At 39.8% G+C, this 461,373-nt stretch carries 459 protein-coding genes, 1 tRNA gene, 3 other RNA genes, 10 pseudogenes, 6 riboswitches and 1 other annotated feature (2 of these 480 running past the window's edge); of the genes and pseudogenes, 366 read left to right on the top strand and 107 right to left on the bottom strand.

The window, feature by feature from the left end:
• From panC to MUG87_RS04755, 10 genes are all read left to right on the top strand, one after another.
• Positions 1-509, top strand: partial view of a pantoate--beta-alanine ligase gene (gene panC, locus MUG87_RS04800; protein ID WP_247086064.1) — the 3' portion only. The gene continues 355 nt to the left of window position 1, outside the view; only the last 509 of its 864 coding nucleotides appear in the window; its start codon lies beyond the left edge, outside the window; the stop codon is at positions 507-509.
• Positions 494-877, top strand: coding sequence for an aspartate 1-decarboxylase (gene panD, locus MUG87_RS04795; protein ID WP_247086061.1), 384 nt, complete (start codon positions 494-496; stop codon positions 875-877). The genes panC and panD overlap by 16 nt, the downstream gene beginning before the upstream one ends.
• Before the next feature lie 185 nt (positions 878-1,062).
• Positions 1,063-3,771 carry an ATP-dependent DNA helicase DinG gene (gene dinG / locus MUG87_RS04790; RefSeq protein ID WP_247087509.1) on the top strand — a complete coding sequence of 903 codons (2,709 nt, stop codon included), beginning with the start codon at positions 1,063-1,065 and terminating at the stop codon, positions 3,769-3,771.
• Between the two features lie 225 nt (positions 3,772-3,996).
• Positions 3,997-4,167, top strand: a complete 171-nt coding sequence (locus tag MUG87_RS04785; protein ID WP_124563907.1) for a YpmA family protein — start codon at positions 3,997-3,999, stop codon at positions 4,165-4,167.
• 7 nt (positions 4,168-4,174) lie between these two features.
• Entirely contained in the window at positions 4,175-4,654 is a 480-nt protein-coding gene (locus MUG87_RS04780; protein ID WP_247086058.1) for a cell wall elongation regulator TseB-like domain-containing protein, read from the top strand.
• A gap of 23 nt (positions 4,655-4,677) precedes the next feature.
• Positions 4,678-5,862 carry a pyridoxal phosphate-dependent aminotransferase gene (locus MUG87_RS04775; protein ID WP_247086055.1) on the top strand — a complete coding sequence of 395 codons (1,185 nt, stop codon included), beginning with the start codon at positions 4,678-4,680 and terminating at the stop codon, positions 5,860-5,862.
• Positions 5,863-5,988: 126 nt separating this feature from the next.
• A complete protein-coding gene (gene asnS, locus MUG87_RS04770) occupies positions 5,989-7,281 on the top strand; it encodes an asparagine--tRNA ligase (RefSeq protein WP_247086053.1) in 1,293 nt (430 codons plus the stop codon).
• Positions 7,282-7,621: 340 nt separating this feature from the next.
• Positions 7,622-8,314: a DnaD domain-containing protein gene (locus tag MUG87_RS04765; protein WP_247086051.1), complete on the top strand. Its 693-nt coding sequence runs from the start codon at positions 7,622-7,624 to the stop codon at positions 8,312-8,314.
• 12 nt (positions 8,315-8,326) lie between these two features.
• Entirely contained in the window at positions 8,327-8,980 is a 654-nt protein-coding gene (nth, locus tag MUG87_RS04760) for an endonuclease III (protein WP_247086048.1), read from the top strand.
• Positions 8,977-9,489 carry a YpoC family protein gene (locus tag MUG87_RS04755; protein WP_247086046.1) on the top strand — a complete coding sequence of 171 codons (513 nt, stop codon included), beginning with the start codon at positions 8,977-8,979 and terminating at the stop codon, positions 9,487-9,489. Before nth ends, MUG87_RS04755 begins: the two co-directional genes overlap by 4 nt.
• Before the next feature lie 11 nt (positions 9,490-9,500).
• On the opposite strand, the gene MUG87_RS04750 is transcribed toward MUG87_RS04755, so the two are convergent.
• Both MUG87_RS04750 and recU read right to left on the bottom strand, forming a co-directional pair.
• A complete protein-coding gene (locus MUG87_RS04750) occupies positions 9,501-11,996 on the bottom strand; it encodes a penicillin-binding protein 1A (RefSeq protein WP_247086043.1) in 2,496 nt (831 codons plus the stop codon).
• A 64-nt stretch (positions 11,997-12,060) separates the two neighbouring features.
• A complete protein-coding gene (gene recU / locus MUG87_RS04745) occupies positions 12,061-12,657 on the bottom strand; it encodes a Holliday junction resolvase RecU (RefSeq protein WP_247086040.1) in 597 nt (198 codons plus the stop codon).
• Positions 12,658-12,784: 127 nt separating this feature from the next.
• On the opposite strand from recU, the gene MUG87_RS04740 reads away from it, so the two are divergent.
• From MUG87_RS04740 to MUG87_RS04730, 3 genes are all read left to right on the top strand, one after another.
• Positions 12,785-13,792, top strand: a complete 1,008-nt coding sequence (locus MUG87_RS04740; protein ID WP_247086038.1) for a DUF2515 domain-containing protein — start codon at positions 12,785-12,787, stop codon at positions 13,790-13,792.
• Positions 13,793-14,218: 426 nt separating this feature from the next.
• Positions 14,219-14,461 carry a hypothetical protein gene (locus MUG87_RS04735; RefSeq protein ID WP_247086035.1) on the top strand — a complete coding sequence of 81 codons (243 nt, stop codon included), beginning with the start codon at positions 14,219-14,221 and terminating at the stop codon, positions 14,459-14,461.
• 13 nt (positions 14,462-14,474) lie between these two features.
• Positions 14,475-14,819: a DUF1798 family protein gene (locus tag MUG87_RS04730; protein ID WP_247086032.1), complete on the top strand. Its 345-nt coding sequence runs from the start codon at positions 14,475-14,477 to the stop codon at positions 14,817-14,819.
• A gap of 34 nt (positions 14,820-14,853) precedes the next feature.
• Here the strand turns inward: MUG87_RS04730 and MUG87_RS04725 are convergent, their stop codons facing one another.
• Complete coding sequence (locus MUG87_RS04725) at positions 14,854-15,063, bottom strand: YppF family protein (RefSeq protein WP_247086030.1); 210 nt, start codon at positions 15,061-15,063, stop codon at positions 14,854-14,856.
• 339 nt (positions 15,064-15,402) lie between these two features.
• Between MUG87_RS04725 and MUG87_RS04720 the strand changes: the two genes are divergently transcribed.
• From MUG87_RS04720 to MUG87_RS04665, 12 genes are all read left to right on the top strand, one after another.
• Complete coding sequence (locus MUG87_RS04720; RefSeq protein WP_247086027.1) at positions 15,403-15,756, top strand: YppG family protein; 354 nt, start codon at positions 15,403-15,405, stop codon at positions 15,754-15,756.
• Between the two features lie 457 nt (positions 15,757-16,213).
• Positions 16,214-16,693 carry a spore coat protein gene (locus MUG87_RS04715; protein WP_247086024.1) on the top strand — a complete coding sequence of 160 codons (480 nt, stop codon included), beginning with the start codon at positions 16,214-16,216 and terminating at the stop codon, positions 16,691-16,693.
• A gap of 166 nt (positions 16,694-16,859) precedes the next feature.
• Entirely contained in the window at positions 16,860-17,411 is a 552-nt protein-coding gene (locus MUG87_RS04710) for an SLOG family protein (RefSeq protein ID WP_247086022.1), read from the top strand.
• Positions 17,412-17,506: 95 nt separating this feature from the next.
• Entirely contained in the window at positions 17,507-17,821 is a 315-nt protein-coding gene (gpsB, locus tag MUG87_RS04705; protein ID WP_247086020.1) for a cell division regulator GpsB, read from the top strand.
• A gap of 59 nt (positions 17,822-17,880) precedes the next feature.
• An RNA gene (gene rnpB / locus MUG87_RS04700) (RNase P RNA component class B) lies at positions 17,881-18,257 on the top strand.
• 120 nt (positions 18,258-18,377) lie between these two features.
• Positions 18,378-19,514, top strand: a complete 1,137-nt coding sequence (locus MUG87_RS04695; RefSeq protein ID WP_247086017.1) for a THUMP domain-containing class I SAM-dependent RNA methyltransferase — start codon at positions 18,378-18,380, stop codon at positions 19,512-19,514.
• Positions 19,515-19,577: 63 nt separating this feature from the next.
• On the top strand, positions 19,578-19,751 hold the full coding sequence (locus MUG87_RS04690) for a DUF3921 family protein (protein WP_247086014.1): 174 nt from the start codon (positions 19,578-19,580) through the stop codon (positions 19,749-19,751).
• A gap of 53 nt (positions 19,752-19,804) precedes the next feature.
• Complete coding sequence (locus tag MUG87_RS04685; RefSeq protein WP_247086012.1) at positions 19,805-21,733, top strand: ATP-dependent DNA helicase; 1,929 nt, start codon at positions 19,805-19,807, stop codon at positions 21,731-21,733.
• A gap of 65 nt (positions 21,734-21,798) precedes the next feature.
• A complete protein-coding gene (locus tag MUG87_RS04680; RefSeq protein WP_247087507.1) occupies positions 21,799-23,307 on the top strand; it encodes a carboxypeptidase M32 in 1,509 nt (502 codons plus the stop codon).
• A 150-nt stretch (positions 23,308-23,457) separates the two neighbouring features.
• Positions 23,458-23,559: riboswitch (purine riboswitch) on the top strand.
• Between the two features lie 118 nt (positions 23,560-23,677).
• On the top strand, positions 23,678-24,265 hold the full coding sequence (locus tag MUG87_RS04675; RefSeq protein ID WP_247086009.1) for a xanthine phosphoribosyltransferase: 588 nt from the start codon (positions 23,678-23,680) through the stop codon (positions 24,263-24,265).
• Positions 24,262-25,560 carry a xanthine permease PbuX gene (pbuX, locus tag MUG87_RS04670; protein WP_247086007.1) on the top strand — a complete coding sequence of 433 codons (1,299 nt, stop codon included), beginning with the start codon at positions 24,262-24,264 and terminating at the stop codon, positions 25,558-25,560. Before MUG87_RS04675 ends, pbuX begins: the two co-directional genes overlap by 4 nt.
• A gap of 347 nt (positions 25,561-25,907) precedes the next feature.
• Complete coding sequence (locus tag MUG87_RS04665; RefSeq protein ID WP_247086005.1) at positions 25,908-26,660, top strand: CPBP family glutamic-type intramembrane protease; 753 nt, start codon at positions 25,908-25,910, stop codon at positions 26,658-26,660.
• 101 nt (positions 26,661-26,761) lie between these two features.
• On the opposite strand, the gene MUG87_RS04660 is transcribed toward MUG87_RS04665, so the two are convergent.
• Positions 26,762-27,892 (bottom strand): DUF418 domain-containing protein, encoded by a 1,131-nt coding sequence (locus MUG87_RS04660; protein ID WP_247086003.1) that lies wholly within the window; start codon positions 27,890-27,892, stop codon positions 26,762-26,764.
• 227 nt (positions 27,893-28,119) lie between these two features.
• Here MUG87_RS04660 and MUG87_RS04655 point away from each other — a divergent pair, with 227 nt between their 5' ends.
• The 3 genes from MUG87_RS04655 to MUG87_RS04645 all read left to right on the top strand — a co-directional run bounded on the left by MUG87_RS04655 (position 28,120) and on the right by MUG87_RS04645 (position 33,643).
• Positions 28,120-29,208: a type III polyketide synthase gene (locus MUG87_RS04655; protein WP_247086001.1), complete on the top strand. Its 1,089-nt coding sequence runs from the start codon at positions 28,120-28,122 to the stop codon at positions 29,206-29,208.
• Positions 29,205-29,750, top strand: a complete 546-nt coding sequence (locus MUG87_RS04650) for an isoprenylcysteine carboxyl methyltransferase family protein (RefSeq protein WP_247085999.1) — start codon at positions 29,205-29,207, stop codon at positions 29,748-29,750. Before MUG87_RS04655 ends, MUG87_RS04650 begins: the two co-directional genes overlap by 4 nt.
• 281 nt (positions 29,751-30,031) lie before the next feature.
• Positions 30,032-33,643 (top strand): dynamin family protein, encoded by a 3,612-nt coding sequence (locus tag MUG87_RS04645; RefSeq protein WP_247085997.1) that lies wholly within the window; start codon positions 30,032-30,034, stop codon positions 33,641-33,643.
• Positions 33,644-33,664: 21 nt separating this feature from the next.
• Here the strand turns inward: MUG87_RS04645 and MUG87_RS04640 are convergent, their stop codons facing one another.
• Positions 33,665-33,928: a DUF3931 domain-containing protein gene (locus tag MUG87_RS04640; RefSeq protein WP_124563936.1), complete on the bottom strand. Its 264-nt coding sequence runs from the start codon at positions 33,926-33,928 to the stop codon at positions 33,665-33,667.
• A 66-nt stretch (positions 33,929-33,994) separates the two neighbouring features.
• Here MUG87_RS04640 and MUG87_RS04635 point away from each other — a divergent pair, with 66 nt between their 5' ends.
• The 8 genes from MUG87_RS04635 to MUG87_RS04600 all read left to right on the top strand — a co-directional run bounded on the left by MUG87_RS04635 (position 33,995) and on the right by MUG87_RS04600 (position 39,239).
• Positions 33,995-34,447, top strand: a complete 453-nt coding sequence (locus MUG87_RS04635) for a GNAT family N-acetyltransferase (RefSeq protein ID WP_247085995.1) — start codon at positions 33,995-33,997, stop codon at positions 34,445-34,447.
• A 12-nt stretch (positions 34,448-34,459) separates the two neighbouring features.
• Positions 34,460-34,726: a YpbS family protein gene (locus MUG87_RS04630; protein ID WP_247085993.1), complete on the top strand. Its 267-nt coding sequence runs from the start codon at positions 34,460-34,462 to the stop codon at positions 34,724-34,726.
• A 5-nt stretch (positions 34,727-34,731) separates the two neighbouring features.
• The gene (locus MUG87_RS04625) at positions 34,732-35,568 is read left to right on the top strand and encodes a sulfurtransferase (protein ID WP_247085991.1); all 837 of its coding nucleotides are present in this window, start codon (positions 34,732-34,734) and stop codon (positions 35,566-35,568) included.
• A gap of 41 nt (positions 35,569-35,609) precedes the next feature.
• A non-coding RNA gene (ssrS, locus tag MUG87_RS04620) (6S RNA) lies at positions 35,610-35,814 on the top strand.
• Between the two features lie 49 nt (positions 35,815-35,863).
• The gene (locus tag MUG87_RS04615) at positions 35,864-36,730 is read left to right on the top strand and encodes a 5'-3' exonuclease (protein WP_247085989.1); all 867 of its coding nucleotides are present in this window, start codon (positions 35,864-35,866) and stop codon (positions 36,728-36,730) included.
• 375 nt (positions 36,731-37,105) lie between these two features.
• Complete coding sequence (locus MUG87_RS04610) at positions 37,106-38,329, top strand: DUF2157 domain-containing protein (protein WP_247085986.1); 1,224 nt, start codon at positions 37,106-37,108, stop codon at positions 38,327-38,329.
• On the top strand, positions 38,326-38,805 hold the full coding sequence (locus MUG87_RS04605) for a GDYXXLXY domain-containing protein (RefSeq protein ID WP_247085984.1): 480 nt from the start codon (positions 38,326-38,328) through the stop codon (positions 38,803-38,805). The genes MUG87_RS04610 and MUG87_RS04605 overlap by 4 nt, the downstream gene beginning before the upstream one ends.
• 134 nt (positions 38,806-38,939) lie before the next feature.
• Positions 38,940-39,239, top strand: coding sequence for a DUF6123 family protein (locus tag MUG87_RS04600; protein ID WP_247085982.1), 300 nt, complete (start codon positions 38,940-38,942; stop codon positions 39,237-39,239).
• Here the strand turns inward: MUG87_RS04600 and MUG87_RS04595 are convergent.
• Both MUG87_RS04595 and MUG87_RS04590 read right to left on the bottom strand, forming a co-directional pair.
• Positions 39,236-40,129 carry a DMT family transporter gene (locus tag MUG87_RS04595; protein ID WP_247085980.1) on the bottom strand — a complete coding sequence of 298 codons (894 nt, stop codon included), beginning with the start codon at positions 40,127-40,129 and terminating at the stop codon, positions 39,236-39,238. The two genes, MUG87_RS04600 and MUG87_RS04595, sit on opposite strands and share 4 nt — an antisense overlap.
• Positions 40,126-40,518: a reverse transcriptase-like protein gene (locus MUG87_RS04590; protein WP_247085978.1), complete on the bottom strand. Its 393-nt coding sequence runs from the start codon at positions 40,516-40,518 to the stop codon at positions 40,126-40,128. Before MUG87_RS04590 ends, MUG87_RS04595 begins: the two co-directional genes overlap by 4 nt.
• Before the next feature lie 512 nt (positions 40,519-41,030).
• Here MUG87_RS04590 and MUG87_RS04585 point away from each other — a divergent pair.
• Together MUG87_RS04585 and MUG87_RS04580 are read left to right on the top strand one after the other, a co-directional pair.
• The gene (locus tag MUG87_RS04585; protein WP_247085976.1) at positions 41,031-41,693 is read left to right on the top strand and encodes a ribonuclease H family protein; all 663 of its coding nucleotides are present in this window, start codon (positions 41,031-41,033) and stop codon (positions 41,691-41,693) included.
• 6 nt (positions 41,694-41,699) lie between these two features.
• Positions 41,700-41,876: a zinc-finger domain-containing protein gene (locus tag MUG87_RS04580; RefSeq protein ID WP_247087505.1), complete on the top strand. Its 177-nt coding sequence runs from the start codon at positions 41,700-41,702 to the stop codon at positions 41,874-41,876.
• Positions 41,877-41,905: 29 nt separating this feature from the next.
• Here the strand turns inward: MUG87_RS04580 and MUG87_RS04575 are convergent, their stop codons facing one another.
• Entirely contained in the window at positions 41,906-42,154 is a 249-nt protein-coding gene (locus tag MUG87_RS04575) for a DUF2564 family protein (protein WP_247085974.1), read from the bottom strand.
• 125 nt (positions 42,155-42,279) lie between these two features.
• Between MUG87_RS04575 and MUG87_RS04570 the strand changes: the two genes are divergently transcribed.
• The 11 genes and pseudogenes from MUG87_RS04570 (at position 42,280) to MUG87_RS04520 (ending at position 54,316) form a co-directional block, all read left to right on the top strand.
• A complete protein-coding gene (locus tag MUG87_RS04570; RefSeq protein ID WP_247087503.1) occupies positions 42,280-43,005 on the top strand; it encodes a YqcI/YcgG family protein in 726 nt (241 codons plus the stop codon).
• A gap of 259 nt (positions 43,006-43,264) precedes the next feature.
• A pseudogene (locus tag MUG87_RS04565) lies at positions 43,265-43,885 on the top strand (LysE family transporter); the annotation flags it as partial.
• Positions 43,886-43,897: 12 nt separating this feature from the next.
• Positions 43,898-44,194, top strand: coding sequence for a cytoplasmic protein (locus tag MUG87_RS04560; RefSeq protein ID WP_247085969.1), 297 nt, complete (start codon positions 43,898-43,900; stop codon positions 44,192-44,194).
• Between the two features lie 398 nt (positions 44,195-44,592).
• On the top strand, positions 44,593-44,925 hold the full coding sequence (locus tag MUG87_RS04555) for a DUF485 domain-containing protein (protein ID WP_247085967.1): 333 nt from the start codon (positions 44,593-44,595) through the stop codon (positions 44,923-44,925).
• Between the two features lie 2 nt (positions 44,926-44,927).
• Positions 44,928-46,478: a solute symporter family protein gene (locus MUG87_RS04550; protein WP_247085965.1), complete on the top strand. Its 1,551-nt coding sequence runs from the start codon at positions 44,928-44,930 to the stop codon at positions 46,476-46,478.
• A gap of 316 nt (positions 46,479-46,794) precedes the next feature.
• On the top strand, positions 46,795-47,160 hold the full coding sequence (locus tag MUG87_RS04545; RefSeq protein ID WP_247085963.1) for a response regulator: 366 nt from the start codon (positions 46,795-46,797) through the stop codon (positions 47,158-47,160).
• Between the two features lie 114 nt (positions 47,161-47,274).
• Entirely contained in the window at positions 47,275-49,179 is a 1,905-nt protein-coding gene (locus MUG87_RS04540) for a chemotaxis protein CheA (protein ID WP_247087501.1), read from the top strand.
• Between the two features lie 82 nt (positions 49,180-49,261).
• The gene (gene fliY / locus MUG87_RS04535; protein ID WP_247085961.1) at positions 49,262-50,854 is read left to right on the top strand and encodes a flagellar motor switch phosphatase FliY; all 1,593 of its coding nucleotides are present in this window, start codon (positions 49,262-49,264) and stop codon (positions 50,852-50,854) included.
• Complete coding sequence (locus tag MUG87_RS04530; protein WP_247085959.1) at positions 50,851-51,894, top strand: hypothetical protein; 1,044 nt, start codon at positions 50,851-50,853, stop codon at positions 51,892-51,894. Before fliY ends, MUG87_RS04530 begins: the two co-directional genes overlap by 4 nt.
• A 6-nt stretch (positions 51,895-51,900) precedes the next feature.
• Positions 51,901-52,605: a hypothetical protein gene (locus MUG87_RS04525; protein ID WP_247085956.1), complete on the top strand. Its 705-nt coding sequence runs from the start codon at positions 51,901-51,903 to the stop codon at positions 52,603-52,605.
• A gap of 10 nt (positions 52,606-52,615) precedes the next feature.
• A complete protein-coding gene (locus tag MUG87_RS04520; protein ID WP_247085953.1) occupies positions 52,616-54,316 on the top strand; it encodes a methyl-accepting chemotaxis protein in 1,701 nt (566 codons plus the stop codon).
• Positions 54,317-54,371: 55 nt separating this feature from the next.
• On the opposite strand, the gene MUG87_RS04515 is transcribed toward MUG87_RS04520, so the two are convergent.
• Both MUG87_RS04515 and MUG87_RS04510 read right to left on the bottom strand, forming a co-directional pair.
• Positions 54,372-55,142 (bottom strand): CheR family methyltransferase, encoded by a 771-nt coding sequence (locus MUG87_RS04515; protein ID WP_281503695.1) that lies wholly within the window; start codon positions 55,140-55,142, stop codon positions 54,372-54,374.
• Between the two features lie 41 nt (positions 55,143-55,183).
• Positions 55,184-55,681, bottom strand: coding sequence for a flagellar motor switch protein FliG (locus MUG87_RS04510; RefSeq protein ID WP_247085951.1), 498 nt, complete (start codon positions 55,679-55,681; stop codon positions 55,184-55,186).
• 299 nt (positions 55,682-55,980) lie between these two features.
• On the opposite strand from MUG87_RS04510, the gene MUG87_RS04505 reads away from it, so the two are divergent.
• The 22 genes from MUG87_RS04505 (at position 55,981) to MUG87_RS04400 (ending at position 73,270) form a co-directional block, all read left to right on the top strand.
• A complete protein-coding gene (locus tag MUG87_RS04505; protein WP_368042561.1) occupies positions 55,981-56,442 on the top strand; it encodes a YaaR family protein in 462 nt (153 codons plus the stop codon).
• A gap of 17 nt (positions 56,443-56,459) precedes the next feature.
• Complete coding sequence (locus MUG87_RS04500; RefSeq protein ID WP_247085948.1) at positions 56,460-56,879, top strand: flagellar protein FlgN; 420 nt, start codon at positions 56,460-56,462, stop codon at positions 56,877-56,879.
• Between the two features lie 17 nt (positions 56,880-56,896).
• Positions 56,897-58,162: a flagellar hook-associated protein FlgK gene (gene flgK, locus MUG87_RS04495; protein WP_247085946.1), complete on the top strand. Its 1,266-nt coding sequence runs from the start codon at positions 56,897-56,899 to the stop codon at positions 58,160-58,162.
• Positions 58,163-58,177: 15 nt separating this feature from the next.
• The gene (locus tag MUG87_RS04490) at positions 58,178-59,041 is read left to right on the top strand and encodes a flagellar hook-associated protein 3 (RefSeq protein WP_247085943.1); all 864 of its coding nucleotides are present in this window, start codon (positions 58,178-58,180) and stop codon (positions 59,039-59,041) included.
• 12 nt (positions 59,042-59,053) lie between these two features.
• On the top strand, positions 59,054-60,397 hold the full coding sequence (locus tag MUG87_RS04485; RefSeq protein ID WP_247085941.1) for a flagellar hook-associated protein 2: 1,344 nt from the start codon (positions 59,054-59,056) through the stop codon (positions 60,395-60,397).
• A gap of 14 nt (positions 60,398-60,411) precedes the next feature.
• Positions 60,412-60,783 (top strand): flagellar export chaperone FliS, encoded by a 372-nt coding sequence (locus MUG87_RS04480; protein ID WP_247085939.1) that lies wholly within the window; start codon positions 60,412-60,414, stop codon positions 60,781-60,783.
• Positions 60,770-61,048: a hypothetical protein gene (locus MUG87_RS04475; protein ID WP_247085937.1), complete on the top strand. Its 279-nt coding sequence runs from the start codon at positions 60,770-60,772 to the stop codon at positions 61,046-61,048. The genes MUG87_RS04480 and MUG87_RS04475 overlap by 14 nt, the downstream gene beginning before the upstream one ends.
• A gap of 21 nt (positions 61,049-61,069) precedes the next feature.
• Entirely contained in the window at positions 61,070-61,459 is a 390-nt protein-coding gene (flgB, locus tag MUG87_RS04470) for a flagellar basal body rod protein FlgB (RefSeq protein ID WP_247085935.1), read from the top strand.
• Positions 61,460-61,468: 9 nt separating this feature from the next.
• Positions 61,469-61,879 carry a flagellar basal body rod protein FlgC gene (gene flgC, locus MUG87_RS04465; protein ID WP_247085933.1) on the top strand — a complete coding sequence of 137 codons (411 nt, stop codon included), beginning with the start codon at positions 61,469-61,471 and terminating at the stop codon, positions 61,877-61,879.
• A gap of 14 nt (positions 61,880-61,893) precedes the next feature.
• Positions 61,894-62,175 carry a flagellar hook-basal body complex protein FliE gene (gene fliE / locus MUG87_RS04460; RefSeq protein ID WP_247085930.1) on the top strand — a complete coding sequence of 94 codons (282 nt, stop codon included), beginning with the start codon at positions 61,894-61,896 and terminating at the stop codon, positions 62,173-62,175.
• Positions 62,176-62,191: 16 nt separating this feature from the next.
• The gene (gene fliF / locus MUG87_RS04455; protein ID WP_247085927.1) at positions 62,192-63,739 is read left to right on the top strand and encodes a flagellar basal-body MS-ring/collar protein FliF; all 1,548 of its coding nucleotides are present in this window, start codon (positions 62,192-62,194) and stop codon (positions 63,737-63,739) included.
• An 18-nt stretch (positions 63,740-63,757) separates the two neighbouring features.
• Positions 63,758-64,768, top strand: a complete 1,011-nt coding sequence (fliG, locus tag MUG87_RS04450) for a flagellar motor switch protein FliG (RefSeq protein ID WP_247085924.1) — start codon at positions 63,758-63,760, stop codon at positions 64,766-64,768.
• Positions 64,755-65,435, top strand: a complete 681-nt coding sequence (locus MUG87_RS04445; protein WP_247085921.1) for a FliH/SctL family protein — start codon at positions 64,755-64,757, stop codon at positions 65,433-65,435. Before fliG ends, MUG87_RS04445 begins: the two co-directional genes overlap by 14 nt.
• Positions 65,426-66,727: a flagellar protein export ATPase FliI gene (locus tag MUG87_RS04440; RefSeq protein WP_247085919.1), complete on the top strand. Its 1,302-nt coding sequence runs from the start codon at positions 65,426-65,428 to the stop codon at positions 66,725-66,727. Before MUG87_RS04445 ends, MUG87_RS04440 begins: the two co-directional genes overlap by 10 nt.
• Before the next feature lie 128 nt (positions 66,728-66,855).
• Complete coding sequence (locus tag MUG87_RS04435) at positions 66,856-67,272, top strand: cytoplasmic protein (RefSeq protein ID WP_247085917.1); 417 nt, start codon at positions 66,856-66,858, stop codon at positions 67,270-67,272.
• A 15-nt stretch (positions 67,273-67,287) separates the two neighbouring features.
• Positions 67,288-68,451, top strand: a complete 1,164-nt coding sequence (locus tag MUG87_RS04430) for a flagellar hook-length control protein FliK (protein ID WP_247085915.1) — start codon at positions 67,288-67,290, stop codon at positions 68,449-68,451.
• Positions 68,441-68,869 carry a flagellar hook capping FlgD N-terminal domain-containing protein gene (locus MUG87_RS04425; protein WP_247085913.1) on the top strand — a complete coding sequence of 143 codons (429 nt, stop codon included), beginning with the start codon at positions 68,441-68,443 and terminating at the stop codon, positions 68,867-68,869. The genes MUG87_RS04430 and MUG87_RS04425 overlap by 11 nt, the downstream gene beginning before the upstream one ends.
• A 12-nt stretch (positions 68,870-68,881) precedes the next feature.
• Complete coding sequence (gene flgE / locus MUG87_RS04420; RefSeq protein ID WP_247085911.1) at positions 68,882-70,129, top strand: flagellar hook protein FlgE; 1,248 nt, start codon at positions 68,882-68,884, stop codon at positions 70,127-70,129.
• Between the two features lie 18 nt (positions 70,130-70,147).
• Complete coding sequence (locus MUG87_RS04415; protein WP_247085909.1) at positions 70,148-70,477, top strand: DUF3964 family protein; 330 nt, start codon at positions 70,148-70,150, stop codon at positions 70,475-70,477.
• A gap of 11 nt (positions 70,478-70,488) precedes the next feature.
• Positions 70,489-70,962, top strand: coding sequence for a LysR family transcriptional regulator (locus tag MUG87_RS04410; protein ID WP_247085907.1), 474 nt, complete (start codon positions 70,489-70,491; stop codon positions 70,960-70,962).
• A gap of 124 nt (positions 70,963-71,086) precedes the next feature.
• Complete coding sequence (locus MUG87_RS04405; protein WP_247085905.1) at positions 71,087-71,998, top strand: chemotaxis protein; 912 nt, start codon at positions 71,087-71,089, stop codon at positions 71,996-71,998.
• 357 nt (positions 71,999-72,355) lie between these two features.
• The gene (locus MUG87_RS04400; RefSeq protein WP_247087495.1) at positions 72,356-73,270 is read left to right on the top strand and encodes a DNA-binding domain-containing protein; all 915 of its coding nucleotides are present in this window, start codon (positions 72,356-72,358) and stop codon (positions 73,268-73,270) included.
• A 30-nt stretch (positions 73,271-73,300) separates the two neighbouring features.
• Here the strand turns inward: MUG87_RS04400 and MUG87_RS04395 are convergent, their stop codons facing one another.
• Positions 73,301-73,912 (bottom strand): hypothetical protein, encoded by a 612-nt coding sequence (locus MUG87_RS04395; protein WP_247085903.1) that lies wholly within the window; start codon positions 73,910-73,912, stop codon positions 73,301-73,303.
• A 69-nt stretch (positions 73,913-73,981) separates the two neighbouring features.
• Positions 73,982-74,812, bottom strand: coding sequence for a flagellin N-terminal helical domain-containing protein (locus MUG87_RS04390; RefSeq protein ID WP_247085901.1), 831 nt, complete (start codon positions 74,810-74,812; stop codon positions 73,982-73,984).
• Positions 74,813-75,064: 252 nt separating this feature from the next.
• Between MUG87_RS04390 and MUG87_RS04385 the strand changes: the two genes are divergently transcribed.
• The 13 genes from MUG87_RS04385 (at position 75,065) to MUG87_RS04325 (ending at position 86,079) form a co-directional block, all read left to right on the top strand.
• A complete protein-coding gene (locus tag MUG87_RS04385) occupies positions 75,065-75,730 on the top strand; it encodes a lytic transglycosylase domain-containing protein (RefSeq protein ID WP_247085899.1) in 666 nt (221 codons plus the stop codon).
• Between the two features lie 15 nt (positions 75,731-75,745).
• Complete coding sequence (locus tag MUG87_RS04380; protein WP_247085897.1) at positions 75,746-75,973, top strand: flagellar motor switch protein FliN; 228 nt, start codon at positions 75,746-75,748, stop codon at positions 75,971-75,973.
• Positions 75,974-75,997: 24 nt separating this feature from the next.
• On the top strand, positions 75,998-76,999 hold the full coding sequence (fliM, locus tag MUG87_RS04375) for a flagellar motor switch protein FliM (protein WP_247085895.1): 1,002 nt from the start codon (positions 75,998-76,000) through the stop codon (positions 76,997-76,999).
• Between the two features lie 36 nt (positions 77,000-77,035).
• A complete protein-coding gene (locus MUG87_RS04370; protein WP_281503675.1) occupies positions 77,036-77,341 on the top strand; it encodes a FliM/FliN family flagellar motor switch protein in 306 nt (101 codons plus the stop codon).
• A gap of 41 nt (positions 77,342-77,382) precedes the next feature.
• Positions 77,383-77,685 carry a flagellar motor switch protein FliN gene (locus tag MUG87_RS04365; protein ID WP_247085892.1) on the top strand — a complete coding sequence of 101 codons (303 nt, stop codon included), beginning with the start codon at positions 77,383-77,385 and terminating at the stop codon, positions 77,683-77,685.
• Complete coding sequence (locus tag MUG87_RS04360) at positions 77,682-78,416, top strand: EscR/YscR/HrcR family type III secretion system export apparatus protein (RefSeq protein ID WP_247085890.1); 735 nt, start codon at positions 77,682-77,684, stop codon at positions 78,414-78,416. Before MUG87_RS04365 ends, MUG87_RS04360 begins: the two co-directional genes overlap by 4 nt.
• 10 nt (positions 78,417-78,426) lie before the next feature.
• Positions 78,427-78,696, top strand: a complete 270-nt coding sequence (locus MUG87_RS04355; protein ID WP_247085888.1) for a flagellar biosynthetic protein FliQ — start codon at positions 78,427-78,429, stop codon at positions 78,694-78,696.
• Positions 78,697-78,706: 10 nt separating this feature from the next.
• Complete coding sequence (locus tag MUG87_RS04350) at positions 78,707-79,468, top strand: flagellar biosynthetic protein FliR (RefSeq protein ID WP_247085886.1); 762 nt, start codon at positions 78,707-78,709, stop codon at positions 79,466-79,468.
• A 9-nt stretch (positions 79,469-79,477) separates the two neighbouring features.
• Positions 79,478-80,524, top strand: a complete 1,047-nt coding sequence (locus MUG87_RS04345) for an EscU/YscU/HrcU family type III secretion system export apparatus switch protein (protein WP_247085884.1) — start codon at positions 79,478-79,480, stop codon at positions 80,522-80,524.
• Positions 80,525-80,536: 12 nt separating this feature from the next.
• The gene (locus MUG87_RS04340) at positions 80,537-82,600 is read left to right on the top strand and encodes a flagellar biosynthesis protein FlhA (protein ID WP_247085882.1); all 2,064 of its coding nucleotides are present in this window, start codon (positions 80,537-80,539) and stop codon (positions 82,598-82,600) included.
• Between the two features lie 8 nt (positions 82,601-82,608).
• On the top strand, positions 82,609-83,916 hold the full coding sequence (locus MUG87_RS04335) for an AAA family ATPase (protein ID WP_247085880.1): 1,308 nt from the start codon (positions 82,609-82,611) through the stop codon (positions 83,914-83,916).
• A gap of 14 nt (positions 83,917-83,930) precedes the next feature.
• Entirely contained in the window at positions 83,931-84,701 is a 771-nt protein-coding gene (locus tag MUG87_RS04330) for a flagellar hook-basal body complex protein (protein ID WP_247085878.1), read from the top strand.
• 613 nt (positions 84,702-85,314) lie between these two features.
• Positions 85,315-86,079: a MerR family transcriptional regulator gene (locus MUG87_RS04325; RefSeq protein ID WP_247085876.1), complete on the top strand. Its 765-nt coding sequence runs from the start codon at positions 85,315-85,317 to the stop codon at positions 86,077-86,079.
• A gap of 105 nt (positions 86,080-86,184) precedes the next feature.
• On the opposite strand, the gene MUG87_RS04320 is transcribed toward MUG87_RS04325, so the two are convergent.
• Entirely contained in the window at positions 86,185-87,168 is a 984-nt protein-coding gene (locus tag MUG87_RS04320) for a DUF2325 domain-containing protein (protein ID WP_247085874.1), read from the bottom strand.
• 176 nt (positions 87,169-87,344) lie between these two features.
• Here MUG87_RS04320 and MUG87_RS04315 point away from each other — a divergent pair, with 176 nt between their 5' ends.
• The gene (locus MUG87_RS04315) at positions 87,345-88,547 is read left to right on the top strand and encodes a Zn-dependent hydrolase (protein ID WP_247085872.1); all 1,203 of its coding nucleotides are present in this window, start codon (positions 87,345-87,347) and stop codon (positions 88,545-88,547) included.
• A gap of 52 nt (positions 88,548-88,599) precedes the next feature.
• Here MUG87_RS04315 and MUG87_RS04310 read toward each other — a convergent pair whose 3' ends face one another.
• Entirely contained in the window at positions 88,600-89,814 is a 1,215-nt protein-coding gene (locus tag MUG87_RS04310; RefSeq protein ID WP_247085870.1) for an APC family permease, read from the bottom strand.
• A gap of 131 nt (positions 89,815-89,945) precedes the next feature.
• Here MUG87_RS04310 and MUG87_RS04305 point away from each other — a divergent pair, with 131 nt between their 5' ends.
• Both MUG87_RS04305 and MUG87_RS04300 read left to right on the top strand, forming a co-directional pair.
• A complete protein-coding gene (locus tag MUG87_RS04305) occupies positions 89,946-90,845 on the top strand; it encodes a LysR family transcriptional regulator (protein ID WP_247085867.1) in 900 nt (299 codons plus the stop codon).
• Between the two features lie 117 nt (positions 90,846-90,962).
• A complete protein-coding gene (locus MUG87_RS04300; RefSeq protein WP_247085865.1) occupies positions 90,963-93,482 on the top strand; it encodes an EAL domain-containing protein in 2,520 nt (839 codons plus the stop codon).
• Positions 93,483-93,557: 75 nt separating this feature from the next.
• On the opposite strand, the gene cls is transcribed toward MUG87_RS04300, so the two are convergent.
• Both cls and MUG87_RS04290 read right to left on the bottom strand, forming a co-directional pair.
• Complete coding sequence (gene cls / locus MUG87_RS04295) at positions 93,558-94,988, bottom strand: cardiolipin synthase (RefSeq protein ID WP_247085862.1); 1,431 nt, start codon at positions 94,986-94,988, stop codon at positions 93,558-93,560.
• Positions 94,989-95,040: 52 nt separating this feature from the next.
• Positions 95,041-95,628, bottom strand: coding sequence for a DedA family protein (locus MUG87_RS04290; protein ID WP_247085859.1), 588 nt, complete (start codon positions 95,626-95,628; stop codon positions 95,041-95,043).
• Between the two features lie 271 nt (positions 95,629-95,899).
• Between MUG87_RS04290 and MUG87_RS04285 the strand changes: the two genes are divergently transcribed.
• The 3 genes from MUG87_RS04285 (at position 95,900) to MUG87_RS04275 (ending at position 98,340) form a co-directional block, all read left to right on the top strand.
• A complete protein-coding gene (locus MUG87_RS04285; RefSeq protein WP_247085857.1) occupies positions 95,900-96,256 on the top strand; it encodes a nucleotide excision repair endonuclease in 357 nt (118 codons plus the stop codon).
• A 48-nt stretch (positions 96,257-96,304) separates the two neighbouring features.
• Positions 96,305-97,237 carry a TRM11 family SAM-dependent methyltransferase gene (locus tag MUG87_RS04280; RefSeq protein WP_247085855.1) on the top strand — a complete coding sequence of 311 codons (933 nt, stop codon included), beginning with the start codon at positions 96,305-96,307 and terminating at the stop codon, positions 97,235-97,237.
• A 338-nt stretch (positions 97,238-97,575) separates the two neighbouring features.
• On the top strand, positions 97,576-98,340 hold the full coding sequence (locus MUG87_RS04275) for an arylamine N-acetyltransferase (protein WP_247085852.1): 765 nt from the start codon (positions 97,576-97,578) through the stop codon (positions 98,338-98,340).
• Between the two features lie 19 nt (positions 98,341-98,359).
• Here the strand turns inward: MUG87_RS04275 and MUG87_RS04270 are convergent, their stop codons facing one another.
• Together MUG87_RS04270 and MUG87_RS19585 are read right to left on the bottom strand one after the other, a co-directional pair.
• Positions 98,360-98,551, bottom strand: coding sequence for a hypothetical protein (locus MUG87_RS04270; protein ID WP_247085850.1), 192 nt, complete (start codon positions 98,549-98,551; stop codon positions 98,360-98,362).
• A gap of 109 nt (positions 98,552-98,660) precedes the next feature.
• Positions 98,661-98,792: a hypothetical protein gene (locus tag MUG87_RS19585; RefSeq protein ID WP_278018510.1), complete on the bottom strand. Its 132-nt coding sequence runs from the start codon at positions 98,790-98,792 to the stop codon at positions 98,661-98,663.
• 942 nt (positions 98,793-99,734) lie between these two features.
• Between MUG87_RS19585 and MUG87_RS04265 the strand changes: the two genes are divergently transcribed.
• From MUG87_RS04265 to MUG87_RS04250, 4 genes are all read left to right on the top strand, one after another.
• A complete protein-coding gene (locus MUG87_RS04265; RefSeq protein WP_247085848.1) occupies positions 99,735-101,717 on the top strand; it encodes an extracellular catalytic domain type 1 short-chain-length polyhydroxyalkanoate depolymerase in 1,983 nt (660 codons plus the stop codon).
• A 65-nt stretch (positions 101,718-101,782) separates the two neighbouring features.
• Complete coding sequence (locus MUG87_RS04260; protein ID WP_247085847.1) at positions 101,783-102,115, top strand: DUF3221 domain-containing protein; 333 nt, start codon at positions 101,783-101,785, stop codon at positions 102,113-102,115.
• A 270-nt stretch (positions 102,116-102,385) separates the two neighbouring features.
• Positions 102,386-103,330 (top strand): heme o synthase, encoded by a 945-nt coding sequence (gene cyoE / locus MUG87_RS04255; protein ID WP_247085845.1) that lies wholly within the window; start codon positions 102,386-102,388, stop codon positions 103,328-103,330.
• A 73-nt stretch (positions 103,331-103,403) separates the two neighbouring features.
• Positions 103,404-104,003, top strand: coding sequence for a LysE family translocator (locus MUG87_RS04250; protein WP_247085843.1), 600 nt, complete (start codon positions 103,404-103,406; stop codon positions 104,001-104,003).
• A 34-nt stretch (positions 104,004-104,037) separates the two neighbouring features.
• Here MUG87_RS04250 and MUG87_RS04245 read toward each other — a convergent pair whose 3' ends face one another.
• The 4 genes from MUG87_RS04245 to MUG87_RS04230 form a co-directional block, all read right to left on the bottom strand.
• A complete protein-coding gene (locus MUG87_RS04245; RefSeq protein ID WP_247085840.1) occupies positions 104,038-105,051 on the bottom strand; it encodes a FecCD family ABC transporter permease in 1,014 nt (337 codons plus the stop codon).
• Positions 105,048-106,052: a FecCD family ABC transporter permease gene (locus MUG87_RS04240; RefSeq protein ID WP_247085837.1), complete on the bottom strand. Its 1,005-nt coding sequence runs from the start codon at positions 106,050-106,052 to the stop codon at positions 105,048-105,050. The genes MUG87_RS04245 and MUG87_RS04240 overlap by 4 nt, the downstream gene beginning before the upstream one ends.
• Positions 106,053-106,121: 69 nt before the next feature.
• Positions 106,122-107,039: an iron-hydroxamate ABC transporter substrate-binding protein gene (locus tag MUG87_RS04235; protein ID WP_247085835.1), complete on the bottom strand. Its 918-nt coding sequence runs from the start codon at positions 107,037-107,039 to the stop codon at positions 106,122-106,124.
• The gene (locus tag MUG87_RS04230) at positions 107,036-107,833 is read right to left on the bottom strand and encodes an ABC transporter ATP-binding protein (RefSeq protein WP_247085833.1); all 798 of its coding nucleotides are present in this window, start codon (positions 107,831-107,833) and stop codon (positions 107,036-107,038) included. The genes MUG87_RS04235 and MUG87_RS04230 overlap by 4 nt, the downstream gene beginning before the upstream one ends.
• Positions 107,834-108,019: 186 nt before the next feature.
• Here MUG87_RS04230 and MUG87_RS04225 point away from each other — a divergent pair, with 186 nt between their 5' ends.
• Entirely contained in the window at positions 108,020-109,066 is a 1,047-nt protein-coding gene (locus MUG87_RS04225) for an NAD(P)/FAD-dependent oxidoreductase (RefSeq protein WP_247085831.1), read from the top strand.
• Between the two features lie 155 nt (positions 109,067-109,221).
• Here MUG87_RS04225 and MUG87_RS04220 read toward each other — a convergent pair whose 3' ends face one another.
• Positions 109,222-109,980 carry an SDR family NAD(P)-dependent oxidoreductase gene (locus MUG87_RS04220; protein WP_247085829.1) on the bottom strand — a complete coding sequence of 253 codons (759 nt, stop codon included), beginning with the start codon at positions 109,978-109,980 and terminating at the stop codon, positions 109,222-109,224.
• Positions 109,981-110,096: 116 nt separating this feature from the next.
• Here MUG87_RS04220 and MUG87_RS04215 point away from each other — a divergent pair, with 116 nt between their 5' ends.
• From MUG87_RS04215 to MUG87_RS04180, 8 genes are all read left to right on the top strand, one after another.
• The gene (locus tag MUG87_RS04215; RefSeq protein WP_247085827.1) at positions 110,097-110,471 is read left to right on the top strand and encodes a MerR family transcriptional regulator; all 375 of its coding nucleotides are present in this window, start codon (positions 110,097-110,099) and stop codon (positions 110,469-110,471) included.
• A complete protein-coding gene (locus MUG87_RS04210; RefSeq protein ID WP_247085824.1) occupies positions 110,468-111,064 on the top strand; it encodes a thermonuclease family protein in 597 nt (198 codons plus the stop codon). Before MUG87_RS04215 ends, MUG87_RS04210 begins: the two co-directional genes overlap by 4 nt.
• Positions 111,065-111,444: 380 nt before the next feature.
• Complete coding sequence (gene pyrH / locus MUG87_RS04205) at positions 111,445-112,185, top strand: UMP kinase (RefSeq protein WP_247085822.1); 741 nt, start codon at positions 111,445-111,447, stop codon at positions 112,183-112,185.
• Positions 112,186-112,288: 103 nt separating this feature from the next.
• Entirely contained in the window at positions 112,289-113,239 is a 951-nt protein-coding gene (locus tag MUG87_RS04200) for an MBL fold metallo-hydrolase (protein ID WP_247085820.1), read from the top strand.
• A 59-nt stretch (positions 113,240-113,298) separates the two neighbouring features.
• Positions 113,299-113,754, top strand: coding sequence for a hypothetical protein (locus MUG87_RS04195; RefSeq protein WP_247085819.1), 456 nt, complete (start codon positions 113,299-113,301; stop codon positions 113,752-113,754).
• A gap of 132 nt (positions 113,755-113,886) precedes the next feature.
• Positions 113,887-114,282 carry an aminoglycoside phosphotransferase family protein gene (locus tag MUG87_RS04190; RefSeq protein WP_247085817.1) on the top strand — a complete coding sequence of 132 codons (396 nt, stop codon included), beginning with the start codon at positions 113,887-113,889 and terminating at the stop codon, positions 114,280-114,282.
• 241 nt (positions 114,283-114,523) lie between these two features.
• A complete protein-coding gene (locus tag MUG87_RS04185; RefSeq protein ID WP_247085815.1) occupies positions 114,524-115,318 on the top strand; it encodes a DUF4397 domain-containing protein in 795 nt (264 codons plus the stop codon).
• A gap of 73 nt (positions 115,319-115,391) precedes the next feature.
• Positions 115,392-115,880 carry a class F sortase gene (locus MUG87_RS04180; protein ID WP_247085812.1) on the top strand — a complete coding sequence of 163 codons (489 nt, stop codon included), beginning with the start codon at positions 115,392-115,394 and terminating at the stop codon, positions 115,878-115,880.
• A gap of 26 nt (positions 115,881-115,906) precedes the next feature.
• Here the strand turns inward: MUG87_RS04180 and MUG87_RS04175 are convergent, their stop codons facing one another.
• Entirely contained in the window at positions 115,907-116,503 is a 597-nt protein-coding gene (locus MUG87_RS04175; protein ID WP_247085810.1) for a LysE family translocator, read from the bottom strand.
• Between the two features lie 277 nt (positions 116,504-116,780).
• On the opposite strand from MUG87_RS04175, the gene MUG87_RS04170 reads away from it, so the two are divergent.
• The 4 genes from MUG87_RS04170 to MUG87_RS04155 all read left to right on the top strand — a co-directional run bounded on the left by MUG87_RS04170 (position 116,781) and on the right by MUG87_RS04155 (position 119,185).
• Positions 116,781-117,200, top strand: coding sequence for an Rrf2 family transcriptional regulator (locus tag MUG87_RS04170; RefSeq protein ID WP_247085807.1), 420 nt, complete (start codon positions 116,781-116,783; stop codon positions 117,198-117,200).
• A gap of 96 nt (positions 117,201-117,296) precedes the next feature.
• Positions 117,297-117,683 carry an IDEAL domain-containing protein gene (locus MUG87_RS04165; RefSeq protein WP_247085805.1) on the top strand — a complete coding sequence of 129 codons (387 nt, stop codon included), beginning with the start codon at positions 117,297-117,299 and terminating at the stop codon, positions 117,681-117,683.
• Positions 117,684-117,702: 19 nt separating this feature from the next.
• Positions 117,703-118,020 carry a thioredoxin gene (gene trxA, locus MUG87_RS04160; protein WP_247085802.1) on the top strand — a complete coding sequence of 106 codons (318 nt, stop codon included), beginning with the start codon at positions 117,703-117,705 and terminating at the stop codon, positions 118,018-118,020.
• A gap of 43 nt (positions 118,021-118,063) precedes the next feature.
• Complete coding sequence (locus MUG87_RS04155; RefSeq protein WP_247085799.1) at positions 118,064-119,185, top strand: NADH-dependent flavin oxidoreductase; 1,122 nt, start codon at positions 118,064-118,066, stop codon at positions 119,183-119,185.
• Between the two features lie 33 nt (positions 119,186-119,218).
• Here the strand turns inward: MUG87_RS04155 and MUG87_RS04150 are convergent, their stop codons facing one another.
• From MUG87_RS04150 to MUG87_RS04140, 3 genes are all read right to left on the bottom strand, one after another.
• Entirely contained in the window at positions 119,219-120,340 is a 1,122-nt protein-coding gene (locus MUG87_RS04150) for a nucleotidyltransferase family protein (RefSeq protein WP_247085796.1), read from the bottom strand.
• A gap of 30 nt (positions 120,341-120,370) precedes the next feature.
• Entirely contained in the window at positions 120,371-122,167 is a 1,797-nt protein-coding gene (locus tag MUG87_RS04145) for an ABC transporter ATP-binding protein (RefSeq protein WP_247085793.1), read from the bottom strand.
• Positions 122,168-122,251: 84 nt separating this feature from the next.
• Positions 122,252-122,461: a hypothetical protein gene (locus MUG87_RS04140; protein WP_247085789.1), complete on the bottom strand. Its 210-nt coding sequence runs from the start codon at positions 122,459-122,461 to the stop codon at positions 122,252-122,254.
• A 328-nt stretch (positions 122,462-122,789) separates the two neighbouring features.
• On the opposite strand from MUG87_RS04140, the gene MUG87_RS04135 reads away from it, so the two are divergent.
• Positions 122,790-123,572: a hypothetical protein gene (locus MUG87_RS04135; protein ID WP_247085786.1), complete on the top strand. Its 783-nt coding sequence runs from the start codon at positions 122,790-122,792 to the stop codon at positions 123,570-123,572.
• Positions 123,569-123,844: a PqqD family protein gene (locus MUG87_RS04130; protein WP_247085783.1), complete on the top strand. Its 276-nt coding sequence runs from the start codon at positions 123,569-123,571 to the stop codon at positions 123,842-123,844. Before MUG87_RS04135 ends, MUG87_RS04130 begins: the two co-directional genes overlap by 4 nt.
• A gap of 470 nt (positions 123,845-124,314) precedes the next feature.
• Here the strand turns inward: MUG87_RS04130 and MUG87_RS04125 are convergent, their stop codons facing one another.
• A complete protein-coding gene (locus MUG87_RS04125) occupies positions 124,315-124,779 on the bottom strand; it encodes a DinB family protein (protein ID WP_247085781.1) in 465 nt (154 codons plus the stop codon).
• 158 nt (positions 124,780-124,937) lie between these two features.
• Here MUG87_RS04125 and MUG87_RS04120 point away from each other — a divergent pair, with 158 nt between their 5' ends.
• Together MUG87_RS04120 and MUG87_RS04115 are read left to right on the top strand one after the other, a co-directional pair.
• Positions 124,938-125,807, top strand: coding sequence for a serine/threonine-protein kinase (locus tag MUG87_RS04120; RefSeq protein WP_247085779.1), 870 nt, complete (start codon positions 124,938-124,940; stop codon positions 125,805-125,807).
• A gap of 144 nt (positions 125,808-125,951) precedes the next feature.
• Positions 125,952-126,380: a hypothetical protein gene (locus tag MUG87_RS04115; protein WP_247085777.1), complete on the top strand. Its 429-nt coding sequence runs from the start codon at positions 125,952-125,954 to the stop codon at positions 126,378-126,380.
• Positions 126,381-126,662: 282 nt separating this feature from the next.
• On the opposite strand, the gene MUG87_RS04110 is transcribed toward MUG87_RS04115, so the two are convergent.
• Positions 126,663-127,322: a TasA family protein gene (locus tag MUG87_RS04110; protein WP_247085775.1), complete on the bottom strand. Its 660-nt coding sequence runs from the start codon at positions 127,320-127,322 to the stop codon at positions 126,663-126,665.
• 68 nt (positions 127,323-127,390) lie between these two features.
• Entirely contained in the window at positions 127,391-127,924 is a 534-nt protein-coding gene (sipW, locus tag MUG87_RS04105) for a signal peptidase I SipW (protein ID WP_247087491.1), read from the bottom strand.
• A 368-nt stretch (positions 127,925-128,292) separates the two neighbouring features.
• On the opposite strand from sipW, the gene MUG87_RS04100 reads away from it, so the two are divergent.
• Positions 128,293-130,008, top strand: a complete 1,716-nt coding sequence (locus MUG87_RS04100; protein WP_247087490.1) for a M4 family metallopeptidase — start codon at positions 128,293-128,295, stop codon at positions 130,006-130,008.
• Between the two features lie 73 nt (positions 130,009-130,081).
• Here the strand turns inward: MUG87_RS04100 and MUG87_RS04095 are convergent, their stop codons facing one another.
• The 7 genes from MUG87_RS04095 to MUG87_RS04065 form a co-directional block, all read right to left on the bottom strand.
• Complete coding sequence (locus MUG87_RS04095; protein ID WP_247085773.1) at positions 130,082-131,413, bottom strand: SLC5/6 family protein; 1,332 nt, start codon at positions 131,411-131,413, stop codon at positions 130,082-130,084.
• On the bottom strand, positions 131,410-132,102 hold the full coding sequence (locus MUG87_RS04090; protein ID WP_247085771.1) for a response regulator transcription factor: 693 nt from the start codon (positions 132,100-132,102) through the stop codon (positions 131,410-131,412). Before MUG87_RS04090 ends, MUG87_RS04095 begins: the two co-directional genes overlap by 4 nt.
• Positions 132,099-132,866 carry a sensor histidine kinase gene (locus MUG87_RS04085; protein WP_247085769.1) on the bottom strand — a complete coding sequence of 256 codons (768 nt, stop codon included), beginning with the start codon at positions 132,864-132,866 and terminating at the stop codon, positions 132,099-132,101. The genes MUG87_RS04090 and MUG87_RS04085 overlap by 4 nt, the downstream gene beginning before the upstream one ends.
• A 101-nt stretch (positions 132,867-132,967) precedes the next feature.
• Entirely contained in the window at positions 132,968-133,960 is a 993-nt protein-coding gene (locus MUG87_RS04080; RefSeq protein ID WP_247085767.1) for an ABC transporter ATP-binding protein, read from the bottom strand.
• A 2-nt stretch (positions 133,961-133,962) separates the two neighbouring features.
• Positions 133,963-134,967, bottom strand: coding sequence for an ABC transporter ATP-binding protein (locus MUG87_RS04075; RefSeq protein WP_247085765.1), 1,005 nt, complete (start codon positions 134,965-134,967; stop codon positions 133,963-133,965).
• A 9-nt stretch (positions 134,968-134,976) separates the two neighbouring features.
• Positions 134,977-135,897, bottom strand: coding sequence for a nickel ABC transporter permease (gene nikB, locus MUG87_RS04070; RefSeq protein ID WP_247085763.1), 921 nt, complete (start codon positions 135,895-135,897; stop codon positions 134,977-134,979).
• Positions 135,898-135,927: 30 nt separating this feature from the next.
• Positions 135,928-136,830, bottom strand: a complete 903-nt coding sequence (locus tag MUG87_RS04065; protein ID WP_247085761.1) for an ABC transporter permease — start codon at positions 136,828-136,830, stop codon at positions 135,928-135,930.
• Positions 136,831-137,072: 242 nt separating this feature from the next.
• On the opposite strand from MUG87_RS04065, the gene MUG87_RS04060 reads away from it, so the two are divergent.
• The 4 genes from MUG87_RS04060 to MUG87_RS04045 are packed head-to-tail and all read left to right on the top strand — an operon-like array spanning position 137,073 to position 142,804.
• Positions 137,073-138,650, top strand: a complete 1,578-nt coding sequence (locus tag MUG87_RS04060) for a glutathione ABC transporter substrate-binding protein (protein ID WP_247085759.1) — start codon at positions 137,073-137,075, stop codon at positions 138,648-138,650.
• A 57-nt stretch (positions 138,651-138,707) separates the two neighbouring features.
• Positions 138,708-140,279, top strand: a complete 1,572-nt coding sequence (locus MUG87_RS04055) for a glutathione ABC transporter substrate-binding protein (protein ID WP_247085757.1) — start codon at positions 138,708-138,710, stop codon at positions 140,277-140,279.
• A 47-nt stretch (positions 140,280-140,326) separates the two neighbouring features.
• Positions 140,327-141,565 (top strand): amidohydrolase family protein, encoded by a 1,239-nt coding sequence (locus MUG87_RS04050; RefSeq protein ID WP_247085755.1) that lies wholly within the window; start codon positions 140,327-140,329, stop codon positions 141,563-141,565.
• A gap of 18 nt (positions 141,566-141,583) precedes the next feature.
• Positions 141,584-142,804: an amidohydrolase gene (locus MUG87_RS04045; protein WP_247085753.1), complete on the top strand. Its 1,221-nt coding sequence runs from the start codon at positions 141,584-141,586 to the stop codon at positions 142,802-142,804.
• 101 nt (positions 142,805-142,905) lie between these two features.
• On the opposite strand, the gene MUG87_RS04040 is transcribed toward MUG87_RS04045, so the two are convergent.
• Positions 142,906-145,575, bottom strand: coding sequence for an alkaline phosphatase family protein (locus tag MUG87_RS04040; protein WP_247085751.1), 2,670 nt, complete (start codon positions 145,573-145,575; stop codon positions 142,906-142,908).
• 328 nt (positions 145,576-145,903) lie between these two features.
• Between MUG87_RS04040 and MUG87_RS04035 the strand changes: the two genes are divergently transcribed.
• From MUG87_RS04035 to MUG87_RS04005, 7 genes and pseudogenes are all read left to right on the top strand, one after another.
• Positions 145,904-147,253 (top strand): uracil/xanthine transporter, encoded by a 1,350-nt coding sequence (locus tag MUG87_RS04035; protein ID WP_247085749.1) that lies wholly within the window; start codon positions 145,904-145,906, stop codon positions 147,251-147,253.
• A gap of 172 nt (positions 147,254-147,425) precedes the next feature.
• A complete protein-coding gene (locus MUG87_RS04030) occupies positions 147,426-148,571 on the top strand; it encodes a lytic polysaccharide monooxygenase (protein WP_247085747.1) in 1,146 nt (381 codons plus the stop codon).
• 191 nt (positions 148,572-148,762) lie between these two features.
• The gene (locus MUG87_RS04025) at positions 148,763-149,287 is read left to right on the top strand and encodes a DoxX family protein (RefSeq protein WP_247085745.1); all 525 of its coding nucleotides are present in this window, start codon (positions 148,763-148,765) and stop codon (positions 149,285-149,287) included.
• 708 nt (positions 149,288-149,995) lie between these two features.
• Complete coding sequence (locus MUG87_RS04020) at positions 149,996-150,133, top strand: hypothetical protein (RefSeq protein WP_164464160.1); 138 nt, start codon at positions 149,996-149,998, stop codon at positions 150,131-150,133.
• Positions 150,134-150,263: 130 nt separating this feature from the next.
• Positions 150,264-150,788, top strand: coding sequence for a tetratricopeptide repeat protein (locus MUG87_RS04015; RefSeq protein ID WP_124562967.1), 525 nt, complete (start codon positions 150,264-150,266; stop codon positions 150,786-150,788).
• Positions 150,789-150,824: 36 nt separating this feature from the next.
• Positions 150,825-151,455, top strand: a pseudogene (locus MUG87_RS04010) (DNA translocase FtsK); the annotation flags it as partial.
• Between the two features lie 121 nt (positions 151,456-151,576).
• Positions 151,577-152,323 carry a YHYH domain-containing protein gene (locus tag MUG87_RS04005; protein ID WP_247085743.1) on the top strand — a complete coding sequence of 249 codons (747 nt, stop codon included), beginning with the start codon at positions 151,577-151,579 and terminating at the stop codon, positions 152,321-152,323.
• Between the two features lie 522 nt (positions 152,324-152,845).
• Here the strand turns inward: MUG87_RS04005 and MUG87_RS04000 are convergent.
• Both MUG87_RS04000 and MUG87_RS03995 read right to left on the bottom strand, forming a co-directional pair.
• Positions 152,846-153,151: a hypothetical protein gene (locus tag MUG87_RS04000; RefSeq protein ID WP_247085741.1), complete on the bottom strand. Its 306-nt coding sequence runs from the start codon at positions 153,149-153,151 to the stop codon at positions 152,846-152,848.
• Positions 153,152-153,165: 14 nt separating this feature from the next.
• Complete coding sequence (locus MUG87_RS03995; RefSeq protein ID WP_247085739.1) at positions 153,166-153,510, bottom strand: hypothetical protein; 345 nt, start codon at positions 153,508-153,510, stop codon at positions 153,166-153,168.
• A gap of 526 nt (positions 153,511-154,036) precedes the next feature.
• Between MUG87_RS03995 and MUG87_RS03990 the strand changes: the two genes are divergently transcribed.
• From MUG87_RS03990 to MUG87_RS03955, 8 genes and pseudogenes are all read left to right on the top strand, one after another.
• Positions 154,037-154,213 (top strand): helix-turn-helix transcriptional regulator, encoded by a 177-nt coding sequence (locus MUG87_RS03990; protein ID WP_247085737.1) that lies wholly within the window; start codon positions 154,037-154,039, stop codon positions 154,211-154,213.
• Positions 154,214-154,268: 55 nt separating this feature from the next.
• Positions 154,269-155,399 carry a site-specific integrase gene (locus MUG87_RS03985; protein WP_247085735.1) on the top strand — a complete coding sequence of 377 codons (1,131 nt, stop codon included), beginning with the start codon at positions 154,269-154,271 and terminating at the stop codon, positions 155,397-155,399.
• Positions 155,400-155,724: 325 nt separating this feature from the next.
• Positions 155,725-159,531 carry an RHS repeat domain-containing protein gene (locus MUG87_RS03980; RefSeq protein ID WP_247085733.1) on the top strand — a complete coding sequence of 1,269 codons (3,807 nt, stop codon included), beginning with the start codon at positions 155,725-155,727 and terminating at the stop codon, positions 159,529-159,531.
• Positions 159,532-159,554: 23 nt separating this feature from the next.
• A complete protein-coding gene (locus tag MUG87_RS03975; RefSeq protein ID WP_247085731.1) occupies positions 159,555-159,980 on the top strand; it encodes an Imm44 family immunity protein in 426 nt (141 codons plus the stop codon).
• A gap of 93 nt (positions 159,981-160,073) precedes the next feature.
• Positions 160,074-160,370 carry a hypothetical protein gene (locus MUG87_RS03970; protein ID WP_247085729.1) on the top strand — a complete coding sequence of 99 codons (297 nt, stop codon included), beginning with the start codon at positions 160,074-160,076 and terminating at the stop codon, positions 160,368-160,370.
• A complete protein-coding gene (locus tag MUG87_RS03965; protein ID WP_247085727.1) occupies positions 160,370-160,603 on the top strand; it encodes a hypothetical protein in 234 nt (77 codons plus the stop codon). The genes MUG87_RS03970 and MUG87_RS03965 overlap by 1 nt, the downstream gene beginning before the upstream one ends.
• Positions 160,604-160,752: 149 nt before the next feature.
• Positions 160,753-161,310, top strand: a pseudogene (locus tag MUG87_RS03960) (RHS repeat-associated core domain-containing protein); the annotation flags it as partial.
• A gap of 484 nt (positions 161,311-161,794) precedes the next feature.
• On the top strand, positions 161,795-162,469 hold the full coding sequence (locus tag MUG87_RS03955) for a hypothetical protein (RefSeq protein WP_247085725.1): 675 nt from the start codon (positions 161,795-161,797) through the stop codon (positions 162,467-162,469).
• 520 nt (positions 162,470-162,989) lie between these two features.
• Here the strand turns inward: MUG87_RS03955 and MUG87_RS03950 are convergent.
• Positions 162,990-164,134, bottom strand: a protein-coding gene (locus MUG87_RS03950) for an IS3 family transposase (RefSeq protein WP_247085723.1) whose coding sequence is annotated in 2 segments (ribosomal slippage) — positions 162,990-163,888 and positions 163,888-164,134 — 1,146 coding nt in all. Because the reading frame shifts where the segments join, the coding sequence is not laid out codon by codon here.
• Positions 164,135-164,216: 82 nt separating this feature from the next.
• Between MUG87_RS03950 and MUG87_RS03945 the strand changes: the two are divergent.
• A pseudogene (locus MUG87_RS03945) lies at positions 164,217-165,338 on the top strand (IS3 family transposase).
• Positions 165,339-165,373: 35 nt separating this feature from the next.
• On the opposite strand, the gene MUG87_RS03940 reads toward MUG87_RS03945, so the two are convergent.
• Positions 165,374-166,738 (bottom strand): hypothetical protein, encoded by a 1,365-nt coding sequence (locus MUG87_RS03940; RefSeq protein WP_247085721.1) that lies wholly within the window; start codon positions 166,736-166,738, stop codon positions 165,374-165,376.
• Between the two features lie 382 nt (positions 166,739-167,120).
• On the opposite strand from MUG87_RS03940, the gene MUG87_RS03935 reads away from it, so the two are divergent.
• Positions 167,121-168,257, top strand: a complete 1,137-nt coding sequence (locus tag MUG87_RS03935; RefSeq protein WP_247085719.1) for a tyrosine-type recombinase/integrase — start codon at positions 167,121-167,123, stop codon at positions 168,255-168,257.
• 126 nt (positions 168,258-168,383) lie between these two features.
• On the opposite strand, the gene MUG87_RS03930 is transcribed toward MUG87_RS03935, so the two are convergent.
• Positions 168,384-168,456: transfer RNA gene (locus tag MUG87_RS03930), tRNA-Ala, on the bottom strand.
• Positions 168,457-168,690: 234 nt separating this feature from the next.
• On the opposite strand from MUG87_RS03930, the gene MUG87_RS03925 reads away from it, so the two are divergent.
• The 5 genes from MUG87_RS03925 (at position 168,691) to MUG87_RS03905 (ending at position 171,298) form a co-directional block, all read left to right on the top strand.
• On the top strand, positions 168,691-169,188 hold the full coding sequence (locus tag MUG87_RS03925; RefSeq protein WP_247085717.1) for a hypothetical protein: 498 nt from the start codon (positions 168,691-168,693) through the stop codon (positions 169,186-169,188).
• Between the two features lie 98 nt (positions 169,189-169,286).
• Positions 169,287-169,841: a GNAT family N-acetyltransferase gene (locus MUG87_RS03920; RefSeq protein WP_124562978.1), complete on the top strand. Its 555-nt coding sequence runs from the start codon at positions 169,287-169,289 to the stop codon at positions 169,839-169,841.
• 45 nt (positions 169,842-169,886) lie between these two features.
• Entirely contained in the window at positions 169,887-170,066 is a 180-nt protein-coding gene (locus MUG87_RS03915) for a hypothetical protein (RefSeq protein ID WP_247085715.1), read from the top strand.
• Between the two features lie 357 nt (positions 170,067-170,423).
• Entirely contained in the window at positions 170,424-170,723 is a 300-nt protein-coding gene (locus tag MUG87_RS03910) for a hypothetical protein (protein WP_247085713.1), read from the top strand.
• A gap of 77 nt (positions 170,724-170,800) precedes the next feature.
• Positions 170,801-171,298, top strand: coding sequence for a DUF1648 domain-containing protein (locus MUG87_RS03905; protein ID WP_247085711.1), 498 nt, complete (start codon positions 170,801-170,803; stop codon positions 171,296-171,298).
• A 13-nt stretch (positions 171,299-171,311) separates the two neighbouring features.
• On the opposite strand, the gene MUG87_RS03900 is transcribed toward MUG87_RS03905, so the two are convergent.
• Together MUG87_RS03900 and MUG87_RS03895 are read right to left on the bottom strand one after the other, a co-directional pair.
• Complete coding sequence (locus MUG87_RS03900) at positions 171,312-172,670, bottom strand: MATE family efflux transporter (RefSeq protein WP_247085709.1); 1,359 nt, start codon at positions 172,668-172,670, stop codon at positions 171,312-171,314.
• 145 nt (positions 172,671-172,815) lie between these two features.
• Positions 172,816-173,205, bottom strand: a complete 390-nt coding sequence (locus MUG87_RS03895; protein ID WP_247085707.1) for a sporulation protein — start codon at positions 173,203-173,205, stop codon at positions 172,816-172,818.
• Between the two features lie 229 nt (positions 173,206-173,434).
• On the opposite strand from MUG87_RS03895, the gene bacA reads away from it, so the two are divergent.
• Complete coding sequence (gene bacA / locus MUG87_RS03890) at positions 173,435-174,229, top strand: undecaprenyl-diphosphate phosphatase (RefSeq protein ID WP_247085705.1); 795 nt, start codon at positions 173,435-173,437, stop codon at positions 174,227-174,229.
• Between the two features lie 134 nt (positions 174,230-174,363).
• Here bacA and MUG87_RS03885 read toward each other — a convergent pair whose 3' ends face one another.
• Positions 174,364-174,813, bottom strand: coding sequence for a PCYCGC domain-containing protein (locus tag MUG87_RS03885; protein WP_247085703.1), 450 nt, complete (start codon positions 174,811-174,813; stop codon positions 174,364-174,366).
• An 81-nt stretch (positions 174,814-174,894) separates the two neighbouring features.
• Positions 174,895-175,425 carry a thioredoxin family protein gene (locus MUG87_RS03880; RefSeq protein ID WP_247085701.1) on the bottom strand — a complete coding sequence of 177 codons (531 nt, stop codon included), beginning with the start codon at positions 175,423-175,425 and terminating at the stop codon, positions 174,895-174,897.
• 444 nt (positions 175,426-175,869) lie between these two features.
• Between MUG87_RS03880 and MUG87_RS03875 the strand changes: the two genes are divergently transcribed.
• From MUG87_RS03875 to MUG87_RS03855, 5 genes are all read left to right on the top strand, one after another.
• Positions 175,870-176,247, top strand: a complete 378-nt coding sequence (locus MUG87_RS03875) for a MarR family winged helix-turn-helix transcriptional regulator (protein WP_247087488.1) — start codon at positions 175,870-175,872, stop codon at positions 176,245-176,247.
• Positions 176,248-176,251: 4 nt separating this feature from the next.
• Positions 176,252-177,835, top strand: a complete 1,584-nt coding sequence (locus MUG87_RS03870; RefSeq protein ID WP_247085699.1) for an MDR family MFS transporter — start codon at positions 176,252-176,254, stop codon at positions 177,833-177,835.
• Between the two features lie 72 nt (positions 177,836-177,907).
• Entirely contained in the window at positions 177,908-178,069 is a 162-nt protein-coding gene (locus tag MUG87_RS03865) for an imidazoleglycerol-phosphate dehydratase (RefSeq protein ID WP_247085697.1), read from the top strand.
• A gap of 279 nt (positions 178,070-178,348) precedes the next feature.
• On the top strand, positions 178,349-179,089 hold the full coding sequence (gene fabL / locus MUG87_RS03860) for an enoyl-[acyl-carrier-protein] reductase FabL (RefSeq protein ID WP_247085695.1): 741 nt from the start codon (positions 178,349-178,351) through the stop codon (positions 179,087-179,089).
• A 77-nt stretch (positions 179,090-179,166) separates the two neighbouring features.
• Positions 179,167-180,510, top strand: a complete 1,344-nt coding sequence (locus MUG87_RS03855; RefSeq protein ID WP_247085693.1) for a TrkH family potassium uptake protein — start codon at positions 179,167-179,169, stop codon at positions 180,508-180,510.
• Positions 180,511-180,571: 61 nt separating this feature from the next.
• Here MUG87_RS03855 and MUG87_RS03850 read toward each other — a convergent pair whose 3' ends face one another.
• Entirely contained in the window at positions 180,572-180,898 is a 327-nt protein-coding gene (locus tag MUG87_RS03850) for an imidazole glycerol phosphate synthase (RefSeq protein WP_247085691.1), read from the bottom strand.
• A 163-nt stretch (positions 180,899-181,061) separates the two neighbouring features.
• On the opposite strand from MUG87_RS03850, the gene ytfJ reads away from it, so the two are divergent.
• Positions 181,062-181,481 carry a GerW family sporulation protein gene (gene ytfJ / locus MUG87_RS03845; protein WP_247085689.1) on the top strand — a complete coding sequence of 140 codons (420 nt, stop codon included), beginning with the start codon at positions 181,062-181,064 and terminating at the stop codon, positions 181,479-181,481.
• 39 nt (positions 181,482-181,520) lie between these two features.
• Here ytfJ and MUG87_RS03840 read toward each other — a convergent pair whose 3' ends face one another.
• Positions 181,521-182,252, bottom strand: a complete 732-nt coding sequence (locus MUG87_RS03840) for a C39 family peptidase (protein WP_247085687.1) — start codon at positions 182,250-182,252, stop codon at positions 181,521-181,523.
• Between the two features lie 193 nt (positions 182,253-182,445).
• On the opposite strand from MUG87_RS03840, the gene MUG87_RS03835 reads away from it, so the two are divergent.
• Entirely contained in the window at positions 182,446-182,559 is a 114-nt protein-coding gene (locus MUG87_RS03835) for a phosphoribosyl-ATP pyrophosphatase (protein WP_247085685.1), read from the top strand.
• A 63-nt stretch (positions 182,560-182,622) separates the two neighbouring features.
• On the opposite strand, the gene MUG87_RS03830 is transcribed toward MUG87_RS03835, so the two are convergent.
• The 3 genes from MUG87_RS03830 to MUG87_RS03825 all read right to left on the bottom strand — a co-directional run bounded on the left by MUG87_RS03830 (position 182,623) and on the right by MUG87_RS03825 (position 184,147).
• Positions 182,623-183,033 carry a YetF domain-containing protein gene (locus MUG87_RS03830; RefSeq protein WP_368042560.1) on the bottom strand — a complete coding sequence of 137 codons (411 nt, stop codon included), beginning with the start codon at positions 183,031-183,033 and terminating at the stop codon, positions 182,623-182,625.
• Positions 183,034-183,035: 2 nt separating this feature from the next.
• Positions 183,036-183,152 carry a hypothetical protein gene (locus MUG87_RS19680; RefSeq protein ID WP_368042559.1) on the bottom strand — a complete coding sequence of 39 codons (117 nt, stop codon included), beginning with the start codon at positions 183,150-183,152 and terminating at the stop codon, positions 183,036-183,038.
• A 779-nt stretch (positions 183,153-183,931) separates the two neighbouring features.
• The gene (locus MUG87_RS03825; protein WP_247085681.1) at positions 183,932-184,147 is read right to left on the bottom strand and encodes a DUF3911 family protein; all 216 of its coding nucleotides are present in this window, start codon (positions 184,145-184,147) and stop codon (positions 183,932-183,934) included.
• 428 nt (positions 184,148-184,575) lie between these two features.
• Here MUG87_RS03825 and ilvE point away from each other — a divergent pair, with 428 nt between their 5' ends.
• From ilvE to MUG87_RS03720, 21 genes are all read left to right on the top strand, one after another.
• The gene (ilvE, locus tag MUG87_RS03820; RefSeq protein ID WP_247085679.1) at positions 184,576-185,469 is read left to right on the top strand and encodes a branched-chain-amino-acid transaminase; all 894 of its coding nucleotides are present in this window, start codon (positions 184,576-184,578) and stop codon (positions 185,467-185,469) included.
• A 5-nt stretch (positions 185,470-185,474) separates the two neighbouring features.
• Positions 185,475-187,142, top strand: coding sequence for a dihydroxy-acid dehydratase (ilvD, locus tag MUG87_RS03815; protein WP_247087486.1), 1,668 nt, complete (start codon positions 185,475-185,477; stop codon positions 187,140-187,142).
• Positions 187,138-187,358 (top strand) — a binding site (T-box leader). It overlaps the preceding gene by 5 nt.
• Before the next feature lie 61 nt (positions 187,359-187,419).
• Complete coding sequence (gene ilvB, locus MUG87_RS03810; RefSeq protein ID WP_247085677.1) at positions 187,420-189,114, top strand: acetolactate synthase large subunit; 1,695 nt, start codon at positions 187,420-187,422, stop codon at positions 189,112-189,114.
• Positions 189,114-189,626 carry an acetolactate synthase small subunit gene (gene ilvN / locus MUG87_RS03805; RefSeq protein ID WP_124562999.1) on the top strand — a complete coding sequence of 171 codons (513 nt, stop codon included), beginning with the start codon at positions 189,114-189,116 and terminating at the stop codon, positions 189,624-189,626. The genes ilvB and ilvN overlap by 1 nt, the downstream gene beginning before the upstream one ends.
• Positions 189,627-189,643: 17 nt before the next feature.
• Positions 189,644-190,651, top strand: coding sequence for a ketol-acid reductoisomerase (gene ilvC / locus MUG87_RS03800; protein ID WP_247085675.1), 1,008 nt, complete (start codon positions 189,644-189,646; stop codon positions 190,649-190,651).
• 1 nt (position 190,652) lies between these two features.
• Positions 190,653-192,194, top strand: a complete 1,542-nt coding sequence (locus MUG87_RS03795) for a 2-isopropylmalate synthase (protein WP_247085673.1) — start codon at positions 190,653-190,655, stop codon at positions 192,192-192,194.
• Positions 192,163-193,233 (top strand): 3-isopropylmalate dehydrogenase, encoded by a 1,071-nt coding sequence (gene leuB / locus MUG87_RS03790; protein ID WP_247085671.1) that lies wholly within the window; start codon positions 192,163-192,165, stop codon positions 193,231-193,233. The genes MUG87_RS03795 and leuB overlap by 32 nt, the downstream gene beginning before the upstream one ends.
• Positions 193,230-194,597 carry a 3-isopropylmalate dehydratase large subunit gene (leuC, locus tag MUG87_RS03785; protein WP_247085669.1) on the top strand — a complete coding sequence of 456 codons (1,368 nt, stop codon included), beginning with the start codon at positions 193,230-193,232 and terminating at the stop codon, positions 194,595-194,597. Before leuB ends, leuC begins: the two co-directional genes overlap by 4 nt.
• Positions 194,575-195,138 carry a 3-isopropylmalate dehydratase small subunit gene (leuD, locus tag MUG87_RS03780; RefSeq protein WP_247085667.1) on the top strand — a complete coding sequence of 188 codons (564 nt, stop codon included), beginning with the start codon at positions 194,575-194,577 and terminating at the stop codon, positions 195,136-195,138. The genes leuC and leuD overlap by 23 nt, the downstream gene beginning before the upstream one ends.
• Positions 195,139-195,286: 148 nt before the next feature.
• Positions 195,287-196,549, top strand: coding sequence for an ATP phosphoribosyltransferase regulatory subunit (locus MUG87_RS03775; protein WP_247085665.1), 1,263 nt, complete (start codon positions 195,287-195,289; stop codon positions 196,547-196,549).
• Positions 196,525-197,163, top strand: a complete 639-nt coding sequence (gene hisG, locus MUG87_RS03770) for an ATP phosphoribosyltransferase (RefSeq protein ID WP_247085663.1) — start codon at positions 196,525-196,527, stop codon at positions 197,161-197,163. Before MUG87_RS03775 ends, hisG begins: the two co-directional genes overlap by 25 nt.
• Positions 197,160-198,449 (top strand): histidinol dehydrogenase, encoded by a 1,290-nt coding sequence (gene hisD / locus MUG87_RS03765; protein ID WP_247085661.1) that lies wholly within the window; start codon positions 197,160-197,162, stop codon positions 198,447-198,449. Before hisG ends, hisD begins: the two co-directional genes overlap by 4 nt.
• Complete coding sequence (gene hisB / locus MUG87_RS03760) at positions 198,449-199,036, top strand: imidazoleglycerol-phosphate dehydratase HisB (protein ID WP_247085659.1); 588 nt, start codon at positions 198,449-198,451, stop codon at positions 199,034-199,036. Before hisD ends, hisB begins: the two co-directional genes overlap by 1 nt.
• Entirely contained in the window at positions 199,037-199,642 is a 606-nt protein-coding gene (gene hisH / locus MUG87_RS03755; RefSeq protein ID WP_247085657.1) for an imidazole glycerol phosphate synthase subunit HisH, read from the top strand.
• Complete coding sequence (hisA, locus tag MUG87_RS03750) at positions 199,636-200,355, top strand: 1-(5-phosphoribosyl)-5-[(5-phosphoribosylamino)methylideneamino]imidazole-4-carboxamide isomerase (protein ID WP_247085655.1); 720 nt, start codon at positions 199,636-199,638, stop codon at positions 200,353-200,355. The genes hisH and hisA overlap by 7 nt, the downstream gene beginning before the upstream one ends.
• The gene (hisF, locus tag MUG87_RS03745) at positions 200,349-201,107 is read left to right on the top strand and encodes an imidazole glycerol phosphate synthase subunit HisF (protein WP_247085653.1); all 759 of its coding nucleotides are present in this window, start codon (positions 200,349-200,351) and stop codon (positions 201,105-201,107) included. The genes hisA and hisF overlap by 7 nt, the downstream gene beginning before the upstream one ends.
• Positions 201,104-201,409 (top strand): phosphoribosyl-AMP cyclohydrolase, encoded by a 306-nt coding sequence (hisI, locus tag MUG87_RS03740; RefSeq protein WP_247085651.1) that lies wholly within the window; start codon positions 201,104-201,106, stop codon positions 201,407-201,409. Before hisF ends, hisI begins: the two co-directional genes overlap by 4 nt.
• 13 nt (positions 201,410-201,422) lie before the next feature.
• Entirely contained in the window at positions 201,423-201,743 is a 321-nt protein-coding gene (gene hisE, locus MUG87_RS03735) for a phosphoribosyl-ATP diphosphatase (protein WP_247085649.1), read from the top strand.
• A 12-nt stretch (positions 201,744-201,755) separates the two neighbouring features.
• Positions 201,756-202,757: a histidinol phosphate phosphatase domain-containing protein gene (locus MUG87_RS03730; protein WP_247085647.1), complete on the top strand. Its 1,002-nt coding sequence runs from the start codon at positions 201,756-201,758 to the stop codon at positions 202,755-202,757.
• A gap of 69 nt (positions 202,758-202,826) precedes the next feature.
• Positions 202,827-202,976 (top strand): DUF4025 domain-containing protein, encoded by a 150-nt coding sequence (locus tag MUG87_RS03725; protein WP_247085645.1) that lies wholly within the window; start codon positions 202,827-202,829, stop codon positions 202,974-202,976.
• A 157-nt stretch (positions 202,977-203,133) separates the two neighbouring features.
• Positions 203,134-204,096: an NAD(P)-dependent oxidoreductase gene (locus tag MUG87_RS03720; RefSeq protein WP_247085643.1), complete on the top strand. Its 963-nt coding sequence runs from the start codon at positions 203,134-203,136 to the stop codon at positions 204,094-204,096.
• A gap of 25 nt (positions 204,097-204,121) precedes the next feature.
• Here MUG87_RS03720 and pssA read toward each other — a convergent pair whose 3' ends face one another.
• Positions 204,122-204,829, bottom strand: coding sequence for a CDP-diacylglycerol--serine O-phosphatidyltransferase (pssA, locus tag MUG87_RS03715; RefSeq protein ID WP_247085641.1), 708 nt, complete (start codon positions 204,827-204,829; stop codon positions 204,122-204,124).
• 245 nt (positions 204,830-205,074) lie between these two features.
• Positions 205,075-206,955 carry an LTA synthase family protein gene (locus tag MUG87_RS03710; protein WP_247085639.1) on the bottom strand — a complete coding sequence of 627 codons (1,881 nt, stop codon included), beginning with the start codon at positions 206,953-206,955 and terminating at the stop codon, positions 205,075-205,077.
• A 229-nt stretch (positions 206,956-207,184) separates the two neighbouring features.
• Between MUG87_RS03710 and MUG87_RS03705 the strand changes: the two genes are divergently transcribed.
• Both MUG87_RS03705 and lysA read left to right on the top strand, forming a co-directional pair.
• Positions 207,185-207,538 carry a DUF3888 domain-containing protein gene (locus tag MUG87_RS03705; protein WP_368042566.1) on the top strand — a complete coding sequence of 118 codons (354 nt, stop codon included), beginning with the start codon at positions 207,185-207,187 and terminating at the stop codon, positions 207,536-207,538.
• A gap of 74 nt (positions 207,539-207,612) precedes the next feature.
• A riboswitch (Lysine riboswitch) is annotated at positions 207,613-207,790 on the top strand.
• A 376-nt stretch (positions 207,791-208,166) separates the two neighbouring features.
• Positions 208,167-209,483: a diaminopimelate decarboxylase gene (gene lysA, locus MUG87_RS03700; RefSeq protein WP_247085637.1), complete on the top strand. Its 1,317-nt coding sequence runs from the start codon at positions 208,167-208,169 to the stop codon at positions 209,481-209,483.
• A 219-nt stretch (positions 209,484-209,702) separates the two neighbouring features.
• On the opposite strand, the gene MUG87_RS03695 is transcribed toward lysA, so the two are convergent.
• The 3 genes from MUG87_RS03695 to MUG87_RS03685 form a co-directional block, all read right to left on the bottom strand.
• A complete protein-coding gene (locus tag MUG87_RS03695; protein WP_247085635.1) occupies positions 209,703-210,200 on the bottom strand; it encodes a lactoylglutathione lyase family protein in 498 nt (165 codons plus the stop codon).
• 104 nt (positions 210,201-210,304) lie between these two features.
• Positions 210,305-211,084, bottom strand: coding sequence for a glucose-1-dehydrogenase (locus tag MUG87_RS03690; RefSeq protein WP_247085633.1), 780 nt, complete (start codon positions 211,082-211,084; stop codon positions 210,305-210,307).
• Positions 211,085-211,095: 11 nt separating this feature from the next.
• Positions 211,096-211,941, bottom strand: a complete 846-nt coding sequence (locus tag MUG87_RS03685; RefSeq protein WP_247085630.1) for a GRP family sugar transporter — start codon at positions 211,939-211,941, stop codon at positions 211,096-211,098.
• A gap of 187 nt (positions 211,942-212,128) precedes the next feature.
• A riboswitch (SAM riboswitch) is annotated at positions 212,129-212,233 on the top strand.
• A 103-nt stretch (positions 212,234-212,336) separates the two neighbouring features.
• On the opposite strand from MUG87_RS03685, the gene MUG87_RS03680 reads away from it, so the two are divergent.
• The 14 genes from MUG87_RS03680 to tlp all read left to right on the top strand — a co-directional run bounded on the left by MUG87_RS03680 (position 212,337) and on the right by tlp (position 221,316).
• Positions 212,337-212,450, top strand: a complete 114-nt coding sequence (locus tag MUG87_RS03680) for a YezD family protein (protein WP_245999815.1) — start codon at positions 212,337-212,339, stop codon at positions 212,448-212,450.
• 80 nt (positions 212,451-212,530) lie between these two features.
• On the top strand, positions 212,531-213,214 hold the full coding sequence (locus tag MUG87_RS03675) for a phosphoadenylyl-sulfate reductase (RefSeq protein WP_247085628.1): 684 nt from the start codon (positions 212,531-212,533) through the stop codon (positions 213,212-213,214).
• Positions 213,215-213,418: 204 nt separating this feature from the next.
• Positions 213,419-214,579 (top strand): sulfate adenylyltransferase, encoded by a 1,161-nt coding sequence (gene sat / locus MUG87_RS03670; RefSeq protein WP_247085626.1) that lies wholly within the window; start codon positions 213,419-213,421, stop codon positions 214,577-214,579.
• Complete coding sequence (gene cysC, locus MUG87_RS03665) at positions 214,576-215,169, top strand: adenylyl-sulfate kinase (protein WP_247085624.1); 594 nt, start codon at positions 214,576-214,578, stop codon at positions 215,167-215,169. Before sat ends, cysC begins: the two co-directional genes overlap by 4 nt.
• A 12-nt stretch (positions 215,170-215,181) precedes the next feature.
• Positions 215,182-216,801 (top strand): nitrite/sulfite reductase, encoded by a 1,620-nt coding sequence (locus MUG87_RS03660; protein ID WP_247085622.1) that lies wholly within the window; start codon positions 215,182-215,184, stop codon positions 216,799-216,801.
• A 2-nt stretch (positions 216,802-216,803) separates the two neighbouring features.
• Positions 216,804-217,022 carry a DUF3906 family protein gene (locus MUG87_RS03655; RefSeq protein ID WP_247085620.1) on the top strand — a complete coding sequence of 73 codons (219 nt, stop codon included), beginning with the start codon at positions 216,804-216,806 and terminating at the stop codon, positions 217,020-217,022.
• A gap of 75 nt (positions 217,023-217,097) precedes the next feature.
• Positions 217,098-217,862: a uroporphyrinogen-III C-methyltransferase gene (cobA, locus tag MUG87_RS03650; protein WP_247085618.1), complete on the top strand. Its 765-nt coding sequence runs from the start codon at positions 217,098-217,100 to the stop codon at positions 217,860-217,862.
• On the top strand, positions 217,863-218,615 hold the full coding sequence (locus MUG87_RS03645) for a sirohydrochlorin chelatase (RefSeq protein ID WP_247085616.1): 753 nt from the start codon (positions 217,863-217,865) through the stop codon (positions 218,613-218,615).
• The gene (locus tag MUG87_RS03640; protein ID WP_247085614.1) at positions 218,584-219,204 is read left to right on the top strand and encodes an NAD(P)-binding protein; all 621 of its coding nucleotides are present in this window, start codon (positions 218,584-218,586) and stop codon (positions 219,202-219,204) included. The genes MUG87_RS03645 and MUG87_RS03640 overlap by 32 nt, the downstream gene beginning before the upstream one ends.
• 98 nt (positions 219,205-219,302) lie before the next feature.
• Positions 219,303-219,767, top strand: coding sequence for an NUDIX domain-containing protein (locus tag MUG87_RS03635; protein WP_247085612.1), 465 nt, complete (start codon positions 219,303-219,305; stop codon positions 219,765-219,767).
• 73 nt (positions 219,768-219,840) lie between these two features.
• Complete coding sequence (locus tag MUG87_RS03630) at positions 219,841-220,398, top strand: peroxiredoxin family protein (protein ID WP_247085610.1); 558 nt, start codon at positions 219,841-219,843, stop codon at positions 220,396-220,398.
• Positions 220,399-220,664: 266 nt separating this feature from the next.
• A complete protein-coding gene (locus tag MUG87_RS03625) occupies positions 220,665-220,805 on the top strand; it encodes an FbpB family small basic protein (RefSeq protein ID WP_247085608.1) in 141 nt (46 codons plus the stop codon).
• 45 nt (positions 220,806-220,850) lie between these two features.
• Complete coding sequence (locus tag MUG87_RS03620; protein ID WP_124563031.1) at positions 220,851-220,985, top strand: acid-soluble spore protein N; 135 nt, start codon at positions 220,851-220,853, stop codon at positions 220,983-220,985.
• Positions 220,986-221,085: 100 nt separating this feature from the next.
• Positions 221,086-221,316 (top strand): small acid-soluble spore protein Tlp, encoded by a 231-nt coding sequence (gene tlp / locus MUG87_RS03615; protein WP_247085606.1) that lies wholly within the window; start codon positions 221,086-221,088, stop codon positions 221,314-221,316.
• A 32-nt stretch (positions 221,317-221,348) separates the two neighbouring features.
• Here tlp and MUG87_RS03610 read toward each other — a convergent pair whose 3' ends face one another.
• On the bottom strand, positions 221,349-222,635 hold the full coding sequence (locus MUG87_RS03610) for a glycosyl hydrolase family 18 protein (protein WP_247085604.1): 1,287 nt from the start codon (positions 222,633-222,635) through the stop codon (positions 221,349-221,351).
• A gap of 105 nt (positions 222,636-222,740) precedes the next feature.
• Between MUG87_RS03610 and MUG87_RS03605 the strand changes: the two genes are divergently transcribed.
• A complete protein-coding gene (locus MUG87_RS03605; protein WP_247085602.1) occupies positions 222,741-223,172 on the top strand; it encodes an acyl-CoA thioesterase in 432 nt (143 codons plus the stop codon).
• A gap of 78 nt (positions 223,173-223,250) precedes the next feature.
• Complete coding sequence (locus tag MUG87_RS03600) at positions 223,251-223,643, top strand: hypothetical protein (RefSeq protein ID WP_247085600.1); 393 nt, start codon at positions 223,251-223,253, stop codon at positions 223,641-223,643.
• A 66-nt stretch (positions 223,644-223,709) separates the two neighbouring features.
• Here MUG87_RS03600 and MUG87_RS03595 read toward each other — a convergent pair whose 3' ends face one another.
• The gene (locus MUG87_RS03595) at positions 223,710-224,000 is read right to left on the bottom strand and encodes a HesB/YadR/YfhF family protein (RefSeq protein WP_247085598.1); all 291 of its coding nucleotides are present in this window, start codon (positions 223,998-224,000) and stop codon (positions 223,710-223,712) included.
• A 66-nt stretch (positions 224,001-224,066) separates the two neighbouring features.
• Positions 224,067-224,669: a glycerol-3-phosphate 1-O-acyltransferase PlsY gene (plsY, locus tag MUG87_RS03590; RefSeq protein ID WP_247087482.1), complete on the bottom strand. Its 603-nt coding sequence runs from the start codon at positions 224,667-224,669 to the stop codon at positions 224,067-224,069.
• A gap of 313 nt (positions 224,670-224,982) precedes the next feature.
• Here plsY and MUG87_RS03585 point away from each other — a divergent pair, with 313 nt between their 5' ends.
• The 10 genes from MUG87_RS03585 to MUG87_RS03540 all read left to right on the top strand — a co-directional run bounded on the left by MUG87_RS03585 (position 224,983) and on the right by MUG87_RS03540 (position 238,110).
• Positions 224,983-225,657, top strand: a complete 675-nt coding sequence (locus MUG87_RS03585; protein ID WP_247085596.1) for a response regulator transcription factor — start codon at positions 224,983-224,985, stop codon at positions 225,655-225,657.
• A gap of 115 nt (positions 225,658-225,772) precedes the next feature.
• Positions 225,773-226,945, top strand: coding sequence for a S1C family serine protease (locus MUG87_RS03580; RefSeq protein ID WP_247085594.1), 1,173 nt, complete (start codon positions 225,773-225,775; stop codon positions 226,943-226,945).
• Between the two features lie 20 nt (positions 226,946-226,965).
• Positions 226,966-227,376, top strand: a complete 411-nt coding sequence (locus tag MUG87_RS03575; RefSeq protein ID WP_247085592.1) for a CoA-binding protein — start codon at positions 226,966-226,968, stop codon at positions 227,374-227,376.
• A gap of 530 nt (positions 227,377-227,906) precedes the next feature.
• Positions 227,907-229,862, top strand: a complete 1,956-nt coding sequence (parE, locus tag MUG87_RS03570) for a DNA topoisomerase IV subunit B (protein WP_281503674.1) — start codon at positions 227,907-227,909, stop codon at positions 229,860-229,862.
• 1 nt (position 229,863) lies between these two features.
• Complete coding sequence (gene parC, locus MUG87_RS03565; RefSeq protein WP_247085590.1) at positions 229,864-232,275, top strand: DNA topoisomerase IV subunit A; 2,412 nt, start codon at positions 229,864-229,866, stop codon at positions 232,273-232,275.
• 460 nt (positions 232,276-232,735) lie between these two features.
• Positions 232,736-233,941, top strand: a complete 1,206-nt coding sequence (locus MUG87_RS03560; protein ID WP_247085588.1) for a branched-chain amino acid ABC transporter substrate-binding protein — start codon at positions 232,736-232,738, stop codon at positions 233,939-233,941.
• A gap of 405 nt (positions 233,942-234,346) precedes the next feature.
• On the top strand, positions 234,347-235,333 hold the full coding sequence (locus tag MUG87_RS03555; protein WP_247085586.1) for a branched-chain amino acid ABC transporter permease: 987 nt from the start codon (positions 234,347-234,349) through the stop codon (positions 235,331-235,333).
• Between the two features lie 10 nt (positions 235,334-235,343).
• Positions 235,344-236,603, top strand: a complete 1,260-nt coding sequence (locus tag MUG87_RS03550; RefSeq protein ID WP_247085584.1) for a branched-chain amino acid ABC transporter permease — start codon at positions 235,344-235,346, stop codon at positions 236,601-236,603.
• A 12-nt stretch (positions 236,604-236,615) separates the two neighbouring features.
• On the top strand, positions 236,616-237,416 hold the full coding sequence (locus tag MUG87_RS03545) for an ABC transporter ATP-binding protein (protein ID WP_247085582.1): 801 nt from the start codon (positions 236,616-236,618) through the stop codon (positions 237,414-237,416).
• Positions 237,406-238,110 (top strand): ABC transporter ATP-binding protein, encoded by a 705-nt coding sequence (locus MUG87_RS03540; protein ID WP_247085580.1) that lies wholly within the window; start codon positions 237,406-237,408, stop codon positions 238,108-238,110. The genes MUG87_RS03545 and MUG87_RS03540 overlap by 11 nt, the downstream gene beginning before the upstream one ends.
• Positions 238,111-238,480: 370 nt before the next feature.
• Here MUG87_RS03540 and msrA read toward each other — a convergent pair whose 3' ends face one another.
• On the bottom strand, positions 238,481-239,023 hold the full coding sequence (msrA, locus tag MUG87_RS03535) for a peptide-methionine (S)-S-oxide reductase MsrA (protein ID WP_247085578.1): 543 nt from the start codon (positions 239,021-239,023) through the stop codon (positions 238,481-238,483).
• A 67-nt stretch (positions 239,024-239,090) separates the two neighbouring features.
• A riboswitch (SAM riboswitch) is annotated at positions 239,091-239,187 on the bottom strand.
• A 141-nt stretch (positions 239,188-239,328) separates the two neighbouring features.
• On the opposite strand from msrA, the gene MUG87_RS03530 reads away from it, so the two are divergent.
• From MUG87_RS03530 to MUG87_RS03500, 7 genes are all read left to right on the top strand, one after another.
• Positions 239,329-239,490, top strand: coding sequence for a hypothetical protein (locus MUG87_RS03530; protein WP_247085576.1), 162 nt, complete (start codon positions 239,329-239,331; stop codon positions 239,488-239,490).
• A 66-nt stretch (positions 239,491-239,556) separates the two neighbouring features.
• Positions 239,557-240,252 carry a phosphopantothenoylcysteine decarboxylase domain-containing protein gene (locus MUG87_RS03525; RefSeq protein WP_247085574.1) on the top strand — a complete coding sequence of 232 codons (696 nt, stop codon included), beginning with the start codon at positions 239,557-239,559 and terminating at the stop codon, positions 240,250-240,252.
• A 188-nt stretch (positions 240,253-240,440) separates the two neighbouring features.
• Entirely contained in the window at positions 240,441-240,668 is a 228-nt protein-coding gene (locus MUG87_RS03520; RefSeq protein ID WP_164464169.1) for a helix-turn-helix domain-containing protein, read from the top strand.
• A 160-nt stretch (positions 240,669-240,828) separates the two neighbouring features.
• A complete protein-coding gene (locus tag MUG87_RS03515; protein WP_247085572.1) occupies positions 240,829-242,448 on the top strand; it encodes an ABC-F family ATP-binding cassette domain-containing protein in 1,620 nt (539 codons plus the stop codon).
• Positions 242,449-242,641: 193 nt separating this feature from the next.
• Positions 242,642-243,847: a branched-chain amino acid ABC transporter substrate-binding protein gene (locus MUG87_RS03510; RefSeq protein WP_247085570.1), complete on the top strand. Its 1,206-nt coding sequence runs from the start codon at positions 242,642-242,644 to the stop codon at positions 243,845-243,847.
• An 818-nt stretch (positions 243,848-244,665) separates the two neighbouring features.
• Positions 244,666-246,363, top strand: coding sequence for a peptide ABC transporter substrate-binding protein (locus MUG87_RS03505; protein ID WP_247085568.1), 1,698 nt, complete (start codon positions 244,666-244,668; stop codon positions 246,361-246,363).
• A 149-nt stretch (positions 246,364-246,512) separates the two neighbouring features.
• Entirely contained in the window at positions 246,513-247,220 is a 708-nt protein-coding gene (locus tag MUG87_RS03500; RefSeq protein WP_247085566.1) for a class I SAM-dependent methyltransferase, read from the top strand.
• A 57-nt stretch (positions 247,221-247,277) separates the two neighbouring features.
• On the opposite strand, the gene MUG87_RS03495 is transcribed toward MUG87_RS03500, so the two are convergent.
• Positions 247,278-247,610, bottom strand: coding sequence for a hypothetical protein (locus MUG87_RS03495; RefSeq protein WP_247085565.1), 333 nt, complete (start codon positions 247,608-247,610; stop codon positions 247,278-247,280).
• Positions 247,611-247,765: 155 nt separating this feature from the next.
• Between MUG87_RS03495 and MUG87_RS03490 the strand changes: the two genes are divergently transcribed.
• The 14 genes from MUG87_RS03490 to shc all read left to right on the top strand — a co-directional run bounded on the left by MUG87_RS03490 (position 247,766) and on the right by shc (position 265,223).
• Complete coding sequence (locus MUG87_RS03490) at positions 247,766-248,992, top strand: ATP-binding protein (protein WP_247085563.1); 1,227 nt, start codon at positions 247,766-247,768, stop codon at positions 248,990-248,992.
• A 169-nt stretch (positions 248,993-249,161) separates the two neighbouring features.
• A complete protein-coding gene (locus MUG87_RS03485; protein ID WP_247085561.1) occupies positions 249,162-249,821 on the top strand; it encodes a hypothetical protein in 660 nt (219 codons plus the stop codon).
• Positions 249,822-249,899: 78 nt separating this feature from the next.
• Positions 249,900-250,002, top strand: a riboswitch (SAM riboswitch).
• Between the two features lie 72 nt (positions 250,003-250,074).
• Positions 250,075-251,124 carry an LLM class flavin-dependent oxidoreductase gene (locus MUG87_RS03480; RefSeq protein ID WP_247085559.1) on the top strand — a complete coding sequence of 350 codons (1,050 nt, stop codon included), beginning with the start codon at positions 250,075-250,077 and terminating at the stop codon, positions 251,122-251,124.
• A 16-nt stretch (positions 251,125-251,140) separates the two neighbouring features.
• Positions 251,141-252,103 (top strand): ATP-grasp domain-containing protein, encoded by a 963-nt coding sequence (locus MUG87_RS03475; protein WP_247087478.1) that lies wholly within the window; start codon positions 251,141-251,143, stop codon positions 252,101-252,103.
• A 111-nt stretch (positions 252,104-252,214) separates the two neighbouring features.
• Positions 252,215-252,940 (top strand): ZIP family metal transporter, encoded by a 726-nt coding sequence (locus tag MUG87_RS03470; protein WP_247087476.1) that lies wholly within the window; start codon positions 252,215-252,217, stop codon positions 252,938-252,940.
• A 98-nt stretch (positions 252,941-253,038) separates the two neighbouring features.
• Entirely contained in the window at positions 253,039-254,283 is a 1,245-nt protein-coding gene (locus MUG87_RS03465; RefSeq protein ID WP_247085557.1) for an ATP-binding protein, read from the top strand.
• Positions 254,284-254,446: 163 nt separating this feature from the next.
• A complete protein-coding gene (locus MUG87_RS03460) occupies positions 254,447-256,507 on the top strand; it encodes a vWA domain-containing protein (RefSeq protein ID WP_247085555.1) in 2,061 nt (686 codons plus the stop codon).
• 15 nt (positions 256,508-256,522) lie between these two features.
• Positions 256,523-259,870, top strand: coding sequence for a tubulin-like doman-containing protein (locus tag MUG87_RS03455; protein WP_247085553.1), 3,348 nt, complete (start codon positions 256,523-256,525; stop codon positions 259,868-259,870).
• Between the two features lie 56 nt (positions 259,871-259,926).
• Complete coding sequence (locus MUG87_RS03450) at positions 259,927-260,229, top strand: hypothetical protein (protein ID WP_247085551.1); 303 nt, start codon at positions 259,927-259,929, stop codon at positions 260,227-260,229.
• 56 nt (positions 260,230-260,285) lie between these two features.
• Positions 260,286-260,537: a DUF1294 domain-containing protein gene (locus MUG87_RS03445; protein WP_247085549.1), complete on the top strand. Its 252-nt coding sequence runs from the start codon at positions 260,286-260,288 to the stop codon at positions 260,535-260,537.
• A gap of 47 nt (positions 260,538-260,584) precedes the next feature.
• Positions 260,585-261,493, top strand: coding sequence for an EamA family transporter RarD (gene rarD, locus MUG87_RS03440; protein WP_247085547.1), 909 nt, complete (start codon positions 260,585-260,587; stop codon positions 261,491-261,493).
• A 222-nt stretch (positions 261,494-261,715) separates the two neighbouring features.
• Positions 261,716-262,825, top strand: a complete 1,110-nt coding sequence (locus tag MUG87_RS03435; protein ID WP_247085545.1) for a hypothetical protein — start codon at positions 261,716-261,718, stop codon at positions 262,823-262,825.
• A 62-nt stretch (positions 262,826-262,887) separates the two neighbouring features.
• Positions 262,888-263,310: a divergent PAP2 family protein gene (locus tag MUG87_RS03430; protein ID WP_247085543.1), complete on the top strand. Its 423-nt coding sequence runs from the start codon at positions 262,888-262,890 to the stop codon at positions 263,308-263,310.
• A gap of 95 nt (positions 263,311-263,405) precedes the next feature.
• The gene (gene shc, locus MUG87_RS03425) at positions 263,406-265,223 is read left to right on the top strand and encodes a squalene--hopene cyclase (protein WP_247085541.1); all 1,818 of its coding nucleotides are present in this window, start codon (positions 263,406-263,408) and stop codon (positions 265,221-265,223) included.
• 41 nt (positions 265,224-265,264) lie between these two features.
• On the opposite strand, the gene MUG87_RS03420 is transcribed toward shc, so the two are convergent.
• Entirely contained in the window at positions 265,265-266,749 is a 1,485-nt protein-coding gene (locus tag MUG87_RS03420; protein WP_247085539.1) for an aldehyde dehydrogenase family protein, read from the bottom strand.
• Between the two features lie 171 nt (positions 266,750-266,920).
• On the opposite strand from MUG87_RS03420, the gene MUG87_RS03415 reads away from it, so the two are divergent.
• The 5 genes from MUG87_RS03415 to argH all read left to right on the top strand — a co-directional run bounded on the left by MUG87_RS03415 (position 266,921) and on the right by argH (position 271,601).
• Positions 266,921-267,049, top strand: coding sequence for a YuzL family protein (locus MUG87_RS03415; RefSeq protein ID WP_247085537.1), 129 nt, complete (start codon positions 266,921-266,923; stop codon positions 267,047-267,049).
• A 93-nt stretch (positions 267,050-267,142) separates the two neighbouring features.
• Entirely contained in the window at positions 267,143-267,412 is a 270-nt protein-coding gene (locus tag MUG87_RS03410) for a YhdT family protein (protein ID WP_247085535.1), read from the top strand.
• Positions 267,409-268,830: a sodium/pantothenate symporter gene (gene panF / locus MUG87_RS03405; RefSeq protein WP_247085533.1), complete on the top strand. Its 1,422-nt coding sequence runs from the start codon at positions 267,409-267,411 to the stop codon at positions 268,828-268,830. Before MUG87_RS03410 ends, panF begins: the two co-directional genes overlap by 4 nt.
• Positions 268,831-268,957: 127 nt before the next feature.
• Positions 268,958-269,908, top strand: coding sequence for a nucleoside hydrolase (locus tag MUG87_RS03400; RefSeq protein ID WP_247085531.1), 951 nt, complete (start codon positions 268,958-268,960; stop codon positions 269,906-269,908).
• Positions 269,909-270,107: 199 nt separating this feature from the next.
• Complete coding sequence (gene argH / locus MUG87_RS03395) at positions 270,108-271,601, top strand: argininosuccinate lyase (RefSeq protein WP_247085529.1); 1,494 nt, start codon at positions 270,108-270,110, stop codon at positions 271,599-271,601.
• Position 271,602: 1 nt separating this feature from the next.
• Here the strand turns inward: argH and MUG87_RS03390 are convergent, their stop codons facing one another.
• Positions 271,603-272,052 (bottom strand): hypothetical protein, encoded by a 450-nt coding sequence (locus tag MUG87_RS03390; protein ID WP_247085527.1) that lies wholly within the window; start codon positions 272,050-272,052, stop codon positions 271,603-271,605.
• 455 nt (positions 272,053-272,507) lie between these two features.
• Between MUG87_RS03390 and MUG87_RS03385 the strand changes: the two genes are divergently transcribed.
• The 5 genes from MUG87_RS03385 (at position 272,508) to thrS (ending at position 280,644) form a co-directional block, all read left to right on the top strand.
• Positions 272,508-273,689, top strand: a complete 1,182-nt coding sequence (locus tag MUG87_RS03385; protein ID WP_247085525.1) for an ROK family transcriptional regulator — start codon at positions 272,508-272,510, stop codon at positions 273,687-273,689.
• Between the two features lie 4 nt (positions 273,690-273,693).
• Positions 273,694-274,257: a maltose acetyltransferase domain-containing protein gene (locus MUG87_RS03380; protein ID WP_247085523.1), complete on the top strand. Its 564-nt coding sequence runs from the start codon at positions 273,694-273,696 to the stop codon at positions 274,255-274,257.
• Positions 274,258-274,259: 2 nt separating this feature from the next.
• The gene (locus MUG87_RS03375; protein ID WP_247087474.1) at positions 274,260-275,948 is read left to right on the top strand and encodes a glycoside hydrolase family 13 protein; all 1,689 of its coding nucleotides are present in this window, start codon (positions 274,260-274,262) and stop codon (positions 275,946-275,948) included.
• 116 nt (positions 275,949-276,064) lie between these two features.
• Positions 276,065-277,726 carry a glycoside hydrolase family 13 protein gene (locus tag MUG87_RS03370; protein WP_247085520.1) on the top strand — a complete coding sequence of 554 codons (1,662 nt, stop codon included), beginning with the start codon at positions 276,065-276,067 and terminating at the stop codon, positions 277,724-277,726.
• Between the two features lie 983 nt (positions 277,727-278,709).
• Positions 278,710-280,644 (top strand): threonine--tRNA ligase, encoded by a 1,935-nt coding sequence (thrS, locus tag MUG87_RS03365; protein ID WP_247085518.1) that lies wholly within the window; start codon positions 278,710-278,712, stop codon positions 280,642-280,644.
• Between the two features lie 28 nt (positions 280,645-280,672).
• On the opposite strand, the gene MUG87_RS03360 is transcribed toward thrS, so the two are convergent.
• From MUG87_RS03360 to MUG87_RS03345, 4 genes are all read right to left on the bottom strand, one after another.
• A complete protein-coding gene (locus MUG87_RS03360) occupies positions 280,673-281,428 on the bottom strand; it encodes a (S)-benzoin forming benzil reductase (protein WP_247085516.1) in 756 nt (251 codons plus the stop codon).
• 329 nt (positions 281,429-281,757) lie between these two features.
• Positions 281,758-282,312 (bottom strand): GNAT family N-acetyltransferase, encoded by a 555-nt coding sequence (locus tag MUG87_RS03355; protein ID WP_247085514.1) that lies wholly within the window; start codon positions 282,310-282,312, stop codon positions 281,758-281,760.
• A 64-nt stretch (positions 282,313-282,376) separates the two neighbouring features.
• Entirely contained in the window at positions 282,377-283,015 is a 639-nt protein-coding gene (locus tag MUG87_RS03350) for a VC0807 family protein (protein WP_247085512.1), read from the bottom strand.
• A 249-nt stretch (positions 283,016-283,264) separates the two neighbouring features.
• Complete coding sequence (locus MUG87_RS03345; protein ID WP_247085510.1) at positions 283,265-284,569, bottom strand: globin-coupled sensor protein; 1,305 nt, start codon at positions 284,567-284,569, stop codon at positions 283,265-283,267.
• Positions 284,570-284,753: 184 nt separating this feature from the next.
• Here MUG87_RS03345 and MUG87_RS03340 point away from each other — a divergent pair, with 184 nt between their 5' ends.
• The 10 genes and pseudogenes from MUG87_RS03340 (at position 284,754) to MUG87_RS03295 (ending at position 297,464) form a co-directional block, all read left to right on the top strand.
• The gene (locus tag MUG87_RS03340; protein WP_247085508.1) at positions 284,754-285,404 is read left to right on the top strand and encodes a serine/threonine protein kinase; all 651 of its coding nucleotides are present in this window, start codon (positions 284,754-284,756) and stop codon (positions 285,402-285,404) included.
• Positions 285,405-285,873: 469 nt separating this feature from the next.
• Entirely contained in the window at positions 285,874-287,238 is a 1,365-nt protein-coding gene (locus MUG87_RS03335; RefSeq protein WP_247085506.1) for an NAD(P)-dependent oxidoreductase, read from the top strand.
• Between the two features lies 1 nt (position 287,239).
• A complete protein-coding gene (gene preA / locus MUG87_RS03330) occupies positions 287,240-288,514 on the top strand; it encodes an NAD-dependent dihydropyrimidine dehydrogenase subunit PreA (RefSeq protein ID WP_247085503.1) in 1,275 nt (424 codons plus the stop codon).
• Positions 288,515-288,525: 11 nt separating this feature from the next.
• Positions 288,526-289,938 carry a dihydropyrimidinase gene (hydA, locus tag MUG87_RS03325; protein ID WP_247085501.1) on the top strand — a complete coding sequence of 471 codons (1,413 nt, stop codon included), beginning with the start codon at positions 288,526-288,528 and terminating at the stop codon, positions 289,936-289,938.
• 82 nt (positions 289,939-290,020) lie between these two features.
• A pseudogene (locus tag MUG87_RS03320) lies at positions 290,021-290,650 on the top strand (cytosine permease); the annotation flags it as partial.
• A gap of 12 nt (positions 290,651-290,662) precedes the next feature.
• On the top strand, positions 290,663-290,854 hold the full coding sequence (locus tag MUG87_RS03315; RefSeq protein ID WP_247085499.1) for a hypothetical protein: 192 nt from the start codon (positions 290,663-290,665) through the stop codon (positions 290,852-290,854).
• A 103-nt stretch (positions 290,855-290,957) separates the two neighbouring features.
• Complete coding sequence (locus MUG87_RS03310; protein ID WP_247085497.1) at positions 290,958-292,499, top strand: PucR family transcriptional regulator; 1,542 nt, start codon at positions 290,958-290,960, stop codon at positions 292,497-292,499.
• A 149-nt stretch (positions 292,500-292,648) separates the two neighbouring features.
• Positions 292,649-294,109 carry a CoA-acylating methylmalonate-semialdehyde dehydrogenase gene (locus tag MUG87_RS03305; RefSeq protein WP_247085496.1) on the top strand — a complete coding sequence of 487 codons (1,461 nt, stop codon included), beginning with the start codon at positions 292,649-292,651 and terminating at the stop codon, positions 294,107-294,109.
• Positions 294,110-294,119: 10 nt separating this feature from the next.
• The gene (locus MUG87_RS03300) at positions 294,120-295,472 is read left to right on the top strand and encodes an aspartate aminotransferase family protein (protein WP_281503694.1); all 1,353 of its coding nucleotides are present in this window, start codon (positions 294,120-294,122) and stop codon (positions 295,470-295,472) included.
• A 318-nt stretch (positions 295,473-295,790) separates the two neighbouring features.
• Positions 295,791-297,464 carry a methyl-accepting chemotaxis protein gene (locus MUG87_RS03295; RefSeq protein ID WP_247085492.1) on the top strand — a complete coding sequence of 558 codons (1,674 nt, stop codon included), beginning with the start codon at positions 295,791-295,793 and terminating at the stop codon, positions 297,462-297,464.
• Positions 297,465-297,503: 39 nt separating this feature from the next.
• Here the strand turns inward: MUG87_RS03295 and MUG87_RS03290 are convergent, their stop codons facing one another.
• Entirely contained in the window at positions 297,504-298,892 is a 1,389-nt protein-coding gene (locus MUG87_RS03290; RefSeq protein ID WP_247085490.1) for a branched-chain amino acid transporter BcaP, read from the bottom strand.
• A 375-nt stretch (positions 298,893-299,267) separates the two neighbouring features.
• Here MUG87_RS03290 and MUG87_RS03285 point away from each other — a divergent pair, with 375 nt between their 5' ends.
• Positions 299,268-299,411, top strand: a complete 144-nt coding sequence (locus tag MUG87_RS03285; protein WP_247085488.1) for a hypothetical protein — start codon at positions 299,268-299,270, stop codon at positions 299,409-299,411.
• A gap of 150 nt (positions 299,412-299,561) precedes the next feature.
• Here the strand turns inward: MUG87_RS03285 and ssrS (MUG87_RS03280) are convergent.
• Together ssrS (MUG87_RS03280) and MUG87_RS03275 are read right to left on the bottom strand one after the other, a co-directional pair.
• Positions 299,562-299,739: non-coding RNA, 6S RNA (gene ssrS, locus MUG87_RS03280), on the bottom strand.
• Positions 299,740-299,985: 246 nt separating this feature from the next.
• Complete coding sequence (locus tag MUG87_RS03275) at positions 299,986-300,186, bottom strand: cold-shock protein (RefSeq protein WP_124563093.1); 201 nt, start codon at positions 300,184-300,186, stop codon at positions 299,986-299,988.
• 556 nt (positions 300,187-300,742) lie between these two features.
• On the opposite strand from MUG87_RS03275, the gene MUG87_RS03270 reads away from it, so the two are divergent.
• From MUG87_RS03270 to MUG87_RS03255, 4 genes are all read left to right on the top strand, one after another.
• The gene (locus tag MUG87_RS03270; protein WP_247085486.1) at positions 300,743-302,338 is read left to right on the top strand and encodes a peptide chain release factor 3; all 1,596 of its coding nucleotides are present in this window, start codon (positions 300,743-300,745) and stop codon (positions 302,336-302,338) included.
• 91 nt (positions 302,339-302,429) lie between these two features.
• Positions 302,430-302,933, top strand: a complete 504-nt coding sequence (locus MUG87_RS03265; RefSeq protein WP_247085484.1) for a GNAT family N-acetyltransferase — start codon at positions 302,430-302,432, stop codon at positions 302,931-302,933.
• Between the two features lie 21 nt (positions 302,934-302,954).
• A complete protein-coding gene (locus tag MUG87_RS03260) occupies positions 302,955-303,746 on the top strand; it encodes an HAD family hydrolase (RefSeq protein ID WP_247085483.1) in 792 nt (263 codons plus the stop codon).
• A 103-nt stretch (positions 303,747-303,849) separates the two neighbouring features.
• Positions 303,850-304,194: a DUF6176 family protein gene (locus tag MUG87_RS03255; protein WP_247085481.1), complete on the top strand. Its 345-nt coding sequence runs from the start codon at positions 303,850-303,852 to the stop codon at positions 304,192-304,194.
• A gap of 28 nt (positions 304,195-304,222) precedes the next feature.
• Here the strand turns inward: MUG87_RS03255 and MUG87_RS03250 are convergent, their stop codons facing one another.
• The gene (locus MUG87_RS03250) at positions 304,223-305,233 is read right to left on the bottom strand and encodes an IS1595 family transposase (protein ID WP_247085479.1); all 1,011 of its coding nucleotides are present in this window, start codon (positions 305,231-305,233) and stop codon (positions 304,223-304,225) included.
• A gap of 87 nt (positions 305,234-305,320) precedes the next feature.
• Positions 305,321-305,707 (bottom strand): YidH family protein, encoded by a 387-nt coding sequence (locus MUG87_RS03245; protein ID WP_247085477.1) that lies wholly within the window; start codon positions 305,705-305,707, stop codon positions 305,321-305,323.
• A gap of 181 nt (positions 305,708-305,888) precedes the next feature.
• Between MUG87_RS03245 and MUG87_RS03240 the strand changes: the two genes are divergently transcribed.
• Entirely contained in the window at positions 305,889-307,103 is a 1,215-nt protein-coding gene (locus MUG87_RS03240; RefSeq protein ID WP_247085475.1) for an NAD(P)/FAD-dependent oxidoreductase, read from the top strand.
• 183 nt (positions 307,104-307,286) lie between these two features.
• Positions 307,287-308,120: an alpha/beta fold hydrolase gene (locus MUG87_RS03235; RefSeq protein WP_247085473.1), complete on the top strand. Its 834-nt coding sequence runs from the start codon at positions 307,287-307,289 to the stop codon at positions 308,118-308,120.
• A 240-nt stretch (positions 308,121-308,360) separates the two neighbouring features.
• Here MUG87_RS03235 and MUG87_RS03230 read toward each other — a convergent pair whose 3' ends face one another.
• From MUG87_RS03230 to MUG87_RS03215, 4 genes and pseudogenes are all read right to left on the bottom strand, one after another.
• The gene (locus MUG87_RS03230) at positions 308,361-308,654 is read right to left on the bottom strand and encodes a spore coat protein (RefSeq protein WP_247085471.1); all 294 of its coding nucleotides are present in this window, start codon (positions 308,652-308,654) and stop codon (positions 308,361-308,363) included.
• 19 nt (positions 308,655-308,673) lie between these two features.
• Positions 308,674-308,877: a hypothetical protein gene (locus tag MUG87_RS03225; RefSeq protein WP_247085469.1), complete on the bottom strand. Its 204-nt coding sequence runs from the start codon at positions 308,875-308,877 to the stop codon at positions 308,674-308,676.
• 125 nt (positions 308,878-309,002) lie between these two features.
• Positions 309,003-309,548 (bottom strand): annotated as a pseudogene (locus MUG87_RS03220) (DUF3898 domain-containing protein); the annotation flags it as partial.
• A gap of 59 nt (positions 309,549-309,607) precedes the next feature.
• Complete coding sequence (locus tag MUG87_RS03215; protein ID WP_247085467.1) at positions 309,608-310,738, bottom strand: site-specific integrase; 1,131 nt, start codon at positions 310,736-310,738, stop codon at positions 309,608-309,610.
• A 450-nt stretch (positions 310,739-311,188) separates the two neighbouring features.
• Here MUG87_RS03215 and MUG87_RS03210 point away from each other — a divergent pair, with 450 nt between their 5' ends.
• From MUG87_RS03210 to MUG87_RS19665, 5 genes are all read left to right on the top strand, one after another.
• Entirely contained in the window at positions 311,189-311,908 is a 720-nt protein-coding gene (locus MUG87_RS03210; protein ID WP_247085466.1) for a hypothetical protein, read from the top strand.
• Positions 311,909-312,026: 118 nt separating this feature from the next.
• Positions 312,027-313,136, top strand: coding sequence for a P63C domain-containing protein (locus MUG87_RS03205; RefSeq protein ID WP_247085464.1), 1,110 nt, complete (start codon positions 312,027-312,029; stop codon positions 313,134-313,136).
• A 204-nt stretch (positions 313,137-313,340) separates the two neighbouring features.
• Positions 313,341-313,601 carry a type I restriction enzyme subunit R domain-containing protein gene (locus MUG87_RS19675; protein ID WP_368042556.1) on the top strand — a complete coding sequence of 87 codons (261 nt, stop codon included), beginning with the start codon at positions 313,341-313,343 and terminating at the stop codon, positions 313,599-313,601.
• Between the two features lie 230 nt (positions 313,602-313,831).
• Positions 313,832-314,227, top strand: coding sequence for a type I restriction enzyme endonuclease domain-containing protein (locus tag MUG87_RS19670; protein WP_368042555.1), 396 nt, complete (start codon positions 313,832-313,834; stop codon positions 314,225-314,227).
• A gap of 29 nt (positions 314,228-314,256) precedes the next feature.
• The gene (locus MUG87_RS19665; RefSeq protein WP_368042565.1) at positions 314,257-314,562 is read left to right on the top strand and encodes a type I restriction enzyme endonuclease domain-containing protein; all 306 of its coding nucleotides are present in this window, start codon (positions 314,257-314,259) and stop codon (positions 314,560-314,562) included.
• Between the two features lie 39 nt (positions 314,563-314,601).
• On the opposite strand, the gene MUG87_RS03195 is transcribed toward MUG87_RS19665, so the two are convergent.
• A complete protein-coding gene (locus MUG87_RS03195) occupies positions 314,602-314,781 on the bottom strand; it encodes a M48 metallopeptidase family protein (RefSeq protein WP_281503673.1) in 180 nt (59 codons plus the stop codon).
• 731 nt (positions 314,782-315,512) lie between these two features.
• Complete coding sequence (locus tag MUG87_RS03190; RefSeq protein ID WP_247085460.1) at positions 315,513-315,650, bottom strand: BRO family protein; 138 nt, start codon at positions 315,648-315,650, stop codon at positions 315,513-315,515.
• A 555-nt stretch (positions 315,651-316,205) separates the two neighbouring features.
• Here MUG87_RS03190 and MUG87_RS03185 point away from each other — a divergent pair.
• The 8 genes and pseudogenes from MUG87_RS03185 (at position 316,206) to MUG87_RS03150 (ending at position 324,074) form a co-directional block, all read left to right on the top strand.
• On the top strand, positions 316,206-316,763 hold the full coding sequence (locus MUG87_RS03185) for a recombinase family protein (protein ID WP_247085458.1): 558 nt from the start codon (positions 316,206-316,208) through the stop codon (positions 316,761-316,763).
• A 417-nt stretch (positions 316,764-317,180) separates the two neighbouring features.
• Positions 317,181-318,488, top strand: a complete 1,308-nt coding sequence (locus tag MUG87_RS03180) for an HNH endonuclease (protein ID WP_247085456.1) — start codon at positions 317,181-317,183, stop codon at positions 318,486-318,488.
• Positions 318,489-318,566: 78 nt separating this feature from the next.
• Positions 318,567-319,295: an HNH endonuclease gene (locus MUG87_RS03175; RefSeq protein WP_247085455.1), complete on the top strand. Its 729-nt coding sequence runs from the start codon at positions 318,567-318,569 to the stop codon at positions 319,293-319,295.
• Positions 319,296-319,306: 11 nt separating this feature from the next.
• Positions 319,307-319,726: a GIY-YIG nuclease family protein gene (locus MUG87_RS03170; protein WP_247085454.1), complete on the top strand. Its 420-nt coding sequence runs from the start codon at positions 319,307-319,309 to the stop codon at positions 319,724-319,726.
• A gap of 75 nt (positions 319,727-319,801) precedes the next feature.
• Positions 319,802-321,919, top strand: coding sequence for an ORC-CDC6 family AAA ATPase (locus MUG87_RS03165; protein WP_247085452.1), 2,118 nt, complete (start codon positions 319,802-319,804; stop codon positions 321,917-321,919).
• A gap of 333 nt (positions 321,920-322,252) precedes the next feature.
• A pseudogene (locus MUG87_RS03160) lies at positions 322,253-322,333 on the top strand (hypothetical protein); the annotation flags it as partial.
• A 372-nt stretch (positions 322,334-322,705) separates the two neighbouring features.
• A pseudogene (locus MUG87_RS03155) lies at positions 322,706-323,512 on the top strand (tyrosine-type recombinase/integrase); the annotation flags it as partial.
• Positions 323,513-323,876: 364 nt separating this feature from the next.
• Positions 323,877-324,074, top strand: coding sequence for a hypothetical protein (locus tag MUG87_RS03150; RefSeq protein WP_247085450.1), 198 nt, complete (start codon positions 323,877-323,879; stop codon positions 324,072-324,074).
• A 348-nt stretch (positions 324,075-324,422) separates the two neighbouring features.
• Here the strand turns inward: MUG87_RS03150 and MUG87_RS03145 are convergent, their stop codons facing one another.
• Complete coding sequence (locus tag MUG87_RS03145) at positions 324,423-325,487, bottom strand: DUF3900 domain-containing protein (RefSeq protein WP_247085448.1); 1,065 nt, start codon at positions 325,485-325,487, stop codon at positions 324,423-324,425.
• A gap of 206 nt (positions 325,488-325,693) precedes the next feature.
• On the opposite strand from MUG87_RS03145, the gene MUG87_RS03140 reads away from it, so the two are divergent.
• Positions 325,694-327,016, top strand: a complete 1,323-nt coding sequence (locus MUG87_RS03140; RefSeq protein WP_247085446.1) for an alkaline phosphatase — start codon at positions 325,694-325,696, stop codon at positions 327,014-327,016.
• A gap of 114 nt (positions 327,017-327,130) precedes the next feature.
• Here MUG87_RS03140 and MUG87_RS03135 read toward each other — a convergent pair whose 3' ends face one another.
• The gene (locus MUG87_RS03135) at positions 327,131-328,054 is read right to left on the bottom strand and encodes a patatin-like phospholipase family protein (protein ID WP_247085444.1); all 924 of its coding nucleotides are present in this window, start codon (positions 328,052-328,054) and stop codon (positions 327,131-327,133) included.
• A gap of 329 nt (positions 328,055-328,383) precedes the next feature.
• Here MUG87_RS03135 and MUG87_RS03130 point away from each other — a divergent pair, with 329 nt between their 5' ends.
• Positions 328,384-329,502 carry an SH3 domain-containing protein gene (locus MUG87_RS03130; protein ID WP_247085442.1) on the top strand — a complete coding sequence of 373 codons (1,119 nt, stop codon included), beginning with the start codon at positions 328,384-328,386 and terminating at the stop codon, positions 329,500-329,502.
• 531 nt (positions 329,503-330,033) lie between these two features.
• Entirely contained in the window at positions 330,034-332,055 is a 2,022-nt protein-coding gene (locus tag MUG87_RS03125) for a YhgE/Pip domain-containing protein (protein ID WP_247085440.1), read from the top strand.
• Between the two features lie 26 nt (positions 332,056-332,081).
• On the opposite strand, the gene MUG87_RS03120 is transcribed toward MUG87_RS03125, so the two are convergent.
• Together MUG87_RS03120 and MUG87_RS03115 are read right to left on the bottom strand one after the other, a co-directional pair.
• Positions 332,082-332,630, bottom strand: a complete 549-nt coding sequence (locus tag MUG87_RS03120) for a methylated-DNA--[protein]-cysteine S-methyltransferase (RefSeq protein ID WP_247085438.1) — start codon at positions 332,628-332,630, stop codon at positions 332,082-332,084.
• Positions 332,620-333,192, bottom strand: a complete 573-nt coding sequence (locus MUG87_RS03115; protein WP_247085436.1) for a bifunctional transcriptional activator/DNA repair enzyme AdaA — start codon at positions 333,190-333,192, stop codon at positions 332,620-332,622. Before MUG87_RS03115 ends, MUG87_RS03120 begins: the two co-directional genes overlap by 11 nt.
• A 143-nt stretch (positions 333,193-333,335) precedes the next feature.
• Between MUG87_RS03115 and nfsA the strand changes: the two genes are divergently transcribed.
• The 12 genes from nfsA to MUG87_RS03055 all read left to right on the top strand — a co-directional run bounded on the left by nfsA (position 333,336) and on the right by MUG87_RS03055 (position 341,180).
• Positions 333,336-334,085: an oxygen-insensitive NADPH nitroreductase gene (gene nfsA, locus MUG87_RS03110; RefSeq protein ID WP_247085434.1), complete on the top strand. Its 750-nt coding sequence runs from the start codon at positions 333,336-333,338 to the stop codon at positions 334,083-334,085.
• 108 nt (positions 334,086-334,193) lie between these two features.
• Entirely contained in the window at positions 334,194-335,081 is an 888-nt protein-coding gene (locus MUG87_RS03105) for a GNAT family N-acetyltransferase (protein WP_247085432.1), read from the top strand.
• A gap of 281 nt (positions 335,082-335,362) precedes the next feature.
• Positions 335,363-335,623, top strand: a complete 261-nt coding sequence (locus tag MUG87_RS03100; RefSeq protein ID WP_247085430.1) for a metal-sensitive transcriptional regulator — start codon at positions 335,363-335,365, stop codon at positions 335,621-335,623.
• A gap of 66 nt (positions 335,624-335,689) precedes the next feature.
• A complete protein-coding gene (locus MUG87_RS03095) occupies positions 335,690-335,902 on the top strand; it encodes a sulfurtransferase TusA family protein (RefSeq protein WP_247085428.1) in 213 nt (70 codons plus the stop codon).
• Positions 335,903-335,966: 64 nt separating this feature from the next.
• Positions 335,967-336,446, top strand: a complete 480-nt coding sequence (locus tag MUG87_RS03090; protein ID WP_247085426.1) for a DsrE/DsrF/DrsH-like family protein — start codon at positions 335,967-335,969, stop codon at positions 336,444-336,446.
• Positions 336,447-336,466: 20 nt separating this feature from the next.
• Positions 336,467-336,826, top strand: a complete 360-nt coding sequence (locus MUG87_RS03085; RefSeq protein ID WP_247085424.1) for a rhodanese-like domain-containing protein — start codon at positions 336,467-336,469, stop codon at positions 336,824-336,826.
• Between the two features lie 16 nt (positions 336,827-336,842).
• Positions 336,843-337,139 (top strand): rhodanese-like domain-containing protein, encoded by a 297-nt coding sequence (locus tag MUG87_RS03080; protein ID WP_247085422.1) that lies wholly within the window; start codon positions 336,843-336,845, stop codon positions 337,137-337,139.
• 13 nt (positions 337,140-337,152) lie between these two features.
• Positions 337,153-337,728 carry a sulfurtransferase TusA family protein gene (locus MUG87_RS03075; protein WP_247085420.1) on the top strand — a complete coding sequence of 192 codons (576 nt, stop codon included), beginning with the start codon at positions 337,153-337,155 and terminating at the stop codon, positions 337,726-337,728.
• Positions 337,729-337,785: 57 nt separating this feature from the next.
• Positions 337,786-338,913: an MBL fold metallo-hydrolase gene (locus MUG87_RS03070; protein ID WP_247085418.1), complete on the top strand. Its 1,128-nt coding sequence runs from the start codon at positions 337,786-337,788 to the stop codon at positions 338,911-338,913.
• 19 nt (positions 338,914-338,932) lie between these two features.
• On the top strand, positions 338,933-339,160 hold the full coding sequence (locus MUG87_RS03065; protein ID WP_247085416.1) for a sulfurtransferase TusA family protein: 228 nt from the start codon (positions 338,933-338,935) through the stop codon (positions 339,158-339,160).
• A gap of 52 nt (positions 339,161-339,212) precedes the next feature.
• A complete protein-coding gene (locus tag MUG87_RS03060) occupies positions 339,213-339,989 on the top strand; it encodes a sulfite exporter TauE/SafE family protein (RefSeq protein WP_247085414.1) in 777 nt (258 codons plus the stop codon).
• 288 nt (positions 339,990-340,277) lie between these two features.
• Positions 340,278-341,180, top strand: a complete 903-nt coding sequence (locus MUG87_RS03055; protein ID WP_124563113.1) for a DMT family transporter — start codon at positions 340,278-340,280, stop codon at positions 341,178-341,180.
• Here MUG87_RS03055 and MUG87_RS03050 read toward each other — a convergent pair.
• A complete protein-coding gene (locus MUG87_RS03050) occupies positions 341,177-342,169 on the bottom strand; it encodes a DUF3231 family protein (RefSeq protein ID WP_247085412.1) in 993 nt (330 codons plus the stop codon). The genes MUG87_RS03055 and MUG87_RS03050 overlap by 4 nt on opposite strands.
• A 79-nt stretch (positions 342,170-342,248) precedes the next feature.
• Between MUG87_RS03050 and MUG87_RS19580 the strand changes: the two genes are divergently transcribed.
• Positions 342,249-342,380, top strand: coding sequence for a hypothetical protein (locus tag MUG87_RS19580; RefSeq protein ID WP_281503672.1), 132 nt, complete (start codon positions 342,249-342,251; stop codon positions 342,378-342,380).
• 214 nt (positions 342,381-342,594) lie between these two features.
• On the opposite strand, the pseudogene MUG87_RS03045 reads toward MUG87_RS19580, so the two are convergent.
• Positions 342,595-342,960, bottom strand: a pseudogene (locus tag MUG87_RS03045) (IS3 family transposase); the annotation flags it as partial.
• Between the two features lie 618 nt (positions 342,961-343,578).
• On the opposite strand from MUG87_RS03045, the pseudogene MUG87_RS03040 reads away from it, so the two are divergent.
• A pseudogene (locus tag MUG87_RS03040) lies at positions 343,579-343,713 on the top strand (IS3 family transposase); the annotation flags it as partial.
• A 157-nt stretch (positions 343,714-343,870) separates the two neighbouring features.
• Here MUG87_RS03040 and MUG87_RS03035 read toward each other — a convergent pair.
• Complete coding sequence (locus tag MUG87_RS03035; protein ID WP_247085410.1) at positions 343,871-344,134, bottom strand: hypothetical protein; 264 nt, start codon at positions 344,132-344,134, stop codon at positions 343,871-343,873.
• A gap of 478 nt (positions 344,135-344,612) precedes the next feature.
• Between MUG87_RS03035 and MUG87_RS03030 the strand changes: the two genes are divergently transcribed.
• The 9 genes from MUG87_RS03030 to MUG87_RS02990 all read left to right on the top strand — a co-directional run bounded on the left by MUG87_RS03030 (position 344,613) and on the right by MUG87_RS02990 (position 356,628).
• Positions 344,613-348,728 (top strand): S8 family serine peptidase, encoded by a 4,116-nt coding sequence (locus MUG87_RS03030; RefSeq protein ID WP_247085408.1) that lies wholly within the window; start codon positions 344,613-344,615, stop codon positions 348,726-348,728.
• Between the two features lie 349 nt (positions 348,729-349,077).
• Positions 349,078-350,034, top strand: coding sequence for a peptidyl-prolyl cis-trans isomerase (locus tag MUG87_RS03025; protein ID WP_247085406.1), 957 nt, complete (start codon positions 349,078-349,080; stop codon positions 350,032-350,034).
• 66 nt (positions 350,035-350,100) lie between these two features.
• Positions 350,101-350,853 (top strand): N-acetylmuramoyl-L-alanine amidase family protein, encoded by a 753-nt coding sequence (locus tag MUG87_RS03020; protein WP_247085404.1) that lies wholly within the window; start codon positions 350,101-350,103, stop codon positions 350,851-350,853.
• Between the two features lie 47 nt (positions 350,854-350,900).
• On the top strand, positions 350,901-352,226 hold the full coding sequence (locus tag MUG87_RS03015) for a TolB family protein (RefSeq protein ID WP_247085402.1): 1,326 nt from the start codon (positions 350,901-350,903) through the stop codon (positions 352,224-352,226).
• 14 nt (positions 352,227-352,240) lie between these two features.
• Positions 352,241-353,170, top strand: a complete 930-nt coding sequence (locus MUG87_RS03010) for a M23 family metallopeptidase (protein WP_247085400.1) — start codon at positions 352,241-352,243, stop codon at positions 353,168-353,170.
• 27 nt (positions 353,171-353,197) lie between these two features.
• Positions 353,198-354,394 (top strand): hypothetical protein, encoded by a 1,197-nt coding sequence (locus MUG87_RS03005; protein ID WP_247085398.1) that lies wholly within the window; start codon positions 353,198-353,200, stop codon positions 354,392-354,394.
• Positions 354,395-354,690: 296 nt separating this feature from the next.
• Entirely contained in the window at positions 354,691-354,972 is a 282-nt protein-coding gene (locus MUG87_RS03000) for a hypothetical protein (RefSeq protein ID WP_247085396.1), read from the top strand.
• 136 nt (positions 354,973-355,108) lie between these two features.
• Positions 355,109-356,368, top strand: coding sequence for a threonine ammonia-lyase IlvA (ilvA, locus tag MUG87_RS02995; RefSeq protein WP_247085394.1), 1,260 nt, complete (start codon positions 355,109-355,111; stop codon positions 356,366-356,368).
• Between the two features lie 50 nt (positions 356,369-356,418).
• Positions 356,419-356,628 carry a hypothetical protein gene (locus MUG87_RS02990; RefSeq protein WP_247085392.1) on the top strand — a complete coding sequence of 70 codons (210 nt, stop codon included), beginning with the start codon at positions 356,419-356,421 and terminating at the stop codon, positions 356,626-356,628.
• A 31-nt stretch (positions 356,629-356,659) separates the two neighbouring features.
• On the opposite strand, the gene MUG87_RS02985 is transcribed toward MUG87_RS02990, so the two are convergent.
• Positions 356,660-357,985, bottom strand: coding sequence for an ArsB/NhaD family transporter (locus MUG87_RS02985; protein WP_247085390.1), 1,326 nt, complete (start codon positions 357,983-357,985; stop codon positions 356,660-356,662).
• Between the two features lie 240 nt (positions 357,986-358,225).
• Here MUG87_RS02985 and MUG87_RS02980 point away from each other — a divergent pair, with 240 nt between their 5' ends.
• The 3 genes from MUG87_RS02980 to MUG87_RS02970 all read left to right on the top strand — a co-directional run bounded on the left by MUG87_RS02980 (position 358,226) and on the right by MUG87_RS02970 (position 360,342).
• A complete protein-coding gene (locus MUG87_RS02980) occupies positions 358,226-358,573 on the top strand; it encodes a YojF family protein (RefSeq protein WP_247085388.1) in 348 nt (115 codons plus the stop codon).
• Between the two features lie 12 nt (positions 358,574-358,585).
• Complete coding sequence (gene bshB2, locus MUG87_RS02975) at positions 358,586-359,248, top strand: bacillithiol biosynthesis deacetylase BshB2 (protein WP_247085386.1); 663 nt, start codon at positions 358,586-358,588, stop codon at positions 359,246-359,248.
• Positions 359,249-359,418: 170 nt separating this feature from the next.
• Entirely contained in the window at positions 359,419-360,342 is a 924-nt protein-coding gene (locus MUG87_RS02970; protein ID WP_247085384.1) for an SH3 domain-containing protein, read from the top strand.
• Between the two features lie 29 nt (positions 360,343-360,371).
• On the opposite strand, the gene MUG87_RS02965 is transcribed toward MUG87_RS02970, so the two are convergent.
• A complete protein-coding gene (locus MUG87_RS02965; RefSeq protein WP_247085382.1) occupies positions 360,372-361,874 on the bottom strand; it encodes a phytoene desaturase family protein in 1,503 nt (500 codons plus the stop codon).
• Between the two features lie 111 nt (positions 361,875-361,985).
• On the opposite strand from MUG87_RS02965, the gene MUG87_RS02960 reads away from it, so the two are divergent.
• From MUG87_RS02960 to MUG87_RS02930, 7 genes are all read left to right on the top strand, one after another.
• Positions 361,986-363,056: a glycosyltransferase family 2 protein gene (locus MUG87_RS02960; RefSeq protein ID WP_247085380.1), complete on the top strand. Its 1,071-nt coding sequence runs from the start codon at positions 361,986-361,988 to the stop codon at positions 363,054-363,056.
• Positions 363,057-363,061: 5 nt separating this feature from the next.
• Positions 363,062-363,520 carry a glycosyl-4,4'-diaponeurosporenoate acyltransferase CrtO family protein gene (locus tag MUG87_RS02955; RefSeq protein WP_247085379.1) on the top strand — a complete coding sequence of 153 codons (459 nt, stop codon included), beginning with the start codon at positions 363,062-363,064 and terminating at the stop codon, positions 363,518-363,520.
• Between the two features lie 67 nt (positions 363,521-363,587).
• Positions 363,588-363,827 carry a YuzF family protein gene (locus MUG87_RS02950; protein ID WP_247087470.1) on the top strand — a complete coding sequence of 80 codons (240 nt, stop codon included), beginning with the start codon at positions 363,588-363,590 and terminating at the stop codon, positions 363,825-363,827.
• 67 nt (positions 363,828-363,894) lie between these two features.
• The gene (locus MUG87_RS02945; protein ID WP_247085377.1) at positions 363,895-364,791 is read left to right on the top strand and encodes a manganese catalase family protein; all 897 of its coding nucleotides are present in this window, start codon (positions 363,895-363,897) and stop codon (positions 364,789-364,791) included.
• A 163-nt stretch (positions 364,792-364,954) separates the two neighbouring features.
• Positions 364,955-365,680: an ABC transporter ATP-binding protein gene (locus MUG87_RS02940; RefSeq protein ID WP_247085375.1), complete on the top strand. Its 726-nt coding sequence runs from the start codon at positions 364,955-364,957 to the stop codon at positions 365,678-365,680.
• Positions 365,677-366,729 (top strand): ABC transporter permease, encoded by a 1,053-nt coding sequence (locus MUG87_RS02935; protein ID WP_247085373.1) that lies wholly within the window; start codon positions 365,677-365,679, stop codon positions 366,727-366,729. Before MUG87_RS02940 ends, MUG87_RS02935 begins: the two co-directional genes overlap by 4 nt.
• Positions 366,730-366,756: 27 nt before the next feature.
• Positions 366,757-367,407: a TetR/AcrR family transcriptional regulator gene (locus tag MUG87_RS02930; RefSeq protein ID WP_247085371.1), complete on the top strand. Its 651-nt coding sequence runs from the start codon at positions 366,757-366,759 to the stop codon at positions 367,405-367,407.
• Positions 367,408-367,466: 59 nt separating this feature from the next.
• Here the strand turns inward: MUG87_RS02930 and MUG87_RS02925 are convergent, their stop codons facing one another.
• Both MUG87_RS02925 and MUG87_RS02920 read right to left on the bottom strand, forming a co-directional pair.
• The gene (locus MUG87_RS02925; RefSeq protein WP_247085369.1) at positions 367,467-368,144 is read right to left on the bottom strand and encodes a lysoplasmalogenase; all 678 of its coding nucleotides are present in this window, start codon (positions 368,142-368,144) and stop codon (positions 367,467-367,469) included.
• 39 nt (positions 368,145-368,183) lie between these two features.
• Positions 368,184-368,747: a DJ-1/PfpI family protein gene (locus MUG87_RS02920; protein ID WP_247085367.1), complete on the bottom strand. Its 564-nt coding sequence runs from the start codon at positions 368,745-368,747 to the stop codon at positions 368,184-368,186.
• Between the two features lie 170 nt (positions 368,748-368,917).
• Between MUG87_RS02920 and MUG87_RS02915 the strand changes: the two genes are divergently transcribed.
• The gene (locus tag MUG87_RS02915; RefSeq protein WP_247085365.1) at positions 368,918-369,151 is read left to right on the top strand and encodes a DUF2651 family protein; all 234 of its coding nucleotides are present in this window, start codon (positions 368,918-368,920) and stop codon (positions 369,149-369,151) included.
• Positions 369,152-369,216: 65 nt separating this feature from the next.
• On the opposite strand, the gene MUG87_RS02910 is transcribed toward MUG87_RS02915, so the two are convergent.
• Positions 369,217-370,137 carry a GNAT family N-acetyltransferase gene (locus tag MUG87_RS02910; RefSeq protein WP_247085363.1) on the bottom strand — a complete coding sequence of 307 codons (921 nt, stop codon included), beginning with the start codon at positions 370,135-370,137 and terminating at the stop codon, positions 369,217-369,219.
• A gap of 334 nt (positions 370,138-370,471) precedes the next feature.
• Positions 370,472-370,633 (bottom strand): hypothetical protein, encoded by a 162-nt coding sequence (locus tag MUG87_RS02905; protein ID WP_247085361.1) that lies wholly within the window; start codon positions 370,631-370,633, stop codon positions 370,472-370,474.
• Between the two features lie 96 nt (positions 370,634-370,729).
• Here MUG87_RS02905 and MUG87_RS02900 point away from each other — a divergent pair, with 96 nt between their 5' ends.
• Positions 370,730-370,906, top strand: a complete 177-nt coding sequence (locus MUG87_RS02900) for a hypothetical protein (RefSeq protein WP_247085359.1) — start codon at positions 370,730-370,732, stop codon at positions 370,904-370,906.
• A 219-nt stretch (positions 370,907-371,125) separates the two neighbouring features.
• Positions 371,126-372,673 carry an alpha-amylase gene (amyS, locus tag MUG87_RS02895; RefSeq protein WP_247085357.1) on the top strand — a complete coding sequence of 516 codons (1,548 nt, stop codon included), beginning with the start codon at positions 371,126-371,128 and terminating at the stop codon, positions 372,671-372,673.
• Between the two features lie 171 nt (positions 372,674-372,844).
• On the opposite strand, the gene MUG87_RS02890 is transcribed toward amyS, so the two are convergent.
• Positions 372,845-373,417 (bottom strand): histidine phosphatase family protein, encoded by a 573-nt coding sequence (locus MUG87_RS02890; protein WP_247087468.1) that lies wholly within the window; start codon positions 373,415-373,417, stop codon positions 372,845-372,847.
• Between the two features lie 309 nt (positions 373,418-373,726).
• On the opposite strand from MUG87_RS02890, the gene MUG87_RS02885 reads away from it, so the two are divergent.
• The 14 genes from MUG87_RS02885 to MUG87_RS02820 all read left to right on the top strand — a co-directional run bounded on the left by MUG87_RS02885 (position 373,727) and on the right by MUG87_RS02820 (position 391,629).
• Positions 373,727-376,084 (top strand): glycoside hydrolase family 10-like protein, encoded by a 2,358-nt coding sequence (locus MUG87_RS02885; protein WP_247085355.1) that lies wholly within the window; start codon positions 373,727-373,729, stop codon positions 376,082-376,084.
• A gap of 475 nt (positions 376,085-376,559) precedes the next feature.
• Positions 376,560-377,885 (top strand): ABC transporter substrate-binding protein, encoded by a 1,326-nt coding sequence (locus MUG87_RS02880; protein WP_247085353.1) that lies wholly within the window; start codon positions 376,560-376,562, stop codon positions 377,883-377,885.
• A 67-nt stretch (positions 377,886-377,952) separates the two neighbouring features.
• Entirely contained in the window at positions 377,953-378,891 is a 939-nt protein-coding gene (locus MUG87_RS02875; RefSeq protein ID WP_247085351.1) for a carbohydrate ABC transporter permease, read from the top strand.
• Positions 378,892-378,903: 12 nt separating this feature from the next.
• Entirely contained in the window at positions 378,904-379,728 is an 825-nt protein-coding gene (locus tag MUG87_RS02870; protein ID WP_247085350.1) for a carbohydrate ABC transporter permease, read from the top strand.
• Positions 379,729-379,767: 39 nt separating this feature from the next.
• Positions 379,768-381,117 carry an FAD-dependent oxidoreductase gene (locus tag MUG87_RS02865; protein ID WP_247085348.1) on the top strand — a complete coding sequence of 450 codons (1,350 nt, stop codon included), beginning with the start codon at positions 379,768-379,770 and terminating at the stop codon, positions 381,115-381,117.
• Entirely contained in the window at positions 381,117-383,660 is a 2,544-nt protein-coding gene (locus MUG87_RS02860) for a glycoside hydrolase family 38 N-terminal domain-containing protein (protein ID WP_247085346.1), read from the top strand. Before MUG87_RS02865 ends, MUG87_RS02860 begins: the two co-directional genes overlap by 1 nt.
• Before the next feature lie 38 nt (positions 383,661-383,698).
• Positions 383,699-385,372, top strand: coding sequence for an ROK family protein (locus MUG87_RS02855; protein WP_247085344.1), 1,674 nt, complete (start codon positions 383,699-383,701; stop codon positions 385,370-385,372).
• Between the two features lie 14 nt (positions 385,373-385,386).
• Positions 385,387-386,277, top strand: a complete 891-nt coding sequence (locus tag MUG87_RS02850; protein ID WP_281503671.1) for an ROK family protein — start codon at positions 385,387-385,389, stop codon at positions 386,275-386,277.
• Positions 386,274-387,200 (top strand): acetylxylan esterase, encoded by a 927-nt coding sequence (locus MUG87_RS02845; protein WP_247085342.1) that lies wholly within the window; start codon positions 386,274-386,276, stop codon positions 387,198-387,200. Before MUG87_RS02850 ends, MUG87_RS02845 begins: the two co-directional genes overlap by 4 nt.
• Before the next feature lie 27 nt (positions 387,201-387,227).
• Complete coding sequence (locus MUG87_RS02840) at positions 387,228-388,760, top strand: DUF4127 family protein (protein WP_247085340.1); 1,533 nt, start codon at positions 387,228-387,230, stop codon at positions 388,758-388,760.
• On the top strand, positions 388,754-389,446 hold the full coding sequence (locus MUG87_RS02835; protein ID WP_247085338.1) for an N-acetylmannosamine-6-phosphate 2-epimerase: 693 nt from the start codon (positions 388,754-388,756) through the stop codon (positions 389,444-389,446). The genes MUG87_RS02840 and MUG87_RS02835 overlap by 7 nt, the downstream gene beginning before the upstream one ends.
• Positions 389,447-389,451: 5 nt before the next feature.
• A complete protein-coding gene (gene manA, locus MUG87_RS02830) occupies positions 389,452-390,405 on the top strand; it encodes a mannose-6-phosphate isomerase, class I (protein WP_247085336.1) in 954 nt (317 codons plus the stop codon).
• A 223-nt stretch (positions 390,406-390,628) separates the two neighbouring features.
• Positions 390,629-391,438: a carbonic anhydrase gene (locus tag MUG87_RS02825; protein WP_247085334.1), complete on the top strand. Its 810-nt coding sequence runs from the start codon at positions 390,629-390,631 to the stop codon at positions 391,436-391,438.
• A gap of 41 nt (positions 391,439-391,479) precedes the next feature.
• Positions 391,480-391,629, top strand: coding sequence for a zinc-binding dehydrogenase (locus tag MUG87_RS02820; protein WP_247085333.1), 150 nt, complete (start codon positions 391,480-391,482; stop codon positions 391,627-391,629).
• Here the strand turns inward: MUG87_RS02820 and MUG87_RS02815 are convergent.
• On the bottom strand, positions 391,618-392,097 hold the full coding sequence (locus tag MUG87_RS02815; protein WP_247085330.1) for a GNAT family N-acetyltransferase: 480 nt from the start codon (positions 392,095-392,097) through the stop codon (positions 391,618-391,620). The two genes, MUG87_RS02820 and MUG87_RS02815, sit on opposite strands and share 12 nt — an antisense overlap.
• Before the next feature lie 26 nt (positions 392,098-392,123).
• Positions 392,124-392,834 carry a hypothetical protein gene (locus MUG87_RS02810; protein ID WP_247085328.1) on the bottom strand — a complete coding sequence of 237 codons (711 nt, stop codon included), beginning with the start codon at positions 392,832-392,834 and terminating at the stop codon, positions 392,124-392,126.
• 102 nt (positions 392,835-392,936) lie between these two features.
• Here MUG87_RS02810 and MUG87_RS02805 point away from each other — a divergent pair, with 102 nt between their 5' ends.
• The 18 genes from MUG87_RS02805 to MUG87_RS02720 all read left to right on the top strand — a co-directional run bounded on the left by MUG87_RS02805 (position 392,937) and on the right by MUG87_RS02720 (position 410,034).
• A complete protein-coding gene (locus tag MUG87_RS02805) occupies positions 392,937-393,812 on the top strand; it encodes an ABC transporter permease subunit (protein ID WP_247085326.1) in 876 nt (291 codons plus the stop codon).
• Positions 393,809-394,840, top strand: coding sequence for an ABC transporter permease subunit (locus MUG87_RS02800; protein ID WP_247085324.1), 1,032 nt, complete (start codon positions 393,809-393,811; stop codon positions 394,838-394,840). The genes MUG87_RS02805 and MUG87_RS02800 overlap by 4 nt, the downstream gene beginning before the upstream one ends.
• A 74-nt stretch (positions 394,841-394,914) precedes the next feature.
• A complete protein-coding gene (locus tag MUG87_RS02795; RefSeq protein ID WP_124563139.1) occupies positions 394,915-395,277 on the top strand; it encodes a hypothetical protein in 363 nt (120 codons plus the stop codon).
• A 353-nt stretch (positions 395,278-395,630) separates the two neighbouring features.
• Entirely contained in the window at positions 395,631-396,947 is a 1,317-nt protein-coding gene (locus MUG87_RS02790) for an aspartate aminotransferase family protein (RefSeq protein ID WP_247085322.1), read from the top strand.
• The gene (locus MUG87_RS02785; protein ID WP_247085320.1) at positions 396,944-397,642 is read left to right on the top strand and encodes a CoA transferase subunit A; all 699 of its coding nucleotides are present in this window, start codon (positions 396,944-396,946) and stop codon (positions 397,640-397,642) included. The genes MUG87_RS02790 and MUG87_RS02785 overlap by 4 nt, the downstream gene beginning before the upstream one ends.
• On the top strand, positions 397,627-398,289 hold the full coding sequence (locus MUG87_RS02780) for a 3-oxoacid CoA-transferase subunit B (RefSeq protein WP_247085318.1): 663 nt from the start codon (positions 397,627-397,629) through the stop codon (positions 398,287-398,289). Before MUG87_RS02785 ends, MUG87_RS02780 begins: the two co-directional genes overlap by 16 nt.
• 12 nt (positions 398,290-398,301) lie before the next feature.
• A complete protein-coding gene (locus tag MUG87_RS02775; protein ID WP_247085316.1) occupies positions 398,302-399,594 on the top strand; it encodes a peptidase in 1,293 nt (430 codons plus the stop codon).
• Positions 399,572-400,426 (top strand): putative beta-lysine N-acetyltransferase, encoded by an 855-nt coding sequence (gene ablB, locus MUG87_RS02770; protein WP_247085314.1) that lies wholly within the window; start codon positions 399,572-399,574, stop codon positions 400,424-400,426. The genes MUG87_RS02775 and ablB overlap by 23 nt, the downstream gene beginning before the upstream one ends.
• Positions 400,427-400,538: 112 nt before the next feature.
• Positions 400,539-401,891 (top strand): sigma-54 interaction domain-containing protein, encoded by a 1,353-nt coding sequence (locus tag MUG87_RS02765; protein ID WP_247087465.1) that lies wholly within the window; start codon positions 400,539-400,541, stop codon positions 401,889-401,891.
• A 204-nt stretch (positions 401,892-402,095) separates the two neighbouring features.
• Positions 402,096-403,505 (top strand): lysine 2,3-aminomutase, encoded by a 1,410-nt coding sequence (ablA, locus tag MUG87_RS02760; RefSeq protein WP_247085312.1) that lies wholly within the window; start codon positions 402,096-402,098, stop codon positions 403,503-403,505.
• Complete coding sequence (locus tag MUG87_RS02755) at positions 403,502-403,777, top strand: YokU family protein (protein ID WP_247085310.1); 276 nt, start codon at positions 403,502-403,504, stop codon at positions 403,775-403,777. Before ablA ends, MUG87_RS02755 begins: the two co-directional genes overlap by 4 nt.
• Before the next feature lie 234 nt (positions 403,778-404,011).
• Positions 404,012-404,128 (top strand): BBE domain-containing protein, encoded by a 117-nt coding sequence (locus MUG87_RS02750; protein ID WP_247085308.1) that lies wholly within the window; start codon positions 404,012-404,014, stop codon positions 404,126-404,128.
• A gap of 141 nt (positions 404,129-404,269) precedes the next feature.
• Entirely contained in the window at positions 404,270-405,691 is a 1,422-nt protein-coding gene (locus MUG87_RS02745; protein WP_247085306.1) for an aldehyde dehydrogenase family protein, read from the top strand.
• A gap of 114 nt (positions 405,692-405,805) precedes the next feature.
• Complete coding sequence (locus MUG87_RS02740; protein ID WP_247085304.1) at positions 405,806-405,973, top strand: hypothetical protein; 168 nt, start codon at positions 405,806-405,808, stop codon at positions 405,971-405,973.
• 150 nt (positions 405,974-406,123) lie between these two features.
• Entirely contained in the window at positions 406,124-406,438 is a 315-nt protein-coding gene (locus MUG87_RS02735; RefSeq protein WP_247085302.1) for a DUF3889 domain-containing protein, read from the top strand.
• Positions 406,439-406,704: 266 nt separating this feature from the next.
• On the top strand, positions 406,705-407,508 hold the full coding sequence (locus MUG87_RS02730) for an SGNH/GDSL hydrolase family protein (RefSeq protein WP_247085300.1): 804 nt from the start codon (positions 406,705-406,707) through the stop codon (positions 407,506-407,508).
• A 152-nt stretch (positions 407,509-407,660) separates the two neighbouring features.
• Positions 407,661-408,386 carry an ABC transporter ATP-binding protein gene (locus MUG87_RS02725; protein ID WP_247085298.1) on the top strand — a complete coding sequence of 242 codons (726 nt, stop codon included), beginning with the start codon at positions 407,661-407,663 and terminating at the stop codon, positions 408,384-408,386.
• A complete protein-coding gene (locus MUG87_RS02720; protein WP_247085296.1) occupies positions 408,379-410,034 on the top strand; it encodes a putative ABC transporter permease subunit in 1,656 nt (551 codons plus the stop codon). The genes MUG87_RS02725 and MUG87_RS02720 overlap by 8 nt, the downstream gene beginning before the upstream one ends.
• 29 nt (positions 410,035-410,063) lie before the next feature.
• On the opposite strand, the gene ybaK is transcribed toward MUG87_RS02720, so the two are convergent.
• The gene (gene ybaK, locus MUG87_RS02715; protein ID WP_247085294.1) at positions 410,064-410,534 is read right to left on the bottom strand and encodes a Cys-tRNA(Pro) deacylase; all 471 of its coding nucleotides are present in this window, start codon (positions 410,532-410,534) and stop codon (positions 410,064-410,066) included.
• 151 nt (positions 410,535-410,685) lie between these two features.
• A riboswitch (cobalamin riboswitch) is annotated at positions 410,686-410,875 on the top strand.
• A gap of 102 nt (positions 410,876-410,977) precedes the next feature.
• Here ybaK and MUG87_RS02710 point away from each other — a divergent pair.
• The 8 genes from MUG87_RS02710 (at position 410,978) to MUG87_RS02675 (ending at position 419,064) form a co-directional block, all read left to right on the top strand.
• Positions 410,978-412,564, top strand: coding sequence for a DUF4430 domain-containing protein (locus MUG87_RS02710; protein ID WP_247085292.1), 1,587 nt, complete (start codon positions 410,978-410,980; stop codon positions 412,562-412,564).
• 50 nt (positions 412,565-412,614) lie between these two features.
• The gene (locus tag MUG87_RS02705; protein ID WP_247085290.1) at positions 412,615-413,310 is read left to right on the top strand and encodes a DUF4430 domain-containing protein; all 696 of its coding nucleotides are present in this window, start codon (positions 412,615-412,617) and stop codon (positions 413,308-413,310) included.
• Positions 413,307-414,164, top strand: a complete 858-nt coding sequence (locus MUG87_RS02700; RefSeq protein ID WP_247085288.1) for an energy-coupling factor transporter transmembrane component T — start codon at positions 413,307-413,309, stop codon at positions 414,162-414,164. Before MUG87_RS02705 ends, MUG87_RS02700 begins: the two co-directional genes overlap by 4 nt.
• Entirely contained in the window at positions 414,137-415,774 is a 1,638-nt protein-coding gene (locus MUG87_RS02695; RefSeq protein ID WP_247085286.1) for an ABC transporter ATP-binding protein, read from the top strand. Before MUG87_RS02700 ends, MUG87_RS02695 begins: the two co-directional genes overlap by 28 nt.
• Positions 415,747-416,430, top strand: a complete 684-nt coding sequence (locus MUG87_RS02690; RefSeq protein ID WP_247085284.1) for an ECF transporter S component — start codon at positions 415,747-415,749, stop codon at positions 416,428-416,430. The genes MUG87_RS02695 and MUG87_RS02690 overlap by 28 nt, the downstream gene beginning before the upstream one ends.
• An 11-nt stretch (positions 416,431-416,441) precedes the next feature.
• Positions 416,442-416,678, top strand: coding sequence for a DUF2164 domain-containing protein (locus MUG87_RS02685; protein WP_124563157.1), 237 nt, complete (start codon positions 416,442-416,444; stop codon positions 416,676-416,678).
• 145 nt (positions 416,679-416,823) lie between these two features.
• Entirely contained in the window at positions 416,824-418,302 is a 1,479-nt protein-coding gene (locus MUG87_RS02680; protein WP_247085282.1) for a phytoene desaturase family protein, read from the top strand.
• 15 nt (positions 418,303-418,317) lie between these two features.
• Positions 418,318-419,064 carry an SDR family NAD(P)-dependent oxidoreductase gene (locus MUG87_RS02675; protein WP_247085280.1) on the top strand — a complete coding sequence of 249 codons (747 nt, stop codon included), beginning with the start codon at positions 418,318-418,320 and terminating at the stop codon, positions 419,062-419,064.
• A gap of 185 nt (positions 419,065-419,249) precedes the next feature.
• On the opposite strand, the gene MUG87_RS02670 is transcribed toward MUG87_RS02675, so the two are convergent.
• Entirely contained in the window at positions 419,250-419,441 is a 192-nt protein-coding gene (locus MUG87_RS02670) for a hypothetical protein (RefSeq protein ID WP_247085278.1), read from the bottom strand.
• Between the two features lie 144 nt (positions 419,442-419,585).
• Here MUG87_RS02670 and MUG87_RS02665 point away from each other — a divergent pair, with 144 nt between their 5' ends.
• Both MUG87_RS02665 and MUG87_RS02660 read left to right on the top strand, forming a co-directional pair.
• Entirely contained in the window at positions 419,586-420,476 is an 891-nt protein-coding gene (locus MUG87_RS02665) for an intracellular short-chain-length polyhydroxyalkanoate depolymerase (RefSeq protein WP_247085276.1), read from the top strand.
• A gap of 108 nt (positions 420,477-420,584) precedes the next feature.
• Positions 420,585-421,766 carry an MFS transporter gene (locus MUG87_RS02660; protein WP_368042554.1) on the top strand — a complete coding sequence of 394 codons (1,182 nt, stop codon included), beginning with the start codon at positions 420,585-420,587 and terminating at the stop codon, positions 421,764-421,766.
• 24 nt (positions 421,767-421,790) lie between these two features.
• Here MUG87_RS02660 and MUG87_RS02655 read toward each other — a convergent pair whose 3' ends face one another.
• Complete coding sequence (locus tag MUG87_RS02655; protein ID WP_247085274.1) at positions 421,791-422,360, bottom strand: DUF2087 domain-containing protein; 570 nt, start codon at positions 422,358-422,360, stop codon at positions 421,791-421,793.
• A gap of 146 nt (positions 422,361-422,506) precedes the next feature.
• Here MUG87_RS02655 and MUG87_RS02650 point away from each other — a divergent pair, with 146 nt between their 5' ends.
• From MUG87_RS02650 to MUG87_RS02635, 4 genes are all read left to right on the top strand, one after another.
• The gene (locus MUG87_RS02650) at positions 422,507-422,716 is read left to right on the top strand and encodes an NETI motif-containing protein (RefSeq protein WP_247085272.1); all 210 of its coding nucleotides are present in this window, start codon (positions 422,507-422,509) and stop codon (positions 422,714-422,716) included.
• An 87-nt stretch (positions 422,717-422,803) separates the two neighbouring features.
• Positions 422,804-422,992, top strand: coding sequence for a DUF378 domain-containing protein (locus MUG87_RS02645; protein ID WP_124563165.1), 189 nt, complete (start codon positions 422,804-422,806; stop codon positions 422,990-422,992).
• 263 nt (positions 422,993-423,255) lie between these two features.
• Positions 423,256-424,329: a 3-phosphoserine/phosphohydroxythreonine transaminase gene (gene serC / locus MUG87_RS02640; protein WP_247085270.1), complete on the top strand. Its 1,074-nt coding sequence runs from the start codon at positions 423,256-423,258 to the stop codon at positions 424,327-424,329.
• A gap of 11 nt (positions 424,330-424,340) precedes the next feature.
• Positions 424,341-425,513, top strand: a complete 1,173-nt coding sequence (locus MUG87_RS02635) for a phosphoglycerate dehydrogenase (protein ID WP_247085268.1) — start codon at positions 424,341-424,343, stop codon at positions 425,511-425,513.
• Between the two features lie 52 nt (positions 425,514-425,565).
• Here the strand turns inward: MUG87_RS02635 and MUG87_RS02630 are convergent, their stop codons facing one another.
• A complete protein-coding gene (locus tag MUG87_RS02630; protein ID WP_247085265.1) occupies positions 425,566-426,747 on the bottom strand; it encodes an MFS transporter in 1,182 nt (393 codons plus the stop codon).
• 269 nt (positions 426,748-427,016) lie between these two features.
• On the opposite strand from MUG87_RS02630, the gene MUG87_RS02625 reads away from it, so the two are divergent.
• Both MUG87_RS02625 and MUG87_RS02620 read left to right on the top strand, forming a co-directional pair.
• Entirely contained in the window at positions 427,017-428,183 is a 1,167-nt protein-coding gene (locus MUG87_RS02625) for a DHH family phosphoesterase (RefSeq protein WP_247085263.1), read from the top strand.
• 4 nt (positions 428,184-428,187) lie between these two features.
• Positions 428,188-428,454 (top strand): hypothetical protein, encoded by a 267-nt coding sequence (locus MUG87_RS02620; protein ID WP_247085261.1) that lies wholly within the window; start codon positions 428,188-428,190, stop codon positions 428,452-428,454.
• A gap of 64 nt (positions 428,455-428,518) precedes the next feature.
• Here the strand turns inward: MUG87_RS02620 and MUG87_RS02615 are convergent, their stop codons facing one another.
• Positions 428,519-428,842 carry an iron-sulfur cluster biosynthesis family protein gene (locus MUG87_RS02615; RefSeq protein ID WP_247085259.1) on the bottom strand — a complete coding sequence of 108 codons (324 nt, stop codon included), beginning with the start codon at positions 428,840-428,842 and terminating at the stop codon, positions 428,519-428,521.
• A gap of 160 nt (positions 428,843-429,002) precedes the next feature.
• Here MUG87_RS02615 and MUG87_RS02610 point away from each other — a divergent pair, with 160 nt between their 5' ends.
• From MUG87_RS02610 to MUG87_RS02595, 4 genes are all read left to right on the top strand, one after another.
• Positions 429,003-430,529 (top strand): hypothetical protein, encoded by a 1,527-nt coding sequence (locus MUG87_RS02610; protein WP_247085257.1) that lies wholly within the window; start codon positions 429,003-429,005, stop codon positions 430,527-430,529.
• A 73-nt stretch (positions 430,530-430,602) separates the two neighbouring features.
• On the top strand, positions 430,603-430,995 hold the full coding sequence (locus tag MUG87_RS02605) for a cytosolic protein (RefSeq protein ID WP_247085255.1): 393 nt from the start codon (positions 430,603-430,605) through the stop codon (positions 430,993-430,995).
• Positions 430,996-431,331: 336 nt separating this feature from the next.
• Positions 431,332-432,303 (top strand): BMP family lipoprotein, encoded by a 972-nt coding sequence (locus tag MUG87_RS02600; RefSeq protein WP_247087463.1) that lies wholly within the window; start codon positions 431,332-431,334, stop codon positions 432,301-432,303.
• Positions 432,304-432,315: 12 nt separating this feature from the next.
• Positions 432,316-433,965: a methyl-accepting chemotaxis protein gene (locus MUG87_RS02595; RefSeq protein WP_247085253.1), complete on the top strand. Its 1,650-nt coding sequence runs from the start codon at positions 432,316-432,318 to the stop codon at positions 433,963-433,965.
• A 26-nt stretch (positions 433,966-433,991) separates the two neighbouring features.
• Here MUG87_RS02595 and MUG87_RS02590 read toward each other — a convergent pair whose 3' ends face one another.
• The gene (locus tag MUG87_RS02590; protein WP_247085251.1) at positions 433,992-434,234 is read right to left on the bottom strand and encodes a DNA alkylation repair protein; all 243 of its coding nucleotides are present in this window, start codon (positions 434,232-434,234) and stop codon (positions 433,992-433,994) included.
• A gap of 390 nt (positions 434,235-434,624) precedes the next feature.
• On the opposite strand from MUG87_RS02590, the gene MUG87_RS02585 reads away from it, so the two are divergent.
• The gene (locus MUG87_RS02585) at positions 434,625-436,547 is read left to right on the top strand and encodes an endonuclease MutS2 (RefSeq protein WP_247085249.1); all 1,923 of its coding nucleotides are present in this window, start codon (positions 434,625-434,627) and stop codon (positions 436,545-436,547) included.
• A 48-nt stretch (positions 436,548-436,595) separates the two neighbouring features.
• Here MUG87_RS02585 and MUG87_RS02580 read toward each other — a convergent pair whose 3' ends face one another.
• Positions 436,596-437,798 (bottom strand): MFS transporter, encoded by a 1,203-nt coding sequence (locus tag MUG87_RS02580; protein ID WP_247085247.1) that lies wholly within the window; start codon positions 437,796-437,798, stop codon positions 436,596-436,598.
• Between the two features lie 199 nt (positions 437,799-437,997).
• Between MUG87_RS02580 and MUG87_RS02575 the strand changes: the two genes are divergently transcribed.
• From MUG87_RS02575 to MUG87_RS02565, 3 genes are read left to right on the top strand one after another with little or no spacing between them, the layout of a single operon-like run.
• Positions 437,998-440,502: a U32 family peptidase gene (locus MUG87_RS02575; RefSeq protein ID WP_247087461.1), complete on the top strand. Its 2,505-nt coding sequence runs from the start codon at positions 437,998-438,000 to the stop codon at positions 440,500-440,502.
• Positions 440,503-440,542: 40 nt separating this feature from the next.
• A complete protein-coding gene (locus tag MUG87_RS02570; RefSeq protein ID WP_124564700.1) occupies positions 440,543-440,728 on the top strand; it encodes a hypothetical protein in 186 nt (61 codons plus the stop codon).
• A gap of 1 nt (position 440,729) precedes the next feature.
• Positions 440,730-441,290, top strand: a complete 561-nt coding sequence (locus MUG87_RS02565) for a mismatch-specific DNA-glycosylase (protein WP_247085245.1) — start codon at positions 440,730-440,732, stop codon at positions 441,288-441,290.
• A gap of 8 nt (positions 441,291-441,298) precedes the next feature.
• On the opposite strand, the gene MUG87_RS02560 is transcribed toward MUG87_RS02565, so the two are convergent.
• Positions 441,299-441,619 (bottom strand): hypothetical protein, encoded by a 321-nt coding sequence (locus tag MUG87_RS02560; protein WP_247085243.1) that lies wholly within the window; start codon positions 441,617-441,619, stop codon positions 441,299-441,301.
• Positions 441,620-441,958: 339 nt separating this feature from the next.
• Entirely contained in the window at positions 441,959-442,786 is an 828-nt protein-coding gene (locus MUG87_RS02555) for an oxidoreductase (protein WP_247085241.1), read from the bottom strand.
• A 331-nt stretch (positions 442,787-443,117) separates the two neighbouring features.
• Between MUG87_RS02555 and MUG87_RS02550 the strand changes: the two genes are divergently transcribed.
• Complete coding sequence (locus MUG87_RS02550; RefSeq protein ID WP_247085239.1) at positions 443,118-443,909, top strand: alpha/beta fold hydrolase; 792 nt, start codon at positions 443,118-443,120, stop codon at positions 443,907-443,909.
• Between the two features lie 178 nt (positions 443,910-444,087).
• A complete protein-coding gene (locus tag MUG87_RS02545) occupies positions 444,088-444,933 on the top strand; it encodes a chemotaxis protein (RefSeq protein ID WP_247085237.1) in 846 nt (281 codons plus the stop codon).
• 25 nt (positions 444,934-444,958) lie between these two features.
• Here the strand turns inward: MUG87_RS02545 and MUG87_RS02540 are convergent, their stop codons facing one another.
• Complete coding sequence (locus tag MUG87_RS02540) at positions 444,959-445,720, bottom strand: DUF1836 domain-containing protein (RefSeq protein WP_247085235.1); 762 nt, start codon at positions 445,718-445,720, stop codon at positions 444,959-444,961.
• A gap of 301 nt (positions 445,721-446,021) precedes the next feature.
• On the opposite strand from MUG87_RS02540, the gene MUG87_RS02535 reads away from it, so the two are divergent.
• From MUG87_RS02535 to MUG87_RS02490, 10 genes are all read left to right on the top strand, one after another.
• Complete coding sequence (locus MUG87_RS02535; protein ID WP_247085234.1) at positions 446,022-446,456, top strand: hypothetical protein; 435 nt, start codon at positions 446,022-446,024, stop codon at positions 446,454-446,456.
• Positions 446,444-446,734 (top strand): YxcD family protein, encoded by a 291-nt coding sequence (locus tag MUG87_RS02530; protein WP_247085232.1) that lies wholly within the window; start codon positions 446,444-446,446, stop codon positions 446,732-446,734. Before MUG87_RS02535 ends, MUG87_RS02530 begins: the two co-directional genes overlap by 13 nt.
• Positions 446,735-446,873: 139 nt before the next feature.
• Complete coding sequence (locus MUG87_RS02525) at positions 446,874-447,551, top strand: response regulator transcription factor (RefSeq protein ID WP_247085230.1); 678 nt, start codon at positions 446,874-446,876, stop codon at positions 447,549-447,551.
• Positions 447,548-448,927 carry a sensor histidine kinase gene (locus MUG87_RS02520; protein WP_247085228.1) on the top strand — a complete coding sequence of 460 codons (1,380 nt, stop codon included), beginning with the start codon at positions 447,548-447,550 and terminating at the stop codon, positions 448,925-448,927. The genes MUG87_RS02525 and MUG87_RS02520 overlap by 4 nt, the downstream gene beginning before the upstream one ends.
• Positions 448,928-449,075: 148 nt before the next feature.
• On the top strand, positions 449,076-450,176 hold the full coding sequence (locus MUG87_RS02515; RefSeq protein WP_247085226.1) for an ABC transporter permease: 1,101 nt from the start codon (positions 449,076-449,078) through the stop codon (positions 450,174-450,176).
• Positions 450,173-450,847, top strand: a complete 675-nt coding sequence (locus tag MUG87_RS02510) for an ABC transporter ATP-binding protein (protein WP_247085224.1) — start codon at positions 450,173-450,175, stop codon at positions 450,845-450,847. The genes MUG87_RS02515 and MUG87_RS02510 overlap by 4 nt, the downstream gene beginning before the upstream one ends.
• A gap of 91 nt (positions 450,848-450,938) precedes the next feature.
• A complete protein-coding gene (locus tag MUG87_RS02505; protein ID WP_281503670.1) occupies positions 450,939-452,066 on the top strand; it encodes an NAD(P)/FAD-dependent oxidoreductase in 1,128 nt (375 codons plus the stop codon).
• A 99-nt stretch (positions 452,067-452,165) separates the two neighbouring features.
• Complete coding sequence (htpG, locus tag MUG87_RS02500) at positions 452,166-454,037, top strand: molecular chaperone HtpG (RefSeq protein WP_247085222.1); 1,872 nt, start codon at positions 452,166-452,168, stop codon at positions 454,035-454,037.
• Between the two features lie 190 nt (positions 454,038-454,227).
• Positions 454,228-454,890 (top strand): DUF2642 domain-containing protein, encoded by a 663-nt coding sequence (locus MUG87_RS02495; RefSeq protein ID WP_247085220.1) that lies wholly within the window; start codon positions 454,228-454,230, stop codon positions 454,888-454,890.
• 205 nt (positions 454,891-455,095) lie between these two features.
• A complete protein-coding gene (locus tag MUG87_RS02490) occupies positions 455,096-456,451 on the top strand; it encodes an arsenic transporter (protein ID WP_247085218.1) in 1,356 nt (451 codons plus the stop codon).
• A 113-nt stretch (positions 456,452-456,564) separates the two neighbouring features.
• Here MUG87_RS02490 and MUG87_RS02485 read toward each other — a convergent pair whose 3' ends face one another.
• Positions 456,565-457,032, bottom strand: coding sequence for a nucleoside deaminase (locus MUG87_RS02485; RefSeq protein WP_247085216.1), 468 nt, complete (start codon positions 457,030-457,032; stop codon positions 456,565-456,567).
• A gap of 411 nt (positions 457,033-457,443) precedes the next feature.
• Between MUG87_RS02485 and MUG87_RS02480 the strand changes: the two genes are divergently transcribed.
• Together MUG87_RS02480 and recQ are read left to right on the top strand one after the other, a co-directional pair.
• Entirely contained in the window at positions 457,444-457,767 is a 324-nt protein-coding gene (locus MUG87_RS02480; RefSeq protein WP_247085214.1) for a hypothetical protein, read from the top strand.
• A 96-nt stretch (positions 457,768-457,863) separates the two neighbouring features.
• On the top strand, positions 457,864-459,972 hold the full coding sequence (gene recQ, locus MUG87_RS02475) for a DNA helicase RecQ (protein WP_247085212.1): 2,109 nt from the start codon (positions 457,864-457,866) through the stop codon (positions 459,970-459,972).
• Positions 459,973-460,034: 62 nt separating this feature from the next.
• Here the strand turns inward: recQ and MUG87_RS02470 are convergent, their stop codons facing one another.
• Complete coding sequence (locus MUG87_RS02470) at positions 460,035-460,433, bottom strand: VOC family protein (protein WP_247085210.1); 399 nt, start codon at positions 460,431-460,433, stop codon at positions 460,035-460,037.
• Positions 460,434-461,131: 698 nt separating this feature from the next.
• On the opposite strand from MUG87_RS02470, the gene MUG87_RS02465 reads away from it, so the two are divergent.
• Positions 461,132-461,373, top strand: partial view of a site-specific integrase gene (locus tag MUG87_RS02465; RefSeq protein WP_247087457.1) — the 5' end (the start) only. Its footprint extends 301 nt past the window's final position; only the first 242 of its 543 coding nucleotides appear in the window; its start codon is at positions 461,132-461,134; the stop codon falls past the right edge of the window.

Genomic DNA, 461,373 nt, shown 5'->3' with positions numbered 1-461,373 from the left:
AAAGACCAGGTCACTTTGATGGAGTCGCAACAGTTTTATTAAAGCTGTTTAATATCACGATGCCGCACCGAGCTTATTTTGGAATGAAGGATGCCCAACAAGTGGCAGTGGTGCAAGGACTAATTACCGATTATAATATTCCGGTAACACTTGTTCCGGTACCTACAGTTCGTGAAGAGGATGGTTTGGCGAAAAGCTCTCGCAACGTCTATTTATCGGAGCAAGAGCGTCAAGAAGCGCCGCGTTTATACGAAAGTCTGGAACTGGCAAAACGGATGATCGCAGGGGGAGAGAGAAGCCTTAGTAACATTCAAAATGCCATAATGCAACATATTCATTCCCATACAAGCGGTGAAGTGGATTATGTAGAGATTCTGTCTTATCCGGAACTGCATATTCCAGCTGATGTAACAAACGAAATTATCATTGCAATTGCAGTTAAATTTTCCAAAGCAAGGCTAATAGATAACATCACGATAAGGGGAGAAGCACTATGTTTCGTACGATGATGAGAGCGAAGTTGCATCGCGCTACAGTAACGGAAGCTAACTTAAATTATGTAGGCAGCATTACGATTGATGAAGATTTAATGGATGCAGTAGGTGTGGTTGAGAACGAAAAAGTACAGATTGTAAACAACAACAATGGTGCACGTTTTGAAACATATATTATTAAAGGAAAACGTGGAAGCAAGGTCGTATGCTTAAACGGCGCAGCTGCACGTCTTGTACAGCCAGGAGACAAAGTTATCATCATTGCTTACGGCCTTGTTCCGGAAGAGCGTGTTCACGAGCATCAGCCTAAAATTGCTGTACTTGACGAACAAAACAATATTGAACAAATGCTTGGCTATGAGCCTGCATCGACAATTTTATAAAGAGCTGCTTATAAAAGGTGTCCTCTTTAAAGGACACCTTTTATAGTGGCAGACGATCATCCACAGATCAAAACAGTAGCATTCTTATTACAGAAGAAATCGGTTTTTGCCTTTTCGTATCTAAGTTTATTACTTTCGTGGTATAGTATAAGCAAGAAGTATTGTTTTGGCAGGCTAGTGAGGTGATTGGTATGAAATATGTGGTCGTGGATTTAGAGACAACTGGGAATGGAGCTAAGGGTGGCATCGATAAAATTACTGAGTTTGCAGCTGTTGTAATTGAAAACGGTGAGATACAGGAAGTTTTATCAACTTTCGTAAACCCAGGCAAGTCAATTCCTCCCTTTATTTCCGAATTGACTGGTATTTACGACGAAATGGTGAGTCGGGCCCCATCTTTTGCGGATATTGCACCTATGATAGCCGATCTATTAGAAGATGCTTATTTTGTTGCGCATAATGTACATTTTGACTGGGGATTTTTGCGCGAGGAATTTATACAAGCAGGACAGCCGGTGCCGCATTGTCCTGTTATTGACACAGTTGAACTGGCACGGATTCTGTTTCCAACAGCGGAAAGCTACAAATTGAGCGATTTAGCTAAGCAATTTCAATTACAACATGATAATCCTCATCGTGCCGACAGCGATGCAATGGTAACAGGAGAATTGTTTCTGATTCTTTGTGAGAAGTTAAAGTCGCTTCCGTATGTTACACTATGCTCTTTGCATGAATTAAGCAGAGGGTTTCAGACCGACTTAGAACAGTTCATTTCGTTTTATATTTTACATAAAGAACAAACGCCATATGAACAGCACTATGATATTCAACATGGAATAGCACTTAAAAAGTATATTTCCACAAAAAGCTTCTATAAAGAGTCCATTTCGTTTTCAGCGTATTTAGCGGAAGTAAACACAAATTTACAGCTGAAAATGAAAGCATTTGAGCCACGTACCGGTCAAATGCTGATGATGCAAAAGGTACATGAGGCTTTTATAGAAGATCGTGTTTGTCTCATAGAAGCAGGAACGGGAACGGGTAAGACGCTAGGGTATTTAATACCTGCTTTGTTTCATGCTGTGCAAGAAGAAGAGCCTGTACTTGTCAGTACACAAACTGTACAGCTCCAGCAGCAAATACTAGATAAAGAAATCCCATTGCTGGAAAAAATCCTGCCTTTTTCTTTTAAAGTAGCTGTAATGAAGGGACGTAAACATTACTTATGTTTACATAAATTTGAGCAGGCTTTGCTTGAAGAAGATAAAAACTATGATAGTCTACTGACAAAAGCGAAAATTCTTGTGTGGTTACTTCAGACTGAAACGGGAGATGTGGATGAGCTGAATTTGCCTTCAGGAGGGCGCTTTTTATGGGACAGAATTTGCAATACGGGCGCACCTTCCATGAGGTGGGAAAATCGCTGCTTTTATAAACGAGCTCAGCATCAAGTATATTTTGCTGATCTTGTCATCACCAATCATGCTTTTTTATTTCACGACACGTATAAGGAAGATGCGCTATTTAAAAGTTATTCTCGTGTCATTTTGGATGAGGCACATCATATTGAAGAAACAGCAAGTCAGGCACTTGGTGAGAAGTTTTCATGCTTACAATTTCAGGCCACACTGTCTCGTATTGGAACCTTAGAAACAGAAGGAGCCTTAACAAGAGTAAGTAAACGTTTAGAAACAACTTCTTCTTTATTTAAAGAAATCAATTATTGGTTGAAAGAAATTAAATTTGAGTCGGATGAGCTATTTCGTATGCTTCGCGCTTTCTTATTTGAAAAGCAGGGAAACATAGACACTGTTCGTCTCGTACAAGCCTACGATGCACAAATGGAAAAGGGAAAGCTTTGGCGCGCCATTAGAGAAGCGGTAAATAGGTTATCACATTCAATAGATAAAATAATGAAAATTTACACAGTAGAGGAGCCACTGTCTGTTGTATACGAGGATTTGCAAAACGCTTTAATGACTCTAGAAAAGCAATGTGAGATACTGAAGCGACTGCTAACTCAAAAATTAGATGGTGTAACGTGGATGGAAGCTGATGTAAAAGGAACATTGCATTCCACAATATTATATCATCAACCTACTGATGTGAGGGATGTATTAGCAGAACGTTTCTTTACTAGCCGCAAAAGCGTTATTCTTACTTCTGCCACAATGACTGTAAAGGGAAATTTTGATTATATGATGCATACTTTAGGCCTGTCTTCTTTTCTTCCAACGACGTTGTATGTACCTCCGCCGTTTTCTTATAAAAATCAAGTCAGTCTCATGATTCCGACCGATTTGCCGCATGTTAACGAGGTGTCATTTGAAGAGTATACAGCTGCAATGGTTACACATATCATAGAGATTGCAGCAACGGTACAAGGGCGCATACTTGTGCTTTGTACATCATACGACATGCAAAAACGTCTGTATACGGAAGTGAAAGATAGTGACACTTTGCCGCAGTTTGCAGTGTTAAACGCAAACGCCGGTAGTCGTAATCGCGTTGTGAAAAACTTTCAGCAGTTTGAAAAGGCCATCTTATTTGGAACTAGTAGCCTATGGGAAGGTGTGGATATACCCCTTGATTGTCTTATAATGGTGCGCCTGCCATTTGCACCACCAAATGATCCTGTAATGCGCCGTAAGAGTCAAGCTCTGCGAGAAGCAGGAGAGAATCCTTTTTCTGCTTTATCTTTACCACAAGCAATCATTCGTTTTAAGCAGGGCTTTGGTCGACTTATACGTAAGGAAAGTGATCGGGGGCTGTTTTTTGTACTAGATCGTCGTATAGCAACAAAATCATATGGAAAAGATTTTCTTGCTTCTTTGCCGGAGTTGTCGGTTTATGAAAAATCGTTGCAAGAATTATTGTGTTCTATCAAGGAATGAGGATTTACGATAAAAAGCCTGTAGTTGCTACAGGCTAAGAATGTGGGTAGAAGAAAAATTTTTTAATAACGCAATGGAAATGACTGCATTGAGTTAGTCCGCATACTTTTACAGGACAGTATGACCTGTTATAATAAGGTGCGAGACGTGTGCTGAATGTAACTATATTATAGACTGGATTTGCTGTTCTCATGAATAGCAATATTGTGTAATGGAGGGGTTTGCATGGAAAAGAAAATTGAAGTGTTGGCCACAACACGTGTTCAATATACAAATGACTTGTATAAAGTTGTTGACAGCTTAAACAGAACCTTAAAGAAACAGGATTTAATGTTTGGGCTTGCATTGGACGAAAAAGAAAAAGACAAAGCCATATTTACGATATATAGAACGTAGTGATACAATGAAAAAGTGGATTTTTATAATTTTCTGTATATTTTTAGGTGTAATGGTAACAGTTGTATATGTATACAACACGTCTGTACATTCAAAAGATAAGGGAATCGTACAGGCAGAAGAACTAGCACGTAAAAAAGCGAATTTAGTCACCATTGCGAGTACCGATTATTACCATGGCATGACGGCTTATCACGTCATTGAGGGAAAAGATGAGAATGGGACGAGTTGGTTTGTATGGGTGCCCAATAATAAAAAGCAAAAAGTATTAGCAAAACGAAAAAGTGAAGGTATTACAGAGCAAGAAGCGATTCGAATTTTACTAAACGATAGAAAACGAAATGTAAAGCGTATTGAAAAAGTAAAATTAGGTGCCGAAAAGGGTGTACCGCTTTGGGAAATTACATATATTGACGAAGAGAGTCGCTACTCCTACTATTATCTAAACTTTATTGATGGCAAATATGAGGGGTATTACAGCATTTAAAATATATGCAGGGGGAACACAGGATGAAGTTAGCAAAGCGCGTATCAGCATTAACACCTTCTTCAACATTAGAAATCACAGCCAAAGCACAAGAGCTAAAAGCACAAGGGTTTGATGTTATCGGTCTAGGAGCCGGTGAACCGGATTTCAATACACCGGATTACATCATTGAAGCAGCGTATAAATCTATGCTAGAAGGTCATACAAAATATACACCAACAGGCGGACTTGCGACTCTTAAGAACGCCATTATTGCTAAATTTAAAACAGATCAGCAAATTACGTATGCACCATCGGAAATCATTGTTTGCAACGGAGCAAAGCATGCACTATATACATTATTTCAGGCGCTTTTAGATGAAGGCGATGAGGTTATTATCCCTACACCTTATTGGGTAAGTTATCCTGAACAGGTAAAACTTGCTGGCGGCGAGCCTGTGTATGTTTGTGGTTTTGAAGAAAATAATTTTAAAATTACACCAAAGCAGTTGCAAAATGCAATTACAGCAAAAACAAAAGCAGTAATTATCAATTCTCCTAGCAACCCAACAGGAATGGTGTATACAGAAGATGAATTACGTGCTATCGGTGAAGTGTGCTTACAACACAACGTTCTCATTGTGTCCGATGAAATTTATGAGCATCTGGTATATGATGCAACACACGTTTCAATTGCACAGCTCTCGCCTGAACTAAAAGAACAAACAATTATCATTAATGGTGTTTCTAAATCTCATGCTATGACAGGTTGGCGCATTGGGTATGCAGCTGGAAATAAACAACTAATTGGAGCGATGACGAACTTAGCGAGCCACAGTACATCTAATCCAACATCGGTCGCACAATACGCTACAATTGCTGCTTATGAGCATTCACAAGATGCAGTGGAGCAAATGCGAGTGGAATTTGAAAAACGTTTGCATATTGTCTACGATAAACTAATCAACATTCCAGGGTTTTCTTGTATTAAGCCGCAAGGAGCGTTTTATTTATTCCCAAATGTAAAGGAAGCCGCAAAATTGACAGGTTTTTCTTCGGTAGATGAATGGGCAAAAGCGCTTTTAGAAGAAGAAAAAGTAGCAGTTGTTCCGGGCTCTGGCTTTGGTGCACCCGACTGCATTAGATTGTCTTATGCAACTTCTCTTACATCATTAGAGAAGGCAATTGAGCGCATGCAGAACTTTATGCAAAAGAAAATGGCAAACTAGAGGCTGACATCAATCAGCCTCCTTTACATATGCAAGCTTTGCTATGTATAATGGACAATATAATTCGCTCTGTTTGAAGGAGCTTGCTCCGCAATCGAATTGAAGCTTTTTGGAGGGACCAGGTAAGTGAAAACAACTATTGGACAAGTAAAACACTATGTAGATCAAGAAGTAACAATTGGCGCATGGCTTGCAAATAAACGATCCAGCGGTAAAATTGCATTTTTGCAATTGCGCGATGGGTCAGGGTTTATTCAAGGTGTCGTTGTAAAAGAAGAAGTGGGAGAAGAAGTTTTTCAAAAGGCGAAAGGCCTTACACAAGAAACCTCTTTGTATGTAACGGGTATCGTGCGCGAGGATGCACGTTCTCCATTCGGATACGAATTAACGGTAACGAATGTAGAAGTTATTCATGCGGCAACAGATTATCCAATTACACCAAAAGAGCATGGTACAGAGTTTTTAATGGACAACCGCCATTTGTGGATTCGTTCTAAGCGTCAGCATGCTGTATTGCGTATTCGTCATGAGATTATCCGTGCTACATACCAATTCTTTCACGAAAACGGATTTGTGAAAGTAGATCCACCAATTTTGACGGGGAGTGCACCGGAAGGAACGACAGAATTATTCCATACGAAATATTTTGACGAGGATGCATACTTGTCTCAAAGTGGACAGCTTTATATGGAAGCTGCCGCAATGGCGCTTGGAAAAGTATTTTCATTTGGTCCGACGTTCCGTGCTGAAAAATCTAAGACGCGACGCCATTTAATCGAATTCTGGATGATTGAACCAGAAATGTCCTTTACAGATCATGAAGAGAACTTGCGTGTACAAGAGCAATATGTCTCTTATTTAGTACAATCCGTACTTCAAAACTGTGCGCTTGAACTCAAAACATTAGGCCGTGATACGGCGAAGCTTGAAAGCATTCAAGCACCGTTTCCTCGTATCACGTACGATGATGCGATTACATTCCTCCATGAAAAAGGTTTTGATGATATTCAATGGGGAGATGATTTTGGAGCGCCACATGAAACGGCAATTGCCGAGCATTACGATAAACCGGTATTTATCACACACTATCCGGCGTCTATTAAGTCATTCTACATGAAGCCCGATCCAAATCGTCCAGAAGTTGTATTGTGCGCAGATTTGATTGCACCGGAAGGCTACGGTGAAATTATTGGTGGATCACAGCGTATTGATGACTATGAACTGTTAAAGCAACGTTTAGACGAGCATCAATTAAGTGAAGATGCGTATAAATGGTATTTAGAATTGCGTCAATATGGTTCTGTTCCTCACTCAGGCTTTGGACTTGGCTTAGAAAGAACGGTAGCTTGGTTATCTGGCGTAGAACACGTTCGTGAAACAATTCCATTTCCTCGCTTATTAAACCGTCTGTATCCATAATAGGCTCGACCTCCCGCTTATGGGGGGTTTTTTTAACGAAAAGGCGGTGTCAAATGTTAGTGCTGATCATGGCCACTTGTTAACTAGTGTGGAAGTGGCGAAGTTTCTGCGGGAAAAAGAGACCCTACAGGGGCATAGCGGTGAGGAGGCTCCCTGACCATCCGTGGAAAGCGTGCAAAGGTCTTCGACAGAGCCGACCAAAAAGAAGAAAGCTAGCCCTGCTAGCGATTTGACTCTAAAGCTCCGGCTAAAGTTTTTGGCCGGTATTAAAACAAGCTGTTTGCGCTTTTCCGTGGCTTTGGAATGGACAACTTGTGTATACTAGAAACGAGGTGTTGGCATGAAAAAGAGAGTAATGTTGCAGTGGCTTGAGCAAGGAAGCATAGCAATTCCAAAGTTATTGATGACAAATTATCAAAAGCTCGGTTTAAATGAAGCAGAGTTTATGGTTGTGTTACACGTACACACATTTTTAGAATCTGGGAATTTATTCCCTACGCCCAATGAGATTGCAGCGCGTATGACAATTAATCCTATGCAATGTGCGGACATTTTACGCGTATTGCTACAAAGAGGCCTCTTAACTATTGAGGGGCGTCGGGACGGCGATTTAATTTGTGAAATGTATTCACTGCAGCCTCTATGGGAAAAAATGTTGCAACTTTTAATGAATGAAACATTGGGAGAAGAAGTGGAGGAAGAGAGAGCACAGCAATCTAGTTTATATAGTATTTTTGAGCAGGAATTTGGGCGTCCGTTGTCTCCATTTGAATGTGAGACTCTTGCGATGTGGCAGGACCAAGACGGTCACGATGGGACTGTAATTCAGGCAGCTCTTCGCGAAGCTGTGATTAGCGGTAAGTTGAATTTCCGCTATATTGATCGAATTTTATTTGAATGGAAGAAAAATGGTGTCAAGACGGTTGAACAAGCACATAACTATGGAAAGAAATTTAGACAACATCAAAAACAACCACGCTCAGATACTACGTATACAGGAAAAGTGCCTTTTTATAATTGGCTGGAGCAGTAAAGGGGGGAGACCGTGCTCACCATTAAACAGATTCGCCATTGTTTGGATACAATGGCAGAGATGTATCCGAGTGCACACTGTGAATTAAATCATTCCAATCCGTTTGAGCTAGTGATTGCTGTCGCTTTATCTGCTCAGTGTACGGATGCATTAGTAAACAAAGTAACAAGAGAATTGTTTCAAAAATATAAAACACCCGAAGATTATTTAGCTGTACCTTTGGATGAGCTACAGCAGGATATTCGTTCCATTGGTTTGTATCGAAATAAAGCCAAAAACATTCAACGTCTATGCCGAATGCTGTTGGAACGATACGATGGAAACGTGCCGAAAGACCGTGATGAATTAATAAACTTACCAGGAGTGGGGCGTAAAACAGCGAATGTAGTAGTCTCAGTAGCCTTTGGTATTCCGGCAATTGCTGTGGATACACATGTTGAACGCGTTAGTAAACGCTTGGCTTTTTGTAGGTGGAAAGATTCTGTATTAGAAGTGGAAAAAACGCTGATGAAGAAAGTGCCTATGGAAGAATGGAGTGTTACCCATCATCGCATGATTTTCTTTGGCCGCTATCATTGTAAAGCGCAACGTCCCCAATGTGAAGTATGTCCGCTGCTCGATTTGTGTAGAGAAGGAAAGAAGCGAATGAAAGGTAAGACACAATGAGAATAAAGGTACCTGCAGCGTTTCAAATCTCACCATTTGTTAATGAAGAGCTTATTTATGATGAGACATCTATTGAATACACTATTCAAAACGGCTACTTTACCTATGACATATTAAAGGGGCAAGACATACCTGCCTATGAGCCTTGGCTTGATGTAGATTATGCTATACCTCTTGTATTAGAAAGCTGGAAATCTAATAAGCCTTCTATTTCTCGCTTGTTTAAGGAACGAAAAAGAGATGAAGCGCAGCCGCTGATGGTTCATTATACAGCGCATTATTTATCAAGTTTGTATTGGTTAAACGGACTATATGTACGTACTCCGCAACTAGCAATATCAAACCTAAATATGCTATCAAGCAAGCCGGTCAATATAGAAGAACGCTTTGTTTTTATCATTAATCGCCCCGGGCATTATCATGCATTTATACAGCTTATCCAGTTATACGAAGAACTAGAAAAATTATTTGCTGCGATGATGATAAAAAAGAAAAGACCATCAAAGTGATGGTCTTTTCTTTATGGAATACCAAGTGGCGATTGCGCCGGTGGCTTCGGTGGTTTTGCTTCACCTGGATTACTGGACCCTGGTGGTGTCTCAGTTTCAGTACCTGTACCTGGGGGAGTTTCTGTAGGTGGTGTACCTTGATTTGTACCATCACCGTTATCTGGTGGGGATGGCTTTTCTTCCGGCTTTGCCACGTTTGTCACAGCGACCGTAATTTTTGCTTCATCGCTGACCTTACCGTTTGCTGCGGCAGTAATAAAGAATGTATAGCGACCACCTGCTTTTACATTACCAAGAGTAATGCTTGTACTTTTGGTGTTTGTTAATGTTGTTTTCGGGCCGCCATCTAGTGAGTATGCTACGTCAAATGAGACATCTTTCATCTCTTCTGAAGCTGTATATGCCCATTTTAAAGTAATAGTATTAGAAGCGGCATCATACTTTGCGGCCACCCCGGTTGGAGCATCAGGTTTTTCTTTTGGTAGTACTACTTTTTCGCCACCTGTTACCCCAAGCTCATTGCCAAAGCGGTATACAGTGGATGGTTGCTCAAATGGAGAAGTATCTGTTCCAAACTTGCTCATCATATTTCTAAAGATATATTGCGCGATGCGTGATGTTTCTTTATTCAAATACATACCTTGCCCGTTCTTTGCATATCCAGTCCAAACGGACATCGTATATTGTGGTGTGTATCCTACAAACCAACTGTCGTTCGTTGCATCGGCAGGATAGCCATATTTGCGCATCGTATCTTTATCAAAGTTTGTGGTACCGGTCTTACCAGCCACATCAAGTCTAGATACATTTGCGTTTGTTCCTGTCCCCGTTTTTACAACTGAGCGTAACATATCTGTAATGATATATGATGTGTAGTCCGCCATTGCTCGTTTTTCTTTTGGTTTAAAGCTTACTTCTTTTCCGTCCGGAAATACAACTTTCGTAACAAAATGTGGTTTAATATATACCCCGTTATTACCGAATGCACTGTAGGCACCGGACATTTCAATCGGACTGACTTGATTCGCCCCAATTACATATGATTCAAATACTGTATTGTTAGCAAAAGTGATACCTAAATTTTCAGCAAATACTTTTGCTTTAGGTTTACCTACTTCTCTCATGGTTAATAAAGCTGGAATGTTATATGATTGTTCCAACGCCTTACGAATAGTGATTAAGCCATGATATTTATTATCCCAGTTGGATATTTCAGCTCCTGTATCATACTTTGTTTCTTTATCTTCAATTGTGTGAGAAGTTGCCCATTTTAAATGCTCTACAGCAGGACCGTAAGCGAGAATTGGTTTAAATGTAGAGCCCGGCTGTCTATCTAAATCAATAGCATAGTTACTTCCTCTAAAAGAACCTTTGTTTTCCTTACGACCGCTTGCAATGGCGCGTACTTCTCCAGTTTTTGTGTCTTGAAATACAAATGCGGTTTGGAACTGATCGTTTGGATATCTAAATCCGTCTCCAGACTCTGCTAATTGTTCCGCATACGCTTGTGCTTTTGGATCAAGTGTCGTATAGATTGCTAGGCCATCTGTTCCAATGTTTACATCCTTTAGCTGTCCTTCCACCTCTTTAGCCACTGCATCAAGAAATGCTTGATAAGGCATTGGATTTTGAGCTGGTTCACGAACGCCTTCACGAACAGGTACCTGCATTGCTTCTTTCATTTCTTTTTCCGTAATAGCACCTTGTCGATGCATTAATGTTAACACAAGATTTCTACGCTTGGTGGCTTCTTTTTCATTCTCCGGTTTAGAAGGGTTATAAGCATTTGGTAGCTGTGGCAAACCTGCCAGCATAGCAGCTTGTGGCAATGTTAGATTTTTCAAATCTTTTACTTCAATGCCATAATAGTTCTTGGCAGCTGCAGCGATTCCCCAAGAATAGTTCCCTAAGTTAATTTTGTTAAGGTACATTTCCAAAATTTCATGCTTAGAGTATTTTTGCTCCAGCTTATAGGCGAGGTACCATTCTTGCACTTTTCGTTTTAAATTTTTGTCAGGTGATAAAAATGAGTTTTTAATTACCTGCTGTGTAATTGTACTACCACCTTGTGATCCAAATCCGTTTGTCAAGTTTTCAAAAATCGCTTTCGCCGTACGTTTAATATCAATGCCATGATGCTCATAAAATCTAGCATCCTCTGTAGAGAGAAATGCGTCTTCAAGCACTTTTGGGATTTGCTCATACGTAATCGGAGTACGTCGCTCTACACCATACTCATGTATAAAACCGCCATCTTTATCATAAAATTTGGTTGAAACAGGATCTGCTAACTTAGCTTCATCAATTTTCGGTGCATCCTTAATCATTGCATAAAAAGTCGAAACACCTGCTCCTAATACAATGATTCCAAGGAGTAGGCAAGTAATAAGAAACTTCTTAAAAAACGATCCTTTTTTACGAGGTTTTTCGCTTTTTTGTTTTTTTTGTTCTTGCTTCGCTTTTTCAGCTTGCTTACGTTCTTCGCGAGAACGATAATTATCCGACATTATCCTTTCTCCTACCTTTCACTATCTCAAAAAAGTCAAGACATGAACTTTATTGATGAATGTATCACGAAAAATACAGCATGTCTAGTATAGGAATATAATCAATGCGGGGGTGGAACCCTGATTTAATTCGATGTCCGCATAGCTCAATTTCCTGTTTGGTAATGGATTTGCGCCCACCCTCTTCATGTCTTGTCCAAAATCGAACGATATCTTGGCCCTTTAAAAAATAGGTTTCATCATGGTGTGCAAACTTAATGATAAAAAATGCTATGCCATTATGAGCAAGCACTTGCTTAATATGTTGAATTTGGTGGGGATGAATATTTTGTAATGGGAAGCTGGTCTTATTCTGTGTTTCTTTTGCTTCAAAGTCAATATATCGACCTTTATACACCCCGTTATAATCGGTTGTAGAAGGTTGTTTGAAATATGCCTCTTTAATAACGGCCGCGCTTCTTTGCGGATAATCCACTTTTACAATTTGAATAGGAACGGGCTTTTTATGTATACAGGCAATGCTATGCTCTGTGTAATAAGCATTGGTTTCGTTTAACTCTTCTTCCAGCGACATTCCTCTGTTACTATAAGTATGGTTTTTTACGGGTGTATTATGAGTGACATTGTTATATATTTTACCGTTGGGATAGCGAATGGTCATTACACTTTCACTCCAAACTAAAATAAGGTACTACAGGTGATTATATCAAAAAAATAGCATCAGTAGTTTATAAAATTTTACTAGCACAATAATGGTGGATTTAAATAATGAGCGGGGAGGGAAGCATGTGCATGGAGGTGAGTACGAAGCAATTCAAAAGCGTAGAAATAACACATTGTGGACTGAGCAAGATAAAGCAATAATTAATGAAATAGAAGCTTTAACATGGAAAGGAAATGTTGATAATATTGCACGTACACACGCGTATCAAGAGTATTACTTACAATATCCGCATGTACAGTGGGCGTTTTTGGCCAGCATGGTGTCTCGCAATGCGGGATGGAATATGGCTGACTTAGAAGGTAAGTACTATCCAAAAATGCTTTCAAAGGATGTAAGAAAGCGTTTGTTTTTAACATATGAACGCGCTAATTGGTTTATTTTTTCAGATGCTTATCCGCAACTGTTAGTGTATGCGTATTCAGTACGTGCTAATAAGGCCTTATTTTATCTGCTTCAAGCGTTTTCCGTTTCTGTTTTTATGGAACGAGAGTGGGAGTTGTTTTGGAAAGAAGGAAATGAAAATAGAATGATGACAGCACTTATTATAAATGAGCAACATATGATTCAAAAGCCTGTAATCGAACATCCTTATTTTAAAAAACATGTATTTAATTCAGTACTATTTAAGTTTCAAGAGTTGCTGCACTTTAGTGCAGTATTATTTCCGACTGTAAGCGGAAAGCTGTATGGGTTTTCAGTGCATGAATTTGTCGATGTACACAAAAGGATAGAGCTTGGTAAACGTTTAGCATGGCTACTGTTTCATCCGCAATATAACCAGCAATTTGAGGTGTTTGCCACGGAAACGGTTCATACAGGTTCCAGAATGGATTATGAACAATATTTTCCATTCGTAAAAGAGCCGGATACACCGATTCTGCGAGATGTGTATCCCATTATCCCACATCAGCGTCATAAAATGGAGGATTGGTTTAGCACCAATGAAGTACTTGCATTATTTGAACCTGTAGAAGAACAAAAGCAGTTTGATCTAACAGACTGGTTTTTAATTAAACAAAAGCAACTGCATGTATTTTCTGCTTTTGAACAATTTCTCTATCGGGATGAGTGAACTCCCCACCAATTAGCCAGCTCTTGAAGGGAAGACTTCTTTCGTAATATGTAAAAAGCAAGAGCAGGTGCTCTTGCTTTTTTGCAAGGTTTGTTTGAAGTGACTAGCTCCATCGGTTTGAGAACCTCGGATATGTGTCTAAGTTGTCACCTTCGCTTGTCTAGGTTGCTGGGAAGTTAGGTCCATCTAGCTTTTTGTCGCCTGTGTGTGGTGCTTGTTGTTTGCTTTTATCTTGCTTTTTTTTGTTTTCAGACTTGTTTTTTGCCATGTTAAACACCTCCTGTATGTATTTTTGCCGATTGGTTGTAAAACATGCGGAGAAAAAACACTTTCTTTGCCGAATGGAAACTAGTTTTGTCATACATGAAGGGAGTGCATTTGTGTAGACAGAATATGAATAATAACAAGTTAAGGGAGGTATCGATTATGAAGGTAGTTCCTAAAGAAAGTGCACTGCAACAAATGGAGGAGCTAATTAGCAGCTTTGATCTATTAGAAACAAACATAGCATTGCGTGTTAATCATGCGTTACAATATAAAGAAAATCAGGTTTTGGAGTATGCTGAAATTATTGCAGTACGGGTCAACCACATGGAAGAGAAGCTAACACGTCATTCCGAGGAAGGTTGGTGGCTCAAAACATATATGCATGCCCTGCCTGTTGTATAGAAAAGGTGAGAATGTGAGTCAATTATTATTTTATACGAATGAAGTTTTTCAAAAGAATGAGGAAATACTAAAGATATTTTATAAAAGAATGGAACAAACAGCAGATTTTTATACAGATATTAAGCCTTTTGTAGAGCAAACTGATGAATTGGTAAAAAAATGGAAAAAAGAAGCTGTGGAATGGGTGCGTGCAGAAAAACCTCGTTTTATTCATATTATACAGATTGAGCAGGCCTATGAAAATTTGCAGCGAAACGCATTAGAATGCTTTATGCCCCATACGAAGGTAAGGCGGTTTTTAGAAACACATAGAGCTATTGCATATGTTCTAAACAACATCATTGACGAAGTGAATTAACAGTAAAAAACTTTGCGCGTACGCGCAAAGTTTTTTATATGTGTGAGTGAATGATACCTTCTAATTCATAGTCTGGCTTTTTTGCACCTAATGCTTCCAATTCACGAATCATATCACGATATTGAAGTAAAGCTATCTCTCCCTTTAAATAGCGTTGTCGTGCAAAATCGAGCAATTCGTTTGAATCTACAGGCTCATATTGCTTTAATCCAATAAATAATGTACGAAGCTCTCCCAATGTCATTCTTTTAACCCCCTTAAAGAATTGACTTTCATATGTATCGTAACATGAAAACGCTATTATTAAATAAATTTTAAAAATTTAGAATTCCGACAAGGATAGACATATATAGCAACTCATATGTAATATATGCATCAAGATGAATTTTAGATTATAAATTGTATGACGACAAAATCTATTGTAAAGTTACAGGCTAAAATAACTTGTTCTTGAGTTTCCTACATGTACGTAAAAACAATAGTTCTAGTTATAGGATTTCCTTTGAAAAATTCCTTACATACAGTTACCTATCCGCCCTTTTTTCATATTCTAATTATAAATATGACAATGGGAGGGAAGAGTATGTTTCCGCATCAACAAGGTCCTTATATGTACAATATGCACCCATTCGAACCGTATCAAGCCCCACAAGTTAACTATTATCAGCCCTTTCAAATATCGCAGATGAATTCACCTATGTTTTATCCGCCGCAGCCTCAAGCCGCTTGGAATCCCTATACACCGTATCCAACCATGAACAAACAAAATTATAAAAAACAACAACAAGGGCAATTTTCCAGTGTAGTATCTCAATTCAAAACGGCTGATGGTAATTATGACATTAATAAAATGATGAATACAGCAGGGCAAATGATGAATGCAATGAATCAAGTTACTGGGCTTGTCAAGCAGGTAGGGGGATTTTTTATTAAGTAAAAGGGCAATACCTGCCCTTTATTTTTATAAAGTAACTATGCATGTAAAGAATTAACAAATAACATAGAGTTATAACAAATTTTGTTCTTAAAAAAGAACTTAAATTATATAATTAATATTATAGAATATAAAAACGATGGGGGTTTTATATTTATTTTTTGAAAATTCTAAATAAATAAATTTATTTTTTCGTTCTATAAAAAGGTTGTCTGTCATCTTATTACGTTTTAAAATTATATCTTGTGTAGACTATTTATAAATGGAGAGGGAAAACGTGAAGAAAGCAATCTTATACATGTTCTTTGCGATGATAACGCTGACGTTTTTGGTATTTACGAACTTTAAACATGTTTTGTACACTATTTTCTCTTAAGAAATAGGTGTTTGTATCAGGCAAGCATCAGAACTCTGTCATATTGTAAAGTGTAAGTACATTTGATGGAGAGGAGAAAAAAATATGTATTGTAATCCTTGTTTTGGAGGGCCTTCCTTCGTTTCTCCGGCTGTAACAGGGCCGGTAAACACATTGCCACCTGTCGTCCATCCGACAAAGCATTGTGTCACAAACACATTTTCTACAACAGTTGTACCACACATTCATCCAACACACACGACAATTGTTAATAATCAAACTATTCAAAACCAACATTACTTCCCGCAAACACAATCAGCTGTGACGCAAGTGCAACAGACAAACGTTCCTGGTTTTGGTCCAGCACCGTTTGTACCAGGTCAAGTAGCAGGTGCTATGGCGCCTGGCTTCGGTCCTGGCTTCGGTCCTGGTGGTCAAGTAGCAGGTGCTATGGCGCCTGGCTTCGGTCCTGGCTTCGGTCCTGGTTTCGGTCCTGGTTTTGGTCCTGGTGGTCAAGTAGCAGGTGCCGCAACAGGAAATATGGGCCCAAATGCAAACATGGTTGGCGGTATGTTTAAAAAGTAAAACAGAAAGAGCCAGCATCGCTGGTTCTTTTCCTTTTTAAAACGGTTATGTTAAGGTTTAGTATTAATAATGGGAACTTGTTGTTTGAAGTGAATAGGCGAACCCTTATAGTAGAAATTAGCAGAGAACTTTAGAGCCCTTACTATATTAAAGAAGGGGAGTATGTATGAGAATACTTGCAGTAACAGGGTATAAACCATTTGAAATAGGTATTTTTTCTCAAAAGCATCCCGCAATAGCATATATAAAAACAGCAATTCGTCATGCTTTGCTTTCTTTTCTTGAAGAGGGCTTAGAGTGGGTGATAATTAGCGGACAGTTAGGTGTAGAGCTTTGGGCTGCAGAAGTGGTATTTGAGTTGCAAATGGATTTTCCTGAATTAAAGGTGGGTGTGTTTACTCCTTTTTTAGAGCAGGAGGAAAAATGGAATGAAGCAAATAAAGAATACTACGAATTCGTGATGTCGCAAGTAGATCATATAGATAGTATTACGAAGAAGAAATATGAGCATCCCCAACAATTTCAAATGAAAACCCGCTTTTTTATTGAAAAGAGTGAAGCGCTTGTAGCGGTGTACGATGAAGAAAAGGAAGGCAGTCCTAAGTTTATGGTACAAGAAGCCCGTAAGCAACAGAATTATCCGTGCTACTTAATTGACTTTGCAGAGCTGCAAAGTATTATGGAAGAGGAACAATGGAAACAGCAAGAATGGGAGTAACATAATAAGAAGAGATTGTACAAACAACTGCCAGAATGGTAAAATATGCTTGAGTACGTTACATATTTAAGTTTTGATGATTTGAGGTGAGAGAAATGCTTTCCGATAAATTAAAATTAACAGCGAAAGAAATTTTAGAAAAAGAATTTAAAACAGGAATTCGCGGCTATCAACAAGAAGAAGTTGATAAATTCTTGGATATGGTTATTAAAGATTATGAAACATTTCATCAGGAATTGGAGAGTTTGCAACAGGAAAATGCCAGATTGAAGCGATTGCTTGAAGAACAGAAATTAAAGCCATCACCAGTCGCATCTACCCCTCCTGTGTACAATAATACTAATACTGATATTCTGCGTAGACTATCGAATTTGGAGAAGGCTGTATTTGGTAGTAAGCTATACGATTAACAGGTATAAAAATGAGGTTGCAATTTATTTGTTCTTGCGCTATAATAACTGTTGTCATGACGTTTGGGTGATCGCTGCAGCGCAAGCTGTAGAGGAAAGTCCATGCTCGCACGGTCTGAGATGATCGTAGTGTTCGTGCCTAGCGAAGTCATAAGCTAGGGTAGCCTTTAAGGCTAACGGCGGGAAAATAACCTAAGTCTTTGGATATGGTTAGACTACCCTTAAAGTGCCACAGTGACGTAGTCCCAGAAGAAATGAAGGGAGTGGAACGAGGTAAACCCCACGAGCGAGAAACCCAAATTATGGTAGGGGCATCTTCTTCAAGGAAATGAACGAGGAAGAAGAACAGATACTTCATCTGTAGATAGATGATCACCACTGGCGTACGAGGCGGGAGCCGCTTGCAGTACTAAGGTACAGAACATGGCTTACAAAACGTTATGAAACCAACATCACGAAATACAGCTCTCCTAAAGGAGAGCTTTTTGTGCGCTGTATGAATACGTACATATTGAGTTACAATGGTAAAGAAGTTTTGGTTGTTAGGAGACTGTACATGAATAAAATTACATTAATTGCAACAGCTGCTATGGGCTTAGAAGCACTTGTTGCTCGTGAAGTTCGTGATCTTGGTTATGAGTGTCAAGTAGATAATGGCAAAGTTACGTTTGAAGCTAATATAGATGCTATTTGCCGTGCCAATTTGTGGTTGCGTACGGCAGATCGTATTAAAATTAAAGTAGGAGAGTTTAAAGCTACTACCTTTGATGAGTTGTTTGAAAAAACAAAAGCTTTGAACTGGGACGATTATATCCCGGAAAACGCTGAGTTTCCTGTTATCGGAAAGTCTGTTAAATCAAAATTATTTAGTGTCCCGGATTGTCAAGGTATTGTGAAAAAGGCAGTAGTAGAAAAGTTACGCCATACGTATAAGCGCTCTACATGGTTTGAAGAGACAGGGCCTTTATATCGCATTGAAGTAGCTCTTTTAAAAGATGTGGCTACACTGACAATCGATGCGAGTGGCATTGGGTTACATAAGCGTGGCTATCGAGTTGGACAAGGCGAAGCACCACTGAAAGAAACGCTTGCATCGGCTTTAATTATGCTCACCAACTGGCAAGCAGATAGGCCGTTTGTCGATCCGTTTTGTGGATCTGGTACAATCCCTATCGAGGCGGCCATGATTGGACAAAATATTGCACCGGGTTCCAATAGAACATTTGCATCTGAAAATTGGGATTGGATTGGTAAGGAGCGATGGAACCTTGCTCGCCAAGAGGCAGAAGATTTGGCCAAATATGATCAACCTCTTGAAATTATCGGCTCTGATATTGATCATCGCATGGTCCGCGTGTCGCAAGATAATGCAGATGAAATTGGGCTCGGTGACTCTATCAGTTTTAAACAAATGCAGGTTAAGGATTTTACAACAAAAGAGGAATACGGCTATGTTGTGACGAATCCCCCATATGGAGAACGTTTAAGTGAAAAGCCCCTTGTGGAAAAACTATATACCGATTTTGGTCGTGTCTTTACAGCACTTGATACATGGTCTGTATATGTATTGACCAGTCATGAACAGTTCGAAGCGTTTTATGGAAAAGCCGCTTCCAAGAAGCGCAAATTATTTAACGGGTTTATACGTACCGATTACTATCAATACTTTGGAAAACGACCACCAAAGCAATAGCATAAGACTCCCGAAAAGTACGTATACTGTTTATTATGCTTACTTGTAAGGGAGGATTGTTTGATGCGAGATCGTTTTATTGAATTTGATATGATTCAGAGGGCCATTCATCATACGCAGCGTGTTATTACAGAAAATGCTTGTCATGAGCTAGAGATTGCTAAGGAGCAATACTTAATGGCGCTATCACATGAAACACTTGTGGAGGCCCAATATTTAAAATATATCATAGAGTAAAAAGTTTTCCTGTTGCGGAAAACTTTTTACATTTTATGTAGCTGGAGGAGACTATGGTGATACGAGAAAAGCTTCCATTTGAAGTTGGAAAACAAGACAACTTTTATGAAAAATTGAATGAGTGGATTGGCGATGTATTTTATGATATTTTACCTGAAACGGGATTTGAACTTCGTGATGAACAAATTTTCATGGCGTTCCAGTTAGATCGTGCATTTCGAGAGAAAAAAGTCATGTTTGCGGAAGCGGGTGTAGGCACTGGAAAAACGATTGTTTACTTGCTGTATGCTATTTGTTATGCGCGTTATACAGGAAAGCCTGCTATTATTGCTTGTGCAGATGAAACGCTGATAGAGCAATTGGTGAAGGAAGAGGGAGATATCGCAAAATTATCGCGTGCTCTTAACTTAAATATAGATGTTCGTTTAGCAAAATCGATGGAAAATTATCTTTGCTTAAAGAAAATTGAAGGTGTCATGGAAGGGATGCCTTCTGAAGCCATTGAGGATGCATACGATACTTTACCAGAATTTGTATTTGATCATGGCACATTACAGACTTTTGAGCCGTATGGTGATCGTAAAGAATATCCACTTTTAAACGATGAAGAGTGGTCACAGGTTTCTTTTGATTATTTCCAGGATTGCTCCACTTGTGATAAAAGACATCGCTGCGGTCAAACGTTATCTCGTGATTACTATCGTAAGGCGACAGATCTTATCATATGCTCACAAGACTTTTTTATGGAGCATGTGTGGACGTTTGAAGCAAGAAAGCGAGAAGGACAAATCCCGTTGCTGCCGGAAGGAAGTTGTGTAATTTTTGATGAGGGTCATCTAGTTGAATATGCAGCGCAAAAAGCATTAACATATCGTTTAAAAGAAACTATGATGGAAGATTTATTGACGCGCTTGCTGCAAAATGATATTCGCCAAGAGTTTGCGGAGCTTATTGAAGACTCGATTGCACAAGCAAGTGATTTCTTTTACACTCTAAAACAACATACAAATGCAACTGATTCGCACCGTTTAGAGATTGCTAGAACAGACAATTTAATTCGAGAAGCAAAACGTCTTTATAAAAAGGTAGAAGAGATTGGCGACGCGCTGGTATTTGAAAGTGAGTTGTATACAGTTGATCAATATGATTTAAATATTGTGGACGAGCATTTAGATATGTTGGAGCACTCCCTAAAGCTTTTTATACATGAAGATAAAGTCATTTCATGGGCAGAAGAAAGTGAAGGTGCACTCACTTTAATTATTATGCCGCGTGCCGTGGAGGAAGTACTTCGTGAAAAAGTATTTGCTAAAAATATTCCGTACATTTTCTCATCGGCCACTCTTTCTGAAAATGCATCATTTGATTTTATGGCAAAAACAATGGGCGTGACAGATTACTTATCTTTCTCGGTTGCCTCTCCGTTTGACTATGAGGAGCAAATGAAGGTATATTTACCAAACAATGAAACCTTTGCAGCGAAAGTATCTTATGCAGTCAGAGAGATTGAAAAAATAAAGGGACGAACATTAATCCTATTCCGCACAAAAGAGGAATTGCAGCGGTTTAAACAGGAAATAGATCAACATAACGTTACCGTACCATTTTTGTATGAAGGTGACCAAGAGATCAGTCAGCTTGTTTCTCGCTTCCAAAACGAAGAAGAAACAGTGCTGTGCGCAGTTCACTTATGGGAAGGACTTGATATACCGGGTTCTTCATTATCACATGTTATTATTTGGTCATTACCGTATCCACCGAATGATCCAGTATTTGAAGCGAAGCGAAGCAGTGTCACCAACTCGTTCTTAGAAGTGGATTTACCGTATATGATTTTACGCTTGCGTCAAGGTATTGGTCGTCTTATCAGAACAAGTGAAGATGAGGGGAAAATTTCCATTTTCTTGGGTGCAGATGAATTGCCTGCAGTAACCGAAGCGGTAAAGAAAGCATTGCCTGTTGCTGGAGAAATGCTACAATAAGCTTGGTAGACTTGCCAAGCTCTTTTTATAATTGTTTTCATGCTTAAACATAGATGAAAGGGGAGATTGAGATGAATATATACGAAATAGAGCAACAATTCTTAGCTTATGTAAAAAAAATGATGAATTATGAAGAAGCGTTAAACCTAATGTTTTGGGATCTGCGCACAGGGGCTCCGAAAAATGGTGTAGAACAACGCTCTGAAGTGATCAGTATGCTTTCAACAGAGATATTTGCTATGTCAACCTCTGAAGAGATGAAAGGCTATCTTAACGCTCTAGAAGGACAGGAATTGTCTGTTAACACACAAAAAATGCTAGAAGAGTGTAAAAAAGATTATGATCGGAACAAGAAAATTCCAGAGTCTGAATATACAGCATATGTTAAATTGCAGGCTAAGACGGAGAGTGTATGGGAAACAGCAAAGGAACAATCGGACTTTGCTATGTTTCAACCTTATTTAGAAGAAATTGTTGCTTATAAGAAGAAGTTTATTGAATATTGGGGCTATAACACCTATAAATATGATACGCTTCTTGATATGTATGAGCCAGGCATGACAACAGAGGTGCTAGACCGTGTGTTTGGTCAATTGCGTGAGCGGATTGTACCGCTTGTGAAACAAATTGCAACGTCTAACAAGATGTTAAAAACAAAGCCTTTGCAAGAATACTTTCCAAAAGAGAAACAGCGCGAACTTAGCTTAGAACTGCTTCGACAATTGGACTACAACTTTGATGCAGGTAGACTGGATGAAACGGTACATCCATTTGCTATTACATTAAACCCGGGAGATGTGCGTATTACAACGAAGTACGACGAGTCTGATTTTCGTACCGCTGTATTTGGAACTATTCATGAATGTGGACATGCGGTATACGAACAGAATATCTCATCTGAACTTGTTGGAACACCGCTTTGTGATGGTACCTCAATGGGGATTCATGAGTCGCAGTCATTATTTTTTGAAAACTTTATCGGGCGTAATAAACAGTTTTGGCATAAGAATTACAGCCTGTTAAAATCGTATAGCTCAGGTCAGTTTGATGATATGTCAATAGATGATTTTTACGATGCAATTAATGAATCGAAGCCGTCTTTAATCCGAATTGAAGCAGATGAACTGACGTATGCGCTACATATTATGGTACGTTATGAAATTGAAAAAGGTCTGTTTGACGGAGATTTAGAAGTGAAAGATTTGCCGCGTGTTTGGAATGAGAAAATGGAACAATATTTGGGCATTCGCCCGCAAACTGATGCGCAAGGTGTATTGCAAGACGTGCACTGGGCCGGCGGTGATTTTGGTTATTTTCCTTCCTATGCCCTTGGTTATATGTATGCGGCGCAGTTTAAACATAAAATGCTGCAGGATTTACCCCATTTTGATGAATTACTTGCTGCAGGGGACATTAAGCCCATTCGTGAGTGGTTAACAAACCGCATTCATCAATATGGGAAATTAAAGAAGCCGCTTGATATCTTGCATGATGTAACAGGAGAAGGGTTGAATGCTACGTATTTAGCGGATTATTTAGAAGAAAAATATAAAGCAATTTATCAGCTTACATAAAAACATTGTGAAAAGAGAGAATTGTACTGAGGAAAGAGTAGCAATAGGAAAAGTTTAATAAAGTCGAACATTCAAGACGTTTTATTTTTGTTTGTACGGAAAAAAGCTGAAAACTCTTTTCAAGTTGTGAAAATTGGGGTATAATATACGTGTGAATTAAATACGAGCACTCATATAATAGCAGGAATATGGCCTGCAAGTTTCTACCCGGACACCGTGAATGACCGGACTATGAGTGGGGATGACGTGTTGTATAACTGAATGTTATGATTCAGTAGCTTTAGGCATTTCCTCACTCTTTGAGGAAGTGCCTTTTTTATTACGCTTCTCTCCACCATACATTTGTGCTCCCGAAGAAAGGGGATTTTGTATGTTACTGCTGCAAGAAAAAATCAAGAACGAAGGAAAGGTACTATCAGATTATGTATTAAAGGTAGATTCCTTCTTAAATCATCAAATTGACCCAGAGTTGATGCAAAAAATTGGCAAAGAGTTTGCACGCCGCTTTGCAACTGAAGAAATTACAAAGATTGTAACTATTGAGTCATCAGGTATTGCTCCGGCAGTCATGGCTGCACTTGAGATGGGGGTTAAGGTTGTATTTGCCAGAAAAAGAAAGTCGTTGACATTGCATGATGCATATACCGCAAAAGTGTATTCCTTCACTAAACAAGAAACAAACGAGATAGTAGTAGCGAAAGAGCATTTGCAGAGCAGTGACCGAGTTTTAATTATTGATGACTTTCTTGCAAATGGACAGGCTGCGTTAGGGTTGGTTGAGCTTGTACAGCAAGCAGGTGCTTCAATTGCCGGAATTGGTATTGTAATTGAGAAATCATTTCAAGAGGGAAGAAGCTTGCTTGAAAAAGCTGGTTTTCGTGTAGAATCTTTGGCTGAAGTGGTTTCACTTACAAACGGGACAGTTGCTTTTAAACAGGAAGAAGGTGCACTCGTATGAGGCAGCATCCACTGCAAATATTTTCACTTGGCATACAGCACATGCTTGCAATGTATGCAGGCGCAATTATTGTTCCATTAATCGTAGGCGGTGCACTTGGTTTAAATGGAAAAGAACTTACGTATCTGGTTTCTGTTGATTTATTAATGTGTGGTATTGCTACGTTGCTTCAAGCATTCAGCAATCGTTTTTTTGGGATTGGTCTGCCCGTTGTACTAGGGTGTACGTTTACTGCAGTAGGGCCCATGATTGCAATCGGAAAACAATACGGTGTTTCCTCTATTTACGGTGCAATTATTGTGGCAGGTTTGTTTGTTGTAGTGTTTGCCGGCTTTTTCGGTAAACTTGTCAAGCTGTTTCCACCTGTGGTGACAGGTTCTGTAGTGACTATAATTGGGGTTACGCTTGTGCCTGTTGCTATTAATGATATGGCAGGGGGGATAGGAAGTAAGGATTTTGGAAGTCTCAGCAATTTAGCTTTGGCGTTTGGTGTTCTATTATTTATTATTTTGGTTTATCGTTTATTTGATGGCTTTATTCGATCTATTTCCATTTTACTGGGTCTTATCTTTGGTACTGCCATTGCTGCTTTTATGGGGAAAGTAAGCTTTCAGGCTGTAACTGAGGCTTCGTGGTTTCACGGTGTACAGCCGTTTTATTTTGGGACACCGACATTTGAATGGACACCCATTATTACAATGATTCTTGTTTCATGTGTAGGTATCGTAGAAGCAACGGGGGTGTATTTTGCTTTAGCTGATATTTGCGGTAAAAAAATAGAAAGTCGTGATTTAACAAAAGGATATCGTGCGGAAGGTTTAGCGATTATCTTTGGCGGTATATTCAATGCATTTCCATATACAACGTACTCTCAAAATGTGGGTCTTGTACAATTGTCCGGTGTAAAAAAACGCGTTGTTATTTATGTGTGCGGTGCATTATTAATTGTGCTGGGATTTATTCCTAAAATTGCTGCACTTACGACTATTATTCCTAAGTCAGTACTTGGCGGTGCTATGCTGGCTATGTTTGGTATGGTAATGGCTTACGGTATTAAAATGCTGAGCACGGTAGACTTCACAAAGCAAGAAAATTTGTTGATTGTTGCGTGCTCCGTTGGTATTGGTTTAGGTGTAACCGTTGTTCCGACCCTATTTGCAAAGTTTCCAGAAAGTATTCGTATTCTAACAGACAACGGTATTGTTGTAGGTAGTTTAACTGCCATTGTGTTGAACATAGTATTTCATTTATCTGCAAAGAAAAGCACCAATAAAAAAGTAGAAATAGCAGCTTGAGTATAAGTTGCATCTCAGTCAGGGCAAATTCCTGACTGAGATGCAACTTTTTTATGTGATATCAGATAGTATTACTCATCTTGTTATATATAATTATAAAACAATTGACACATTAACGTACGTTAGTTAATATGTAAGTGTAAAAACACATGATATAGCAGATCATTTAGAGCCTATGAACAGCTCATGTCCCGTAAGACCATCAGCAAAAGCAAAATTATTCTTTCAAATTTACTAGATACGACTGTGCTGTTATAAAAGGTGACTGATGATTCGAAAGTATAGGGAAGGTAAAGTAAAGAAAACGACTGAAGAACACATCTTTACAGTGAAAAGGGGGATGTTTGATGAAAGGAGAGTCCAGAATCCATCATGGGATGCGAAATCGGATTCATACAAAGGTTATTATATCATTATTTATGCGTACCATTTTATTCGCTCTTTTTGGCTGCATATTCGTCCTATACTTTTTTTTTGAGGGACATACGAGTCCTTTGCAAGCAGCGGAAAGGTGGTGGCCGTTTCAAGCTATTTTTGCCAACGTCGTTACATTTTTTGTGTTGCGATTATTTATGAAAAACGAAGGACTAACATATCAAAGTTTATTTTGTACGCAACCAAGATCAATAAAAAAGAATGTGTTTGAAGTACTGTGGCTCGTGCTTGTCGGCTTTATAATAGGTGGTGCTTCATTATATATTTTTTCTTATTTACTATTAGGATCACTAATTCCCCCGCCTATTATGTTTCAAGAACTTCCTGTTTGGGTAGTTGGTGTAGCGGTAATTTTGTTTCCTTTATCAAATGCCCTTGCTGAAACTCCTTTATATATTGGTTATGCTTTACCGAGAATATATGCAGCAACTCGCAACATCTGGCTCGCTGTATGGCTGGCTGGCTTAGGATTGGCATTGCAACATATTACATTGCCCCTCGTATTTGATGTGCCTTATATGATATGGCGCTTCCTAGCGTTTGTTCCCTTGGCAATTGTACTTGGTGTGATATTTACAAAAACGAAACGTCTTCTCCCTATTGTTATTGCACACGGAATTATGGATTTACAGCTCGTTTTGCAATTGATATTACTTTTACAATAGCCTGTGTTACAGCTAAATCATGGGCACTTATTGATTAGCGTAGAGGGAGAAGGTCCATTGACCTCCTGCGGCAAACAGACCTCTATATTAAAAATCACCGGTTAATCCGGTGATTTTTGCTTTTGAAAACCATATGTTCCTAGGCGCCATATGTATTCCATAGGCCCTTGTGAAAAGCGGTTGAGCCAAAGCTTGCTCGCCCATGCCTGCAGCATATAAAACCCAATACAAAATGGGATGCCTGTGTAAAGTGGCAGGTTGTTGCTGTTCGTTAGGAATAAGCTAAACAGTGTAAGTGTTGTAATATTTTGTAACAAGTAGTTCGTTAGCGCCATTCGGCCCACATATTGAAGAGGTGTAAGCAGGTGTTGCCAAGTTTGATGTGAACGCAGAAGTGTTACTACATAAAAAATGAACAATGTTTTCCCGCTTGCTACTATATAAGGGAATACGGCACCCGAATTGTAAATTTCATTTACTGTAAAGTAAGAAATAATTTTATACCAACTTGGAATCGTCAATAAGAATGAAATAATTTGCAACTGTTTTAGTTTGCTATCAAGTTCTTGGGCGCGACCAAAAACATTCTTTTTACCTGCATATAATCCCAGTAGAAAGAGGCCTAATGTTTCTGGAATGTAAACAATGTTAACTACAATTTGTTCGCTCACAAAGGCAATAGAACGTTCATTTACTTGCTTAATCCACTCTGTTAATGGTGTAGCATAAGAAGATGTGCTCGCTAGGCTGCCATTATGCGGTGTTAAGCTATAAGCAAAAAATACAAACAGCATGAATAAAGAAAGTAAACTAACAGACCAGACTAAAATTGTGTTTGGTTTGCGATTGTAAAAGAATAAAAGAAAGCAACCTGCAATTGCGTAGGAATGGAGAATATCGCCGCTCCACAGAAAAATAAAGTGTAGTGTACCAATAACAAATAAGAAAAATAAGCGTCGTAAAAATAGTAGCTTTGGTTTATGTGTTTTTTCTTCAGCTCGTTTCATAAAAATATAAAAACCAAGACCGAACAAAAAAGAAAACATGGTGTAGAATTTCGTTTGAATTACTAAGTCGTACAAGCAGCGAACCCATGCGTCAATGCCCATATAAGCTCGCTCTTGACCAGGAACTTCTATTCCTACTAAAGACGGCCAATTGACAAAAAAGATACCGAAAACAGCAAATCCCCGTATAATGTCTATTGCCTGAATGCGCGTATGTAAAGTCATTCTATCTCTCCCTTCATCATTATTATAGGATATGAGAAAGTAATTTCCAGATTTTTTTACTTTTAACGTGCTTCTCCTGCGATATAATAAAAGGGCACAGCAATACTCTTCAAAACAGGCAATAAATCCCGAGAAAGCTCCCGATGCGGAGCTTTTATTTGTTTCGTGCATACTTTGCTTATAATAAGGTAAATTAAGGGAAATGGAGAGAATTGGAAGTGAAATAAATGCCTAAAATTGTATCTGTCGGTATCGCCCCGCCGCCGCATGTTGTTTCACAAGATACTGTCGTGCGATTTGCCAAAGAGTTGTTTGGTGACACCTTCAAGGATATCAACCGTCTGTTACGCGTGTTTGAGAATGGTCAGGTAGAAAAGCGACACTTTGTTAAAGATCTTTCTTGGTTTGAGCGCGATCATACATTTGAAGAACGCAACAATGCCTACATCGAAAATTCGGTATCATTAGGTGTAACTGCAATCCAGGAATGCTTACAAAATCAAACATTTTTAAAAACTGCTGGTGCGCCTGAGGAAATTGAAGCCATTTTTTTTATTTCTTCAACAGGTATAGCTACACCAACTATTGATGCTAAAATTATGAATGTGCTTCCCTTTCACCCGCATACCAAACGAATTCCAATTTGGGGGCTTGGCTGTGCAGGTGGTGCTGTGGGCCTTTCACGTGCATTTGAATATTGCAAAGCGTTCCCAAAAGCAAAAGTACTGGTATTGGCCATTGAACTTTGCAGCCTGACCTTTCAGCGCAACGATATATCTAAAAGCAACCTTATCGGCACATCTTTATTCGCAGATGGCGCGGCTTGTGTACTCATTACAGGAAACAATGCAGCATATGACTCTTCTTTACCAGTGCTCCCAGTTTATCGCGATTCACAATCGACACTTATGAAGGATGCTGAGGATGTTATGGGGTGGGATATACGAAATAATGGTTTATACGTTATCTTTTCAAAAGACATTCCAACTATTATCAAAAATTGGCTACGTCCAAATGTGGAAGGTTTTCTTGCGAGATATAATATGACTGTACAAGATATTGCACATTTTGTTGCCCATCCGGGTGGGAAAAAGGTATTGCAGGCATATGAGGAAGCACTTGATATGCATGAGGAAAAAACACAAATATCACTTGATATCCTGCGACAATATGGAAATATGTCTTCAGCCACGGTTTTATACGTTCTTTCTAAGTATATGCAAATGGTACAAACACCTGGTGAAACCGGGCTCATCGCAGCTCTTGGACCGGGCTTTAGCTCGGAACTTATTTTGGTGGAGTGGGAGGAAGTATGAGCTTTGTTGTCTTTTTCATATTTATTGTGTTACAGCGCGTAGGGGAACTTGTGATTGCAAAGAAGAATGAACGCCATATGAAAGAACGCGGTGCGCTTGAATTTGGACAAGCGCACTATACGTATATGGTGCTTATGCATGTATCATTTTTATTATGTACAGTGACAGAGGTAATATGGCTTCATAAATCCCCTTCTCGATTATGGCCTATGCTTTTATGTATATTCATCATCACACAAATCTTACGTATATGGGCCATCTCGTCTCTTGGGGTCTATTGGAATACGAAAATTATCGTGCTACCGGGAGCTACAGTAGTAAAGAAGGGTCCTTACCGCTTCATTCGGCATCCGAATTACTTAGTTGTCATCGTTGAAATTTTAGTTATCCCATTGTTGTTTCAAGCGTATATCACCACCTTTTTATTTACAGCTTTAAATATCGCGATGTTGCGAGTGCGTATTAAGGAAGAAGAAAAAGCTCTAGTAGAAAGTACAACGTATCAAAATGAATTTAACGAAATTTCGCGTTTTACGCCTTAATGCTGTTGATAATGATTCTCTATTATGATACAATTGGTTTAATATTGATAATCGTTATCAGAAGGGACGGCGAAAACTATGCTGACAGGCTTTATTGGAGGCACCATCGTTATCTATACCATTATTACCAAATACGTATTACAACATGTCGCCGGAGCGGCAAAATAAATTTTTATAAAACTCCCTTTTTCCAAGTGAAAGGGAGTTTTTTGTTTTGTTAATACAATGAAAATTTAGTAAAATGAACAAAGAACATCTTGAGATAAAGGGGACCATAGGGGATGGTTAAAATTATACAATCTAAAATGCAATCCTATCTGTATCTATACAGTATGTGGAAGCAAAAAGAAGATGCAGAGAGCAGTGAGCGACTAGCTGATGTAATCCGCAAATATGAAAAAGGAGAATTTATGATCGCATTTTGCGGACATTTTTCTGCTGGGAAATCAACCATGATGAACGCACTGTACGGGGAAGACTTATTACCGACAAGTCCTATTCCTACAAGTGCAAATGTAGTCAAGGTGCGCCGTGGTAAAAATCAAGTAGTCGCAACTTTATTGTCAGGAGAGCGCCATTCTTATGACGGCATTTATACAGACGAGCAGCTGAAGGCACTTTGCAAAAATGGAGATGAAGTTATTGGAATTGAAATTGTAAGAGAAGATGCGCCGCTTCCAGAAGGTGTAATGTTAGTTGATACACCTGGTATTGACTCTACAGATGATGCGCATAGATTAGCTACTGAGTCAACGCTTCATTTGGCGGACATTATTTTTTATATGATGGATTATAATCATGTACAATCGGAAGTTAACCTGCAATTTGTTAAAGAGCTAAAAGAGCGCAACAAATGTGTATATCTTGTTATAAATCAAATTGATAAGCATAAAGAGGATGAATTAAGCTTTTCATCGTACCAGGAAAGTGTGGCAGCGTCCTTCTCGAACTGGAATATTCATGTGGATGGTATATTCTATACATCACTTCGAAGTACCAATTATAAGTATAACGAATTTCAAGCGTTAAAGTCGTTAATTGCCAGTCTTATGGAACAACGAGCTACGTATATCGAAACGAGTACCGAGAGAGAAGTTGCATATCTGCTGGAGAAACATAGAGCCTTCTTGCTACACAAACATGAGGAAACATCTGTAGGTGCTGATAATGTGGATATACAAGAGGTTGAACAGATTTTAACGGACTTGTATCGTAAAGAAGAGCAATTATTGCTTCAAAAGCAAACGATAAAAAGTAATTTTTTAAAGGGTTTGGACCAATTGCTGGAAAATGCATACTTGTTGCCGTTTGAAGTGCGAAGTTTAGCCGAAAGCTATCTAGAGACCGAGCTTTCCAATTTTAAAGTAGGATGGTTTTTTTCTAAGACTAAAACACAAAAGGAAAAAGAAAAGCGTTTGCAGTTGTTTTATGAAAAATTTCGTGAGACAGCACAAACGCAGCTTGACTTTCATGTAAGGCAATATCTCTTGACTTTTTTACAAGAGCAAAAGATATACACAGAAGAGATCGGAAAGCAAATCTATGGCATTTCAGCAACATTCAGCACCTCACTTTTAATTGATAATGTAAAGCGTGGTGCGGGGTTAACAGGTGATTACGTATTAAATTACACAAATGATGTCGCAACAGCTGTGAAAAGACAGATTAAACAAATGGCTTTGCAACTAATGGAGGAACAGTTTCTTTTACTTGCTCAAAATATCGAGAAGAATCTGGCAGCAATCCAAAATGAAATTATTCAGACTGAAAATAAAAAAACTTCGGAAATGCTGATAAAAGAGCAAGAGCAAAGGGTGCATAAGCATATACGAGAGTTGTACGAAGTTTTTGCAGGAGAAAAGCAGCCGGAAATCACAGTAGAATCGCTACCAAGCGAATCTTATATTACATCCGAGCAAATGTTGATTAAGGTAAAGAATACAGAAGAGGTAGAAGTCATAGAAACAGTTTCGAATGCTCCTTCAGGCGATATCGCAACGGTTATTCAATATATTAAGCAAGCAGAAGAATGGATGAAGAGCATTCCTGCATTAAAACATTTATATGAGGAAGCTGTAGAAAAAAGACAGAGAGCAGAGACCAAGCAATTTACAGTTGCATTATTCGGCGCATTCAGTGCAGGTAAATCTTCCTTTGCTAATGCTTTGCTTGGAAATAAGGTGTTACCTGTATCACCCAACCCAACGACAGCGGCAATTAATAAAATTATGCCGGTTACACAGGAGCATCCACACGGCACTGTAGTCGTACAATTCAAGACGGCCGATGCACTTTTGGGGGATTTACAGCAGATTTATAAGTTATTTGAACAAAAAGTAACGACTTTAGAAGAAGCTATTGCCGGAATTCCGGCGTTATTGGCGCAATCGTCACCGAATCCAAGGCAAAAAACAACACTAAGCTTTCTTCGGGCGGTGCAATCTGGCTACATGGTATTTAAGCAGCAACTTGGCTGTAAATGTAAGAGTGAACTTTCACAATTCGCTTCCTATGTGGCTGAAGAGGAAAAATCCTGTTTTGTAGAATATATGGAGCTCTATTATGATTGTGCATTTACTCAAAACGGCATTACATTAGTTGATACACCAGGAGCAGATTCTGTCAATGCACGTCATACCGATGTAGCATTTCAATATATTAAAAATGCTGATGCGATTTTATTTGTAACTTACTACAATCATGTCTTTTCAAAAGCAGATCGAGAATTTTTAATTCAACTTGGTCGTGTGAAAGATTCATTTGCTATGGACAAAATGTTCTTTCTTATTAACGCTGCGGATCTTGCGGCGGATGAACAAGAGCTACAAACAGTCCAAAGCTATATTAAAGAACAGCTTCTTCAATATGGTATTCGCAATCCGCGCATGTTCCCAATTTCCAGTCTGTTTGCACTTGATGAAAAACTAGGTAAGAAAGGAAACTACGGTATTCTAATGAATTCCGGCATGAATGCTTTTGAAGAAGCTTTCCATACGTTTGTAACACGTGATTTGATGATGGTGTCTTTAACAGCTCTTACAGGCGTTGTACGATCTGCAGAAAACCTATTGCATACGATTGTGACAGATGCGAAGGAGAGCATGGATAAAAAAGAAGAAAAGCGTCGTCGTTATAAAAAAGAACAAGAGACCATTCAGCATGTTATTCATGCGTACAGTGTGTTAACTGAGGAGCAAGCCTTGGCACAAGAAATTCAAGATTTACTGTATTATGTGAAACAACGTGTTTTTTTCCGGTATAATGATGTCTTTTCTGAGATTTTTAACCCTGCTGTTTTACGGAATGATAGCGATTCGAAACAACGCTTACGCGAGTGCATTATCGAAATGCTAGACTTCTTAAGGCATGATTTTATGCAGGAAATTCGTGCAACTTCACTTCGTATTGAAAATTGGATGGATAAACGTTTAATGTTTTCCAAGCGAGCTATTGTGGAAGAGTGCTTAGCAATTCATCCAGGTATAGGATTTTCCGAGCACAGTCGATCATATAAACCTTCCGAGCAAGGCGAGCCTTTTCTAGAGATGGAACCAATACGTTTTAAGAAGGCCATGACATACTTTAAAAATGCAAAAAGCTTTTTTGAGAAAAATGAGAAAGCACTGTTCCAAGAAGAAATGAAGAATGTGTTAGAACCTGAGGCGTCCCGCTATATAGAAGAAGAAGCAGAGCAGCTAAGGCAGCATTATACGAAGGAATGGAAAAATGCTTGGCAGCAACTCAAGGAGGAGTTAGAAACGGATATAGCAGCCTACTTTGAGGGTTTGCTTCATGCGTTGTCAGACAATGTGGACGTAATTTCATACGAACATACAAAAGAGCAAATTGAAAAGATTCGAAAAGGGTTAGAGAAAGAGCTAAACATGATATAATAGCTCTGACCAAGGTCAGAGCTAGGAAAAAAATAAGCGTTCAATGCGTTTTTGCAATACCATATCCAGTGTTTTAACAAGTCCGGCGTATTCATCTGTGGATACCATATGCGAAAGCACAAGTCGCTTTCCTTCAGGGGTTTCGCCGGATAAGATAAAGGAAGTTAATTCATACGTTTTTCCTTCCATAATTAAAGTTGCATATTTTTCTGTATGCTTTTCTTTTCCTTTTCCACCGTCAATCGCGATAATATTGCATTTATTCTTGTTGTCATGTTCGGTCATTGCTTATCCCCCCTTTGTATTACATATTGGCTGATTGAAAAGTTTAGAACAGGAAAGGATGGGGAGATGAAAGAGATTATCATAAAAAAATCAGCACAAGTACCCATGGACTTGCTGTTGTTGGCTGATCCGAGCGAAGCACAAATTAGGACATATTTAGAACGCGGAACATTATTTATTGCTGTGTCAGTTGAGCAGGTGGTCGGTGCATATATACTCTTAGAAACACGTCCGCGTACCATGGAGATTATGAATATTGCAGTTGTCGATGAACACCAAGGACAAGGTATTGGCAAGCAACTACTAATGCATGCGATCCAAATGGCTCGTAGACAAGGTATGTACAAACTTGAAATTGGAACAGGAAATTCAAGCATCAGTCAATTGGCCTTGTATCAAAAAAGCGGTTTTCGTATGATAGGAATCGAGCATAATTATTTTACTAGGCACTATGATGAAGAAATTGTGGAAAATGGGATACATTGCCGCGATATGATTCGTCTTGCTATAGACTTATAAGAGGTGAAGGAAATGGAAGTACATAAGGCGATTACAGCACATTCAAAAAAACAGCAGGCAGCAGTTAGCGAGTTTCTGCAGCTCGAAGCGCGCCGAGAAGCAGCGATTGAAACAGCAGTGATGTTGTGTAGAAATAATCAACCATTTTCGGTAGATGCAATCAATGCTGTGACAAAAGAAATTAATATGTTTGCTAAAGATGGAGTAGTACCTGAGCGTAAATATGTAACGCTTGAAATGGTAAAGGAATATGTAGAACGTCTGAATCGTCAGGAGTGAATGGCATGCAGTATACAGTAGAAGCAACCTGGCTAAAGAAGCATCTGCAGGATGAATCTGTTCGCATTATAGATTGTCGTTTTAATCTTGCAAATGCTGGGGACGGGGAAGAGGCATATCAAGAAGAACACATTGTAAATGCTTTGTATATGCATCTAGAGCGCGATTTGTCGGGACCGGTTGGCACTTACGGTGGACGTCATCCCCTGCCGGACTTAGAATTGTTTATTGATAAGCTTTCTGATGCCGGTATCGATGAGGATACGACTGTTGTCGCATATGATAGTCAACATGGGACGATGGCTTCTAGGCTGTGGTGGTTGCTTACTTATCTGGGACATAAAAAGGTATATGTCCTAAACGGAGGATTTCTGCAATGGAAGCAATTAAATCTTCCTACAACACATCAAGTGCCCGTGTTTACAAGAAAGAACTTTATTGCTTATCCGCAGCATGATATGCTTGTACAGATGCAGGATATAAAAAACAGAATTGACGATGGAAGTGCGTTTGTATTAATTGACTCGCGCGAACCTAACCGATATAAAGGAATAGAAGAACCTATTGACAAAAAAGCCGGACATATTCCAATGGCTCGCAATTATTTCTGGAAAGAAGGAGTTACAGCTGAGGGAATGTTCCATGCTGTCTCTCAACAAGAGGCTCGGTTTGCCGATATTCATAAAGATGAGGAAGTGATTGTATACTGTGGCTCTGGTGTTACAGCTTGCCCTAATATCTTGGCTTTAAAAGAAGCGGGATTTCAAAATATAAAGCTGTATGCGGGCAGCTGGAGCGATTGGATTTCTTATGAAGATAATCCGATTGCGCAGAAGCAGTAAGTATTACATCTCAGCCTATTTTGTGGTAAAATGATAACTAAAACGTCCTGCTGTGTGCGTTGCTTGTTTATGTCTTAAACCAACATTGTTTAAATGGAATTCCAATATTTAAATGCCACCATCATGCCTTCTGCTTATGTAGGCCTGCGAGCTGCATGGTTTGAGGAAGATGAGAGCATTTGTGTGGATATCCACCTGCGAGAGCAGGTTTATGGACATCGGGAAGTGACGGCACAGTGGGCATAAAAACTTCACACCATCTGTGAGGTTTTTTTCATTTTTGGGGGGGGACAAGGTGACAAAAGTATTATTGATTGATGGTATGGCACTTTTGTTTCGTGCTTTTTATGCGACAAGTGTATACGGACAGTTTATGAAGATGAAAAATGGAATACCGACAAATGGTGTTCATGGCTATGTGAAGCATATTCTGGCTGCGATTCATACGGTACAGCCTACACACGTTATTGCCTGTTGGGATATGGGAAGTACAACATTTCGTACAGAATCATTTGAACAATACAAAGCAAATCGTGTTGCACCGCCTGATGAGCTAAAACCGCAGTTTGATCTTGTCAAAGAAGCCTCTGCACAACTTGGTATACCGAATATAGGTTTAACTAGATATGAAGCGGACGATTGTATTGGAACATTAGCCAAAGTATATGGAATGGAACATGAGGTATTTATTTTAACAGGGGATACAGATTTGCTTCAGCTGGCAGACCAACGGGTAACGATTATGCTTATGCGTAAAGGCATTGGCAATTATGATTTATATACACCGGATCGCATTTTAGAAGAAAAAGGTGTAATGCCAAAACAAATTGTTCACGTAAAAGCGTTTATGGGAGACACGAGCGATAATTACCCTGGTGTGAAAGGCATTGGAGAGAAGACCGCTTATAAATTGATTCAACAGTTCGGTAGTGTACATGGCGTATTAGATAACTTATCTCTCTTAACAAAGGCACAGCGAACAAAGATCGAAGAAAACTTAGAACAATTGCTACTTTCTTTAGAGCTTGCGAAGATTCATTGCGAAGTTCCAATTGCATGTGAATTGAGTGAAGCTGTTTTGTGTATAGAAGAATCACATATTCGTGAATTATGTTTATCACTAGAATGGAGTCGACCAGAGCCGCTTTTGAGTATGTTATAAAAACGAGAGTGGAGTAAAGCTTGCGTATGTAAACGCAAGCTTTTATTTTTAGTCTATTTTCAGAATAAATAACTATATACAATTCAGTTATCGGTGTGTAAAATTACACTATGAAGGTGCTTGCTTTAATACTTGCATAAATATATAAATACAAATGGTTTTCTAACATAATAGCAACAGAAGAACAAAAGCGGAAGAAGTCTTTCCTGCATGCTTATGATTTTACCAAACATCTCTAGGTACTAGCTATAGCGATGCATCGCTTGTTCTGCTAAAAAAGAGCAATTTTTTATTTGTATTTATATACTTGTTCTTTTGTATTCATAGACTGGTAATAATCGTTTGTTATGACTGTAGAAAAGGAGGAGAGGTTTTGTGAAACATAAAGAGTTATTATCGTGGCTCAATAAGTGGGAGGGTGATGGCATTATTTCTGCGGAGCAGAAGGAAAGGATGCTATCTACTTTTCAAACAGAAGATCGTGGGATGTTATTGCGATTGTTGCCGTTATTTGTATCTATACTGCTGGGACTTAGTTTATTGACCTTTTTAGCGTCAAACTGGGATGGCATGAGCAATGAAGTGAAATTAGTGATTATTTTTATATGTGTACCAACTTTTTATATAGCTGGAGCTTTGTTTTATCATAAAGGTAAGGACTCAATCGGTATAGGAGGCTTATTTCTTGGTGTTGTGAGCTTCGGTGTAGCAATGCTGCTTATTTCAGATATGTTTCAATATATGGCATATAGCGCTTCGTTATTTTTCTTTTGGTCGTTGTTTGCGTTTTTATTCGCTTGTTTATATAGGCATATGTTATTGATTGGAACGGCGGTTCTGTTAAGTGGCATAGGGCAAATTTACAGTATATCAGCATTTCAAACTGTGCATGTAGGAATACTACTAGCTTCTACTTTAGGGATTTTATATCTTATGTATAAAGAGAAGCAATGGGGATACGATTTAGTAGGCGCACTGCTTCTAATTTTGCAATGGTGTATTTTACTGCCAGTCAGTCTGCATGAAGAAACCAACATAGCTGGGCAGCTTGTGCAATGTACAATACCATTTTTTGTTTTAATACTGCTCATACTGTTTAGTTATGTTAGAAAGATAGATGTATGTGAAAAAATTGTTCTTATAAGTCTATATTTCTATCATGTGTTTAATGTGTTGTTGCCAGAAGTCGTGACGGTGGAAGTGAAGTCGTTTGTCATTATGACTCATATCATAGCAGTCGGTGCTTTACTTATATATGTACATCGTAAATGGCGTACGTTTAAGATATATGAATGGCTCTTGTTTTTACCTGTTTTATTTATAACCAATGAGACCGTGGCGGAGTGGATGATACTGCTAATTGTTGTTTTGTATCCAGTTAGTATGTTGCTTGATGGCTACGCACATGCACAGCAACACAAAGTAGCAGTCGGGTCGCGTTTATTTATCGTTAGCATGTTTGCAGCGTATTTTCAGTTCGGCTTCTCTTACATGTCCAAATCAGCCTTCTTTTTGATTGGTGCCATATTGCTGACAGGCTTGTATCTGTTTCTTTCACGGAAGGAAAAACAAATTCTTAAAGAGGAGAAGAAACGATGAAAAAGAGTGTTATTCTTATCGTCCTTGTTGCTATGCAACTCATGGTGCTACTTGTAATGGCAGGGCTACGTTATTATACAAAAGAAAATGGAACCAATCTTATTTTATTGACAGAGCCTGTAGATTTAAAGCAAATGGTATATGAAGATACCGTATATCTTACGTATGATGCTCAGCGTATCCCATGGAGTAAATGGGAAGGGAAAGCAAGGTTAAAAGATGGTGAAGCTATATATGTGTTGTTTGAAAAAAACGGCAACATCTATGAGCCTGCCCGTGTTTCACGCGAGAAAATGAAAGGCGTTGTATTGCGAGCGAAGTATCAATACGATGACACCGGATTTATGCATGTCACCTATGGTATGGAACGTTATCGTTTCTCTCCGAATACAAAAATTGAATCGGGAGAGCGAAAATGGCACGTTTATATTAAAACCTCTCCCTATCATCAATTTGTAACACAAATTTTGCCGTAAGAGCGCATTCGCGCTCTTTTTATTATGTTAGTGAAGAAATCTTTTTCCAGCGAGCGTAAGTTAACATTCGGAAATCTCCTATTTCACCATCTGGCGTCTGTACTTTTTTATGTTCACCTTTCATAAAAAACGGTATGATATATGTGAGAGAACGTAAGGGTGGGGAGACAGTGACAACACAAGAATATATTGCTTTTTTACAAACAAAGGGTTTTAAACTCCCAAAAGAAGCACTAGGGTTTATCGCGTTTGGACAGGGGTATACAGCAGCATCAGATGAGCTGGTTAATATTGCAATTGAAACAACGCTTAAACAGCAGTTTTGTTTTGATGGCAGTTATTTTATAGAAGTATTAGAGAGACTACAAAAAGAACAGCTTATAAATAAAAAAAGCGCACGCAACTATGTACGTGCTTTTGCAACCTTTTATTAAGCCGCTTTGGCTTTTTTTTGTGGTTTGCTTGGTAATTCGGCAAAAACCATACCGAGCAAGATGAGTGCACAACCTGCAATGGCAGCTGTGGTTAACGTTTCTCCCGCAATAAATACACCGGTCAGAGCGGCAAACACAGGCTCCATTGCCAAGATAATGGCTACTCTAGTAGGAGAAACATAAGTTTGAGCAGCCGTCTGAATGAAGAAGGCAAGCGCAGTTGCAAAAAGAGCCGTTAATAATAGAGCGAATAAAAACGACATATTAAGCCATAAATCTATCGATAGTATTCGTTGCCAGTCTTCAAACAAAAAAGCGCATATGCCGGAGAATATACCTACAGACAAAATTTGCACTGTACTTAGGAAAAGTGGTGTATACCGTTTAGAATAGTAGCCGTTTAGCAAAATATGTACTGCAAAGGAAATCGCACAACAAAGCACAAGTACATCGCCTTGATTTAAAGTAAATGCTTGATCAGCCGTGAGTAAAAATAAACCAACGGTAGCTATCATAACACCAATTACGGCAAGCAATCCTGTTTTTTGCCGTAAAAATACAAAGGAGATTACAGGAATCATTACAATGCTAAGACCGGTTAAAAAGCCGGCTTTCGAGGAGGTGGTATATAGTAAACCGAATGTTTGAAACAGATAGCCAGCAAATAAAAAAAGACCTACTACTATTCCACCACCAACTGGTTGCTGTCGTTCTTGTTGTTGTCTACAGAAAAGAACAACTACAAGAATTGTACCGGCCAGTAAAAAACGAATGCTATTGAAAGTAAACGGTTCAACTATTGAAATTGCGTTTTGTACGATAATGAAGGTGGTTCCCCAAATAAGAGCAACAAATAATAATCCAACATGTGCTATTACTGATCTATTCATTTTTCTTCTCCTTGAAGCGCTTTTCGAGCTAGTTCATCAGCAACTTTATTTTGTGAGCTTGGAATCCACTTCATAAAAAACAAATCAAATTGTGCAATTAACTGCAATGCTTCATCAAGCAAAGGGGCATACGCTTTGTTTTTAGCAAACTGCTTTTCAATAGCGCGATCAACAAGCTGCGAATCCGTACGAAAAGATACCACTTTATAGTTATGAGACAGACAATACTTTAATGCAGCTAGTAAAGCTTGATATTCCGCTTCATGATTGCTCATGACACCAAGTGGAATAGAAAGCAAAACCGGATTTGCAATGCCTTTTATAAAAATACCTGCACCGGAGGGACCCGGATTTCCTTTTGTAGCACCGTCAATATATACTTCAATCAATGGTTGATTCCTCATTTCTATAATGTATAAGTACAAACAATTTTCCTAACATGCTAGTATAACGAAAGCGCAAGGATACACGCTTACGTTCTGACTAACACGGCTCCTTTTAGGCACTAAACGTAGCAGAAAATCGCTTAACTTCTGTTTAAAAAAGAGTGTCGTTTTTAAATTATGCTTATAATATATAATTGTATAACTGCGTTTTGTATGGAATAGTCTCATTATAGCAATTCTATAAATAAATACATATAGGAAAGTTCAGATGATGTAAACTATGAAGAGCAAGCAGTTTTATTATATAGGCTCTGTTAAAGTTCGTTGTTGATTTCTGTTACGAGGGTTCGCTTTCCAGGGTGTCTCCCTTTGACTCGCCTTTCTAGCAGGAGTCCGCCCCCCTTGGCTCCAATCAACAAGTGCTAGTTAGAAACATCAGGCTTTAACACAGTCATTATGTAAGAAAGGCAAGTTTCCTGTATATAAGATACTTGTAGAGATAAGGAGTGACTCATATGAAGTTTCGTTTAGAATGGATCTATAAAACCAAAAGCGGTTCACAACTTGTGCTGCAGAGTGATTATATGCGTTTAGAAGAAGCACTTCGTTTTGCCGATGATTTTGAAAAAACGGGTCGAACAAAAGAGATTATATTTTATGATGAAATGGGAACATATTGGAATAAAAAAGAGGCGGCAAAATTGACGAAAAAAGTACAAGAAGAGCCACATGATATTATTTTATATTTTGATGGCGGTTACGAACCCCATACACAGCGAGCGGGATTAGGGGTTAGTTTGTACTATACGCAAAATGGTCAAAGTTATCGAATGAGACGTAATAAAGAAATTACAGAAATTGAAAATAATAATGAAGCAGAGTACGCAGCTTTGCAATTTGGCATATACATACTAGAGGAGCTGGGCGTGAAATATCAAACGGTTACACTTCGGGGTGACTCACAAGTTGTATTAAATCAGTTAGCAGGTGAGTGGCCGTGTTACGAAAAAGAACTGAGTAAGTATTTGGATAGAATTGAAAACGTAGCGAAATCCTTAAAGTTAAAGTATACATGTGAGCCATTGTCACGAAAAAATAATAAAGAAGCACATCAATTGGCAAAGCAAGCGCTCGAAGGAACAGCAATTGACAGTCATTCTATTGTAAGCGAGGAGTGAAAAAAGCTGGGTAAGAAAGTCTTAATTTCACAAGTGCATAATCTTATTGAAACATATTGTACTGGTTGTTTTATAAATCGCCATTTTCGCAAAGAGTATGGAAAATTGTATGCGCATTCTTATTGTATCCAGCAGTGTACAGTAGGAGAACAGTTGAAAGAATTAGGAAAACAGCTGTCATAATACCATTAAAAGCATCCCAGGGGATGCTTTTAATGGTTGGCCTCGCGCAGTTGATGTTCCACACTGGCCAATTTTGTTTCTTGTTCTTGTAAGAAAGATGTGTCAAGCTCTGTAGCCTGTTGTTTCATACTTTCGAGCTGTGCACGAGCTTCAGATACAGCAGTAGCTGCATGCTCTAAAAACTCAGGGTCCAAGGAAACTGTAGCGGATCCTACCATTTGCTGCGCAGCTTCTACTTTCATTGAAACTTGTTCGAATCCGTTAAATGGTCTGCTCATGTAAAAGCCCTCCTTTTTATATCAGTTGTAGTGTTTGTTACTATCTATACAAATATACAAAATGGTTATAAGGTCTCCTCTTTATCAATATGCTTAAATTGTACCCATACATAAGGAGGAAGATGATGCAACCTACATCTTATTTGCTTGACAATAACAGTATTATGAAAGGGCAGAATCTGCCTTCCTGGCTGAGTGATGAATTCATGACGTTTGTGAACGTAGTTTCGGATCCGACTTTCCCTTGTTACTTTGGTATGACTGGATTAAAAAAGAATGAATTGCGTTATTCTTTTATCACACATGATGATTGGAGTACATTGCCGGTGACCATGCTTGCTTTTTTGGAATTGATGAAGGAAAGACCTCTTGTACGGAGAGGATTATTCGTATTTGTAGAGCCAGAAAAAGAGGAAAAGACGCTAGAGTATTATCGGAATTACTTTTGGAACATTCTTCAATATCTTCATGAAGCTGATGAACATCCGTGGCCTGCTCATATTCCTAAAAATCCAGAACACTATTTATGGGAGTTTTCGTTTGGCGGGGAACCTATTTTTGCGTTTGGCAATACATCTGCTTATAAGCAAAGGAAAACGAGAGATTTGGGAAATTGTCTTGTAATTGGCTTTCAACCGCGCATGATTTTTGAGGGATTAGAAGGAAATATGCCCAAAGGCGCCTATTCTAGACAAATGGTAAGAGAGCGCGTAGAGAAGTGGGATGGTCTGCCTAAGCACCCAAATATTAGCCATTATGGTGATCCCGAACATCGGGAATGGAAACAATATTTTATAGGTGATGATATAAAACCTATTATGGGGCAATGTCCATTTCATCATAAAAAGTGATCCTGCAGCGCAGGGTCACTTTTTATGTATATGGATACTGCCTCTTTAAAGGATATCCAGGGTGTGTTCCATAATGAGATAAGGTGCAATGGAAATTGTATATGAATACTTACATAAATTTCTTTGAATAGGACAAGGTATAAGTGGAGAGAGCGTTGTTGCTATGCGCAGAGAGGGCATATATCAACGTTCTAAAAGTAGGACAACTTTCATTTATTATAGTAAAACGAAGAAGAAAGGAAGACATATGTTTTTGGTAATTGTGCAGCAAATCGTTTTGGGGGTTTCTTTGGCAGCACCTGTTGGCCCAATTAATATTGAAATGTTGAAAAGGGGCATCGAGAAAGGCTTTTGGCATGCTTGGGCTGTTGGTCTTGGGGGCATGACGGCAGATCTTCTATTTATGATTTTAATTTATTGCGGTCTATCATCTTTCTTTACATATACACCAGTACAATTATTCATGTATGGTGTAGGATTTTTTTTGTTGTTTCATCTCGGTTTTATGAGCATCAAACAAGGAATTTCAAAGGGAGAGATGGAATATGTAAAAGAAGAGATTGGAGGAGTTAAGGAGTCCTATTTGACAGGGTTCTTTATCGCCCTTTCCAATCCCATTAACTTAATTTTTTGGTTTGGTGTTTATGGTAGCACGCTTAGTTCTCTACTAACAAGAGTCAGCCAACAGGAGGCGATATTGTACAGTTTTTGTATTATTTTAGGGATCGTTTTGTGGAACTTAAATATAGCATTTTCCATTCATTTTGGTCGTATGTTACTAAAGCCGCGCATGCTGGGATGGGTTACGGCTGCGGCTGGGGTTGTACTAGTAGGCTATTCTATCCATTTTGCTTATAAAGCTATCGAACTTATGATTTAAGGGGAGAGATACATGTATCGTACATACGTAAACGAACAAGAAATTATCATTAAGCTATCAACCAAATTGCAACGTGACGTACATGATCGTGTACCGGTGTATGAAGCTGTGAAATCTGTGGCTCCGCGTGTACTGATTCACCCTCAGCAAATCAGCTTTGCGGTAAATGATGCAAATTTAGGTCTAATTATCGGGGAAGTGCAACGAGGTGCTATTACAGTATTTGCAGTGGAGCACATTATTGAAAAAAGCCATATTTTTGGAGAAAAACACGTAACAGAAGAAATAGAACGCGAAGCAAATTCATAAAACGACAGCCATATGTAGCTGTTGTTTTTTTATGAGTACGCTAAAGTGTTAGCGGTAAGAATAGGTTGCTCATTTTTCGAAAAATATGACTATATCCGCATAAGACATATTTTCTTTATTCTCAGAAAAATGTACATATTTGTCGGAATTTAAGCGTGTACTTTTATTACTTTAAAATGTATAAATAATAACTGCTACATAAGAATAGAAAAACGACAATGCAAAATTACATACACATAGATAGGTAAAAGCTTTTGTTTTATCAGTAAGTTATATTACTAAAATCAATCAAACTAGCAAAATTTGTCTAAAGAAACAGCTTCCATTAATGGGACAAATTACATAAAATGAACTTAAGTTTCAGAATATTTTAACTAATTTGATAGGGGGTTATAGAAATGAACCAACATGCCAAACAAATAAAGAAAGAAGTGAATTATACTGCTGTGGCGAACTCTGCTGATTTCCAACGGCTTTTACAGGCTAAGAAAAGATTTATTATTCCAATGTCATTATTTTTCTTTTGTTTTTACATCGCCTTACCGCTTATGACGTCGTATTCAAAAATTTTAAATACATCGGCTTTAGGAGATATTACGTGGGCCTGGGTATTTGCTTTTGCTCAATTTATCATGACCTGGGCACTATGTATGATTTACAGCAAAAAGGCTACATCTTTTGATAAAATGTCAGATCGTATTTTAGCAAGCTTAGAAAAAGGGAGGGAGTAAGGTTGAACGGAACTGCATTTGCACTCTTTTTGGTTATTGTATTGGGAACACTTGTTATTACATATTATGCATCTAAAAAAACGAAAAATGCCAACGACTTTTATACAGCAGGCGGGGGCTTAACAGGTTGGCAAAATGGTTTGGCTATCGCCGGGGACTATATGTCAGCTGCCTCCTTTCTAGGTATTGCGGGTGCAATAGCATTGACGGGATTTGATGGTTTTTTTTACAGTATTGGCTTTCTTGTAGCATATCTAGTTGTCTTATATTTAGTTGCAGAACCGCTTCGAAACTTAGGGAAATTTACACTTGCGGACATGATTGCAGCTCGATTTGAACAGCGTAAGGTACGAGGTGTAGCGGCTCTGAACACAATGACAATCTCTATTTTTTATATGATTGCGCAGTTAGTTGGAGCTGGCGCCTTAATCAAGCTGTTATTGGGAATCGAGTATACCACATCTGTTTTAATCGTGGGAACATTAATGACGGTGTACGTTATTTTTGGCGGCATGACAGCTACGAGCTGGGTTCAAATTGTAAAGGCTGTGCTGTTGATGGGCGGTACGTTAATCATATCTATTATTGTATTTGCAAAGTTCGGCTTTAGTGTGACAGAGATGTTTGCTCAAATGAAAACAGCTACACCGCTGAAAGAGACATTTTTAAATCCTGGCGTGAAATATAAAAATGGTTTGGATACGTTATCGCTTAATTTAGCATTGGTATTGGGAACAGCTGGACTTCCTCATATTTTAGTTCGTTTTTTCACAGTACGTGATGCAAAGACGGCTCGTCAATCTGTGGTTTATGCAACTTGGATGATTGGTGCTTTTTATATTATGACAATTTTCTTAGGGTTTGGAGCAGCTGCATTTGTTGGAAATGCTGAGATCATTAAAGCGAATCCGGCTGGAAATATGGCAGCACCTTTATTGGCACAGGAGCTGGGTGGAAATTTATTATTTGCCTTTGTATCGGCAGTTGCGTTTGCTACCATTTTGGCGGTTGTTGCTGGACTTGTTTTAACTGCCGCTTCCGCATTTGCGCATGATTTTTATAATGAAATTTTACGAAAAGGAAAGGCAACGGAAAAGGAACAGGTATCTATGGCACGCTATGCTGCAATCGGAGTAGCAATCTTATCTGTTATCCTTGCACTGTTTGCACAAACCTTAAATGTTGCGTTTCTTGTGGCGTTGGCTTTTGCCGTCGCGGCTAGTGCAAATTTACCGGTTATTTTATTCACTATTTATTGGAAACGTTTTAATACAACTGGCGCTATCGCAGGTATGTTGACGGGGCTAATTTCCGCTATTGTTCTTGTAGCAATTAGTCCTAATGTATGGAATCCTGAAGTAGGAAAAGCAATTTTTGTGGGAGAACCTCTCATCACCTTAACGAACCCAGGTATCATTTCAATTCCACTTGGGTTTTTAGCAGCTTTTCTTGGTACAGTTCTCTCCTCCAAAAAAGAAAATGAAGCGAAGTTTGATGAAATTCTTGTTAAATCAAACACAGGACATGGTATACAGGGAGTGTCTTCTCATTAAACAAAGCCCAATTTCGGGCTTTGTTTTTTTTAGACTGCAAATAAACAATTCGTTAAATTTGATACAAATCTATGGTTGTAAAATGTAATGATTTATATCAACTATAAGAAATAGATATGCAAGCTTGAAGCAAACATGGATAGAGTTTCAAAACAAAAGAAAAAATTTATTTTTTGATATAAAAACAAAAAACAAAAAAAACAAACAATACATCTTGCTTATATAATATAAAAATATATATAATTAGTATGGAATTATTAAAATCTAAATAATTATTCGACAGGTAATAATATAGAATTTAAAGGAGCGTATACATATGGCACATAAGATTTTGGTAGTAGACGATGCGATGTTTATGAGAACAATGATTAAAAATCTATTAAAAGGGCAAGAAAGCTTTGAAGTAATTGGTGAAGCACAAAATGGTCTAGAAGCAATTCAAAAATATAAAGAGTTGCAACCTGATATTGTTACGCTCGATATTACAATGCCTGAAATGGATGGCCTTGAAGCATTAAAGGAGATCATGAAGATAGATCCAAATGCGAAAGTAGTGATTTGTTCTGCAATGGGGCAGCAGGCAATGGTATTAGATGCGATTAAAAATGGTGCGAAAGATTTCATCGTAAAGCCGTTTCAAGCTGATCGTGTAATCGAAGCACTGACAAAAGTAGCCAATTAAAAGGAAACACAAATTAATTATATAAAGTACCTGAACCATCTCAAAAACAGTCCGGATATTGTATGAATGTGTTCAGGTGCTTTTTTGGATAACAAAGAAAAAGGTGATCTTGGGATGGATAATGATTTATTAAATATTTTCTTTGAAGAGTCACAGGAGCATTTACAGGCGTTAAATGAAAATGTTTTAGTGCTTGAAAATAATCCTGCAAATCTAGCTGTTGTTAGTGAAATATTCCGCTCTGCTCATACTTTTAAAGGTATGTCAGCAACAATGGGGTACACTGAAATGGCTGATTTAACACATAAGATGGAAAATGTATTAGATGAAGTAAGAAGCGGTAATTTACCGGTAACGCCTGCAATTATAGATATTATATTTGAATGTATAGATAATTTAGAGGAAATGGTTGCAGATGTACAGGCTGGTGGATGGGGAAATATAGATGCCAGGCAAACAACGAATAAAATTGAAGCCATCCTCTCCGGAACAACCTTAGAAGAATTGGTTATATCAGAAGATACAGCTACACAGAAAGAAGGAGACGCTTTGCAAATTCACATATGGATTCGTGAAGATGCGATGCTGAAAGCAGTTCGCGCGGTTATGTGCATGGAAGCGTTGAGAGGACATGGAAATATTGTTAAAACAGTTCCGGATTTGGAGTGCATTGAAGCGGATGAGTTCGGAAATTATCTTATGCTGGAGTATGCGACAGAAAAAACAGTTGATGATATTAAAGAGATTTTGTTAGACATTTCTGACGTTGAAAAGATTGATATTATTGTGCCAGAAAAAAAGGAAGAAAAAGTTGTTGATGTGCAAGAAAAAGCGACACAAACCATTAGTACTAAAGTCGAGAGCCGTTCTATCCGTGTTCCGCTTGAGAGAATTGAAAAACTGATGAATATGTTTGAAGAAAGTGTAATTGAAAGAGGACGTATAGATGAATTAGCACATGCCATCCAAAATAAAGAATTATTAGAGCACCTAAATCGACTTGGAGATATTTCAAAAGACATCCAAAACCTACTTTTGAATATGCGCATGGTTCCAATTGAAACGGTATTCAAACGTTTTCCTCGCATGGTTCGTTCCCTAGCAAAGGACTTAGGTAAAAAGATAGATTTAGAGATTATCGGAGAAGAAACGGAAGTAGATAAGATTGTAATTGACGAGATTGGTGATTCTCTTGTACATCTTGTTCGCAATGCAGTTGATCATGGTATTGAAACTGTTGAAGAACGACAAAAAGTCGGAAAGCCAGAGACTGGTAAGCTTACGTTAGAAGCTTTTCACAGTGGCAATCACGTTATGATTCAAATCTCGGAGGATGGCCGCGGTATTCACAAAGCGAAAGTGCTGCAACGTGCAATCAGCAAAGGTATCATTTCAGAAACAGAAGGTGCAAAACTATCTGAACGCGAAATTTACGAATTGATTTTACGCCCTGGATTTAGCACAGCTGAAGTAGTTTCTGATTTGTCAGGACGAGGGGTTGGGCTAGATGTCGTAAAGCATACGATTCACTCATTAGGGGGGCAACTTCTAATTGATTCTGAAGAGGGGAAAGGAAGTACATTCAGAATTGAATTACCTCTTACTCTATCTATTATTCAATCCATGCTTATCCAAACAGAGCAAACACGCTATGCAATACCTCTAGGCAATATCGTAGAAGCCGTACGTATTCAAAAGGAAGATATTCAAATATTACAAGGACGAGATGTTTTAAATTACCGAGATCAAATTATTGAGATTATAGATCTGGGTGCTGTTTTTGGAGAAGGTGAAAAAGGTTTTTTACTACAAAATAAGGAAGAGAAAATGGTTCCAGTGTTAATTGTAAAAAATGCCAGAAGAGTGTACGGACTCATTGTGAAAAATATTATCGGACAGCGTGAAATTGTATTAAAGTCACTAGGAGATTTCTTCGCAGATAGCTCTGCATATTTTTCCGGCGCAACGATTTTAGGAGACGGTAAAGTTGTCTTAATCTTAAATCCGGACAGTTTTTAAGAAGATGTCCCTTAGCGTGAGCGAGGGACATTTTAAATCAGTAATATAATTTTACAGGTACTATGACAGGAGAGACGTCATTATGGTCTATGATCAGAAGCAAGATATATTGGCAGATGAAGTAGATAACACATACGCCCATATATTAAGCCAAGAAGAGAAGGATATTTTAGGGGAAATTGCCAATATATCGTTCGGTTCAGCTTCCACTATTTTGTCTACACTTTTAAATAAAACGGTTACCATTACAGCCCCGCAAGTAGATGTAGTTAGCTTGATAGATAATCGAGATGTTGAAATTCCTCATGTTGTCCTTAATATTCATTTCACGAAAGGGTTGGATATGGACAACCTGTTGGTTATGAATCAAAACGTAGCGCTAGCCATTGCTGATTTAATGATGATGGGGGATGGTGATATCAAAGGAAAAGAATTGACTGAATTGGAGCTTAGCGCAGTACAAGAGGCTATGAATCAAATGATGGGCTTTGCGGCTACTTCCATGTCAGAGTTTTTCCAAGAAACGGTTGATATGTCACCTCCTACAATTCAAGTGGTGAAATTGATTGAAGAACTAGAAAAAAATCCAGGCATAGAGGGCAGCAATGTTTTCATTCGTGTAGCATTTAATTTAACAATTGATAATCTTGTCAAGTCAAAGCTTGTGCAAATTGTATCACTAGAGAACGCCAAAAAAATGATTCATAAACTTTATGCACTATCCGGTGAAACTAATAAAACGAGCGAAACGCCATCAATTCCAGCACTCAGTCAATATGAAAGAGATGCGCTTGGTGAGATTGCAAACATTTCTATTGGTTCAGCTTCCACGGTGTTATCTACGCTTTTAAATCAAAAAGTGCATATTAGTGTACCAGCGGTAGATGTTATTTCTGCACATGCGTATGACGAACAACTTATTCCTTTTGTTGTGCTGAATGTAGATTTCATTCATGCTGTTAACCATCAAAATGTATTTGTGTTATCTAAAGAAGTAGCATTAGTGATGGTTGATTTAATGATGATGGGAACAGGGGATATTGAGGAAGGTAAAGAGCTTACAGAATTTGAATTGAGCGCTACACAAGAAGTCATGAATCAAATGATGGGACATGCTGCTACATCCATGTCGGAGTTGTTTGGTGACGTTGTGGATATTACACCACCTGTTTTAAAAGTGGTAACATTGGCAGAAGAATTGAATCAGTTTCCTAAAGAGGCAGCTAAAGATGGTTTAGTGCAGATTACTTTTGAATTAGAGATTGGGGAATTAATTCGTTCTACCATGTATCAATTTTTACCGTTACATGAAGCACGAGTAATGATTGGCAAACTATCCTCTTATACGGAAGACTTTGAAGCGCCTGACGCAACTACTGCGGTCGAAGTCATAGAAACCGTTCAATTAGAAAATTTTGTATCACAAGAACGCATTGTTACAGGCCTTATGTCAGATGAAACATTAAGCAATGTTGAAGTACGGCTTGAGTTTATATTTGGTAGTACAACAAAAACCATTGATGAAATTCTAAAGCTGACGGATAAAGAAGTTGTATCTTTAGAAGAAGAGGTAGAAGATCCGATTCAAATCATGGCAAACGGTATTCTTATTGGATTTGGTGAGTTAGTTAATGTGAATGGATATTTTGGTGTAAGGGTGACGAAAACGCTATGAAGTTTTTTCTTGCCTTTACTTTGTTTACAGCCCTGTTACAGCCGTCGGAGATAGTACAAGTCTCTCATCTTTGCCAATACGACATAATGAAATCAGCAGAAGAAGATGTGCAAATTCAAGTTTCCGATCAAGACGTACACACTGGAGATTCAGTAAACATAACAGTAATATTTTCCGAGGACATCTCATCTCGCGCAGTATCGGCGGCGCTACATCCCAGCGAATTGACAAGCGATGTAAAGCAACAGAGATTGTTGGAACTTGTACAGCAAAAGAACGGCAGCTGGAGTGCTATATATGAGATAGGACCTTATGATAGCGAGGGGCAATGGAATCTAGAATTGTACTACTATACACAGGAATGGAAAAGAAAAACCATCAATGCATTTGTAAAATCCGATGAACCGGAATTAATAGACGAAATACCTCCGATTATTACAGCACCAAATACGCTAGAAGCTACAGTTGGCAATGCACTCCGTTTAGAAACGGTAGCGGACAACGAATCTGGTTTACAGGAAGTCTCTGCTGTGGTGACAGGTGGAGAAGAGCAGACCATTTTGTGTTTAAAAGAAGAGCAAGGTTCTTGGGTTACAACTTATACATTTACGAAAGAAGATATAGGTGAATACCACCTTGTTTTACGCGCTGTTGATGTAGCGGGTAATGTATATGAAGAGGAAGGGAAGCTGATTGTTCATGACCATGCAGAGGAGGTACCATCTCAAGAAGTGCCCCCGGAGGAAAACAAACCGGTAAAAGGACCTCAGATAGAATTGCAACCGGAAACCCCAGAATTGTTAGAGGTTGTGAAGAGTGAAGATCCTTTTGTTTCAGAGGTGAAAAAATCGTTTGTACCAGCTACCAATAAAGATCAGCAAATAGCAACGGTGAGGGAGAGAAAGAATCAAATACAGAATGAAAACAGATCGTCCTCTGCCACTACAGCGGAGTTGCCTAAGTCCATTTTATATATCGTCGGTGGTTTTGTCTTGTTTTTTGTAATCCGCGGTAGTATAGAGTGGGGAAGGATGGAGTGAAGGAACGTGAAAATTTCTTTCGATGTACCAACCTCACGTCCGCATTCTTCAACAAGTGGAAATGTACAGAACGCTAAACCACCTCAAATTATGAAAGAAACCGTGCACATGGTGTTTGGACCAACAACAGGATCTCCAGTTGTTACGATTACGAGCCTTTCAGAGGGTCTTGCAGCTGTACAAGAAGCAAGACTCGTTTATATAAATATGTTACAAGCACTACAGCAACATAGGAAAGAAACAGAAATTCAGGGAAGTATAGATGAAACAAATGTACTCTTAGGACAGTTGATTTACAACGCACGTGTTCAAAACATACCCCTATTGGATGAAGATGGGTATAAGATTACGATGCAAGTCCTTGTGAATGAAAATGAAATGATAACAGTGCAGATTCCGACTTTACCCGAGTTGTGTATAACAGAAGAGAAGGATGTCTCCTCGCTGAAGTTTCAGCAGTTACTGGAAACCTTACAAGAGCACATAACGGAATTAACTGAATTATTGCAACAGATGTACAAGCGTACGGGTATAGAGGCCGAAGAACAGAATCATGTTAATTTTATTTGGATGCGAGCGGTAATGGAATCAGTAATGAGTATGTTTGTAAAAGAATATACAAGCAAGTCTGTACAATCATTCATATTTGTCGGAGGGATCATAGTAATCTTTTTTCTTATTTTTATCATATATGTATTTATTACAAAATAGGGAGCTTACTATGAAACTGGTTAAAAAAATTACAATCTTAAATTCTTTTTTCATCGTATTATTGCTTGTTTTATTTCTTTTTGCGTCGTATATAGTTGGTACATATGAAGCAAAGCGGGAAAATATAATTACGCAAGCTGGTCAAACCATTAGGTTATATGATGAAGTGCGTTTTGAGCTAGTTTCTATTACATCAGCAGTGCGCGGTAGCTTTTGGTATGATCCAAATGCCAGTGAAGAAGCTGCACCGAAGCTAATAGATAAATTGCAAGAAGCAACTAAAGGTTATAGTGCTGTAAAACGTAGCATGAGCGACATACAAAAAAGTAAGTTTAAAACAAATTTTTTGCAGCAATTACAAATTAAAATTCAGCAGGGGGAAGAGCAGGTACTCCTGTTGACAAAAGAGCAAGATCGACTTCAAGGCTTTATTAAAGCCAATCAAGCGATGGAGGTCATCAGTACTAGCGTTGATTTAGCAAACGCCCAAAAAATATCAGTCGAAAAAAAGCTAAATGATGAGATTCGGACAATTAATCGTGCAAAGTTACAGGTTGAAGCTGTAACAGGCGCACTTTTAATCATTACTAGTATTGTGTTAATTGCAGTTAATTACATAACAATTCGACGATCATTACGTCCGTTGCATACAGTTGCTGAGCGGTTACAGGAATTCGCCAGAAACTCCGGAGATTTATCTTTTCAGCTTCAGTACAGTAAAAAAGATGAAATCGGTGATGTTGTACAAGGTTTTAACGCTTGTATAGAGGGGCTGCGGCAGATGATGCTTCATATTCGAAATGTATCAGAACGAGTATCAGTTGAATCGGCAAACGTAATGATGAGCTCAAATGAAGTGGCTGCAACAGTTGTAGAACAAGAATCGTCTCTAACGGTCATTTCCACCAATTTAATCAAACAAGCAGAGCGTATGAATCGCAGTCTCGTTGCGCTACAAGATATAACGGAAAGTGTACATCGTGTTTCCGCCGCTGCGACAAACGTAGCCAGTACAACAGCGAATGTAACCAATCAGGCGCACTCGAGCATGAAGAACATTGAAGATTCTGTGAAACAAGTACAAGTTATTGATGATGTAGTAGAACAAACTTCTGCTGCCATTCAAAATTTGTCTCAAAATTCTAAGCAAATTGAAAAAGTAGTAAAAACGATTCATAGCATTGCTGAACAAACGAATCTACTGGCATTAAATGCATCGATTGAAGCTGCACGTGCAGGAGAGCATGGTAGAGGTTTTGCGGTGGTAGCACAAGAAGTGAGAAAACTTGCGGAGCAATCAAAAAGCGAAACAACTGAGATTCAAGTGTTGATTTCACGTATTTATGAAGATATTCAACAAGCGGGAAAATGGGTTGAAACAGGTGTTGCAGAAACAAGCAAAGGACGAGATATGATAACAAGAGCTGGGGCTGAAATAGGAGAAATTGTCCGCAATATTACTATTATTTCCGAAGAGATGGCTGAAGTTTCGGCTTCTACAGAGGAAATGTCGGCGGGGGCTGAAGCTGTGACAGATACGCTGGTTGAAGTTGTGGCACTATCTACACAATACGCAGAGGAAACAAATTATATCGCAAAACAAGCAACTGACCAGAAGCAGACTGTGATGCATATGGAGAAGGAGGCTGCTTCTTCACAAAAAATATCTCGTGATCTTGCGGGAATGCTTGAAAATTATAAACTGCATTAAATCATGTGGTTTAAAATGAAAAGGTGTCTCACATATATGTATGAGAGACACCTTTTTATATTTTTTGATAAAAAAACGGCTGAATAATTTTGAATTGATACTTTTCTGGAGATAAAATTTGTTCAGTGCTGCCGACAAACAGCACACCGCCGGGCCTTAGAGCATTGCTAAATTTTTGATATACCATATTGCGTGCTTCTTCGGTAAAGTAAATCATCACGTTTCGGCATACAATTAAATCGTATTTCTGCGAAAAGGTGTCAGTAAGTAAGTCATGCTGTTCAAAGGAAATCTGTTTTTGCAATGTTTTGTTTATCATATACGAATCGTCTTGTTTGGTGAAATATGTATCTCTGAACAAAGCGGGAACTTCACTTATAGAACGCTCATGGTACACACCTGTTTTGGCTGCCTTTATAATGTGGGGATCAATATCGGTCGCGTGTATATGATACGACAACCGCATATGCTCTAAAATCATTGCTAATGTATAAGGCTCTTCACCTGAAGAACAAGCTGCACTCCAAACTTTAAGAGGAGTGTAGCCTGTTGATAGCAATGGTAGTATATCTTGCTGTAGAATTGTCCATCTTACGTAATTTCGAAAAAAACTAGACACATGTATCGTTAGATAATCAACAAATGTATTGAACAGTTCAGAGTTAAGCACTTGTAAAAAAGCTTCATATGTTTGAAAGCCTTGCCGGAGTAAAAATGAATCCACGCGACGCTTCATGCGATCTTGTTTGTAGAGAGAAAGATCAATTCCTCGCATTGTTTTCAGACGATGGCAAAATGTAAGATATGCGCGTTCTTCAGATGTTATGTTGTGCACAGCGGTATGTCCTTTCTGCAATTAGATACAATCTACAGTAAGCGAAGCATACGTTCAAGCTGCCGGTTGGCACGCTCGGTATGTTCTCCTGGTAAATCGCAAATAAAAGTATCTATTCCGTTTTCTTTTGCAATATCTGCAGCGATAACAGACTTATGTGTATCTCCATTATAAAAACATATAACCAAATCGACTTGTTTAACAAGGTTTCGGGTATACTGCACATAGTCAGAGCGGTACAAAGGAATCCGTGCATGATTAAAGGATGTATAATGTGCTCCTAATGACAGAAAGTGTGAAACCATATCCTGAAACCAGGCAGTCGTATTAGCGAAAGGTTGAAAAGTATATATATGCAAATGAGGTGCATATGTCTCATTTTCAAGAAAGAAACGTAACACTTCATTTTCAATAGATTTATAGCATAAAACATGAATGGAATGTTTTGGTGCGTATTGTCTTAAGAAAGTTTGAATCACTTTCTTATCCGCACTTGTCAATTGGTTAGATCCACAAACAAAAAGATTCATTATCAAGCCACCTCAATCAAAATTTTAACATATTTGCAACAAAATAAAACGATAAATTTAAGTATTTAAAATTACAATGGAAATAAAAAGTGAAAAATAGTAAAATTTATATGTAAAAACATTTTTATATTATATAAAATTGATAGAAAAATATATTGTTTTAAAAAATAAACTGTTATACTTAAATAGAACTAGTGATAGTTGGGACCTACCCATCCAAATGTCGTTATACCTATATACATCGTTTTTTCCGAAAATAAATATAAATAAGAATATAATGCTGTAAAGGGGATATACGTATGATGCGTTCCGTTTCGCTGAATCCAGCGTTTATTAATCCCGTTTCTACTTTGACACCGTCAAAAGAAGGTAATGCACTGTCGCCCAACTTTTATAAAGTCCTTCATGAGGGCGCCCAAAATGAAGATGCCGCCCATAAAATGGAAGAGCTTTTACAAGGGATTGAACATATAAAAGAAAAAATCCAGGTAGAGTTAACAATTGATAACGTAATGGAGTACAAAGATGCCGTAAAATCATTTTTAAACTTTTATGTGGATCATCTGATGCAGTATCAAGATGTTATGTCGAGGCATCCAAAATACGGATATGCACAAAAAATGACAGTTGTAAAACGAGTAGAAGCTGAAATGAATGAATTAGAAGATGTTATGAATTTAATTAACACAAAAACCGGGCACTTAGAAACCCTTAATAAAATTGGGGAAATTCACGGATTGATTGTGAACGTAGTCTTATAAAGAAAAGAGGGATACATATGTATGAGCGTTTTATTAGTTGTATGAAAAGCATTGGTAGCACATATAAAGAGATCACAAGTGTAGGAAACCAAGTACATATGCTATTGATTGAAAAGAAAGTTAAGGATATGCAGCCGCTTCAAATGCAAGTGATGAAGTTGCTAGAGGAACTACAACAAAAAGAAGCAGAGATTGCAAGTTTATTACCCAGTGGCAGTGTTGAGGAGGTCATGCTCACATCCTCAGAACGTGAGTATGTGGAAGCGTTAGTGGCAGAAATTCGACGCGAAGAACAGAATGCAAGACAAGTTTTAAAGCGAAACCAATATGCATTACAATTGCAAATTTCTATTACAGAGAACATTGTTGATTGTATTTCTGACATGCATATGGAACAACATCATAATTCGCAACTATTCGTAAATGAATTATTGTAAGAGGAGGTTTAGAGGATATGAGGCTTAGTGAATATAATACATCGCTATCTGGCTTGTTGGCGGCACAGCTAGGTATTTCTACAACAAAGCAAAATATCACCAATCTGCAAAGTGACCACTATGTGAGGCAAAAAGTTAATATGAACGCTTTTGGTGCTGTACCAGGAAGTCCGGGTCATGGTGTAAAGGTACTTGGTATTGAGAGAGTTGTAGATGACATTAAAACCGGACAATACAATAAGCAGCTGTCTGCGGTTTCGTATTACGAATATATGAAAACCGGTCTGATGAATGTTGAAAGCATGTTTCATGCTTCAGGTGATAATGGGCTGTCAACACGTATTGATCGTTTTTTGCAAGCTTGGCACGAAGTATCTAAAAATCCTACACAGCCTACGTATTATCAAACTGTTGTTTCTGAAGGTGTAAAGTTTGCGTCTGAATTGAATCGTGTTGCAGCTGATTTACGCACTGCAAAAGCACAGGCACAAGAGGATTTAAAAGCTTCTGTACAAGCTTTTAATAGAATTGCAGGGCAACTAACAAATATAAATAAAAGAATTGCAGACGCTTCATCTGTTTCAAATCAACTGCTAAATGAACGAGATCAATTAATTAGTGAGTTATCAACGTACGCGCAGGTGGAAATTGGTTATGAATCTTTAAATCCTAATATTTCTACAATCAGAGTGGGTGGTATGGTTGTTGTTTCGGGTACAGATGCTGTTTCATTAACACTAGAAAACGGAACATTACAATTAAACGGTATGCCTGCTCCGCTACAAGGCGGTCGTATAAAAGCGGCGGAAGAATTGGATAAACGTACTTCTGTGTATTTAGAAGAGTTGGAAACTTTCTCAACTAATCTTACGCAAAAAGTGAACGACATCGCAGGACAAGTATTTTTCGAAAATAAGGGGAATTTATTACAAGTGAATTCGGCTTTTGTAAGCAATGCGTTTTCCCTCGTGATGAGTGCTGAAAAAGCGGAGCAAATTGCACAATTGAAAAATACAACCAGCCCATTAGGTATCACATACCAAAAAGCAATGGATCAGTTGAGTGTAAAAATTGCAACGGACACGAACACAGCAATATCGCATCATACTATACATGAGGAAGTATTACAAGGAATTGATAAAGATAAACGCAGCGTAGAAGGCGTGAATCTCGACGAAGAAATGGTCAATTTAATGATGTATCAAAACTATTTTACAGCCAATTCGAAAGCCATTCGCGTGATTGACGAGCTATATGACACGTTATTTGGCATACTTTCATAAAGGTAGGAATAGACAATGAGAATTTCAACATTTCAACATGCCAACTGGACAAAACATGAGATTATGCGCGTGCAAACAAGTGTAGCTGAAAACCAACAAAGGGTATCATCGGGTAAGAAATACTTACGACCGAGTGATGACCCGCTAGCGGCGGGAAAAACTTTGGCGATTGGGCATGCACTTAGACATATTGAACAAATGGAAAAAGATATTACGGATGTGAAGAATGTGTTATCTAACACAGAAGGTGCACTCAGTAATTTACAACAAGCTTTAGATCGCACTAATACACTCGTACTTCAGGCACTCAATGGAACGCAATCTCCCGAAGATAAAAAAGCAATTGCGCATGAAGTGGCCAGCTTAATTAAACAGGTCAAGTATTTAGGCAATACGCAATACGATGGACGCTATATTTTTGGAGGGAGTAAAACAGAGACGGCTCCCTATGATGATAATGGTGCGTACCAAGGTGATGATCAAAGTGTGACTTGGAAACTAAATGAAGGATATGATGTCACAGTATTTCAAAGTGGTAATAAAGTGATTACCCCGGCACTTCGAACCTTGGAAACTATCTATGAAAAACTAAATACAAATGATATGGCTGGTTTACAGACGGCACTCACAGAAAACAGACGAAATACAGACAATGTGATTAATGCAATTACTGAAGTCGGAGCAATAGGCAGTACGATTCAAAGCTTCTCCGATATTTTAGGTACACAAAAAATCGCATTGGAGGAAAGCCGCTCTGCGGTAGAAAATATTGATATGGCAGAAGCGATTTCAGATTTATCGTATATGAATGCAACGTATCAAGCGACGCTCCAGGCTGTTAGCATGATGAACAAAGTAAGTATATTGAATTATATGTAGGAGGAATGAATAGTGGCCGGTACAGTTACAGCATATGGTTCAAACGGAACCCAAATATGGGGTCTTGGTAATAACCTTATTAACACAGCTGATCTTGTAGAAATGGAGCTGCAAGCGTTAGAAGCAAGAAAAAGCCCCATGCTTCGCCAGAAAAATACAGCGACAACAAACAAGCAAACGTACAGCAACTTTCAAAATGACTTTTCATCACTTATACAGGCAGTGCGGAAAGTTGCATCTTTTACTGGTAGTGAAAAAGCGGTCACGCTGTCTACTGCTGGATATGTGGACGTAAAAGCAGGAGCGAGTGCAATTAGCGGCTCTTATAAGATTGAAGTTGCAAAATTAGCAACGCGTCATCAAGTTGGTGGAGGAACAGCAATTAATTTGGCAGCGACAGTGACCTCAGCAACGGGTGTTAAATTAAATGGAAAAGATATAGTTATTGATGCAGGTATGACATATAAGCAGCTTATTGACAAAATTAATGGCGGGGACTATGGTGTATCTGTATATACGATTAAAGATGCCACCGGAGATCGTCTTTATATGACTGCCAAAAATTCAGGTGTAGCGTCAGCTATTACAATAGAATCAGGTACAGGGTCACTATGGCAAGATATTGGCATTGTAGACGGTAGCAATGCATTTAAAAATATTATAGAAGCGCAGGATGCAGAGTACTCTATTAACGGTGTATCTCTAACAAATGCTTCTAATACAGTGGAAAACATATTACCTGGTGTTAGCATCACATTAACTACTCCGACGCCGGCTAATACACCGGTAACAGTGAACGTAGGTGACTCTTCTGTAAATGATTCTGTTTCTATTATTCAGGCAATGAGTAATGAGTATAATAATGCCATTAGTAAGCTTGGTACATACGGCGGTGAAGGTGGCGTATTGCAAGGATCTAATGCAGTGTTAACAACAAGCAAGGCGCTAGGGACAATCGGTACATTTCAGGTAAATGGTAAATATGCATCTTCTTATGGTATTCAAATGGATAAAACAGGACGTATTACTATAGATACTACAAAGCTGCAAGATGCTTTTAAGAAAGACCCTGACGGTGCGAAAGCTTTTTTCTTTAGTGTAAATGGACTTGGTAAACACCTTGAAAAACAACTGGATAAAGTGTTTGGGGAAACAGGTAGTATTGGTAGTAAAATTAAGAGTTATGATGAAGAACTGCAAAAAATTAATAAGCAAATTACTAAAATAGATGAATTAAACCGCTCTAGACAAGATGCAATTATTGCAAAGTACGCCAAGCTAGAGCAACAGATGGCAGCTTTGAATACACAGCTGAATTACATTAAGGCTGCGACGAAGACAGACAAGGATGACTAAGAGGAGGAAGCGACATGCAAGCATGGCAACGATATATGCAAAATAGCATTATGACTAGTAACCCTATTAAAAACACAATCCTTATATATGAAAAAAGTGTTGCTGAGTTTCGTAATGTAGGAGAGCTTTTAAATAATTTTCGTTTTCAAGAAGCGGATGCAGTAATTGAAAAGCTAGAGAATATTTTTGAAGAGCTCACATTGCAGCTAAATCCTGATGCAGATGAGGAGTTATACAAAAATCTGACTTCGCTTTATGAGTGGATCTTAGCAGGACTTAGCAAAATAAAAATGACAAGAACTGCAGAAGGAATTAACGATATGATTTATGTTCTTCAACAATTAATAGAGGGATACCAAGGGGCGTTGCATCATGCAGAGCAATGAACCCTATCTTGATTTCTTGAGTTGTTTTAATGACTCAAGAAATATTATTGTATCCTACGAGAAACTACAAGAAAAAATGAACCACTTTAATCAGTGGTTTTTATCTCTTGAACAAGAAAAACGGGAAGTTTTGTCACAGCAACTTATTTTGTTGCTAGAAGAAGCAAAATGTAAAGTGCAAGAAGAACAAAATTTATTAGAACAAATCCTTTTATCAGAGAATGCAAAAGGGCGAGCTAATTCTACGTACGGAAAGTTTATATAAAAGAGCAAGGAGATATGAGCTGTGGATTTTGTGGGTGGAATCAACAATTACATGAGTTATTTGACAGCAAGACGCGATGTAATCTCGGGTAATATTTCAAACGCAAATACGCCCGGTTATAAAGCGAAAGATGTAACATTTATTGATAGGCTCAACGAGGCGGACAATGTACAACAAACAAAGCGCAGCAATGCACTTTTAACTACGCACGAACGACATATTCCCATCATGTCGCAAATGAATCGTCCGTACCAAATTCAGGCCAGCAATATTAAAGTTAATCAAGATGGGAACAGTGTAGATACAACGAATGAAATGATTGAATTAATGAAAACAAATCATCTGTATTCTTTAGCTGTTGGGGCACTCAACAATCAAAAAGCTATTAATCAAGCTGCGCGCGGAAAGTAGGAAATGTATATGTTTAATGCTTTAAATATAAGCGGTTCTGGGTTGACCGCTGCAAAGAAATGGATGGAAGTAACGTCTAATAATATTGTGAACATGAATACAACAAATGGGCCGAATGAAGCTCCATATTTTAGACAGCGCGTCGTTTTGCAAGACTCACAACAATTTTCCGGTATGCTTGAAAACGGAGGAAGAGGTGTGCATATCAAAAGTATATCGGTTGATCGAACGGAACGGCTTGTATATGAACCTACACATCCTCATGCCAATCCAGAAGGGTATGTAAGGTATCCGACCGTTGACTTAACGGCTGAAATGACAAATGCGATGATTGCGCAAAAGATGTATGAAGCCAACACATCTGTTTTGAATGCGAATAAAAAAATGCTCGATAAAGATTTGGAGATTGGAAGAGCATAGAAAGAGAGAATATCATGCGTATAGATCAAATTACAAACTTTAAACCCATTACTTTGTCAGCACCGTCTGTTTCGGTAGAAAACGAAGGTAAGCAATTTCTTTCTCTTTTAAATGAAATGACACAAACACAAAATGCAAATCAAGTCGCAACATATAACTTAATTACCAAGGGTGAGGGAGAAGCGAGCCAAGTTTTGATTTCACAGATGAAGGCAGAAAGTCAAATGAAAACAGCTGCGTTGGTACGCGATAATATAATTGAAAACTACAAGCAGCTAATGAATACGCAACTGTAAAAGGATGGGCTAATTGATGGAGAAACTGAAGGAAATAGCCGGGAGTCTTAAATCTTGGCACAAAATGGTGATTGGCGCAGTTCTCCTTGCGATTGTGACCAGTGTTTCATTGTATTTCACATTACCGGATAACTACGCAGTTTTATATAAAAATTTAAATGAAGCAGATCAGCAAGAAATTTTAGCCGAACTTTCTAAATTAGGTGTTGACTATCAGCTACAAGAAGACGGCTCTATTAAGGTACCTGATAAAGATGCAGTATGGGTACGGGCTAGTATGCGTGAGTTAGGTCTACCTAACAATGGTGCCGGCGGAGATGATATTTTATTAGAAAGCTCCCTCGGACTTAGTGAGCAAGACAAAAAAATGAGGCAAACTGTTGGTATTCGCAAACAGCTAGAAAGTGACATTGTAAAAAACATTAACTCTATTGAAACCGCAAATGTACAAATTACCTTACCTGATAAAGAGAGTATCTTTGATGAAAAAACACCGAGAGGAACAGCTGCCGTTACAATCGGTGTTCGTGGTAATCAGGGTCTCACACAGGAACAAATTCTTGGTATTCAATATATGGTCAGCGCTGCAGTACCTGGCGTGAAAGCAGAAGATGTTAGCATTATTGATAGTAAAAAAGGCGTTATCTCCAAGTCGGCAGACGTGGCACAAAATGCCTCTTCCTCTTTTGAAAAAGAATTGGTGATGCAAAAACAAATTGAGGAGCGCCTGAGACAAAATATTTCTGAAACGCTTGTTAACTTATTCCAATTGAATAACTTTCATGTAAATACAAGTGTGAAAGTGAATTATGATGAAGTTACAAGACAAACGGAAACATACGGCGATAAAAGCATGCTTCGCAGCAAGCAAGACCAAAAAGAACGGTCCACTGCAACGGAGAACGGCGGTGCTACAACGGAAGCCGGCATTGCCGCAAACGGTGAAGTTCCCAATTATAATAACAACGGTGCAGAAGGAAACGTATTATACAATCAAGACAACAGCAACACAACAGAAAACTATGAGATTGATAAAACAGTCGAAACAATTACTAAACATCCAGAATTAACGAACACAAATGTCGTTGTATGGGTAGATGAAGAAACTCTGTTTAAACGCAATATGGATGTGAATGCATTTAGACAAGCAATTGCAACGGCAGCAGGCCTACAAGCAGATGCCAATGGTAACTTTACAAATGGACAAGTGACAGTTGTACCTGTAGACTATGCAAAACAAGAACAGGCCAAACCAGCGCAGGTAGAAGAAAAGGGTAACAATTGGCTTATAATTTCAGGTATAGTAGCGGTGGTAACTGCATTGCTGTTAGGAGCAGGTGGGGTTTATGCAATGCGCAGACGCAAGCGTAAAGAAGAGCAGACTGTTGAAGAAGATAGAGAAGATTTGTTTGTTATAGAAGATATACCAGCTCATAAAGAAGTTGCAGCAACAATAAATGACGAAGGTTCTCAGGAGCCGTCTTTAGATCAGCAAGTGCAAGAACTTGCCAAGGAAAATATTGATGAGGCTGCAAGAGTCCTAAAAAAATGGTTAAATCAGTAGAATAGTGAGGGAAGAACATTGAGCAAAAATGAACAAATAACCTCACGAGAAAAAGCAGCTATCTTAATTCAAGTTTTGGATGAAGATACGGCTGCTGAAGTGGTAACTCGTTTAAATGAGGATGAAAAAGAAACTCTGTTGCGCGAGATTTCACGATTTAAGAAATATCCAACAGATACTTTACAAGATGTCCTTGGACAATTTATGCAAGAAATGAGTATTCGCGAATTAAGCATGATGGCACCAAATCGTAACTATATTCGCAGACTCTTTAAAAACATGTCAGATGAAGAATGGGAAGCGTTAATTCAAGATATGTCACTAAATCCTGATAATCCGTTCGATTTTTTAAACTCTGTAACTGACTTAGAGTCACTCTTAACAATTTTAAATGATGAATCACCACAAACGATTGCTATTATCGCATCACATATTAAGCCGCAGTTAGCATCACGACTAATTGAAAAATTACCTGAGCAAAAAATGGTCGAAACAGTTATGCGCATCGCTAAGCTAGAGCAGGTTGATGGTGATCTCGTGAACCAAATTGGCGAACTTTTGAAATCAAAGCTTAAGCATATGTCGTTCGGACCAACGAATAAAACAGACGGTTTGAAAACCATTGTAAATATCTTAAACAATGTATCACGCGGTGTTGAAAAGATAGTATTTGAGAAACTGGATGTAGAAGATTATGCGTTGTCGGAAAAAATCAGAGAAAATATGTTTGTTTTTGAAGATATTTTACGACTCGATGATTTGGCATTGCGTCGCGTTCTTGAAGAAATTAAAGATAATAATTTACTCGCAAAAGCGCTTAAAAGTGCAAAAGAAGAGCTTAAAGAGAAATTATTTACATGTATTTCAGCCAGTCGTAAGCAAATGATTGTAGATGAAATGGACGGATTAGGGCCACTTAAGGTTGCCGATGTAGAGAAAGCGCAACAAGTAGTGACAAGCACCGTTAAACGTTTAGAGAAGGACGGTAAAATTGTCGTGCAGCGAGGTGAAGAGGATGTCATTATTTAAGAACAGAATTCCCAGGAATTCTGTTTCTTTTTCGGATGAGCAATTTAAGCTTCGTTATAGTACAGAAGAGAAAGACGAGTATGTAATTCCTCAGGTAGATATCGTGAACTTTACAACTGAAAAGGAACAGCTACAAAAAGAGCGTGAAGAACTTGCAGAAGTCAAGAAACAGTTGGAGCTTCGTGAACAAGCTTTGCAGCAAGCACAATTGCAATTTCATGCAGATAAACAACGCTTAGAAGATGAAGTGGCACAAAAAGAAGCAGCGCTATCACAAGAAAGGCAACAGCTACATTATGAAGTACGGGAGTTTCTTTGGGATAATTCGCTGAAATTAGCTGAAAAAATTGTGAATCAAGCGATTGATACCAAGCAACTTTCTATGCTGGAAATTTTAACGGGTATTGTAGAAACATTGCCAATTGCTTTTGAGAAGCTGCAGATTACCGTACATCCTGATACGTATGAATACATTCAACAAGAAGAAGCGCGGGCACAATGGCTTTTAGGTATGGTAGAATGGAAATTTGACTTTTCCCTTGGTTTGGGAGAGTTCGTTTTAGAAGAAGAGAAAGAGTACTTTGAATATCGTATCGCAGCTATTTTTGAGCAATTGCGTGAAAGAGCTAAAGAGGCGCGGCAAGAGGAGGACGTGCTGTGCATCTAAAGCATGAACAAAAGCAATGGGACGAGCTCCTTTCTGTCCCCCTATATGTAACTAAAGGGAAAATTCACAGTGTACAAGAGCAACTCTTTATAGCAAAAGGTCCCAAAGTAAAAATTGGTGATATTTGTGCAGTCGGAGAAAATCGTGTGTTGTGTGAAGTGATTGCAATTGAAAAAGAAAATAATATGCTATTACCGCTTAACCAAAATGAAAAGGTCAGCTATGGGGACTGGGTGATAAAGCTTGCAGAAGAAGTCAGTATTCCCCGTGGGAAACACTTATTAGGAAAAGTACTAAACGCGAATGGAGAAATCCTTAATAGTGCTGAACAGCCTCCTGTTGATAAAGTGAAGCTTGATAGTCCGCCCATTCATGCATTTGAGCGGCAGGCCATCACAGATGTCTTTGAAACCGGCATTAAGGCAATTGATTCCATGCTAACAATTGGAATTGGGCAAAAAATTGGCATTTTTGCGGGATCAGGTGTTGGGAAATCCACATTGCTGGGGATGATTGCGAAAAATGCTAAAGCAGACATAAACGTTATTGGTTTAGTTGGAGAGCGCGGACGTGAAGTGCAAGATTTTATTCGTAAAGAACTAGGCGAAGAAGGAATGCAGAAAAGTGTCGTGGTTGTCGCCACGTCTGATGAGAGTCATCTTATGCAAATGCGTGCTGCAAAGCTTGCTACATCCATAGCAGAATATTTCCGTGATCAGGGTAATAATGTATTGCTGATGATGGATTCTATTACTCGTTTTGCTGATGCAAGAAGAAGCGTTGATATTGCAGTAAAAGATTTACCCATTGGCGGAAAAACATTGCTAATGGAAAGTTATATGAAAAAGTTGTTAGAGCGGTCAGGAAAAACACAGTTAGGATCAATCACAGGAATTTATACAGTGCTAGTAGACGGCGATGATATGAATGGTCCAGTTCCAGATCTAGCGCGTGGTATTCTCGACGGCCATATCGTGTTGAAGCGTGAATTGGCAGTTCTTGGCCATTATCCTGCTATATCGGTGCTGGATTCAGTGAGTCGTATTATGGAAGAGATTGTAGAGGAAGGGCACTGGCAATATGCAAATGAACTGCGCAAATATTTATCTCTTTACAAAGAGAATGAGCTGTACTTTAAACTCGGAACCATTCAAGAAAACGCGGAAACAGCGCATATTTTTGCAGCGAAAGATAAGATGCCTTTAATTAATGAATTTCTAAAGCAAGGCCGTTCACAATCATATCACTTCCATGAAACAATCGAAAAAATAAGTCAGCTTTCTTTCTCTTAAAATCTTCCATCAACATGATGGAAGATTTTTTATTAAAAAATATAAAAATATTATAAAAATCTAAAAGAAATTTTCACAAAAAAGATATATAATAATAGATAGATGTATGTATAAAGGAGGACAGACTTGTGAATCAAGAGCAGTACCGCATTATTAACATGCAAATGAAACATGAAGAGCATCAAGTTATGAAGGAAATTGGTTTATTGCTCCAGGAACTGCAAAATGTAACCACACAGAAAGAACGAGAGTTATATCGTTTAACTTCTCGCTCAAGAATGTTACAAACGGGAGCAGACGTTGCAGGAGGAATTCTTTCTTTACATACATTCGCACCTGATAGATTAAAAGAGTATGATAAGCGAATTTTAAAAATTCGGGAATTTATACAAAAAAATGAAACGATCTTGCAGCAAATTCGAGAAAAACAAAAAGTAGTACAAGGGCTGTTTGTGGAACAGGTGCGGGAGCACGAACGAGAAATGACAAAAAAAGAAGAACGTCATCTATTAGATTTCAAGATGTGTTTAGCAGTTGCTAAGTAGTAAAGGAGATTATAAATGAATATACAAATGCAAGTTGCAGAAATGCTATCGCTATATCCAGTGCCAAAACCTCAAACGCCTTTATACGATGTACAAAATTTACATAATGTAAATGGTTTTTTCGATATGAATATGCTTCCAAAAGTAAACGAAGTAAGTTCAAAAATTGATGCAGCGGAATTAAGTAGTGTACATTCAAAAAGCAAAGACGTTCTACTTTTGACTAGACCGGTCTCTGTTTCTGATATAGATCATACAGTTTTCTCTTTTTCGGACTTGAATCTTTTGTCCGCTGTATCTAAGCAACAACTTGAATTGGAGAAAGTAAAACAGGACGAGGCAAGTTTGGTTCCACTGATACTAGCTCTGCAACAAGCACAAGAACAATATGGCAATATCAAAATTGACCAGCTACCAAACAATATACAAACTGATATATTGAATGCCCTACAGGTAAGACAAGATATACAATATTCTTATTTATGTTCCGAAGACACTACAGGGAGCTTATTGCAAAAATTAGAGGCACAACAAGTAATTTCTACGGAAGTATACAATATTTTTATTTCTAAAAGAAATATAGGTGACCAATCAGATTTAGATAGGATTCTCGATACTAAAGATTTCCAAAGCGAATTATTATTAGGGAATGAAGGTAGATCTAATGATACATTTGTGGGTATGGTGGATTCTGTTGCTAACAACGAACAAGTATCCATAGTTCATCTAATGGAAAAAGACAGTGTTGGTATACAAAGTGAGAAACTAAATATATCTTCTTTGCAACATCAACTTCACTCCAAAATACATGATATTCAAAAATATACTGTAAAAAGTGACCGTGTACTTTTACAGCTAACACCGGAAGCATTGGGATCTTTAGATGTTTATATTAAGAAAAATGGTTCTTTGATTCAAATTCACATAGACATTGAAAAGAATGATGTGAAGTCTTCAGTAGAAGCGGTGTTACATGAAATAAAAGAGAGATTGCAAGAACGATCTGTACAAGTTGAAGTAAGTTTCTCTGAAAAGAATCAGGAAGAGAAAAGAGAGGGAAATGAACAGAGCAGGCAGCAGGAGCGACAATCACAAGAACAAAAGCAAGAAAAAAAACCAAATGAAGATACCAATATGATATTTCATGGATTACTAGGGGGGACAGAAAATGAAGATTGATGGCAATAGCATCTATACGCCAGTTACACAAAAAACGCAACAAAGTGTAACACAAGGTATGATGCGGAAAGATGACTTTCTCAAACTTTTTTTAACAAGCTTACAATATCAAGATCCTTCTAATGCAATGGATATGAATCAGATGATGAATCAAATGTCACAATTGTCATTGATGGAGCAAGTGCAAAATATGACAGAATCAATTGAAACGTTCTCAAATGCTGTTCAGTCCAATGCAATTGAGGGTGGGATGAAGTTTTTAGGTAAGGAAGTCGAGGCTGCAAGTGAAAGTGGGGAAGTAATTGTAGGAACAGTGGATCAAATTCGCCTAAGTGGTGGTAGCATTCAGTTAGTTATTGGTGACCAAATCATTTCTATGCAACAAGTTATTTCAGTAAAAAACAAAATTGAGAAGTAAGGAGAAATTAAGATGATTCAGTCATTGTATACGAGTATTTCAGGTATGAAAACGTACCAAGAAGCATTGAGCGTTACATCTAATAATATTGCCAATTCACAAACTGTTGGATACAAAAGACAAAAAGCAATATTTGATGATTTGTTATATCGAACTACATCAGGATCAAAAGGAGATGATAAGTACGCTGGAACAAATGCGAAGAGTATAGGTAGTGGTGTAAAGCTAAGTGGTGTTAACACGGACTATACGAGTGGTGTTCTAACCTTAACAGGTGGGAAGACAGATGTAGCTTTTGAGGGAGCAGGTTTTTTCCTACTTGGAGATACAAATGGAGCAAATAATACGTATACACGCAAAGGAACATTCTCTATATCTGCGGATAATCGCCTTGTGAATGCAGAAGGCAAATATGTATTGGGTTATGGAACTGTAGTAGGTACAAATAACATTGACTTTTCCAAAAGTCCACAACCAATTTCAATCCCTTTGGGAACAGCAGTAGCAGGCCAAGAAACTGATTTTGGTAAAATTTCAGGAAATTTGGCTAAGGATGAACCGACAACTAAAATTCAGTTTCCGGTGTATGATGTAGCTGGAAACAAGCAAATGTTGGATGTAACGTTTACAGAGAATCCAGACGGATCGGTTTCATTTAGTGCTACTATTGATGGAAGTTCTACTCAAATTATCACAGGAACACCAGATGGGTTAGGTGGATATATCGAATCTGCGCAACCAACAGGTACTATAACATTTGATGCACAAGGAAACTCCAGTAATGATACAGATCGAAGATATATTGAGATTGGGGGTAAAAGGATTGAGTTAAACTTAACTGACATTACTCGTTATCCGACAGATAAAACCTTAAAGGTTACTGATGTGACTGGTAGAGCAGCTAGTATTCCTACAGATTTTGCTATTACTGATGGTGGTTATGTTATGGTTAAATATTCAGACGGTAGTGTAAAAACGGCAGGACAGTTAGCAGTTGCAACATTCCCGAATGAAAAAGGTCTAGAAAAAATAGGAAATGGTAATTATGTTGAGGGACCTTCGGCAGGAAACGTTAGTATTGGTGTATCCGGACAAAACGGTGCAGGTATTGTACGCGGTGGTGCGACAGAGGGCTCTAACGTAGACTTGTCAACAGAGTTTGTAGACCTAATGGTATATCAGCGCGGTTTCCAAGGAAACTCCAAAGTAATTAAAGTGTCCGACGAAGTGTTAAACGATATTGTAAATCTAATTCGTTAATAAAAAGGGGATTTGACTATGACAACACGTGAGGAGCGTATCCTGAGTTTACCATTTTTTCAGGATAAGCAATTGCTGGCAAAGCAGGTGATACAGTTTGAAAAAGAAACGGGAGTCTACTTACCGAATCAGTTTGAAGTCAAGCAAATTCCTCCGTATGAATTTGGCGAACGCAAAGCGGTAATAGGAAGGGTGCATACCTTTTATTTTATCGGTATTTACAAGCAAGAGGTTTGGCAATACCAAGCTTTTGCAAATGAAATGAAGTGCAAGGAGTTTTTTATCGCGCTGCCTGGCGAGGACAAAGAGCTTGCTTTTTGGCTAAACAATATTGAATTGTTGGCATAGGGGGGATTGCGATGAATAAGTACCGTGTTACATTTTTAACAGCAGAAGGGTTAGAGCAGCGAAGTATTATGGAGGGACATAACCTACCAGATCTTATTCAGAAAGTAGAGAGGGTTATTTCAGACCCGATCGGCTATTTTACCAATGATAAAAATAACTGCTATTTTCAAGTGATTCGAGAGAATATATCTTACATTCAATATGAACTGTTGTTTTCGAATACACCGATTCATTTTGAACGGGTGAAAGAGTTGCCAGCTGCTGTGTTTCAGCAGTTGTTTGTGAAAGTGCCGAATCCAGAAGTATACGCTTTGGCATGCAAAGGTCTGGACCTGGCTACAAAAGAGCGGATGCTTGCAGAAATGCCTGCTGCTTTGCGTACGTCGGTTGAAGCAGTTTTCCAACAAGTCTTGGATGCAACAGCAGCAGAGGTATATGAAGCGCAAGCACTACTACTCCATGAATTAACGGATATTACAAGATAAATAGTATTTTAAGTTAGCAAGGAGAGAGGGAGACGTATCAAAATGGCTAAGAGTTACATAGCGAATTTGGTGCCCCTCTCATACATAAAACATACGCATGATACAGGCGTGAAAGGGGTTTACAATGTCACAAAGTATTTTATTAGAAAGCGGCACAAATGAACTGGAGATTGTTACATATACAATTGGGGAAAGCTTGTTTAGTATCAACGTAATGAAAGTTCGCGAAATTATTAATCCAATGCCTGTAACAGCTGTTCCGCAGGCGCATACTGCCGTAGAAGGCGTTGTACAGGTGCGCGGTGAAATCTTACCGGTTATCAACTTGGCGCAGTGCTTAAAAATTGAAAGCGTAAAACCATTGGAAGAAACGAAGTTTATCATTTCCGAATTGAATCAAATGAAGGTAATCTTCCGCGTGGATGAAGTACATCGCATTCAGCGCATTTCATGGGAACAAATCGAAGAGCCAGGTTCTCTGTCCATGGGTCTTGAGGAAACAACGTCCGGTATTGTGAAGCTAGAAGGTAAAATCATCCTTCTATTGGATTACGAAAAAATTGTCGTGGAAATCAGCGACTCTTCCGGCTATGAAACGAAAAAGCTACCAAGCAACGAAGACGGTTTAAACCGTGGCGATAAGGTTATCTATATTGCCGAAGACTCTCATATGCTAAGACAAATTTTAGAGCAAACCTTAACAACCGCTGGCTATAAAAAGCTGCAATTCTTCAGCAATGGAGCAGAAGCGCTTGAGCAAATTGAAAAGCTTGCGAAAGAGCAAGGAGAGGGTATGCACAATCATCTAAATCTATTAATTACCGATATTGAGATGCCAAAAATGGACGGCCATCATCTTACAAAAACGGTAAAAGAGCACCCGATTGCACGTGCATTGCCAGTTATCATTTTCTCTTCATTAATTACAAACGAACTGCATCATAAAGGCGAAGCCGTAGGTGCCGATGCACAGGTAAGTAAGCCTGATATTGAGAAGTTAGTAGGCTTGGTGGATCAGTTTATTTTTAATGTGTGAGTATAAGAGAAGGTAGTGAACGCTACCTTCTCTTATATGTAAGTACCACAAGTTTATGACAGCGATAGAAAAATGAAAGCGCAAGAGCTTCGTGCTTTATATCGTATGGTCTTATCCAACACGAGTTTCTTTTAGTCCTCGCCTGAGGCTACACATCGCCCACTCTTCTCTCCAAACAAAAAAAGATTGACGATTTTTCTAGTGGCACTTGTATAATAATATTTTTATGTTCTTTTTAAAGAATGAAATTACTAAAATGTATTGACGGATAATTCAAAAATAGAGTACACTATAGTTAATCAACGAAATTGAATATAAAAATGTTCTTTATAAAAAACAAAGGGGCGGAATTTGAAAATGAATCGTAACGATATGATCCATATACTAACAACATTGCAAGACGCTCTATCTGCTAACACATCTGTAAATGAGTTTGAAGCAACTGCAGCGAAATTTGCAGAGCAATATGGTATACAAGGGGAAGAAGTCATAGATTTATATAAAAAAATGGTCGCGTTTCACGGTGCTGTAGCAGTACTCGGCGGAGAAGAAGCGTATGAAAAATCCGAAACAGTTTGGCTAAAAGAAGAATTGGAACTTTTACTTACTGTATATAAGTTCTTTCAAAAGAACGGGATTAGCGTGGTTATCATCTCTGAGCAAATTAGCAATGAGATGTTATCAGTGTTTCCTAAAACGAAAAGCCAATTGCAAAATACCTACTATAAACTCAGAAATGATAAAATGTCACTTGAAAATACAACAAAACAAAAACCAGGAAGAAAGCCAGGGCAAGAATACAAGAAAAGATCAAAACGGAACCTGGAAGCTTCACATGTGTTGCTACACAGAGACGCTGAAGTATTACATGATGAGCCGCGCAAAAATCTGGTTCATCTATTGTCCGGCATGATCCATAACTTTCAAGCAATTTCCCAGCACAACGAAGTACGTGAGCGCCAAATGTATCAATTAATAGAAGGTATATATGAGCTTTCTAATCTAGCTGTAGATCAAACAAGAGCAAATTCTGGTACAGAAGAGGAGTTAGAACAATTGCGAGCTGAAACAGCACGTCTGAAACAAGAAAAAGAAGAGCTGTTAAGCGGCATTCAACATATGACAGCCAACATCAATTCCTTTGTAACAAGCAGTGATATTGAACAAATCAAGGGTTTATCTCAGTTTGTATATACATGTAAAAGTGATTTGCATAAGCTTGGTATGTTACAAGAAGATTCGGAATTACATGGAGTAACACAAGAAGTGTAAGACAAAAAGCGTTGCAGTTGGCAACGCTTTTTATTGTGTATTGTTGCCGCTAAGCAAATCAGCTATAACAGCACGTATATGAAGTGATTGAGAGCGCCAGTGTACAGTTTTTTTATTTAGGAGAAGTTCTTTTGTTAAATGGCTAATTTCTTTGGCAGCTTGTCCACTACGAACGTCAATAATCATGTCGTCAATTTGAGTAACGGCACTTGTTAATAACAAAATATTTTCCTCTAATTGCGCCGCTGCTCCCTGCAATTGTGAACGTGTCACTGCGATTGTATGTAGAAGATTATGCGTTTTTTCATATTGTTTAGAAGTGTGAGAAGCCTGCGGTTGTAACACTTTTATTTTCTCTTTATCATTCTCTCGTGTAGGGTAAGCAGATGAACTTGTTATCGTCTTATACTGTGATGAACGCAGTGTCTGAGAGATAGATAACAGCGAAGCATCTGTGCGTCGTGCATCCTCCAATTCACTTTTATAATCTTCTATATAAGAATGTAAAATATCTCGCTCAGACTGTAGTTGCATTGATAAAGCTTGCATATTTTCATGCTGTATTTCACCCTGTTTTTTAGAAGTAGCAGAATCTTGCTGATAAGAGGAGAAGCTTGATACAGCAGTATGGCTCATGATCATATGTATAATCTCCTAATATATAATTTAAAAAATACCTTTTCCGTAGGGAAAAGGTATTTTTATAAAGCATTAACCTTGAAGCAATTTGCTTACAGCTTGCGCGCTTTGGTTTGCTTGAGAAAGCATGCTTACACCGGCTTCAGAAAGAATTTTGTATTTTGTCATTTCAGACATTTCTTTTGCCATGTCAGCGTCTTGGATTTGAGAAGCAGAGGCTGCCATGTTCGTTGCTTGGCTGTTCAAGTTTTCTACGTTAAAATCTAAACGATTCAATGTAGCACCTAAATTTGCACGAGACTCAGCAACATCATCGATTGCTGAATCGATAGCGGCGATTGCAGCTTGAGATTTAGTAGCATCTGTAATATCAATTGTAGCTGCATCTACGCCTAAATCCGCAGCTTTAGCAGATGCGAATGTAACATCAATTTGATCTGCAGCAACAGAGCTGTCAAGAGTCTGTACTTTTACAGTTTTACCAGCTGTAGTGTCTAAAAGAGCTTGGTTATTAAACTTAGTATTTGCTGCAATATAATCAATTTGCTTTTGTAATTCTTTAAATTCACTGTCTAAAGAAGCTTGGTCTTTTGTATCATTTGTTCCATTCGCAGATTGTACTGCCAAGTCGCGCATACGCACTAAGATATTAGAAACAGAGTTTAACGCTGCTTCGCCTGTACGAATCATAGAAATACCGTCTTGTGTGTTACGAGAAGCTACTGCTAATCCACTTTCTTTCGCGCGCATACGAGTTGCGATTGCAAGACCTGCTGCATCGTCAGCTGCGCTGTTGATACGCTTACCGCTAGAAAGACGGTTCATTGCTTGGTTCATTTTTGCTTCGTTTTGACGCATGTATTCTTGCGTTTTCATGCTGTTAATGTTCGTATTGATTTTCATGAGTATGTACCCCCATACAATTTTTATAATTAATTTTTCTGTTTATGTAAAAATAGTTAGAAAAATTAATCACACCTTTATTGTAGTTTTCGGATATCTCTTTGTCAACGAAAAATTCTAATGAATAAATATAATAAAATATGATTTTAACAATATTTTATATTTTCTTCACAATCTATTTACTATTCGTATTGCAAAGTGTAATAAAAAAATCTAATATTATAGTATCATCATGAATGTATAGGTGAATCTATGATTGAAAATATTGTGACAACATTTATAACAAATAAAAAAATGCAGTTTGAGCAGAAAATGAGCAATCCTCTTCAATTTGTAAGTAACGCGAAAAAGCAGGCGTTTCAAGCTGAGCTGGAGACGGCGATACAAGCGGAACAGGTCGCACAACCGGCTGTGAAGCAAACGATGCACGCGAACGAAACAGAGTCAGTGAAAGAGTACGAGCGCCGTTTTTCCATTGCGCCCGATACTTGGAAAGTAGGAAATAAGTATAATATCCAATCCATAAATCCTAAATATGAAAATATGTATATAGATATTATTAAGGAAATGGGTCAAAAGTACGGTGTTCCGGTAAAGCTGATTCAGAAAATGATTGAAACAGAGTCGCATTTTAGGCCAAATACTGTTTCGCATGCGGGCGCGCGAGGGCTGATGCAGTTAATGCCTGTTAACATAAGGGAGCATGGCGTGACGGACCCGTATGATCCAAGGCAAAATATTGAGGCGGGCGTGAAGGAGATTAGCGGTTATTTAAAGCAGTATAAGGGTGATTTGATTTTATCTTTGGCTGCGTACAATGCCGGACCTGGCAATGTGAGAAAGTATGGCGGTGTTCCTCCGTTTCGTGAAACAGAAAACTACATTAAAAAAATATTGAATGTGGATGTTAGAGCATAAAGGAGGGACGCAGGGATGGAGATTAATGAAAAGATTCCTTTAAACGTATATTTTGAAATCGGTAAAACGAAAAAACGCATTGATGATTTGCTTTCGATTACAAAAGGAACGTTGTATCGTCTTGAGGACTCTGAACGAAATGTTGTTCGTATTATGCTTGAAAACGAAGAAATCGGTAAAGGCAGGATTTTAACAAAAAACGGCCGGATGTATGTGGAAGTGATGTCTTTAAAAGACGAGTAATTGGTATGTGGCGGGAGGATTGTTATGAGCGCGGGTGAAAAGTTAAGTCAGGAACAAATTGATGCGCTTCTGAGAGCGGTACAAGAAGGTGACGACTTACCGGGATTTGTGGAGGAGCAAGAAGCGCAAGAGAAGTATCAGGAATATGATTTTAACAGACCTGAGAAGTTCGGTGTTGAACATTTGCGGAGTTTGCAGACGGTAGCGACAAGCTTTGGCAAGGCGACGATGCAAAGTGTATCGGCGCGCATTCGATTGCCGATTGAAATGGAACCGGTTGAAACAGAGCAAGTGCCGTTTTTGTCGGAGTATGTAGAGAAAATGCCGAAGGACTATTATTTGTTTTGCGTGATGGATTTGGGGCATGAGGAGCTTGGAGATATTGTCATTGAAATGGATTTAGCATTTATTTTATATCTTCATGAATGCTTCCTTGGCGGTGATCCGAAAGCGGATTTAAAAGGGCGCCGAGCCTTAACATCATTTGAACTCATCACATTGGAAAATTTGTTTTCTATTATTTGTGAAAATTTAAGGCAGGCCTTTGAGAGTATTGTATCCATTCAGCCGCGTTTAAAGGCCATGTATACGGTGCCGGACGGCTTAAAAATTACCACGGCAAGCGATATCATGGCGCTGCTGCATATCAATATGAAAACAGAGTTTTGGGACACAACGCTTCGCGTTGGGATCCCGTTTTTATCGGTCGAGACGATTATGGATCAATTAACATCTGAAAACGTGATTGACCGCATTTTCGGCAATGTGGAAACATACACAGAGCAGGTTGAACAAGAGCTGAAGAAGATGCCAAGGCCGGTACATATTTCAATCGGGACACAAACCACAACGATTGGTGAGCTAAAGCAGGTGGAAGTAGGCGATATTATTCCTCTGGGCACAAAAGTGACCGCGCCGTTACAGGGGTATGTAAGTGGTAAGGCGAAGTTTCATTGCTTTATTGGTCGTGAAGGAAATCGTAAGGCGTTTTTGTTTCATGAACATCTGAAAAACGACGAGAAATAGAGAGGGGGGAAGGGTTGCGTTTGGCAAGCCCGACACGTGAAGCAGCAAATAGCGAAAATAGAGCTTATGGATTTACAGCAACAGGACATGGTACATGCCGATCCGCAGCCGATTCGCAATGTCGCAGATATTGCGGTAGAGCTTTCGGTCCGCCTCGGTAAAGCAAATGTAACAATTGGTGACGTAAGGCAGCTTAAGGTGGGTGATTTGCTGCCGGTAACGAAGGAATCTGGTCACAAGGTGGATGTATATTTAGGTGAAAAAAAGGTTGGCATCGGTGAAGCCGTACTTTTAGATGATAAGTTTGGCATCATTATTTCGGAGATGAAACGAAGCAAATAAAGGAAAGGATTGCGGCATTTCTGTGTCGCCTTATTTATGATATGACATATGTTATGACCTTGCTGCAAATTGCATTATTTCTCGGTCTATTGGGATTCGGTGCATTTTATATGACAAAAAAAGCAAAAAAACAGCAGCTCCATAAACAAGGGCAAAACGGTTTGATTCAAGTAAAGGACGGTGTTCATTTGAATCATCAAATAAGCGCCTACTTATTTGAAGTTGAAGGAAAGCAAGTATTTACAATTTTAAGCAATAGCGGTGCGCATTCTATTGAGCTAAAAACAAATAGTTTTAATCAAGCGCTTCAAGAGTCTCTTGCAAAGACGGAGGCACCATCATGAAGCATTTAAAATTCCCGGTCGTATTTTTTAGTGCCTACTTTATGTTTATAAACTCGGCCGCCGCAGCAAATACAAATGAAATACTGAATTTTTCAAAAGGATTAACACCAAATTCAAGTGTACAGCTATTTTTACTTGTGACGTTATTATCGCTTTCGTCGTCACTTGTTCTGATGTTTACGCACTTTACGTATTTTATTATTGTACTGGGCCTCACGAGACAAGGCCTTGGTGTGATGAACTTACCACCCAACCAGGTATTGGTCGGCTTGGCACTGTTTTTAACATTGTTTACGATGCAGCCGGTGATTACAGAGCTAAAAACAGAAGTATGGGACCCGATGCAAAGAGAGGAACTTACCTCCGCACAGGTTATTGAAAAAAGTACACCTATTCTAAAGTCTTATTTGACAAAGCATACGTATGAACACGATTTGAAAATGATGCTGAAGGTTCGAAACGAAGTCGTTCCAGAAAAACCGGAACAATTATCCTTATTAACGCTGGTGCCATCGTTTGCTTTGACACAAATTCAAAAAGGTTTGCTGACAGGGATGTTTATTTATTTGGCTTTTGTATTTATTGATTTAATTATTAGTACATTGCTGATGTATTTAGGGATGATGATGGTACCGCCGATGATTTTAAGCCTGCCGTTTAAAATTTTAGTGTTTATTTATGTAGGCGGTTATACAAAGGTTGTCGATATTATGTTTAAGACGGTTTCGTAAGGAGGCAAACATGAATACAACACCTATTATTGATGTGTTTCAGCACTTTTTTTATGATGCATTTCAAATTTTGCTTCCGGTTGCGATTGTGAGCACTGTTGTTGTTGTCATTATTTCAGTTATTATGGCAATGATGCAAATTCAGGAACAGACGCTTACATTTTTGCCGAAAATGGCAAGCATTATAATTGTTTTATTTATTTTAGGACCCTGGATGTTTGCGGAGTTAACAGAGAGCATTACCGATTTATTTAATCAAATTCCACTTTTAGTGAAGTAGGGACAAATATATGACAGTTGATCTTTGGCTTGCGGCCTTTTTGGCATTTTGCCGCATCGGTTCCTTTTTATTTTTTTTGCCGATTTTTTCAGGACGAGCCATCCCTGTTATTGCCAAAACGACATTTGGTATGGCACTCGCCTTCTCGGTGGCTGATCAAATTGATGTAGCAAAGCTAACAACGTTGCCAACTATTCTTGCATATGTAGTTACACAATTGATCATTGGAATTGCTTTGGCCAAGATTGTTGAGTTTTTGTTTGTTATTCCCAAAATGGCCGGGCATATTTTAGATATGGATTTAGGGATTTCACAAGCGACACTATTTGATATTAACACCAGCCCGCAATCTACAATCTTATCTACTATTTTTGATATTTTCTTTGTGCTTATCTTCATTGCGATGGGCGGTGTGGATTATTTGGTGGCAACTATTTTAAAATCATTTGAATACACGGAAACAGCCGTAGCACTGCTGCAAGAAAGCTTTATTAAAAGTGTATTGGCTACGCTGTTGTTTGCCATTACGTCGGCTGTGCAAATTGCACTTCCAATTATGGGCAGTTTGTTTCTCGTTAATTTTGTACTTATTTTAATAGGAAAACAAACGCCACAGCTCAACATTTTTATGAACGCGTTTGTTGTAAAAATTACGTTTGGTATATTTTTGGTCGGGGCAAGTGTCCCCATGCTTTCTTACGTATTTAAAAATCTAACAAACACATTGCTCGACGAATATACAAATCTATTTAATTTCTTTTTAACAAAGTAGGGAGCGCTTATGGCAAAGGATAACAAAACAGAAAAGGCCACCCCACAAAAGCGAAAGAAGGCACGTGAAGAAGGAAATATAGCCAAAAGCAAGGATATTAGTACGTTGTTTACTTTGCTTGTGCTTGCGGTCATCATATATTTTTTCAGTGATGCGGTTGCGATGGAAATTGGTCAATCGGTCAATCAGTTGCTAGATTCCATTGATGCAAATTTTAGTGCCGGACCATTTTTGCTGTTAATGGGAAGTCTTTTACTCAAGATTATGGTGCCTGTCATTGTTCTCTTATATGGGTTTCAATTTGCAAATTATGTGATGCAGGTTGGATTTTTATTTTCAACAAAAGTAATTAAGCCAAAGCCATCTCGTATTAATCCAAAAAACTATTTCACACGTTTGTTTAGTCGAAAGAGTTTAATGGATACCCTGAAGTCCCTTTTATATGTAGGTTTGTTTGGGTATGTAGCATATATCGTGTTAAAGCGAAATGTTGGGGACATGGTAGGGATGATTGGAATGAGCTGGGGCTTTTCCGCACATCACGTCTTCGATGAGGTAAAAACTGTTTTTCTTATGCTGCTCATTTTAACACTGGTGTTATCTGTAACGGATTTCATTTATCAACGTTGGGAGCACGAGCAGGATTTGAAAATGAAAAAAGAAGAGGTGAAGCAGGAGCACAAGGATGCGGAAGGAAGTCCGGAGGTAAAGCATAGACAAAAGAGTGTGATGTATGCCATTTTACAAAGCGCTGCGACAAAAAAGATGGAAGATGCCACGTTTGTAATCAACAATCCAACCCACATTTCTGTAGCGCTGCGCTACGATAAGGCTATGGATTCAGCGCCGACGGTTGTCGCGAAGGGAGAAGAAGAGCTGGCGCTTTATATACGAACGCTCGCCAAAGAAAAGAAGCTCCCAATGGTAGAAAATAAACCGCTGGCCCGTTCTTTGTATTTTATGGTAGAAGAAGGGGAAGCGATTCCAGAAGATTTATATGTTGCCGTAATAGAAGTGATGCGGTATTTAATTCAAACAAAACAACTTGAAGTGTAAGGAGGGGGCACCTTGTTTGGAAATGCCGCTAAAACCTATTTTTCTATTTTTATTGCCATTTCATTCGTGATTGCTTTGCTGGTGCCACTACCGCCGTTTGTGCTAGATTTGGTACTTGTGTTTACATTGGCAATGACTGTACTTGTGTATATGCGAGCAACTACGATTAAAGAATGGGATGAATTAAAGTCTTTTCCAACTATGTTGCTTTTAATCGGGATTTTCAAAGTATCATTAAATGTTTCCACGACAAGAGCTATTTTAACGAATGGAAACGCGGGGCATGTTATTGAACAATTTGGTCAGTTCGTAATTGGTGGAAACTTATTAATCGGTATTGTCATCTTTCTTGTTTTAATTGTGTTTCAGTTTATCGTTGCAAATGGTGCTTCAAGGACTTCAGAGGTAGCGGCGCGTTTTACGCTTGATTCTTTACCAGGGAAGCAGATGTCTATTGATGCTGACTTAAATCAACGCATTATTACAGATACGGAAGCGAAGGAAAAACGAAAAAAGTTAAATATGGAAACAGAATTTTACGGTGCTATGGATGGTGCGGGAAAATTCATTAAAGGTGATGTTATCTTCGGTATCGTTATTTTAATTATTAACGTTACATTTGGACTCATTGTTGGCATGCTACAGCAAGGGATGACGTTTCAAGAAGCAGCCTATCACTATACAAAACTAACCATTGGTGATGGTATTGTACACCAAATCGGCTCTTTATTGCTTGCGGTATCAACGGGGATTATTGTAACGCGTGTATTTGATGGTTCTGAAGATACGCTTGGTGACGGTATTTACAAGGAATTAATGACACATGATGTTGTGGTGTATGCACTTGGTGGTTTGTTTATGATAATGGGTGTGTTTACTCCACTTCCATTTCTGCCGTTTGCACTTGTTGGTGCTGGTGTTATTTTCCTTGGCATGCAATTTAAAAAGCGTATGAAAAAAGAAACGGAACGAAAGCTCCATGAAGAAATGGAAATGATTAAAAGTGAGGGTGAGGGCGGAAAGTCTCTGGAAGACTCATTTGGTGTATTCACGGATAAATATCCAATTATCGTAGAGCTTGGACTCGATTTAGCAGCGCTTGTTAAACAGAAAATTAATGGAGAAACGGCACGTGATAAAGTCATTCTGATGCGTAAATCCATTATTAATGATCTTGGTGTGAATGTACCCGGGATTAATTTTAAAGATAACACTAGTTTTCGCCCACGCGGCAAATATGTCATTAAAATAAAGGGTGCTAAAGTTGCAGAAGGTGTCTTAAAATCTGGTCATTTATTAGCACTGAAAACACCGCATGTAATGGCCGATTTAGATGCGGAGCCGACTAAAGACCCAGTATTCGGTGAAGATGGCTACTGGATTATGGAGCATATGGTACAAGATGCACAGCTGAAAAACTATCAAGTATTGGAGCCGCTTAGCATCTTGATTACCCACCTTGATGTAATTATTAGAAAAAACCTGCATGAATTGATTCAGCGTCAGCATGTGAAAGATTTATTGAATTCACTGGAAAACGATCATGAAGTACTGCTAGAAGAAGTGAAAAAGAAAGAAATTGATTTATCGCTTATTCAAAACGTTGTTAAGCAGCTTTTAAAAGAGGGTATTTCTATTCGAGAGCTCCCTACTATTATGGAGGGGATTATTGACGGTAAAGACATGTATCAAGGGCATGCTGATAGTGTTACGTCTTTTGTACGAGAAAATATTTCAAAAGTCATTTGTGAGTATGCGAAAAATTACGATGGCAAGATATATGCAGCACTTCTAGTAGATACGATTGAACTTGAAACTGAAATCGTGAATAATCCACAGCAAGGTTATCTCTTAAACTGGGATTTAGAGCAAGAGATGAAAGTAATGGAGCAGGTACAGCATATTCTGAAAAAAGCGCGCCTGACCGGAAAAGATCCTGTGCTGTTAACAAGAAGAAAAGATTTCCGGTTCGGATTTGTTCGTTTGCTGGAGAGATATCAAGTGGATATGAAGGTACTTTGTGTAAGTGAATTGGCTCCGGATGTAACAGTAGAACAAATCGCATTGATTGAATAGGAGGATGCATGATGGAACAAAGCCTTGAACGCATTCAAATCATTCGTGCTTCCAATAAGGTTGAACTGTATGAGAAGCTGTTTGAGCAAAGTGGGGAAGATTATTATTATGTGATTGAAGAGAATATAAAACGGCATCGTATTCTTCCTTGGCGCAAAGAGTATGAAATGATTGTAAAATTTGTAGCGCCGGAGCCGAAATTAGAGCCAGCAATATTGGTGCCGCGGGTTAAAAGTGAAGCAGAGCGAAAAAAAGAGAAATTGGCTTTCATTATGAAGGCGTTGGAACGACGTGATGAAAGTTTACCGCACACCAACATACCACAGGAAACGCTGCCTTCTCAGAAAAAGAAACAGTTTCTGGAGATGTTAGAGGAGGGTCATACGGCAATACAAGCAGAAACAGTTTCGAGTCAGAGTAGTCCCAAAGAACATGCAGAAATAGTGGCATTAAAACAAACGATTGAAGAATTAAATAAAAAGCTGAGTATCGTAAACGAGAAGGGGAATTCATTTTTAATAGATAAGCTGGAATATACGCTAAAAGAAAATGACGTAGAAGAGCGTGTAGTGAATAGTTTAATTTCGGAAATCAAGCAACTAGAAAAAAGTGATAGAACGGAAGCAGATCTACACGGACATGTCATTGAAAAGTTGGCTGCGTACTTTCAAACAGCGGAGCTTGCTGATATATCCGCTTACGGAACAATTGCGCTGGTGGGGCCGACGGGAGTTGGCAAAACAACAACGCTCGCAAAGCTAGCTTGGCAGCTGCGGAAAAAACAGCGAACAGTTGCTTTTGTCACAACTGATCTGTTTCGCTCCGGAGCCGTATCGCAGCTTCAGGATTATGCGGATGCGATGGGGTTTGAAATGAAAACGGCAGACAGTCCTGAGGCACTTCGTAAAGTATGCGCGTACTTTAAAGAGAAGAATGTGCAGCATATTTTAATTGATACAGTGGGGCGCAGCTATATGGAACGCGGCGCGATGGGGACGGTCTTAGATTATATACAAGCGATTGAGCCTGACTTTACCTGTTTAACTGTCTCTGCTTCTATGAAAAGCAGAGATGTAATGGATTTGCTTGCGAAATTTAAACATACAAATGTGAATGGTCTAATCGTAACGAAGTTTGATGAAACGGCATCGATTGGTGAGTGGATGACGGTATCGTCTCGCTCGGCAATTCCCATCGCTTTCGTTACGGATGGGCAGGATGTAACAAAACACATTTGTGCACCGACAAAGCAACAATTAGCGGAGCGCGTGTTGTCTCGAAATGTAGAGTTTCAAGGACAGCTCTTTCTGACATAATTAGGAGGCTTATAATGAACGGACTATACATCGGGTCAATGGGAATGATCAACTATCAACAGCATTTAAACGTACATGCCAATAATATCGCAAATGCACAAACAACGGGATTTAAAGTAGATCAAATGACGTCAAAGGTATATGCAAGTGAGAAAACGTACAGAAGCGATAGCAATGGCCGAACACTTATCGGTACAATTGAGCATTCTGTTGTTCCAAACGCAGTTCACGTGAATCTTGTACCCGGAAGCATGAAGGTTACAAATAGTAATACAGACTTTTATTTAGAGGATGCACCGGGTCAAACTACGTTTTTTGTGGTTGGCAAAAATGATACGCAGTACCTAACAAGAAATGGGAGCTTTTCCGTAAATGAAGAAGGGTATTTACAAACTTCAGGTAACGCATATGTACTTGATGTAAACGGAGATCGTATTCGGATGGAAACAGGTGGTGATGTTACAGTCGATACACAAGGTAAGCTTAGGAACGCGCAAACAGGTGTTGAGATTGCTACCCTGCAAACCAGAGCTGTGGACAGAGAAACAGCGAACCAATTAGAAAAGCATGCTTTTGAAATGTTTACTGTACAAGACACAAATATAAACGAGCTTCCGCTAGGTACTGCGAAAATCTATAATTATATGTTGGAAAACTCCAACACGGATATGACAAAGGAAATGTCGAGTCTTATGGTAAATCAAAGGATGGTACAAGCCTCACAACGCGTGATGCACTCTTTTGATAAAGTATATGAAAAGGAAGCGAATGAACTATTAAAATGAGGAGCAATTGCTCCTCATTTTATATTTGTACCAGTAGCTTTACTCGCTTTCTCGTTTATATTACCTAAAAAACCATATGCATTTGCATTTATACAGTTGGTTCTTATAAAAGGTATATTCTATGTACAGTCATAGACATGCACACTTTACTATTTGATGCTACTAGAATAATTACTTATATATTCAAAATATACAAAAATGCATATAATGAAAAGTATCTTTTATAGAAGAGGGGAATACTTATGTTCTTTTTGCAAGTAGATGAAGAAATCCAAATTAAGTTGCTAATGCCAAAAGATGCTACTGTTTTAAGTTCTTGCCCTAAGTGGATAAAGAGCTTTTTCTTTTTGGAAAGGCTGTGTTAAAGCCTAATATTGATCATTTGCACTTGTTGATGGGAGTGAAGGGGGTGAGACTCCTGCGGGAAAAGCGAGTCAAAGGGAGACCTCGCAGGCGCATAGCGCTGAGGAGGCCCCTGACCGCCCGCGGAAAGCGAGCCCCGGGAACGGAAATTAACAACGAAATTCAACAGAGCCTTTGGAAAAAATATAAAAACAGTATTGACCTTCACGTTACGTCAAGGTGTACATTGAAATTGTCAGGAGGTGCTGATATGGAATATACAGTGCAAAAGCTAGGGCAACTGGCAGGGGTGAGTACGCGTACGCTTCGGTATTATGATGAAATTGGCATTCTGAAGCCGGCCAGAATCAATTCGTCGGGATATCGGATTTACGGGCAACAAGAAGTAGACCGTTTACAACAGATTTTATTCTACAAAGAGCTTGGCGTGGGGCTCGAACAAATTAAAGATATTCTTTGCGATCCTGCTTTTGACGCTTCAGCGGCACTACAAACACATTACAACGAACTTCTTGACAGGAAAAAGCAGCTAGAAACACTTATTGCAAACGTGGAAAAAACGATAGCTGCGCAAAAAGGAGAGGTTATCATGTCAGATCAAGAAAAGTTTGAAGGCTTTAAAAAGCAGATGATAGAAGAAAATGAGAAGAAATACGGAAAAGAAATACGTGAGAAGTATGGAGATGCCACAGTTGAGAAATCAAATAACATCGTAAAGAATATGACAAAGGAACAACATGAGGCGATTACACGCCTTAGTGAAGAGGTGAATGAAACGTTGCGCCTTGCGATGCAAGTAGGTGACCCAGCGGGAGAATTGGCGCAAAAGGCAGCTGATTTGCATAAGCAATGGATTAGCTTTTACTGGGGACATTACAGCAAGGAAGCACATATGGGACTGGCGCAAATGTATGTAGATGATGAACGTTTTACAGCCTATTACGACAAAGTACAGCCGGGTGCGGCGTTGTTTTTACGAGATGCCATTGCGGTATATACAGGTATGAAAGCATAAAGTGAGCCCCTGTTTATAGAACAGGGGCTTTTTGTATGTGTAACTGCTTGTATGCACATGAATTAGAGTATATAACCATTACAATTACTAAAAACAGAGTAATTTTCATTTAGATCCTACTAATTCTTCGGCTGTTCGAACAAACATGCTTCTACCAAAAGAATGAACCCCTTTAAATGGGATGCGTGCTTGCTTACAGCACTCCGTTGCCCAGTAGGTGGCATCGTGTGAGATGTGTTGCAACATAAAAACCGCAGCATCCGCCTTACAAAGAGAAGCTTGCATAGAAGCTTTAGGTTCATCGCCGCTTAAAAACAAAAATTGACCACCGCGGCTGACGACTTCTCGTTCAAAGGCAGCGCGTTCTGGCTCAAAACCAAGCATCAGAATGGTTTTTCCTGCCAATGTTTTTTCTACTTCCTTCTTTTCTTTTTTCTCTTGCTTCTCAATTTTAACGGTATGTTTTATACAGGGAATTTCTGAAATATCGTATTTCCAGACAATCCGCTTCATGTTGGGGTTGCTTTTGAGGTAGGCTACATCAATTACGTCACCAGATTTAATATCCAGGTCTTTAATGTCTTTTTCAGGAAGCATAATTGTTTGAGGCGCTTCGTCAATTTTAATAAGTTTGCCATCCGCTTGTCTATTGGTTACGAAAGATCGTAAACTGGGGTCATATTCAACGATGCAGTAGTTGAGCTCTATCCGCTCTTTGTTTTCTTGCCCCATCGCTTGGGCGAGTGTATATAAATAACGTGGAGATTCACTGCCGTCATCAATTCGTTTTGCATGAATGAGGTCGCCATGAGAGAGGTTGAACTGCCTGACGATGTATTCTGGGACGAATGCGGAGAGTTCTGGAAGTAGGCCGCCGCGTAGCTGTCGCTCGAAACGATATACGGGCGATACCTTCTGAGGTTGGGGATTAGTTTCCACAGTAAGAGGCTGAGGTAAAGCAAGTAGAGCATGCAAAAAATGAAAATAGGCGTGTATTTCCTTTTCAACACAGCTTATATTGTCCGGATTTAGATGCTGCAATCGCTCTTGCATAGCTTGTGCTGTTTTTTCAAACAGTTCCTGTTGCATGATTGTTCCCCTCTTTCCCTATTTTTTATATATATTATACGATATAGGCGGCAACACGTGGGATTATGCATGAAATTTTACATAATAAGCAGAAAGGGAATATTCGCTTTTTTGTGGAATGTGTTTGATAGCATCGAAGAAACTCCTCATGAGATGATATGAAGGGGGGAATAGGTATGCAAAGACAGCGGTTAAAAGTGAATGGAAGCAGATTGCGCAGTGAATTGGAGCGTTTCGCTGCGTTTGGAAAAACGGAGAACGGGGGCGTAACTAGATTAGCATTATCGGAGGAAGATCGGGCGGCTCGTGATTATTTCCGGACATGCTGTGAGGAGCTGGGCATGGAAGTTAAGATTGATGATATGGGCTGTATGTATGCGGTACTGCAGGGAAGTGAAGAACGCCCCCCTGTTGTGACCGGCTCACATCTTGATACGGTGAAAAAAGGCGGACGTTTTGACGGTGTTCTTGGTGTTGTTGCAGGTCTTGAGGTCGTACGAACGTTGGTGGAAAACAAGATGAAATCAAAGGTACCGATTGTAATAGCCAACATTACCAATGAAGAAGGGGCAAGGTTTGAACCGTCCATGATGGCTTCTGGTGTGTTATCTGGTAAATTTAATAAAGCAGAGATGCTGCAAAAACGAGATATAAGTGGTATTACGTTCGGCGAGGCACTTTGTGAGAGCGGATACGAGGGAGACATTAGACATCGTTTAACAGAAGCGGAAGCGTTTTTGGAGCTTCACATTGAGCAAGGTCCTGTACTTGAACAGGAAGGTATTTCCATTGGTGTGGTCGAATGTGTAGTCGGTATGGTCTGTTATGAATTGACGGTTTGGGGCGATTCTAATCATGCAGGAACAACGCCGATGCGTATGCGAAAAGATGCACTGTTTGTAGCGAATGATCTTATGCAGGAGATTCGGACGAAGCTTGGGCGTATTGACCAAGACCTTGTATTTACTATGGGACGAATGAATGTGTATCCAAATATACATACGGTTATTCCCAATAAAGTTATATTTACGCTGGAGGCGCGTCACAAGGATCCGGCTATCATTAAACAGGTGGAAGACGTTATCGCCGGTCTTCATGTAGAAGCTCGTAAGCTATGGGGGCGTGATACTGTTTGGTTTGATAAAGATGTGTGCAACGTGGTTCAGCAAGCGACAGAAAGCTATGGCTATTCTTACAAACGAATGGTAAGCGGTGCAGGGCATGACGCACAGTTTTTAGCAAGCTATGTGCCAACTGCGATGATTTTTGTGCCGAGCATTGATGGGAAAAGTCACTGTGAAGAAGAATACACACCATGGGAAGCTTGTGAGAAGGGTGTCAATGTACTTCTTGAAACAATTTGGCAATTATCACAATAAGCAAAAATGCTTGGTCTTAGACCAAGCATTTTTTATATCTTTCTACTAAGAGTTATTGCTGCATAGGCATTTTCTTTTTCATCGTCATGCGTTGCAGACGGATAAAGTAGAAGCATACAAGCGCGATGACACCAAGAATGATGGGTGAGGAGAATAATAGAATACTAAAAAAGCAGATAACCAATATCGCTGCACCAGTTTTAAGAAATGAAGAGGAGAAGATTCGCATACAAGCGAGTACCCCCAGTAAAGCGTTGCACAAAAAGAAAGCATTGGAAATGGCGACAAGGTGACTGATGGATATTATGTTTGCTGCATACAGTACAAACATACAAACATGGATAATAAACATGAATGTGAGAGCCCGTGCAGGTACCTGCTTCTTGTTTTTGTGGCTGAGCCATTTTGGCAACACACCTTGTTTAGCTTGATCAGCAATTAAACGTGATACAGCGCCAATGACCAAAAGCACGGTACTGATGCAAAGTATAATGGTAATCGTTGAGATGAGGGGTGTTGCCAATGAACCAAACAAGCCGGTAAGTAAGCCGCTCATTGTATGATTTCCCCATTGAAATGCCATGGCAACAATAAGGCTCACCGAAGCAATTACAGTAAAACTGATAAGAATGGCCCTAGGAAGGGTGCGTTCTGGATCCCTAACCTCAAGTGAATAATTTCCAACAACTTCCCAGCCGATTAATGCCCAAAACAAAAGCAAAAGGCTTTGCCCAAACTCTATTACTGTAATAGAACCAAGAGAGAGAGTTCCGTCTGTATAGAGAAGGGTATAGGCGCTGCCGGCAAATAAAGTGATAACGATAAAGCTTGACATAGCAAAAGCAAGCTTGCCAACCGCCGTAACGTTTTGGGTGAGCAGCAGATAGACAAATAGCAGGCAAATCCCAGTGAGCCATAACTCATTAAAGTTTGTTAAAAGTTCGAAATAATGCCCAGCCGTCGCCATTACGGCAACTGGTCCGAAACATACGGCGAGGGCGAAAAAGATTGCTGCCAAATTCTTTATATGTGTACCAAAAGCGCGCTCTACAGCGAGTGCGACACCGGAATCACCGGGGATCATCACGCTAAGTTTTCCGAATAAATGTGCGAACAGCATGCTTAAAGCAAGCATGATTACCCAGGCAAAAATCGCATAGTCTCCCGCAATTGCGTACACAGCCGGCGGCAAAATGATAATCCCAGACCCTAAAATCGGTCCTATCATCAAACCGCTCAGTAATAAAGCGCCCATCTTTTTGTTCATTATCATCACCTCATATTTTAGATTGAAAAAACGAAACATTTCGTATAGTTTAAGTATATGTAAGGAGTTATCATCAGTAAAATGAATAAATATGATGATAACAATCGGTAAATGCGATGGGAGGGAATGGTGTGGAGATTCGCCATTTGATTACATTTAAAACCATTGCCGAGCTTGGCGGCTTTACAAGAGCGGCTACACATCTTGGCTATGCACAATCAACAATGACAGCTCATATCCATGCGCTTGAACAAGAACTCAAAGCCCCTTTGTTTGACCGGATGGGCAAAAAAGTGTACCTGACAGCGATGGGGGAACGTTTTTTACGGCACGCACGGGAAATGATTCGCCTGTATGAGCAGGCGAAGGATATGTCAGAGCAAGAGGAAGAAGGAACGCTTTGCATCGGGGCACCTGAGTCGTTAACGATCTATCGGTTGCCACGTATTATTCAAACGTACCGAGAGCGTTATCCTAGAGTAAATATCTTATTGAAGTCGGGTTCTTGTTGGGATTTGCAGGCACAGCTACGCAGGGGCGAGCTTGATGTAGCATTCTTTTTACAAGCCCCGTTTACGGACCACGAGTTATATACAGAAACATTGGTTGATGAGAAGCTTATGTTTATTTTACCGCCGGGTACAAAGCTAGCCGAACATGAAAATGTATTGTTTACTGAGAAAGGTAGCTATCGTGATTATTTTGAAGCATTTCTACGAAGGCAAGGGATTGCAACGGAAAATGGTATGGAGTTTTGGAGTATTGAAGCAATCAAGCAATGTGTAGCATGTGGTCTTGGTATGTCTCTTTTGCCGTTTGTGACAGTACATGCTGAGTTGATTGAAGGTAAGCTTGCAGGTCAAGCGTGGGATCCATCATTCGGAACAGTTTCCACTATTATGTCTCATCATAAAGAAAAATGGGTGTCACAAGCAGCAGCTGCATTTATGGAGATTGTGCGCACGCATGCAGAAGCATGGAGAAGTGACGAAAAACAATATTCATTAAAACATGACAGAGACCTTGATTAAAAGGTCTTTTTCTATTTCCTGGTGCTTGTATATAAGAAAATGTGTATAATGATAAAATGAATAAGGAATAAAATATACGAAAATGTACGGTTTATGTAAATAAAAGGAGATTGATGGATGTCAATTCGAAAGAAAATTTCATGGCTGTTTATCGGCATTGTGACATTTATTTTGATATGCAACAATACAGTTCAGTTGTACTGGACCAAAAATATTATTTTAGAAAAAGAACGCGGCGAAATGAAGCTCATTGCTAGTATTGTTGCTAGTCAGATTCAACAAGTAAACGCAGGTTCTTTGTATGTAGAAGATTTAATTGCACAAAATTTGCGAACAACTGCAATTGCAGCACAGCTTGCATTGCCACCGCGCGCAGTTGATGTATCCAATCAACAATTAAGAGATTTGTCTCAATGGTTGCAGGTAAGTGAAATTACATTGTTGCAAAAAACGCCGGATGGTCGGGAAATGATTGGTGTAAAATCTACAGATGAAAAGGAAATTGGAATGAAAACGGGAGAGTGGGGGTACTGGAATACAGCATTTTTACAAATGTTGAATGGTCAGCCGGTTAAGGTAGATAAAGGAATGGTTCTCCCTAATTATTGGAGCGGTCCGCTTGAGGTGGCTGCAAGTGATCCTTCTCATGTGGACAAGTACGGTTACTATTATGATGGGAAAACAGACTATCTCATTAATCCTTTTATGAGAGATACGTACGTGATGTACTATAATGAAAGGTTTGGTCCAGAACAAATATTAAAGCAAATACAGGCGAGTGCAAATGGTGTTCTAGGAATTACCGTGTTCAATCCCAACACGTTTGGTGAAAATGGTGTGTCTGTAGAAACGAATGGAAATCAGTACACAAGATTGCATGATGCTCCTGTTGTAGCAGGTACGTATATATATCCTAATAAACGTAAGGATACAACATATATCAAAGAGGCAGCTGCCACCGGAGAACCAATGGAGTACTATACGACATCTGAGGGAAAGCATGTATTAAAAATGTTTTACCCTATTCGTGTGTATGACGTTTCCTATGTAGTCGGTATCGTGTTTGATTACGACGTTGTGCAAGAAGTTTTGCTAGATCGCTTGCGATACTATATGCTACTCATTGTACTGATTGCTGCTGGCATTATTTTAGCATCGCACTTCTTTACGAAAACGTTGACGACACCACTTGAGAAAATAGCTTTGAAAGTCAATGAGATTGCATCGGGCAAGTTTGGTGAACAAATTGATGTGCAACAAAAGGACGAGATTGGTGAACTAGCTCGCAATGTGAATCAGATGAGTGTGAACTTGCGAGATTTTACCAATACATTACAAAGACAGCAAAAGGAGATTGAATACCAAGCGAATCACGATGCGCTGACGGGATTGCCAAACCGCCGCTATATGAAGACCTATATTCAAACACTTCTACAAGAAACAAAACAAACTGGGGAAAAAATTACATTGTTTTTTATGGATCTTGATCATTTCAAGTCAGTGAATGACGTACAAGGCCATCATGTGGGTGATGAATTAATTCGTTTGGTAGGAGAACGACTACGCAGCAGCTTGCCACAGGAAGTATTTATTGCTCGTCAAGGTGGAGATGAATTTATTCTTGTCTCTCATCGTTTAAATTCTTGCGGAGCAGTTCATGAATTTGCGAGTTGTATTCTTTGTTGTTTTAAGGAACCTATTTTACTAAAAGGACAAGAGCTGTTTGTTAATGTAAGCATCGGTGGGAGTGTTCTAACGCAGGAAGAGGATGATATTGATGCATTGATTCGCTACGCTGATATCGCTATGTACGATGCAAAAAAAGCAGGAGGCAATCAATTCGTCATGTACGGTGCCACAAAAAGCGCGATTGAAGAAGAGCTTCGATTGCAGCATAAGTTAGCGCGTGTAATCGAAGAGAAGCGACTTGATGTGTATTATCAGCCTAAAGTAGACTTAAAAACAGAACAACTTTCCGGAGCCGAGGTGCTGGTTCGTTGGTATGATGAAGAAGATGGATTTATACCGCCTATGAAGTTTATTTCCATTGCCGAAAAAGTAGGACTGATCACACCACTTTGGAAAATAGTTATGGAGAAAGTATGTATACAAATGAATATGTGGAATAAAATGGGCTATACTATTCCGTTCTCTGTTAATTTTTCGGCAGGACAATTTCAGCATACAGATCAATTGGTTGCTGATATTCAGTATTTACTTCGAACATATGGTGTGTCACCTCATGTATTTGAAATGGAAATTACAGAGAGTGCGCTTATGGAAGCGGGTGCAGTAGAAGCGTTACAGCGGATAAAGGAATTGGGAATACGAGTATCTGTGGACGATTTTGGGACAGGCTACTCTTCTCTTAGCTACTTAGAATCGTTTCCGTTAGACACAATCAAAATTGATCGCTCTTTTATTGGCGGAATGGAAGACAGCGACAGAAAGTGTCAAATTGTTGAGCTCATTATCGCATTCGCTAAGAAGCTTGGCCTTAAAGTCATTGCAGAAGGTGTAGAAACCGAAGCGCAACAACAATTACTAAGTGACTGGAAATGTGATGAAATGCAGGGCTATCTGTTTAGTAAGCCGTTGCCAGCGCAGGAGTTTGAAGAGAGATTTTTGACGAGATAAAAGCGTTCGGGGGCGTTCCTGAACGCTTTTTTATAAAAAGTAAGAATCTATTCAATTGAAGAATGTGTACTCGTCTTATAAAAGCGGCGAAAGTAGTCGAGCGATAGATTCTCGTATACGCTTGCTGATACTTCGTTGTAAAAATGTATCTCTATCAATTTCATGAGATACAGAAAAATCTTCCTGAAATTGTGTATATAGCTGATATACAGCTTCATTATTATATAGAAATACATTTACTTCGTAGTTGAGTGCAAAACTTCGGATATCCATGTTGCTTGTACCGATGGAAGCAATATTTTCATCAATTAATACGGCTTTTGCATGAACAAAGTTTTCTTTAAAGCGGTAAATGCTCACGCCTGCCTGCAGAAGCGGTGCAAAATAGGATTGTGATGCATAATCACTAAAGGAGCTATCACTTTTTCCAGGATATAAGAGCCGAACATCACGACCAGCCAAGGCTTGTAGTCGTAATGCAGTGAAGAGTTCCTGATCTGGAACAAAATAAGGTGTTACAATCCAAATGGATGATTTAGCATTCGCTATAAGGGCCAGCAGGATATTCCGTATCGTCATATCCTTTGTATCTGGACCGCTATCGGCAATCTGCACAATGCCTGCTGTTGGTACAGGTTCAGGAAATGTTCTGGTTTCTAACGCTGTACCAGTTGCGTAAGACCAATCGCGTAAAAAGACATGTTGCAACTGATGCACTGCCGTTCCTTCCAACCGCAAGTGCGTATCGCGCCAAAACCCCATACGCGGTGAACGTCCCAAATATTCATCACCTACATTTAATCCTCCAGTAAAACCAATGTATCCATCTACAATGACAATTTTTCGGTGATTGCGATAGTTGGCTGCTTGAAGCCAAGAAGATAAAATGGGATCAAAGGCCCGTACAATTATGTTAGCTTCCTGCATAGGAGCAAGAAAAGCTTTTTTCAAGCCGTGACTGCCAAGACCATCGTATAAAAACCGTACTTCTACGCCTTGTTGTGCTTTTTGAATCAATATATTGCGAAGTTCTGTACCAATTTTGTCCCCTCTATAAATATAATACTCCACATAAATGTAGTGTTCTGCTCGTAGAATAGCTTCCTTTATGGATGTAAAGGTTGCATCTCCGTTTTGTAATACATCTACCTTTGTGCCTGTCACACCAGGATAAGCACCAAATTTCTCAAAAGGATATGGATAAGAAGCAACAGGTGCATCGTATGTGTAATTCGTAATTCTGTTTCGCCTGTACTTACTGCGGCCAAACAGTATATATAAAATGAGTGCAAGTTTTGGAAAGATAGAAAAAATGGCTAACCATGAAATGGTACTATGTGGCGAGCGGTTTTCTATAAAGATAACAGTTACTGCAGTCGCAATACCTATTGTGATGAGAAGTTCCAGCAATGTATAAAAAGACCCGAATGTTTGATTTAATAAGGAGGTAATAATTAGTGTATATCCAATCCCAACTAGAAATTTAATCAGTTTCTGCTGGCTCATACAGACCTCCTTTAAATAAGTTTATTCTTATGATGTACAGTTTTAGGAGGATTTAACGAGAAGCCGACCATTTTTTGCGAACTAAGATGAAAATACCTATACCTGCTATACCTGTAAGTGTATATATTCCGTATTGATATACGTAAGCTCCAATCGTTTCAATATGTTTGCCAAAATAAAAGCCGATGATAAAATAAGAGAATGTCCATACAAATCCGGTTGTGTAAGAGAATAGTGCATAGCGCCAAAACTTCATGCGGTTAATGCCGACAATATATGGTACAACATGGCGGACAACAGGCAAGAAGTAACTGAAAATTAACGCATAACTGCCATGGCGCTCAATCAATGCGTGTGATCTGGCAAGATAAGGTCCAATATTTTTCTTTTTAGCTAATTTGTCTAACATAGGCGCACCGACACGAAAACCAAGGACATACCCGAGAGAAAGACCTGAGACAACACCCAAATATGTTAATATAAAAGCTGGTATACCGTGTAAAATATTTAAGGAAGAGACAAAGCCCCCGGTCATGACAATCACTTCATCAGGAATTGGCATACCTACAATACCAAGCCAAAGTGTAAAAAACATAGCAGGATAACCATACTGTGATACCAATTCGAGTACAAAATCCATATAAATCCTCCTCAGCTGTAGATACCTTCAGATTACAGACAAAGTCTTAATAATCTTTATAGGAAAATCTTAAGAATTCTTAAAAACAGTTTTTTTAAATTGAGGGCTGTGTTAAAGCCTAATGTTGATCATTTTCACTTGTTGATGGGAGTGAAGGGGTTGAGACTAGCGAATTTAACCAGGAACTTTTACAGAGTCCTTTATTATTGTAATAGCTTTTCACATACCGCTGTGATATGATTAGTTTTTACAGTGAAAAGGACGTGAATGCATGATTAATATTACAGTTCCAAAGCCAGATGTCACAATTACAAAACAAATTAATCCCGAGATGAGTAACATTTATGGCTTTACGGATTTTCATTTGATTTCTCGTGAAAAAGGCGGTATCTTCATGTTTTATAATAAGCAGGAAGAGTTGCTGTTTGCTGGGAAAGCGCGTAAGCTTCGTCAACGAATAAAAAAACATTTTGAAGACAATGTATCACCAATGAAGCCGTATCGTGAAGAAGTATACAAAATTCGCGTATGTATTATAGAAGACCCGACAGAGCGTGATATATATGAAACGTATATTGTAAATAAATACCGTGCGAAATATAACGTGGACAAGGTATTTTATAAGTAAGAAAAAAAGCAACAAGCGGCGGCTTGTTGCTTTCTTAAGGAGGACTTTATGTTTGTTTACACATACGCCTGTAGACCAGAAGAAGAATCATTGTGTCAGCTAGAGCTTCGTGCTCTATTTGGTAAACAGATAACTGGTACATTTCTCAGTGAAAGAAAGATAGACCCAAGCCGCAGTCCGTTTATCAAGGAACGTATTGATGTTTTATATGAAAGTAATGACTGGCAAGAGCTTAAGCAATTGGCGAGCGAAATTGTGATGGGAGAAACAACATTTAAAGTCATTTGTATACGAAATCCTGGCGAGGAGAAACTACCGCATGATGACAGGCGTGCGGCGGAACGTGAAATTGGCGCTTGTATAAATGGAGAGGCCAATGTCAAAGCTCCAATGCATATATTCGGTTTAGTACGCCTCCACGGAAAGTGGTATTTTGGAGATTATTATAAAAGTATGCCCGTATGGCTTGGACATGTAAAAAAGCCGCGTGAATATTCTACAGCACTGGATACACGCCTTGCTAGAGCGGTTGCTAATATTGCAGCTCCGGTAATTGAAGATGTAAGCATGATTGATCCGTGCTGCGGCATTGGTACGGTTCTAGTGGAAGCACTATCTATGGGCATGCATATTACAGGACGCGACATTAACTATCACGCAGCGAGCGGCGCACGTGAAAATATTGCGCACTTTGGCTTTAATGGTGAAGTCAAGCGCGGTCCGATTTCTGAAGTAAACGAGCAATATGACGTGGCCATTTTGGATATGCCGTATAATTTATGCACGCATGCCACACCCGATGATCAGCTGGATATTTTACGTCATGCTCGGCGCTTTTGTAAGAGAGCAGTCGTTGTGACTATGGATCGAATTGATGAGATGATAATAGAAGCTGGATTTGGGATTATCGATCGTGCTATTGTGAAAAAAGGTTCATTTACCAGGGAAGTTCTGGTTTGCCAATCAGACAATTCAGCGTAATCAGCTAAATTGACCGAAAAAAGACATTCAAAATAGGTTGAGTGTCTTTTTTATTGCGCAGATGATCCAATACAAAATGATTTCAGTGAAGGCTTTAAACAAATCTTTGGTATCAGTAAAGCATTATCTGTAGCCATTACAACGCAATGCCGGAAATGGGGCAGGGTGGTACGCAAAATTATGAGATGGTCATGTGGACAGGAGGTGCTCTATTTGCCGCTACGACAGCTTTCTTTATTCGTCGCCGCGTGGCACGTGAGAAGTAATAGATAAAAAGAGAGGCAAATTCATCTCCTTTCTGCTGTGTCTTGCGATATAATACAGGCGGGAGGGAAATTATGGACAACTTAGCAAAGGATTTTTTGTTGTATTTAGGGGTGAAAAAACAAGAGCCGTCACTTACGTTTTTAAATGAGCTTGTTAGAGAGCATCAGTTGAAAGTCAGATGGGAAACAGTTACGAAAATGATAGATTGGGAAGCTGGCAAGAAAGATGGAGAGTTTTTGCCACCAGTTGAAGTATATATGAAGCGTATGATCCAAGATGGGTGTGGTGGTACGTGCTGGACGGTTGCAACTGGATTTCATTGGTTGCTGCGGGAGCTCGGCTTTACTGTTCATTATTTATATATGGACCCGGGGCATTTATGTTTGCGCGTTGATTTAGATCAGCCTTACTTTATTGACTTAGGTTACTGTGCGCCGTTATTCCGTGCATATCCGCTCTTGCAATCTTTTACAGTAAGTGATGCAAGAGAAACATTCTCTTATCAAGTAGCTGACAGAAATATTGTCATCACAAGAACATCAGGACCTACAAAGGTATTAAATCCAGAGCCTATCAATTTACAAGACTTAAAAGAAGTTATTCAAAAGGCAAATGAATGGGAAACAGCCTTTGCACTGCAGGCAGTGCGCGTATTTGGTTATGTTGACGGGGTATTAACCGGCATCAGTAACAATACGCTAAAGCGTTACGGTAGAGAAAAAGAAGAACGTGAATTAACGGAGAAAGAGCTCATGTATTGGGTAACAGAGAAGTTTCAGATGAATCCGGAGGTATACACAGAAGCTGTTCGCATATATAGTCAACATAAAAAGTAACATTCTTCTTTGAAGAATGTTACTTTTTCGTTTTTCGCTTATAAAACTCATATAGATGCCGGGCATCTTGCTCAGTCATCGCAATCCAATGGATAGGTTTAATTTCAATGTCAAATTCGTGATAGATGCGCTCCATATAATGGGCAATCCGCTCTTTTTCCAGTTCATACAACTGTGTGTTTTCAGAGGTTTGATTATATAATAGTTTCATGCGTTTCTCCTCAAATCCTTATATTTCTGTCAATTCTAATAATTGCAGTAGTATCAGGATTACCGGATTTCGCAAATGTATACGTTATGTATGAAAGCTGAGGTTAACCTCAAGCTTCCTTCTCTTTCATAATTTCATCCTCGAGCACGAAGAACTCTTCCGCAATCTCCAAATGGATATCGGACATATCTTCATACCCCTTTTGCAAGTCCATCGGGTTCCAGGTTGTTTTTTTCTTCATACCACACACTCCCTTATCTGACGCATAGACAGATGAAAAATGAATTCTCTCCTATTATGAACAAAATTTGGACAGATGTCTAGAGACAGCCACTAGATAGAATCTTACAATATTAGGGAATGTAATGTTTGTAAAAAAATAAGCGACTCTGTCTATTCTCATTAGAATGACAAAGTCGCTCACGTTATATACATGCTCATAGATCTAGCTGTACTCCCTTCTTTTTGAAATCGCTTACAAATTAAGCTTTAGATTTGGAGTTTTTAAAGTATTGATCTAGCATAATTGGCAGCAAGAAAAACGGCGAAAACAAAACCATCCCAATAATAAAACCTGTCATTATTCATCAACGTCCTTTCCATTGTCAATGTTATAGTGTATGCAAATGTGACAAAAATGTGAACTATTTATGTCATAATTGTGACACAAAGTATAATAAAAAGCAATATTATTTTTTAGATTAGTCAGAAAATTTTACACTGCATATATACTGCTTTATTTGTGAATTATTATTATCCAAAAATTTCCTTTAGTGTAGAGGTGACTTTCCGTATATACGGAAAATTCCGGTGATTCGGAAGGTAAAATAGCCTTTTTTCCGTTAAAGAGGAATAACGGAACCGTCTTTTGTACGTTATATGAACAGGATATATAGGAAATGGATGTATAAAAGCATCTACCATATTGGCATACAACTTGCTTGTAATAAGTAGTAAGACAAGGATTTAAGATGAAGAGAGGAAAGGAGAGAGAAGTATTGTAATAAATCAGTGCTAGTTTTGTACTTTTACCGTCTAAGAGATTATATCCCTCTAAATATCTTTTCGTTTCATGTTTGTGAGTCATCAGGCTATATGCCATGACACCAAATAGTAGATAGGAGAGTTTGGTTGCATCAAAAATGAAAACGTATTCACTTTTAAACTGGGAGGAATAAGAGAGATGTTAAAAAAGCTCAAATTGATGGTGCTAATCGTGTTTATATTTACAATTGTGATACCGAGCGTCAGTGCTGCTGGAAGCTTTACAGCTAAAACCTATAATAGTAGAACATATAAAATATATGTGCCAAGTGGCTATCAGCCTGGTACCAAGGTACCGCTTGTTGTAATGTTGCATGGATGTACACAAAATCCGGACGATTTCGCTGCTGGCACACAGATGAATGCAGTAGCAGAAGCAAACAATTTCCTTGTAATATATCCTCAGCAAGATTCTACCTATAATGCAAACAAATGCTGGAATTGGTTTGATCCAAATCATCAATCGCGAGGCAGCGGCGAGCCTGCACTTATTGCCGGTATGGTGAATCAAGTCAAAAGTCAGTATACAGTTGATGACAATCGTGTATATGTAACGGGACTATCAGCAGGAGGTGCGATGTCTGTTATTATGGGAGCAACGTATCCGGACATCTTTGCTGCAATTGGCGTTGGTTCAGGTTTAGAATATAAGGCGGCAACCACACAAACAGCGGCGTTCACCGCAATGAGTAGCGGCGGTCCGAACCCAACGCAGCAGGGTCAAGCTGCCTATACTGGAATGGGAGGCTATAAGAGAGTGGTGCCAACAATTGTATTCCATGGTAGCTCCGACACGACGGTAGCGCCGGTGAATGGCAACCAAATCCTAACACAATGGGCACAAACCAACGATTTAGCCGATGACGGTACAGATAATAACAGTATTTCCGATACGGCGGCGCAAACAATAAATGGACAAGTACCTAATGGGCGTAGCTATACACAGTATATTTATCATGATAAAAACGGTATGAATGTGATGGAAAAGTATATTGTTACCTCTATGGGACATGCATGGTCAGGTGGCAGTAGCGCAGGGTCTTATACAGATACGCAAGGTCCAAACGCCAGCACCCTCATGTGGTCGTTCTTTAACAATCACCCAAAGAATATTTCCGTACAAACAACAGCCAGTCCAGCAGGTGGAACGTATGCAGGTGCTGTCAACGTAACACTCAGCACCAATGTAGCGGCAAACACGTATTACACAACGGACGGTTCAACACCAACTACTTCTTCCTCGATATATACAGGGCCAATCTCTATCAATGCAAGCACAACGTTAAAATATTTCAGTATAGACACAAACGGTAATACAGAGGCCGTTCAAACGCAAAGCTATACAATTGGAACAGATACGACACCACCAGTAACAACGGTTAATTCAGCAGGTGGAACATACACAAATGCGGTTACAATTCAATTGTCAACGAACGAAGCAGCCAGCACGTACTATACGACAGATGGCTCGACACCAACCGTTAACTCGACAAGATATACAGGACCATTTACCCTCAGCGGGACAACAACGTTAAAGTACTTTAGCATAGATGTAAGCGGAAATGCGGAAGCTGTCCAAACGCAAACTTATACAATTAACGTATCGCAAGCGACACTGCTTTCAATTGGTACGGAGGACGGATTCGTTGGACAGTTAAGCGCGGATTCTTTTAGTGCGACAACTTCTAAAGTTGGCGATAAAGGGATGTATAACACAGACACATACCGTACTGTTCTGTCCTTTGATACAACACAAATTCCAGCAGGTGCAGCAATTAAAGAAGTCAAGTTGCGTGTCTATCGTAAATCCTTATCAGGAACCGTAAATAGTGTTACGGTAGACATGGTGAGCGGAGCTTTTGGCGGAACAAGTACACTCCAGCAAAGTGATTACAATGCCGCGGCTTCTGTAACTAATATTGGCACATTAGGTGTACCTACAGCAAACGATACGTATACTGAAATCACATTGCCCACATCCGCTCTCTCCTATATCAATACATCAGGCAGAACGCAGTTTCGCTTAAAAGCAAATACCACAGCGAGCTTTGCTGCCAATACGTTAACCTTTTATGGAGGAGAAGATGGCACATACAGCCCATCTCTTATTGTGACATATTGAAGCAGGAGAATTGCATAAAACGCCGTACATATTATAGTAGTAATACAAATGCGGGAGGTAACTGAATGTATAAACTGTTATGCACGCTGTTATTACTGCTAGGCTGCACAGCCTGTACGGCAAACGAACCAAAACAAGAGCCGATTATCTTTCAAGGTATTGTCGAAGAGGTAGATGAAACAGCGCGCACGTTGCTCGTACAAAGTGAAACGCATGGAACAGTACGTGTTGCCATCCCTGCAAAAGATGAAGTGAAAAAATACAGTCTTAAGCAGGAAGTTTCCGTTTGGATAGTGGGTGGCTTGCAAGAAAGCAATCCAGCCCAAGGCAAAGCATCACGCATCGAAGTTTTAGAAGGGCTTATGCTACCCGAGGAATCACCTAGTACAAAGTTATAAAAATGCCGCGTCTTATCGCGGCATTTTTTGGTGCTTACAGAAAAAAGAGGAAGGAAAATTCGACAATTCTGTGACTAATATAGCGTGCGAACGTTTCCGCATAGTTTCTGGTTATTCTTTTCCCTTGACGTATACCCCTTGTTCGCTATTGAATAGAGAGAGAAGTGTTTTTAAACGGAGTAAACAATATTTTCATGTGGATAAAATGAAAAAATAGGACATTTTATGTTACAATGGAAGACGACTTTGAAAATAGAAAAGAGGATAATCATGCGAAGTGATGTGAAGGTAGAACAAAGTATGCAAGAAGCCTCTTTGGAGCTGGAGAAACAGAATTTGTCCAAAGTACTGGCAGAAACCGTAAAAACGGGTATTATTAAATCCAATTTATTGGCGATGTTCGCCGGATTGGCATTAGCTTTATATAAGGACAGTATTAGTCCATTCGATAAACTCCCTGAGATTTTCTTTTCCATGATCGGTTCTATATTAGTTATCGGTGCGGCAGGTGCATTTAACAACCTATATGACCGGGACATCGATTCCATTATGGAGCGTACAAAAACGCGCCCAACGGTAACCGGGACTATCCAAGCGAAATCTGTGTTATTGTTAGGAACTGTGATGACAATTGTCGGTCTTGGCACATTAGCCCTGGCCACACCACTTGCGGCGTTGTTTGGTTTACTTGGTTTGTTTTTCTATGTGGTACCATATACAATGTGGTCAAAGCGCCGCACTATATACAACACAGAAATTGGTAGTATTTCAGGTGCGATGCCGCCGCTGATTGGATGGGCTGCAATTAGTTCAGACTTGATGCATCCAGGTATTATTGGATTGTTCCTATTCATGGTGTTATGGCAGATGCCGCATTTTTATGCAATTGCGATTCGTAGACACGATGAATACAAAGCTGCAAACGTACCGATGCTACCCGTTGTCAAAGGATTCAAACGCACGTATATCCAAACAAATGTGTACTTAGTTATCTTAATTGCAGCAAGCTTTTTATTCGCTTCTGTAAGCACAGGTATTTTACTTGTATCTCTCATCTTAAGTATTGGTTGGTTTGCGCTTAGTATTGTTGGCCGTAAAAAGATGGAGATTGAAAAATGGGCAAAGACAATGTTTTTGTATTCGCTTGCGCACATTACCATTTTATTTGCGACCATCATTGTTTACTCATTTATGGGTACGTTTTTTAAATTATAAAGTAATGAAAATCCCTTGGTTCTTAATCAAGGGATTTTTGCAGTATTAACGTTTGGAAGAAAGGGAGAAAAGAATGGATTTATATATCTGGAAAGGGCTAGTCATTGGTTTGTCACTTGCGGCACCAGTGGGACCAATTGGCTTACTTTGCATTCGTAGAACATTAACACAGGGCAGGATAAATGGCTTTGTATCAGGTCTTGGCGCAGCTAGTGCTGATGCAGTATATGGTATGATTGCAGCGTTCGGTTTAACATTCATTACTGAATTTTTATTAGGCCAGAAGACTTGGTTACAGCTTGTGGGTGGTGCTTTTTTATGCTATTTAGGAATAAAAACTATTCTTTCAAAAGTTGCACATACACCTGCTAATGCACAAGGAAAACAATTACTGAGTGCGTATTCTTCAGTATTTTTTCTAACTTTAACTAATCCGATGACGATTTTATCATTTATTGGTATTTTTGCTGGTCTTGGTGTAGCAGCTGGAGATACTACTTCCTCGCTTACTCTTGTAATTGGTATATTTCTAGGTTCCGCGCTATGGTGGCTTTTTCTTGCCACTATAGCAGGTGTATTTAAAGAACGTATGAATACGCAGGCTTTAACGTGGGTAAATAGGGTATCGGGAGTCATTCTTATTATAGTTGGAAGTATAGCTTTATTTGTATGATAAAGTAAAAAGAATCAAGCATGCTTGATTCTTTTTACGTTTCATTTTTCAATAATAAGTACACAAAATACGGCGCTCCGATAAAGGCGACTATAATTCCTGCGGCGATGCCGTCCGGTTCAGCTAGATTACGACCGATGGTATCGGCAAGCAAAAGTAGCCATCCTCCAAGTAAAACAGCAACCGGAATAAATAACTGATGGCGAGAGCCGACAAGTGCTTTTGCAATATGCGGCCCCATTAGGCCGATAAAAGCAATACCACCTGTAACGGAAACGGCGGAAGCAGCTAATGCAACCGCGGCAACTAACAGCATAATGCGTTCTTTTTGAATAGAAATACCAACACCTATAGCGATTGGTTCACTTAAATTAAGAATGTTTAAACGGTTGGCTTTATATAACGTAAACGGAATAAACAGCAGTAACCAAGGTAAGATAGCTAGAATGAACGGCCAATCTGCACCCCACACATTTCCGGCGAGCCACTTTGCAATAAAATCGACTTTGGCACGTTCAGCGGAAGAGATAAGGACAATCATAATACCTGACAAGGCCATTGAAAAACCAACACCGATAAGCACAAGGTGAACAGGCTGCATACCGGTTTGTTTGTTATAAGCAAACAGATAAATGAGTGTCGCAGTCAATAAAGCACCAATGAATGCCACCACTGGCAACATGTAAATGAAAGAGCTGGAGTCAATCGGGAAGTACAAAAAGAACACCGCAATTGCCGCACCCGCTCCAGCATTTATACCGATAATACCCGGATCGGCTAAGTCATTGCGCGTAATACTTTGTAGGATGGCTCCTGATAACGCCAGCGCCATTCCGGCCAACAGGGTAATGACAATGCGCGGTAAACGAAGTGAAAACAGTACAAATTCTTCTTTAAAAGTGCCTTGTCCAAGTAAAGTAGGAAGTAGGCGGTCATATGACAAAGATGCTTGTCCTAATCCTATGCCGATGATAATTGTAAATAGGATAAATGTGGTTGTAATGCCGAGAATGATGCGTTGTTTTCGTAAGATGGACGGATGAATCATGATAACGCTTTACCTCCTTTGCGCACGATAAACAAAAAGAAGGGCAAACCAAGTATGGCGATGATGGCCGCAACTGGTGTTTCATAAGGCGCATTAATGGTTCTCGCCAACGTATCGGCAAGTAGCATGAATGTTGCGCCGGTCACGATGGACATTGGTAAAATATATTGATAGTTTGTTCCAACAAATATTCGCACAATATGAGGCACCATGAGCCCGATAAACGCCATGTTGCCGACAAGTGCAACAGAAGCCCCGGCAAGCAGCACAGTTACTACAAATAAAACAACCTTTACTTGTATCGTCTTTTGACCAAGTCCTATAGCAACTTCTTCACTTAGGCTTAAAATTGTAAGCTGTTTGGATAGGAAAAGAGCGATCATCATACCTAGCGCAAGAAATGGCAGTATAGTTTGGAGCTGAGCCCATGTAATGCCGACTGTACCACCTGCCGTCCACATTGACACATCTTTTGAAATTTTAAAATAAATACTGATGCCGTCTGTACAGGCATATAAAAAGGCGGAAATCGCAGAGCCGGCTAACACGATGCGAATGGGCGAGAAGCCGCCCTTTTTTGCCGATCCGATGCCGAATACAAGCAACGCACCTGCAGTAGCGCCAATAAAGCAAGCAAGCGTCGTGCCAAAATACGACACAGATGGAATGAGAGCCAGTGTCACAGCCAAAGCTGCGTTCGCACCTGCCGTAAGACCAAGCAAGCCTGGGTCAGCTAATGGGTTTCGCGTTATCCCTTGCATAATAGCCCCGGCTACAGCTAGAGACGCGCCCACAAACATAGCGGCGACTTCACGGGGCAGGCGAATTTCACGAATAACAGTCAATTTGTCCCCGGATACCTTGGAAGTAAGAGCGAGCCATACGTCTTTGGCAGTAACATCAGCTGCGCCAAAGACCATGGCTGCTGCAAAGGATGCGATGCATACACATATACCTACGAGTAAGGTCGCAGGGAAGAGAATCCGTTTTCTTTCGGTCATAAGCAATCAACTCGTCTTTCTTAGGATACAGGAAGAGGAATTCTTTCATAAGAATTCCTCTGTGATATATTAGTTGCCAAGAAATAGCTTTTTAAATGTATCAAGCTGGAAGTCCAATGTAATTGGATCGTTAAAGTAAAATTCTTTTGCGTTTACTTCAAACAATTGATTATTTTTCACAGCTGGAATGTTTTTGTATGTTTCTGTTGTTTGGAAGGAGTTATCAGCATCTTTGTTTTTACTGAAAATCACATAATCTCCTGCAAACTCAGGAAGAACTTCAGGCGATAGTGCGTAATAGCCGTCTTTTAATGCCATTTCTTTTACCTTTTCAGGCATTTTTAGTTTCATTTCTTGGTAGAGAATTTCAGTGCCCCGTCCCCAGTTAGCGCCGAACACGTAAAGTTGTTTATCAAATCCTTCGATAACGGAAACTGTTTTATCTTCACCGATTTTTGCTTTAATATCTGTACCCGCTTTTGCAGCACGTTTTTTGAAGTCATTAATCCATGCTTTTGCTTCTTTTTCTTTATTTAATAGCTTTCCAATTTCCAAGTGCTGCGTTAAGTAGTCTACTTTTCCGTATGTATACGTTACAGTAGGTGCAATTTGTTTTAATTTATCCACGTTTTTAATGTTGGACAAGCCAATGATTAAATCAGGATTCAGTTCAATGATTTTTTCAATGTTTTCATCTGATACTTCAGCCACGTTTTTTAATTTGCTGTCAAAGCGCGGGTTCATTTTAGACCAAGAGTCTACCCCAACAAGGTTTACATTGAGGGCCATTACGTTACCTGCAAAGGATGAAAGAACAACAACGCGTTTTGGATCGGTAGGTACTTCAATTGGACCGTTTTCAGATTGATAGGTAATTGTTCCTTTTTCTTTCTTTTCGTCTGTGCTTTCTTTTTTGTCTGCCGCATTCCCGCAGGCGCTAACGATAAGTACAAATAAAAGTACAAATGGTACAAGTAATTTCTTCATAATGATTCTCCCTTTATTAAATTATATGTGATACATATCGGCTTTTGAGTGCGAGGGTCGCGCCCAATTTCAGCATCAATGTGAAATACCTGTTTTAACACATCGGCATGAATGACTTCTTCACAGCTACCGACCTTGACGATTTTGCCATCCTTTAAGGCGATGATATAGTCAGCAAAGCGCGCAGCTTGATTGAGGTCATGCAAAACCATCACAATCGTTCGTTTTTGCTCCTGATTCAATCGCTGCAGTAGCTCAAGCACTTCGAGCTGATGCGCCATGTCCAAATAGGTTGTTGGCTCGTCCAAAAAGATAATATCCGTTTGTTGCGCCAGTGCCATCGCAATCCATACGCGCTGGCGCTGGCCCCCGGATAAGGCGTCGACAGCACGAAACTTGAAATCTATTGTCCCGGTGACCTCCATGGCCCAATCAATCACTTCGTAATCTCTCTTTGTCAGGCGGCCAAAGCCTTTTTGATAAGGAAATCGGCCGTAAGAGACCAGTTCACCGACCGTTAAACCGGCGGCGCCTTCCGGGGTTTGTGGCAGAATCGCCATCTTTTTCGCGAGCGCTTTTGTGTTTTCTTTTGCAATATCTGCTCCGTCCAGCACAACGGTTCCGGATTGATACGCAATAATGCGCGTCATCGCTTTTAATAGTGTAGATTTTCCGCAGCCGTTCGAGCCAATGATGGTGGTAATCTTTTTATCCGGTATTTGGATGCTGAGGTTTTGTACGATTAGCCGATCATCATAGCTAATGTTTAAATTATCTGTATATAATCTAACCATAAAAAACCCCCATTTGTTAAAATAGATAACTGAAAATGATAATGATTATCAAAATCGGTAACAATCTCAATATAAAAGTATTTGTGAATAATGTCAATGATAATTTTTCTCATTGCAAACACTTTGGGAAACAGGTATATTTAAATGAGAATGAGAATCACTTTTTGATTGTGAGGAGTAGACGAAATGCAAACAAATGTGTTCGATGTAACCATTATCGGCGGTGGACCAGCAGGTTTATACGCTGCTTTTTATAGTGGGTTGCGAGAAATGAAAACAAAAATTATTGAATTTCAGCCGCAGTTGGGCGGAAAAGTACATGTGTATCCAGAAAAAATGATTTGGGACATCGGTGGTCATCCCCCGATTTCAGGAGCGAAATTGATTCAACAACTCGTCGAGCAAGGTATGACGTTCAACCCAGAAGTGGTATTAAATGAAAAAGTAGAGTCTATTACAAAGGATGAAAAAGGCCTATTTTTTCTGCATACAGCCTCAGGTAAAACTCATATTTCGAAAACAGTCATTGTAGCAGTTGGAAGCGGCATATTGAAGCCGCATAAGCTAAATATAGAAGGTGCTGAAAGATTTGAGGTTTCTAATCTTAACTATACGGTAAAGTCATTGAAGCATTTTAGAGGTAAGACAGTTATTATTTCAGGTGGAGGCAATTCAGCCATCGATTGGGCCAACGAACTGGAGCCAGTTGCAAAGAAGGTATACGTAACGTATCGTAAAGCTGCTTTAGCAGGTCATGAGGCACAGGTTACACAGCTACTTAGTAGCTCTGCGACGTGCTTATTTCATACTTCCATTACGAAGTTAATTGCGGGATTGGATGACCAAGTAATTGAACAGGTAGAATTGACAAATCATGAGACGGATGAGGTGTCTTACTTGACAATTGATGAAGTGATTATCAGCCATGGTTATGAACAGGATACAACCTTGCTGGGGGATAGTGAATTACAGATTGAGATGTTAGATAACTATTATATTGCTGGAAACGCGAACAGTGAATCTTCAGTTCCAGGTTTATATGCGGCAGGAGATATCTTAAAGCATGACGGCAAATTACACTTAATTGCCGGTGCATTTCAAGATGCGGCAAATGCTGTAAATCAAGCAAAACGATACATTCAGCCCGATGCAGAAAGAGCAGCGATGGTATCTTCCCACAATGAAGTGTTTAAGGAGCGGAATCGTGAGCTGGCTAAGCAAATGATTAGATAGAAAACTTAATAATTTGATGTTTTTAATATATGGATTATCATTTATAAAAATGAATTTTGGATGATTTTTCTAGAAACCATATATGTAATTTGTAAAAAATGTATTGATTTTTACAAAAAGGCAGGTATCAAAACCTGCCTTACTTGTTTTGCTTATTAGCGTGATCTATTCACATAATGAAAGATAGGGTCACGTAATTCAAATTCATACGTAATGCCGTCCACAATTCCTACTACTTTGTCGCTATCGTATAATGCTAACAGGAAGTGTGCCATTTCTTTGGCTGTATGGAATTTTGGCACAACACCTTTGTATACAAAGGAATCTAGATCGGAAGCACGCTTTGCAAATTCCGTTTCGGTTGCGGCTGGAGCGAGTACCTTTGCTTGCATAGCAGCGTTCTGCTCCTTTAGCTCATGAGCTATCCCTTCAGTAAATGCACTTACATAGAACTTGGTTGCGCAATAAGTAACTGCATTTCCAACAATCGTATAACCACCGCCGGAAGAGATGTTAATCAATTGTGTACCTGGAACATGAGCATAATCACGCACAAATAACGAAGATAAGATAGTTAGAGCCTCGATATTCAAATGTAGCATTGTTTCGATTTTGTCTAAATTTTGCTCGCCTACAGAAGCGAAGTTACCGAAGCCAGCATTATTGATGAATGTCTCAATTTCATAGTTTTTTAAGCTACTGTAAAAGGCATGAACATTTGCAGAAACGGACAAGTCCGTCGTACGGATAATAACATTGACATTAGGGTTTACACTGTATACAGCTTTTTTTAATTCTTCCAATTGCTCTGTTCTTCTTGCGGCAATTATCAAATTCTTACCGCGTGCCGCAAAAGCAAGTGCCGCTTCGTAACCAATACCAGAGCTTGCGCCTGTGATAACTGTATATTTCATAAGAAAAATCCTCCTCGTTGCTTCATATTATGACCAATTTCATTTTGATTATAGTCCTTAGAGTTTACTCTAAGTCAAATCTTTTTTATAATTATAGCTGTGAAAAGGAGGTCGCTATGTATACAATTGGTGAGGTTGCACACATGCTTGGGCTAACGGCACATACGTTGCGCTATTACGAAAAAGAAAAGATTATTGTTCCAGAGCGAAGCGAAAACGGTGAAAGAGTATATCAAGATACGCATGTAGCGTGGTTACGATTTGTAATGAAGTTAAAGCAAACGCAAATGCCGCTTGCGCGTATTAGAGAATATGCACAGTTATTTAGTGAAGGGGAACGTACTGCGGAATTGAGACTACAGCTACTTGAAGACCATTATAACAGCATAAAGCAACAAATGGAGACGCTCCAAGAGACAGAGCGCATACTTGCTCACAAGATTGCTTCGTATAAAATGATGCTAGAATCAGAAAAGAGGGAAGCAACATGAAAACATTACTGCAAGCATTATTTTGCGCTATTATGTTCTGTCTATCAGCATGCGGTATTTTTTCTGCTGCACCGACGGACGAGCTAGAATTTATGGCACAAATAAAAGATTTAAAGAAATTAGAAGCAGAGGTTGTGCGCTGTGCAGATGGTGATACGCTTACTGTCATTCCAAAACAGGGCAAGCACGCTGGTAAAGAGATAAAGGTACGGACGCTTTTGTTTGATTCAACTGAGTCAGTTAAGCCTGGTACAAAGCCAATGGCATGGAGCAAGGAGGCATCTGCAAGACATAAAGAGTTGGTTATGGGCAAAGTGGTTACGCTTGTTTTTGATAAAGGAAATCAGCAGGATCGCTATGGCCGTTATCTCGCATATGTGTATGTGGATGGAAAGAGCGTAGGTGCACAGATGCTTCGCGAGGGTCTTGGGATTGTTCGCTACGTGGAACCGGGCACAGATACATTATATAAGCAGTTTAAAGAAGCTGAGCAAATAGCACGGGAGGAAAAGAAAGGTGTATGGAGTATACCGGGTTATGTGAAGCAAAGAAAAGGAAAAGAAGCCTACTATGATTTGAGAATGGCTTATTAGATAAGATGAAAGTTTAAGTAACATACAGATTTATATTGAAAATACAGAGGGTTTATTATATAATTTTGAAGATTTAAAATTATGAGTCATTAAAAAAGGGAGGGGTTTACATGAAAATATATATCAAACGTTTGTTTTGTCGTCCCCTTTTCTATTTTAGGGCCAAAGCATTTTGCTTTGGTCCTTTTATTTTGGCTATGTTAAAGCCTGATGTTGCTAATTGGAACTTTTTGATGGGAGTGAAGGTGATGAGACTAAGCGAGTGCCCCGTAGGTGCATAGCGCTGAGGCAGCTCTATGACTGCCTACAGATAGCGAATCCTCGTAATGTAAATGAACACGAACTTTAACAGAGCCTTTATTTCAAAGGAGGGAATTTTAATGAACAAATACAAACGAGTTTTAATTAAACTGAGCGGCGGCGCACTGGCGGATGAATTCGGCAACAGCTTTGGCACGGCAAATTTAGAGCATATCACTGATGAAATTTTATCTCTTATAGAAGAAGGCATAGAAATATCGGTTGTGATTGGCGGCGGCAATATTTTTCGCGGTAATTTAGCCCAAGAATGGGGTATCAATCGGGTAGAAGCCGATAATATTGGAACGCTCGGGACGATTATTAATAGTTTGATGCTAAGAGGGGTATTAACTGCTAAAACAGATAAAGAGGTAAGGGTCATGACATCTGTTCCAACGCCGACTGTTGCTGAGCCGTATATTCGCTTGCGTGCTGTCCATCATTTGGAGAAAGGCTATATTGTCATCTTTGGCGGTGGGAACGGACAGCCATTTGTAACGACGGATTATCCTAGTGTACAGCGTGCAATTGAAACCGAGAGCGATGCCATTTTAGTGGCAAAGCAAGGTGTGGATGGCGTCTTCACTGCGGATCCAAAGCAAGATAGCAGTGCGAAAATGTATGAGCGATTGAATTATAATGATGTTGTACAAAACAATTTAAAAGCGATGGATCAATCCGCACTTTTGTTAGCAAGAGACTTTAATTTGCCTGTACATGTGTTTAACTTTCTTGAAAAGGGTGCAATGAAGCGCATTTGTACCGGTGAAGCTATTGGTACACTCATTCATGGCGGGCGAACAAAGGTTAAAACTATGTAAATTGTACAACAATCTGTAACAATTTCTTTCCAGGTGACAAGGAAATCTTTTTGGACGTAACGAATATCACAAAGAGATATCCAAACGTTGGGAGGAATGCGGTATGACGTATCATTACTTTACATGCGAAGAAGTGAGACCCGGTGTATATGCAGCGATTGTAAAAGACGGGAAAGGTGCGCTCGGTAACGCTGGTTTTGTAAACCTCGGAGAAGAAACCCTTATCTTTGACACGTTTATGCTACCGCAAGCAGCCGCGGAGCTTCGCGCTGCCGCAGAAGAACTTACCGGTAATACAGTGAAATATGTGATAAATAGTCATTATCATGGCGACCACACCAATGGAAATGTCACTTTTAAAGATACTACTATTATTTCGACGGCAACAACAAAAAATATGATGATAGAAGCATTAAAAGGAAGAAGTAAAGAGGAAGTAAAAGCTGGTTTAGCCAGTTATGTGAAACATCTGAAAGAACGCATTGCAATTGAAACAAATGAATGTATGTGGCAAGCGCTTGTGTATGATCTGTCTGATAAGCAGCTCTTAGCTAATTCATTAGACCTTCTTGAACTTACACCTCCGAACATTTTGCTAGAAGATAAACTCGTAATTGAGGGTAGTGCGCGTCAGGTGGAGATATATCACTACGGCGGCGGTCATACAGCAAGTGATACCTTTATGTATGTACCGGATGCGAAGGTACTGTATAGCGGTGACTTGGTTCTTGTTAATACACATGCTTGGATGGGGAGTGGTCAGCCGCAGGAGTGGTTAAAGATATTGACAAAGGTAGAGAGTTTTTCTATAGATGCTCTTATTCCTGGACACGGACCTGTTGGAAGCGCCACAGATATTCAACATATGCGCTCGTATTTGACAGGAATGATAGAGTATGTTTCGAATTGTAAGACTTCGCAGCATACTTTAGAAGATATATTGCAACTTCCGGTGCCGCAGCAATATGAGCAATTGGCTGGTGCAAATGTATATGAGTGGAATGTGCAGTTTTTGTTTCAATATCTACAAGAACGCGTTGTGCCGCAATCATAATCATAAGCTGCCTTGTACATCGTGTACAAGGCAGCTTATGATGGAATAGGGAGGATGAAATGGGTCTGCAGCATGAGTTTTTTCTTGTACCGGATACAGTAGATGCATATTGTTTTTCTATAGAGCGACAAGTGGAAGCTGCAATAGATGTTGTATATATACATGATGATCTAATTGTGTATATGTGGGACACACTGCAATGGATTCCAAGTAAAACACCGCGCAAAACTGGGATAGAAGAAGGTCTGGGCTTAAACCGTTGGGGTATCACGGTACTAGATGATGAATCTGTTGAGAAAATCAGTAATATTTTACAGGCATGGCGGATGTTATTTAAAATGTCCCCCCATCAACTTACACTTACTGGTGGTCTTATGTGGACAGAAAATGAGTTGGTGGAATACGAGCAACTGAAATTTCAACGAGAAGAAGTGCTAGAGCAGTTAGATAAACTTATTGTATTCACTAAACAAGTACAAAATAAATCTTATTATATTTGTCACTGGGGTGTGTAGAAAGATTAATATGAATTATATAAGTTATATCAAAAAGCAGTTTCTTAACCTTTCAATCTCCTCTTTTCGAGTTGAGACGAGAGGGTGGGATAACATTGGCATTATCATAAACGAAGAACATTTATACGAGCGGTGCAACAAAGAAATGTTGCGAGTTGTCTAATTCATGGGGATTTAAGTTATACACATATATTATATCAAGATACGATTTCTGGTATCATAGATTTTGGAGACGCGTGTATCGGCGATCCAGCGTACGAGTTTTATAGATTGTATGAGGATTACGGAGAGGAGTTTGTAAGGTTAGTTTATTTGTATTATAAGACAAATTATCCGTTCCCGTTTGATGTAACTTTTTATGATCAAATGCAGCGTTATTATCGTTATCATACGGTGTTTCATGAGCTGCTGTATGCGATTCAAATGCGAGATAAAAGGAATATAAAGAAGCGTGTAACGCAATATGAAGAGCTTCTATATGACAACATAGGCAATCCACTAAAAAGGATTGTCTTTTTTTGTATTTAATCTAACTATTCACAACTGTTTTCATAGCTGTTTGTCAGATTCTAATGCAAAGTAGGTTGGTGAAAGTAACGAAATCCCTTGAAACAATGCCTTTTTTATAAGTATATACAGACAAGATATCTCAAATTCAAAACTTTTGACATCCGGCTAATATCTCTTGTATAACTAAAATGTAGCATTTGCACATGTGTTGTATAATTTTTGTGACATGCATACCAAGTGAAAAGGGAGGAACTGCAGTATGAAACGATTTTTATCTTTGTTAGTAGCTTTAATGATGTTCTCTGTATTGGCAACAAGCGCGTTTGCCGCGGAACAAAAAGAAGCCATGGTACGAATTGTTCATGCATCCCCGGATGCACCCGCTGTTGATGTAGTGGTTGATGGAAAAACAGTTGTTACAAATGCTGCATTTAAAGCGGCTACGGATTATGTAAAACTAAGTGCTGGTGAACATGAGGTTCAAATCTTTGCAACGGGTACAGTTGCAGAAAACAAACCAGTTATTTCACAAAAATTAAACGTCGAGGCAGGTAAATCTTACACAGTTGCTGCAATTAATAAGGTTGCCAATTTAGAGCTTCTTGTTATGAATGACGAAGCAATGACAACCGAAGGAAAGACAAAAGTACGTGTCGCACATCTTTCCCCGGATGCACCTGCTGTTGATGTAGCATTAAAAGGTGGGGACGCACTATTTGCCAATGCACCATTCAAAGGTGTTACAGACTTTAAAGAAGTAGATCCTGCAACACTTGATTTAGAAGTACGCGCTGCCGGAACAAACAACGTGGTATTAAATCTGCCGCAAACAGAATTGAAGGCCAATACCCTATATACTGTGTTAGCAGTAGGGTTTGCACAAGGTGAGCCGAAACTTGATGCAATTGTATTAACAAATATGTCCGAGAGTGCTATGCCAACAAGTATGCCAAAGACTGGAAACGGCGGCGCGTCTAATGTATGGTTATACGCAGCGGCAGCAGGTTTACTTGCTGGTACTATCTTGATGTTTCGTAAAACAAAAACAAACTAAATATATTATTATGGTGCTGCTTCTTGCAGGTTGCGGGCAACCGGATCTTACCGCGAAACAGGCTAGAGAAAACGTGCCGCTAGCACCTCAAGTTTCCCAAACGACAACGGTCGCAAAAGGGATAGAACCAGTCCGTATCGAAATTCCGAAGCTACGTATTAATGCGCCGGTCGCACCCGTTGGTTTATTAGGAGACGGGTCGATGGGCGTACCAGAAGATACAAATGAAGTCGGCTGGTATGAGCCTGGGGCCAAGCCAGGTGAGTTTGGTAATGCCGTATTTGCAGGACATGTGGACAGCTATCTTGGCCCTGCTGTTTTCTTTTACTTAAAAAAACTTGAGGTGGGTGATGAAGTCATCATCCGTGGCAAAAACGGCGAGACATTCATATACGTCGTAACAAGTAAGGCTTCGTATCCGTACGACCAAGCCCCTGTGGAAGATATATTTGGTTACACAGCCGCAAAACGGTTAAACTTAATTACATGTGCAGGACGCTACGATCGAAAAACCAAAAATCACGAGGAGAGGCTCGTTGTCTATACGGAATTAAAGGAATAGCGCGTACATTTTCGTACGCGCTATTCCTATGAAATGAAAGAAAACATACCTAATAGGATAATAGACAGTCCAGCCAACTTATTTACCAAATCGAGATGAACGTTTATTTTGTTTCTAAATATACTAGCTGCTACGCTTAAAAACAGCCACCATAATGACGCCCCTATAAACACACCGCTAATGAGCGCTGTAGTTGTGATGGTTGAACTTGATTCCTGATCAAACCCTAGTCCTGCAAACATTGCCGTAAAGTTCAAAATTGTAACCGGATTTGTCATCATGAGCAAAAAAGTTGAGATGTACATAGATAATAATGTTTCATTTGTAAGGTGTGCAGTTCTTTGTACCGGTTTCTTTAAGAATGTTTTTATGCCCAGATAAAATAAGAAGATTGTCCCTAGAATGTGTAGATATATTTCTTGCTCCAATAAAAACGAGGATACAATAGAAAAACCAGATGCAGCGATACTAGCGTATATCATATTGGCTGTTACTGCACCGAACCCAGTTAAAAAACCTGCTGTTTTACCATGCGTTAATGTTCGCTGTATACAAAGCAGTCCTATTGGTCCAACTGGTGCAGATACAGATAGTCCTAAAATAAAGCTTTTCATAAACAACATAGAATGCTCCTTTCCTTATATAAATGCTATATTAAGTTGATTAGTGGAGGGGACTGTTGCGGGAAAAGGGAGCCACAGTGTTAACCTTGCTTATCCAGGATCTTACCATCCCCAGCTCGCTATGGTTGCAGTATGCATTACTTTTCTTTATTCATACTTTTTTCATAATAACATACAGTTGAAGGGAGATATAGATAGTTGTTTGAGCACATAAATTGACTTCTTAAACTGTAAACGATAAGATTACAGTAATCTTCTTAATGAAAGAAGTGATTATGTGAACAGTGAATTTACGATTGCCGTGCATAGTCTTGTATATTTGGCCTATGTACCTGAGCATATGGCAAGCAGCGAGCAAATTGCGAAAAATGTGGCTACACATCCAGCTAGAATTCGTAAAATTATGAGTTGCTTGCGGAAAAATGGCTTTGTCAGAACAAAGGAGGGTATCGGCGGCGGTTATATATTAAGTTGTAATCCTAACGAGACGACACTCGCACAAGTATATCGTGCAGTCTCTTATGGAACTCTAAAGCCTCATTGGTGTACAGGAGATCCGGAGCAAACTTGCCTTGTGTCCGCAAATATCCAAACGGTCATGGATGGCATTTTTGCAGATGCCGAATCCTATTTCGAAGCATATTTACACGGTATTACCATTCATTCTGTATTGGAAAAGATTAAACTTTGTCCTTAAGTTTAATTTTTCCGTCATTATAATGTAATTTTTTATATTACAGATGGAACATAACTGTAATAATTTTTGTAACAATTAAGATAGGGGTGAATATAGATGGAGTACAACAGCAAACTACTAAAGGTTGGAGATTGGGTAAGGGGCGAGGCGCCAGAAGGGGAATTGATTCATGGATATATTGAATCAATGGATGCGCTTAAGGGGATTGTCAAAGTGAATGTGGTAGTCTCTGACAATGAAGCTGTAGTTGGGAAGCGTATGCATCTGCTGGAAAAACGCGTAGAAAAATTAGCTGCGATATCTGCAGAAACAGAGGAACAACTTGCAGCATTGATTGATATGGCTTTGCTAACAGAAGACAGGGAGTGGTTTATGGAATTGACTGCGAAATTAAACGCAATAAAAGAGCGCAGTGAAAAAGCAAGTTATACGAGGGGCAATACAATTCCTACACGCGAAAGAATATTTGAAGCAAGAGACTAAAACTAGGAGGAGGTACAGTATGGCAATTGTCAACGCAACAGATCAAACATTTACACAAGAAGTAAAAGAAGGCTTGGTGTTGGTAGACTTCTGGGCACCTTGGTGTGGACCTTGTCGCATGATTGCGCCCATATTAGAAGAGATTGATGAGGAAATGAGCGGTTCCATAAAAATAGTAAAAGTTAACGTAGATGAGAATTCGACTATTGCAGCACAATTTCAAATTATGAGCATACCTGCACTTATTTTATTTAAAAATGGTGAGATTGTAGAAACAACAGTGGGCTATCAATCAAAAGAAGCGTTAACAGCACTGATTTCCAATTACGCTGAATAAGCGGGTTTCGTTACCCGCTTTGTAATAAAAATGGAGGGATAACATGATGAAAGAACAATATGCATCACTTTTTGAAGAATTTACATTTGCTAACGGTGTACAGCTGAAAAACCGTGTTGTTATGGCACCGATGACGAACTTTTCTGCTAATCTGGATGGAACCGTGTCAAGCGAGGAACTGTCTTATTATGCGCGTCGTTCAACCGGCGTCGGGATGGTAATTACAGCTTGTACATATGTGACACCAAATGGAAAAGGATTTCCGGGTGAATTTGCAGGAGACAGTGACGAGATGATTGAAAGCTTACGCCAATTGGCGACTACGATTCAAAAGAAAGGCGCAAAAGCAATTTTGCAAATTTTTCACGGAGGGCGTATGTGTCCGCCTGATTTGGTTGACAAAGATGTTGTAAGCGCCAGCGCAGTTGCAGCTCCAGGTAGCGATGTTTTACCGCGAGCGTTAGAAACAGTAGAAATTGAAGCAATTATTCGTGAGTTTGGAGAAACAACGCGACGCGCCATTGAAGCTGGTTTTGACGGTGTGGAAATTCACGGTGCCAACGGCTATTTAATTCATCAATTTTTCTCACCACACTCCAATCGCCGCGAAGACAAATGGGGCGGCAATGTGCAAAAACGCTTAACATTTCCACTTGCTGTGGTTGATGCAGTAAAAGAAGCGGTTAAAATGTACGCAAAGCAACCATTTCTTGTCGGATATCGATTCTCACCCGAGGAAGCAGAAACGCCGGGTATCACGATGGCTGATACATTGGAATTAGTAGATGCATTAAGTGAAAAGGATCTGGATTATTTGCATATTTCCCTAATGGAGTTTTGGTCTAAACCGAGACGTGGTGTAAACGATACGCGTTCTCGCTTAGAAATCATTCAGGAGCGCATTGGACATAAAGTACCAGTCATTGGTGTTGGTTCTATTTATACAGCAGACGATGCGATGAAGGCAATGGAAAGTGGTGTTCCTTTGATTGCAATTGGACGAGAGTTAATCATTGATCCAGACTGGGTGGAAAAAGTGCAGCAAGGTCGAGAGGATGAAATTGAAACAAAGCTAGATTTACGTGCACAGGAACGTCTTGTTATACCTACGCCTCTTTGGCAAGCAATTGTAAATAGACCGGGCTGGTTCCCAGTTGCGGAATGAAAAACAGGTAGCATTTGGCTACCTGTTTTTCATTTATTGAGAGAGATTTACACGAAAAATTGTTTTTGTAAAACTAAGTAATCTTTTTTTGTACAGTTTGCTATATTCTACTAGAAGTCTATCTTTATTTACGTTTCTTCCTAGCTCAAATTCTAGTTCGACACGAGATGGTACAATCCAGTTCAAAAGTGCATACAGCCTATGTGTGTAAGTGTCGAAATCTAAAAAAGTAAAGTAAAGAAAGCTGATATATTGCTTGTATGTTATTTTTGTTTCACAAATAAAAGAATACTCCCACCACAGATTAGATTTTTGCTGAAACGGCAACTCTTTAAGGTGCACGAGTTCAGGAAATACGTGATAGACGATTGATAAGGTACGCCATACCCTTTTATATGTTTTATGATTCTTGGCTTCGTTACATAATGTTTCATAATTGAATTCGTGTGTTGCTACTGAAATAATCTGTATAACATCTAAAAAGTATTTTAAAGAATTTAAATTGTGCTTCCAGCCGTGTAAACAAATCATATAGAATGTATGAGGTATAGAAAGTTCTTTTACATGTTGAAAAGATGGCAAAGGCGTTGCATGTTCCCAAAAATCTGCCATGCGAAGGGAGGATGTATGTTTCTTTAATAAGTGCCAGTGTATTTCCACGGTAAGAGGGATTTCAGACCCGGGCAGCAGTTTACTGAAGCTGCAATGAAAGTGAGATGGGATCATTTCTTCTTCTTCCGTAAATCCAAGCTCTTTTACGCATTGTATAGCTCTATAGATATCAGATTCTTTAACTAAAATATCAATATCTGAGGTAGATCTTGCCCCTATATGCCCAAAGTATTTTTCTGCAAATACCACACCTTTAAGTGGGATGACTTCAATCTGCAGGCTTTCAAAAGCTTGGAAAATCTGTCGTGTCTGATTTTTAATGAAAATATTCTGATAGAGAGCCGCGGTATACGCCTGGCACAATTGTTCTTGAAAAAAGGCAGGCGTTTCTTGTAAGCGGTTTTGTTGCTTTAACAAGAAGTATACTTGCGACTGTATGCCAAAACGAGAAATATTAGTTAGAGCCGACTCATAATATGCATCTTCTTGTGGAAGTGGACAATAACTAGGGTTATATAAAGCTTGTAATAATGCAATAGTCAACTACGTAACCGCCTTTCTTTAATAAGATTATTATGTTTCTTGCAGTGTAGAGGAGTAATTAGCGTATAATTCTCGATATAAACCATCTTGTCTCATCAATTCTTCATGTGTACCAGTTTGAACAATATCTCCATTGTCCATCACTACAATGATATCGGCGTTTTGAATGGTTGATAAACGGTGAGCGATGATGAGAGTTGTACGGTTTTTCATTAGTCTATCTATTGCTTTTTTTACTGTCTCTTCTGTTTGGTTGTCAAGCGCAGAGGTTGCTTCATCCAATAAAAGAATGGGAGCATCCTTTAGGATAGCTCTTGCTATGGCAAGGCGCTGTCTTTGGCCACCTGAAAGATTCACTCCTCTTTCCCCTACCTCAGTATCATACTGCTTGGGCAATGTCATAATGAAATCATGGATGCTTGCTGCGGTTGTTGCTTGTATCATAGTGTTTTCGTCTACATCAGGCTTGGCCATTTGCAGGTTCTCACGAATAGTACCCCTGAATAAGAAAGGTTCTTGCGATACATGTGCAATAGAACTGCGTAATTGTGCAACCGAATAATGTTTTATAGATGTGTGACCGAGGGCAATGGTCCCCTGTTGCGGCTCATAAAACCCTTGCAACAGTTGAAACAAGGTGGTTTTACCGGCTCCGCTTAACCCTACAATTGCTGTTGTTTTACCAGCCTGTATATGAAGATTGAATTGTTGTAAAATATGATCTATCCCATCATAACTAAACGTAATATTTTGGAAGTGAATGTCCTTTTCTCCTATATGTATAGGTGTATAAGAAGAGAGTGTAGCAGTTTCAGTAGGGAGCTGGAAAACAGCCGTTAATCGTTCTACGGATGTAATAGCCCGTTGAAAGCTGGCCCACTGACTGGCCAATTCAGTCAAAGGATAGATTAAATAATTTACCAAGTTCATAAAAATGAGCAACGTACCTGCAGTCATCGTTCCTTTGAAAACAAACAGGGCACCTAAGCAAAGGCTAATTAAAAAGGTAACAGAGCTAATAGCTTGTCCAGCAGCGAAAAAAGAACCGCTTAATCTCGTATTTTGCAATTCTAATGTATATAAATCCGTATTTTGAGAAGTAAACTTCTTATAAAATAGCTTCTCTAAGGTGAACGAACGAATTACTTGTAAACCAGTAAATGTTTCATTCACATGCTGGTGCATTGTATCTTGTAAATGCAGCATAACACGACTGTTTCGTCTTAGTAGTGATCCGAAAATAAGGCCTGAAAGTACTGCAAGGGGAGCAACTGCAATATTTAAGATAGTCAGTGTCCAATTTATATTGCATAAATAGATAAGAGCTGCTACATAAATAAGGGGTAAGCGAATTAAGTTCATCAAACTGCGGCCTACAACACCATTAATGCTATGAATATCAGTTGTAAAATAGGAGAGAAGCTCTCCAGAACGCAAACGGTTCATTTCTTTTGTGCGAAGCAATAAAATGTGCTTAAATAGAGCAATTTTTAAATCTCTTTTAATGCCGCTTGTTACTTTATTCTCAATGTACGTATCCATAAAATGATAGATAATGCTGACAACGGTAAGCCCGCATGCCAACGGGACAATCTGTTTTAAACGTGCGAAGTTACTTTGCACAGCAGCGTCCAAAATTGTGCCGAAAATCCAAGCGAACAGTAAGGTAAGGGCAATATCAACAAGCAATAAGAATAGTAAAATAAAGTAATATATTCGATAGGAAACAATATAAGGCCATAGTAAGGAAAAAGCTTTTTTCATATCGTCTTTTTTAAAATATGCTTGCACATGTTGATAGATTGTATCTTTTTGAATTCGTATCATATAAACACCTAATCTTCTCTTTCAATTATATACATGAGCGAAACAAGGAGACTCACATTCGAGTCTCCGTATTGTAAAGCGTTATTAACGATTGCCCTTCCCTTTTCCATTCCCCCCTCCGTTACCACCATTGTGCGGACCTGTATATGGAGGGTTTGGATAATTAACACCGCCATTTCCAGTACCTGGGTGATCAAGGTTGCCGTGACCTTTATTCCAGCTTTGGGCTGTTTCAAAGCGAATAGCTTGAGAGTGCATTACCACTGGTTTTTCATAAGTTTTTGTCGCTTGCATCGCATCACCTCCTTTTATCAATATATAACGCTTGTCATTCATTATAAAGAACAGGTGAGTCAAAGTAAAGATACTAAAAAACAATTATTTTCTTGTTGTTCATAGAGGATATGCTAAGTTAAGGGATAGTATGTCAAGGTAATTTACTTGTAAAATTAAAGGATTTCCATAGATTGAACAACGATAAGTATTTATTTAGTTTTATATTGAAATATATTTACAAAAAGAATAACAGAGATTAAAATAGGTTAAAAGTTCTTTATAGAGAATAATTTATTATATTGTAAAAAAAGAGTAGCCTATAAAATATGACTTAGGAGTACAGTGCATGGAACAAACCTATATTGAAATTGGTGACCATTGTGTTTTAATTTCGTCTGTATCTAAAGTACTGATGAGGTGGGTTAAGGAATATTTTCCTGCAAAAGAACAAGCGCATAAAGAAGTTGATCTTACTGTAAATCTAGCGGATGGATATGGTATGCCTTTTATAAATTATGATGTACATATTTCTACGAATGAAACCAGCATTATATATCAACGTGCGGATTATGAATTGTTAGTAAATCCTACTTATAACCATGCCATTATAGCAGTGTATGATGAACTTGCTCTAAGGCATGCGCTGCATAACTTGTACAGTGCCTTTATTGTGCATCATAAATGGGGATTGATGGTTCATTCTTCTTGTGTGGCACATAATGGCCAAGCCTATATTTTTAGCGGCCAGTCAGGAGCAGGGAAATCAACAGCTGCAAAACTATCAATGCCGCGACCGTTATTATCTGATGAAGCAACCCTAATTAAAATAAGCGATTCAGGTATTCGAGTTGTCAATTCGCCGTTTCGTAGCGAGTTCATGGAGGCATATCAAGATGTTCCACTACCACTAGCAGGGATTTACTTCTTAAACCAGTCATTAGATATAAAAGCAATACCTCTAAAAAAATCAGATGCATTGATAGGTATGATTGATAAAGTATTTTACTGGCAACACGATGAACAAGAAACTGTCAAATTGCTTGAAATGTGTAAGCGGTTAGTTGTACAAACATCTATACATAACATGTATTTTCAAAAAAATAATCGGTTTTGGGAGGTTATCGTATGAGTATAACGTATCAGTGTTCGGCTAATTTGGATATTGTAGAAATGGACGGAGAATGGGTGGTTCTTGATACAGAGAGTTTTACTATTACGAAAATAAATGAAGTAGGTGCTTCTATTCTGAAAGGAATACAAGCAAAGCAAAGTGTAGACAGTATTATTAAAGAAATTGTGGCGACGTATGCTATTGATTATACTGTTGTAGCTCAAGATACAGCATCATTTATAAAAGAGCTACAGAAGATAGGGTTAATTATGAATGAGCAACATGTCTAATTTAGAGTGCTACCAATTCAAGCATTTGCTTCTCCATAAAGGATGGTTAGATTTACCTTCATCAGGAGTAAGTATGTATCCTCTGATTCGAGAAGGAGATATTTGCCGATTTGTTTCTCTCACACATCTAGGCGATATAAAACGAGGAGATATCCTTCTGTTTATTTCTAATCATGGAAAACTTGTCGGTCATAGGTGTATAGGACGTGATGGAGAGTTCTATATATGCAAAGGTGATACAAATGTTTGTCATGATCCTATGTTTACCGTTGAAGAGTTGATTGGAAAGTTACTCTGGATTCAAAAAAAGAGATATATTCTAACAGCAGACAGTATATTGTTTCGCATATGGTCGTTTGTTGTTAGCGTATGTCCGACAGTTCCTATTTATTGCAAAAGATATTATAATTTTAAAAAGCGTTGTACAAGCTTTTGGAAAAATAGGCGACTTTATTAGGAGTCGCCTGTTTTTATCCGCGTTTTACAAACAAAGGAAGCTCTGTATGTCCCATTGCTCGAACATATACAAAAAGATTGCCTTTATGATGGATTTCGTGTTCATATGCCATTTGTAGCACATGTGCACCAGGTAGGCTTGCACCAAACACGCGCGTCAGGTCAATCACGCGATCAAAATCCTCATCCGTTAAAGACTCTAATAGGGCAATTGTTTCGTTTGTATACTTATCTGCAAGCTTGATAAGATTTGTTTCTGTATCTTCAATCGGTGCCATTAGCGGTGAAACATCACCGGCTTTTACAACCGCAGCAAATTTATAAAAAGACGTGAGCATATGTGTGACAAGCTTTTCTGCCGTCATAGAAGTTTCTGTAGGCTTAAAGTCATAGTTACCTTGCTCAATTTTGTTGATTAAATCGACAGTTACGTTGCGATGTGCCAAAAAGTTATGAATGAATTGCGATGCGCGATTCATAGTAATTCCTCCCTTTTACAAAAAGTATGTAGCTTACCTTTATGAATATATCGGATTGTGAGCTAAAAAGCTAGTGTAAACAACTAAGATATATATTTAAATTTATTAAATAGTTTTAGTTTTTTTAAGCTTAGCTGGACAAAAAGGAGGGAGATAAGATGAACGATTTTGTGATGATCGAAATAGATAATCAAAGATTTGCGTTACGTGAGCATCATGATTTTCAGTGGCTGGCGCAGCTTGGAACCGTTTTCGCTGTATTTGCAGAACAAGATTCAGGGAATCTTTGTTTTGGTGTGACGAAGAATGGTGCCAAGCAGTTTGTGAAGTATGCTGGCGCCAAAACGATGATGTATGAAGAGAAGCCGGAGTATGCAGTGGAAGTATTGCAGCAAGCCGTTTTGCGATACGAAGTATTACAGCATCCGCACTTGGTAACGCTGCAGCATCACTTTCCAACTGCATGTGGTTATGCGGCTATCTTTGATTGGTTTTCTGGAGAGTCGTTACATATGCCTCGGTCGTTTCCAGGTGACAGTAAATATACGGAACCAAGATCCCCATTTCATCGATATCGTAAGTTATCAGTGGCACAGCGTCTTGCTTCCTTACACGCTTTATTTTCTTTTCACGTGCACGTTGAAGCAAAGAATTATGTGGCAATTGATTTTTATGATGGGAGCATATTGTACGATTTTGATAATCACACCACGAAAATGTGTGATATTGATTTATATAGTCCCAAGCCATATGTGAATAAAGCGGGGAGAATGTGGGGATCATCACGATTTATGGCACCGGAAGAAGTTACCTTCGGTGCGGTCATTGATGAAAAAACCAATGTCTTCGCCATGGGGGCCGCAGCATTTGTATTGCTAGGTGACGGTCGAAATCGTTCATTTACATATTGGGAGGCAAATAAAGATTTGTATGAAGTTGCAAGAAAAGCAATACAAGAGAACAGGGAAGAGCGATACACTTCGGTGAAAGCTTTTTTTCAAGCATGGTGTGAGGCAGGCGGAGAGTGATGCATCTCCGCTTTTTATCATATTGCGATATGTTTCAAATTTGTTGTAGTCAGTATATTTTTGTATAAGCTGTCTAAAGCTAGCATGGTTTAAAAAATGCCCCATATACTGATAAGGACACGCTGAACGGAAAGGAATGAGAAAATGAATTATGGTATATCTGGTATACCTATATTATCTATTGTAATTGTAGTCAGTTTATTTGCTGTCCTGCTAGGTTACTTGTTGTTTGTATTTAAAAAAGAAGAAGAAGAGATTGATAGACAAATCAAGAGCAAAAGCGAGCGACTGACAGATTTGCAAGAGGAAAAGAAAAAACTAGATGATATGAGCTTATTAGTAGAATCCATCAATGTATCTGGGGCTAGTACACAAAAACTAGATAACCGGCTTGTAGAGATAGAAGAAGAGACGGAGCAATTACAAGCAGACATTAAACATTTAACAGAAGAGCGGACAGGAAAAGGAAAGATTCACAACCGAATAGAACAATTTACAAAGTGGGGGTTTTGTGGTGTGTTGGGTGTATTTTTCCTTGTGACAGTATGGCGTTTATTTGTGCTGTTTGTATAAGAAACAAAAGAGTTACAATCGCAAGGTGTAACTTCACTCAGTTTTTCGCAGTGCGGACATCGACTTCTAATTACTTTCGGTATCTGCAAGTAGCCGTATTGAATATAGGATAGAATAGCCCCAGGTAAAATTCTTATCATGTAGTCCTCCTTGAAATGGATTGAAGTATTTGGATGCAACCTACTTGTACTTAGTATGAGATAAAATAAGTGTTTTTAGTTTCTAGCAGCATAAGAAGTATAAAAGCAAAAAAGGCACGTGCTATTCACGCGCCTTTCTTCATTAGTTTGTATCTGGGTCTTCATCCCAATACTCAGTACCGCCACCAGTTTGTGCATTGAACGTCCAGTCTACTTTTAATGTATCACCTTGGAACTGATTTTGATCTGTTCCATCATCCACAAACTCAAATTGAACAAATAATTTTTCAATGTTGTTTCCTAGGCCTTTGCCATCATCAGCTGGAATACCGTCTGGTATTGGAAGAGCGCCAGTCTCATTATTGCTTCCAACAAAGCTGCCGATTGCTGTAATATCTGGTGTCATATCTTTTAATTCAGCTAATGTTTTTTCAACAACGGTAGATGTAGCACTACTCGTATTGTACAAAATCCTTACTTTAATATGTTTTGCTAAATCATCTGTATTCTCTTCTGTACCTTGTGCATTTTCTACTTCATATTTGGTACCCAGTAATACTTTATTAATATCCAATGAACCGCTGTTAGTCAGTGTGAACTCACGATACACAGTATCGCCAGGTTTAAGGTTGCTGATGTTTACAACCGCTGTCGGATTCACAGCTAAATCTAGTGTACCGTTTGCGAATGCGTTTTGTGTTTCTACTTTATCGCTAAAGTAAGCTAGTGTTCCTCCTCCCATTAATGCTAAACCTAAGCTTGCTGTCATAACACCCTTGCTAACTGTTTTAAAAAAGCTCATTCTTTCTCCTCCTTCAATATGTATAAAGTATTGTAAACTCCTATGTGTTGTAGAAACACATAGGTGGGTTAACCAATTTCAGAGTGCTTTTTTACCTCAAATCGTTTTGAAGAGGCAATGATGGAAAGTACTGCGGATAGGAATAGCAATGCTCCGGGAATAAACAACAGTAATGCTGATCCGACTTTTGAGGTTGCATAATTTAGTGCATATCCTACATATGGAATGGTAAAGCCATTGTATTGTCCAACAACAGTAGATGCAGACACAGTCCATAAGTCCACGGTATTGTTGTTATCACCTTTTGTTTTGTAAGAAACTTGTCCACCTTTTGTTAGTACCTCTACAATTCTGTGTGTCACTAATTGATTTTCTATTTGAAATGTGATGATATCGCCTTTTTCATATTTGCTTGGATCTTGTTTGATATTAATTGCGATAATTGAGCCTGTTTGAAATGTGGGCTCCATTGATCCGGATAAAACGGCCTTGAGCTGATAACCAGCTAGTGTTGGATCGCTACCTGAAAAGCGAGAGCTTAAAATAACAAACGCAAGTGCACATATGATCAATGTAAAAACAGTACGTATAATACCCGTCATTATTTTTAATAGCGTATTCCTCATGTCCTATCTCCTTATTGTTATTGAAAATTCTTTCGACTAATGAAACGTTACGTAAAGCTAGGTGCATCAACTGTTTCCCTAGAGACGCTTCATTTCACCTCTTTCTCAATTAAATCCTTTGACATTCATTATTACGCACTTAGCGGAAAAAGGAAATTGGGTTATTACAAGCTTAAAACCTTGTTTTTTTTTGTCGAAAATTGCGCTTGTATATGTAGAATGTAGTCAAATAGTAAGATAATTAACCCAATTGCTTTTTTTCTGAATTTTTTAAATAATAAAGTTGAGTTTTCTTACAAATTGCACAAGGGGTGATTGGATTGAAACAGAAGAAACAAAAAAAGATGAGTAAAAAAGCAGCAATTCCAGCTGTACTTGCATTATCTTTCATGGCTGGCGGTGTATTGCCAACAACTGCACCGAAGGTATATGCAGAAGAAACACAAGTAAGCGCAACGACTCCAGAAGAGGTAGCGCTCGCTTATCTTCAATCTCAAGTATTGAATACGGCAAGATCTTTTGTTACAACAAATCAGTTTCAAATTGTAAACAGCATCAAAGATAGTACAACGAATACATATCATGTGCGTACTATTGAGCAATACAAAGGTATTCCGATTTATGGATCTGGACAAGCTGTAGCACTAGATGCAAACAACAATGTATATGCCGCTGTTGGCAATGTTACACAAAACTTAAGTCGATCAGTTATTCCAACAGAAGCTGCCATTGCTAAAGAAGATGCAGAATCTATTGCGAAAACTGAAGTAGAAGCGTCTATTGGCGCAGTTAACAATTATGATGGTATTGAAACAGAACTTACGATTCTTCCAAAAGATGGACAACACCGCTTAACATATCTAGTAAAGTTATCTACTTCTATCCCGGCGCCGGGTTATTTCCACTATTTTGTGGATGCGACAACAGGTGAAGTGTTAGAACACTTTAATGCGGCCCATGAAGCCATCGATCCTGCGAATGTTACACCGATTACAGGAACAGGATTAGATGTGTTCGGTAAAAAGCAAAGCTTCATCTCTGTAAAGAATAACGCAGATGGTAAAAATTATCTGTATGGTGGTGCTATTGCAGGTGGAACTCTGACAAATCCTAATATTGTACCTGTTGCTACGTTTGATGCACGTCGTATGCCGGAAACGTCATTTATTTTATTAAGTGCGTTGTTCGGATTTACTGGGTTTGAAGTAAGATCAAATACATCATTCTTTGCAGATCCAGCAGCGGTTTCTGCTCACACCAATTCAATTAAAATAAATCAATACTATCAATCTGTTCATAAGCGTAACGGTATTGATAATAAAGCTATGCCGATGATTAGTACAGTTCATATTGGTTCTAAGTGGAACAACGCAGCTTGGAACGGAAAGCAAATGTTATACGGAGATGGTGATGGTGTACTACTTGGGTCGTTAGCAGGGGGACTAGATGTTGCTGGTCATGAAATTACACACGGTGTGATTGAAAAAACAGCAAACTTAACGTACCAGGATGAATCAGGTGCAATAAACGAATCTTTAGCAGATATTTTCGGTGAATTGGCAGAGCTGTATGCGGGTGGAATTACTGTAACTCCGCCTGACGCATGGGAGATGGGAGAAGATATTTATACACCAAACAAATTGAATGACGGTGGTCTTCGTTCTATGAGCAATCCGAAAACAAAATCTCTTTCTGCTGCTTATGGTTTAAAAGACAATAAGTATCCTGACACTTATGCTGATCGTTATATTGGTACATTAGATAAAGGTGGCGTTCACATCAACAGTAGCATTAACAACAAAGCTGCTTATTTAATCGCAGCCGGTGGTACGCACAATGGTGTAACTGTAACTGGTATTACACGTCAGAAAATGGAAAAGATTTACTATCGTGCACTAACATTATACTTGACGCCTTCTTCTGGCTTTAAAGAAATGCGCCAAGCAGCAATTCAATCTGCTCGCGATCTATATCCGGACAATCGAACGACTGGACAACCATCTACAGAAACGAAAGCAGTTATTGCTGCGTATGATGCGGTTGGTGTACCGGCTGAGTAATCATGAAAAAGGAGAGCGATTATCAATCGCTCTCCTTTTCAGCTATGTGCGAAACCCCATTGAAATACTATTTTCATTTTAAAGTAGTTTCCGGTAACGAGCTCACCTTTCGTTTGTGGAAGGTAATGTGATAGATAACGGTAGATATACAAATTATGGTAGATAGGAGAAAGCTAACCCAAATCGCGGTGAGGTTTTCCACAAACGTTAACGTGATATATCCCCCTGTACTACCTAGTAGAGAAGCGAAAGGCACGATGATGGGCACGCGTGATTTCCATAGGACGATGCAAAGCATGGGGGCAATGATAGCGGCATAGACATTGCCAAAGAAGAATAGCAGCTCCAACGGACTTGGCGTGACGAGTGATACCGCGATGAGCAAGATAGTACAAATGATGCCCGAAGACAAAAACGAGAACTTCCAACGTTCGCGATTCGTCAGCTCTTGGAAATGAGCGATAACATTTTTGACAAGCAACGTACAGATTGCATGAAGCTCGGCGCTGAACGCGGATGAAATGGCACTGAAGCAAAATAGCAGAAAAAAGACGATCAACATGGTGGACTGAATTTTTTCGACCAGTTCAAACAGCAAAGAATACAAAGTATCGTAGCTTCTTCCAAAAATGATAATCATAAGCAGCGAGGATAGAGCCAACGGAATGGTCGCCCATATCAATCCCGCAAGTGTAAAGGCCATGCGCACTTTTTCTTTTTGTAAAATGAAAATGCGTTGCCACGTCGCCCGGTCGATTATGATTTGTCCGAAGCCGATCAAAATAGCGGTGGCAATGAACGAAACGACGTCGGTATTTTTAATATACAGCAAGTATGGATGATATAATCTGACACCCTCGTAAACGGGACGAACACCCTCTTGGATATAGAAATAAACCGGAATGACGATGACGGCGATGAAAACGAAAGTAACGCTAACGCCCGCAAGCTGATGAATGCGCTGCATGCCACCTATGCCTCCGACCAAAAAGCAAAACAGTAAAAATAGAAGCATGCCCGCGAAAACCGGTAGAGCGGAAATTATATGAAACAGGATACCGGCACCCATTGCTTGCACGAACAAAGAATCGAAGCTGGTCACAAGCAAGAGGGTTATCATGTACCAGTAGCCCGTAGGAGATAATTTGGCGCGTAAAACATCGCCAATCGTTTGATGTTCGGTATAGCGTTCTCGAATTATTTTGGCCAGCAGACCGAATAGTATAAGCGCGAACGCCCCCATCATAGAATAGCCAATCCCTCCGGCCAGTCCATATTTAATTAAGGTCTCAGGGGAAGATAGTATGGTGTTTCCTGTTACCCATCTTGCCAAAAGAATGACCACGCCAAAGCCGAGACCTAGTTTTATACTCCCGGCTATATAGGTTTGATAGTTTTTATTCAACGAAAACTCCCCTTCAAGCGATAATCTCTAGGTGATTCACCCGTTAAGCGCCTGAACATTTGACTGAAATAATGCTGACTGTTGAACCCGCAGCGCTCCGAGACCTCCTGTATGCTGAGATTTGGATGGTCCAAGAGTATTTTCATCGCTGTTTTCAGGCGGAAATCATTGAGATACTCGGAAAATCCCATCCCAACCTCTTCCTGGAACTTTCTGCTTAAATAGGTGGCGTTGATATGGATGTGAGAAGCCAAGTATTGCAAGGTGAGCTTCTCGTTATATTCCTGATGAATGATTTGCAAGGTCTTCAGAATTTGTTCGGAGTAGGGATGGGAATGCTGGTAGCGTTCCAAAATGGTCAACAATTCTTCTTCAATAACGGGCTTGGTAATATAATCGGTAACACCCAAGCGAATGGAAGTACGCGCGTATTCAAAGTCTTGGTACGCTGTGACCATGATTATGTCCATGTTGTATATTTTGGTCAAATCAGATGCTAGCTCCAGTCCCGATTTGCCAGGGAGCTGAATATCTAAAAAGACCAGAGCGATTTGCTCGGATTGAACGATTTGCATAGCTTGTGAAGCATCACGAGCCTTATGTATATGCCAGGTTGAAAAACGATTGTGGATTAAATACTCTAGCTGCTCCAGTTCCAATGGTTCATCGTCTACAAGCAATATGTTCATACTGTGGCACCTGCTTTCATTTGTGACTTTCTAATAAAAGGAAATATAACGGAAACTGTTGTCCCGTTTTCAAAATGAATCATATCGATCGCTGTTTTGTCAGGTGAAAATAACAGATTTAATCTTTTTGAAATATTATCAAGACCAAGACCATGTTCCCTGTTCGCATTGCTCCGTTGCGTGGCGCAGCTGTTCCAAACGGATATGAGAATCATCTGGTTTTGTTGCTTCACTTCAATACGCAAACGCGCGTCTCCCGGAACTTGCTCAAATGCATGTTTAAAAGCATTCTCGACAAGCGTTTGGATTAAAAAGGGAATTGTAACGGCTTCTGTCACATTTTGCATGAGCTCGATTTCATAAAAAAGACGATCCCTGAACCTTATTTTTTGTATCTCTAAATAGTAGTTGACATATGTAAGCTCTTCGTCGATGGTGATGAAGGGCTCAATAGTTCTGTATTTGAATTTGAGCAATTTGGATAGTGTTTCTATGGAGCGAATCAACTCGGATTTTCGATTCAGTCTGGCCAAACTTAAAATGCTGTTCAGCGTATTGAAAAAGAAATGAGGCTGTATTTCTTGATTGAGCTGATTATAAAGAGCTGTTTGCAGCTCGCGTTCCAGGGCGATTTCTCGTTTTTGTTTTTCTAACAGGTCAATCCGTTTTTCAAATATGAACAAAAATAACAATGTAAATGTACCAAGCAACGGTGCCAGCACACAAAACATGATATAAATTGAAAAAGCATCCAATGTTAACATATAGCGTTCTCCTTCATAGAGAAAAAGGGAGTTAACAAAACTCCCTATCCTGTAATACTATTGTACAAAATTATGAAACTTTTGAAAATATATTAGGATTTTTACATAAGTTCTTTCGTAAAATGACAGCTTACAAAATGTCCTTTCTCTAACTCTTGTAAGGGGGGGGCTTCCGTTTTGCACATTGCCACCGCATGCGGACACCTTGTATGAAAGCGGCAGCCGGTCGGCGGATCAATTGGTGAAGGTACATCGCCTTTTAACATGATACGCTCTTTGCGCAGTTCGGGATTTGTGATGGGAATGGCTGATAGCAAGGCCTTTGTATAGGGATGAAGCGGTGTTTGGAAAAGTGACTTTTTATCAGCGATTTCCACTATTTTTCCTAAATACATGACCATCACACGATCTGATATATGACGTACGACACTAAGGTCGTGTGAAATAAACAGAAAAGTTAATTGGAATTGCTTTTGCAGGCGCTTGAGTAGATTCAAGATTTGCGCCTGGATCGACACATCTAACGCGGACACTGCTTCATCGCAAACAATTAACTTTGGGTTTACGGCAAGCGCTCTTGCGATACCGATCCGCTGGCGCTGTCCGCCGCTGAATTCATGCGGATAGCGATCGAGCGATTCTGGGGGGAGTCCCACGTATTGAAGCAACTCCAACATACGGGCCGTACGCTGCGGTTTTTCTGTGACCTTTTGAATGGACATCGCTTCATTCAATATTTGTTTGATGGTTTGTCTGGGATTGAGAGAAGCGAAGGGGTCTTGAAAGATGATCTGCAAATCGCCCCGGAGCTTTCTCAGCTCTTTATTGTTGAAGTTCAAAATATTTTTGCCGCTGTAGTGAATTTGTCCGTCTGTAGGTTCATCCAGACGCAAGATGGCTCGCCCTGTTGTGGATTTGCCACAGCCGGATTCTCCAACAATACTTAATGTTTCACCCGCGAAAATATGAAAGGAAATATCGTCGACCGCTTTTACATGAGATTTGGGAAGTAGAAAAGGATTGCTTCTGACAGGAAAGTATTGCTTCAAGTGATCAACTTGCAGAATGACCTGTTTATCTGTAATTTCCTTCATGTTTATACAACCCCTTCAGTTTGTTCTTGCCAATGTTCGGTGTATTTCCAGCAGCGCACCTGACCGCTGGCAGTATCGAGCAGTTCGGGCTGTTGTGTAGCGCAAACCTCTCGTTTATAAGGACAGCGCGATGCGAACCGGCAGCCAGCAGGCATTTGATAAGGGCTTGGGATACTACCCTCGATCGTCTCTAATTCTTCATAATCCTCATGAATGCTTGGCAATGAAGCGAGCAACCCCTGTGTATAAGGGTGCTGCGGGTCGGTAAAAATTTGAGCTGTAGAAGCGTATTCTACGATATTGCCGGCATACATGACCGCCACTTTATCGCAGGTTTCCGCGACAATACCAAGATCATGCGTAATCATGATGATTCCCATACCAAGCTTTTGCTGCAAATCCTTCATTAGTGCAAGGATTTGTGCTTGAATCGTTACATCCAGTGCTGTTGTCGGTTCATCGGCAATCAAAATTTCCGGTGTGCAAGCTAAAGCCATGGCGATCATCACTCTTTGGCGCATGCCGCCGCTTAATTGAAAGGGCTCTTGCTTAGCTCGCTTGTTGGGGGAGGGAATTCCAACAAGCTCCAGCATTTCCACCGCTTTGCTCCACGCTTCCTTTTTATTCATATGTTGATGCAATCTAAGCGCTTCGGCGATTTGTTCGCCGACAGGAATCACTGGGTTCAACGAAGTCATCGGCTCTTGGAAAATCATTGAAATTTCATTGCCGCGAATGCTTTGCATTTCTGTTTCTGATAGAGTTGTCAAATCTCTTCCTTTAAATATTACAGACCCACCGACAATCTTTCCCGGAGGAGAAGGAATAAGGCGGAGAATGGATAAAGAGGTCATACTTTTGCCGCATCCCGATTCCCCGACAATTCCTAATGTTTCTCCTTTATGCAGCGTAAAATCAATACCATCCACCGCTTTACTTATTCCCCGTTTTGTAGTGAAGTGAGTTTGCAGGCCTTTTACTTCCAAAATTGGTTTGTTCATGTGCATCACCGCCTGTTAGTTTAATTCAATTCGTTTGTTGAAGAAGCGATAAAAAATATCGACCACTAAATTGACTGTCACAAAGATAAGCGAGGCGCACAAAACACCGCCCTGCACCATTGGTAAATCCCGCATACGGATTGCGTCCACAATCATCCTCCCAAGCCCGTTGATGGCGAATACGGATTCTACGAGCACAGTTCCGCCTAGCAAAGCGCCAAACTGCAGTCCCACAACAGTAATAACAGGAATCAACGCGTTCCGTAGCGCATGCTTATAGATGATGACTCGTTCACGAAGCCCTTTGGCGCGGGCGGTTCGAATATAATCTTGGCGGATCACCTCGAGCATGCTTGAACGTGTCATTCTCGCTACAATGGCCGCGCCACCTGCGCCTAGTGTAAAGGCGGGAAGGATGACATGCAGGAGGCTGTCCCACCCTGCTACCGGAAGCGCTTGTAATTTGACTGAGAAGAAATACATCAACATCAAACCGAACCAAAAGCTTGGTAAAGAAATGCCGAGCAAAGCGACAACCATCACGCCAAAATCCGTAAGAGAGTAGGGCTTCACAGCAGAGATGATTCCTGCGCCCATTCCCAAGACAATGGTGATAAGGATGCTGAAGAAGGCAAGCTCCATTGTAATAGGAAGTCGCACCAGAATTTCGTCAAGAACAGGTTGGCTATTTTTTAAAGAAGTGCCTAAATCCCCTTGAAAAACATGCGTTACATAGTCAAAGTACTGAATCAAAAAAGGGCGATTGAGACCAAGCTGCTCTCTGAGTTGCGCGATGGTTTCCTTAGAGGCACCTTCTCCTGCCAGCAGTACTGCGGGGTCACCCGGCACAAGCTGCATAATAAAAAAAACGACAAATGTTACGCCAATGATGACGGGAATGGTCTGAAGAAGACGACGAACAATAAAGGTCAGCATAGTATTTCAACCTCCTGATAAGTATGGGTGTTACTTTTTCATTCTGGGATCGAACGCATCCCGCAGACCGTCTCCAAAGATATTGAACCCAAGTACCAAGATAGAGATGGCAAGACCGGGAAACAGTGCGATATAAGGTGCTGAGAACAGGAAATCCCGGCCGTTGCTCAGCATTGATCCCCACTCCGGGGAAGGAGGCTGCGCGCCGAGTCCAAGAAAGGATAAACCAGCGGCGGAAAGAATGGCAGTTGCCAAGCGTAACGTACCCTGTACAATAATAGGCGAAAGAACATTGGGCAAGATGTGCCTTGTGATGATGATAAAATCGTTGGCACCAAGAGAACGAATGGCATCGATATATTCCAAGCGCTTAACCTCCAGCGTCGATCCACGCACAATACGGGCAAACAACGGTACAGAGAACGCTCCAACGGCGATCGTGACATTGATGAGACCAGGGCCGAGGGCGCTGATGATGGCCAAAGCCAATAAAATTCCAGGGAAAGCGAGCATAATATCCATGATTCTCATAATGATAGAATCTATCCACTTGCCGTAATAGCCTGCGATCAAGCCAAACATAATGCCAAAGGTGGCTCCGAATGTGACAGCGGAGAATCCGACACCCATGGAAAGTCTGGAGCCGTATAAAACTCGGCTTAAAATATCACGTCCTTTATCGTCGGTGCCCATCCAATGTTCCATCGATGGGGGAAGCAATTTCTGATTAAGTCGGATTTCATAGGGGTCATAGGGAGCTAAAATGGGCGCCAACAAGGCGATTAATATATAAAATAGTATAATAATTGCTCCCGCCATCGCCGCTTTATTTGCTATAAATATAGAAATGAAGTCTTTTAGTCTGGATGATTTCGAATGTAATACAGGTTGTGTGACAAGCTGGGATTGTGTTGCGTGAATTTCTGGTCTCATACAGTTCCCTCCTTATGTTGTGGTGAAAAGCGTCCTCCTTTCGATAGATTTGTTTGTTTAAAATTATCAAAATCTAAAGTAATGTAAATCCTTTTTTTTAAAATAGTCAAAATATTTAAAAAATAAGTAAAGATTTTGTAAATATCACTCGGTAACTTTCTCTATAATGCAGATAAGTAAGTATAAAGAGGGGGGATGAACAAGCAAGTGCAGTTGGATGGAACGAGAAAGGGGAAGAGACGATGATACGGAACAAGAAGAGTGTGTGGAATTATATCTTGTTGGTTCTTTTGATGGTTATGCTGAGTGTGGCTTCAGCATGTTCCACTCAATCGATGATATCGAAAGAAAAAAAGAAAAACCCGTTAGGAGAGAAGCAAGGAGGAACTTTGACAGTTGTCCGCTCGTCTGACGCGACCAAACTGGATCCGCATTTCATAACTGATATTCCATCAGCCAATATGATCTACCAGAAAGTATACGAGACGCTTGTAGAGCCGGATAAGGATATGAAAATTAAGCCGTTGTTGGCGTCGGAATGGAATGTGGTGAATGACACGACATGGGAATTTAAGTTGAGAAAAGGAATCACCTTCCATGATGGAGCCCCATTTGACGCAAAGGCTGTCAAAGCGACATTTGATCGCTTGCTTGATCCAAACACAGGCTCGCCGCAACGTGAGAAGTTCACCATGATAAAAGAAGTCAAAGTTGTCGATGACACGACAGTGCAGTTTTTGCTTTCCTACCCATATGCGGCGCTTCTTTCCATTTTAGCGAGCAACGAGGGTAGCATCATCAGTCCGAAAGCTTTGACGGATAATCCTAAGAAATTGACGGAGCACCCTGTAGGTACTGGTCCTTTCTTGTTTGAGAAGTGGAAAACAGGACAGGAAATTGCTTTAAAGAGAAACGATTCTTACTGGGGAGAGAAACCGTATATCGATCGCGTTGTATTCAAGATTGTTCCGGAGGATGCCACAAGATTGGCCATGGTCGAGACTGGGGAGGCTCATATCAATGACCAGATACCAGTAACAGAGATTGAAAGAATTGAAGCTTCAAAAACGATGGGACTTTATCGTACAGAAGGGCTATCTGTGGAGTATATAGGCTTCAATACAAAGAAAAAACCACTTGATGATGTTAAGGTCCGAAAAGCAATTAGCCATGCGATTGAGCGAGAAGCTATCTTGAAAGGTGTTTACAACAATATGGGGTCACTTGCCAATTCGGCTATGAGTCCTAAAGTGTTTGGATACAGTGAAAACGTCAAGCCATACGATTATGATCTGAATGAAGCGAAAAAATTATTAAAAGAAGCGGGTTACGAGAAAGGACTATCTATCTCTTTGGTCACAAACGACCGGAAAGAACGTGTCAATATGGCGGAAGTGATTCAATCACAGCTCAAGGGGATCGGAATCGAAGTGAAAATTCAAGTGATGGAATATGGGGCGTATTTAGAAGCGATCGGCAAAGCGCAGCATGATCTTTTCATCGGAGGATGGGGAAATGCGACGGGTGACGGCGATTACAACCAGTACAACTTGTTCCATTCCGTGTCACAAGGTTCGGCAGGAAATCACTTTTATTACAGCAATCCTGATGTGGACACGATTATTGAAAAAGCGCGTCGTGAAACAAATGAAAAAGTGCGAAAAGAATTATATGAAAAAGCACTTAAGCTAGAGTTGGAGGATGCAGTATATATTCCAATTCGTAATTATCAGCATTTGGCGGTGCACGGAAAAAATGTGAGTGGATTTTGGCTGAGTCCGGCCAATTATTTGATGATAGATAAAGTCGTCATTAAGTAATAACTAGGCACAAACTGGGGATGAAGCGAAGAAATCTATATAAAGCAGGAGGGACAAATGAGGGGCACGAAATGGAAAAAAATGATTTTATCCACAGCGTTCTTATTGAGCACTCTTCTTTTGCAGGCATGTTCCACACAGACGCAGTCGAGTAAGCCAGCGGTTCCGTCATCGGCAAAAGGCAAGGACGGCGGCACATTGACAGTTGTGCGTCTATCGGATGCGACAAAGCTGGATCCCCATTTTATAACTGATATTCCATCCGCAAATATTGTATATCAAAAGGTATATGAAACATTGGTTGTTCCTGACGAAAACATGAAGCCTCATCCGAAACTGGCGACGAAATGGACGCAGTTGAATGAAACGACTTGGGAATTCGAATTGAGGCAAGGTGTGGCGTTTCAGGATGGAACGCCTTTCGACGCTGAAGCGGTACAAACGACATTCAAGCGGCTTTTAGATCCGCAAACGCGGTCACCTCAAGCATCCAAGCTTGCCATGATCAAGGATATAGCGGTAGTTGATAGGTATACTGTGCAGTTTCATTTAAACGAACCTTATACGCCGCTGTTGTCCATTTTGGCCAGCAATGAAGGAAGCATCATCAGTCCAAAGGTGTTAAAGGAAAATCCGAAGCAACTTATGGATCATCCGGTGGGGACTGGACCATTCATGTTTGAGCATTGGAAAACCGGGCAAGAAATTGCCTTGAAGAAGAATGGAAACTATTGGGGGGCAAAGCCTGCGATCGATCGTGTCGTATTCAAAGTCGTTCCGGAGGACACAACAAGATTGGCAATGGTGGAAGCAGGAGAAGCGCATATCAATGATCAAGTTCCGGTCAGTGAGATTGACAGGATTGAAGCTTCCAAGGCTCTTTCTTTGTACCGTACGGAAGGGCTGGGTGTCGAATTCATCGGCTTCAACACCCAGAAAGCGCCGCTTGATAACGTGAAAGTCCGTAAAGCCATCAGTCATGCGATACAGCGTGACGGGATGATGAAAGGTGTCTATAATAATTCCGGCAGATTGGCGAACGCGGCGATGAGTCCAAAGGTATTCGGGTATAGTGAAGAGATTAAACCGCTCGGCTATAATCTGAACCAGGCAAAGCAACTTCTGAAAGAAGCCGGCTTCACCAGCGGATTGGAACTTACCATTGTAACAAATGATCGCAAGGAACGAATTGCCCTGGCAGAGGTCGTTCAATCGCAGTTGAAGGGAATTGGTGTCAACGCCAAAGTACAGGTGCTCGAGTGGGGCGCTTACATTGATACGCTTAATAACGGCAAGCATCAGATGTATATAGGGGGCTGGGGAAACGCGACAGGAGATGGGGACTATAATCAATATAATCTGTTCCATTCATCTTCTCATGGCGGCGCTGGCAACCATATGTATTACAAAAATGAGAAAGTGGACACGTTGATCGAAGCGGCAAGAAAAGAAATGACGGAAGGGAAACGGAAAAGCTTGTACCAAGAAGCGATGAAGATCGAATTGGAGGAGGCTGTGTATATTCCAATTCGTTATTATGAGCATCTTGCCGTGCACAACAAGCATGTGGAAGGTATCTGGATCAATCCTGTCAATTATCTTATGCTCGATGAAGTCACTTTGAAATAACATGACTTCATCGAGTATCTATAGACTTTAAGCGAGGAGGAATGGAAATGGGCGTGTGCTGGATTACAAATGCGCGTTTAGAAACGGGGTTCATATACGAAAATGAGAGAGTTGTAGGCACGGAAACCGTTCTTTGTCATTTGAAAGTCGAGGACGGAAGAATTACGGAAATCGTATCGGATTTTCCGAGCCGTGCTGAAAACAAGTATGATGCGAAAGGATATTTGCTTCTTCCCTCGCTTCGCGATATGCATATCCATATCGATAAGACCTATTACGGAGGGCCATGGAAAGCTTGCACGCCAAGCACAAAGGGGATTTTCACGCGCTTGGAGGAAGAAAAACAGCTTCTACCTAAGTTGCTCCCTACAGCACAGGAACGTGCGGAAAAAATGATCGAGTTGTATTTGAAACATGGGCATACGCATATTCGTACGCATTGCAATATCGATTCCATCATAGGACTTAAAAATTTGGAAGCCACTGTTAATGCCCTGCAAAAATATGAACATGTATTGACATACGAAATCGTCGCTTTTCCGCAGCACGGATTGCTTAGGAGTGATTCGGTGCAGCTTGTACGTGAAGCAATGAAGAACGGCGCCACGTTAGTGGGTGGGGTGGACCCTGCCACAGTGGATCGCAATATTGAAAAGTCGCTTCATACTATTTTTGACATTGCAGTGGAGCATGGTACCGGTGTCGACATCCACCTTCATGATCCGAATACGCTCGGCGCATTCACTTTTGAAAGAATGGCCCATTATACCGCACAAGCCAATCTGAAGGGGAGAGCCACAATTAGTCATGGTATCGCTTTAGGAGACTTGGCGGGAGATGCGCTCATTGAAATGGGTGCGATGCTTCGCGAACAAGAAATTGACGTGACAACCACGATTCCAATCAATCGCCCGACTCTTCCGGTTCCAGTTCTGGATAAGCTAGGCATTACGGTTTCTGTGGGACACGATAGCATTACTGATCATTGGTCGCCGTTCGGAACAGCGAATACTATGCAAAAGCTAGGGCTATTGGCCGAACGTTTCCGTATAATTGATGAGCATTCTTTATCTCGCGCTTTAAAATATGGTACTGGAGGAATCACGCCGCTTAGTGAGCGGGGAGAACAAGTATGGCCGAAGGTCGGTGATGAAGCCACAATGATGCTTGTGAACGCTACATGCTCAGCGGAAGCAGTTGCAAGAAGAGTTGATGTCATGGAATTGTTCTTCCAGGGAGCGAAGGTAGAAAGGGAACCCTCCTCCGCACGGTTACAAGTAAACTAGGAAAAAGGGGGATTTGCGATGACAAAAGTATATTGGCTGAAAAATGTGCGGCTGGAAATCGGATATATAGAAGATGGGAACGGTATTTATACAACAAATACAGCGTGTTTTCATTTGAAAATCCAAGATGGAAAGATTTTGGAAAAGTGCGGTGCCGACTTTAGCGTTCCGGCGAATGAAACGACTTTAGATGCGAAGGGCCTGTTGGCTGTACCGACATTCAAAGAAATGCACAATCATTTGGATAAAACATATCTTTCCTTACCCTGGAAAGCATGCAAGCCGGTGAAGAATTTGTCCGAGCGTTTGCATTGCGAGGCCTTAGAGCTTGAGGAACTAGCCCCAACTACAAAGCAAAGAGCCAGCGCCATGATCGAGAAAATCCTGGCGAACGGCTCCACGCATATCAGAACCCATGTGAATATCGATCCTTACATCGGTTTGAAGAATCTTGAGGGAGTACAGGCGGCTTTGGCGGAGTATGCGGACAAATTGACATATGAAATCGTGGCATTTCCGCAGCACGGTCTGCTGAAAGGAAACGTCATTCCGCTGATGAAAGAAGCGATGCGCTCCGGTGCGCATATTGTGGGCGGCCTAGATCCAGCCGGCATCGATAAAAACATTGAAAAATCATTAGATGAAGTGATGAATTTGGCAGTGATGTTCGATGCGGATGTCGATATTCATTTGCATGACGGCGGTCATGTCGGATATTATACGGTAGATAAATGGACGGAGTTTGTAGAAGAAGCGAAGTGGCACAACCGTACCGCGGTTAGTCACGGGTTCGGTTTGGGAGAAGTTCCTCTGCAGCAGGTTGAGGAGCTGGCAGAAAAAATGGGACGGCTTGGCATGGCGGTCATGTCGACAATTCCTATCACAAAAGCGCTTCCGCCAATTGAATTGCTAGACCGTAAAGGTGTACCTGTCTATCTCGGGTGCGACGGCTTTTATGATTCTTGGGGACCTTTCGGCAACGGAGACGTGCTGGAAAAGGCCAAGCGCTACGGTGAGCTGTACCGAAAGAGCGATGAGCTGTCCTTGGCGCAATCGCTGAAATGGGCGACAGGGGGTGCAACGCCGCTGCGGTCCGATGGAACCGTGAGTTGGCCGCTTGTGGGCGATGATGCGGATCTTGTTTTAGTGCAAGCATCATGCAGCGCCGAACTTGTAGCAAGAACGCCGCGAAGAGAAGCAGTGCTACACAAGGGGAAAGTTGTGGCAGGTCAGGTTTGAAAAACAAGGAAGCCCTTGATGAGGGCTTCCTTGTCTCTGATGGAAAAGGCTCTTAATATCATGTTTATTTTTACAAAAAAGGTTGGTAATGCGCAAAGGATTTAGTTTTTCTGCCCACTTTTCAAAAAGCTAATCACAGCATGCATATGTTGTGTCGCTTGTTGCAAAAAGGAAGGTTTTTGCTGGGATTTTGTTTCTTTCTCGTTAACGAGGTTGGGCATTTCTTCTTTGCCCAATTCATTGGCTGTAACAGCCTCTGAGATATGTAAAGCTTCTTTTGTTGTATGCTTTTTTGTTAAAATTCGAATCACACTTTCGTTTTCTCGGATACCATCTTTCGTTTCAAGTATGATTCGTAGCTTGCCATCAGTGTGTGCCTGGTGCAGCACTTTCACGCCTGGTTGAAGCACTTGGATTTGTTTGATTTCAATATTTTGGGTAGCAAGCTGCAAGTCGATGGCTTTTGTCGTACTTTTTTGGTTCTTCAGCTTCACATCATATTCGGTAATGACTTGGTCATTATGACCGGTTGATGGAGATAGGACCAGATTCGCAGCGTTCTTTTGAAGCTGATGTGCCTGGTCGGTGAACATGCCTTCTAGAACATGAGAATCACCGATCTCTTGCTGCTGTAAGCGAAGGGCAGACAATACAGTGGCTGCGGCATCAGGTGTTGTCCCGCCTTGTAAAATCTTCTCCCCATTTTCTGCGCGACTTACCGTACGTCCGTTGGCGGCAAAGAAAATGCCTTTTGCCAATTGGGAATTTTGTCCGTGACTGAATTGATTTGAATATGTTCCGTTATGCCCCTCTGTTCCCCCACCATGGTCAGGCATGACAAGAATCAAGGTATCATCTCGTAAGCCCTGCTTATCCAGTTCTTCTACCACTGTTCGAATATGGGCATCTGTTTGTGCTATTTTGTTATAAAATCCTTGTGTATACCAGCCATACGAATGACCTGCGCCATCAACCTCATCAAAATGCAAGAACATAAGAGAGGTGTCTTTCATTTTTCCGTTCGTGATAAATTCTTTAGCCTGTTGGGCGATTTGAGCATCATTACCGTGTTTTGATTCGACACCTAGTGATGGCTCAATATGTCCTCTTGTGATATTTGTCCAGTTCACATATGACGCGATGTTCCGTTCAGGCATCTCTTCACGAATTGACTTAAAAATGGTAGGATACGCGCTATTTTCAGGATAGTATTGAATGCCACTTGTTGTATTGCTGATGCCGTGTTTATCATAGGCTACTCCTGTAAACATGGCACCCCAGTTTGGTGACGAGCTGGTTGGCATAATGGCTTGGGCCGTATAGCTAACGGCTCCTGTTTCAATTAAGCTGCGCAAATATGGCATCTGCAGGCGACTGTCAACATCTGCTTTGGAGCCTGTCAAATTGCTCCAAAACGGCGCGCGCTCATGAACACCTACACCGCATCCGTCAATGCCGATAAATAATACACGTTTATAAGGTTTTATTTGTGAAGCGGCAGCAATCCGTTTTTTCATATCCTCTGATAGCCCGTCAGCAATTGCGTCCGCCACTGTCACGAGACCATCTTTGTTGGTATCGATATCTTGCTTTTGGTGAATAGTGATTTGCTTGGAATCTGTTGTGAGTTGCTCGATTGTATAAAGGCGATTCGTTTCATAAAACTTACTTTCACCAACTGTAATCAAACCTGTGCCGCTTTCTTCAATTGTTTCAAATTTCAAATCAGCAATCTTTGTATTGGCAAAGTCGAGTGGTTTTGTGTCGTTGAAATTCTTCGATCCGTTGGATACCACCTTTAATATACCTGGCGTCGATGTGTCCACTGTAACGTTTGTACTAGCGGATACGAAGCGGAATTTTTGTGAGTCATACGCAAGGGTGGTTTCTATTTTATTTGGTAACACGTTCATGTTGTTCGTGCGAAGATGCAGATTCATAGAAAACTGGGCGCCGTTGACAGTATGAGATGCGCCAACAAGCTCCAATTTACCTTTGAATGATTCTATTAAAGGAGGAAGAGCTTGTGCGGCATCTTTATGCTCTTCGTATAACGCACGAATCTGCTCCTGCGTCAGTGCACTTTTATCAATTTGGAATTCCTCCAGCATTCCGTTATTGAGTGCGTAGCGACCGAGACCATCGGCACCGATATTCACATCTAGAGGTGTATCAACAGTGCCAGTTCCTGCAATGTTGATAACATGTTCGAGCACCCCGTCTTTATAAAACTTGGCTTGACCGTCTCTGTCATGCGTTACAGCAATATGATGCCATTTTCGATCAGCAACTGTAATTTTCTTTTGGTTCTTTAAATCAATTCTGTTTGTAGAGGCCCCTTTCCAATTCCAAAGTAAAAAGTTGTTTTCAATGCCAATCAACCATCCTTGATTTGCCCCGGAATCCCAGTTTTTATTTGTGATAATCACATCATCATCGACAGGATCCGCTTTTATCCAAAAACTGATACTAAAGTCTTGATTGGCGCCAAAGGAAAGTTTATCCTTTGGCAGTGTGATTTTACCGCCCGAAAACGTCGCAGCTTTTCCGGAAAAGCTATCTGTGAATGTAACATTATTGCCGATGATACCTGTGTTCCCGTTGCCGGAACTATCTTCCCCGCCATTATTAAACGGCAGTTTAACGATAGTGTCGCTTGTTGTTCCGGCGGCCAGTATGGACGGAATGGCTTGTGAATGATAGATCCGATCCATAGGCAGCACTCCTAACATAATCCCTGTTACAGCTGTAATCGCAAATGCTTTGTTCAAAATCTCTCCATCTCCTTTGTTAGTTGATTTTATATGTTCATTATAAAAGTAGATTGTAAAGGTGATATTGAGGTCTAGTATGAGTTGGATGAACGAGTCGCACATTTTTTTAGACAATTCCATCGCGACATATGTAACATAGGGCTATATAAGCAGGATGCCAATTTAATATGAATGCAGTGTAAAGAATGTGCAAAAAGAACAAAAAAATATCCCACATAATCTCACGATATTGCGTGGACTTTGTTGATTACATGTTTCTACTGATAGTTTAGGATGTAAAGAGAGACAAGCATATAGCTTTACTGACCTCTTTGGTTGTATTAATATGTTGTTTTGGAATAACCGACTCATTGTGAAACTGAAAGTGGTGTTTATTATGAAAAAAGGATTTTCATCTGTAACAATGTTTTCCGCAACGCAATGGCTGTTTTTCATTTTCGCCAATACAGTTGTTGTGCCGATTTCCGTAGCGAACGCTTTTGGCGTCCCGTCTGAAAGCATGGCGACCATGCTTCGTATCTCGCTTGTTTTTACAGGCCTTGCTTGTATTTTGCAAGGCAAACTTGGGCATAGGCTACCTCTGATGGAAGGACACTCGGGTTTGCTATGGGGTGTGATTTTGAACTTGGGCCTGTCGGCGCATTCCATCGGTATGAATACCGATGATATCGGCGGTGGCATCGCGACTGGGATTTTGGCCGCGTGTCTTTCCACGCTATTGCTGGTCGCTTGTAACGGCATTGGTTTACTGCAGCGGATCTTTAGCCCGATGGTGATGACTGTTTATTTATTTCTGCTTACATTTCAGCTAATTTTCATCTTTTTCAAAGGGATGCTTCCTGTCCATAAGGACGGCACATTGGATATCGGAATATCTCTGTACTCACTTGGGTTGGTTGTTTTTGTAAGTGTGCTGAAAGTCAAAGGAAATAAAACATTGAGCAATTTCTCCATTCTAATCGGACTGATGGGGGGATGGGCGGGCTTTGCATTGTTATTTCCCGGCGTGCTTGCACATCCTGCTCATGTGAGCAATACAGCATTCTCCATCTTTCCGCTGGGAATGCCCAATTTGCAAATCGGGATTGCGGCTGTAACGTTTTTTGCGACGATGATGAATTTGAGCAACACGGTCGCCTCCATTCAAGCGGGAGCTGACCTTTTGAAAGAATCGTCATCTGAAAAGCAGTATCGTAACTCGATTTTGGTGACAACTTTTTCGACAGCCGCAGGTTCCTTGTTCGGTCTGGTACCGTACACACCGTTCACATCTTCAATTGGCTTCTTGCAAAGCACGCGCATTTTTGAGCGCAAGCCTTTTCTGCTTGGAGGTGCTTTGTTGATGGTGATGGGAATTGTGCCTTCCTTTGGCACCTTTATGACGACGATGCCGATTACGGTTGGAAATGCAGTGTTGTTTGTGGCGTACCTGCAAATGTTTGGTACAGCTTTCCATAATTTGAAAGGACGGAGCTTCAACTCCAATACGATTTTTCGCCTTGCCATGCCGTTGTTGCTGGGAGTATCTTTAATGAATACACCGACCGAGTTGTTCAGAAATCTACCTGTTTTGCTTCAGCCCTTCCTTTCTAACGGGTTAATCATGGGGGTCATTATCTCTATAGGATTGGAAAGAACGGTGAATTGGCAGCTTTATGAGCAAATAGAGAACTAAATAGCAAGAGCTCCATGGAACAAACCGGACGAATCTAATTCGCCCGGTTTGTTTTTATATTTTATAACAGATTCTTTAATTCACAATATATAAAAATAATAATAATAATCATAATTATGAAAATGCTTTGTATGATAATTTGTGGGGGAGTTCTAAACAAAGGGGGATTTTGATGAGGTGGAAGAATAAGGGATTTGTGCGAAGCGGAATGATAACCTTGTTTGGTGGGGTGCTTTTTGTTCTGTTTAGTTTGTTTGTATTCGGTAAAGAAGCCGCGGCGCACGGCTATATCCAATCACCGGCAAGCCGCAGTCTTTTATGTCAGCAGGGACAAAACGTCAACTGCGGACAAATTCGATACGAGCCGCAGAGCTTAGAGGGAATAGGTGGATTCCCGCAAACAGGACCGGCTGACGGGCAAATTACAGGTGCGGGACATTATCCGGAGCTGTATGAGCAAACTGCTACACGCTGGTTGAAAGTCAATCTGAGCGGAGGAGCGAACACCTTTACCTGGAAATTGACAGCAGCCCATCGGACAAAGGAATGGAAATATTACATCACTAAAAAGGGATGGGATCCGAATAAACCAATAGCTCGTGGCGATTTGGATGCGATGCCATTTTGTTCCTTCAACACGGGCGGTGCTGCGCCGTCATCCACGGTGAGCCATCAATGTACCGTACCGACAGATCGCACCGGGTACTATGTGATTTTAGGTGTGTGGGAAATCTTTGATACCTCGAATGCCTTTTACCAGGCGATCGATGTCAATTTATCCAACGGAGGAACAGGAGAACCGCAAGTCCCGACCGCTCCAACCAATGTGACATCTACGTCCCAAACGGAAACCTCAATCGGGTTAGGATGGACAGCATCCACTGCCGCGAACGGCGTTAAAAATTATGCAATATATCGCAATCAGCAATTGGTCGCAACAGCAACGGGCACATCTTATACCGATACAGGGTTGCTGGCGAACACAACATACACATATGCGATTCAAGCCGTGGATTATGCTGGCAATAAATCGGCATTGTCAACGGCGCTTACAGTAAAAACAAAGGATACCGCTACAACAACGTTTCCAGCCTGGGACCCGGCCAAAGCGTATCAGGCAGGGGAAATTGTCACATACAACGGCGTCAACTATCAGGCCAAATGGTGGTCGAAAGGTTTTAAACCTGACACAAAGGTGAATTACGAATGGGAAACGCCTTGGAAAGTATACGTTGCTACTTTGCCATTTTTATCACTTTCCCATTTGACGAAGGATATAGAGGAAAGTCAGGAGGAGCTTTGCGGCCAACATTACTAAGGTGTTAAACTCGGATATATATTGAACATATCCGAGTTTTTAATGCTATTTTCTATGAAGTAAAAGACACGCTTTGTTCAATTTTTTTTGACATATTTGTGAATAAATTCACAATGTTATTCTCAGAGAGCCTTAAAAGCTTTATATTGAACGTGTACTTATCATTCATATAAAAAAAGGGGAGGTACAGAATGTTTAATCAATGGTTAAGGGAAAACAAAGTTGTGTCTGCTATTTTAACTATTGTACGTGTGTATTTAGGATATTCTTGGTTTACTGCGGGTCTTGGCAAACTACAGAGCGGTCAATTTGATGCTACTGGATTTTTACAGGGAGCCGTGGCAAAACCAGTTGCGGGACCTGACGGTGTAGTATATGGATGGTATGTTGATTTTCTAGAGCATATCGCTGTCCCAAATGCTCATGTATTCAATGTAGTAATTCCTTGGGGGGAAACACTTGTTGGATTAGGTCTTATGTTAGGATGCCTAACAACAGCTGCAGCGTTTTTCGGTGTTGTTATGAACTTTAGCTTCTTACTGACTGGCGCTATATCTCACAATCCAACTGACATTTTAATGGGTTTTATCATCCTTGCTGCTGGTTATAATGCAGGTCGCTATGGATTAGATTATTATGTACTACCGTTAATTCAAAAAGTTTTTAAAAAAGATAAGGTAGTTCGACAAAGAAAAGAAAGCTTAAATGGCGTTTAATCAGGTGCCAGATCTTCTTACAAAATGCGTTTTCTCATATGAGGAAGCGCATTTTTTGTTTATTAGTATAAAGGTTTTGTATGTGTCAGCAAAAAATGGTATGGACACAAAAAATACTCTTATGAATTCTGAATTGACAGAACTGATAAGAGTGTTTTAGTCAAAATGAAATCCATATACAACGGGAGTTTTGACTGAAGTGCTGTAGAACGATTCATGTATTAAAGTATGGAGCATAGGGGGCTCGAACCCCTGACCTCTACGCTGCCAGAATAACAGGTGCATGTTCAATGCTATAAAATATGTTTAAATGCGTATAATGGAATTCAATAAACCCTTGGTACATCAGTGTTTGGAAGAGACGTGTTTACTAATTACGTTAAATAAAGTAAATTAAGAAAAATATGTCTGTGCACATTTTGTGCAGATTTTATGTGTAAGCATGTGGTCGATTTAATTGTTTCATCATGCATCGCCTTTCCCTAGGTTTGTCTTATGTCCAGCGTATAAATTTCATTATTAGCTCTATATAAGGAGAGCGCTGCTTTCCATATAAAATTCTATTTCCACTATGTACTAATCAAAACGAAGGTTTTTAGCTGCTTTATCTAGAAATAGGTTAACATTAATCTATACGACAAGAGAAAGAAATATCAATTAGAACGGAACAAGAAATAAATGAAATATTAAGAAGCGAGGGAGAAAGAGATGGAAAAAGATAATAAAGATGCAAACCTAAAAAAACATGAGGAAGACAAGACAGTTCCTAATAAGGAAATTGAAGAGATTTTTCGTAGGATTATTGCCGAGCACGGTGAGGCATTAAAAATGCTAGGTAAGAGCTAGTGATTAAATAGGTTTTAGTTAATAGTATTCTCGAAGTTTAAATACCGGTGAATTTATCTAAAGCAATACTAATTATTATGTTTTTTGATGCAATATATAATAGCTAGACGGATACAAAGGGGAAGAAAGTATGGATAAATACAGGAAATATATTGCGAAGATTCAGGACTTTTATAATAATGAGGAGTATGCAAAAGCTGTGCGACTTTGCTGTAAATTAATAAAAGAATATCCCAATTACCCTGACGCATATTTTGAACGCGCGATGGCACGTTTGAAACAAGATAAGGATAAGCAAGCTTTTCTAGATTTTGAAAAAGTATTAGAACTAGATCCTCATTATCCTGGAGCAAAAGAAGAGAAGGGCGACGTATTAGCATCAGCAGCACTTAATCTAACAAGAAGCAAAATAAAAGGACTAAGTTATTTACAGCATAAGATTAGGGTTAACACATTAAATACAGAAAAGCAATTCACGCTATGTACAGAACAACAATTTCCAGATCAAGAGCTCCACGAGTTATTTGAACAGTACAGTAAAAGAGCTCATGCTGTTCACGATGAATATTTGCCGTACAAAGGGAAGAAGCAATTATGGAATATGTTGATGAACGATAAGAGTGAGAAAGGTTGGAAGTTTAAAAATGAGCAATGATGAATTAAACCAAATAAAAGTAAGGTTTTTTCATAAATTGTAGTTATTGTAAATGGACTAGTAGACCTTATAATGGTTGTTTCATCAGATGTTGAAGACGCTATTATGGGATTAGAACAGATGGCAAGAACTGCTACATTTAATTATTGCCACACAACGTGCTTCTGTTGATGTAATTATGGGTGTAAATATTCCTTCTCGTATCGCATTTGCGGTATTTTCACAGACTGGTTCAAGAACAATATTGGATTCTTCTGGTGCTGAGAAGTTGCTTGGAAGGGGAGATATGTTATTTATGCCCGCGGGCTCTTCTAGGCCAACACGAGTGCAAGGTGCATTTTTATCAGACGACGAAGTAAACCGAGTTGTTTCTCATGTCATTTCACAGCAAAAAGCGAACTACCAAGAAGAGATGATGAATTTGGAGGTCCATGTAAAAAAAGAAGAAAAGCAATCTGCTAAAGATGACTTATATGAGGAAGTCGTTGCATTTGTTATTCAAGCACAAAGCGCATCTACTTCTTCGTTGCAGCGTAAGTTTAGAATCGGCTATGCACGCGCATCGAGACTTATTGACACATTGGAGGCAGATGGGGTAATTGGCCCTTACGAGGGAAGTAAGCCAAGAAAAGTATTACTAAAAGATGTAAAGCAAAAAACATCCTAAGAGGCGCGACTATGCGTCTTTTTTTATTATGGATTTATATATGTAGAGGGTTTATTTACATAGATTACATTTTGTATTCTTTAATCAGGGGCTGATACTGATACATTCGAGGAGGTAGGCAATGGCAAAGGGGATTGCACGTATATATTTACTGTTTGTACTTATTTGTTCATTTGTTCCACACATAGCGATGGCTCATCCAGGCCGCACAGATGCTAATGGAGGCCATGTATGCCGTACAAATTGTCAGCAATGGGGTCTACAATATGGTCAGTATCATTATCATAATGGGGGGAACCAAGCGCCAGCATATGATCCACAGGTAGAATATGATGCTGGTTATCAAAAGGGATATGATATTGCTTATCAGTATGCTTCTAACTGTCAGGAGTACACGTGGGAGTGGAGAGGTGCACAAGACTATGGTGATGGATTTGAAGATGGGATACGTGATGGAGATGAAGATGGCCAACAGGTATGTGAGGATAATCAAAAACAAGAACAGGAAGCTGAAGCAAAAACAACAATAACTATGCCTAAAGTGAATGATATCACTGCACAAATAGAAAAAAATCACAATGAGCAAATATTAAAAGTACGTAGCTACAAATTTGGTAAAGCAAATGGCAAGCAAGATTATAAAAACAACAAAGAATTTGAAACAGATAGAAATTACTCAGAAGATTGGGATGGAGCTACATATAAGTCAGCCTACAAAGATGGATGGAACGAGGCAGAAAAAGAACATAAAAGAATGCAAGAAGAGTCTAATAAAAGAATGATGATTATTGCTGGAGGCGTAGGTGGGGTAGGGTTACTTACAGGCGCAGTGATATATGCTCGCAGAAAATCAAAACAAAAGCAATAGTCTTACGATTCATAAAAATAACATGTATACATTTTTTGTATACATACTATACATACACCGTGTTTATACAAACAAGATCGCTTTCTGCGGGATGCACCTCGTAAGTGATATCTATTGCAAAGCAAAGAAGTCGCTATTTTATAGCGGCTCTTTTATTTACCTCTATTTCTTTGAAAAGGAGGGGCTGGTTTGTTTTATCCAATTGTAAACAGATTGTTTAAAGAAAAAGGGAAGATGTATATTCGCATATCGTATCGAAAAGATGAGATAGATATTATTAATGCTGCACGGCCGCGGCACTTACTTCGTATTCATATTGGTGTACATCCAGTTCAGATAAATGTCTGCAAAAAGACTTACTTGATAAGATCAATTATACCCCGGAATCAATCATTGTTGACTCCAGGTCTTTTTCTATTTCATTTCGAGACTACGGTTTAATAACTGAAATGATAGACACCTATAGGGAGAAAAAATATTAGTTATTAACCATGTATCATAGTATAGAAATAAGCACAAGAACTACGTATTGTAAATATTAGATATATACTCTTCTAAGGAAGCGCTCCTCCATGAATTTTTCAATCTTTTAGGCTTTACAACGTACTCTCCAATTTCCCTATGGGCGTTTAGCCACTCTTGATTAGTACCAACATATCTAAAGATCCATAATCTCGCTTCCTTAAGCCCAGTGTTCCGGTTTTGTTTAATTTCGTGAAGAACTTCAGATGTGCCACTTTTAGAAACACCTGTGATTATGTAGTCGCCTGTTTCTTGAGAACCATAAATTTGAAAATATGGCTTTGTAAACTTCTCTACGTTACTCAATTGTATTCTCCCTTCTAAACTGTTAATTCCTTTACAATCCGTAACACCTTAGCCACTTTCAAAACGTCGCTCTCTTCGTTTACAAATAGCCACATGCGGTAATGACCCCAGTTATGACTTTCAGGCACCACCTCATGCTCTATATCTAAAGACTCTACAATCTCCGTAATTCCTGGTGTGTTAATTCGGATTAAGACCTTTACGCGTTCTTTTTGCGCCTGGATTTCAGCTAATCGTTTAGACTTTTTTTCTTCGTTATCCCATACACCCGCATGAATATACCCGTTACGTTCTTCTAATACGAGATGCACATTGTTCACTAACTGATAATACAATTCTCTACCTCTTGTCAGCTCCATAGTATTAGACCTCCCTAGTTAATTCTTGCTACGACATACTTAAAACTTTAACACGATTATAGCTCAGATATAACAAGAGAATTAGTTAAATAGAAAGTCGCGCACGATTAATCACTGTAGATTTAGTACCAAATAAACCTTATTGAAATGAAATCTCGTCCGTTAAAGATTACATCTATGAGTAAACAATTTAAAGACTGTATCACATCTTGTTCATGCCTTTCTTATTAAATATAGATATGTTAAAAATATTATATTTTTATTGATGACCTATTGACATCTGAATGAAAAATGGTTTTGTTTATAGCGCAGTCAACAGGAGATTTCTAAGGCAGAAAGTGACTTAGTGTGTTTTTAGATAGATGGGTAAGTCACTAGTAGTAAAAGCACTCAAACAATTCAAAGCATTATAATTGCAAGGATATTAGTGTCGCGCATTTACTTTTTTTGATTAGAAAGAAGGGCTCAATTCACTATACATCAATTCAAAATGTTTAAATGTAAAGCATAACGGAGGTTGTTATATATGAATGAAACAGAGATTTTAACAGCTAAGGAAATAGCTAATTATTTAAAGATATCATTACCCACAGCTCATACTTTAATGGATGATCCAACATTTCCACTTATCCGAATTGGTCGCTGCAAACGCGTAATTGCCGGGGATTTTTATAGTTGGCTTAAACAGCAAGCAAGCAGATAATTTATTTTATTATTGTTGACTAGCAAACTAAAGCATATAGAGGGAGAAGAGAGTTATGACAATCAGAAAACTAAGAAAATCATGGGGATTTCGTATTGATATTGGGAGGGATCCTCGCACGAATAAGCGAATTCAAAAATCATTCAGTGGTTATCGTACCAAACGGGAGGCACAGGATGCTCTTGCGGAAATTCAAGTACGTATTAGCAATAAAAGCTTTCTTTTACCTGATACAAGGACATTTGGTCAGTTTTTTGAGCATTGGCTAGAAACATATTTTAAAAAACAAGTTTCAATTACAACATATGAACAAAGATTATATATGATAAACAAGCATATAATTCCATACTTTGAGGGCTTTGTACTTAGAGATATTACAACTTTTCATATTGATGAATTTCTTCATCAAAAGCTTGAGGAAGGTCTTTCAAGGAGGTATGTGAAAATGCTCCAATCACTACTATATTCAGCTTTTGAGACAGCATTCAAATGGAAGCTTGTACAACATAACTGTGTAAGGGATTCTCGCTCTATTAAAATAGAAATGAGTGAAAAAGAGATTTGGACTAAATGTGAAATAAATACGTTTTTAGATGTTGCTAAGAAAAAGCGCCGTCATCTTATTTATATGCTAGCAATTTATACCGGAATGAGAATCGGAGAAATTCTTGGCTTAACTTGGGACAATGTGGATTTAGATAATGAAATCATTAAGGTTAAGCAGTCACTTGCTTATACAAAACAAGAAGGTTTTCTTTTAAAATCAACTAAAACAATGAGATCCAATCGTAATTTGCCCATTCCTGCTACTCTTACTCGAGAATTGTTACAACTAAATAGAAGCCAGAAATCTATAAAGTTAAGTCTAGGGGAGCATTACAATCCGTTTAATCTTGTATTTTGTTCTTCTACCGGAACTCCACTTTATGTTGAGAATGTACGCCGTCAATTTAATAGGCTAATCCAACAAAGCGAAGTCAAAAAAATAACTCTTCACGATTTGCGACATACACATGGTTCACTTTTAAATGAACTCGGTGAGAGTCCCAAGGTTATTCAAGAACGATTGGGTCATTCCTGCGCTGCATTTACCTTAGATACGTATATTCATACTGATACGACAGCGCAAGTAAAAGCAATAAACCGCTTGGAAAAGGAATTAATAAAATCTGATGTCACTAACTAAAGTGAACACCCTACAAGTATCTCTAATTGCAGAGGTACTTTTTTATTTCTAGAGTAAAATAATAAAAACACTCAATAAATAGTGAGTGTTCAGGAATTATATTTATTCTCATTCATACATAAACAGCATTTAAAAGAAACTAACGGATGGTTATACCATTACCGATAAAGATCAAACTGTTATTACATTCTCTACGACAGGGAAACCGCAATCCATCACGGATGAATATGGAAACAAAGTAACCTATACGTATACAAATGGAAAGCTGGTCACAGTTACACATGCGTCTGGACGAACGTTTTTGTTTGAATATACAGGAGATCGTGTGACAAAAGTAACCGGGCCGGATAACAAAGTGATCACGTTTACCTACCAAGGCGAAGAACTGATATCCTCTACCACACCGCGCGGCAAGACGTACCGGTATGGCTATGAAAACGGGCTGCTTCGGTATGTGTATGATCCGAAACATACGACTCAAGTGCCGTATCAAACCACGTATACTTATACGGGTAACAAATTGACAGAGGTGAAAGATCCACTCGGAAAAGTTACGTCCATTCAATACGACGATACGAAGCGGGAAGTCACGGTTACCGATCCGAAAGGAACCCAAGACAAGTATGGCTATAACATAGCAGGGAATCCTACGTATGACATAATAGATGCGGGACGTCTGAATCTTACAACAACGTATGAATATGAAGCAAATTTACTCAAGAAAACAGTATACCCGAACGACCAAGGACAACGGTTGTCCGAATCATATACGTACGATGGACAAGGGAACGTCACAACGGCTACCGATGCCATTGGAACAGAGCGTTATAACTATAATGAAAATCACGATGTGACAAAAGTAACCGATGCAGAAAATAAAACAACAACCGTGACGTATGAAGGATCGAATGCTGTTTCGGAGACACAGGAACAAGCCAATACAGCTTCTGTCACACAATATGACTCCTATGGCAATCCCATTGCAGAAAGTCAAGAGTTAGCTCCAGGAGCCAATCTTCTCAGCAACGCTAGCTTTGAGGAGGCACCTAACAACGGCATTCCTGGCTGGATTGGGGAACTTGTGAATAACCACGGAGATAATACGACCTACTCGTTATCTTCCATTATCCGTTCTCCAGAACTAGGGGGCGGCAAACAAGCCCTTCAACTGGGTGTCAAGCCAACAGCGGACGGATGGGGAACCGCACAGGCAACGCAAATTGTCCCTGCTAAGGCAAACACCACGTACACTCTTAGCTCGTTAATTCAAACACAAAATGTGACGGATGCACAAGCCTTTTTAGAGGTTGCGCTCTTAAACGCGCAAGGACAGGCTACCCATATCAAGGCGCGTCATAATGAACTAACCGGTACGCAAAATTGGAAAAAACGACAACTGTCTTTTAAAACGTTGCCTGATACAACCCAAGTGAAAGTCTACATGGTATTATCTCATAATAGTATCAACAGTAAAGGACTGGCTTGGTTTGATACGGTTCAATTAGAAGAAGGGCCTGTTTCCTCTTCATTCAATCCGGTCAGCAACAGCAGTTTTGAACAGATTGGAAACGGACCAACAGGTTGGTTTTGGTCTCCTGCATTAACAGGTGAAGTGAGTGATGCATTCCAAGGCGATAATGGTATCGTGATCCGCCGAAACAGTGTGACAGATCCAGAACAACAGTATCATCAAAGAGTGTCAATCAATCAAACAAGCGCCATACCACTTACAGTGACAGCGATGTCAAAAGCGCAGAATGCAAAAACAACAAGTGGAGCCAAAACAAATCGGGAGTATGGCTTGTGGATTTATGCAAACTATACAGATGGAACCTATGATCCATTTTATATGGAGTTTCCATTAGGAACGCAAGAATGGAACCGTCAGGCTCTTACCATTCCTGCAAAAAAACCGGTCAAAGACATCGATATTTACCCTTTATTCCGTGGACCAAACACGGGAACGGTATGGTACGATGATATTCGTATTCTAGAAGGCAACGTTTTAACAAAGCAAGAGTATAGTGACAATGATTTTCCAACGGCGTCTTATGATGAAGAAGGGCGGAAAACAACGTTCACGTATGATACGTATGGTAACCAGACGTCTGTAACCGACCCTAAGAATCAAAAGAAAACACTGGAATACAATGTTGATAATCAATTGACCAAGACAACTTTGCCAAATGGAACGGTTGTATCCTATGATTACGATGACAATGGCAATACTACAAAGAAAACAATCACTGCGGGCAGCAAGACACAAGTGGTTCAATACGATTATGATGTAGATAATAAAAACACGGTCTTTATTGATGCCTTAAATCGTCGCATTCAGCATACGTATGATGCTAATAGTAACCTTGTCAAAACGGAGATGCCAAATGGAAGTGTGTTAGAATGGACGTATGATACAGCAAATCGAGTGACGGAACTTCGTCGCAACCAAAATCTCGCGTTTTCTTATGTATATGATAAGAATGGAAATGAAACCAAGATAACGGATGCGGTCAATGGTATCACGCGAGACAAAGCATATGATACCGGCAATCGCATCACTAGCATGACCGATCGCGGGGGCAGTGTCTCGTGGACCTATCATACAGGGTCATATAAATTAAAAGACTTAAAACTTCAGCACGGAGCAACGAGTAATACCACAAGCTATGAATACAATTCGTTAAATCAGAACACAAAAGTTACCGATCAGGGACAAACTTATTTCTTTGATTTTGATGAATTTGGTAATGTTGCTTCGTATCTGGCAGGCAATAGAGCAGGAACGTCTTTCCAGTATGATGCCACTCAAAAGGTAACAGATTTGCATATTGCAGATAAAGACGGTAAGGTGATTGCATCGGAAACGTATGAATATGATGAGAATGGTAATCGTACGAGTATTAATCGAATAACCGGCCTCATGGTAGGGAAGACAACTTACACGTATGATAATGTAAACCAACTTACCAAAGAAGCATTACCAGATGGAACGATCAACGAATTCACGTATGACGGATTTAGCAACCGAACTAGCGTAAAACAAACAAAAAATGGCACGACCACCACCAAAACAGCGACGTTTAACAGTGGTAATCAACTAACAAATTTCGGAAACGAAATCTTGACATACGACGCCAACGGCAATCGCACAGCAGATGGGGAGTTCACGTATACGTGGAACGCGGCGGATGAACTGATTGCTGTGACCAAAAAAGGTGCCTCTACGCCATTTGCGACCTACAAGTATGACGATGACGGTCGCCGTATTGAGAAAACAGTAAATGGCATCACAACCCGTTATCATTATGACGGCGACAGCATCCATGTATTGTATGAAACAAACACAAGCGGTGCGGTACTGCGGCAGTACGTGTACAATGCGAACGGCGTACGTCTCGCGATGAAAACCCAAGGCCAAACGTTTTACTATCACTACAACCCACATGGTGATGTTATTGCGATGACAGACAGCACAGGCAAAGTCGTGGCGCAATATACGTACGATGCGTGGGGCAATGTGCTGACAAGCAGTGCAGAAGGCTTAGCAGCAGATAATCCGTTTGGATATGCAGGATACATGTATGATAAAGAAATCGGCATGTATTACCTCATGGCGCGGTATTACCATCCGGTGCATGGTGTATTTATTTCGGTAGACCCAGATCCAGGTGACGCGGATGATCCGATTACGCAGAATGGGTATACGTATGCGAATAATAATCCTGTTAAATATATTGATCCGGATGGAGAAAAACATAGAAGAGCGGATGAACTTGCTGATCTAAGTTATGCTATTTTAAAAGCTTATTTAAAAGAAAAAGAGCGTAGGAAGCAGGCTAAAAGTAAATCAAAAAAGAAGAAAAGTTCTATTCATAATAATTCTCATAGTACACCTACACCTGCTAGAGGTTATACTTTAAGAGATATCAAGACTCATAAAATACAAAAATATGGCGAAACGACAAGAGGAAGAGCAAGATATAGTAAGAAATTTTATAAACAGGAAAATGTTTATATGCAGTTTGAAGTCAGCGGAACCAAAAAGGAAATGCATCAGTGGCAACATAAAAAGATAGTCGCATATAAGAAGAGATATGGTCAGCGACCAAGGTTAAACAAAAGTGATTATTAATAACATGGGAAGGGTGAGACAGTATGGAGTTTTTTTTCAGTGGTGAATTAGAGAGCGATATTAGCAGAGAATTCATGAAGCAACTTGCTAAAATTAAAAAGAAACTAAAAAAACTTGAAGGCAATTACGGTAATGAGGTAGAAGAAATTGCTATAATCCCTATTGTTGTTAAAAAAGTCCCAGGATATGAAGAATCTGATTTCTTTGCGGAAAGAACATTGTTTTTTAAAAAAGATAAAAGTTCAGATTTAAGGTTACGAATCAGTCATGAAGCTTTTTTAAATGCAAATGATGAAATGAGAAAGCTATTAATTATAAAAAACATTATTCAGTGTATTAGAATATTAGGAACCAAAGCAAAAACAGATTTCAATGCTAAAAAACTAGAAGATGATATTTTGGACATGTTTCATATCGATGAAAATACAATCAATAAAATTAATATGTAGATAGCTTTTATTACAAATACCCACGCTGTAAGCATGGGTATTTGTTACGTAGAGAATATCAAATATAATAAATGATCTGTAGGGGGAAATGGATTGATTAAACTCGTTAAAAACCATCATAACGAATGTTTGTATTGGGAAGTTTGTGCAAAGGGTAGGATGTTACTAGTTCATTATGGAGTGGTTGGTGATATTGGATGGAAGAAAGAAATACAGTTATTGCCGTTTCAAAGAGCTGAGAAGGAAATGAAAAAGTTAGCTGTAGAGCTAGTTTTCAATGGATGCGAAGAGTTAGAAGAAGATAATTTAATAGCATTTATTGTGCAGTATCCCTATGAGGAGGAGGGAATAGAAGAAGCACTTAAAAAAGATATCTTGTGGAAGATATAATGAACGAGTGCCTAGGGTGGACTGGAAATGGTCATTGTGATGGTGAGGATATTGGAAGTGGAACTATCAATATTTTTAATTTTGTAATTGATGTAAAAAAAGCTTTACGTTCTACGCTTAATGAATTTTCCCAAAATAATTTACTTGAAGGTGTAAAGATAGCTTGTGAAAATGCCGAAGGAAACTACGTTTTGTTATATCCAGAAGGAAGAGAATTCAATTTAATGGGATAGAGCGTGTCGCGCAACACTCATCTTTATACAAAAAATGTACATAAAACAGCCTGGTTCTTAACTGATATTAGATAAAGAAAATAAAAACAGGAGGTGTATCGGAACAATTAAACACTAATAGCGCAGGTTATTGATGCTTGTTGTATCCTCTCATCAGTATCGCAGAAACAGGCAAAACAACACCATTTGCGACCTACAAGTATGACGACGACGGTCGCCGCATTGAAAAAACAGTAAATGGCATCACAACCCGTTATCATTATGACGGCGACAGCATCAATGTATTGTATGAAACAAATACAAGCGGTGCGGTACTGCGGCAGTACGTGTACAATGCGAACGGCGTACGTCTCGCGATGAAAACGCAAGGCCAAACGTTCTACTATCACTACAACCCACATGGTGATGTCATTGCGATGACAGACAGCACAGGCAAAGTCATGGCGCAATATACGTACGATGCGTGGGGCAATGTGCTGACAAGCAGTGCAGAAGGCTTAGCAGTAGATAATCCGTTTGGATATGCGGGATACATGTATGATAAAGAAATCGGCATGTATTACCTCATGGCGCGGTATTACCATCCGGTGCATGGTGTGTTTATTTCGGTAGACCCAGATCCGGGTGATGCGGATGACCCAATTACGCAGAATGGGTATACGTATGCTGATAATAACCCGGTGATGGGTGTAGATCCAGATGGAAACGCATTTTGGCTTGTAGTGAATGGTGGATTTGCTGTATATGATGGATATTCAGCTTATAAAGCTGGAGCGTCACCTAGAAAGATTATTCAAAAAGCAGCACTTGGAGCAATAGGTGGCGGAAGAATAAAGCTAGCCAAAGGACTTATTAGAGGGGTAAAATATAAGAAAGTAACTTCTCACTATAGTCATTTAAAGGATTCAAGAAGTGTAGGGCGCGGTAAAAATTTTACAAAAAAGCAAAAAGAAAAAATAATTGCAGAAAATATGAGAAGAAACAAAGGTGTAGTCAGATCAGATTTATCTGGTAAAGTACTCTGTAGGCCTAAGAGGAATAAAAGGGGAGTGAAACCATGCCCTAATGAATGGGCAATAGACCATATGATAGCGAGAAGTAAGAGGGGACCTAATAGCTTTAAAAATGCTCAAGTATTGTCTCGTGCAGAAAACAGAAAAAAATGGAATAGATGAAGAAGGAGGAATTTAAATGAATGTAAATGTACATGAGTTCAATCTTACGAGTAATGAGCTATGGAAAGGATGCATGTTAGCATCAATTGCACATGCGATTATGGTAGCTCACTCCCCAATGTTTGCCCATGAACATTCATGGGACGGTAATAATTATAATATACAAGATAGTCAAGGAGCCCGTGGAACTGTAACATTTCACTCTAGTTATTGTGTAGCAGCATTGTATGATGCTGCTAGTACTAGAAATAATCATTTAAAGCCAGCTCTAGAATATTTTGAAGGAGCATCACAATCCGTTAAAAAAATTGCAAAAACTGAAACACTACAGTATCTATTGGAAGAAGAAGATGGAAAGGTAGTTCCTGTTATTACAACGTCTTTTTGGGGAGATTCATCCACAATCTATTCATTAGACTCCTTTAATGATATGCAAGAGCATAGTGGATTTATATTAGAAAATCAATTCATAAATATAAAACTGGCAAAGGAAGCATGGATAGAATATCATGAAATGGATAACAATCAAGTCTTATTGTTAGAGTCTATATATCAAAGAAAAGTTACTAACCCTAACCAGGATATTATATTGTCTCAAGCAGAAATAGAGATGATTGGAACAAAAGACTTAGAAGGACTTGAGGAAAGTAGAACTTCTTTCTCTGAAATTGGAATTAAACTAACTTTATGATACCGTTAGGATGGAAAATATGCTAATCTACATCCTTTGTATAAATTTATTTGGGACTAATGCAATCTCAGACTTTAATTAAAAAAACTCTTACAAAATATTCTGAATTCAATTCACATTAATGAAGAGAGTAGTGACATTACTAGTATATAGAGAAATTTTAATAATTATTAGCCCACGTCTAAGAGACGTGGGCATTTTGCATTACAGTACTAGACCCAGTACCAACGTTGCTGTAACCAGGGGCAAAGTAGCAAATCATGGTACACTATTTCTACTTTGCTCCATCTGATATTAAGTAAAGAGAATAGTAAGCCCGAATTATAAAAATAAGCGCACCTTTACGGTACGCATCGCAAATAGCCGTATATCATTCACTTTTTCATGAGATATACGGCTATTTTATTTTCCACATGCTGTTTGGATGTGTTTGGACCAAGGCATGTATTGATTTAATACTGCTGGGTTACGATGGATATCTTGATATTAAGTAAAGAGAGTAGACACAGATATTTTACAATTATGCAGCATTTTTAGAGTACATACGTTCGTATTCAGATGGAGAACGATACCCCAAGGTCGAGTGAATACGTTGGTTATTGTAAAATATTTCTATATACTCAAAGAGCTGTTGTTTCGCTTCCTCACGTGTCGCAAACTTCGTCTGGTAGACGAGCTCTCGCTTGAGAATCCCGTGAAAGGACTCGATGCAGGCATTGTCGTAACAGTTGTCCTTGCGGCTCATACTGCCTTGCATCCCGTATTGAGCCAGGCGCTTTTGATATTCCAGCGAGGCATATTGGCTTCCTCTGTCGCTGTGATGGAGCACCGAACCCTTCGGTTTTTGTCGCATGTGGGGTTGTTCCAGCGCCTTCAGGACGAGCTCTTTTGTCATGCGGTCACTCATATGCCAGCCAACGATTTTGCGCGAGTATAAGTCCATGAGCGTCGCGAGGTAGAGCCATCCCTCATCTGTCGGGATGTAGGTGATGTCCGCTACCCACTTCTCATTGGGCTTAGTCGCGACGAACGACTGATCCAGCACATTTTCCTGCACAGGGTGGTTATGCTTACTGTTCGTCGTCGCTTTGTACTTTTTTACAGTGCGAGACTTCAGCCCTTCTGCTTTCATGATGCGCGCCACCGTGCGTTGCGAAATGCTGACGCCCTCTTGGTTCAGCTTCTTGGCCACTTTTGGGCTGCCGTAGAGCTGGTGTGAACGAAGGAACACTTCCTTCACCTGCACGGTCCATTCTTTGCGTTGCTTGTCACGCTGGCTTTCGTCTCTGTCGCGCCACTTGTAGTATCCACTTCGAGATACATGTAATACCTTGCACATCTTCTCCAATCGGTACTCGAAGCGGTGTTCATGAATGAACTGGTACCTTACCGATGGTCTCTCGCGAAGAAGTGCATCGCCTTTTTTAGGATGGCGTTCTCCTCCTCCAAATCCTTGATGCGCTTTCTCATCTCCCGCAGTTCATGTTCTTCGGAGGAAAACACCTGAAGGCTCTGAATCTCTGGTTCCTTGGTATATTTCTTTTTCCAGCCATGCAGGGTATCCACGCTGATCTTCAGTTCCCGGGCCACTTGGGCTACACTCTTCCCCTCCGAAACCAGGTACTGCACCGTTTGTTTCTTAAAGTCTTCATCATATCGTTTCATGTAGACACCTCATCCTCAATTTCTCTCTTATTATAATCTGTGTCTACACTCTAGTCTAACATCAAATTGAGGAGAATCTACAGTGACCAAACGAGAAAGACGAACGTTTACAGACGAGTTTAAGCACCAAATCGTTCAACTGTATCTAAGTGGAAAGCCTAGAAAAGATATCATTCGTGAGTATAATTTGACACCATCTTCTTTAGATAAATGAATCTATCGTAGTCAAGTGGTCAGATCTTTCAAGAAAAAAGATAACCTGACAGAGGAACAAGCAGAGCTCATCAAATTACGTAAACAAGTGAAACAGCTTGAAATGGAAAATGACATTTTAAAGCAAGCAGCGCTGATACGAGGACGAAAGTAATTTTTATCAAGAATAATCAACACAAATACGAGGGTATCAGCAATGTGCAAAGTCCTACAAATACAAAGAAGTACCTATTATTATGAGGCAAAAGAGCGCAAGTCAGAAGACGATGTAACATCGGCCATCATTGAGATCTTTCGTCAAAGCCGAGAAAACTATGGCACACGAAAAATGAAGGTAGAGCTGAAAAAACAAGGACACTCTGTTTCCTGGCGGAGAATTGGTCGAATTATGAAGGAACAAGGCCTTGTCTCCAGTTACACGGTTGCACAATTTAAACCGCAACCCAAGCCGTGTAACGAGTCAGAACAGGTGAATGAACTTAACCGAGAATTTCAACAAGAAGAGGAGCTAACAACTGTCGTAAGCGATTTAACATATGTAAGAGTCAATCAAAAATGGCATTACGTATGTGTATTTGTCGACCTCTTTAACCGAGAAATCATCGGTTACAGTGCTGGTGCACAAAAGGACGCACCCTTGGTTTATAAGGCGTTTGCATCGATTCAAAAGGACTTGCGCCACATTCAAATGTTTCATACAGATCGTGGCAGCGAGTTTAAAAATAAACTCATTGATGAAGTGCTAGAAACGTTTCAAATTCGGCGTTCTCTGCACATGAAGGGTTGCCCATATGACAATGCCGTAGCTGAGGCTACTTTCAAAATCATCAAAACGGAGTTTGTCAAAGGGCAGCGTTTTAAGAGCTTAGCAGACTTGGAGAGAGAGTTACGAGATTATGTCCATTGGTTTAATCATATTAGAATTCATGAGACATTAGATTACATGAGCCCGATGGGATATAAGAGGACACACCTTAACAAAACTGTCTAGTTTAGTGTTGACAATCCAAACTGCATAACATATGATCAAGGATCATCATAACTAATAAGCAATTTTTTGTGGTAAGTAGCTACATAACTAACTGTAAAGGTAATGCAACTATTACAATATCTATAAATTAAAAAATGTACCTTTTTTTCTCCACCTAAGGACAAAAGATATCTACTTGAATTAATAATTTGCAACGTCTCTAAGGAATAAGGCGTTATTAAATGTATACAGTCCTTATTTGTTGAGGTGTTAAGTAGAAAGGTATTTGTGCTATTGATTTGAGCACGTGGAGTTTCAACCAATTCTGATCCAGATGGTTGATGTGTTGTTTGTACCATGGTTTCCCCTAATAACGAGTTAGGCAGCAATTCTTTTTTTAATGTTTCTCCCTTGCATACATCAAAGTAAGGGGTTAGATTATTTATGTTGATTGATAGTTCTATTTCGTTAAGTTGCTGAAGAATTTCAGCAACTATTTTTTTGGCTCGTTTATCAAGTTCTGAAAGAGTTAAGTTCCCGTTTATTATATTCAATACTTGTTGGGCCCGATACTTTGTACATTTACCGCGCGTTTGAATATCGTCTAAAGAAGGGATATTCTTAATAAAGACAATTTCAGAAAGGGTTTTTCTTCTAAACTTCTCATCTTCTAGAAATCTTTTAACGCTAGATTTTGAACGGAGTCTTAATTCATAGCGATAGTAGTTCTGAAATAAAGATTCTATGTTCTTTCCCTTATTACACATTTCTTTAACTTTATCGTAAATTGCATGACGTATAGGGGAATTTTGTTGGAATCCGTAATAAGTTGTATTCTCATATTGATTATTGTACTGTCTGTTCGTATTAATACAAATTGTATGATACTTTGACAGATCTTGATCAAAATCAAAATTGATGTGCATTTCAGAGATTATAAGATCTTGCATGGTAGCAACAAATTCATTAAAAAATGGAAGGAATGCATCAATGTTACGCATGGCTTTATTAGGATTAAACTCATATCTGACAGGAAGATGCGCGAATATATCCTTAGTATATGGAGTGTAGAACTCTCCAAAAGATCTCGTTAGAACATACTTTTGTTCATAACTTAATTTGCCGAACCGAAATCCTTTTTTTCTTTTGTTATTATATTTAAATGTACTCTTAATTTGATTGTTACGCTTATACTTTATTAACTTATTAAAGAACGGCAAAGTGCGCACTTGAACATTTTCTTCAAACTCTCCGTATTGCACCGTAGCAGCTTTGCTTAATGTTTTAGTATCTCCACCATTAATATTTAGACGCTTTATGCCTACTACTCGTCTATCATCACTGCGTTGCTTTGATACGTCTTTTAAAGCGCCTGTGTATATAACTTTGTCTATACCTGTGGCGAATGCTTTAATTCTCATACTAACTATGCTCCTTGCTGTATTAAGTGGTCATCAACATAACCATTAAGAAACATAGAAAGCAATAACTAATAATCTAAAAATAACTATGAAATTTGGTGGAAGGGGTTTTTTAAAAGAGAGGAAATAGTGACATCGCATAGAGGGACATGCGGGTATAACTACAAATAGTTATCTTTGCAATATAGCGCTTGAAAATTATCTACTATTTAATATAAGAAAAATGAAATTTTTTCGGTGTGAGAGATCATTTTGAAAGGTGTTTAATAAGCATTTTTTACGAATACGTTAGTATAGGTTACTTCTGTGCCAAATCACTATATGGTAAACTTATAAGGACCACAGCTTACACAATCTAATTATAGAAAGTGCAGGTGTAAGTATGGACTTTGATAAGATACTGAAACATGGGAAGAAAGGGTTTTATTTTCGGACAGATGTAGGAAAAGATCCTGTTACAGGTAAACGAACACAAAAAAGTTTTGGACCGTATAAAAACAAAGCAGAAGCAAAAAAGGCGTTCATTGAGATAAAAAATCATGTCAATGAGGGCAGTTACTTTGAGCCTTCAGATCAGCTTTTTGAAGGATTTATTACAGAATGGTTTGAGACAATCTATAAAACACAAGTTCATGTAAGTACAGCAGAAAGTCGTAAGTATATGATTGAGAAGAGGGTAATCCCATACTTTAAAAAACGACCCCTAAAAGGCATGACGAAACAATTGATGGCAAAGTTTATTGCTGATCAAGCAAATGATGGTTGTAGCGCCGCTTACATTAAAAATTTATATTCCCTGCTTAACCAAGCATTTGATACCGCTGTTGATTGGAAATTAATAAAAGAAAACCCTATTAAAGGTATAAAAAAACCGTCTGTGAAGAGTGGAAATAAGACTGATAAAACTTGGGGAAAAGAAGAGATTAATGCTTTTCTTCTTATGGCTTCAGAGAGAGGTGTTACTGTTCCGTATATCTTAAGCATCAATACAGGCCTTCGGCGCGGAGAGTTATTGGCTCTTATATGGAAAGATTTAGATTGGGAAAATGGAACGATAAGAATTGACAAGAGTGTTTATCGAGTAAAAGGAGAAGGGCTAAAAATAGGACCAACCAAAACGGAAAACTCTAATAGGACAATACCTCTTGCTGATTATGTAATCAATGTGTTGCGCCAACATAAAGCTGTACAAGAGAGTATAAAGGATTATTATGGGGAAGGCTTCAATCCATTAGACCTTGTGTTCCCTTCGGAGAATGGAAATATTATGGATCCTGATAATTTTAGCAGGCAATTTAGAAAGATAGTTGAAAAATTACAGGTTAAGAAAATATCCCTCCATGGATTGCGTCATACACATGCGACAATCTTAATGAAGGCAGGGGTAAATGCTAAGGTAGTAGCTGATCGTTTGGGGCATTCCCGCGTACAGATTACGCTAGATTATTATACACACACGGATGAAGAAGTGCAGAAGCAAACATCAGAGATATTAGCAGGCTTTCTACACAATGAATAAAAAATGAAATAGAGACGTGCAGATTTTGTGCAGATTTTTAAAATGCAGACAGATCAGCGCGGCGTGTAAAGAAATAAAAAAAGCCAAAACCCTTATATATCAAGGATTTTGACCTCTTTGAAAGTATGGAGCATAGGGGGCTCGAACCCCTGACCTCTACGCTGCCAGCGTAGCGCTCTCCCAGCTGAGCTAATGCCCCGTTTGTGTCATGATATTATTGTACACGGTTTCATGAAGAAATACAATAAAAATTTTCATAATTTTAAATATATAAGTATGTTTGCGAATGTATGGTATGGGTATTAACTTTTCCAAAATTTAAAAAATAAAGTTTTTTCTCTGCAACGTTATGATAGAATATAAGAATAAAAATAGGGTGTGAGGCGAATAGATTCGCTATCTGATCCATGTTACATAAGGGAGAGGTTTTAACATGAAGGGAAAGCTTCTTTGGGGAATCATCTGGTTTGTCATTATATGCGGTGCTGGTGCCATCGGTTATTTTGGTGCGCCGTATATTATGGATAAGAAACAAATCGGTATCAAGAAAGAAACAGCATCGGCACCAATCGAGGAAGCAACACCCGCGGGTATTAGTGACAGTGTATATGCATTTGTAAGTACATATCATAAGACGTTAAATGATCTAACAGGTTGGGGGCAAATTAATTCTCCGGAATGGACTACTGTACATACGTATGCGGGAGAAATTGTAAAAAAAGTTGATGAGATGCAATATGCGGGGGATGCAAACTTAGAACAAGATTTAAAAGCAATCCGTCAGCTTGCAGCAGATTTACAGCGAAGTAAAAGTAAGCGTGATTTAACAAAATTACATCGTTACTTTCATGATTTGGATGTGGTAATGAATCGGGCGAATGGAGACGGGAATTACTATAAAGTATCAAAGTGGGGGAATGCGCATAAATAGGAAGATGTTATACGTTCTTTTAATTTTTAAAACGATACATATGCTAGGGAGAACTTCATTTAGGTTTGTTAGTATCTAATAGAGGTAAAGGAGAAAACATGATAACAGACAATATATTTGAAGGAACATATGTAAGACTTGGGATGGCAAGATCGGAAGATGTGGAAGTGATGGCAAAGTGGGGTGAATCTTCAGTGTATTTGCGCCATGTTGATACAGATATTGCTTTCCCGGGTGGTAGAGAATTTACGGGGGGATTAAAGTCAAACAGTGTTTCATTTCGTTTACGCAGCAAAGAAACTGATATGTTAGTTGGATTTGTTGCTCTTCACGGTATTGAATGGAACAATCGAACAGGTTTATTGGCGATTGGAATTGGTGAAGAGCATTTAAGAAATAAAGGGTACGGTACAGATGCCTTACAATTGATCTTGCGTTATGCATTTTACGAATTAAATCTTGATCGTGTGGGTTTAGACGTTATTTCATATAACCAGCGCGCAATTCGTACATATGAAAAAGTAGGTTTTATCGTTGAGGGGGCGATGAGATCAGCTGTATATCGAGATGGTAAACGGTACGATCGAATTATTATGGGTATATTAAAATCTGAATGGGAAGCAAAGCTAACGAATACTATGCATAAAATATAAGCTCCGCCACACACTAATGACAAAAGGTGAGGTAGGTGACTTATAATGAACATCAATGATAACGATAAAGCGATTATTGAACAGGCGCTAAAAGCAGCCGCTGCGAATACAACAGATTATCAGGAAATTTATCAATATGAAAGCGTACTAGAAAAGATGGGAAAGAAGTCAAAAGCGCAAACAGATGGCTTTCGCTATGATTATGACGATTCCTCAGATGTATAAAAGCTGATGCGGTGGCATCAGCTTTTATTTTTTTTCGATACAATATATTTGTTATGGTTGATGCTGATAAGACAAAAAGATTACTTTGAGGTGATAGCGTAGTTGCACCTCAGCAACATATATTTTCATATAACCTCTCTTCAAAACATGTGGTAGCGACGGCTACAAAGATCTTTATACTTTTTGCGTGTGTTGCGTTTGATGCATGTTGGACAAATGACCGTTCTTGAATCTAATTTTTGTATGGTACTATTCTGGGAGTTTTCAACACATTTCAGCGTGTATAGCACGTAAAGCAGGGAAGCGGACTAATGCTGAGAATGTATTCATATAGTCATACAAAAGGAGGTGAGTGTTGTGTCTGATGCGGTAGGATTGTTTTTCACTATCATATTGGAAATTGTTATCTTTGGTTTTGCCAACTTTGCTGCGTTTAAATATTCTGCTGATGATATAAAAAGAAGAATCATAGCTGGCGTTCTATTTCTACTATGTACACCCATTGTGTACGTCATTACCTTTTTCTTTGTACTAATTTACGATGAAAGCGGCTGGGGTGCAGGTATATTGACGGTCATTTTCAGTGGGCTTTATATGATTAATGGCGTTATTATTGTATTGTCGGCACTTCATTTATATATGAAAAACCTTAAGTAACATGTTATGAAATTGTTAAAATGGAAGTAAAGGTTTACTTTTGTTTAAGATATAATAGAGGGAGAGGAGGGAAGCATGTGCGCAATAGACCGACACTGCCCGTCCAAAAGACAGTGATAGAAAGAGTTCTCAATATCATTTCTATCATTCTATTAGTTGGAATGATTGGTTATGTTGCTGCGATGTGGGGAAGTATTGGTAATCGAGTTCCTATTCACTTTAACGCAGTTGGTAAACCTGACGCATGGAGCGGGAAATTTTCTATCACTGGTATTTTGATTGTACCTGTTGCTTTATATATGTTCTTAACGTTTCTTGGGAATCGTCCGCATACACATAATTATTTGGTGGAAATTACCGAGGAGAATGCACAGCGTCAATATAAGAATTCACGTTTGATGCTAAGTTGGCTAAAAATAATTTTAATAGCAACCTTTGCGTATGATACATGGCGTACAGTAGACATTTCACTTGGCCGTGCAAATGGTTTAGGAACATATAGTGCAGTTGTATTTATAGGTTTATTATTTGGTACCATTGCTATTTTTATCTTTCGAAGCATACGTTTAAAATGAAGAAGCTGCAGTTTTATGCTGCAGCTTCTTTTGGTGTTTTTTTCTGTACATAAAGTAGGCGCATGGAGAGAAAAAGGGCGCCAAATGCGAGTCCGGAAATGAGGCCGACCCAGTAGCCTTTTGCAGCTAAATCCGTTTGTATTGCAAGGATATGACCGAGTGGTAAGCCAATAATCCAATAGGCGATGAGCGTCATAATCAGCGCCGCATTTACATCTTTATAGCCACGCAATGCCCCTTGTACAGGTGTTGCAATTGCGTCTGAGATTTGAAACAAAATGGCATACAATAAAAATTGCTGTGCCAATTCACGAACGACGGGGTCAGTTGTGTAAATGGCTGCGACTTGTTCGTCAAAAACAAAAATAACAACAGAGTAGAGCAGTGCAAACACAAGTGCGATCCCAATCCCAAGCCAACTATACACTTTTGCATCATGAAGGCGATTTGCACCTACTTCAAACCCAACAGCAATTGTCATTGCCATGGCTAAGCTAAGCGGTGTCATATAGAGCATAGAAGCAAAATTCAACGCAGCTTGATGCGCTGCGATTGTATTGGTATCAAAGCTACTCATCAGCAGCGTGACTGCGGCGAAAATGCTAGTTTCAAAGAAAATAGCAAAACCAATCGGCACGCCCAGCTTCAACAGTTCCTTCCACTTGGCAAACGAAACGCGATATAAACGTTTAAAAATACCAAACGGTGCGAAGGGGTATTTTGTATGAATCATGTAAATGGCAATTAATAAAATGCACCAATACGTAACAGCGGAAGCAATACCGGCACCAACACCGCCAAGACGTGGAAAGCCGAACTTTCCAAAAATGAGTACATAGTTTAATAAAATATTAATGGGTAACGATAATAGTGTAATAAACATCGTTACCCTTGTTTTGCCAAGAGCATCAATAAAGCAGCGCAAAACAGTATATACAAATAATGGTACAATCCCGAATGAAAGAGCGAGCAAAAAGTTTGCAGCGATGGTCCGAACGTTGGATTCTAAATTCATATGACTAAGAATGGGAGAAACCGCAAACGTACCAATCAAAATAACAGCCAATGCGGCAGTGATGGCAAGGTAGATTGCTTGCATAATAACCGGAGCCACTTCGTGTTCTCTTTTTGCTCCTTTTAGCTGTGCCACAGTTGGCGTGACTGACAGTAAAATGCCTGTTAAACCAGTGCTGGCTGGAATCCAAATACTTGTTCCGATTGCCACGCCCGCCAGATCTGCTGAGCTGGCATGACCCGACATCATTGTGTCAAAAAAGCTCATGGAAAATAAGGCAATTTGCGTAATAAAAACTGGGAAAAACAAAATGAAAAATTGCTTTAATTTTTGAGTAAAGGTAGTAGTTTGTACCATGGCAGCTCCTTTCTTGTAGCAAAATACGTTCATTATAACACACGGACCTGTGTTTGAGTGAAAGAAAAATAAAAAGAAGCTTCTAAATGAATAGAAACTTCTCGCATTAACAGTGAAAGGACTTAGTTTGCTAAGTCCTCTTTTTCTATTGTACATGAATCGGTACTTTTTTACGGGTGTCAATTCCAGCGTCAATATCAACTTTAATTAAAAAATACACATCTTTTTCTGAATCGTGTTCGCTTGCTGGATACAAGGTATGTGTGAATGGAAAGCTTCTTGTTTCATCGGGGGCAATTATAAACTCATCTCTTGTTACGGCAGTAGCAGAGAGCAACTCTTTTTCACTCATGGGTAGGTCAGCAAAGCCACGGTACAACTCTAAATTCACTGCGTTGATATGTTGTTTTGTTTTCCCTCCCTTAACAATAACTTCACCATGAATTTGTTCACTTGGCTTGTATGTGTCTTTTGGTATATGTAAATGTACTTCAGCCGCGCCTTTTCCAAGCTTGGCCATAAAACGTTTTAGCATGCTGTCACGCTCCTGGTTGCATAAAATAGATAAAGTTCTGTCATAAGACTGTGGCTAGTATACCAAAAAAAGAAAGAGACCATGCGGGTGTTACCTAACTGTGATAATTTTGTAATACCTTTATGACATTTGCAATAAGATTTGCTTTTCTAATGTTAGAAAAAACAATGCGGTTTTTGTCAAAATGAGGTATGATGGATAAGTATGCTTTGTAAGGGAGGTTTCTGGTTTGGCGGATTGGTTAATTGGATTGATAATGGGAATCGTGGAGGGGCTTACCGAGTTTTTACCGGTATCTTCGACGGGCCATATGATTTTAGTAGGACATTTAATTGGATTTGAAGGCGAAAGAGCAAAAACATTTGAGGTTGTCGTACAACTCGGCTCTATTATGGCAGTCGTTGTTGTGTTTTGGAAGCGTCTTTGGACACTGGTTGGTGTCGGTCGCAAAAAGAGCGGTGCATCTTTGAATTTAATTCATATTTTACTTGGTATGCTCCCTGCGGCAGTACTAGGCTTTTTGTTTCACGACGCAATTAAAGAAGTATTGTTTGGACCAGGTCCGGTCGTTATCAGCTTAATTGCTGGTGGTATTTTAATGATTGTAGCGGAAAAGTTTTCAAAAACCAGCACGGCACAAACACTGGATGAAATTACGTATAAACAGGCCTTGTATATTGGTTTATTTCAATGTTTAGCGCTGTGGCCGGGCTTTTCACGATCCGGTTCCACAATTGCCGGGGGCCTTTTATGCCGTGTATCTCACACGACGGCAGCGGAATTCACATTTATTTTAGCAGTACCGATGATGCTTGGCGCTTCTGGTTTAGATTTAATTAAAAACTGGGACATACTATCAGCTGCGGATTTACCGTTGTTTGTAACGGGATTTGTCACGGCCTTTGTTGTAGCGATGCTTGCAATTGTATCGTTCTTGAAGTTGTTAGCACGCGTAAAACTTACGCCATTTGCATACTATCGCTTTGCATTGGCAGCACTGTTTTATATTTTCGTTATGATGTAAGGAGCCCAATGGCTCCTTTTCATATAAGTCAACAGAAGTATAAAAAGATGTTAAAGAAATAATCCATATGTGCATGAACATAACAAAAGCCAACTCATTGTGATGCAGCAAGTTGGCTTTTTGGTATTTATGAACTATTCTGGCATCGGTGTTGGTGTTGGTTTTGCATAAGCATTTGTGTATTTTCCATCAATATGGCGACGAATAAACAGCGTGCTTTTTCCTTGTTCGGCAAGTATGGAAGCTTCACGGGCAATTTCTAGGCAATTGATGCAGTGTGCCGCATGCGTATCCCACACAATCTCTCCGTTTGCCCGTATCTCGCGTATAAAGCAATCTTTATTGTTTTCATGTTTGGCGCGTTGTCCGCATCCGCAGTAGCAAGGAATCCACTGAAGTACGTCTGTATGTGCACTTGCAAGTTTATACACAGCTTTTACCTCTGGTTCATAGGCGTCTAGAAAAGAAGGCAAAACGTTTAAGCTTGTCGTTGTTTCCGTATAATTGCCGGGAAAGCAGTAATAATCTTGTGAAGCGGGTGTACTGAACGTGAGCATTGCTGCGATAAGATAGGTAAGCATCATGCAACTCCTTTCTCTTTTGAGATGCCCAAAAGAAAGCCCCTTCATACGTATGAAGGGGCTTTCTTTTATACCTGGCTTATTTTAGGACAAACGTTCTGTTACACTTTCTATAACACTGTTCCAAATCGTTGTGTCTGTTGCAAGTTTATGGCGAAACGCTGCATACATTGCTTTTTGCTTGTCTTCAAATGACGGATCTTCCTTTGGAGGCAACTGAGCACGCTCGGTTGTAATGAAATCTTGTACCAGCTGTGAACGTGGTCCCCACACCGCATGTTCTTCCCCGCTTTCGTTTAGAAAGATAAAAATTGGGATGGCTCTAGATGTGCCATTTGTTAAATATTGATCCATGAGTTCTAAGTTTTCATCTCGGATTAAAAAGCGAGATTCTACGCCGTGTTGCTCGCACATACGCTGAATAATTGGTACACACAGCATGGCATCGCCGCACCAATCCGCAGTTAGTACAACAGCACGGGTTCCTATATTAAGCTCTAGCTTAGGTAATTCAACTGTGTTATAAATGTGTAATAATTCCTCGCGATGTACACTCATACTATCTACATATGCAGCAAATGTCATGCCCTTTTCAAACCAATCTTGTAACTGCACTTCAATACCCCCTATGTTAAAAGTATCTATATTATATCATGAAGTGGTTATAAACAAAGGCGATGTTACAGATTAATATGAATGGGTATTTTTTAATGGCTCTTTTCTAAAAGCTTGTTGTTTTTAAATAGGTTTCTTTGTTTCAGGTTGGTTGGAGCGGAAGGTGCGAGACTCCTGCGGGTAAAATCAGCCAGAAACATTAATGGAGGTTAAACAAAAAAAGAAGGGTGCACTGCACCCCTCTATTGGCAGAACGCCAATGAAAGCAACTGTTATAGGTATTGACAATTTTTTTGCAATTCATGCTGGCTACATTTGTTTTTTTACAAAAATAGTGACAGATTTGTAATTTAGGTGTATATTTAATTATATTTTTATTTAATTAAGTTAAGTATTTGAAGAGGTGACAATTTGAACGATGTAAAAGAGGAGCTATCGCTGTTAATGTTTGATGTGTTTCGAAGTTTTCGGACTGATATCCGAAAGCGATTTGAAGATTACTTACCCATCAATGAATTCACTGTACTTCGTGTATTAAAGGAACAGGGGAAGAAGAAAGTATCTCGTGTTGCAACAGAATTACAGGTTTCAAGCAGTTATATTACTGCGGTTTCTGAGAAGCTTATTGATAAAGGACTGGCAACACGAAGTCGATGTGATACTGATAGACGTGTTGTATTCTTAGAAGTAACCGAAGCAGGTGTATTGCTTGTAGAAACAATGGAGGCTTTAAAGAGAGATTATGTAAAAGAGAAATTTTCCGTACTTACGGATGAAGAGTTAAACATGATGCTACTTGTGTATCGCAAGCTGAAAGGATGAGAAGATGGAACATCTTGATATGAGACGGAAAATGATTATTATGGGGTCTATTATGGCCGCTATGTTTTTTGCTTCCGTCAATCAAACAATTGTAGGAAATGCTTTACCACGCATTATTGCGGTACTCGGCGGAATGGATTATTATAGCTGGGTATTTACGATTTACATGCTAACATCCGCTGTCACCACAATTTTAGTGGGACGTTTATCTGATATGTATGGACGTAAACCATTTTTGTTGATTGGTATATTTGTGTTTACAGTTGGAGCGTTTTTGGCTGGACTATCAAAAGATATTTATCAACTGATCGCGTTTCGAGGCTTTCAAGGCCTAGGAGCTGGTCTTATTATGTCTTCTGCGTTTACTGCTGTTGGCGATTTATTTTCTCCTCGTGAACGAGGGAAGTGGAATGGACTCATGAGTTCCGTTTTTGGATTATCAAGTGTGTTCGGTCCAACTATGGGTGGCTATATTGTAGATCACTTCGACTGGCATTGGGTATTCTGGGTGTTCTTGCCGCTTGGTATTGTTGCATTTGTATTGATTTGGGTGTTTTTTCCACAAGTGGAACGAGCAAAAGGACAACGAATCGATTATGTTGGTGCTTTGTTATTAACAGCTACAATCGTACCTATGCTATTGGCTTTTTCATGGGCAGGTACCAAATATCACTGGTCGTCTATGCCCATTGTTGGTTTGTTTATTGGTGCTGCTGTAGCACTTGTACTGTTTATTATAGTTGAGAAGAAAGCAGAAAATCCGATTTTGCCATTATATTTATTCCGTAACTCGGTGTTCACGATTTCAAATTTGGTCGGATTTACACTTGGGGTAGGGATGTTTGGTGCTGCCATGTACATTCCATTTTTTATTCAAGGTGTTCTAGGTTTTAGTGCCACACATTCCAGCTATATTACAATGACGCTAACGTTAAGTCTGGTGGCTGCAAGTGCTGTGAGTGGACAAATGATTTCTAAAACGGGAAAGTATAAAACGTTATCATTTATCGGATTGTTCATTACAGTTGCAGGGCTATTCGGAATGAGTACGATGAATATTCACACGAGCCAATGGACTATTATTGTATATTTGATTGCGGTTGGTTTTGGACTTGGTATCGCGATGCCAGTGTTTACCTTAACTGTACAAAACGCGGTGGAATATGGCTCACTGGGTGTAGCTACTGCTTCTGTCCAATTGTTTCGCTCACTTGGAGGTACGGTTGGTGTTGCAATTATGGGAACGGTGTTAAGTACACGTATGCAAGATAGACTTAGCACTTTCAGTGGGACTGCGGCTCAAATACCGCAGGACCTTGCTAGTAAATTAGAAGCGCTGAAAAACCCGCAAATCTTGCTGGACCCAGAAAAACTTTCACAGATTGGTCGTTCTTTACCAGAGCAAATGCAACCCATGTTCACTGAAATTGTTGCGCATTTGCGAGATGCCATGAGCTATGCTTTATCTGGTGTGTTCTTAACAGGTATGGTGATTATGGTGTTAGCAATAGCTATTAATATATTTTTAAAAGAAGTACCTTTGCGCAGTGCAGCACAGGGTACAGAACAACTACGAAAAGCAGATTAAACGGAAGATGTCATGCATGCTCATACGAAAAGTGGAAAAACTATTGGTAGTTTTTCGATAAGGAGGGATCGTATGACAAGCAAAAACGGTAGCAAAGGAAGCGGCAATCAAGGTGCGCCGAAAAACGGGGCGTATCAAATGGAATTCGGCTCCGAGCTAAGTGGAAACGATAATAAAGGCAAGGAGTATCGTTCTCATAAAGGAAGCAAATCTAAACAAAAGCACGAAGATTGAGCGGGCAACCGCTCTTTTTTATTTGCGTTCAAATATAAAAGGAACTGCACAGATGTAAAAAAACTCCTTGCCAATTGGCAAGGAGCAAGGGAAGGGGGGCCAGTTTATATGAAAAAGGCACGGTTCACGTGTAGGGATCGTGAACTACCGTACTTATACTATAGAGGCATGCTGTGAAATCCGTGTGAATTTCATGTGACAAAAACAAGAACTTTGTAGTTTGACGTAAGGATGAAATGTAGGTAAAATTTTGGACAAAAGCATACAGGAGGAAATAGCGTGAAAACAGCACTAATTACAGGTGGAACAAGGGGAATTGGAAAGGCGATTGCGCGTCGATTTGCAAAGGAAGGTTATCATCTTATTTTAAATTACATGCGTAAAAAGAGCGATGCAGAACAAACCAAAGCTGAAATTGAAGAAGAGTTTGGGGTAAAGGTATTGCTTGTGAAAGCAAATGTGAAAGAAATGGAACAAATTCAACATTTATTTGCAGAGGTGCGGGAGCAATTTGGTCATTTAGATGTGTTTGTAAGCAATGCGGCATCAGGAGTTTTGCGTCCTGTCATGGAAATTGAAGAAAGTCATTGGCAATGGACTATGGATATTAATGCGAAAGCGTACTTATTTGCGTCGCAAGAAGCAGCCAAGCTCATGCAAAAAGGTGGTGCAATTGTTGCATTATCGAGTCTTGGTTCTATTCGAGCTTTGCCGAACTACGTCACAGTAGGGGTATCAAAAGCAAGTGTGGAGGCCATTACACGTTATTTGGCTGCAGAATTTGCGGCAAAAGGAATTGTTGTTAATGCAGTGTCAGGTGGTGCAGTTGATACAGAGGCACTTAAGCACTTTCCAAACCGTGAAGAACTACTAGAAGCAGCTGCGGCACGTAATCCAGCTGGACGTCTTGTTGAGCCAGAAGATTTGGCGGAAGCGGTATACTTTTTATGCACGCCTGCTGCGAGTATGATTCGTGGTCAAACCATTATTGTGGATGGAGGTCTATCATTGCTTTGCTAAGAAAAATTTATGTTGCAAAGATAGGGAAATAGAATTATGCTCAGATGTGGAAGTAGCACACAATAAGGAGCAGTTATATGGTAAAGCGAAACAAAGCAAAATGGAAAAATAAATTTATCCATTTAAGTCCACCGCAAATTTTAGCAGTTGGTTTTTTCTGTTTAATTGTAATTGGCGGAATACTACTTAAACTACCGATGGCGACCAATCAATCCATTAGCTGGGTAGACGCGTTTTTCACTGCAACATCAGCTGCAACTGTAACGGGTCTTGGTGTAGTAGATACAGGAACAACATTTACTGCCTTTGGCCAAGTTATCATTATGCTGTTAATTCAAGCCGGTGGGCTTGGATTTATGACGTTGGCTATTTTAATTGTTATGGTGTTAGGAAAACGAATCGGCCTTCGGCAACGGTTGTTAATTGGGGAAGCGTTGAACCAAACAAATATTGGAGGTCTATTGGTTTTAGTAAAACGAGTGCTGTACTTTTCACTTTGTATTGAAGCAATCGGTGTAGCTTTTTTATCGATACGTTGGATTCCGGAGTTTGGATTCGTCAAGGGATTACATTACAGCGTTTTTCATGTAGTGGCAGCATATAATAATGCAGGGTTTGCGCTTTGGCCCGACAATTTAACGAGATATGTTGGTGATCCTATTGTTAACCTTGGTATTTGTTCTTTAATCATTACCGGAGGAATTGGTTTTACCGTTCTGATTGATATATGGTACAGCCGTACGTTCAGTAAACTTTCTTTGCATTCTAAAATTATGATTGTTGGTACAATTATACTTACGATATTGTCAATTGTAACAATTTTTGTGTTGGAGTATACAAACCCAAAAACACTTGGAGCTTTAAATAGTATTGAAAAGTTTTGGGCATCATTCTTTCAAGGTATTACACCGCGTACGGCAGGATTTAATACAATCGATTACGGCAGTATGAGAGAACCCACCTTACTTGTTACAATGGTACTAATGTTTATTGGTGCCGGAAGTGTCTCAACAGGTGGTGGAATTAAGCTAACGACATTTGTGATTTTATTGTTTTCTGTGTTTGCTTTTTTTAAGAGGAAAGAAGAGCTTGTTTTATTTAAGCGTACAATTAAAATAGCAACAGTAACGCGTGCGTTGGCGATTGCAGTTGCGAGTCAACTTTTAATTTTCATTGTTGTATTTTTACTGATGATTACTGAAAACTTTACGTTTATGCAGCTATTGTTTGAAACCATTTCTGCATTTGGAACAGTAGGGTTATCAATGGGAATTACAGCGGGACTATCAGCAATCGGGAAATGTATCATTATGTTCGTTATGTTTTGCGGTCTTATCGGGCCTTTAACATTGGTCTTTTCATTAGCACGTCCTGATAAAGAACGAATTCGTTATCCAAGCGAGGATGTATTTACAGGATAACAGAAGCCGGGATAAGGTATCCCGGCTTTTTGGTATAACATGGAGAATGAGCTGCTCTTGCTTAAAATAGTGAGAGCAAGAAGCTTAGCACAGCTACGCGGAAAACAAGCGCCATTACGGCTGCTACAGCACCTAAAATAATAGCGATGCGCCCTGTTGTGCGTGCGCCTTTACTTGCAGCGTATAAACCGATTAATACAGCGGCAATTCCGAAGAAAACCGGAAATGTGAAGAAGGATAAAATCCCAAGGGCTAAAGCGATAAAGCCAAAAATGGCGCCTCCGGATGTTGGTTCAGCAGCGGTATGTTTGATGCGAGCAGGAGCAACTTCAGCAGCATACTCTTCATCTGTGTGATCGCGCAAGCGTTCATAATCTCTGTCTGCCATTGTACATTCCTCCTTACAAGATTTTGTCTCTCCATGAGACTACTTTTAGTATGTCTGTTATATATGTCTTTCATTTGAACAACATGGTGAAAAAAGTTGGTATGCTTATGTTATTTTTGGAAAACATAGGAGAGATAAAAAGTGAAAGTGAGTGATTGGCAGTATGCAACATCCTATTGAGGATTTAATGAAAACGGCTATGCATAACTTAAAAGAAATGGTTGATGTGAATACCATACTTGGTAAGCCTGTTTCTACAAAGGACGGTAGTGTGATCTTAACGGTATCTAAAGTTGCATTCGGTTTTGGTGCGGGTGGCAGTGACTTCGGCTCCACGTCTAGGAAGGTAAGTCGCCCACATAACGGTCATCGCGCACCTGAAAAGCCAGAACATGAAGATGCTTATCCGTTTGGTGGGGGAAGCGGTGCTGGTGTTTCCATTGACCCTGTTGCGTTTTTAGTAGTAGGCGCAAAGGGTGTACAAGTGATGCACTTGCACAGCAACACCCACTTGATTGAAAAAGCGATGGATGCAGCACCGCAAGCTCTGCAATCCGTACAAAGTATGATAAATAAACAATAAAAAGCGACGTCAAGGCACGTCGCTTTTTTATATCAATATTCAATGCGCAACATAAGCATCAACTTTATGAGTTGTATTTTTTCGTGCTTCTGGTTTTTGATAACTCAAAGCTTGGCGCCCCATTTGAATCCATGTTTGTTCAAAATCAGAACGTTTGATACGTCTATTCGGCATGTGATAAAGTGGATCATTCACATATACATATTGACGCGAATAGCCGGTAAGTAAGACACTATGCATGGCATACGTGACATGCATAGGTCCTTCATTTGTAAACCAAGTTTCAAATCGTTCAGCCGGAAGAGGAGCGAATGTATCATTGACAATTGTCCATACGGGAACGCCTTGGTCGAGTTTGCGGTATAGGTCTTCGGGATTACCCCCAGTTAAGTTGTTCACAGTATGTAAGTAAGAAAAAGCAAGTTTATAAATAGGCTCTATATATACGCCAAGTCCGGGTCTACTGAAGGAATACATATCTCCCACAAACCCCTCTTGCATGTTACCGTGCAAGTTATGTTCTTCAAAAGCAACTTTGTTGATATTGGCAGCTAATTCCATTTTATCCACGTCAATGCCGGCGTGACAAAGTAGCATTGCAAGACTTGTCACTTCACACCCGCGCGGTAGTTCGGGGTTTTGCTCAATGTGAGGGGCACGGATTAATACAGCAGGAGCGTATCTTTTCTTCCAACCATAATAAGAAATAGCGGCTAAAACAGGAAGTGAAAGCAGTACTTTCTTTTTGTGATTTTTTACAATTTGTAACAACAAAAACAGCCTCCTTTGCCTACTTGCTTTTCAAAAAAAATATGATATAGTGAAAAAAGTGTGCGTATGGACATATATTTCGTGATGATTGCAAGGTTTCCTTTCATTAGTTAAAAATATTCATTGAGAAAAGTCTTACTGTCTGTAAGACTTTTATAAAGTGTATTGTATAAATATAAAAAGGAGAATGTATATGATTAATGTGAAAAAATTTGCTGCAGGTTTAGTGTTGCTGGCAACGGGAATTATTGTGTATATTTTAAGAGAAAAAATGCACCTGTTACCCGATAAAAATCAATATGTGTAAGAAACCATTATATTTGAATAAATAGTTAATATTCATTGTTCCATTCCACATAACATATATCGGCTAATTCAATGTCTTTATCCTCCTGTATTCTTCGATGCAGCCATGTAGTAAGCCGTTTTCCTTAAGCGTATCTTGCCGAATTTGTTCATCGCTGACTAAAATGATAGGTAGCAGAACGTCTTGTTGTGGTAACTTCAAGTCCTGTTTTATGACTGAATCGTATGCAGCATTTCGTAATACACTTACCGTTCCGTCTTTTTCTAAAACAGCGTGCTCTACCTCTTGTAAAGAGAAAATATCTTTTGCTTGCAACAATTGCATGAGCTGATCTATATGCAAATGATTTTTTGAGCTTTTTCCGATCGAGTTTTCTATTTTGGACAATAAGCAAAGGTTGCCTCTCAAAAAAATTCTGAGTCTTCTTGATTTTTGTGTAACTACTTCAGTTGTATAAATAAGAGGAGTCCACACTCCTACCCTAAATACAATTCCTGTTCTGCTTCATAAATTGAATTTCCAACAAGTTCATCTAATACGAGTGCTGATACAAAATCAAACGGACTAATGTGACTAATTTGTGTTTCGCACAAGTATATACAGCGATATAGCTAACCAGCAGTTTGATACTAATGTCAACAAACTTCATAAATATCAACCAAAATTTAGATAATGATACTATTATTTCCTAGGTGGTTAAATTTATCATAACATCTTTTACTTCTCTGACAATGCTCTGCTATATAAGAGTCTTGTTTAGGTAGGTTTTGATATAAGATGAAATCTGCAATGTGAAACATGTTATTCCGCTGCTTAAGTGGTAAAAATCACAGCATATAATGTAAGAAAAAAAGCCGATAATGACAAAAACCTTCTATATAATATAAGGAAATAGTAGAAGCTATATAGGTGTGGAATATTTCATCATCACTTGTTGATCATGAACACCTGCGAGGAAAACTACAGGTTCCTTCAATAAAAATTAGTTCTAGAAATTATGTTTTTTGAGTTGATTTATTTTCTGTAATGATATATAATTTAATTTCGTGTCTCAGTTTCATTTACTTTACTTGGAAAAAAGTCGATATATATTAAGTATGCAACAGAAATTAGGGGATAAGATTGGTGAAAGATCGGGCTGAGTGCCAACAACTTTTACCATCTTGGGAGAAAACGCGTACTGATAAAGATCGGCTGATATGGAGCGGTCCTGGAGCCGTAGTGGTGAAAGAGAGGTAGGGCTTTCATCCGTAGAGTACAAAAAAGTTACTTTCCCGTTACAGGTAAAGAGCTCTCTATAAAGGAGAGCTCTTTTTGTTTTAACTATGTTTAAACTCAATGTTCATAGCCATAGGTAACTTTAATATATTTTTTAATCGTTATATACCCCGGTAAGCATGCGACTTACAAGTGCATCATTCCACTCATTTTGCGACTGTACATTAATTGAAGCTGTGAAGGCTAATTCATCTGCACTTAGTTTCGCCATTTCCTCCAATTTACACATACCCTGCTCGTTCATAAAGTCAAACAATTGTAACATTTCCATTACTTCTTGACGCGTTCCTTTGATTTGTAATGTAGCCATTTTCCTTCCTCCTCTAAAGTGTAGTGCTTTTTGAAAATAGGATTATGAGTAGAATGCACTGAATATGCCTGTAATTTTATGCACTCATCATGTCCCGATTTTCTTTGGTGTGTTTTTGTATCCTTGTTGCAAAGCTTTTTATAACTTTCTGTATGAGATGATGGTGACGAATTATATTCGAACAATACCATACAAATCCTCTTTCTACAAAAACATTTTTAGTGAAAAAAATGTCGAAAGATTTTTGAGGAATATTTGTAAACGCTACCAATGTTGATATATCAACACCTGTAGCATTTGTAACAAATTTTAATATTTAAAATATTCTAAAAATTGTTTTGATTATTTTGAAAGAGGAGCGTAAACTAGAAAACAACCAAGGACGCGGGAAAGTTTTCCGCAAAACATAAGCAAATGGGGGATCACTGGTGAGCGAGCAATGGATTTATTTAAATGGGGAATTCGTGCCAAAACAAGAGGCGAAAGTTTCTGTATATGATCATGGCTATTTGTACGGAGACGGTATTTTTGAAGGCATTCGAGTTTACAGCGGCAACGTGTTTCGATTAAAGGAGCATCTGGTACGTCTGTATGAGTCAGCGAAATCCATTTTGCTTGACATTCCATACTCTTTGGCTGAAATGACAGAAATCGTGGCTGAAACAATTAGACGTAATCATCTTTCTGAAGGCTACATTCGGTTAGTTGTATCAAGAGGAGAAGGTAACCTTGGATTAGACCCGGCATCTTGTTTAAGACCAAATATTGTTGTAATTGCTGAACAACTAGCATTGTTTCCGGCTGAATATTATAAAACGGGAATTCCAATTATTACTGTAGCAACAAGGCGTAATCGACCGGACGTATTAAGCCCGCAAGTAAAGTCACTCAATTACTTAAACAATATTTTGGTGCGCATTGAAGCGAAGCTCGCTGGTGTGCAAGAAGCACTTATGCTGAATGAACAAGGGTACGTAGCGGAAGGATCTGGCGATAACGTGTTTATTATAAAAGGGAATAGACTCATTACACCACCTAGCTCTGCAGGAGCGCTAGAAGGCATTACACGAAATGCCATTATGGAAATCGGTGCTGCCCTTGGTTATGACGTCAGGGAAGAATTATTTACACGTCATGATGTATATGTAGCTGATGAGGTCTTTTTAACTGGTACTGCGGCGGAAGTGATGCCGGTAACAAAGGTAGATGGCAGAGTCATTGGAGATGGTGTACCAGGTGTACATACTAATCGACTTCTTGCTGAATTTAGAGCACTTGTGGTAAAAGACGGAGAAAAAATTTATGCCGATAAAGTGAGTTGATAATGTTGCGAAGCAATATGATTAAAAAAGGAATTGACCGTGCCCCGCATCGTAGTTTGTTATATGCGGCGGGTGTAAAAGAAGAGGATTTTGACAAACCATTTATTGCAATCTGTAATTCATATATTGATATCGTACCGGGGCATATTCATCTCCGCGAGCTAGCTGATGTAGCAAAAGCGGCCATTCGTGCAGCTGGTGGCGTACCGTTTGAGTTTAACACCATAGGTGTAGACGATGGGATTGCGATGGGGCATATAGGTATGCGATATTCGCTCCCAAGTCGTGAAATTATAGCCGACGCAGCTGAAACGGTCATTAACGCACACTGGTTTGACGGCGTATTTTATATGCCAAACTGCGATAAGATTACGCCTGGTATGCTAATGGCTGCAGTTCGTACGAATGTACCGGGTGTATTTGTATCAGGCGGACCGATGGAAGCCGGGGTATCTAAAGACGGAAAGCCGCTCAATTTAGTGTCTATGTTTGAAGGGGTGGGTGCCGTAAAGGCAGGGAAGCTTAGTGTAGAAGACTTAATTGCTATGGAACAAGCAGCATGTCCAACTTGTGGATCATGTTCTGGCATGTTCACCGCAAACTCAATGAATACGATTATGGAAATGCTGGGTGTGGCGCTTCCTGGAAACGGTACGATGGTTGCGACGAGCAAAGAACGTCATGAACTGATTTATAAAGCTGCCTTTCATCTCATGGACTTAATTAAGGAAGATATTAAGCCAAGAGATATCATTACAAAAGAAGCGATTGATGATGCATTTGCACTTGATATGGCGATGGGGGGATCAACAAATACAGTGCTTCACATGCTGGCGATTGCGAATGAAGCTGGCATAGAATACGATCTTGGCCGCATTAACGAAGTCGCAAATCGCGTTCCGTATTTAGCAAAAATTAGTCCTGCTTCCGACTATTCTATGCACGATGTACATTTGGCGGGTGGTGTGTCTTCTATTATCAAAGAGCTTGCCCGTATTCCAGGGGCTATTCATCATGAACGGATTACAATTACGGGAAAAACGCTTCTTGACAATGTGCAAGACGCGGAAATTATAAATACTGATGTTATTCGCAGAAAGGAGAATCCTTATAGTACAACTGGTGGCCTAGCAATTCTTTTTGGTAATATCGCACCTGATGGTGGTGTTGTTAAGGTCGGGGCAGTTGATCCTTCCATTGAAACATTTACCGGTGAAGCAATTTGTTTTGACTCACATGATGAAGCAGTGGCTGCAATACATAGTGGCATTGTAAGAGAGGGACATGTGGTTGTCATTCGTTATGAAGGTCCTAAAGGTGGACCTGGCATGCCAGAAATGCTAGCACCAACATCAGCCATTGTAGGCCGTGGTCTTGGCAAAAAGGTAGCCCTCATTACAGATGGACGCTTCTCTGGTGCAACACGCGGTATTGCAATTGGACATATTTCACCTGAAGCAGCCGATGGTGGTCCCATTGCTTATGTGGAAGATGGAGATATTATCACAATTCATCTTCGCAACAATCGGATTCACTGGGATATTACAAAGGAAGAGCTAGAAAGAAGACAGAAAAGCAAGAGTTTACCAGAGTCAAAGGTAAAGAGTGGTTATTTAGCTCGTTATGCGAAACTTGTAACATCTGCAAATACAGGAGGAATTTTAAAGGTGTAAAGCGATGACGGGGAGGAGTAGTTGTATGTGAAGCCTCACAGAGAGTCGGTGGCTGGTGAAAACCGACGGTTCACACAATGAACATCGCCCCCGAGTGCCGGATTGAATAGGTAGGTTCGGACGGTAGCCGCGTTATAGGCTTGACTCTAGTAGTCTCTGAGGCAAGGATATTCCTTGTGAAGAAGGGTGGTACCGCGAAAATCTTTCGTCCCTTTAAGCTGTATTAGGCTTGGGCGAGAGATTTTTTATTGGAAAAATTTCAAGTAGGGGGTTAAACATGTCTTGGCAAACGCAAGAAAAGAAGGCGACAGGGGCAGCGCTTTTGTTGGAGGCGTTACAGCGAGAAGGGACAGAAATTATCTTTGGATATCCAGGCGGTGCGGTATTGCCGTTATATGATGCGCTTTATGATTGTGATATTCCTCATATCTTAACGAGACATGAGCAAGGTGCAATTCACGCTGCGGAAGGATATGCTCGTATTACAGGTAAACCAGGTGTTGTCATCGCAACAAGCGGTCCTGGTGCAACTAATGTGATTACAGGACTTGCAGATGCGATGATGGATTCATTGCCGCTTGTTGTATTTACAGGGCAGGTTGCAACAACTGTAATTGGAACAGATGCCTTTCAAGAAGCTGATGTAATCGGTCTTACCATGCCAGTAACTAAGCATAATTATCAAGTGCGTCATGTGTCGGATCTGCCGCGCATTGTAAAGGAAGCTTTTCATATTGCTTCTACAGGTAGACCAGGGCCTGTTGTAATTGATTTACCAAAGAACATGATTGTAGAAACCGGGGATGTTACGGATATAGCTGAAATGGATTTGCCTGGCTATCAGCCAAATTATGAACCGAATCGCCTGCAAATTGCAAAGCTTCTCACCGCAATAGAGGAGGCGGAAAAGCCCGTTATTCTAGCAGGAGCAGGGGTACTGCATGCGAAAGCCTCACAGGAGCTCATTACCTTCGCGCGTATGTATCAACTGCCGGTCGTTCATACCTTACTTGGTCTGGGAGCGTTCCCTGCTGATGATCCCTTATTTCTCGGGATGGGCGGTATGCATGGCTCCTATACAGCTAATATGGCACTGTATGAGTGTGATTTGCTCATTAATATTGGGGCGCGATTTGATGACAGGTTGACAGGAAATTTACAGCATTTTGCTAAGTATGCAACGGTGGCACATATTGATATTGATCCTGCTGAAATTGGGAAGAACGTTCCCACAGCAATTCCTATTGTTGCCTCTGCAAAGCGTGCATTGCATGTCATTTTAGAGAAAAGCGGCAAAAAGTTAAATCATATGGAGTGGCTTGTAGAGTTGCAAAAAAGAAAGGAAAGATATCCGTTTTCCTATAAGAAAAACAATGAAGCTATTCAGCCGCAATATGCAATGGAACTACTTTATGAAGTAACTGGTGGCAATGCCATCATTACAACAGATGTAGGACAGCATCAAATGTGGGCCGCGCAATATTACGGCTTACAGGCGCCGGACCGGTGGGTTACTTCAGGCGGACTCGGTACGATGGGATTTGGCTTCCCAGCAGCAATCGGCGCGCAATTCGCAAAGCCGGATGAGCTGGTTATCGCTGTTGTTGGTGATGCGGGATTTCAAATGACCTTGCAGGAGCTTAGTGTTTTGAAAGAACACGACTTGCCAGTAAAGATATTTATTGTCAACAATGAAGCGCTCGGTATGGTAAGGCAGTGGCAGGAGTCATTCTATGCAAAACGCTACTCACACTCGTTGCTTCACTGTCAACCTGATTTTGTTGCACTTGCCGCAGCGTACGGTATAAAGGGGGTTCGTATCGAAAATCCGGAAACAGCAAAAGAGGAATTGGCCGCAGCCATCGCATATGATGGACCAGTTGTGATTGATTGTCGTGTGGTACAGTCTGAGAAGGTGTTGCCTATGATTGCACCGGGAAAAGGTGTGCATGAAATGGAGGGGGTGGAGTGATGAAGCGCATCGTAACTGCAACTGTACGCAATCAAAGCGGGGTGTTAAATCGAATCACAGGAGTGATGTCACGCCGGCAATATAATATTGAAAGCATTTCTGTTGGTCATACGGAATATCCTCATATGTCACGCATGACGATTGTTGTACATGTGGACAGTATCACCCAGATTCAACAGCTCATCAAGCATTTGCATAAGCAAATCGATGTACTAAAGGTATCTGATATCACAGATGAAGCGATGATCGCAAGAGAATTGGCACTCATCAAGGTATCAACAGCAATAGCTTCAAGAGCCGAGATTTATAGCTTAATTGAACCGTTTCGAGCGACTGTTATTGATGTTGGTAAGGACTCCATTATCGTGCAAGTAACGGGTACGCAAGATAAGGTAGAGGCGCTTATAGAACTCTTGCGTCCATACGGACTAAAAGAAGTAGCGCGCACAGGTGTAACAGCTTTTACGCGCAGTACAAAAAAGCAAGAAAAGCAAATTATGCTTTTAAATTAAAAAAGGGGGAAGAAAAGATGGCAAAGGTATATTACAAAGATGCAGTAAAGGAAAACGTTTTAGCGGGTAAGAAAATCGCGATTATCGGATACGGATCACAAGGTCATGCGCATGCCCAAAACTTGCGTGATAACGGTTTTGATGTTGAGGTTGGGTTGCGTTTAGGTAAATCCTGGGATCAGGCTCAGGCGGATGGGTTTACCGTTAAGTCAGTAAGTGAAGCTGCAAAGACGGCAGATGTAATCATGATTCTTTTACCGGACGAGAGACAGCCTGAAGTGTACGAAGTAGAAGTTGAGCCATACTTGGAGGCAGGTAATGCTCTTGTGTTTGCACATGGTTTTAACGTTCATTTTAAACAAATTACACCGCCTCAAGATGTGGATGTGTTCTTAGTGGCGCCAAAAGGACCGGGTCATTTAGTGAGACGTACTTTTACAGAAGGTGCTGCAGTACCGGCCTTGTTCGCTGTACATCAGGATGCAACGGGAACGGCACGAGAAAAAGCTTTGTCCTATGCAGACGGTATTGGTTCAACAAGAGCTGGTGTGCTTGAGACAACGTTTCAGGAAGAAACAGAAACGGATTTGTTTGGTGAGCAAGCAGTACTCTGCGGGGGTGCAACGGCTCTGGTGAAAGCGGGCTTTGAAACATTGGTGGAAGCGGGGTATCAACCGGAGCTTGCGTATTTCGAGTGCTTGCATGAGCTCAAATTGATTGTCGATTTGATGTATGAGGGGGGGCTTGAGAACATGCGTTATTCTGTTTCTGATACAGCACAGTGGGGGGATTTTGTATCAGGACCACGCATTGTTACTGATGAAACTAAGCAGGCGATGAAGAAGGTTCTTGGGGAAATTCAGGATGGCACATTTGCGAAAGGTTGGATTGCAGAGCATAAAGCGGGTCGTCCAGTTTACAACGCCATCAACGAAGCAGAAAATAATCATCAAATTGAAAAAGTAGGACGCGAGCTTCGGGCTATGATGCCATTTGTAAAGCCTCGTGTAAAAGTGGAGGTCTAATATGAAGCATATCCAATTCATGGACACGACATTACGAGACGGGGAACAATCAGCCGGTGTGAATTTGAATCCACAAGAAAAGCTGCAGATTGCAAAGCAGCTTGAACGACTCGGTATACATGTGATGGAGGCGGGCTTCGCCTCCGCCTCTCTTGGTGATTTTCAGTCGGTCCAAGAGATTGGTAGAGTCATTCAACACGCATCTGTTATGAGCTTGGCTCGAGCAAAGGAATCAGATATTCGTGAAGCTTATGAAGCTTTAAAGGGTGCTGTAGCGCCCCGGCTGCATGTTTTCATTGCGACAAGTGATATTCATTTAAAATATAAATTGCGCATGTCAAGATTAGAGGTTCTTGCATCTATTCGGGAATCTGTGAAGCTTGCAAAATCGTTGTTTCCGACTGTGCAGTTTTCGGCAGAAGATGCCACAAGAACGGAGCGTGCTTTTCTAGCACAAGCATTAGAAGAAGCAATTCGCTGCGGAGCGGACGTGGTAAACATTCCTGATACAGTGGGGTACACAAATCCACAAGAGTATCTTTCCTTGTTTCGCTATATGCAGCAACATGTTCCATCGTATGAAAAGGCAGTTTTCTCTTGTCATTGTCATGATGATTTGGGATTAGCGGTAGCCAACTCACTTGCAGCCATTGAGGGCGGTGCTTTGCAGGTAGAAGGGACAATTAACGGCATTGGAGAACGAGCAGGCAACGCAGCACTTGAAGAGGTTGCAGTTGCCTTGCGTATACGTCAGGATTATTACGAGGCACAAACAAATCTTGTATTGAAAGAAATTAAAGCAACAAGCGCGCTAGTAAGTCGCTTAACTGGAATGGTTGTACCAAAAAACAAGGCAATTGTAGGCGCAAATGCATTTGCTCATGAATCAGGTATTCATCAAGACGGCGTATTAAAGGAAGCATCTACCTATGAGATTATCTCACCGCAGCTTGTAGGTGAGGAACAAAATAAATTGGTACTTGGTAAGCACTCTGGTCGTCATGCCTTTACAGAGCGCATGAAAGAAATTGGTTACGAGTTTACAGAGGAAGAAAGAGATCGTGCCTTTCGGACATTTAAACAGCTAGCTGATCGTAAAAAAGAAGTAACAGAAGAAGATTTACACGCCCTTATCTTAGGGGAAACCTCTCTTTTGCATCAGCCTTATGAAGTTAAACATTTGCAAGCGCATTTCATCTCAAACGGCACTCAATCCGCAACGGTCGTAATCGAGGATGCAAAAGGTAATGTGCTAGAAGATGCTGCAACAGGAGCGGGTAGCATCGAAGCCATTTACAATGCAATTGATCGCATTTTACAACTAAATTGCAAGCTTGTAGATTACCGCATTCAATCCATTACACAAGGCCAAGATGCATTAGCGCATGTACATGTGGAATTGGAAGGAGCTACTCGGGTCACAGGGTTCGGCGTTGCACAAGATGTGTTAGAAGCATCGGCACGAGCCTATGTGCATGCCGCAGGAAAACTACTTAAAAGGAGTGAAATGGATGGAAAAACGAATCGTATGCTTAGCAGGTGACGGAATTGGTCCAGAAGTAATGGCTGCCGGGAAACGTGTTTTACACATGATTGAACGTTTATACCAGCACAAGTTTCACTTACAGGATGAGTTGTTTGGCGGAGCGGCCATCGATACATATGGACACCCGCTTCCGGCTCGTACATTAGCTGCTTGTCTGGCAAGCGATGCTGTATTGCTTGCAGCAGTCGGTGGTCCGCGTTGGGATACAGCGCCCGAACGCCCAGAAAAAGGGTTGCTTGCACTTCGCAAGGCACTTGGGGTATATGCAAATGTTCGTCCTGTTACAGTAGATGAAGCTACTTTGCATTTATCGCCGTTAAAAGAAGAGCGTGCAAAGAACGTAGATTTCGTTGTAGTGAGAGAGCTAACAGGTGGTATCTATTTTTCGTATCCAAAGCATCGAACGAGAGAACAAGCAACGGATACATTGACTTATAGCAGAAGAGAAGTAGAACGCATTGTAGAATATGCATTTAAATTGGCAGCAACAAGAAGAAAAAAGGTGACGAGTATTGATAAAGCCAATGTACTGGAGTCCAGCAAACTATGGCGTGAGGTAACAGAAGCAGTATCGCTTCGTTATCAAGGCATTGTGCTTGAGCATTTACTTGTGGATGCGGCGGCGATGGAAATGATTAAAAATCCAGGGCGCTTCGATGTGATTGTGACAGAAAACTTATTTGGAGATATTTTAAGCGATGAAGCGTCGGTTTTAAGTGGGTCTTTAGGGATGCTACCATCTGCGAGTCATGCTGAGCAGGGCCCTTCTTTATATGAACCAATTCATGGTTCTGCTCCTGATTTAGAAGCGGATCGAGCAAATCCGATTGCGATGATTCGCTCTGTTGCAATGATGTTGCAACAATCCTTTGGTTTGTCGGCCGAAGCAAGTGCAATCGAACAGGCAATTCAAAGTGTACTAAAGGCTGGTAAAGCAACGGGTGATTTGGGAGGAAAAGAAACAACTTCATCGTTTACAAATTATGTGTTGCAAGAGTTAGAAGCGCAGGTTTTGGTAGGGAGGGGTCGTGTATGAAGACTTTGCTAGATAAGCTTTGGGAGCGTCATGTTGTGGCAAGTAGAAATGGCTATGATTTACTGTACATTGATTTACATCTCGTGCATGAAGTTACTTCACCGCAAGCCTTTGAAGGCTTGCGGTTAAACGATAGAAAAGTTCGTCGACCGGATTTAACCTTCGCTACTATGGATCATAATGTACCTACAAGAGAGGTCTGGAATGTGACTGATCGAATTGCTCAAAAACAAATGGATGCGCTTCGTATGAATTGTAAAGAATTTGAAATTGAGCTTGCTGATTTAGACGATGAAAGACAGGGTATTGTACATGTTATTGGTCCGGAGCTCGGATTAACACAGCCTGGGAAAACCATTGTATGTGGTGATAGTCACACCTCAACGCACGGTGCATTTGGTGCCTTGGCGTTCGGTATTGGTACAAGCGAAGTAGAGCATGTGCTAGCCACACAAACACTGTGGCAGAAGAAGCCCAAATCTATGGGAGTTGAACTCAGTGGTGTATTGCCTAAAGGGGTATATGCAAAGGATGTCATTTTGCACCTTTTAGCAACACATGGTGTTGCGATGGGAACAGGTCATATTATTGAATTTTACGGAGAGGCAGTGAGGCGCCTTTCTATGGAAGAGAGAATGACACTTTGTAACATGGCAATTGAAGGAGGTGCTAAGGCAGGATTAATCGCACCTGATGAAATTACGTGGTCATACTTACAGAATAGACGCTACACATCTCCAAAGGTCATGGATTTATTTACAGATAACGGTGCATCTTATGATAAGTCCATTCATATTAATGTATCCAATCTGGCTCCTTATGTAACATGGGGAACAAATCCAGGTATGGGCGTACGTGTCGATGAGGTGTTGCCTCCAGTTACAGATGAGAATGAAGATCGTGCCTATGTATATATGGGGTTGAAGCCTGGTCAATCCGTTTCGAATATTCCAGTGCAACATGTATTTATTGGTTCTTGTACAAATTCAAGGTTATCTGATTTGGAGGAGGCAGCACTTTATATTAAAGGTAAAAAGGTAAGAGATGGTGTTCGAGCGTTGGTTGTACCTGGATCAAAAGCAGTGCGCAACGCTGCGATGGCAAAAGGGTTGCACACCATTTTTATTGAGGCCGGTTTTGAATGGCGCGAGGCTGGCTGCTCCATGTGTCTTGGTATGAATCCTGATCAAGTGCCAAACGGCGAGCATTGTGCCTCTACGTCTAATCGAAACTTTGAAGGGCGTCAAGGCAAAGGAGCACGTACACATTTAGTCAGTCCAGCAATGGCTGCGGCTGCTGCCGTATACGGTAAGTTTGTGGATATTCGAAAGGAGGAGTACCGTGAAGCCATTTCGTACGCATAAGGGAAAAGCAGTCGCATTGCTTCGTGACAATATTGATACGGATCAAATTATTCCTAAGCAATATTTAAAGCGCATTGAACGAACAGGATTTGGGGAATTTTTGTTTGATGAGTGGCGTTATGTGGAAGGTAGAACAGAAAACCCGAAATTTCCACTCAATCAAAAAAAAGATGCAACTATTTTAATTGCAGGTAATAACTTTGGATGCGGTTCCTCACGAGAACATGCGCCGTGGGCATTAGATGATTATGGCTTCCGTGCTATCCTTGCAGGAAGCTTTGCAGACATCTTTTATATAAACTGTACAAAAAATGGACTGCTTCCGTTAGTACTTAATGAAGAAAGTCGCCACGTACTGTCTGGTGTACGAGAGGAAATCACCATTGATTTAGAGATGCAAGAAGTACGTACGTCAGAACATATTTTTAGATTTGATATTGATCCGATTTGGAAAGAAAAGTTGCTCGGTGGCTTGGATGATATCGCTATGACCCTTCAATATGAAAAAGAAATTTCTTTATATGAAGCAATGCGTGCATAACCTCCGAAATACATTTCGGAGGTTTTTTTTGGATGGGATAAAAAATCTGTTTTATACAGCTACGACTACTTCAGTTACCGAAAAAATTTGACAGATGAAATCTTACTATGTATCTTGTAAACAAACAACTTACAAGAAGGTGTGACATATGACAAAATGGAAGCGAGCAAATCCCACTGGTACACGTGATTTGTTTTTTGAAGATAGTACGCTACAGGAAGAAGTAGAACAGCGTCTGCGCCGTGTATTCATATCACGCGGATATGAGGAAATTCGAACACCGACAATTGAATTTTATGATGTGTTTTCGTTTCAAAATCGACCAATTGACGAAGAACGGATGTATAAATTTTTTGATCATCGCGGGCGGATTTTAGTATTGCGTCCTGATATGACAATCCCGATTGCGCGGGTTGTAGGCACAACAATGATGAAGTCACCGCTTAAGCTTACATATAGCGGTAATATTTTCCGCGCTAATAAAAGTCTGGCTGGTAAATACAATGAGTTAACACAAGCGGGTATTGAAATCATTGGTATTGATAATCTACGCGCTGAGGTAGAGTGTATTGTGAGTGCTATTACCGCACTACAGGCAATTGGCGTGAGTCAGTTTAAAATTGAAATTGGCCAAGTAGAGCTATATAAGTCTATCATTAAAAAGTTATCGTTAACAGAAAATGATGAGATTGTGCTGCGTAGTTATATTGAAAACAAAAGCTACACAGGATTGACTGAATTTTTGAAAAGAAAGAATTTTGATAAAACAGATGCCACAATTCGCTTGCTGCAACGTTTACCGCGCTTGTTTGGCGGCATAGAAATCGTAGAGGAAGCAGAGCGCTTGGCGACAAATAAAGAAATGAAGCAGGCTATTGTGCGTGTGCGACAAATTTATGAAACTATTGCGAGACTGGGCTACGGGAATTATGTGTCTGTAGATCTTGGGATGGTACAAAATTTACAATATTACACAGGGGTTATTTTTAGAGGCTATGCAAATGATGTGGGCGAAGAAATTGTAAGTGGCGGTCGCTATGATGATTTGATGGGGCATTTTGGTGAGCCACTTCCAGCGGTAGGTCTTGCACTTCAAGTTGATCAAATTGTGCGCGTTTTAAAAGAACAAATGCCCCCTGCCGAGGTTGAACCGGCTGCAGTGTTGATTCATTATGCGTTGGAAACCATTGAGGAAGCAGAACGTTTGCGTTCTTTGCTCGGAAAAGACGGTGTGAAAGCAGAGTTATCTATGTGCGAAACATTGCAGGAATCCTTTCACTTTGCAAGAAGGCATGGTGTTCAACGAGTCATAGATACAGCTGGCGATCGATTGGCTGAATATGAGTGGAAAGAGAAATGGCAGCTTATGAAGGAAGGAGAAACATCATGCGTCACATTCAAATTGCGCTAACAAAGGGAAGACTTGAAAAGCAAGTTGTACCCCTTCTTGAGAAAATCGGGATCGATTGCACGGAACTGAAGGATAAGGGACGTAAACTTGTTTTTAAAAGTCATAACACGAATGTCAGTTTTATTTTAGTGAAAGCTGTTGATGTGCTGACGTATGTTGAGCACGGTGTTGCGGACATTGGTATTGTGGGAAAAGATGTATTGCTTGAAAATGAAAAAGAGCTCTATGAAATGATTGACTTAGGAATTGGGAAATGCAAGTTTTCAGTAGCGTCTATCCCGACATATGACCCAAGTAGCTATAAAAAGAAAACCATTGCTACAAAATATCCGAATGTTGCTTCAGCATATTTTCGCCAAAAAGGGGAAGATGTTGAGATTATTAAAATAGAAGGTTCAGTTGAAATTGCACCACTCTTAGGTTTGGCAGATGCCATTGTTGACATTGTTGAGACAGGACAAACATTGAAAGAGAACGGTTTAATTGTATTTGAGGATATGCATGATATTTCAGCTAGGTTAATTGCCAATAAAGCATCTCTTAAAATGAAGAAAGAAGAAATGTTCGCTATTATTGACCGTGTCGAACAAGTTGTAAAGGAGGGTGAGGAATGAAAATATTATACGGAAAGCAAAACGAAATTATTGCAGGCATGAATACGTTACGAGAAGAGGCAAAGCAGTTTGAAAAAGAAGCGGCGCAGGCTGTCGAGCGTATTGTTACAGACGTAAAAGTACGCGGTGATGAGGCGCTTCGGTTTTATACGAAAACCTTCGATAAAGTAGATTTGCGATCGTTCCGCGTTCCTGCGGCGCAGCTGAAAGAAGCTCTTGCATCAGTAGAAGTTTCATTTATAGAAGCTTTAGAAGGTGCAAAACAAAATATTGTATCATATCACGAAAAACAGAAGCGCCACGGATTTTTAGAGGCTGAACAAGACGGGATTATACGAGGGCAACTTATTCGTCCGCTGGAGACGGTTGGGGTATATGTGCCAGGGGGAACGGCGGCTTATCCCTCGTCTGTATTAATGAACGTGTTGCCAGCGAAAATTGCTGGTGTCAAAAGAATTGTAATGGTAACCCCGCCCCATTCAAACGGCGTAAATCCTTATATCTTAGCGGCTGCCAAAATTGCGGGGGTGGACGAAGTATACAGCATCGGGGGTGCGCAAGCTGTCGCCGCACTGGCATATGGGACAGAGAGTATTCCGCGCGTTAACAAAATTGTGGGACCGGGCAACTTGTATGTGGCGCTTGCGAAACGTGCTGTGTTCGGTGATGTTAGTATTGATATGATTGCAGGGCCTTCTGATATCTTGGTTATTGCAGATGAAACAGGAGATGCGCGCTATATTGCGGCAGACTTGCTGTCTCAAGCTGAGCACGATGTGAACTCTGCAGCTATTTTGGTCACAACGGACCAAACCTTGGCTGAAGCTGTGCAGCGTGAAGTGAAAATACAGCTACAACATTTGCCGCGCAAGGAGATTGCACAAGCATCCGTGGCACAAAACGGGGTTATCATTGTTGTAGATTCTTTGGAAGAAGCGTTTGAAACAGCCAATCGCATTGCCCCTGAACATTTGGAACTACATATAAAAGAACCAATGATGGCATTATCACAAGTGAAGCATGCTGGCTCCATTTTCCTAGGGCCATATGCCCCAGAACCGCTTGGGGATTATTATGCAGGTCCAAATCATGTGCTTCCGACAAGTGGCACGGCCCGTTTTTTCTCAGCACTTTCTGTGGATGATTTCATTAAAAAGTCAAGTATTCTTTCGTATACCAGAGAAGCGTTATATAAAGTAAAAGATCACATCACTATTTTGGCGGAAAAAGAGGGCTTACACGCGCATGCGAAGTCTATCAATATTCGATTTGAGGAGGAAAAATAATGAGCCGTACAGCAACGCTATCACGTACAACAACAGAAACAGATATTTCCGTTTGGGTCGATTTAGATCATCAAGAGGAAGTAAGCATTGATACAGGTGTAGGTTTCTTTGATCACATGCTTACCTTGTTCGCAAGACATGGGCGTATTGGTTTAAAAGTAAAGGCAGTAGGAGATTTACATATTGATTCTCATCATACGGTAGAAGACGTTGGCATTGCAATAGGAGCTTGTATCAAAGAAGCTCTTGGCGATAAAAAACAAATCAACCGTTATGGTACGAGCTATGTACCGATGGATGAGGCACTCGGATTTGTATCGCTTGATATTAGCGGTCGTCCATTCTTAGTATTTGATGCTGAATTAAAGGCCGATATGCTAGGAAATTATGATACAGAGCTTACAGAGGAGTTTTTCCGTGCTATTAGCTTTAATGCAGGAATCACGCTGCATGCGCGTGTATTATATGGAAGAAACACACATCACAAAATTGAAGCGCTCTTTAAAGCATTTGGACGTGCACTACGCGAAGCAATGGAAATAAATGAGAACATTATCGGAATCAATTCCACGAAAGGAATGTTGTAAATGATTGCAATCATCGATTACGGCATGGGGAATTTACGCAGTGTATCAAAAGCGCTTGAGCATGTAGGTGTAGAGTATGTTATCACCGATAATGCCGATGTTATTCGAGATAGTACGGCCATTTTGTTACCAGGAGTAGGCGCTTTCCCAAAGGCAATGAAAGAATTGCGTGATAGAGGACTTATTACATTGATTCGCGAGCAAGCATATCTAGGTAAACCGATTTTAGGAATCTGTCTCGGCATGCAATTGCTGTTTGAGAGCAGCGAAGAAATTGAACCAACAGAAGGACTTGGTTTGCTTCCGGGAATAGTTCGTAAAATTCCCGCAGGGCGCAAAATTCCGCATATGGGCTGGAACAATCTCCAGAAACGGAAAGACTCACCGCTATTAAAGGATGTGCAGGATGGGGCGTACGTATATTATGTTCATTCTTTTTATGCAGATTGTCCTGAAGCGGTAATTGATGCTGGTAGCGAATATGGTGTATTTGCACCAGGTGTAGTATCTAAGGGCAATATTTTTGGCGCGCAATTTCATCCGGAAAAAAGCAGTGAAATCGGTTTGAAAATGTTACAAAACTTTAAGGAGCTGGTCACATGTTGATTTTCCCGGCAATCGATTTAAAAAATGGGCGCTGTGTTCGCTTATATCAAGGGCAATTTGAACAAGAAACAGTGGTGAACGAAAATCCACTTCAGCAGGCACTACGCTTTGAACAATTAGGTGCAAAAGTCCTTCATTTGGTAGACTTAGACGGCGCTCTAGATGGAACACCGACGAATTTGCCGGTTATTGAACAAATTGCTAAGACACTTCGAATTCCTGTTCAAGTAGGTGGTGGTATTCGCTCATTAGAAACAATTGAAACGTTGCTGTCTGTAGGTGTAAATCGTGTGATTATTGGAACGGCAGCACTGTTAGATCCCGCATTCTTACGAGCAGCGTTGGCAGCATATGGTGAAAAAATTGTAGTTGGTATTGATGCAAAAGAAGAATATGTGGCAACGCGCGGTTGGCTCGATGTATCAGATGTACATTATATTACACTCGCCAAACAGATGGAGGAGATGGGGGTAAAAACGATTGTGTTCACTGACATTTCCAGGGATGGCACACTGGCTGGGCCAAATTTTGAACAGTTGGCATCCTTGCAAAGCGCGGTTGCAGTCAACATTGTTGCCTCAGGCGGAGTGAGCTCACTAGCAGATATTGAAAAACTCAATCGTATGAATTTGTACGGTGTTATCACTGGAAAAGCGTTATATGACGGCAAGGTCGTATTAGAAGAAGCACTTGAGGCGGTGAAAACATGCTAACAAAACGCATTGTACCATGTCTAGATGTAAAAGATGGTCGCGTTGTAAAGGGTGTAAATTTCGTTGGATTAGCAGATGTTGGCGATCCAGTAGCTATAGCAGCTGCCTACAATGAAGCAGGCGCCGATGAACTGGTATTTTTGGACATCACGGCAACACATGAAGGCCGTCGCACGATGATTGATGTGGTAGAACGCACGGCTGCTGAGGTATTTATTCCCCTTACAGTAGGGGGAGGTATCAGCAGTGTGGAAGATATGTATAATATGCTGCGCGCTGGTGCAGACAAAATTTCTGTAAATTCAGCAGCTATTCGTAACCCGCAGCTAATCGCAGATGGGGCGGAGCGTTTTGGGGCACAGTGTATTGTTGTAGCCATTGATGCTAAACGAGTAGGTGACAGGAAGTGGCACGTCTTTATTAATGGTGGTCGTATCGACACGCGATTGGATGCTGTAGAGTGGGCGCAAAAAGCAGAAGCGCTTGGAGCAGGAGAGATTTTGCTCACTAGTATGGATGCTGATGGTACGAAAGAGGGATATGATTTAGAGTTAACAGAAGCGGTATCCAATGCAGTTACCATCCCAGTAATCGCATCAGGCGGATGCGGGAACAATGCGCATATTGTAGAGGTGTTTAAGAAAACATCCGCATCGGCAGCGCTTGCAGCTTCTATTTATCATTACGGTGAAACCACCATTATGGAAACGAAGCAGGAGATGAGGAAAGCGAATATTGAGGTGAGATTATGAAGCCGAATTTTAGTAAAGGCTTACTACCTGCCGTTGTTATTGATGATACGACGCAAGATGTGCTTATGCTTGGTTATATGAATGAAGAGTCTTATGCCAAAACATTGGAGACGAAAACAACGTGGTTTTTCTCGCGTTCCCGCAATAAACTTTGGAATAAAGGGGAAACATCCGGTCACTTTCAGCACGTTAAGGAAATCTTTTTAGATTGTGATCAAGACACCATTTTAGTTCGTGTTAACCAAATTGGACCTGCTTGTCATACAGGCAGTCAAAGCTGCTTTTTTACAAAGGTATTGTGAGAGGAGAAGCGCAATGAGCATACTGCGTGAACTGTATAAAGATATTCAAAATCGAAAAAAGAATCCGCAAGAGGGTTCGTATACGAATTACTTGTTTACAACAGGTGAAGATAAAATTTTAAAAAAAATTGGTGAAGAATGTACAGAAGTAGTCATTGCTTCCAAAAGTGATAACCGTACAGAGCTGGTTAGTGAGCTCATGGATTTAACGTATCACTGTCTTGTACTGATGGCAGAAAAGGATGTCTCCTTAGAGGAGCTTGAGGAAGAAGCAAAGCGAAGAAGAGGAAAGTTGTCTAAGGTGGGAGACAGAAAAGAAATTGATACGCTATAGGAGGGGGAAAGGATGAGGATAGATTATCACCTGCATTTGGAGGAAGGACCATATTCATTACGCTGGCTTGATCGCACAAATGTAGCGTTGCAGCATTTTGTACCGGTGGCAGCCCCAAGACATTCTTTAGATTGGCTTAAGCAATCACAAGCGCTATTGCAAGAACGCTTAGAAAAAGGAGCATTCTCACCGTTTTGGATTGATTTATACTTAGAAGAAGCAGAGCGTAAAGGCTTGCAAGAAGTAGGAATTGTAGACCATCTCTACCGTTTTACAGAAGCGCGTGATTACTATTATCGCCATATCGACATCAGTGATAGCGATTTAGGCTGTTTACAAAAGGAATGGCTAGATCAAGTAATGATTGAATCTATTCATCATTTTACAGCTGCGATTGAAGAAGCGAAGAAAAGATGGGCAAAACGCGGCATAACGCTTCGCCTTGGGCTAGAGGCCGATTATTTTGCTGATGGTGAAGAAGAGCTACGAGAACTGCTGAAGCTTGGGAATTGGGACTATGTAATCGGCTCTGTACATTTTACAGAAGGCTGGGGATTTGATAATCCAGACACACAAGCGCGTTTTCAAACACAGGACGTACCAGCTTTATATGAGAAACATTTTGCACTAATTGAGCGTGAAATTCGATCTGGCTTATTTGATTTTGTTGCCCATATTGACAATATGAAGGTCTTTAACTATCGACCTGATGAAAATCATTTACTTCACTACTATGAGCACATTGCTCGTGTACTGAGGGAATGTGACGTGGCAACAGAGATTAACGCAGGTTTATATTATCGTTATCCAGTCAAAGAAATGTGTCCGAGCCCGTTGTTTTTAAGTGTACTGGCTCGTCACCGTGTACCTATTACAATCTCATCTGATTCGCATTATCCTGACGACATTGGTAGCTACGTGGCTCAAAATGTAGAAACCCTGCTTCGTCATGGTTATACTGAGGTGGCTACGTTTGAAAAGCGTCAGCGCATTATGAAACCGTTAAAAGGATAAATATGTTAATACTGAAAGGTCCTATTTTGCTAACACTAATAGTGAAATTAATTCGAGGAGGCGCTTATAGTGGGTAAAGAGCAGTATAAGGATACAGGCAAATTAACTAACAAGCATTATGGTGAAGCAAGCCCAAAAAGCGATCAGTCGCTTACACATGAACAAGTACAAAATACATTAACAGAGGGAACAATTGATCAACAGGTAAAGCGACACTAAATGCTATATCAAACGTCTTGCACAGGCTGCAAGACGTTTTTGTATTCTAATTATTTGGAAACAGATTACTTGTATGTTTGTATACAAATTTTTTACAATAATAAAGTCTATAAAGAAAAATAAAAAGCTAACAGCTTATCAAAAAGGGGATGACATCATGGGAAAAATTTTTGTTGCGGGAAATATACCAAAAATTGGATTAGAAATGCTGCGCGATCACGAAGTGGAAATATACGATGGCGAAGGTTTAATCGGTGAGGTAGAGCTTAGAGAGCGCTTACAAGGAAAGGATGCTTTACTTAGTTTGTTATCTACAAAAGTAACAAAAGAAACAATTGACAGCGCGGATTTAAAAATTATCGCTAACTACGGGGCTGGTTTTGATAATATTGATTATACATATGCAATAGAAAAAGGGATTGCTGTAACCAATACACCTGATGTTTCTACAGAAGCTACAGCAGAATTAACAATGGCCATTTTATTGGCTGCGGCGCGTCGTATTCCAGAAGGAGATGTGTTATGTCGTACAAAAGGATTTGATGGCTGGGCACCGCTTTTCTTTTTAGGGCGTGAAGTATATGGAAAAACGATTGGTATTATTGGGCTTGGTGCAATCGGTCAAGCTGTTGCGAAGCGAGCCAAAGCTTTTGGTATGGAGATTGTATATACGGGTCCAAGCCGTAAACTTGAAACAGAACAGCAATATAGTGCGTCATATGTAGCGCTGGAGGATTTACTGAAACAATCGGACTTTGTAACAATAAATTGTGCATATCATCCAACGTTACATCATATGATTGCTGAGCCGCAGCTTGCGCTGATGAAGTCGACCGCTTACTTAATTAACGCGGCCCGCGGTCCAATTGTAGATGAAGTGGCTTTAGTTGCTGCATTAAAGAACAAGGTAATTGAAGGAGCTGCACTAGATGTATTTGAATTTGAACCACGTATTACAGAGGAGTTAAAGACACTCCCGAATGTTGTGCTGACGCCGCACATCGGAAATGCGACGATTGAAACACGTAATGCGATGGCAGAAGTGGCAGTGCGTAATATTTTAAGTGTACTTGCAGGGGAAGAACCACTTACCCCTGTTAAGAAGATGGTAACGAAGTAAAAAGAAAAAGAATAACCGCGCTTGGTTATTCTTTTTCTTTTTCATTTTTCTTATCAAAATGTCGTTGACGTAAGAATTGAGACAACATATATATAACGTAAAGCGGAATTGCGATAAATAAAAATTCGGGTATGTTTCCGAAATTACGTTGATACATTGTTACGATAACCGCGATTAAAAATAAGGTAACAATAATACTGTACTTTGGAAGCGGAACATCTTTTAGACTTGGAATCTGAATTCGACTGACCATTAGAAAGGCAAACCCAACAAATAGTGTGATAAGTACAATATTTGGAATTTTATTCGAGAACAGTGTTAAAAATGCCATGATGCCGCCTGCTGCAGTAATGGGAACGCCTGTAAAGTACCTGAGTGACGTAGAAGAAGGCGTTACGTTAAAGCGCGCTAGGCGATAAGCACCGAATAATGGGAATAATGCCGCTATGTATAGTCCAATAAAGCCGTATTGGGAGAAGGAGGTATAATACATTAAAAGTGCAGGTGCGGCTCCAAATGTAACAACGTCAGCGAGAGAATCAAGTTCTTTTCCCATTTGAGAATCAACGCGCAATAAGCGGGCAATTCGTCCATCGAGACTATCTAACATCATGCCGATAAGAACAAGGATGGCCGCGGATTTATAGTGGCCCATAGAAGCATAACCAATTGATAAAAATCCGCTATAAAGATTTCCTAAGGTAAATAAATTTGGAATGGCTGCTCTGTACAAGTTAAGATCCCTTACTTTCTGTTAAAATTCTTTCTTAGTGTGTGAAAGTACTTGGTTTTTATCATACCATAAAATGCTAAAGGTGTTGAGTAGATTATAAAAAATAGGTGTAGCTAAAGTTCTTTGTGAATGGTTATGATGGGTGTTTATTTGATTAGGACGCCTTTTTAGGCGCACCTACAAGTTTGCTCAAGAGATTAACATAAGGTGTAATACAGCAAAAAAATAAGCCGGAAAATCCGGCTTTACTGAAAGGAAGTGGTCATTGTGCCTGTTTTACGTTTATTATGACCATCAAAGCGAAGTAAATCACCATAAATTAATCTATCCGATAAACTAAGCTCTGTTTTTGCCTTTTCTGCATAAGGAGCACAAAGTGCACGATCTACAATAGTACCATTTGTGTTATAGCAGATGCCTTTGGTATATGCATAGTTTTCAGTAATAAAACTACCGTCTCGCAAAACCGTCATTGCTTCTTGTTCAGCTACGAACAGATCTGTACCAAACTCCATATGATCTTTTGTTTTAATGCCAAGCAGGTGTAAAAGAGTAGGCTTTACATCAATTTGCCCAGATACTTTTGAAATGGTTCGTCCCGTCTGTCCTGGTATGTGAATCACGAGTGGAACGCGCTGTAGTGTCAGGGTATCAAATGGTGTGATCTCTTCTTTGCCCAATACTTGGGCCATTGCTGTATTATGATTTTCTGAAATGCCATAATGATCACCATAAATGACAATTATAGTGTTATCGTAGAGTCCTTCTTCTTTTAATCGCTGTACGAAATATTTGATTGCTTCGTCGGTGTAGCGAACTGTTGGAAAATAGCGATTTACAATATCACTTTCTGAATTGTACTCGTCTATATAACGGTCTTCAGATTCTAAGATGAACGGAAAGTGGTTAGTAAGTGTTAAAAATTTTGTATAAAAAGGCTGTGGCAATTCTTTTAAATAGCGTATAGATTGCTCAAAAAAGTCTTTATCTTTCAAACCCCAACCGACGGAATTTTGCTGTGTTCCTGTAAAGTCAGTCAGATTAAAAAATCGATCGTAACCTAGTGCCGGATACATGATGTCGCGATTCCAAAACGTCTTATCATTAGAATGAAACACAGCGGAGTAATAACCGTAATCTTTTAACAGCTCCGGCGTTGCCATGTACTCATTGTTGGCATGAGTAAAAAAAACAGATCCTCTGTCGAGCGGATATAGGGAGTTTTCAATAATAAATTCCGCGTCTGATGTCTTTCCCTGTCCTGTTTGGTGATAAAAATGGTCAAAGTAGTAGCTTTCTTTAATAAAATCATTTAAAAAGGGAGTCACTTCTTTCCCATTGATCTTTTTGCCAATCACAAAGTTTTGTGTGGATTCCATTGAGATAACAATAACATTCTTTCCTTTGGCCGTACCAAATAATGATTCATCCACATGCTTATCTCGTGCACGAATATAGTTTTCAATCTCTACATAGCTATTTGTGCTTGCAAATGCGCGTTGTGCCGAAGATCTTGATTGAAGCGCAATATCATACAAGTGATAGTTGTAGAGTCCTAGATTTTTCACTACCATTTCACGATCGAATGAACGAGTAAACAGTGAAGGCTTGTAGAGCTCCGCTACGGAAACAGTAAGAACAAATATCGTAATCACACTGGCAAAATAAGATGTTTTTTCTCCCTTTGTTAGAGATTCCGTAGAAAAATAATTTGGGAAGATGCGAAGTAGCACAAATAAGAGAATGAGATCGCCAAACATTAAAAAAGTTTTATATGTTAGCAGTTCTCGTATACTTGTGCCTAGGTCGGCCATGTTATTTGTTTGAAATAAGACGGGCAACGTGACAAAATCATCGAAAAAGCCATAGAATATAGCGTTTCCAAATAGTACGAAAGAAAGCAAAGCGCTTATGCCCAATATAAAGCGATTGCGATGTTTGTTTTGAAACAAGGCAAGGCCGATAAAGAAGAGTAAAGAACTTACGGGGCTAAACAGCAAAATCAGTTCATCCCAATCGCTCTCAATTTTAATATCAAATGCCAATTTGTATACAATGTATGTTTTAATCCATAATAGAACAACTGCCAAAAGTGTGAATCTTAATTTTGGAAGTAGTCTGGTCATATGTAAACTCCCCCTGCATGGCCTGTTTCTGGACAAGCTGTTTGTATAGGATATTAAGCTTTGAAACAGGATATTCTTCTTTATTTAGTATAGTAGGAAATCTTCTTTATTGCATTATTTTTCTTTACATGGTCTGAGAAAAAATGGATATACGGAGTGAAAAGATAGTAAGGGGTTACAATAAAAGAGGAGGTTTTATGTGATGAAGCGATTAACAATTTTATTATGTATGTGTTTGTATAGTATACCGATACAAGCCAATGCTGATGCAATGCTTGAAGATGCATTCTTTTCAGTGTTGTTCCCAAAAATAAATGGGGCGCTTGAAAAGCGGTTTGGTGTGCTTAAAAAATATGATTGCCCGAAAATCGTCAGTATGAACAAAATGGTCAATGGTACATACTTATTTCGTGCAACGATAGATGTGATTGTATATGAGCAACAGCCTGGTCAAGAACCAAAACCACCGTTTCAAAAAGTAAGTATAAATTTTAATAACGAGGATGGAGAGTGGGAGGTTCAGACGATACAAGTAACACGTCTTCCTGACGCAACGAAGTTGACTTGTCGTAAGCCTGTCTAAAAAAGATTTGACAAACTGATTTTCTATCTGTTATTGTAAGAAGCATCATAAAACAAAATATAACCCTCATCTGATCTCGAAATAGAGGTTGCGACATTTAAGAGTAGTTTGTGTGAGATTTTGTGGAATCGAAGACCGCAGCATGAAAGGAAATGTCGCCGAAGTAAAATGGTTGCCTCAACAACATTTTGCTGGGACTGTATTGAACAAATGCAGGACTGTCACAAGCAATTGTGGAGAACTATGGAGATGTTGATGCGGTTTCTTGTAAAAATTATAAGAAACGCGTGTGAACATTGTTCCACGCGTTTTTTTTATTTTAGGCTGTGTTAAAGCCTAATGTTGGTAATGAGCACTTGTTGATGGGAGTGAAGGGGGGAGAGACTCTTGCTGGAAAAGCGAGTCAAAGGGAGACCACGCAAGCGCATAGCGCTGAGGAGGCTCCCTGACCGCCCGTGGAAAGCGAACCCCCGGAACGGAAATTAACAACGAACTTTAACAGAGCCTTATTTTACAAAAGAAAGAATGGTATAACTCTCGGGCATAATCAAATTTCAGTGCTTGATTCTTAGATCTGTAGAGTAGAACGAGTTGCTAGTGCTTTTCATACAAAAAGGGGGAACAACATATGTATTTACATGGAACAAGTAGAGTGAATGAAAAAGGACATTTAGAAATTGGCGGCTGTGACACAACAGAATTGGCAACAACGTATGGTACGCCTCTTTACATATATGATGAGGCGCTAATCCGTCAAAAATGCCGAGCATACAATGAAGCATTTCGCCAAAGTGGTTTTTCGTATCAAGTTGCATATGCGAGCAAAGCATTTTTATGTATGGAGATGTGTCGCTTGGCAGCAGAAGAAAACATGTCTCTTGACGTTGTGTCAGGTGGAGAATTATATACTGCCTTACAAGCCGGCTTTCCAGCAGAACGTATCCATTTCCATGGTAACAACAAAACAGAAGCAGAGCTTGTAATGGCACTTGAAGCAGGAATCGGTTGCTTTGTAGTAGATAACTTTTTTGAACTGGAAGTACTTCACGATTTAGCCAAAGAGCGTGCTCTCACGGTAAACATTTTATTGCGTGTAACACCGGGGGTTGAAGCTCATACACATGAATATATTACAACAGGTCAAGACGATTCTAAATTTGGGTTCGGCATTTCTAGCAACCAAGCTTTGCAAGCTATGAAAATTGCCTTACTGAAGCCTCATTATCATGTAATGGGTGTGCATTCTCATATTGGATCGCAAATCTTTGAAACCGAGGGGTTTGTAAGAGCGATTGAAGTGCTAAGCGCATTTTTGAATATCGTACGGGAGGAAACGGGACATACGATGCAAGTGTTGAATTTGGGCGGCGGATTTGGTATTCGTTACACAGAAGGTGATACGCCATTGCCAGTTGCGAGCTATATTCAAGAAGTAACGGATGCAGTTAGAGAACAGTGTACAGCACGCAATTATCCATTGCCTGAAATTTGGATTGAACCAGGGCGCAGTATTGTAGGGGACGCAGGAACAACATTATACACAGTCGGATCTATTAAAGAAGTACCAGGGATTCGAAAATATGTCGCTGTAGATGGTGGCATGACAGATAATATTCGCCCTGCTTTATACAATGCATCATATGAAGCTATGCTTGCCAACCGTGCCGACGAAGCGCCAACAGAAACGGTATCTATCGCCGGGAAATGCTGTGAAAGCGGCGATATGCTCATTTGGGACATTCAGCTCCCGACTGTTGCATCTTGGGATTTGTTAGCTGTATCTTGTACAGGAGCATACGGTTATTCTATGGCAAACAATTATAACCGTATTACACGGCCAGGTGTCGTATTTGTAAAAGATGGAAATGCTCAGGTTGTTGTAGAACGTGAATCGTTTGCCGATTTAATTAAAAATGACCGCGTTCGTACACGCGAATTTGTTTAATATATGGCTGTGTTAAAGCCTAATGTTGATCATTTGCACTTGTTGATTGGAGTGAAGGGGTGAAACTCCTGCGGGACAAGCGAGTCAAAGGGAGACCCGCAGGCGCATAGCGCTGAGGAGGCTCCCTGACCGCCCGCGGAAAGCGAATCCCGTAACGGAAATCAACAATGAACTTTAACAGAGTATAATAGAAGAAAGCTTGCGCAAATGCGCAGGCTTTTAGTATGCTCCGGAAGAGTATGTCATTTCGTAGCTATGTGTATAGATTTCAATTAAATTGCCAAATGGGTCTTCGCAATATACCATTTTAAAAGGCTTTTCACCTGGGTAATATTCACGAATTGGCATGCGCTGTTTGCCGCCATGTTCTACAATTTTTTGCGCTAACCCTTCAATATTGGGATCTTGCACGGCAAAATGGAAAATACCTGTTTTCCAGTACTCAAAATTATTTTCGGGCGTTTTATGGTTAGGAAATTCAAAAATCTCAACTCCTACTTTATCGACGGTTGATAGATGGGCAATTTTAAAGCTACCCCACCCAGCTCCAAATACATCGCTACACATGATGCCGATGGCACTGTCATCTTCTACAATCTCTGATGGCTCCATGATGACGTACCAGCCCAGTACTTCTGTATAAAAGTTTACTGCTTGTTCTACATCGGGAACTGAAATACCAATATGAGAAAATGAACGTGGATATACTGCATTCATCTAAATGACCTCCTGCTAATAAGTCTTGCTTTAGTATAAATAAAGAACATGTTAATTATAAGTGCGCACTTTTTTGTAACATAGTCCCCGTTTAGATACCTGAATTATCCTCGACCAGCTTGAAAGCTTGGATACTTGGTCATACCTCCATCGGAAAATAAAGTAATACCGGTTACATAACTAGCTTGTTCAGATGCTAAAAAAGCAGCGCAAGCAGCAATTTCTTCTGGTTTCCCAATATAGCCCATCGGAATAAGCTTCTCAACATCAGGATCTGAAAACTTTTCTGCGTTGATTGGTGTATCAATAGCCCCGGGTCCGATACTGTTGACGCGAATCCCTTTCGGTGCATATTCAAGTGCCAGCGTTTCCGTCATCAATTTTATGCCACCTTTGCTTGCTACATAATGGACAAAATGTGGCCGTGGGATCATTTCGTGTACGCTGGACATATTGATAATATTGCCTTTTATATTGTGCTCGAGCATATATTTAAGTGCTTCGCGGCAACCAAGGAACGCACCAGTCAAGTTGGTGCTAATAACTTTATTCCAATCTTCAAGCAGCATGTCTACAGTAGGAACTTCATTTTCAATGCCTGCATTGTTAATCACTATATCTAGGCTACCAAAATGCTTTGTTGCAGTTTGAATAAGTGTTACCACATTATGTTCGTTTGTTACATCTGTAAACACACCAATAGCCTCACCACCCATTGAATGGGTATCTGTAATAATATCGTCCACATCTTGCTTTTGTTCTTCCGGAAAATAGCAAACAACAACTTTTGCTTTTTCTTTTCCAAAGCGAAGGGCCATAGCTTTGCCAAGACCGCTACCAGCGCCTGTGATAATGACTACTTTTCCTGCCAAATCAGGATACATGATGTGCCTCCTTATGTTTTAGTAAAACCCAGCATGACACCGCCTGCAATAATAAGTAAGCAGCCAATTATTACAAACACCATTTGTTTTTTTGATTTCTTTTCTCCTAAAATAAAAATGCCGCCAAGTGTAGAGATAATAATACCAGTCTGTGATAAAGAAAAACTGGTTGCAACGCCGATTCGTGGGATAGCAAGTAATAAACCAAGATTACCAATGCCCCACACGGCACCAGTAATCACATTACGAAGCGCATACTTGTTAAATGGTCTATGTTTAATGGAAAAAAGCAATGCTCCGGTTACCATCCCTACGCCTTGTGGTAAAATAGCAGACCAACCGTCAATTTCGAACCAGCGTATGATTACGACATATGCCAAAAATCCGACTGTAGAAACTACTAGGAGAAGCAACCCTTTTTTTCGATCACCGCTCTTATTTTTATGTTCTTCTTTCACTGTAAAAAGTACCCCGATAATAATCAATGCAATGGCAATACAGCCGATAAAAGTTGCTGTCTGTGTTTCCCATTCCTTAAAAATAAATACGCCAAAAGCAGTAGTAGCAACAAGTTGCATTCCTGTAGACAAAGGAACTGTTTTAGAAACGCCAAGGTGTTCTACACTGCCATATTGGTTGCCTTGACCGAGAGACCAGAACATGCCGGATATGAAGCCAATAAAAAAGATAAACCAGGATAGATCTGGTGTTTTGTATATATACATAACAATGGAAAATAAAAAAGCGCCCCATGCTGTCCCAAGTAATTGAGAGCGAGAGTCGCCACCGAGCTTGGTACTTAGTAAAACAAGACTGCCCCAACAAAGGGCTGGAAGCAAAGCCAATAAAAGACCCATGGTGTAAATCCTTTCTTTTTATTATTAGTTTGACCCAGTGCATACACTTTTATATATGCAGGATTGGTTTACCCACCCATTCATGCACCTTGTTAGTACTCATAAGAATGTAACTTCCTAAAAAAATTAAAACTTATCGGAAAAGTGCGATTGCAAAAATTTAGAATTGTGTTACAATAAACTAAATCACTTATCCAGAGAGGCGAAGGGAACTGGCCCGATGAAGCCCGGCAACCTGCGAAAAGCAAGGTGCTACTTCCAGCAAAATGGTGCCCATTTTGAAAGATAAGGTAAAATAGTTACCTCAACAGTCTTTTCGAAATGGAAAGATTTTTTTGTTTATTATGGGAAAAGGGGGGGCTGTTGTGGTAGCAGAAGAACAGTATCGAGTCATCATGGAAAAAATTAAATTGATGCTCGACGATATGAAGTTCGGATCCATTACACTCATTGTACAAGATGGCAAAGTTATTCAGCTTGAGAAAAATGAAAAAGTTCGGTTGAAGTAAAAGCGCTGACTAGAGAAACTAGAGGCGGTTTTAACCTAAGGGTTAAGACTGCCTCTTTTTGTATAAAGGAGGAAGGTCGCATGATTACGTATGAAACGTGGGGAACCCTCCCTTCCTTTTCGGAGGATGATGGTGCAAAAGGAGCACTGTCTGTACTGCGCTGGGCATACGAAGAATATGGCGAAAATATTGTGTATGCCTGTAGCTTTGGTATAGAAGGGATTGTACTCATTGATCTTATCAGCAAGGTAAAACCGGATGCTAACATTGTTTTTCTGGACACAAATCTTCATTTTAGAGAGACATATGATGTGATTGCAAAAATAAAGGAGCGATTTCCAAAACTGCGTATTGAAATGAAACGGCCTGCACTGAACTTACAAGAGCAAGAAGATGCGTACGGACCTAAGCTATGGGAACGTAATCCGAATGCATGCTGTAACATTCGAAAAGTACAGCCATTACATGAAGCCCTCAGTCAGGGAAAGGCATGGATTTCGGGTTTACGTCGTGAACAATCACCAACGCGAAAGAATACAGAATTTCTTAACCAAGACCATAAGTTTCATTCCATTAAGGTTTGCCCACTTATTCATTGGACGTGGAAGGACGTATGGCGTCATGTATACCGCGAAAATTTACCTTACAATATACTGCATGATCAGGGGTATCCAAGCATTGGTTGTGAAATGTGTACGCTGCCTGCACAAGGAAGAGATGGCAGATGGTCAGGTACGAATAAAACAGAATGTGGTTTACATTAGAAAACCAAGTAAACCAATTTGAGAACTATATAAATGCAAATAGGAAATCTGACATACTTTTTGAATAGGAAAAGGCTATGTGCAACTACTCTTAGTACCTAAGATAGGGCAGGGCTTATGAGCTAACAGTTTTTGTGCTTTCGTTATTCTATTGTTGGTATGTCTCAAAAAATTTGCTGTATATGGATAAAGGAGCGAAAAAGAATGAGTCAGATTCTCCCGCATGGAGGTACATTAATTCAATTAGTGGATGAAACGTACGATACGTTTCATATTGAAAAAGAAGTCGAGTTAGACACGGTCGCACTCAGCGATTTGGAATTGATCGCAACAGGTGCATATAGTCCCTTGACTGGGTTTTTAACGAAAAAGGACTATGATGCAGTCATCAACCATATTCGTCTGGCCGATGGTACTGTGTGGAGCATTCCTATCACGTTGGCTGTTACCCAGGAAAAAGCAGGTGAACTACGTGTAGGTGAGCATGTTCGCCTTATAAAAGATGGAGTAACATATGGCGTTCTTCAAATTGAAGACATATATACACCGGATAAATTAAAAGAAGCACAGTATGTGTATGGAACAAGGGACGAGGCACACCCTGGTGTAAAGCGTGTGTTCAATCGACCCAATGTTAATTTAGGGGGGCGCATTACTCTTGTAAAGCGCGTTCCAAAAGATCAATTTGCATCATATCGACTAGATCCCATTGAAACAAGACAAAAGTTTGCCGAGTTAGGCTGGAGAACAGTGGTAGGGTTTCAAACACGAAATCCGGTTCATCGTGCGCATGAATATATTCAAAAGACAGCGCTAGAAACAGTAGACGGTCTATTCTTAAATCCACTGGTCGGTGAAACAAAGTCCGACGATATTCCGGCGGATGTTCGCATGGAGAGTTATGAAGTATTATTGCAAAAGTATTATCCAAAATCTCGTGTGTTTTTAGGAGTATTTCCAGCTGCTATGCGTTATGCAGGACCACGTGAAGCAATTTTTCATGCACTTGTGCGTAAAAATTTTGGCTGTACCCACTTTATTGTAGGCCGTGATCACGCAGGGGTTGGCGATTATTATGGCACATATGATGCACAGAAAATCTTTAGTAATTTTACAGCAGAGGAGATCGGGATTACGACATTGTTCTTTGAAAATAGCTTTTACTGTAATGAGTGTGGTGCAATGGCTTCTGCGAAAACTTGCCCACATGGAGCCGAAAGCCATGTAATTTTATCAGGTACTAAGGTTCGTGAAATGTTACGAAATGGAGAGATTCCCCCGAGCACATTTAGCCGTCAGGAAGTCATCGAAGTGTTAATTCGTGGATTACGTCGGGAACAGGTTGCTGCTGGAGGTGTCCAATGAGTGAAAACATTATCTGGCACGATGCCTCAGTAACAAAGGCGGAACGAAGAAAACAAAACAAGCATAACAGCTTTGTACTTTGGTTCACTGGACTATCTGCCTCTGGTAAATCCACTGTAGCAAATGCAGTGGCACGGAAGCTATTTGATGCAAATATCCGTAGTTATGTACTAGACGGCGACAATGTGAGGCACGGTTTAAATAGAGGCTTAGGTTTTTCCGAAGAAGACCGCAAGGAAAATATTCGTCGCATCGGCGAAGTTGCAAAGCTGTTTGTTGATAGCGGCACTATCGTATTAACTGCCTTCATTTCACCATTTCAAGAGGATAGACAAACGGTCCGCAATTTACTCGAAGCTGATGAGTTTATTGAAGTATTTGTGTATTGTCCGCTAGAAGAATGTGAAAAACGAGATCCAAAAGGTTTATATGAGAAAGCAAGAAACGGTGAGATTAAGCAATTTACAGGAATTGATTCACCGTATGAAGAGCCTGTGAAGCCAGAAATTACCCTCCATACGCATGTATATACGGCAGATGCGTGTGCGGAGCAATTGCTACAGTATTTACGAGAGAAACAATACATTTAAGGGGGCGCAAGTATGGGATATGAAAAAACATGGGCGGAGAACCCGAAATTAAATGAAACAGAAAAAAAGAAGCTCGTTAAAGATGGTCTTGAGATTTATAAAGATATTCCGTACTACGCGGAAAATGGATTTGATTCTATTCCAAAAGAGCAGTGGGATATGTTCAAATGGGCTGGCTTATATTTGCAGCGACCAAAAGAAGCAGGTTATTTTATGATGCGTGTCAATGTACCGTCCGGTATCTTAACGAATAATCAGGCTATTGTGTTGGCAGAAATCGCAAGAGATTATGGTCGCGACGTCGTGGATATTACAACGCGTCAAGCTATTCAATTTCACTGGCTGCGTATTGAGCAAATTCCTGATATTTTACAGCGACTTGAAAACGCTGGCTTGTCTTCAGCTGGTGCTTGTGGTGATATTACACGTAATATCGTCGGCAATCCACTTGCTGGCATTGATCGAAATGAACTATTTGACACCACTGAAATTGTAAAAGACGTGTATGAGTTTTTCCAATTTAACGAGGAGTTCTCAAACTTACCACGCAAATATAAAATGTCGATTAGCGCTAATACGTACAATGCATCAAATGCAGAAATTAATTGTGTGGCATTTACACCAGCTGTAAAAGATTTAGATGGAACTCGTGTTAATGGCTTTCATGTCAAAGTGGGCGGAGGATTATCAGCGCGTCCATTTTTAGCACAAACGCTGGATATCTTTATTCGTCCGGAGCAAGTAAAGGATATTGCGATTGCAATTACGACAATTTTCCGTGATTACGGTTATCGTGAAAAACGCCACTTATCTCGTTTAAAATTTTTAGTTGCTGATTGGGGCGTAGATATATTTAAGGAAAAGCTTCTTGAGCTAACAGGTCCATTGCCAGAAAAGGGAGAAGATGCAACGGAAGGATGGAACGCCGGCTACTTTTACGGGGTCCATGAACAAAAGCAGGATGGATTATACTACGCTGGCTTTAATGTACCAGTAGGGCGTATGAATGCAAGTGAATTGCTTGAAGTGGCACGCATTGCAAAAGCATATGGAAATGGTGATATTCGCACATGTAACTCACAAAACTTTTTAATTCCGAATGTACCAAAAGAGAACGTTGAAGCTTTGCTACAAGAGCCGTTGTTCCAGCGCATCAACCAACAGCCGCAATCGTTTATCGGTCACGCTGTTTCTTGCACAGGGATCGAATATTGCAATCTTGCTTTAGTAGAAACAAAAGAACGTTTACGTCGCATTGCCACCTATTTGGATGAACAGCTCACATTAGATGTACCAGTTCGTATTCATATGGTAGGGTGTCCTAACTCCTGCGGACAGCGTCAAATTGCTGATATCGGCTTGCAAGGCGTGAAAATGAAAACAGCGGACAAGCGCATGGTAGAAGCCTTTGAATTATATGTGGGGGGAACACTGCTTGACGGCGGAACTTATAATGAGAAGCTCAAAGGAAAGGTTGATGGCGAGCATTTACCAGCCGTCTTGTACGAATTTTTATCTGTATTCAAGACAGAAAAGCTACCAAATGAATCGTTTTTCTCTTATGTAGGTCGCGTTGGTTTAGAGCATCTGCAGCAAAAGCTTGATGATATTCTAGAGGAGGCGGCGGTGTAACGATGGAGCTATATCGTTTTGAGGTGGTGGCTGAAGAGAAAGTGATTCCAGTCATTATTGTTGCTGAAAATGAAGAAAAGGCGTTTCGGGCAGTTGAGGTAGAATTAGAAAAATATTTTTTACGATTACCTGTGATTACAGATATCACCTTATATGAGAAAAAGCGCATTCATAAAAGTGCTGGATATGTAATTTATGAGCAAGAAAATATTTCAATATAAGGCGTTCTTAATCTCGCTGTGAACAAGCAACGGTGAGATTTAACAGAGTCCATCATAAAAAGTGAGGGGAAGCGTGTGGGAAAGGTATATCTTGTCGGGGCGGGACCGGGAGATCCGGATTTGATTACTGTGAAAGGTTTAAAATGCATTCAGCAAGCGGATGTAATCCTATATGATCGGCTTGTGAATAAGGAGTTACTGACGCACGCAAAGCCCGAAGCGGATTTAATTTATTGCGGTAAATTACCCGATTATCATACGATGCAACAGGAGACAATTAATGCTTTTTTAGTAAAGCTTGCGAAAAAGGGGAAGGTAGTTACACGTTTAAAAGGAGGTGACCCGTTTGTATTTGGACGGGGGGCTGAAGAAGCAGAGGCGCTTGTGAAAAATGGGATTCCATTCGAAGTGATTCCAGGTATCACCGCAGGTATTGCAGCTCCTGCATACGCTGGTATTCCAGTTACTCATCGTGAGGCCGGAGCAAGCTTTGCCATCGTTACGGGACATCGACGTGCAGGTGCAGAGGAGCAAACGAAATGGGAAAGTTTAAAAGGGATTGACACGCTGGCGATTTATATGGGCATGAGTAATTTACCGTATATTTGCGGACAGCTCATCCATCATGGAAAAAGCGAACAAACGCCGGTGGCTTTGGTGGAATGGGGTACAACTGAAAAGCAACGTACAGTCACAGGAACGCTTGGTACAATTGTCACAATTGCCCAAAAAGAACAGGTGCAAAATCCAAGCATGATTATCGTGGGGGAAGTAGTGCGCTTTCGTGAAAAGATTAAATGGTTTGAACAGCCGCTTCCGTATGCAAGAGAGGCGTTTTAAATGCAAGCTGTCTTATATGTATGCCATGGAAGCAGGGTAAAGGAAGCTAATGAACAAGCACGTTTTTTTACTGAGCAAGCGATGAAGCTTGTGAATGCCCCGATACAAGAAGTGTGTTATTTGGAGCTAGCTGCACCTTCGATCGCACAAGGATTTGCTACGTGTATCACAAAAGGAGCGACACGAATTGCTGTTGTACCTGTTTTATTGCTAACAGCTGTTCATGCAAAAGAAGATATTCCCAATGAGCTGCTTTATGTCAAGAGGCAGTATCCGAACGTTACAGTGACGTATGGAAAACCTTTTGGTGTTCATAACAGTATTATAGATATTTTGCTAGAGCGTATTGATGTAAACCAAGCTGGAGAGGGGGCACGAGTGCTACTAGTAGGGCGTGGCAGCAGTGATACGGATGTGAAACGTGATATGAAACAAATTGCGCAACTTCTAGAAGAGGCTCACCCATTTCAAAGTGTAGAGATCTGCTTTTTAGCCGCCGCCGAGCCGCGCTTTGAGGAAGCGATCAAAACTGCAGCTGCAACGCAAACACAACTGTTTGTTGTGCCCTATCTCCTTTTTACAGGGCTGTTAATGAAAGGAATGGAACGAGAAGTTCAGCGCTATGGTAATCACGTTGTACTCTGTTCGTACCTTGGCTATCATACACATCTGCAACAGATTTTAGCAGAACGAGCGAATGAAACGATAAGGGGTGAGGCTTTTGTATCCAATTACAGTCCGTATGGAAGGTAAGAAAGTAGTGGTAGCGGGCGGGGGGAAAGTAGCTTCCTTTAAAATTCGCCCGTTGCTTGAGGCGAAAGCAGATGTAACTGTAGTTAGCAACGAACTTTCTAGTTCCATCAGAGAGTTAGTGGAGGCTGGCTGTGTACACTGGATTCAAGGAACATATGAGCGAAACGATTTTAAAGAGGCGTTCTTGATCATTGCAGCAACAGACGATAAAGATCTGAACATTCGAATTGAACAAGAGGCGAGTGAATATCAACTTGTGAATGTAATTACAGATCCCGAGCGCGGCAATTGTCATTTTCCAGCAGCGCTAAAACAGGGAAAGCTACTTATCGCAGTATCCACGGGTGGCGCTAGTCCGAAGCTTGCAAAGCATATTCGCAATCAGTTACAGGAACACTATGATCACACATATGAACCGTACTTGGAGTTTTTAAACGAATGTCGTATGCTTATTAAAGAGCGCTATGAAGCAAAAGCAGTAAGACATCAATTATTGGCGGAAATCTTAGAAGATGAGTATCGTTTATCACGTCAAAAGCAAGAACAGTTTAAAGAGCGTATCATACGCGAAACCGTTGATTTACGGTAAAGTGTGTAACACAAAGTGCCTATAAACATGGCACTTTTTTTCATTTTGTAGTAAGTTTGTATAGAGAATATATGAGCGACAGATGTAGGGGGGATAGCATGAAGATTCGTAACTCAGCAAAAGCTATCATTATCAAAGATAATCATTTGTTGGTGATACAAAAGCGGGACACCGATGGGGACTTTTATTTATTGATTGGCGGCGGCCAGGAGTTTGGAGAAACATTGCACGAAGCGGTACAGCGAGAGTGCATAGAAGAAGCTGGTATTGAAGTGAAGCCGGGTGATTTGCTATTTGTGCGAGAATATATTGGCAAGTTTCATGAACATGCTGCTTTTGATTCGCATTTACATCAGATGGAGTTTATGTTTTGGTGTGAAGCATTGACGGAGCCTAATAAAGAAAAGGCATCACAACTAGATGAGGGGCAGATTGATGTTGTCTGGTTACCACTTGCCGATATTGAAAAGTATCGATTTTATCCACAGGAATTACGAGCTTCATTACGCCAGCGCTTTTTAAATGAAGACGCCGGACGTGTGTATCTCGGCAGTATCAACTGATACATAGTAGTAAAACGGAATAGTAAAGTGCTTGTTTGTATACACTGATAAAAAAAGATAAGGAATGATTTTGATGCTTCGAAAGGCAATAATAGCGCTTGTGTTATTAGCTATGGCAGGATATGCAGGATACCAGCAGTTTACGAAAGACAAGCTAGTAAAACAAACAATCCAGGCAGAAGAAGCGATGGCAACCGCCGGACCAGAAATCGGTAAGCCAGCTCCGGATTTTGAACTGCAGGCACTAGACGGTTCGAAAGTGAAGCTCTCTGCATTAAAAGGTAAAAAAGTAATTCTTAACTTCTGGGCTACTTGGTGTCCGCCTTGTAAAGAAGAAATGCCAGATATGCAGAAATATTATACTGCTCATCAAAATGATGTAGTGATTGTAGCTGTCAATTATACTGTATCGGAGCGTGCGAACGGACAAGAGAAAGTTCGTACCTTTGCTAGCGAAAATGGCTTAACCTTCCCGATTTTACTTGATACCCAATCTACTGTCAGCAATACATATAAGGTAATTAGCCTACCGACTTCGTATTTTGTTGATGAAAAAGGGATTGTGCGCCAAAAGTATATCGGACCAATGTCTGAAGCTTTTATGGAACAAACCATTAAAAACATGCAGTAAAACCTGTGCTAGCACAGGTTTTTTTATTTTGCTCGAGTAAACGAAGAGGAGAAACAAGAAACAGAAGTAAAGTATATATAGAAGCATGCTCTTGTCTATCAAACATTCATCCTGCACCCCTATCGTACCTTGACAAAGATGACTGTTGTTTCAAAATTCATTAAAGTTTAGAATGTATTCGTTTTTATTGGAATTGTATCAAAAATCGGATTAAACTTACTTATTTTGTCCATACTAGCAAAAAAGTGATGGAAAGGAATGATTGTATGCGTCGCAGTAGAAGAAAATCATTTGAAGAGCTAGTGATGGAAAATAAATTGGAATTGATGAGGGATAGCGAGGCAATTGAACGGCTTGAGGACCGTTTAGAAGCGAGACTTGAAAAGCGCCTCAAACAAGCGGAATAAGGAAGAAGCCCCTTAGGTCATACTAGCTATGAAGGGGTGATAAAAATGGGAAATCCAAAAAAACATTCAATGCATTATACACCAAATCATATCGGTACAAATACACGCGAAGCCGGTGGAAATAAAGGGAAGCAAATGCAGGATAAAACAGGAAAACAACCGATTGTTGATAACGGTTAACGTAAAAAGAGGCGAAACTTCGCCTCTTTTTACGTTCATTGTATAGTCTTTTTTATTTTAAGCACAATAACGATGTATTCTATTACTAAGGAGGATCACAATGGAGAATTACAAAGCGAACCCGGATGATAGAAGCGATAACGAAGTAAAACTGCAAGAAATGGTACAAAATACAATTGAAAATATGCATGAAGCAGAAGAAGCTGCCCGCTTTTCTAATGAACAAGATTGCGCTGATATTGAAGCGAAAAATCAACGCCGTTTAGAGAGCATTGAAGCGATGCGCAATGAAATCAAGGAAGAAGCAGCGTATAATAATAAGCAACAATGATAAAAAAGCTGACGACTGTCAGCTTTTTTGATTTAGCCTTTTTTGTTAATCGTAAAATTTTCTGCCAATAAGCGACTGTTTTGAGGAAATGGTAGGCCGATTTTCCAATAGCTTATGCCACGTAGGCCTTGTTCCTTTATTAGATTGAATTTCGCCTGCAAGGAACGAACGTCTTCAAACCAAACCTCGTGTTCTTTCCCATCTTTCACATAGTGGAAGGTTGGTGCCTGTGCTCTGTAATCATAACGAATGGGAACGTTATTGTTGCGAGCGATTGCTACAGCTGCAACAGAGCTGACAGCTTGTGCTTTCCCTCCAGCTTTGTATGGAAGTGTCCAATCGAAGCCGTATAAATTTTGCCCTAATACGATTTTATTGGCTGGCATTTGTGTTTTTGCGTATTGAATAACTTCTTTTACAGGTCCGATTGGTGATACCGCTTGTGCAGGTCCTCCTTGCCATCCCCAGTCATAAGTCATAATGACAACAAAATCAACGATAGTTCCATGTGCTTTATAATCCAATCCTTCATAGATGGCGCCTTTTTGGTCAGATCTTGTTTTAGGAACGAGAGTTGTGCTTAATGTATAGCCTTCAGGCAAACGCGTTTTGACATTGCGTAAAAACTGATTGTACGGTTCTCGATCCTTGGGAGCGACATTTTCAAAATCAAAATGCACATCACGCATGTTATATTTTTGAGCAGTTGTAATTACATTTGTAATAAATGTATTTTGTAGGGAAGGATTATTAAAAATTAGTGATGTTACTTCAGAACTAAAATTGCCGTTCTCCAAATTGGTAATGACCAACATCGGAATGACACTGTTTTGCATGGTAATATTTAGAACAGCTTCTAGACTCACCGGCTCTTTCAAAGTACCATCTCGTTTTGCTTCAAAGCTGAAATATGCTAAATAGGTCAGGTTAGGACTGATGGCTTTTGTTGCGCTCAGCAAGCTTTCTTTAATGGGTACCGTTGTAGGCTGTAAATATGCGATAGGCTCAATGATTCGCTTTTGTCCTTTTGGGATATATAGCCGCTGATTTTCTAGAAGCATTTTATTGAGTGATAAATTGTTCACTTTCGCAAGTGTTTGTAACGGGACATTGTAAGTAAGTGCAATCGTATACAAGCTATCGCCTGGTTGGACATAGTATACGTTTCCTTTTGTGTTAACGAGCAACGCCTGCCCGATGACGAGTGGTGCACTCGCGTTCAAACCATTATCCAGGACGATTTGTTCGATGGTTGTACCGTACTGCGTTGCCATCTTAAATAACGTATCGCCTCGTTTTACAACTGCAATTTGAATCATACAACCACTCCTTATTGGAAAAGATGCATTGTTTCTATTTTATTTTGCAGAGGATTGTATTATGATAGTGTACATGGAAAGAACAGCCAAAAAGGAGCTTTTATTATGCATGTATCTGAACATATCATCGATATTCGTTACGCGGAAACTGATCAAATGGGCGTGGTATACCATGCCAACTATGTAATTTGGCTTGAGTTGGGTCGTACCAAGCTGATAGGAGATTTAGGTTTATCGTATATCCAAATGGAGCAAGACGGAATTGTGTCACCTGTTCTTGATTTGCAAGTTACATATAGGAAGGCAATGCGATACGGAGAGAAAGCTATTGTAAAAACATGGATTGAAGCTGTGAATCCACTGCGAGTTGTGTATGGATATGAAATCTTAAACGAAAAAGGCGAGCTATGTATTACAGCGAGCACAACCAATATTTTAGTGAAAAAAGATACGTTCCGTCCGGTGTCATTTAAAAAGTTGTACCCAGATTGGTATGAAATTTATGTACGCGAGCAAAAGAATGAGAACATAAATTAAGCAAAGAAGCTGTATGTACAGCTTCTTTTTTCATATCTACATACTGGACTTGCATAAAGTAAGGTGGGGGGGAGTAGTGTGAGGAAGAGAATACGTTTGGTTTCGCTAACAGGAACGCTCTTAACGATACTGTTTATTACAGTGTTTGGATTTCGTGCTGCGCATCATAGTATGGCTGCATTTCAAAATGAAGCTCATCCGTATCGAGTAGATGTTGTGGAAGAAATGTTTCAGGTTGAATTACAGGGCTTCCGATCTTATACCTTTAGTGAGCTGATAGATCGAAGCGTGGAGGAGCCGGAATTACTATCGTTGCTTGCAAGCGTATCGAGTATTTGTGTCAAGGGATGTGAGGAAGAGCCCATTGTATTTATGAAACTTAACAAGGGCTATGTTGTGTACGAGCAGGATGGGGAAGCAAAATTACTTCAGGTGCATCTGAGCAACGATGGATGGAAGGAGCAAAAGTAAAACGCGGCACTTTCGCCGCGTTTTACTTTTGCTTTGTTAAGGTTGTTTGTTAATTATCAGCAAGCTTTATTTTTCGTAATGAAAAGTAGGTTCTTCTTCTCCTTGTGTATATGTAATTGATAAGTTATGACCGTCAAAATACCACTCATCGTCCGCTTCCACAAAGAAAGTGAGTCCTTCTGCTTGTGTGCTGGCAGCCATATGCTGAGGAAGGTCTTTTCGAATACCAAGAGATAAGCCTTTTTGTACTGTACTGCAACCGCCGTATTGTACAAAAAAACGAATTTGATCACCTTCGTTTAAAAGCATTTCGCGCTTATACCAATTTGCTGCGTCATTTGAAATTGAAATGTGCATAGTGAATTCCTCCTAGTTCGTCACCTTAAGTATAGAGGATGTACAGGCAACTCGCTATCAATATGCTTAGAATTTCACTTTTGGCTCTGTTTTATTGATAATTCGTGAAATATTAGCACGATGGCGATAGATTACAAATACAGCAAGTACTGAAATTGCGATTAAAAATGGCGTATCGTCTACAAATAGGGCAGCAATCACACCAATTATGGCAGTGAGCATAGAAGATAACGATACGTATTTCGTTGTAAACAACAAGCTTAGAAACACAATTAACAAAATAACAAAAACAACAGGTTGACAAAACAGCAATACACCAGCAGATGTTGCAACAGCTTTACCACCGCGGAAGTTAGCAAATATGGGATACATATGTCCGATTACCGCTGCGATTCCAAACCAAAGAGGATTCCACTCCAGTCCGAATAGAATCGGTAAAGAAGCAGCCATTGTTCCCTTTAAAATATCTCCGATGGTTACAATAAAGCCCGCCTTTTTTCCGAGTGTACGAAATGTATTCGTACCGCCGAGGTTGCCGCTACCATGTTGACGAATGTCAATGCCATAGCCTACTTTTCCGACAATCAAGGCAAACGGAATGGAACCAAGCAAATATGCTGCTACAAACAATACGTATGTAAGCATAAGTCCATTCTCCTTTAAAAACATGATAAAAAATAATAAATATTGCTTGTCCATTGTATCATAACCAGAAGAAGCAATGTAAGAGAAGAGTATCTTTTTATATAGAATTCTTATTGTCATTGTACATGGACAAGTAGGAAAATGAGTATCCTCTGATACACCTGCTCATACAGTAGGTGGTTTCGGTACCATTTTATATCCAGTGCCGCTAGATTAGAATGTATATGTTGTGGTCAAGCCAAAAATGCCTGCTTAATCGGTAGTTTTAAACCTACAAAATGTGTTTCATATGGTATGATATGAAAAACAAACAATAGATAAAGGATGGGATATTGCTATGAATAAAACGGTGCTGCTTGTGGAGGATGAACAGCGCCTGCGCGAAATTGTCTCGGATTATTTTTCGAACGAGGGATTTACAGTCGTAGAAGCAGAAGATGGAAAGCAAGCGCTGTCCCAATTCGAGGCACATAATATTGATTTAGTAATTCTCGATATCATGTTACCAGAAATTGATGGATGGTCTGTATGCCGTCGTATTCGAAAGGAGTCAGTTGTTCCGATTATCATGTTAACAGCACGTGCGGACGAGGAAGATACACTACTTGGTTTTGAGCTCGGTGCGGATGAATATGTAACAAAGCCGTTCAGTCCAAAAGTATTAGTAGCGCGTGCAAAAACATTGTTAAAGAGAGCGGAAGGTTCACTTGGGCAGGAAGAACATATGTTGTCTTTGAGCGGTATTGAGGTAAACAAATTGTCGCGTACAGTATCCATTGAAGGAAATGAAGTGATACTAACCCACAAGGAATTTGAGCTTCTTTTATACTTTATGGAAAATAAAGGAATCGTTTTATCGCGGCAACACTTGTTAAATCAGCTTTGGGGCTATGATTATTATGGCGATGACCGTACGGTGGATACACATGTAAAGAAACTGCGAAATAAGCTGGGAGACAAGGCACATCATATTATTACTGTTATTCGTGCTGGTTATAAATTTGAAGAATGAATGGGGAATAATCTATAATAAAACTAAAATTTCTTGTTGAAATTCACGATAATTTCACAGCGAATACACAGTAGTGTATTACACTGAGTTTACTTACAAGAAAGGGGCCAGTAGAATGGGATATTATGACGAAACTGATATGACAAGATACGAGAAACGAAAAGGCAGCAAAAAAGGCTATTTCTTTACCGGCCTGGTCGGAGCGGTAATTGGGGCAGTAGCTGTTACAGCGGCAGGGGTGTATATGCCAGGAGATGAGGGTGTACAAAATATACAGCAATCGGAAGGTACGGTTGTACCGGTTGTGCAAAACATGAAAGCAACTGATATTGCTGGTATGGTGGAAGGTGCCAAGGATGCAGTCGTAAGTGTAATGAAATATCAAAGCAACGATCCGTTTTCTAATAGGACACAGGCAGCTGGTACAGGATCAGGTGTTATTTATAAAAAGGTTAATAATAAGGCATTAATTGTTACCAATAATCATGTTGTTGAAGGTGCGAAGCAACTGGAAGTTGTACTCAGTACCGGTAAAAAGTTAGAAGCAAAACTTGTTGGTACAGATTCTTGGCTGGATTTGGCTGTTCTTGAGGTGGACGGAAGTGAAATTACCAAAATCGCTACGCTCGGCGACTCAGATAAAATCCGAGCAGGAGAGACTGCTGTTGCTATTGGTAGCCCACTTGGATTTGCTGGTACTGTGACAGAAGGGATCATTAGCAGTAAAGATCGTGAAATACCCGTAGACATTAATGAAGATGGTAACCCGGACTGGCAGGCACAGGTAATTCAAACAGACGCATCTATTAATCCGGGCAACAGCGGTGGCGCATTGCTGAGTGCAAACGGTGCAGTAATTGGGATTAACTCTAGTAAGATCGCGCAACAAGAAGTAGAAGGAATCGGCTTTGCAATTCCTGTGAATGTTGCAAAGCCAGTACTGGAATCAATTGAGAAATATGGAAAAGTACAAAGGCCTTTTATGGGCATTCAGCTTAGGTCTTTAGATGAAATATCGAGCTACGGACTGTCACAACTAAACTTACCAAAAGATATAACTGGTGGTGTTGTTGTAATGGCAGTTACACCGGATTCGCCTGCGGCAAAAGCGGAGCTAAAGGATTTGGATGTAATTGTGGCGTTGGACGGACAAGCGATTAGCAATGCGGTACAATTCCGCAAACATTTGTATGATAAGAAAAAAATCGGCGAATCTATGAAAGTGGAGTTTTATCGTGCAGGACAAAAGCAGGAGAAAACAATTACGCTTGATGTGAATGCAGAATAGGTAGAGTGGAGGCAGATTATATGTTCAAAAACCCAACGCGAGAGGAAATTGGTCGTATTTTAAAGCGAAGCAAGCGTATTGCGGTTGTTGGTCTTTCTGATAATCCGGAACGTACATCGTATATGGTATCCAAAGCCATGCAAGATGCTGGGTACAAAATTATTCCAGTCAATCCGAATGCGGATATGATTTTGGGAGAAAAAGCAGTAAAGTCATTAACGGATATTGAAGGTCACGTGGATATTGTAAATGTGTTTCGTCGTTCTGAGCACCTATTAGGCGTTGCTCATGAGTTTATGAAGATTGATGCTGATGTGTACTGGGCACAACTGGGCCTGCAGGATGAGGCAACGTACGAATTTTTAAAGGAAACAGGACGAACAGTTATCATGGATCGCTGTATTAAAGTGGAGCATGCTTTAACAAAGTAGTGGAGAATACAAACTTTTTTCGCGGTTGTTTATGGGGTGTGATTTTGGTCGCACCCTTTTGGATTTTTGTGATTTGGCTCATGAGTAAAATGTTTGGAACTTAAGTATAAATAGAAAAAGTAATATTCATTTTAGAAGAAAAGCAGAACGTGAAGTTTGTAGCTATGATATGACTAGGGCTTACGAAAAGTATGTGTTGAATTAAATTATAAGTACCTAGTCAGTCGTTCTTTCGTTATTGTTTTTTTGTTATTTATCATTATAGAAAAACCCCATAAACTTATATAGGTCATCTTAGTTAAGATTGACAAACGTATCTTTTTTTGGAATAGTAGCGTAGAGGAATCCTTGTTATACACAAGGATTTTTCTGTTCAACCTTGTATATTACTAATATATACGGCAGTCAATTAAGATAACATTTTGAGACATATTGGCACACAACCTATGGATGCATGCTTGTCAGAAACGGATAAGCTATGTTATAAAAGAAACATATGTTCTTGTTTTCGGAGGAAAGGAGTAAGCACTTTGGCAAATATACAATATAATGAAGATGCAATTCAGGTGCTGGAAGGACTGGAAGCTGTACGAAAGCGACCTGGTATGTACATCGGTAGCACTGATAGCAGGGGATTGCACCATCTCGTGTATGAGATTGTAGATAACTCTGTAGATGAAGCTTTGGCCGGATTTGGCAATGAAATTAAAGTTATTATACATAAAGATAACAGTATTAGCGTGCAGGATAAAGGACGTGGGATGCCGACTGGTATGCACCGCATGGGAAAACCGACACCGGAGGTTATTCTTACCGTACTGCATGCGGGTGGTAAATTTGGACAAGGTGGTTATAAAACGAGTGGTGGCTTACATGGTGTAGGTGCATCTGTTGTAAATGCACTGTCAGAATGGTTAGTTGTAACAATCAAACGCGAGGGCTTTATATATGAGCAACGCTTTGAAAACGGCGGCAATCCGGTCACCACACTGGAGAAAAAAGGAACGACGAAACAAACCGGAACAACAATCCATTTTAAACCAGATTCCCTCATTTTTAGTACGACCAATTATAACTATGAAACTTTAAGTGAACGTTTGCGCGAATCGGCCTTTTTGTTAAAAGGCATGAAAATCACTTTAAAAGATGAGCGCAATGATTTAGAGGATGTCTTTCATTACGAAACGGGTATTCAAGCTTTTGTCTCCTATTTAAATGAAGAAAAAGACGTCCTTCATCCTGTTGTCTATTTTGAAGGTATGCAAAATGAGATTGAAGCAGAAGTTGCGTTTCAATTTAATGACGGATATTCCGAAAATATTTTATCGTTTGTCAACAATGTGCGTACGAAGGATGGAGGTACACACGAAGCGGGCTTTAAAACGGCTTCGACTCGTGTATTTAATGAATATGCACGCAAAATGGGACTTTTGAAAGAGAAAGATAAAAACTTAGAAGGCTCTGATATTCGAGAAGGCATTTCTGCTATTATATCAACTCGTATTCCGGAAGGATTATTGCAATTTGAAGGGCAGACAAAAGGTAAACTTGGAACAAGTGAGGCTCGCTCTGCTGTAGACGCAATTGTTTCTGAGCATTTAGCATATTTTTTAGAAGAAAATCCAGAATCAGCAAACTTATTAATTAAAAAGGCTATCAAAGCATTTCAAGCGCGTGAAGCTGCTCGAAAAGCACGTGAAGAGGCTCGTAGCGGTAAGAAGAAAAAACGTTCTGAAACATCGCTGAGCGGTAAATTGACACCGGCGCAATCACGCAATCCGCAAAAAAACGAGCTGTACCTTGTGGAAGGTGATTCCGCAGGGGGGTCGGCTAAACAAGGACGTGATCGTCGTTTTCAAGCAGTCCTTCCTTTGCGTGGAAAGGTCATTAATACTGAGAAAGCAAAGCTCGCAGATATTCTGAAAAATGAAGAAATTAACACGATTATTCATGCTATCGGCGGGGGTGTTGGTGTGGAATTCTCAGTGGAAGATATCAATTATGATAAAGTTGTTATCATGACGGATGCGGATACGGATGGAGCGCATATTCAAGTATTGTTGCTCACATTCTTTTATCGCTATATGAAGCCTTTAATTGAAGCGGGGAAGGTATTTATTGCATTGCCGCCTCTTTATAAAGTGAGCAAGGGTACCGGTAAAAAGGAAACAATTTTATATGCTTGGTCAGATGAAGAATTGCAGGTAGTAATCAAAAAAATAGGTAAAGGTTATACAATTCAGCGCTACAAAGGTCTTGGTGAAATGAATGCCGATCAGCTTTGGGAAACTACAATGGACCCGGAAACACGCACGTTGATTCGTGTTAAAATTGATGATGCAGCTCGTGCAGAGCGTCGCGTGACTACGCTCATGGGTGATAAGGTCGAGCCGCGCCGTAAATGGATTGAACGTAATGTACAGTTCGGATTGCAGGAAGAAGGAAATATTTTAGAAAATGAAATGATTACAACGGAGGTGGAGTAACATGCAAGTAGAGAAATTTCATGATCTACCTCTTGAGGACGTGATTGGCGATCGCTTTGGTCGATATAGTAAATATATTATTCAAGACCGTGCATTGCCTGATGCACGTGATGGATTAAAGCCGGTGCAGCGCCGTATTTTATATTCAATGTATGTAGAGGGCAATGTACATGATAAACCGTACCGAAAAGCAGCTAAAACAGTCGGAAATGTTATTGGTAATTATCACCCGCACGGTGATACATCTGTGTACGAAGCGATGGTTCGCTTGAGTCAAACTTGGAAAGTTCGTAACGTACTCGTTGAAATGCATGGCAATAACGGCAGCATCGACGGCGATCCCGCGGCGGCAATGCGTTATACAGAAGCTCGTTTGTCGCCAATTGCGTCTGAATTGTTACGCGATATTGATAAACAAACGGTAGAATTTGTTCCAAATTTTGACGATACAAGCGAAGAGCCAATTGTATTGCCTGCAAGTTTTCCAAACTTGCTCGTGAATGGCTCTACAGGTATCTCCGCCGGGTATGCAACGGAAATTCCGCCGCATAACTTAATCGAGGTTATTGATGCTGTGATGATGCGTATTGATCGACCTGATTGTACGGTAAGTGATCTTATGCAGGTAATGAGCGGTCCTGATTTCCCGACAGGAGGAATTATCCAAGGAATGGAAGGTATTAAACGCGCGTACGAAACAGGTCGCGGTAAAATGATTATTCGGGGAAAAGCGGTCATTGAGGATATGCGCGGCGGCAGGCAGCAAATCGTCATTACAGAAATACCTTATGAAATTAATAAAGCCAATCTTGTGAAAAAGATGGATGATTTACGTATTGAAAAGAAGCTCGAAGGTATTGCAGAGGTACGTGATGAAACAGACCGTACTGGTCTTCGCATTGTAATTGAATTGAAAAAGGAAGCCAATGCAGAAGGAATTTTAAATTATTTATACAAGTCTACGGATTTACAGGTACCGTATAATTTTAATATGGTTGCTATTCACAATCGTCGCCCCAAATTGATGGGATTACTGCAAATATTAGATGCTTATATTACACATCAAAAAGAAGTAGTAACGAATCGATCACGCTTTGATTTGAAAAAGGCGGAGGATCGTCAACATATTGTGGCTGGTTTAATGAAGGCGCTGTCTATTCTAGATGAAGTCATCGCAACGATTCGTTCCTCAAAAGATAAACGAGATGCAAAGGATAATTTAATTGCAGCATTTGCGTTTACCGAAGCGCAAGCGGAAGCGATTGTGTCTTTGCAATTGTATCGCTTAACAAATACTGATATTACTGCCCTGCAAAAAGAGGCGGATGAACTCGCCAAGAAGATTCATGAGTTGCAGACAATTATTGGAAGTGAAAAGAAATTGTTGCAAGTTATTAAAACAGATTTAAAACGCGTCAAGAAAAGCTATGGTGATGAGCGTAGAACAATGGTTGAGCGTGATATCCAAGAAATTAAAATTGATATGGAAGTTATGATTCCGCAAGAAGATGTTATAGTTACAATCACAACAGAAGGTTATGTGAAGCGGACAAGCTGGCGCTCACATAATGCGTCCAACGGTAAGGACTTCGGTATGAAGGAAGGAGACCGTTTGTTGGCCCGGTTTGACTGCAACACGACAGATACACTGCTTTTGTTTACGAACAAAGGAAACTATGTATATTTACCGGTATATGAAATGCCGGATATTCGTTGGAAAGATTTAGGGCAATATATTACAAATATTGTCGCATTAGAACGGGATGAAGTGTTAATTGAAGCTATTATTGTTAAAAATTTTGAAGAAGATCAGCGCTACCTTGTATTTACGACGCGAAATGGTATGATTAAAAAAACAGAACTGAAGCAGTATAAAGTGCAACGTTATTCTCGAGCACTTGTTGCGGTAAATGTAAAAGGTGATGATGAGGTTGTAGCTGTAAAGCCAACAGACGGTACAAGCAACATTATTTTGTTCACGCACGGTGCCTATGCACTGCGTTTTCATGAGGAAGAAGTAACACCAATTGGCGTGCGAGCAGCGGGTGTAAAAGGAATCAATTTAAAAGATGGCGATTACGTTGTGCAAGCCGTATGTGTAGCTGATGATGAATATGTAACAGTGATTACACAGCGCGGTGCCTTTAAAAAGATAGCGGTAAAAGAAATTGATTTATCGAATCGTGCGAAGCGAGGTCATTTAATTTTTAAAGAAGTGAAAACCAATCCCTATTATATCGTGGGGGTGTGTGTAATGAGAGAACAGCAAGTATTATATGTAAAGCTTGCAAATAATGAGATAGAGGAAGTAGCAACAGCGCAGTTGAAACCACGCGATCGTTACAGTAACGGTAGTCCTCTTGTCGACAGTGGCAGCAATGCTGTTTTAGAAGTTTGGTTGGAAAATCGATAATAGAAATTAAGACTTGTTGTTGATTATGAATACGAGGTCTTAATGCAATCAACTAAACAAGAAATATTTGAAGTAGGAGCATTTCTAACAATATGTAGGAATGCTCCTTTTTTGTTTCTTTTATAGCTTTTATAAAGATTGACTTTGATCATTGGGATGTCTTAAGGAGAGTAAAAGGAGTGACTTTCATAGAAAGCAAACTCCAGCAGCTAAAATTAACAAGGAGCACTTATAAAGTCTTTGTATAAGTATGCAAAAAGAAATGAAATTTCATTTCGTTAAATAACCTTTATGGATAGACGCGATTTATATAGAACAACAAAAAATAGTGTTGCACTTTTTAAAATTTCACACACTGTATGTCTAAATTTGTATAAAAATATAGGATTGTACATTTCTACAAATTCACTTATTATTTAACTAAATATTTTTAATATTTAAAAAATAAGGAGGAACTTCAGTGACGTTAAAAAAAGGAATGGCACTAGTTCTGTCTACATCCCTATTTATGGGTATATTGGCAGGGTGCGGCAGCAAACAATCGGAACCGACAGCAGGAACATCGGGAAGCGGAGATAGCAAGGTAATTAAAATTGTGACGCAGTCTCCGTTATCCGGCGCCTCAGCTACACAAGGAGAAGCTATTAAGCTTGGTGCACAATTGAAACTGGAAGAACAAAAAGAAGAATTTAAAAAACTAGGATTTGAGTTACAGCTTGTTCCGTATGACGATCAGGCTGACCCGAAAAAAGGGGTTGCCAATGCGCAGCTTGTCGGGGCTGACAAAGCTGTTCTTGGTGTTGTTGGCCACTTGAATTCGGGGGTTGCGATTCCATCCTCTGAAGTATATGAGAAAAACAATCTTGTTATGGTTTCTCCGGTAAATACAGCAACAGATGTAACAGATCGAAAACTGAAATCGGTTAACCGTATTTGTGCTCGTGATGATTTCCAAGGACCTGCGGGTGCAACTCATGCAGTTAAAACATTAAATGCGAAAAACATTTTTGTGATTGATGATAAAACAGCATATGGAACGGGTTTGGCTAAAGCGTTTGAGCAAGCTGTCGAGAAAGAAGGCGGTAAAATCCTAGGTCACGAGTCTATTACAGTGGGAGAAAAAGATTTTAATGGGGTATTGAATAAAGTGTTGGCAAAGAAGCCGGATTTAATTTATTTTGGCGGTTTGTACGCTGAAGCGGGTCTTTTGGTAAAGCAAGCGCGTGATAAAGGTTTGGATATCCCAATTATGGGTGGAGATGGCATTGATTCTTCCTCCCTAGTAGAGATTGCGGGTACCACAATCAAAAACACATACTATACCTCTATTGCAGCTGACCCAATGAAGTCAGAATCAGGAAAAAAGTTTGCGGAAACTTACAAAAAGAAATTCGGTAAGGAAGTAGAGGGGTATTCCGCTTACGGATATGATGCGGCAGGGGTTCTTTTAGAAGGCTTAAAAACAGCAATTAAGGATAACGGCAATAAATTGCCTACGCGCGAACAAGTTCGTGATGCGGTTCGTAAAACCTCTAATTACGAGGGCGCAGTAACAAAGGTTGGATTTGATGAAAAAGGTGATAACAAATATTCCAAAGTATATATTTATAAGTTCAATGAGCAAAAATACCCAGGTAAACAAGAGGGGGAAATCGAAAACAAGTAGTGCACAAGTGCGAGGTGCTGCCTCGCACTTATTTTGTGTAGATATCCTAAGAGTTGAAATTTGTCGAAAAGCCTTTTTTAGAAAAAGGTTGTCATTTGTCGAAAAATTATTTAGTATCTTATTAAAATATTATAAATTTTCTAAATTTTATATAAATTCAATTATGCCCTGCATAAAAGCATAAGTAACCTTTCTAACATATCAAAACCAGAAATGAAAGTGCGCGATTCGTTCATCGGATATTCATGATTTTAGCTAGTGCAAGCTTCTTATAACTTCTGACCGCATCTTTCTTTCTCAACTAAAAGAATGTTAGCTCGTCTACTTGTACATATAGCAGCATGATTGGAGTTTATATAGATATACCCCAAGACTTAGATACTTTTATGAAAGAGAGGGAAATGCATGCTAACAGAAATTTTGCACACGTTGCCGCAAGTCTTGCTTGACGGTCTCACACTGGGTGCTGTTTATGCCATTGTCGCTTTAGGTTATACAATGGTATACGGAATTTTAGAGCTCATCAATTTTGCTCATGGTGAGATCTTTATGACAGGTGCCTTTATCGGTACTGCAATTTTCTTGACAATGACAGGATTAGGAGTGATGGGCGCAATGCCAGCGCTATTGGCTCTTGTTCTAGTTCTTGTTGTAACATCTGTACTAACAGGCTTTCTTGGAATGGGAATTGAGAGGGTTGCTTATCGTCCGTTGCGGAAAGCTCCTAAACTCATCACGTTAATCACAGCAATTGGGGTATCTTTCTTACTTCAGGACTTAGTTCGTTTTATCGCAGAACTGAAAAAGGGAAATTATATCATTACAGGTCCTAGTTTATTTACAAATCAAGTTACTGTTGAAGCATCTTCTCTTTTTTCGACATTTAACAATGCGCAACTCAAGTCATCTTCAATTATTCTCATTGTTACAGCCATTATCATGATGTTTGCTTTAGACTTTTTCATTAATCGCACAAAATGGGGGATGGCGATGCGTGCCGTAGCGCAAGATCGTGAAACCGCCGCGTTGATGTCCGTCAATGTAAACAAGGTAATTTCTTTAACTTTCTTTGTTGGATCGGCACTTGGCGGTGCGACTGGCGTCTTGTTTGCAGTACAGTATGGTACGATTGATCCTTATATTGGTTTTATTTTAGGGTTAAAAGCATTTACCGCAGCAGTGCTTGGCGGTATTGGGAATATCCGCGGCGCGATGTTTGGAGGCATTTTGCTAGGGTTACTAGAAATGTTTGCAGCAGCGAATCTGTCCATTCTCTCAGGCGGTGTCCTTGGAGGAGAATATAAAGATGTATTTGCATTTGCAATTTTAATTTTGGTACTGATTTTCAAGCCGGAAGGTATTTTTGGAAAAGCAGTTACAGAGAAAGTGTAGGTGAGAGAATATGTTGACAAACCTAAAGGAAAATAAGATGCTACAGGCTGTGTTTCTTGCTGTATATGTACTCGTTACATCTTTAAGTCTCTATTTTGCTCAAAAATCCGTTACTGCATTTTTACTTCTATTGCTTTCTCTTTTACTATTATACTTCACGAGATTTTCTGGGAAGGTGAAATGGTTGATTGGTTTGTTCGTCATGGTGATATTATTGCCGTTTTCAGCGAATGGAGGTCCTTCCTACGAGGCGTATATGGAAGTGGCGACATTGGTTGGTATTTATGTGGCAATGGCGTTAGGTCTTAATATTGTAGTTGGCTTTGCAGGTCTTCTCGATCTTGGTTTTGTTGCTTTCTTTGCTGTAGGAGCCTACACGTATGGTATTTTTGCAACGGCGCAGGCCAATAATTTTATGCCATTCGGTCAATACCCATTGTCGGGTGAAAGTTTTTGGATTTTTATTCTGCTCGGTTGCTTAATGGCAGCTATTATGGGCGTACTTCTCGGTATTCCTGTTTTACGTGTAAAAGGAGATTATTTGGCAATTGTAACCCTTGGATTCGGTGAAATTATTCGCATTGTATTTAATAACTTGGACAAGCCGGTTAACATTACAAACGGTGCGATGGGGTTGTCCTCTATTAAATCACCTGAGCTATTCGGTATGACGCTGAATAATTCCAGTCAATTTTACTATATTGTCCTGGCCATCCTGCTTTTTGTTATATTCGGTGTAAGACGGTTAGAGTATTCTAAAATAGGTCGTTCATGGAAAGCGGTTCGGGAAAATGAAATTGCTGCGCAGGCGATGGGGATTCATCTAGTGCGTACGAAACTTTTAGCATTTGCAATTGGCGCTTCATTCTCCGGTATGATGGGTGTCGTATTTGCAGCTAAGCAAACCTTCGTAGATCCGACTAGCTTTACATTGCTTGAATCCATTACCATCCTAGTTATGGTGATTTTAGGCGGTATGGGCAGTGTACCTGGGGTTATTCTCGGTGCTGCGGTTATGACAATTTTGAACTTGCAGGTGCTCACAGAAATTACAAACTGGTTAAATCAATTGAGTATGAATGGTGTATTAACCATTCCGGATGCTCTGTCACCTGCAAAAATGCAGCGATTCATCTTTGGTGGCATTCTCATTTTATTTGCATTGTATCGTCCGCAAGGCTTAATTCCTGCGAAAAATCGCAAGCTGAGCATAGCAGAGGTTACAGATGATATACCGCCAAAATCCAAAGAAAAAGCGTTCGGCGCGTAAGGAGGGATCAATATGAATATTTTAACAGTAAAAGGCCTAACAAAGCGATTTGGCGGTCTAACTGCAGTCAAAGATGTTGATATGACAGTAAAGCGCGGGTCTATTACAGCGGTTATCGGTCCAAATGGCGCCGGCAAAACGACTTTTTTTAATATGATTACTGGCGTATATAAGCCAGACGAAGGTGAGATTAGTCTTGGCAATTATGCGCTTGTTGGATTGAAACCTCATGATATTTCTAAATGCGGTATTTCGCGTACCTTTCAAAATATTCGTTTGTTTAATGAAATGACGGTTCTGGAAAACGTTATGGTGGGCTTTCATAATCATTTAAAAGGTACATTCCTTGGTACACTTTTGGCATTGCCGCATGTTAGAAAGGAAGAAGCGGATGCGAAAAAAGAAGGCTATCGCTTGCTTGAATATGTAGGGCTGGCGGAATTTTTTAATGAAGAAGCGCAAAATTTATCGTACGGTGCACAGCGTCGCCTTGAAATTGCCAGAGCACTGGCGACAAAGCCAAAGTTGTTGCTACTTGATGAACCTGCAGCAGGTATGAACCCTAAGGAAACAAAGGAACTTACGGACTTAATTTATCGTATGCGAGAAGAACTTGATGTAACAATCGTACTAATTGAACATGATATGAAGCTTGTTATGGAAATTTCTGAACATATTGTAGTACTCGATCACGGCGAGAAAATTGCAGAAGGAAAACCTGTTGAGATTCGTAACAACCGAAATGTGATTGAAGCGTACCTTGGAAAAAGTGCCGTGGTTGCGAACGAGGGGAGGGGACAGAATGTTAATTGAACTCAAAGATATTAATGCGTACTATGGTGGCATTCATGCCCTAAAGGGTCTTAATGTCCGTGTAGATAAAGGAGAGATTGTAACACTTATCGGCAGTAATGGTGCGGGTAAATCAACAACGCTTAAAACAATTAGTGGGCAAGTTATACCAAAAACTGGACAAATTATCTTTGAAGGAAATGATATTACAAAACAGCCACCTCATGTTACTGCCATATCTGGTATTGCTCATGTTCCAGAAGGGCGCCGCATTTTTCCACGACTTACTGTTCGAGAAAATTTAGAAATGGGAGCATTTTCGGTAAAAGATAAAAAGGTGATTGGTGAAAGAATGGAACGGGTTTTTCATTACTTTCCACGCGTAAAAGAACGCATAAATCAGTTAGGCGGTACAATGAGTGGCGGTGAGCAACAAATGCTTGCAATCGGTCGTGCATTAATGAGTGGTCCTCATTTATTAATGCTCGATGAGCCGTCCATGGGACTTGCCCCAATTGTTGTAGAACAAATTTTTGAAATTATCCATGAACTTAATAAAGAAGGAATGACCATTTTACTTGTTGAGCAAAATGCGTATCAAGCTTTACAAATTGCGCATCGGGGATACGTCATTCAGACCGGCGAAATCAAAATGGTCGGTGAGGGTCGTGTACTTATGAACGATGATATTGTAAAAGAAGCGTATTTAGCATAAAAGAAAAGAAGCTCCAAGGAGCTTCTTTTCTTTTATGAAAGTCTTTGTTAAAGTTCTCTTTACCCATAGAAAGCTTTAGCAATATCTAATGAAAAAGTAAAACTTTACAAGATTAAACCGTCATAATCGGTATCACCGCTACTAATTTGGTCAAGATGCGCTCGCACGTACTGTTGTATGTCTGGAGAGATTGGATTGCCGGGCGCATCTGGTGTGTAGTCTATAATGCGCCAGTTTCAGAATGACGTAAACGTGTAACGCGCTGTGTCCCGATAAAATGGGAGAATAAAGTTTCGTATGCCATAATATCACCTACTTTTTTCTTAGCTTCTTGTGAGCAAAAAAATATGTACGGGTAATATTGGGAAACTCATTTCGTTTCTTGTGCCCAATGCTCGGCAATGAAGGCGTCGCGACCGGATTCAACACGCTCTTGTTTATATTTTTCTGGATTCTTTTTATAGAAGTGCTGATGATATTCTTCGGCTTCGTAAAACGGAGAAGCGGGTAAAATTTCTGTTACAATGGGCTTGTTGAATTGACCACTGACAATTAGTTCTTGTTTAGACTTTTGAGCGGCTTGTTTTTGCTTGTCATTGTGATAAAAAATAGCAGCACGATATTGCGGACCGCGATCAAAAAACTGACCTTCCGCATCAGTCGGATCAATTTGGGGCCAATATAAAGATAATAACTTTTCATAAGGAAATACATCGGGGTCAAATGTAATTTGTACAACTTCATAATGACCTGTTGTACCGGTTTTTACCTGTTCGTAAGTTGGATTTTCTACATGTCCCCCGCTGTAGCCAGAGACTACGTTATGAATACCTGGTAGTTCATCAAAAGGTTTTACCATACACCAAAAGCAGCCACCAGCAAATGTTGCGAGTTCGTATTGTTTTGTCATCATCCTCATCCTTTCATTAAAAAAATCCCTTCTTCATGAGCGAAGAAGGGATTTTGCGTCCAAAGTCTTCTTCTTATCTTGCAGGATTACCTGCCGGAGTTGGCACCTTCCATAACGGGGTTGCCGAGGCTTTAACGGGCCGATCCCTAGACCTCTCTGGATAAGAATTATGTAAGCTTTATTATATAAGATACATGCAGTAAGTACAAATTTTTTTGCACATACTAACAACAAATTATTTGATTGCAGTTGTTTAAAGAGGTAACGCCCTTCACTGCAAGAAAAAATTAGATCACGGAGGAATGAGTATGAGGCAAAATAAAAGTGGTGTGGAAATAGAAGGGATAGTGTTGGTAAATGGCGATGAAGGGGAAGTTTCTCACGAGGAATTTTTGCAGGCCTTTACCCAATTTGTAGAACAACAAGGGTGGATTTTTGCTGGTGCTACCAAGCAAAGTCGACCTCAATAATTGAAAAACGTAGGAAAATGTTTGTTTTTTTCGTAATATAAAAGAAAAAGGTAAAGGGTGAAGAGTATGAAGGGAAAAACTATTCTAATTACAAGTGGCGGTTGCTTAGAAAAGTGGGACAATGTGCGCGGTCACACAAATATGGCGAAAGGAACGATTGGAAGCTTATTGGCAGAAGAAGCACTGTCTCTTGGTGCACGTGTCATTTACTTACATGGGTATTTCGCTAAAAAACCAGTAGTAAAAACCGGACAACTTTTGCAAACATGTACGTTTGAGGGAATTTTAGATTTGAGTGACAAAGTCAAAGAGATTGTTACAAATGAGCGTGTGGATGCTGTGATTATGGCAGCTGCAGGGTCTGATTGGATTGTCGACAAGATGGTGACACCAGCTGGTGAAGAATTACCGAATAAAGGTAAAATTTCTAGTGACCACCCACCTATTATTCACTTTAAAAAAGCACCTAAAGTGATTAACTTTATTAAAGAATGGAGCCCAGCATCACTTTTGGTTGGATTTAAACTAGAAAGTGATGTAGAACGAGAAGTGTTGTTAGAAAGAGCAAATCTTCGTATGAAAAGTTCGAGGGCAGAACTTATGGTGGCAAATGCATCCGATTCACTGTATACAACTGAAGCAGTTCATTACATCGTAGACAAAGAGGGACATGTAACGATGTGTGAAGGAAAAGAAGAAACTGCAAAGCGCTTGCTACAATGCATTGCAGAGCATCTTTCCATGTTTAGTTATACACTATAATCGTGTGCAACATTATCAATTTTAAGCTTTTTTTGAGATATATATTGTGCAATAAAAGTTGGTTTGATATAGTATGTACTTAGAAAAAGCTAGTAATCTTTACGGGAATATGGGGATTTCAGGGAGAAGGGTTCAAAGGCGGGGCTGCATTCAGCTTTTCACAAATTGTTATGTTCGGGTGATTAAAAATGCAAACAGAAGAACAATTACTGGTGAAAATCGGGAGCACGATTAAATCAGAAAGAATGAAGAATGGGTTGTCACAAGCGGATTTGGCGGAGCAGTCTAACCTTCATAAAAACTTCATCGGTATGGTGGAGAGAGGGCAGCGTGGTGCAACTATTGCATCCTTGCAAAAAATCTGTTTGGCGCTTGGTATCAGCTTAGGTGAATTCTTTCAATCTCTTAATTTGTAATGATCTTCTCATGAAATGAAAAAAGACGTTGATAATCAACGTCTTTTTTCATTAGCAAGTACCACTCTAAGGTAGAGAAAGGCTTTGCTCTTTCTTCTCCTTGCTATACATGGTATAGTAGAATGTATGTGTAGATAAAACGATTTGGAGGAAATGAACATTGATTCAAGTAAGTAATGTAAGTTTAAGATACGGAGATCGTAAATTGTTTGACGATGTAAACATTAAGTTTACACCAGGGAATTGCTATGGTTTAATTGGTGCAAATGGTGCCGGAAAATCTACGTTTTTAAAAATTTTATCTGGCGAAATTGAACCTAATACAGGCGACGTGATTATCACACCAGGCGAACGCCTAGCTGTATTAAAGCAGAACCACTTTGAATACGAAGAGTACCAAGTGTTGCAAACAGTTATTATGGGACATGCTCGCTTGTATCAAGTTATGCAAGAAAAAGATGCGATTTACATGAAAGAAGACTTCAGTGACGAAGATGGCATGCGCGCAGCTGAACTAGAGGGCGAGTTTGCTGAAATGAATGGTTGGGAAGCAGAAGCAGATGCAGCAATCTTATTAAAAGGTTTAGGTATTGATGAAGATCTTCACTACAAAACAATGGCTGAACTTACGGGCGGAGAGAAAGTGAAAGTGTTGCTTGCGCAAGCATTGTTCGGTAAGCCAGATATCCTTCTTTTGGACGAGCCAACGAACCACTTGGACATTAAAGCAATTCGCTGGCTAGAGAACTTTTTAATGAATTTTGAGAATACAGTTATTGTCGTTTCCCATGATCGTCATTTCTTAAACAAAGTTTGTACACATATGGCCGACTTGGATTTCGGACGTATTCAAATTTATGTAGGTAACTATGACTTCTGGTATGAGTCTAGTCAGTTAGCATTAAAGTTGGCACAAGATGCAAATAAGAAGAAAGAAGAAAAAATTAAAGAACTCCAAGGCTTTATTGCGCGCTTTAGCTCTAACGCATCTAAAGCGAAACAAGCGACATCACGTAAAAAGCTTTTGGATAAAATTACCCTTGATGATATTCGTCCGTCTTCTCGCCGCTATCCTTTTGTTGGATTTACACCAAACCGTGAAGTAGGAAATGATTTGCTTCGCGTAGAAGGATTGACAAAAACAATTGACGGTGAAAAGGTATTGGATAATGTCAGTTTCACTGTAAATAAAGGAGATAAAATTGCGTTCGTGGGTCGCAACGAAGCTGCAAACACAACGTTATTTAAAATTTTGTCCGGTGAAATGGAGCCTGACGCAGGCACGTATAAATGGGGTGTGACAACGAGTCAAGCATATTTCCCTAAGGATAACTCCGAATATTTTGAAGGCAGTGATTTGACGCTTGTAGAATGGCTTCGTCAATTTTCGCCGCAAGACGAGTCGGAAAGCTTTTTACGTGGTTTCCTTGGTAGAATGTTATTCTCCGGTGAAGAAGTATTGAAAAAAGCAAGTGTCCTTTCCGGAGGAGAGAAAGTTCGTTGTATGTTGTCTAAAATGATGCTAAGTGGTGCAAATGTTTTGCTGTTTGATGAACCGACAAACCACTTGGATTTGGAGTCTATTACAGCTCTGAACAACGGTTTAATGGCGTTTAAGGGTACAATTTTATTTACATCACATGACCATCAGTTTGTAGAGACAGTTGCAAACCGCATTATTGAAATTACGCCAAGTGGTGTGATGGATAGGCAAACGACGTATGATGAGTATTTGGAAAATGAGGAGTTACAAAAACGCTTGGAAGAAATGTATGCTTAAATAAAAAACTTGCGCAATCGCGCAAGTTTTTTTGTTTGGATAAAGGCACTTTGTTATATTGGTATGTATTTGAGTAAAAAGTTTAAATTGTACTACAAATTTGTTTGAAACATTTCAAATACCTCTTGTCTAATTTGTATTAATAATATAATATTTAAAATATTCAGAATAATATTACTCGGGGGGTACAAGTATGAAGCGAAAAAAAAGCATATCCATGATGTTGGCAGGTGTTCTCATGAGCGGGTTGCTAGCGGGATGCGGAGGCAACGAAAAGACAAGCTCGACAACGACGACAGGTGCCAAGAATGATAGCAAGGTCATTAAAATTGTATCGCAGTCTCCACTTTCTGGTGGTTCCGCTTCTTTTGGTGAATCGATGAAGCTAGGTGCGCAACTAGCTGTGGAAAAGCAAAAAGAAGAATTTAAAAAGCTTGGATTTGATTTGCAATTTGTACCATATGATGACCAAGGGGACCCAAAAAAGGGCGTTGCCAATGCCCAAACAATTACAGCAGATAAAGCGGTTTTCGGTGTAGTAGGGCATTTGATGTCTGGTGTTTCTATTGCTGCTTCCGAAACGTATGAAAAGCAAAATTTAGTTATGGTATCTCCATCCAGCACGGCGGTAGATTTAACAGAGCGAGGGTTAAAATCAGTAGCTCGTCTCGTAGCACGTGATGATTTTCAAGGTCCAGCTGCTGCGAAATACGCAGTAGACACATTAAAGGCAGCTAATATCTTTATCATTCAAGACAAAACTGCATATGGACAAGGTTTGGCGGATGCATTTAAAAAAGAGGCTGAAAAAATAGGTGCCAAAGTAGTTGGTTATGAAGGGATTACAATTGGTGAGAAAGATTTTAATGGCGTATTGAACCAAGTGGTTGCGAAAAAGCCTGATCTTGTTTATTTTGGCGGCTTGTACGCAGAAGGAAGTATTTTAGTTAAACAGGCACGTGAAAAAGGTATTAAGGTGCCAATCATGGGTGGTGACGGTATCGACTCCCCGACAATGGCTGAAGTCGCTAAGGATGCTTTAAAAGACACGTATTATACAACAGTTGCCACATCACCAAGCACAACAGAAAAAGGAAAAGCATTTGTGGATGACTATAAAAAGAAATTCAACAAAGATATCGAAGCATTTTCTGCATATGGTTATGATTCTGCGGCTGTAATTTTACAAGGTATTAAAGAGGCGCTGCAGAAAAACGGCGGAAAGATGCCGACAAGAGAACAGGTTCGTGATGCAGTACGCGGTGTGACATCTTTCGACGGTGTAATTACGAACGTAAGCTTTGATGAAAAAGGGGACAATAAAAATGCAAAGGTATACATCTATAAGTTTGAAGACGGTTCGTATCCTGGTAAGCAGCAAGGCGAAGTGAGTAAGTAAAAGAGAGAGGCGTCCAATCGGGCGCCTTGTTTTTGTGTGATATAGGCTTCCTGACTGCACGTAGAAAGCGAGCCTCTGTAAGGGAAATCAACAACGAACTTTAACAAAGCATTACAAAAAAATTACTCTTTGAGGGAGCCTTTCCAATATAAAGACTTATTTCTTCGTGTAAGGGAGACTTCTTGATACCTACATGAGGAAGAGGTAAATAGGCCTTGTAGCACCTTTCTTATACTACAAGAATATCTGTAGGATTTATTTTTGAATTTTGTATATGCACCACCTCTATATCTTTTTATAAAATAGATATGCAATTGAAGATTTTAACAAACCTGTAGGTAAGGAAACTATATGTAGGATCTAACCTGCTCTAATATAAATAATATGTACACTCGTAATAAATAATAATTTTTATGTCATTAAATTAGTAAAAGAGCTATATATTCATAGGGATGTATCGTAGAATACAAGCTTTTAAGAGGGAAAGGAGAAAAAGGTAATGTATGAGCATGCATAAACAGAACAAAGAAAATAGAGTTATCTTTATTTTTCATGCAGTAGAACTAATGGAATATGCAATTCTTGTTTAAATATGGATATATTTAGTTGATTAAATTCCTTGTTTTTACAATCTAGTGATAAATATTACAGTAATAAAATAAAATTTTAAAATTTTTTACGAATAGTACTTTACAAATCTTCAAAATTTAGTAGAATATAAACTAATAGAAATTTTCTGATAATTTTATCTCGAAATATTCATAGAATTAACAGAAATTTTCTATTGTCAGAAGATATATATTTTTTGAGGAGGGTACATGAGTATGAAAAAGAAAACAAAATTAGCTGCAGTAGTAGCGCCGGTTTTAGCGGTAAGTGTGGCCTTAACTGCATGTGGCGGCAACGATCAGAAAGCAAACACTGAGCCAAAAAAAGAGGGCAAAGGTGAAGAGAAGCTTGCTGCGAAGCAAGTATTAAACTTGCTAGAGTCTCAAGAAATCCCATCCATGGACTCCGCTAAAGCAACTGATGCGGTATCTTTCAACGTTATGAACAACGTTATGGAAGGTCTATATCGTTTAGATAAAGATCAAAAACCAACTCCAGGTGTAGCTGAATCTTTCAAAAAGAGCGATGACGGTAAAACATATACATTTAAACTTCGCAAAGATGCAAAATGGTCTAACGGTGACCCTGTAACGGCTAAGGATTTCGTATTTGCTTGGCAGCGTGCGGTGAATCCAGAAACAGCAGCTGAGTATGCATATATCATGTTTGATGTAAAAAATGCAGAAAAAATTAACAAAAAAGAGCTTCCTGTTGATCAATTGGGCGTAAAGGCTATCGACGATCAAACATTAGAAGTGCAATTAGAAAATGCGGTTCCTTACTTTGTTGAGTTAACTTCTTTCGCAACATTCTATCCGCAAAACGAGAAATTTATTAAAGAACAAGGTGCAAAATATGCACTAGAAGCAAATACAGGCGTATACAACGGACCATTCGTACTTAGCGAGTGGAAGCATGAGCAAAGCTTTAAATTAACGAAAAACGATAAGTACTGGGATAACAAAACAGTTAAGTTGACGGAAATCAACTTCAACATCGTTAAAGACGTTGGTACAGGTGTTAACCTATACGAAGCAGGCGATGTAGATCGCGCTGGTCTATCCGCTGAGTTTGTAGACAAGTACAAATCTTCTCCAGAGCTAGTAACTTCTAAAGATGCATCTGTGTTCTTCTTGCGCTTCAACCAAAAACGTGGTGGTCAAGACACTCCACTTGCAAACTTGAAAGTGCGTCAAGCACTTAGCATGTCCTTTGATAAAGCAGGTATTACAAACGTTATCCTAAACAATGGCTCTGTTCCTGCTGACTACCTGGTACCGCAAGATTTCGTTAAAGGTGCAGATGGTAAAGACTTCCGTGCAACAAACGGCGCAATGAACAAATTCAATGCTGATAAAGCAAAAAAACTTTGGGAAGAAGCAAAAAAAGAGCTTGGCAAAGACAAGCTAACAATCGAGTTGCTTAACTACGACACTGAATCTGCAAAGAAAATTGGTGAGTACTTAAAAGCTCAAATGGAGAAAAACCTTCCAGGTCTAACAGTTAATATTAAGCAACAGCCGTTCAAGCAAAAGCTTGATATTGAGACAAAAGAAGATTATGAAATGTCCTACGCTGGTTGGGGTCCTGACTATCCAGATCCAATGACGTTCATTGATATGTTCGTTACAAAAGGTGCACACAACCAAATGAACTACTCTAACTCTAAATACGATCAACTTGTTAAAGATGGAAAAACAACTTTAACAACAGATCCTAAGAAGCGTCTGGAAGCTTTAGCGCAAGCTGAGAAAATCTTGTTCGAAGATGCAGCAATTGCACCATTGTTCCAACGTGGTACATCTTCTCTAATGCGTTCTAACGTAAAAGGTTGGGTAGATCACAACTTCGGTGGAGACTACTCTTACAAATGGGTATACCTAACAGAGAAAGAAGACAAGAAATAATAAAAAAGAGAGCCTCGGCTCTCTTTTTTTATGTGAGAGAATTTTCTGTTAAAAAATCAGTTTGTTTCTTTTTCTATATTGATGTTATATCACCTTTTAGGAGTATTTCGCATACATATACAGCAAAAAAGATAGCGGGGAGCATATGTATGTATTCTTATATTGATTTTTTAGCCCTGTTTGGTGTGGGTAGTGCACATCCAGGCGGATTTGCTCTTACAAAACAATTATTAAAGCTTTTGCCGCTCAACTCAAATACAAAAGTGTTGGACCTTGGTTGTGGCACTGGCAAAACAGCTGTGTATATTGCCAAACAGTATGGATGTCAGGTGACAGCACTGGATTATCATCCTGTTATGATTGAAAAAGCCAAACAAAGAATATTACGAGAAAATGTCAATATAGAATTGGTACACGGCAATGCGGAACAATTACCGTTTGCGGATGAAAGCTTTGATATTATTATTACAGAGTCTGTTGTAGCGTTTACTAGTATCTCTCGTACATTATCACAGCTATATCGGGTGCTACGAAAACAAGGCTATGTAGCGGGTACAGAGATGACTGTTGAAAGGCCTTTGCATGCCCAGGAATACGCATATATTAGACAATTATACGGTGCTGCAGAATATTTAACAGAACAACAGTGGTATGAGTACTTTACTAAGCAAGGTTTTCAATGTGTGGACGTGATACACAGAGACACAGTGGCAACAGCGCAATATGAGTGGACACCAGAATGGGATATCTCCGCAAATATTTCTCCATCTCTCTATGAAATATGGGAGCAACATGAAAAGATTTTAGCTATGTATGGCCATGTACTTGGACACCGTGTGTTTCGATGTCAAAAGTAAGAAGGAACCTTGTATGAGGCTCCTTCTTTGTATGAGATGCGGTTCGAATAACAAACATTAAAAGAAGAATAGAGCTGCTAAAGCGATACCCACAATAAATCCTAACCCAAGTGCATACGCACCGCCATAATAGTCATCGTCACATCTTCCGCGGCAATCCCTTCTCTCGTAACCATAGCGATTGCGATCTTCATTGTACCCATATACTTCTTCATCGTATGGAATATAGCCAAAGCCACGATTATATCGTTGTCGAACAGGCTCAATCCAAACGGAATCATCGGAAACCTTTTTAATCCTTCCGATATGATAGTTACCAGATTTGTCTTGAATACGTACAACTCTGCCATTATATTGACAGCATAGATGATAACATTGTTGTCGGTTCATTATAAACCTCCTTTCACCTCATGATAGAGTATGACAAAGGACAAACATTGCTTGTGTGAATATCTCGAATGTATGAGTAAAAAGAAGTATAAGCATTGCATTTATCTGTAAAAATTTATAGTATTAGAGGGATATAGATAGATAGGGGATAGATGATGCTGGCTGAGAAATTACTGTTACATATTTTAATTATTATGGCACCGATGTTTTTTTATGGGTTATTTATAGAACACCACTCATTGAAGAAATCAAAGATACTCGGCGGTATACTTCAAGGAGTAGCGGCCTGTTTATGTATGTTATTTCCATTTGTAAGCCACGGGTTTCATTGGGATTTACGATATGTCCCTATCATTGTAGCTTTTTTGTATGGAGGCCCGAAAGCAGGAACAATCGCCTTCTTAATGGTCATATGTATGCGCATTGCAATCGGTGGTCCTCTTGTTTTATATGGTATAGGTATTATTGTGTTATCTGTGTTGTTTTCTTTTATGTTCGTAAAGCGATTTTATGAACATCCATCAAACCACAGAATCATCATAGGTGTGTTAATGGGTTTTTGGTCTGCTTTCTCTGCTACCCTAACCGTGTTGTTTTACATGTGGAACACAAAATCCTGGAAAGGTGGCCTGGCTGATGATTTAGTACCTATTGCGCTCATTCAGATGCTAGGTATGACTGCTTCTGTTTTAATGCATGAACGAATTGTGGAACGAATTGTGATGCGCCAAGAGATGGAACGTGTCGAAAAAATGAATACACTCGGAGAGTTGGCGGCATCGATTGCTCACGAAGTACGAAATCCTCTTACTGTAGTGAAGGGCTTTTTACAAATGATGAAGCAAGGTGAAAATTATCAATATGTGCCGCTTGTGCTGAGTGAAGTAGAACGAGCAGAAAAGATTATTAGCGACTATCTTAATTTTGCCAAACCACAATTTCAAGAAAAAAGGCGTTTTTGTTTAGATATTGTATTAAATGAGGTTTGTATATTGCTAGAACCATTAGCTATGAACAAAGGAATTTCTTTACAAGTTAAAATTGGGGCAAATCCACTTCTTGAGACCGATGCAGATCAGTTGAAACAAGCATTATTGAATATTATTAAAAATGCCATTGAAGCTACCTCATCAGGAGGTGTAGTTGTTGCAACTGCTGCTGTAAAAAGTGGTGTTGAAATTCGAATTGTGGACACTGGGAAAGGGATGACCACCGAGCAGCTTAAAAGAATCGGAACATTGTTTTACACAACGAAAGACCAGGGAACTGGACTCGGGACATTGGTCTCTTTGCGTATTATTAACACAATGAACGGAACACTGATGTATAAAAGCCAACCAGGAGTCGGTACAGAAGCTACCATTACGTTACCTACAGTATAATCTTCACCCCCATAAAACAAGAGAATACCGGGTATACTAATGCAACAATACAAATAACAGTCTTTTAGCTGTATTGTAAGTTGATAAAGGGGCGTCTAAAATGCGATACCGGCTACTTTTATTGATATGTTTTATCATTCTTGGAGGTTGTGCGACAGGAACAGCCAATTTGAGAGTGCATAAAAATGGCAGTGCTGATGCAACAATTCAATTTGCGCTAAAACAGGAGTTAAAGCGTTATACAGCTGATTTAAATCCATTTTCGTCTATGGAAGATGTACTTCGCAATCAAGGGTTTCAGATAGAGGAGTTTAATCGTCAAAAAGAATTTGGCTTTGAAGCAAAGCGTCACTATCATTCATTGCGTGAATTACAAGGAAGTGCAGCGACAAGTATTCCTGCCAGTGTAGAGAGTCGTATGTTACATGTTTCGTATGAAGAAAAACACTCTCTATTTTTTACGACGTATCGCGTACGTGCAAGGGTTGATTTACAACCTTTGTATGATGATTTTCTATACACGTTTACTCGTAAGTTCCAAGCCGCGGATTGGACAGCGAACTATATTGGAGATGAGCTTACTAAACAGTTGTTGCTTCATGTGAGAGTCATATTACCCATTAGAGCGTCATCGTCTAATGCAACGCAGATTGCTAAAGGCGGCAAAGAACTGGAGTGGAAAATGAGCTTACGTAAGGTTAACGATTTGCGTATGGAAGTAAAAGTGCCTCGTATACGCAACTTTGCCGTAGCCGCTGGAACAGGACTATTATTTTTGATTATTCTGTTCGTTTGGTGGAAAAAACGCCGTCTGCAAAAAAAGAAATAATTGTATAAATTTTCGGAATTACATTGACTTTTATACGAGTAATCCTTACAATTGTGAATACAACTGTATATCGTTATTTTCTTATCTAGAGAGGTGGAGGGACTGGCCCTTTGAAGCCTCGGCAACGGATTTACTATAATACCGTGCCAAGTCCAGCAAGCATCTGCTTGAAAGATAGGGGAATGAAGTATTTGTATATTTCAGCCTCTTTCTGTCTTTAGAAAGAGGCTTTTCGTCTAAAAGGAGGATTGCTATGAAATATGGATTTTGGATGCCGATTTTTGGTGGGTGGCTCCGTAATGTAGATTATGAACATATGCCGCCAACCTATGCGTATGCAAAAGAAGTAGCACAAGTAGCTGAGCGCTGGGGATATGATACGACTCTTATTGCTGAATTATATCTTAATGATATTAAAGGGCCAGAGCACGACTCATTAGAAGCTTGGACGACAGCTGCAGCTTTAGCAGCTGTTACAGAGAAGATTGAAATTATGACTGCAATTCGACCAGGGTTTCATAACCCAGCTGTGGCAGCTAAAATGACTGCCAACATTGATCATATCAGCAAGGGTCGTTTTACACTGAATGTGGTTTCAGCTTGGTGGGCAGAAGAAGCGAGGCAATACGGCGGTATTTTTTCAGAGCATGATGAACGATACGAGCGTACGAATGAATTTGTAGATGTATTAAAGGGGCTATGGACAGAAGAAACCTTTACATATGAAGGTAAATATTATCATATTGAAAATGCAAAGCTTGCTCCAAAACCTGTACAAAGACCGAATCCTATTTTGTATGCGGGCGGGGAAAGTGAAAAAGGCAAGCAAAGTATTGCATCTTTTGCGGATGCGTATGTAATGCATGGAGGGACACCTGAAGAAGTTAGCATAAAGATTGCTGACATGAAGGCGCGCAGACAAGAAATTGGTAGGGAAGCATTTCATTCCTTTGGTATGGCCGCATATGTAATTTGCCGCGATACAGAAGAGGAAGCAACAGAAGAACTACAACGTATCACAGATATAAAAACTGGAAGTGCATACGCTGGATATGACGATTTTGTGAGCAAATCACAGCTTGAACAACAAGTAAAGCTATATGATTACTCAGTTTCTAATCGTGGGTTACGTCCTAACTTAATTGGAACACCTGAACAAATTGCAGAGCGTATTCTAGCTTTTGAACAAGCTGGTGTGGACTTATTATTACTACAATTTTCACCGCAACTAGAAGAGATGGAGAGATTTGCTAAGCATGTGATGCCGTTAGTTGAACGAAAAAGAAATCAGATTACAACATAGAAAGAGAGTGGAAATGATGGGGAAAATTTATGTAATTCACGAAAACAGTGAGTGGACAGTGCATTTAACAAAGCGATTGGAAGAGTTGAAACTACCTTATGAAGAATGGCATCTCAATGAAGGTTGTATTGATTTATCAACGGAGCCACCTGAAGGTATCTTTTTTAGTCGCATGAGCGCATCTGCACATACAAGGGGACATCGTTATGCACCGGAATATACAGCAGCCGTTTTGCATTGGTTAGAGGCACATGGTCGTAAAGTATATAATGGCAGCCGTGCGCTTTCTCTAGAGGTTAGTAAAGTACTGCAGTATCTTGAGCTTGAAAAGCATGGTGTACGAACACCAAAAACGGCTGTTGCGGTAGGTCGTTCGCAAATTTTAGAAGCGGCAAAGCGCTTTGATGGATGTCCTTTTATTACAAAGCATAATCGCGCTGGTAAAGGTCTTGGTGTGCAGTTGTTTCAAAGTGTGGAAGCACTGCAGAGATATGTGGAAAGTCAAGCGTTTGAAGAACCTGTTGATGGCATCACATTGGTGCAAGAATATATCCATTCGCCTGAGTCTTATATTACACGCTGTGAATTTGTAGGGGGCAAGTTCGTTTATGCCGTGCGTGTCGATACAACAGAAGGATTCCAATTGTGCCCTGCAGATGCTTGTCAAATTGGAGACTTATTCTGCCCTGTAGGAGAGGAAGTAGAAACAAAGCCAAAGTTTCAAATAATAAACGATTTTCAGGAAGATGTTATTGCAAGCTATGAAAACGTGCTTGCGGCTAACGGAATCAGCGTAGCCGGCATTGAGTTTATACGCGATGCAAACGGAATTATTTACACGTATGACATTAATACAAATACAAACTATAATTCTGATGCTGAAGCAGTGGCAGGTGTATATGGAATGCTTGAAGTTGCGAGGTTTTTACAGAGTGAACTGCAAAAGTACCATCCAAACAGTGTAACTACTCTTTCGTAATAGATATAGTGAAGAGATCTTTGTCAGATGATGAAGATCTTTTTTGTGTTTGATAGACATGTCAGCCCGGCTTGTACATATATTGTAACAGATACGATTGAGGAGGTTTATATGGATCCGATGTATACAGGCAGTATTATATCTTCGCTTTGTACAATAGCGGGGGCAGTTCCTGCTATGTTTTTACAGCATATTTCGCATCGAGGTCGTGATATATTACTGGCATATACAGCTGGGATTATGGTAGCGGCTTCTACCTATGGATTAATCCCCTCAGCTATGAAACTATCAAATATATATGTGCTGACTATTGGTGTGTTGCTTGGAACGATTGCACTGACTTTTCTGGATAGTTGTCTGCCACACATAGAGCTTGAAAGGAAAGAACATCCGTTTCAAGGCGGCCAACCCTTACTTTTAATTGCGATGGCTTTTCATAATATACCGGAAGGCCTTTCAGTAGGTGTGAGTTACGGTAGTCATGTAGCTGATTTAGGACCATTGGTTTCATTTGCGATTGGACTGCAAAATGTACCAGAAGGGTTTCTGGTCGCCCTTTATTTAGTATCGCACGGCGTAAAACCAATATATGCTTTATTGTGTACGGCTTCTACAGGAATATTGGAGCTTGCCTTTGGTATCATCGGTATTTCATTTGCCGGACAATTCTCCGCGATTGTTCCGTATGGACTGGCGTTTGCGGCAGGAGCGATGTTGTTTGTGGTGTATAAAGAATTGATTCCAGAAAGTCATGGGGATGGAAACGAACGTTCTGCCACGTTCTCCTTTATTGGCGGTCTCTTAACAATGATTGCACTAACACATTTCATCCGTTGACAAAAATAGTGAATAAAGTTCTGAATACCCCTTTTTTGAAAGGAAATTTCAATGATGTTGTCGAATACGAAAGTATGTTGAAATATGGGAGGCGAACGATGTTAGCTGAGAAGTTGCTATTGCATATTTTAATTATCTTAGCACCCATTTTGATTCACCATGCTTTTTTTGAAAAATGGCGTCTTGGCAATTCGCCATGTGTGTATGGGGTATTACATGGTGTCGCAGCGGGTTTATGTGTATATGTTTCTTACTTTAGCCACGGAATGTATTGGGATTTACGATATGTCCCGATTGCGTTGTCCATGTTATATGGTGGTCCAATTGCCGGTGGCATTGTGTGTATGGTTGTATTACTTGTTAGAGGTTCATTAGGTGGTGAGACACTTGAAGTGGCTTATGGAGGCGTACTTTTGATTGCTACAACTTCGTATTTCCTTTCATTGGTGTTTCAACGTAAAAAAGCGAGAAAGCGAGTGCGTATGATTGTAATTGGCAGCATGGGTGCAGTTTGTATAGCATTCACAATCATCGCTTTTTATGTTTTGAATAGCAGTTTGGCCAACCACCAAGTATTGTGGGATTATGCATTGTTTAATCTAATCCAAATTATTGCAATCGGTTTCGCAGCCATGTTAATTGAAGAGAATCTAGAAAGAATGCGTATAAAGGCTGAAATGCAGCGTACGGAAAAATTAAATACATTGGGTGAACTTGCTGCATCGATTGCGCATGAAGTACGAAATCCATTAACAGCAGTCAAGGGTTTTTTACAGCTGATGGAGCAAGAGAAGCAGGTGAATCCTACGTATTTGCCTATTATACTAAGTGAAGTGAATCGTGCCGAAGCAATTATTAGTGATTATCTGACTTTTGCCAAGCCTGAGATTAAAAAAGTAGAATCGTTTTCTATTGCAGATTTGCTAGAAGAAGTAGCGCAAATATTAGATCCTCTGTTACTGGGTAGAGATGTATGTTTAACAAGAGCGTTTCAGTCCAATGCCCGAATGAAAACGGACCGTGATCAACTTAAGCAAGCGCTTATTAATATTGTCAAGAATGCGATTGAAGCCAATGAGAGTGGCGGAACAGTGAGCATAGGTTTATATGTAGCTAATCATAATGCGTACATTCAAATTAAAGATACAGGTAAAGGAATGAATAGGGAACAGTTGTCTCGCATTGGTACGTTATTCTACAGTACAAAAGAAACAGGAACAGGCTTGGGAACTGTTGTTTCCATTCGAATTATTGAGATGATGAAGGGGAAAATATCATACAAAAGTGAGCCGGGTTTTGGAACCGAAGTTACGATTCGATTACCTATTATAGAAATGAAGTGAGCCTTGCACTGTTATGCAAGGCTTTTTTACTTTATATACAATAATTATATTATGTAAACAAATAAGCTTGACACAAATACAAGTCATATCAACTTTTTTTTCTCATATGATGAAGCATAGGAATTTGTCTATGCTTATCCTCGTGTAAAGGTGGCTTCAGCATATGAGAAAACACTTGATGGCCACATGTGCGCTGTTGCTTCTTATTCTGATGTGGACGCCTAACGTGGTAAAAGGAGAACAAAAGCAAAGAACGGTCGTATTGGTATACGATGACTCGGGAAGTATGCGTACTATGAACCGCTGGATGTACGCAAGTTATGCATTGCAAAGTTTTGTGGGTCTTCTTTATGAAAATGATATATTTTCTTATGTTCCTATGAGCACACCAGATAAGGAAATCGCTGTTTCGCTTACTAACAGGCAGTCTGAAATACACAGCATACGTAACTGGAGTAATTATAAAAACACCCCGTTTCAGTCTGTTGAAACAGCAATTCAAGCATTAAAACGTCAAGCAGGGAAGGGTGCTGAGGAACTGTGGTTGATTGTGCTGACTGATGGAGCCTTTAATGAATTGGAAGATCCCAATAATCCGCAGTATGAAGGGAATAAAAAGAGGATTGCAAGTACACTGCGCAACTTTAAAAGTGAAATGGATCAAAAGCAAGTCGCTATACACACAGTATTGATTACAGTGGAATCACATCTTAGTGAAATAGAGAAACAACAAGTTAATACATTTAAAGAAATTTGGCAGGATACGACTAAAGGGATTGTGCTTCCAACAGATGGAGAGTCTGGAATTATAAATAGTGTGAATGCGGCAGCAGCATTAGTCGCTAACCGTGATCCGTTTTCTCATGTAGAAGATGCTGTGAAAACAGAGATAAAAGATAATCATGTGAAGATTACTTCACCGTTTCCAGTGCGACGAATAACACTTGTACAACAGGGGACTAAACAAAATGCACGTGTAAAAACAAGTCCATTTGAAAAGGTAGATTCATATGGAATAGAAACACCGCAGACGCTAATTCAAGGATATATCACTCACTTATCCTATACTCGTAAAGTTATCCAACCAGGCACGTATGACATTATATTAGAGCAGCCACCGCCTCCTGATACAAGAGTATTAGTAGAACCGGATTTAGATTATAAAGTTACTGTATATAAAGAAAAAGAAAATACACTTAGAGAAGCAAATGGAGAGGTATATACAGGAGATCCGCTCATTATAGAAGCAAAACCAGAGGAATTGCCGACAAAATCTTCTTATTTTGCTGCGTATATTACAATGGATGAACAACAACGTTCTATGACCTGGAATGAGGAAAGAAAAGCATTTCAGTATCGGTTGAACGCTACATCATTTCGTGGTTCCATCAGTATGAACATTAAAGGCTTTTATCAACAAACTAAGGAATTTCAAATTAAAGCGGTATCTAAACCACAATTATCGTTGCGCGTAGAAACCGTAAATTGGAAGCAATCTGTAACGGAGCTCGTGCATGCAAAGCCTCTTGTCTTACAACCGCTTTTAAACGGAAAAGCGATGACAAAGGAAGAGCTGAAAAACGTTTCATACCAAGTTCGCCTGAACAAAAATATTCGCTATGAATTGCTTCATAATGAAAAAATACATGTCTATTTGCGCCCGCTATATTCAAATACTTTTAATTTCACTGAAACAGGAATCGCAGAGGCAACTGTTACAATGAAACATCCGAAATTCGGAGAGGTGTCGCAGTCTGTAACGTTCACTGTAGAAAACACATCCATGTGGCAACGTTACCATATTTTGTTGCAATATGTTATTCCGAGTATATTGGCACTTATGATGTTAATGTTTGTAATTGTTGGATGGATTGTCAAGCCGAGGTTTCATCGACGTGCTCTTGTTTCGTATGAATTAGATCAGTCTTTATCAGATGAGTGGATTCATAAAGCGGAACCTGAAGTGTTGCGAGGGCCTTGGTGGAAGCTCGGGATACCGTACCGAGCTGAACGTCGAACAGTCCAATCTGTTACTTTTGTGGCTAGAAAAGGGACGAAAGCAGTTTTAATAGCGAGGGAATGTCAAGTGGAAGGGATGGTGATAGACGGGTCTTTTTTGCAACAAGATGAGATTGGTACTGAGCATAGAACTTTATATCCGAACGAAACCATCATCGTAGATCGCGGCTATGGAAAAGAAACATATTGGTATGAATGTGATTAGGGGGGGATGAAGAGTATGAATGCGCAAGTTCCGACGATTTTAATTGGTTTAGGTGGGATCGGAAGTTCCATTACGCATCGTGTATACGGGAAAATCCCAAAAGAGCGTCGTAAGAAAGTGGCAATGCATGTGTTTGATACAGATATCAATACGGTAGGGCGGTTTGGGAACAAAAAGTTTGTCACACAAACGAGCTCTAGTAAAACGCCGCGCGAGTATATTGCGGAGGATCCGACTATTACAGATTGGTTTCCGGAAGACCCAACTATTTTAGATAAGCCGCTTACCGAAGGGGCAGGACAATTGCGCGTTATTTCGCGTTTAGCCTTGCGTGCTGCGATGAAAGATGATAAATTGACCGCATTTTGGCAAGAGATTGAGGGGATTTTTCCGGTTACCAGTGACACAACTGAATATGGTGTTCGGGTTATTATTATCACGTCGCTTGCAGGTGGTACAGGATCGGGGATGTATCTGCAGACTGCCCTGTATTTACGCGAGATGTTACGAAAAAAATTACAGCATAATAACATTATTATACGAGGAGCATTTTTACTTCCGGACGCCTTGGTAAAAACACGAACAATCAGTGCCAAAGAGTATGAAACTGTTCAAGCGAATGGATATGCTTCGTTAAAAGAGCTACATGCGATTACACTCGGCTCTTCCGGTGAATTGTCGAGACGAGGTGGAGCGACAATTGAACTTGAATATCGCCCGGATCAAGTAGATGAAGATGGTCGAACTAATCATACGATTATGCAAAAGCATCTTCCTTATAATTATTGCTTTTTGTACGACTACGAAAATTTACATGGTCACCATCTGCAAAATTTATCAGACTATATGGAACAAATGACGAACACGATTTACCTGCAATTGTTTAGTCCCATGTCAGCCAACCATTTTGCGCAAGAAGACAACCAAATTCAGCAGCTAGCGGACTCAAATGGAAAAGCGCGCTATTGCGGTGCAGGTGCTGCAAAAATTATTTATCCCTATAGTCAAGTCGTTGAGTATGCGTCTTTAAAGTGGGCTGTACAGGGGCTAGATGAATCGTGGCTACATCTTGATAAGCTGTACGATGAGAAGAAACTGCGATATGAACAGGATATCAGGCGGGGCGTACAGCGAGAAAAACCAGACCGGGGCAGAAGCTTTCTAGAGGATTTGGAACATTTGGCAACCAGACCGGAGCGCGCGCATCCCTTTTATAAGCAAGTATATATGGAAACACGGGAAGGTGCGGAAGGAAATAAGCCAGGTACGTCAAAGGCGAAGCAGTTTTTAGAGGCTGTAGAAAGTTATGTACAGCGCACGGTGCAAAAAGATGAAGAGTTGAATCGTTTACAACGCGAATGTAAAATCATGACTGCCAAGCTCAAGGTAACAGAGCATATGAAGGGAGAAGTGGGGCGGGTTGATCATGCAGTTCGTTTATATGCCTACAGCATCCCAAGCCGTGTCCATGAACATGTCACTACACTCGTATATGATATTATTGAAGCCGATCAATTCTCTCCAATCGGTACAGAGGGGCAATCTTATCAGCTTAATACTTGGTTTTTAAAGCGACCATCACCAGTTCATCCTGTTACAGCTCGTTACATGTTATATGAGGTGCGCAAGCTTCTTGGAGAGCGCATGAAAAAGTTACAAGAAAGCAATGAGCAAAAGCGTGTGTTGATTCAAAACTATGATAAGAAATTTAATCTAGGCAATATAGAAGGACCAGTGAGCGCCGTGCGGCGCGTAGAATTAGCGGAGCAGCAGGGTTGGTTCGGCAAAGTTTTTTATAATATGCATCGCTCTTTTCGCAAAGAATTTCAAGATATTATTAGTCAATATGTAAATAAGCTCACAGCTTATCGGAAAGAAATGCTACTAGAGCTTGTCTATCAGGCAATTTACCAAGCTGTGGAAGAGATGATTCGGCACTGGGAGCGCTTTTTTGATAATTTACATGAAACACGTGAAAACTTATTGCTTGAAATTCAAAAGCGCGCCAAGGAATTCGAAGGCAAAACAAATCCGACGCATGTGTATGTGCTAGCAAGCGAAGATATGCAAGAAAAGCTCTGGAAACAAGTGTATCAAAGCGTAGATAACGGCTTGCCACCGGATATTTCAGCTGAAATCTATTTAAGCTTGTACCGGGCTTACTGTACAACTAATGCAACAAATGAGAAGGCACAAAAAGTGGAAGACTTTTATCGTACGCATATCTTGGCATATTGCCGTAGTGAGCTCCAATCTCGTTATCGAGACAAACTTGATCTCAATATTGTGGAAGCACTCCGTAAAGAGGCAGATTTGAAAGGGCAAGAGCGCAACGAATATGTAAAAGAGCGGATCGACAGCTTAATTCGCCTTGCTAGTCCATTTATTCCAAAGGTTGCTCATCATCGGGAGCTTCAGTATTGGGGCATACATCCATATGTATATCGTGAATTAAATGAAGAACTCCTTCAAGAAGTATTCGAAGAAAAAGAAACGGTAGATACAGCTTTTTCACCTTATGAAGTCGTTTGTTATCGTGCGCATTATGGTTTATCACTTCAAGATTTTCCAAAGCTATCAGCAGGGCATGCGGGACTGAGCGACGGGAAAGGTGATTACTTTCAAGCCTATTATCGTCGTGTGCATAAGTTAAATGGCAAAAAGTCTAATTTAACACCGCATCTCGATAAATATTGGCACCTTCCAGCGTTTATGCCGGACTTAAACGCCACGCAAACGAAGCTTGATGAAGAAAAATGCAACCGTGCCTTTTTATACGCTTATATTTTTAGATGGGTAAGTCTGGCGCTGGTAGATGAGCAAATGGTGTATCAATATAACGGAGTAGGGCGCAGTTCTTTAATTCAGTCACGCGGTCAGAACGTGACAGGAGAAGGGTATAAGCTCCACAGAGGGCTTCTTCATAATCCGTTCATATATGAGAATATTATTACTCGTTTTGAGCAAGAGCAGGAACAAGCATTACAAACGGGTGGTCATTTATATACACATCCATTTGTGACGGGAGCCCAAGATGTAAAATGGTTACGCAAAGAATTTGTTCATAATATATTGGATGTTGTGCTTATGTATGGCAGTGAAGCGAAACGCGATACCACGCTTGAAGAAACATCCGATGAGCTGCTCCGTCTGCTGCTCAATGAAATTGAGAGCTATTTTAAAAATTACTATGGGGCAGGGGCAGAAGGAGTGGCCCGAAAGGAAGCGGCTATTTTTATTGAGCATCTATGGAATCGCTCTTACGCAAAAGGTTTTGTAAATGAAAACAGCGCGTCATATCAGAAGTGGCAGCATATGCTTGGTGTGCAGGATTCCTTTGAAGAAGTAGAAACAAATGCATAAAAGATTAGAAATGAGGTACCCTTACCGTAAGAACGTTTTACGGGAGGGTATTTTATATGCCGTTTACAGACGGAACGTATCAAGGTTTTGGATTATATCCAGGAACTTATAATATGCAGTTTGACTATACAAGTAAGATGCATCATGATTCATATGAAGTATATGTCAATGAGGATTTTGTTGGCATGAAAGCAATGATAAATGATGCAGAGCATATTCAAAGCGTCGCGGAATTTTTACACGGTCGCGGTTTTACAAATTTTACGCCCAGCCTTGATGGAGATCACTATACGATTCATACGAAGGAGCAAGCTGCTTTGATGAAAGAATATATAGCAATGTATTTAAACAATCGTTAGTCACAGTACGCCACCTTCTCTTATGGTATAATACAGAAGTAGAGGAGTTGTGGCGGATGAAATGGGCATATATATTCGTTATAAATGTATGGGCGTTTTATTTAATGTGGTCTGATAAACAAAAAGCAAAGAAAAGAGAATGGCGAGTATCCGAAAGTGCATTGTTCTTTGTGGCAGCTATCGGAGGTGCATTTGGTGCATGGTTGGGCATGTACGTATTTCGGCATAAAACACAAAAAATGCCATTTATTATTGGAATGCCTTTTCTCGCTTTTTTAACAGTTGCGCTCTTATGGACAATGCGGTAAATACGCATTGTTTTTACGTTGTATTACATATAGAAGGAGAAGATGAAATGAATATGCAGCAAAAAGGAGTTTGGTATGCCGGCAGTGCTTATGTGATGTGGGGTGTTTTGCCTTTATATTGGAAGCTCCTGCAACATGTACCGTCAGAAATTATTTTAGCACATCGTGTAATATGGTCATTTGTCTTTATGATGGGGATTATGATATTCAAACAGCAATTTCATGCTTTATGGGTGTCTTGTCGAAATCTTGCAGCGCAGCCTAAGTTGTTGTTACTATTAGTGACAGCATCCTTTCTTATTAGTATAAACTGGTTTATTTACATTTGGGCCGTGAACCACAATCATATTATTGAAGCAAGTCTCGGCTATTATATAAATCCACTCGTTAGTATTTTACTAGGGATGGTTGTTTTAAAAGAAAAGCTAACATTTTGGCAAATCGTTTCGGTCGTTTGTGCAGCAACAGGTGTAAGTATTTTAACATTTTCATATAGTGTTTTTCCGTGGATTGCGCTTTGCTTAGCCGTTAGCTTTGGTGTATACGGTTTGGTGAAAAAGATAATTGCTCTTGATGCTGCAGTTGGATTAACAATCGAAACGTTATTAATTGCGCCTGTTGCACTTATATATGTTATGCTACCTCATACCAATACTAGTGTTATAGGATGGCATGACTTATTGCTTCTTGCTGGTGGGGGGGTAGCGACAGCACTACCACTTTTATATTTTGCCAAAGGTGCTAAGCTAATCTCTTTATCTATGATTGGATTTTTACAATACATCGCCCCAAGTATTAGTTTGGGAATTGGTATATTTTTGTACAATGAAGAATTTACGCATACACATATGATTGCATTTTCATTTATATGGATTGCACTTCTTATTTTTTCATTTGCAAATACAAAGTTGATGATGCGTTTGCGCCCGAATATACGAAAAAATAAGGCGGTATAAGTATTTTTATAATTCTATAGAAAAATAAGAAAAGAGTATATTAAAATGGAAATAAGTATATAAGTCTAACTAGAACATCCGACATTTTTTGAGATAGGAAAGAGCAATAGGCACTGACAGCAGTCACGTCCTAAGAGACCTAAGACGATATGTGTCTAAATTTACTGTTTATAGTTGGAGAAACTTTATAGATTTATATAAAGTAGATTTTGGGAGGGCGCTATGGAGATAGGAGTAGTACAGCAGCTTGCAGTGTATACCATCGGATGGGGGATTGCAACGGCAGCAATGTTTCTGGATCAGATCGTGTGGACTACATTTGTATGTGTAGCTTCAGTTATATGTGCAGTCTTGCTTTGGAAGTGGAAAAGTGCGCTTTTGTATGGATTAGGATTAGCAATGATTCTTATTATAATGGCTAATCATGTAAATGGGGTATTCCTCACAATCGCAGTGGTGCTAAGTGTCACATACGGATTGAGTATTATATTACAAAATATATTAAAGAATCGTATGACAAGCAAGCTCGAGAGAATGTTAGATACAGAAAAGCTGCAGTGGAAAAGAGAAAAAGAAGAGCTGCAAGAGATGATCAAGCATAGTCATGAAGTACTGTCCGCCATGCAAAACCTTGCACGGGCAGGAGAAACGTACAGTGAGCTTTTACATACATGTATGCGGGCATTACAAGCATATCTACGAACGGATGCAATTGGCATTTATGCAATAGATGAGCAAAAAAATGTTTTGCAGCTTGAAATGGGACTTGGTACAATGCCACGTATCATAGAACATGTTACCTATCCGGAACGAATGCAAGTAATCGAACAAGAACACTCATTCTTATTACTGCCATTTGTTTCTTTGCAAAAGATAATCGTTATACCTGATTACGTACAACATCTCGAAGATCCGTTTATCGAATACCTTCTGCAAACGGCTGTGATTCATTTCCAACACTTGCAAAAGCGCCAAGCTCGTTTTATGTGTTATGAAGGCACGAAAGTGTATCAAATGTCTTCGTTTCAAAGGTGTGTAGAAGAAGAAAGAGCGCACTTTCGTAAACTGGGACAGTCTTTTGTTTGTGTAGGTATGTACGTACGTGGACTTGATGAAGATCGGTTGCAGGATGTAGAGCGTATCTTGCGAGAAGAACTATTCATATTAGACCGCATTGGTTTTAATCATATAAATCATATGCTGTATATTTTACTGCCGGCATGTAAGGCAGAACGAGTTGCGCATATCAGAAAACAGTTTGAAGCAATGCTTAAGGAGCATCACTTTACTGTGATTAATTGGACTATGCTAGAAAACGAAAAAGCTGGGTGACGATTTGCCTTTTCCTGTAGAAAAAATTATGATTAAGAAAATGTTTTTTTGGGGGGATTGCAATGGAAAATATCCTTCACAACGGCCCGCTGGTGACAGCTGTAATTTCTTGGTTTCTGGCGCAGCTCATTAAGGTTGTCATCGTATTGTTTAAAACAAGGGAGCTCGATGTAGCTAAATTTTTTGCGTCTGGCGGGATGCCAAGTTCTCATTCATCCACTGTAACAGCTCTAGCTACTGCTATCGGTTTTGAGGAAGGTGTTACAAGCACGCTGTTTGCAATTTCGGCCATTTTCGCAGTTATTGTGATGTATGATGCCTCAGGAGTACGCCTTGCGGTAAGTAAGCAAGCAAAAATCTTAAATGATTTCTTTCATGGTAGGACAAAAGATTATAAGCTATTAAATGAGCTTGTCGGTCATACCCCATACCAGGTAATTGTGGGCGCTATTTTAGGTATCGCTGTTGCAGCTTGGTATTATTAAGTAACAAAGCCTCGCCATATGGCGAGGTTTTTGTGTTTTCTTAAGGAAAAACATACGTCTGCATCTCCTTGAATAGGGTAATAGGGGGGTGGCATATGTACAGTCAAGACCGAATTGAGGAGTTGCGACGCTTGCAGCAAGCAGACGGAACATGGCGCTTTTGTTTTGAAGGAGCACCTATGACCGATTGTTTGATGATTATTACAATGCGTATGTTGGATATACAAGGAGAGGAATTAATTGAAAAACTGACAAAGCGATTAGCGGCATTGCAGGGGAAAAACGGAGCATGGAGCTTATATGAAGATGAGCGTGGTAACTTATCTGTAACCGTTTTAGCATATACCGCACTACTTGTATCCGGTCGATACAAACCAAGCGATGACAATATGCGTCAAGCGGAAGCCTATATACAGACACAAGGTGGCCTCGTACGTACCCACTTTATGACCAAGTTTGTTTTAGCTGTCATTGGCCAATATCCGTATCCGAAGCTGTCCGTACCTACGCCGTTGTTTTTATTACCATCTTTTGCTCCTATGTCTATGTATTCCTTAAGTAACTATGCACGTATTCATCTTGTGCCAATGGTAATTTGCTTAAATAAGCGCTTTATCATGCCGCAAGATATAGATATGAGTCATCTTTTGCTAGGAGAAGCTTCTTGGTTTAAGCAAGAACGTAATGTGTCTTCAAACCTTATACAACAAGGAAAACGCTTGGCACTATATCCAAAAAAACTTCACGATAAAGGATTTCAGGAAGCTGAGCGCTTTATCTTAAATCGTCTGGAAGACAACGGAACATTCTATAGCTATGCAACGTCTACTTTTTATATGATTTACGCTTTACTCGCACTTGGATATAAACAGAATGCTCCGATTATTGTTAAGGCTATGCAAGGCCTGGTTTCCTATTTATTTCATACAGCCAAGGGACTACATCTGCAAAATTCTCCTTCCGAAGTATGGGATACTGCTTTACTTAGCTATTCTTTACAAGAAGCTGGGGTGTCTGTTCACGATCCCATGATTCGAGCTGCAAATGCATACCTGGTCCATAAGCAACATCATAAAATGGGGGATTGGAGTGTTCGTGCACCGCGGGCTACACCAGGTGGGTGGGGCTTTTCAGACAGCAATACCTTTGTCCCTGACAACGATGATACATCAGCTGTACTGCGAGCACTAAAGGGAGAGAAAATGTATGAAAAAGCATGGCAAAGGGGATTGTCTTGGCTTTTAGAGATGCAGAATAAAGACGGTGGCTGGGGTGCGTTTGAAAAAGGGGCAGACAATGAATGGCTTACTGTGTTGCCACTTGATAATGCGGAAGATGCTATCATTGACAACTCTACACCGGATGTAACAGGAAGAGTATTGGAATTTTTAGGTAATTATGCGGGTTTGCATGAGGAGCATAGCATTGTTAAACGAGGCGTGACCTGCTTAGAAAGGTTACAACGTCAAGACGGCTCATGGTACGGCAGGTGGGGGATATGCTACATATATGGAACATGGGCGGCGGTCACAGGCTTGCGTGCGGTTGGTGTTCTGGCATCAGATTCACGTTTACAAAGAGCTGCTGTTTGGTTAGAGTCTATTCAGCATAGTGACGGCGGTTTTGGGGAATCGTGCAGAAGCAGTGAAAAAAAGCGTTTTATACCACTATCCTTTAGTACACCGTCTCAAACAGCTTGGGCAGTTGATGCTTTACTTGCTATAAAAGGACGCGATGCGCAATCAGTACAGCGAGGTGTCGATTTTTTAAGGCATTGGGAGAAATGGACGGAACGAGCCAAGTCATACCCCACTGGTTTAGGTTTGCCGGGGCAATTTTATATTCGTTATCATAGCTATAACTACATTTTCCCCCTTTTAGCACTTGCTCATTATGATAAGAACAATGGCTAAAAAAGACAAAAGACTGTCGGCACACCGACAGTCTCGTTTCATTAGTTCATATTCACCCAAACGCTCTTTACTTCTGTATAGTTTTGTAGCGCATATGAGCCCATTTCGCGTCCGAGACCAGATTGTTTGTAACCGCCAAATGGAGAAGCTGCGTCAAATGCATTATAGCAATTCACCCAAACGGTTCCGGCACGCAATTTTGCAGCTATGTAATGTGCACTTTTGAGGTTTTCTGTCCATACGCCTGCTGCAAGGCCATAATGAGAGCGATTGGAACGCTCAATGACTTCATCTAAATCTTCAAACGGCATCGCTGCGATAACCGGTCCGAAGATTTCTTCTTTGGCAATTGTCATTTCATCCTTTACGTCTGCAAACACAGTCGGTGCAACAAAGTAACCGTCCTCATAAGGATTAGTCCCGCCTGCGATCAATTCTGCGCCTTCTTCTATTCCTTTATTAATGTAACCGAGAACGCGGTTTTGCTGTTCTTTGGATACAAGTGGACCGATGTTTGTGTCAGGATTGATACCGGCACCTTGCTGTAGGTTTTTAGAATATAAAGCAAGATCTGCTACAACATTGTCAAACATCTTTTTTGGTACAAACAAACGTGAACCCGCGCAACATACCTGCCCCTGGTTGAACATTACGCCGTTTAATGCACCAGGGATGGCCCGAGATAAATCAGCATCAGGCAAAATAATATTTGGCGACTTTCCGCCAAGTTCAAGTGTCACACGCTTTAGGCTTTCAGAAGCCTGCTTCATAATAATTTTTCCGACTTCGGTTGAACCAGTAAACGCAATTTTGTCCACAAGCGGATGATTTACAAGCGCTTGTCCGGCAGACTCACCGTAGCCCGGAACAATGTTGACAACACCTTTTGGAAAGCCAGCTTCTTCAATTAATTCTGCCAAATATAAGGCAGAAAGCGGCGTTTGCTCTGCCGGCTTCAAAACGACTGTGCAGCCTGTTGCCAGAGCGGCGCCAAGCTTCCACATTGCCATTAAAAGCGGGAAGTTCCAAGGAATAATTTGTCCTACAACACCAACTGCTTCGTGGCGTGTATAGTTAAAGTAGTTACCGCTGACCGGGATGGTTTGCCCGACAATCTTCGTTGCCCAGCCTGCATAATAACGCATATGCTCAATGGCTAATGGCACATCGGCCGCCGTTGTTTCACGAATTGGCTTGCCATTATCCAATGTTTCAAGCTGTGCCAATTCTAATTGGTCCCGCTCCATCAAGTCAGCTAGTTTATACATAAGTCTGCTTCGTTCTGCAGCTGCCATCTTGCTCCATGGTCCTTCATCAAATGCTTGGCGCGCCGCAATAACAGCTCTGTGGATATCTTCACGGCTAGCTTCATAGACTGTAGCTAATGTTTCCCCTGTGGCGGGGTTAGGTGTTTCAAATGTTTTCTGGGAAGCGCTTTCAATAAATTGTCCATTAATGTATAACCGTTTTTTTCCTTGCAAAAAAGTAGCTACCTTTTCGCGTAATTCAACCGCTACTTGACTCATAAGACAACCCCCTATACGGAATGTGATGAGTGGACAGGCTGAAGCATTCTAACATTTATTGTACATAAAATTTCATAATATTCAAATTTCATTAACATTACAAACTTGAAATATTTGTAATATAGTATACGTCTTATTGAATAGGACAAAGTAACAAGGGAGGTGAAGAAAATGGGCAAGCGTAAAAAAGATCCTGCACGTGCACAACTTGGCTCTGCACATGTTGAAGGACAAGGCACAACAACAAGTGAATCAGGTAGAGAGCGCTCTTCTGCGCGTCATAAGCAAAAACAATCATAACTCACACGCTGCTGTGAGTTTTTCTTATGAAAATAATGGGAATAAATGATACAATATACATTTGCAATTTGTATACCAAAAGGAGAGAAAAACATGAAAGAAACGAAGGATCCACGTTTTCGGATTGCTCATCGTGAAGCGTGGATAGGGTTGGGGTTGGCTGTCATCAATTTTATTTGGTGGTTCAGCTTTGCTTATGGTATGGGTACAAAAGCGCCGCAGGATTATACGTATGTTTGGGGACTTCCAGCTTGGTTTTTCTGGAGCTGTATTGTTGGGTTTATCGTAATGGTAGTACTCGTTATAGGAGCTGTCCGCTTTTTATTTACGGATATTCCATTTGAGAGCGAGGGTGAGTCATGAATACATATGTACTGATTCCGATGATTGCCACCTTTATAGTCGTATTTCTAATAGGGTTATACGCATCACATAAGGTACGCAAGGCGGCTTCGGGTAGCTTTTTGCAAGAGTATTTTCTTGGTGGACGAGAGCTTGGGGGTTTTTTACTTGCCATGACGATGATTGCTACATATGGCAGTGCCAGCAGCTTTATTGGGGGACCAGGTATTGCTTATCATACAGGTCTTGGTTGGGTACTTTTGTCTTCTATTCAAGTTGTGACAGGATATATTGTACTAACAACGCTAGGTAAAAAATTTGCTATTATTGCACGGCAAATGAAGGCTGTCACATTAGTAGACTATTTAAAAATGCGCTATAACAGCAAAGCGGTTGTTATTTTATCAGCACTTTGTATTATTGTGTTTCTCTTTGCTGCCACTGCTGCCCAGTGGGTTGGCGGCGGTCGATTAATTGAATCGTTGACGGGTTTATCATATCCAGCAGCACTGTTTATTTTTACTGTTACTGTACTTGTTTATGTTATAATCGGTGGATTTCGTGCCGTAGCACTGTCTGATGCACTTCTTGGTGCAATTATGTTGGTGGGTACAGTTGTTATTTTAGTAGGCACAATTGTTGCAGGTGGAGGAATATCCAACATCATGAAAGAGCTTGTGGCCATTAATCCAAACTTGGTAACACCATTTGGAGCAGATGGAAAACTCACAGCGACTTATGTAACGTCTTTTTGGATTTTAGTTGGTGTAGGAGTAGTGGGATTGCCGCAAATCAGTGTTCGAGCCATGTCCTATAAACATGCAAGGGCGATGCATCAAGCACTTATTATAGGTACAATTGTGGTAGGTGCTATTATGATAGGCATGCATCTCACAGGTGTGCTAGCAAGAGCAGTTATGCCTGGTGTAGATATACCAGATAAAGTAATGCCATTGCTTGCAATGAAGGTGTTACCACCTTGGCTCGCAGGTATTTTTTTAGCTGCACCGATGGCTGCTATTATGTCGACCGTAAATTCTTTACTGCTGATGGTAAGCTCATCTTTAATTAAAGATGTATATGTAAATTACATAAAGCCGGATGCCTCTCATCAAATGATAAAAAGAGGTACATTAGCAGTAACCGGATTGGTAGGTATTGTTGTTTATTTGGCAGCTTTACATCCCCCTGAGTTTTTAATATGGTTAAATTTATTTTCGTTCGGAGGGCTCGAAGCAGCGTTTATTTGGCCGCTTGTTTTGGGGTTATATTGGAGAAAGGGAAATGCGGCGGGTGCATTGGGATCATTAGTGGTTGGTGTTGGCTCTTATATAATTTTTCATTTATTTTATCAAAATGCATTAGGTATGCATACTGTTATTTTGCCTGTTATGTTATCCTTTTTAGCCTATGTTATAGGAAGTTTTATGGGGAAGTAACAAGAAGTCGCACTTTGTTGCGGCTTTTTTGTGTTAGTAGAGCTGTGTTATTCATAAAGTGAACTATATAGTTGTTATCCAAAAAATGTAATACAGGGCAAGGATTCAATGAGAGAGGAGGGGATGTATGAAAAAAAAGGTATTATTATTTTGTGACCCTGGTATTGATGATTCATTAGCAATTATTTACGCGCTGCTACATCCAGATATTGAACTGGTTGGGCTTGTTACGAGTTACGGAAATGTCTCAAGAGAGCAAACTACAGCCAACGCCGCTTATTTGCTTTCATTGGTAGGGCGAGAGGATATACCTGTTATTCGAGGGGCGTACCGACCGTTTAGCGGCGAAAGCAATGTGTATTATCCGGAAATACACGGTGAAAATGGTATGGGTCCTATTCAACTGCCAAAAAGTTTTTTACAGGCTCCTACGTTCTCTATGGGGAAAGTAATTGATATTATGGATGAACATAAAAATGAGTTGATCATGGTGGATGTAGGCAGATCGACAACACTCGCGATTGTATGCAATATTGGTGAGGAACGGATGGAGCAAATTCAAGGTTATTATATTATGGGAGGCGCCTTTTTTGTACCTGGAAATGTGACACCTGTAGCTGAAGCGAACTTTTACGGTGATCCTGTAGCGTCTAATTATATTATGATGCATGCAAAAAATGTGACGCTTTGTCCGCTTAATGTTACAAAAGACGCGTTAATTACGGAAACGATAATTGAAGAAGTTGCGGCTGTAAGTCAAAACCCGTTTCGTAAGTTAATTAAAGATATTTTTATGTATTACTATCAAGCATACCAAAAGTTGATTCCTAAAATTACCGGGACGCCGTTGCACGATGTGTTAACGGTGATGGTTGTTGCAAATCCAGAATTGCTGCAATATGTGTACCGGCCTGTTTCGGTTGCAACAGAGGGTGTATCTCGTGGTGAAAGTATTGCCGACTTTCGAGCACTACCACATACGAATGGAAATTGGGTGAAGATTGGATGGGAGCTCAATCAAAATTTATTTGTGGAGCGCTTTAAGCAAATTATGATAAGTGCTGTTGCTATAAATTAGAAAAACGCCTTATACACCTAGAAAAATAGAGAGAAGAAGGTGACGTGGCGTATAAAACATCATATTGGCAACTCGTTCTTTTTTATACTGTTATTATGTTATAACATAGCGACTTGTACTTATATAATTCTGGTATATTGTACAATCACAAGAACGGCTATTACCGCCTATGATAGGGTAAAAGCATGGAGGTATTGCCGTGAAAAGAAAGAAAGATGCATTTGTAAATGTGGAAGGAGAACGTTTTCCAGGAAAAACGTATGTAGATCAGGTATTGCGGCACGTTTTTGAAGGTCAGCGCGATTATTTACGAAGTTCAATGTTCGCAATTCATTATGCACATGTTATTATGCTAACGGAACAACATGTTTTATCTTTGATTGATGCCCAAAAAATTTTACGAAGCGTTTATCAAGTGGAAGCTGAAAATCATAGCAGCGTGGCATATGATGAGCACTATGAAGACTTTTTCTTTTTTATTGAAGATCGTATTAGACAAGTGGCTTCAGATGAAATAATTAGTAATATGCATATTGGTCGTAGTCGCAATGACATGGGTGTTGCCATGTATAGAATGGTTATTCGAACACATATATTAGAGGTGCAGGAAGCCTTGTTAACGTTAGCTGATAGCATATTAGAACAATCTTATGAACATGCAACCACAATTATCCCAGCTTATACGCATACCCAGCCTGCACAACCTACCACACTTGGACATTATTTGCTCGCAATCTACGATGTATGCATGAGAGACTTGAAGCGGTTACAAGCAGCATTTACGACAATCAATCGTTCGCCAATGGGAGCGGCTGCATTAGCTACAACCGGATTTCCAATCAATCGAGAACGTATTTGCGAGCTTCTTGGCTTTGAAAAACTTGTGGAGAATTCTTATGATGCGATCGCAGGTGCCGACTATCTGGCAGAAGCAGCCAGTGCGATGGCAGTTTGTATGCTTAACTGTGGTCGCTGGATACAAGATTTTTTACTTTTAGCAACAAAGGAGTTTAATGGGATAATTGTTGCAGATCCGTACGTACAAATCAGCAGTATTATGCCGCAAAAACGGAATCCGGTATCAATTGAACATGCTCGCGCGTTAGCAAGCGGATCATATGCAGAAGCCCTTGCCGTGCTGCATATGATCCACAATACCCCTTTTGGTGATATTGTGGATACTGAGGATGACTTACAGCCTTATTTGTATAATTGCTTTGCCAAGGCGAAGCGGGTTTTTTCATTAATGCAAGCGGTCATAAGAACCATAACTATCAATAAAGATGTGTTAAAGGAACGCGCTTCAAAACATGCGATTACGATTACGGAATTGGCAGATGAAGTAACACGAAAAGGTATACCGTTTCGCAGGGCACATGAAATGGCTGCTACAGTTGCCAAAGCATGTGCAGCGCAGCAGAAAGAATTATATGAGTTTACACTAACAGAAGTGAATACTATTCTAGCTGTTGTATCACTTACCTATGAAGAGTGGGATCATATTACTTCTCCAGAATCTTTTATTAATCGCCGCAATATTACTGGTGGCCCCGCCTTACAAGAAATACAGCGGATGCTTCAAGTAAGGAGAGAAGAAGCGAAGCAACACCAAGAAAGGATTAGTAGCATGCAGGCAAAAATCCAACACTGCGCGACACACTTACGGGTACTTGTACAGCAGTATGTAAAATAAGTTATTGTGCAAAACGTAGCGCAGAGGATGTGTTCTCAGGTATAAAGATTGCAGCAGCCACATTTCTATCAGCTGCATACAAGCAAAAAGCGACTTTGTTACGTTTCACTGTATCTTTACAATAGCGAAGTACAGGGGCTGGAATTGCGGTTCGTTCATCAATACGAGCAGTAGACAACTCCAGTTTATGAAACTGTTTGGTTTCCATAACAATAACGAGTACATCGGTTTGTCCTTCTGTTTGAACAAACATCTCACAATTAGAAAAGTCGTAATCCAAGTTTAATCTATATTTGTTGCGTGTTGGAATAAAAAGCTCTGGTGATTGTTTATACCATTCTATATTTTCAGCAGCCGGATAAATGTAGCAATCCGTCGCACGAAGCAGTAAAGGTTGAATGAACCCCATCATATTTTTAACATTTGGTAAAATCACATTAGCAACTGTCAATTGTCTCATCCTTTCCATTTTCAAGTAAACAAAAAGAGCCATGCAGGTATAAAAAATCCTGCATGGCTCTTAGCAACGCAGGTACAACGGCAATAACCCTTGTACCTGCGTGTAATATATACACGGGTTCAAGGGTTTATGTATGATGATGTAATTGTGCAATAATCAATAAACGCAACATAATCCTGCACGTCCTTTTCCCTAAATTTTGTTCTAGTATATCATGATACGATATATTTGCAAATATTTTTTATGTCAAAGTCTATAAAAAAATCCTTTTTTAAGATGCTACTATATGTAGAGACTATAGCTTTACTTTTTTAGTAAAAACAACTTGCTTCATTCAATGAAATAAGTTACACTGATTTCAACTTGCTTCATTCAATGAAATAAGAGACAAGCAGCCAAACAGCCATTTTTTACGTTGTGGGACTGTGTAAGAGGTGATGCACAGCATGCAGAATCAAAACATGCGAAAGGGCAATAAAGCCTTTATAAAAGAATGGAATCGATACCTGTTACTAGAGCAAATTCGTTTAAACGGACCGATCAGTCGCTCAGAGTTAGCAAAGGTAACTAAAATGGGGCTGTCAACCGTAACGAACATTGTAGAGGAATTATTAAAGCATAATCTTATTAAAGAGACGGGAACTGCAATGTCAACAGGGGGAAGAAAGCCCATTTTATTGCAGTTCAATGAGACGTATCAGTATGCGTTTGGTGTAAAAATTGAAGAAACAAAAATACGTATTGCATTAACAAATTTACAAGCGGACATTCTCCAAATTTGTCATGTTCCGTTTGCTGAAAAAAGTAAACCGGATATTGTTATTGACACGCTAGTACAATATATGAGTGACATGCTTGTTTCGCAAAATCTGGATGACAGTTGTCTATGTGGAGTAGGTATTGCAGCTTCAGGGCTGGTGGATCGAGAAACTGGGACCATTGTCCGCTCTTCCATGCTAGGCTGGGAAAATGTGCCGATTTGTCAGGAAGTTAGCAAGCGAATGAAGGATATACCTGTTTTTTTAGATAAAAATATAAACGCTTTCACATTGGCTGAACTCCATTTCGGACAGCCGCGAAAAAATTTTGTATGCTTGTCTGTCGGTGCTGGTCTAGGTATGACAACTGTTATTGACGGACACATCTATTATGGTGAATTCGGCGGTGCTGGTGAATTTGGCCACACAACCTTACAGATCAACGGCTATCCTTGTCATTGCGGTAAAAGAGGATGCTTGGAAATGTATGCATCCGAACCTTTTTTTAAGCATGAAGGAAAGCGTCTTCATATAGAGGCGCATTCTTATACATTTGAGCATTTAGGAGAACGTATATCAAAACCAGAGATTGCAGGGTTATTTAAACAGCTTGGTGTTCATCTTGGGTACGCCATAGCGAATATTATCAATACTTTGAATCCTGCTGCTATCGTGTTAACAGGAGAAGGAATGAAGTATGCTGCACATTTCTTGCCATACGCACGTGCAGAGGCTTCACAAAACTTTTTTGCGGCTACAAACGAAACCGAAATTGTCGTTTCACTTCTAAGTGATGATGCATGGGTGCAGGGAGCTGCCTTGCTGGTTATAAGGGAACGATTCCAGTTGCCATTATATGAAAGGGAGTGACAATATGAAAACAGAAAAAGAAAAGATGATTGCTGGTGAAATGTACAATCCCAGCGACACTGAATTGTTAGAGGGACGTATTCGTGCCAGGGAATTAACATGGGCGTTTAATGCAGAGCCAGATGGAGAAAAGAGAAAAGTTATTTTGAAGAACCTTTTCGGTTCTACTAAAGAAAATTTGTATATGGAGCCTAGCTTTCAATGTGATTACGGTTATAACATTCATGTGGGTGAGAATTTTTACGCGAATTTTAATTGTGTCATCCTGGATGTTTGTCCTGTTACATTTGGTGACAACTGTATGCTCGCACCAGGGGTACACATTTATACGGCATCTCATCCGCTTGAAGCAGAAGCACGTAATTCCGGTAGGGAGTTTGGAAAGCCGGTTGTAATAGGAGATAACGTATGGATTGGAGGACAAGCAGTCATTAATCCTGGTGTGACAATTGGAGATAATACAGTCATTGCATCCGGTGCAGTTGTTACTAAAGATGTTCCGCCTAATACAGTGGTAGGCGGCAATCCGGCTAGAATCATCAAACATATTGACAATGGGGGTAACTAATGATGCAAACGTTTGCGAAAGGTAGCGCAGAATGGTGGAAAAAAGCAACAGTTTACCAAATTTATCCGAGAAGTTTTATGGATTCCAATGGTGATGGCATTGGCGATATCCAAGGAATTATTTCAAAGCTTGATTATTTAAAAGAGCTTGGTGTAGAAGTTATTTGGCTTAGTCCAGTATATGATTCGCCAAATGACGATAATGGTTATGACATTCGCGATTATGAGAAAATTATGGCTGAGTTTGGTACGATGGAAGATTTTGATCTTATGCTTGCAGAAATGCATAAGCGCGGTCTAAAGCTTGTAATGGACTTGGTAGTAAATCATACGTCGGACGAGCATGAATGGTTTGTACAGTCAAAAAGCAGCAAAGATAATCCATACCGTGATTTTTACTATTGGCGTAAAGGAAAAGATGGTAAAGAACCGAACAACTGGGGATCTGTTTTCAGCGGCTCTGCTTGGGAGTATGACGAGACAACAGATGAGTATTACTTACATCTATTTACGAAAAAGCAACCTGATTTGAATTGGGAAAATCCAAAGCTTCGCGAAGAAGTATATAAAATGATGCGCTTTTGGCTAGATAAAGGCATCGACGGTTTCCGTATGGATGTTGTGAACTTTATTTCAAAAGTCCCCGGCTTACCCGACGGTGAATTGCAACCTGGACAATTATATGCAGATGGTGGTAAATACTTTTTGAATGGCCCACGTATTCATGAATTTATGCAAGAAATGAATCGTGAGGTATTATCAAAATATGATATTATGACGGTTGGTGAAATGCCAGGTACAACACCTGAAGACGCGGTATTATACACAAATCCTGAACGAAACGAAGTCAATATGATTTTTACGTTCGAGCATATGGACCTTGATAGTGCACCGGGTGGCAAATGGAACTTAAAGCCGCTTGATTTGGTGGATTTAAAGGATAATCTAAATAAATGGCAAACGGGTTTGCACGGTAAGGGTTGGAATAGCTTGTACTGGAATAACCATGACCAGCCGCGCATTGTTTCCCGCTTTGGTAACGACCAAGAATATCGTGAAAAGTCAGCCAAAATGCTGGGCACTTGCTTGCATATGATGCAAGGTACACCGTATGTGTACCAAGGCGAAGAAATTGGGATGACCAATGTACGATTTGAAAATTTATCGGATTACGAAGATGTAGAAACAATGAATATGTATAAAGAGCGTTCGATGCTTGGCTATGCCCATGAAGATATTATGGAATCTATTTATGTAAAAGGACGTGACAATGCGAGAACACCGATGCTGTGGGATGACAGTGAAAACGGTGGCTTTACAACAGGGACGCCGTGGCTTCGTGTAAACCCGCGTTATCTAGAAATTAACGTTAAACAAGCACTCGCAGATAAAAATTCTATTTTCTATTATTATCAAAAATTAATTGGGCTTCGCAAAGAGCTTGATATTATTACAGAGGGTAATTTCAAGTTACTACATCGCGATCATAGTGCCATTTTTGCTTATAATCGTACTTGGAACAATGAAAAGTTGATTGTGCTCTGTAACTTTAGCAATCAGGTGCAGACAATTGAAGATGAGGCGCTGCTTCATGAAATCCAACATGCTGATGTGCTCATTGCCAATGATGAGGTATATGAAAAAACATTAACATTGCGTCCGTATGATGCAGTGGTATATTACAAAAAATGAAAAAATAGGGAAAGGAAATAAAAAAATTCCTTTTCCTTTTAACTTGCTATTGATGTTTTACTTGCATTTTTGTAGCATTATATATTGTACAACTTAGGAAACAAGGAGACGGAAACATGACAAAACACTGGTGGAAAGAAGCGACAGCTTATCAAATATATCCAAGAAGCTTCATGGATTCAAACGGAGACGGTATCGGCGATTTGCCGGGTGTTATCGAAAAGTTAGATTATTTAAAAGAACTTGGAATCGATGTCATATGGATTTGTCCATTCTACAAATCACCAAATGATGATAACGGTTACGATATCAGCGACTATCAAGATATTATGGAAGTATTTGGTACAATGGCTGATTTCGACAAGTTGCTTGCAGAAGTGCATAAGCGCGGCATGAAACTCATTATTGACCTTGTTATTAATCATACAAGCGACGAGCATCCTTGGTTTATTGAGTCTCGTTCTTCAAAAGATAATCCAAAGCGCGATTGGTACATTTGGCGTGACGGAAAAGGTGGAAAGGAACCAAATAACTGGGAAAGTATCTTTAGCGGTTCTGCATGGGAATATGATGAAGCAACGAAGCAATACTTCTTACATGTATTCTCGAGAAGACAACCAGATTTAAACTGGGAAAACAAAGAAGTGCGCGATGCCTTGTACGAAATGATCAACTGGTGGCTTGATAAAGGAATCGATGGCTTCCGTGTAGATGCCATTTCTCACATTAAAAAGCGCGAAGGCTTCCCTGATATGCCAAACCCAGATAACTTAGATTATGTATCTTCGTTTGATTGTCATATGAACCAGCCCGGCATTCAACCGTTTTTAGAAGAACTCAAAGCGCAAACGTTTGCCAAATACGATATTATGACAGTTGGTGAAGCAAACGGTGTAACAGTAGAAGAAGCTGATGAGTGGGTTGGCGAAGAAAATGGTAAGTTCAACATGGTTTTCCAATTTGAGCACTTGGATCTTTGGGATAAAAGCAATGTTGGTACCATCGATGTTGTGTCCTTAAAGAAAACGCTAACGAAATGGCAAAAGGGCCTTGAAGGCAACGGGTGGAATGCCTTGTTTATTGAAAACCATGATAAAGCGCGTGTTGTATCCACTTGGGGCAATGACAAAGAATATCGTGTGGAAAGTGCAAAAGCTTTTGCGGCAATGTATTTCTTAATGCAAGGTACGCCTTTCATCTACCAAGGACAAGAAATTGGTATGACAAATGTTCGTTTTGAAACAATTGAGGAGTACGATGACGTTGCCATTAAAAACTTCTACCGAATCGAGCGCGAAAAAGGTACATCTCATCAAGAAATTATGGAAGTCATCTGGAACAGCTCTCGCGATAATTCTCGTACGCCAATGCAGTGGAGTAATGAAGAAAAGGCAGGCTTTACAACGGGAACACCTTGGATTGGCATTAACGAAAACTATACAAGTATTAACGTGAAGGACGATATGGCAAATCCAAACTCAGTTTGGAACTTCTATAAAAACATGATTCGTTTGCGTAAAGAAAACGAAGTATTGGTTTACGGTACGTATGATTTAATTATGCCAGAAGATAAACAAGTGTACGCATATACAAGAACACTTGGAGATAAGAAGGCAGTCGTTATTACAAACTTATCTAAAGAAACAGCGAATTATGAATGTACAGGTCTTAGCTTGTCTACAAGTGAGCTAGTACTATGTAACTATGATGTAGAAGTACATGAAAACGTGCATGCATTTGAATTGCAACCATACGAAGCACGTGTATACATGATCTAAGCAAAAAACTGTCGGTCAACATACCGGCAGTTTTTTTATATAGTCGATATAATTTTCAGGAAGTTGCACATAATGATGAGCATAAATAAAAAATTTTTTCTTAAGAAGAGAAGAATGGACGATGTAATGGAGGTAGTACCTCAAAGATGCCTATGTTAAGTCACTTTAGCTTTTTTATTCTCTAGTTGCGTATCTATGAGAAACACTACATGAACCCATATATCAATGACGTATTGCAAAATAGGCATGTTATTGCAAATACTTTCAAAAAATATTTGCAAACTTTTTGACTGTTGTGTATATTATAAAATAACATATGAAAGCGAAGAAAAGGACATGAATGATTGAGACCGGTTTACAGAGAGGGAAGCAGAGCTGAGAGCTTTCTAACGCAGGAAAATCATTTACCGCCTTGGAGCGCATTGGTGAACCGGTGCCGTCTAAGCCGCGTTAAGGTAAACAAAGCCGTCGTATGACGGGAATTTGGGTGGAACCACGGGTGTAACACATTCGTCCCTATTATATAGGGATGAATGTGTTTTTTATTTGGAAAAAGCGAAGAAAAGGACATGAATGATTGAGACCGGTTTACAGAGAGGGAAGCAGAGTTGAGAGCTTTCTAACGCAGGAAAATCATTTACCACCTTGGAGTGCATTGGTGAACCGGTGCCGTCTAAGCCGCGTTAAGGTAAACAAAGCCGTCATATGACGGGAATTTGGGTGGAACCACGGGTGTAGCGCATTCGTCCCTATTACAGGGATGAGTGCGCTATTTTATATTTTGGCTGTGTTAAAGCCTCATGTTACTAATGGGCACTTGTTGATGGGAGTGAAGGGGGTGAGACTCCTGCCGGAAAAGAGCGAGTCCAAGGCAGATCCCGCAGGCGCATAGTACTGAGAAGGTTCCCTGACCGCCCGCGGAAAGCGAACCCCGGTAACGGAAATCGACAATAAACTTTAGCAGAGCTTATATTTTAGACAAAATGGAAAATGGAGTGAGTAGAATGGAACGTATTGAAATTTCTTTACCAGATGGAAAGAAGAAGTCGTATGAAAAAGGTATTACATCTGCACAAATTGCAGCTGATATTAGTCTTAGTTTACACAAGAAAGCACTTGGCGCAAAGGTGAATAGCGAGCTGTTTGACTTACAAAGACCAATCTATCATGATGCGATGCTAGAAATCATTACATCGTCAGTCAAAGAAGGCGTTGATATGATGAGACATACTGCTGCACATGTTTTGGCCCAAGCAGTAAAAAGGTTGTATGGGGATGTAAAATTGGGAGATGGTCCTGTAATTGAAAATGGATTTTATTATGATATGGACTTGACAGAACGTGTTTGTGCCGAAGACCTCGTGCGAATTGAGCAAGAGATGAAGAATATTGTTGCAGAAAATTTGCCGATTGAACGACTGGAAGTGAGTCGTGAGCAAGCGCAAATATTGTTTCAAAATGACAATCTGAAGTTGGAGCTTCTGCAGGATATTCCAGCAGGAGAAAGCATCACATTATATCGACAGGGAGAGTTTGTAGATTTATGCCGTGGTCCCCATGTACCGTCAACAGGTGCACTACAAGCATTTCGATTAACACATGTGGCCGGTGCTTATTGGAGAGGTGAGAGTGACAAACAAGTATTACAGCGTATATATGGTATTGCGTTTGCAACATCTAAAGAGTTAGAGAGTCACCTCGTTTTTTTAGAAGAGGCAGCAAAGCGAAATCATCGTAAACTAGGCAACGAACTCGAATTGTTTATGTTTTCAGAGGAAGCGCCTGGTATGCCATTCTACCTGCCGAAAGGACAGCTACTGCGAAACAAGCTTGAAGCATTTTTAAGAGGTTTACAAGAAGCGCGAGGCTATCAAGAGGTGAGAACACCGTTTATGATGAATCGTAAACTGTGGGAAAACTCAGGGCACTGGGATCATTATAAAGAAAACATGTATTTTTCAGAAGTGGATAATACGAGCTTTGCGATGAAGCCGATGAACTGTCCTGGGCATATGCTGATGTTTAAACATAAACTGCATTCCTACCGAGAACTGCCGATACGTATGGCAGAGTTTGGCCAAGTGCATCGCCACGAATACAGCGGAGCGCTCAACGGGCTGCTTCGAGTTCGCACATTTTGCCAGGATGATGCCCATATATTTGCTACGCCTGAGCAGATAGAAGATGAAATTCAAGCAGCTGTAGCACTGATCGATCAAGTATATCGTACGCTTGGTTTTAAATATGAAGTAGAGCTATCTACAAGACCGGAGAATTCCATGGGAGAAGATAGTCAATGGGAAAAAGCAGAACAAGCGCTGCAGAATGTTTTGGAAAAACTAGGATACTCTTACCGTATTAATGACGGTGATGGTGCATTTTATGGTCCGAAAATTGATTTTCACATTAAAGACGCTTTGCATCGAAGCCATCAGTGCGGAACAGTTCAGCTGGATTTTCAAATGCCGCAAAAGTTTGATTTGCATTATGTAGATGCGCAAAATCAAAAGCAAAGACCTGTTGTTATTCATCGTGCCGTGTTCGGTTCCATTGATCGTTTCCTTGGAATTATGATTGAACATTTTGCTGGGGCTTTTCCTTTATGGCTGGCGCCTGTGCAGGTAAAGATTATCCCGGTATCTCATATCGTGCATGCAGCGTACGCTAAGCAAATTGAAAGCAAACTGCAGCAAACAGGTATACGTGTAGAGCTTGATGTAAGAGAAGAAAAGCTGGGCTACAGGGTCAGAGAAGCACAAATAAAAAAGATACCGTATATTATCGTTGTTGGCGACCAAGAAGCAGCGGAGGAAACTGTGAATGCGCGGAAATATGGACAACCGGATTCAGTAAGTCTTTCAGCCGAAGTATTTGTGAAGAAGCTCGTGCGCGAGATTGAAGAAAAGGTATTTTTATAAAAGAAAAGCCTGCTTGTGCAGGCTTTTCTCATGATTTTTCATCAATGCGTATGACACCGCCTTGTTCAAAATCATCAGCTTGGAGTAAATTGACAACCGCTTGCGCAACGTAGTCGGGAGAAAGGAGCTTATCTTCTTCTTTCAAAGCATGAAAACGTTCTACGTTCATAAAATCTTCTTTATCGGTACTGCGAATTTCAGCCTGCATGTCTGTATCAACTACGCCGGGTGCAAATGAAATTACTTTTACCGGGTACTCTTTTCCTTCTTCTTCGAGCGCTGTACAACGTGTGAACATATTAATACCTGCTTTGGCTGTACAATATGCCCCCCAGCCATAATAAGGGTTTATCCCTGCGCCGGATGAGATATTAACAATACGCTTGTCGACAGGTGCATCTTGTGTACGTTTTAAGAATTCGTGAGTCAGTAACATAGGTGCCAACAAATTAACATGTACATTTGTGATAAGTTGTTTTGTTTCCGCTCGTTCAATGGGCTTCATAGGTGCAAGCATACCAGCGTTATTGATTAGATAAAGAGCTTGTGCACTGTCTGCGTCCATCAATGCAAAAATTTCATCTGTTAAGTCTGTAATGCTATCAATATTGCTAAGGTCAAAGCTGAAGGGGTAAAACAAGGTATTGTTTTGCTTTGCAAATTCTTCTAGTGAAATGTTTCTGCTTCTGGAAACGGAAAATACAATGATTTCTTGCTCTAGAAGTCTGCGTACAATTGCTTCCCCCACACCACGAGAGGTCCCTGTTACAATAGCATATCGCATAAAAAATCCCTCCTTTCTCTACAAACTAACAGAAATTTCTACAAGTGTAAATTGGGAAAGTGCGAAAAATGAAAAAAATCCAAGAAAATTGTTAAGAGGTTGGAGTTATAAGGGGAACGATGTATTTTATGTCGAAATTCAAAAATAAAGGAGGCACCATAATGATTGTGACAACGAAGCGTTGGTGGCTTGTTATATATAGAGGATAGCTATTACTGCTGAGTGTTTAGAAACCGATCATGCTTCTATCCATGTCTAGGGGGAAGGGTCACTTCATGCGTACGAAAACATAGGGAGACATAATAGATGGGCAAAACAAGAGCGCTGATTTAGTGCTCTTGTTTTGTCCATTCGTCTTTTAATAGCCCGAAGATAACAACATCTTCAAGTCCTTCTGAGGTTTTTGTGCACTTTCGAAGGACTCCCTCTTGCTTAAAGCCGAGGCGCTTTGGAATTGCTTGGCTCTTTGTATTTCCGACTGCTGCCAAAATCTCAACGCGCTCTAGCTTCATCACGGAAAAAGCATGATCTACAAAAGCTCGGCAGGCCTTTGTTATGATTCCTCTTCCTTGATGTTTTTCAAGTAACCAATAGCCAATCTCGATTTTATTGAGTGTTGTATGTAAACCATGAAAGTCAATGATACCGGCAAACTCATCGCGCCACCAAATGCTTGTACAAAACCCTTTATGCTGCGCAAATTGATCCATTGTTGCTTGAATAAATTTCTTTGTATCTTCTACCGTATGGGTGTCGTCTACCCAGGGGAGCCAGCGTCGCAAATGTTCACGAGAAGTGTCTGACGCTTTAAAAATGAGATCAGCCTGCGACATGTCGAGTAGTCGTAATGTAATATCTTCATCTACTTGAAAAGCAAAAAACATATGTAGTCCCCCCCAGCTTTTGTTATATCATAGCAAACGTGTAGGTAAGAAAAAACAACTAAATTCAGTTGCTTTTTTCCAATGATTCTTCTGATGGTGAAGCATCTTGCACCGCTTTGGCAACATATAAAAACCCAATTACAAAAATAGCTGAGAATCCCCAGTTAATAGCTTGACGTAAAATAATGCCTTTATCAAACGCTTCTACACCGTATTCAGTAATGAGCCAAACTTTTAAGGTGGCTAAAACAATATCGCGAACAGCGAAGCCGAGTGTAATCAGCTGAAATACAGTGAACAGCTTCTTGCTCATAAACAGTTCACGTAGGTTGCCTCGGTCCTGACCCTGCAGCTCCGCAAGATCCAATGCAAAGTACAAGGCAAGTGGTTTTCGAAACAGTGCTGTCAATGCAAATACAGCAGCTAAGGCATATGCATAGTACACATTGTTCCAAAGAAGCTGTATAGCAGAACCTGCCAGAACATCTACAAGTGCGCCAAGTATTAAGTTTGCAAGCATAAAAATACCGAATACATTGAATTGCTTTAAAACCACAAATCGATATACGCTGTAGATGATACCGGGTACAGAAGAAAGGAGCATTGCATAATAGTCACCAATTATATCACGACCATAATTCCATACAACGAGCGGGAAGACAAGAAAAAAAATAATATCATATAGCGCAACTCTATTCTTCAAAGGAAACCACCTTTCTGTATAAACACACATAGAAAAACGACATTCTTGGTAGTGAGGAAAGAAAAACTGGCGATATGTAGTTGCAGTCAGGGTAAAGGGCTGCCCATACCGAATATCTAACCAGCTGTTCTAGTTATATGTCGAAAAAACTACATGCCCTTATAATACAATAATTCTATCATTATTATAATAAGAGAGGGATAGAGATACAACAAAAGGATTGAGCGAATGTGCTCAATCCTTTTGCTTTTACAATTGCGCTGACAGTGTGTTTAATTCTTCCGCAGAAGAGGACACCTGTTTTACTGCCTCGTTGGCATCTTGAATCATACGTGAAATCTTAAGTAATTCTTCTTGTGTTTGTACATTTTGTGCTTTATTAGAATGAATGCTTAATAGTACTGTTTCAAATGATTCGCTCATTTTTTCTGTTTGGCTGTGACTTTGCTTAATCAGTTCAGCTACATCTTTCATACGATTAGACGTCATAGCAATTTGTTCATTAATTTTAGCAATTAAATCGGAAACACCTGAAACGGAAACCTTGGTTTCTTCAGACAGCTTGCGAACTTCGTCTGCTACTACGGCGAAACCTTTACCATGCTCACCCGCACGCGCTGCTTCAATGGCTGCGTTTAGCGCCAACAGATTTGTTTGTTCGGCAATCGCGGTAACAATGCTTGCAATGTTATGAATTTCGTTTGATACATTATGAAGTACGGTGATTTTATCCATAATATCTTCTGTGCTTTCTTGAATACGGTTCATCAATGTTTGCTGATTATCTAAGTCATGTTTTCCTTTTTCAGCAGCCGTTTCTGTTGTGGCTGCAATCTCTAAAGTATGTACAGACATACCATTTAAATCTTTTGTTTGTTCATTAATAGCAGAAACAGAACGGCTTGTTTGTTCGGCAACCGTTGCCAATTGCTGCGCAACATCGCTTAGATTGTTACGAAGTGCTTGTTGTTTTTGCGTATTTGCTTCCGCTGTTTGTGTAACCTCGTTTTCATATGCATCGAGTACGAGCTGTTGTTCTAGTATAAACATCTTAGAAACAGCCTGCATAGCAAACTTGTATTCTGTTAGGTCCTTAACGTGAAGTGAGATAATATTTGATACATACATCAGTAAATTTTGAAACGCAGCAATATACCATTTTGGCTTCAGACCAATTCGGAAATGTGTAATTGCAATCTTCTGTCTTTTTTCCATGAAAATTGCATCAACTGTACCGCTGAACATTTCACTAATGTGCGTTGCTAATGTACCTTTTAATTTTTCTACTGTACTGTTTTCATTAATAATCGCTGATAAACGTGTCTCAGCACCAATGTTTTTATAAAAATCGGTTAGAATTTCTTCCATATGTTGCTGTATAATAGGTTGTAAAAGTGCTAGAACGGCGAGATCTTTTTTTTCTAATCCAATCATATCAATGTGTTTGTTTAAGGCGGCATGATCCTTGTATAGGCTTACTTTCTCTTCATATTGATGTAAATCACTGAGTAAGAAAACACTTTTGGTTTTCTTTTTAAAAAATAATGGACTCATAATTCAATCTCCAATCTCTTAATAGAAAAATATTTAAATATACAAAAATTATACTAAAAACAAAGAAGATAGTGAAGATGTTTTCAAGGTATATATTAAAAGAATAAATTATTTTTTAGATTGTAATGAAGTAAATATAAAAAGAAGTTAGTAAGAACGCAGATGTTTCTGCAGTGGGGGAAATATGAACAACATCTACAGCTTTACAGACATGATTGAACAGCAGTTATTACCCGAATTGATATTAGAAAGTGAATATGTATATGATCCTGTGCGTATTACTCGAATTCCTAGTGAATGGGAATGTGTAGGAACCGGCAACTACGCAGGGGTATTTACACATATAAATTATCCGCATTGGGTTGTAAAGGTATATGCCAGGGATTTTGCTGGTTTAGAAAAAGAAGCGGAGGTATATAGAAGGCTTGGTGAACATCCTGCGTACTCTCAGTTATTGTATAAAGGAGATGTATATCTGGTACTGAAAAGGTTATATGGCATGACGCTGTATGATGCATTTCATCGCGGTCTACCCATTCCAGAATCTGTAATTATAGATGTGAATGAAGCGCTTTGTTATGCAAAAGAGAGAGGGCTTAATCCGTTTGATGTGCACGGTAAAAATGTAATGATGCATAATGGTCGAGGATACGTAGTTGACATATCAGACTTTTATAAACAAGGAGAAGACACCAAATGGAGAGATCTTGTTAGAGCCTATTATCGTATATATCTTCCTTTATTTTATAAACGGCGCATTAAAGTGCCCTACACATTGCTTGATCTAGTCAGGTACTCTTATCGAGTGTATAAAAAATTTAAAAATATGTTGTAGTTACTGAATTATTTAGGAAAGTTGCCAAATTACTCATCCAAGTCGCCAGATAATGTGCTAGAGTCACCAAAAAGTGTGTGAAAATCGCCAAATCATTCTAAAAAGAGATGTTTGTAGATGAAAATTACTACAAATGTCTCTTTTTTTATAGGAACATGTAATCTCATACTCATGATAAGTGCTAAACGAGCCGCTTGCGCTTTTCTATTGTCTAGCTCCAGCGGCTAGCTTCTTCAGTCAGAGAACCCCAGCCCATAAAGGCAAAAAACGCCTTTTTGTGCCAGGAACCTCTGCCTTATGAAGCTAAACGAGCCGCTTGCGCTTTTCTAGTTCACGTCAGATTTTCTGACAATATTCCTGTACATTGTGGTAAATGAGCTTGTGTAATCATTTAACTGATTGTCTAATGTAAATTTATCAGAAAATTATTACAATTATAAAAAGCTTAGCGTGATAGCTTTGTTTTGTGATGTTGAAGGGGGGAGACAAGGTGAATCATTTGCAATTAGAGAATAACTTTCAAGAAATCGAAACTGCTTTGTCAAAGCGGGAGGCGGTAGAAGAAGCAAATCGTTGTTTGTATTGCTATGACGCACCGTGCATCACTGCATGTCCCACTGGAATTGACATTCCTTCTTTTATCAAAAAGATTGCATCTGGCAATATGAAGGGATCTGCAAAGACGATTATGGAAGCAAATCCAGTAGGGGCCAGTTGCGCAAGAGTATGTCCAACGGAAGAGCTGTGTGAGGGCGCTTGTGTCTTAAATCATTCAACAAAGCCGATTATGATAGGGAATTTACAACGCTATGCAACAGATTGGGCCATTGTGAATGAACAAACGTTCTTTACACCTGGAAAATATAACGGCAAAACTGTGGCGGTTGTTGGTGGTGGACCGGCAGGGTTATCGACGGCGCGGGAACTAGCACGTAAAGGATACGAGGTTACCATTTTTGAAGCGGATGAAGAAGCAGGAGGATTAAACACGTATGGAATTGTTTCCTTCCGTTTACCTCAAAGTATTGCGCGCTGGGAAGTGGAACAAGTCAAAAAACTTGGGGTGACGATACGAGTCAATACGCGAATCGGAAAAGATATAATGCCTAATGATTTGCTAGCAACATATGATGCGGTGGTATTAGCAATTGGAATGGGAGACGTACCAAGTCTTCATATTCCTGGAGAAGAATTGGAAGGCGTGCACGATGCGATTCAATTTGTCAAAGAAACAAAGCGGACACTCCCTACTCAATATATTGGAAAAAATATAGTTGTTATTGGTGCAGGAAATACCGCAATTGATGCGGCGACATGTTCCGTTCGACTAGGAGCTGAAAATGTAAAAATCTTATATCGCCGTACAAGAGTAGAAATGACGGCTTACGACTTTGAATATGAATTTGCAAAGCAGGATTGTGTTGAATTTCGTTGGTTAACAGTACCAAAGCGCATTATCGGAACAGACGGTAAGGTAACCGCAATCGAGTGCATAAAGATGAAGCTATCAGAGGCAGGGGAAGATGGACGTAAACGTCCCATACCGATTGCTGGATCAGAATTTATTTTACCTGCAGACGGTGTTATTAAAGCAATTGGTCAAAAGCGCCATACTAGCTTAATAGAAAGCTTTGGCCTCCATCATACAGACGGCGCTCTTACAATTGATAAGGGGCATCGCACTTCTCATCCGCAGGTATTTGCATGTGGTGATGTGGTGTTCGGAAAAGGGAAGGGGGAGGCCATGGTTGTAACCGCCGTTCAGCAAGGGAAATTAACAGCACATGCGATTCATGAGGTATTGCAAAAAGAAGCACAACCAAAGGAGGTATAAGATGGCGGATTTACGAATCAACTTTGCAGGTATTCAATCGCCTAACCCGTTTTGGCTCGCCTCCGCACCTCCCACTAATTCCGGTTATCAAGTGCAGCGGGCATTTGAGGCTGGTTGGGGCGGGGCGGTATGGAAGACGCTCGGTGAACCTATTTTAAACGTTTCTTCCCGATTTGCAGCAGTCAGCTTTAACGGGCAGCGTGTTGCAGGTTTTAACAATATTGAACTAATTACGGATCGTCCTTTAGAGGTGAATTTGAAGGAGATCTATGAAACAAAAAAACGTTTCCCAAATCATACTGTTATTGCTTCTTTGATGGTAGAGCCAAAGCAGGAAAAGTGGCATGAAATTGTCAAGCGTGTCGAGGCTGTAGGTGTAGATGGACTAGAACTCAATTTTGGATGTCCGCATGGTATGGCTGAACGCGGTATGGGTTCAGCATCCGGACAGGTGCCAGAACTGGTTGAAAAACAAACATATTGGGTAAAAGAAGTAGCCCAAACACCTGTTATTGTTAAACTTACACCAAATATCACTGATATTACGGTTACTGCTGAAGCAGCTGTTCGAGGCGGTGCAGATGCAGTGAGTATGATTAACACCATTAATAGCCTAGCGGGTGTAGATTTGGATACGTGGAATACCATCCCGCATGTTGCGGGAAAAGGAGCCCATGGAGGCTATTGCGGACCGGCAGTGAAGCCGATTGCATTAAATATGGTTGCTGAATGTGCACGGAATCCGCACATTTCTGTACCCATTTCTGGCATGGGCGGGGTGTCAAGTTGGCGCGATGCGGTAGAGTTTATGTTAATGGGAGCAACTGGTGTACAGGTATGTACAGCTGCTATGCACCACGGCTTTCGAATTGTCGAGGACATGCTTGATGGCCTCCATAACTATTTAGATGAGAAGGGTATTGCTTCTGTTATGGATTTGGTTGGAAAAGCGGTCCCGCGTTACTCAGATTGGGGTAATTTAGATTTGAACTATAAGGTTGTAGCTCGTATTAATACGGATGTATGTATCAACTGCAATAAGTGTCATATCGCCTGTGAAGACACATCACACCAATGTATTGATATGTTGAAGGACGAGAAGGGAAAATCGTATTTGCTTGTACGAGAGGAAGATTGTGTTGGTTGTAACCTATGCTCCATTGTTTGCCCGGAGGAGGGAGCCATTTCTATGGTAGAGCTTCCGCATGAGCTGCCACCGATGACTTGGAATGAGAGGCAATCTGCGTGTACGCTGTTAAATCAGCCAGTAAAATAAAGGAGGGCATTATGAAAAAACTGATTATAAATGGAACCGTTGTAACCGCTTCTGATACATACCAAGGTGATATTTGTATCGAGAATGGTGTGATCACCGCAATTGGAAAAAGATTGCCACAAGAAGGGGCGGAAGTAGTTGATGCGAGCGGACGTTATGTATTTCCAGGCGCAATTGACCCGCATACACATTTGGATATGCCCTTTGGCGGTACGGTAACGAAGGACGATTTCGAGACAGGAACCATTGCTGCAGCCTTTGGCGGTACGACAACAATTATTGACTTTTGTTTGACGAACAAAGGAGAGCCCTTGCAAACAGCCATCAACACATGGCATGCAAAAGCAAAAGAAAAAGCGGTCATCGACTATGGATTCCATCTTATGATAGGTGAAATTACCGATGAGGTATTACAGGAGTTACCAAAGGTTATTCAAGAAGGCATTACATCTTTTAAGGTATTTATGGCATATAAAAATGTGTTTCAGGTAGATGACGGAACGCTATATAGGACGCTTCTTGAAGCAAAGAAATTAGGCGCCCTTGTTATGGTGCATGCTGAAAATGGTGATGTGATTGAGTACTTGACAAAGCAAGCCCTCGTAGAAGGCCATACTGCGCCTATCTATCACGCATTGACAAGGCCACCTGAGATAGAAGGGGAAGCAACAGGCCGAGCATGTCAGCTTACAGGTCTCGCAGATTCACAATTGTATGTTGTGCACGTTTCTTGCCGTGAGGCGGTACAAAAAATCGCTGAGGCGCGAAACGCAGGATTTGATGTGTGGGGAGAGACGTGTCCTCAGTATTTGGTGCTTGATCAATCTTACTTAGAGAAACCAAACTTTGAAGGCGCAAAATACGTGTGGTCACCACCATTACGAGAAAAACACCATCAGGAGGCACTTTGGACGGCTTTGAAAAATGGACAATTACAAACGCTAGGTTCTGATCAATGCTCTTTTGACTTCCATGGTCAAAAAGATCTTGGGAAGGGTGACTTTACAAAAATTCCGAATGGCGGTCCAACCATTGAAGACCGAGTCAGCATTTTATTTTCAGAAGGTGTAAAAAAAGGGCGTATTTCACTCAATCAGTTTGTTGATATTACGTCTACTAAAATAGCGAAGTTATTTGGTTTGTTTCCGCGAAAGGGCACCATCGCAGTCGGCTCTGATGCAGACTTAGTTATTTTTGATCCACATGTGGAACGTGTCATATCCGCAAGCACACATCATATGGCGGTAGATTACAGTGCGTTTGAAGGAATGCGTATTACAGGTGAGCCTGTGAGTGTACTGAGCCGTGGTAAATTTATTGTGCGCGATAAACAATTTGTCGGAAAGCCAGGGCAAGGTCAATATATTAAACGTGCGCAGTATGGGGGGGCTCTCGCATCAAAAGAAAATGCAACTGTGCTATAGGAGAGGGGGAGCGATATGGCGAAACGAGAAGATTACTTAAAATCACCGGGCTTATTACCGGTGGCTCATGCAGATAAAAAGTTACGTATTATTTGCCGTACTGCAGGTGTTTAACACAGCCCTCGGCATTAAAGTGGTTGAACGCTTTGCTGATTTAGCAGCACCAATCATTATCTTAATTTCCACTTGGATGTATACAACGTTGTCCGATAAAGCATTGCAAGAAGGTAGGGACGTTTGGAGTTGGATTGAAAGTCCAGTAACAGGAGGCGTAGCAGTCACAGCCTTGGAGTTTATTTAACGTTATTATTCCAGCACTTCTCATTGTAGGCGGTGTACTTTCAGCAATCGTAGGCATTTTATTCGCAGATTATTATCTACTTCGTAAAAGACGAGTCAATGTACCGGATTTATAAGAGCATGATGGGTAATTTCGCTACTACAAAGGGGTTAATATAGCGGGATTTCTCGGTTGGATTATCGGTGGAGCAGTTACCTATGCATTAGCTACGTATTTGTTTGTTGTCGGTTTTATTGTAGGTGCAGTTGTCTATTATATACTAGCAAAATACTGGTGGTTCAAAGCGTATCGACAAGTAGAATTAGAAACACCGAGTGATGATGTCTCTTAGAAATTACAGTTGCTCGGGGTTGGCAAATTGATATGCCGCTAGATATAGAGGTTGTGAGTGAAGAAGGACGACCAATGTAAAGGAGATATGCTATGTCTTACAATGAGTTTATAGCAGAACGTGAAAAAATTGATTTCTTGTTAGAAAGAGGATATCAAATTGTGAGTGTGCATGAAGATCTAGATGGTGCCTTCGTCTCGTTTCAAAAAGCGGAGGATCGTATTACATTGCATATCCAAACAGCTGATGCACGAAAATATTTTTCAGTAAAATTGCTGCGATGAAGGCCGGGAAACCGGTCTTTGTTTCGTATAAATCTATGTGGAGCAGGAATGGCAGAAAAAAGAAAGAATAGTATAGCTATTACCTGTTAAGAGAGGTGGAGATATGCATCACTTCCCGTTAACCGTCTGTGATGTGTTGAAGCGTAAGCATTTCGGACATGTGGAAATTATTGCAGGCAACCTTGGGTTGAATCGAACTGTCAAATGGGTACATATTTTGGAAATGACCGATATTAAGTCGCTTTTAAAAGGCAATGAACTCATCTTATCTACTGGCCTTGGTTGGCGAGAGGATGAATCGTTGTTCGTATCTTTTCTGGAAGAACTCATTGAAATACAAGCAGCAGCACTATGTATTGATATGACAAGACAACCGTTTTCTATTTCCCCCCATATTATCTCGTTAGCAAATGAGCACCACTTTCCAATTTTATTGTTTCAAGAAGAAGTTCCTTATGTGGAAATCACCCAAGATATTCATTCCTATCTGATTAATAAACAATATCAAATGATTACAGATCTTGAATGTTATTCACAAATCCTCAATAAAAAGCTGCTATCTGTGCGGAGCTATGAAGAGATTGTGGAATTGTTACACGAACATACAGGTCATGGGGTATTGTTCCAAATGGAAGAAACAGAAATTTTGTGTCCGGCAGGTGCTTGTATAAACCCGAATACGCAACGTACACTGCAACAATGTATTCGGTTGTTTGGGCAAGATTATGCACAGCTATACCTGTTTGGTAGTCGTGATGTAACAGAGTACGATAAACTAATGTTGGATCGGACCGCAACAGCCATGGCGCAATTTTTACTGCGTGATTTATATGTTGCTGAGAAAAGAAGGGTAGAAGAAAGTGAATGGGTACATAGCTGGTTAGCTGGTGAATATGAAGAAAAAGAGATTCATGATATGTTACATAGTCACCGAATTGTAGCTACAAAAGGTGGAACAGTATGCGTTTCTAAATTTCAAGACGTTGATGCGGATTTTACCTACTATAAGTTGCTGTTTCGAACGATTTTTGAACAGTTTGGCTTTTTTTCTTTATGCACAGAAAAGCGAAATGAACTTTCAGTTATATTGTTAAATCAGCGCGAAGGAAAAGCGAAGCAACGTTTAGAACAAGCGCTTGAGCGTTTGTTACAGACCGATTTCATGAGAAAACAGAAATATGCTGTGTTTGTAGGTATCGGCAAATTTGTAGAGTTTTTGGGTGAGTTTCCAAGAGCGCTTCAAACTGCAAAGGAGACCATCAAAATACAGCAGGTGATGCAAAGTGAATGCCGTTTCTATGAAGATATGCATATGTACCGTTTACTTGCCATGTATAAGCATGAGGACTTACAAGAGATTGTTATGGAATATTTGGAGCCTGTTATTTGGTACGACCAAAAATACAAAGGAAAGCTGATCGAGACATTACGTGTGTATTTAGCGTGTCACGGTTCTAAGCAGGAAACAGCTAAAAAGCTGTTTGTTGTACGACAAACATTGTATCATCGCATTACAAAGCTTGAACAGCTTCTCGGTGAAGACTTCATGAAGCCCGATAAGCGTTTAGTTATCGAATTTATGCTCCAAGCCTATGATTACTTACTTACCACAAAACGAATGAAAACATACAAAAACAGTCTGTGATGCTTGCTTCATCGTACAACAGGAAACAAGAGTGTGCAGTAGTCAACTTGTAGCAGAAATGCTGTTGCACATTTGACATTCTGTCTAATGAAGGAACTGTAAGGATACGAGATAATAATAGAAAGCCATTTTTATATAGGAGGAGTTTTATGACGGCTACGGATACATTGGTGTTAAAAAATTTCATTGACGGCAATTGGGTGAATTCGCAAGGAACGGAAGTATTGGATGTGCCAAATCCGGCTACAAGAGAAGTTATAGCTAAGGTCGGTATTTCAACTGTTGCAGATGTGAACGCGGCTGTACAGGCAGCAAAAGCAGCATTTGCGACATGGAAGAATACACCTGCACCCAAACGCGCCCGTATTTTGTTCAAGTACCATTTCCTACTAAGCGAGCAGCATGAACAATTAGCAAAACTGATTGTAACAGAAAATGGAAAGGCATACAAAGAAGCGTATGGTGAAGTCCAACGCGGCATAGAGTGTGTGGAGTTTGCTTCGGGTGCGCCAACGCTTTTAATGGGAGAAACGTTATCCAGTATTGCAGAGGAGATAGACTCGGAAATGTTTCGATATCCGCTTGGTGTTATTGGAGGAATTACGCCATTTAATTTTCCGATGATGGTACCGCTTTGGATGTTTCCCTTAGCAATTGCATGCGGAAATACATTTGTTTTAAAACCCTCTGAACGTACTCCGATGCTAGCAAACCGCCTTGCAGAATTGTTTAAACAAGCAGGTGCACCGGACGGCGTATTAAATATTGTACATGGCGCTCATGATGTAGTGAATGGTTTGCTTGATCATCCCGATGTAAAAGCAATTTCATTTGTTGGTTCACAGCCTATCGCAAAATATGTGTATCAGCGTGCTGCAGCGCAAGGAAAACGAGTACAAGCGCTATCGGGTGCGAAGAATCATCATGTTGTCATGCCTGACGCAGATATTAAAAAAGCGGCAGAACATATTGTTTCCTCCGCGTTTGGCAGTGCTGGGCAGCGCTGTATGGCATGCAGTGCTGTTGTCGTAGTGGGTGAAAATGATAAGTTTGTACATGAACTGCAAGAAAAAGCCATGGGATTAAGTATGGGAAGCGGTATGGATGAAGATGTATTGCTGACACCAGTTATTCGTGAATCTCATCGTGAAAAAGTAGTTGGTTATATTGAAGCAGGGGTGAAAGAAGGTGCCACTCTTCTATGTGACGGACGCAAGGAAATGGAATCTATGCCAGAAGGGACATTTTTAGGACCGACTGTATTCGACCATGTTACACCTGAAATGACAATTGCGACAGAAGAAATCTTCGCTCCGGTTTTAAGTGTATTGCGCGCAGAGGATTTAGATGAAGCCCTTTCTTATATTGAGAAATCTCGCTACGGTAATGGAGCAACAATTTATACGAAGGATGCGAAAGCGATTCGACAGTTTCGAGAAGAAGCGGATGCGGGAATGCTTGGGGTTAACGTTGGCGTGCCGGCAACGATGGCATTTTTCCCGTTTTCCGGTTGGAAGGATTCGTTCTATGGCGACTTACATGTAAATGGAAAAGATGGCGTAAACTTTTTCACGCGGAAAAAAATGATTACGTCACGATTTGACTTTTAAGGGGGAGAATATAGTGGTAACGAGACAAAGCGGAGAGTCTTTAGTGAAAGACGAGAAATACGTTTGGCACGGTATGCGCCCATATAGCCCAGATGCTACAATGGTTGTTGATACAGCAAGCGGGGCGTGGATTACAGATGAAAATGGAAATCGTTATCTCGATGCAATGGCGGGCCTATGGTGCGTAAATGTTGGCTATGGACGCGAAGAGCTGGCGGAAGCAGCATACGAGCAATTAAAAAAACTTGCATATGTACCGATGACGCAAAGTCACAGTCCGGCTATCGCATTGGCTGAAAAATTGAATGAACTGCTTGGTGGCGACTATGTAATCTTCTTTTCCAATAGTGGATCAGAGGCGAATGAAACCGCATTTAAGATTGCCCGTCAATATCACCAGCAAAAAGGAGAAGGAAGTCGTTATAAAATTGTGTCCAGGTACAGAGCGTACCATGGCAATTCTATGGGAGCACTAGCTGCCACAGGGCAAGCGCAACGCAAATATAAATATGAGCCGCTGGCACCTGGATTTCTTCATGTAGCACCACCTGATAGTTATCGTCTTCCCGAAGATGGGGCGTCATCTGAGCAATTGCAATCTGTGCAAGCCGTGGATAATGCGATGACGTGGGAATTAAGCGAAACCGTTGCAGCTATGATTATGGAGCCTATTATTACAGGCGGAGGTATTTTAATGCCGCCTGAAGGTTACATGAAAGGTGTGAAAAAGGTCTGCGAAAAGCACGGAGCACTATTGATTGTTGATGAAGTGATTTGTGGATTCGGACGTACCGGTACGCCGTTTGGCTTTATGCACTATGGTGTAAAGCCAGACATTATTACAATGGCCAAAGGTTTAACAAGCGCTTACTTGCCGCTTTCGGCAACTGCTGTCAAACGAGAAATTTACGAAGGGTTTAAAGGGTCGGAAGAATATGATTATTTTCGCCATATTAATACATTTGGCGGTAACCCAGCCGCATGCGCGCTAGCGCTCAAAAACTTAGAAATTATGGAACGTGAACATTTATTTCAGCGATCTGCCAAACTAGGAGCACAGTTGCTAGAAAGCTTGCGATCGGCTCTTTCTCAGCACCCGCTTGTTGGTGACGTGAGAGGGAAGGGGTTACTTGTTGGAATTGAGCTTGTAACTGACAAAAAAACAAAGGAACCGCTTGATGTAGCTCTTGTGAATTGTGTAATAGCTACTTGTAAGCAACAAGGTGTTATCATTGGTAAAAACGGAGCAACAGTTGCCGGATATAACAACGTGCTTGCCATTTCACCTCCTCTTACGATTGAAGAAGATGATTTGGATTTGCTTGTTAAAGTTTTAACCGTAGCACTAGAAGCTATCAAATAATATAAACAGGAGCGTACCGGGTTGGTACGCTTCTGTTTATATTGTTTAGCTAATTAGGTTAGTCTTATAGTATAATCTTTATTTTTCATCGTATGTGGGGTATGGACAAAAGAAATCCATTTATTAAATGCAGCTATCGTTTCAGATGTATTAGCAAATGAGTCCACTTTATTAAAAGGAAATTAATCAGAAAATAATAAAAAAATTTATTTTTTTAAATGTATCGTTATATAATGATAAAAAGAGGTGATGCGGTATTAGGATTATAAAAGAGTAGATACATATACTTAAAACCTGGTTGAAGGGGGAAGCGCCTGGATGAAGCTGAATATTAGGCAAAAAATTTCGTTTTCTTTTTTATTAGTCATTGCATTGATGCTTAGTGTGATTATTATGTCAAATTATGAAATGAGATCCCTGCATAATAAATATTCGCATCTGCTTGAAGTTGAATCTAAGGACTTAGAGAAAACACGCTTAATTCAAGTATCGTCAACGCGACTGGAAAGTCAGTTTTACTCATATTTACTTTCAAAAGAAGCGGATGATGTGAAAGCGATGCAGAGCGAGCAAGGTATCATTTTGAAGCGCATTCAAAGTATTAAGGAAAACGAAACAAATAAGAAAAGTAAGGAATACTTAGGACAAATTGAGGGATTGGTACAGGCACATGAAAAACGATTAACACAAGCAGTTAAACAAAATGAGATTGAAACATCCATACAAGAAAATATTTTAGCTGTATCCCGTGAAATTCGCACGATTGCAGACCAATTGGCGCAAGAAAAGCAACGTGAAATTGACGAAGTAGTTGCTTCTAGTTCAGCTGATATTGAGAAAAAGCTAAGATGGAGTCTACTGATGAGCGCTGGTGCTATTATCTTATCTGTTACAGTGGGAATTATCTTATCGGTTGTATTATCAAGACCAATTAAGTTAATTAGTGCGCAAGCGGAAGAAATTTCAAAAGGGAACTTAGCGATTTCTGATTTGCAAATTCGAACGAAGGATGAGACAAGTATATTAGCGCATTCGTTTAATACAATGAAAGCAAATTTAAGGGAGCTTATTTATCAAATTCAAGCAGGTGCCGGACAAGTATCAAAAACAGCAAGCGAACTTGCCTCAGGGTCAGAAGAAAACACAGCAGCAACGCAACAAGTATCTGAGCACATTCAGCGTACATCACAAGATATGCAGCAGCAGCTTTCTCATATCCATATGAGTACGATGCAACTGCACGAGGCCGCGCAAAATATTGCAGGTATTGCAGTAAACGTACAGGATGTTTCCGCATCAGCGGGATATGCAGCAGAATTGTCTATGCAGGGTCAAGATGTGATTCGAGCAGTGACAAAGCAAATGACAATTATTCAAAGTACAATTGATGCTGTTGCAGAAAATGTAGAGTCTTTAAATAAACGTTCAACAGACATTAACAGCATTACAGAGGCCATTAAATGGATTGCTGATCAAACAAACTTATTATCACTAAATGCAGCAATCGAAGCTGCTCGAGCAGGGGAGCACGGCAGAGGATTTGCGGTCGTGGCTGATGAAGTTCGGAAGCTTGCTGTGCAATCCGCTAAGTCTGCACAGGATATTACTGCTCTTGTAAAGTTGGTACAAGAGGAGGCGAATCAAGCATTTTACGCAGCACAGCACGGAATGAGTGAAGTGAATCAAGGTTTAGAAGCAGTACAAACTGCAGGAAAGCAATTCACAAATATTCATGAGTCATTTACGAATGTGGATAATAAAATTACAGGTATTAAAGAGGCAATACAACAAGTATCTACTCAATCAGCGGAAATTGTGCAAGTGTTTGAACACATGTCGTCTAAAACCGATGAAATGGCGATGAGTCTCCAAACTGTAGCTGAAACAGCGAAGGAGCAGTCGGCGGCATCCGAAGAAATCGCCGCCTCTGCTGAAGAGATGACGGCAATGGCTGAGGGACTTCACAAGGGAATTGCAAAGTTTAAAGTATAGCAAAAAACAGACAAGCAAGGGCTTGTCTGTTTTTGGTTTCTATGGATTTAGTTTACTATGCTTTTTACTGTATACGAAGTAAATAACTAAACCGATTAATAGCCATCCTCCAAAGCTAATCCAGGTTGTCAATGGCAGTTGGAGAACCAAATATCCACAAAATGCAACGGCTAAGATGGGGATAAGTGGTACAAGAGGCACTTGGAAACCTCGTTTAATGTTCGGCTGCGTTTTACGCATGACGAGAATGCCGATGGAAACAGTAATGAATGCAAACAGAGTACCGATATTTGTTAATTCTGCTAATTTGTTAAGTGGTAATACACCAGCGAAGAAGGAAACAAAAATGGCAATGATCCAGTTGTTTATGAGCGGTGTTTGTGTTTTGTTGTTTACACGTGAGAATACTTTTGGCAGCAAGCCGTCGCGGCTAATCGCATAAAACAAACGAGATTGGCCATATAACATAACAAGTAATACTGTTGTAATACCAACAATAGCTCCTAAAGAGATAAAACCTGCAACCCAATCCTGATTAATATAATTTAGTGCAAATGCAACAGGGTTTTTCACATTTAACTGGTCGTACGGTACAATACCTGTTAAAATCGCGGAAACAATAATGTAGAGTGCTGTACACACAGCAAGGGAAGCAATAATCCCAATTGGCATATTACGCTTTGGATTACGTACTTCTTCTGCAGCTGTTGAAACAGCATCAAAGCCAATGTAAGCAAAGAAAACTGTTGCGGCGCCTGTAGCAACACCGGAAAAACCAAATGGCATAAAGGGTGTCCAGTTTTCAGGTTTTACGTAAAATGCTCCAACACCAATAAAGAGAAGAATAACTGCTACTTTGATAATAACCATGATTGTATTAAAGCGAGCAGATTTTTTAACGCCTTTTGTTAATAGGAACGTAATGATTAAAATAATAAGGATAGCAGGTAAATCAATAAATGTACCTTTATCAGGGTTATAGGCGCTAGACAAAGCCGTAGGAATCGTTATACCGAATCCTTCTAATAAACCTTGAAAGTAGCCAGACCACCCTACCGCAACAGCAGAAGAAGCTACGCCATATTCTAAAATTAAATCCCAGCCGAGTATCCAAGCGATTAGCTCACCAAATGTTGCATAGCTGTATGTGTAGGCACTACCTGCTACGGGAACAGTAGAAGCAAATTCCGCATAACAAAGAGCTGCGAATACACAAGCAAGACCTGAGAGAATGAACGATAAAATCAGGGCAGGACCGGCATGCTCTGCAGCGGCAACTCCTGTTAATACAAAGATACCTGTACCGATGATGGCACCAATACCTAGCATTGTTAAATCAAAAGCACCTAAATCTTTTTTCAAGGAAACGCCGGTGCCGCCCGATTCCTCAATTAAGCTTTGTATGGATTTTTTTCTGAATAAGCTCATGTTGCTCCTCCTTGTAAAGAAAAATGTCGAAACTCGCTGTGTATGTAGCGATTGTACAACAATCTGAAATTGTTGTAAAGTTAGAAAAGTTAGATAATTTATAAAGATTTTATTTTTTTTATTGTTTTTGGAGTGTATTATGAAAATTATTGTAGTTGCAGATACTCATATTCCAAAACGATCCAAGCAGTGGCCATCCGTGCTAGAGGAAGATCTGCAAAATTATTCTGTTTAACCCTGGCTCACCTACGGATAAAAGGCGGCAGCCGATGTATTCATACGGTGTGATTTACCTAGAAAATCAGCTAGAAGCAAAGTACATGTTTTTTTGAAAATATGGAAACAATATCCTGTATAAGCGCGGAGGTGAACAACATGAAGGAAAAGAAAAGTAGTCATGATCTTGGGACAACAGAACGTATTGCGCAAATGGAAGAGCCAAGAGATAACGCAACAGAGAGACGCGAAGCAAAGCGCCCTATCGATCAGTTTCGTCTCGATGTTATGAATATGGATTAAAAGGTTATGTTAAAGCTTGATAGTAGTAATCGGTACTTGTTGATTGTAGTGAAAAGGTGAAACCTTTGCGAAAAGAAATTCCCCGTATTGAAATCAACAGGGACTTTAGCAGAGACAAACAAAAAAAAGCCGCAAAAAGCGGCTTTTTTCGTAAGTCCCGCTCTGCCGTAACTCTAGTGTCTCAAAACCCGCTCTCGCAGGTGGGCATCCTCATCCACTTTTTCAACGTCCTGTCTATGCAGGCATGTTGGCAAGGTGTCATATTGAATTCCCGATAAATGTTTATAGGTTTGAGACAACGAAGAGCATACGCACATCGCAGGGGAGATAATTTATTATATGGTAACAATTGCTACGTGTCAAACTTTGTAGTTACTCATGTATATTGCTTTTCTATAGTGCTATTCTACTCTGTATTACATAAAAATACAAGGGTAAAAAATATCTTTCTTATCAGACTCAACAGGTTAAGGTATTTTACCGAGGAAATAGCGACTTTTCATAAAATATAGATAAGTAGTATAAATAAAGTAACAAAAAAGACCCTGCAGAGCAGGATCTTTTTCAAAAGCTATTAAGCTTTGTGTACGTTAGAAGCTTGGTCACCACGGTTGCCTTGAACGATTTCAAAAGTAACTTTTTGACCTTCTTCTAAAGTTTTGAAGCCTTCGCCTTGAATTGCAGAGAAGTGAACGAATACATCGTCGCCACCTTCGCGCTCGATGAAACCGAAACCTTTTTCTGCGTTAAACCATTTTACTGTACCTTGTAACATAATGTTACCTCCTGCTATGTGCTGTGCACATCTTGTAATACTATCCTTGCTCTTTGAAAATACCAAGACGAAAACTTGTTATCTTACAAGCCGAACAAAAATAATTCTTCTTTATCATAACAGGTGATAGATAAAATAGCAAGCTTTTCCTTTTACCCAAGGGAATTGACAGTTTGAAGTGGATAACGTACCATTGAAAGCGCGCTATAATTATATAGATATCAGCTAAAAAACTAATATTGCTTATTAGATGAGAGAGAAGAGCGGTTGATATATAGTTACGGTCAGAGCTTAACAAGTGCATGTGCAAGAGGTAAGAACATAGATATCTGACAAGTTGTTCTTGTGTTTCTATTTCTATGTGTGAAAAGCACTTGTATTTATTTACAGGCTCTGTTAAAGTTCGTTGTTGATTTCCGTTACGGGGGCTCGCGTTCCTCGCATTAGTCTCACCCCCTTCACTCCAATCAACAAGTGCAAATGATTAACATTGGGCTTTAACACAGCCTATTTAAATAGAACTATTTCCATATTATAAAAGTAGGAAGCGTAATTTATGAAGGAAAGGACTATACATATGAGTGAACAATCTAATATACAAACGTCATCGCGCCGGACATTTGCGATTATTTCGCATCCGGATGCAGGTAAAACAACACTGACGGAAAAGCTGCTTCTTCTTGGCGGTTCCATTCGTTCAGCAGGAACGGTAAAAGCAAAAAAGTCAGGTAAATATGCAACATCTGATTGGATGGAAATTGAAAAGCAACGTGGTATTTCCGTTACCTCCAGTGTGATGCAATTTTCGTATCGTGATCATCATATTAACATTGTTGACACACCAGGTCACCAAGATTTTAGTGAAGATACCTATCGAACACTAACAGCTGTTGATAGCGCAGTTATGGTGATTGACGGTACAAAAGGTATTGAGGCGCAAACACTTAAATTATTTAAAGTATGTCGCATGAGAGGAATCCCTATCTTAACGTTTATCAACAAATTAGACCGTGAAGGGAAAGATCCTCTAGAACTGCTAGAAGAAATCGAAGAGGTACTTGAAATTGAATCTTACCCAGTGACATGGCCGATTGGTATGGGGAAAAGATTTCAAGGTACATATGATCGCTTTGAAAAACAAATTGAAGTTTACCGCGGTAATGAGGAGTCGTTATTTGTTAACTTTGATGGCGAACATGTAACAGATGAAGTAGCGGAGCACATTAATGAAGGGATGCTACCGTCTTTAATGGATGAGCTAACGTTGCTTAATGAAGCGGGAAATGAGTTTTCAATGGAAAAAGTCAAGAATGGTACATTAACACCTGTTTTCTTTGGAAGTGCAATTGCAAACTTTGGGGTACAATCATTCTTCAATGCATTTTTGCAGTTAACATCACCACCGCAGCCACGAAAATCATCCATAGGTGAAATTGATGTAAACAACCCTGAGTTTTCCGGATTTGTTTTTAAAATTCAGGCGAACATGAATCCGGCGCACCGTGATAGAATTGCTTTTGTGCGTGTGTGTTCTGGGAAATTTGAGCGTGGCATGACAGTTACGTTATCTCGTACTGGGAAGAAAATCAAGCTTGGTCAGTCTCAGCAATTTTTAGCATCAGAGCGTGAAACAGTAGAAGAAGCATATCCAGGCGATATTATTGGCTTGTATGATGCCGGCACCTACCAAATTGGTGATACAATTGTCGGAGGCAGCAATACCTTTAAGTTTGAGGCACTGCCAACCTTCCCGCCGGAATTATTTATGAAAGTTCGTGCGAAAAACGCGATGAAGCATAAGCATTTTGATAAAGGAATGAATCAACTTGTACAAGAAGGTGCGGTGCAGCTTTACCGCACACCATTCTTTGGTGATTACATTTTAGGCGCGGTTGGTGAACTTCAGTTCCAGGTATTTGAATACCGTATGAAAGCAGAATATGGTGTGGATTTGGAGATGATTATGATGCGCCATGACATCGCAAAGTGGGTAACTGGCGGCGAACTAAAAGACAGTATGCTGGACTCGCGCGTAATGAAGGTGGAAGATCGTGAGGGGAATCCTGTACTGTTATTTGAAAATGACTTTGTATATAGAATGTTCCAAGATAAATATCCAGACATAAAATTAAGCAGCGTGTTGGAACTGTAGAAAGTGGTCTTGTCCAAGACCACTTTCTTTTTTTGTTTACTTATTTTAGAATTTTTGTAATAATCAATTTTAATATGAAGGAGGGATGTAGATGGAAGTGAGGTTGTTGCAGCCTGATGATGCGGCAGGGTATTGGGAATTGAGATTAGAAGCACTTAAGAACCATCCTACAGCGTTTGGAACTAGTTACGAGGAAGCTTTACAGCGAGTGAATCCGATTCAACAGATAGCGGAGCGCTTTATAAACCCTGGGGAATATACGTTCGGTGCATTTGTGGACGGTGAATTAATTGGCGTAGTAACACTCATGCAGGAACAAGCGAAGAAGTTTTGTCATCGTGCTACCATTTTCGCGATGTACGTCACGCCCGAAAACCGTGGTAGGGGTATAGCTAAAGCATTGTTACAGGCGGCCATTAAACAGGCTCAACAAGTAGAGTCCATCATCAAAATTAATTTAACAGTTGTGTCAGAAAACGTAAGTGCGAAAGCTTTGTATCAAAATTTAGGCTTTCAAGTATTCGGTACAGAAGAGAAAGCGCTTTACTACAACGATGTATACTATGATGAAGAGCACATGGTTTTATTTCTGTAAAATATATAGGAGATGGATGATATGATAAAAGCTATTTTTTTTGATTTAGATGACACGCTGTTGTGGGATCAAAAAAGTGTAAAGGAAGCATTTGCAGCAACATGCCGCTTTGCGAGTGAACGATGCGGCGCAGATCCAAAGCTTTTGGAGGAAGCTGTACGAAAAGAGGCAGCAGCATTATATGCAACATATGAGACATATCCGTTTACACAAATGATTGGGATCAATCCATTTGAAGGGATGTGGGGGAACTTTTTAGATGAAGAGGACAATTTTCGTAAAATGAAGGAGATTGTTCCTATATATCGAAAAGAGGCTTGGACAAGAGGCCTACGTGCGCTTGGTATTGAGAATGTAGCGCTCGGTGAAGAACTTGCCGAAAGGTTTCCTGCAGAGCGTAGAAGCAGACCCTTTGTATATGATGAGACGTTTCAAGTATTGGATGCGCTGCACGGTACATATAAATTGTTGTTGCTAACAAATGGTTCTCCGGATTTACAAAATACAAAACTTTCTATTACACCGCAACTTGCGCCTTATTTTGATCATATTGTAATCTCTGGAGCTTTTGGAAGGGGAAAGCCTGATCCATCCATTTTTGCACACGCACTGGAGCTGCTTTCGTTACAAAAGGAGGAAGTTGTAATGGTTGGGGATAACCTCATGACCGACATTCTTGGTGCATCGCGGGCAGGTATCACATCGGTTTGGATTAATCGTCATCAGAAAGAGCGAAATGAAGTTATACCAGATTATGAAATTACACATTTGGAAGAGTTATACAAAATTTTGACAGAACTAGATAAAAGATAAGGCTGTTTTCTTAAAGTTTGTTGTTTTTAAAGATTTGTTTAGTTCTTTGATAAATTATTGGTAAAATATAGACAGAAAATAAATGAAAATGAGGTAATAGAAAATGAATGTAGAACTAACCAGATTTAGAGTCAAAGAAGGTAAATCGGAACAAGTAGATGAATGGTTAAAATTTTTAAACGAAAATATGAAAGATGTTCTTATTACTCTTGAAGGCGAAAAAATGTTTGTTGAAACGATATTTAGAGAACAACTGAATGGCGATGAATACTTATATTGGTACTCAGTTCAAGGTGAAGGTGGTCAAGAAGTTGAACAATCTAACCATTGGATTGATAAAAAGCATTTAGAATATTGGGATAAATGTATTGATGAAACATTTAGACCTGTTGACTTACAAACGGAAGTTGTTATGATTCCTGAAAAAGTAAGAAAAAGTATGATATAAACTTATGACCTCTAAACTGAGGTCTTTTTTATGCACTTCTTAACATTTGAACAGTTGTATAATTAGATTTCTGACACGCTGAAATAAGCATTTGTTCTACTCGTTTTTCAAATGCTACATTTTTGCCTAATTCGAGCCAGCGGAACCAATAGAGATAGTTGTCCAAATAGTGCGTTCCGACACCTTGGAAACGTTCCATCCAACTCTTTAAACGGTTATGGAAGTTGTTAACGTGCTGTATATGAAAAATCCCTTTCTTTACACGCTGTTTTTGTCGCTCATTGACCGTTTCGTGCTGTAATCCTTTTATCTTGGCAAACTTTTTATAATTCGTCGCTGTATCTGTACACAACAAAGCAGATGGGTGAATATACTCACCTATCACAGTATCAATTTCTTCGGCTTTTACACGTCCTGTTCCTGCTTTCCGTGCAATTACATTACTATTTCTATCTTGTGCTACTACAACGGCAATTTTAAGGTTTGAAATCCCTCGTTTCTTGTCTTTTTCACCACGTTTTTTGGATTTTCTATGGGTGATTGTACGTTGACCTTTCAAAGATTCACGAAAGAAAGTTTCATCGCTCTCGACAATGCCTTGTAGTTGATTAAAGCCAAGGCTACATAATGCGTTCAAAATCTTGTGTCTCCAATAGAAGGCGGTAGAGATGTGAATTTTAAGGCGTTTAGCGATTTTAGGGAGCGTACATCCTTCGACCATCATTTCTACATACTTCACCCATTTTTCAGGATAGCGAGAACCAGAGAATGGTGTATTCGTCATATCATTGAACGTCTTTCCGCAGTCCTTACATAAATAGCGTTGTCTGGAACGATATTTACCATTCCGTTTAACCGAGGTGCTTCCACAATGAACACAGCCCAATCCAGAAGCGAATCGAGATTCACGAATACTTTTGAGTAACGCTGTAATTTTATCTGGTTCTTCTGGAAACAAATCTTGTTTCATCGCATTAAATAACGCCATTTGTTCTGATTTGCTCAATTCACTAATCCCTTCATACACATCTTCCCACACATTTGTTCGCCTCCTTGAACCGCATTATATCAACCTTTTAATAGTATGGTCAAGAAAGCAACAATTTATGCGAAAACAGCCTTGTCTTTACCCAATATATATCAAAAAGTAGGAAGCAATGACTAGAATAAGTAAAATGACAGCTAATGAAATCCAAATTGTCATAGGCCCAACTGCTTGAAAGGTTTGCTCATTAATTTCCTTACGCTTAACCAAATAGCTCCATGTAGCTAAAGCAATGATAATGATGCCTACGACAATGGAAGTGAAGCCAATGAGAATGGCAATTTTATTTCCAAGCGCAGTGAGCTCTTCGCGTACTGCAAAATGCAGGTTAGCAACTAAAAATCCAAGACCGGACACTGCGATAGCCGTTCGTAGCCATGCGAGATAAGTTCGTTCATTCGCTAAGTGCTGCTGAATATATTGTGAATCAATGGTAGTTGTTTGTTTTTTCGCGTTATGCAATCCCAAATGGAAGGACCTCCTTTAAGATGACAGGATATACTACACTAGTATATACCCAAACAGGTATTTAGGAAAGAATAGCCCTTTAGTTTGAAAAACAATTATGAGAAGTGTATGGAAGGGTATGCATTATGCAAATATGGATGGGAAACGCTAACAGTATCTCTTACATAAGGTGGTTTATACAATGGAACTATATAATGGACAACCATATTGGCTCACAACATATCCAAATGCACCTGCATATCCAAAGCTAGAGGAAGATATTACATGTGATGCATTGATTGTCGGTGGGGGCAGCTGCGGTGCGCAATGCGCATATTATATGGCAGATACAGGACTTGATGTAGTGGTTGTAGATCAGCGGAAGGTTGGACACGGAAGTACATGTACAAATACTGCACTTGTTCAATACTTAGGGGATAAAATGCTCTATCAGCTTGTGAACTCGTTTGGCGAAACAAATGCAATCAGGCATACCAAGCTGTGTGAGCAAGCGATTGCAGATATTAAATCTGCGTGTGATTCACTAGATATTCATGCTGAATATGTACAGCGTGCCAGCTTGTATTATGCGAGCTATGAAAAAGATGTAGCTAAGCTGGAAAAAGAATATGGGTATTTGCAAAAGCATGGGTTTATGGCAGACATGTTGACTGAAGAACAAATTGGTAAGTGGTATCCATTTAAAAAACGAGCGGCATTGTACGTACAAAATGATGGGGAACTCAATCCTTATAAATTTACAATTGGACTATTGGAGAAGGCGAAGCAGAAAGGCGTGCGCATATTTGAGGAAACAGCCATTAATGGAAAAGTATTCAAAGAAGATGGCGCGATATTTTATACGAAAACTAACCATACGATTAAAGCTAAGCATGTTATTATTGCGAGCGGGTATGAAGGACTAAGTTTTAAAAAGGACAAAAACGCGGTGCTCACTACTACATATGCTATTGTTACAAATCCTGTAGAAGATTTCAGCAGTTGGCACGAACGTACGCTGATATGGGAAACGGCAAGACCGTATATTTATATGCGCACAACAGCTGATAATCGCATTATAATCGGGGGATTAGATGACGATGTGATTAGTCCGATGCAACGAGAAGGAAAATTACCGCACAAGCGCGATAAGCTTGTGCAAGAATTTCAAAAACTTTTTCCGAATCTAAACGTCCGACCAGAGTTTTACTTAGGTGCCTATTATGCAGGAACCCACGATGGTTTACCAATGCTCGGTCATTATGAAGAAATGCCAAATTGTCATATTATCTTTGGCTATGGTGATAACGGACTGGTTTATAATATGCTTTTGGCGAAAATAACAAGAGATGTAATTACAAAGGGCACACATGAAGCCTTGGATATTTATTTACAAACAAGACCGATGATGCAATAGGACTTCGCGTAAGCGAAGTCCTATTTTACTTGCAAGCTATCTACAATAAAAGATTCATCAACTGCAGATCAGCATGTTTTCTCATGCGTGTAAGAAAACCGGAGGCTACTATATCAAAAGTTCTCTATACAGTACGAGTTACATACATATAAAAAGAATAAATAGACAAAAGGAGGGAATTATATGGGCTACTATGTAACTGTTGAAACCAGTAACCAAACGGAGCATATTGTGAACATATTTGTGGAGGATATAGGACCTAGGGATGGCAAGGTGATTTTATTTTTGCATGGCTGGCCAGTGAATCATAAAATGTTTGAGTATCAATATAATGAATTGCCTAAACATGGCTACCGTTGTATTGGTGTTGATTTACGAGGATTCGGTAAGTCTGATCGTCCTTGGAGCGGCTATTCTTACAACCGACTTGCAGATGATATTCGAAGTATTGTCGAGACACTGCAGCTAAAAGCGTTTGTTTTAGTTGGGTTTTCGATGGGAGGAGCTATTGCTGTTCGCTATATGGCTCGGCATAGCGGGCATCAAGTCGCGAAATTAGCTTTACTTGGTGCTGCGGCACCAGCATTCACACAACGTCCTGGGTATCCGTATGGACTTACGAAGGATGCTGTAGACAAGCTAATTGAAGATACATATCAAAATCGACCCAGTATGCTCCAAAGCTTTGGTGACATATTTTTTGAACGGTATATTACGGAGGCTTTTAAAAGTTGGTTTTTTCAATTGGGTTTAGAGGCATCTGGGCACGGCACTATTCAATGCGCTGTATCTCTGCGGGACGAGGATTTGCGAGCGGATTTGTCCGCCGTTCATGTACCCACTGTTATTTGTCACGGTATACATGATAAAATCTGCCCTTTTGTGTTAGCAGAAATTATGCATGCTGGTATTAAAAATTCACACCTTATTCCCTTCCAAGAAAGCGGCCATGGCTTGTTTTATTGTGAGCGGGAGAAGTTAAATCGTGAGCTATTACGCTTTGCGGATAAAAAATAATGTCTAGAATTTCGTCAACCTAGACATGCGCTGCAAGACATAGAGAGGAAAGAAGTTTGGTTATTGTTTTGTGATTAGTTATACCAAACCGTAAGGGTAAACTGAATTGGTCAAACATTGCATATGCCTCAAATTCAGGTTTTTACATCATAAATACAGTTATCTTTATGAAAGAGTGAGCTTCAAACCACTTGTCACCCTTACGGTTTGCTTGAAGGAGAAGATTTCTTTTGAAAAATGCTAAAAATTACCTTTCGGCTGCAAGTTATTTTGCATGTGTTCCTGCACCGTAACAATTTGTTCAGTGGAAGCAATTTCTGTTTTATACCAACCTTTTTGATTTGCTATTTTATATAACTCGTATTGGCTGTTGCTAGCGTTTTCAAAGCATTGTTGATAGATGGAACGAAGCTCTTGATGACTTGTCTCTAACATTGCATTGCTTGTACTATGACAGCGTCCTTTTTCCAACTCTAAGCAGAGTTGCAGTATTTCTCGGTCAGTTAAACCGCGTTTTTCTATGTTGTTTGGCATGTATAATCTCCTTTGCGAGTTATTGAAGCATTTTAGAACGATTGAAGTATTGAGACAAGTCCGCGACCTTCAATTGATGTTGTTCTGCAATTCGTTCTAAAGTCTGTTTAAGTTCTTGATCTGTACACTGAGAAGCACACCAATTCAAAGTTTTTGCGATAATTTCTTCTGCACGGATTTCGTCTTCCATAAAAGAAAGTTCTTTTGTTGTAAGCTGATGCATAATCTCACCTCCCGAAAATTATAGAATTCTCTTGGTAGTATTTGTTTAGTTTATATAATTTTATCCGCAATAAAAAATACTCGGCGCACAAAAGCGTCAAGTATTTAATAGTGATGTATCACATATTAATCGTTGCTTGTTTTGAAAGCAATTTTACTAATGACTTTCTCCAATTCATCTGGCTTCAAAAACTCAATCGGTGAAAAACCTTTCTCAAAGGTTAGCATATCGGCTTCAATCATCAGCACATACTTATTATTCACTTTCGCGATATGAATCTGCTCCCCAAAATCCGCCAGCAAGCCTTTCACAGAAATATGGTCCGCCTTTAGTTTTAACTCTACTTCTGGCGCATACTCCACAATCTGCGCCGCTGCTTCCATGACTTCTTCTGTGCTGAAATGTTCCATCATCTCACGCTTCGGACTCGCTGACCAAATTTCCATCGCTTCCTCAAATTGCTGGCGTTCTTCGCTTTCTTCCTCGTAGACGTTTTCCATACGGTCATATACCATGGTCATGACTTGGTTTTTGACAATTTCGGGCATGGACCGCTCGTACTGGACGAATTTTAAGAAATCCTCAAAATAGCGTGCGTGAGAGGATTGATGAATTTTTAGCTCACGCTCCTCCATCATGCCTTCCTCTGGCATGTAAGGGTATTGGATGGATTAATCCTTATCAGTACTGGATTTTGTGCAGTTTGAAAGTCTTTTGGTCACTCCTTTGGTCACATTCCGATAATTTTGTCCAATTTATCTGAGACAGATTTCTGCATATCGGGGAGGACATGGCTGTATGTGTTGAGCGTTGTTTGAATATCCGAGTGACCCAGCCGCTCCGAGATAAGCTTCACATTTACATTTTGTTGAATTAAGATGGTAGCGTGAGTGTGTCTCAGGTCGTGAAAACGTATCTTGGGTAAACCGACCTTCTCTACAACTTTATAGAACTCTTTTCTAAAGTTCCTTGGAATCATAGGCTTGCCATCTCTTGTGCAAATAACTAAATCATTGTCATAATAGCTTTGCCCAAGAAGTAGCTTTTCCTGTAATAGTTGTTTTCGATAAGTGCGTAACTCATCAATCAGCTTGTTTGGGATGTGAATGGAGCGTAGGCTTGCTTGATTCTTTGCTCCTGCCTTAACCTTAGCGTTCTGTGTCAGCGTTTGTCTTACGAAGATTGTTTGTGTATCGAAGTCGATGTCTTTCCACCTTAGTCCAAGGACTTCTCCTTGCCGCATTCCCGTAAAGATTGATATAAGGAATCCGATATGGCAACGAGTAAGACGTTTTATTTTCTTGGCTTCGCTAATAAAGAAATTCACCTGTTCTAGAGACCAAACATGGATTTCTTGTTGCCTTATCTTTGGCAAAGTAATTCCAGTGGAAGGGTTCTCCTTAATAAGTTTCAAGACCTTAGCCTTCTTGAGAGATGCACTGACAATACGAAAGATGAGATGGATAGTGTGTTCTGAATAGGACGTGTCGTTTACTAAGTCGTTAACAAACTTTTGAATTTGGATGGGAGCGATTTGCTGTAACTTTAGATGACCGAGTTTGGGTTTAATGACGTTTCGATAGAAGATGGAATGAATCTCGAAGGTTGATTGCTGTAAACGACTTTTCCTTTCTTGAAACCACTCTTCTAGGTATGTGGCATAAGTCATTTTCGTTAAATCGAGAAACGCATTTTCTAACATTTCCGCTTTTAGTTTGGTCATCTCATCCATAGCATCACGTTTGGACTCAAAACCTCTCCGCTTGATTTGTTTACGCTTACCAGTTAACGGGTCTCTCCCACCGTTAAATACAAAATCCCATTTTCCTGTTTGTTTATTTCTAGTTATACTTCCTGTCACAGTAAGAACAACCTCCTTAAGAAGTTGCTCTGTTAGGTGTAAGAGTTTCCTTGGATATATTCTAGCATATTGATGAATATAATTGGAAAAATTCCGTTGAGTATTTAAGTAATGAAATTAATAAGTAATTAAGGCGTGAGAATTGTAATGAAAATACCGGCCTATAGGAAGTTTAAAAAATTCACGACTCGAATTAGTTTTGTGTAAATTATAAATTTTATATCGATATAACTAGTTGTGTGGTTTTTATTCATATTATTTTGTGGGTTAATTGGCATATTAGTGTATTAGTGTGTCATTAATACACTAATACATTTGTGATGTTAAGTATATTATAAAACAATTTGAATGTTTAGACTAGTTATAAAAAATATTCTTAATATAATAAAGATATGGTGCTCGTTTATCAGATGAAGTACCTCAAATTTCTATATAAGGAGGAGGTTTACAATGTTCGTTGATAATGAAGAGAAGTCAAATGAAGAGGTAATTCAAGAGTACGTGAAGCAACACATTGACGATACCAAAAATTTGCTTGATGATTTGTGTATGTTAGTAGAAAAACATAAAGAAACGTTACATGAAGAACAGTTTTTTGCGGTATGGAATGATTCACCGCTTAGTAAGCAGATACCTACATATGGGCTTACCATATACCATACCCTTGTATTAATTGCAGAAAGACTTGGTATAAAAGTTGTAAAAGGTCCATGGTTTAATGAGATATCGGAAGGAAAAGCAATAAAGAAAATAGACTTATTTATGAAAGTGTTGAGAGAGCAATACCATTTTCATCAACATGATATAGAAATTTTGGAGAATACCGGAATAAGTCTTGCTGAGGTATTTTCTGATTTCAATTTATTAAGTGTAACAGAATCTATTATTAGACCTCAATTTTCCGAAGCTTATAAGAAACTGGTGAATGATTTTCTAGCTGATGAAATAGAGGGGGAAAAGTTAGAAAGCAAAATGCTAGAATTGGATACTACGTTAGCTGAAGAAATTTCCTTAGAACAAAAATATGTTGTCATTAAGCAGTTGTCTAAAGTAAGAGAAGATTTACAGTGTCGATTATCAGAGTTGCGTGATAATGGTATATATTTCAAAGATTTGGATGAAGAGCAATTGTTGGTAGATTTATTGAAGGAGCTTCGTTCTTTAAAGTAATGGTCAACCCCTTATTTCATAGGAGTCAAAGGCGTTAGAGGATGCCCTTGTCTATCTGGAAAAGAGTAATAATAGGTAGTACGTAATGAGGGGATGAACCTAAAAAAGGAGAATCTGTGTGAAATTAAAAACGTATGGCTATGTTGAGAAGTGTTTAAAGATGCCCCATGCAAAAGCAGTCGGTTATTTTGTAATGGATGAAGAGAAAGTCTATGTTGCTATCCATGAAAATGGAGATTGCTATTTCAATAGAGAGCAGCAAGAACTCGTTGAGAAGTATTACAATGATTTAAGTTACAAACATTTTGTTGAAATTCCAAGAGCTGTAGTGGTTGAATCAGATTTGTATATAGGTGATACTAAATTACAATGTTCGGTATTAAATGATGGTCGACGAGTTATTAAAGACACCAGTTTATTTGCTGCGCTTGACCGTAAAAGGAAAGGTGAAACAAGACTTGATGGGTTTCCTCCTATTATTGGCTCTAAAGTATTAGCGGCGCTTTTAATGGATATGTATCCAGAGCATCTACACACTATTACACCTTTTGATGTTGCTCAATTTAATGGGAAAACTGGAAAGTGGTATGATGCGAATACTATTCCAATAATCTGCGATATATACATGGAGGCTGAGAAAAGAGGGTTAATTACCGCTTCACAACAACATGTACTAAATAAGGCTAAGATATTACTCCGCTCTCTTGCAAGAGTCGGAATTACTGCTCTCATCGATGAAGCGACAAATTATCAGAGTATTAGAGGGAAAGATGAATTACAAGTTTTATTAGAGGAGTTCATATCTGAAGAGTTAAGACCGTATTCTAAGGAATTTCATAGTGAATATTTTGAACAAATCTTTCGCATTTATGGTCTGCCATATGACCCGACTACACAGAGAAGACCCAAATTTTTTGCTGGGTTTACTCGCACCTATGTGTATGATATGTTACCACCTAATGTTTTCGAGAAATTAGACGAAATGAATCCTCTTATCCATAATAGTCAAACTGGACGTGTTGACCGTAAATTCCGCTTGTTCCAACATCTCTCGGATGAAGGAATTCAATATCTTCGGAGTCACTTAGAAGGGCTTATTTCAATAATGAAGCTTTCATCTGATAAAGATGATTTTAAAGACAAATTTAAGCTTGTTTACGCAGATAAAATTAATCGAATACAGAAAATGAAGCAAGATTTCTATCAGATTACCATGGATGACGTTTGAAAAGTAGGATTTGAAAAGCAACGGATTGTTAATATTATTCATTCCACTGAAAGAGTAGTCATGGCAGCTCTCTATTTGTTTAGAAAAGTTACGGTAAGAAAGAGAATATCATTAACAGAATTTAAAGTAGCATTAATAGAAATAAAAGGAGTAACCAAAAGAGAATCTACTAGATTTAATTCGTAATTATGTCAGCGGGTCATAATGATGGGGGAACATCTCCAAAAACATCATTTATCAAAGGACGAAGAGAAAGAAGTCATTGCTCGTTTTAAGAAGTCAATGTCAGAGGATAAGCTATGCTTCATAATCGTATGTGACAAACTCCTGACAGGCTTTGATGCTCCAATCGAGCAGGTTATGTATTTAGACAAGGCAATCAAGGAACATAACCTCTTACAAGCCATTGCCCGTACCAACCGAACGTATGACAAAAAGACATATGGTTTGATTGTCGATTACTAGGTGTTTCCAGATTCCTAGAGCAAGGACTTAATATTTTCAATAAGGAAGATGTACAAGGAGCATTACAAAGTATTGATACTGAAATACCAAGATTACAGTCTCGTCACCGTTCTGCGATGCGTTTCTTCGATTACATTCGGAAAGATGACCTAGAAGCATGCTTATAAGCATTAGAGCCAGAGGATGTACGGAACGAGTTTGATACAGCATTTAAACGCTTTTCGGACAGCATGGATATGGTCATGCCAAGTCCAAAGGCACAAGATTATATAGCTGATTTACAATTCTTAGTAAAAGTACGACAAGCTGCAAAGTCTCGTTATCGCATGGATGGGATGGATATTAGTGATTGTGGGGAAAAGGTTAAGCTGCTTATAGAGGAGCATCTTGCATCGGTAGGAATTGATGTTGTTCACGAGCTAATTGACATTCTTTCTAATCGATTTGAGAAACAAATAGAGGAAATGAAGATATCAGAAGGTAAAGCGGCTGAAATGGAACATGCTATTCGTCATGAAATACGGGTCAAGTTGGAAGAAAACCCTGTGTACTATACATCCTTAAAAGAACGGCTTGAAGAACTCCTCCAGCGACGGAGAGACCGTCAAATAGATATTGATGAGTAGTAGAGGAATATCGTAATATAGTGAATGATATGCGAAATACAGCACAAAAGGGTGAAAAACACGGCTTTACTCGTGAGCAATATCCGTTTTATCAGATGCTTGAGAAAGAAATACCCCCATACGACGATGTAGAGGATTTAAAAGCACTGACGCATCTTGTTACGGATATTATTCAGCAAGAAGCAGTAGTGGAATGGACAAATAAAGAAGATGTAAAACGTGAAATGCGAAAGAGGATTAAGAAGCAGCTGCGTGTAAGTCCTTGTCCAAAGGAAAGGTTAGAGAGTCTGACTCAGCAACTAATCGATTTAGCAGCAGTACATTACAAAAAATAACATGTTAATGAAATAAGCCATCTGTTTGAGATGGCTTTTCTATTCTAATGTTAAAGTAGGACCATTTATCCGTAACCATTCTTTACGTTGTCCATAGTCGGGCAATATCGAACCTACAAAACTCCAGTAGTCATTGCTGTGATTCATATACTTCAAATGTGCCAGTTCATGTACGAGAATTTCTAATAAGGTTATGGGATGTAGAACAAGAAGTAACAACCAGTTAAGATTTCAATAGAGTAATTAACATCCGAGTGGAAGAATCGCAATGAAATTATTGAAAAACAGTATTTTCTTTTATACACAAGATATAGGGGGTATGCTTTCCACATCTTTATGGGGTTCATAAGTAGGAAATGGGGTAGGTTGATTCATCCACACAGCACTGCTTAAATTAATAATGAAATTCAGATTTTATTAGCTTTAGACGTATTGAGATTAATGAGATAAATATAATTATATGTAATACAAAAACCAAACCTTGTAATATGAGAGTTTGGTTTTTGTATTAACGCTTATGTTGTTGTGATTTTTAAAATATGAAAGTCCTTGTGCCACTTGAAGTCTTTTTCAGTATCTATATTAAAATAAGTGCAGGGTTGATTATGATACTATACTAATTTTTCTACTAAATTAGGAGTGTTAACAGTTTGGTTCATCTTAAATAAACCATTTTCTACATAATTTCGTATAACCCATCTTTGGTTAAGACTGCTGTTTATGAGTGCTTTGGTCCAATCTATACATTGTATATAGTGCCTTTTCATCTTCATCTACAACATTAATCGTTTAATTTGTGTTCTTATTTTCAACCCACTTAATCACATCTTAGCCAAGAAGAGGAGATTGTCTTTATCTCCGTATACTCTAAATTGCTTTCTTAGTAATTGCTGTTCATTGATAACTGCTAACACTAAAACATAATATACCCACCATCTTGATAAATTGATTTAAGGATGCGTTTGACTTCCTTTTTTAAATGCTTTAGCAATCTGCTTGCGTGATTGCATTAAAACTTCGTAAAGACCATCTTCGGTTAAAAACCAAGCTTGTTGATTACCTCCAAGGGTAGAAACAATGTTTCGCACCTTTTCATCATTTTCAACCCTGTTGAGCGTTACTGGTAGTCATTGAATGAAGCGGGATAAAATATTTGAGGAGAATCCAGGTGATTTCTAGCGGGAGAAGAGCAGAACTAAAAAGCACTCTAAGTAACAAGTAGAGAATACTTTGAAGCTGCTGTAGAGTTTTGTATTGAGGTGTTGGTGCTTTTGTAGAAACCACTTCCATTCACACAGACATATAGTAAATTTCCGATACGACTCAAGTAACAGGTGATATTTTGTGCGGTCAAGTGATAAATTAGATATAACAAAATGATATTGTCGATAAAGAAAATAAATGACGGAGTGTAACTATTGAGCGTTGTCTATGAAAAGATATCACAACCTTTTATAGGTTGTTTTTGATAAGATTTTTGTAAATTTAGAGCGTGCTGTAAATTTACAGCCGATAAGCATTACATAATTGTAAATTTGAAATTGATATTATAAAAAATTTACAAAATGAAAATAAAGTCTTTGACTCTAGATTTACAAAATGCTATTTTTGATTCATCAGATAACACGAAAGGGACGATGAACGTGAACATAGCATACATCAGAGTATCGACAGTTGAACAGAACGAAGCAAGACAAGTCGAAGCGATGAAGCAGTACAAGATAGATAGGGTTTATCAAGAGAAGGTATCAGCCAAGAATGCAGACAGACCAAAACTACAAGAGATGCTAGACTTTGCGAGAGAAGGAGATACAATCTATGTTGCAGACTTCTCAAGATTAGCACGCTCTACAAAAGACTTATTGGAACTGGTCGAGCGATTAGAGCTAAAAGGAGTTCAACTAGTATCAATTAAAGAGAACATTGACACTTCAACGGCAACAGGCAGACTAATGTTAAAGATGATTAGTGCTATTAACGATTTCGAGCGTGAAAATATGCTCGAAAGGCAGCGTGAGGGTATTGCGATAGCTAAAGCAGAAGGAAAGTACAAAGGACGAAAAGAAGTATCAATACCAGACTTTGACAAGCATTACCAAAGATATATGAATCGAGAAGTGTCAAAGTCGCAGCTTGCAAAGGAACTAGGGGTATCGAGACCTACACTAGACAAGTTAATTAAACAAAAAAATGAAAGTTAAGAAAGAGGTTCCCTATGGTGTCTCTTTCTTCATGCTGAGAATAAGGGGGATATTTCCACATTTTTAAGGGGGGCATTGTGAGAGTACACCCTATGTACCCTCATCCACACGTCACAAATAATCCGAAACGATGAAGAGCTATCAGACAGTAAAAGAATGGTATGAGTAAGATGAGCATAAATACCCGACATCTTTTAATTGATATATTTATATAATTACGAATTAAAAATATAATGCCTAGCTAATTATTACTATGGTACAATTTACTTATATGTTAGAAATTTCTTTATAAGGATATGGGATGGTAATAGGGTTAGTAATTTATACAAAAAGAAAAAGACAAATATTATTGCATGGTGCAAGAAATAGTGCTGGTGTTCTAGAAAGGTGAGAATTGGTAAATGGAGGTGAAATTACATGGATGTAGATAAGTATAATAAAAGTTTTGCAAATCAAGAATATGTTAAAGGGAGGGGGGAAGAAACCGAGTATTATATTATTACTGCTAAACTAGGAGATAGGAGATATAAGTTAACTTTGTTAAGAAATCATTCAATTATTGAGGAAAGTTATCACGAAGGTCTAACAGCAGCTAAAAATAGTGCGTTTGAATGGCTTATTAGCCATGACCCTTTAATTTTTAAACTAAATAAAGCAACAATGGTTCATTATAAAGAAGATAGACCAAATGGGAATGTTTGGGTTAAAGATACAAATGTTGAATTACATAGAAATCTAGAGGCGTATTTGAAAGTTAATAATATTGAATTGAAAAATGGTACTTTTAAAAATGTGGAAGTATCCCAAGGACAGCAAACATGGATATTTCAAGGGAACCCTAGTATTTTTGATATTAATAACTATATTAGCAACCATAAATACATTTGGTGGTCATTAAGACAAGAATATTTCGCTGATAAAATACAGATAAATGATAATGTATTTTTGTGGAGGTCTGACGGAGGGAAAAGGGGGACAGGAGGTATCATAGCAGCATGTAGGATAGTGAGCTTACCTCTCGAAAAGGCAGATGACAGCGATGCGCAGGAGTATTGGTACACAGACGATTGGAAGAACGCTTACCTAGCTGTGAAATTAGAAGTTCTTGAGGTTAGGATTGGAGCGGAGTTTATAAGTAGACTTTCCTTGCTTGAACACCCTATCTTAAAGGAATTGCTTATTTTAAGACTTCGGCAGCAGACAAACTATTTATTATCGAAGAAGCATGCAATTGAACTTCAGGGGTTATGGGAGTCTAAAAATAGTTTTCACGATGAACTTAGAAATCAAGTTTCCAGTGATATTGAAGCTTCTATAAACCTTGAAATAACAGATACTGAAAAAGAACGAGTCATCAAGTCCAGAATTGGTCAATCAGTTTTTAAAAAGGCTCTCTTAACAAGAGAAAAGAAATGTGGATTATGTGGGGTTTCAGATGAGCAGTTCTTAGTAGCGAGCCATATCAAACCATGGAGTCAATCGAGTAATCAGGAGCGCTTAGATGTTAATAATGGATTGCTGCTGTGTCCAAATCATGATGCTTTATTTGATAAGGGCTATATTAGTTTTGGTGATGATGGAGGAATTTTGATTTCGGAAAGCTTAAATGAAGCAACGAAGGTTTTTCTAAATATCAACGAAGATATGAGGATTAATATAAGTGAGAGTCAACGGCAATATATGAACTGGCATTGTGATAATGTATTTAAAGCCAATTACAAATGATAATGAATTGTCTTTCCATTAATAATAAACGGCTTAAGGTTTAACAAATATAAAATAATCATTGGGGTGCTTAGACAAATGCCAATTTCTAAAATAAGTGTACCACATCTCGAACCAGTGCAACGGAAAAGGGAATATAGCCTTTACACAGATTCTGTTAGGGAAAGGGTGGTTTATGAATATCTATTTAATTCAGAAAGTCACCGCTGGATTGATGAACATGTTATAGGTTTAAATCCAGATGAAAGTCGTGGTTATCAAGCTATGGGTATATTACACTTTATTGGGTTAAAAAGTGTTCATAAAGGTATTTTCAGTGGAAAAGACATTCATGAAGTTATAAATATACTAGAAGGACAAGAATCCGATTTTAGCTTAGTGATTCAGTGTCTTTATAGGCTTATTAATCAAAGAGTGCAGAGTCGTAGTTTGAAAGAGGTTATAGTCGATGATATTGAATCGGAAAAGGCTGAAGAAGAAAATTTTTATACTGATGGGACGGTTAAAGAGTATTATGGAAAGCGATATGAAAGAAATCCAGAAAATAGAAAAAAGGCAATTGAAATTCATGGTCTAAGTTGTGTTGCTTGTGGGTTCAATTTTGAAGAAATTTATGGTGAGCGAGGGAAGGATTTTATTGAGGTACATCATGTTAAACCGTTAAGTACCATAGGTAAAGAGATTGTTATTAATCCTAAGGAAGACCTTGTATCTGTTTGCTCGAACTGCCATAGAATGATACATAGATTGAAAGATGATGTATTAACGGTTGAGGAATTAAAGCTAATACTTATTAATCAATCTTAGGAAGCAGAAATATGAAAAGGGACATTGAAGAACTATTAAAGAAAAAAGCATATTATCCATTAACAACACCATTGTGGAATTCATTTCAGTTTATCCAAGTAAAACCGAAAAGTAACCAAGAAAGACAAAATAACTTAGAGATTATAGAGTTAAATGTGAAGGATAAGAAAGGAATTTATGTATATAGAAATGAAGCAGATGAAGTACTTTATGTAGGCAAAGGAAGCCCTCTGAAATCAAGAATACAAAGTCACTACAACAAGTTATCAAAAGTAAATTCCGTAAGTAGAAGAGATACTTTTTTTCAAAATGACCAAGGCGTTATGACAATATTCTGGTTGGAAATTGAAGAAAAAGAAGAAAGAGAATTAACAGAACATTTACTTTCGTACTTGCTCAATCCAAAGTATAAAAAATGGAGGGCAATTTAAAATTAATTATGTATTAATAAAATTTTGATATTATTAATTGGGTAGTAGTATTATTATTTATGGGAGGGGAATTAATTGGATTCTTTAGGATTTAGAAAAGCTGTAGAAACTTTAAAGTTATACCATAGAATAAATAATAGTGATTTTGCTATAGATGGAGCAAATGAAAGAAACAATCATATAGATAATTTATATGTTGATTTGCTACCAAGTTATGGAGTGTATAGTCAGATGGCTTCACCTAGAACAACTTTTATAGTTGGGAGAAGAGGAACTGGCAAATCGACTATTTTTGCTTATTCTCAAAGCCAGATACATAAAGTTAAAGAAGATTTGTCGGTTTATATTAATGCTAAAGCAGTTCATGAATCCTCTAAGGTTGAGAATATAGGAATAGATTTAACGGAGTTAAGTGGGGTTCTAAATGATAGTGAGTTAAGAAGACTATTGTTGATAAGGAATTTTTTGAAAACCTTTAAACAGAGTCTGATAGAAGAGTTGAAAAAGGAAAACAACGGTTTCTTTGAGAAGATAAATAACTATTTTAGGGATAAAAAGCTACAAAATGCTCTAAATAAACTAGATAATATAATTGAAAATCCAGAGCTGATTAATATTAGTAAAGCTATAAGTCAGAATACAACAACAAAAGAAACACACGAATCATTAGCAGAGATTAAAGCTGCATTGCAAAGTTTAAGTGCTAGAATAAGTAATAAAAGTTCTGATAGTTACGAGGTAAGTTCTTCAAATATTCTAGCAAGGTATTTTAATCTTAAAGATGTAGTGAGTTCAATACAAGAAATTTTAAAAATATGTAATAGAGGAAAATTGTTTATATTCATTGATGACTTTTCTGAGTTAGAAAAAATTGATATGGTTTCTTTTGTTGATGTAATTGTAAGTCCTCTTTATCATTTGGGTAAAGAGTATATTGTTTTAAAAATTGCAGCTTATCCAAATAGAATATACTTTGGAGATTTAGATGTAGGGAAGTATGATTTGGTAAGTATAGATATGTTTGATATATATAAGCAAGAGAATATTGTGAGTACTGAGAAATTAGCTACAAGTTATACTCGAAGAATAATTGAAAATAGAATAACATATTTTTGTAAAAATAGAGTAGAGGATTACTTTGATGTAAAGCTTTTAAGTTTAGATGAATATTACAGGTTATTGTTCCGAAGTTCTATGAATATTGTACGTGTATTGGGTCATGTATTGTATAATTGTTGGCTCTCCCATGTTTCGCAAGGGAAAAAAATTAATCGTTTTGCTATAGAACAAGCAATAGAGAAATATTATCTTGACCATACGCTTAGTTATTTTTCAAAGAATAAGCATTCTAAGGGAACTAAAGGAGTTTTTGATGATAAGGTGGATATCCATGTACAGGAAAACCTACTTAACTCACTGGTACAATATGCGCAAGAAAATAAATATTCTCTTAGCAATTTAGATAATTCATATTTTGTAGATTTATTGGCTGTTCCGACAAGTCATTTTACTATTCAGCCAGATTTAGATAACGTACTTGCTTCTTTAGAGTTTAATGGATTTATACATAAAATTAATGAACTAGCTGCAAAAGGTAGAGCTAGAGGTAGTATGAAAAATACTACTAATATATTATACGCTTTTGATTTTGGTCTCTGTTTTCATGAAAAAATACTATATGGGAAGCCAGAAAATAAGGATTCTAAATTTTTCCAACAGAGAGCTTTTGATTATTCAAGTTTTATATTTGATTGCTTAAAGGAAAGTAAACAAATAGTTTGTAAGGATTGTAAAGCAAAGTATTCAATAGATAATTTAGAGTTATTCGAGAAATTCAAAATGAAATGTATGTCTTGTGAAAATGGAAAATGTCAAGTTCAGTATGATGATAAACTTTTAAAGATAACAGAAAGTCAATTTGAAAATGCAATCTGGACTAAGGAAGAAATTGAAATTTTACAAACAATCCATTTGTTAACTAACGATAATCCAGCTTCTAAAATAATTGCAGGTATGATAGCTGAAGAAATAGACAGAACAACTTCATTTGTAGCTTGGAGGTGTAAAGAACTATCCGAAGCTGGATATCTTCGTAGAAGTGGTGGAAAACCGTATAGCTATGAATTAATGCATAATACGGTGTTAAAATTAAAAGAAATTAATATTATAGGTAGAGAGAGGTCTGAAATCTAAATATCTATTGTATCTTAAAAGAATAATATAATTTTTATGAGCCGCTTAAGAATATACTTGAGTGGCTTTATTTATTAAAGTCTTAATATTATTTAAGATAACGCTGAAATAAGGCTTACAATAATAGTCAGAAAGGCTAAATTGTCTTCATAGAAAAATACTCAGAGGGGAAATTCAAAGGTTCATAATTGAGGTGAACCAAAAATAAATGGTATCAATTGGTACACATTATGGTAGGGAAATCAAGAGCGGAATGATTTCCAAAAAGACAAGCCGAAAAAATATACAAAGCTACAAGTAAGGCAGGCTTTGCAACTGCTTGAGAACTAAACAGATAAGGAAGTTGAAGCCATGACGGGCATTACTAAAAGAACACTCATTTGCAGGAAGAATGAGCAGAAAGCTACAGTTTAAAGAAATGCTTGAGATGTTGAAAGCGATTAATAAGCGATAATAAATATATAATTGATATTCAGTTGATATGACTCGCAAATAGGACATTTAGTTGAAAGAGAATAAAGATAAATTAGAAAAACTCCATTATTTTTATCTTATAGCAAATAACCTTTTTTCTAGTACTCTTGTTTACCATTTTTACATCTACCTCATTAATATAATACGTTTACCAATGCTATTAACCTTTGTAAAATTTGGATTGTAAAGAGGGTGAATTGTAACCTTCCATTGAATAATATGGATAAATATTTTAGTAAAAGCTACCTATTATCCGTTATAATAAAACTATCATATACAGCACAGTTAAGGACTCCAAGGAGGCTCTTAACGATGAAAGGAAGCGTCAAAAAAGATAAGAGAACAGGAAAGTATTTTTATATTGTAGATGTTGGTATTGACCCTTTAACAGGTAAAAGAAAGCAAAAGAAGAAGAGGGGATTCACTACCAAAAAAGAAGCAGAAAATTCTTTAACAAAGCTACTCTCAGAAGTTCATATTGGAATATATGTAGAACCTAGTAAGCTACTTTATGGTGAATATCTGGAGAGTTGGTTTAATACAAAGAAGCATAGTGTTGGCATACAAACAGCGAAAGTGTTGAAAGGGTATTTAAACAGCCGTATCATTCCTTCTCTGGGCAATATCAAATTAGCTAAGTTAACATCATTGCACATGCAAAATTACGTTAATTCGCTACGAGACGAAGGTTTAAAGCGAGGGACAATAGAGAAGATAATCAAAGTCATTCGGAACTCTCTTGAACATGCGATAGATTTGGAGCTAATTACTAAAAATGTTGCAGCTAAAACGAAGTTGCCTAAAGCTGATAAGGAAGAGTTAACTGTGTGGAATGAACATGAAGTACAGTTATTCTTAAAAGCTGCACAGGACAGCAGGTACTCTATTGTCTTTCATATGGCTCTTGTAACTGGAATGCGACAAGATGAATTGTTAGGGTTACGGTGGAAAGATGTTGATTTAGAAAAGGGACATCTAACTATTAGCCAAACGTTAAGTCATGATGGGAAGACGTTCTTGGTTGGAGGAAAGACGAAATCCAGTTTAAGAAAGATACTATTACCTGCATCCACAATAGCGAAGCTGAAGAAACACAGAGCAGTCGTATTGAAAGAGAAACACTTTATCGAAAAATAATACTATTCCACTATCTGTAGGAACTGTATTATTCGGATTTTCCCAGACACTCTTATTTATTGCATTATACCATGCTGTTCTAGCTTCTGCTGGTTATGAATGTTTAGTACCTAAGGTAGTTGATAATTGGAAGTTGGGATTATTTTTTGATAAATCTAAAAATATGGCTATATAGACTAATAAGATTGTAAAAGACAAATGGTTAATCCCATTTGTTTTTTTTTTTTTTTTTAATTTTCAGTAAATAAAATTGAGAATATGTAAAAGGTATATCTTAAATAGTAATATGTGTATAAAATCTAGCTATTGAGTATGAAGTTTACTAATAGATTAAGGAGGAGCAAATATGCTACAGAAAAATTATATTGTTACTTTTAAACTAACCACTGGAGAAATTAAAAGTTCCATTACTGCACTGAGCTTGTCACACTTGCATAATAGTTTGGCTCAAGAAATTAAGGATGTAACAACACCAGTTTTCCTTGTAAACGATATTTATTTGTTCAAACATCATATAAAGTCATTTAATATTGAAAAGAAATAAAAGGGTGGGAGATTAAAATCAAATAAAAAATTTGAAAAGTAACGACCTAAATTTTTTGGATTTGAATGACTACATATTAATCTTGTAATAAGTAATTGGTAGTCTTAATAAATGAAAAAATCCTACCCCCTTTATGGGAGATAGGATTTTTTGATGAAAAGCCCTTGTTCTTTTTGTAAAAGGGAAACTATCACTTACAACCTAAAGAGCAATTTTTTGGTCACATTTTTGGTCACTAAATAAGCATCAAACGCTGTAGTAGCAACGTTTTTAAACTAACATTTTTGGTCACTAAATCGGTCACTAAACCCCTAAAAATCCTCACAAAAACCCTCATAAATCCCTACCTCATCCCCGTTTTCTCCCAATCCGCTCCATGACTTTCTCCAATTCATCCGGCTTCAAAAACTCAATCGGTGAGAACCCCTTCTCAAAGGTCAGCATATCGGCTTCAATCATCAGCACATACTTATCATTCACTTTCGCGATATGAATCTGCTCCCCAAAATCCGCCAGCAAGCCTTTCACAGAAATATGGTCCGCCTTTAGTTTTAACTCTACTTCTGGCGCATACTCCACAATCTGCGCCGCTGCTTCCATGACTTCTTCTGTGCTGAAATGTTCCATCATCTCACGCTTCGGACTCGCTGACCAAATTTCCATCGCTTCCTCAAATTGCTGGCGTTCTTCGCTTTCTTCCTCGTAGACGTTTTCCATACGGTCATATACCATGGTCATGACTTGGTTTTTGACAATTTCGGGCATGGACCGCTCGTACTGGACGAATTTTAAGAAATCCTCAAAATAGCGTGCGTGAGAGGATTGATGAATTTTTAGCTCACGCTCCTCCATCATGCCTTCCTCTGGCATGTAGGGATATTGGATAGACTTCATGTTTTTTGTTGTGATGGCCATTTCGACGTTGCGAATCAGTGTTGCTTCATCGGAAATAGATGCAACTTTTGGTTCAAAGTCACATTTCATGATAAACATAAAGGGCTCATCCAAGTATTTGCGCAGTTTGGCACTTGCTACAAGCAGCACGCCACCGCGTACAGCGCTTGTGTCTGTGTAAGAAGAAGTGAGAATCTCGCTAGCAAGCTGGAAAGCTTCTTTTGTAGTTGCATAGCGAACGCGCTGAAACACATTGAAGTTCGGGTTAGAATCTAATCCATGACCTTCCTCTGTAATAAAATATCCAATTTTAGTAGGTACTTGCTCCCCCTTTGGATGCCGTTCAACCTTGCGTTTTACGATCTTAGCTAATTCTCCGTCTAAAAAGTCCTTTAATGGGCTAGCTTCATATTCTATTTCGTCTAGAGTTTGAAAATGTTTATAGTATTTGGTTGTTTGTTCCCCTTTACCTTCCACGTGAACAACGTAAAAAGATAGATAATTAATTTGAAAATCCATTGCTTTCACCCGCTTCTGTTAGATTGACTTGTTTTAGTATAAGAAAGGCGTCTCCCGCTCGTCAATTGTTGAAATTATTTCATTGTTAATGTTATATAACTACTTTTTACAAATATGTAAAACTATTTAAAGTGAAGTACACACTGTGTTTACTTTTGTTCGTTATGATAAGTCTGTCTAAAAAATAGAGTAAGGGAGAGACGTGTATGTTGAAAAAGGTAGCTGCGGCATTGTTGGGGACAAGCTTGTTGTTTGGCGGCATTACGATGACAAATTCAAAGGAAACCGATGCAAAAGTAAACTATGATTTAAAGGGAAAGGTGAAAAATATTATTTTCATGGTGCCTGATGGATTTTCCGCATCTTATGCAACCAATTATCGTTGGTATAAAGGACAGGAAGCAGCTTGGGATTCTATGCTTGTTGGCATGATGCGTACATATTCTGCTAACTCTGAAGTGACGGACTCTGCTGCTGCGGGTACGGCAATGGCAACGGGCTATAAAACTAACAATGGTGTCATCAGTATGACACCAGATGGAAAATCTCTTAAAACATTGCTTGAAGGTGCGCAAGAAGTAGGAAAGGCAACAGGTTTAGTTGCAACATCTACAATTACACATGCGACTCCTGCAGTTTTTTCTTCACATGTCGCATCTCGTGCAAGTGAGGCGGATATCGCCATTCAAATGCTTGATCATAATGTCGATGTTATGCTTGGTGGTGGTAAGAATAATTTTATCACGAAGGCGCAGGGTGGGAAACAGGAAACGCGTGACTTGTTGGCAGAGGCGAAGCGAGCAGGCTATACAATTGCTGAAGATGCCAACTCTCTAAAAGAAGCTAAGGGTGAAAAAGTATTAGGGTTATTTGCACCAGAAGGAATGGCGCCGGAACTTGACCGTGATGAAACAGGTCAGCCGAGCTTAGCGGACATGACAAAAACAGCATTAAACAAGTTGAAAAAAGATAAAGATGGATTCTTCTTGATGGTTGAAGGCAGTCAAATTGACTGGGCGGGTCACGCACATGATGCGGCGTGGGCAATGAAGGATGCTGAGGCATTTGAGCAAGCGGTAAAAGAAGTCATTCGTTTTGCGGAAAAAGATGGTCAAACAGTTGTAGTTGTTGCAGGTGACCATGATACAGGTGGTATGTCTGTCGGTGGCTATGGTCAATACGACGCAAAACTTGAAGTACTTCGCAATGTCACAGCAACCGGTGATTTTATGGTAAAGCAATTTAATCTAGATAAGACCAATATAAAAGAAATAGTAAAAACTTACACGCAAATTGATCTTTCCGATCAAGAAGTTGAAAAGATTAAAGCTGCAGGCTCAAAAGCATCTATCGTATTAAATGAAATAATTAGCGAGAAAGCACTAGTAGGTTGGACAAGTACACAGCATACTGGTGTAGATGTACCACTGTACGCTTTCGGACCAAAATCTGACTTGTTCCGTGGTTTAAAGGAAAACATCGAACTACCAATTATTATGGGTAGATTAATTGGAGTAAATTTACGGTAACAAGTAAAAGCGCCTTCTTAAGGCGCTTTTTATATGAGAAGAACGCATAAAGTCCTAGGTGTTTTCCTGTTTCAGTAGCTAGCTTCTCAGGTTGATAATTGTTGTTTTTGCGCTTTAATACCATTGTTGCCTCAAAAACTCAAGTGTTGGATGTAAATCTATCGTGAGTGCTGTTTCTACGAGCAAATCATATGCCTTTACATCATCTAACGGTACATTTGATGGTAATGTGGGGTTTAAGCGATGATAACGATTTCCAAGCAAGCATTCACTGTATAACGAGTCGGCCTCGGCACCACCATTTAGCATAACCGAAAGCAAAGGAAATTGTGGTTCTTCAGATCGTTGTTTCTCCGGTGCATTATAAGCCCATTGGCCAAATCCCCATTCGCTCGTATCTTGTGTAATACGAAGCTCTTCTCCGCCTGTACCGATAGATAGCAAAACGAGATTATCCAAGCACTGTCCCCCAAGCCAACGATTAGCCGCCATGGCAATGGCAGCTACGCTTGGACTGTTTGCAAACACACCGCCGTCAATCAATCCGTTATGAGAGGGGAAGTAAATAGGGGCAGCCGAGCTTGCCAGCGCAGCATCAACTGCCCTTACTTCTCCATCACGCTCTAAAAAATTATGGAAGAAAACAGTCTTCCAAGAACTTTGCGATGGTCCTCCCACATCAAAAGCAGTAACAATGACGTGCTTATACAAATTTTTTAATTGTAGCTCTTCTCCCAAAAAAGACACCAACAATTCATGTAGGTGCGCATTACTATAGCGCGGGCGCAAAATCGGGATGCGATGTGGAGAACTGAAGACAGTTGATAAATTTTCTTTTGAAAATACTTGTAAAATTTCTAACGGTGTTTTTCCACTAGCCAGGCCCAGTGCTAAGAATGAACCAACAGAAGTGCCGGCTACAAGATGTGTTGTGCGAACAAGCTCAGGAAAATCTTTACACAATCTTGATAAAATAATTGCCGACAAAACACCACGTACGCCGCCTCCGTCAAAGGTAATAATTCTGTATCTTCCCATAGGTGTACCTCCGCTTTTTATCTAAACCTACCTGTACTTGAGTAAACAAATGATTTTGTTTTATGAGGATCTCGTTATATATAAAATTCAACGGGGCGTGGTCATGTTCGTATAAAAAATTATGATGTCTACTTGGATTTAGACGAAGTGTAAAGCAACAGTAGTAGTGACTTAAGCGGTTACAACCAAATATTGGCCGAACACAAACAGTTTTAACTATTGTAGAATAACAGTGTAGTAGGAAATGTTCTGCTGGTTATCAGGAAAGATTGGTAGAGCTATATCTTTATATTTTTGAATATTCTATCTGTTTATCGGGAGGACATCTTATGAGGAATATATGGAAAAAAGCTACAGCGTTAGCAGTTTTAGCGCCGTCAATGTTAGGGTTCGCGACAGGAGCAGATGCGGCGAGCGGTAAGGTAACAGCTTCTGCACTACATGTTCGCTCTACGCCATCCACAAGTGGTAAAATCATTGGTAAAATATATAAAAATAATACTTTGGATTATAGTGAGCATAATGCAGCGTGGGTTAAAATTAATTTTCAAGGGAAAACAGCTTATGTGGCAAAACGATATGTGCAAACATTACCAAACATAGCAAAGCCTGCTTTTGCGAGCTATGAAGGCAAAGTCACTGCATCTGCATTAAATGTTCGCGTCGGCATTGGAACGAGTCATAAAATTGTAGGGAAATTAGCGAAAGGAACCGTTGTACAGGTGTCAAACAGTGCAAGCGGTTGGCTTTATGTTACAGCAGGCAATATAAAAGGGTGGGTATCTGGTCAATATGTACTGAAAGCCCCCGTAGTACCGACAGCACCTGTGACAAAACCAGCAACACCCGTTCCGGCAACACCTGCACAACCTGTAGTACCGGTTGCAACAGATTATAAATCAATGAATTTACGTTATCCCTCGCAAGTAACGGCCAGTGAAATTAATAGTTACATACAAAAGTATGAGGTGTTAACAGGAGAGCGTTCTATTTTCGGCGGACAAGGGCAGTTATTCATTGATGTGGCAACAGAAGCTGGTATCAATCAGCTATTGTTTGCGGCAATGGCTATTCATGAAAGTCGCTTTGGTATGAATGAACTAGCGGTGCAAAAGTATAACTTGTTCAGCGTTGGTGCTTATGATGCCGATCCTCTGTATTATGCTCATACTTTCCAAAGTGTAGAGCATGCAGTGCGTTATCAAGCAAAATTTTTGCGCGAAAATTATTTAAATCCATCAAATTGGAGATATAAAGGATCTTATCTAGGTGATGGCAACGGCGGGATAAATTATTATTATGCAACGGACAAGCAGTGGGGAGAGAAAATTGCTGCGCACGCTAATAAAATTCATCCATTTCGCGCAGAAGAATACACAAACATTGAGGTAATGTCTGGTGTGACACCAGTTGTGGCTGATCCTATTAAACCGCCTGCGAAAAAATAAAGTTGCGATACATGCACATATATGTTATATTAGACTAGCGATGAGCTGATTTGCATAAGACGAACAACACGCCCTTAGGGCAACGCGCAATGTGGAGCGCGGTTGGACGCCGCAAACACGTAGCCGCCTGCATAATGCAGGCGGCTTTTTATATGTGAAAGTATCGTTCTTACCATCCTTATAAATACATACCTTAATGGAATAAATGATCAAAAGAGATATCTAACTGATAACAAATTAAGATGATTTCTAAGTATGAAGGAAGCGGATGTGTGAAAAGTGCCACGTTGCCTTTTTGAAGTTATATTGTTCACATGCCAATTTGCTTATTCTAGCTCATTTGACTAACTATCTAGGTATTGTTTCGCACCATCCCTTAGTTACTCATTAGCTTGCTAATGGAACAGTGTTGGAAAGAGATATATTAGCTGAAGTGATAAATTGTATTATTAGAAGAGCAATTATAATAAGAATGACCGGACGCAATGAAACAAATAGTAAGATTATGTTAGTTGCTGAAGGTGGTTGTGTATGAAACAAATTTGGAATATTTATAAAAAAGATTGGAAAAATGTATGGTCCACTCCGGTTGTTATACTGTTGATTGCAGCGCTTATCGTGCTGCCATCTATCTATGCAATGGTAAATATACAATCGGTATGGGATCCCTATAAACACACCAGCGGAATTTTGGTTGCTGTTGTAAATGAAGATGAAGGAGCAATGCTTAAGGACAAATCAATTGCGATTGGAAACGAAGTGATTGAAAATCTCAAACACAATAAAAAGCTCGGCTGGATATTTGTTGACCGAGATCAGGCTGCGCAAGGGGTAAAACATGGAATATATTACGCGAGTCTTCGCATTCCAAAAGATTTCTCAAAGCGAATTGCAAGTTTTATTGAAGAGAGACCGCAGAAACCTGAAATTATTTTTACTGTAAATGAAAAGGTAAATGCAATTGCGCCAAAAATTGTAACATCAGGGGCAACGGGGATTACGGCGCAAATTGCAGCATCTTTTGTGGAAAACGTCGGAAATGCCATTTTTTCTGGCTTTAACAAAGCAGGAATAGAACTAGAACGCGAGCTTCCGACCATTCAAAATGTGATTAATCGTATTTTTGAACTTGAAAAAGATATGCCGCGTATTCGAGAAATGGGAGAGACAGCCATTATGCTCGAGGCCAAGCTACCTGATGTAGAGAAGAAAGCGCAAAAGCTGCTTGATTTAGAAGCAAAAATACCAGTATTACAGGATATTGGCGCGCGGATCTTACAAATTGAAGCCAAATTACCTGTGCTTGAAGATGCTGGACAAACGCTTTTGCGTATACAAGAAAAATGGAATGAAATGGAGCGCGCGGCTTTTCTGGTTACCGATATGGTAAAGATATTACAAGATTTACAAAACCAAATTAAAGAAGCTATTGAACAAACAAAAGCAGCTAAAGATGTACAAATGACTGGTAAACAAGAGGAGTTAGAACAACTGAAACAGCAAGTCGAAAGAATGATTACCTCTATAAAAACTTTAAATGTGTCATTGACGGAAAAAGTGAAACAGACAAAGCAGATTGTAGAAACTGTAGCATTGTTTATACAAAACGATTTTCCAGGTGTTGAACAAAAAATTCACCAGGCAGCTGACTTTGTTCGTCAAGACTTACCCCAAGTGGAAGCCGATATGCAACGAGCTGTTGATATCATACGAACGAGGTTACCACAAATGGAGGAGGCTGTTCATAGTGCTGCAAAGCTGGCCCGTACTGATTTGCCTATATTAGATGAAAAGATTCATGTTGCCGCTGACCATATCCGTAAGTTTGAACGAGAGACAAATTTATATGAGATCATTGATGTATTAAAAAATAACCCAAAACAAGAAAGTGATTTTTTAGCAAATCCTATTATTTTGCAAACAAAGCGTTTGTTTCCGATTCCAAACTATGGATCGGCTATGAATCCGTTTTACACGATGCTTGCGCTCTGGGTTGGGGCGACCCTTCTCGTATCTTCCTTGCGTGTAGATGTGGAAGAGCAGGGATACAAAAGCTACGAAGTATATTTTGGAAGACTGCTTACGTTTAGTACAATTTCTGCGCTACAGGCGCTTTGCGCAACATTAGGGAATTTGCTAATTTTACATGTATACACAGTAAATACAGCAGCGTATATTCTATTTAGTATTTTTCTTGCGCTCGTGTTTACAGTTATCACGTACACACTTTGCTCTGTGTTTGGTAATATTGGGAAAGGGCTCGCTGTTATCCTTTTGGTATTGCAGGTGTCAAGCTCAGGAGGAACATTTCCAGTCAGCATGACTTCACCATTTTTTCAAGCAATTAATCCATTCATGCCATTCACATACGCAGTAAGTTTATTGCGTGAGGCGGTAGGCGGAGTGATATGGGATATTGCCATTCATGACATATTTGTACTATGCTTGTTTATTGGTATCTGTATCATGATTGCTCTTCTTTTAAAGAAGCCGCTTAGCAAAAGAATTAGGAACACCGCTAAAAAAGCGAAAGCGACAAAATTGATTCCATAAGAAAAAGCTTGCGTTTTGCAAGCTTTTTAAAATTGAAAGCGCTCATGCCCTTGCTTAAGGTAATCAGTGTACCCTTCAAGTGCTAGCAGTACTTCTTTCATTTGTAAACCGCCTCGGAACCCTGTGAGTGCATTGTTCTTACCTATCACCCGATGGCAGGGAATAATAATAGGTACGGGATTGGCGCCGTTGGCAGTGCCTACTGCACGAACGGCATTTGCATTTCCCGTTGTTACTGCAATGTCTGAATAGCTACGTGTTTGACCAAACGGTATTGTAGTTAAAGCCTTCCAGACTGCTGTTTGAAACGCTGTACCACGTAAATCGCAGGGCACAGTGAACATGTTTCTGGTGCCGTTAAAATATTCAGTAAGTTCTTTGATATAAGGTGCTAGTATTGCTGGTTTTTCTATGAGTGTTGCATTTGGTATTTTCTTTTGCACCCAAGATTGTAATACTTCAAAGGATTCGTGCGGCCAAGTAATGCGACAAATACCCTTATCTGTAGCTGCTATATAAAGAGTTCCATTAATCTTTGGATGGGTAAAAGAATCCCAATATACATTATATTTCATCGATAATCTCCTTTTGTTGTTTATACGTACTAGGTGTAATACCCGTGTAGGTTTGAAATGTGGATGAAAAATACGAAGGGCTACGAAAGCCAACTTTGAATGCCACTTCAGCGATACTAAGCGTAGTTTCTACAAGCAGGCGCTTGGCTGTGTTCATACGGGTTTGCAGCAACATTTGCGCTGGGGTAATGCCTGTCAACTGTTTATATACACGCTGCAAATGGTACGGGCTGGTGTGTAAAGCTGTGCCAAGTAGTTGTAAGGTAATAGGCTCATCGTAACGTGTACGAATGACCTCTGTCACATTTTGAACAAGACGTCTGTCCGGTCCATAGGTTTCCGATATTTCCGGTTTACACCGCTTGCACGGGCGAAAGCCAGCTTGCCTCGCCGCTTCAATATCAGAATAAATTCTAACATTTTCAGGCTTTGGTATACGTGAACGACAGGAAGGGCGGCAAAAAATTTTAGTAGAAACAATACCTGTATAATATATTCCATCATATCGTTCGCTTCGTGTTAGTACAGCCTCATATACAGTATGAAAAATATCTTCCGTCATATGTATCTCTCCTTTGTGTTTATTATAAACGAATAGTTGTCCTTCGCGTAATGTCATAAAATAAGACCGCAACATTTTAATAGTGCAAATTCTTTCTCATATAGGATGGTTTCTTGTAACATAAGAGAAAAGGGGGATATAAAATGAATCAAACAATTGAGACTCTGTTGCAGCATCGTTCTATTCGTAAATATGAAAATCGTCAGCTTACAGAAGAGCAAATTCAATTATTAGTAGCTAGCGCACAGGCTGCTTCTACCTCAAGCTACATACAAGCTTATTCTATCATTGGTATAAAGGACGCTGAGAAAAAGAAGCGACTTGCGGAGCTATCTGGAAATCAAGCGTACGTGGAAACCAATGGCCATTTTTTCGTGTTTTGTGCTGATTTATATCGTCACGATGTGCTAGCAGAAATGGAACAGCAAGGTGTTTCCGCTTCCCTCGAAAGCACGGAGAAATTTATGGTGGCTGTCATTGATGCCACACTCGCAGCGCAAAACACGGCTATCGCAGCCGAATCAATGGGACTTGGGATTTGTTATATCGGTGGATTACGTAATCATTTAGAAGAGGTAACACAGTTACTGAATATACCAAAATGTGTTATTCCTCTATTCGGTATGACAGTTGGTTATCCGCTTGAAGAAGGAAGCGTGAAACCGCGTTTGCCGTTTCAGCATGTTTACCACGAAGAGGCATACAAACAAGATCGGGAGAAGATGAAACAGGAGCTTAGATCATACAATGAAGTGATTAGCCAGTATTATAGCGAGCGGACAGAAGGGGCACGCGCAGATACATGGACAGGACAGATGGCACGTATGCTTGCGAAACCTGTGCGGATGTATATGAAAGAATTTGTTATAAAGCAAGGGTTGAATAAGAAATAAGATTGTAAAAGGTGTCCATATTATACACATTTCCCATTTGTTTTATTTGCAGGATTTGTGAACCTCTATTTCGAAATATAAGTTTATGCCTAGTCAGGAGGAGCTTATATGAAAATAAAACCATTACATACTAGTGAAATAGATGCGTTTCTTAGCTACTGCAAAGAACAACGCCATACCTTAGATGATTCCTTTTTAGTCGATGAAGAATTGGCACAGTTTGTAGTGAACGCTGAAAATCCGACTTACATTGCAGTTGACGAGAAGGAGCAGATTATCGGCACTGCTTCTCTTTTAGTAAATGAGTATTTGAAAAGAGGCAACAGAAGTCGATTTCGTATTTTTCACGCGGCATCACAAGAGGCATATGAAGGCTTATTTCAGGCAATCTTGCCTCATGCAAAAGGGCTGGATAAGCTGTTTCTTTTCGTACCAGAACATAACCAAACGCTTCGCCAAGCTGTAGAAGCTTTATCGTTTGAGATAGAGCGTTATGCATACGGTTTGGAACGAACAACAGCAGAAGTGTCTACACCAGTAATCCCCGAGGAGTATACATTAAAAACGTTTGCGTTTGGACAAGATGAGGCAGATTATTGTACGGTACGAAATGCTGGGTTTGCCAAACTTTCAGGTTCGGAAACACCTATTACACCAGAAGAGGTAGCGAAGACGCGTCAAAGAGAAGACACCATTGAAGGAGGCACATTTCTTTTATATCATAACAAGAAACCAGTGGGTCTTATACGAACATATAAAGAAGAACACAATGGTGCACCACATTTGGGCATTGGTCCACTGGCCATTATTCCTTCTTATCAAGGAAAAGGACTCGGCAGGCAACTGCTTCGCGTTGCTCTGTCATTCGGCCATACGATCGGCCTACAGAATGCTCTTCTCAGTGTGAATGCAGAAAATGAGCATGCAACAAAACTGTATATGGATGAAGGATTTACAAAAGCAATCGCATTTATTTGTTACCAAAAGCAGCTGTAGAAACAGTTGCTTTTTCTTTTGAATGCGTTAAGGGTATTTGCGCTTGTTGGTGGAAGTGAAGATAGGAGACTCCTGCGGGAAAAGGAAATCAAATGGAGACCTAGCAGATGTATAGCGCCAAGGAGGCTCTCTGACCGCCCATGGAAAGCGAACCCCCGTAACGGAAATCAACAACGAACTTTAACAAAATCTTTTTGTAAATATATAATTGACAATATACCTTAAGGGGTATATTATAAGCGTGTAAGCAAAATTACTGATGTAGAAAGGAGCGTCATCATATGAAATATAATGCCCAAATGAAAAACAGGGTAAAGCGTATGGAAGGTCAGCTCCGAGGCATCCTGAAAATGATGGAAGAAGGGAAAGACTGCAAAGATGTTATTACGCAGCTGTCTGCTGTGCGATCTGCAGTTGATAAAACGATAGGAGTCGTTGTAAGCTCCCATCTTGTAGAGTGCGTAATAGAGGCGGAGAAAAATGGTGACAAAACCGATGATTTGATTCAAGAAGCTGTCGGTTTATTGGTGAAAAGTCGATAAAACATATAGACAAGGTACATTATGTTTTTATAATACCCCCACAGGTAAAAATAAGGGGTTATCATTATGAAAGCAGATAAGCTATTAGATGCAAAAGGATTGGCATGCCCAATGCCAATTATAAAAACAAAAAAAGCAATGAGTAAACTGACAGCGGGGCAGGTACTAGAAGTGCATGCGACAGATAAAGGTTCTTACAATAATCTTGCTGCATGGGCAAAGTCCTGTGGACACACACTTGTAAAGCATGAAGAAGAACACGGTATATTTAAATTTTGAATTCAAAAAGTATAAAAATTTTTAAAATAAATATACCCATATAGGTATAAAAGGAGAGGGAACTATGGAGGCAAAGAAAAAAACAACGATTGTATTATTTAGCGGAGACTATGACAAAGCAATGGCAGCTTATATCATTGCAAACGGAGCAGCTGCATATGACCACGAGGTTACAATTTTTCACACCTTCTGGGGCTTGAACGCCCTTCGTAAAGACGAACATGTACCGCTTAAAAAAGGATTTATGGAAAAAATGTTTGGCAAGATGATGCCACGTGGTGCTGAAAATATGGGACTATCTAAAATGAACTTTGCTGGGTTTGGTCCAAAAATGATTAAAGATGTTATGAAAAAGCACAATGCATTGCCACTTTCAAATCTAATTGAAATGGCGCAGGAGCAGGATATAAAACTGGTTGCTTGTACAATGACAATGGACTTATTAGGTTTACAAAAAGAAGAATTACTTGACAGTATTGATTATGCTGGTGTAGCTGCGTATTTGGCAGATGCTGAAGAAGGCAACGTAAACTTATTCATTTAAGATACCTTAGGGGGGATAACATGGATTACCTTATATATGGGATTTTTGTGCTCATCATCATCTTCTTTGTCCAGGGAATGCTACCAACAAAAGGAATAAAACAGATCTCCGCATTGGATTTAAAACAACAATTAAATCATCGAAACAAGCAATATATTGATGTTCGTACACCTAGTGAGTTTAAAGCAAACAGCATCCGAGGCTTTCAAAATATTCCGCTGCAGCAGTTGCCAAACAAAGTAGCCGGATTGTCCAAAGAGAAGGAAATCATCGTTATTTGTCAAAGCGGTATGAGAAGCAGTAAAGCATGTAGGTTACTCAAAAAACAAGGCTTTCAAAACATTACAAATGTAAAAGGCGGCATGAGCGCCTGGAGCTAAAGAGGGAGTGGTTGAGATGAGAGAAATTACGCCGCAAGAGGTTGAGACATTATTAAAACAAGGTAAGAGTTTAAACATTCTCGACGTTCGTGAAGTTGCGGAAGTCGCAGAAGGAAAAATACCTGGTGCGGTAAATCTGCCGCTTGGTTGGATTGAATTCCGTATGTATGAACTTGACAGCAGAAAAGAATACATTGTCGTGTGTCGTTCTGGCGGCAGAAGTGCCAGCGCTGTACAGTTTTTAGAAGGAAAAGGCTTTAACGTTATTAACATGCAAGGCGGTATGCTGGCATGGACAGGAGAAGTAGAATAAAGGGGGATTTGACATGGAACAGATGAAGGCGAATGTATTGTTAGATGCAAAAGGCTTGGCGTGTCCAATGCCAATCGTGAGAACAAAAAAAATGATGAACACGATGGAAGCAGGCCAAGTGCTTGAGGTGCAAGCAACTGATAAAGGCTCAAAGGCTGACTTAAAAGCATGGGCGGAACGTACAGGACATCAGTATTTGGGTACGTTAGAAGAAGGCCCTGTATTAAAGCACTACTTGCGAAAAGCGTCAGGAGAAGAAACGATTGAGCGTAAACATCCGTATGTTGTTACGAATGCTGAGCTTGCAAATAAATTAACAGAAGTAACAAGCATCGTTGTGCTGGATGTACGCGAAGCTGCGGAATATGCATTCAAACACATTCCGAATGCAGTGTCTATCCCACTTGGAGAGCTTGAAAACCGTATGCATGAGTTAAACAAAAGCAATGAAATTTTTGTCGTATGTCGTACAGGAAATCGTAGTGATTTAGCTGCACAAAAGCTGATAGAAAACGGCTTCACGCATGTAGTGAATGTTATACCGGGCATGAGCCAATGGTCCGGAAAAACAACGGGCGTAACGAACTAAGTTACGTTCCTGTGCCAAATTTTTTTATCACAAAATATACCTAAGGGGGTAATTTGAATGACTGTTCATGTAATGACTACAAAGGAAGTAACAAAAAAGGTATTTAATAAAGAAAAACTGTTTGTACTAGATGTTCGTAACGAAGGTGACTTCAATGATTGGAAAATTGAAGGTGCAAACTTTTCATACTTAAATGTGCCATACTTTGAGTTGTTGGACGGTGTAGAAGAAATCTTAGATCGCATTCCTACTGATCAAGAAGTTTTAGTAGTTTGTGCGAAAGAAGGTTCTTCTATCATGGTGGCCGAGATGCTTTCTGAAGCGGGACTTACGGTTTCCTATCTAAAAGGCGGTATGAAGGCTTGGAGTGAACACCTAGAGCCAGTTAAAATTGGCGATCTAAAAAACGGCGGGGAGATTTACCAATTCGTACGCATCGGAAAAGGCTGTCTATCTTACATGGTAATATCTAACGGAGAAGCAGCCATTATTGACGCAACGCGTATGACAGATGTATACCTAGATTTTGCGAATAGCTTGCATGCGAAAATTGTTCATGTGTTTGATACGCACCTGCATGCTGATCATATCTCCGGCGGACGTGTAATCGCTGAAAAAACAAACGCAACATATTGGTTGCCTCCAAAAGATGCGGAAGAGGTAGTGTTTAGTTATCAACCATTAGAGGACGGAACCGTAGTAACGATTGGAGATACGGCAATTGATATTCATGCTCTATACTCACCAGGTCATACGATCGGCTCTACATCTTTCGTTGTGGATGGACAGTTCCTATTGACAGGTGACATTTTGTTCATCGACTCCATCGGAAGACCTGACCTGGCTGGAAAAGCTGAGGACTGGGTTGATGATCTGCGTGAAAGCTTGTATAAACGCTATAAAGAACTGTCAGCTGATTTGCTTGTATTGCCTGCACACTTCATGATTATTGAAGAGCTTAAAGAAGATGGCAGTGTATCTGAAAAGCTAGGTGTGTTGTATGCACAAAATCACGGCTTAAATATTGCCGATCAAAACGAATTTAGAAAGCTTGTGACGGAAAATCTGCCGCCGCAACCGAATGCATACCAAGAGATTCGTCAAACAAACATGGGTAAAATCACACCAGATGAAGAACAGCAACGCGAGATGGAAATCGGTCCAAACCGCTGTGCGGTACGATAAATCATAAGGAGGAAGAAACATGGAAGTAAAACAAGTATTAGATGCAAAAGGTTTAGCATGCCCAATGCCAATCATTAAAACAAAGAAAGCGATTAACGAACTGCAAATAGGGGAAGTGCTAGAGATACATGCGACAGATAAAGGGGCAAAAAATGATCTAACTGCCTGGGCGAAATCTGGCGGACACACATTACTCCAACATACAGAAGAGAACGGTATCTTTAAATTTTGGATACAAAAGGGCTAATTGAAAAGGGAACCGATATGAGGTTCCCTTTTGTTACAGGGAGGGGTATTACATGGATGCTACATTTATCATTGTTATCTTTTCAATCGGATTTATCGGTTCTTATATTTCTGGTATGCTTGGCATTGGTGGTTCGATTATTAAATATCCAATGCTTCTATACATTCCACCGCTATTTGGAATTGCCGCATTTAGTGCATACGAAGTATCAGGTATCAGTGCAATTCAAGTTTTTTTCGCTACTATAGGCGGTGTGTGGACGTACAGAAAGGGCGGTTACTTGAATAAAACGCTCATTGGCTACATGGGCGCGAGTATTTTAATAGGTAGTTTTGTAGGTGGATATGGTTCTAGATTTATGACCGAGAGCGGCATTAATGTAACTTATGGCACCTTAGCACTCATTGCCGCTATCATGATGTTTGTACCGAAAAAAAATGTCGACGATATTCCGTTTGACCAGGTTACTTTTAATAAATGGGTTGCGGCGATACTAGCCTTTATCGTTGGTGTGGGATCGGGTATTGTAGGCGCAGCAGGTGCATTTTTATTGGTACCAATTATGCTTGTTGTGCTGAAAATACCAACGCGCATGACCATCGCTTCTTCTCTAGCAATTACCTTTATCTCATCAATCGGCGCCACTGTCGGCAAAATCACAACCGGTCAAATTGACTATGGTCCTGCATTCATTATGGTCATCGCAAGTTTACTTGCTTCTCCGGTAGGTGCGATGGCAGGCAAGAAGATGAACACAAAAGTACTGCAAGTTATACTGGCCATATTGATTGCGGCTACTGCCATTAAAATCTGGACGGACATGCTGTGAAAAGAGGCTGGGACAAAAGGTTTTCAGCCAAAGAAAAATCCGAACTATTAGTCGGAATTCTCTACATAGAATTCGATCTAGTTCGGATTTTTCCTTTATGAGTGTTCGTTATTCTCTATTCTGTCGGCTTTAGAGTTACATAACTCAGTTATGTCCCGACCTCTTTGGCGGGAATACGAAGTAAAATAAGCAGGTAGCATCTTACTGGCGGTGAATTCCGTATCCTTTTGGTGCAAAACATGCTATAATTATAAATTGAATATTCTGTCTTTTTTGGAGGGTAACATAATGAATACAAAATTATTAGGTGCGGTTTGTTTGTCACTTGCCGCAGCTTTGTGGGGCGGGACGTATGTGGTGAGTAAACATATGCTACATACCGTGCCACCGTTTACTTTAATGTGGCTACGCTATTTGGTTGCGTTTCTTTGTTTATTTATTGTAATGCGGAGCGCGAAGGACAAGGTAGAAAGAATCGACAAAAGGAGTTGGCTCTTACTCGCGTGGATTGGCTTTATCGGTTACTTCGTTTCAATTGCCCTGCAATTTGTCGGTACAAAATTGTCCGATGCGCACACCGGTGCACTACTCACCTCTGCCACGCCGGCGTTTGTTGTTGTATTTGCACGCATAATTTTAAAGGAAGCACTCACCATTCGCAAAGTAGTGTCGACTATCATGGCGACGTTTGGTGTAATCGTTGTTGTCGGGTGGAACGGCGGAACTGCAGCGAGTATAACGGGCATGATTCTCTTAGTAGGTGCCGCAGTGACATGGGCTTTATTGTCTGTATATGTCAAGCTCGCTTCCGTAACCTTGTCATCCCTCACCATTACTACATATGCTATTTTCTTTGCGTGGCTCTTTACCACACCCATGATGGTAGCCGAGTACATCACAACAAACATCACATTTACGATGTCGATGCTGCCAGGTATTTTCTATTTAGGGATTGCCTCCACCGCCGCCGCCTTTTTTCTATGGAACAAAGGCATGGAGCTCATGGATGCTGGAATTGGTTCATTGTTTTTCTTTTTACAGCCGCTTGTTGGGAGCTTACTCGGTTGGCTTTTATTAGACGAAACAATCAGTATCAGCTTTTTCAGCGGAGGTGTCCTCATCTTACTTGGCGTTCTTATTGCTACCTATGTACCACAAAAAACAGCTCCGCAAAAGGCGGAGCATGTTTAGCGCAAATGATGAATGTCCATAGATGGCGGCTCTTCCAACCAACCATTCGCAATCATAATATGAATGCCATCACGCGCAAATTCAAATACATCCTTTGCTAAAAAGCTCATCGTCGCATTTAAATCATTGCGTAAACTAAAGGCAGCACCAAAGCTTTGCCCGCCTAGTCCAAAATTACTCAACAAATATACGCAGTAGGTCATTAATTTTTCTGAAAAAGGAGATACAGTGGAATTTGTGACTGTACCTCCTGGTGTTGCGGGTACTTGAATATCCTCGGCTTGAAGAAGTGCCGTTGCTTCCGCAATCATTTTTTTAGAAAGCTGTTGGCCTTTTAAAAAGTAACGTTTTAAATCACTATCATCCGCACACTGGGCAAAGCCGCTAATGAGTTGCATACCTGTAATATTTGTTTCAATTAAGTGATATAAGTAGCCAAATTCAATCGTATTTAATTTGCGTTTGTGACCAAGTATGTTTGTGCCTTTTAAATAGGCTTTATCAGTAATGTAAGCTGAAGACTGCGGCAAGTTGATAAATGTGGGCCTTGGCAGCAATCCTTCCTCCAAAAGATACGTTGTAAACTCATAATAATAGGTATGAGTAATTTGCGTAAGTCGTCTATAGTACTTGATAATATCATCACGATAAGTCATCGTCACATGAAGGGTGTACATACCCATACTGATTTCCTTCAGGACGCGGCTGAACATTACACCAAATCCATTGATATATAACGGCGGCGCATTTAAATTAACATCGTGCTCCGTAAAACCGATGGGTACGGCAGCACCTTCTTTTTGTAAAATATGTTTTAGCTCTTCCACCATCGGATATAAATCTTTCCACATATTATCTAACAGCTTTCTAGCCCGCGTGCTTTCTGCTGTTTCTCTGAAATACTCCAACATACGTAAAATGACAGTTTTCTTTTGATACGTCATCCATAATGCACCAATCTCGGTTGAACATAACGGCTGTTTTGACATATTTCCTCCTGCACGATCACATTTTTATTGGTAGTTTGTTACATTTTATTTTAAAATATACGAAAAGAAGTGATTGTCATTGGGAAGCATTCGTTACAGCTGGGATGTGGTAATGATTGCTTTTTCCCATTATCGCAGCCGCTCTGCTATTTTATTTGGTTTTGTACTTAGTTTGTTTTTATATGGTGTGTCTGTACCTTTTTTGGCTTGATTGCTACTTGCCTATTGCTTTCTAAAGCCGCAAGTATATCAAGTTAAAAGGCTGTATAGAAGAAGAGTCTTCCCATGTATGAACTGCCCCCAATTGTTAGACACCACTAACAATTGGGGGCAGTTTTTCTATGATCAAATATTCATTGGAATTAAAATTACAAGTTGTTCTTGCGTATTTAGAGGGAGTGGAAGCCTGGATTGGCAATACCAAGCTAGACAGTTTTATTAAGGTGCGTCCTCTTGAATTCCATCGGGTTCATATCGTCTAATGTTCCATAAATTCTAATATGATTAAACCAATGAATATAATCTCGTAACTCTCTCTCCAAGTCTGGTAAGCTCTTGCAACGTTGGCCTTTTACAAACGCGGTTTTAATGATTTTGAAGGTAGCTTCAGCTACCGCATTGTCGTATGGACAGCTCTTCATGCTCAGAGAACGCCAAATTTGAAACGTTTCTAGCATTTCATCAATGAGTTTATTTTTAAACTCACTGCCACGATCTGTATGAAACATTTGAATGCGGCGCAAGTCCTTTTGAGCACCTCCACTGTAACCGATGATTTATTGGTTAAAGATGGAATAAATTCAAAGGAGTTCAGCCAGAATGTCTTAGATAGGAAGCTGACGTTGCAACCTTTAAACAAATATGCGTTTTATTCTTAATACAGGTATAACGCTAGACTCGCGAACCACTAGAAGACTGAAATCCAGAGCTGGGTGCCCCGCAAGAGCGTTTCGCGGAGCACGAGAGGGAGTGGATGTAAGGTTAGGTGTCCCGCAAGAGCGTTTCGCGGAGCACGAGAGGGAGTGGATGTGAGTTTGGGTGCCCCGCAAGAGCGTTTCGCGGAGCACGAGAGGGAGTGGATGTAAGGTTAGGTGTCCCGCAAGAGCGTTTCGCGGAGCACGAGAGGGAGTGGATGTGAGTTTGGGTGTCCCGCAAGAACGACTCTGGAACCACGAGAGAGGGAAAATCTAAGATCAGGTGCTCCGTAATATTTGGATAGGTCACACTGAGTTGCTCAGTTTCATTAAACTGCACTTGTCCATATCTTCCCAGTCACTTTCTGAACAAATAACAAAACTAACTAACATATCCGTTCACTACCCCGCATCAACCAGTCTAAAGCCCCTATATATAACAGGAACAAGTCCTCTTCGCCCTCCCAAAAAACTGCCATGATTCATGCACAATTAGTCACATCGCTTCAAGCGCGTATTAAACAGCTCGAAATGGAAAATGAGTATCTAAAAAAGTTGAATGCCTTCGTTCAAAACAAGGAAAAATCACCAAAAAAAGACAAAGCGCTAGTAGTCTATGAGTTGAGGCATACTCTCGTAAAGGAAACTGTTACGATAATTTGGTAATCTATCCAAAATTAAAAGGCATGAGTCCGGTTCAATACCGAACTCATGCCCAAGAGGCTGCCTGACATCTATGTCTAACTTTTTGGGGTTAGTTCATATAATAGACTCTTTTTCAACTTATTTATAAACTAATTGCAAGATGCGGTTTGCTGTAATGGCTCGTACCACCACCGCCTACCCACACCGTACCGCCTCTATTGAATACAAGCAGCTTTCTAGAACCGTCAGAAAGCAACACTTCTACTTCTGCTCGATTTGCTGTGGCAGTGTATATAACATAACCAGTTTTAGAAATATAAGATTCCCAATTTCCATCAAACTCTGAGCGTAACACACGATTGGAGTACACCTGGTTTTCTACCCTAGAAGATTTTGATTGCCGCAACTCTTGTTCACCTCCTTCAAATCATAAAAGAGTAGATTGCAACATAGTCTCTACCCTATTACATTCTATGAAATACTAGAAAAATAGCGTGGATGTATATCATGCAGTGTTAAAGAAATACGGCCATGTTTGTATATCCATTCAAGTTTCATTATGTCAATAGAGTGGTATTTGGGTTTATTTTTAACGTATTGGCGCAAAGGAAATGTTATGAATATAATAATTACTGTTTTAAAAATGATTTTATAACTATTACGGAAGATGCGAGTTGCTATTCATCTTCTATATATCTTTTGTATGTTTCAACTCTCACATCATGTATTGTAGAAAAATAATATGTTGTTTGTCTGGGAGAAGGTAAGGCGAAAATGTCCCAATTTACAAAAAAAAGAGCAGCCATTACCATTTTCATTAGTAAGTATGGGCATGTTAGGTTGTTCTACATACAAATAAAGTCATGCATTAGGGGAGTGGGATTATGAGCAACAAGAAACGAGCTAGAAAAAAACATTGCAACATGGCTTTAAAAGGGCTTACCGCTTTTGCTGTATTAGCAAGTGGATTTACGACAGCGGAAATGATGAAAACCGCTTATGCAGTAGAAACACCTTCTGCTGCAAACATTTTGAAGTATTTATCTCATGAACAGCGCGCAGCTCTTCAAACGTTGCAAGCATCGCAGCAAACAGGGCTGCAGTTAAATCCATCTGTTAATTTGGAGAGTGACAAGGCGGAACATATTATTGTGCAGTTTAAGGAAGCACCGTCTCAAACCGCAGTTGCTGCAAGTCTAGAAAGCGGCAAGAAGTTGTCGCTTGCGGAAGCAAAAGCAAAGGTCGAAACGTCTCATCGAAATTTTCAAAAGGGTATTAATGAACTAATTGGAAAAGCAACAAAGTCGCTACAAAGTGATTATAAAATCAATCATTCTTTTAAACACTCATTTAATGGGGTTGCGATGACTGTACCTGCCAGCGAGATTAAAAAACTACAAGATTTAGATGAAGTACAAGCAATTTGGAGCGATATGACGATTGCGCTCGAGCAGCCTATTATAAAAGAAGAGAAAAGCACTGTGACAAATATGTCGGGCGATACCAGTCAAATTCATGCAGAGGGATATACAGGTAAGGGTATTAAAGTGGCGGTTATCGATACAGGGATTGATTACCATCATCCAGATTTAAAGGATGCTTATCAAGGGGGGTATGACTTTGTAGATGATGATGCGGATCCAATGGAAACAACGTATGACGACTGGAGGAAGTCCGGACGTCCTGAGAGCACAAATGGTCAAACATACTATACTTCACACGGAACGCATGTAGCCGGTATCGTTGCCGGGCAGGGGAAGAATACGAGTGATGTAGCGATTACAGGCGTGGCACCTGAAGCGGATTTATACGCCTATCGTGTTCTTGGTCCTTATGGAAGTGGAAGTGCGAGTGATATTATTGCCGCGATTGAAAAAGCAGTAACCGATGATATGGACATTATGAATCTATCACTAGGTGCGAGTATCAACGATCCTTTGTATCCAACTTCAATCGCTGTTAACAACGCTGTTTTGGCAGGGGTGACAGCTGTTGTAGCAGCAGGAAATAGCGGAAGCGGCATGAAAACATTATCTTCTCCCGGCACTTCTACTTTGGCTCTTACAGTCGGAGCGAACGATATATCATTGACCGTTCCAACTTTTACAGGTGGCATTAATGGAAACCAGGGTGCGTTCGATGTTGACCTGTGTTTATTGGGAAGGAATTTAACGGATGATATTACAAAGATGGAAGGAACAACCCTTTCCGTGGTAGATGTGGGCCTTGGACAAGCAACCAACTATACAGGGAAAAATGTAACAGGAAAAGCCGTGTTAATCGCTCGCGGGGTCACTTCATTTGCTGATAAAATCAAGCTGGCCAAAAGCAAAGGAGCCGCAGCTGTCCTGCTTTACAATGACAACGTAAGTGAAGGACATATTCCGTATTATATCGGCGAAACCATGCAGTATATTCCCGCATTCTCTCTTACAAATCAGAATGGACTGGCTATCAAAGAACGCGTTGAAACAGGTGAAGTAGACATTGCGTTTAAGGGATTAGGTAGTTATACAATTGAAGGGGGAAACCTCGCTGATTTCAGTTCACGTGGCCCTTCACGTATGCAATATGAAATTAAGCCGGAGGTGACGGCACCTGGTGTACAAATTTTATCTACTGTACCGTCTTATATGAATGGTGCTGCGCAAAACGGAAACTATCACTATGCGTACCAAAGATTTTCCGGAACTTCCATGGCTTCTCCATATGTTGCGGGTGTCGCAGCACTATTGCTGCAAAAAAATCCAAATTTAACACCGGACGAAATCAGGGGAATTTTGATGAACACCGCAGATCCGCTCCGTAAAGACTATAGTGTATTCGAAGCAGGAAGTGGACAAGTGGATGCAAATGAGGCTCTCCATTCCGAAATGGAGATTTTAACAGAAAATCCATCTAAGACTGTTATAGAAGAGAACCTAACAGAGATCAAGGTCAAATCAGGGGCACTTAATTTTGGAGCGGCTCTTTACGGAACAGAATCCTTCACAAAAAAGCGCTCTGTCACACTCGAAAATCATGATAAACACCCAAAAACCTTTGAAGTGAAGGTAGAGTTTCAAGCTGGTCTGCGTGGCTCTATGGAAGCTAGAGAAAATGGTGTTACACTACAAGCAGATAAACAAATCATTACAATCCCAGGTGGACAGCAACGCGTTTCTGATGTTGTCATGACAGTGCCTGCTAAAGCTAAACCAGGAGCTTATGAAGGATTTGTCACCTATCAAAATAAAATTGATCGGAATGAAGTATATCAGTTACCTTTTGCCTTGGTTGTAACAGAAGAAGGATTTCAAGAGATGGCGATGAACCCGAGAGTAATGCCGTCTAATTATGATATATTTTATCCGTTATTGAATCCATATCCAGGTGTCGATTTTACCTTAAAATCTCCGATGGAAACAATTGATTTTATCTTGGTTGATGGAAAAACGAATGAAGAACTCGGCTTCTTGGGACAAATCCAGACTGCTAACCTTGTTGAAGATCGAAAATATAGCGTTGGCAATGTGTTTACCGGTTCGTACTTTCCGTTCACAGGAGATCCAAATCAGCCAATTTCCAGTACAAAGATAAGAGCACCGCATGGACAAAGTCATTTCAAAGTTAAAATGATTGGCACAAATAAAGAAGGGCGTACGTTCTCTTTATCGGATGATATGATTGTGGACGCAACGGGACCTGATTTTATCACAGACTTGCAAGAAGGAGTCATTGAATATAAGCCAGGTACGATGTCTTATTCACTAAAAGGAACACTCATTGATAAGAACTTTGCAGACTTTAAAAATCAAGGTGTTTCTATTAATCAATCGGGTAACTTTATTATGGAGAAAAATAATAGCTCTGTGTTTACCAATGGTTTTTTTACTAATGCGAACGGAGAATTTTCATATAACATTCCAATTAGTCTAAGTGCGAAAAGTACAAATGTAGAAATGTACGGCTACAATGCCGCTGGTATCGGTAAGCACGCTAAATACTTTACTTTTATTCCAGAGGGAGCGCCTTACGTGTATGGAGCATTTGAAAACTCTCGTGTGAAAATGGGAGAAACGGTAAAGGTAACACTAGTTGCTAATAATATGAAAGACGTGAAAAAGGTAACCAACAGCTTTACGTTTAACAAGAGTCATTTGGAAGTGGTTGATGTAAAAGCGCATCCATCCATTTTAGACTGGCAGCCGACACTTACAAGTGAAACGGTATTGTCAGGAATCAGAGATATGAAGCTTAATATGAATGTAGAACTGACGAGCGGTACTATGTCTGGTGATGTACCAGTTGCGGAAGTAACGCTAAAGGTGAAAGACGATGCTTATAATTTATTTGCTTCGTTTACAAACACAACAGCTACTTATGTGAATACAACTCATGAAACATTATCTGCCGTTTCTGTATTTCATCCACTTCGTGTGGTACCGACATATTCCAAAATCTCTGGTAATGTTACAGCGCCGGAAGCGTTTAAACGTGAGACGGGCGGAGGTTGGCTACGAGGAGTGGATGCTTCACAAATTGGTGCTACGTTTACAGTAAAAGACCAAGCAGGAAATGAGTATCCTGTAAATATCGATAAGTACGCAACAATTCGAGGAGAACGATTGCCAATCACGATGGAAAAAATGGGATTAACGGCGGATATTCCAGGACATTTTACGATGTATACACCGTTTCATGTAGGATATATCAATGACGAAGGCATCGTGTCGCCGCAGTGGAACCCAGAGGTGTACGTAGGAGAGGCTGCTGCTGGAGATGTCAACAAAGACCATGTCATCGATATACTAGATGCAATAGCAGTCGAAGCGGCTTGGGGCACAAACAAACGCGCAGCCGACATTAACTTTGACGGTACTGTCAATGCGGCAGATATGAAATATATTCAAAACAATTATTTGAAGAAAAATCCTACCGTGCAAGGTGTACAGGAGCCGAAGGAAGGCTTTGAAGGAAGAACGTTGGATGATGTTTTAACAAAGCTAGGAATAAAATAAAAGATTTGTAGAAGAATGGCCCTTTGTAAGGGCCATTCTTCTTGTGTATAAATAAAAGCGCGAGTCAATAGTTGTATTAATTGTTAAATAAAATACATTATGTGACCAAAATGGTAAATAGGAATTAGATTTATTGAGTTATATTGCATGATAAGGTCGATAGGGACGTACGTTTATATTTAGTTTTTACATTTTTATATACAGATTTAAGTCATCGAAGAAAATGATTTTCGTCGTGTTTGTATTTTTGAAATTATTTTACAAAATTGTTGTAAAACGGTAGAATGGTTTGTAATATTAAGGGTAAGGACGTCTATTATTTAAAAATGTATATGTTAGGGGGAGAGAAGTGCAATTTAGAAATATATATATGACCGGTCTTGTTTTAATTGGTTGTATCACATTGTTTTTGTTATACGTTCAGCTTTTCTATAGCCCCTTATTATATATAACAGGTGATACAGTTGTTCGAAGGGCAGATTGGGAACGTGTCAGTCATATGTATGGGAACATGATGACAAGGCAAGAGGAGTTTTTAAAACAACGAAGTCTGGAAGATGTAGTCCTTCATTACGCAAAACAACAACAAATTATAGTTAACGATGAAGCAGTTAAAGCACAAATGAATCAACTTGGTTCTAACAAGACCGAGCGAATTAAACAGTTAAAATCTTTGGGTATGACTGAAGAAGAAAGCTATCAAAATATTTATAGAGCAATGACCGGATTTCAAGTGAAGCAACAGTTGACAAAACACATTACTGTTTCAGAACAAGAGATTCAAAGTGTTTATCAACAAAATATAGAGGCATTTTCTGTTCCTGAATTGCGGACAATTAAATACATACATATCAAAAACCTTCAAAACAAGCATGAGCTCGATAGATATTTTCTGAGTATTGAATCTTTTAAGGATGCTTATGAAATTGTGCAGCATCCTAGTATACAAAAAGGGTTACAAGAGCTTGTGAGCATAGCGCAGTTACAAGGCGAACTATCGAAACCAATTGCAACTTATATGTTTCAAGCACCAGAAAATCAACTAATTGGTCCTATTCAGGATATCGAAGGACAAATATGGTTTTATGTCGAAGCCGTGCAAAAACCTCAAATTTTACCACTACCCACTGTGAAGGCAAAAATTCATTCTACTATTCTTCTTGAAAAACAAACAGCGTTCTTTCAAAAATGGTTGAAGACACAGAAGAAAGTGCAACATTATAAAATCTTTCCAGGCAATCTCAAGCGTCATCAGCTCATTTCCTTTTGGTTTGACTTGCCTCATCATGTAATGCTTTTGTTGTAGCATAAATTAGCTATGCGAGACGCTTGTCGTTTCATATAGAGTATTGAAATGGAGAGGGGATACGAGATGAAAAAATCAAATGCATTCATTACTGGTTTACTGTTGGTCGGTCTTGCTTTCACACCAGAGCATGCTATTGCCCAAAAAGCTGATAAGGGACCGACAATCGCACCCGAAGCAGGTTGGGAAGTTGCGCCACCGCCAACAAATTATAACCCAACACTGAAACAAAAGCTTGATCAGTTTACAAATAAGTACAATTTAGGTACAGAAGCTATTGTCAACCCCATTATTGTACTGGATCCAGGACATGGTGGCAGTGACCCAGGTGCCATCGGAAACGGCGTGCAGGAAAAAGACATTGTATTGGATACCGCCCTTCGCTGTAAAACATATTTGCTAGCAAATTATCCTGCTACTGTGTATATGACACGTAGCACAGATACAACTGTATCGCTCGAAAGTCGGGTCGCGTATGCGAACAATGTCGGAGCAAATTTCTTTGTATCTATGCATAACAACAGTTATTCCACATCTACACCGAGTGGACTGGAAACGTACAATTATTATGGAAGTACGAACGGAAAGGCACTCGCTCAGGCTACATACGATAAGCTGAAAGCATCTTATTCTGTACTGCGCGGCGTCAAGGAAGCTGGTTTTTATGTTCTCAAATATACGAATATGCCTGCAACGTTAGGTGAAACGGGCTTTGTCAGCAATCCGACTGATGCAGCCAATCTTGCAAGTCCTTCCTTCAGGCAAAATCTTGCGGTGCAATATGCACAAGGTATGCACACCTATTGGTGGGGTTTTTAAGTCGTAAACACACAGATGTACGGAATACATGAACAGGAGGACTGTTGATGAAACGATTTTTTAATAAAAAAGGAACGTTTGTTATTTTTCTTGCTGCCGTAGCGGGGATTGGGAGCACAACCCTATGGCAACAGCAAGCATCTACCGTTTCATACGGCAAAAGCATCGCTGAGCAACCAGTTTATATCGTGGCTGAAAGTGGTAGCAAAATTGTGTTGGGGACACGTCCTAATCTTAAACAGCTGCAGAAGTTGAGTGGGCTGTTAGCAAACGGAAAACAGCAAAATGGTGTGAATCAGTCTGTATATCAACCGAGCTTGTTTACAATTAAAAATGGTCAGAAAGTAAACTATAATAACAGCAAAGAACAGGTAATCTATGTTGATCCCGCAACTGCTGAAAAGCATAATTTAGATGTGCGATTCATTCAAACTGTAGCAGAAACATTGTATATCGCTGAGCCGGAGAGTGGTACACCAGTATTGCATGTAAACCCTGTTAATGCACAGGAAGCGGTATTTGAACATAATTTTGGTTTATTTCTGTTTCAAGGTAAGGAAAAGAAAGTCACGCCAATGGGAGATCATGCAGGCCGAAAAGCCGCATTTGAAAATAAACATGTATACGAAGAGAAAATGGCTGAGATTGTCAAGGGGCAAGGCCATATTGATGAGGAGCAGCATGAGCATGTGGTTATTCACTGGGCTACGCAACCCAAGTGGTCACCAAATGGTCAACAAATTGCATTTTTTTCAAATCGAGATCACCTTTTGGCACATCCAAACGGTACTTCTATTTGGGTATATGATATAAAAACACAATCTGAAAAATCAGTATATAGTGTGTCTGGTAATAAAGCTGTACGCTTGCTCGGATGGACGGCAAGTAATCACATTCTTGCGGAAGAGTATACCGTCAAGGAAAATGCAGCACCTGAAGTTGCGCTCATTTCCTTACATCCACAAACGGGTAGTAAGCGTGTTATCAGTGACGGTCTGTTTGTTGCGCAAAGTGATGACCGAAAAGACATAGTCGTCTCTAAAGGCATCCCTGGCGAAAACGCTCTTTATTTGGTCAATGAAGCTGGAGCGGCACATGTATTATTTAAAGAAAGCGCAACGCAAAAGCTGCGTTCGTACCAAGCGGACTTTTCAACGGACGGTAAAAAAATTGTAACAGACATAGCGGATGCGAGGGGAAAGCAAAGCTTGGTTGTATATGATGTAAATAAAAAGAAGAAAGATTTGCTACCGCTGCCTTCGGGGCAACAACTAAGTCAGGAAGTGAAATGGGTGGGGGCGGATTTACTTGTATCATTTGAGAATTTGAGTACAGCCACATCGGAAACATTACTTATGTCTGTGGATGAATAGTGGAGGAGAGCGCGATGAGAAGAATATGCGTCCAAATATTGATGGTAGTGATGTTGTTTTCACTGGTAAGCGGTCAGGTTTATGCTATCGATTATACCATTGTATTCGGCAATACGACGACAGGAGCAGGAACAATTAACCTTGGTAATCCGCATAGCTCCATTTTCACGGTCACAAGTAAATTCAATCAGCCGCGCGATACCGGTCCTGGTACAACTAACCCTCATAACGGTGTGGATCTCGGTTCTTCGTATGGCGAGCCGGTCTATGCGATTTGGAATGGATGGGTATTGTCAGCGAGCATGGCAAATCATGAGATGTTCATGTATTTAGACCTGAACAATGACGGATTAAAAAATGATAATGCGCATGTAAAGTTTGATCATCTTTCCAATATTTTTGTGACAAGCGGTTACGTCACAAAAGGAACGAAGGTTGCAGCAACAGGAGATGAAGGCGGAGCCTTTGCCCCGCATTTACATTTTGGTGTACGAAAAGACTTAAATGCGGATGGTGTGTCTGATGTATGGGTAAAAAATGAACCTTATTATCGTACAGTAGCTGCGTGGGATTATGGCAAAATGCTTGATTTTATTAGCTATTCCACTTTTACAAATAATGTAGCTTCTGTATATGCTTATGCCCATTCTGAGGTTGGTAAACAATCCATTAACTTCGGACATGTAATTTTCTTCCATAGAAAAGTAGGTGCAAGCACTTGGGTTGCTTCTACTGGTGCAAAGAATGGCGACCAGTTTACCTATAACTTTACTGGTGTCTATCCAGCAGGGACACAAATACAATGGATGGTACGAGGCGTCCGATCAAATATTGTAGGAACAGATTATTATTGGGCATTTTCACCACCAAAATTTAAACAACCAGATTTTGATCCAAATGCAACAGCGTATAAATTTGATTATTATACAAATATAATACAATGAAAGACGCAATAGAAGGGGAGAGGCACGATGTTAAAAAGAAAAAGGAATGTGATTTCTCTTGTAGTGTCTGTCTTATTATTCGGTTGGTGTGCAGTTGCGACAGCTGCGACAGTTCCAAGTGTTTCCTATGTGAAAACAGGCGAACGTTCCCTTATTTTTGTTAATAATCCTGAACAAATTTATACTGAGGATTTAGGTGACAGTACATTAGGTGATAAAAGTATTTATCGGGACACACTCGTGCCCGGTAAATATCGTAATTTCTTTGAACATGTGAATCGAACAGGGTTGACCATTGGTTTTGGTATTCAACTGTATAACCCTAACTCTTATGCAGTAAATGTAACTGTGTACGGTGCAGGCTATGAAGCGAGTGTATATGGAGGTAGACCGTTTGCACAAATGTTCAGTAACTATTCATCCTTAGGTACTGCTTATTCCATTCCTGCTGGAGGAAGTTACTGGGTTATGCGCAAGGATAATTCTGTGCCAAATGGGAGCTTTTTTAGTGGAGTAATTGATTTTGATATTAGTGGGGGCCAAGTTATTATAAATAACATAGCTTACCGGAGCTTCTCAGCGCTTGACGGCTCTACCTCATACATGGGATATGTGCAACGGATAGAAACTGATGGAACTCATGAAGCGCGTGTATATAAAGGAATGAGCCCGTATTCAGAAGTGGTGGCATCTAATGTAAATTTCACGATTAGCAATACAGACGTAAAAGGCATACTGGCTGTGCAGCATCCAAACTATAATCTTGTAAGTGGAACCTTTGGAAATACTGTTATTCGCACGGACGGATGGGTATCCAATATTGGCCCCTCATTTAACAGTAATGCTATCACTAGTGATATGCTTTCTTTTAATATGCCAGGCTGGGGAGCAGTAAGCTGCTTAGCGCAATCTGATGGTGAAGGCAAATACGGCAATCTTGGAAACTGGGGTGTTGTATACACAATTAAAGGAACAGTTACCAATACAGGAAGCACAACGCGACATCTTTCTGTAAATTATAAAGGAAATTCATCAGCTAACGCATTCATCGCTTATCGAGGCAGTGATGGTGTTTGGCGCAGTACGCAAGTGACACCTGGAAGCAATATTCAATATTATACTTTTTCTGTTTTAGGAAATACGTCAGTTTCCTATGAAGCCAAGTTTGTAATCGGAGGACCAAGTGCGGGGAATATTGTACAGTCAATTTCTTTAAATAATTAATTCATAACAGAGGCAGTGCAGTGTTGTGCTGCCTTTTAGATATATTGTAGGGAAAGGAAAGTTTTTTTACTGACGCAAACAATGATTATTATGACAGACCGCTTACAACGAATTTTGCAAACTACTGAACAAGAAGCACAGTCTACCGTGCAATCGGCTCATTTACTCATCATTTTGAAATGGCTATGCTCTGGAACATATAAAAAGAAGATCTTTGCTTACAGCTCCAAACACTAAACTTTTTGGTGCAATCGTCCTATTTTACGTTACCAGTTGTACCGTAAGTAGTACGTGTGATGGAGAAAGTGCAATTTTATATGAGGCGCTATGGAAAAATGTATCTAAATGAGGGTCATCTTGTGCAAGCGCTTGTGACAAAAGATGTATTACAGATAAATGATAACGATAAAAATATTATGTTAACAATAGGTGCATCTGCCCGCGATATGATTGTATATCTCGGAGATTATGAGTTTCCAGCACATGTCACACAAGTGTATGAGCTAGTTGCGCATGATGAGCTAGAGGAACAAAGTCGTCGTCATTCCCTCCTATCATCTGTAATGCTAAGTGTGTGAAAAGGACTCACACGCTCTTTTTATGTAAATGGAAGTACACAAATAATTTTCAGATAATAAGCAGAAAACAATTTCAATTATTTTCTGAATATTGTATAATATTCAACATAAATTCAAACACAAGGCGGGTAAAGCGATGAAAGATGTGAAAGAGCGGGTTAAAATTGAAGATATTTTGGTTGCCCAGCAGAAATTGAAAGATATCGTAAACCATACACCGCTGCAGCGCGATTCGATTTTATCGGAGCGATACGAATGCGATGTGTATTTAAAGCGCGAAGATTTACAGGTTGTCCGCTCGTTCAAAATTCGCGGTGCCTACAACTGCATCAGTCATCTTACCGAAGAGGAAAGAAGCAGAGGCGTTGTATGTGCAAGTGCAGGCAATCATGCGCAGGGAGTAGCGTATACGTGCCGCAAGCTTAACATTTCCGCCAAGATTTTTATGCCAAACACAACACCGAATCAAAAGGTATCACAGGTTCGTTTTTTTGGCGGCTCTTCCGTTGAGGTAATCCTGCGAGGAGATACATTTGATAGCTCTTATAGCGAAGCTGTTGCATATGGAGAGCAGCACGGCTTGACGTTTATTCATCCGTTTGATAATCCGCATGTGATTGCTGGTCAAGGTACCATCGGTGTTGAAATTTTACAAGATATCAATCGTTCTGTTGATTATGTGTTCGCTGGTATTGGCGGAGGTGGATTGGTTTCCGGTCTTGGTACATATATAAAAGGTGTGAGTCCTGCGACGAAGCTGATCGGTGTGGAACCGTTTGGAGCTGCTTCTATGAAAGCTGCGTTAGAAGAAGGAAGCGTGGTAACGTTATCACAAATCAGTTCCTTTGTGGACGGCGCAGCAGTAAAGCGTGTTGGCGCATTGCCGTTTGATATAGCCCAACAATTACTTGATGATATTGTTGTTGTCCCGGAAGGTCAGGTGTGCACGAGTATTTTGGAGTTGTATAACAAAAATGCGATTGTTGCCGAGCCGGCTGGCGCATTGTCGATTGCGGCGCTCGAAACATACCAGGAGCACATTCGTGGTAAAACGGTAGTTTGTGTGATTAGTGGTGGTAATAACGATATTGAGCGCATGCAGGAGATGAAGGAACGCTCGCTAATTCATGAAGGGCTCAAGCATTATTTTATCATAGCTTTTCCGCAGCGGCCGCGTGCGCTTCGTGAGTTTTTAGATCGCGTGCTTGGACCGAATGATGATATCACTCGCTTTGAGTATACGAAAAAAAGCAACAAAGATAATGGTCCGGCGCTGGTTGGGATTGAATTGAAGTGTAAGGAAGACTACGCACCACTCATTCTCCGTATGCAGGAGCAAGGTGTACAGTATATGGAAATTAATCAAAATCCGACATTGTTTAATCTTTTGGTATAGAAAGGTTTTTATCCCATTATGTAGAAATACATAAAAAGGGGATGATATGTATGCGTGAGGAGAAGAGGCTTGTAGAACGCGATATCCATGAGTTGCGAGAGAGTGTAGGAAAGCTCGAAGCAACAGTTCACGCACTGCAAGCAGAGCTATGGGAGCTGCGGCATGAAAAGAAGCCTATGCAGTGGAACGCCGCAGCAATTGGACAAATTGGCGGCTTGATTCTAGGAGCAATTGTACTTCTCGGTATTTTTTGGAGATGAAAAGAGATGGTCAAACGACCATCTCTTTTCACTACATCAAATAACGAATATAAATATAAAGATGCGAGAGCAGCAGAGAAAGAAGCATGAGCGGCAAACCAATAGCCAAAAATTGTAGATAGCTAAAGCTATGTCCTTCACGGCTGGCAATACCGGCTACCACAACGTTAGCTGATGCACCGATTAAGGTACCGTTTCCGCCCAAACAAGCACCTAAGGAAAGCGCCCACCACAGCACTTCAATTTGTGCGGAATCCGCGGAAAGCCCTAGTCCCGTTGCTAAATCTTGAATGAGTGGGATCATTGTAGCGACAAACGGAATATTGTCAATAGTAGCAGATGCAATCCCTGACACCCAAAGGATAAGAAGAGCAGTGAAACCAATATCGCCATTTGTGATGTGCAAGACCTGCTTTGCAAGTGCTTCAATAAGACCAACATCTACTAAGCCGCCAACCAATACAAATAGACCGGCGAAAAAGAAAATTGTAATCCATTCAATATGGGCAAACACACCCTCGATTTCCTGTTCTTTCACTGCGATCAGCATAAGCACTGTAGCACCGGTGATGGCGATTACAGCGGCATCGGCATGAATGATACTATGAAGTAAAAATCCTATGATTGTAAGTCCTAGTATAGAGAGCGACTTAATCAGTAATGGGCGGTTACGGATACAGTCAGCTTCGTTCAGTGCCATTAGCTCTGCGATTGCCTCAGGTGTAGCACGTAATTTGTTTCGATATAAGAAGTACAATATACTAAGCGTTACAATTGAAATGACCACTACAATGGGCGCTAAGTTGAAGAGAAACGCATTAAAGTCCAAGTGTTTGTTAGAAGAACCAATCATGATATTTGGGGGGTCGCCAATGAGAGTAGCTGTTCCTCCAATGTTGGCAAATAACACTTCTGCTATAAAATAAGGCACAGGATTTACTTGTAACATGTGCGTCACGGATAAAGTGACAGGAACGATGAGCAATACAGTTGTTACATTGTCTAAGAATGCCGAGCCAATGGCGGTAAGCAGTGAAAGTAACAGCAAAATAGAAATAGGTTGTCCTTTTGCTGTTTTCGCTGCTTTAATAGCTATAAATTCAAATACGCCGGATTTGCTAGTAATATTTACGAGAATCATCATGCCAATCAATAAAGTGATGGTTTCCCATTGTATGTGATTATGAAAGGCCTTTTGTGTGTTGACAATTCCAAGAAGCATCATGATACTTCCGCCAAGAAGCGCAATGACAGCGCGATTGATTTTTTCTGAAATAATAACGCCGTATGTGATGAGGAATGCACCAATTGCGGTATAATATTGCCAATTTGCCACCGCGTGAGCTGTATGTTCCAATGTTTCCACCCTTTTCTTTGCTTTTATAGTAATTTTTTCTATTGTAACAAAATAAAGGAGGAAATAGAAATAGGGGCGGAAGATACAGGAAGATACCGTTATATAGGGTATAATTAGGTATATAAAGGAATTCAGAATGAAATAAGAGAAGTAAGCATAAACATTGCACTCTTCTTAGAAGTATGTAAAGCTAGTACAGTAAAGCATGTCTATTCATGCGAAAAGCAAGGAGGAAAAAACGTGGAGCGCATTTACGATAAAGAAGTAGTTCATAATGAGATGCAAGCGTTTGTGAACGAAGAGGTGTATTTGCATCTGGAAACGACAAACGGCGCTTATGCGTCCCATTTTAACGATAAAATGATGACAGTCGGCGCGTTTATTCGAAACGTGCGTATTACGTTTGAGCGCGGATCAATTGCAGGTACGTATCCGTATCGAGTCGGCTTAAAGCTGAATGGTGGCTGGGTATATGCAGAAGGTATTACGCATTATGAAAAAGATGAAAAAGGCCGCTTGTTGCTTGCCGGTCATAATGATAAAGGTCAGCTTGCAGTAGCTTTTCAACTAAGCAAAACACCGTTTTAAGGAGGAAAACACATGGAGCGTCATGTATTGGTCGTGTTTCCGCATCCGGATGATGAATCCTTCGCGGCGGGCGGAACAATTTCAATGTATACGAAAGCAGGTATTCCGGTAACATACGCGTGCGGTACATTAGGGCAAATGGGCCGCAATATGGGTAAGCAGGTATTCGCAAATCGCGAGACAATGCCTCAAATTCGAAAGAAGGAATTACAGGATGCATGTGCGGTAATGGGGATTCAAGACTTGCGCATGCTTGGTTTCCACGATAAAATGCTTGAGTTTGAAGATGTGGAGTTTGTTGCAGATCGCATTGAGGAAATCATCCGTGAAGTGAATCCATCTCTTGTGATTACGTTTTATCCAGAGCACGGTGTTCATCCGGACCATAACGCCTTTGGTCGTGCGGCTGTACGTGCAGTGGAGCGTATGCCAAAAGGAGAGCGCCCCGTTATTCATGCAGTAGCAATTACCAAAAACCGGACTGAAATACTGGGTGAACCAGATGTTGTGGTGGATGTGCGCGATGTGTTTGATCAAAAGCTCGCTGCGCTGGCAGCACATCGTTCACAAACAGAGGCGATGATGGAAGAGACAAGAGCAAAGCTAAAAAACAAAGACGTGCAAACTGTACAATGGCTGCAATTTGAACGCTTTTATACGTATAAACATAACTAAAGCCGGATTCAACCGGCTTTTTGTTTTTTACGAAAGAGTATACATTTCGACTTTTATTACAATTTTGTAAAAAGGTAATAACAAAGTCTATCATTCTATGATGTTCGCTATTTCCCTATGATATAATCAATCTCGATATATAGCATACATAACTAGGGGGAAAGGCAATCATGAAAAAAGCATTAGCTATATCTTTGGCGACAGCCGGTTTATTACTTACGCAAGGGGGAGCAGCTACTTATGCACAAACGCCGATTGTGCAAGGACAAACCGCAAAAGTTACTGCTTCAGCATTAAATGTACGTACTATGCCTTCTGTACAAGGTCAAATTCTTGGTAAACTACCACAACACACAACCATCACCGTGAATGGTATGATAAATGGCTGGGCGAAAATTTCGTATCAAGGAAAAGCAGCTTATGTGAACGCGCAATATATACAATCAACAACGCAAGCCGTACAAGCATTGACAGTACAAGCATTCGTTACCGCACCAGAACTCAATGTTCGCACACAGCCTTCTATTAACGGGGCGATTATTGGAAGGTTACCAAAAGGAGCGGCTGTGACTATTAAACAAAAGTACACAAACGGTTGGGTGCAAATTGTATACAACGGCAAGGCTGCTTATGTAAACGGTGCTTATGTAACAACGACAAAACCATCAACAACAGTACAAACAAAGCCAACAAAACCAACAACAAGCACAAGTCAAATGAGCGCGTATGAGTTAAAAGTAGTGGAGCTTACAAACGTCGAACGTCAAAAAGCTGGGTTAAACGTACTGCAAATTGATACAAACTTAAGCAAAGTTGCAAGACTGAAATCAGAGGATATGTTAAAAAATAATTATTTTAGTCATACGAGCCCAACATACGGTTCACCGTTTGATATGATGCGTGCAAACGGCATTACATATCGCGCGGCAGGTGAAAATATCGCGATGGGACAACGTACACCAGAAGAAGTAGTAAAAGCATGGATGAATAGCCCAGGTCACCGCGCTAACATCTTGAACAATTCCTTTACACATATTGGTGTAGGATATGTAGCGGATAAAAATATTTGGACACAACAGTTTATTGGTAAATAAAAAACGCGGGTATTCCCCGCGTTTTTGTGTTATCCAATCGAACGCTGTTGATGACCATGGTCTTCAGTGACAAGGTCCGCTGTTAGCTGACCGGATAGTGTCACCATCGGCACACCGCCACCAGGATGCGTAGATCCTCCTACAAAATACAGATTCTCCACTACTTTGCTGCGGCTTGGAATTTTAAAGCCGCCGTTTAATTTTCTATCGGTGACAACACCATAGATAGAACCGCCGTTTGCGCCGTATAGCTCGCGTAAATCATCAGGCGTGAAGATATATTCAAATTCAATGTGAGATTTGAGAGAAACTCCCATGCGTTCGAGCTTTGTTAGAACGAGCTCGCGATATTCTTCCTTACGCGCCGCCCATGTTTCACCGTCCTTGAGCGGTGGAACGTGTGTTAAAATAAACAGATTTTCTTTCCCGGCTGGCGCTTGAGATGGATCGGACTTAGAGGAGACACCAATGTAAATCGTCGGATCGTCCGCTGGCACACCTTCATTAAAGATTTGATGAAACTCACGCTCTGGATTTTCTGAAAAGAAAAAGTTGTGGTGGGCAAGCTGCTTGTATTCTTTGTCTACGCCAAGAAGCAGAACAAGTCCAGATACAGTCGGTGCGTATTTTTCCAAATCTTTTGCTGCCTTTTTAGACATGCCGTATTCATCCAAGATACTGTTATAAGCAGGGATGGCTTCTAGATTAGAAACGACGATGTCGGCAGCTATCACTTCACCCGATTCAAGACGAACACCAGTTGCACGCGTGCCTTCTGTTAAAACCTGCTCCACCTTCGCATTTGTTTTCATCTCTACACCAAGTTCGTCAAGCACCTTCAGCATACCTTTTGCAATATTGTACATACCGCCCTGTACGTAATAAATGCCAAGGCCGAGCTGTACATAAGAAAGCTGAGATAAAATAGCCGGTGCATGATATGGCGAAGAGCCGATATACATAATTAAAAAGTTGAACAGCTGCTGAATTTTTTCGTTTTTAAAATGTTTTTTCGTGATTTGATCCATACTTTTCATTGGATCCATGCTCATTAACTCTTTCAGTGTATGTAAAGAACGTAGCTCAGACAAACCGTCTAGACTTTGTTTATAGAAGCTTTTGGTACTAAGCTCGTACATCCGGCTACAATAATCCATATAGGCAAAAAATGACTCTGCATCTTTTGGATCCACTTTTTTCAATTCTTCCAGCATAGCTGGTAAGTCGCCAATGAAATCAATCGTTGTACCATCTTTATAAAATGTCCGCCATTGCGGCTCGACACGGACAATTTTCATATAGTCATGTACGTTGCGATTCACGCTCTGAAACAGCTGCTCGAGCACCCAGGGCATAGTTAAAATAGAGGGGCCGGTATCAAAGGTAAAACCCTTCCCGCTTCGAACGTTCAATTTACCCCCAGCACGCTCATTCTTTTCTAATACGGTTACACTATATCCTTGTCCCGCCAATTTCATTGCTGTGGAAAGCCCCCCCAGACCGCCACCTACAATCACAACTTTTTTTTTCATTTTGAAATCCTCCTTATAAATAAACCAAAATCAGACTACACTGCATGTATAACAACTGTTTTGACAGAAAAACAAAGAATTATACTTCCAACAGGAAAGGGGAAGAAGCGGATGTTTTTGATAATGATAGTATCCGTTTTTATCGGCGTTATGTTGCTAGCATATATTCCGGATTGCGTACGGCGCAGAAGCTTGATAGAAGTAAAGAATGTGACCATTATTATCCCAGCACGTAATGAGGAGCGCAATATTGGACGCTTGCTGATGTCGCTTCAGGATCAGATGTATCCACATGTCGAGGTATTAGTGATGGATGATGGCTCTACAGATGAAACTGCTGTCATTGCAAAGCGCATGGGCGCGAATGTTATTTCATTACCGCCGCTCCCAAGTGGCTGGCAAGGTAAGGCATGGGGATGCTGGAACGGCGCCAAAATGGCTCAAGGAGAGATTCTTATCTTTTTAGATGCAGATACGGTGTTAGAGGGCGAGGGAATACGTCATCTTATTGCAACGTATTATGAATGCCGAGCGACCGTTTTGTCTGTGCACCCCTATCATAGAATGGTGCGACCGTACGAATTTTTCTCTTCTTTTTTTCATCTGTTGTTATTTAGCGCTTTGCGTGCCTTTCATATGTTTGGGAACAAACAAAAAGCGATTGGTGCGTTTGGACAGTGCCTTATTTGTAAACGAGGAGATTACTTTAAATTTGGGGGACATCTAGCTGGAAAAGGTGAACTGCTTGAAAACATGACACTAGCGCAGCGCGTTCTGCAAGCAGGGGGAAAAGTGGCCTGTGTAAGCGGAAGAGGAGCTATTTCCATGCGGATGTATCCAGAAGGTTTCAAAACCTTTGTGGAGGGCTGGAGTAAAAGTTTTGCAAAAGGAGCTAGCGGTACCAATCCATGGCTGCTTTTATGGATCGGGTTATGGATGAATGGTATTGTTACCTCATGCTTGCATTTGGGTGAACAAGGTGTGTTTGTGTTTTATATGTTGTTTGTCGCACAGGTCTATTGGATGCTGCGGCGCATTGGCAATTTTGGCATCATCACCGCTTTGACATATCCGTTGCATGTTATGGTGTTTTTGCTTGTATTTGCGCTCTCATGTATAAAACTGTTTGTACATCGAAATGTGTCTTGGAAAGGTCGCACAATTTCAACGAAAAAGGAATGATGGACATGAACGGGATCATCCTAGCAGATATCGGTGTTTGGGTTTTTATCCATCTTTTTATTTCATATAGCTGTGTAAAGCTTGGGACAATACCTTTTGAAGGGGATTATTGGCTCTACCGCGAACGAAGTTGGGAAAAGAATGGTCGCTTGTACGAAAAACTTGGTGTAAAGCGCTGGAAACAATGGGCACCGGATGCTAGTCGTTTGTTTAAGGGAGGCTTTCACAAAAAGAACCTGCGAAATATGACTGAGGAGCATTTGCGAGTATTTCTACTGGAAACAAAACGGGCGGAACTGGCGCATTGGCTGCCGATTCCGTTTGCGTTTCTTTTCTTTTTATGGAACGAGATAGTGGTGGGGTGGGCTATGGTCATATATGCTCTATGTTTGAATATACCACTTATTATCATTCAGCGTTATAACCGCATTCGCTTGTCACGAATTTTACACAAGCAAAAATAGGCACATGTATGACTCTGTGTTCATACACTGAATCGAATGAATGACAGAGGGGAGATGTGTCATGTATATGGACCATGATTTTCGCAACGGTTATCAGTTAAAAGGAGAAGTTGTTTCGTCAGTAGATCCGTATGTTGTGCAAACATTACAATCCGTTGTAGGTAAACGGCTGGTTGTAGATACAGTACGCGGTGCAGTAAGAGGTGTACTAAAAGATGTCAAGCCTGATCACATCGTTATTGAGGAGAAAAACGCACCGTTTTTTGTTCGTATTCAGCAAATCGTTTGGATTATGCCAGAATTGTAAGGTATGAAACAACCCCTTCTTTTCATAGAAACATAGAGACGGTTATGATGAAAAGGAGGAACGCATTGTGTTCAAACGCATCGATCGACTGTTAATTCCACTTCCGGAATCCAAGTATGCGGATGCGAACGCCGCCGCTGCTGTACAGGAACTGCTGGGCGGTAAATTCGGGGAAATGTCTACTTTAAATAACTATATGTTTCAATCCTTTAACTTTCGCGGTAAGAAGAAACTGAAGCCATTTTATGACCTAGTTGCTAATATTACCGCAGAGGAATTTGGGCATGTGGAACTTGTTACGACTGCGATTAACCTATGCTTGACCGGTACCACTTTCCCAGGTGACCCGGATGTTACACCTATGCAGCATGGCAAAGACAAGCGCAATACGCACCACTTTATCGCAACTGCGCAAACAGCTGTTGTCGCAGATTCCATGGGTAGAGCTTGGACGGGAGATAATGTATTTAGTAGCGGTAATTTAATTATGGATCTGCTGCATAACTTTTTCCTCGAATGTGGTGCACGTACGCATAAAATGCGTGTATACGAAATGACGGAGCATCCGGTGGCGCGTGAAATGATTGGTTATTTACTTGTACGCGGGGGTGTGCATGTTGTTGCTTATGCTCGTGCACTTGAAATGGCGACAGGGGTAGATGTTACAAAAATGCTACCAATTCCTAATTTGTCTAACAAAGCTTTTTCAGCAGCGAAAAAGTTTGAAGACCAGGGACTGCATTTAAAGCTGTATCGCTTTAGTGACGATGATTATAAGGATCTTTCAAAGATTTGGAAGGGACCGCATCCAGAAGACGGCCGGCCGCTTGTAGTAGAAGATAAATTACCAACAGGCGGACCAGTGCCGGAGCTTGATGAACTGCCCGAGGAATTTGCACCAGGAATAGGGCAGGCGGAATTTATGGAGATTTTACAGCGTTTACAGCGGTCAGCGGGAATCTAAATCAGGCTCTTCTGTATAGAAGAGCTGTTTTTATACATATAGCAATGTGCGCATCCTTAATTTAAAAACAAAATGAAGTGATTACTCACTTTTTGGTTGAAACCCTCTGGGAGGAGTGTTAATATAATAGTGAGTAATCACTCACTTTTGTAGGAGGGGTATTATGAAAGAAACAATTAAAATTCAAAATGTCAGTAAAAGTTATGGTAAAAAGGTTGTATTACGTAAAGTGGATTTTACAATTGAGCAGGGAAATATTTATGGTTTCATTGGACCTTCCGGTGCAGGGAAAACAACCTTAATTAAATTGATTGTCGGCATGGATGTACCGGATTCCGGTTCTATTCATGTATTGGATCAGAAAATGCCCAACCTACAGATTTTACAGAACATTGGCTACATGGCCCAGTCCGATGCCTTATACACACAGCTGACTGGCAAGGAAAACTTATTGTTTTTTGCATCCCTTTATAAGCTTCGCAAGACGGAAATGAATGAAAGAATTTCCTATGCAGCTCGTCTCGTGAATCTAACAGACGATTTAAACAAAAAAGTTGCGGCATATTCCGGAGGGATGAAGCGCCGTCTTTCTTTAGCTATCGCTTTGGTGCAAAATCCACAAGTCCTTATTTTAGATGAGCCGACTGTCGGAATCGATCCGGAATTACGATTGAGTATTTGGAATGAACTGATAAGATTAAAAACTGAAGAGAGAAAAACCATCATTGTAACCACACACGTGATGGATGAAGCAGAAAGGTGCGATTATATTTCCATGGTTAGAGACGGAGCCATTATTGCGACGGGTACACCTGGGGAATTGAAGGAGCGCTACGATGCAAACAATTTTGATGAAGTATTCCTGTATGCAGGGAGGAAAGGAAAATGAGAATAACTGCACTGGTTAAACGAATTTTTAAGCAAATGTCCCGAGACAAACGCACGATGGCATTATTGTTTGTAGCGCCGCTGCTAATCCTTACTCTTATGAGCTTAGTTTTTAATGGTGATGAAACGAAGCTGAAATTAGGTGTTCAAAACGTAAGTGAGTCAATTGTAAAGCAATTAGAAGATACAAATATTCATGTTGTGAAGTTCAGTGATGCTTCAAATGTGAAAGAGGTCATGAAGGAGAAGGAGTTAGACGGATTCCTAAAAATTACAAATGAACAAACAACGATTACGTTATTAAATAGCGATCCGACAACGGCTAAAGGTCTCCTTTTCAGAATTAAACAAGTGATCAGCAGTCAATCTTTACAACAAGCTGAGATGAATACAGCATCACTTCAGCAAAGCTCTATTCAAACTAAATATGTATACGGAAGTGAAGAAACAGAGGTTTTTGATGTATTCAGCCCCATTTTAATTGGCTTTTTCGTTCTGTTTTTTGTATTTTTAATTTCTGGAATTGGCTTGTTAAATGAAAAAACAACCGGTACACTAGAACGCCTCATGGCTACGCCGATTAGAAGATGGGAAATTGTGACCGCATATTTAATCGGGTTTGGCACGTTTGCCGTTATACAGACTGTTATTGTTGTTTTATATGCAGTTCATGTATTAGACATTATAATGGTTGGTTCTATTGGAAGTGTAATTCTTATCAACCTCTTATTAGCTTTAGTTGCTTTATCGCTAGGATTGCTTCTTTCTTCTTTTGCAACGTCCGAGTTTCAAATGATGCAGTTTATCCCAATTGTAGCAATTCCACAGGTGTTTTTCTCAGGGATTTTCCCGTTAGAGAGTATGGCAAATTGGCTACAATGGATTGGGAAAATCATGCCGCTTTACTATGCAGGTCATGCATTAAAGGGTGTCATGTATAAAGGGGTAGAACTTTATGAAATTCGTTATGATTTATATGTGTTACTTGCCTTTGCCACCGCATTTATCATTTTGAATTTATTTGCTTTAAAAAAGTATCGCAAGCTATAATGAAGGGGCGAAGGGAAGTGGAACGGCTTGTCTAAAGGCAGATTATTAGAAGAAATCATGACACAAATGCATACAACCAAACAAACAGAAAAGCAAAAGCAAATTGTAGATGCGGCAATTCAAATATTTGCAGAAAAAGGGTACTCGAATACATCAACAGCGGAAATTGCCAAGTTGGCAGGCGTTGCAGAAGGAACGATCTTTAAGCATTTCGGTACAAAGGATAAGTTATTATTGTCTATTATTGTTCCGTATATAAAAGAGTTTTTCCCTGCCATTGCGGAAGAGGTGATGGGGCAGGTGATGAAGAATCCGCTTACTACCTTTGAGGAATTTTTGCGGGTGTTATTGCAAAACCGAGTCGCCTTTATCACCGAAAATCGCGAAATTTTTCAAGTAATTATTAAAGAAGTAATCTATAAAGAGGAAATGAAACAAGAATTGCTTCCTTTGTTATATGAAAATATCTCATCCCGTTTACTACGCATCATTGATGCATTTAAGGAGCGCGGTGAGTTAATCAATTTGCCGAGTGAAAAAATTTTAAATATGCTGCTTACGTTTTTTGGCGGCTTTTTCGTTTCCCGGTTCGTGCTGTTAAACAAGCAAACCGTAAGTGATGAAGAAATAGAAGATGCGATTTATTTTATTGTGAATGATATTACGAAACCGAAGTAAAAACGAGGTGTTACAAGCACCTCGTTTTTTTAATTTCCATTGTAAGAGTGTATGTTGATTCATAGAGAGGCATAGATAATTCCCATTTGTGCGGCAACATAAGTTCCCCAAATCCATAATGGTGCGTGGCGCAGCGGATGTTTACCAATTTCGGTCATACCAATTAAAAAATCAGATAGAACAAACAGAGAACCGCCGATAGCAACCCACCACCATGCGCCACCTAGCTTCAATGCCAATGCCAACCCTACAGCCGCCATGCCCCCCACCCACAAACCATATAGCAAAGCACCGACTGTGAAAATTTTAGATTCTGCCGGATTTCTGATAAAGAATATCCATCCAATAATAAGGAAAGCGCCGTAGATGAGAACGCTCGTAAAGAGGTGTTCTGTCACGTCTGCAGTTTGGATAAATGCAACAACATAAAAAACATGTGCGATGCTGAATGTAATCATCCCGCCAATCAAATGATTTGCAAAGGGGATTAAGCCGGCCATAAATAAATCTCCCAGCGTGGACAATAGCATACCCCAAAATACCCATCTATGGTAGGGCGAATCTAAATGATTTAACCAAAACAACAAAGCTACGCCGCTCAGTGAAAAGCTGAGAGTGAGCCTTGTCCAAAGAGGTAGCTCTTTATTTGTTTCTCTACTCTTGTTTTGTAAGGCTGTCACCCATCCGATGATAAATACAAGAACTTGAGTTAAAAGCAACATATACATCCACTTCATGTTGTTCTTCCTTTCATTATATATGTTCAACCTCTTTTGTTATAAATCTCCCTTACAAAAACGTAAAGTATGAGCAGCGTGCCCCTCATCTTTCCATATTCTGAGTGTACGGCCGACCGCCACTGTAAACTCCGCAAAGGCCGTTCCTTTTGCAGTAATGAATGCATCTGAAACCTCAATATTTGCACCTGTATAAATGGCACCGTTAAAGGCTTTTTTAAACATTTCATATGTATTTGGCAAACAAGTAAATGCCTTGTTTTGTAATAAACCGGCTTTTCCAAGCAGCACTGCCGACGCACATATGGAAGCAATCGGGACTTGTAAGGAAACAGCTTCCTGTAACAAGGATTGAACGTGTTGATTATCCATTATTTCATCAATACCATCACCACCGGAAAGTAAAATAAGCGCATATTCTTGCAAGGAGACATCCTCAATAGCCAGTTGCGATGATGTATACAATCCTCCTAAGCTCTCTACTGATGTTCCATTCACGGTCGCAGTAACAATAGTAGCCTTCCCAGCTTTACGAAGGAAAAATAAGGTGTGAGCAATCTCGAAGTCAGCATATTGAGGATACGCAATAAAAAGTATCTTCATAAAACCATCCTTTTTTATATGACATAAAGCATACATATATTCGTAGAAAATTAGAAAATTCCTGCTAACATGCTTGTTTTTCTACCCGTAGTTAATATATTTTCTTAAAGGTAAATATAGTGTAATGCAAGAATATAAATATATGGAAAGTATATGTAGGGAGGTTTCGTATGGAATTTCTTTTGGTACTGTTTATTTTTCCAATTTTAGTAGTGGGGGCATCGATTGCAGGGTATATCATCCTAAAAAAGTGGTATGTTGTACCGCTTGCGGTATTTGGATTCTTTTTGATGCTAACATTGATCCTGTTTAATACGACTTTTTTCTTTTGGGTGTTTGTGTATACAGCATTAGCATTGCTAGTAAGTCTTATCATGAAGTTTACAATACAATTGCTTGTATGAAATATATAGTAGAGCAATGCAATCGCTTACCAAACTAAAAAGCAGCATGAGTGCTGCTTTTTAGTTTATATTTTTTCCTGGTATATACGTAATAGCTCTTCCACTGAAACACCGTTAATTTTCATATCTGTTATATCACAATCTTGGATGTTTACGCCGCGCAGCACACAGTTTGATAAGGTACTTTCTGTCAGGTCACAACGTTCAAATGTAATAGGACCGTGCGATTCATGCCAACCGAGGTTTGTATCATGTATATAGGCACCGCCAAGAGAAGCTTGGCAAAGCTCGATATGATTGAGGTTCATATCACCAAAGTTTGCACCGCTCATATTAATATTATGTAGTGTTGTTTGTGATAGATTAATATCATGTAAGGTCATATGACTCATATTAGCATTTGAAATTGTGGCTTTCTCTAGATTAACAGAGAAGAAGTCTGCACTTGTAAGCGAGCAATCTTCAAACTCAGCACGAGATAAATCGCTATTTGAAAATAACTTAACAGTCGAATCTGATAAATGAGCTTTCTTTTTCTCAAAATAGATATAGTTTTCATCTTGAAATGTTTTCTTATAGCTGAGTTTTTCATAAAAATGATGATTGGCTTTGCTTTTGGCAGATGTTCCTAACTCCCAGCGATATACACGGGGAAATTCACGCTCTATCAAATACATGGTCTGTGTTCCAATGTTCTTATTTTGAAATTCAGGAGCAATAAATAGTTTATCAACAACTGCATGTTTGTTACCGGATGTGAATATGGAGATACCGCCTGCGATTGTATGATTAAACATAATCTTATAGAAATGGGTAATTTTAATGCTGTAAAGAATGTGCTGTAGTGAATTATATCCGCCCGGTCCATTTGAAGAACCATCTTTTGTCCAAGAGCCCCATTGTAAAGCATGGCAATCAAAGGCAGCTGTCTGTAAGGCTGTCAAAGCATGGGCATCTTCAAATGTAGCTTCTTGTAGTGTAATCATGCGAAAATTCTCCTTCTTTTTTGTACAACACCATTTATTCTACAAAAGAGGAAGAAAATCCTCCTTTTAAAAAATCTCAATATTCAAAAAATATTTGAGAAAGTTTTAAAATCTTAATATTAGATTTTTTATCAGAGCTTAATGTTGCGAATTAGCACTTGTTGGTGGGAATGAAAGGGAGAGACTCCTACGAGAAAAGCGAACTTCTGTAGCAGAAATTAACATATCCCAAAAGAAATCTCCTTCTTCAAGCGGCGGGAGCCGGTAAGGAGGGGAGGTTCATCAGAGCCGTTGTTTTAGATGGAATAGCAGAAGTACGCAAGAATAGAAGTTACTACTGCCAATATTGCTTTCTTGTAACAGATCTCATACAAGCAATCATTTGTTCGTGATCACTTTTATAATAGGGCGCAGGCATGTTATTTCTTTGGATATACAGCACAAAAACAGAAGATAAGAAAAGAAAGCCGCATACACATAAAAAGATAATGGACATTTCAAACACCTCCTTTTACAAGATATGTTGCAGGACAAATAGATAGTATGAAGCGAATATATAAAGTAGAAAAGACGAGACGAAAGGATGAAACATATGACAATAATTGGTTATGTATTTTGGGGCCTTTGTGCTGTGTTAATTGGCGGGAGCTTCTGGATGCAGCGTAAATATAGAAGCAGTGAGCCATATAAAAGTGATCATCAAGAGTTTTATGAAGAGTCGGCAAAGTTGGATTATAATAGTCCTCGGAATGATTCAAGCTTTTTATAACAAATAAGGCGTGCTGTATGCACCCCTATTTGTTGTTAGTAGTGCAGGTTTGATAAGGGGATATATTGGATATTAAACCTTGTGTCGAGTCAGGGAGCAAAGAAGTAGAATCATTTTCCGAAAAACAAGTTTATGTTGAATTTTCTCAATACAAATAAATATGATTTTATGTTATTTTTAAAATGTAAGCGTTCTACAAATTAAGGGAGGGCGAGGAACATGTTCAAAGAAAAAAAGAAGTGGGCAGCTGGATTGCTGGCATTTGCGCTAACGATTGCGCCATTTGCGGCAGAAACGAAAGTAGAAGCAGCTGAAACGAACGGTACAATGATACAATATTTTGAATGGTACCTGCCAAACGATGGACTTCATTGGAAGCGGTTGCAGAACGATTCTGCTCGTTTATCCGGTCTAGGTGTAACTGCAGTATGGGTTCCGCCGGCATATAAGGGAACCAGTCAAGCCGATGTGGGGTACGGCGCCTATGACCTGTATGATCTAGGGGAATTTAATCAAAAAGGAACCGTTCGCACCAAGTATGGTACAAAAGCTGAGCTGCAAGCCGCCATTCAATCTCTGCATACTAACGGGGTACAAGTGTATGGAGATGTAGTAATGAATCATAAAGGCGGAGCGGATTATACAGAAAATGTTACTGCCGTGGAGGTAAATCCAAATAATCGAAATCAAGAAACATCTGGTGATTATCAAATTCAAGCGTGGACAGGGTTTAATTTTAGTGGTCGTGGCAACACACATAGTAGCTTTAAGTGGCAATGGTATCATTTCAACGGCGTTGATTGGGACCAATCCCGGAGTTTGAATCGTATTTATAAATTTCGAGGAATAGGAAAAGCCTGGGACTGGGAAGTCTCTACTGAATATGGAAACTATGATTATTTAATGTACGCGGACGTCGATTATGATCATCCGGACGTTGTCAATGAAATGAAAAACTGGGGCACATGGTATGCCAACCAACTGGGACTCGATGGATTCCGTATTGATGCGGCCAAGCATATTAAGCATGAATTTCTCCGTGATTGGGTAAACTCTGTTCGTACATCAACTGGCAAAGAAATGTTTACTGTAGCGGAGTATTGGCAAAACAGTCTACCTGCGCTTGAAAATTACTTAGCGAAAACGAACTACAATCAATCTGTTTTCGATGTACCGCTTCATTATAACTTCCAAGCAGCATCCACCCAGGGAGGATATTATGATATGCGTAATCTCTTAAATGGTACGGTAACATCCAAGTATCCGACAAAAGCAGTAACATTTGTGGATAATCATGATACACAACCGGGACAGGCACTTGAGTCTACGGTACAAACATGGTTTAAGCCGCTGGCATACGCGTTTATTTTAACAAGATCTTCTGGCTATCCAAATGTATTTTATGGAGATTTATATGGAACAAAAGGAAGCACGGGCAGAGAAATTCCTGCGTTGCAATCCAAAATTGAACCGCTTATGAAGGCGCGTAAAGACTATGCCTACGGAACGCAGCACGATTACCTAGATCATCAAGATATTGTTGGTTGGACGCGCGAGGGAGATACTACGAAAATAAAGTCTGGTTTAGCAACTTTGGTGACAGATGGTCCAGGCGGGTCAAAATGGATGTATGTCGGCAAACAAAACGCAGGTGAAACATGGTATGATATGACTGGCAATCGAGCAGACAATGTCACTATTAATGCTGATGGATGGGGACAATTCTTTGTGAACGGTGGTTCTGTGTCTGTTTACGTTCAAAAATAGTGTGATAGATGAAAAGAAACAGTTTTTGTAAAAACTGTTTCTTTTCATATTAGTTTTATAGTTTTGTAAGAATGTTATCAATCTCATTAAATAATTCATTTGGAATTTCTTTTGAAACAGCATCAACTTCCCAAACTAATTTCACTCACTTTAAGTCCTGAGTGACCAAGCTTACGATACTTCATTATTTTTCACCTCCCACAAACGTTCAACAGAAAGCAGTATATGCTGAGAAAACACAAGCTTATAAATGTCTGGCATGCTTAATGATTGCCAAAAGGCAAAATCATATTTTGGATCAAAATGCTGCATGATAAGTGCCATAATATTGCCGTGTGTACCGATAACAATGCTTTTTCCTTCATACTGCTCTAATAGGTGCAGTAAACAGTTTACACCTCGTCTTTGAGCCTCTTTATTTGATTCTCCGCCCGGCCATGAGAAAGAAGGTTCTTCCCAAACCGTTCTAACAGCAATCTCAAAATCTTCTAATGGGTAAGCAGAGAGCAAACGTTCGCGCAATTCAACTTCTTCTCGAATGGGAATGTTTAAATGTTTCGAAATCCCTGCAATCGTTTGCATAGCGCGTTTGTATGGGCTGGAAAGTACCGCATTGATAGGCTCATTTTGCAATATTTTTGCGACCCGTTCTGCATGTAGAAATCCTGCTGGTGATAACGGTCTTTGCAGTTCATCTGGTGTATAGCTTGAGTGCGCATGACGCACAAAATAAATCGTAGTCAGAAAATTCCCCTCCTTATGTTTTGAGAATATAACATAAAGGGGTAATTGTCTAAAAATTAACTCAATACAGTTCTTAAGAAAATTAATTTCATTTACGATTAAAAATTAAAAATATTTTTAATTTTATGTTGTAAAATGAAACGGAAATGTTTATATTAACTTTGAAAGCGTTATCTCAAAATGCTGCATGCACATAAACAACATGACTTTGACAAGAGAAGAGAATAGTCTTCTCTTTATTTTGTCTTCAAACATACATGGTGTGCTGATACAGCAAAGCGCTAATACGATCAAAAAGGAGAATGAGAGATGGGGAAAAAGTCGTATGTCGTAACAGGTTCTGTTCTTGCTTCAAGTCTATTATTATCTTCTTTTGGCATGATGGGAAGTGTCGTGGCTAGTGATACGCCTGTAAAAGTGTTGACTGTGCAGGATGAATCTGGCGATCGTTTTGCAATCGATGCGGTCAATCAGCTTTCCAATGATAACAAGCTTGTGTTATTTAATGATACGTTCAGCTATTATACAGAAACACGGAAGGGAAGTCAGGAGGTTGTACTTGAAAAAATCGGCCTCAATACATACCGTGTTGTGAAAAAAACAGATGGAGATAGCGCAATTCCGGAAAATGGACTTGTTTTATCTACAGGACTGCAGACAACTGCAGCTATTAAAGAATTTATTTCACAGCTTCAAGGTGGGGAAACGATTACTCTCTTTGAGCCAACAGAAAAGCGTGTAGAAAACAAAGCCAACGCTGTTGATCCGACAAAAGAATCGAATCCAGCAGGCGCTCCTTTTGATGGATTCCGTGGTCCTGATCAGTTAATCGTATATACACCTAAGTTTGGAGAAACAACAAAAACAAACCAGTACGGTTACGAAATTACAGTTGAGAACGGTTTTGTCACAAAGCTTGGCGGTGGCAGTTCAAAGATTCCGCAAAACGGGTTTGTCGTAAGCGGGCATGGTGTAGCTTCTAAGTGGCTATCATCTAATTCTATTATCGGCGCGAAGGTCACTGTCGATGAGCAAGGTGTGGTTACGATTGTGCAGGATGTTGAAAGCTTTGCATTTCAAAGTCAGCAAGCTGTAAACCAAGCGAAGAAATCCATTGAGAAAGCGAAAGCCGAGTTTTTAGATGTGGCGATGCAGCAAGCGGAAGAGTCCGTGCAAACAGCTGAAGCGTTGCTTGTAGAAGTAGAAAGTATTCGAGAAACAGACCCTGTAAAAGCACTTGATTTGACGCGCCAAGCAACGCAAGCTGCATATGATGCCTATTATTACTCACTACCTTCAAATGTCGCTGAGCAGCGTGCGATTTGGTATCGTCCAGAAGAAACAACGTTAGAAGGCGTGAAGCAGGTGCTTGACCGCATGGAAAAGGCGGGATTTAATTCTGTATATTTAGAAACCACATTCCATGGTTATACAGTTTACCCAAGTGAGGCGATGCAAGCCTATGGTTTGCCAGCGCAACATCCAAGATTTCAAAATGGGGACTATGGTCCATATGGTAAGGATTTGTTGGCGGCATACGTGAAAGAAGGAAAAAAGCGCGGCATGACGATACAGGCATGGACAGATGGCTTCATGGTTGGAGAAGCAAGCATTGGTACGCCACCGCAGTTTACAAAATACCCGCAGTGGGCAGCTATGCAACGTCAGAACACAACAGGACAGCCGGCACCGGATTCTGCTAGCAAATATTATTGGCTTGATATCGCGCAGCCGGAAGTACAAACCTTTATGCTAGATATTTATAAAGAAATGCAGACAAAGTATGATATTAAAGGCTTAAATATTGATTATATGCGTTATCCGCATCACAGCTTTGATAAGAGCTATGGCTTTAGTCAAACGATTCGTACGATGTACAAGGAGCAGTTTGGTATAGACCCATATAATTTGACTCCTACAGCGAATTCTGAGGAGTGGCATGCCTGGGAAATGTGGCTTCGCACAAAGGAAAATGAATTTGTTGCTAAGCTTCATGACCAAACAAAGGGCATGAACAAAAAGTTTATGATGACGGCAACACCAGAGCCGGGACCAGAGGCGGTACTTATTAGCGACTGGCAGGATGATATTGACGGTGTTATTCCGCAGGCATACGGACATGACTTTAACAGCATTCAAAAAACAGTACAGGACAGCAAAAAGTTAATGCCTGCTGGAACCATGTACTACACAGGTATTTATTCGTTTTATCATCACTTAAGTGAAATGGCCAGCGTAAGCGATGTATTATCTGCGAAGCATAGTACATCAGGGGTGAATATGTTCGCTTTCGGTCAGGCGAGCGCGCCATCCGTTGATGCACTTGGAAAAGGGCCTTGGCGCGAAGATGCCGTCAACCCTGGTGAAGAACCCATTGCAGCAACTAAGGCTTTACTAAGAGAGATGGAAGAGCATATTCAAAATATTTATGTGAAGCAGGGTGCGATGAGCAAGAAGAAAGGTGAAGCGTATAAACAAACACTGCGCGCTGCGGCATTAACAGCCGAAAAAATACCAGCACAAAGCGACGGTTTGTTCCAAGCGATGATGCAGCAACTAGATACTGATGTTGCGGAGGGTAAGATTCATAGTATTGTAGGCAAGCGTATGAAAGAACAACTTACTGATGCGAATACATGGGTACAATACGCATTAAAACATCAATAAGAAACCCAAAAGGCAAAGTCTTCATGACTTTGCCTTTTTAGTTTAGGCTGTTTTCGCAAACTTTGTTGCGATGTAACAGATAGTGGCGAGTGGTTGATTTTCGCTCCAGGTTGCTCGCTTTCCGCGGTCAGGTGAGCCTCCTCGACTTACGGCCTGTGGGGTCTCACCTGACTCGCTGCTCTCGCAGGAGTCTCGCACCTTCCGCTCCAACCAACCTGAAACAAAGAAACCTATCTAAAAACAACAATCTCCTAGAAAAGAGCCTTAGTTTATTAAGCCTTTTAAATAGAAAGGGATATAAACAATCACTGGACATATTGTTTAAAACTCCCTAATAACTTATAAAAAGAAATTAATTTTCATTTCTTGATTATGTTTAAAAATAATTTTAAAAAAGCATTGAATTCTGAATCATTTGCTTGTATGATGAATGTAAGAAAACGCTTTCTAATAGTTTCAAAGGGGGACAATGGGGATGAAGAAAGGAACAAAAAAGATTGCGGCGGGTACGCTTGCGGCTATGCTTTCCATGAGCTTGATGGCTTGTGGGAAAAAAGAAGAAAGCAATGCAAAGGTGACAGATACGAAAGAGCTGTCAGGAAAAGTGACACTGTGGACCGCGTCTTTGTCAGGTGAGCCATTCAAAACGTATTTTGCAAATGTTGAAAAGAAATTTGAAGAGCTTCATCCAAAACTGGACGTTGTCATTCAAGACGTACCACAAAACGAAATGGAACAGAAAGTCTTAACTTCTTTAACTGGATCAGATGTTCCAGACGTTGTGAACCTTAATCCGCATTACATGTCCAACATTGCGGCGCAAGGCGGGCTTTTGGATTTGACGAAAATGGTAAGCAGTAAAACGAAGGAGTCCTTTGTAGAAGGTCCTTATAACTCTGGTATGTATGAAAAGAAATTGTATGCGCTTCCTTGGTACTTAACGACAACGGTTGGCTGGTACAATGGTGCTAACTTCGAGAAGGCCGGTATTAAAGAATTACCGAAAGATACAAAGGGTATTTATGATGCAGCGAAGGCTGTGACAGCTGCAACTGGTAAGCCTTCTTTCTACCCGGTAATCAATGATGGCAACGTTGTAATGGAGAAAATGGTTTCTTTAGCTGGCGGCAAACCGATTGTGAAGGATGGCAAAGCATCATTCGCTGATAACAAAGCGATTTTAGAATACTTTACACTAACACAAACGATGTATAAAGAAGGCTTAATTCCGCAAGAAACAGCGGAAGGCTCACTAAAAACAGGACAGCAGTTATATATGGCGGGCAATGTTTCCTTCCTTGAAGGTGGTGTAACATTCCTTGGTCCGGTTGAATCTGGCGCTCCTGAAGTGTTTAAAGCATCAAAAGCTGGTCAACCGCTTAATGCTACAGATGCACCTGTAAATGTAGCTGTTATGAACTTCGCAGTTCCTGCGAAAACAAAAAATAAAGAAGCTGCTGTGGCATTAGCTGAATTCGTAACAAACGCAGAAAACCAATTGGCGTTTGCAAAAACGGCAGGTACAGTTTTACCTTCTACGAAAAAATCGTTAGAAGATGATTATTTCAAAAACCCTGGTAATTCGCCAAAAGCTTTAGGTATGCTTGAGGCTTCTAAGTCTTTGAGTCGCGCGAAGGTATTAATTCCGCCAACTGAAAACAGTGCAGATCTACGCAAAGCAACGAAAGATATTTTTGTGAAGAATTTGCAAGGAAAAGTAACGCCTGAAGAGGCTTTAAAAGAACTAGCTGCAGAGTGGAACAAAGCATTTGAAAAATCAGGTGAAAAAGTAACGTTCTAAGGAATGACCAGGAGACTAGCTTTTTTACCCAAAAGCTAGTCTCTATTTTTGGGAAGGAGATACCGTAATGAGCAGAGAACCTGTGATCTTGCCGAATACGAAAGTAAAAACCGCTCCGAACAAGAAAAAATGGGGCATGAAGAACGTAACACCGTGGTTGTTTCTGTTACCGTCTATCATTATTTTAGGAACATTTCTTGTCGTTCCAATTTTGGAGGCGTTTAAGTGGAGTGTGCTGGACTATAAAATCATTGCGGACACCGGTGAGTTTGTAGGGCTGGATAATTTTAAAGAGATATTTGCTGACAAGAACTTCTGGATGGCACTTACCAATACGTTGATATTTTTGGTGATTGTATTGCCATTAAATATCTTTTTACCAATGATTTTAGCAGTTTTGGTTAATCAAAAAATTAGAGGTGTTTCAGCTTTTCGGATTTTATATTACTTACCAGTTATCACGCCAATGGTAGTAGCGGCATTGATGTGGAAAATGCTGTATTCACAAAGCGGACTTATTTCTGAATTATTTGTGACTTTAGGTGTTTTTGATAAGCCGACAAATCTTTTGGTGCAATCGTCGACAGCGTTGGCCGCAGTAGCTGCCATTACAGTTTGGAAGGGGCTTGGCTATTATATGATCATTTATTTGGCAGGTCTGCAATCGATTCCACAAGATGTATACGAGTCTGCTAGCATTGACGGAGCCTCCATTTTTCAGCAGTTTTCAAGAATTACAGTACCGATGTTAGTACCTTCTATCACACTTGTATCAGTAATGACCATTATTGCCGGTATGAAAGTATTTGAAGAAATTGCGTTGACTACAGGCGGGGGACCATCTGGAGCGACGACAACGCTAGTTATGTACATCTACGAAAAATTCATGAGCTTGCAGGTGAGCACAGCTTCTGCTGCTGGTTTGGTATTGCTTGTGTTAGCAATTGCTGCTTCCTTGCTACAAATGAAACTGACGAGTAAGCGCGAAGACGATTTAAGAGCGTAAGGAGGGGCCGAAATGAAAAGAAAGCGCAATATACAAAAGATTTGGCTTTACATATTAATGATTGGTATTACGTTATTAACGGTGGGACCATTTTTAATCACGCTGTTCATGGCGATGAAGTCGGCCAGCGAAGGAATTTATGAAAGCGTATTACCGAATCATCCGACCTTTGTAAACTTTATAGATGCCTTCGATAAGGCAAATTTCGGCACGTATTTTCTGAACACAGCGCTTGTCACAATCCTCGCTATTCCGCTGAATTTGCTGTTTTGCAGCTTGGCGGCATATCCACTGGCGCGTATGGATTTTAGGGGACGAAGTGTTGTACTGGCGTTGATTATTTCAACTATGATGGTACCATTTCAGCTTTACATGGCACCTTTGTTTCAGCTTGCAGGCGAGCTTGGTTTAAGAAATACGCATCTAGGTTTGGTTGTCATGCAAGTTTCTACTGCATTTGGAGTTTTCTTGATGCGTCAAGCATATTTGCGTATTCCAAAGGAGCTGGAGGAGTCGGCATATTTGGACGGAGCGAATAAGTTCAAGGTATGGTACATGGTTGCATTACCTTTAGTAAAGCCGACACTTGTGACACTTGCTATTTTTACATTTATGGGAACATGGGGTGATTATTTGTGGCCGCTATTGAACTCTACGGACAGCGATATGTATACGTTATCCATTGGTTTGGCGCAATTGTCGCAAAATTTCGATGGTTCAAACCTAAAGCTCATTAGTGCTGCGTCTATTTTAACAACATTGCCTACATTATTAATCTTCATTTGGCTGCAAAAATATTTTATTTCAGGTGCAACAGATGGTGCGGTAAAAGGATAACAGCCGATTCTTTAAAAAATCAGGTATGAGGTGAATGGAATGAATACAGTCTCTTTTTTTGGCCGGGAGCTTCCTGTCATATATGAGGTAGATTGCATCGTGGTTGGAGGCGGAACAGCAGGTGCCACGGCGGCAATTTCCGCACTTTCAGAGCAAGCGAAAACATTGGTGATTGAAAAGACGATTTCTTTGGGAGGCACACAGACAAATGCGCTTGTTTCGCCTATGATGCCAACATATGTGAAAGGGCAACGTGTCAATCGCCTCATTATTGAACGGCTAAACAAGGAGATTGAAACGAATGATGGTACAACGACCTGCAGTTGGTTCAATACGGAAACGTTAAGTTTTGTGCTAGAGGTGTTAATTACAGAGCGCGGTGGTCATATTTTATATGACGCCAATTATGTTGATTGTATCAAGGAAGATAACCGTATTACGCATATTGTTATCAATACATGTGCTGGCTTGATTGCTGCGAAAGCAAAAACGTTCGTTGATGCAACGGCTGATGCCATAGTATCACGTACAGCAGGTGTTCCTGTTACATCGGGAAATGAGGATGGACAAAACCAACAGATTTCGTTTCGCTTTGAAATGGGCGGAATTGATATTTCGGCACTTCGTGCGTTCATTTTGTCCCAACATGAAACCTTCTGCCAAATTGAAAATCCTAACTTTTTTGAAATTGCAATGGTTCCGGGCAAGGGGCATGTACTGGAACCTCTTTTTAGGAAGGGTCTTGCTGAAGGATACCTGAAAGAAGAAGATTTACGGTATTTTCAGGCGTTCACGCAGCCGGGGAAGCCAGGTGTGATGTCCTTTAATTGTCCGCACATCCCAGATATTTATCAAACGACAGATCCTCGTTTACGCTCCAAAGCAGTAATTAAGGGGCGGGAAATGATTCGCAGATTGACCAAGTTTTTACCACAATATTTGCCGGGGTTTGAGAATTCGTATTTATTAAAGGAAGCAACGCAGCTTGGTATCCGGGAATCGTACCGCATCATTGGGCAATACGTGATGACAGAGCATGATTATATAAATCGGGCACGTTTTCAAGACGGAATTGCGCGCGGTGATTGGTATATTGATGTACACAGTGTAACGAAGGAACATGTTGAAAAGCCAAAATTTTCACGAGGGGAATATTATGAAATCCCGTATCGTGCTTTGGTGACAGAGCAAATCAGCAATCTTATTGTGGCCGGACGCCATATTTCTAGCACATTTCTCATGCAGGCGTCGCTTCGAATTCAGCCAACGGTCCGCGATATTGGAGAAGCGGCAGGGCTTGCCTGTGCGTATGCGATTAAGCACGACATCGCACTAAATAAACTAAATGGTGCTATATTAAGGTCGCAACTAGGTATGGGGGAATTGTGATGAAAGAAGTACATGTGTTAAATCATACGCACTGGGATCGGGAGTGGTACGAGACATTTGAAGAGTTTCGCTACAAGTTGCGCAACGGTTTGCGATATGTGCAGAGCTTGTTAGAATCAGGCCGGCTTGAGAACTTTTTTCTAGACGGACAAACCATCGTGCTGGATGATTACCGAGAGGTTGTTAGTAAAGAGGAATATGAGCGTCTTGCTTCATATATAAAGGCAGGAAAAATCGAGGTAGGACCATGGTATTTACTTGCCGATGAATTTTTGGTATCAGGCGAATCAATTCTGAAAAACCTGGAGATTGGTATCCAAACGGCAAAAGCCCATGGTTCGGCTCACGGCATTGGCTATTTGCCTGACACGTTTGGTCATGCAAGTCAAATGCCGCAAATTTTCAAAGGCTATAATATCAATACAGCAATAGTATGGCGGGGGGCAGTGTCTGATACCTTTGAAAATACATGGGAGGGTGCGGATGGCAGTGAAGTATTCACATTTGTGCTTCCTCTCATGGAAGGCTATTATCAAACCTTTTTGAAGCACGATAATTTCATAGAAAAGGCCAAAGATTATTTAAATAGAAACGAACCGTACCTTACGTTCGGTAAGGCGCTAGTTATGAACGGTGCGGACCATACGTATACATGTGCCGATTTAAACGAACGTCTTGAAAGATTACAGGAAAGTATTCCTGATGTGACCGTTCATCAATCGCTTATGTCGGAGTATATGGAAGCGTTTGTAGGTGCAGAACCAACCGGTCGTATCATCGGGGAACAGCGTGATCCCTCTAAGATTTTCATTTTGCCAGGTGTTTATTCTACGCGTTCTTATTTGAAGCAGCAAAATCAGCTGTGTGAAGATCAAGCTGTGAGTGTAATGGAAGCATTACATGTGTGGACAGATGGAAATACAGATTCAGAGCAGTTTCTTGCCTATGTGTGGAAACTTATCTTACAAAATCAACCACATGATAGCATTTGTGGATGCAGTGTGGATGAAGTTCATGAAGAGATGGAAACAAGAACAAAAAAGGTATTGGGTGCCATTCGACAATTCGCGAAGGATACTCTCCAGACTGAATATCCATTTGAATACCTAAACGAGACAATGGAAAATCCATTTTTATATGTAATCAATAATACACCGATTGCAGGTATGTATCCAGTGAAGGCGCGTATTATGATTCCAGCAACCCTTGATACGGGTTCAATTCGCTTGGTTCATGAGGGTGTTTCCATCCCGTTTGATATGATAAGTCGTGTACAACGTGAGGAATTTTTACGTCATATTTTGGCTGAGCCTCACTATGGGGAATATGTGGTGTATGATGTGATGTTTAACTTGTCTTTTACTGGGGTAGAAACAAAACGCGTACAAATTGAGCGTATTTCTGAAGAAGTTAATCGTACAATAGGGGCAGGCGGAACAGACATCCAAAATGAATTTTATCGCATTACATGGTCCGACGATAGCTTAGAAATTACAGATTTAGAATCCGACACTGTATATGAGAATCAACATGTTTTCCTTTCTTCTCTAGATGCGGGCGACACATATAACTACTCGCCGCCTGTGCACGATGTTGAAACAAAGGCAACTATTAAAAAAGTAGGAGACGTAATGAAGGGCCGTACGTACCAATCGGTAACGCTCTATTATGAAATGAAAATACCAGCATCATTGAACGAAGAGAGAACAGGACCAAGCAATGAATACGTGGTCAATACAATGGAAACAGAGATAAGGCTGTATACAAATAAGAGAATGATTTACTTCCATACGAAAGTAAACAACGCCGCGAAAGACCAAAAGCTTCGCATCGGTTTTGCTTGCTCGCAGGCAGATGTTAGTTACAGTGACACCGCGTTTGATCTAGTACGCCGTGATACGCGACGTGAAAAGCAATGGGATATGCCAAAAAATAAGGAAGCGGTGATGAATCAATATCCAACATATTCGACTGTTATCGCAAATGAACATCAGCTTGTGCATCGTGGCATGCAGGAATATGAAGTAGATCGTGCTTTTGATCAAGACTATGTGTTTTTGACGATGATTCGAAGTGTAGGCTGGTTATCAAGACGTGACTTGCGGACACGAGGAAATGGAGCAGGCCCTGGGTTTGAAACGCCGGGTGCACAATGTCTGGGTACGTATGAATTTCAATATGGATTGATTCTTGGAAAAGAGCATATGTCTTTAAACTATGCCAAAATGCTACGAAACGAAGTGTTGGTGCAGCAATCATATGAAATGCGAGATGAGAAAAAACTATTTTCGCAATCCTCCACTGCTATTGCGTTTTCCGCTTTTATGAGAAAAAAGCAGCATTCTATGGATATTCGTATGTTCAATTCTTTTACAAAGCAGCAAACAACAGAATTACATTTTGGTTTTACACCAATATCCATTGAAGAGGTAGATTTTACAGGTATCACGCAAGCCGTGTATGATGCAACCAAGCAAATTGTAGTGAATTTTAAACCAAAGCAAATTAAAACGATCCGTGTGACGTGGAAAGAACAAGAATAAAACGATGTTCTTACTTTATGGAATGAAGGTGATAAATAATGAGAAATTTTTTAGCTATGGACATCGGCGGAACGTTTATCAAGTACGGTGTACTAACAGAGGACGGAACATTTGTTGAAAAGCATGAAATAGACACAGAAGCGCATTTGGGTGGAAAGGCCATTTTAGAAAAAGTAAAGCATTTTGGCAAAACGTTGATTGCCCAGCACAAAATAAGTGGGATTTGTATTAGTACAGCAGGACAGGTTGACTCTAAGGAAGGCCGCATTTTATACGCATCTTCTTTAATTCCAGAATATACAGGTACGCCTTTAAAGCAGGAATTAGAAGCCTATTTTCAATTGCCCGTCGAGGTGGAAAACGATGTGAACTGCGCAGGGCTTGCAGAATCTTGGATTGGGACGGGAAAAGACGCTAAAAGCTTGTTTTGTTTGACAATTGGAACCGGAATTGGCGGTAGTTATATTTTGGATAACAAACTTCACACTGGTCATAGCTTCAGCGGGGGAGAAATCGGTTATATTCCAATTGAAGGAGAGCAATTTCAAGAACTTGCCTCCACTCGTATTTTGGTACGTAACGTTGCTAAAGCGAAAGGAATAGGAGAGAACGAAATTAATGGTAAGGAAATTTTTGCCCTAGCACATCAAGGAGATGAAGTATGTGTTCAAGAAATCAAACGCTTGGTGTACTACTTATCTAAGGGAATCGCGACAATCGCTTACATGATGAATCCGGAAATGATTATCATTGGCGGTGGTATTACGGCACAAAAGGACTACCTATATCCGTTAATCATGGAAGAACTAAAAAAAGATCTCATTCCTGCAGTTCTGGATAAAACCAAAATTCAAATTGCCCGCAATTTAAACGATGCCGGTATGATCGGAGCATTACGCCATTTTTTGCTACAAGAATCTATGCAGCCGTTAAAAAGTATTACTACCATTATTGAATCCAATCGTCATAAATTAACGAAGCGAGAACAGATGATTGCACAATTTATCATCACGAATTTAGAAGCAGTACCAAATAAGACGATTTCAGAAATGTCACGTCAAATCAACGTATCGGAAGCAACCATTACTCGCTTTTGTCAAAAACTAGAATTCGGCTCTTACAACAAGCTGCGTCTTATGGCGAAGGAAGCAACAGTAAGTACACGCTTATATGAGCAATCGGAAATGACTAGTTTGACAGAGGTTAAGCAAACATACACAAATATGTTGAAAAAGTGTGACACGCTATATGAATTAAAAGAAATTCAAAAATTCACGAGCCAACTTTTGTCCGCAAATCGTATTTATTTATACGGGGCAGATGAAATGGGACTTGTCGCCAATCAATTAAAGTATAAACTCATGAAATTTGGAATGGCTGTTGATGCATTTTCCGACAGTTATCAAATGCATATGTCCGCATACGCTTTGACGCCGGAAACAGTGGTAATTGGTCTTAGCACGACAGGATATGCGGATGAAGTTGTCAGTATGATGGAGGCCGCACGCAAGGCGGGAGCGGTGACGATTGGTATCACGAGTCAACAGGACTCTCCGCTATCTCATGTGTCTGATATTCGTCTATTAATTCCAGCGATTGATGAAAGAGAAAAGGACAGTTCTGTGAATGAAGTTTCCGCATTTTATCTATCAGATGTGATTCTCAAAGAACTATCGGTTAGTAAAATCAAGAAATGGAATCGGAAAATATAAACGGGGTGAATGTCATGTTGATAGGGGCGATTGAAGCAGGAGGAACAAAATTCATATGCGGTGTAGGAACAGAAAACGGCGAAATTCTTCACTCTACATCAATCCCGACAACAGAACCTGAGGAAACACTTGCACGAGTGTTTGCCTTTTTTGCGCCATTTCAAATCAAGGTGTTGGGAGTAGGGTCGTTTGGTCCCATTGAATTAGATCAGACAAATGTGTCGTACGGTAACATCACGACAACACCGAAGGAGAAATGGTTGCACTTTCCATTGCTTCGTACATTGCAAGCTCATTTCGGTGTTCCAATCGCCCTGGATACCGATGTGAATGCTGCCGCGCTTGGCGAATTAACATGGGGCATTGCCAAAGGATTAGACAGCTGTATATATATGACAGTTGGCACAGGAATCGGTGTTGGCGCCGTAATAGAAGGTAAATTGCTGCACGGAATGTCTCATCCTGAGATGGGGCATATTCTAGTGAGACGCCAGAAGGATGATTATTTTGAAGGAGTATGTCCGTTCCATCGTGACTGCTTGGAAGGCATGGCTTCTGGACCAGCAATTGAAAAGCGCTGGGGTACGAAGGGAAGCGAATTACAAAATAAAGACGAAGTTTGGGAACTCCAGGCAAATTATATTGCACAAGCGTTGGTAAATTATGCACTCATTCTTGCACCGAAACGCATGGTGTTAGGAGGCGGAGTTATGAAGCAAGCACAGTTATTCCCACTGGTCCGTAATAAGTTTAACGCATATATGAGCGGTTATATCACAAATCTGTATATCAATGATTTGGATACGTATATTGTACCACCTGGTCTTGGCGATTTTGCTGGTTTGCAAGGTGCGTTAGCACTAGCTGTAAGAAAACTTATGAATACGGATGAGGTACATATATGAATCTAGCAGAGCTATCGTATCAAACATCACAAACCAAGCAGGTCGATTTTGATTCGTTTTGGTGTAAGCGGATCGCAGAAAGTCATTTGCAGCCGCTTGCTTTGATTACAAAGCCAAGACCGTACACTGTGCCAGATGTTGAGGTATATGATGTGTATTTTGATGGATTTCGTAACTCACGTATCCATGGTGTGTATGTGAAGCCGAAAGAAGTAAAAGGACCCGCTGCTGTTATGTTTCATGGTTATAATTGGAATACATTACAGCCGCACCATACGTTTAAATACGTTCTGCAAGGCATCCCGGTTTTACAGTTGGATGTGCGCGGACAGAATATATTGTCGCCGGATCAAAATGTATACGAGAATGGCGGGTCGGCGGGATGGATGTTGCTTGGAATTATGAATCCTGATCAATATTATTACAGCTATGTTTATATGGATTCTTATCGAAGTATTGAAGTGGTGAAGGAGCTTTCCGGTCAGGCTGAGATTGTAGTAGAGGGTAGTAGTCAAGGAGGGGCATTGGCTATCGCGTCAGCTGCGTTACACAAGGACATTAAGCTTGTGTGCGCTGATATTCCTTTTCTTACAAATATTGAGCAAACAGTAAATCTCGCAGCCGATGGACCATATCAAGAACTGCAGCACTATTTTAAAGTGCATGACCCTTTGTATCGAACAAAAGCGAGTGTATTCGCTACACTGAGTTATATAGATTGTATGAATTTGGCAAGCGATGTGTCATGTCCAACATTGCTCGGCATTGGCATGAAAGATGCCGCATGTCCACCACTTGGTGCGTTTGGATTGTATCATCATTTGCACGGAGAGAAGCAAATGAGGGTATATCCGGAGTACGGTCATGAATTGCCACCTGTGCATGAAGAGGAAAAATTGCGTTTTTTAAGTGAATTTTTTTAGCGCACCGTAAAGGAAAGGGGTATATGGATGCGAGTTGTATACATACCGATTGATGAAAGACCATGTAACATTGATTATGTGAAACGAATTGCTCATTCTTCATCTGATTTGACATTAATTGTACCAGATAGAAACGTACTTGGCCGAAAAAAGAAGGCGGCGGATACAGAAAGGCTATGGCAATGGATAATAGAACAGGTAAAAACGGCCGACGCATTGATTCTTAGCATTGATATGCTCGTGTATGGTGGATTACTTCCGTCTCGTTTGCATCAGTTGTCTGAAGAAGATGGTTTGCGTTGGATAGAGCGGCTACGTTCACTGCGTCAGTTGTACCCAAACATACCGATTTTGGCTTCTAATTTGATTATGCGAACGCCAAAGTACAGTTCAAGTGATGAAGAACCCGATTATTATGAGCAATGGGGGCGGGAAATCTTTTTACGTGCCTACTTGACGGACAAGCAAGCACGTGAGGCGCTTTCTGAGGAAGAAAAAGTGAAGTTGCGTGAAATCACAGACATGCTTCCGGCATCGTATATACAAGATTATGAGAAACGCCGCGCTTTTAATCTTAACATCAACCTCAGCATGTTGGAATTAACGGCAGAGGGTGTTCTTTCATTTTTAGCGATTCCGCAGGATGATAGTGCAGAGTATGGATATACTGCTATGGATCAAAAGAAGGTTGTCAAAAAGCGGGAAGAGCTACGGGTGTATAAAAAGGTACATATGTACCCTGGCGCCGATGAAGTAGGAGCTACTTTGTTGACACGTGCGTATAACAAGTATTATAAGCAGTGTCCGAAAATTTACCCGCTATGGAGCAGTACATTAGGACCGCAGCTTGTACCGATGTATGAGGACCGTCCATATGCCGAAAGCATGAAGGCACATATTTTGGCGGCAGGCTGTATGTTAACAGAACATGCTGAGGATGCGGATTTGATTTTGGCATACAACACACCTGGACGTGTCATGCAAGAGTCATGGGAACAGCATGAAAAGGATATTACCTATACAAGTTTCCGCAATTTGCTTATGTTCACTGAGCAAATAAAAACCTATATCCATAAAGGAAAGCCGGTAATTGTTGCTGATGCAGCTTATGCGAACGGAGGAGACCGCGAGCTTATCATGTTACTTGACGAAGAGTGTATTCTTGAGAGGCTTCATTCTTATAAAGGGTGGAACACAAACTGCAACACATTGGGAACAACCCTTTGTCAAGGGATAATTGCGCACGGCGGCAAGCGCGATATCGTTGAAGAGAATATTATCTATCATCTACTGGATGACTATTTCTATCAAGCTGAAATTCGAATGGAGATGGTAGCAGACTTTTTACCGTCCCGTGGACTGACGTATTTTGATTTGAAGAATGAAGCCCAGACGGTGAACGAAGAGCGGAACCGCCGCATGTTAAAGAGCTATGAAGCGTTAATTCGTAACAGCTTTAAAAATCGAAAGTTAAAGCTTCAAACTTTCGCGCCATGGAATCGCATGTTTGAGTGCGGCATACTGCTTGTGGTGACAAAGGGGGGGGAATCTGTATGTTAACAAAAATCAAATCAGGCTTGGTTGTATCCTGTCAGGCATTGGAGGATGAGCCGTTGTACGGTGCGGACATTATGAAACGAATGGCCGATGCAGCTAAACGGGGAGGAGCTGTGGCGATTCGTGCGAACGGTGTTGCGGACATCCGCGCAATCAAGGAGTATGTGAATCTTCCTATCATCGGTATCATTAAAAAAGAATACGAGGATTCTGACGTATATATCACGCCAACTTTACAGGAGGTTAATCAGCTCGTAGCACTTGATATTGACTTAATTGCTGTCGACGCGACGGATCGCATCAGACCAGGCGGTTTGGATCTAGAAACCTTTATGTATGAAATTAAGTCACGATATCCAAATCAGAAATGGATGGCAGATTGCGCGACGTTGGAAGAGTGTATACGTGCGGAGCAGCTTGGTTTTCACTGCGTCGCCACAACGCTGCATGGTTATACAGGACAAACAGCAGGTCAAAAGCTTTATCATCATGATTTTCAATTTTTACGCGATGTTGCTGCACATGTGAAAGTACCGGTTGTTGCTGAAGGGAATATCATGACACCGGAAATGGCTGCACATGTGCTTACATACGGTGCACATGCGGTTGTAGTAGGCGGTGCAATTACACGTCCACAGCAAATTACGGCGCGTTTCGTACAGGAAATGCAATCCGTGCAGCAGGGGTGAAGGCTATGTCTATTTTGCAGCTGTCCAGTCACTTTGAAGAACGGATTTGGGGAGGCCGCAAGTTACAAACTCATTTTGGGTACGATATTCCGGATGGCAATATTGGTGAGTGCTGGGGCATTTCTGCGCATCCTAACGGTGAAAGCATCATTCAGAATGGGCCGTATAAAGGGCTGCGTCTTAGCGAGCTATGGAAGAGAACGCGGGATAGCTTATTCGGAAAATATGAAGTGGAAGAGTTTCCTCTTCTTGTTAAGATTTTAGATGCTGCGGATGATTTGTCTGTTCAGGTACATCCGAATGACGAGCAAGCAAAAGCGCTTGAAGGGGAAGCATATGGAAAAACGGAATGTTGGTATGTACTTGATGCTGAACCCGGCGCGCATATTATTTACGGTCATAAAGCTAACACAAAAAAAGAATTAAATCGACATATACAAGGGAAAAGCTGGGCTGCGCTTTTTCATCGGCAACCAGTAAAGCGCGGAGATTTTATTTTTGTCGAAAGCGGCACTGTGCATGCAATTGGTGCGGGCATTGTCATTCTTGAAATTCAACAATCATGCGATACAACATATCGCATCTATGATTATGATAGAGTAGATGCACAAGGGAAAACACGAGAACTTCATTTAGATAAAGCTATGCAGGTTATCCATATCGGGAAAAGAACAGAAAGTGATACGCATCGCATCAGCATAGGTAACATAACAAGATTAGTAAAATGTCCTTATTTTACAGTGTGGCATCAGCAACTTTCCGGCGAATGTGAAATTTCAGTAAAAGATCACTTTCAAATGGTGTCTGTGATTGAAGGAAAGGGCATGCTGACTGTTGACGGCACATCGTATCCCTTACAAAAAGGTCATCATTTTATTATTACAAGAGAAGCAAAATATGTAACTACATCTGGAAATATGGAATGGATTATAGGTGAGGTAGAAGAAAGCTGCGGTTGATAAAATCCGTAGCTTTCTTCTATTGTCATAAATAAGAAATAACTTTACTTTTTATAGAGAATAAAAACAGGTATGGAAGTGTTATAGCCCTGCAATAAATCTACATTGTACAAACGAAAAAATGAGGCGCTTTAGGGAACTGTTATGTTCATCTAGAGAGCTCGTTCTATTCCTTATACCTTGACTCATATATCTATATAAAAACTAGAATATGAGTTTGGTGGTGGACAAGATTAATAAACAATATATAGGCGCAATGTGTATAATAGGCATCCTTCTCCTCAGCATCTATTATACGGGGCGATTAGTAGAAATACCTACGGTGATTCAGTCTGAAAGCGATTGGTCTTATGAAGGTAATATCGGACCGATGCATTGGAGTATGCTGAATCCGAATTATCGACTTTGCGGGAAAGGAAAGCAGCAATCTCCTATTGATATTGATACGCATGAAGCAAAGGTAACAAAAGGGGGAGGGTGGGAGATTTATTATGAGCCTGTATTATTCTCTGTACAAAACAACGGTCATACAATTAATGTAATTCCAGAGTCTACTAGTAATTATGTTGTGGTTGAAGGAGAAAAGTATGAGTTTAAAGGATTTCATTTTCATACGCAAAGTGAACATCTCTTGAACGGACAAAGTTTTCCGCTCGAGGTGCATTTTGTTCACCAAAAGCAAGACGGAGCAATTGCCGTGCTGGGAGTGTTTATAAAAGAAGGAGCAGTAAACAAAGAGTTGGAGGCGATGTGGAAAGCATTGCCGAAGGAAACGGGTGAATCCTTTATGCAAATTAAGTCACTTAATATGAGAAATGTATTACCGGATAATCCGCAGTATTTCTCTTATAATGGCTCTTTAACAACACCGCCCTGCACAGAAGGAGTTCAATGGGCTGTGCTGCACCAGCCCATTGAACTATCTAGAGAGCAAATTTTAGCATACCGAGCAGTATTTCCAGATAATCACCGGCCGGTGCAACCACCTAATAAAAGAGAAATAGTTAATAACAAACTATATACGTACAAGTAAAGCTCACCCTCCGTTAAACGGGAGAGAAGAATAGATAATATATGCAGTGTGTTGAAGCGGTGCTTCGTTATTTGCAAGGAGAAAAGCTCCGCATTCATATCGGCGCACAATTTCCGCTTATGCAAGCGGCAGAAGTGCATGAGCTAGTTGAAAGCCGCAGCAGCACGGGGAAAATCGTCCTAACGGTATGACGTTTGAAAACGTTGAATTGGCCCATCCCAATCTTCCTTGGTGATCTCTTGATAGCTCCCCTTCGTATATGTTCCGATTACGTTGCGCCAAAAGAGCTGCGCTGGGATATTCTCCTTCATCTGCGCAACTTCCCAAGTACCCGAAAATGAGTCAAATAACTGAAATGCAACCTGTCTACCAATGCCATATTGACGATATTTTTTCATTACAAAAAACTCTGCAATTGAATATGTATCATGCTCCAATTTGCGAACGAGAGCAAACCCTGCATACATGCCATCAACCGTAAATAAAAATGGAAAGCGATCGTCATCAGTCCAATAGTTATGAAAGTATGTATATTCATATAATCCTTGCTCATTAACATCCTCTGGATCAAATTCCGTAAAATCATATTTATATAGTTGCAGTAAGTGAGCTATTACTTCTTTTTGAGACAGCGTGGCTTGCTGAATATGTAATTGCATCGTCAAAACTCCTTTTATACGTCCAATTATTCCGTTAAATTGTGTGTTTCAATATTACGAACCACATTATTAATAAAGGTAATTCTAACAAAAGCGTCAGGTTGTTCACCAGCCCATTTGTAAATAGCTGCATATCCATCATTACCTTTTGTTCCTGTTTCTTCAATTAGCGTACCCTCAAAACCAAAAATACTTACGGCTTGTTGATAAGTTGTTTGTTTTGTGATTTGCCAGACTTGTGAAGAATATACGTAGGTAGCTGTGTTATTACCAGTGTCCCAGCCCAGCTCTCGTTTTGCATTGGCTAACATATGAGGAGATACAGGGAGTATATCAATAAGTGATTCGTCTCCACAGCCTTTTAATTGGAAAACCGCTATGCCCTTTTCTTCATTTAATATAAAGTCTTGACAAAGGAGTGCTTCTTTTTTACTATTGCCGTTTATGAAAGAAACTTGTGCTCCATCGTAAGACAGTGTACTGCTATGTGTTTTGTTTTTTTGCACGAATTGTAATGTAATCCGATCGGTAATTCTTTTACTAGTACGATCTGTAAAGATGAGAAGACGTGGTAAGTTGAATATTTGTCCTTGGTGAAATGTAACTGTATCCAGTTCAGTCGCTGTCACCTTTTTTGTAGTTGCTTCTGGTCTTGTGGTTTGAATATCGGCAGTACATCCTGTTAGAAGCAGATTACCTGCAATTATAAAAGGAATAATAGAGATAGATTTATGCATATGCCCCCTCCGTTTCTAATTATTCCCTATTTTAGCATACTATGATATAATTTTTCTTAAAACTCTATAAATTTAGTAAATTTATCTTTCAGGAGGGATGTAATGCTTGTTCGATTTTCAAAAGCGTCTATCTATTTCATAGGCACGCTAATCATGATGTTTCTACTGCTTTGTTTGCCTTCTTTATTTACATATGATGGCAAGGTTTCATTTCAGCCATTTTTATATGTATTTAAAATAGAAGACACAATCAAACTACTTATGGAGGCAAAGGAAATTACTTTTCACGTCAAAGAGAAAACTTATCCGTTGTTTCCGACCATTTTGGAACCGTACACGTATTCTTTACTATTACTTGGAGGGGCATTTTTCATTGCATTGGTAGTAGCAATGTTCTTAGGATACTGTTACATGCTTTTATCAATGCAATTTAGAAAAGTAATGCGAGCGGTATTGTTTTGTTTTGAGGCCATTCCGGACATTATGATTATTGTCGGCTTACAGACCTCGCTAATTTGGTATTTCAAGCAAACCGGTGATATGCCGATGCGTATACTGACATTTGGCGAGAAGAAAGCCTATCTTTTGCCAATTATTTGTTTATGTATTTTACCTACGATTCAAATGTTCCGCATGTTGATTATATATTTAGAAGAAGAACAGGTGAAGCCGTATGTAGATGTAGTAAGGGGAAAGGGTTTTTCACGTTCCTATATTACAATGCTTCATCTGTACCGAAATGTCCTTATTCATTTATTTTATCATGCAAAAACCATCTTTTTGTTTATGCTCTCTAACTTGTTCGTTTTAGAGTACATCTTTAACATAAACGGTATTATGAAATTCTTGATTGATCACGGTCCGTCGAATACGGTGATCGCATTTGCAGTTGTCGCACTTGTGTTTATCCCATTTTATGTATTGTTTGTGGTTGGGTCATTTGTAACAAATAAGCTGACAGGAGGGAATGAAACATGATGAGACATATCATTTCTTCTAAGCGTGTATGGATTGGTATGATGTTTCTTGCGCTGTTGCTGAGTGCAAGTCTGTCTTATCCGTTATATGAGAAGCATCTTCCACAACCAGAGCGCTTTTTATATAATGAAAAGCAAGAATTAATTGACAAGGCGCCGTACAACCCGTTGCAAGCGCCGCCATTCGGTTCTGATCGTCTGGGTGTGCCGCTACTGTACAAAATACTAGAAGGTGCAAAATATACAATTGGATTTGCGATATTTGTCAGTGTATTTCGCATCATATTTGGGGCTGCAACCGGTATTCTTCTCAGCATGTATGCAAAGCGCTTAAAAGGAATAACAAAAGGGATCAGTCAATCGTTTTATAACATTCCTACTATATTCATGGCATACATTCTCATAATACCTGTCTACATTACTTTAGGTATCAATGACCCCGTGCCCCCAACACAATGGATTATTATTTTGTTTCAGCTTGCTGTCGCGGTGGGTGTTGCATTACCGGCCCTCACAGTGTTCATTATGAATGAAGTCGATGAGCATAGCAAACAGGAATACATCATCAGTGCGCAGTTAATGGGCGGTTCCAAATGGTATATCATTCGCACGCATATTCGTTTGTTTTTAAAAGATAAGTTGTTCATTTTATTTATGCAGCATGTGGTGCAAAGCATGATTCTATTTGCGCATCTTGGCTTATTGCAGTGTTTTATTGGTGGTACACGTGACATTGAGATGGATTTCGGTGAATATAAGCCGATATCGCTTACAAGTGAATGGTCTGGTTTAATCGGAATTGACCGATATGAATATAATTTGGCACCTTGGATTGTGCTCGGTCCGATGTTTGCATTTGCAATTACCATTTTCTTTTTAAACCTAATTGCTGCTGGTGTAAAAGATGCGATGGAGAAACGGGTACTTGTAATTACTAAATCCATCAAACAACCTAAAACACCATACAAAAAACATGAGGGGTTTCAATTTGCGGCGGCATCAGTACATAGCAAGACGGCTGATTCATAAGGAGTGATGTTGTCATCGCTTCCCGAGCGTGATAAAATCGGTGTACAATATCGCGCGAATGAAGAGGTACATATATGAAAAAATTAGCGATTTCTGCATTGTTGTTACTGGCTGGCTGTGGCAATGAAACGTTGCTAGGTACATGGGAGCTGGCAGAAAATGATAAGAATTGTCCAATTGAATATACATTTGGCCAGGAGCAGCAGACAGACGAAAATAATAAAAAAATGCTCGTGAATGTTGTAGAGATGTATACAACGGATAAAAAGAAAGCCAACACATATAAGGGAACATATAGTCTTGTCGATGAAGACACGGACAGCTATTTGCTAGATTACGGTGATGCCTTTACAGTGCGTCAGCGTTTGCATCTAGATGATCGTACGCTGCGTGTGTATTTTGAGAGTGCAGAAAAGATGTGTGTGTATAAAAAATAAGAAGCATGAGAGTGTCGTTCTATTAAATAGAAACGGCGCTTTTTTTATTTTTACGCTCTGTGAAAGGGAACTGTTAATACACTACAGAGCTTGTCCTCTTTGGAGTTGCTTTTCGGGCACATTCAGTAATATCAACTTCAAGATGCAATTAGCCATTTTATCAGAAAAATAGCCAATCAACGTCTGTAGATGCTCTTGCACATCATTGTTAAATTTCACGTACTATAATTATCTTTTATAAATACATTCAACAAAATAAACAGGAGTACTGTCAGAAAGACAGAATAGTATGAATATCCTTTTACTACAGCCACATGGTTTGGTATGGGAAGAAAAGAGTTAGGGGGTAGGGCATGGAGAGAGAGTATTTAATTAAGCCGCTTATCGGTACACACTATCCTACTGTGTCACACGGGCAGGGTATATATCTCTTTGACACGAAAGGAAAGCGTTATCTTGACGGTTCATCAGGTGCAATTACTGTTGGCATTGGTCATGGAGTTCCTGAGATTCTAGAGGCGATGAATAAACAAGCTCAGCAGGTGTCTTTTGTATATCGCTCGCAATTTACAAGTGATGCAGCAGAAAAGTTAGCGAAAAAAATGAGCGAGATTACACAGGGTGATCTCAACTGGTCTTTTTTTGTCAACAGTGGTACAGAAGCAACGGAAACGGCTATGAAGCTAGCAATTCAGCATTATCAAGAAAAGGGGATAAAAGGAAAAAACAAAATCTTGTCTCGCTGGATGAGTTATCACGGCATTACTATTGGTGCGCTGTCTATGTCTGGACATCCGTTAAGAAGACAACGCTTTGTATCAGTCTTGGAGGATTACCCGTCAGTATCAGCCCCGTATTGCTATCGCTGTCCTTTTGACCGTGCCTACCCTTCTTGCAATCTAGCATGCGCCTCGGAATTAGAGGCTGCAATTGAAAGAATTGGAGCAGAGCATATTGCCGCTTTTATTGCTGAACCTATTATCGGTGCAGCTGGTGGTGCCATTGTACCACCGCAAGGCTATTATCAACGCATCCAAAGCATTTGTAAAAAGTATGATATTTTATTTATCGCAGACGAAGTCATGACAGGCCTCGGACGAACAGGAAAAATGTTTGCGATGGAGCATTGGGATGTACAACCTGATATTGTAACGCTTGGAAAAGGGATGACATCCGGTTATACCCCAATGGCAGCGACTGTTGCGAGCGATAAAGTCATTGAGCCCATTCTAAATGGATCTAAGCTTGTGATGAGCGGTCATACATTTAGCGCAAACCCTTTGTCTGCAGCTGTTTCGCTTGCGGTTATTGAATATGTAGAGCAGCATGGACTCGTGCAGGCAGCGGCGGAAAAAGGCAATTACCTGATGAAAAAGCTTCATGAACTTAAGAGTCAAACGCAGCTTATAGGAGACTTGCGCGGAAAAGGATTATTGATTGGTCTTGAGTTTGTAGAAGGGATAAAGGCTAGTACATTGATTCAAACAGCAATGAAGCAAGGACTTTTATTGTATCCTGCGGTAGCTGGTAAAACAGGAAAAGATGATAGCGCCTGTTTGCTTGCACCGCCACTTACCATTACCTACGAGGAGATGGATGAGTTATTGCTGCTGTTAACAGAAGCTGTTAGAGCAACCGAACGAACAACATACAAAGGAGAGCCTATATGAGTGCAATTGCAAACACATATCACAAACTCACAACTATTGACCGCATTATGCCACTTTTCCATGATGAAATGACGCTCATGGTTGGTGGGTTTGGCGGGGTAGGTTCACCTCCTACCATCTTAGAAGCTTTGCTTGCCAGTGGCATTAAAGATATTCATCTCATCAGTAATGATACCGGTTTTCCTGATATTGGAATAGGGAGGATGGTACGAAATGAGAGGATTAAATCGATTATTACTTCACATATTGGTTCCAATCCGTTTGCAGGAAAATTGATGACAGAAGGAAAACTTGCAGTTGAATTTTCACCGCAAGGGACACTTGCAGAACGAATTCGTGCAGGTGGTGTGGGACTTGGTGGTGTGCTCGTTGATGTGGGGCTTGACAGCATTGTGGAAAGCGATAAGAAAAAAGTAACTGTGCACGGTAGACAATATTTGGTTGAAGAGGCGTTGACAGCAGAAGTTAGTATCATATTCGCAAGGAAAGCAGATCCATTTGGCAATTTGGTGTTTGATAAAAGCGCAAGAAATATGAATCCACTTATGGCGATGGCGGGTGATATTACCATTGTAGAGGTGGAAGAAATTGTACCGGTAGGCGCGTTGAATCCGGAAGAGATTGTCACACCAGGTGTATTCGTTCATCATATTGTACCGTCAAAGGGAGTGAATTGGAAATGGGCGTGGGAATAGATTTTCGCCATAAAATTGCCAAGCGGGCCGCAAAAGAAATTCAAAGCGGTATGATTGTAAATTTAGGAATTGGTATCCCCTCGTTGGTGCCTGATCATTTGTCTGCAGATGTGCACGTTATGTTCCATGCGGAAAATGGCATTATTGGTATTGGACCGAGTCCGAGTAAGGGAGAAGAAGACGAGAATCTGTGCAATGCAGGTGGTTTTCCGGTCACTGTACTTAAAGGAGCAAGCTACTTCGATAGCGCCCTAGCATTTGGCATCATTAGACGCGGCTTGCTTGATGTTACAATTTTAGGGGCGTTACAGGTCAGTCAATCAGGAGATTTAGCGAATTGGATTGTGCCAGGAAAGCGTGTACCAGGTATCGGCGGAGCAATGGATTTAGCTCAAAAGGCGAAGCGTGTTGTGGTGGTGATGAATCATATGGATAAAAGCGGAGGGGCAAAGATTGTAGAGGAATGTACACTACCTTTAACCTCTAAGCGATGCGTGGACTTAATTATCACTGAGATGGCTGTGATAGAGGTAACGGGAGAGGGGCTTATATTACGAGAACTTATGCATCCCTATACGGTACAAGAGGTTGTAAAAGCAACCGGCGCACCGCTTATTATAGATTCGAACATAAAAATCATTTCATGAGAGGTGAATGCTTTGCAGGAAAAGCATAGGGTAAAGTGTTATATTCGGAAGCATACACAAGAAGCGGTTGTACTGCTACGACGTTTGGTGCAGGAGTGCAGTGTATCGGGAAGCGAAAGCCGGGCGCAGGCAATCGTCATTGAAAAATTGCGCGAAATGGGATTGGATTTAGATATATGGGAGCCGGACATTGAGGAACTGAAAGAGCATCCTTATTTTATTTCAGCACGTGAGCATTTTCAGGGCAGTCCCAATGTAGTTGGTATTTTAAAAGGAGTGGGCGGCGGTAAATCTATGATTGTAAACGGTCACATAGATGTTGTGCCGGAAGGAGATATAAGAAGCTGGAGTATAGACCCGTATGGCGGCGAAGTGAAAGAAGGTAAGTTGTATGGCCGAGGAGCTACAGATATGAAGGGCGGAAACGTGGCATTGTTGTTAGCAATTGAAGCGATAAAAAATACCGGTGTTACTTTAAAAGGAGATGTTTATTTTCAAAGTGTCATTGAAGAAGAAAGCGGTGGAGCAGGAACATTGGCAACTATTTTACGGGGCTACCGCGCAGATGGTGTAATTATTCCAGAGCCAACAAATTTAAAGTTTTTTGTAAAACAACAGGGTTCTATGTGGTTTCGTATTAAGGTGAAAGGCAAAGTGGCACATGGTGGTACAAGATATGAAGGGGTAAGTGCTATCGAGAAAAGTATGCTCGTATTAAAGGCGATTGAGCAGCTTGAAAGAAGACGAAATGAACAAATACAAGATCCGTTGTATGATGGTATACCTATTCCTATCCCCATTAATGTAGGCACCATTAAAGGAGGTACTTGGCCTTCGTCAGTAGCTGATTTAGTTATTCTCGAGGGACGATTAGGCGTTGCGCCCAACGAAAAAATGGAGGATGCACAAGCACAATTGGAGGAAATGTTATCACAATTACAGGATGAATGGCTTCAGGTCAATCCGCCTGAACTGGAGTGGTTTGGTGCAAGATGGGTACCTGGAACAATCGAACATGATCATCTGCTTGTACAAACCTTGATTATAAATTACGCAGAAGTAACTAGTCTTGCCCCAATTATAGAAGCGGCGCCCTGGGGCACGGACGGAGGGCTGTTTACGCAGGTGTCTGGTATACCAATGATTGTGTTTGGTCCTGGTGAAACAAAAGTGGCTCATTATCCAGATGAATATATAGACTTGGAGCAAATATGGATTGCAGCTGAGACAATTGCATGTACATTATTGGATTGGTGTGGTGTGCAGGAAAGTGAGGACGTATATGAAAGCGAACACATACTATGAAAATTTCAAGCTTAAGGCACCTACTTTCTATATGGAAGCAGCACTTGATCATTTTAACGAAAGAATTCGAGTAGATTTGTATAGAGGTAGTGTGAGAGATATGATTGACAAAACAGAAGAATTAGCGCGGCATTATCAGTACACAAAACTGATTATTAAAGCAAGAGGAGAGCATGTACAGCAGTTTTTACATGCTGGTTATATAATGGAAGCGATAGTAGATGGCTATTTTCAAGGCAGTCATATGTTGTTTATGGTGAAATATAGCGATCAAAATCGGCGCAACAGCAATTATTGGTCCCAAGGAGACCACATTGTTGCTTCTGTACGAAACAGCACACCGAAGGAGAAAAATGTGCCAATTGACTACCATAGCCGAAAAGCAACAGTGGCGGATGCGAAGCAACTGGCGGCATTATACGGGACTGTATTTCAAATCTACCCCACTCCTTTAAATGAAGCAAGCTATGTTGCACAAACGATGCAAGAAGGAACTATATATCGTGTGTATGAAAAAGATGGTGTTATTGTCAGCGCGGCATCTGCGGAAATAGATGCATTGCAAAAAAATGCGGAGCTTACAAACTGCGCTACATTAGAGGAAGATCGTCAGTATGGCTTAATGAAGGAGCTTCTAAAACAATTAGAGTGCGATTTGCAGGATGAATCAATTTACTGTGCTTATACAATCGCGCGCTCTTTGTCGTATGGCATGAATGCTGCATTTTGGAAGCTAGGCTATCAATATAGAGGACGTCTGGTAAACAATTGTTATATTTTTGATAAGCTAGAGGATATGAATGTGTGGGTAAAGGATATAAGTAAAGCGTAGAAACAGAATTTTAGCTACTTTTATGTTGGGGTGCCGAAAAACAAGCACATAAATGCTTGTTTTTCGGCAGTTAGGGGATGGTGAGAATGTGAGAAAAAATAGTGAAGGTGAAATGATTCGTGGCATTTTGAATGCGATTGATGAAGCTATTCATGCGGTGGATAAAAACGGAATTACCATTTTTTATAATGAAGTAGCGGCCAGACATGATGGATTGACGCCAAGGGAAGTACTCGGCAAGCATGTGCTAGAGGCGTTTCCTTCTTTAACAAAGGAAACAAGTACCCTATTACAAGTGCTTCAAACCAAGCAAGCCATTGTGCAGCAAGCGCAGCGCTATCAAAATATAAATGGACAATTTATTGATACAATCAATACCACAATCCCCATCATGCTTCAAGGTCAGCTTGTAGGGGCAGTTGAAATTGCTAAAGACTATTCAACAATCAAGAAGTTAGGTGAAAAGGTGTTGGATTTGCAAGCACGTGTAAATCCTCCTTCGCGAAAAAGGGACGCAAAAAATCAACTGTATACGACGGCTGATATTTTAACGAATGACCCCGCTTTGCTACAAGTAAAAAAGCAGCTGGAAAAAGTGGCTTATGCAGACTCATCAGTACTTGTGGTGGGTGAAACAGGTACAGGGAAAGAGTTATTTGTGCAAGCTATTCATGCCCTGTCCCCCCGCAATCAACATGCCTTTATTGCACAAAACTGCGCCGCACTCCCAGAGTCGCTTTTGGAGAGTCTTTTGTTTGGGACAACAAAAGGGAGTTATACAGGTGCTGTAGATAGACCTGGCTTATTTGAATTGGCGGACGGGGGTACATTGTTTCTAGATGAGATGAATTCAATGCCACTTGAATTGCAAGCGAAGTTGCTTCGCGTATTGGAGGATGGGATTGTAAGGCGAATCGGTAATCAAAAAACCTGCCGTGTTAACGTAAGGATTATTGCGGCTATTAACGAATCTCCACTCGACTGCGTACAAAAAGGAACGATACGACCTGATTTATATTATCGTTTAAATGTGTTCTCCTTGTTGATTCCACCTCTTAGGGAGCGTAGCTTTGACATTGAACTGCTGACGTCCCATTTTATTGAAATGTTTAATCATCGCTTTCAAAAAAACGTTCAAAACGTTGATCATAGTGTACTACAGCTATTCCATCAATATCATTGGCCTGGAAATGTGAGAGAACTGAAGCATACGATCGAACATGCGATGATTATGGCAGATGGCGTGAAGCTTTCTGTTATACACTTACCATTGCAATTGCAGCAAATGAAAAAAAGCGGTGAAACCAAAATACGGCCGCTTCGTGAAGTATTGCAGGAAACAGAGACTGCACTCATTCAAGAGGCGCTTCGGCAAACAGGCGGAAATATTCAACGAGCAGCTATTTTACTGGATTTACCGCGTCAAACACTACAATATAAATTGCAAAAACAAACTAAGGTATAGGCGCCGGATTTTCGGCGTATTTTTTTATGTCGCGATATTAGAGTTACTGCAAAGTTGCTCTATACATGTGAGTTTATTTGTTATTTCTATGAGAACAGTGTATTTTTTGTGTAAATAAAGAAAAAATCTATTTTTCCGTCCCGTTTGTAGTTTTGGTATGAAATTTGCTTGTAAAAAGAAAAAGAGCCAGAGGGGGATGGGAGAATGGTACATAGTGTATACACATCAAGTAGACATTGGAAAGAAGTTGAGCTTTGGAAAGATGTTACACAAGAGCAATGGAATGATTGGATTTGGCAGCTGACCAACACGATTAAAACGCTGGAGGATTTAAAGAAGGTTGTGAATCTTACACCAGAAGAAGAAGAAGGTGTGCGTATTTCTACAAAAACGATTCCGCTCAACATTACACCATATTACGCGTCTTTAATGAATCCTGATGATCCGCGTTGCCCCATTCGTATGCAAAGTGTACCTATTTCTGCTGAACTTTATAAAACACGTTACGATGCAGAAGATCCTCTTCATGAGGACGAAGATTCCCCCGTGCCGGGACTTACACATCGCTATCCGGATCGTGTTTTATTTTTAGTAACAAACCAATGTTCGATGTATTGTAGATACTGTACAAGACGTCGCTTTTCAGGGCAAATAGGGATGGGCGTGCCAAAGAAGCAGCTAGATGCTGCTGTCACATATATTCGAGAAACGCCGCAAATCCGCGATGTATTAATTTCTGGTGGTGATGGTTTACTTATTAACGACAATATTTTGGAATATATCTTAAAGCATTTGCGTGATATTCCGCATGTAGAGATTATCCGAATTGGTACGAGAGCGCCTGTTGTATTTCCGCAGCGTATTACTGAAAATCTATGTAATATTTTAAAGAAATACCATCCGATCTGGCTGAATACACATTTCAATACCTCCATTGAAATTACAGAGGAATCAAAACGAGCTTGTGAGATGCTTGCGAATGCCGGGGTACCGCTGGGCAATCAAGCTGTCATTTTAGCAGGAATTAATGACAGTGTTCCTATTATGAAAAAGCTGATGCATGATCTTGTGAAAATTCGTGTTCGTCCTTATTATATTTATCAGTGTGATTTGTCAGAAGGTATTAGTCATTTCCGTGCACCGGTTTCAAAAGGTCTTGAAATTATAGAAGGATTGCGAGGTCATACATCGGGTTATGCGGTACCTACCTTTGTTGTCGACGCACCGGGCGGTGGCGGTAAGATTGCTCTGCAACCGAACTATGTTGTGTCACAAAGCGCGGATAAAATCGTATTGCGCAATTTTGAAGGGGTAATCACAACGTATCCTGAGCCCCAAAACTATGTGCCAGGCAGAGCAGAAGCATACTTTAAGGAAGTTTATCCAGACATGGAAGAAAAACGCTCAAATGCCGGAATTGCTGGTCTCTTGAATGAGTCAAAAACAGTGCTAACACCGGAAGGTTTACAGCGCATGCATCTTCGTCAAAGTTATAAAGGAAATCCGGAGCATGCTTCGCTCAAGGATAAGCGTGATAAGCGCGACGAATTAAAAGAGAAAAAGTATCAGGCGCAGTTATCTAAAGCATTTGTTCGTGCCGGTGAAGCAGAATGATTTGCGAATGGTGTGAAGTTTCACATGCTACACATGCAACCAATACAGTGTATTGGGAATTACCGGATGGCAGGAAAGTGATTTGTATTACAGAAACGCCGTGCGTGCGCTGCACAGCCTGTGGAATGGAGTATCAGACAGAAGAAACGACACGAGCGATAGAAGATCAATTGTTTTTAATTGATACAAACGAATTAAATAAGCAATTAACGTATAAGGAGCTTATGTATAAGGAACGGATTCTTAAGAGAAATTACTTTAATTTCAGCTGATGAAGACAAGTACAATCCATATAACTATATTTTTCATACCATAATGGAACGTTTCTTGGAAACTGGGCAACGTTGGCTTCCAAATTTGGATCCTAGAATGACTATCAGTGCCAGTTTATATCATTCAGCCGAAGAGGGTATAGGTATTTTTGGAAGAGGTTTCTTTTCCGGAACAGAGGGTGAGGCAAAGAAAATATTACAACTGGTTCTTATATTAACTTTCCGATTAGCCCTTTGCAGAACTATGAAAAATCATATTTTGGTGGCAATGTGAAGATGCTGCGTAAAGTAAACGAGAAATATGATCCGTTGCAAGTATTTCGATTTCCGCAAAGTATTCAAAGAAGATAAGAAAACCAGTTCATTGGAACTGGTTTTCTTATCCATGTTATATTGTTACAGTAACAACGTTTGTACAATTCAGCTATCAAAAAGGAGTTCCACTTTTAACAAAGAATATCAAAAGGTAGGAGTTTAATTGGGGGTGACGTGATGATTAAAAAATGGTACATAAACGGTGAGTGGCGTGAAGGGACGGAATATGCGTCTTTGCGTGCACCTTACACAGGAGAAGTAATTGCTGAGATACCACAGGCAACCAAAACGGATGTAGAAGTGGCAATTCAAGCAGCCAAACGTGCAACAGGAGCGATGAAAGAGCTACCAGCTCATAAACGAGCTACTATTCTTGGAGAATTGATTGCACAATTAAAGGAGCGTCATGAAGAATTAGCAAGGACCATTGCGCTTGAAGCGGGTAAGCCGCTTCAAGCTGCGCGAGGAGAAGTCGATCGAACGATTGCTACGTATCAATTTGCACAAGAAGAAGCGAAGCGCATTCATGGTGAGACCATTCCACTTGATGCAGCGATGGGCGGAGAAGGAAGAGTGGCTTATACAACACGTCAACCAATTGGTGTAGTGGCAGCAATTACGCCGTTTAATTTTCCGGCTAACCTGGTCGCACATAAAGTGGGCCCTGCTATTGCTGCTGGCAATACAATTGTATTAAAGCCTGCCAGTCAAACACCGCTGTCCGCTTTGTTGCTTGCGGAAATGCTTGACACGACTGAACTGCCAAAAGGAGCCTTTAACGTCATTACAGGAAAAGGCTCTGTAGTGGGAGAGGAATTGGTCAAGCATCGGGATGTCGCAGGTATAACCTTCACTGGCAGTCCTGAAGTCGGCATTGATTTAAAACAAAAAGCAGGCTTAAAGCGCGTGACCTTGGAACTCGGAGCCAATTCGGCAGTTATTGTTGATAATACAAACATCACAAAAGAAATGGTACAGCGCATTGTGTGGGGCTCTTATGTGAACAATGGCCAAGTATGTGTGTCTGTACAGCGTATCTATATCCACAATGATATATACGATATGTTTAAAAAGATGTTTACAGAAGAAGCTGGAAAATTAGTGGTTGGAGATGCACTTGATGAACAAACGGATATTTCAGCCCTCATTTCTACAAGCGATGTTAAGCGGATAGATCGTTGGGTACAAACAGCTGTATCAGGTGGTGCTAACATTGTACTTGGCGGCAATATGCATAACGAGCGCATATACGAGCCAACGATTTTAGAAAATGTAAATGCAGAAATGGAAGTTTCTTGTCAAGAGATTTTTGGTCCAGTTGTCGTGTTTCATCGTTTCGATAACTTTAAGGACGCAATTTCTCATGTAAATACATCTAAATATGGGTTGCAGGCTGGGGTATTCACAAATAATCTCACGCATGCTATGGAAGCAGCTAAGCACTTAGAGGTAGGTGGTGTGATGATTAATGACGTACCAACGTTCCGCCTCGATCATATGCCGTACGGAGGCATCAAAGAAAGCGGTTTTGGCCGCGAAGGTATTAAATATGCGATTGAAGAAATGACAGAGTTAAAATTAATTACGTTTAAATGGTAACAAAAAGTCGGCTAATGAAGAGCCGACTTTTATTTTGCTGTGCAAAGTATACTGACAAATCAAGTTTGTACATACAATGTAACAAAGTACTATAGATGATGGAGGAGGAATGAAATGGTTACAGGTCTTATTATCAGTGTTGTTATGCTAATTGGTTTTACAGCATTTGGACTGCTTCGAACAAAAAGACCAAACGATACGTACGAGCCTTACGATGAGATTAGATACAGTACAACAGAACAAGCCGAAGAAACTCGGCATGTTCGGGGGCGAGGGGAATAAAGAATTTACATTGTTTTCATGCGAGTATACAAATTCTCCTTTCTGCTTAATAATGTTAGATTTGCAACAAGGGTGCTCCTCGCGGCGGAGCCCTCTTTTTTGTGTATAAACAATGTGTGTTAACACAACATAAGGAAAAGGAGGGATCGTATGAAGCGCTTTGCTATGCTACTCGTTTGTTTGCTTATTCTAACAACTGCACAGGTATATGCAGCGCGGCAAGATCCTTCTTATGCAAAATGGGGAAAACTCGCCGTATTAACAACGAAAGAAAAGTACCCACAACTTGATATCATTGATTATTTGTATGTTGGACGAGAAAAACTAGCTGCGGATATCGCTGTGGAAAAATTTAAGTTCTGGGTACGAGACGGAGAACGAGAATACGGGTTATTTATTGACATTGAACTGCAGCTACCTGATGAACAGGTGCGCCGTATCACATTTCGCGAATCACCGATTTAACGTCAAGAAGTAAAAAGAGCTACTTTGTTGCTCTTTTTACTTTTAATGATGTGAGGGCAATCCCCCGTTATTGTTACGCTTGAAGAAGAGAGTTATGAAAAAGGGCGTAAAAGAAAGGTGATACCAAACTAAATCAATCATTTTAATAGCATTCGTTTTTTTATAGAATGAACTATCTGTATAATTTATAATAGAAAAAAGTTGTAGATGTGCTTTTTTTCTATATAATGTTAATAGAGTGTTTTATAGGAATAGGAGGACTGATTTTGAAAAAAGTATCACTTATGTTGTTAGTGATTTGCACTGCTTTAGTACTAGCATTTGGCAAATGGCATTACGACAAAGAAATTTTAAAGACGGTAGAGGCTGCACAAACATCAAATACCATAGAGGTAGGGACTATGAAGTCTTTGGAGACAAAGTCCAATAGCATCATAGATTGGCTACAACATCAATCTAAGAAAAAATCAAACGTACATATTGCGATATTTGGAAATGAAACAGCAAGAAAGAACGGTGATGTAACGAAACAAGGACATACACTATTGCAAAATTATTTACATACAATCCACAATTTATCGACTGTTTCGGTAAAAAATTACACCTATACAGGCTATGGCACACAAAGATTTGTCAAAGAAAATAAGATGGCTGAATTAATTGCAAATAAGCCAAATCTTATTATTGTTGATTTACCTGTACTTGAAAATTACAAGCAAAATATTACGTTGGAGCAAACCGCACAGGATGCTTCTCGTATATTGGCTGATTTAAAGAACGCGTTACCAGAAGCTATCATTTTAGTGCAATCGTCTGCGCCTATTAACAGTACAATAAAAAACCGTTTAGGCTACAGCTATGATCGTTATGTTGAAACAACGATTACAGCAGCTAAAAATCATCACCTAGATATGGTTGATGTGTATAAAGAAATGCAAGCGTTACAAGCAAAAAATAAACAGGACATTAATGATATTATCTTCAACGATCAACATTTAACAGCAATTGGGCATGAGTATTGGTTTGAAATTATGAAGAAGAGTTTCGTATCGGAGAAACAAAATATATAAATATAAAAATGAGTATTCGTAAAATTGCGAATGCTCATTTTTTATACGTGTAAACAGATAAAGGATATATTTGATAATACAAAAACATTACAATTTTTTCCTGTCTGTATTATTATATATTTTATAGACATATAGAAGGGATGTGAAGAAACATGATTGAGATTCATAATGTTTCGAAGAGCTATGGAGGTGCTTCGTATGCAGTGAGAGATCTGAGTTTAACCATTCCGAGCGGACAAATTTTTGGTTTCCTTGGCCCGAACGGTGCCGGAAAATCTACAACTATTAAAATGATGACAGGTATTCATGCACCGGATAGGGGGGCTATCTTCATTAATGGGAAAAACATACAAGAGGAGCCGCTTGCTGCGAAGAAAACCTTTGGCTATGTACCGGATAGTCCCGATTTATTTTTACGCCTAAAGGGTATGGAGTATCTAAATTTTATGGGTGATATGTATGAGGTGCCGAGCAAGCTACGTTTAAATCGCATTGAAATGTTGGCTAAACAGTTTGATTTATCTTATGTACTTGGTGATCAAATTCAAACTTACTCACATGGTATGCGGCAAAAAATTATTATGATAGGTGTACTGCTACATGAGCCGGATGTATGGATTTTAGATGAGCCGTTAACTGGATTAGACCCAAAGTCCGCATACGTATTAAAACAGATGATGCGCGAGCACGCGGATAAAGGAAAGACAGTTTTCTTTTCGACACATGTGCTAGAGGTTGCTGAAAAGCTTTGTGATCGAGTTGGTATTATTAACAAAGGGAATTTACAGTTTTGTGGTAATCTGCAAGAAATGCGTGATCATTTTAAGTCTGATGCATCACTTGAAAAGATGTTCTTGGAGATGACTGACCATGCATAAGATATGGCGACTTACAAACGTATTATTGAAAATGAGTTATGCGGAGTGGTTTGCAAGTAAAAAGAAAGTTGCGCTCTATTTATTTTCATATGTTATGCTGTTGGGCGTTGGTTTTATCTTCTTTGGTACAATGTCATATGGCGTTTATGGTGTGTTTGCACAGTATGGACAACAAAAAGCGTTACTTGGTATCGGACTCGCTGTTGCAAGTATTTGGGTATTTCTTACGAGCGTCACCTCCGTCTTAACAGTGTTTTATTACGAAGACGATATTGAAAATCTATTGCCACTACCGCTTCAGCCCTCACAAATCGTTACAGCTAAGTTTTTGACAGTGTTGCTGACGCAGTATGTGCTATCTTCGTTCTTTGTTATTCCAATTCTTGTCATATACGGCGTATTAAGCGGAGCAGGCATAGTGTACTACTTGTATAGTGTTGTTATTTATGCGATTTTTCCAATCATTCCACTTGTACTTATCTCACTGCTGCTTATGGTATTGATGCGCTTTACAAACCTTTCCAAAAACAAAGACAGCGGTCGCCTTATTGTGGGGCTGTTTTCAATTCTTTTTGTAGTAGGTATTAATGTGTTTATGCAATGGAATAATCGTAGCGCTTCACAAGAGCAGGTGGAGAACTTGTTGACTGGTGGAAGTGGTGAGATATTAGTAAGTATGACGACGTATTTTCCTACCACATATTTCGCAGCGACGGGGCTGTCACAATATAACACTGCCATGGGGCTTTTATATGTGCTTATATTTATAGTTATTTCAATGATGGCCTTTAGCCTATTCTATGTAACCGCACAAACATATTATTTAAAGGGAGTTATTGGTCTTTCCGGAGGTGTGGTGAAGCGTAAAACCGTAGGTAACGCTGCGTATGTGAAACAGGTAAAGCAAACATCTAAATGGTTAACGTATGTAAAAAAGGAGCTACGTATTTTAATGCGCACACCGGCTTTCTTTTTAAATTGCGTCATTCAGGGGTTAACGACACCAATCATTTTTTTCTTTGCGTTCTTTCAACAAAACGGTAGTATAGAATGGATGAAGAGGAGTGTCACGAACCCTGATCAAGCAGGTTTGGTCCTTGGTGTTGCTTATTGTGCTGGTATGTTTTTATTAAGCTCTAATGTGACTGCAATAACCGCTTTTTCCAGGGACGGTAGCAGTTGGTTTGTAAATCGTTATTTGCCTATTGCACCGCAAACTATTTTATTTGCTAAAATTTTTGCATCGTGGCTCGTCAGTGTTAGTATTTTAGCATTATTCGGCATTGTCATGGTTGCGCTCTTAAAGGTGTCTCTATTATTCGTGACCCTTTGGCTCATTTTATGTTTAAACGGCTTATGGCTTACCAATATGATTGGTGTGAGATGGGATGCAAAAACAGCGGATGTACACTGGGAAAATGAGCAAAAATTGTTTAAAGGTCGTTATACGCTGCTATGGAACTTGCTCGTAAATTTCCTAATTGCCGCAGCAACAGTAGGCATTGTAATGGGGTTGTATTTCATATTACATGCAGGAATTGGGCTGACGTTTTTTATATTGCTACTTGTATATGGTATTGCAAATACAATTATGATTCGGGCTTTACAAGTGGATGCGGAGAAGATCTTAGACAACGTACAAGGATGACTTAAAGAAGATGCTAGCTAGCATCTTCTTTAAGTCAAGTCTGCTGTTTTCGCATCGGTTATTTCTATAAATTCCGTACCGTTTAAGAAAATCTGCAAGCCGCGTTTACCTGCACTAATGCTGATGGTATCATATGCAGAAGCTGACTTGTCAACATACAAGGGATATCTTTTCTTAACACCAAGCGGGGAAACACCGCCACGAATGTAACCGGTTAGACTCTGTATGTCTTTTACCGGCACCATTTCTACCTTTTTGTTGCCGCTGATGGATGAGAGTGCTTTCATGTTCAACTCGCTATTAGCAGGAATGCAAGTCATAACAACACCTGTTTTGTCGCCTTTTAGTACAAGTGTTTTAAACACCTGTTCATAAGGCAGACCTACCAAATTCGCTACATGCTTGGCATCTAAATTATTTTCATCCCATTCATATTCATGGAGCGTATACGCAATTTTCTTCGTATCTAGCAGCCGACATGCGATGGTTTTACTCGCCATATGTATCAACACCTTTCATGTATCAGTATACAAAATTTTAAACGGATTTATATAGCTATTCCTACCTATATGTGTTACAACTTTTAGAGGGATACTATGAAATATTGTCGACAGAATCATAATTCCATAGTAGAATAGTATCATAATTTCGAATATTGTGACGAGTATAGGTGCATAGTGAGCGAGCGCTCGCTATGTTTAAAAGGGAAGTCGGTGTGAATCCGACGCGGTCCCGCCACTGTAAGTGAAGAGATTTTGTGCATAAGCCACTGTTACCCGGGAAGGCGCACAAAATTGACGACACACGAGCCAGGAGACCTGCCTATGCACGATGCACCGAAATCCTACGAGGAATAGGGAGGTGTTGTGTAAGTACATATATGCTTGCGCACGCCCGTAACGGGCTTTTTTTATTGGGCTCAAAAATGAAGGGGGAAGTAGATATGAAGAAGTGGCTTGCTGCATTCGTCCTCACCGTATGTATGGTGGTGTCGACGTTTGCGAATATTGGCGTGGTGTTTGCTGAGGGACGTACAGCAACGCTTGTTGTTGTTGGAGACTCAGAACGCGGAGCAATTTTATGTCCAAAGAAGGTAGAGTTTGAAGAAGGTGCAACAGCATTTGATGTATTGAACGAGGTATTTCCGAATAAGCTGGTGTACAGTGGCACAGGAACAACGTTATACCTAACAGGTATTGACGGTCTTGTTGCTGGTGAGAAGTATAAGCAAAGCTATTGGGCGCTGGAAACAAATAACGAAATGGCGATGGTAGGAGTAGGTGGTTACCAAGTAAAGAATGGTGATATTATTGCCATGCGATTTATTGAAGATTGGAATACAGCGCCTACTGATACATTGAAGGAGCAGTTAAAAAAAATCAGCGAATGCGATCTGAGTTTACTAGAGCCGGTTAAGGAACCGCCTACAACACCAGACCCAGGAACTACACCAAGGGAAGTAGATACAAATAAAGCGATTGCCGATGCGGCTGCCTATCTATTAAGAGACGGTATCAATTCTGAGTGGGAAGCCATTGGGTTGTTGCGCTCAGGTGCAGTAATCTCTGATGATGTAAAAGCGAGTTACATAGAGCAATTAAAAGATAATGTACAAAATAAAAGAATGCAAGGCGGCAAATTAGCAAAAACAATTTTGGCAATTAATGCTATTGGAAGTGACCCTACAAAGTTTGCAAATCAAAATTTAGTTGAGAAGTTATACAATGACCAAACACTTGCTGATGTTTATGCTTACAGCGCTGCTTTATTGGCACTAGATAGTAGAAAGTATGATATTCCTGCTGGCGCATTTTGGAGCCGCGAGAAGCTTGTAGATGCAATCTTATCACAGCAACGAGCTGAAGGTGGATGGGGCACAGATGCGGATACAAATAGTATGATGCTGATTGCATTGGCACCGTATAGTGAGAAGCCGGAAGTAGCAAAAGCGCAAGAAACAACCTTAAAACTTTTGCAAAGTATGCAAGGTAAGGATGGCGGCTTTGATCAAAATGCCAACAGCACTGCATTGGTACTTACAGCTTTATCCATTCTGGATATTGACCCTACAGATGCGGAGTGGACGAAAGAAGCGAATGTCATTGAAAATCTCGTTACCTTCCAACAAACAGACGGTGGATTTAAATGGCAGCATACAAGTGAAGCAAGCGATGCGCTTTCATCTGAGCAAGCACTGTATGCGTTAGTACAATACACGTACTTTACACAAGAAAAGGGCTCAATTTTCGATTGGAGCGGTGAACCAATTAACGAACCAGAAACGCCAAGTGAACCAACAACACCAGAGCCATCTCAACCATCTATTCCAGAAACACCAGAAATTTCAGTACCGACAGAAACAGTTACTAAACCTGTACCAAGCGAAACGAAAACAGCAGAACCAGTAAAAGGGGAAGTCAAACAAACGCTTCCTGATACAGCACTGCTTGACACAGTATTTTGGTCCAGTCTAGCTGCAGGATTCATACTTATTATGACTGCAGTTCTAGTTTGGAGAAGAATTATATAATGAGACGGGGGCGTAGATGCCCCTGCTTGCTTTTTAAAGGATGTGATATTATGTACAAATGGATGATAACGCTTGGTTTATTTGTTGCTTTGGTGGGATGTAACGGTGAAGAGGAAACAAAAACGAAAACAGACATAAAGCAGGAAAAGCCGAAGGTGAGTGAACAAGCAAGCCCTAAGGTACAAGAGCAACCAGCGGAACAAAAGGCACAACCAACAGAGGAAGCAAAGCCTGAAGAGCCAAAACAAGAAAGTAAACAAAGTAATGCGCCGGTACAAGAAGCAGTCAAACCGAAAGCCTCCAAACCAGAACCTGTACCTGCAAGCCCGCCGCCATCTAGTTCTTCGGTGCCATCGACACAATCAACACCATCAACACCATCAACTCTACCGCCGCCACAACCAGCGGAACCGGTCAAACAAGCGGAAAGCGTATTTTTAACCATTCGCGGTGCTGGTAATACCATTTTAGGAAAAACAGAAGTGGAACTGGAAAATGGCGATACGGTATTTTCTGTTTTGGCACGAACTGTGAAGAAAAAAGGAATTCAAATGGAATACAGTGGTGCAGGTGCTTCTATTTATATAGAAGGTATTAACAACTTATATGAAAAAGATAAGGGGCCATTGAGTGGCTGGATTTACAAGCGAAATGGCGTACAAGCGAAAACTGGTGCTGGAAAAACAGCAGTAAAAACTGGTGATGTGATTGAATGGGTATATACAGTGGACGGAGAAAACCCATGAGAAGCGCATTTGCGGAATTTCATCCGGCTGTTTTATTTTCTTATTATATAGGAGTTATCGTGTTAGCAATGACACTTTTGCATCCGTTTATTTTACTGAGTATGGTGTTGCTTTTATCTCTATTAAATTATATACACGGCACCACGATGAAGCCTTTATTGTTCAGTTCATTTGTGATTGCGGTTTTTATCGCAGTGATGAATCCGCTGTTTACCCATCGCGGCAGTACGATTTTATTTTATGTGCAAGATAATCCCGTTACACTTGAGGCAATTACGTATGGCTATACAATGGCACTGTCATTTTTGGCGGTGTCCTTTGCTTTTGTATCTTATCAGACAATTGTGTCGAGTCATAAATTTTTATATTTATTTTCGCGTGTTTCCCCAAAAGTAGCGCTCTTAACTATGATTTCCATTCGATTTGTACCACTGTTTATGAGACGTCTTGGACAAATTCAACTCGTGCATAAGCATAAGGGAGTTGGTATAAAAGCGAAGGTATCACAGGGAATGAAGCTTTTATCGGTGCTTCTTGTATGTTCTTTGGAAGAGGCCCTGCAAACTGCTGACTCAATGAGCGCCAGAGGTTTTGGGACAACAAAGCGAAGTACATACATTCGTTACAGAATGAGCAATCGAGATTACCGGCTTTTTGCAGTTTTACTGGGACTATTTCTTGGTGCTGTAGTTCTTGCGTCTCAAGGAATCGGTGTTTTGGTCATCTATCCAAAGCTACCATCGCTTATGTTACGTGGTATAGGTATCCTTTCATACATGCTGTGCATCTTGTATGTGAGTATACCGTTAGTTATAGAAGGAAGGGAGTGGCTATGGTGGCGTATGCAGAAATAAAACATCTTACTTTTCAATATCCAAATGAAACTAAGCCGGCGTTGTCCTCTGTGTCGCTAGCGATTTCAAAGGGGCAATTTGTTGTATTAGCGGGGCGTTCCGGTTCAGGAAAAACGACGTTGTTGCGTCACCTAAAGAAGGAATTGCAGCCAATTGGTCGATGCAGTGGAGAAGTGTTGTACGAAGGACAACACGTGCAGGAATTGTCATCTATGCAATCTGCACAAGAAATTGGTATGGTGTTTCAAAATCCAGAAAATCAATTGGTGATGGATACTGTGATACAAGAGTTGGCGTTTTCACTAGAAAATCTGGGGTATGATACGAGTACAATTCAAAAGCGGATTGCTGAGTTGATTAGCTTTCTTGGCTTTCAGGATTTGCTTCATCGTTCGGTCCATACGCTGTCTGGTGGGCAAAAGCAACTTGTTAATTTAGCTGCGGTTCTTATTCTGCAGCCGAGGCTACTGTTGCTGGATGAACCCACAGCACAGCTTGACCCGATCGCCGCAAAAGAGTTTTTAACTTTACTGAAACGTATTCATGAAGAACTTGGTATAACAATTATAATGAGTGAGCATCGATTAGATGAGGTATTACCCCTTGCCGATCGTCTTGTATTTATGGAGAATGGAAGTGTTTTATACGATGCCTCTCCTATAGAAGTGACGGCACGTTTATGGGAACGCAATGAGCTTCGGCTATATTTGCCACAAATTCCGCGTTTGTTTTTAGAATGGGGAGTGACAGTGCCACCACTGACGGTACGTGATGGACAACGAATCTTACCAAATCTAACACCCGTACAGTCTGCTGTATATGAAAGGAAGAAACGCAATGTTTTACTAGAAGCAAAAGGCATTTATTTTCAATACGAAAAGAACGGCGCGCTTATTTTGCAAAACTTATCTCTCGCCATTCAAACAGGGGAATGGGTAAGTCTTGTTGGTAAAAACGGGACTGGTAAGTCAACACTTCTTACTGTACTAGCAGGATTGCGTAGCATTAGGCGCGGGAAGCTGTTATGGGAAGGAAAGCAGCTTCACAAAACAGATGCGCAAATCGGTTATGTATCACAACAGCCTTCTTATCATTTTACACAGGATACCGTGTGGGAAGAGCTGTTCTTACAAGCGCAAGAACTTGGCTATAAACAGCCCGAAGAGGTTGTCACTGCATTGTTGTCTCGTTTTCATATGGAAGGAACAAAGCGTCGTCATCCGCATGATTGCAGTGGCGGTGAACAGCAATTGCTTGCAATTTGCAGTGTGTTACTACAACGGCCAAAACTTCTTATTTTAGATGAACCGACGAAAGGGTTAGATCCAGAGAAGAAGGAAGAGCTTGCCAATCAGCTGAGTCAGTTGCAAAAGGAAGGAACAACCATCATGATGGCAACACACGATGTGGAGTTTGCCGCAAAGTACACAGATTGCTGCGTGATGTTGTTTGACGGACAAATCATTTCTGAGCATATGCCGCAACAGTTTTTTAGTGAAAACTTCTTTTACACAACAGCAATTAATCGACTTGTTCGGAAGCAATTACCACAGGCATTAATATGGGAGGATGTGGTGCATACATGTCCAAGCACAATGCTGCAATCATAGGTGTATGTCTCACAATGATAGGAGCATTGGCTTATCTATCATTTGTGAATGCGAGACACTTTTTATGGATTAGTATCTTAATTTTAGCTATGACGATACTTCCGTTTTACATTCGTTTTGAGAAAAAGGCTTTCGCATCGAGAGAGATTGTGTTAATTGCTGTTTTGGCAGCCATTGCAGCAGTGAGCCGCGTGCCGTTCTCTGTTCTACCTAGTGTACAACCCACTTCATTTGTTATTATTGTTTCTGCTCTGGTACTGGGGGGAGAGGTTGGCTTTTTAATTGGTGCGACGGCGGCACTTGTATCTAATCTCTTTTTAGGACAAGGACCGTGGACACTGTGGCAAATGTGTGGTTGGGGTTTAATGGGGCTTATCACAGGTATGCTGCGAAATTACACGTTTATGCAAAAGCACATTGGTCGTATTACGTTTGGTATTGTAGCTGGGTTTGTGTTTGGGTGGTTCACAAATATCTCAGTGTTTATCACGTTTCTAGGTGAGCTAACTTGGCAAACGTTATTACTGACTTATGTCACAAGTTTTTATTTTGATCTAGCGCATGCGGCCTCCAATGCTTTTTTCTTAGCTGTATTTGGAAAACAGTGGATCAAAATACTAACACGTTTTAAAGGGAAGTATGGGTTATTAGAATAGGAGGAAGCTATATGATGACACGCGAAGAAAAAATGAATATTGCAACAAAGATACAAGAATACTTTTCTGAGCAGGGATGGGAGAGAATTGGAAATTTAGAGGCAGAAGCCTTTTTAGACTACATGATGAAAGAAACAGGTCCGTATATGTATAATGAAGCGGTACAAGACGCGCAAAAACTTATTTCGGAACGTATACAAAACATAGAAGAAGAGCTATATGGTCTTGAAAAACCAATAAAAAAATGAGAGAGGCATGCCCTAGCATGCTTTTTTACACGACAGTGTTAAATTTCATTTACCGTATTTATAGTAAAATATAAATTAATGAAACACAAAACAAGAAAAAAAACTCCTTGCCTTGCTATACTAAAGCAAAAGCGAGGTGATATATATGACACAATCCGTAATTGTAATTGGCGGCGGGATTGGTGGTTTAACAGCCGGCGCATTACTAGCGAAAGTCGGTTATGACGTAACTATATTAGAAGCATCAAAAGAATGGGGCGGGTGTGCTGGGAAATTTAAGCGCGGTCCCTATACGTTTCCTGTTGGTGCCACACTTGGCATGGGGTTTGAAGATGGAGGAATACATGAGCGTATTTTGCATTTTCTGGATATTTCAGTAAGGACTTTGTTGTTAGAGGAAGTTATGCATATTCATATGCCTAATCAAACGTTTATTTTTCAACGTAATCGTGACCAACATATGACAGAATTACAAAAGGTGTTTCCTTCACAAGGGAGTAATCTAAGAGCTTTTTATCAAGATGTATATGCCATTGCCAGTGAAATCCGTAAGCTCATGAAACCATTACCTGTTTTACCGCCAACAACTTTTAAAGAGTGGGTAATGCTATTCGGTTCCCTATCTATTACATCTCCGCGTCTACTACCATATTTTAATCAGACACTTTCTATGCTTCTTCATAAACATGGTTTGTCAGATGTCACAGATTTCGTTCATCTTATTGACGCGCAGATTATCGATAGTATGCAAGTAACGAATGAAACTTGTTCACTGCTATTAGGATGTCTTGCACTTGATATTTATCATGAAGGTGCATTTTACGTGGAAGGTGGTTTGTTCCAAGTAGCAAATTCTTTGGCACAATGTATTACAGAACATAATGGAAACACAAAATTGGGAAGAAGGGTCGTTGCCGTAGATCAAACAGATGAAGGGTGGACGGTAAGAGATCACCGCGGTGATTGTTACAGAGCACAACATGTGATTAGTAATGTACCAATTGGAAACCTACAGCAGTTTCTAGCGCCCACTATTATAAGTAAACTGCCAAGGTCGTTTCATAACAAAGTAGCTACTATGCAGTGGGGAGCGTTTACACTGTACCTGGCTATTAAAGAGGAGGTTATTCCCGCTCATACACCTTTGTTTCAACAGGTACTTACAGGAAAAGGGATGTCTGAGGGAGAGCACTTATTTTTATCGCTTTCACATCCTGATGATCGCAAGCGAGCCCCGAGCGGAACACGAACTCTTACTGTTTCTACACACATTGATTTGTCAAAATGGAAAACAAAGGATGCATACGACGAACGAAAAAGCTATATGACAGAAAAAATGCTTGAAAGTATACAATGTGTTTTCCCACAGCTTCACGAGGGAATAATAGAGATAATTGCAGGGGCGCCGCGCGCTTGGGAACGATTCACAGGAAGAGCTGGTGTAGGTGGATTTCCGCAAAGTACAGAGCATGCCTTGTTTCAAAGTGTGTCCCATCGCACGGGAATTCCAGGACTTTGGCTCTGCGGTGATACTATTTTTCCAGGTGCTGGGACAATTGGTGTTTCTGTGAGCGGATATCATGTATTTCGCTCTATCACTAATAACAAATATCAATTACCGTAAATAAAGGAGAAAAGTATGAATTATAAAAACAAAATAGTACTTGTAACAGGCGGCGCAAATGGAATTGGAAAAAGTATTACAGCAGCCTATGCCAAGGCCGGTGCAACCGTTATTATGGCAGACATTGATAAAGAGCAAGGTGAAAAATTGGCAACGATATACCAAAATCAGGGATATAAAGTCTTCTTTTATCCAATTGATTTACAACATGTGCAGCATATACAGCACATGTTTGAAGAGGTTTCTGATGAGCATGGAAACGTACAAATTCTGATTAATAATGCTGGTCTCAGTAAGTTTAAACCGTTTTTCACGTTAACAGTGGAAGAGTGGGACGAAGTGCTAAACGTTAATTTACGAGGCATGGTATTTGCCGCACAAGCTTTTGCTAAGCAAAACCAAGGAACTTCTTACGGCCGCATCGTTAATATCGCTTCCACACGTGCATTTATGTCAGAACCGCATTCCGAGGCGTATGCTGCTTCTAAAGGCGGTATTGTCGCGCTGACGCATGCCCTAGCCATATCATTAAGTAAAGAACATATTACCGTGAATAGTATTAGTCCTGGATGGATTCAAACAGATCATTATGAGGAACTTGCTGAGCAAGACCACGAGCAGCATCCTTCTTTACGGGTTGGAAGACCTGAGGACATTGTAAATGCGTGCTTATTTTTAACAGATGAAAAAAATGACTTCATTAATGGTGAAAATATCATAATTGATGGGGGCATGACGAAGAAAATGATTTATACGGAATAAGGGGAAATGTTGTCTCATATAGTGAGGATGTAGGGTCGCGACTACATAGTTTGCCTCCATTGCACTCCTTTAGGGGAGTGCCTTTTTTGTTACAGAAACGCATCCACACTTTTCAGACATCATTTAGTTTCAATAGCTAGTTGATGAAGTTTTTTTGAAAAAAAAAACACCCAAGATGGGTGTTTTTACTCTTGCGACAGAATTTGTGCGGTACTGTCACATTCTTGCAATGCGCTTTGTACAGAATGTAAAGATTGTTCAATGCGGCTGCGATTATCAGCTTTTTCAACTGTTTGCAATGCGCTTTGCAGACAAGACATAGCTTCATTTAACGCTGTGCAGGAATCTTGTACATGACCTCTTGCGTTCTTTTGCATCATCATTTCCTCCTTTTTTAAAGTACGTTTGTAGTATGAGAAAGAACAGCTCATTTTATGAGTATGAAAATAATTAAAATATTCAGTTTTTAAACCCGGTATGATATGATATTTTTAAAGCGTTTACAAAAGGGGTGTGGAGAAATGGCAGTCGAATTGGCAGTAAAATCCATTGTGCTTTCTAACGGAGAGACAATGGCGTATCGTGAGAGTGGTTCTGGTAATGAAGTAATCATATTAGTTCACGGCAATATGACATCATCCAAGCATTGGGATGTTGTCATGAACGAACTTACAGATTATAAAGTGTACGCTGTTGATTTACGCGGATTTGGCTTTTCTACATACAACAATGAAATTAACTCCCTTCAGGATTTTGCAGATGATGTAAAGCTGTTTACAGATGAAATGGGCTTGTCTTCATTTACACTTGTCGGTTGGTCTACCGGCGGCGGTGTGGCTATGCAATTTGCAGCAACCTATCCTGAAGTTGTAAAATCGATAGTGTTGATTGAATCAGTCGGTATTTCTGGTTATCCAATATTTAAAAAGGATGAGAACGGCGCACCGCTCATTGGAGAGTTTTTGAAGACAAAAGATGAAATTGCCACTGACCCTATTCAAGTGGCACCTGTCCTCCAAGCCTTACAACATAAAGATACAAACTTCTATCGCACGCTTTGGAATATGGTCATTTATACCCAAAAACAGCCTGCTCCAGAACAATACGAGGCGTATCTTGCCGATATGCTTACCCAGAGAAACCTTGTAGATGTGAATTACAGTTTAGTGACGTTCAATATTTCTCATCAACATAACGGCGTTGTTGAGGGAAGTGGAGCAGTTTCTAACATTAAAGCCCCTGTTTTAATTATACAGGGTGATCGTGATTATGTTGTACCGATGACAATGGCGGAGGGCATTCATGAAGCCATTCCTCATTCAAAACTTGTTGTTCTTGAAGATTGTGGTCATTCACCGCTTGTCGACTGCCTAGACGAGCTTGTCGCACATATTCGTAATTTTATAGCGTAATGTCCATCGACACATAAGAAAAAGGAAAACCAGCGAAAATGCTGGTTTTCCTTTTGTGTTCAGATGTATAATGAAAGCTGTTGATTTCGCATGTGGGAGTGAGCATATTTGAATAAAACGTATACATTTTGGATGATGGTAAGCATTGTGGCAATTTCAGGATTGTCTCAGGGTATGCTGTTGCCTGCCATCGCAATGATTTTTGAGGCAAAAGGTGTAAGCTCCAGCGTGAACGGTTTGCATGCTACTGCATTATACATCGGTATTTTAGTTATTTCCCCATTTTTAGAAAAGCCCATGCAACGATTTGGCATGAAACCTGTTATTATGTTAGGCGGATTCATGGTTGTTTTGTCTCTTTTCTTCTTTACACAAATCTTCTCATTTTGGATTTGGTTTGCACTTCGATTTATAGTTGGTGTGGGAGATCATATGCTTCATGTTGGAACACAAACATGGATTACTACATCTTCTGACCCACACCGCGTTGGTAGAAATGTATCTATTTATGGCGTATCCTTTAGTGCTGGATTTGCGATTGGTCCGTATTTAGCGAGCACAGTATCGTACGGACTAGCGACACCGTTTATGATTTCGACCGTTTTGTGTTTAATCGGTTGGTTATTGATGATTCCTACGCAAAATGCCTTTCCTGAGCAGGAAATGGGAGAAAAAAAAGGTTCATCTGTTATTCGGTATAAAAAAGTGTTGCAGCTAAGTTGGCTAGCGTTATTGGCACCGTTCGTTTATGGTTTACTAGAAGCAATGCTTAACAGCAACCTACCTGTATACGGACTGCGTAACGGATTAACAATCGAGCAAATCTCTTTTTTACTACCTGTTTTTTCTATCGGGGGTATTCTAACGCAAATTCCGCTTGGGGTATTAAGTGATAAAATAGGAAGAAGGACAGTTTTAACATGGGTGTTTGGAGTTGGTGCACTGCTGTTTATGTTGGCAGCTGCAGGTGAACAACACTACTGGTTACAATTGCTTTGCGTTTTTCTTGCTGGTATGGTGGTAGGATCAACCTTTTCGATGGGACTTGGATTTATGACAGACACCTTACCAAAATATCTCCTTCCGGCAGGAAACATATTGTGCGGAATTGCTTTTAGCCTTGGAAGTATTACAGGTCCTATATTTGGCGGTATTTTTATTGAATATTTAACAGGTATTAGTTTTTACATTAGTATTTCTTTACTACTCGGTGCTGTCTGTTTGATTTATATCACACGTACAAGACGTCAAGAGATCCCCATTAATAAGAAGCGAATAGAAAATTTTTAGGCCGGCATATAATTGTCGGCCTTCTCATGGTTTTTGCCACATTTCCTCTGGATTTAGCTCGTATCTACCTTTTTCACGGTACATGATTTGGTTTATAATGAATTCACGGCGGATGGTCGCATAATCATCATGGTACTGTTTAATGTATTCATTAATTTCTTTCTCCTCATACACTTTGCCACGCTTTAACCCTTTAGCTATATGATGCAAAAGGATAAGCTTCTTTTTCCGCTGCGCTGGAATTGTTTTCAAGCGCCCGTCTTTCAGTGAGAAATTGTCTACGATTTTTTGATGCTCCGCGTTATATTTCATTACATCTTCCTCCTGTTGTAGTATATCTATTAGACCAGAAGCATAGTGCTCCAAAATCGACTTGTTTACATGAAAATATACAGTGTTCTTGTTCCGATGTTCACCTACAAGATTTAATTCGCGTAGTTTTGACATGTGATGAGATACGGTAGGAGGAGTAAGTCCTAGTATACCTGCCAATGTTTGTCCATGCTTAGACCCTTTAGAAAGTAAGACAAGAATACGAATTCGAGTGGGATCACTCATTACTTTATGAAATTGAACCAAACGACTTAATTGCAATAACAAAATCTCCTTTCGTTAGATAGATATCTAATTAGAATATTATCTAATTACTTTTAAAAAGCAACTGTTTAAATGAATTTTCTGAAAATAATCATTACTTAAGATGTAGGGTACAATGATACTAAAAGAAAGTAGGTGAGAAAATGACAAAACAAGTATCTAAAAAGAGGTTTGAAGTGCTACCGGAGGAAACAATTTCGGATTGTTTGGCAAGAATGGAAGCAGAAGGCTACGTACCTTCGCGCCGCACAGAAGAGCCTGTTTTTCGAGAAGTGATGAAAGATGGGAAATCTGTACCAGAGGTATGGGGTAGGAAAATTGTGTTTGAGGGAAAGCTTCAAATTCAAAAATAAATTTTGTACATATAAGAAAGTTTGTAATTTCCAGGCATATAGTATTACAGAAAGGCCTTTCAAAAACTATCCGCCTGGAGGGACATCATGAAATTCCTATCGTATCTCACTACAATTTTGTTGATTGTCGGTGGACTCAACTGGTTGTTCGTGGCTTTGGATTTCAATTTGGTGGAAGAGGTATTTGGTTCTGTTCCCGCACTTGTTGACACAGTGTATTGGCTCGTTGGTCTCTCTGCATTGTATCAAATCTATGATCGTTTTTTCAGTAAATAGCCATCATTTTACTTATTCCTTGAGTGCCAAACAATGTTTGGCACTCTTTTTACGTGTGTTGTACTAAAAAATTCATGTATACTTGTACTTCCTTCTTAAATCCGTATAATCCAAAAAGTTTTCTTTCTTGCTCTGCAAGTTTCGCGTTTGCAAACGGTTCCAACGCTTGTTGGCTTATTTAGAGGGAATGCATTGACCATGTGCTGAAAGTAGGGTTATAATTCAGAAAGTTTAAAAAAGAGAGTAAATTCGGAGGGGATACTATGGGTCGAGTGTATAATTTTTCTGCAGGTCCATCTATGTTGCCGCTTGCTGTTTTAGAGAAAGCACAACAAGAGTTTTTAGATTATTGCGGCACAGGCATGTCTGTATTAGAAATGAGCCATCGCTCCAGCGCGTTTAGTGAGATTATTGCACAAGCAGAGGCACTTTTGCGAGAATTGATGAACATACCTGATACGTACAAGGTGTTATTTGTACAGGGTGGTGCATCACTTCAATTTTCGATGGTGCCTCTCAATCTATTTAAAGCAGGCACAGCTGATTATATACATACAGGCTCCTGGTCCAAAAAAGCGATTGCAGAAGCTCGTAAATACGGACATGTCCATGTGGCGTCTTCCTCAGAAAATCAAAATTTCACATATATACCGGATGTGCATGATCTTCGCCCAGAAGCGGACTATGTGCATATCACAACCAACAACACTATTGAAGGAACCGTGTTTACAAAACTTCCTGATACGGGGTCTGTTCCGCTAGTAGCGGATATGTCTTCCAATATTTTATCGCAAGTATATGATATTTCTAAATTTGGAGTCATATATGCAGGTGCTCAAAAAAACATTGGACCGGCAGGATTGACAGTTGTAATTATTCGTGAAGATTTAATTGGTCATGCGCAAAAAGAATGCCCGACCATGCTTGATTACAGCACACATGTCAAACATGGTTCCCTGTACAATACGCCAGCCACTTACAGCATTTATATGGCAAAGTTGGTATTTGAGTGGCTCAAGGAACAAGGTGGTGTAGAAGCGATTGAAGCAATAAATCGTAAAAAGGCAGCTTTGTTGTATGACTTCTTAGATGAGTCCAAGTTATTTTCTACCCCTGTTTTGTCAGATTATCGTTCTATCATGAACATCCCATTTATGACACCTACAGCTGAACTGGACGCTGCCTTTTTACAAGGAGCGAAAGCACAAGGGTTAGAAACGTTAAAAGGTCATCGCTCAGTCGGTGGTATGCGTGCTAGTATCTATAATGCTATGCCGATGGAAGGTGTGGAACAGCTAGTTTCTTATATGAAAACATTTGAGAAAAATTATCGTTAGGGGGCATTATTGTGTATACCATTCAAACGTTAAATAATATTGTGCAGTGTGGGTTGGATGTGTTTGAAAATCAGTATGAAATGATTACAGAGGGAGAAGCAGATGGCATTTTACTACGCAGCTTTCCAATGCATACGATGGAATTGCCAGCTAGTGTCAAAGCGATTGCACGTGCGGGCGCTGGCGTAAATAATATACCAGTCGAAGCTTGTACGGAGAAAGGAATTGTTGTATTTAATACACCGGGTGCAAACGCGAATGCAGTTAAAGAAATGGTATTAGCGAGTTTATTGCTTGCTTCTCGTAATTTATGGGATGGTATCAATTGGGCCAAATCGCTTCATGGATACGGTGATATTGTGCCTGAGCTTGTAGAAGCAGGGAAAAAAGAATATGTAGGAAATGAAATTCGCGGCAAGCGTCTTGGTATTATCGGTTTGGGGGCGATTGGTGCTCTTGTCGCAAACGATGCACTTGCTTTAGAGATGGAAGTTGTTGGATATGATCCGTATGTGTCTGTAGAGACTGCATGGAGATTATCTAGACAAGTGCAACGTGCAATGAACCTAGAGCAAATTTTTGCAACCTGTGATTATATCACCATCCATGTTCCGCTGGTAGAACAAACAAGAGGGCTACTGAACGCCCATGCGTTTCGTTCCATGAAGAAAGGGGTACGTATCTTTAACTTTTCCCGTGGTGAGCTTGTACAAGAAGAAGACTTACGAGATGCACTAGAAAGCGGTATTGTAGCAAATTATGTAACAGACTTTCCAAACAACACGGTTCTTGGTATGAAAAATGTAATTCCAATTCCGCACTTAGGTGCATCAACATATGAGTCAGAAGAAAATTGTGCCATTATGGCAGCGCGGCAATTGAAAACTTACTTAGAAACAGGCAATATTCGCAATTCTGTTAATTTTCCTAATGTAGAATTACCATACTTTGGACAAAAGCGCATTACAGTTGCACATAAAAATGTACCGAATATGGTAGGACAGATGACAGCCTTTTTAGCGGAACATCATATCAACATCGCAGACATGATTAATCGCAGCAAAGGTTCTTATGCGTACACAATCATTGATATTGATAATGGTGTGGATGCGCGAATTAAAGAAGATATTGCTACAAAAATTAAAAACCTCCCTGGTGTTGCAGCTGTTCGCATTATCCAGTAACGCAAAAATAGACTCCTATCGCTAGGAGTCTATTTTCATAGTATAAAACGTTTCATCTAGCTTCTTTTGGAATAGGTAAGCAAGTTCCAATCGCCGCAATTATAGCACAGCCAAGATACAGATAGCTCGCTCCAAAGACTGCCACAGCAGATAGCGAACTAAAAATAATTAAATCCAGCACAGAGTCAATAATCGATAAAAGTGAAATGGTTGTTGCTCGGATATGTGATGGAATTAAATCGTTGCTGAGCTGTGAATAGATAGGATAGCGAATGGCGCGTACAAACCGAAGCATAAACACAGCACCTAATACGATATATAGTGATTCTCCGAAAAAGGCTGATAGGAGTAAACCGATGATAGCCATAATACCAGTGATATACATCCAGGATCGTCTTGAAACTTTACTTACCATCCATCCTATAGAACGAGATGCAAAAAAGCCAAGTAAAGCGGCAAGTGCGTACACGACCCCAATCATTACAACAGGAACACCAGCGCCTTTAAGAAGTGGCTGATCAAAGTTGTTGAATACCGCACCAGCAGGTATAAATACAAGTGAGACGTTCAAAAACATGATGAACAACTGGGGCGCACGGCGAATTGCCTTAATTCCTTCACGAACTTGATGAAATGGATTATCACGATACGAATGACGTGATGGGTTTTTTATAGCAAATAGCAATAAAAACTCTACAAATTGAAAGCACAAGCCAAGTACAATTAATAAAGTGAATTGCTCTGCTTGTAAACCCTTAGCGACATAAGCGCCGATGATAACAGAAATAATCATCGTTGCAAAGTTTGCAGACTGAATTTTACCCATGGCACGGTCCATCAAATTTTCTTCTCCGGAGATTCTCAAGGATTCATAGATGAGCGCTTCATCCGCACCTGAGAAAAAGGTAACAGACACGCCATTTAAAATGGCACTTGCATAAAAGACCCAAGGCTGATCTGCGAATAATAAAAATGCTACACTGCAAAAGCGCAAAGCTGAACCAGTTAGAAAAGAAATCTTCGGCCCAAAACGATCCGCATACACACCGGTAGGAACTTCGCTTACTAGCACAGAGCCACTCCAGCACATAAGCAGCCATAGAATATGAGATTCGTTCAAGCCATTTTTCATGTAGAAGAGGGTCATAACTGGTGCGATAAAGCTGATACTTCCAAAAAAACCCACCCAAAATAAAACGTTAATATTATGAGATGCTAATGTATGTTGCTTCATATAAATCCTCCTGCTTCAAAATAAGGAAACCGTTTTGAAAGAAGCAGGAGCGTTTAGCTCAGTGTAATTAAGCGTCCACTCCTCCTTCTTCGTTGAGTAGTGTTTTTTGTAGATTGCGCATGTGTATTCCTCCTTTGATGTTATACTTCTTAATAGTAGCAAAATTCTAAAATATTACAATGCGCTTGAGTAAGAAACCTATATTTCACTCATACTATACGAAATACTATCTACTCTAGACAACAGCACACATAAAGGAGCACATGGATATGCATGTTTTATTTACTCATAATGATTTAGACGGCGTAGGGTGTGGCATTTTAGCAAAATGTGCGTTCGGTGACGAAGCTGACGTGCGTTATCATTCTGTTTCTTCTTTAAATCCAGCTATAGAGAGCTTTTTAGAGAAACGCCATGATACCAAATATGTATTCATTACTGACTTAGCGGTGGACGAAGAAAATGAACGAACACTGCAGGCATGGTTTCAAGAAGGGGGAAAAGTACAATTAATTGACCACCATAAGAGCGCACTACATTTAGATCAACAGAAATGGGCACAAGTAACAGTTTCCTATGAAGATGGTAGATTAACATCAGCTACGTCTCTATTTTATGACCATTTAATCAAGAAAAACTTACTTATTGAAAATGAAGCACTCAAAGAATTTGTAGAATTGGTTCGGCAATATGATACGTGGGAATGGGAAAAGAACGAAAATGATAAGGCAAAGCAATTAAATGATTTATTATATTTAACTTCAATTGAAGATTTTACGGACAGTATGATTCATCGTCTACAAACTGAGCCTGGTTTTGCATTCACGGCGTTTGAAGAAAAACTTCTTGCGTTGGAAGATGAAAAAATCCAGCGTTATTTACGTAAGAAAAAGCGAGAATTGGCACAAATTCATGTGCAAGAACACTGTGTTGGTGTTGTTCATGCAGAGTCTTACCATTCTGAGTTAGGAAATATCCTTGGTAAGGAACATCCTCATATGGACTACATCGCTATATTAAATATGGGCGGCAAGCGGGTCGGATTTCGTACCATACACGATCATGTGGATGTGTCACAGGTAGCGCATACGTTTGGCGGCGGGGGACATGCAAAGGCTGCTGGTTGTTCGTTGACAGAAGAAGCGTATCATACGTATGTAACAACTGCATTTCAAGTAGAGCCGTTACGTGCGGACAGCGAAGAAAATGTATATAATATAAAAGAATCAAAGGAAGGCACATTGTACGAATCTGTAAAGGGCGATTATTACTATGTATTTCCTATAGAAGAAAGTTGGTGTATTCGGCATGAGAAATCACGCACAACCGTTAAGACATTTGCAGAAGCGGAGCGTTTCTTAAAGCGTCATCATGCTTGCCGTTTGGTAGAAGATGAACGGTTTGTTTTGTTTTTACAGCAAGAAGCAAGGGAGTGAGACGTTGGGAGAGTTATTATTACAAGCATGGTTAAGAGAAGATTTACATAAACAGGGCTATGTAGGTGAAGACTTGGAATGGCAATTCAATCGCCGTATGAGACATATTCCAAAGTCACTACAAGAACTGGCAGAAGAAGCGCTGTTTCGGCAATCAGCAAAATTGCCTTTACAGTTGTATATCGACTCCTTGCGTGATAAAGAAGAGCATGTACAACTTAAGAGAGATACGTTATCTCGTTTTTTGCAAGAAGCCAAGCAACAAAGATAAAAAGTGTCCCACAGGACACTTTTTATCTTTGTCTGTTCCCATGCAATTCTAGGAAAGAAGTGGTTTAACAATACTCATTTGGGACTGGTTTTACTTTTTGTACAGATAGTCCGTATCCTAATGTTTCGTTTGGTGTGTATAAACGGAAACCTGTTCCATAGTCAATAATCAGCGTGTCACCAATATATTCTTTTGCATAGGTGTTCATTTGAATGTATAGGAGGTTTTCCTCATATACAACCTCCTCGGGAACTAACTCATCCCATACTAGATCTAAATTGACAATTGCACTACAACCGCCGCCTGGTGTAATATGCACACGAACTATAGCTGTATCACGCAATGCATGAAATGCTGCTTTTGCTTTTTCAGTAATTTTAACATCCATATCAACACCTCTAATCTCTTAAATACATCCATTATAGCTCATTTTGAGGAAGCTTTCCTCTCATGTGCACCTGATAATAACAACATAAATCATTTATAAACTTTTCTGAATATTGATTTAATTGTATAATGGAAAATACATCCATGAAGGAGGAGGAGTTATGAATAAAAAAGCTATCTTGATTCCTGTTTGCTTACTAATATGTATATTTTCATTATTGTACTATGAACATATCAAAATACAGACCGCTTTACCGAGTAAAGATTGGAGTCGCTCATTTTTTATAAATTTGCAGTCGGACATGCCTCTTAATGCTTTTGTCAGATCTGATTCGGATTATCATGTGTACACATTACAAAAAAATAATGTACTTCACACTGTACTGAATGAAAATATGGATATTAAGACGCAATATGTAGTTAATGTCCGGGCATCATTCAACTCCAGGCTATGGGGAAAAGATGAAGACATTATGTATATTCACAATGGGGAATTACAATTTTCAAATGGAAAAGATGTGCGTACCATTGCACAAGACGTTGTTAATTTTAGATCTCTACCTGAATCTGTTCTATATTGGAAAGAGAAGGAACTCTACGAAGTAAAGTCAGACGGACCCCCCCGTCTACTTACTACATTTAATTATAAAATTAAAGATGTAGTTTTAGAGCCAAATGGACAGTCTGTACTGGTTGTGTTAGAAAATGAACAGGTAGAATCACAACTTATGCTGGTAACACAAGATGGTCAAGTACAGACATTGCCAAGCCTGACAATGAGCGGCACAGAAAAGGTAGAAGAATTTCAGTTTGTTAGAGAGGGAAATGACCTTCAAATTTTTTATGTTACGCTAAGTCTTGCACAGGGAATAAAAACGTATCGAGCTTACGAATGGAACGTAACTAGTGGTACAAAACAAGCCGAACAACGCCCCGTTCCTCTTCAATTATATTCAAAAGAAGGTATTGAATTCAGCAACCCGCGTTATTTGCAAGTGCGTAAGGAAGAAGAGCTTACGCTTTTATTTACAGCGTTTGGACAAACAGCAGCAAAAGAAGAAAACTTTAATGTATATGAAGCAAAAAAACAAGGAGGAAAGTGGGTTTCTCAGCGTATCAGTACTACAGATGGTGTCGCTTCTTATCCAATTCGTTTCTCAGACAAAGAAGTCATGTGGACTGCGTTTTCTGGAAAGACGTATACAATGGCGTATGCAAGTCAAGACCGGGATCTGATTGACCGTAGCGAACAAATCGTGGCAGATGATTGGAAAGATGCAATGTACGGGACGTTCACGTCTTTATTTAGCGGTATAATCATGATGCTTTTATCTATCTCCTGGCTAATTATTCCTACTATTTTATACGTAATCGTGTATTTCTTTCGCACTGATGAGCTTGAACAAAATAAGTTAAAGTGGATAGATATTACACTAATTGGCTTATATACGCTTTCTCAATTTGTCTTCTTTGCAAAAGTGTTTAAGAAGGACAGCTTGTATTATGCACCTGATTATTTAACGTTCACAGGTAGTAATATCATTTTACCAATTGCGTTAGGATTAGTTGTTTGGGTACTGATGAAGTGGGTAAAAGGAGATGAATGGAGCAGTTTACAGCGTTTTTCTTATTATGCGAGCGTAAATATTGTAGCGTTGTCATTTTTATTCGGGCCTTTTATGCTGTAGTTTAGGTGAAATTACGTGTGAAATCATGGGTTTTGGTTTATGCTAGATACGTACATATTATGGAGGTGACAGCATGAAAACATTTACCGTTCATTTTCACAAAGATGATCAAGTGCAAGCAATGAATGTCCAAAAGCTGACAGAAGAAGATTTTCATAAGGTAACCGAAGGCGGGACACGTCATTTGTTTGAACTAGACACAAATGTGGGTTTCTTTGTATATTTTGACGCACAAGATAGCTTAGGCAAAGAATCCTACCTCGTTTTACATTATGAGGAAGACAATGAAGATCCAACAGCTTGCTATTCCTTTGAACTCAAAGACTTTTATCAATTCACGGCTCTGTATTTAAATGACCTAGAGTTCAATGAAGAAGCTGATGAAGATGATGATCATTATGGACCGGTGCATCACTTAGCGCATTTGATGTATCACATTGTTGAAGATGGAAATAAAGTCGAATAAAAAACCGAGCATATGCTCGGTTTTTTATTTTGTAGATTGTATGTCTTTTTTTATGCTTTCAATAAAAAGCTCAACAAAATAGGGGTCCCATTGAAGTAATTTATTCATTGTGACCTCCTGTTACAAGTGATAGTCTTTATTTTAAATATAAAGATTAACAAATTTAATTGCTATATAATTATAAAAACTACTTAATAAAAAAATCATTGAAAAAACAAAAATGTGTGTTATTTTATATATAAAGATATATAGTGAATATTTTAAGCTATTAGATTCACAACAATGATATGCACCTATGCATATCATTGTTTGTTTTAAAAGGGAGTGGGGATATTGATGAAAAAGTCACTTATTGTTGCAATGTGTACAGCTACTTTATTTGGCTGTTCAGAAACAAAAGTAACAACACAGGAACAAAAACCATCTATCGGCATTATGTTATCAGATGTAGGACTTGGTGATCAATCTTTTTCGGACTCTGCGTTCAAAGGGTTAGAACGTGCGCGTGATGAACTTGATGTTGCATTTGATTATCGTGAGATTAGCGATACGAAAAGCTATGAAGCAGGATTAGAAGAACTGGTAAAAGAAGATCATGAACTAGTGGTCGGTCTTGGTTTCGTAATGCAGGAACCGATTGAAAAAGTAGCTAAAAAGAATCCAAAACAACAGTTTTTGCTTGTAGATGCTGTTTCAGAGCTACCCAATGTACATAGTGTGACTTTTAAGGAAAATGAAGGTTCATACCTGATTGGTATATTGGCTGGGATGAAAACGAAAACAAACAAAGTTGGTTTTATTGGTGGTATGGACGTACCGCTTATTAATAAGTTTTTAGCTGGATTTAAACAAGGTGTAATGTCCGTTAATCCGAATGCTGAAATTACAGTGGCTTATGCCAATAATTTTGGTGACGATACGGTTGGAAAAAGCATTGCTAACAATATGATTGATAGTGGTGTGGATTTTATTTATCCAGCTGCTGGTTTAACAGGAGTAGGGTCGATTCAAGCGGCACAGGAACGCAATGTATATGCCTTCGGCGTAGATAGCGATCAATTTTATATAGCAGAACGTGCGGTAGTATCGTCTATGTTAAAAAAGATAGATGTAGCTATATATGAAGTTGCCAAACAACTTGAACATGATGGGAAAGTCTCTAAGAAAAATCTGGAATTTGGAATTCAAGAAAAAGGTGTTGGTATTGCACCAGTGCGCATCTTACCGCTAACGGAAACAGAGCAAACAGCACTTCAAAACGCGACAAAAGACATTGCAAGCGGTACGAAGCAGGTAGATGAAAAATAGGAGGAATGCAACATGAAAATCCGAAATAAATTGCTGCTACTCTCGTTGTTACCACTTGTGTTTGCTTGTGGCATTATCTTTTTTATTGTTGTGCAAATGAACGATATACGAGCGACTACTTCTTCTGATGTGAAAAACTTGGTGGAAGTCGAAAAGCTGGACGGGGCCCTATTAACAGTTCAAACGGCATTAAGTAATTACTATTTTAGTACGTCAGCAGCAAATGCCGAAGATGTAAAAAACCGCATAGAAAGAGTGACACAAAGCATACAGGTATTGAAGAAAAATATTGTAATGGAAGAACAACATAAAGAACTGCAAAAAATTGAAAAAAAGCTAACAATACTTTCAACTAAAACCACAAAGTTGATTGAAGCTAAAGATGCAACAGAAGCAAAAGTACAATCTATTCGAGTGAAAGGCATTCAAAACGATGTACACACACTAAAGCGCATTACTTCACAAAATTATGAGGCGGCACAAGTAATATTGCAGAATGAGGTGCAGTTTATTCGGTTGTTTGCACTGATTGCATCTATAGTATTATTGGTTGCAGCAGGATTACTGGTTTCATATCAAGCAAATCGCTTATCAAAAGCCATGCACAAACTTGCTACTACTGCAAAAGCAATTGCAGATGGAGACTTAACAGTTCAACTGCCAGAAACAAAGACGCAGGATGAAATTGGCGTGCTACATCGCTCCTTCTCTAAAATGATTATCAATATTCGTGATGTGCTAGCGTCTGTACATCAAACAGCTAATCATGTTGCTGCATCGGCAGAAGAATTAGGTGCAAGTGCTGATGAGACGAGTAAAGGTGCACAGCAAATCGCTGGTGCCATGCAAAGTATTTCTTCTGGTGCAGAACAACAGACAAACATTGCAGCAGCGAGTGAACAATTCGTTTTACAAACTGTACAAGCTGTTGTGGAGGTCGCAGATGGTGCAAGAGAATTAGAACAAGTCACAACCATGACAAAGCAGCAAGCGCAGGAAGGGCAAGCATTTGTAACAGAAACCGTTCAACAAATGAATTTCATTCATGAGTCTGTACGTGCAACGGATGCATCTATTCATCTACTCAATCACAAATCGCAAGAAATTGGAAATATTATTGATATGATTACCCAAATTGCGAAACAAACCAATCTACTCGCGCTCAACGCGGCAATTGAGGCCGCTCGTGCTGGAGAGACAGGAAAAGGATTTGCTATTGTTGCAGAAGAAGTGCGAAAATTAGCAGAACAAACATCTCATTCTGCTAATCAGATTCGCTATATTATTCAAGAAGTACAGTTGGAAACGCATGTTTCTGTAGAGGCTGTACAAGATACAAAAGAAAAGGTAGAAAGCGGTATTGTCATTGCAAGTGAAACCGCACAGAAGTTTGAACAAATCGTACTTGCACTTAATCATGCGGCTGATCGAGTCCAATATATGAACACGCTATCTGACCAAATTTCTATCAGTACACAAAAAACAGCGACTTCTGTTCACGATATGGGGGCGGTTGCAAAAGAAGCGAATAGTAATACAACACAAATCGCCGCAGCTTCAGGAGAACAACTTTTAGCCATGGAAGAGATTCGTTTATCCGCAGACTCTTTAACAAAAGTGGCAGAACAACTACAGGGACTTGTTTGGAAATTTAAAATGTAAAAAAGCGCTCAATTTAGGCGCTTTTTTCATTGTTTATGAACTTGTGCCATTTTAACAAACATATCCATATTTTCGTTCAATCCGCATACAGCACATTGTACACGATAATCTGGCCCTTGATAGGACATATGAAAAGGTCCTGCATCTTCAGCAAATTCCTGTTCAACGCTGCCGGATTGCGGATTGAGTTTTACTTGTTTTACTTGCTGCGCAATTAAATTAAAACGCGTTCGGTTTGTCTTACAGGCCGGACAAAGTAAAGGTTCCATGATATCACCTCCTGTTTTTAGCTTGACATAAATGGGAATTCTTATACAGAAGAGATATGTACACCTATTGCAAAAAAATACAAATGCGATATACTAAAAGAGAATTACATTATAAGCATGTAAAGGAGACTATGTATATGTTAGGTGCCGTTCTTAACTAACCGTAATTTCATACGGTCAATTGCAAGCTTACCTATCTTAAAAAAACGACAAGATTAGGTTTATTTAGCTATGCCTGCGATTGATAGTTAAGAACGATAGTCATAGCATCCGAACCATTGTGTCCTTTTCGGCTGTGCGCTTTCGCACAGCCTTTTTGTATAGGCATAAGTGTATCTGCGCAATGAACTAAGTTCATTGCGCTTTTTTATAAAAAAGGAGGAAAAAACATTGAATATAGACACCTTTACGGTCTTAGGTTTACATCACATTAAAGAAGAAGTAGCTCATCATGCCATAACTGATTTGGGTAAGGCGCAGGTGCGTGCCTTGGGTCCCCACACAAATTTAAAACAAATTCGTGCGTTGCTAGATGAGATAACCGAAGCGAAACGCATCTTGGAAAAAAGCACCAGCGTACCAATTCATGGTTTAAACGGGATGGATCATTTACTGAAAAGCTTGAACAAAGGGATATCTCTTCGCCCAGATCAATTAGTGGGATTATACGATTTCTTAGATTGCTGTCGTAAACTGAAGCGTTTTATGGAAGACAAGGTACACATTGCACCGCGTGTAGCATCTTACGTGTATGGTATTGAGGAGTTGCCGCATTTAGCCGAGGAGATCTATCGTTGTATTCGGAATGGGATGATAGATGATTACGCGAGTAAATCTCTTGAAAAGGTTCGAAAACAAATCCGAACCCACGAAGAACGTTTGAAAGAAAAAATCCAACAACTTCTCAAGAAATACAAAACGTACTTACAAGAAAGCATTGTAAGTGAGCGAGATGGACGCTATGTACTTGCGCTCAAAAAAGAACACAAAGGTAAAGTGAGTGGAGCAATCCTTGATGTATCTGCATCTGGTTCTACTGTATATATAGAGCCAGATGAATTAACGCGTGGGCAGGAGCAACTGCTTTTATTACGTGTGGAAGAGGAAATAGAATGTCAACGTATTTTGAGCTATTTGACAGGGCTTGTAGAAGAACAAGAACCTTCTATCCACTTGGCTGTAGAAACGATGGTGCATTACGATGTACTGTTTGCCAAAGCCAAATATAGCCGTGCAATTGGAGGACGTAGTGTAGAAGTGAACGAATCTCATTATATTTCCTTGAAAGCGGGTCGTCATCCTTTACTAGGTGAGAAAGCTGTACCCCTTACCGTTGAAATGGGAGAAAACTATCATGCCTTAGTTATTACAGGACCTAATACCGGTGGTAAAACGGTGACAATTAAAACGGTCGGTTTATTAACACTAATGGTGCAATGTGGTTTACATGTTCCCGTTGAAGAAGGAAGTCATATTGCTGTTTTTCAACATATTTGGGTAGATATTGGTGATGGGCAGAGCATTGAGCAAAACTTAAGTACGTTCAGTTCACGCATTGTCAATATTATTCAAATTTTAAAGCAAACAAACGACCGAAGCCTTGTATTACTTGATGAGCTGGGTTCAGGAACAGACCCTGGCGAAGGAATGGGTCTCGCAACAGTAATTTTACAGGAGCTGTACAAAAAAGGAGCTACCTTGCTTGCAACGACGCATTATAGTGAAATTAAAGATTTTGCAAATCAGCAGGAAGGCTTTATTAACGGTTCTATGGAGTTTGATTTACAAACATTACGTCCTACGTATCGACTACTAATCGGAAAGGGCGGGGACAGTCAGGCATTTGCAATTGCATTGCGTCTTGGTATGCATCCAAAGCTGATCACAGCGGCACATATGATTACGTATAAAGAAGAGAAAGAATATGAAACAGTCGCAGAGACTTCTGCTCAAAAAGAAATGGATAAACAATTAGCAACGAACCGATATATCAAACGACATCGTGAAGGAAAAGAAAAGCAAATTCATGTACCAACATTTGTCATAGGTGATAATGTGCAAATTACCGAGACAGGCGAGTTTGGAATTGTTTATCAAGGTCCGGATGATACAGGTAATTATGTTGTGCAGGTCAAGGGTGAAAAGCGAATGTATAATCATAAGCGGCTAAAGTTGTACATTGCTGCTGCTGAATTATATCCGGAAGATTACGACTTTGCGATTATTTTTGATACAAAGGAGAATCGTAAAAAACAGCGTATAATGGAAAAACGCCATGTGGACGGCTTAACAATTGAAAGAGAAGAAGAATAAACAACCCGCAACTGCGGGTTGTTTTGTTAGATTGTATGAAAGGTTCCGTTAAGAGGATTGCGACTCTTTTGCTTCCAAAGACATAGCTTTTGGTCTAGATAGTAGTAAAAACAAAATCAGAAGCGAAACTAGACCGAAGATTAGCACCATATACTGCAGACCGATTGTGTCTAAAAATAAGCCTGTGGCCAGTAAGACGATTTGAAACATCACGCGCTCAAACATATTGCGAAAAGAAAACAAGCGTCCATGGTAGGTTTTTGCAATTTTAGTTTGGAAAACAGTTGAAGCAACGGGGAAAAATCCACCTACACCAAGACCAAAAATTATAAAGGAGACAAGCGACATCCATTTGATATCGCTAAAAAATAATGAAAGATGTGCAAATGCAATAATAAAACTGTACGTATACATCAAGCGCTGCGGAGAAGTCCGTTTAGACGCATATTTAACAAAAAAAGCACCTAACATAAATGCAACACCTTCCACAGTATATAACAAACCTTTGATTGCCGGATCTTTCTGCATTTCGCTAATGTTAATCACCATCAAGTTAAATCCACCGATAAACAAAAGGGGAATAATGTTGAGAACTAACGTATTAAATGCAACAGGAACTTCTTTTAAAATGCGAAATACCTCAGTAAATCCTGCTTTTTGATTGGTTGCATTTTTGGAGGGCTGTACAGGCGTATCTTGAAATTCTAACAGATATGTCGAAGCAAATAAAAGCGCATATGCTAGCATAGAAAATCCATACATATACTCAAGACTTAACACAACAAGCAAAACGCCGCCAATGGAAGTACCGGCAATTCTAGCAATCGTGGCGACATTCATGTGCATACCATTCATTTGTAAGAGATCTTGATCACGTACGACAAGAGGAATGACTGCTTGTAAAGCCGGAAAGTAAAAAGCAGCTGAAATTTGAATCGCAACCATGAATAATACCATGTACCAAACATTATCAAAGTGCAGGGCAAGAAACATAAATACAACACTTACTACGCGTCCAAATCCTGCATATAATAAAATCTTTTTCTTAGAAGCTTGGTCAATTAATCTTCCAGCTAGCGGGCCAACCATAACGCCTGCCAACAATCCTGCAAACATAATTAAAGATTTCATGAAGTCTGACGGAATATGTCGCTGCATAAACTCTAAATTACCGATAATGCCTAGCCATAAGCCAATACCTGCAATAAATTCACCCATTAAGATAATCCAAACGTTTTTATTTTTCCACATAAGATGTCCTCTGCCTTTTAGTTTATATGATGTATTAATTACCTAATGAAATAAAAAAGAAACCATCATATCAATTTAAACTGTCCATCATAAAGGTGTCAAGAATATTATGAAAATATGAGATTTTTTCGATTATTATGGTTTTATTCCGTGTATACTGTATGTGGACGTACTTACAAGTAAGGAAGGATGGAGAATGATGAAACGAATCACAAGACATACAGTAGAATTATTAGCGCCTGCAGGGAATTGGGAATGTCTACGAGCGGCCGTTGCAAACGGAGCAGATGCGGTATTCTTTGGGGTAGAAAAATTCAATGCGCGTGTACGTGCTAAAAATTTCCAAATAGATGAGCTACCAGCCATTATGGCATATCTACATACATATAATGTGAGAGGCTATGTAACATTCAATATTTTGGTCTTTGAAAACGAATTAGAAGATGCAAAATCTTTGGTGGAGGCCTGCATCGATGCGGGAGTTGATGCTTTAATTGTACAAGATGTTGGGCTTGTAAAACTCATTCGGGATATCTCTCCTGATTTTCCGATTCACGGCTCTACTCAAATGACCATTACTTCACCAGAAGCGGTGGACTTTTTAAAGCCCTATGATTTAGAAGTCGTTGTACTTGGGCGAGAAAATAACCTAAAGCAAATTAAAACAATAGCAGAAAAAACAGATATGCCACTTGAAGTGTTTGTACACGGCGCATTATGCGTATCTTATTCCGGTCAATGCTTGACCTCCGAGATGTGGGGAGGTAGATCGGCCAATCGAGGCGAATGTGCACAGGCTTGCCGATTGCCATATGATTTAATGGTGGACGGAGAACGCAAGGATATGGGGAATATTACATATCTATTGTCCCCAAAGGATTTGGCAGCTATCGATCTTATTCCTGATTTAGTTAAGGCTGGTGTTTCTTCTTTTAAAATTGAAGGGCGTTTAAAGTCACCGGAATATGTAGCAAACGTGGTCAGTAAGTATCGAAAGGCAATTGATGAATGTCTAGAAGGACGAACCTATATACCATCTAAAGCAGAAATGAGAGAACTTGAACAAAGCTTTAGTCGTGGTTTGACACATGGATTTTTAACGGGCACCAATCATAAGCAATTGCTCGATGGTACGTATCCAAAGAGTCGCGGTGTATTTCTAGGAAGGGTAAAGAAGGTGCTTCGCGATGGCGTTATATGTGAATTAGAAGCCCCGCTAAAGCGAGGTGATGGAATTGTGTTTGATGCAGGTCGCCCTGAGCAAAAAGAAGAAGGTGGGCGGGTATACGACCTTCGTAAAAATGGTAGCAAAATAGAGGGTGAGGCTATAAGCGGCATCATCGAGATTATACCAGGACGTACGGATGTAAATCTAAAAAAAGTACGCGTTGGCGACCGGATTTGGAAAACAAGTGATCAAGAGTTATCCAAACGCTTACAAAAAACCTTTGAAACAGAACAAGCCCACCATTTGTTTCCACTCACAATAGAAGCATACGGTAAAGTTGGCAAGCCCCTTATCTCTATATGGCGAGATACGATAACAGGTAGCTCAGTAACAATACAATCTAAAGAGCCATTGCAACAAGCAATCAAACGTCCGTTGACAAGCGGTTATTTATTTGAACAATGGGGTCGATTGGGAGGAACTATTTTTGAACTTCACGATGTCAAATTACACGTAAATGGTGATGTGATTCTTCCTGTAAAAGAGCTCAACAAAATGCGCAGGGAAGCAATAGAGCAATTATTACAGCTCCGTAAAACACCATATGTGTACCAAAAAAGAGAGGTCGTATATCCTGTTGTACGTAAGTCTGTTATATCAGATAAACCATCACTCATCGCGCTATGTCGTACGATGGAACAAATTGAAGCAGCCTCTTTAACAGATATTGATTATATTTACGCAGATTTTGAATTTACAACGGACTATCCAAAGGCAGTAGCAGCGGCACGAGGTCAAGGAAAGTTAATTGCACTTGCTACGCCGCGTATTCATATGCCAGGTGAAAATGGCATTTTAAATGGGATTGTACGTGCAGAGCCGGACGCTATTCTAGTAAGAAGCTTAGGCGCTGTTCAATATTATACAAAACAGCATGTAAGCATCCCACTAATCGGTGACTTCTCATTAAATATTGCTAATCACCTTGCAGCTGATTTATTTTTGGCGCGCGGTTTACAACGCGTGACGCCTTCGTATGATTTAAATATTCAACAAGTTATGGATATGCTTGAAAAATCGCAAACAGATAAAATGGAGCTTGTGATACATCAACATTTGCCGATGTTTCATACAGAACACTGTGTATACTGCACCTTCCTGAGTAACGGCACTGATTTTACCAATTGTGGACGTCCATGCGAAACACATCGTGTTTCTTTACAAGATCGAATTGGCATGCAGCATCCTGTGCGTGTTGATATCGGTTGCCGCAATACTGTTTATAATGCCATTGAACAATCGGGCGCTGAATATATTCCGCATTTTCTAGAGCAAGGTGTTCGTCATTATCGCGTTGAATTTTTGGAAGAAAGCGGAGACAAAGTACAAGAAGTTATTCACTTATACCGAGAAGCTCTTATTGGCAAACGAACTGGTACCAGTGTATGGCGCTCATTAAAGGCGACTAATCAGCTTGGTGTCACAAGAGGACAACTCATCAAAAAAGAAAATGTGAGTCGAACAAATGTGCAATAAAACCCGCAAATGCGGGTTTTATCTTATATAGGGGGATTCTATGAAAAAGAACCGTTTTCATTGCTGTGCAACTTGTGTGCATTTTGCTGTAGTGAAATCAACAAATATTGGATACATCTGTACCAGATTGCAATACGAAACGAAACCGGACTATGTATTCAATTGTTGGGATCCAAGATCTGCTGTACAAAAATTGATTAAAAAAGAAGATAAAGAAAGAGGATAAAATGAAAGAAGCCTTTGAAGAAAAATGGTTACCTACTTATATTAAACCCAATATTACCGTATTGTTTTGTGGCATTAACCCTGGTCGTATTTCAGCTACCACAGGATATCATTACGCAAATCCGGCAAATTTATTTTGGCGTGGGCTGTTTGAAGGTGGACTTACTCCGTATCAACTCAAGCCCCAGGAAACAGCACAGCTCCTTCGCTGGAATTACGGTATTACAGATCTGGTAGCTCGCCCAACTAGATCATCCGGCGATTTACACACGCAAGATTACAAGATGGGTGCAATTGACTTTCAGCTTCTTGTTATCACGTACAAACCCAAAGTGATTTGTTTTAACGGCATCACCGCTTTTCGACATGCAACAGGAAAAAAGAAAGAGAAGATAAAACTTGGTATACAAAACGGTTTATTTTTTGGAAATGAATCATGGGAAGGGTGTTATGTGTTTGTAATTCCATCTACAAGTGGTGCTAATGCTAGCTTTTCTAGAGATGAAAGACTTGCGATGTTCAGAAGGCTACATGATTTCCTAAAAGAAAAAGGGTGGCAATAAGCCCCCTTTTATTCGGAAATAATCTCGTATTCTTCATCTTCTAAAAGCAAAATTTTAAAACGCTTTTCTTTTGTTGTAACAGCAATTACATCATAGGCACCTAAATGTTTTGTTTTGTTTGGAGAAGCATTGAGCATCCCTTCAACGGAATCAATTAAAATATCTTCCTCCATATACGCAGGGGGAATTGTCATTTCTTCTGTTTCCAGTACACAGCTGTACATTGTTGCAAGTAGCTCAGGTGAAGGATTTTCTTCTTGCACATCAATAATCTCTTTAATACTCTCAAAGTGTTCTTCTTTTGGTTGGTAAACTCGGATTTTCGCCATAGAAATTCTCCTTTATGTATCAAACTCTTTGCTATTATAACGCGAATGTTTCCAAAAATTCAAATGACAAGGAAAATACAGGTTTACTTGCCAAGAACCTGCTATCGGCAAATAAGAATAACGGAGCTATAATATAATTACCTCTCTGACAAATTTACACGCGGAACAGGGTCAGGTCCTGACGGAAGCAGCTCACCGGCGTAAACTGTGCAGAGTTTTTTTGTTTGTACGCAGTATATGACGAATGAGTACATAATATGTAAAAACAAATCATAGAATTTGTCTGGTTTTAGCAGACTTTGCGCTTGCCGAGGAAATAATAAGAAACGGGAAATTTCCTTATTTCAATTGACGATAGACGAGTTTTTCCCATATGCGCCAAGGTAGTATCTTTTTTATCCATATCGTCAGAGAAACACCTTTTCCTACTCCATAACGTAAGGACGGATCTGTTGTTTCTATAATACGTATAATTTTTTGTGCGACTTCTAAAGGATTTCCAAATGACGAACTTCCTGCAGAAATGTGTTGCTCCAATCGTTGCATGTACGTATAATACGGTGAATCTGGCTGTGAAGGTGAAACTTCACGACCGGAAGACCAAATATTGGTTTGAAAAGACCCGGGTTCTATTAAGACAACGTGAATACCAAATGGCCTAAGCTCCAAACGCAAGCTTTCACTCCAACCCTCTAAAGCGTGCTTGGACGCAACATAGGGGGATAAACCGGGAAAACCAATGAGTCCACTGATACTGCTCATATTGATAATATAGCCACTCTGTCTTTTTCTCATTAGTGGCAGCACAGCTTGTGTGACAGAAATAGCACCAAAGAAATTGGTTTCGAATTGTTTTTTATAAGAAGCGATGGATATCTCTTCTGTAAAGCCTGCCATAGCAAACCCAGCATTGTTTACAAGTACATCTACTCGGTGTAGCTGTCTTACATAAGATTCCCACTGTTTTAAAGATGTCTCACAGGCCACGTCCAATTCGTAGAGAACAATCTTAACATTTTGTAAGTTAGCCTGCTCTAAAAGCGCAGCGCCTTTTTCTATAGTTCTTACTGTTGCAATAACATGAAATCCTTTTTTGGCTAACTCTAACGCAGTTAAAAAACCAAACCCACTTGAAGCTCCCGTTACAATCGCAACCTTTCGATCCATCCATTTGCCCCCATTCGCTTTCTTTCTAACTATGCAGTTTAATTGACACATCAATCAACTACCGCTTTTCTATTGGTGATGATAAAGCCCGATGATGTTAATTGACACTTATTAATGGGAGTGAGACTCCTGCGGAAAAAGCAAGTCAAAGAGAGACCCGGCAGGCACACAGCACTGAGGCTGCTCCCTAACTGCCCAGGAAAAGCCCTCCGTAATAGAAATCAGCACCTTTTTATTTATACTATATATCATATCTTATTTTCACTAGAACTTCCCTACTAAAACATGTAGAATGATAGATACATGCAACGTATGAGAGCGGGGGATATGAATGCTATATTATCGAACTTACACAACAGAACAGCAAAGCCCTTGGGTCGTATTTATTCATGGAGCAGGCGGCAGTTCGTCCATTTGGTATAAACAGGTGAAAGAGTTTAAAAAATACTTTAATGTATTATTAATAGATTTAAGAGGTCACGGTAAATCGCAAAAAGGTAGTTGGAAAAAAGGAGATACGTTTGTGCAGATAGCTGATGAGGTGATACAAGTGTTGAATCACCTACATATTAAAAGTGCGCACTTTGTAGGTATTTCTCTTGGAACAATTGTTATTCAAACGATGGCACATAAGTACCCAGAGCGCATCCGCTCCATGGTTTTAGGAGGGGCTGTCGTCACTCTAAATTTCCGTACAAGTTTTTTGCTTTCAGTAGGTCATGTTGGCAAGTATATTATGCCTTATATGTGGTTATATCGCTTATTTGCGTGGATTATTATGCCAAAGCGAAGTCACACAGAATCAAGGCATGCTTTTGTTAGACAAGCAGCCAAGATGTGTCAAAAGGAGTTTATTCGGTGGTTTTCACTGACGAAAGCCGTGCAGCCATTTTTAAAAAAGCTACAAACAGACTTTTTCGGCATTCCTACACTTTTTGTAATGGGAGAAGAAGACTATTTATTTCGCACACCTGTGAAAGCACTTGTACAAGGACAACAAGATGTGAGTCTTATTTGCATTAAAGATGCTGGTCATGTGTGTAATATCGATCAACCAGATCGCTTCAACGAAATATCACTTCGGTTCATTCTACAGCCGCAGCAATGGAAGCGTGCGCAATGAAAAGACTTTTTATGATCATATTATTTGTCACACTTCTAGGATGTGAACGCGATATAAAAGACATATCGTACGGTCCTAATCCAAAACAAGCGATAGATGTCTATGAAACTACCCGTAAATACGTTTTCTTCTTGTGAAGATGTGAGAAATAAATGATACATACTTAGGGGGAATAAGTATGCAAAAGGTGGCTGCTACTATCATTCACGGAATGGGAACACAAAAGCAGGAATATGCAGAAGATATGGTGATGAAGCTACAAAACAGCTTTGCTAAAAAGATTGAACAATGGACAGACAGCGCCGAAACGCAGCTTATTGTGCGTCCTGTGTATTGGGCAGACATCTTTACGCCCAAAGAAGAGGAATTATACGAGAAACTTGTGGTTCGTCATAAACTTCGCTATAAAACGTTACGCCGTTTTTTGATGCAATACTTGGCGGATGCTATTGCATATCAACCTGTGTCAGATGGCTCTCATAACTATGAACGAATTCATATGAGAATTGGTGATACACTGCACGCACTTTCAGAACTAGCAGGGGAACGTGCACCGCTTTGTGTGATTTCTCATAGCCTCGGCTCGGCTGTTGCAAGCAATTACTTTTATGATTTGCAAAAAAATTGCACGAATTCAGTAGTATGTCCAAGCTCCCCGCTGGAGCGAGGAGATACACTCGCTTTGTTTTATACCATGGGGACTACTCTTTCACTGTGGAGTCTTCGCTATTATAACTTTGACCGCCCGGTTAATATCCCAGCTGCTGCTTTGGCTGATTTATATCCAAAGGTACATGGGGAGTGGATTAATTTTTATGACAAGGATGATATGATGTCCTATCCGCTCCGAGATGTAAATGAGAGCTACAAGCGTGCTGTCACAGCGGACAAGCCCGTTAATGTGGGAAACCTCTTAACAAGCTGGAATCCTTTGTCGCATGCGGGTTATTTTCGCGATCCAGATATTATTGATACAGTAACCGATGGTTTGGCGCGCGTATGGAGACAAGTAAATCGTATATAAAAAACACACCATATCGGTGTGTTTTTTATATATCCTGGGAAAGTTGCATATTTTGCAAAAAAAGCGTGGCAGATAAATAACGCTTGGCCATCATTTGAAAATAAGCAGTATGAACGGATAAAGTAGCAATAATAATCACATTCCGAATGGCCTCGCGCTGTGTTTCGGTTGTATTTGGAAAAGACACAGCCAGTTCTGCTGCTTTAGCTTTAATGGTCTCTTCAATACATGCAATGGTACTTTTGTCTGTTTCTATATATACCTTATCGTCATGTGTAAGCTCTTCGAACAAAGATGAGTATGCTTCGTACAAAAAAATAGGATTAATTAAATCATCATCTCTGTTATCCGGATCATTCACAATTAATTGAAGCAATTTACGAATCGATTCAAAATCAAGAGCAGTTTTTAAATCCTCGACTATAAATAAGAGTGCCACTTGCTCCAGTGCGTATTTTTTACCACGTTGAGGTGTACTAACCATCTCCTTTACATCGCGCTTTACCCAGTTTTGTAACGCAGTAAGAGAAAAATTTGTATTTTCAATTTGATTGCCGAGCGCTGAGATTTCCGTCAATGAAAAACCAATGTCCTGTTCTTTTGTTCGCATGATTTTTTCTAATACCGGAGATAATGTAGCCCCCGCTAGAAGAGAATCAATTGCTTCTTCTTTATGTATACGGCGCCAGGCTTCTTGCATAATCGTCAATGGCTGTTTTTCGTGCCAGCCTTTTAATGACAACAGTAAGTGTGCCATTTCTTTTCTAGTGAGAAGAAAGGTAATCATAAACGTTTCTCCATTTCTTTTAAGTTCTTATGAACTTATCATAGTTTGCGTACAGCTGAAAGTCAATTGTGACATACAAAAGATAATAAAAAAATGAAGCGTATTATGTAACAGATACACTCATGCAAGTAGTGATGATGAAGGTCATATGAAAAGTAGATATGAATATAGCAAATTATACTTGATTTCTTTTCTGTAAGTTCATATAATAGGTTCATAGGAACTTAAAACGAGCTGTTATTTGAAAACTTTTCTTGTTTTAAGATGGACAAGCTAAATACATCATAAGGAGAACATTCACATGCGTAACAAAATAATGGCAATGATTACAGCGTTTGCACTTACATTTGTGGCTCTTAGTTTCACAACAGTAGATTATGCTGCAGCAAAGGGCTATAAATCGGGGAAACGTTCATTTACACCAAGTCAAAACCAAACGGTTCCGACAAATAAAAGCCAAAACTCTAATATTAAGCAAACAACACCTTCTAAGCCAACTCCATCGGTTACAACCAAACCCAAAAGCAAAGCGGGGAGCTTCGCCAAAGGTTTGTTACTTGGTGGTCTTGGAGGTTTATTGTTAGGTAGTTTATTTGCAGGACTTGGTCCAATCGGAACAGTCTTAGCGTTTATGATAAATATGATGTTATTTGCAGGTATCATTATGATTGCAGCCAAGCTATTTAAAGCGTATAAGAAAAAACGTCAGAAAGAGCGTGAAGCATGGAAGCAGTAAAAATTTCTGAGCAAGAAATTATTAATGCATTATGCATGTATATTGCAGATAAAAGACAAGTAGCGCCTACAGATGTTTTAGCTGAACTGATGTATGACGATGAATATGGGTTTTCAGCAGAGGTGGAAGTAAACGGTCGCACACAAATTTTAATTAAGGCGAATTTAATCGAAGCACTTCGTTTATGGTTAGAGGAACGTGGGCTAGACCCATTTGCAGCTCGTTTGCAACTGGAGCTTCATGAGGACGAGGGTATTATCGCCATTGCGACATTTTAAGAAGAGCATATGCTCTTCTTTTTTTGTATGGTTTTGTTCATCTTCTATTCATAAAGATGTTGTACCATAGAAACAATGATGTGCTATCTTTGTAAAGGACATGCTAATACTAGCATGGATGGAATAGGGAGTGAAATGAATGATACACATATTGATTGCAGATGATGATATACATATTCGTAAGCTAATGCGTCATTATTTACAGCAAGAAGGCTATCTTTTACTAGAAGCGGAAGACGGTGCCGTTGCTTCACACCTCTTAGAAACGGAAACTATTCACTTAGCTATCGTTGATATTATGATGCCCCATAAAAATGGGTATGAGTTATGCGCAGAAATTCGAAGTCATTTTGATATACCCGTTATCATTTTGTCAGCCAAAGAACAGCTCCTTGATAAAGAGCGGGGATTTTTAGCGGGAACAGACGATTATTTGGTAAAGCCGTTCGAGCCAAAAGAGTTGCTATTTCGGGTAAAAGCATTGTTGCGGCGTTATCAACTTGTACATGCAGATACTATTACAGTTGGAGATACGTTAATTGATCGAAGAAGTTATGAAGTACGATGCGGAGGAAGTACCATCTTATTGCCGCTCAAAGAATTCGAGCTTTTGGCACAACTTGCGAGTAACCCAGGACGGACGTTCACGCGTGAGCAGTTAATTGATTTGATTTGGGGAATAGACTTTGAAGGAGATGCTCGTACCGTCGATGTACATGTGAAACGTTTACGGGAACGCTTTTCTAATCGAACACATGCATTTATGATCTCTACTGTTCGGGGAGTAGGCTATAAATTAGAGGTGAAGGCCTTTTGAAGACATTATATATTCGCTTTGTGTTAACGGCTATCTGTATTTTAATTAGTAGCAGTTTACTCGCTTTTTTTCTAGCCAACGCGTATTATCAAGTGTATTTAAAACCATTCAATGACAAAAAAATCACTAAAATTGCCGAAGAAACTGCAGCGTTTGCGTCTACTCTCCCCAGTATCTCCCTGTCTGACTATCTCAAGACTGTTGCTCATTCAGGTTATCAAATTCATATAACAAATGAGCGAGGACAAGATGCTTACTATGGTAGTGCGTTTAAAACTAAATACCTGCCACACACTGTCGTTGCAACTGTATTAGACGGACAAGTGTATCATGGTATTAAGAATTTTCCAAAGCGTTTGTTCATTACTGGTTTTTTTGATGATGAATTAATTAATACCATCGGTGTTCCCTTTGAGATAGATGGCAACAAATATGCCTTGTTTATTCGTCCCGATGTCGAATTGCAGTTTGGAGAAATGCGCATCTTTTTTGCGCAATTACTGGTACTGAGCTTGATTTTGACAGTGCTGTTCATCTTCATTGGCACACGATATATTGTAAGACCTATTCAAATTTTAACGAAAGCAACGACGAAAATTGCCCAAGGAGATTATGATATACAGCTTGCAGTTGATCGGAAGGATGAAATTGGAACATTAGCAACATCATTTGAACGTATGACAGAAAGTATCCAACGTTTAGAAGAGATGCGACAAGAATTTGTTGCAAATGTTTCTCATGAAATTCAGTCGCCACTCACTTCTATTCAGGGCTTTTCACATGCTTTGCGCACGGAGCATGTAACGGAAGAAGAACGAAAACAATATGCTGCTATTATAGAGGAAGAAAGCCGGCGCATGTCTGTTATGAGTAAGCAATTGCTCCTTTTAGCTTCTTTGGATAAAGAGCGCGATATATTGGAGTGGACGACGTTTGATATAGGAGAACAAATTCAACAAATTATTCATGCTGCCGCCTGGTCTTGGCGTGAAAAAGAATTGGGAATTGAGATGGATGTGCCATCTACATATATAAAAGGTGACAAGCGCTTTTTGCATCAGGTCTGGCTCAATCTGATTCAAAACAGCATTAAGTTTACAGAATCAGGTGGCACAATTTTCATATCGGTTCGTATGATGGACAAAGCTGCTATTCAAGTAACGATACAAGATACAGGGCAGGGAATCCATGAAGAGGATATGCCTTATATATTTGATCGATATTATAAAGGTGATAAAGCTCGAACAAGAAAAGAAAGTGGAAGTGGGCTAGGTCTTTCCATCGTGAAGAAAATTATCTATCTACATAAAGGAACGATTACAGTACAAAGCGAGGTAGGAAAAGGTACTGTCTTCCAAGTTATACTTCCACGCTGAAAGCGGGACAAAGCGGCCAAGGTCGTGTTGTCCCGTTTTTTAGTGATTTTATCAAACGTAAATAGTTGTTCACATTGTGTTCATGTTCTTTTTTTACCATGTTCTTGTAGAGAAGTTACCTACAAACAAGGAAATGGAGTTGAATGAGATGTTTTTAGCAATAAGAGAATTAAGGCACGGAAAATTTCGCTATCTGTTAATTGGATGTATTATGCTGCTTGTCTCATGGCTGACGTTCATTGTATCGGGATTGGCGAATGGTCTTGCCCTGGATAACGCATCTGCTATGAAAAATATAAAGGGAGATTATGTACTTCTACAAAAACAAGCAGAGCAAAAGCTTGCTAGGTCCGTACTCCCACCCACTTTATTAGAGGAAGTGCAGCAGCATGCGAAACAAGCCGCCCCATTAACACAAACCACTCTAACACTAACGACAGAGAAACAAAACAAGAAAATCGATGTTACTGTTTTTGGGACAGAGGCAGACAGTATACTGATGCCCACAGTCACAGAAGGAAAAAGTTTAGGGCAGGTTAGCAAACAAGAGGTCATTGCTGATGTATCCTTAAAAGAAAACGGCGTTAAAATTGGTGATATATTAAAAAACGAGGATAGTGGGATCCAAGTCAAGATCATCGGATTTGCAAAAGGACAGATGTTTAGTCATATGCCCGTTTTGTATACAGATAATGAAAGCTTCCAAAACTTAATGAAGCTTACTGGAAAACAAACGAAGCCTTCTTATAATGCAATTGTTATAGAGGGAACTCCTAATATAAAGAAAACCTTGGAAACAAAGATTTCAGATGTAGAGGTGATAACAAAGGAAGAGGCAACCAACGGTATTCCTGGCTATAAGGAAGAACAGGGATCACTTACCATGATGATCACATTTCTGGTCATTATTGCAGCATTTGTACAAGCGGTGTTCTTTTACGTAATTACACTGCAAAAAACAAATCAGTTCGGCATATTAAAAGCAATTGGCGCCAAAACCTCTTACTTAGCAAAAAATTTGATTGGTCAGGTTCTTTTACTTGCGAGCGGAGCTGTAATCGTGAGCATTCTTCTTACTTTTGGAACGAGCGCCTTACTTCCAGCTAGTATACCGTTTGAGCTGAACGGCAGCATGCTACTTCAGTATTCTGGGCTGCTCATCACTGTAGCGGTAGGCGGGGCTCTATTATCGTTGCGCCGCATTGCAAAAATAGATGCTATTGAAGCGATTGGGAGGATGGAAGTATGACCGATAAACTTGTACTTGAAAACATTAGCAAAGTATATGGGGAAGGTGAAACAGCAGTCACTGCACTGCATGAGGTTTCACTCCGTGTCAAACAAGGAGAATTTGTCGCAGTAATGGGACCTTCAGGTTCTGGAAAAAGCACCTTTTTATCCATTGCAGGTGCCTTGCTGACGCCTTCAGGAGGGACAATAGCAATTAACGGACATGATATCACCCACCTTTCTTCAAACGAGCTACATGATGTTCGTATTCACGATATTGGTTTTGTATTTCAAGCAGCGAATCTAGTTCCGTATCTGCATATATTGGATCAATTATTGCTAGTACCGAGACTGGCAAAAAACATGGGGAAACAAGAGGAGGAAAAAGCAAAGATTTTATTAGAACGTTTAGGGCTTGCACACCGTATACGACATTACCCCGAACACTTGTCAGGAGGAGAACGACAACGTGTGGCTATCGCTCGTGCTTTTATGAACGATCCGGCTATTATTTTAGCAGACGAACCAACCGCAAGTTTGGATTCAAAACGAGGGCGAGAAATCGTCGAGATGTTGGCACAAGAAGTCAAAACAAGAGGAAAAGCGGCTGTGATGGTCACGCATGATGAACGGGTGTTAGATGTATGTGATCGCATTGTGACAATTAAAGATGGTGTTTTATACAACTAATCGTATCAAACAAGAGATGATTTTATCTTGCGAGATGAAGTACAATATATATATATATATAGAAAGAATTCATATGAAAAAGGTGTTTGCCATGAAAAATTATATTGTGATTGGCGGCGGTATTTTAGGCGCTTCCGCCGCTTATCATCTTGCAAAAGAAGGCGTCTCTGTCATATTAATTGACCGACAAGACCCCGGACAAGCAACTGCAGTTGCAGCTGGCATCATTTGTCCTTGGTTGTCACAGCGTCGTAATCAAGCTTGGTATCAACTTGTTAAAAAGGGAGCTGCTTATTACGAACCGCTTATACAAGAGCTTGCACATTGGGGTGAGATGGATACAAGCTATAAAAAGGTCGGTGCACTCAGTTTACACACAGATGCAGATAAATTAGAAAAGATAGAAGAGCGTGCTCGTAAACGTTTAGAAGACGCACCGGAGATAGGAAGGGTTACAAGGCTGTCGTCCGAAGAAACAGGCGCGAAGTTTTCAGTATTGGCACCCGAATATGCTGCTGTTCACGTAAGCGGCGGCGCACGTGTGAATGGACGTGCTTTAAGAGATGCACTAATAAGGGCTGCTCAAAAAGCAGGTGCTTCCGTCCTGTACGGCAGCGCAACATTGCTTTATGATAAACAACATATAAGGGGCGTCAAGGTAGGAGAAGAAACGCTTGATGCTGACGAGGTGTTGGTAACGGCAGGTGCCTGGGCAAACGAAGTATTGGCCCCCCTTGGAGTAAATTTTCTTGTTTCGCACCAAAAAGCGCAAATTGCACATCTTCAGTTAGAAGAGACTAGCACAGGAGAATGGCCTGTTGTGATGCCACCAAATAATCAATATTTACTGGCTTTTGAGAATGGACAAATAGTGGCGGGTGCTACCCATGAGGATCATCCCAACTGGGATTTGCGTGTCACGGTAGGTGGTGTGAATGAAGTAATTGGTAAAGCAGTTGCGGTTGCACCGGGACTTTCTAATGCAACACTTACTGAAGTTAAGGTCGGCTTCAGACCGTTCACACCTGGATTTTTACCTGTAATCGGACGTATGCCAGGCTACAACGGATTATTAATTGCAAATGGGTTAGGTGCTTCTGGTTTAACAATGGGCCCTTATCTCGGCTGGCAGCTCGCCAAGATTGCTTTACATCAACCAGTGGACATTGATCTTAGTTTGTATGATGTAGTGCATGCGATTGAATTCCCTGAATTGTAATTAAACATTTGACAGATTATAGTTCCTATGGTAATAAAATAAGTGTTAGCACTTTAAAAAACAGAGTGCTAACACTATAAATAGAAAGGGGACTGTATCATGGAAAAAAAGCAATTTCAAGCTGAATCTAAACGCTTATTAGAAATGATGATTAACTCCATTTATTCTCAAAAAGAGATTTTCCTGCGCGAGTTGATTTCCAACGCAAGCGATGCCATCGATAAAATGTACTATAAAGCTTTAACAGATGAAAGCATCACATTCGACCAAAGTCAATACTACATAAAAGTAACACCAAACAAAGAAGACCGTACACTTACTATTACGGATACAGGGATCGGAATGACAAAGGAAGAACTGGAAACGAACCTTGGTATCATAGCGAAAAGCGGTTCTCTTGCCTTCAAAACAGAAAATGAAAGCAAAGATGGTCATGATATCATCGGTCAATTCGGCGTTGGCTTCTATTCAGCCTTTATGGTCGCAGATGTGGTGACAGTGATTACAAAAGCATTTGACAGCGATCAAGCATACAAGTGGGAGTCAGAGGGAGCAGACGGTTATACAATTGAACCATGCGAAAAAGAAACTAGAGGTACAGAAATCATTTTAAAAATCAAAGAAAATATGGAAGAAGAAACATATGATGAGTATCTAGAAGAATATCGCCTGCGTGCCATCATTAAGAAATACTCTGATTTTATCCGTTATCCAATTAAGATGGATGTTAGTGAAACAAAGCCAAAAGAGGGTAGCGAAGGTGAATTTGAAAGTGTACAAGAAGAGAAAACCATCAACAGCATGGTACCAATTTGGCGCAAAAACAAAAGCGAGCTCACAACAGAAGATTACGAGAACTTTTATGCAGAAAAGCGTTATGGCTTTGATAAACCACTAAAGCACGTCCATATCAGCGTAGATGGTGCAGTTCGCTACAATGCAATTTTGTTTATTCCAGAACAAATGCCGTTTGACTATTACACAAAAGAGTTTGAAAAAGGTCTTGAATTGTATTCTAGTGGCGTTTTAATTATGGAGAAATGCTCAGACTTGCTTCCAGACTACTTTAGTTTCGTAAAAGGTATGGTTGATTCTGAAGATTTATCGTTGAATATTTCAAGGGAGATTCTACAGCATGATCGTCAATTGAAGCTCATCGCAAAAAATATCAAAAGCAAAATTAAAACACAACTTCAGACATTACTCCGTGACGATAGAGAGAAGTATGAAACATTCTACAAATCGTTTGGTCGTCAATTGAAGTATGGCGTATACAGTGATTTCGGTGCTAACAAAGACACCTTACAGGATCTATTATTGTTCTATTCTTCTAAAGAGAAAAAGATGGTTACCCTTGACGAATATGTATCGCGTATGCCAGAAAGTCAAAAATACATCTACTATGCATCTGGTGAAAGCAATGAACGTATTGAGAAAATGCCACAAACGGAAGCTGTTGCAGAAGCCGGGTATGAAATTTTGTACTTTACAGATGAAGTGGACGAATTTGCGATTAAAATGCTCATGACGTATAAAGAGAAGGAATTCAAATCTGTTTCTAGTGGCGATTTAGGAATTGAAACAAATGAGCAAAACGAAGACGTAACAGAAGAGCAAAAAGCGCTGTTTGACTCTATGAAAGAATTGCTTGCCGGCAAGGTCAAAGACGTTCGGGCATCAAAGCGTTTAAAAACACATCCAGTCTGCTTCTCTACAGAAGGAGAAGTTACAATTGAGATGGAAAAAATCTTAAAAGCAATGCCGCATAACGAAAACGTTCAAGCAGAGAAGGTTTTGGAAATCAACGTGAATCACGAAGTATTCCAATCGCTACAAGATGCATTTACACAGGATAAAGAAAAGCTACAATTATATACGAGCTTACTATATCATCAGGCATTACTTATTGAAGGCTTACCGATTGAAGACCCAATAGAGTTTACGAATAAGATTTGTAAAGTGATGGTGTAATAAAAGCACGGGGAAACCCGTGCTTTTATTCCTATAAGAACAAAGTATGTTACATTTTAATATCGTCACTTTACGAATATAACGTTGTACTGTAACTGAATTTGTAAGTTGATGTGGATTTATTTTCTAAAGCAAAAGATCTGAGCATATACTGTACTACTATGCTGTTTTCCTAGCGGGAGGGAGTTTTTTGAGTGTTGCATCGTTATGTGGAAAGCAAGTTGATGTTGTAATATCAGGGAACACTTCTTTTCAAGGGGTACTTATTGAAGTTGGTAGAGATATTCTGGTACTGTTTGATGGACAGAGGTTTATATATATTCCTCTATTACATGTTCATCGGATAAATCTGAGTCCGCTAGTAAAGGAAGGTCTAAGCAGTCCTAGCGAAATATCATTAGCTAAAGGGATAGAATCTATCTCCTACCGTACAATTTTGAATAATGCAAAAGGACTTTTTGTTGAAGTTTATGTTACAGGTAATATCTCATTACATGGATACGTTATCAGTGTTCGCAATGATTATTTTATCTTTTACTCTCCCGTCTATAAAACGATATTGATTTCATTTCACCATCTAAAATGGCTTATTCCATATAACTTTAAAACTCCCCCGTATACTTTGAGTAATGAAAAATTTCCTGTAATTCCCTCTCAGCTCTCATTTCTTCGTTCCTTTGAAGAACAGTTAAAGAAGTGGGAAGGAGAACTTGTAGTGTTTGATATGGGGGCAGATCCTATGAAAATAGGATTGGTTAAAAAAGTGAGCGATACAGTCATTGAGCTTGTAACAGCGAACGGTCAAACCGTATTTTTAAAAATCTCTCATATTAAAGCTGCGCATTTACCTTAATGTACAAAAGCCCTGCTAATTACAGTAGGGCTTTTATTCATCCAGCTATCGTATGGTATACGTGCCTAAATGGACAAACGCACATATTCAATGAATTGGACTTGTACCTAGCTTTTTTTTGAGTAGATTTGCATATACATAAACTATAACTAGTTATTGGACAAGTAAATGCTAGGAAATTTAGAAAGGAAGAAACAATACAACAATGGATATTCACATGATGATCTCAGTGTTCGTATTCTTGATCACGACTGCAGTAATTTTTTGGAGGCCGAAAGGGATTAACGAAGCATGGCCGGCAGCAATTGGCGCGGGAATAGTATTGTTGGCAGGTGTTGTATCGCATGCTGATATCTTGGATATTATCCATAAGATTGGCGGAGCCTCAATTACCATTATTGCAACAATCGTCATGGCTGTCATACTAGAAAGTTTCGGTTTTTTTCATTGGTCAGCTGCGCGACTGGCACAGCTAGCTAAAGGTTCAGGTTATAAACTATATTGGTACATTCAACTATTATGTTTTTTGATGACCCTGTTATTTAACAATGATGGTAGTATTCTTATTACGACTCCTATTTTAATCTTACTTCTCAAAAATCTGCAGCTAAAGCCTCACCAACAAATTCCCTACCTATTAACTGGTGCATTAATTGCTACAGCGTCAAGTGCTCCTATTGGCGTAAGTAATATCGTTAACTTAATAGCATTGGAAATTGTTAATATGTCTCTTTATATGCATACTGCGATGATGTTTATACCTTCATCATTGGGTCTGGTGTTTATGTCTTGGCTAATGTATGTAATAGTAAAGAAAAAACTACCCAAACAATTACCAGATTCAGTGTATGACGTGGAACAAATATTTTTTACGAAGGACTTTCATCCTTTAAAAGGGCAAGTATCCGTTGAGACAAAAAGTCAACGTACAAAATTTATGATAAAAATCTTACTATTTGTTTTTATCATACGTTGTTCACTCTTTGTTGCATCGTTCCTGGCCATCCCGATTGAGGTTGTTGCGGTGTTGGGATCACTGATTTTGCTTGTATGGAGATGGTATCAATTACGCACCAATCCGATTGATATACTAAAGAAAACACCTTGGCATATCCTAATCTTCGCTTTTTCTATGTATGTACTTATTTATGGCCTTCACAATGCAGGATTGACAGCATTTCTTTTACAAATATGTGAACCAGTCGTTAAACAAGGTTTATTTGAAGCAAGCTTTATCATGGGTGGCTTAGTGTCCATATTATCCAACTTTTTCAACAACCATCCAGCTTTATTAATTGGAACCATCACATTAACAGAAATGAATTTGGACCCTGTCACTTTAAAGACTATGTATTTAGCGAGCATCATCGGTAGCGATGTAGGGTCATTATTGCTACCTATCGGAACGTTAGCTTCTTTAATTTGGATGCATATTTTAAGACAAAACAACATCAAAGTTACATGGAAGGATTACTTAAGTGTATCGTTAATTGTCATTCCAGTGTCGGTGATAGTGACTTTATTCTTGTTATATAATTGGATACACATAATCTTTTCGTGAATCGTATATAGGCGCTCTATTTTGTTTATCTACTATAAAAGAACACCCCCTCATGTTTGACAATGAGGGGGACAACCATTTATTTACTCTATTAATATGCCATCTCCATGGCATCAATACTGAATTTTGTGTGAGCTACAGGTCCATGCTTGAAATGCGCGCTGCCCTTCATCTACATGGAGATGTTGAAAATAGATTTTCCGTTCCTGATATGGCTTTTCCAACTCTTGATAGATGAACGCATCATCAAAGCCAATGCTTGCCGCATCGATCTTGTTGCATGCATAGTAAACCGCTTTTGGCCTTGCCCAATAAATCGCACCAAAGCACATAGGACAAGGCTCACAGCTGGTGTACAATATACAATCAGTAAGTTGAAAATGACCTAGGACTTCGCATGCTTTTCGAATTACTTGTACTTCAGCATGAGCTGTAGGGTCATTATTTCTAGTTACACTGTTTCCAGCTTCAGCTATGATTACATCATCTTTGACAATGATGGCTCCAAACGGACCACCACCTTGTCCAATATTAACTTCAGCTAATTGACATGCACGCTCTAAAAAATAAAGATGGTTCATAGCATCACCCTTTTCAACACAAATTTGTATAATATCTACCATAAGCAAAAGAGCAAGAAAATATGAATAGAATTTTTATAACCTTCCCGCACGTATTATAGTATGTCATTTAGGTAAAGTGATTGGTACAAAGACCACAAATTTGCAGCACAATTCGTAATCAGTGTTTTAGAAAATAACATGCTAAAATTTGGACAAAAAAGAAGTATCTCGCAGCTCTCTAAAAAAACTAGTGGCCGAAAAGAAAGTTTTCCAAATTGGACGGATTCAAACACTACAGAATCTAAGCAAGTTGTAATAAATATAAGGCATATAATTATATCGACTCAAGCTGAAAGCAAGCTAGTATGATTTCACACAGTTATTTCTTCGTGATGTATAATGGATAGTATATATTAGTGAGGTGATAACGTGATTCCGGAGAATATCAGAATTAGAGGAGCGACACGAGAAAATAGGTATGAAATGATTGACTATGCAGTGCATTGTATTCATACATCTTCCGGTTGGATAACGAATCATAATACCTTTTCTGACAAAGTTATTGTAATTCATTTTGAAATAGAAATAAAAGGTGTAAGAAGATTACTAGAGTTGCTGAATGGAAATGGTTTGAAACTATTGGATGAGAGCGTGCAAGTTATCGAAAACTTTCCTGAAGCAATTGAAAAGGAATATGGAGATAAGGAAATAAAAGGTTCTATTCAAATAACATTTATCAGTGCTATATCATGAGATTGATATCCATCTAGCAGTGTTTGAAAAAGCAGGGAGATATGAGATTCCATGCTGTTTATCATGTTATAATAAGAAAAAAGGAGGGAGAATTTATTGCTTGCAAAAGCGAAACAATATTTACAACAGTACTTTGGTTACGAATCGTTTCGGAACGGACAAGAGGAAATCATTACACGTGTATTATCAGGTTATAACACGGCTGGGATTATGCCAACTGGTGGGGGAAAGTCCATTTGCTATCAAATTCCCGCGCTTGTTCTCCCTGGTATTACCCTCGTCATATCACCGCTTATTTCTCTCATGAAAGATCAAGTCGATGCTCTCGAACAAGTTGGTATCTCTGCCACATATTTAAACAGTAGCTTGTCGATGAAGGAGACAAGGGAGCGTATGCATGATATACAGCATGGTATATATAAAATGTTGTATATTGCACCGGAACGACTGGAATCTTCTGCTTTTCTAGAGCAATTAAAAGAGCTCCCCGTTTCACTGGTCGCAGTTGATGAAGCTCATTGTATCTCACAGTGGGGGCACGATTTTCGACCTAGTTATTTACGAATCCAGCATTTGTTAACACAATTTCCAAAACAGCCGACGGTTTTAGCACTGACAGCAACTGCAACCCCGCAGGTACGAGAGGATATTTGTGAGGTTTTGGGCATCGTTTCTGAGAGTGCAATTGTAACTGGATTTGCTCGGATGAATCTCTCTTTTAAAATTGTAAAGGGGCAAAATCGCTTAGCGTATGTGAAGAGATATATAGAAACAAATAAAAATGAAGCAAGCATCATTTACGCCGCTACTCGTAAAGAAGTAGATCATGTATATGAATTTTTACAAAAGCAGGGTATACGTGCGGGACGTTATCATGCTGGGATGAGCGATGGCGAAAGAGCAAGGCAACAGGATTTGTTTCTGCAAGATGATATTGCTGTAATGGTGGCAACAAATGCCTTTGGAATGGGGATTGACAAATCAAATGTGCGGAGTGTTCTTCATTATCAACTCCCTAAAAATATGGAGAGCTACTACCAGGAGGCGGGGCGTGCCGGACGTGACGGTCTAGATAGTGAGTGCATTTTGTTGTTTTCACCGCATGATATACAAGTACAGCGCTATCTCATTGAACAATCTCATCATAAAGAGCAGAAAAAACAGGAGCTTCATAAGCTGCGTCAGATGAAGGATTATTGTTATACAGAAGGATGCTTGCAGAGCTTTATTCTTCAATACTTTGGAGAAAATGACCCGAAGCCGTGCGGACGTTGCAGCAATTGTGTTGATGCACGTACTAGCGTAGATGTGACACGCGATGCACAAATGGTACTTTCCTGTATGATTCGAATGGGAGAAAGGTTTGGTAAAACTATAATTAGTCAAGTTCTTACCGGCTCATCTAATAAAAAGGTGCTCGAATTAGGTTTTGATAAGCTGACTACATATGGCATTATGAAAGACCGTGCAGCAAAGGATGTAGCTGATTTGATTGATTTTCTTACATCCGAGCAATATATTGGCGTTACAGATGGGCAATATCCGGTTTTATTTGTGAGTAATGAAGGAAAAGAAGTATTACTTGGAAAAACACAAGTACTACGAAAGGAACAAGTGCGAATTGTACAAGTTTCTACTGATGATGCTTTATTTGAAATGCTGCGCGGACTACGTAAGGAAATTGCCGATGAAGAAGGTGTACCACCGTTCGTTATTTTCTCTGATCAGACACTTCGTGATATGGCAGCAAAACTACCACAAACGACTGAAGAAATCCTCAGTGTAAAAGGCGTCGGTCAGCAAAAGCAAGAGCGCTACGGGAAGCGTTTTATAGCTATTATTGATAGGTATGTGACTGAAAATGGCGTAATGCCGTCCAGCCAAAGGGTTGTAACGAAGGAAAAGAAAGAAGCTTCACATCTTGTAAGTTATGCGTTATACAAGCAAGGCTACACTTTACGAGATATTGCCCAAGAACGAAATTTATCCTTGCTTACAATTGAAAATCACATCTTGCAATGTGCGGAGGAAGGAAAAGAAGTACAGTGGGAACATTTTCTTTCACAGGAGCAGGAAGCAACAATACGAAAAGTAATCATAGAACTGGGCGGCGAGAAATTAAAACCGCTGAAAGAAGCATTACCTGAAGATGTAAGTTACTTTGCTATTAAAACTGTTCTAGTGAAAATGCGATTGAATCAATAAATAGTTAGTAAAAAGCCAGCCTAAATGATGTTAGACTGGCTTTTTATGTCTATTTTTTCTGTTCAGCTAGGTAAATTTAATTGCCATGATACACCAAATTTGTCGTTCAGCCACGCAAATTGCTTGCTGAAACCATAGTTACCAAGCGGCATGAGTGATTGTCCATCTTTCAAAAGATTTTCATACAAATTATAAATTTCTTCTTCAGACTCACACGTCACATAAATAGAGAAAGATGGAGTGAAGTCAAACGCATGCTTGATATGGCTATCGATACACATAAAAGCTTGTCCTTTTAATGAGAAGGTTGCATGCATCACCGTGCCTTCTTTTCCTGGTCCATCTGCTCCGTAGCGCATAATATTCATAATCTTTGAATCGGTAATGAGAGAGGTGTAATAATTCATAGCTTCTTCCGCTGTTCCATCTTGAAACATGAGAAATGGTGTAACTTTGCTCACGACATCACGTCCTTTTATCTTGAAGTGTCTTTCATTCCTTCATTATAAAACATATGTTCTGTTTTATCAAAATTAAATTTCCACCTCTAAGTTGAATTGTAACACATTGTGAATAGCGATAAGGATAGTAGCTTATATCGAAGTCAATACATAGATTTAGACCAGAGAGTATATGTGATCAATAAAAATATTATGTAAACAAAAAGACAAAAAAACAGCCTCATAGAGACGTCAAAAGAGTGATGTTAATAGGACATGTACCTAGAACCACAAAACCTCTTAATGAGCATTCTGGAGCTTCTAAAGCGATTTTATTAAAATCGCAATTTTTATACCCTTTTTCTTTTCTATTTTCATAGAAAGATGTAAAATATAAACAGGAAACAAAAGATATATTTTGTTTCATTATGAAAATACTATGAAAGCTTATGAAATAAGAGAAAGTAATAAATAGGTAAATATAGGAATGAAACATATTTTAGTAATGTTTTATCCAATAAAAGTAAATGGAGTATGCGATGGAAAAGAAGGAATACGCTACATATGTCTCGCTCACAGAGGGAGAATACATCTATTTAACACATAAATATGGAGAAAGAGAATTACAAAAGCGTATTGCGGCGTTAAGCGAAAAGAAACGTCGTGATGAGAAAAAGCGCAACTTAAAATCAGACTACCGAGCAATTATCAGCGAAGGAATGAAGGTAGTTGAGCCAATTCGGGATAAATATATGATTGAACAAATGAAGCAGGTGCTACGCAAGCAATCAGAGCGTAATTGGTTTTTATTTGTAATGGGGATTAACACCGGCTTACGTATCTCTGATCTGCTTCAATTGCGCGTAAAAGACGTACGAAATCGAACTCATATTGAAATTCAAGAAGAAAAAACAAAAAAAAGAAAGCGGTTTTTAATTAACTTGGATCTGCGAGAAACAAT

The sequence above is a fragment of the Ectobacillus sp. JY-23 genome (genome assembly GCF_023022965.1).
In the GTDB taxonomy this organism is placed as follows: domain Bacteria; phylum Bacillota; class Bacilli; order Bacillales; family Bacillaceae_G; genus Ectobacillus.
The sequence above is the reverse complement of the archived record's forward strand: the minus strand, read 5'-3'. Positions and strand labels throughout refer to the sequence as shown.

Coding starts and splice junctions, on each gene's coding strand:
- panD (WP_247086061.1), top strand. CDS start 494: ATGTTTCGTACGATGATGAGAGCGAAGTTGCATCGCGCTACAGTAACG.
- MUG87_RS04785 (WP_124563907.1), top strand. CDS start 3,997: ATGGAAAAGAAAATTGAAGTGTTGGCCACAACACGTGTTCAATATACA.
- MUG87_RS04780 (WP_247086058.1), top strand. CDS start 4,175: ATGAAAAAGTGGATTTTTATAATTTTCTGTATATTTTTAGGTGTAATG.
- MUG87_RS04775 (WP_247086055.1), top strand. CDS start 4,678: ATGAAGTTAGCAAAGCGCGTATCAGCATTAACACCTTCTTCAACATTA.
- MUG87_RS04765 (WP_247086051.1), top strand. CDS start 7,622: ATGAAAAAGAGAGTAATGTTGCAGTGGCTTGAGCAAGGAAGCATAGCA.
- MUG87_RS04755 (WP_247086046.1), top strand. CDS start 8,977: ATGAGAATAAAGGTACCTGCAGCGTTTCAAATCTCACCATTTGTTAAT.
- MUG87_RS04750 (WP_247086043.1), bottom strand. CDS start 11,996: ATGTCGGATAATTATCGTTCTCGCGAAGAACGTAAGCAAGCTGAAAAA.
- recU (WP_247086040.1), bottom strand. CDS start 12,657: ATGACCATTCGCTATCCCAACGGTAAAATATATAACAATGTCACTCAT.
- MUG87_RS04735 (WP_247086035.1), top strand. CDS start 14,219: ATGAAGGTAGTTCCTAAAGAAAGTGCACTGCAACAAATGGAGGAGCTA.
- MUG87_RS04725 (WP_247086030.1), bottom strand. CDS start 15,063: ATGACATTGGGAGAGCTTCGTACATTATTTATTGGATTAAAGCAATAT.
- MUG87_RS04720 (WP_247086027.1), top strand. CDS start 15,403: ATGTTTCCGCATCAACAAGGTCCTTATATGTACAATATGCACCCATTC.
- MUG87_RS04715 (WP_247086024.1), top strand. CDS start 16,214: ATGTATTGTAATCCTTGTTTTGGAGGGCCTTCCTTCGTTTCTCCGGCT.
- MUG87_RS04710 (WP_247086022.1), top strand. CDS start 16,860: ATGAGAATACTTGCAGTAACAGGGTATAAACCATTTGAAATAGGTATT.
- gpsB (WP_247086020.1), top strand. CDS start 17,507: ATGCTTTCCGATAAATTAAAATTAACAGCGAAAGAAATTTTAGAAAAA.
- MUG87_RS04695 (WP_247086017.1), top strand. CDS start 18,378: ATGAATAAAATTACATTAATTGCAACAGCTGCTATGGGCTTAGAAGCA.
- MUG87_RS04690 (WP_247086014.1), top strand. CDS start 19,578: ATGCGAGATCGTTTTATTGAATTTGATATGATTCAGAGGGCCATTCAT.
- MUG87_RS04685 (WP_247086012.1), top strand. CDS start 19,805: ATGGTGATACGAGAAAAGCTTCCATTTGAAGTTGGAAAACAAGACAAC.
- MUG87_RS04675 (WP_247086009.1), top strand. CDS start 23,678: ATGTTACTGCTGCAAGAAAAAATCAAGAACGAAGGAAAGGTACTATCA.
- pbuX (WP_247086007.1), top strand. CDS start 24,262: ATGAGGCAGCATCCACTGCAAATATTTTCACTTGGCATACAGCACATG.
- MUG87_RS04665 (WP_247086005.1), top strand. CDS start 25,908: ATGAAAGGAGAGTCCAGAATCCATCATGGGATGCGAAATCGGATTCAT.
- MUG87_RS04660 (WP_247086003.1), bottom strand. CDS start 27,892: ATGACTTTACATACGCGCATTCAGGCAATAGACATTATACGGGGATTT.
- MUG87_RS04655 (WP_247086001.1), top strand. CDS start 28,120: ATGCCTAAAATTGTATCTGTCGGTATCGCCCCGCCGCCGCATGTTGTT.
- MUG87_RS04650 (WP_247085999.1), top strand. CDS start 29,205: ATGAGCTTTGTTGTCTTTTTCATATTTATTGTGTTACAGCGCGTAGGG.
- MUG87_RS04645 (WP_247085997.1), top strand. CDS start 30,032: ATGGTTAAAATTATACAATCTAAAATGCAATCCTATCTGTATCTATAC.
- MUG87_RS04640 (WP_124563936.1), bottom strand. CDS start 33,928: ATGACCGAACATGACAACAAGAATAAATGCAATATTATCGCGATTGAC.
- MUG87_RS04635 (WP_247085995.1), top strand. CDS start 33,995: ATGAAAGAGATTATCATAAAAAAATCAGCACAAGTACCCATGGACTTG.
- MUG87_RS04630 (WP_247085993.1), top strand. CDS start 34,460: ATGGAAGTACATAAGGCGATTACAGCACATTCAAAAAAACAGCAGGCA.
- MUG87_RS04625 (WP_247085991.1), top strand. CDS start 34,732: ATGCAGTATACAGTAGAAGCAACCTGGCTAAAGAAGCATCTGCAGGAT.
- MUG87_RS04605 (WP_247085984.1), top strand. CDS start 38,326: ATGAAAAAGAGTGTTATTCTTATCGTCCTTGTTGCTATGCAACTCATG.
- MUG87_RS04600 (WP_247085982.1), top strand. CDS start 38,940: ATGATATATGTGAGAGAACGTAAGGGTGGGGAGACAGTGACAACACAA.
- MUG87_RS04595 (WP_247085980.1), bottom strand. CDS start 40,129: ATGAATAGATCAGTAATAGCACATGTTGGATTATTATTTGTTGCTCTT.
- MUG87_RS04585 (WP_247085976.1), top strand. CDS start 41,031: ATGAAGTTTCGTTTAGAATGGATCTATAAAACCAAAAGCGGTTCACAA.
- MUG87_RS04575 (WP_247085974.1), bottom strand. CDS start 42,154: ATGAGCAGACCATTTAACGGATTCGAACAAGTTTCAATGAAAGTAGAA.
- MUG87_RS04570 (WP_247087503.1), top strand. CDS start 42,280: ATGCAACCTACATCTTATTTGCTTGACAATAACAGTATTATGAAAGGG.
- MUG87_RS04560 (WP_247085969.1), top strand. CDS start 43,898: ATGTATCGTACATACGTAAACGAACAAGAAATTATCATTAAGCTATCA.
- MUG87_RS04555 (WP_247085967.1), top strand. CDS start 44,593: ATGAACCAACATGCCAAACAAATAAAGAAAGAAGTGAATTATACTGCT.
- MUG87_RS04545 (WP_247085963.1), top strand. CDS start 46,795: ATGGCACATAAGATTTTGGTAGTAGACGATGCGATGTTTATGAGAACA.
- MUG87_RS04540 (WP_247087501.1), top strand. CDS start 47,275: ATGGATAATGATTTATTAAATATTTTCTTTGAAGAGTCACAGGAGCAT.
- fliY (WP_247085961.1), top strand. CDS start 49,262: ATGGTCTATGATCAGAAGCAAGATATATTGGCAGATGAAGTAGATAAC.
- MUG87_RS04530 (WP_247085959.1), top strand. CDS start 50,851: ATGAAGTTTTTTCTTGCCTTTACTTTGTTTACAGCCCTGTTACAGCCG.
- MUG87_RS04520 (WP_247085953.1), top strand. CDS start 52,616: ATGAAACTGGTTAAAAAAATTACAATCTTAAATTCTTTTTTCATCGTA.
- MUG87_RS04510 (WP_247085951.1), bottom strand. CDS start 55,681: ATGAATCTTTTTGTTTGTGGATCTAACCAATTGACAAGTGCGGATAAG.
- MUG87_RS04505 (WP_368042561.1), top strand. CDS start 55,981: ATGATGCGTTCCGTTTCGCTGAATCCAGCGTTTATTAATCCCGTTTCT.
- MUG87_RS04500 (WP_247085948.1), top strand. CDS start 56,460: ATGTATGAGCGTTTTATTAGTTGTATGAAAAGCATTGGTAGCACATAT.
- flgK (WP_247085946.1), top strand. CDS start 56,897: ATGAGGCTTAGTGAATATAATACATCGCTATCTGGCTTGTTGGCGGCA.
- MUG87_RS04490 (WP_247085943.1), top strand. CDS start 58,178: ATGAGAATTTCAACATTTCAACATGCCAACTGGACAAAACATGAGATT.
- MUG87_RS04480 (WP_247085939.1), top strand. CDS start 60,412: ATGCAAGCATGGCAACGATATATGCAAAATAGCATTATGACTAGTAAC.
- MUG87_RS04475 (WP_247085937.1), top strand. CDS start 60,770: ATGCAGAGCAATGAACCCTATCTTGATTTCTTGAGTTGTTTTAATGAC.
- flgC (WP_247085933.1), top strand. CDS start 61,469: ATGTTTAATGCTTTAAATATAAGCGGTTCTGGGTTGACCGCTGCAAAG.
- fliE (WP_247085930.1), top strand. CDS start 61,894: ATGCGTATAGATCAAATTACAAACTTTAAACCCATTACTTTGTCAGCA.
- fliF (WP_247085927.1), top strand. CDS start 62,192: ATGGAGAAACTGAAGGAAATAGCCGGGAGTCTTAAATCTTGGCACAAA.
- MUG87_RS04445 (WP_247085921.1), top strand. CDS start 64,755: ATGTCATTATTTAAGAACAGAATTCCCAGGAATTCTGTTTCTTTTTCG.
- MUG87_RS04430 (WP_247085915.1), top strand. CDS start 67,288: ATGAATATACAAATGCAAGTTGCAGAAATGCTATCGCTATATCCAGTG.
- MUG87_RS04425 (WP_247085913.1), top strand. CDS start 68,441: ATGAAGATTGATGGCAATAGCATCTATACGCCAGTTACACAAAAAACG.
- flgE (WP_247085911.1), top strand. CDS start 68,882: ATGATTCAGTCATTGTATACGAGTATTTCAGGTATGAAAACGTACCAA.
- MUG87_RS04415 (WP_247085909.1), top strand. CDS start 70,148: ATGACAACACGTGAGGAGCGTATCCTGAGTTTACCATTTTTTCAGGAT.
- MUG87_RS04410 (WP_247085907.1), top strand. CDS start 70,489: ATGAATAAGTACCGTGTTACATTTTTAACAGCAGAAGGGTTAGAGCAG.
- MUG87_RS04405 (WP_247085905.1), top strand. CDS start 71,087: ATGTCACAAAGTATTTTATTAGAAAGCGGCACAAATGAACTGGAGATT.
- MUG87_RS04400 (WP_247087495.1), top strand. CDS start 72,356: ATGAATCGTAACGATATGATCCATATACTAACAACATTGCAAGACGCT.
- MUG87_RS04395 (WP_247085903.1), bottom strand. CDS start 73,912: ATGATCATGAGCCATACTGCTGTATCAAGCTTCTCCTCTTATCAGCAA.
- MUG87_RS04390 (WP_247085901.1), bottom strand. CDS start 74,812: ATGAAAATCAATACGAACATTAACAGCATGAAAACGCAAGAATACATG.
- MUG87_RS04385 (WP_247085899.1), top strand. CDS start 75,065: ATGATTGAAAATATTGTGACAACATTTATAACAAATAAAAAAATGCAG.
- MUG87_RS04380 (WP_247085897.1), top strand. CDS start 75,746: ATGGAGATTAATGAAAAGATTCCTTTAAACGTATATTTTGAAATCGGT.
- fliM (WP_247085895.1), top strand. CDS start 75,998: ATGAGCGCGGGTGAAAAGTTAAGTCAGGAACAAATTGATGCGCTTCTG.
- MUG87_RS04365 (WP_247085892.1), top strand. CDS start 77,383: ATGACATATGTTATGACCTTGCTGCAAATTGCATTATTTCTCGGTCTA.
- MUG87_RS04360 (WP_247085890.1), top strand. CDS start 77,682: ATGAAGCATTTAAAATTCCCGGTCGTATTTTTTAGTGCCTACTTTATG.
- MUG87_RS04355 (WP_247085888.1), top strand. CDS start 78,427: ATGAATACAACACCTATTATTGATGTGTTTCAGCACTTTTTTTATGAT.
- MUG87_RS04350 (WP_247085886.1), top strand. CDS start 78,707: ATGACAGTTGATCTTTGGCTTGCGGCCTTTTTGGCATTTTGCCGCATC.
- MUG87_RS04345 (WP_247085884.1), top strand. CDS start 79,478: ATGGCAAAGGATAACAAAACAGAAAAGGCCACCCCACAAAAGCGAAAG.
- MUG87_RS04335 (WP_247085880.1), top strand. CDS start 82,609: ATGATGGAACAAAGCCTTGAACGCATTCAAATCATTCGTGCTTCCAAT.
- MUG87_RS04330 (WP_247085878.1), top strand. CDS start 83,931: ATGAACGGACTATACATCGGGTCAATGGGAATGATCAACTATCAACAG.
- MUG87_RS04325 (WP_247085876.1), top strand. CDS start 85,315: ATGGAATATACAGTGCAAAAGCTAGGGCAACTGGCAGGGGTGAGTACG.
- MUG87_RS04320 (WP_247085874.1), bottom strand. CDS start 87,168: ATGCAACAGGAACTGTTTGAAAAAACAGCACAAGCTATGCAAGAGCGA.
- MUG87_RS04315 (WP_247085872.1), top strand. CDS start 87,345: ATGCAAAGACAGCGGTTAAAAGTGAATGGAAGCAGATTGCGCAGTGAA.
- MUG87_RS04310 (WP_247085870.1), bottom strand. CDS start 89,814: ATGAACAAAAAGATGGGCGCTTTATTACTGAGCGGTTTGATGATAGGA.
- MUG87_RS04300 (WP_247085865.1), top strand. CDS start 90,963: ATGTCAATTCGAAAGAAAATTTCATGGCTGTTTATCGGCATTGTGACA.
- cls (WP_247085862.1), bottom strand. CDS start 94,988: ATGAGCCAGCAGAAACTGATTAAATTTCTAGTTGGGATTGGATATACA.
- MUG87_RS04290 (WP_247085859.1), bottom strand. CDS start 95,628: ATGGATTTTGTACTCGAATTGGTATCACAGTATGGTTATCCTGCTATG.
- MUG87_RS04285 (WP_247085857.1), top strand. CDS start 95,900: ATGATTAATATTACAGTTCCAAAGCCAGATGTCACAATTACAAAACAA.
- MUG87_RS04280 (WP_247085855.1), top strand. CDS start 96,305: ATGTTTGTTTACACATACGCCTGTAGACCAGAAGAAGAATCATTGTGT.
- MUG87_RS04275 (WP_247085852.1), top strand. CDS start 97,576: ATGGACAACTTAGCAAAGGATTTTTTGTTGTATTTAGGGGTGAAAAAA.
- MUG87_RS04270 (WP_247085850.1), bottom strand. CDS start 98,551: ATGAAACTATTATATAATCAAACCTCTGAAAACACACAGTTGTATGAA.
- MUG87_RS19585 (WP_278018510.1), bottom strand. CDS start 98,792: ATGAAGAAAAAAACAACCTGGAACCCGATGGACTTGCAAAAGGGGTAT.
- MUG87_RS04265 (WP_247085848.1), top strand. CDS start 99,735: ATGTTAAAAAAGCTCAAATTGATGGTGCTAATCGTGTTTATATTTACA.
- MUG87_RS04260 (WP_247085847.1), top strand. CDS start 101,783: ATGTATAAACTGTTATGCACGCTGTTATTACTGCTAGGCTGCACAGCC.
- cyoE (WP_247085845.1), top strand. CDS start 102,386: ATGCGAAGTGATGTGAAGGTAGAACAAAGTATGCAAGAAGCCTCTTTG.
- MUG87_RS04250 (WP_247085843.1), top strand. CDS start 103,404: ATGGATTTATATATCTGGAAAGGGCTAGTCATTGGTTTGTCACTTGCG.
- MUG87_RS04245 (WP_247085840.1), bottom strand. CDS start 105,051: ATGATTCATCCGTCCATCTTACGAAAACAACGCATCATTCTCGGCATT.
- MUG87_RS04240 (WP_247085837.1), bottom strand. CDS start 106,052: ATGACCGAAAGAAAACGGATTCTCTTCCCTGCGACCTTACTCGTAGGT.
- MUG87_RS04235 (WP_247085835.1), bottom strand. CDS start 107,039: ATGAAGAAATTACTTGTACCATTTGTACTTTTATTTGTACTTATCGTT.
- MUG87_RS04230 (WP_247085833.1), bottom strand. CDS start 107,833: ATGGTTAGATTATATACAGATAATTTAAACATTAGCTATGATGATCGG.
- MUG87_RS04225 (WP_247085831.1), top strand. CDS start 108,020: ATGCAAACAAATGTGTTCGATGTAACCATTATCGGCGGTGGACCAGCA.
- MUG87_RS04220 (WP_247085829.1), bottom strand. CDS start 109,980: ATGAAATATACAGTTATCACAGGCGCAAGCTCTGGTATTGGTTACGAA.
- MUG87_RS04215 (WP_247085827.1), top strand. CDS start 110,097: ATGTATACAATTGGTGAGGTTGCACACATGCTTGGGCTAACGGCACAT.
- MUG87_RS04210 (WP_247085824.1), top strand. CDS start 110,468: ATGAAAACATTACTGCAAGCATTATTTTGCGCTATTATGTTCTGTCTA.
- pyrH (WP_247085822.1), top strand. CDS start 111,445: ATGAACAAATACAAACGAGTTTTAATTAAACTGAGCGGCGGCGCACTG.
- MUG87_RS04200 (WP_247085820.1), top strand. CDS start 112,289: ATGACGTATCATTACTTTACATGCGAAGAAGTGAGACCCGGTGTATAT.
- MUG87_RS04195 (WP_247085819.1), top strand. CDS start 113,299: ATGGGTCTGCAGCATGAGTTTTTTCTTGTACCGGATACAGTAGATGCA.
- MUG87_RS04185 (WP_247085815.1), top strand. CDS start 114,524: ATGAAACGATTTTTATCTTTGTTAGTAGCTTTAATGATGTTCTCTGTA.
- MUG87_RS04175 (WP_247085810.1), bottom strand. CDS start 116,503: ATGTTGTTTATGAAAAGCTTTATTTTAGGACTATCTGTATCTGCACCA.
- MUG87_RS04165 (WP_247085805.1), top strand. CDS start 117,297: ATGGAGTACAACAGCAAACTACTAAAGGTTGGAGATTGGGTAAGGGGC.
- trxA (WP_247085802.1), top strand. CDS start 117,703: ATGGCAATTGTCAACGCAACAGATCAAACATTTACACAAGAAGTAAAA.
- MUG87_RS04155 (WP_247085799.1), top strand. CDS start 118,064: ATGATGAAAGAACAATATGCATCACTTTTTGAAGAATTTACATTTGCT.
- MUG87_RS04145 (WP_247085793.1), bottom strand. CDS start 122,167: ATGATACGAATTCAAAAAGATACAATCTATCAACATGTGCAAGCATAT.
- MUG87_RS04140 (WP_247085789.1), bottom strand. CDS start 122,461: ATGCAAGCGACAAAAACTTATGAAAAACCAGTGGTAATGCACTCTCAA.
- MUG87_RS04135 (WP_247085786.1), top strand. CDS start 122,790: ATGGAACAAACCTATATTGAAATTGGTGACCATTGTGTTTTAATTTCG.
- MUG87_RS04130 (WP_247085783.1), top strand. CDS start 123,569: ATGAGTATAACGTATCAGTGTTCGGCTAATTTGGATATTGTAGAAATG.
- MUG87_RS04125 (WP_247085781.1), bottom strand. CDS start 124,779: ATGAATCGCGCATCGCAATTCATTCATAACTTTTTGGCACATCGCAAC.
- MUG87_RS04120 (WP_247085779.1), top strand. CDS start 124,938: ATGAACGATTTTGTGATGATCGAAATAGATAATCAAAGATTTGCGTTA.
- MUG87_RS04115 (WP_247085777.1), top strand. CDS start 125,952: ATGAATTATGGTATATCTGGTATACCTATATTATCTATTGTAATTGTA.
- MUG87_RS04110 (WP_247085775.1), bottom strand. CDS start 127,322: ATGAGCTTTTTTAAAACAGTTAGCAAGGGTGTTATGACAGCAAGCTTA.
- sipW (WP_247087491.1), bottom strand. CDS start 127,924: ATGACGGGTATTATACGTACTGTTTTTACATTGATCATATGTGCACTT.
- MUG87_RS04100 (WP_247087490.1), top strand. CDS start 128,293: ATGAGTAAAAAAGCAGCAATTCCAGCTGTACTTGCATTATCTTTCATG.
- MUG87_RS04090 (WP_247085771.1), bottom strand. CDS start 132,102: ATGAACATATTGCTTGTAGACGATGAACCATTGGAACTGGAGCAGCTA.
- MUG87_RS04085 (WP_247085769.1), bottom strand. CDS start 132,866: ATGTTAACATTGGATGCTTTTTCAATTTATATCATGTTTTGTGTGCTG.
- MUG87_RS04080 (WP_247085767.1), bottom strand. CDS start 133,960: ATGAAGGAAATTACAGATAAACAGGTCATTCTGCAAGTTGATCACTTG.
- MUG87_RS04075 (WP_247085765.1), bottom strand. CDS start 134,967: ATGCACATGAACAAACCAATTTTGGAAGTAAAAGGCCTGCAAACTCAC.
- nikB (WP_247085763.1), bottom strand. CDS start 135,897: ATGCTGACCTTTATTGTTCGTCGTCTTCTTCAGACCATTCCCGTCATC.
- MUG87_RS04065 (WP_247085761.1), bottom strand. CDS start 136,830: ATGAGACCAGAAATTCACGCAACACAATCCCAGCTTGTCACACAACCT.
- MUG87_RS04060 (WP_247085759.1), top strand. CDS start 137,073: ATGATACGGAACAAGAAGAGTGTGTGGAATTATATCTTGTTGGTTCTT.
- MUG87_RS04055 (WP_247085757.1), top strand. CDS start 138,708: ATGAGGGGCACGAAATGGAAAAAAATGATTTTATCCACAGCGTTCTTA.
- MUG87_RS04050 (WP_247085755.1), top strand. CDS start 140,327: ATGGGCGTGTGCTGGATTACAAATGCGCGTTTAGAAACGGGGTTCATA.
- MUG87_RS04045 (WP_247085753.1), top strand. CDS start 141,584: ATGACAAAAGTATATTGGCTGAAAAATGTGCGGCTGGAAATCGGATAT.
- MUG87_RS04035 (WP_247085749.1), top strand. CDS start 145,904: ATGTTGTTTTGGAATAACCGACTCATTGTGAAACTGAAAGTGGTGTTT.
- MUG87_RS04030 (WP_247085747.1), top strand. CDS start 147,426: ATGAGGTGGAAGAATAAGGGATTTGTGCGAAGCGGAATGATAACCTTG.
- MUG87_RS04025 (WP_247085745.1), top strand. CDS start 148,763: ATGTTTAATCAATGGTTAAGGGAAAACAAAGTTGTGTCTGCTATTTTA.
- MUG87_RS04020 (WP_164464160.1), top strand. CDS start 149,996: ATGGAAAAAGATAATAAAGATGCAAACCTAAAAAAACATGAGGAAGAC.
- MUG87_RS04015 (WP_124562967.1), top strand. CDS start 150,264: ATGGATAAATACAGGAAATATATTGCGAAGATTCAGGACTTTTATAAT.
- MUG87_RS04005 (WP_247085743.1), top strand. CDS start 151,577: ATGGCAAAGGGGATTGCACGTATATATTTACTGTTTGTACTTATTTGT.
- MUG87_RS03995 (WP_247085739.1), bottom strand. CDS start 153,510: ATGGAGCTGACAAGAGGTAGAGAATTGTATTATCAGTTAGTGAACAAT.
- MUG87_RS03990 (WP_247085737.1), top strand. CDS start 154,037: ATGAATGAAACAGAGATTTTAACAGCTAAGGAAATAGCTAATTATTTA.
- MUG87_RS03985 (WP_247085735.1), top strand. CDS start 154,269: ATGACAATCAGAAAACTAAGAAAATCATGGGGATTTCGTATTGATATT.
- MUG87_RS03975 (WP_247085731.1), top strand. CDS start 159,555: ATGGAGTTTTTTTTCAGTGGTGAATTAGAGAGCGATATTAGCAGAGAA.
- MUG87_RS03965 (WP_247085727.1), top strand. CDS start 160,370: ATGAACGAGTGCCTAGGGTGGACTGGAAATGGTCATTGTGATGGTGAG.
- MUG87_RS03955 (WP_247085725.1), top strand. CDS start 161,795: ATGAATGTAAATGTACATGAGTTCAATCTTACGAGTAATGAGCTATGG.
- MUG87_RS03940 (WP_247085721.1), bottom strand. CDS start 166,738: ATGAGAATTAAAGCATTCGCCACAGGTATAGACAAAGTTATATACACA.
- MUG87_RS03935 (WP_247085719.1), top strand. CDS start 167,121: ATGGACTTTGATAAGATACTGAAACATGGGAAGAAAGGGTTTTATTTT.
- MUG87_RS03925 (WP_247085717.1), top strand. CDS start 168,691: ATGAAGGGAAAGCTTCTTTGGGGAATCATCTGGTTTGTCATTATATGC.
- MUG87_RS03920 (WP_124562978.1), top strand. CDS start 169,287: ATGATAACAGACAATATATTTGAAGGAACATATGTAAGACTTGGGATG.
- MUG87_RS03915 (WP_247085715.1), top strand. CDS start 169,887: ATGAACATCAATGATAACGATAAAGCGATTATTGAACAGGCGCTAAAA.
- MUG87_RS03900 (WP_247085709.1), bottom strand. CDS start 172,670: ATGGTACAAACTACTACCTTTACTCAAAAATTAAAGCAATTTTTCATT.
- MUG87_RS03895 (WP_247085707.1), bottom strand. CDS start 173,205: ATGCTAAAACGTTTTATGGCCAAGCTTGGAAAAGGCGCGGCTGAAGTA.
- MUG87_RS03885 (WP_247085703.1), bottom strand. CDS start 174,813: ATGATGCTTACCTATCTTATCGCAGCAATGCTCACGTTCAGTACACCC.
- MUG87_RS03875 (WP_247087488.1), top strand. CDS start 175,870: ATGTTTGATGTGTTTCGAAGTTTTCGGACTGATATCCGAAAGCGATTT.
- MUG87_RS03870 (WP_247085699.1), top strand. CDS start 176,252: ATGGAACATCTTGATATGAGACGGAAAATGATTATTATGGGGTCTATT.
- MUG87_RS03865 (WP_247085697.1), top strand. CDS start 177,908: ATGACAAGCAAAAACGGTAGCAAAGGAAGCGGCAATCAAGGTGCGCCG.
- MUG87_RS03855 (WP_247085693.1), top strand. CDS start 179,167: ATGGTAAAGCGAAACAAAGCAAAATGGAAAAATAAATTTATCCATTTA.
- MUG87_RS03850 (WP_247085691.1), bottom strand. CDS start 180,898: ATGGCAGACAGAGATTATGAACGCTTGCGCGATCACACAGATGAAGAG.
- ytfJ (WP_247085689.1), top strand. CDS start 181,062: ATGCAACATCCTATTGAGGATTTAATGAAAACGGCTATGCATAACTTA.
- MUG87_RS03835 (WP_247085685.1), top strand. CDS start 182,446: ATGATTAATGTGAAAAAATTTGCTGCAGGTTTAGTGTTGCTGGCAACG.
- MUG87_RS03825 (WP_247085681.1), bottom strand. CDS start 184,147: ATGGCTACATTACAAATCAAAGGAACGCGTCAAGAAGTAATGGAAATG.
- ilvB (WP_247085677.1), top strand. CDS start 187,420: ATGTCTTGGCAAACGCAAGAAAAGAAGGCGACAGGGGCAGCGCTTTTG.
- ilvN (WP_124562999.1), top strand. CDS start 189,114: ATGAAGCGCATCGTAACTGCAACTGTACGCAATCAAAGCGGGGTGTTA.
- ilvC (WP_247085675.1), top strand. CDS start 189,644: ATGGCAAAGGTATATTACAAAGATGCAGTAAAGGAAAACGTTTTAGCG.
- MUG87_RS03795 (WP_247085673.1), top strand. CDS start 190,653: ATGAAGCATATCCAATTCATGGACACGACATTACGAGACGGGGAACAA.
- leuB (WP_247085671.1), top strand. CDS start 192,163: ATGGAAAAACGAATCGTATGCTTAGCAGGTGACGGAATTGGTCCAGAA.
- leuC (WP_247085669.1), top strand. CDS start 193,230: ATGAAGACTTTGCTAGATAAGCTTTGGGAGCGTCATGTTGTGGCAAGT.
- MUG87_RS03775 (WP_247085665.1), top strand. CDS start 195,287: ATGACAAAATGGAAGCGAGCAAATCCCACTGGTACACGTGATTTGTTT.
- hisG (WP_247085663.1), top strand. CDS start 196,525: ATGCGTCACATTCAAATTGCGCTAACAAAGGGAAGACTTGAAAAGCAA.
- hisD (WP_247085661.1), top strand. CDS start 197,160: ATGAAAATATTATACGGAAAGCAAAACGAAATTATTGCAGGCATGAAT.
- hisB (WP_247085659.1), top strand. CDS start 198,449: ATGAGCCGTACAGCAACGCTATCACGTACAACAACAGAAACAGATATT.
- hisH (WP_247085657.1), top strand. CDS start 199,037: ATGATTGCAATCATCGATTACGGCATGGGGAATTTACGCAGTGTATCA.
- hisA (WP_247085655.1), top strand. CDS start 199,636: ATGTTGATTTTCCCGGCAATCGATTTAAAAAATGGGCGCTGTGTTCGC.
- hisF (WP_247085653.1), top strand. CDS start 200,349: ATGCTAACAAAACGCATTGTACCATGTCTAGATGTAAAAGATGGTCGC.
- hisI (WP_247085651.1), top strand. CDS start 201,104: ATGAAGCCGAATTTTAGTAAAGGCTTACTACCTGCCGTTGTTATTGAT.
- hisE (WP_247085649.1), top strand. CDS start 201,423: ATGAGCATACTGCGTGAACTGTATAAAGATATTCAAAATCGAAAAAAG.
- MUG87_RS03730 (WP_247085647.1), top strand. CDS start 201,756: ATGAGGATAGATTATCACCTGCATTTGGAGGAAGGACCATATTCATTA.
- MUG87_RS03720 (WP_247085643.1), top strand. CDS start 203,134: ATGGGAAAAATTTTTGTTGCGGGAAATATACCAAAAATTGGATTAGAA.
- MUG87_RS03710 (WP_247085639.1), bottom strand. CDS start 206,955: ATGACCAGACTACTTCCAAAATTAAGATTCACACTTTTGGCAGTTGTT.
- MUG87_RS03705 (WP_368042566.1), top strand. CDS start 207,185: ATGTGTTTGTATAGTATACCGATACAAGCCAATGCTGATGCAATGCTT.
- lysA (WP_247085637.1), top strand. CDS start 208,167: ATGTATTTACATGGAACAAGTAGAGTGAATGAAAAAGGACATTTAGAA.
- MUG87_RS03695 (WP_247085635.1), bottom strand. CDS start 210,200: ATGAATGCAGTATATCCACGTTCATTTTCTCATATTGGTATTTCAGTT.
- MUG87_RS03690 (WP_247085633.1), bottom strand. CDS start 211,084: ATGTATCCTGATTTGGCAGGAAAAGTAGTCATTATCACAGGCGCTGGT.
- MUG87_RS03685 (WP_247085630.1), bottom strand. CDS start 211,941: ATGGGTCTTTTATTGGCTTTGCTTCCAGCCCTTTGTTGGGGCAGTCTT.
- MUG87_RS03680 (WP_245999815.1), top strand. CDS start 212,337: ATGGAAAAAATTAAATTGATGCTCGACGATATGAAGTTCGGATCCATT.
- MUG87_RS03675 (WP_247085628.1), top strand. CDS start 212,531: ATGATTACGTATGAAACGTGGGGAACCCTCCCTTCCTTTTCGGAGGAT.
- sat (WP_247085626.1), top strand. CDS start 213,419: ATGAGTCAGATTCTCCCGCATGGAGGTACATTAATTCAATTAGTGGAT.
- cysC (WP_247085624.1), top strand. CDS start 214,576: ATGAGTGAAAACATTATCTGGCACGATGCCTCAGTAACAAAGGCGGAA.
- MUG87_RS03660 (WP_247085622.1), top strand. CDS start 215,182: ATGGGATATGAAAAAACATGGGCGGAGAACCCGAAATTAAATGAAACA.
- MUG87_RS03655 (WP_247085620.1), top strand. CDS start 216,804: ATGGAGCTATATCGTTTTGAGGTGGTGGCTGAAGAGAAAGTGATTCCA.
- MUG87_RS03645 (WP_247085616.1), top strand. CDS start 217,863: ATGCAAGCTGTCTTATATGTATGCCATGGAAGCAGGGTAAAGGAAGCT.
- MUG87_RS03635 (WP_247085612.1), top strand. CDS start 219,303: ATGAAGATTCGTAACTCAGCAAAAGCTATCATTATCAAAGATAATCAT.
- MUG87_RS03630 (WP_247085610.1), top strand. CDS start 219,841: ATGCTTCGAAAGGCAATAATAGCGCTTGTGTTATTAGCTATGGCAGGA.
- MUG87_RS03625 (WP_247085608.1), top strand. CDS start 220,665: ATGCGTCGCAGTAGAAGAAAATCATTTGAAGAGCTAGTGATGGAAAAT.
- MUG87_RS03620 (WP_124563031.1), top strand. CDS start 220,851: ATGGGAAATCCAAAAAAACATTCAATGCATTATACACCAAATCATATC.
- tlp (WP_247085606.1), top strand. CDS start 221,086: ATGGAGAATTACAAAGCGAACCCGGATGATAGAAGCGATAACGAAGTA.
- MUG87_RS03610 (WP_247085604.1), bottom strand. CDS start 222,635: ATGATTCAAATTGCAGTTGTAAAACGAGGCGATACGTTATTTAAGATG.
- MUG87_RS03605 (WP_247085602.1), top strand. CDS start 222,741: ATGCATGTATCTGAACATATCATCGATATTCGTTACGCGGAAACTGAT.
- MUG87_RS03595 (WP_247085598.1), bottom strand. CDS start 224,000: ATGCACATTTCAATTTCAAATGACGCAGCAAATTGGTATAAGCGCGAA.
- plsY (WP_247087482.1), bottom strand. CDS start 224,669: ATGTTTTTAAAGGAGAATGGACTTATGCTTACATACGTATTGTTTGTA.
- MUG87_RS03585 (WP_247085596.1), top strand. CDS start 224,983: ATGAATAAAACGGTGCTGCTTGTGGAGGATGAACAGCGCCTGCGCGAA.
- MUG87_RS03580 (WP_247085594.1), top strand. CDS start 225,773: ATGGGATATTATGACGAAACTGATATGACAAGATACGAGAAACGAAAA.
- MUG87_RS03575 (WP_247085592.1), top strand. CDS start 226,966: ATGTTCAAAAACCCAACGCGAGAGGAAATTGGTCGTATTTTAAAGCGA.
- parC (WP_247085590.1), top strand. CDS start 229,864: ATGCAAGTAGAGAAATTTCATGATCTACCTCTTGAGGACGTGATTGGC.
- MUG87_RS03555 (WP_247085586.1), top strand. CDS start 234,347: ATGCTAACAGAAATTTTGCACACGTTGCCGCAAGTCTTGCTTGACGGT.
- MUG87_RS03550 (WP_247085584.1), top strand. CDS start 235,344: ATGTTGACAAACCTAAAGGAAAATAAGATGCTACAGGCTGTGTTTCTT.
- MUG87_RS03545 (WP_247085582.1), top strand. CDS start 236,616: ATGAATATTTTAACAGTAAAAGGCCTAACAAAGCGATTTGGCGGTCTA.
- MUG87_RS03540 (WP_247085580.1), top strand. CDS start 237,406: ATGTTAATTGAACTCAAAGATATTAATGCGTACTATGGTGGCATTCAT.
- msrA (WP_247085578.1), bottom strand. CDS start 239,023: ATGATGACAAAACAATACGAACTCGCAACATTTGCTGGTGGCTGCTTT.
- MUG87_RS03530 (WP_247085576.1), top strand. CDS start 239,329: ATGAGGCAAAATAAAAGTGGTGTGGAAATAGAAGGGATAGTGTTGGTA.
- MUG87_RS03525 (WP_247085574.1), top strand. CDS start 239,557: ATGAAGGGAAAAACTATTCTAATTACAAGTGGCGGTTGCTTAGAAAAG.
- MUG87_RS03520 (WP_164464169.1), top strand. CDS start 240,441: ATGCAAACAGAAGAACAATTACTGGTGAAAATCGGGAGCACGATTAAA.
- MUG87_RS03510 (WP_247085570.1), top strand. CDS start 242,642: ATGAAGCGAAAAAAAAGCATATCCATGATGTTGGCAGGTGTTCTCATG.
- MUG87_RS03505 (WP_247085568.1), top strand. CDS start 244,666: ATGAGTATGAAAAAGAAAACAAAATTAGCTGCAGTAGTAGCGCCGGTT.
- MUG87_RS03500 (WP_247085566.1), top strand. CDS start 246,513: ATGTATTCTTATATTGATTTTTTAGCCCTGTTTGGTGTGGGTAGTGCA.
- MUG87_RS03495 (WP_247085565.1), bottom strand. CDS start 247,610: ATGAACCGACAACAATGTTATCATCTATGCTGTCAATATAATGGCAGA.
- MUG87_RS03490 (WP_247085563.1), top strand. CDS start 247,766: ATGCTGGCTGAGAAATTACTGTTACATATTTTAATTATTATGGCACCG.
- MUG87_RS03480 (WP_247085559.1), top strand. CDS start 250,075: ATGAAATATGGATTTTGGATGCCGATTTTTGGTGGGTGGCTCCGTAAT.
- MUG87_RS03475 (WP_247087478.1), top strand. CDS start 251,141: ATGGGGAAAATTTATGTAATTCACGAAAACAGTGAGTGGACAGTGCAT.
- MUG87_RS03470 (WP_247087476.1), top strand. CDS start 252,215: ATGGATCCGATGTATACAGGCAGTATTATATCTTCGCTTTGTACAATA.
- MUG87_RS03465 (WP_247085557.1), top strand. CDS start 253,039: ATGTTAGCTGAGAAGTTGCTATTGCATATTTTAATTATCTTAGCACCC.
- MUG87_RS03460 (WP_247085555.1), top strand. CDS start 254,447: ATGAGAAAACACTTGATGGCCACATGTGCGCTGTTGCTTCTTATTCTG.
- MUG87_RS03455 (WP_247085553.1), top strand. CDS start 256,523: ATGAATGCGCAAGTTCCGACGATTTTAATTGGTTTAGGTGGGATCGGA.
- MUG87_RS03450 (WP_247085551.1), top strand. CDS start 259,927: ATGCCGTTTACAGACGGAACGTATCAAGGTTTTGGATTATATCCAGGA.
- MUG87_RS03445 (WP_247085549.1), top strand. CDS start 260,286: ATGAAATGGGCATATATATTCGTTATAAATGTATGGGCGTTTTATTTA.
- rarD (WP_247085547.1), top strand. CDS start 260,585: ATGAATATGCAGCAAAAAGGAGTTTGGTATGCCGGCAGTGCTTATGTG.
- MUG87_RS03435 (WP_247085545.1), top strand. CDS start 261,716: ATGGAGATAGGAGTAGTACAGCAGCTTGCAGTGTATACCATCGGATGG.
- MUG87_RS03430 (WP_247085543.1), top strand. CDS start 262,888: ATGGAAAATATCCTTCACAACGGCCCGCTGGTGACAGCTGTAATTTCT.
- shc (WP_247085541.1), top strand. CDS start 263,406: ATGTACAGTCAAGACCGAATTGAGGAGTTGCGACGCTTGCAGCAAGCA.
- MUG87_RS03420 (WP_247085539.1), bottom strand. CDS start 266,749: ATGAGTCAAGTAGCGGTTGAATTACGCGAAAAGGTAGCTACTTTTTTG.
- MUG87_RS03415 (WP_247085537.1), top strand. CDS start 266,921: ATGGGCAAGCGTAAAAAAGATCCTGCACGTGCACAACTTGGCTCTGCA.
- MUG87_RS03410 (WP_247085535.1), top strand. CDS start 267,143: ATGAAAGAAACGAAGGATCCACGTTTTCGGATTGCTCATCGTGAAGCG.
- panF (WP_247085533.1), top strand. CDS start 267,409: ATGAATACATATGTACTGATTCCGATGATTGCCACCTTTATAGTCGTA.
- MUG87_RS03400 (WP_247085531.1), top strand. CDS start 268,958: ATGAAAAAAAAGGTATTATTATTTTGTGACCCTGGTATTGATGATTCA.
- MUG87_RS03385 (WP_247085525.1), top strand. CDS start 272,508: ATGCAGAATCAAAACATGCGAAAGGGCAATAAAGCCTTTATAAAAGAA.
- MUG87_RS03380 (WP_247085523.1), top strand. CDS start 273,694: ATGAAAACAGAAAAAGAAAAGATGATTGCTGGTGAAATGTACAATCCC.
- MUG87_RS03375 (WP_247087474.1), top strand. CDS start 274,260: ATGCAAACGTTTGCGAAAGGTAGCGCAGAATGGTGGAAAAAAGCAACA.
- MUG87_RS03370 (WP_247085520.1), top strand. CDS start 276,065: ATGACAAAACACTGGTGGAAAGAAGCGACAGCTTATCAAATATATCCA.
- thrS (WP_247085518.1), top strand. CDS start 278,710: ATGGAAAATGGAGTGAGTAGAATGGAACGTATTGAAATTTCTTTACCA.
- MUG87_RS03360 (WP_247085516.1), bottom strand. CDS start 281,428: ATGCGATATGCTATTGTAACAGGGACCTCTCGTGGTGTGGGGGAAGCA.
- MUG87_RS03355 (WP_247085514.1), bottom strand. CDS start 282,312: ATGTTTTTTGCTTTTCAAGTAGATGAAGATATTACATTACGACTACTC.
- MUG87_RS03345 (WP_247085510.1), bottom strand. CDS start 284,569: ATGAGTCCATTATTTTTTAAAAAGAAAACCAAAAGTGTTTTCTTACTC.
- MUG87_RS03340 (WP_247085508.1), top strand. CDS start 284,754: ATGAACAACATCTACAGCTTTACAGACATGATTGAACAGCAGTTATTA.
- MUG87_RS03335 (WP_247085506.1), top strand. CDS start 285,874: ATGTTGAAGGGGGGAGACAAGGTGAATCATTTGCAATTAGAGAATAAC.
- preA (WP_247085503.1), top strand. CDS start 287,240: ATGGCGGATTTACGAATCAACTTTGCAGGTATTCAATCGCCTAACCCG.
- hydA (WP_247085501.1), top strand. CDS start 288,526: ATGAAAAAACTGATTATAAATGGAACCGTTGTAACCGCTTCTGATACA.
- MUG87_RS03315 (WP_247085499.1), top strand. CDS start 290,663: ATGTCTTACAATGAGTTTATAGCAGAACGTGAAAAAATTGATTTCTTG.
- MUG87_RS03310 (WP_247085497.1), top strand. CDS start 290,958: ATGCATCACTTCCCGTTAACCGTCTGTGATGTGTTGAAGCGTAAGCAT.
- MUG87_RS03305 (WP_247085496.1), top strand. CDS start 292,649: ATGACGGCTACGGATACATTGGTGTTAAAAAATTTCATTGACGGCAAT.
- MUG87_RS03295 (WP_247085492.1), top strand. CDS start 295,791: ATGAAGCTGAATATTAGGCAAAAAATTTCGTTTTCTTTTTTATTAGTC.
- MUG87_RS03290 (WP_247085490.1), bottom strand. CDS start 298,892: ATGAGCTTATTCAGAAAAAAATCCATACAAAGCTTAATTGAGGAATCG.
- MUG87_RS03285 (WP_247085488.1), top strand. CDS start 299,268: ATGAAGGAAAAGAAAAGTAGTCATGATCTTGGGACAACAGAACGTATT.
- MUG87_RS03275 (WP_124563093.1), bottom strand. CDS start 300,186: ATGTTACAAGGTACAGTAAAATGGTTTAACGCAGAAAAAGGTTTCGGT.
- MUG87_RS03270 (WP_247085486.1), top strand. CDS start 300,743: ATGAAGGAAAGGACTATACATATGAGTGAACAATCTAATATACAAACG.
- MUG87_RS03265 (WP_247085484.1), top strand. CDS start 302,430: ATGGAAGTGAGGTTGTTGCAGCCTGATGATGCGGCAGGGTATTGGGAA.
- MUG87_RS03260 (WP_247085483.1), top strand. CDS start 302,955: ATGATAAAAGCTATTTTTTTTGATTTAGATGACACGCTGTTGTGGGAT.
- MUG87_RS03255 (WP_247085481.1), top strand. CDS start 303,850: ATGAATGTAGAACTAACCAGATTTAGAGTCAAAGAAGGTAAATCGGAA.
- MUG87_RS03240 (WP_247085475.1), top strand. CDS start 305,889: ATGGAACTATATAATGGACAACCATATTGGCTCACAACATATCCAAAT.
- MUG87_RS03235 (WP_247085473.1), top strand. CDS start 307,287: ATGGGCTACTATGTAACTGTTGAAACCAGTAACCAAACGGAGCATATT.
- MUG87_RS03230 (WP_247085471.1), bottom strand. CDS start 308,654: ATGCCAAACAACATAGAAAAACGCGGTTTAACTGACCGAGAAATACTG.
- MUG87_RS03225 (WP_247085469.1), bottom strand. CDS start 308,877: ATGCATCAGCTTACAACAAAAGAACTTTCTTTTATGGAAGACGAAATC.
- MUG87_RS03210 (WP_247085466.1), top strand. CDS start 311,189: ATGTTCGTTGATAATGAAGAGAAGTCAAATGAAGAGGTAATTCAAGAG.
- MUG87_RS19675 (WP_368042556.1), top strand. CDS start 313,341: ATGATGGGGGAACATCTCCAAAAACATCATTTATCAAAGGACGAAGAG.
- MUG87_RS19670 (WP_368042555.1), top strand. CDS start 313,832: ATGGATATGGTCATGCCAAGTCCAAAGGCACAAGATTATATAGCTGAT.
- MUG87_RS19665 (WP_368042565.1), top strand. CDS start 314,257: ATGCGAAATACAGCACAAAAGGGTGAAAAACACGGCTTTACTCGTGAG.
- MUG87_RS03180 (WP_247085456.1), top strand. CDS start 317,181: ATGGATGTAGATAAGTATAATAAAAGTTTTGCAAATCAAGAATATGTT.
- MUG87_RS03175 (WP_247085455.1), top strand. CDS start 318,567: ATGCCAATTTCTAAAATAAGTGTACCACATCTCGAACCAGTGCAACGG.
- MUG87_RS03170 (WP_247085454.1), top strand. CDS start 319,307: ATGAAAAGGGACATTGAAGAACTATTAAAGAAAAAAGCATATTATCCA.
- MUG87_RS03150 (WP_247085450.1), top strand. CDS start 323,877: ATGCTACAGAAAAATTATATTGTTACTTTTAAACTAACCACTGGAGAA.
- MUG87_RS03145 (WP_247085448.1), bottom strand. CDS start 325,487: ATGGATTTTCAAATTAATTATCTATCTTTTTACGTTGTTCACGTGGAA.
- MUG87_RS03140 (WP_247085446.1), top strand. CDS start 325,694: ATGTTGAAAAAGGTAGCTGCGGCATTGTTGGGGACAAGCTTGTTGTTT.
- MUG87_RS03135 (WP_247085444.1), bottom strand. CDS start 328,054: ATGGGAAGATACAGAATTATTACCTTTGACGGAGGCGGCGTACGTGGT.
- MUG87_RS03130 (WP_247085442.1), top strand. CDS start 328,384: ATGAGGAATATATGGAAAAAAGCTACAGCGTTAGCAGTTTTAGCGCCG.
- MUG87_RS03125 (WP_247085440.1), top strand. CDS start 330,034: ATGAAACAAATTTGGAATATTTATAAAAAAGATTGGAAAAATGTATGG.
- MUG87_RS03120 (WP_247085438.1), bottom strand. CDS start 332,630: ATGAAATATAATGTATATTGGGATTCTTTTACCCATCCAAAGATTAAT.
- MUG87_RS03115 (WP_247085436.1), bottom strand. CDS start 333,192: ATGACGGAAGATATTTTTCATACTGTATATGAGGCTGTACTAACACGA.
- nfsA (WP_247085434.1), top strand. CDS start 333,336: ATGAATCAAACAATTGAGACTCTGTTGCAGCATCGTTCTATTCGTAAA.
- MUG87_RS03105 (WP_247085432.1), top strand. CDS start 334,194: ATGAAAATAAAACCATTACATACTAGTGAAATAGATGCGTTTCTTAGC.
- MUG87_RS03100 (WP_247085430.1), top strand. CDS start 335,363: ATGAAATATAATGCCCAAATGAAAAACAGGGTAAAGCGTATGGAAGGT.
- MUG87_RS03095 (WP_247085428.1), top strand. CDS start 335,690: ATGAAAGCAGATAAGCTATTAGATGCAAAAGGATTGGCATGCCCAATG.
- MUG87_RS03090 (WP_247085426.1), top strand. CDS start 335,967: ATGGAGGCAAAGAAAAAAACAACGATTGTATTATTTAGCGGAGACTAT.
- MUG87_RS03085 (WP_247085424.1), top strand. CDS start 336,467: ATGGATTACCTTATATATGGGATTTTTGTGCTCATCATCATCTTCTTT.
- MUG87_RS03080 (WP_247085422.1), top strand. CDS start 336,843: ATGAGAGAAATTACGCCGCAAGAGGTTGAGACATTATTAAAACAAGGT.
- MUG87_RS03075 (WP_247085420.1), top strand. CDS start 337,153: ATGGAACAGATGAAGGCGAATGTATTGTTAGATGCAAAAGGCTTGGCG.
- MUG87_RS03070 (WP_247085418.1), top strand. CDS start 337,786: ATGACTGTTCATGTAATGACTACAAAGGAAGTAACAAAAAAGGTATTT.
- MUG87_RS03065 (WP_247085416.1), top strand. CDS start 338,933: ATGGAAGTAAAACAAGTATTAGATGCAAAAGGTTTAGCATGCCCAATG.
- MUG87_RS03060 (WP_247085414.1), top strand. CDS start 339,213: ATGGATGCTACATTTATCATTGTTATCTTTTCAATCGGATTTATCGGT.
- MUG87_RS03055 (WP_124563113.1), top strand. CDS start 340,278: ATGAATACAAAATTATTAGGTGCGGTTTGTTTGTCACTTGCCGCAGCT.
- MUG87_RS03050 (WP_247085412.1), bottom strand. CDS start 342,169: ATGTCAAAACAGCCGTTATGTTCAACCGAGATTGGTGCATTATGGATG.
- MUG87_RS03030 (WP_247085408.1), top strand. CDS start 344,613: ATGAGCAACAAGAAACGAGCTAGAAAAAAACATTGCAACATGGCTTTA.
- MUG87_RS03020 (WP_247085404.1), top strand. CDS start 350,101: ATGAAAAAATCAAATGCATTCATTACTGGTTTACTGTTGGTCGGTCTT.
- MUG87_RS03015 (WP_247085402.1), top strand. CDS start 350,901: ATGAAACGATTTTTTAATAAAAAAGGAACGTTTGTTATTTTTCTTGCT.
- MUG87_RS03010 (WP_247085400.1), top strand. CDS start 352,241: ATGAGAAGAATATGCGTCCAAATATTGATGGTAGTGATGTTGTTTTCA.
- MUG87_RS03005 (WP_247085398.1), top strand. CDS start 353,198: ATGTTAAAAAGAAAAAGGAATGTGATTTCTCTTGTAGTGTCTGTCTTA.
- MUG87_RS03000 (WP_247085396.1), top strand. CDS start 354,691: ATGGAGAAAGTGCAATTTTATATGAGGCGCTATGGAAAAATGTATCTA.
- ilvA (WP_247085394.1), top strand. CDS start 355,109: ATGAAAGATGTGAAAGAGCGGGTTAAAATTGAAGATATTTTGGTTGCC.
- MUG87_RS02990 (WP_247085392.1), top strand. CDS start 356,419: ATGCGTGAGGAGAAGAGGCTTGTAGAACGCGATATCCATGAGTTGCGA.
- bshB2 (WP_247085386.1), top strand. CDS start 358,586: ATGGAGCGTCATGTATTGGTCGTGTTTCCGCATCCGGATGATGAATCC.
- MUG87_RS02970 (WP_247085384.1), top strand. CDS start 359,419: ATGAAAAAAGCATTAGCTATATCTTTGGCGACAGCCGGTTTATTACTT.
- MUG87_RS02965 (WP_247085382.1), bottom strand. CDS start 361,874: ATGAAAAAAAAAGTTGTGATTGTAGGTGGCGGTCTGGGGGGGCTTTCC.
- MUG87_RS02960 (WP_247085380.1), top strand. CDS start 361,986: ATGTTTTTGATAATGATAGTATCCGTTTTTATCGGCGTTATGTTGCTA.
- MUG87_RS02955 (WP_247085379.1), top strand. CDS start 363,062: ATGAACGGGATCATCCTAGCAGATATCGGTGTTTGGGTTTTTATCCAT.
- MUG87_RS02950 (WP_247087470.1), top strand. CDS start 363,588: ATGGACCATGATTTTCGCAACGGTTATCAGTTAAAAGGAGAAGTTGTT.
- MUG87_RS02940 (WP_247085375.1), top strand. CDS start 364,955: ATGAAAGAAACAATTAAAATTCAAAATGTCAGTAAAAGTTATGGTAAA.
- MUG87_RS02935 (WP_247085373.1), top strand. CDS start 365,677: ATGAGAATAACTGCACTGGTTAAACGAATTTTTAAGCAAATGTCCCGA.
- MUG87_RS02925 (WP_247085369.1), bottom strand. CDS start 368,144: ATGAAGTGGATGTATATGTTGCTTTTAACTCAAGTTCTTGTATTTATC.
- MUG87_RS02920 (WP_247085367.1), bottom strand. CDS start 368,747: ATGAAGATACTTTTTATTGCGTATCCTCAATATGCTGACTTCGAGATT.
- MUG87_RS02915 (WP_247085365.1), top strand. CDS start 368,918: ATGGAATTTCTTTTGGTACTGTTTATTTTTCCAATTTTAGTAGTGGGG.
- MUG87_RS02910 (WP_247085363.1), bottom strand. CDS start 370,137: ATGATTACACTACAAGAAGCTACATTTGAAGATGCCCATGCTTTGACA.
- MUG87_RS02905 (WP_247085361.1), bottom strand. CDS start 370,633: ATGTCCATTATCTTTTTATGTGTATGCGGCTTTCTTTTCTTATCTTCT.
- MUG87_RS02900 (WP_247085359.1), top strand. CDS start 370,730: ATGACAATAATTGGTTATGTATTTTGGGGCCTTTGTGCTGTGTTAATT.
- amyS (WP_247085357.1), top strand. CDS start 371,126: ATGTTCAAAGAAAAAAAGAAGTGGGCAGCTGGATTGCTGGCATTTGCG.
- MUG87_RS02885 (WP_247085355.1), top strand. CDS start 373,727: ATGGGGAAAAAGTCGTATGTCGTAACAGGTTCTGTTCTTGCTTCAAGT.
- MUG87_RS02880 (WP_247085353.1), top strand. CDS start 376,560: ATGAAGAAAGGAACAAAAAAGATTGCGGCGGGTACGCTTGCGGCTATG.
- MUG87_RS02875 (WP_247085351.1), top strand. CDS start 377,953: ATGAGCAGAGAACCTGTGATCTTGCCGAATACGAAAGTAAAAACCGCT.
- MUG87_RS02870 (WP_247085350.1), top strand. CDS start 378,904: ATGAAAAGAAAGCGCAATATACAAAAGATTTGGCTTTACATATTAATG.
- MUG87_RS02865 (WP_247085348.1), top strand. CDS start 379,768: ATGAATACAGTCTCTTTTTTTGGCCGGGAGCTTCCTGTCATATATGAG.
- MUG87_RS02860 (WP_247085346.1), top strand. CDS start 381,117: ATGAAAGAAGTACATGTGTTAAATCATACGCACTGGGATCGGGAGTGG.
- MUG87_RS02855 (WP_247085344.1), top strand. CDS start 383,699: ATGAGAAATTTTTTAGCTATGGACATCGGCGGAACGTTTATCAAGTAC.
- MUG87_RS02850 (WP_281503671.1), top strand. CDS start 385,387: ATGTTGATAGGGGCGATTGAAGCAGGAGGAACAAAATTCATATGCGGT.
- MUG87_RS02845 (WP_247085342.1), top strand. CDS start 386,274: ATGAATCTAGCAGAGCTATCGTATCAAACATCACAAACCAAGCAGGTC.
- MUG87_RS02840 (WP_247085340.1), top strand. CDS start 387,228: ATGCGAGTTGTATACATACCGATTGATGAAAGACCATGTAACATTGAT.
- MUG87_RS02835 (WP_247085338.1), top strand. CDS start 388,754: ATGTTAACAAAAATCAAATCAGGCTTGGTTGTATCCTGTCAGGCATTG.
- manA (WP_247085336.1), top strand. CDS start 389,452: ATGTCTATTTTGCAGCTGTCCAGTCACTTTGAAGAACGGATTTGGGGA.
- MUG87_RS02820 (WP_247085333.1), top strand. CDS start 391,480: ATGCAGTGTGTTGAAGCGGTGCTTCGTTATTTGCAAGGAGAAAAGCTC.
- MUG87_RS02815 (WP_247085330.1), bottom strand. CDS start 392,097: ATGCAATTACATATTCAGCAAGCCACGCTGTCTCAAAAAGAAGTAATA.
- MUG87_RS02810 (WP_247085328.1), bottom strand. CDS start 392,834: ATGCATAAATCTATCTCTATTATTCCTTTTATAATTGCAGGTAATCTG.
- MUG87_RS02805 (WP_247085326.1), top strand. CDS start 392,937: ATGCTTGTTCGATTTTCAAAAGCGTCTATCTATTTCATAGGCACGCTA.
- MUG87_RS02800 (WP_247085324.1), top strand. CDS start 393,809: ATGATGAGACATATCATTTCTTCTAAGCGTGTATGGATTGGTATGATG.
- MUG87_RS02795 (WP_124563139.1), top strand. CDS start 394,915: ATGAAAAAATTAGCGATTTCTGCATTGTTGTTACTGGCTGGCTGTGGC.
- MUG87_RS02790 (WP_247085322.1), top strand. CDS start 395,631: ATGGAGAGAGAGTATTTAATTAAGCCGCTTATCGGTACACACTATCCT.
- MUG87_RS02785 (WP_247085320.1), top strand. CDS start 396,944: ATGAGTGCAATTGCAAACACATATCACAAACTCACAACTATTGACCGC.
- MUG87_RS02780 (WP_247085318.1), top strand. CDS start 397,627: ATGGGCGTGGGAATAGATTTTCGCCATAAAATTGCCAAGCGGGCCGCA.
- ablB (WP_247085314.1), top strand. CDS start 399,572: ATGAAAGCGAACACATACTATGAAAATTTCAAGCTTAAGGCACCTACT.
- MUG87_RS02765 (WP_247087465.1), top strand. CDS start 400,539: ATGATTCGTGGCATTTTGAATGCGATTGATGAAGCTATTCATGCGGTG.
- ablA (WP_247085312.1), top strand. CDS start 402,096: ATGGTACATAGTGTATACACATCAAGTAGACATTGGAAAGAAGTTGAG.
- MUG87_RS02755 (WP_247085310.1), top strand. CDS start 403,502: ATGATTTGCGAATGGTGTGAAGTTTCACATGCTACACATGCAACCAAT.
- MUG87_RS02745 (WP_247085306.1), top strand. CDS start 404,270: ATGATTAAAAAATGGTACATAAACGGTGAGTGGCGTGAAGGGACGGAA.
- MUG87_RS02740 (WP_247085304.1), top strand. CDS start 405,806: ATGGTTACAGGTCTTATTATCAGTGTTGTTATGCTAATTGGTTTTACA.
- MUG87_RS02735 (WP_247085302.1), top strand. CDS start 406,124: ATGAAGCGCTTTGCTATGCTACTCGTTTGTTTGCTTATTCTAACAACT.
- MUG87_RS02725 (WP_247085298.1), top strand. CDS start 407,661: ATGATTGAGATTCATAATGTTTCGAAGAGCTATGGAGGTGCTTCGTAT.
- MUG87_RS02720 (WP_247085296.1), top strand. CDS start 408,379: ATGCATAAGATATGGCGACTTACAAACGTATTATTGAAAATGAGTTAT.
- ybaK (WP_247085294.1), bottom strand. CDS start 410,534: ATGGCGAGTAAAACCATCGCATGTCGGCTGCTAGATACGAAGAAAATT.
- MUG87_RS02710 (WP_247085292.1), top strand. CDS start 410,978: ATGAAGAAGTGGCTTGCTGCATTCGTCCTCACCGTATGTATGGTGGTG.
- MUG87_RS02705 (WP_247085290.1), top strand. CDS start 412,615: ATGTACAAATGGATGATAACGCTTGGTTTATTTGTTGCTTTGGTGGGA.
- MUG87_RS02700 (WP_247085288.1), top strand. CDS start 413,307: ATGAGAAGCGCATTTGCGGAATTTCATCCGGCTGTTTTATTTTCTTAT.
- MUG87_RS02690 (WP_247085284.1), top strand. CDS start 415,747: ATGTCCAAGCACAATGCTGCAATCATAGGTGTATGTCTCACAATGATA.
- MUG87_RS02685 (WP_124563157.1), top strand. CDS start 416,442: ATGATGACACGCGAAGAAAAAATGAATATTGCAACAAAGATACAAGAA.
- MUG87_RS02680 (WP_247085282.1), top strand. CDS start 416,824: ATGACACAATCCGTAATTGTAATTGGCGGCGGGATTGGTGGTTTAACA.
- MUG87_RS02675 (WP_247085280.1), top strand. CDS start 418,318: ATGAATTATAAAAACAAAATAGTACTTGTAACAGGCGGCGCAAATGGA.
- MUG87_RS02670 (WP_247085278.1), bottom strand. CDS start 419,441: ATGCAAAAGAACGCAAGAGGTCATGTACAAGATTCCTGCACAGCGTTA.
- MUG87_RS02665 (WP_247085276.1), top strand. CDS start 419,586: ATGGCAGTCGAATTGGCAGTAAAATCCATTGTGCTTTCTAACGGAGAG.
- MUG87_RS02650 (WP_247085272.1), top strand. CDS start 422,507: ATGACAAAACAAGTATCTAAAAAGAGGTTTGAAGTGCTACCGGAGGAA.
- MUG87_RS02645 (WP_124563165.1), top strand. CDS start 422,804: ATGAAATTCCTATCGTATCTCACTACAATTTTGTTGATTGTCGGTGGA.
- serC (WP_247085270.1), top strand. CDS start 423,256: ATGGGTCGAGTGTATAATTTTTCTGCAGGTCCATCTATGTTGCCGCTT.
- MUG87_RS02630 (WP_247085265.1), bottom strand. CDS start 426,747: ATGAAGCAACATACATTAGCATCTCATAATATTAACGTTTTATTTTGG.
- MUG87_RS02625 (WP_247085263.1), top strand. CDS start 427,017: ATGCATGTTTTATTTACTCATAATGATTTAGACGGCGTAGGGTGTGGC.
- MUG87_RS02615 (WP_247085259.1), bottom strand. CDS start 428,842: ATGGATGTTAAAATTACTGAAAAAGCAAAAGCAGCATTTCATGCATTG.
- MUG87_RS02610 (WP_247085257.1), top strand. CDS start 429,003: ATGAATAAAAAAGCTATCTTGATTCCTGTTTGCTTACTAATATGTATA.
- MUG87_RS02605 (WP_247085255.1), top strand. CDS start 430,603: ATGAAAACATTTACCGTTCATTTTCACAAAGATGATCAAGTGCAAGCA.
- MUG87_RS02600 (WP_247087463.1), top strand. CDS start 431,332: ATGAAAAAGTCACTTATTGTTGCAATGTGTACAGCTACTTTATTTGGC.
- MUG87_RS02595 (WP_247085253.1), top strand. CDS start 432,316: ATGAAAATCCGAAATAAATTGCTGCTACTCTCGTTGTTACCACTTGTG.
- MUG87_RS02590 (WP_247085251.1), bottom strand. CDS start 434,234: ATGGAACCTTTACTTTGTCCGGCCTGTAAGACAAACCGAACGCGTTTT.
- MUG87_RS02580 (WP_247085247.1), bottom strand. CDS start 437,798: ATGTGGAAAAATAAAAACGTTTGGATTATCTTAATGGGTGAATTTATT.
- MUG87_RS02575 (WP_247087461.1), top strand. CDS start 437,998: ATGAAACGAATCACAAGACATACAGTAGAATTATTAGCGCCTGCAGGG.
- MUG87_RS02570 (WP_124564700.1), top strand. CDS start 440,543: ATGAAAAAGAACCGTTTTCATTGCTGTGCAACTTGTGTGCATTTTGCT.
- MUG87_RS02565 (WP_247085245.1), top strand. CDS start 440,730: ATGAAAGAAGCCTTTGAAGAAAAATGGTTACCTACTTATATTAAACCC.
- MUG87_RS02560 (WP_247085243.1), bottom strand. CDS start 441,619: ATGGCGAAAATCCGAGTTTACCAACCAAAAGAAGAACACTTTGAGAGT.
- MUG87_RS02555 (WP_247085241.1), bottom strand. CDS start 442,786: ATGGATCGAAAGGTTGCGATTGTAACGGGAGCTTCAAGTGGGTTTGGT.
- MUG87_RS02550 (WP_247085239.1), top strand. CDS start 443,118: ATGCTATATTATCGAACTTACACAACAGAACAGCAAAGCCCTTGGGTC.
- MUG87_RS02545 (WP_247085237.1), top strand. CDS start 444,088: ATGCAAAAGGTGGCTGCTACTATCATTCACGGAATGGGAACACAAAAG.
- MUG87_RS02540 (WP_247085235.1), bottom strand. CDS start 445,720: ATGATTACCTTTCTTCTCACTAGAAAAGAAATGGCACACTTACTGTTG.
- MUG87_RS02535 (WP_247085234.1), top strand. CDS start 446,022: ATGCGTAACAAAATAATGGCAATGATTACAGCGTTTGCACTTACATTT.
- MUG87_RS02530 (WP_247085232.1), top strand. CDS start 446,444: ATGGAAGCAGTAAAAATTTCTGAGCAAGAAATTATTAATGCATTATGC.
- MUG87_RS02525 (WP_247085230.1), top strand. CDS start 446,874: ATGATACACATATTGATTGCAGATGATGATATACATATTCGTAAGCTA.
- MUG87_RS02515 (WP_247085226.1), top strand. CDS start 449,076: ATGTTTTTAGCAATAAGAGAATTAAGGCACGGAAAATTTCGCTATCTG.
- MUG87_RS02510 (WP_247085224.1), top strand. CDS start 450,173: ATGACCGATAAACTTGTACTTGAAAACATTAGCAAAGTATATGGGGAA.
- MUG87_RS02505 (WP_281503670.1), top strand. CDS start 450,939: ATGAAAAATTATATTGTGATTGGCGGCGGTATTTTAGGCGCTTCCGCC.
- htpG (WP_247085222.1), top strand. CDS start 452,166: ATGGAAAAAAAGCAATTTCAAGCTGAATCTAAACGCTTATTAGAAATG.
- MUG87_RS02490 (WP_247085218.1), top strand. CDS start 455,096: ATGGATATTCACATGATGATCTCAGTGTTCGTATTCTTGATCACGACT.
- MUG87_RS02485 (WP_247085216.1), bottom strand. CDS start 457,032: ATGAACCATCTTTATTTTTTAGAGCGTGCATGTCAATTAGCTGAAGTT.